Source organism: Roseovarius pelagicus (assembly GCF_025639885.1).
Taxonomy (GTDB): Bacteria; Pseudomonadota; Alphaproteobacteria; order Rhodobacterales; family Rhodobacteraceae; genus Roseovarius; species Roseovarius pelagicus.
Window position 1 is genome coordinate 2512157 of the sequence record NZ_CP106738.1, and the last position, 459267, is coordinate 2971423.

A 459267-nucleotide genomic window follows, 5' to 3' on the forward strand; every position below is an offset into this window, starting at 1 on the left:
TGAAGAACTGGCTGTTGGCGCTGTCGACACTTTTGCTGCGGGCCATGCCGACGACGCCGCGTTCAAACGGCACATCGGAAAATTCCTCCTTGAGGTCGGGCTTGTCCGAGCTGCCGCTGCCTGCACGGCGCATGTCGCCACCTTCCAGCGTGCCGTATTCGACATCGCCGGTCTGGGCCATGAAGCCGTCGATAACGCGGTGAAACACGACGCCATCATATGCGCCAGCCTCTGCCAGAGCGGCGATCTGCGCCACATGATTCGGTGCAACATCGTCCAGCAGGTCAATGGTGATCGTGCCGTTGGCCTCGCCTGCGACCTCGATCTGAAGCCCGGTGGCCAGTGCCGGGCTGGCCACGAGCAGTGCCAATGCGGTGAACGTGTTACGCATCATCGGCGGCGACCTTGACGCTGATCATGCGGTCGGGGTTGGCTGGTGGTTCGCCCTTGGTGATGGCGTCGACATGTTCCATGCCCTGAATGACGCGGCCATAGACCGTGTATTGACCGTTCAGAAAGTGGTTATCCGAGAAGTTGATGAAAAACTGGCTGTTGGCGCTGTCCGGGCTTTGGCTGCGCGCGGCGCCCAGAGTGCCACGGTCATGCGGGATCTTGCTGAATTCTGCCTTGAGGTTGGGCAAGTCGCTGCCGCCGGTGCCGGCCATGCGCGGGTTATAGTCCTTTTCCATGTTGGCATTCTGCACGTCACCTGACTGGGCCATAAAGCCGTCGATGACGCGGTGAAAGGCGACGTTGTCATAGGCGCCGGCGCGGGCCAGTTCCTTGATCCGGGCGCAATGGCCGGGGGCCACGTCGGGCAGCAGTTCAATCGCGACGGTTCCGCCGGACAGTTCCATCAGGATGGTGTTTTCGGGATCTTTGATTTCGGCCATCGGGGCCTCCTTTTGTCTGGTTTGTCCTGATACGTAGGGTCTTGGGTCCGGAATGCCAAGCGCAGAGGTTGACGGTACGGCGGGATCGGGCCATGAGAACCCGCGAGAGACAGAGCCAAGGGGTGCACGATGAGCTGGAAAACGCTGGATGACATGGACCTTGCGGGGCAGCGCGTGCTGACCCGTGTGGACATCAACGTGCCGGTCGAGAATGGCCGGGTCACCGATGCCACCCGGATCGAACGGATCGTGCCGACGATCAACGATATCCTCGCCCGCGGTGGCAAGCCGATGCTGATCGCCCATTTCGGACGCCCCAAGGGCAAGGTGGTGCTGGATATGTCGCTGCGCGTGGTTCTGGCGGCGCTCCGCGAGGCGCTGGGCCGGTCTGTGCGTCTGATCGAGACCTTGGAAGGGGCCGAAAACCTGACCGAAGAGGCGCGGGCCGCCGATGTGCTGCTGCTGGAGAATATCCGCTTTTACCCCGGTGAAGAGAAGAACGACCCCGATTTTGCCCGCCGTCTGGCGGGATTGGGCGACATTTACTGCAACGATGCGTTTTCTACCGCGCACCGGGCGCATGCCAGCACAACCGGCATTGCGCAACATTTGCCGTCCTGTGCGGGCCGCCTGATGCAGGCCGAACTGACCGCACTGGAGGCGGCGCTGGGCCGCCCGAAACGCCCGGTGGTCGCAGTGGTCGGCGGGGCCAAGGTATCGACCAAGCTGGACCTGTTGGGTAACCTTGTGGAGAAGGTCGACAATCTGGTGATCGGCGGCGGTATGGCCAACACGTTCCTTGCGGCGCAGGGGCTGTCGGTGGGCACGTCGCTGTGCGAACACGAGATGGCAGGCACCGCGCGAGAGATCATGGGCAAGGCGGCAGCGGCGGGCTGCGAGATCATCCTGCCAGCCGATATCGTGGTGGCAGGGGAATTCGCGGCGAATGCGCCGCACGAGGTTCTGGCGGTGCATTTGTGCCCTGATGATGCGATGATACTCGATGCGGGGCCGACCAGTGTGAAACGGCTGGCACGGGTGTTCGATGACGCGAAAACGCTGATCTGGAACGGGCCGCTGGGCGCGTTCGAGCTGGAGCCGTTCGATGCAGCCACCAACGCCGCCGCGCGCCACGCCGCAGAGTTGAGCAAGGCCGGGCAATTGGTATCGGTCGCGGGCGGTGGCGATACGGTGGCCGCGCTGAACAAGGCCGGCGCGGGGGATGATTTCACCTATATCTCGACCGCGGGTGGCGCTTTCCTCGAGTGGATGGAAGGCAAGGACCTGCCGGGTGTTGCGGCGCTGAAGATTACGGCCGCGTAAGGGGGGCGGATATTCCGTCAAGCCCCTTACCAGATGTGTTGATGATCGCGACCATGTCGGGCGCGATTGTCAAACGGGTGAACGTCCGCTGTGAGCCCAGAGTGACGGATGCTGCGCGTCTTATAAACGGCTGCTAAAATTGCGAGATTTCTCTTTTCGTCTGAATCTTGCGACTTCCCTCACCCAATCCATTTGATTTACGATTGATGAAATATCTATATTGGAGAAACTTGTTGAAATTTCATTTTATCGGTCTGTTTTTGTTGTTGCTGTCAACGACAAGAGCATTCGCGGACTGCCCGGCTGGCACGTGGGCCAGCAGTCTTTATCAAGGCCCTGGTGGCGGTCTGTATAAAGGACCGGGTGGCGGCATGTATGAAGGCCCAGGCGGCGGATTGTACCAAGGACCGGGCGGCGGATTGTACCAAGGACCGGGCGGCGGGATGTACGAAGGCCCAGGCGGTGGTCTTTACCAAGGCCTAGGCGGTGGTCTTTACCAAGGCCCAGGCGGCGGACTTTACCAAGGCCCAGGCGGCGGACTTTACCAAGGTCCAGGCGGCGGACTTTACGCAGGCCCCGGTGAGTTTTGCAGCAACCGACCGCCGTTGCCGGTTTTTGCGACTATTCTAGAACGCTGGGGTTATACTGAAGAGGCAGAACTGATCAGGTCATATCTTAATTGAAAAATTCGGAGAAACACATTGCATTTAGGGAGAGTAAGTATCTTTTTATGAGTGAATGCAGATAGAACAAAGCGGCCATTCAAGATACAAGCGCGAACGGCAGGTTTGTCCCACATAGTCGACATCCGGGGTGCTGAAACCGCCCCCGCAGATCTCTGTGAGGGCATCAAGCTAATCAGAACCATATTGCGTTCGGGATCTAATCTGGCCCTTCAACACATCTGGTAGGGGGCTTGATCGTCCATGCAGGGCTTTGGCGGGTGCGGCCGGCAAAGGTAAGGGATTCCGCTATTGTGCGGTGCGTAGCCGCTCGCGTAGCCTGTGGCAATCTCCCCTCGGACCAAAGGACGCCGTCATGCATGCTCTGAAATCCGCCACACTCGCTATCTGTGCCTGTCTTGCGCTGCCCGTGGGTGCGATTGCCGAAGGCGATCCAAAGCCGGGGTTTATGGACCTGATTACGCCGGACGCGATTGCAGGGTCGGTGGCCAGCGTTGCCATCTCTGCGCTGCGCACGCAGATGGAGGTCGAATACGACCATATGGAAACCGACGTGATGCGCGGCACTGTGGCGCTGTCGGGCGTGACGCTGCGCCCGCAACTGTCCTATGACCGCGCGCGCCAATGCGAGATCACGCTGGCCCGCGTCCGGTTCGATATTGGCAAGCACCGTCCGTTGTTGGCGGCATCGAACGTGTCGGCCACGGCAATAGGCGCGAAGGCCAATATCGCCTGTTTGGAGCGTGACATCGGTCTGATGCTGCGCAGTGCAGGCTATGCCGAGATCGAGGTGGATCGGTTGGTCTACGAGATGGATTATTTCCACGGCTCTGGCGAGATTCGCACCAATATTTCGGCCACGATCAATGATCTGGCGACGGTCGATGTGGCCATGTCCGGTGCGATCCTGCCCCGGCTGGATCGTTACGGCTATGCCGGTGATCCGGCAGTGCGGCTGCACCGTGCGGTTCTGGGCGTGCAGGACCATGGCGGCTGGGCGCGGCTGTCGCAGTTGATGCCCGAGAACCTGCGCCAGCCGGATATCATTCGCGGCATTGGCACCGAAGAGCTGACCAATATGCTAAGCCAGAACGGGACCCGGGCGCTGACCTCGACCGAACGGAGATTCATCGATGATCTGATGGATCACGTGGCGCGTTTCGTTCGCGAACCCGGCGAGATTACCATTGAGGCGGAATTGCCGGTGGGTGGCATTGTGATCGAGCCGGAAGTGTACCAGTCGCCTGAAGAGCTGCTTCAGGCGCTGGCACCCGATGCACGTTCTGCCCCATTGGCGCAGTCACAGTTGATCAGCTCCGATCTGTTGTCGCGCACCAATGGCGAGTTAACGCGTGCGGAGCGGCTGGAACTGGCCGGGGCGTTGCTGGAGGGGCGTGGCCTGCCCCGCGCCGAGGCACTGGTGCCGGAACTGTTGGCGCAGATGGTGGACGCGACCAGCGCCGATGGCGCACAGGCGGCGTTGCTGACGGCGCGGGCGTTGATGCCACATGATGCGCGATCCGCCTATCTGCATGCGCTGATCGCCAGCGAGGCGCGTCTGCCCGAGGCGGTGCCGCTGCTGGATGCGCTGGAGGCGCGCATGACGACGGTTGCGGTGATTGAGACGCAAAAGGCGTATCTGGATGACAGTGATGCCGTTGTTGGGATTGACGCCCTGCCTGCGGATGGCGATGTGCGCGAGGTGAGGCGCATGGCGCTGGCGCGGTTCACCGGGCTGGGCGCGGCGCGGTCGTACCGGCTGGCGTATTACTATGCGCTGATTGCCGAAGCAGCAGGCGATATTGGTGCGCGTCCTCTGCGCGAGGATATCGAGGCGCGGTTCGCCAATCGCGGCGAGGACGTCACCGAGATGTGGATGCAGACACGCGCCAAGCTACAGGAACTGGCGTTAAAGGACTGGATCGAGCTGGATCTGGCGGCGCGGTTTGGTCGGAGTGACTGAATGACGGTTATGGTGTGGTGGGTGGTGCGCGTTAGCGCCACCACAATTGCAACGCACGCCACGCTCGCCTAGAAGCGGGGCAATTCGACCCATTCATTAGCGAGCGGAGCCGCCCACATGCCAAACCAGACCCAAGCCGAGAAGATGCGCAGCGCAGGCGGATTTATTGCCGCACTCGACCAAAGCGGTGGTTCTACCCCCAAGGCACTGAAGCTCTATGGCGTGGAAGAGAGCGCGTATGGTTCGGATGCAGAGATGTACGACCTGATCCACGCCATGCGGGCGCGCATCGCACAAGCCCCTGCCTTTACCGGGGAAAAGGTGATCGGGGCGATCCTGTTCGAGATGACGATGGATCGGCAGATTGATGGCAAACCCACGTCGCAGTTCCTGTGGGAAGAGCGCGGGGTCGTGCCGTTCCTGAAGGTGGATAAGGGGCTGGAGGACGAGGCCGATGGCGTGCGTCTGATGAAGCCGATGCCCGATCTGGATGCACTGCTGACGCGCGCCAATGCAGCGGGCATTTTCGGGACCAAGATGCGGTCAGTTATTGATGCCGCATCCGCCAGTGGCATTGCTGCCAACGTGGCGCAGCAATTCGAGGTTGGTAAGCAGATATTGAGTCACGACCTGATTCCGATCATCGAGCCCGAGGTGACGATCACCATCGCGGACAAGGCCGAGGCCGAGGATATTCTGCTGGCCGAGTTGACCAAGGCACTGGATGCGCTGCCCGAGGGCACGCAGGTGATGCTGAAGCTGACGCTGCCGGAAGTGGCAAACCATTACAAATCGCTGGTCGATCATCGTGCGGTCATGCGGGTTGTCGCCCTGTCGGGTGGGTATTCGCGTGACGAGGCCAATGACCGGCTGTCGCAGAATACGGGTGTCATCGCCAGCTTTAGCCGGGCGCTGACCGAAGGGCTGTCGGCGGATCAAAGCGATGCGGAATTCAACGCGACGATTTCCGACACGATTGACAGTATTCACCGGGCGTCTGTCGCGGGCTGAGGCGCGCGCAGCACCATGCGCGCGTGGCGTGTCAGCCCATGAGCCGCGCCAGTATCGCCGTCGTGTCCACACCGGTAATGGCCCCGGCGGTGCGCCCGCGCGCGTCCAGCCGGGTCGCGGCATAGGCGTCGCTGACGGCAGGGGGCGCGTGGCGGATCAGCACTGAGGCGGTCATCAGGGTGGCCAGACTTTCGACATACCAGCGCAGATCGGCCTCGTCCGGCAGGTTCGGAAACATCTGTATGTGCATTTTTAGCGCGGCGTCGTACTGGGCGGATTGGCCGGTGGCGGTGTTTAACTCTGCGCTGAGTATGTCAGTGGCGTCCGGGACGCTGTGCAGAGTGCGCAGGATGTCGAGGCAGATCACGTTACCCGACCCCTCCCAGATCGCATTAAGCGGGGCCTCTCGATAGAGCATTGGTAGGGGGGTGTCCTCGACATAGCCCATCCCGCCCAGGCATTCCATCGCCTCGTAGACCAGCGGCGGGCATAGCTTGTTCCCGAGGTATTTGGCCAACGCCACGCCCAGCCGTGCGAACACGCGATCCGCCTCGTCGGTGCTGTCAAAGGCGCGCGCGACATGCAGGCCAAGTGCGAGAGTGCCTTCCCAATCCAGCGTCAGATCGGCCAGCACCCGGCGCATCAGCGGCTGGTCGATCAGTTGCGCGCCGAAACTGCTGCGATGGGTGGCCCAGTGATGCGCCTCGGTCAATGCCACGCGCATCAGCCCGGCCGGGGCCATTGCCGTATCAAGGCGGGTGTGATGCACCATCTCGATGATCGTGCGGATGCCAGCGCCTTCATCGCCCAGCCGGTGGGCATAGGCGTCAGCGTATTCGATCTCTGCCGATGCGTTTGAGCGATTGCCGAGCTTGTCCTTTAGCCGCTGGATGTGGACGGCGTTGCGCGCGCCCTCGAGCCAGCGGGGCACGACAAAGCAAGTCAGGCCGCCGGGCGTCTGCGCCAGCGTCAGGAACCCGTCTGACATCGGCGCCGAGCAGAACCATTTGTGCCCGCGCAGGCGGTATAGATCACCGTCGCGGACAGCCTGCGTCGTGGTCCCGCGCAGGTCAGAGCCGCCCTGCTTTTCGGTCATCGCCATGCCCATTGTCGCTGCCGCTTTGTGCCGCAGGGGCGCGGGCGCAGGGTCGTGCATCCGTGCCGTCAGTTTCGGCACCCATTCGGCAAAGAGCGCCTGTGTCGCGCGCAGGGCGGGTACGGCGGCATAGGTCATGGTCATCGGGCAGCAAACGCCCGGTTCGACCTGACTGGTCAGGTACACCATCGCGGCATGTGTGCTGTGCCCGCCTTTGGCTCCTTCCCACGGCAGGGCTGCATAACCTCCGGTCAGTCCGATCTGCATCAGGTCGTGATAGGCCGGGTGGTAGTGCACCTCGTCCAGCCGCCGACCGCCTGCATCGAACAGAACGGCCTCGGGCGGGTGATGGTTCGCGGTGCGGCCTTTGGCGCGGATCTCGGCCCGGCCCAATTTTGCGCCGTACTGCGCCAGATGCGCGGCGTCTGCGGTGTGACCGTGATCCTGCAACGCCGGATCGTCTGCCCAGAGGTCCAGATCGCCACGCAGTTCAGGCTGGTTAGTGACGGCGTGTGTATCAGTCTCTGAATGGGGTGGGGAAATCGGCATCTGTGTCGCTCCTTTGGCGGAACCATTAAGCGGATCACACGTCCTGATTGCAACGCCTGAGATGTCCGCGCGCTGGAATGCGGGAAAGTGATTCCCAAACCGGGTGGAATATGCGAATGTCACGGCATAGTGCCCGGCAGAGGCGCGGATATTGCAAGGCATCGAGGCAGACCAAAAATGACCATCCGGAAAAAGCCCGCGCTGGGCGTGCTGACCTATTTTGCTGTGGCGTTCAGCCTATGCCTCTATTTCACATTTGCCGCCGTGCAGGGCGATTTTGGTCTGTTCAGTCGCGCCGAGATTGAGGCGGAAAGCGCGGAGTTGCGCGCGCAGTTGCAGGCGATCGAGGCACAGGTGGCACGCATGGATAATCTGACGCGGCGGTTGTCGGATACCTATCTGGATCTCGATCTGCTGGATGCGCAGGCGCGCAGCGTGTTAGGCCTGCTGCGCAGCGACGAGATTGTTATCCGTTAGGGTGTCGGCGCAGATCTATGCGCGACTGGCCGCCTTGACCGTGGTTTCCCATTCGGGGTGAATCCACGGCTCGTGGTTGGATGCGGGCAACATGCCACGCCCCAGAATGTGATCACTGGCCTTTTCACCGGCCATGATGCTGGGGGCGTTGAGGTTGCCGTTGGGTATACGCGGAAAGATCGAGCTGTCGGCGACGCGCAGCCGGTCCACGCCGATTACGCGACATTCGGGATCGACCACCGCACTTGGGTCGTCCACTGCGCCGATTTTGCAGGTCCCGCAGGGGTGAAAGGCGCTTTCGGCGTGTTCGCGGATGAAGTCATCCAACGCATCGTCACTTTGGACATCCTCGCCGGGCTGGATTTCGTGGCCACGATAGGGCGCAAAGGCATCCTGCTCGAATATCTGGCGCGTGAGGCGGATGCAGTGCCGGAACTCGGTCCAGTCGTCAGGGTGAGACATGTAGTCAAAGGCAATTTTTGGCGCGTCAGTGGGATCAGCAGACCCGAGCGTGACTGCGCCGCGTGATTTGCTGCGCATTGGGCCGACATGGGCCTGATAGCCGTGCCCCTCTGCCGCTGCCTTGCCGTCGTAGCGTACCGCGATGGGCAAGAAATGGTACTGGATATCGGGGTATTTGATGCCCGGAGCCGACCGAAGGAACGCCACGCTCTCGAACTGGTTCGAGGCGCCAAGTCCGGTTTTTGTAAAGAGCCACTGCGCACCGATCATGGCCTTGGACATCAGGTTCCAGTATTTGTAGAGCGTGATCGGCTGGATGCTCTGTTGTTGGATATAGAGCTCCAGATGATCCTGAAGGTTCTGGCCGACGCCGGAACGGTCGGCGATCACGTCGATGCCATGATCAGCCAGATGCACAGCGGGGCCGATGCCGGACAGCATCAGGATCTTTGGCGAGTTAAAGGCAGAGGCGGCGACGATCACCTCGGCGTTGGCAAGGACGATCTCGACCTTTCCGCCGCGCTCGATCTCGACGCCAGTGGCGCGGCCCTCTTCGATGATGACGCGGCGAACGTAGCACCGCAGCATGTCGCAGTTTGGCCGCTTCAGTGCAGGATGCAGATAGGCATTGGCCGCCGACCAGCGCCGCCCCTGCCAGATGGTCTGATCGAAGGGCCCAAAGCCCTCTTGCTTTTCGCCGTTGTAATCATCGGTGGTTTCATAGCCGGCCTGCCGCCCGGCCTCGACAAAGGCGGTGACGAGGGGATTGGACAATGGGCCGCGCTGCACATGCAGCGGTCCGTCAGTGCCGCGCCATGTGGGGTCGCCGCCATGGCCGCTGTCGTGCCATGCTTCCATCCGTTTGTAGTAGGGCAGGACGTGTTTATAGCCCCAGCCGGTCGCGCCGGAGTCCTCCCAATGGTCGAAATCGCAGGCGTGACCGCGCACGTAGCACATGCCGTTTATCGACGAGGAGCCGCCGATAACCTTGCCGCGCGGGGCGGCCAGACGTCGGTTGTTCAAGTGTGGTTCTGGCTCGGTTGTGTAGCCCCAGTCATACATCGACATATTCATCGGATAGCTGAGCGCGCCGGGCATCTGGATAAACGGACCCGCATCGGTCCCGCCGTATTCCAGCACCAGAACCGAATGTTTGCCATCCTCGGACAGCCGATAGGCCATCGCCGATCCGGCGGACCCGGACCCGATAATCACGTAATCGGCTTGCATATCTTGCGACTCCCAGCGCAGTAGTTTGACATTTACTTACCTTTGGTCAGTTTTCCTGTCAAAAGGTAAATATTGTGACCCTGCGGCGCAGAGCATAAGTTACGGGCAATCAGGATCGGGACGCGGAGCGCGAAAATGGCACGGCAGAGTATTGGCGAGATCAGGCGCGCAGAACTGTCGCAAGCGGCGTTTGATGCGTTGGTCCAGTACGGGATGCGCGGCACGACATTGGAGCGGGTGGCCAAGATTGCCGGCGTGTCCAAGGGCGTGGTGCTGCATCATTTCGGTGACAAGGATGCGCTTTTTGAGGCGGTGCAGCGCAAGGCCAACACTGTGCTGCGTGAATGTGTGGTGGAGCTGTTGCATCATGCCGAAACACCGCTGGAGCGGCTATATGCGATTATTGTCGGTAATTTTGCCGAGCCGGTCTTTCAGCAGGAAATCTGTCATGCGTGGATCAGCCTGTGCTCGGATGTTCCACATCATCGTCAGAGCCAGCGCATCCAGACTGCCGTGCATGCGAGGATGCGATCGAACCTGCTGAGCGCATTGCGTCCGATGATGCCACTGGAGCGCGCGCAGCAGACGGCATTTCAGTTGCGCACTGTGATGGACGGTATCTGGTTGCGGGCCAGCTTTCAGGCGCAACCAATGCCCGGGCGGCAGGGGGTCGATCAGGTCGATTATGCGGCGCGGAACATGTTGCGCGATGTGGTGGGTGACATCGGCGAGCTGAGTGCGGCACGGCAGAAGATGGAAACACTGGCCGGAATCATGCTGAGCACGAGGGCATTTCGCGAACGCGCCATGACCGGGTGACGGCCAATACCGAATGCGACTGGCCCCGCGATAGACAGTTTTGCCCGGCGGGTGTTATAGCGGACCGCAAAGGCACAGCAGGGGCAGAATTATGGCGCGTTGGATTGTCGAGGCGATTGAAAAGATCGAGGCGGATGTGCGCCGGTCGTCGGATACCCACCTGCTGAAACTGACCTTGCCAAAGCTCAAGGGCGTCGACATCTACCTCAAGGACGAAAGCACGCATCCCACCGGAAGCCTGAAGCACAGGCTGGCGCGCTCGCTGTTCCTGTATGCGCTATGCAACGGCAAGATCACCGAAGGCACACCGGTGATCGAGGCATCCTCGGGCAGTACGGCGGTGTCAGAGGCGTATTTTGCCCAGATGCTGGGCCTGCCCTTTATCGCGGTCATGCCGCGCAAGACGGCGCAGAGCAAGATCGACAAAATCACGCTATATGGCGGTCAGTGTCATTTCGTAGAATCCGCCCCGCAGATGCATGATGCAGCGGTCAAGCTGGCGGCCGAAAAGGGCGGCTATTTCATGGATCAGTTCATGTATGCCGAGCGCGCGACTGACTGGCGGGGTAACAACAACATCGCCGAGAGCATTTTCGATCAGATGAGCATGGAGCCGCATCCGATCCCGCATACGCTGGTGATGAGTGCGGGCACGGGCGGCACGTCGGCGACGCTGGGCCGGTATCTGCGCTACCGGGGGCATGATACGCAGCTGGTGGTGGTCGATCCTGAAAACTCGGTTTTTTACGACAGCTACATGACCGGCAACGAGGTGCTGTGCGCTGATTGTTCCAGCCGGATCGAGGGGATCGGGCGACCACGGGTCGAGAAGTCATTTCAGCCCGATGTGATCGACGCGATGATGCAGGTGCCCGATGCCGCCAGTGTTGCCACGATCCTGTGGCTGGAGGCGCTGATCGGGCGCAAGGCAGGCGCATCTACCGGGACGAACCTGTGGGGCGCGCTGAAGGTGGCGCGCGGCATGATGGACCGGGGCGAGGCGGGATCAATCGTCACGTTGCTCTGCGACGGAGGAGAGCGGTATCTGGATACCTATTACGATCCTGCGTGGGTGCAGACCTGTATCGGTGATATCGCGCCTTACTCTGACGCGCTTGGTGATTGGCTCTGACCGGTGACTGCGCCGGTCAGTCGGTAGGCCGCGATCCGGTAGCAGAAGTAGAACCAGGACGCCGCGCCGACGAATTTGAATCCTTCCTCCAGAGCTTGGGATAATCCGTAGCTTATGGGCAGGATTTCCTGAACGGCGTCCACAAGTACCGACATCGCCAACATGCCGCCGGCCATCAGGAATGCGAAGGCGTCGATTTCCTTGATCTTGGTGTAATATTTGCGCAGCAGGTAGCCGACGAAAAGCGCGTATAGCGGGATCAGGATACCTTCGGTGATAAAGCGGTCGTGGATGAGGAAAAAGTCGTCCACCGCCAGAAATGCCGAGAACCAGCCGCAGAGAACCAGCAGCATCCTGTGCGGGTCGTTGTCGTTCCATGTGACGGCGGCGATGCGAAAAAAGCAGACCGTGGCCGCCGCAACCCAGAGCCATGCGCCGATGCTGGATACGAATCCGAGGAAGCTGGACTGTTTGGTGATCTGCGCGGGATCGCGGAGGGTTTCGACCAGCGTGAAGCCACCAAGCCCCATCGCGGCGAGCGATACGAGATAGAAAATTACCGCAGGGATACAGCAATAGATGGCGAACCGGCGGAAATTTTCGGCGGTAAATTCGGCCTTGAGACCGTCGAAACGAGACATGCCATATCCTTTGTAGAAACTGCCTGCACGCTGTGACTGGAAATGTAGAGCAAATCAAGCCTGCGAGTGGGGCAAAGTAAGCGTCATCACCACAGAATGTCCCGTCATGCTGCGCCGACAATCAGAAAGCCGTTATTCATGTTTCGTCGCGCATTTTTGGGCGTTCGTGCCGCTGGCGACGGATGGTGAGCAATCTAGCCCGTGGATCAGGCTAAGGGCTGACGCCGACAATGGGGCCGTCGCGACCTAGTACAAACGATTCTGGCGATCATTTTGCACGATGTCCTCGACGTCCGCGATGTTGTCGGACAGCGCACCATGCGCGCACATCATCTCTGCCAGGGTCGGAACGTCTGTGGTGTCAGGCCAGCTGTCAGATGACCAGACACCACCACGGACGAAAGCTTTTGGGCAATGGCACAGGACGCGGCTGACCTTGATCAGTAGCGCGGCTTGGGCGGGTTTGCCCGAGACCGACAGACTCTGTGCGAGATCGTCATCGCGCACGATCCGGGCCTCACCGGATATTCGCAGTGTATCGCGATGACCGGGAATGACGCAGATCAGGCCGATCTGCGGGTTTAGGATGATATTCTCGAACGTATCGACCCGATTGTTTCCCAGCCGATCCGGAAGGGCGAGCAGGGAGGGAGTCAGCACTTTGAGGAATCCCGGTGGGTCGCCTCTGGGACTGACGTCAATCTGTCCGTCAGGGCGCTGCGTCGACACGAACACGAGGGCTGTTTTGTCGATGAACCTTGCGGCAAGCGGATCAATTTCGGTCAGCACCTTATTGTTCACGAAGCGTGACGGCATCTTGTAATGGGCGCGCAGGTCGGACTGCGAGTTTATGATCTCATTGACGTGATATCCGAATACGGTCGGCATTCTGACGTCTCCTTGCGCAGTTCCGTTATTGCAGCCTATCACACTGTCGAAAAATTCGGTTGGTTTCCTCTGTCATGCAAAAATTCGATGCTGCCGCTTGGACCGCCACAAAGCCGGTGTCGGAAGGTTTAGTAGACCTAATTTGAATGCGATGGCTGGTTGCTATGTCGCTTGGCTTCGCGTTCTATACCACTCAACGCGTGAATTTTTTACGCAGATGGAGGAGCCTGACATGGGCGACCATTTACAGTAATCGCGCCGCAATTTTGTGGGGCTTGCAGACGCTCGCGCGCTGTTGTTAGCGGCGGCATGCATGACCTTTGTGATAATGTCCTGGCCTGTGACTGCCTGACCCAAGGAGACTGTTTGATGAAATTACTGAAGAGCTGTGTGAGTATTTGGTTTTTATTCGGCTCTGCTGCAGCGCAGGCGTCAGATTGGCGCATTGTCACGGTAGATGGTGCTGCGGCAGTTGGTGAAGCCAGTATCGGGTTTCGTGCGGATGGCAGCTATTCTGGAAATACCGGCTGTAACCTGTTTCAGGGACAGGCGCGGTATGAGGGCGGGCAATTGGTGATCGAGGGGCCGATGGCGCACACAAAGAAGGCCTGCGCTGATGACGCGTTGGTGGCGCAGGAGGCCGCAATTGTCGGGATGTTCGCGGGGACAATGGATATCCGTTTTGATCCGCTGTCTCATACCATGACTGTATTGCAGGATGATCGCAGTCTGGTGCTGGCGCGTCTTGATGATGAGCCGGGTTCTGAGTCCAACGCATCGGACGTTCCATCGGACCCATAGACACTGCCGGTTACTGATGCGGCCTATGTTGATGTGTTCGGGCTGGAGGGCACATTGAACGTTCGGGCAGAGCCATAGACACCGGTAAAGGCGCTGCGACCACCGACTGATCGCAGTGTTCCCGACGTTTTGGTGCGGCGATCCTAGGGGGTCGTTCTGAACGGCGAGAACTGCATTAGGCTGAGAATTTCGAACAGCATCTGCGCGCCGTTCTGGGCTGTGTTTGTCGTCGGGTCGTAGGCCGGTGCCACCTCGACCACGTCGCCGCCGACCAGATTGGCGCCCTTCATGCCCCTGATCAGTGCGAGTGCCTCTCGGGTGGTCAGGCCGCCGACCTCTGGCGTGCCAGTGCCGGGCGCAAAGGCGGGGTCAAGGCTGTCGATATCGAACGAAAAATACGTCGGCCCATCGCCAATCACCGTGCGCGCCTGACGGATAATTTCACGAATGCCGAGTTGATTGATGTCCGCCGCTTCGATCACGGTCATTCCGGACATCTCCGAAAACTCCCAGATATATTTAGCCGCGCCTCGAATTCCGATCTGGATCGTGCGCTCGGGGTCAAGCACGCCATCCAGTACGGCGTTTCGAAAGGGGCCGCCGTGATGAAATTTCTCGCCCTCGTACGAGCCGCCGGTGTCGCAATGCGCGTCGATGTGGATCATGCCGACCGGGCCGTTCGTGGCGACCGCCCTGAGAATCGGGTGGCTGATCGAATGGTCGCCACCCGCCGCCATCGGAATCACGCCCTGTGCGACAATTTCAGCCACGAACTTCTCGATATCCGCATGGCTTTGCGCCAGATCGAAGCGGCTTTGCATCGGGACATCGCCAATGTCGGCAACCGCCATTTCGTGTACGGGCGCACAGTCCAGAGCATCGTTATATGGTCCGATACGTTCAATTGCTCGCAAGGCGCGCGGCCCGAATCTGGACCCGTTGCGATTGGTCACGCCGAGGTCCATGGGCACACCGTAGAGGGCGACGTCCAGATCGGAAAAATCGTCGCCTTCGACGATCGGACGGTGGGGTGCATCCAGCAGAGTGGGCATCCCGGCATAGGGTGCGGGCCGTCGACCACCTTCGGAAAAAATCTTGTCCGCGATCCTTTGGAAATTCGGATTTTGCAGATCACCGCCGGTTGCGTCGGAAAATGTCTGCCGCAGTTCGGCAAGTTTCTTGTCTGACCAAGCCATTCTGGCACCTCGTAGATTGTTGTCGCAATGATACCGCGCCGGTCTGACTGACGCCATGGCAACCTGCGAAACCAAATCGTGTCTACGAATGAGCTGTTGGCGTCCCTAGGCAACTGGCAGATGCCGGACGTCGACCGTGTAAACTGAGGGCTGGTTTCACCTTGGTGCATCGTGCGATTTAATACGCAAACCAAGAGGTGATGGCCGCAATGAAGCGATACGCCGAAACCAGCGGCAGAAGTGTATCGGAATTGCAGAAGAAGATTGGTGGAGCCTAGGGGGATCGAACCCCTGACCTCTTGCATGCCATGCAAGCGCTCTCCCAGCTGAGCTAAGGCCCCGTTCGCCGCTAATTATGCAAGTCGCCGGGCGGGATCAAGCGAAAAATCCCGCCCTGAATTTTGCTTAGCTGTCGTCATCATCCGAGGCAACATCGGCGATCTCGTCAAGTGAGACATCATCGCTGTCGTCATCGTCTTCCAGAACGTCATCGCCGAGATCAACATCCACGTCATCGTCGTCGTCATCGTCGAGAACGACCTCGTCGACATCTGTTTCTTTCAGCTTCTTCGTTTCAGCATCTTCGGCATCCGCCTTGATCGAGCGGGACTTGCCGAGGTTCAGCTCGACAACTTCGCCAGTGTAGGGGCTGACGATCGGATCTTTGTTCAGGTCGTAAAAACGCTGACCGGTGGTCGGGCATACGCGTTTAACGCCCCATTCTTCTTTGGGCATGGGTGATCCCTCTCACATTTCAAACCTTGCGGGCAATCTGCGTCCCCTGCCATAACGGGGCAGAGGTGTCAAAGGCTTTAAGGCCCGGCACACGCGGAACGCAATCAGGAGATCATATGGGCCAGCATGTCCTTGCGGGCAACCCCCCGATCGAAGTCACGTTGCGACGGTCGGCGCGCGCACGGCGGATTTCGTTGCGCGTTTCCAGTTTGGATGGGCGCGTGACGCTGACAATGCCCCGGGGTTTGCCGGAACGCGACGGTCTGGATTTCGCCCGTTCCAAGCATGATTGGCTGGCGCGACAGCTGACGCGGCAAGTGTCGGAAGTGCCAGTCAGGATTGGCGCGGAAGTGCCGGTCAAAGGGCAGCCGATGACGCTGGTGGCGGGTACAGGGCGGCGCGTGGTGACTGATGGCGACCGTTTGCTGGTGCCGGGCAGCGCGGACAGTGCTGGGGCGCGGGTGCAGGCGTGGCTGAAGACACTGGCGCGCGAACGGCTGGTTGAGGCTTCTGACCGGTATGCAGCGGCGCTGGGCCGTCCCTATGCGCGGATCACCTTGCGCGATACGCGATCACGCTGGGGATCATGTACCGCAGATGCGGGGCTGATGTATTCATGGCGTCTGATACTCGCCCCGCCGGAGGTGCTGGATTATGTTGCGGCCCATGAGGTGGCGCATTTGCAGGAAATGAACCATTCGCCTGCGTTCTGGGCTTTGGTGGCGCAATTGCTGCCCGGTTACGATGCGCCCCGCAAATGGTTGCGGGTGAATGGCAGCAGTCTGCATCGCTATCGATTTTGAGCGTTGACCGCATGGCTTTTTGTGATCACAAACGACGCTATGCTGCTTAATCCCCGTCCTGATCCCAGCCCCGCCGCCCATGACCGCGTCTATCGCGGCCTGCGGGCACGTATCATGCATGGCGAAATCGCGCCGGGTCAGGCGCTGACGCTGCGTGGCATCGGCGGCGAATTTGACGTGTCGATGACGCCGGCACGCGAGGCGCTACGGCGGTTAGTGGCCGAGGGCGCACTGACGCTGAGCAGCTCGGGGCGGGTGTCGACCCCGGAGCTGAGCAATGACAGGATAGAAGAACTGGCGGCGTTACGGTCGCTGCTGGAAGTGGAACTGGCCAGTCGCGCATTGCCGCGTGCCCATATCGCGCTGATTGACCGGCTGACGTCGATTAACGCGCAAGTGGCCGAAGATATCGCCCGGCAGGATGCGGTGGCCTATATCCGTCGCAATCTGGAGTTTCACCGGACGCTGTATCTGCGGGCGCAGGCGCCTGCAATGCTGGCGATGGCCGAAACCGTCTGGCTGCAACTGGGGCCAACAATGCGCGCGCTGTATGGACGATTGCGGCAAAAAGAGCCGCCACATTTTCACCGGTTAATCATTGCCGCGCTAAAGGCGGGAGATGAGCCGGGATTGCGGCTGGCTGTGCGGTCGGATGTGACGCAGGGGTTGCGGATGCTGGCGGGGTGACCTTGTGTCTGTGCCGGGCTGAAGCCCGGTCTACGGGCCAGATGCAGACATCAGGCAGCGAGGCCGCTGCTGCCCATGTTCAGGAATTTTTCGCGCCGGTCCTTGATCAGCTTTTTCGGGGTCTTTCCCGACAGTTCGCTCAGCATGGCGCTGATGGCGGTGCCGACCGAGGCAATCGCTGCTTTTGGATCGCGGTGTGCGCCGCCCATCGGTTCGTCAATGATGCGGTCTGCCACGCCCAGACGGGTCAGATCCTTGGCGGTTAGACGCAGGGCCTCTGCCGCTTCGCGCATTTTCTCGGCGTCTTTCCACAGGATTGACGCGCAGCCCTCGGGCGAAATCACCGAATAAACCGAATGTTCCAGCATCGCGACGCGGTTGGCGCTGGCAAAGGCCACGGCGCCGCCCGATCCGCCCTCACCAATGATCACGCTGATCAGGGGGACGCCGATTTGCAGGCACATCTCGGTCGAGCGGGCAATCGCCTCGGACTGACCGCGCTCTTCGGCGCCTTTGCCGGGGTAGGCACCGGGGGTGTCCACGAGGGTAATGACCGGTAGGCCAAACTTGTCCGCCATTTCCATTAGGCGGATTGCCTTACGGTAGCCCTCGGGGCGGGCCATGCCGAAATTACGTTCGATGCGCGATTTGGTGTCGTTGCCCTTTTCATGGCCGATCACCATGACGGGGGTATCGTTCAGACGGGCCAGCCCGCCCATTACGGCGTGGTCATCGGCAAAGTTGCGATCACCAGCCAGCGGCGTGTACTCGGTAAAGAGGCCCTTGATGTAGTCTTTGCAATGGGGGCGCTCTGGATGGCGCGCAACCTGACATTTCCGCCAAGGGGTCAGATCCTTGTAAAGATCGCGCAGCATGACTGCGGCTTTCTTGTCTAGGGCACCGGCCTCTTCCTCGACATCGACACCTTCGCCAGCGCGGGCCATCGCGCGCAGCTCTTCTGCCTTGCCCTCGATCTCAGCGAGAGGTTTTTCGAAGTCGAGATAATTGGTCATATGCGGCTCCGCCCGTGATGTCCGGAATATATGGCTGGCATGGCCGTGAATTGCAACGCTTCAACAGTTCAATGCGGCGCGCAGGGCCAGTTCTGGCGAGGTCAGAACAGGTGCGCCGAGTCCGCCCAGCAGAGGAGCCGCTGGCAACATTGACGCCTGCGCCAGCACGATACTGCCGAGGTTTGTAATTTCGGCGGCTTCCTGTGTGATGGCCTCGGCGATACGTATGGCAAAGCCCGTACCGTTGCCTGCCTCAAAGAGTGGCCAAGCGCCCCCGATCAAGAGCGGATGCGCGCGGGCAAAGTTAGCTGATTTCGCAATCGCCGCCTCTAGCGCGGCGAGGCTGGGCGCGCGGGTGCTGGGCAGGCAATAGGCCATCAGGATCGTGCCGCCACGTTCAGCGGCGGCCTGCATCATTGGCGCGTCGATCACCATCGCGCCCGCCTTTGCCGCGGTGGGTCCGAGTGTGGTGCAGGTGCACAGAACAGATCCGGATGCTACGGATACTGCGGCTGTGATTTCCACCTCCAGCGAGGCGTCGATGCCGTTTTGAGCGCGCGCCAGCCAGTCTGGGCGGACCTTGTGGTGCAATGTCGCGTTCGGTGCGATCCGGTCGCGGAGCGTGTCGAAGGTCGCGCGGTGAATGTCGGCGGTGTGAAGCAATGTCAAAGCCATGCCGGGCCCCTCAGGCAGGCCATAGTACCGGGATCAGGGTCGCGACGAGCAGAACCGCCATCACCCAGTTAAAGATCCGCAGACGCATCGGGTTTTTCAGCAACCGGCGCAGTTGCTGGCCCATCACTGTCCAGCTTGTGGTGCTGATCAGAGAAACCAGCACATAGGTGCCCGCGACCCAGAGCACCGATGGCACATCGCGGCCCGCTGCATAGAGGGTGATCGCCGACAGCGCCATCGACCACGCCTTGGGGTTGACCCATTGAAAGGCCGCCGATTGCACAAAGGTCAGCGGGCGGCCTTCGGCGGTCGCATCCTTGGGCGGGGCGGCATTGGCGATCTTCCATGCCAGATAGAGCAGATAGGCCACCGACGCGACTTTCAGCACCGTGTAGCTGAGCGGCCATAGATCAAAGACCTGCATCACCCCCAGTCCGACCAGAAACACCATGGATGGAAACCCCATCCCGATCCCAAGCATATGCGGCACAGTGCGGCGAAAGCCAAAATTGGCCCCCGAGGCCATCAGCATCAGGTTGTTCGGCCCCGGCGTGATCACGGTGACAAAGGCAAAGGTCACGAGGGCGGTGAAAAGGTCAATTGTCATGTGTGTACAAATATTGTGAAGGAGGCGCAGTCGCGAGAAATTCGTTAGAGATTAAACTGTGACATTGCAAATTTTTCCAAGTTCGGAACCAATTGCCGGGGGCTTGTTGCGCAGCAAGTGTAAAAAAGGCCGGGACTATGGGCTATTGAAGGGAAACAAGAGCCAATCACTTTTTTTAAGAACATGCTATGATTGAATGCGTGCTGCGACCGGCAAGGAGTGCGGAGTGTTCAGTGTCCAACCGGTTACAACGTTCACAAGAAGTTTAGGGGAAGAAATGCTAAACATTAAACGACTGGCGCTCATTCTGGCGATCGCGTTTCCAGCTACACCGGTGATGGCCGAGACATATGGAGCCATCGCCTATAGTTTCAAAAACAACAAGTTTGGCAGGTCATGGGAGTATGACTCTCGCGGTAAAGCCGAGGCTGCGGCGAAGAAGTATTGCGCGGAACAGGGAGGAAAGGGGTGTGCCACGGCGGTCTGGGTCGAGGACAGTTGCGGTGCGGTGGCGCGCGCGAAAAGCACGAAGTCCATCAAGAATATGGGCGCTTCGTGGGGTTTCGGAAATGAAAACGCTGCACGTAGTCGTGCGATGACTGAATGCGCGACACGCAATCCGGGCGCTGAATGCTGGGTCGTCGCCTCGGTCTGTTCATCACAGTGAACGTCTGACAGCTCTGATGCGCTCTGTGCCGCCTGACGGTGCAGAGCATTATACATAGAACTTCCGCATGCTCGGACCGTTCGACCGCGACATCCGGACCTGCGGGAATAGCGCACCGGTTATCACTTTTCTATGGCGCGAGAGCGCGTTATCTCTGTCTGAATGGAAACAATGTCAGACATTTACGATCGCCTCGTCGCGGAGGGCAAGCTGCGCCATGATCCGGCGCAAGAGGCGATCATGCCCGAGTTTGAGCGTATTCGTGCTGCCTTGGCCGCGCCTGAAAAGAAGGGCTGGTTCAAAAAGGCAGCAGAACCGCCCAAGGGTCTATATATCTGGGGTGGGGTTGGCCGCGGCAAATCCATGCTGATGGATCTCTTTGCCGCCTCAGTAGACGTGCCCTGTCGGCGGGTGCATTTCCACGCGTTCATGCAAGAGGTACATGCGGGCATGCACGCGGCACGACAGGCGGGCCGAGAGGACGCGCTGGCCCCGGTGGCGGAAAAGATCATCGCCGACGTGCGCCTGCTGGCATTTGACGAGATGCAGATCACCGACATCACCGATGCGATGGTGGTAGGGCGGCTCTTTGAGGCGTTGTTCGCCGCGGGTGTGGTGGTGGTGTCCACCTCGAACCGGGTGCCGGATGATCTGTACAAACACGGGCTGAACCGGCAGCTATTCCTGCCCTTTATCAAACAGATCAAGGAACGAATGGTGGTACATCATCTGCAATCGCCCACCGATTACCGACAGGACCGCATCGCGGGCAGTCAGACCTACTTTGCGCCGGTGAATGCCGAGACACGCGCCGAAATCGAGGCGATCTGGCAGGATTTGACCGATGGGCAGGCAGAACCGCACACACTGATCGTGCAAAAGCGCGAGGTTGAAATACCTGCCTTTCACAACGGGGTGGCGCGGGCGTCATTCTATGATCTTTGCGGCAAATCACTGGGGCCGGCCGACTATCTGGCGCTGGCCGATGCTGCGCGGGTGCTGGTGCTGGAGAATATCCCGCAACTGAGCCGATCGAATTTCAACGAGGCCAAGCGATTCGTGACGCTGATTGATGCGCTATACGAAGCGAAGGTGCGGTTGATCTGCTCCGCCGCCGCCGCGCCAGAATACCTGTATGTCGAGGGCGAGGGGACGTTCGAGTTCGAGCGGACCGCGAGTCGGTTGCGGGAAATGCAGGCCGAGGATTGGGCCGCAGACTAGCGTACTGCGTAGGCCGGGCTTGAGCCCGGCTCCCTTACCGCCGCAACATCCCCGGCAGTCGCCCCAGATGGTCAATCACCCGCAGCCGAGTCGCGTCCGCAGGTGTATCCGTGCGTTCGTAAGTCCACGTCAGATCATGTGGGACATGCACGGCCCAACCGCCGGTTTCCAGCACAGGCATCACGTCAGAGCGCATGGAATTGCCCGCCATCAGCACAGCGTCTGATGCCACGCCATGACGGGCAAAGATGTCCTGATAGACCGCTGGTGTCTTGTCCGACACGATCTCGACTCCGTCAAAGAGATCCCCCAGCCCGGATTGGGCCAGCTTGCGCTCCTGATCCAGCAGATCGCCCTTGGTGATCAGCAGGACCCGGTGATCGGTGGCGACGTTGCGCACGACCTCTTCGGCATGGGGTAGCAGGTGGACGGGATGGCACAGCATGCTCTGCCCGGCATCTATCAGTTCCTTGATGACGCTGGCGGGAACGCGACCTGCGGTGACCTCGATCGCGGTTTCAATCATCGACAGGGTAAACCCCTTGATGCCGAACCCATATTGCCCGAGGTTTCGCATCTCAGCGCGGTGCAACCGTTCGGTCAGGTCGCTGGTGTCGGCATAGTCGGCCAGAAGGCTTGCGAATCTTTCTTCGGTCAGGCGAAAGAACTGTTCATTCTGCCATAGCGTATCATCGGCATCAAAAGCGATAATCGACAGATCTCGCCTCAATAGGTTGGCTCTGCATGGCGCTGCCCCTTTTCACCTCTGCCCAAGTGGCTATATAGACACCGCACACTGCCCCACGTCGAGAGATGATGCACATACACACGCACATATTGGCCGGCCCGGAAAACGACGATGACAGCGATGCGTCGGTCGTCGTGGCCACGCGTCCCCGGACCAAGCGGCCGCCACTATACAAGGTGCTGCTGCTGAACGACGACTATACCCCGATGGAGTTCGTCGTCGCGGTGTTGGAGCGGTTTTTCGGTATGACCCACGCGGAGGCGTTCGAGATCATGCTGACCGTCCATAAAAAGGGTGTGGCTGTTGTCGGGGTTTTCAGTCACGAGATCGCCGAGACCAAAGTGGCGCAGGTGATGGATTTCGCCCGCCAGCATCAGCATCCTCTGCAATGCACGATGGAAAAAGAGTAATTCGCGCTATGCACCCCAGATTGTCCTTGTCGCAGGAAAGCGGCCTTACCCTGTCGGATGCGGCGCGCATTGCCGTCTTTGCCCCGCGGGCGGGCATGGACCTGTCGCCGCTGGAAGCCGACCAGTGCCATGTGATTACCGGGATGCGCCCCGATTTCGAGGATTTCGAAGCGCGCGGGTTTCGCTGTGATGTGATGCCAGAGGGCCGGTATGATGCGGCGGTTGTAATGATCCCACGGGCCAAGGCCGAGGCGCGCGCCCTGATCGCGCTGGCGGCGTCGGTCACCGATGGACCAGTGGTGGTGGATGGCACCAAAACCGATGGAATCGAATCGGCGCTGAAGGACATGCGCAAGCGCGCGGCAGTTTCCGGCCCGATCAACAAGGCACATGGCAAGCTGTTCTGGTTCGACGCAAGCGTGGCGGACCTTGCCGACTGGGTACCCGCTGCGCCCGCGCCGGTTGAGGCGGGTTTCATGACCGCGCCGGGCGTGTTTTCCGCTGACGGGATTGATCCCGCGTCACGCTTTCTGGCCGAGCATCTGCCGCAGCAGATCGGTGCGCATGTGGTCGACCTAGGGGCGGGCTGGGGTTACCTGTCGTCCCGAGTGCTGGAGCGCGAAAAGATCGCACGCGTCGATCTGGTCGAGGCCAATCATGCGGCGCTGGAGTGTGCGCGGCGGAACGTGACGGATGAGCGGGCACACTTCCACTGGGCCGATGCGCTGCGTTGGCAACCGGATACGCGCCCTGATGCGGTGATCATGAATCCCCCCTTTCATATAGGACGCGACGCTGACCCGAAGCTGGGGGCCGCGTTTATCGCCGCGGCGGCCGCCATGCTAAAGCCGCAAGGGCAGCTATGGCTGGTCGCGAACAGGCATTTGCCCTACGAACGTGATCTGGTCGGTGCCTTTGCCGAATGCAGCGAGGTTGCGGGCGATACCAAGTTCAAGCTGCTGCACGCACGACGTCCCACTCGCCAGCGGCGCTGAATTGGCTTAGCGTTCTTCACGCAGAATCACGTCACGAGGACCTGCACCATGTCATTCTCTATTTCCGGTAAAACTGCGATCGTCACGGGCGGTGCCAACGGTATCGGCCTCGCCATCGGGCGCCATTTTGCCGACAAGGGTGCGAATGTCATGTTCGCCGACATGGATGAAGAGCGGCTAGCGGCCGAGTTCGGAGAGGTCGGAGATGGCGATTCGATGCGATATTTCGCCGGTGATCTGCGCGAGAAGCTGACCTTGGCGAATCTGTTGTCGGCCACGCTGGACGCCTTTGACAGTGTTGATATCCTGATCAATGCATCGCGACAGCTGGTTATTTCGGACCCGCTGAACCCTGATGACGACGGTGTGGAAGAATCGCTCGCCCAGAACCTGATGACGGCTTTGCGGCTAAGCCAGTTGGTGGCGAAACGCATGATCAAACAATCCAAGGATCAAGAGGACGGCCCGGCGGGATCAATCGTGAACCTGTCATCAATTGCGGCGCGGCGCACGCACCCTGATCTGCTGGCCTATTCGATTTCGACAGCGGCTCTGGATCAGCTGACGCGATCCATGGCGGTTACGCTGGCACCGCATCGTATCCGGGTGAACGCGCTGGCATTCGGATCGGTGATGAGCGCGTCCCTGAAAGAGGCGTTGAAGGACAATGGCGACTATCGCGCGGATATCGAGGCACATACGCCATTGGGGCGCGTGGCGTCGCCGTGGGAGTTGTCCGAGGCGGCGCAATATCTGGCCAGCGACAGCGCGGCCTTTATGACCGGGCAGATCCTGACAGTGGATGGTGGGCGCTCGTTGCTTGATCCGGTGGCGGCACCCGCACATTAGGGTTGCTCATTCGCCCGGAAGGGCATCATTGGATTGAGTGGACAAGGGGGCATCGTGGATTTTACCGCAGAAAAACAGCGCGCCAGCGGCTGGTTCCGGCAGTTGCGAAACGAAATAGTAAGTGCATTCGAGGCGCTGGAGGACAGCCACGCCTCTGGACCACTGACAAATGCGCCTGTGGGTCGTTTCGAAGTGACAGAGACGCGCCGCGCATCAGATGACGGTAGCGATGCGGGTGGCGGCCTGATGAGCGTGATGCGCGGCGGGCGCGTCTTTGAAAAGGTCGGCGTCAACGTGTCAGAGGTTTATGGCCAGTTGGGCGAGGCCGCGCAGCGATCAATGGCGGCACGTGGGGTGCCGGGTATGGCGGATGATCCCAGCTTCTGGGCGAGCGGTATCAGTCTGGTGGCACATATGCAGAACCCGCATTGCCCGGCGGTCCATATGAACACCCGCATGTTTTGGACCCCGCACGCGTGGTGGTTCGGCGGCGGGTCCGATCTGAACCCGTGCATCGAATATGACGCGGACACGGCGCATTTCCACCATACGCAACAGGCGCATCTGGACCCGCATGGGGTGGATATCTATCCCGCGCTAAAGGCGTGGGCGGATGAGTATTTCTATATCCCGCACCGCAAACGCGCGCGCGGTGTTGGCGGTATTTTCATGGATGATCGCAACAGTGGTGACTGGCAGGCAGATTTCGCCCTGACACAGGATATCGGACGCGCATTCCTGCCGGCCTTTGTGCCGCTGATTGAAAAGCGGCGCGTGCAGGACTGGAGCGACGCGGACAAGGACGCGCAACTGGTGCATCGCGGGCTCTATGCAGAATACAATCTGGTTTATGATCGTGGCACCAAATTCGGACTGGCAACGGGGCATGATGCCAACGCTGTGCTGATGTCCCTGCCGCCGATGGCCAAGTGGGTGTGATTGTCTAATCCCGCATTTGCAGATCGACCCAAACCATGCGGTGGCGGCTGGCTGTTGCTGCGGCGGTGCCCTCTGGCGTGTCCTCGGCTGGCCAATAGATGCCGGATGCCGCGATCTGCCAGTCACGAGAGGGTAAGATATAGCTGACCCGCAAATGGCCGGGTTCGGGGCCGGGCCATGCGACGGTATCAAGTCGCGGATCGGTCTGGTGGCCGGGTATATCGGGTGCGGGACCGGCGCGCACCGGGCGCGGATCGATCAGGCGCGGGTCATCCAGAAGGTCGCGAATGCCCGCCTTGCGCCCTTCACCGTCCAGCGGATCCTGATTGGTCACACCTGCCAGCACGTAGCGCCGCGCGGGTGCAGGCCCGAATGCCCCGTCGAGGTAGAGCTGCCAGAACCGCAGCTGATCGCGGTTGCGTAGACCATTGCGATCCTCCGGGCCGTCAAAGACGGGCGCGCTGGCGTGGAAGGTCAACAGATGCAGTCTGCCGCGCGGGTGGCGAACCGGCACCACCCATTGCGCTACGGATGCCAGCCGCAATGCTGCCTGCACCTGAGCGGATGGAAAAGGCTGGCTGTTTTTCCGGGGCAGCGTGGCGCCGGGCAGATCACGCCAGAGCAACGTACTGAAATCTTGCGCAGCTTCGGCGTCCAGCGCAAATCGGGACAGGATCGCCATACCTCCCTCGCCTGCGAATCGGCCAAAGCCTTGGGCATCCTCCGGTTCGGCCAGGCGGCCATCGCCATCCTGATCATGGCCGGTTTGCCAGCCGGTATTGGGTCGCCGTGCGAACACATAAGGATAGTCCTGTCCGGCTTTGGATATCTGCTGTCGCAACGCATCCAGTGCGCGCAGTTCCAGATCGTAATCCACCCCCTGAAGCAGTAGAATATCCGGCGCGACGGCGGTCACCACCTGTATCAACGCGGCCACCTGTGGGTCTCGTCCCTGTTCGATATCGCGCAGCAGCAGGCCGGGACCATCGCGCGTCAGTTCAGCGTTGAGCGTGGCAATGCGCAGGGTTTCTGCCTGTGCCCATGGGATGCAGAGCAGTCCGGTAAGAAGTGCTGCAATCAGACGGGTTGCAGACCGTCCTTTGCATCGGCTTCGGCGCGGGCGTAGGCGCGGCGGCGTTTGGCGGTGATCAGCTCGGCGATGCGATTGGTCGCGATGCCACGCATGATCATACTGGCGGGAACAAAGGACCATGCACATGTCATCCAGATCAGGCTTTGCGGTCCAAGCAAGTCGAAATGATTGAACAGCCTCGACATCACCAGAACCGCCGCTGGCAGCAAGAATGGCAGCAGAAAGCCTAATGAAATGTTAATGGCGGCGTCCCGGTTGAGGCGCTCGACCACGTCGCCACCGCCGGTCGGATCAAAGAGGGGCAGGTTCAGCCAGACATTGAACGCCTGACGACGCACGGGCCAGCCCCAGAGGCGCACCAGACCAACAAAGGCGAGTACCATTGTGATAGACAGCGCATAGCTGAGCCCGGCATAGATGCGTAGCAGGTCGATCGTCTGCACATCCGAATTGCTGGGCAACAACACCAGCAACAGGCGGATGGGAGAATAGGGAAAATCCAGCGCATGACCGATGCTGCGGCCGATCCCTGTTAGCAGAATGGTCCAACTGCCCGGGTCAGACATGCCGCGCGCAATCAGGGACATGATCAGAACCGTCAGCGCGATAAAGCCGAATTTCAACCGATTGTAAGGGGGAGCAAACCGGAAACCGACGATGCTTGGGCATTGGCCGTGATATTCGATAAAGACCAGAGCACCGGCCAAGAGGGCCAGAATGACCACGGTCTGTGCCGTGTCCGATGCAACCGATGGCAATACCAATGAAGGTATCATCAACAATATCGTCACCAGAAACGCACGCAAAACGGCGCTAGTAAGCTGTGTAATCACTGCTCGATCCCTTCAACTTGGCCAGTCACGATACGATGCCGCAACTTTGTCCCAACTTGATCCCGCTCATTTTGGCGGTATGCCTCATTTATGTCTTATTCTTGCCGTGTTTCCGGCACCGTCTCAAGAATTTGCTGGGCTTACCCGAGGTCAATTGCGATTTTGGTCGCGAAACTGGTGCGCGATTGCATCAATCACTGATTGTTCGGGAGGTATAAAAAGACACAAACACAAGATGTTGGTGTAATCTGTTAATGCGTCACAATAGGGTATTTTCCTGCCCAGCGAGTGCCAGACAGGAAAAAGAGCATGTTCAGACCCAGGGACGCATGGTCCCGGCGGTGGCCTCAAAACTGTCGATGGCAGCGCTTTTTTCCATCGTCAGGCCGATGTCGTCCAAGCCTTCAAGCAGGCAGTGTTTCTTGAACGGATCAACTTCGAACGCGATTACATCCCCATCAGATGTTGTCACGGTTTGCGCCTCCAGATCGACCTCGATCCGCGCGTTCGAGCCTTTCTGGGCCTCGGTCATCAGGATGTCGACCTGTTCCTGTGGCAGAGCGATCGGCAGGATACCGTTCTTGAAACAGTTGTTGTGAAAGATATCCGCAAAGCTGGGCGCGATGACGCAGCGAATGCCGAAATCCTTGATCGCCCAGGGCGCATGTTCACGCGACGAACCGCAGCCGAAATTATCGCCTGCCACCAGAATTTCGGCGTCACGATAGGCCGGTTGGTTCAGTACGAAATCGGGGATTTCCTGACCGTCATCGTCATAGCGCATCTCGTCAAAGAGATTCACGCCCAGCCCTGACCGTTTGATCGTTTTCAGGAACTGCTTGGGGATGATCATGTCGGTATCGACGTTGATCAGCGGCATCGGTGCGGCGACGCCGCTGAGTTTTTCGAACTTGTCCATTACATCATCTCCCGAACATCGGTGAGTTTTCCGGTCACGGCTGCCGCTGCTGCCATTGCGGGTGACATCAGGTGGGTGCGTCCGCCGCGCCCCTGACGGCCCTCGAAGTTACGGTTCGAGGTGGCGGCACAGCGTTCGCCGGGCGACAGCTGATCCGGGTTCATCGCGAGACACATCGAACAACCGGCAAGCCGCCATTCAAATCCGGCCTCAATAAAGATATCTGCCAGTCCTTCTTCTTCTGCTTGTGCGCGCACAAGGCCCGAGCCGGGCACGATCATGGCGCGCAGTCCTTCCTTGATCTTCTTGCCTTTCAGGATGGCGGCAGCGGCGCGCAGATCCTCGATCCGGCCATTGGTGCACGAACCGATAAAGACAGTGTCGATCTCGACCTCGTTCAGCGGAGTGCCGGGCGTCAGGCCCATGTAGTCGAGGCTGCGTTGCGCCGCGCCAACCTTGCCACCTGTGAAATCAGACGCTGCGGGAACAGAGGCCGTGATCGGCAGAACGTCCTCTGGCGAGGTACCCCATGTCACGACCGGCGCGATGTCTTCGCCGCGGATTGTGATCACCTTGTCCCAATGGGCGTCATCGTCAGAATAGAGTGTTTTCCACCATGTCAGCGCCGCCTCCCATGCCGCGCCCTTGGGGGCGTGCGGGCGGCCCATGCAGTACTCAAACGTCTTTTCATCCGGCGCGATCAGGCCCGCGCGTGCGCCGCCCTCAATCGCCATGTTGCAGACGGTCATGCGGCCTTCCATGCTGAGATCGCGGATCGCCTCGCCACAGTATTCGATCACGTAACCGGTGCCACCGGCAGTTCCGGTCTTGCCGATCACGCTCAGGGTGATGTCCTTGGCGGTCACACCGGGGCTGAGCTTGCCGGTGATTTCGACTTTCATGTTCTTGGATTTTTGCTGAATCAGCGTCTGGGTCGCCAGCACATGTTCGACCTCGGAAGTGCCGATGCCGTGCGCCAGCGCGCCGAATGCGCCATGTGTCGCGGTGTGACTGTCGCCGCAAACGACGGTCATGCCGGGCAGGGTCCAGCCCTGTTCTGGTCCGACGATATGCACAATACCCTGCCGCACGTCGCTGACGGGGTAGTAGTGGATGCCGAAGTCGCGGGCGTTCTTGTCCAATGCCTCGACCTGAACGCGGCTGTCCTCGGTCATGGTGGCGGCGTTGGCGCGGTCCAATGTGGTGGGCACGTTGTGGTCCGGCACGGCGATCGTCTTGTCCGGCGCGCGCACGGTGCGGCCGGTCATGCGCAGCCCCTCAAAGGCTTGCGGGCTGGTCACTTCGTGGACCAGATGCCGGTCGATATAGAGCAGGCAGGTGCCGTCGTCGGCTTCGTGTACCAGATGGGCATCCCAGATTTTATCATAGAGCGTCTTGGGGGACATGGGTCCTCTCCCGTATGTTTTCAGATGGAATTCAGGCGTGGTGACATGGGACTGCGCGCCTCATAGGCGTGCGAGTATGCTCAACGTTGCGCCAAAAAACCGCCAAGGCAGGCGCGCGCGGTCGTCCATGTCTATAATGCGTGTCATACAGGGTCAGATATAGACCTTGTCTGAGTCTCGCAAGAGGCCAGACATACCGTAGAAATCGCAGATGACGCCCGCAGCGCGGCGTGATAGGTCAGCCCCATGAGCCAGATGCCCACACGTGACGACATCCTGCAGTGGATCTCGGACAACCCGACCCTCACCTCGAAACGCGATATTGCCAAGGCCTTTGGAATCAAAGGTGCGGCGCGGATCGACCTGAAACGCCTGCTGAAAGAACTGGAAGCCGAAGGGCATCTGGAAAAGCGCAAGAAGACGTATCGCGATCCTGATCGCCTGCCGCCTGTCAGCGTGCTGCAAGTGGCGGAACCGACGCCGGATGGCGATCTGTTGGCGCGTCCGCTGGAATGGCAGGGCAGCGGTGTCGAGCCGGTTGTCCTGTTGGTCCCACGCGCCAGTGATCCGGCGATGGCCCCCGGCGACCGTATTCTGGCCCGTCTGCAAGAGGTGTCTGGCGAGGCGCATCATTACGAGGCGCGGTTGATTCGACGGATCGGGACCAACCCACGCAAGGTGCTGGGCGTGTTTCGCAAAGGCAGCGAAGGTGGGCGTATCCTGCCCATCGACAAGGGCGACGGCAAGGAATGGCTGGTGCCAGAGGGGGCCACGGGCGGGGCCAAGGACGGCGAACTGGTGGAGGCCGAGCAATCAGGCCCCAAGGATCGCATGGGCCTGCCGCGTGCACGTATTCTGGCGCGGTTGGGCGATCCTAGCGCGCCGCGTGCCGTATCGCTGATCGCGATTCACCAGCACGGCATACCGGATGATTTTCCTGATGCGGTGATTGCAGAGGCAGACGCCCAGAAGCCTGCGGGCCTGAAGGGGCGCACCGATTTGCGGGACATGCCGCTGATCACCATTGACCCATGGGATGCGCGCGACCACGATGATGCGTGTTACGCCCATGCCGATGATGACCCGAAAAACGAGGGCGGCCATGTTATCTGGGTCGCCATCGCGGATGTTGCGCATTATGTGACACCCGGTTCGGCGCTGGATGGCGAGGCGCGCAAGCGCGGCAACTCCAGCTATTTTCCGGATCGCGTGGTGCCGATGCTGCCGGATCGGCTGTCGGGTGATCTGTGTTCGCTGCACGAGGGTGTGCCGCGCGCCTGCATAGCGGTGCGCATGGTGGTGAACGCACAGGGCGAGAAGATCGGGCAGAAATTCGTGCGTGGTCTCATGCGCTCTGCCGCATCGCTGAATTACCAAGAGGTGCAGGCCGCGATGGACGGCGCGCCGAATGACAAATGCGGTCCGTTGATGGATGACGTGATCGCGCCGCTTTATGCTGCCTATGATGCGCTGAAAACGGCGCGCAAGAACCGGCAGCCGCTGGATCTGGACCTGCCGGAACGCAAGGTTGAGCTGAGCGAGGAAGGCGAGGTGCTGAGCGTGAATTTCAGCGATCGGCTGGATGCGCACAAACTGATCGAAGAATTCATGGTGCTGGCCAATGTCGCCGCTGCCGAAGTGTTGGCGGCCAAGAAGTCACCATTGCTGTACCGTGTTCACGAAGAACCGCCAGAAGAAAAACTGGATACACTGCGCGAAGTGGCCGAGGCGGCGGGGCTGACGCTGGCCAAGGGACAGGTGCTGAAAACGCACCACATCAATCATCTGCTGCGCGGTGCGGCGGGCACCGACCATGCAGAGCAGATCAACATGAGCACCCTGCGCGCCATGACGCAGGCCTATTATGCGCCCAGTAACTTTGGGCATTTCGGACTGGCGCTAAAAGCTTATGCGCATTTCACGTCGCCGATCCGGCGTTATGCGGACCTGATCGTGCATCGCGCGCTGATTACGGCGCATGGCTGGGGTGATGACGGGCTGACGCCGGGCGATGAGGATCGGCTGGAGGCGACGGCGCAGCATATCTCCGAGACTGAACGGCGCAGTATGATGGCTGAACGCGACACCAATGATCGCTATCTGGCGGCGTTCCTGAGTGAGCGGGTTGGCGAGGAGTTCAGCGGACGCATCAGCGGCGTGGCAAAGTTCGGCGTCTTTGTCCGGCTGGATGAAACCGGCGCGGACGGATTGATCCCGATCCGCAATCTGGGGCGCGAGTATTTCCACTTTGACAAAGAATCCAGCACGCTGATGGGGTCTGACACTGGCCGGGTGATCGGGTTGGGTCAACGGGTGACGGTCAAGCTGGCGGAGGCCGCGCCGGTGACGGGTGGTATCGCGCTCGACCTTATTACGATCGAGGGCAAGGCGGCCACGCGTGGGCCGTCGGGCGGGCGTGGCAAACCGCCCAAGCGCAAGCTGGGCGCAGCCAAACGCAAGGCGGCGAAGGTGAAGAAGAAAGTGAAGCGTACCCGGCGATAATGCCGGGTGCGGCGCTCAGGCCGGGCCGGTGATCATGTTCACATGGCCCATCTTGCGACCCGGTTTGACCTCTGCCTTGCCATAGAGATGCAGCGCGGCGGTGCCGTCTTTGGCCAGATCCGGCACGCGGGCCATGTCGTCGCCAATCAGGTTCTCCATCACCACATTTGCATACCGGGTGCCACCGCCCAGCGGCCAGCCAGCGACGGCGCGGATGTGTTGCTCGAACTGGTCGACGGTACATCCGTTTTGGGTCCAGTGACCTGAATTATGCACGCGTGGGGCAATCTCGTTCACCACGAGGCCATCGCCGGTCACGAACAGCTCCACCCCCATCACGCCGACATAGTCCAGCTTGTTCAGGATTTGCGCGGCCAGCAGGACCGCATCAGTGCGCTGCGACGCGTTCAGGCGGGCAGGGATGGTGGTGGTGCGCAGGATGCCTCCTTCGTGGACGTTTTCGCCGGGGTCATAGCAGGCCACATCACCGCCAAGCCCGCGCGCGGCGATCACTGATACTTCATAGTCAAAATCAACGAAGCCTTCGTAGAGTGATGGTGCGCCGTTCATCGCGGCCAATGCCGCCTCGGCCTCGTTCGGGTCGGTGATCCGTGCCTGCCCTTTGCCGTCATAACCAAACCGGCGTGTTTTCAGGATTGCCGGCAGGCCGATTTCGGACATGGCCTGCGTCACGTCTACGCCATCATCCACGGCCGCAAATGGCGCGGTTTTCAGGCCCAGATCGTTCAGGAATGCCTTTTCCACCAGCCGGTCCTGACTGACGCGCAGCGCCTTGCGGTTGGGTCGGACGGGGTTGAGTGTCTCTAGAACGTCGAGTGCCGAGGTCGGGATGTTTTCGAACTCAAAGGTGATGACATCGACGGCGGCTGCAAATGTGCGCAATGCGCCTTCGTCCTCGTATCCGGCCTGAATATGGGTGTCTGCAACATGGCTGGCGGGGCAGTCTGCGCCAGGCTCGAAAATGCAGGTTTTGAACCCCAGTCGCGCTGCCGCAACGCTGAGCATGCGACCCAATTGACCGCCACCCAGAATACCGATGGTCGCGCCCTGTTTCAGTGCTTCAGTCATCGCGTGGCTCCTGCGGGATCGAGGCCGAGAGCGCGGCACGCCACGCATCCAGCCGTTCCGCCAATCCGGGGTCGCCATTGGCAAGGATCGCGGCGGCCATCAGGCCGGCATTGGCAGCCCCCGCCGCGCCGATGGCCATTGTGGCGACGGGATAGCCGCGTGGCATCTGGACGATTGAATAGAGGCTGTCGACACCCGACAGCGCCTTGGTCTGAACCGGGACGCCGATGACCGGCACGCGGGTCTTGGACGCCATCATTCCGGGCAAATGCGCGGCACCACCCGCCCCGGCGATGATCGCTTTCAGTCCGCGACCGGCGGCCTTGGTTCCATAGTCCCACAGGCGGTCTGGTGTACGGTGGGCCGACACGATGCGTGTTTCATAGGCAATACCCAGAGTGTCGAGGATATCGGCGGCCTCTTTCATCGTGGGCCAATCCGATTGGCTGCCCATGATGATCCCTACTGTCACGTCCGGCATACTGCCCCCTCAATGTTAGAGCGCGCACTATACCCAGACGCGACGCCTAGGCAATGATGTCCGGTGTCAGACGGTCCTCAATATAGGCGATACGGTCCTTGAGACGCAATTTTTGTTGCTTGAGCCGCTTGATCGTCAGGGGGTCGCGCGCACCGCGCTCTTCCAGAGCCTGTATCGCTACGTCCAGATCACGGTGTTGGCGGCGGAATTCTATCAATTCGACGTGCAGAACGTCGTCCGATTTCATCGAAAGTTCGCCAAAGGCGTTCATAGGCCTGATTCCCCCACCCATACGTGCCGGAACACGATAGGCTGAGTTGCACGTTTCGCAAAGCCCTTGCAGGGGTGGGTACGAGTGCCCATATTCGATGACAAGCAGCAGTCGCCAAAATGGGGCTGCCGTGCATATGGACCAGTCGCTTAGCTTCAAGGACGCGTCGATGACAAAACTGACTTTGGGGGCCCACCCCTATATGCTGGGATTTGAACAGCTGGAGCGGTTGCTGGAACGCAGCGCCAAATCCGGTAACGAAGGTTACCCACCGTTCAATATCGAGCAGACCAGCGACACCTCCTATCGCATTACTCTGGCTGTGGCCGGGTTCGCCGAGAATGACATGTCGGTAACGGTCGAGGATCGGCAACTGGTCATTCGTGGTCGTCAGAATGACGACATGAGCGAGCGGGTTTTCCTGCATCGTGGCATTGCCGGGCGCCAGTTTCAGCGATCTTTTGTACTGGCCGATGGGGTCGAAGTGGGTGCTGCAATCATGGAAAACGGATTGCTGCATATCGACCTGACGCGGGCCACGCCCGAGACCGTGGTTCAGACGATCAAGATCAACAAGACACGCGCCTGAGGAGAGTAAAGTTATGGATACGAAGTATGATTTTGGCGCAGGCGAGCGGAACCGCATCGCCTATGTGCGGTCGGTCGATGTGGCTGATCTGCCCGAAGAGGTGCAGGCACAGGTGCAGGGGCTGGAGACGCTCTATGCAGTGCATAGTGCCGAGGGCGAGCGTCTGGCGCTGGTCCGTGATCGCAAGCTGGCCTTTGTGCTGGCGCGGCAGAACGATCTGACGCCGGTAACTGTACACTGAACGCACTGCTTGCGCGCACGGTGGGGTAGGCCGGGCATTTGCCCGGCATCCCCGTCCGTCCAAGCGCCATTGCGCCGCAGCGCCACAGCGCCTATCACGCGGCACTGGATGGAGAACCCCGAGTGCTGCAAGCTTCCCCCAAAATCGCCATTCTGCCCAGCAATATGAAGCTGGGCCCGCGGCCCGGTATGATACCGCTTGAGCAGCTGATCTGGCCGTTGGGGGTACCCGCAGACATTTCGGGTCACTGCCTGCGTGATCTTGATCCCGATGATCACCTGATTGTTTTCCCCCGAACGACGCTGCATTTTCGTCCCTTCTGGGGGATCCGTGCGCATATCTCGATCATGGTGATGGAGCCGCCCGCGATCCACGGCCATCACCTGCAAAAGTTGCGATGGAGCCACCGGCGATTTTACCGTGTTTTGACCTGCAACGAGACGTTGTTGGCAGCCATCCCCAATGGAATTTTCTTTGCCCACGGCAGCACATGGGTACCGGAGTGGCGCGATCTGGACGTGACCAAGACGCGGATGACGTCACTGATTGCTTCGGCGAAACGATCGCAGGAAGGGCATCAGCTACGTCATAGCGTCGCTGCGTGGGCGAATGCCAAAGGGTTGGACGTGGATACGATGGGGGGCGGATACATCCCCTTTGGTGCCAAGGCCGAAGGGCTGGCCCCGTACCGCTATTCCATCGTGATCGAGAACGTGCGCGAACCGAACTACTTTACTGAAAAGCTACTGGATGCGGTGCTGTGCGAAACTGTGCCGATATACTGGGGCTGTCCCAATATTGCTGATTTCATCGACACGAGCGGCATGATCCTGTGCCAGTGCGAAGCGGATATTCACCGCGCGGTTCAGGATGTATCCGAGGCACAGTATGAAACGCTGCGCCCTGCGCTGATCAGAGCGCAGGGGCAAGCGGATGGATGGGGTGATTACATGGGACGCGCGGCGCAGGCGGTATTGAACAGCGCGTGAGGCGGTGCAGTGGCCGGATTACGCATCCGGCCGGCAACTGTTGGTCCGGAACTAGAACGGGATCAGGAAATCGAGCGAATACAGCATCTGATCGATCTTGATCGGCCCGTTGTCAAAGTATAGCCACGAAATGCCGGGTCCACCCTGTATCAACCCAAAGTCGAACATGAACCGTGTCCCGACGTCAAAGAAGGCGCCGTCTGCCCTGCGGTAGAAATTGAAGTTGGGCACATCGACCTTGGCCTGACCGTAACCGGCGTTGGCGAACAGCATCCAGCCGAATCCGTTAAAGCCGAGGCTGCTGGCGGCAGAGGACGACAGAGCCGAAGATTGCCCGATGGGGTCGCCGAGGACCAGAACGTTCAGGCCGCCATAGACACCGTGCAGTTTTGTACGGGCGCCTCTTCCGGTCGGGGAGAACCCTCCGCCGGTTGGCACCAGATAGTTGACCTTGTTCTGCTGGGCCATGATGCCGAGCACGAAATAGGGTGTCAGCCCCCCAAAGAAACTGGACGAAGCGGCGGCCTGTGCCGCAGCGATTTCCCAGCCAAATTCGAGACGCCCGCCAGAGAATTGATTATAGTGCAGGATACCTTCTGGAGTGCCGCCGCTGCCCAGAACGTCCCAGCCGCTGTCGCCCGAAGGAAAGGTCAAGCCCAGCAACATCCAACTGGGTCCGCGCACAAATGAGGAAACCCCCGAGGATTGCGTGCTGAAACTAAGTGGTTCGGCTGGTGTGATCGCGGCGGAATTTGGTTTTGCCTGCGTGTCGGCCATGGCGAATGATGCCATCATCGCAGTACCAGCGAGCGCATTGATCAGCGTCTTTTTCAAGCTGGGCATATGTCCCTCCAATTTTGCAGTCATTGCGCCCATACCGTTGCGCTAAAATTCACCCACCCGTAATTCTGACAACATGCGCCATCTATGTCTTGAGACATAGTTCGCGAGAACAAGAGCTACTCCATACGGTGCCGTTTGCGCAAGAAATCGCTTCTTACTATGCAGTGAGAAGTTACTTCCGTTACGGAATCGACACTTATCGGCAGCCAAAAAGCGAAGATGTGCGGGGAAATATTACAAAATGAGACTTATGGTATCATTTACGCAATATGCGTGAGGTCTGAAGGTTCGCTGCCCGAATCAGCGGCCAAGTGCAGCCTTAGTGAAAGCCTCTCAGGGCCTCGGAATTGATAATAAGTGTGTTGAGCGGCGATACGGTCAGCTCTTTGGTTGCCTTCCCGGATAGCTCCGGGGGGGCTGCGCGCAGTGTCTTCAGGCATGTCAGCAGGGCATCCAGACCGCTGCGGTCCAGTTCCGGTGCAGTGGCTGCGCCGGGGCTGGGGGCATTGCCATGCGCGCCGAGAATACGGGTCGTGTCCCGAATGGTGTCGCGCAGGGTTCGCGCCGTTTCGGCGTAGTCGGTGAGCCGTGCGCCGGGCACCTGTGCATAGAGCGGACCATGATAGAGGAAATCCGCCGCAAAGAGCAGATCCGCCTCAGGCCACCAGAGTGATACACTGTCAGGCGAATGGCCGGGTGTGTGCAGCAGGGTAAGTGCAGTATCGCCCAACTGAATCGTGCTGCCAATTGGCAACCAGCCAGCAACTGCAAAGCTGGGCGGCACGCGGTCCTCGCTCTTGCCAAGAAACAGGGTCTCGGTCGGGGTCATGATCCCATCTGTGGCGCAGTCCCGCAGGATGGGCAGATCGGGCAGCACGACGGTGTCAAAGGCCAGAACGTTGCCCAGATGATCGTAGTGCATGTGCGATGGAATCACGGTCAAAGGCAGATCGGTGAGGCCTGCAACGATGGGCGCGATTTCGCCATAGTAAGAGCCGGTATCAAACAGCAGGGCGCGTTCGCCGCCGCAGATCAGGTAGCTCCAGTTTTGCTGGTGGTAATGCGGCTCGCCAATGGCATGCACACCGGACGCGACCTGTTGGACCGTATACCAATCGTTGGGTGACATCGACAGTTCCTCCACCATTTTGGGCGGTTCAGTTACTCGCCTGCTGGTACCTCGGCACCATATCCCAGTGGCGCGCTGACTTCATCGCGTGGTGCATCATCCTGTTCGGCCAGCCAACGTTCGGCTTCGAGGGCGGCCATGCAGCCCATCCCGGCAGAGGTTACCGCCTGACGATATTTCCAGTCGGTCAGATCACCGGCCGCGAAAATCCCCGGAATCGAGGTTTCGGTGCTGTCAGGATTGGTTACGACGTAGCCGCCCATATGTGTGTCCAGCACGTCCTTGACTAGTTCGTTGGCGGGGGCGTGACCGATGGCGATAAAGACACCCTTGCACGGGATTTCTGTGATCTCGCCTGTTTCTACGTGTTTCACGCGGACACCCTCGACGCCCAGCGGGTTTTCTGTGCCAACGACTTCCTCCAGTTGATGGAACCAGAGCGGCTCGATCTTGGGATTCTTCATCAGCCGGTCCTGCAAGATCATCTCGGCGCGCAATTCATCACGGCGGTGGATCAGCGTGACCTTGGAGGCGAAGTTGGTCAAGAATAATGCCTCTTCGACCGCAGTGTTGCCGCCGCCGACAACGACGATTTCCTGGCCGCGATAGAAAAATCCGTCGCAAGTGGCGCAGGCGCTGACGCCGAAGCCCTTGAACTTCTCTTCGCTGGGCAGACCCAGCCATTTGGCGCGTGCACCTGTGGCAAGGATGATTGCATCGGCTTCGTAGACCGTACCGCTGTCGGATTGGCAGACGAAGGGGCGTGCATCGAAATCAATGCTGCTGATGATATCGCCGATGATCTCACAGCCCATGGCTTTGGCGTGGGCCTCCATGCGCACCATCAGGTCGGGGCCTTGTACCTCGGTGTCACCCGGCCAGTTTTCAACTTCGGTGGTGGTGGTTAACTGGCCGCCGGGTTCGATCCCCTGAACGAGGATCGGATTCAGCATCGCACGGCTGGCATAAACACCCGCCGTGTAGCCCGCCGGGCCGGAGCCGATGATCAGAACTTTGGTCTTGCGGGTATCGGCCATTGGGCGTGCCTCTCGATCAGTCGTTGTGTGAGCGTATTGGCCTGATATAGACGCGCGTGCGCCGGGGTGAAACCCCTGCAATGCGGTCCTGTGTGTGCGTCATGCAGCGGAAGGTTGCGAAACGATGTTGCGCGGGCGCGAAACATTGTTGCGCGGCCCCTGACCCTGATGTAAGAAACGGCAATAGCGTAAACGCGAATTTCTAAAAATAGGTGCGACATGGCGACAACCCGGCTTGACCCGATCGACCGCAAAATTCTGGCCGAATTGCAGGCCGATGGCCGGATGACGAATGTGGAACTGGCCCGCCGTGTCGGCATCTCGGCGCCGCCATGCCTGCGGCGTGTGCGGACGCTGGAGGAAAGCGGATATATTCGTGGCTATCATGCCGAAGTGGATGCGCGCGAACTGGGGTTTGAAGTGCAGGTGTTTGCCTCCGTCGGGTTGCAGAGCCAAGCCGAAGCGGACCTAAGCGCGTTTGAGGCGCGCTGCCGGTCGTGGCCGCTGGTGCGCGAGTGTCACATGCTGAATGGCGAAGTGGATTTCATCCTCAAATGCGTGGCGCCGGACCTAAGCAGCTTTCAACGGTTCCTGACCGAAGAACTGACTGCTGCCGAAAACGTGGCCAGCGTCAAAACTTCGCTGGTTATTCGCGGTGCCAAGGATGAGCCGGGGGTGCCGTTCGATGTGCTGGAGGAACGGCTGACCAAAGAGGCTTGACTACAGGGCCTCAGGCGTCCGGCTCAGGCGACATTTAGTCCGTTTTGTGATCGCAGCGGCGCGCGCGGATGGGCAAGGCTGCCGAAATCCACGGGCTTACGGATATGCGGGAAAAGCCCGATAAACTGCGCCAGATCATCATATGTCATTGACTGGTCAAAGCCGGGTCCGGGGTGGAACGTCTCGACCGAGAGTCCGGCGGCAGTAATCGTCGCGTGACGCGGGAGCAGCAGATGGTACATCTGAACTGCGCTGGGCGGGCGCAATTCGATAACCTGCATACCATCCAGCATGTCACGCACGGGGCGCAGGCTCTGATCCCGCCGGCCGGGGGTGCGTTGTAGAATGCGTGCGCCGGGTCCGGTCATAAGATCGGTCATCGGACGCGCCATCCCTAACGCTTCGGCCATGATCCGGAACAGGCGCGGACCGGACTCACCGAAGGCACACGCGTCAGGGCGCAACGTCATCGCACCGACCCACAAGAGCGGCGATGGGCCACGTTCGTTGGTTATCAGCTTCATTCCGGGGCTGAGGTCCTCGACCGCAACAGGGCCTTGGGTGGTTGCGATCAGGGTCCCGCGTGCAAAGGCGGAAAACGCATCAAGGAAGGGTGCGGTCGCCGGGGCACGATGTCGCGCGGACCCGATTTGACCGTCGCCGCACAGGTACTGCACGTCATATCCGATCATTGGCTGCGCACGCTCAGCACGCATCCCGCGCAGGGAGGTATATTCTTCGGCGAAGCCTGCTTCGGCTCGCATGGCGCTGACCAGATTCAGCGCAGAGGGGGTGTAGACCATGTTGTGTTACCCTTTTGAGGTTGTCACAACCGCGTCGGCCCCCACCGACAACGACAGATGGACAAGTGTCGCCTGCATGTCATTGCAGACAAAATAGGTGTTAATCGCGCGGATCGTCAATTAATTGCCAACATTGCTTGCATGAATGGGGTCAATCCTGTGTTCGTTGCAATCATTGTTGCTGCTTCGTGGACGGGATTGCCACATTGCGATTCGCGGGCGTTCCTGCCGGGGCGTGCCAGCAAACGCGGGATAGGAAAGTGAGGCCGCCCAAAACAAGGGGCGACCCCACATGAAGTTCAACCCGATGCACTCGTAAAAAACTCTTTTTTGACATTGCGACACTCAGGCCCTGCGCAGTTGATTGGGCGCGTCATCGCACATGCGGATCGCAACATTCTGGCGGTTCCCGCGGCGGAACGGCATCTGGGGCAATTCTGTCCGGCTGGTGGCGAGAACGGATTTCATCCAGCGTTTTTGTTTCATCTTCATCTGCCTTGTCTCCTCAAGATTGCCCGCCGTGCAGGTCTGCTGTTTGTCTGAGGATCAATATGACAAGGCTTTGAGGCCAAGGTTTGGCGGTTCGTCTTTATTTCGAAAAGCGATCCAAATTTTTCGCCCTTATCATCTGATAAAAATGTAAGGCGTTGAAATGTATCAATTATAATCCATAGATTGACGCGGTATCTGAGTCACGTAATGCACGTATGAGGTGAATTGGGGCAAATGCGGGATGGTATCGCCGCTGTTTTGCCTAAATCGGACATTTTTTGACATAGCGCCGATCCCGCGCGGCGCCCAAACACCCATGCGGATCAACGCGGCGTCGGAAACGGAAGCCGCAATCAGAGCCTGATTGCAGCAATCAGACGCCCGTAATCGACCTCGCCCAGATGTGTTGCGCGGCGGAAGGAATAGAACCGCTCGGAATCGCCATAGGTACAATGGCGCGTCCATTCCGCATGGCCGACGCCTGCGGTACGCAACCGATGCAGGCCGAACCCTGTGAGGTCGAAATGCATCCGGTCGCCTGATCCGCCAGCAAAGAAACGGGAATAGTCCGTGTCCTCAGCCAGAAAGGTATCCAGAAACTCGGGGCCTACCTCGTAGGCGGCTTGACTGATTGCGGGGCCGATAACGGCAGACACGTTGCCGCGATCTGCGCCAAGACCTTCCATTGCATCAAGCGTCGCCTCCAGCACACCGTCCAGCGCGCCACGCCATCCTGCATGCGCCGCACCGATGACGCCGGCAGTCGGGTCGGCAAACAGGACCGGTTGGCAATCCGCAGTCAGAATACCAAGCGCCACTCCCGGTGTGCGCGTGGCCATTGCGTCGGCACGGGGGCGTTCGGTGAGCGGTCCGTCGACGATGGCCACGCTCGCAGAGTGAACCTGATGCACAGTGAGAAGGTGATCGTCGGGTACTTCCATCGCAGCGGCGACGCGGGCCCGGTTGATGGAAACGATTTCGGACTGGTCAGAAGATCCAATACCGCAGTTCAGCCCGCGAAAGATGCCTGATGACGCGCCACCCTTGCGGGTGAAGAAGCCGTGGCGCAGCGGTGTCAGGCTATCGGCGGTCAAAATCTCCAGTGTCATTGTGTGCATCCGGGTGGAGGGGTGGCATCTTTGGGATAAAGGGCCATCACCTTAAAGAGCGTCCCCATTTCCTCTGGGTGGGTCAAGCGCCTATGTGCGGCGATATGGGCCTCCAGCGCCGCACCGCGCATGCCGTTGGCCAACGTCTGTGCGCGCGGTGTGATCCCGAGTCGTTCCAGAAACACACCTTGCGGGATGAGGCGGCTATGCGCCGCAGGGGCGGCTGATTGTGCCAGCGCCTCGAAATCCACATGTGCGGTCAGATCGGCATTGCCCGGTGCTGCCAGCGGATCAGTCGGGGCATGGCCGCTGAGTGCCTGAAAGGTATCGCCGAGCGTGTGCCAATCGCCATAATCCACGATCAGCGCTGCGCCGCCATGGGTCGCGATGCGGTGGCCGATCTGATTGGCAATGCTTGTGCCAAGTGGGCAAAGCTCGACAATATCGCCATCATTGGTGTCTGCCAGTCGATGTTCCAGCGCAGGCACAGGCAGGCACGCGCCCAGCCCGAAAGTGAGCGTGCCGTTCTGCTGGCCGACACAGCATTCGCGCCATCCTGACCCGTCTCGCTGCATTTGCCGGATTGGGAGGGCATCGAAAAACTCGTTCGCGACCAAAAATATCGGCAGATCGGGTACATCCTCCAGCCGATCGTGCCAGTCCACGGATGTGCCTTGCAGGGTTTCGTGCTGAACGGCGCGCAGGGTCGGGGATGCCTCGACCAGATGCACCTGTGCCGCGGCCGTAAACCCTGGCACTTTTGCCGCAGCGCGCAACATGTCGGCCATCAATGTTCCGCGCCCCGGTCCCAGCTCTGTCAGGGCAAATGCAGATGGCGCGCCCTGATCCAGCCATGTCTGGGCGATCGACAGACCAAGCAATTCACCGAACATCTGGCTGATTTCAGGTGCGGTGATGAAATCGCCCGCGGCCCCCAGCGGGTCGCGCGTGGCGTAATACCCGTGATCGGGGTGCATCAGGCAGGTTTGCATGTAGTCTGCCAGTGGTATCGGTCCGGTCTCGGCTATCTGTGCGATCAGGTGCCGGTAGAGCGGTGTCATGGGGCGGCGCTCTTGTTTCGTCGCGCCAGTACGATCAGGCCCGCGCCCACGATGACCATCGGCAGCGACAAGAGTTGCCCCATGCTGAGGCCTGCGCCGCCGATCTGTAGAACATAACCCATCGGGTTATCTGCGCTGATGAATTGTGCATCTGCCTGACGCGCAAATTCGACAATGAAACGGCCCAATCCGTAGCCGATAAAGAAAACGCCCGCCACTACCCCCGGCGTTTTCAGCGCGCCGCGACGGTAGACGAGCCACAGCAGGATCACGCCCAGCAGCAGCCCTTCCAGAAGGGCCTCGTAGAGTTGCGAGGGATGGCGCGCGCAGAGTGTCAGGACGTCGGCGCAGTTCTGTGCTGCCGCGCCGGGAAATGCCACGCCCCATGGCAGGTCGGTCGGCCGCCCCCAAAGCTCTGCGTTGACGAAATTCGCGAGCCTGCCAAGGAATATGCCGATAGGGGCAACCATGCACATCACATCTGCGATGGACAATGGGCGGATACCGTGCCGGGCGGCAAAGAGGAAATTGACCGCAACAACACCCAGAAGCCCGCCGTGGAAGGACATGCCGCCCTGCCAGACCATTAGGATTTCGGCCGGATTCTGAAGGTAATAGAGCGGTTGGTAAAACAGGACGAACCCGATCCGCCCCCCCAGTATGACGCCGAGTATGACCCAGAACAGCAGATCATCGACCTGCTTCTCATCAAGCGCGGGGGTATCGTCCGGCCACAGATGTGCGCGCCGCGTGGTGTCCACAATGATACGCCAGCCAGCGACCAGCCCGGTGATGTAGGCCAGCGCGTACCAACGCAGCGCGAATTCCATCCCAAAGACAGAAATAGAGAAGATCTCGGGAGAGAGATCGGGGAAGGGGATCATAGCCAGCATTTCGCCCCGTCTTGCCCATTCTGTGCGGGTGAAGTCAACCTTGTGGCGCGCGGCTCTGCGCCCCATATAGGGGACAGACGCAAAGCCGGAGAAAAACACGATGCAGACCCGCAACAAAGTGCTCGATGATATTTCGCAACTGATGACCAACGCAATGGGCGTGGCGCAGGGTGCCAAGCAAGAGGCCGAAACCGCGATGTCCTCGGTGGTGGATCGCTGGCTGGCTGATCGCGATTTCGTCACCCGCGAAGAGTTCGACGCGGTGCGTGCTATGGCGCAGAAAGCCCGTGAGGAGAACGAAGTGCTTAAGGCGCGGCTGGATGCGCTGGAAGGCAAGACGACCCCGTAACTGTGTTCTGAACGGTCTGATCCGTTCGAGCCGCGTTGGGGGGACCCGCGTGGATGATCTGCTAAAATCTTCCGTAAGTTTGATTTGACTTGTTCCTTGCCTGCTCGCAGGCTTGGAAAAACGCGGCGCAATTTCAGTAATTTACACCTTATGCGCGGGCGTTTTTGTTCGTGATCTTGTCAAGGTTGTAACATGATCGGAAAAACATGGCATTGGTGCGGCGCAGACGGGCAACCTGCCCAGGCGGACCGGTCTCGTGCCGGATGATCTGGAGACAGAGTTGCGCAAGGTCAAGAGTGCCTTGGCCAAGGCCCGCGCGTTAAGGACGATCATCAAGGAAGCCCCTGAACAACTGCGCCGAGACGCAGCTATCATTACCTACACCCGGATCATCGACGATCTGATCCAGCGCTTGCATAGGCTCGATGAAGCGGGGGTTTTCGACCGGATGCTTGCCCAAGCAATACTGGACGACCTGAGCGCCTGAACGTGTGCTGCATATTGATGGCTTTGATCATGCGTCCACAACTTATTGCGGTTATCCACAACAAATTGCTTTACAGGATGAATCGGGTGCCTCACCATATCTGGTAAGGGCGTGGGGAATAGCCCCCGCCCATAGAGCAGGCACCTAGCGGTTGAGGCGCAATCCACCCCGACCGCAAAGCAAAAAACCAACGAGGTGGCACCGTGGCATTGTCCGAGCAGTACCTACAGGAAGACCTTCATCCCATCGATATCGTCGAACATCTGGCAGAGCACAACGAATGGGACTTTGACCGGATCGGAGACGATCAGATCGCCATGGCTGTTGAAGGCCAGTGGCGGACCTATTCGATCACGCTGGCGTGGTCGGCCTATGATGAGACGCTGCGCCTGATCTGCACCTTTGAGATGGAGCCGCCGGAGGACAAGCTGCCCGGCCTTTATCACATGCTCAATGAGGTGAATGATCAGTGTTGGGCTGGGGCGTTTACATATTGGCTGGAGCAAAAGCTGATGGTGTATCGCTACGGATTGGTGATGGCGGGCGGACAAGAGGCAAGCCCGGAACAGATCGATACGCTGATCACCGCCGCCGTGATGAGTGCCGAGCGGTATTATCCGGCCTTTCAGCTGGTTGTCTGGGGGGATCGCAATCCGCGCGACGCCATGCAGGTGGCAATTGCCAAGACATACGGGCGCGCCTGAGCGACCGGAAGCGTGACCGGAATGAGTGCCTGCGGCACTCTGTAAGCCATGATTGAGGGGAAGCCCCCCGAGATGGTGTTCGCCAGTAAATGCGTGATGCGCTGTGTGGTTCGTGCGAAACTTTGCCGTCTGGGCGATCTAACGTTGCCCAGCGGAATCGCGCGGCGTAACACTGGCAAGGAACAGACACGCATTACGAGAGGCGCGGAATGGACATGAATTTTGTGGCCGAAAAGGGTCTTGTGCTGCTGGGTTGTGGCAAGATGGGATCGGCGATGTTGCAGGGCTGGTTGTCTGATGGGCTGCCACCGGCATCGGTCTGGGTGATTGATCCGCATCCTTCGGACTGGTTGCGCGGCACCGGGGTACAGATCAACGCGGATTTGCCGACGGCACCGGGGATCGTTCTCATTGCGGTCAAGCCACAGATGATGGGGGATGCGCTGCCCGCCATAGCGGCGATGGGCGGGGGCGACACGCTTTTTGTCTCTGTGGCGGCTGGGACGCCGATTGCGGCGTTCGAGGCGGCGTTTGGGGCTGACAGCCCGATCATCCGTGCCATGCCGAATACACCCGCCGCCGTGGGCCGTGGCATCACAGCGATTGTCGGAAACGCGAATGCGGGCGCCGGACAGATGGATCTGGCAGAGGCGCTGCTGCGTGCCGTCGGGCAGGTGGTGCGGCTGGAAAATGAGGATCAGATGGATGCGGTGACGGGCGTTTCGGGCTCTGGCCCGGCTTATGTGTTTCACATGATCGAATGTCTGGCGCGAGCTGGCGAGGCGCAGGGATTGCCCGCCGCAATGGCGATGCAGTTGGCGCAGGCGACAGTGGCGGGGGCGGGTGCGCTGGCCGAGGCGGCGGATGAGACACCTGCACAGTTGCGCGTCAACGTGACCAGCCCGAACGGCACGACGCAGGCCGGGCTCGAGGTACTGATGGACGCGCAGAGTGGCCTGCCGCCGTTGATGGAAAAAACTGTTGCTGCTGCGGCAGACCGGTCGCGGGAGTTGCGCAATGACGGATGAGATTTCTTTTGATGACTTCCTCAAGGTCGACATTCGCGTGGGCCGGGTAACACGCGCCGAGCCGTTTCCCGAAGCGCGCAAACCGGCGATCAAGATGTGGATCGACTTTGGCGGCGACATCGGCGAGCGCAAGACATCCGCACAGGTCACCGCGCATTACACGCCCGAAAGCCTGTTGGGTCGTCAGGTGATGGGGGTGGTCAATTTCCCGCCACGCCAGATCGGGCCATTCATGTCCGAAGTACTGGTGCTGGGCCTGCCTGACGCGGATGGCGAGATCGTCCTGCTGCGTCCGGATCAGGACGTGCCGGATGGAGGGCGCATGCATTGAGCCGGATATTTTTTACACGCCCCTTGCCTGCGCCCGTGATCGCGGCCGCGGAAGCGTCGTTTGACGTCGAAGTGCGGCAAAGCACGCTGCCGATGAAACCGGCTGAAATGCGCGCGGCACTTGCGCTCTATGACGGGGTGCTGCCAACCTTGGGTGATCGGTTCGATGCGGGGATATTCGAGGAGGGCGGCCATCGCTGCAAGTTGCTGGCCAATTTTGGTGTGGGCTACAACCATATCGACGTGGACGCGGCGCGCGCCTGCGGCATCACCGTGACCAACACGCCGGGTGCCGTGACGGATGCCACGGCCGATATTGCGCTGACCCTGATGTTGATGAGTGCGCGGCGCGCTGGCGAGGGCGAGCGGATGGTGCGTGCGGGCAAGTGGGATGGCTGGCATCCAACGCAGATGCTGGGCCTGCACATGAGCGGCAAAACAGTCGGGATCATTGGCATGGGGCGGATCGGTCAGGCGATTGCGCGGCGCTGTCATTTTGGTTTTGGCATGGGTGTTATCTATGTAAACAGGTCGGAAAAGACGCTGGATTTTGACGCGCGCCGAATGGACGACATGAAGGCGCTGGCCAAGGCTGCCGATTTCGTTGTGGCCGCTGTTCCGGGGGGCGCGGACACCCATCATCTGATCGGCACAGAAGTCTTTCGCGCGATGCGCAAACATGCCTATTTCATCAACATCTCGCGCGGGGATGTGGTAAAGGAAAGTGCGCTGATCTCGGCCTTGGGCAAGGGACGTATCGCGGGGGCGGGGCTGGATGTTTACGAGCATGAGCCGCGTGTGCCGGATGCCCTGCTGTCGCATGAAAATGTGGTTCTGCTGCCGCATCTGGGTACCAATGCGCTGGAAGTGCGAGAGGCGATGGGCATGATGGCGGTCGACAATCTGCGGGCATTCTTTGACGGAGATACACCTCCTAACGCTGTGAATTGAATCGCGCCGTTAGGTCATTACGATTTCGCAATTCAGATTTCGTATAAATCGCTCTATGATCCGTGCAGACGCATTTCGGAGCATTGTTTATGAAATCCCCCGCAATCACCGGCACCGGTGTTTTTACGCCCAAAGAAACGATCACCAATGACGAGTTGGTTGTCGCGTTCAACGCCTATGCCGATTCCTACAATGCAGAGAATGCGCAGGCGATTGCGGCGGGTGATCTGGCGGCGAAAGATCATTCAAGTTCTGAGTTCATCGTCGGCGCATCCGGGATCGAACAACGGTATGTGATGGACAAGAGCGGCGTGCTTGATCCTGCGGTCATGCACCCGCATTTGCGTGCGCGCAGCGATGATGAGCCGTCGATCATGGCCGAAATGGCGCTGAGCGCTTGCCGCGATGCGCTGGCACAGGCAGGCCGCACGGCGGACGAGGTCGATCTGGTTATTTGCGCGGCCTCCAACCACGAGCGGCCGTATCCGGCGATCGCCGTCGAGATTCAGCAGCTTCTGGGCGCGGGGGGGTTTGCTTTTGACATGAACGTTGCCTGCTCGTCTGCCACCTTTGGGATGCAGGCGGCGGCTGACATGATCCGGGCTGGGTCAGTTCGTTGTGCGCTGGTGGTGAATCCCGAGATTTGCTCAGGTCATCTGGAATGGCGTGACCGGGATTGCCATTTTATCTTTGGTGACGTGTGCACCGCCGCAGTGCTGGAACCGGAAGATGCAGCAAAGGGTGCGCATTTTCGCATTCGCAGCACGCGATGTGCCACGCAGTTTTCCAACAATATCCGCAACAATAACGGCTTTCTGCGCCGTACCCGTGAACAGATGCAGGACCGGCGCGACATGCTGTTCATGCAGGAGGGGCGCAAAGTCTTCAAAGAAGTGCTGCCGCTGGTCTCACAGCATATCCTGTCGCATCTTGAGGATGAAGGGATCGAGGCGGACATGCTCAAGCGGCTTTGGCTGCATCAGGCGAACAAGTCGATGAATGATTTCATCGGCCGCAAGGTGCTGGGCCGGGTGCCAAAGCCAGATGAACAACCCAACATCCTGCAAGACTATGCGAACACCTCATCCGCCGGGTCGATCATTGCGTTTTCCAAGTATTCCGACGATCTGGCGCCGGGTGATCTGGGGCTGATCTGTTCGTTTGGTGCGGGTTATTCGGTCGGCTCGGTTGTCGTCGAACGGGTGAGTTGAGCCGATTTTCTTACGCTGCGGCCATCGCCGCGCGCCAATGGCGACGGCATAGACTGACATAGGTCTCATTTCCTCCGATCTGCACCTGCGCGCCGTCGGTCACGACATTCCCATTTGCGTCCTGCCTGATCACCATTGTCGCCTTCTTGCCGCAATGGCAGATGGTGCGCACCTCGCGCATCTCGTCAGCGAGGGCCAGTAGCGCGGCCGAGCCGGGAAAGAGTGCGCCCTGAAAATCCACGCGCAGGCCGTAACACATGACCGGCACGCCGAGATCATCGACAACGCGTGCCAGTTGCCATACCTGTTCCGCGCTAAGAAATTGTGCCTCATCGACGAAAATGCAGGCGACTGGATCAGCATCCATGGTGCGCTTCAGCTTGGTAAAGAGATCCTCTTTGGGTGCGAAGGTTTCGGCTGGCTGACCAATGCCGATCCGTGAGGCAATCTGTCCTGAGCCCGCGCGCCCGTCGGCCAGCGCGGTCATCAGGCAGGTTTTCATACCGCGTTCTTGATAGTTGTACGCCGCTTGCAGCAGCAACGTCGATTTACCGGCGTTCATCGTGGAGTAATGAAAATAGAGCTTGGCCATTGATCCGGTTTTGCAGATGCATCGCGGTATTTCAATCATGTGTGTGACTTTTGGGCGGGGCGCGTACGCTGGCGGCACGCCGCCAGATGGATGCGACACGGGGCGGGACAAGCCTCGGGGGGGACGCGCCCCGCCTGAACGCACGACGCTGGTGGGCAGTCGGGTTCAAGTCATTCCCTGATTTCAAGGAATGATTTAGAAATGACATGCGTGCGAGAATTGTTTAATGGGAAAAGACTTTGAGGGTTCCCCGAGCTGAGGGACTTTGGATACTTGGGGGTCATTTGAATGGCGGCGATGGGCAGTTACCTGAAAAAACATACCGAGGCGCTGGTGAAGGATGTGGGGATTGAGCCCGCGTGCCAGTTGACTGGGAAATCCAAGGCAACGCTGGGCCGCTATTATTCTGACCACGCCGAGCATGCGGACCGTTTCATGCCAGTTGATGCGGTTGCCGCGCTGGAAGAGGCGGCATCCTACCCGCATGTCACCGCTGCGTTGGCAGAGTTGAAGGGTATCAGCCTCAGCTTTGATGAAAATCGCCGCAATACCAAGGAAAAAGGCGGTGTGAACAGTGATGTGATCGCGCTTAGCCAGCGGTTCGCGATGCTGATGGGGGAATACCAGCAGTCGATTCAGGACGGCGTGATTACCGTGAACGAGGCCAAGCGCCTGTTGCGTGAAACCACGCAGCTGCAAAAGGTTCTGATCGACATGAAACTGCACCTAGAAGAAGAAACGGGTGACCTGTCCTCTTAGGCGGCGGGACTTGCGGCTTCCGGCCTCAGGTCGGGTGGCTATACTTCCTGAGGGCCGTGGGCGAGCGCCCATAGCGCGCCTTCATTGCACGCCCCATTGCGGCGGGCGATTCGTATCCGCAACGAACGGCAATCTCGGCAATGCCCAGATGCGTTCCATCCAGCAGCTTGCGCGCCTCTGACAATCTGAGGTGACGATAGACGGTACCCGGTGGGGCGCCTAATGCACGGCGAAATCGCCGATCAAGCGTCCGGGGCTGGCAGGTCAGGTGCCGGGCCAGTTGTGTCAGGCCCAACGGTCGTTCCACATGGTCGCGCATCAGCCCGACGGCGCGGCGTACGAGGGTGTCACCGCCGGGCATATCGCGTGGGACGGTTCGTTCATTGCCATGCATGAACTGGTCCTCGACATCCAGACGAGTGGCCATGCCGGCATGTTGCGAAATCAGATCAAGTGTCAGGTCGAGCGCCGACATTGCCCCGGCGCAGGTGATTACCGGTCCGTCACGCACGGCGCGTGTGCGTTCCACCTCGACCTCTAGAAACCGCTCTGCGAAGGCGTCCAGCATGTCCCAGTGAAGCGTGGCATGGCGGCCGTCCAGCAACCCGGCCGACGCCATCAGCCATGGCCCGGCATCAAGACCTACGATGGTGCCCGCCTGCTGCGCAGCCCGGCGCAGTGCCCGCCGGGTGGGGGCGGTGTCGTGACTGTCATGGCCATAGCTGGCGTGGACAAAGAGATAGTCACACCGTTCCAGATCGCCGAGCGCACCGTGCGGCAATACCTGAATTCCGCTCGATGATTGGGCCGCTGCCCCTGTCAGTGTGAGAATACGCCATTCGAAAAATTGCCCGCGTGCCACGGCGTTGGCCGCGCGCAGCGGTTCCAGACAGTTACTGAGGCAGAGGTTGGAAAACTGATCAAAAATCAGGAAGCCGATGGTAATCGGAGCATCCAGTGCTTTTGTCCATTTCTGCATCATAATTGCCCATTACGGCATATTCAGTGCCCCGTCCAGCGCGCTAGCCTGAGGGCCAGCAACAGCCGGAGGAATACCCGATGCCCCTGACCATGAACCGTGAGGTTTTCATCACCTGTGCCGTTACCGGATCCGGGGGGACGCAGGATCGCAGCCCGCATGTGCCGCGCAGTCCGCAACAGATCGCCGACAGCGCGATTGCTGCGGCCAAGGCGGGGGCGGCAGTGGTGCATTGCCATGTGCGCGATCCAGAAACCGGCGCGCCGAGCCGCGACATCGGGATGTTTCGCGAAGTGACCGACCTCATTCGGGCATCTGATACCGACGTCGTGCTGAACCTGACCGCAGGAATGGGTGGCGACATGATCTTTGGCGATCCGGAAAACCCGCTACCTCTGAACGCGGCAGGCACGGACATGGCCGGTGCGACCGAACGCGTGGCGCATGTGGCTGAATGCCTGCCAGAGATCTGCACGCTGGATTGCGGCACGATGAACTTTGCCGAGGCCGATTACGTGATGACCAACACACCCGGCATGCTGACCGCAATGGGTCGGATGATGACCGAACTGGGCGTGAAACCCGAGATCGAGGCGTTTGATACCGGCCATCTGTGGTACGCCAAGCAACTGGTCGCGGATGGCGTGCTGGCACCCGACGTGCTGGTGCAGCTGTGTATGGGGGTGCCGTGGGGCGCGCCGAATGATCTGAACACTTTCATGGCGATGGTGAACAACGTGCCGGACAGTTGGAACTGGTCCGCGTTCAGCCTTGGCCGCGATCAGATGGCCTATGTGGCCGCCTCGGTCCTGGCGGGTGGCAACGTCCGCGTGGGGCTGGAGGACAACCTGATGCTCGACAAGGGTGTGCTGGCCGAGAACTATCAGCTGGTCGAACGCGCCGTCGAGATTATCGAGCGTATGGGCGCGCGGGTAATCGGCCCGGAAGAGGTGCGTTCGAGACTGAACCTGACCAAACGGATGCCACGAGCATGATTGCGCGCGCGACAATTTGCATAGCGTTTTTGCTGCCGGGTAGCGCGTTGGCTGCGCCGTGGGAGGGCGATTGGGTGGTCGATCCGGCACTGTGCGCGTCACCAGCGGACGACCATCGTCGGATTCGCCTGACGAGTACCCGCAAGGGAAGGCCAACTGACGAAAGCGTTTGTGACATAATCGAGACCGAAGATGTTGGCCTGAACGTGACCCGGCTAAAGCTGGATTGCGAGTCACATGGTGACAGCTACGAGGACAATCTTTTTCTGATGCTGGATCAGGATCATCTCTGGATCTGGTACGCCGCAGGCGAGTGGAAACGCGCAAGTATGGGCGAATATTATCGGTGCCCGGAATGACCAGCCGCGTGGTGATAACCGCAGGTGCGTCAGGTATCGGTCTTGGCCTTGCCCGACGTTTTGCGGCGCAGGGCGACCGTGTGGCGATCTGTGACTCAGACGCGGCGGCTGTGGCCGACATGGCCAAAGCGCTGCCGGATGTTATCGCCGAAGTGGCCGATGTTACCGACGAGACGCAAATGACCGCGTTTCTGGGCCGGATCGAGGCTGTCTGGGGCGGTGTCGATGTGGTTTGCGCAAATGCTGGCACCGGCGGGCCTGCGGGCCGGATTGAGGATCTGGACTATGCCGCATGGCAGGCCTGCATCGGGGTCAATCTGCACGGCGCGTTCCTGACCTGTCGCTGGGCCGCGCGGCTGATGCGTGCGCAGGGTGCGGGGTCGATCATCATCACGTCCTCCACTGCGGGCCTGTTTGGTTATCCGCTGCGGTCGCCCTATGCGTCGGCCAAATGGGCGCTGAATGGCCTGACCAAAACGCTCGCGTCGGAACTGGGCCCGGCGGGCGTACGGGTCAATGCGATCTGTCCCGGTGCAGTCGAGGGCGACAGGATGGACCGCGTGGTGGCGATGGAAGCGGCGGCAGGCGGGCGCAGCGAAGATACCGTGCGCGCCAGTTATGTCACTGGCGTCTCAATGCGCACATGGGTCAATGTCGATGACCTGGCCGATATGGCCTTGTTTCTCGCTTCGCCGGCAGCAAGCAAAGTGTCGGGGCAGATCATTGCCGTGGACGGGCACACCGATGCGCTGGTAACGTCATGACCCGGCACGCGTTATTCGGCATTGGTAGCAATTGTTCGACGCACTGCGCACATCCGCAAATGCCACGCGTGGATCGGTCAGTAGCTGTCGGGCATACTCTGCGATCCGACCTGTCGCAACAATCTGGCCGGTGCCGTAGAGGATGCGCTCATCCGCCGTGTAGCCGCGTACCATGTACTGCGCGGATCGCAGGATGGGCGGGACGGCATCCGATGGCGCAGCTGCAGCGCAATCCTCTGCGCACAGGAATATTGGACCCGTTTCGGTATAGGGGTTCACCCCCTCGAATGGGCGCCAAGCGAGGATCAGGTAATCCTCTCCTTCTGGTGTTTCGCGCAGACAATGACGACAGGGATAGGCGCTGCCCTGCGCCGTATGCACCTCAGGCGGCAGGCCGTAAGCATCGCACCCTTGGGTTTTGGCGTCATGCACCTGATCGCTGGGCAATCCGTGAAATTCAATCCGCATTTCGGTTCTCCCTTTTGGAAACGAAACTGCCAATCTGCCTCGTCGGGGGCGACCCGAAACATGCGCAATGGGGAACGACATGACCAACACAGCATCCATCATCGGCGGCGGCGTCATCGGCGGCGGCTGGGCCGCACGGTTCGCACTTAACGGGTGGAACGTTCGTATTTTCGACCCGGACCCGGAAGCTGAACGCAAGATCGGGGCCGTGATGGACAATGCCCGCCGCGCGCTGCCGATGCTGGTCGATGTTGCGATGCCAGCCGAGGGCACCGTGACGTTTTGTGAAACGTTGGAGGCCGCCGCAGAAGGGGCCGCACTGATCGTCGAGGCCGTGCCAGAGCGCACCGAGATCAAGCACAAGGTCTATGCACAGATCGAGGCAGTCAATACCGAGGGGATCATCGCATCGTCCACCTCGGGCATCATGCCGACCGAGCTGCAGTCACAGATGGTCCACCCCGCTCGTTTGATCGTGGCGCATCCGTTCAACCCCGTTTACCTCTTGCCGCTGGTCGAACTGGTCGCCGGTGCGCAGACCGACGCGACGATGATTGAACGGGCCAAAGAGATCTATGCAGGCATCGGTATGTACCCACTGCATTGCCGGGTCGAGATCGAGGGCTTTCTCAGCGACCGCCTGCAAGAGGCGCTGTGGCGGGAGGCGCTGTGGCTGTTGCATGACGACGTGGCCACGGCAGAAGAGATCGACGCGGCCATCGCCTATGGCCCCGGTCTGCGCTGGGCGCAGATGGGGACGATGCAGACTTTTCATCTGGCCGGAGGTGAGGGCGGCATGCGTTCCATGCTAGCGATGTTTGGCCCGTGTCTGAAATGGCCGTGGACCAAGCTGATGGATGTGCCCGACCTGACGGATGACTTCGTGAACAAGGTTGGCGATCAGTGCGACAGGCAGGCCAGAGATTTGGTGCCGCGTGATCTGGAGCGGATCCGCGATAACAATCTCATCGGTATTATCCGATCGCTCAAGCAGGGCGAATGGGGGGCGGGCGCTGTTGCGCGCGCGCACGAGCGTCAGCTGCGTCCTGAACCGGTAGCGGCTGCACCAATGATCACCCAGAGCCGAGTTGTGCCCGTGGATTGGACCGATATGAACGGGCATATGAATGAGGGCCGATATGGTCAGATATTCTCGGACGCGGCGGAAACGATCATGGCAGCGGTCGGCGCAGATGATGACTATGTCGCGTCGGGGTTGAGCTACTTCACCGTGGAGACGACGATAAAATACCTGAAGGAAACACACGCCGGAGAGCGCGTACAGGTCCGCACGATCGTCACCGAGGGCGTGCGCAAGAAACTGCGCTGCCTGCACGAAATGGTGCGTGCCAGCGATGGCGAAGTATTGGCGACATGCGACCAGTTTATGCTGCATGTCAGCCTCGAGACCCGCCGCACCTGTGAACCGGGGCCAGAGGTGGCCGCACGCGTCGCCGCCCTTGCCGCAGCACATGAAGGATTGAGCCAATGAACTTTGGGTTGACGGAAGAGCAAGAAATGATCGTCTCGACGGTCCGCAGCTTTGTCGAGAACGAGATTTATCCTCACGAGGCAGACGTCGAGCGCACAGGCGAAGTACCCGCGGACGTGGCCGAGCGGATCAAGCAAAAGACGATTGAACTGGGTTTCTACGCCTGCAACTTTCCCGAGGAAGTGGGTGGCGCTGGTCTTAGCCACCTTGAGTTTGCACTGGTCGAGCGCGAACTGGGACGTGGGTCGATGGCGCTTAACCATTTCTTTGGCCGTCCGCAAAACATTCTGATGGCTTGCGAGGGTGAGCAACGCGAACGCTATCTGCTGCCCGCCGTGCGGGGCGAGCGGATGGATGCGTTGGCGATGACCGAACCGGGGGCGGGATCGGACGTGCGCGGCATGAAGTGCTCCGCCCGGCGCGATGGCGGGGACTGGGTGCTAAACGGGACCAAACATTTTATCTCGGGCGCAGATCACGCCGATTTCATCATCGTCTTTGTTGCCACCGGCGAAGATGACACACCAAAGGGCCCGAAAAAGCGGATCACAACGTTTCTCGTGGATCGTGGCACGCCGGGATTCACCATCCGTGACGGGTACAAATCGGTCAGCCACCGTGGGTACAAGAACATGGTGCTGGAATTTGATGATTGCCGTCTGCCCGATGCTCAGGTGCTGGGCGAGGTCGATGGCGGGTTCGCAGTGATGAACGAATGGCTCTACGCCACGCGGATCACCGTTGCCACCATGTCGGTAGGTCGGGCGCGCCGCTGCTTTGACATGGGGCTGGCCTATGCGGCGGAACGTCAGCAATTCGGTCAGGCCATTGGCAAGTTTCAGGGCGTTGGATTTCAACTGGCGGATATGATCACAGAGATCGACGCCGCAGATTTCCTCACTCTTGCGTCGGCATGGAGGCTGGATCAGGGCTTGCCAGCCAACCGAGAAATAGCGAGTGCAAAACTCTACGCCACCGAAATGCTGGCACGGGTCACCGATGCGACACTCCAGATCTATGGTGGGATGGGCCTGATGGATGATTTTCCCATCGAACGGTTCTGGCGCGACGCAAGGGTGGAACGCATCTGGGACGGTACCTCCGAGATTCAGCGCCATATTATCAGCCGCGAAATGCTGCGTCCGTTGGGCGCGTGACCGATATGACGGGCTTAAGAGTCTTCTTGCCTTCGGCGAGGATATTTGACGCAAGAAGAAAAGGGGGAGGCACCATGGCATCCCCCTCGCGAAGAGATCGTAACTCTTCTCCTTGCACGGTCATCGGCGTCCCCGCCTGTACCGTCCCTCCACTCTCGGCAAAGAAGGTTAAGAAACCGCGTCTTCTTCTTGCTCCAAGTATCCTCGCCGAAGGCATGAAAACTCTTTTGGTGGATGTGCCAGTATGACGCGTGACCTTGCCCGTCTGATCCGACCGAAATCCATCGCAGTTGTCGGGGGCGGTGTTTGGTGTGCGTCGGTGATTGAGCAATGCCAACGCATGGGGTTTGATGGCCCGGTTTGGCCGGTACATCCGATGCGCGCAGAAGTGGGCGGTGTAACGGCTTTTGCATCTCTGACTGATTTGCCTGGTGCGCCGGATGCCACGTTTATCGGGGTGAACCGGACCGCGACCATTGACGTGGTGCGCGCGCTCAGTGCGATGGGGGCGGGCGGGGCTGTGTGCTTTGCCAGTGGTTTTCGCGAAGCGCAGGCCGAGACCGGTGATGGCACCGCGTTGCAGGATCAGTTGTTAGATGCAGCAGGTGCGATGCCGATCATCGGGCCGAACTGTTACGGTTTTATCAATTATCTTGACGGTGCGCTTCTGTGGCCGGATCAGCATGGCGGCGGGCGTGTGGATCGCGGTGTTGCGTTGATTACCCAGAGTTCGAATATCGCGATCAATCTTAGCATGCAGAGACGTGGCTTGCCGGTGGCGTATCTGGCAACGGCAGGCAATCAGGCGCAGATCGGGCTGGCCGATCTGGGGCAGGCGTTGCTGGACGACCCGCGCGTGACGGCGCTGGGACTGCACATTGAGGGAATCGGCGATCTGCGCGCGTTCGAGGCTTTGGCGGTCAAGGCCCGCGCCTTGGGAAAGCCCATTGTCGCGCTAAAGGCCGGCAAATCAGAGCAGGCGCGCGCCGCCACGGTGTCGCATACGGCGTCACTGGCGGGCAGCGATACGGGGGCTGTTGCGCTGTTGCGGCGATTGGGGATCGCGCAGGTTCAGAGCCTGCCGGTTCTGCTTGAAACGCTGAAGCTGATGCATTTTGCTGGTCCATCAGCCTCGAACCGCATGATCTCTATCTCTTGTTCCGGGGGGAGGCGAGCCTTGTTGCCGATGCTGCCGTCGGTCGGAATGTCTGCTTTCCGCCGCTGAATGACCAGCAGCGCACTGGATTGCGCGCGGCACTGGGGCCGATGGTGGCGTTGGCGAACCCGCTGGATTACCACACGTTCATCTGGAACGATGCGCCGGCTATGGCGCAAACGTTTACTGCCGCGCTGCAGGGGGATCTGGCGCTGGGATGTCTTGTTGTCGATTATCCGCGTACAGATCGGTGCAGCGATGCCAGTTGGGCCTGTACGATTGCCGCTGGTAAGGCCGCGCATGAAGCGACAGGCGTACCGTTGGCCATTGTTGCCAGTCTGCCTGAGAATATGCCTGAGGCGAAGGCGGCAGAGATCGCGGCGGCGGGCCTCATTCCGATGGCGGGGATTGATGAGATGCTATGCGCTTTCGAGGCAGCGCATGTCGCAGCTGGTGTGATGGCTGATCCCGTACCGTTGTTGCATCCGGGTCGCATCGGCGACACGCGCGTTCTTACCGAGGCCGAGAGTAAGGCGGCGTTGGCGGCGCATGGGCTGCGGGTGCCGCGCAATGTACGGGCGGATGGCAAGATAGAACTGAGCCGCGCTGTACGCGAGATCGGTCTGCCGATGGTCCTGAAGGGTGAAGGCATCGCGCACAAGACCGAAGCGGGCGCGGTGGCGATCGGATTGCAGACCAAGGCAGAAGTGATCGAGGCGGCTGTCAGGATGAAGGCGTCGTCCTATCTGGTCGAGGAAATGATTGATGGTGGCGTGGCCGAGTTGTTGGTCGGGGTGGTGCGCGATCCGGCGCACGGCTATGTTTTGACCATGGCGGCCGGCGGTATTCTGACCGAGATTTTGCGCGATTCGGCTTCGCTACTGGTTCCAGCCACCGAGGCAGAGATCGGCGCGGCACTGGATGGGCTACGTATCGCGCCTCTGCTGCGGGGGTATCGCGGTAAACCGGCTGCGGATCGTGACGCGATCATTGCGGCGATTATGGCGGTACAAAACTATACGCTGGCAAATGGCGGTGCGTTGGAAGAGGTCGAGGTCAATCCGCTGATCTGCACACCTCATGGTGCGGTGGCGGCGGATGCGCTCATCAGGACAGGAGAGATAACATGACGGACAACAGCAAAGGACCGGTCAGGACCGAGCGGCGCGGGCATGTGCTGGAGGTGACGCTGGACCGGCCCAAGGCCAACGCGATTGATCTGGCCACCAGCCGGATCATGGGGGAAGTGTTCCGCGATTTTCGTGACGATGACGATCTGCGCGTAGCGATCATCACTGGCGCGGGGGATAAATTCTTTTGCCCCGGATGGGATCTAAAGGCGGCGGCAGATGGTGATGCGGTAGATGGTGATTACGGTGTTGGTGGCTTTGGTGGTATTCAGGAGCTGCGCGATCTGAACAAGCCGATCATTGCTGCCGTGAACGGTATCTGCTGTGGTGGCGGGCTGGAATTGGCGCTGGGCGCGGATATTATCCTTGCGGCCGAGCATGCGCAGTTCGCATTGCCCGAGATCCGGTCTGGTACGGTGGCGGATGCGGCGAGTGTGAAGCTGCCCAAGCGTATCCCCTATCATATCGCGATGGAGATGCTGCTGACCGGTCGCTGGATCGATGCGACGGAGGCGGCGCGCTGGGGGATGATCAACCAGATACATGCCGCGGACAAGCTGATGGAAGAGGTCCGCGCGCTGGCCGATCATCTGGCCAGTGGTCCTCCGCTGGTTTATGCCGCGATCAAGGAAGTTGTGCGAGATGCCGAGGGGCGCGATTTTCAGAGTGCGATGAACAAGATTGCCCGGCGGCAGTATCCCACGGTTGACGTGCTTTATTCGTCAGAGGATCAGATGGAAGGTGCCAAGGCGTTCGCGGAAAAGCGTGATCCGGTCTGGAAAGGGCGCTGAGGCAGAGTAGATCAGCGCGCTAGAATTGGCGCGGTGATACTGCAATTGCGAAGCGAGCGCTTGCAATGTCGTTACTGGGCGTCCATATGCGCCCTGCAAACGTTTTTCTTTTTCGACCAACTGTCTCCCTAATACGGCGTTCAGTCTTTCGATCCAGACCGACTACGCCACGTTGCCGCACAATGCGGGCAGCACCAATCAGGAGACTACGGATATGGCCACTGGCACCGTAAAATGGTTCAACACGACTAAAGGTTTTGGTTTCATCGCACCCGATGGCGGCAGCAAGGACGTTTTCGTTCACATCAGCGCCGTTGAGCGCGCTGGTCTGACCTCTCTGGCAGATGATCAGAAAGTCACGTTCGACATCGAATCCGGCCGCGACGGCCGCGAGAGCGCCGCGAACCTTCAGCTCGCATAAGCTCTGACAACAGGCGGGCGGCTTCGGGATTTCCCGTTGCCGCCCGTTTTGCGTTCTGCGGTAGTGAGATAAGACCCAAGTCGTACGGATTCTCTTGGCTCGCTTTACACGCAGTCCAAAATAGTCGTTTGGCAATCTCGGCTGGTTCGTTATCGTGTGCTCCATGAAAAAAGAACGTCCAATGGGAGTAGACGCATGAAACACTATCTAAAATATGGCGCCGTTGCCGCGATCAGCCTGGCTTTTGCCGGTGAAGCGATGGCGACGGAATGGAATGTCTCGGTCTGGGGCAAGCGCCGCGCGTTCACCGAACATGTCGAAAAGCTGGCCGAGCTGGTGTCGGAAAAGACAAACGGCGAGTTCACGCTGAACATCAGCTACGGCGGCCTGAGCAAGAACAAGGAAAACCTTGATGGCATTTCCATCGGTGCGTTCGAGATGGCCCAGTTCTGTGCCGGCTATCACCGTGACAAGAACCCGACCATTACCGTGCTGGAACTGCCTTTCCTAGGCGTCGAGACGCTGGAGCAGGAGCGCGAATTGTCGATGGCGCTCTATGCGCAGGACGCGGTCAAGGAAGATTTGGCGCGTTGGAACGCGACACTGTTGATGCCATCGCCGATGCCGCAATACAATCTGGTCGGTTTGGGTGACGCTCCCGCTGCACTGAAGGATTTCGAGGGTCTGAGCGTGCGCGCCACCGGCGGGATCGGCAAGGCAATGGAAGCCGTCGGCGCAGTGCCAACATCCATGTCGGCAACCGAAGTGCGTCAGGCGATGGACAGTGGCGTGGTCAAGGCTGTGGCCTTTGCCCCTCATGCTCACATGGCGTTCGGCACCATTGAGAATGGCAAGTGGTGGACGACCAACCTGAACCCCGGCACAGTCAACTGCCCGGTCGTGGCCAATACCGATGCCCTGAATGATCTGAGCGACGCCAACCGCGAGGCGCTGTTGGGGTCGATTGACGAGGCGCTGGATCATTACGTTGACAACTATACCAACAATACCATGGCCAAATGGGGTCCGGCGCTGGATGAGCGCGGGATCGAGCGGGTCAGTTTCTCTGCCGAGGGTCTGGCGGCGTTCAAAGAGCGGGTTGCCGGCCCTGCGGCGACCAGTTGGATCGAGGATATGAATGCCCGCGGTCTGCCTGCGCAAGAGCTATATGATTTTGCCACCAGCAAACTGGAAGAGTTGAAGGGAATGTGAACCGGTCGGCCCCGGGGCTTTTCCCGGGGCCTTCTGTCTCCGCGTGCGGTCCCCGATCAGGCCCGGACGACCGGAGGCAACCTCAACGATAAAAATAAAAAATCAGGGGGGACACGATATGGCAGGAGCAGCTTCTGTTCTGTCCGACGACAGCACAATCAGCCGGATTGATCGGCGGCTCTACAAGGTGGAGCGAGTGCTGGCATTGGTGAGTGGTCTGGCGGTGTTTTCGCTGATGATCCTCGCGGTGGTTTCCGTCAGCGGGCGAAACTTTTTCAATAACCCACTGCCCGGCTATGTGGACTGGATCGAGCAGGCAATGCCGCTGATCGCCTTTATGGGCGTTTCCTATGCACAGCGCGATGGTGGGCATATCCGCATGGATATCGTCGTCGGCGCGCTTAAGGGGCGATTCCTCTGGGCGGCCGAGTTTCTGACCACATTCGCGATCCTGATCCTGATGATCCTGATGGTCTGGGGCAGTTGGGCGCATTTCTCTCGTAGTTTCGATTTCGGCTCACCGCTGTGGAGTCGTGATAGCTCGATGGATATAGCGTTGCCGCTATGGCCGGCGAAACTGCTGGCACCTGTGGCGTTCGGCGTGCTGTGCCTGCGATTATCGCTTCAGGTTTGGGGATATGCCCGCGCTTTTGTCCAAGGTGCCGAGACACCCGTGGCCGTGCCGCTGGTGATGGATGCGGCGACGCAGGCGCTGATGGAAGCCGAGCATGTCTCGGGCCGAGACGAGTAGGGGCAGGGCGATGGAACCGATTGATATTGGACTGGCCGTCACCGGCGTGATGCTGGTTTTTGTGGTCCTTGGCATGCGGGTGGCCTTTGCCGCCGCATTGGCCGGGATGGTGGGGCTGATTTGGATTTTCTGGTCCAAGAAAGGCTATGACCCCGATGATTTCATGTGGGCGCTGACTGTGGCGGTGAAAACCGCCGGTCAGGTGCCGCATTCCAAGGTGTCCAGTCAGGCGCTGAGCCTGATCCCGACATTCATCCTGATCGGCTATCTGGCCTACTATGCCGGGTTGACCAAAGCCCTGTTCGAGGCGGCGAAACGCTGGATTGCGTGGGTGCCCGGTGGGTTGGCCGTATCGACGGTATTCGCAACAGCGGGGTTCGCGGCGGTCAGTGGCGCATCGGTGGCCACGGCGGCGGTCTTTGCCCGGATTGCGATCCCCGAAATGTTGAAAATCGGCTATGATAAACGCTTTGCTGCGGGCGTGGTCGCAGCGGGCGGCACGCTTGCGTCACTGATCCCGCCGTCTGCCATTCTGGTAATCTACGCGATCATCGTGGAACAGGACGTGGGCAAGCTGCTGTTGGCCGGGTTTATTCCGGGTGTCTTTTCCGCGTTGGTCTATGCTGTGTTGATTATCGGCATGGCGCTGACGATCAAGGGGTTCGGGCCGCCGGTTAGTGGATTCACATGGCGTCAGCGGTTTGCGTCATTGCCGCCTGCCTTGCCGATTGTACTGGTGGTCGTGACCATCATCTTTTTCGTCTACAACCCGTTCGGCGGTGACGCTTGGGGCACGCCTACCGAGGGTGGGGCCATCGGGGCCTTCGTTGTATTCCTGATGGCGCTCTGGCGTGGCATGCGCTGGGCCGAGCTGAAAGACGCATTGCTGGAAACGGCGAAGCTGAGCGTGATGATCTTTACCATCATCTGGGGTGTGCTGGTCTATGTGCGGTTCCTTGGGTTTGCCGACCTGCCCGGCGCGTTTTCGGATTGGATCACATCGCTGACCATGTCGCCGATGCTGATCCTGATCTGCATCCTACTGGCCTATGCCGTGCTGGGTATGTTTATGGATGCCATCGGGATGTTGTTGCTGACGTTGCCGGTGGTCTATCCAGCAGTCATGGCGCTGAACGGTGGCGAATTTGTCAGTGCCGCTGACAGCGCATTCGGCATGTCGGGGCCAATGTGTGCGATCTGGTTCGGGATACTGGTGGTGAAGATGGCTGAATTTTGCCTGATAACACCCCCGATCGGTCTGAACTGTTTTGTCGTGGCGGGTGTCCGGCCGGATCTGAGCGTGCAGGACGTATTCAAGGGCGTGACACCGTTCTTTATCGCGGACGGGATCACCATCGCGCTTTTGGTCAGCTTTCCGATGATCGTGCTCTGGCTGCCGGGACAGGTGTGACAAAACTAGAGACTTTGTAGCCAACAGGTTTCAGGTCACGGTCCCGCGCTGATCCTCGCGCCCCATCGACACCAGATGGGGCCCGGTCTCCTGCCACGTCTGGAAATCCACTTTGTTCGCCATCCCACGCCAATTTGCGGCGATCAGCGATTGCGCCACAGCGCCGCCCAACGTTGTGCCGGGGCCCGCGATGATGAACAGATCAGGTGCGAACTCGCGCCCAGCCACCGCGATGGCCCGTGCGAAATCATAAGGTTCTGTCACCTGATGGCCCAGCGTGTACGCCCGCAACGCGGCAACATCGCAGGCCTCCGGCCACCAGATCGCGCCGCGCCCGTCGATCAACGGTGTGGCATGGGGTTGAAACAGATCTTGGCCAAGTGCCGCGCGCCCGGCAGCTGCTATGGGTTCTTGCAGGTCTGTGTGAAACGCCGCGTGCCCCGGCAGGCGCAAAGGAAAGCGGTCTTGTAAGGTTGGAACCGCACGTTCAAACGCTTCTAGCCCGTCCTTATCCCCCGCCAGTACCAACATCCCGCCAAGGTCGATAGACAGCCGTAGAATGGCACCTTCCTTTGCGTCGATCTCCTGCACCAATTCGAGCAGAGTGGCGCGACGCGCGGGATCAGGCCCCCAGTTGTCGTCCGTGCAGGGATAGATCAACTGCCCGCCGATCATCGCATCGTGCATCAGTCGGCCCATCGTGCCCGCTACGCGCAGGCCATTCTCAAGGCTGAGCGCGCCACCAGCCGCCAGCGCGGTGTACCAGCCCATCGAGTTTCCGGTGATCGCGACGACCTCGATATCATCTGCCAGAGCCCGCGCATCCAGCGCGGAACACGCATAAATCAAGGGCGCCGCAATGTCGCCGCGCAGGTGTTTTTTCGGCTCGAACCGATCGGCACTGTCGAGCGCCGTCAGGGTTTCCTGTCCCTCGGCCTTGCGCCTCGCATCAAGCGTTGCCAGCGCATCGGCACGCGCGCCGTGGTGGCGCGCCAGATAGCCTAACTCTGCCTTGTTATAGGTGCCCCTGCCGGGGCAGATCAGGACCGCGCGGCGCGTCATTCCCATGTCTCCAGCAATGCTTTGGCCGCGTTCACGATTCCGTCTGCAGAGGGCATCGTTGCGGCATAGGCGGGGCCAGTGGCGATAAAGCTGTCCTCGGCGGTCAGTCGTGCAACGGGCTGTACCGTTTTTTCGGTAAAGAGCGCCATCAGACCTTCGGCCTGCCCGCCCGTGCGACGGCATTCATCGACGATCAGCACGGCGTCGCAATCTTTGGTTGCCTCCAGCAGAGCGGCCTCGGGTACAGGGGCGATCCAGCGCATGTCGATCACCCGCGCGTTTATGCCGTCCGCAGCCAGCCGTGCCTGCGCTTGCCGTGACAGGTAATGCCCGTTGCCATAACTGACGATAGCCAGATTGGTGCCATCGCCATGGGTGCCAACCGTATCCAGCGTGATCACGCGGTCCGGCGCGGGGTAGGTATCCATCCATGCGCCGTCACCGGACTCATGCAGGTCGCGCATCGGATAGAGGGCGATGGGTTCGACGAACACCACCACCCGTTGTTCCTCGCGCGCCAGCCGCACGCATTCGCGCAGCATACAGGCCGCATCCGCGCCCGAGGACGGGCAAGCGATGATCAGGCCGGGAATATCGCGCAGAACTGCCAGTGAGTTGTCATTGTGGAAATGCCCGCCAAAGCCCTTTTGATAGCCCAGTCCGGCAATCCGCAGCACCATTGGATTGGTGAACTGGCCCTGACTGAAGAAGGGCAAGGTCGCGGCCTCGCCGCGCAGCTGGTCCTCGGCATTGTGCAGATACGCGAGGAACTGGATTTCGGGCATGGGAATGAACCCGTTATGAGCGAGGCCAATGGCGAGGCCCAGAATGCTTTGTTCATCCAGCAGCGTATCGATCACACGGTCGGTGCCGAATCTTTGATGCAACGCCCGCGTGACCCCATAGACGCCACCCTTGCGCCCCACGTCCTCTCCCATCACGACGATTTCGGAATGTTCCAGCATCAGGTCGGTGAGCGCCCAGTTTATCAGGCGGCTCATGGGCTGGGGTTGATCCATTTGTTTCAGGTCGCTGCCAAAGGCGGCGGCGCGGGCCTCGTCAGACGGCCCGTTGGTCAGAGCGCAGGACCGTTTGGGCGGGATGATGCTGGCCATGACATCGGATGCAGTTTGTAGTCGGGGCCGTTGCACGGCCTCGTCCGCGACCCGCGTGACTCGCGCCAGCGTTTCCTCGTAGATCGCCAGTGCATCCCTGCGGCTTAACGCACCGGCACTGTCCAGCAGGCGCACCGAATGCAGCAGTGGATCGTTGGCCTCTTCGGCCTCGACCAAGGATTTCGGCAGATATGTGGTAGGCAGGTCGGCGCCTGCGTGACCGTACAGGCGCACCATTGTCAGATGCAGAAACGCGGGTTTCCGATGGCGGCGAACATAGGCAGCAGCCTCGGCCGCGGCGCGTGCCGTATCGTAGAGATCCAGACCATCGGCATGGAAGTAGCGAATGCCGGGGCGGTGGCCCATGGTTGCGGCAATCCAGCCCTTTGGTGTCTGGGTCGAAATGCCGATGCCGTTATCCTCGCATACCAGCAACAGCGGCAAGGGCACTGACTGGATGCTCGCCCAGCCTGCCGCGTTGATCGCACCCTGCGCGGTCGAATGGTTGGCGGAGGCGTCGCCAAAACTGGCCATCGCGATGCCATCACGCGGCAGTTGCCGATGTTCAGGCGGATGCCGACGCGCCAGCCCAATGCCGTAGGCTGCCCCCATCGCCTTGGGCAGGTGGCTGGCGATGGTCGAGGTTTGTGGCGGGATCATCAGCGCCTTGGACCCCAGCACCTTGTGGCGTCCGCCGGAAATTGGATCTTCGGAGGAGCAGGCAAAGCTTAGCAGCATGTCCCAGGTGATGGCCTGTCCGGGTACCTGCCCGGCGCGCGCGATCTGAAACGCGGCGTCACGGTAATGCAGAAACGCGATATCATCCGGACGCAGGGCGTGGGCGACAGCCGCCATGCCCTCGTGGCCTGATGATCCGATGGTGTAGAACCCTTGCCCGGCCTTTTGCATTGCTCGACTGGTCCGGTCGAGTGCGCGGCTGAGGCATTGCGCGCGAAAGAGCGTGATTGCCTCCTGCTTGGTGAGAGCTTCTGTGGGCGGCGCGCCTATCGGCAAATCCCCCTGTTGGCAGAGCCTCAGGAAATTTTCGTGTACGATTTCGGCGCGATCCATTGGGGGCCTCATGCTGTCATGCGGCCTTGGGGCGCGCGTAATCCTGCGTACATTAGGCGATTGGGATGTGACCGCAAGCCTGTCCACGCCCCTTGTCTCGCCCAACTGCCCGGGTGTAAGAAGCCGCGTCCCGCAACACCAGACCGCGAGAGGAGCGCCGCCTGATGACCCCGCCTCTTCTGGAGATGCTGGATGTAGATTTGGCCGTCGATGGTCGGCGATTGCTGGATGGGATCAATCTGACAGCCCACGAACGGCGGATTGGTATCGTCGGGCGCAACGGGTCGGGCAAGACGACGTTATCGCGGGTCATGGCGGGGCTAGTGAAACCTGACAGTGGTCGCGTGCGCGTCGGTGGTGTGAACGTCGGCGATGATCGTAAGGCGGCGATCCGGCAGGTCGGTATCCTCTTTCAGAACCCTGATCACCAGATCATCTTTCCAACCGTCGAAGAAGAGATTGCCTTTGGCCTCGGCCAGTTGGGTCACGACAAGCAGGCCGTCGCCGAAGGGACCAGCGCCATGCTGGCCCGATTTGATAAATCGCACTGGGCCAAGGCTGCGGTGCACACGCTGTCACAGGGTCAAAAGCAGCTGGTCTGCCTGATGGCGGTGTTGGCGATGGCCCCAAGGGTGATCATTCTGGACGAACCTCTGTCGGGGCTCGATATTCCGACGCGGATGCAGCTGACAAGGTATCTGGACGGGATCGAGGCCACCTTGGTGCATGTCAGCCACGACCCGGCGGCATTAGCGGGTTTTGAGCGGGTGATCTGGTTGTCCGACGGACGCATTGCACAGGATGGGCCTGCGGACGACGTGCTGCCCGCTTTTACCACCAAAATGACCGAGCTGGGAGGAGCTGATGATATCTCTGACATCGCCGGTTGAGACCCGTGCGCATGGTTGGCCCGCCGGTGCAAAGCTGGCTGCCCTTTGTGCCGCGACAATGGTGTTGTTTGCCGCCGATGGATTGGTGTTCCACATCGCAGCTTGTGCCACGGTGCTGGCACTCTATGCAGCGCCGGGCGCGGTGTTCCTGCGCGCGGGTCTGCGCCGGTTGCGCGTCCTCTGGCCCTTTTTGGTGATCATCGCCTTGTGGCATCTGATCACGCAGTCGCCGGTTCAGGGTGCGGTGATCGCGCTGCGCCTGCTGACGGCGGTGGGGTTGGCCAATCTGGTGACCATGACCACGCGGTTGAGCGATATGATTGCTGTTGTCCGCTGGTTGGCGACACCGTTGCGGCGTCTTGGTCTGAATACCGCTGCGCTGGAGATAAGCATCGCGCTGGTGATCCGCTTTACCCCCGCGCTGGCGGCGAAGGGCGCGCAACTGGCGCAATCGTGGCGTGCGCGATCACAGCGGCGGCTGGGATGGCGGATAATCCTGCCCTTTGCCTTATTGGCTATTGACGACGCCGATCATGTGGCCGAAGCCCTAAGGGCGCGCGGTGGAGTCTGACCGCACATCACAACAAAGGACATGCCATGGAACGCAACATTGCCCTTATCGCCCTTTTCGCGGCTCTCATTGCAGCACTTGGGCTGATCCCAAAGGTCACGTTGGGGTTCGGCGTGCCAATCACGGCGCAGAGTCTGGGTGTGATGTTGTGTGGCACAGTATTGGGCGCACGCAGGGGCGCACTGGCGGTGCTGCTTTTCTTGCTGCTGGTGGCGATGGGTCTGCCGCTTCTGGCGGGCGGGCGCGGTGGATTGGGTGTCTTTGCCTCGCCGACGATGGGTTTTCTCGTGGGCTTTCCGATTGCAGCGTTCGTGACTGGTTTGATTACAGAGCGCTGGCGCAATGCACCTCTGACTCTGGTGGCCGGGATCGCATCCGCATTGGGTGGGATCGTGGTACTTTATGCGTTCGGGACGGCGGGTCTGGCGCTGATGCTGGAAAAATCTCTGCCCGAGGCAGCGATGCTGGTCGCGGCGTTCATTCCGGGTGATATCCTGAAAGCGGCGATCGCGGGTATGCTAACATCTGCGCTGGCGCGCGCGCGGCCTGCTGCGGTGTTGTCGCGCAGCTAGCCCCCCAAAACCAGAGCCGTGCCGAGGCCACCGGCCGCTGCGATTGCGGCCAGCCCGGAGCCGCCTGATCGTTGCAGCTCGTGAAACAGGCGCACGGCGTTGATCGCGCCGGACGCGCCGATGGGGTGCCCGCGCGACAAGGCCCCGCCGCCAAGGTTAGTGCGCGCGGAGTTTAGCCCCACCTCCTCGATGCAGGCCATTGCCTGCACCGCGTAGGCCTCCATCATCTCGATCACCTTCAGATCGCCCGGTTTGATGCCGGCGGTGGTCAGGCTGGCACGAATTGCGGCGATCGGGGCGATGCCCGGCTGTGCCGGATCCGCACCCAGTGTGGCACCAGCGGAAATCCGTGCCTTTGGCCCGGTGAACCGTGCCGCGAACTTGTCCGAGACAACAACGCAGATCGCGGCAGCATCGGCGGCCACGGCGGCATTCGCAGCGGTGATACTGCCGGCGATCGGCGTCGCGCGGGCACAAGTCTTCTGGCTCAGTCGGCGCGTGAATGGGTCCGTCACAATACCTGCAATCGGAGTGATTTCACCGACCATCCGCGACTGTGCTGTGAGCGCGCTGGCATGGCTCTGGATGGCAAAGGCATCCTGTGCCTCGCGGCTGATGCTGCGGCTCCGGGCCAGCGCATTTGCGGCCTCTGCCATATTGGGATCTTGCGCCGGTGTCGGGGCGAAAGGCGGCTGATCATACGGTTCGGGTGTGCGATTGTCGGCAAAGGTGCGCAGCCGCAAGGGACGTCGCGAATAACTCTCGACCCCGCCTGCAAGTATGACGTCGGCATGCCCGGCGCGGATGAGCGTGTCGGCCAGCAAGATCGCATCAAGACCACCTACGCATTGCCTGTCGATCGTCAGGCCCGCAACATGCTGTGGCAGATTGGCGGCCAGCGCGATCAAACGCGCCGGATTACCACCGGCGCCGAGCGCGTTGGCAAGGACCAGTTCGTCGACTTGTACGGGGTCGAGACAGGCATCGGCCAGTGCGCCATGGATCACGGGGACCGCGAGATCGTGCAGGTCCAGCGCCGCAAAGGCACCACCCCGCGGGATCACGGCACTGCGTCGCGCGGCAATGATCCAAGTGTGCGTCATGCAAGCGAGTCCAGCCATGCGGCGAGGCGGGCGAGATCGGGTTTACCCGCTGCGCGCAAGGGAAGTTCTGGCAGGAAATGGAACGCACGCGGCGCGATTAGGGGGCCAAATGCAATACGACAGTCACGGTCCAACCTGTCGGCCAGTGTGGGGTTCGGCGCGCTGGCGATCACCGCCTCCAGAACCTGCCCGCGCGCGGCGTCGTCACGCGGCAGCACACAGGCCATTGCCACATCTGGATCGGTTAACAGCCGCGCTTCAACAGTCTCGGGATGAACGCTTTGTTCAGCGATGCGAACCATGCGATCGCGGCGGCCTGTCAGGAACAGATAGCCATCCTTGTCCAGCCATCCCATCTCGCCCACCGTCAGAAACGCGCCGTCACGCCGGGTCTCGACGCTGTGACCGCTGGCATAGTGGCTGAAGAGATAGGGGCTGGATACCCAGACCTCTCCGCCATTGCGAATCTCGATCCGGGCGGTCCCATAGGCGCGCCCGACAGAACCGGGTGGGGTGTGCGCGTCAGAGAGGCTCACGAAACTGGTCTCGGAAGCGCCGTAAAATACCGTGATTTCTGCGCTCGGGCAGAGGATATGAACCTTGTTGCGCGCTTCCGCTCCTAACTGGCCCCCGCCGCAAAGGACATGCCGCACTGCGGGCAGCGTCGCCTGCACCGTGGTCAAAAGTGATAGTTGCGTCGGCGTCGCGTACAACACGGAGACGTTATGCCGGGACAGTTCGGCGATTTGCGCGCGTGGCCGCAGCCCCACCAGCATATGGATATCCGCCCCCATGTGCGCGGCCTCGATTGCGGCATAAAGAGCGAGCGAATGGCCCAGACCACCAAAGCACCCGACGGCTGTGCCGGGTCCGATACCAAAGTGATGTGCGTTTTGAATGAAGCTGCTGATCCACGAACTATGGTTGCGTTCGATCAGTTTTGGTGTCCCGGTGGTGCCGCCGGTCTGGCATTGAAGGATACCGGGGGGCAGCATCGGGCCAAGCCCTTCTTGTGCGACCGCAAAACCCTTGCCGCTCTGCATGGCGATGCGCAACTGGCCCAATGCACTATCAGATGATGCCAATTCCCCGCGTTCATACCCCCGCGTGGCCGGATGCCAGAGAAACTGGGTCGGTGCGATTGCAGGGGCCGGAATTTCGGTGGGGGCCAAGGCCACGGGTGTCTCCTGCGCTGCATTGTCTGGTCTGGCAGATTACTGCTCAATGTGCTGAGAATAAAGCCAACAGTTACGCAGGTCGGGGGACATTCCATCGGATATCGGAAATACCCGCCAGCCGTGCAAAGCGGATCAGCTCGGCGTCGAGCCGATCCAGTCGGCTGAGGGGCCATTTGATGCGGTTCTCGGACCAGAACCCGGTGACGTGCATCCAGTCTGCTGCGCGATCGGCCTTTAGTTCGATCCGACCGACAAAACGATCCCCTTCGAGCAGCGGGTAGACGTAGTACCCCCAACGCCGTTTGGCCTGCGGTACAAACATCTCGTTAACGTATTCAAAACCGAACAGCCGGTTCAGCCTGACCCGGTCGCGGATGGCGGGATCGAACGGGTTGAGGATACGTAATCGCGCCGTAGGACTGGGCAGTGCCTCCAGTCGTGCCTCAATGTCAGGCGGGGCGTAGCAGGTTGTCCATTTGCGGTCCGCACCTTCCACCTCGATGGGCACCAGATCACGACGGGTCATCCAACCGCGCGCCTCGCTCGCGTCCATCGCGCCCCAGAATCGCTGTACCTCGCCACAACTGGCGATGCTGAGACGATCAAGCGCGCCATCACACAGTGCGTCGATCTGGTCGCGGTCGGATGGACCTTCGCGCAGATGCGCGGGGAACACCCGTTCGCCCAGATTATAAAATTTTACAAAATTCTTGCGGTAGCAGGTCGCCAGCTCACCTGCGTACCACATTTGATCAAGCGCCTTTTTATGTGGCGGGCGCGCCCACATCTCGCGGTTGGCAGCGCGTGTGTCGAACGCGTGTGTTGATAAGGCGCCCTCGGCCTCGATCCGGGCGCGGATCTGGGCGATCTGATCGCGCGCGAGGCCGGATTGATACCAGTCATGCGCTGCCACCTTTGCACCCAGACGCCGGAACTGGCGCTGCCAGATTGGCAACGTCTCCATCGGGATAAGTGACGCGTCATGGGTGAAGTGTTCGAACAGCAATCGGTCACGACCCAGCAGCGGCCATAGCATACGCTCGCGATAATTCTGGTTGCGGGTCCACAGGATGTGATGATGGGCGCGGGTTACGTTACGGATGGTGTCAATCTGCACGAACCCGAGATGCCGGATCATACCCATGACATCCACTTTTCCCGTCGGTGTCCCGGATAGCCCGTTGGTCCAGAGCCAGAGGTGACGTGCCTGCCGGTTTGGTATTCTGAGGGCGGTCATGGGTTATCCTGTGCCGAAGAAGCAGACTGTTTGCGACAAACGGCCAGTGGATGCAACGGGGCAGACAAACTCAGGGCATGCTGAGCAGGACGAGCGCGTCATGCTGATCACGACCTTTCATGTTCATCACCGTGTCGATGAACAGACGCCCGGCTGTACAGGCGCTGCGGTTATCCGCTTGGTCGAGCCGGGCAAAGGTTCGGATCATGCTGGTCTCGTTCTTGGCCCCGGCCAGCCGCGCAAGTAGCGCGTCAAAAATCTTGGCTTCGATCTGTTCCATGCGGGCGGCCGGCATCGTCACCGGCGGACGCGTCGCGCCAAACCGGGCTGCGTCCAGTTGAATGCGGTAGTACTGTTTCAGCGCAGGAGTGTTGAGGCGGGCCGCCGCCCGTGCGGTCGCGTCAGACAGCCGTGCAGGCGACAGACGTTCCTTGACTGCCAAACCACAATCGCGGGTTGGCATGGCGTTCAGCACGGTCTGTTCTACCAAATAGTAGTAGCGCAAATCGCGCATGGGCAGATGTCCCACGCCGCGGTCGATTACCCCCCAGAGCGAGCCTTGTGCCCCCGCCTGACCGGGCAGCGTGCCGTCTGCACTGAAGGCCAGAACCTGATCTGCAATGTAGCCAGCCACATCAGGGTCTGTCATGATCCGCCGCATCTGGGTGGTCGCCAATGCCAGATTAGGCCCTTTGAAGCCTAACCGAACCAGATCGTCCTGCACGGTTTCTTCAGTGAAAATACGCCCAAGAAGACGCACGATGTCAGCCTTGCTGACCTGCGCACGCGGCGGGTCCTCTGCTGACACTGGTTGCGTCAGCAACAGGCAGATCGTCAGCAGACAGCCAAGAAAACGCATGTCGGTAGTTTCCTGCAATGGGCGAATGGATGGATACATCAGACCTGCTTTGCCGGGTAAAGACAAGGCACCGGCAGGCGGGCAGCGTGAACATGCCGGGGTTGTGATTAGACACGATAGAACGCTCCAAACGAACTCAGGTGTGGAAATTCCCGGCATTTCTTGCTACGCAACGCCGCAACGCAGCGAAACCGGAGCAAGCTGATGAGCGCCACCGCCCGCAAGACCGCCCCCATGCCGACCGATATCCTCGCGGCCAAAGGCGGCACGCCTCTGGTCAGCCTGACGGCCTACACAACGCCCATGGCGCGAATGATGGACGACCATTGTGATTTCGTGCTGGTCGGTGACAGCGTGGGGATGGTGCTGCATGGCCTTCCTTCGACCCTTGGTGTGACGATGGAGATGATGATTCTGCACGCCAAGGCTGTTGCGCGCGGATTGCAAAAGGCAATGATGGTCGTCGACATGCCGTTTGGCAGCTATGAGGAAAACCCGGCACAGGCGTTTCGCAATGCCGCCCGTCTGATGGCCGAAACAGGTGCCGCGGCTGTTAAGCTGGAGGGGGGCGTGCATATGGCTGACACGATCGCCTTTTTGGTGGCGCGTGGCGTGCCGGTCATGGCGCATATCGGCCTGACCCCGCAATCCATCAACACGTTGGGTGGGTACAAAGTGCAGGGCCGTGCAGATCAAGCCGCGGCTTTGCTGTCGGATGCGCGGGCCGTGGCGGATGCCGGGGCATTCTCGGTCGTGCTGGAGAAGGTGCCCGCCAGCCTTGCTGATCGAATTACGGCTGAGGTCGCGATACCAACCATCGGCATCGGTGCATCGGCGGGGTGTGATGGCCAGATTCTGGTGGTGGATGACATGCTGGGCCTCTTTACCGCGTTCAAGCCCAAATTTGTCAAACGCTATGCGACACTGGGCGAGCAAGGCGAGGCAGCCATCGCCGCCTATGCCGATGAAGTGCGCAAGCGTAGCTTCCCAAGTGAAGAGCATGTATTTGCCGATACGGTGCCCTCCAAGAGGTCCAAGACGTGACCGCGCCAATCGTGCGCAGCCTGTCAGAGCTGCGCGGGATGACCCAGCAATGGATCCGCGCAGGCGAGCGGATCGGCGTCGTACCCACGATGGGGGCGCTGCATGACGGGCATCTGTCGCTGGTGGCAGCGGCGGAAAAGGTCTGCGCCCGTGTCATCGTGACGATTTTCGTCAATCCAAAGCAGTTCAATAATCCGGAAGATCTGGCCAACTACCCGCGTACTGAGAACGAGGATGCACGCAAGCTGGCGCGTTTTGCCGTCGATGCGATCTATGTACCGGACGGGGATCAGATGTATCCCGATGGCTTTGCCACCACGGTGTCTGTCTCTGGCCTGACGGACGTGATGGACGGGGTACATCGCCCCGGTCATTTTGAGGGCGTCGCGACCGTGGTTGCCAAACTGTTTGCCCAGAGCTCTGCCAGCGATGCGTTTTTTGGCGAGAAGGATTTCCAGCAGCTTCAGGTGGTGCGGCGGATGGCGCGCGATCTGGATATTCCGATTACGGTGCATGGCTGTCCGACGATCCGCGAAATTGACGGTCTGGCCATGTCGTCGCGCAATCTGCTTTTGTCGGACCGGGCGCGGGTGAGAGCGCCGATCCTGTTTGAAGAGATGGAAAAGATTGCAGAAGGGGTGGCCGCTGGTGGCGACTTTTCCACACTCTATGCGGATGCGGTGAAACGACTGGAGGCCGCGGATTTCACCAAGGTGGATTACCTCGAAATGCGTGCTGCGGATGATTTGGCGTTGCTGGACGCGCCGATGCGCCCGGCGCGCCTGTTTGCGGCGGCGTGGCTGGCCGGAGTGCGATTGATCGACAACATCGCCATAGGGGAATGACAGGGATTTTGTTTTTGTATTAATACTTCCCCCGCTGGCGGCCTGAGCCAAGGGCGGACGCCTTCGGCGAGCGTATTGGTCCAACGTTGAAGGTCAGGGTTCCGCGCGCAACAACAGTTCTGCCAGGCTCAATGCCATGACTTGTGCGCTTTGCATCATATCGTCGATCCCTACGTATTCATCCGGTTTATGCGCAAGGTCGAGAATACCCGGCCCGTAAGCGATACAGTTTTTCAACCGCCCGATGCGGTCGATATGTTTCTGGTCATAGGTGCCGGGACTGACCACGTAATCGGGCGCATGGCCGAGTGTTGCCTCAATCGCGCGGGCCACGGTGGTGACGATGGGGGCATCGCGCTCGGTCATGCTGGGCAGGACGCGGTGCAGTTCGCGCAGGTCGTAGTCGAAATTCTCGCGCGCATCACCGACGCGTTTCAGGACGGCGCGAAATTCTGCCTCGACGTCGTCTATGTCCTCTTCGATCAGAAAACGCCGATCAATCACCATGCGGCAGCGGTCAGGAACGCATGGGCTTGGCAAACCGGTATAGGCTGCGTCCTGTTCCGGCTCGCCGCCATGGATCGAATTTATGTTGAGCGTGGATTGACGTGCGCCATCGGGGACGACGGGCATATCGGTGCGCCGCGCGGCCAAGGCCGGGAACAGCCTGTGCTCCATCTCGGCCACCACTGCGCCCATGTGACGTACTGCACAATCGCCGAGAAAGGGCATGGAGCCGTGCGCAATCTCGCCCTTGGTTTCCAGTTCGGCCCACCACACACCGCGATGGCCCAGACATATCCGATCCTTGTTCAGCGGTTCGGGGATGATGACGTGCTGCACGCGGGCTGGGTCGAAATAGCCGCGCTCTGCCAAGTAGGCGACGCCACCAAAGCCCCCCGATTCCTCGTCTGCGGTGCCGCTGATCTCGATCGCGCCGGCATAATCCGGACAAGTTTCGATGAAAGCCTCGGCAGCGATGATAGATGCGGCCAGCCCGCCCTTCATGTCGCAAGCGCCGCGCCCGTAAATCTTGCCATCCTTGACCTCTCCGCCGAAAGGATCGGTGGTCCAGCCGTGGCCAATCTCGACCACGTCGATATGGCTGTTGAAATGCACGCAATCGCCGGGGCGGGTGCCTTCGCGTCGCGCGACGATGTTCCAGCGTGGATATTGGTCGCTGTCGCCGGGTGCGCCTATTGCGCGGATCAGTTCCGTCTCGAATCCCGCATGCAGCAGGCGGCGGTCCAGATATTCGCAAATCTGACGGTAATCCGCGCCCGGCGGATTTAGCGTGGGGATGCGGATCAGGTCCTGCGTCAGCGCGATCAGGTCGTTACGTCGTGCCGAAATGGCTGCTATTAGCTGGTCCTGAGCGATCATTCTGCACCCCTTTGGATCGATTATGGGGTGCGGGGGCAGAGCGGGCAAGGCCGGAAGCCTGCGGTCACACATTGGTGCGACCGCAGGCGTTGATACGTTAACCGACGTTGAACTGTAGCGGTTTGATCTGCTGGAACAGGCCGGTATCACGCAGCTTGGAAGTCAGCTCTTGTGGTACAGGCGCATCGACATAGAGCAACGCAATCGCCTCTCCGCCCGGTTCGGTGCGGCCCAGCGTAAAGTTGGCGATGTTCACGCCGCTGCCTGCCATGGTCTGCCCCAGCGCGCCGATGATGCCGGGCTCGTCGCGGTTGGTGGTATACAGCATATGTTCGCCGATTTCCGCATCGATATTGATGCCCTTGATCTGAATGAAGCGCGGCTTGCCATCCGAGAACACCGTGCCGCCGATGGACCGTTCGCGCTGATCTGTCACCACGGTCAGCTTGACGTAACCCTCGAATACGCCCGATTTATCCTGCTTGGTCGTGCTGATCTGGACGCCGCGTTCCTTGGCGATTACAGGCGCGCTGACAAGATTCACCTCGGGGTTTGCGGATTTCAGGATACCTGCCACGGCGGCGCAGGTCAGCGCGGGCAGATTCATTTCGGACACCACGCCGTCATAGAGGATGTTGATCGCCTTGATCGGCTCATCGGTCATCTGGCCGATGAACGCACCGAGGTGGTCGGCCAGCTTGATCCACGGGCCCATCACCTTGGCCTCTTCGGCGGTCACGGACGGCATGTTGAGCGCGTTGGTCACCGCACCGGTCAGCAGGTAGTCCGACATCTGTTCGGCCACTTGCAATGCGACGTTTTCCTGCGCCTCGGATGTGGCGGCACCTAGATGCGGTGTGCAGACGACGTTCGGAAGACCGAACAACGGGTTGCTGGTCGCGGGCTCCTCGGCAAAGACGTCAAAGGCGGCCCCGGCGACATGGCCCGATTTCAGCAATTCCGCCAATGCGGTCTCGTCCACTAGGCCGCCGCGGGCGCAGTTGATGACTCGCACGCCCTTCTTGGTCTTGGCGAGGTTTTCGGCACTCAGAATATTGCGTGTCTGGTCAGTCAGCGGCACGTGCAGCGTGATGAAATCCGCGCGTGTCAGCAGCGCTTCCAGCTCGACCTTTTCCACGCCCATCTTGTCGGCTTTGGCTTGGCTCAGGAAGGGGTCGTAGGCGACCACTTTCATCTTGAGACCGCGTGCGCGGTCGCAGACGATGCCGCCGATATTGCCCGCTCCGATGACGCCCAGTGTCTTGTTGGTCAGCTCGACGCCCATGAATTTGGACTTTTCCCATTTTCCAGCATGGGTTGATGCGCTGGCCTCGGGGATCTGACGCGCAACGGCGAACATCATGGCGATGGCGTGCTCGGCGGTGGTGATCATGTTGCCAAAGGGCGTATTCATCACGATCACACCCTTTTTCGAGGCGGCGATTTTGTCAATGTTATCAGTGCCGATCCCTGCGCGAGCGATAACTTTGAGGTTGTCTGCAGCAGCGAGGATTTTCTCGGTCACCTTGGTGGCGGACCGGATGGCGAGGCCGTCATACTGGCCGATCACTTCTGCCAGTTTGTCCTTATCCTTGCCTAGGTCGGGCTGGAAATCCACGTCGATGCCGCGGTCGCGGAAAATCTGCACGGCGGTTTCGGAGAGCTTGTCGGAGACGAGTACTTTGGGTGCCATTTTGGGCTCCAATTCTGATGTCGGTATTACGTCGGTATTTGATCGGTATCGCGTCGGTGCGTGGCGTGCCGGGCTGAAGCCCGGGCTACCAGCCGCCCTAGGCCGAGCGTTAGCCCGGCACGTCTGCGATTTCGGATTGGTATGCCCAGTCGATCCACGGCATCAGCGCCGCCAGATCGGAGGTCTCCACCGTGCCGCCACACCAGATGCGCAGGCCCGCAGGGGCATCGCGATAGGCACCGATATCGAGCGCAACACCTTCAGCTTCCAACCGTTTGGCAATCGCCTTGGCGAAGCTGGCGCCATCGGTGATGCGCGGGTTGGTGAACCTGACACAGACAGACGTGTTCGATCGTGTGGCCGGATCATCGGCGAGGTTGCCGATCCAGTCGCGGGCATCACAGAAATCATGGATCACCTGCGCGTTGGCATCGGCGCGGGCGATCAGGCCCGACAGCCCACCGACCGAGCGCGCCCAGTCGAGCGCCAGCAGATAATCCTCGACCGCCAGCATCGACGGGGTGTTGATGGTCGCACCCTCAAAGATTCCCTCGATCAGTTTGCCGCCTTTGGTCAGGCGGAAAATCTTGGGCAGGGGCCATGCGGGTGTGTAGCTCTCCAGCCGTTCAACGGCGCGGGGGCTGAGAACGATCATGCCGTGCGCGGCTTCGCCACCCAGCACCTTTTGCCAGCTGAAGGTGGTTACATCCAGCTTGTCCCACGGCAATTCCTGCGCGAAGGCGGCTGATGTGGCATCGCAGATGGTCAGCCCGTCGCGGTCTGCCTTGATCCAATCGCCATTTGGGACGCGGACGCCCGATGTGGTCCCGTTCCATGTAAAGACGACGTCATTATCCGTATCGACCGTGGTCAGGTCGACAATCTGGCCGTAGTCAGCGGTTTTGATCTCGGCGTCGAGTTTCAGCTGTTTCACGACATCTGTGACCCAGCCCGCGCCAAAGCTCTCCCAAGCCAGCATTTCAACCTTGCGTGCGCCGAGCAGGTTCCACAGCGCCATTTCGACCGCGCCCGTGTCCGAGGCGGGCACGATCCCGATGCGGTAGTCGGCGGGGATGCCCAGCACCTCGCGGGTGCCCTCGATGGCGGCTTTCAGCCGCGCTTTGCCAACTGCGGCGCGGTGGCTGCGGCCCAGCGGGGCATCGGCCAGCTTGGCGACATCGAATGTGGGGGGTTTGGCACAGGGGCCAGAGGAGAAACGCGGGTTCGCCGGAGTGACGACAGGTTTAATGACCGGCCGCGTGCCGGGGTCTTGTATAGCCATTGATGCTATCCTTCCAGATAAGCGCCCTTCGTTGGGGAAGGGTGTCCCACTTGCCGGGATACGGTCTGGTCTGGTCTTTCGCAAGCGCAGAAATGACGCTATAGCGCCGCTTGAGAAGATAAATGCGACCTCAACGACTACGATCGGAAACTCTTGCCATGCTTATCGCCACCCTGATCGCGCCGCCGGGTGCGCTTGACCCGGCTCTGGTTGAAAACCTGCGTAACGCGTGGGGTGGGGGCGACGTGCAATGGCTGAACCCGGATGAAGCGGCAGAGTTTGCGCTGGCAGAGATGCCGGGGAATCGCTGGGATGTCTGGGACGATTTGCAGAAACTGCGCGTCGATCTGGTGGTGCAGCCTGCGCAGGGCCGACGTAAATCCATGCTGCTGGCCGATATGGACAGCACGATGATCGAGCAAGAGTGCATTGACGAGTTGGCCGACGAGGCCGGTGTCGGAGAGCGCGTCAAGGAGATCACCGCGCGGGCGATGAATGGCGAGATTGATTTCGAAGGTGCGTTGATCGAACGTGTCGGCCTGTTGCGCGACCTGCCGGAGCAGATCATCGCAAAGGTTTTGGCGGAGCGGATTACGTTCATGCCGGGGGGCAAAACGCTGGTTGCGACGATGCGGGCGCAGGGTGGTCATGCCGCGCTGGTGTCGGGTGGGTTCACCGCCTTTACCGCGCTTGTCGCGGATGCGCTGGCATTTGATGAGCATCGCGCCAACGGGTTGTTGATCGAAAAAGGGGTTCTGACGGGTGACGTGGCGCGGCCTATTCTGGGGCGACAGGCCAAGATCGAGGCGCTGGAGGAAATCACCGCGCGGCTGGGTCTGACGGCGGCGGATGTGATCGCCGTGGGGGATGGTGCCAATGATCTGGGGATGCTGGGCCGGGCGGGCACGGGTGTCGCGCTGCATGCCAAACCGAGCGTCGCCGCCGAATGTGATGTGCGGATCAATCATGGCGATCTGACTGCATTGCTCTATTTGCAGGGATATGCGCGGACAGAGTTCGCGGCGGGTTAACTATGTGCCGCTGTTGGGCGAGTAGATTAACGCCCGCATCCAGTGGTGGATATGTTAAGTATTGAGCATGGTCGATCTTGCTCAGGTCTATGCTGATTTGTCCGGTGCGACCTGCCCGGTGTGGTCGAGGTCATGGCCCGGCAGGCCGATGGTACGGCCGGAGCGATGTCGGACCGTTCAAGACCCTTCGCAACCCCGAAAAGAAAAGGACCCTGATCATGCCCAATTACCTGTTTATCTATCACGGCGGCGGCAAGCCGGAAACCGAGGAAGAAGGCAATGCCATGATGGCCCAATGGATGGCCTGGTTCGGTGATATGGGGGCGGCTGTGGTTGAAAGTGGTGCGCCTGTGGGCCTGTCCAAGACCGTCAGCGCCAGTGGTGTGGCGGATGATGGCGGTGCCAATCCGACCTCGGGCTATAGCGTGGTCAATGCTGCTGATATCGACGCGGCGTGCGCGATGGCCAAAGGGTGCCCGATGGTCGGCGACGGGTCGGGCAGCGTCGAAGTGGCCGAGATCATAGAAATGTAGCGGTGGCCCCGCGCGGTTGCGGGGCCGACTGCTGTGGTGTGGTTGTGGCTAGGCTGCCAGTGCCGCGCGGGTGTGCCCGATCATCTGTGCGGCGTGGGCGGCCTCTCGTCCTTTTTCCACGAAATGCGCGGCAAAGATGGCGTCGTGATGCGGCCCCTCTTGGTATTGGTGCGGAGTCAGGGATACCGACAGCACCGGAATGCCACTGTCGAGGCCTGCGCGCATCAGGCCATCAACCACGGCCTGCGCGACAAATTCGTGCCGATAGATACCGCCATCGACGACGAACGCGGCGCAGACCACCGCGCCATAGCGGCCCGTCATCGCCAGATCGCGCGCCAGTAGCGGCATCTCGAACGCGCCGGGCACGTCGTAGACGTCGATCTGATCTGGCGGGATAATTTCGGAAAATCCGTCCAGCGCGCGGGTCACGATCTTGGTGTGCCAGTTCGCTTTGACAAAGGCGTATCGGGTGTGTGTCATCTTGGGCTCCTTTCGCATATCGACACGTTCACCGCAGGCGAAGGACGACAGGCGTGGCGGTGCACGCGCACCGCTGGAACCTGACGTTCTCTCTCATCCGGACTATGACCGTCGGCTCTGGAATCACACCAGATCTGCTGACACCTCGGCATAGGCCGAAGCCGCTCGCGGGCTTGAGGCATATCTGGCCCCTTACCGCCGGTGGGGAGTTTCACCCCGCCCTGAGAACAGGCGGAACATTGGCGCGGTTTTTCGTGCGCGGCAAGAGCGAAAATTGCCCTGCGATGGCGGCACCCTGCGCAGTGCTATAAAAACGTCGCCGACGGTCGGATGACGCCAGTCACGGTTCCGCGTGCGTTGGATATCGGCGTGTTCATGTATTTCTGTGCTGTCGGATGATCTGCGTCCAGTACCCCCAAACGTACCAGCAACGCGGCAATCGCGCATTGAGACCCGCGCGTGGTACCGTCCGCAATCTTCAGCGCGATGCCAAGCCCGCGCTGCGGAAGGATCGCGATGTAGAACGCTTCGGCACCGGTTTTTAGGGCGACCGGTTCCTTGCAGGCGCGCATCAGTTCGGTGCAGGCGCGGCCTTCGCCTGCGACCAGTTCGGGGTGGCGCACCATCGCCTGCCACAGTTGAACGGCGGCGGTCTGACGGGCATCCGCGCCGTCACGGGCATTGGCAAAGAACGCCATCGCGCGGGCCATGCCGTGCAAGGTGGTGATGTGGTTGGGGGCAGAACAGCCGTCGATGCCGTAGCCGGGGCTGGTGATACCTGTGACCTCTTCATAGGCGGCGAGGCAGGCGCGCTGCACGGGGTGGTCGATGTCGATGTATTCGGGCCCCGCGCCGAGATGCTTGGTCAATGTCAGAAACCCCGCATGTTTCCCAGAACAGTTGTTGTGCATCTGGCAGGGCGTCGTGCCCGCGCAGAGCATCGCGTCATGGGTTTGCGGATCATAGGGCAGATGCCCGCCGCATCGCAGGTCGTCATCGCCAAGGCCGAGATCCGTTAGCCACCGATTAACGCGGTCGGTATGAATGGCCGCGCCGCTATGCGAGGCACAAGCCAGCGCCAGATGCTCGGCGCCGAGGCGATATGCTGCCGCAGCGCCGCTCTCGATAAGGGGCAATGCTTGCAACATCTTGCACGAACTGCGCGGTAGAACCTGTGCATCGGGATCCCCCCAAGCCTGTACGATCTCACCTCCGGGGCCGCAGATGACCGCCTGCCCGAAGTGGATGCTTTCGGCCAAAGCACCGCGCCAAATTTCTACCATCGGAATCGGTTGCGACATTTTTTCCTTCCCGGCGGGGCGTATGTGCGACTTTCCGCCAATTCATTCTTTCGTTTCTGGTCTGTTTCGCGCTATTGTTGCAATGTCGAGAAGAATAGACCGGTGCCAGTAAAAACCCGTATCAACCGGGACGCAACCGGTCCGAATTGAGGCTTAAGGACAGCTTGGAGGCTGGACATATGGTATCACTTTCTACGCGCGGTGTGCTTGCGTTGGGATTTTCCGTTATTGCGGGTAGCGCCTTGGCGCAGGACGAAAGCAGCAATCAGGTTGCTGCAAACACGGCATGGAGCGTATTTGTCGATGCGGACCCCAAGGAATGCTGGGCCGTTTCCGCACCGACCGAGACGGTCAACACACGCGGCGGACGCGTGGTCGCAGTGCGTCGCGGCGAAATCCTGTTTATGACGTTCTTCCGTCCCGCAGCGGGTGTGGCGGGGCAGGTGGCCTTTACCGGCGGCTATCCGTTTGCGCCGGGATCGACCGTCGACGTCAGCATCAGCGGTGACGAATTCGAGCTCTTTACCGAAGGTGAATGGGCGTGGCCTGCCAGCGCGGAAGACGATGCCAAGATCATCGCGGCGATGAAGCGCGGTGCGGATGCATCCCTGACAGCGCGTTCGTCGCGCGGAACGCAGACCAAAGACACGTTTTCGCTACTGGGCTACACGGCGGCGATGGAAGAGGCGCAAAAACGCTGCAAATAATCCCGGTGACGGATATTTGTACGCTTCAGGCCCGGACAGATGTTCCGGGCCTTTGCATGTTCAGCGGTCGATCTGTGGTGGGATCAGGACAAAATTGCCGAAATGGGTTTTTTGCAGGAATTCTTTTTGTGCAGTTGCGATCTCTGACAGTGGCAGGATTTTCGCAACCAGCGGGCGGATTTCGCCAGCCTCGATGTATGATACCAGATTGGGAAAGACAGCCTCATCCCATGCGGTGCTACCGAATAGCGTGATATCCTTGAGATACATGTCGCGCATATCCAGTTCGACGATGGGTCCGGCAATGGCACCCGACGACGCATAGCGCCCGCCGCGCCGGAGCAGTTTGAGCATTTGCGCAAACCCCGGCCCGGCGACATTGTCGATCACGACGTCGGCAGCATTTTCCCCAAGGGTATGAACGGGGTCATTCCCGCGCTCGATTACAGCGTTCGCACCCAAGGCCCGGACCTGATCCACCTTGGATGCGCCGACGATTGCAGTGACATGTGCACCTCGGCGTTTGGCAAGCTGTAGTGCGGCGGACCCGACGCCGCCCGACGCGCCGGTAATCAGGACGCGGTCATGCGCGGTGACGCCTGTCCGTTCCATCATCGTCTCAGCGGTGCCATAGGCGCAGGGGATCGTGGCCAGTTCTGCGTCGGACCAGTCGCAGTCAACTGCGAACACCTCTTGTGCCGGGACTTTGACATATTGGGCAAACGCCCCGTCAAAATCAGAGGCCATCCAGACGCATTCCATACTGTCGAACCCGTTCGGGCGCATGCAGGCCCGCACGATGACCCGTTGACCGATCAGGCCCGCGTCGGTGTCTGTCCCGACCGCCGCGACCCTGCCGCAGCAATCCGTCCCCTGAATGAGCGGGAAAGGTGTCGCAGCGTTCCAGCCGCCATCGGATTTCTGCTCTGCCTTGGTTTCCTGACTGTCTGCCGTGGTGTCTGTTCCGCCGGTGACGGTGGCAGAGTACCAGCCTAGACGGGTGTTGATCTCGGTGTTGTTCACCCCCGCCGCCAGCACCCGGATCAAGACCTCGCCCGGTTCGGGCGCTGGGATCGGCACTTGTCGTGGTTCCAGTTTGTCGTAACCGCCGTTTCCGGTCGTCACGATGGCGAACATGGTTTGGCTGGGCGGTTGGGTGTCTGGCATAATCGGCGCGTGCCCCTTTGGCTTTGCTCTGCGAATCCTATATGGAGACCATCTGTTGTAAAAGGCCCGACCCGATGACCGACAAAGCCCCGATCACTCAGGATGTTATGACCATCCCCCGCAAGCTGCCTGAAGGTGACAAGATCAACCTTGTCGGCCTGACGCGCGACGCGTTGCGCGAGACGCTGATTGCGCATGGCACGCCCGAGAAGCAGGCCAAGATGCGTGCCGGGCAGATCTGGCAATGGATCTATCAATGGGGTGTGCGTGATTTTGCCGTGATGACCAATCTGGCCAAGGCGTATCGCGCTGAACTGGAAGAGCATTTTGTCGTGGCTGTGCCCGAGGTGGTCAGCAAGCAGGTCAGCGCGGACGGCACGCGCAAATATCTGGTGCGGATCGCGGGCGGGCACGAGGTCGAGGTGGTTTATATCCCCGAGGCGGATCGCGGCACGCTGTGTATTTCTAGCCAAGTGGGTTGCACCCTGACCTGTTCGTTCTGCCATACCGGGACGCAGAAACTGGTGCGCAACCTGACGGCAGGCGAGGTTGTCGGGCAGATCATGGTCGCGCGCGATGATCTGAATGAGTGGCCGGTGCCGGGCGCACCCAAGGATGAAACTCGACTGCTAAGCAACATCGTGCTGATGGGCATGGGTGAGCCGCTGTATAATTTCGAGAACGTGCGTGATGCGATGAAGATCGCGATGGACCCCGAGGGTATCCAGCTAAGCCGCCGCCGGATCACACTCAGCACCTCTGGCGTGGTGCCGGAAATCCATCGCACCGCCGCCGAGATCGGCTGTATGCTGGCGGTCAGCTTTCACGCGACGACGGACGACGTGCGCGATACGTTGGTGCCGATCAACAAGAAATGGAACATCGAGGCATTGCTGGATGCGTTGCGCCAGTACCCCAAAGTCAGCAATTCCGAGCGGATCACATTCGAGTATGTCATGCTGGATGGCGTGAACGACAGCGATGAGGATGCACGCCGTCTGGTTAAGCTGATCGAGGGTATTCCGGCCAAGATCAACCTGATCCCGTTCAACGAATGGCCCGGTGCCCCCTATAAGCGCAGTTCGGGCAACCGCATTCATGCCTTTGCCGACATCATCTATAAGGCCGGATATGCCAGCCCGATCCGCACGCCGCGCGGTGAGGATATCATGGCCGCCTGCGGTCAGCTGAAGTCGGCTACGGAACGCGCGCGTAAATCGCGGCGCGCGATCGAGGCTGACGCCGGCCTGTAGAGGTCGGGCGCTATGCCCCGCCGGACATTGCCAATCTCTTGGGGGCGTAGCCGCGCTGAAATCACCCGAAAAGGGCTAAGATTTCACCGCAGTCCCGCCACTATTGCGTGCGAGCGTTGTTCAAACCCGAAATTAACAATTGGGTTTGTAAGATTTCCGCAAAGGAGAGTTCGAGCATGGTTTATGTCCACAGTGATCCCACCGTCCAGGCCGGCGTTCTGGATTTCGTGCTGCGTGAACGGCGTCGCGCGGCCAACCTTCTGGATTGGCAGAATGCGTTGAAAAATCACGGCTACGCAGTGCAGCACACCGACAAGGGGGACTATGTGACCACCCTTCCGCATGGTGTCGAGATCTGCCGCCTACCGGATGGCGCGGCGATCTGATCCGCCAGCGACACCATAAATGATGAGGTGTATCGCGCGTAATAGCTGGCGCGGTACGATATGCAAAACATGCACCCTGCCGCACCAGCGGCGGGGTGCATTGGTCTGAGCCTTACGTCAGGCCGCGCCCAGATGCCGCCGACCTGTATGCCGGACTCGATTGTTCGCGGGGGCGTGCGATAGCGGCAGGCTGCTTTGAAACGCCCCCCCCTGACAGTGACGATTGATGTGCGATAGCGGGCTGGGCGTGACCCATTGATGGCCTGTCGGGTCGTTGCGGTTTTGTGAACAATGGGGCGGTGAATCCGAGAATGACCTCTAGTTCGCCACATTTCATCACGATTGTTGCCATGAGGCGGGATTATCCAATTCAAAGGACAAGATTGTAACAAGGTATGAAACGATGAATATTTCGACACAAAATGACAGCAACGCGGTTATGGAACTGGTGATGCGCGAGCGCCGCATGGCGGTATCGGATCGTGAATGGCAGCACCGTCTGCGCGGTTATGGTTATGCGATCCGTGACACGGATGAAGGCCGCATTCTGACGTCGCTGACCCGTGGTGCGAGCATTTGCAACCTGCCGAGCCATCTGGCCGCCTGATCGCAATCCGGTGACAGGGCGCGAAAAAAACGTCTTTTCCCGTCACGTTGCCAGAATTGCCAGCCGTCTCGTGCGGTCAGCAGTCGGGATGCCATGCGTCGATGATGGCGACGGCTTCTTGTGCTGTTTCGACGAACTGGAACAGTTCGAGATCCTCGGGTGAGATTGTACCGGCATCTGCCAGTGCTTCCCAGTTGATGATGGAACGCCAGAACTCCTCGCCAAAGAGCAGGAAGGGCACCCGGTTCATCCGATCGGTCTGAATCAGCGTCAGCGCCTCAAAGGTTTCGTCCAGAGTGCCGAACCCGCCGGGAAAGACGCAAATCGCCCGCGCCCGCATGAGAAAGTGCATCTTGCGGATCGCAAAATAGTGAAAGTTGAAGCAAAGCCCCGGCGTGACATATTCATTCGGGGCCTGTTCGTGGGGCAACACGATATTCAGGCCGATGGACGCGCCGCCCGCGTCATCCGCGCCACGATTGCCTGCCTCCATGACACCCGGCCCGCCGCCCGTGGCCACGACGAATTCACGCCCGTAAGAGGCCAGTGATTTCTCGGTCATCAATCGGGCGAATTCGCGCGCCTCATCATAGTATTTTGACAGGTCGGCCAGCGTCTTGGTACGTGCGTCGTCCTTCTTGGCAGGTTCGGGAATGCGTGCGCCACCGAAAAGGACGATGGTGCTGTTGATGCCGCGCTCGTTCAGGATCATTTCCGGTTTGAGCAGCTCTAATTGCAGGCGGACCGGGCGCAGTTCTTCGCGAAGCATGAAATCGGTGTCGTTGAAGGCCAGCTTGTACGCAGGCGCGCGGGTTTGCGGCGTATCGGGCACCTGTTCTGCGGTGCTGCGATCCGAATGGGCATCGCGAAACTGGCTCTGACGGTCGTCTTTCATGGGGTACTTGATCCTTGACTGGCATCTGTGATCTTGAGCGTAGAGCGGAACGCATCCCTTGACCAGCAGGAGCATCACATGGACTGGACCGACGAGATCAGCGCAGCGACCGCGCGTATTGCGGGCCATGTGCGGCGCACCCCGGTGGCGGATGTCGTGCTGGACGGACAGAGCGTGGCGCTGAAGCTGGAGCAAATGCAGCATACCGGTAGTTTTAAGGCGCGCGGGGCCTTCAACACGTTGCTGTCAGGGCCGGTGCCTGCGGCGGGTCTGGTGGCTGCGTCGGGGGGGAATCACGGCGCGGCGGTGGCCTATGCAGCGCGACGACTGGGCCATAAGGCGAGGATATATGTACCTGAAATGGCAGGCGCGGCCAAGATCACGCTGATCGAGCAACTGGGGGGCGATCTGGTGGTGGTGCCGGGTGCCTATGCCAACGCGCTGGAGGCGGCACAGACCTATGAGGCCGAAACCGGCGCTGCGCAGATCCATGCCTATGATGCGCCAATGACCGTGGCCGGGCAGGGCACCTGCATGGCCGAGTGGGAGGCGCAGGGCTTGGAGGCTGACACCGTGCTGATCGCGGTGGGTGGCGGCGGATTGATAGGCGGTGCGCTGGCGTGGCTGAGCGGACGGCGCAAGGTGGTCGGGGTAGAGCCGGAAACCTCCTGCGCGCTGCATGCGGCGCTGGCGGCGGGGCAGCCGGTGGATGTGGAGGTCTCAGGCGTTGCCGCCAACGCGCTGGGCGCGCGCCGGATCGGTGAGATATGCTTTGGACTGGCGGATGGCATCGCCTGCAGTTACGGTGCCGGATGCGGCGATCACGGCGGCGCAGCGGCTGCTGTGGCGCGAAATGCGGCAGCTGGTAGAGCCTGCCGGTGCGACCGCGTTGGCCGCGCTGATGTCCGGTGCCTATGTGCCGGAACCGGGCGAGCGGGTGGCGGTGCTGATCTGTGGCGGCAATGTCGCCCCTGATCCGCTGGCGTAGGGAATGCAGCCGCGTGGTGGAAAGGTATTTGGGGAAAGATGAAAGGCTGCGGGCTGTTGTGTGGTCAATTGCTTCGTACAGGTGCCCGGATATGTCGCAATGAGTGGATGACCTACGCTGTGCTATTCGCTATGGATGCGCGGAAACATCTTGATCGGAGCCTGCCCCAATGTCCAATGCCCAGTTAGAAATCGCCATCGACGCCGCCTGGGAGGCGCGCGACCAGATCACGCCCGCAACCGGTGGTGAAACCCGCGAGGCCATCGAGGCAACGCTGGCGGCACTCGATTCAGGAAAGCTGCGTGTGGCGGAGCCGCGCGAAGATGGCCAGTGGCATGTGAACCAATGGGCCAAGAAGGCCGTGCTGTTGGGGTTCCGTCTGAAAGACATGGAAGCGCAGCCGGGCGGCCCGCAGGGCGGCGGCTGGTGGGACAAGGTCGACAGCAAGTTCAAGGGCTGGGGCGAGGCGGAGTGGACCGGCGCGGGTTTCCGCGCGGTGCCAAGCTGTGTGGTGCGTAAATCGGCCTATATCGCGCCGGGTGTGGTGCTGATGCCGTCGTTTGTGAATCTTGGTGCCTATGTGGACGAGGGCACGATGGTCGACACATGGGCGACCGTGGGGAGCTGTGCGCAGATCGGTAAGAACGTTCATCTGTCGGGGGGTGTCGGAATCGGCGGTGTGTTGGAGCCGATGCAGGCCGGGCCGACGATCATCGAGGACAATTGCTTTATCGGGGCGCGCTCTGAGGTTGTCGAAGGTTGTATTGTACGCGAGGGCAGCGTGTTGGGTATGGGGGTCTTTATTGGCCAGTCGACCAAGATCGTGGATCGTGAAACCGGTGAAGTCATGTATGGCGAAGTGCCATCTGGGTCAGTCGTCGTGGCGGGGTCCATGCCGACGAAGAACAACATCAACCTTTATTGCGCTGTGATCGTAAAGCGGGTGGATGAGCGGACCCGGTCCAAGACATCCATCAACGAGTTGCTGCGTGCCTGAAGAGAAAAAGCCGAAGAAGCCGAGCCGCCAGCAGGTTTATACCCTGCTGGTGGAGATCGGGCGTAAAAAAGGCGATGGTCTGCCGGATAAGGCGACCGGCGCGGCGCTGGTCATTTACGCCAGTGGTGTGGATGAGGCTGAAGCCGTGCGTGAAACGGTGGCGATCCTGAAGCAGGCGGATACGGCGCCGCTGGATGTCAGCGGTTATGGAAGTCTGGCAGAGCGCGAAGAGGAAGGTCACGACATTTCGGATGAGGAACGCGCGCTGATGGGGCGCGCGCTGGACGAGAATTCGGTGATCGTGGCGCAGATGACGCCGTTTTTCGACGAAGCATAGGGCGGCGGGGTTTAGGCCGCGCGGTGTTTGGCCAGTGTGACGGCCTCGAACGGGCGCAGAACCGGCCAGATCGGGCTGGCATGTTCGGGCAGGCGGTGGCGCGGAGCGGCGTGCAGGATGCTCTGACCAAGGGCCTCTGGGTTGCGTCGCAAGCGGCCGATATAAAGGCTTTCTACCGGGCACCCACCGGCCAGAACGGCCGCGTGTTCGGGCAGCAGGATATGATGATAGGTCACCAGATCAGGGCCATCGGCGTAAAAGGCTGACGCGCCGTTGACCAAGTGTCGCGCGGGGACCAGCACGGCCTCTGTGCCGAACATGTAATCTACCTCGCTGCCACCGATCACCAGACGTTGATGCGGGGCCAGCAAGATATCATGCGCCAGCCCGAAGAAGGGGGCACGCAGACGGACGGGGCGCAGGCTACCACGGGCGGGCACAGTCTGGGACACGGTTTGCAAGACGGGCACGATGTCACCGGTGCTGGTCAACACTGTATCGCCGCGCCGAAGCCGCGCCGCAGGGATCGGACCACGCGGTGTTGCGATCGGTACATTTGCGGTCAAGCCCGGCATCGGTCCGATGGGTTCGACCTGATCCGAGACTGCCAGAAAATTTACATCGGCGTCCATTTCGCGCCGGGCGGGATAGCGTGTGATCATTTGCAGATCTTCCAGCGGCATGGGATGCGGCGGCGGCAGATTGCGGCTGCGGATACGACCGGCGGCCAGATGTTCCAGCGTCAGTCGTCCCCAGCGACGCGGGGCATCCCAGCTATAACTGACGCGCACCTGTTCGCTGCGCCCATCCAGATCGTGAGTAAGCGCGGCGTGACAGGTTTCGCCACCCATCGTCTCGACCAGAACGATCCCGCCGCTGGGCATGACCTGAAGCGACAGACCACCAGCCCAAGGTTGCGAGCGGTCAAAGCGCAGCAGGGTTTGCGGACGCCCCTCGGGCGAGAGGTGGGTTTCGACCAGCAACGTCCCACGTGGCACAATGGCGTCTGGCGGATGGTGCGCACCAATACCATCGTTCATCGGCATGGCCAGTCCGGCGTGGTTAAACCGGCCGTGCTGATGATCTGAAATGCCGATCCAACCCAAAGTCAAGCCGCCCGCATATGGCCGCCAAGGAGCAGGTGCGCCTCGTACCGTTTTAGCGTTCGCCGCGCCGCCGGGCTGTATCCGATGCCGGTTTCACGATCGATCTCGGGGAAGATTGTGCAGATCTCATCGACAATCTCGGCTTCAAAGCTGTTGGCGGTCTGGGGACCGGGCAAGAAGCTTTCGGTCTCCAATCCTTCGGAAAACACCACCTGATGGCGATCAAAGAGGATGTGCACGTAATCCACCAAACCGCCTTCTATCTGCCGAACGGAATGGTCATTGACCAGATCGCGGGCGGCCACCAGCACCTCGGTATCGCCAAAGAGCAGCTCGGCCAGTGCGTCACGGATCAACACCCGGTGCAGTGGTGACAAGAAGAGATCTCCGTGATTTCCAAAGGTGCCCGCAGCGATGAAGATCGGGGCGAAATTGCCCTTTGCCTCGACGCGGCGTTCGCCGATCCAGCGCAGGGGTTGGGCACCCTCGTCGCGAGTCATGACCAGATCGCCGGGTGCCAGCGTTTCCACGGCAACCGGGCCGTCGGGTGTCTCGATCATTGTGCCGGCGACAAAGCAGGGCACCGAATCCACCAGAACGAACCCGGTGTCGCTGATTCCGGTATCTGACAGGACGGTATAGGTATAGTTGAACTGTTCAGTATTGCCGTCACCATTCATGGTGAGCGTGCCGTCGGGGTTCAGCTTGACTGACTGGCCGGTATTGAGGAACACCGTGTCGCCCGGTGTTACCTGTTGGCCGTTGATATGGGTGATGGTCAGGCTACCGCCCGACGGCACGGTGTCATTGTCTAATACGTCGACGGTGCGCGATCCATCCGGGTCCAGCCGATAACTGTCATCATTGGCGACCACGCTGCCTTGGATGCTGCCACCGGCAATCAGCAGGGTCGAATCGTAATTGCTGTCGCTGACATCGGCGATACCGATGCGGATCGAATTGACGACGCCATCATTGACCGGGATCGTCATCGTCAGGTTCACGGTGAACCCGTCCATCTCTGTGTTGTATTGATCACCGGTGTTGTCGATGAAGAGGTTCTGGTTCGCACCGGCGTTCAGGTTGTTGGGATCGATATCGCCATCGCCCACGCCTAGCTGAATCTGGGTGCCATTGATCCAGACGCCGACGAAATCCTGAAAAGAGCCAACGGCATATTCAGGATATTCCTCTGAGGCAAAGACAAACTGCATCGTCAGCACATCGCCATCAGGGATGAAATCGACGTCTATATAGGATGCATCATAAGTATTGGTGCCGGCCGCAGCGTTGAACTGAGCGTTGTTGTTCTCGCCGCTGGAACTGCTGGTGGTGGAGGAGCTTTCGTTCGACTGCCATCTGTTGTTATTGGTGAAATAGCGTAAATCGCCGGTCGAGAACATTACGCCAGTGTCGCCGGGTGTTACGGCGTCCGAGATTGAATCGCCATCGGAATAGATGCCAGAGCTGTCGCGGTCGCCGGTATAAGACGCGCTGACGATGGTGACATCGCTGCCAAACATCTCTTGTGCCATTTCATCCGCGCTGGCGCGTCTGTCGATCGGTAGTTCTCTGCCTGCAACCATGTCCTGCCCCAGCCCAATTGCCGGAGACAACGCAAACACGCAGTCGGGCGGGTATGTCCCGCCTCGCCGTCATCGATCGCTGATGCGATCTGCTCGATCTGGGGCCTGTTGCGGCCCCTCTGCTGTTGCCCTGCCTCGGGTCACTTTATTATTGAGATTGTTTGTATCAAGGTTTTTGCGTTCTGTTAAGACATATCCATGCGTCGGTTTCGCTATGCGGCAGGTTTGCCCCGGTTGGAAAATCGCGGTACCCGTGTTCCACGCTGAATTACCCGTGAGAGATCTGATGCAAAACACCCCCACCGATCCCGTCGAGTTGACTGCCGCACTGGTGCGCTGTCCGTCTGTCACCCCCGCAGAGGGGGGGGCACTGGTGCTGCTGCAAGGTCTGCTGGAGGGGGCAGGGTTCACCTGTACGCGTGTGGACCGGGCCGGGGTGCCAAACCTCTATGCTCGTTGGGGCGACAAGGGTGCCGCGCGCAGTTTCGGGTTCAACGGACACACGGATGTGGTGCCGTTGGGCGATGAAGCCGCGTGGAGTGTGCCGCCTTTTGGTGCCGAAATCAGGGACGGTTATCTGTGGGGGCGTGGTGCGACGGATATGAAATCCGGGGTGGCGGCCTTTGCCGCGGCAGCGATTGATTTTGTGCGCGAAACGCCACCTGATGGGGCTGTTATTCTGGCAATCACGGGTGACGAAGAAGGGGATGCCGTGGATGGAACCACGGCGCTGCTGGACTGGATGGATGGTGCGGGCGAGGCGATGTCGGTCTGTCTGGTCGGAGAGCCGACCTGCCCGGACACCATGGGTGAGATGATCAAGATCGGGCGGCGCGGCTCGTTGAATGCATGGATCACGATCACCGGCGAGCAGGGGCATTCAGCCTATCTGCACCGTGCCCGGAACCCAATACCTGTGATGGCGCGGCTGGTCGACCGATTGTCGTCGCATGTGCTGGATGAGGGCACCGCGCATTTCGACCCGTCCACATTGGCCGTGGTGACGATCGACACCGGCAATCTGGCGACCAACGTGATCCCGGCCAGCTGCCGCGCCACGCTGAATATCCGTTACAACGACGCCCATAGTGGTGCATCTCTGACGGCATGGCTGCAATCAGAGATAGATGCGGTCTGTGCTGAATTTGGTGTGAGCGGCGCGATGGAGGTGAAAAACTCTGGCGAAAGTTTCGTGACCCCACCCGGCGCATTTTCCGATCTGGTCGTCGCGGCGGTCGAGGCGGAAACCGGGCATCGCCCGGTTCTGTCCACCTCGGGTGGCACGTCTGATGCGCGGTTCGTCAAGGATCATTGCCCGGTTGTCGAATGCGGTCTGGTGGGACTGACGATGCATCAGGTGGACGAGCGGGTGAATGTGGAGCAGATTGGCCAGCTCAAGGCGATCTATGGGCGTATTCTGCGCGATTACTTTGGCTAGGGTTGGCGCGCCGAGCCGTCAGCGCCTCGTTGTCATGCTGAAAGAGCCGCGTCCCGGTCGGGTGAAAACCCGGCTGGGGAGTGACATCGGCATGGTGCCCGCTGCGTGGTGGTTCCGGCATCAGACGGCGCGGTTGTTGCGGCGCATCGAGGATCCGCGCTGGGATTTGATCCTAGCGGTGTCGCCGGATCATATAGGACTGAACAGCCGTGTCTGGCCTGCGCATTTGCCGCGTATCCCGCAGGGGGGCGGATCGCTGGGCGACCGGATGGCGCGGATCATGCGGCGGATGCCGCCCGGCCCTGTCTGTATCATCGGTGGGGATATTCCGGGTGTGACGCGGGCTCATATCGCGCGGGCATTTGGTGCGTTGGGCGATCATGGGGCGGTTTTTGGTCCCGCACCTGACGGGGGCTATTGGCTGACCGGTCTGAAACGCACCGCGGCCGTCCCTGTCAGTCTTTACCAAGGTGTGCGCTGGTCCAGCGCGCATGCCCTGCGCGACAGTATCGCCACGCTGCCCGGTGTGCGGGTTGCGCTGACTGACACGTTACGGGACGTTGATACGGCCGCCGATCTGGAGATACGGGCGCACTAGACGCCCGTACCCGAGTTAGTTGGTTATGATCTCCGGCCCCATCATCATGTTGGGCAAGAAGGTCGATATCCACGGGATATAGGTGATCATGATCAGGAACACGAAGAGCACCATCAGGAACGGTAGTGCCGCCTTGACCACATCCATCATCGGCATGCCCGCGACACCAGAGGTGACGAAGAGGTTGAGCCCCACGGGTGGCGTGATCATTCCGATTTCCATGTTCACGACCATGATGATGCCCAGATGGATCGGGTCGATCCCCAACTCGATGGCGATGGGGAACACCAGTGGGGCGACGATCACCAACAGGCCGGATGGTTCCATGAACTGACCGCCGACGAGCAGAATCAGGTTAACCACGATCAGGAACATCACCGGGCCAAAGCCGGCGTCCAGCATCGAATTGGCCACCATCTGTGGAATCTGTTCCTCGGTCAGGACATGTTTGAGGATCAGCGCGTTGGCGATCACGAACATCAGTGTGACTGTCAGCTTACCCGCCTCGAACAGTGTCTGGCGCGTGTCGCGATGAAAGAACGCGGTGATCACGGCCTGCGGAGCCTGCAGGATACTCTTGCGGGGTTGTCCGCCCCTTGCGGCCAGCGGCCCCATATCGCGGTAGATGAAACATGCCACGAAGAAGGCGTAGACCGATGCAACGGCTGCCGCCTCGGTGGGCGTGAAGAATGCGCCGGTGACGCCGGGGATGCCATAGATACCGACCATGATGATCACGATCAGCAGCAGACCCCAAGCGGCATCGCGGAACGAGGCGCCGATTTCGCCCCAGCCCTGCCATTGACCTGCAGGCATGTCCTTGATCCGGGCCATGACGTAGATCGCGATCATCAGCATGATCCCGGCCATCAGCCCCGGCAGGACACCAGCCAGGAACATCCGGCCAACGGACACCTCGACCGCCGCCGCATAAACCACCATCACGATGGAGGGCGGGATCAGGATGCCCAGCGTGCCCGCGTTACAGATGACACCGGCGGCGAATTCCTTGGAATAGCCTGCCTGTTTCATTGCGGCGATCACGATAGATCCGATGGCGACCACGGTGGCGGGTGACGATCCCGAAAGAGCGGCGAACATCATGCAGGCGAAAACGCCCGAAATGGCGAGGCCGCCGCGCAAATGTCCGACGCAGGCGATGGAAAAGCGGATGATCCGCTGCGCCACGCCGCCGGTGGACATAAAGCTGCTGGCGAGGATGAAGAACGGAATGGCGAGCAGGGTGAAATGGCCCTCGAATGCCTGAAACAGTGTCTGTGCCACAGATGCCAGCGTCGTGTCCGAGAACCACAGCAGAAAGAGGACGGAAGACATGCCGAGCGAGACCGCAATCGGTACACCGATCAGCATCAGGCCGATGACCATCACAAAGAGTAGAAGAACGGTCATTGGGCTATCTCCCCGCGTTGTTCTTTGACTTCGCGGATTTCATCCTCGACCTCGTGGCTGGCCACAAGCCTGTCAATCTTGCCCGTCCAGAGCCGCACTGCGACCTGACAGAACCGAAAGAGCAACAAGGCCATTGAGAGTGGCAGCACCAGATAGGGGATCATGCGGGGCATCTTGTTATACGCCTCGCCTTCGTTGAACGCGTCCTCCATCCAGCGCAGGATGCCGGGAAGGGGCACGTCGTTCACTTCGTACCAACCTTTGGCCAGATACTTGTCCTCGAACCCCAGCGGGAACCAGCGACCGTCAGTGGCGGGCAGGTTGGCAAAATTGGCCCAATAATCCCAAGCGCCCTTGAACAGCAAGAACGAGAACGCGATGCAGACTGCGACCGAGATCAGGCCCAGCAGGCGGCGCGTGGGTGGTGACACCATGTTGATCACCACGTCAACGCCCAGATGCGCGCCTTTCTTGACGGCATAAGATGCGCCCAACAGGACCAGCCAGCCAAACAGAAAAACGGTCAGTTCCAGCCCCCATAGAATGCTGGAGTTCAAACCCTTGCGCGCCACGACATTGGCAAATGTCAGTAGTGTCATCGCACCCAGCAAAAGCGCGATCAGGTTTTCTTCGATTTTGTCAGTAAAATTTTGCCCCGGTTTCGGATGCATCTTGTCCCCTCCCCAATGCGCCCCCGAGAGGGCAGTGGGGCCCGGCGATGTCGCCGGGCCCCTGAGTGTCACGCCTTACATGCCGGCGTTGATTTCCTGCGCCGCGTCGATGTTGTCCTGACCGACGTCTTCGGCGAACTGCTCCCAGACGGGTTTCATCGTGTCGACCCATTTCTGACGCTGCTCGGCATCCAACTCGCGCACGGTGCCGCCTGCGTCGATGACCGACTGACGAGCGGCTTGGTTCACCGAATAGGATTCGGCGTTACGCGTTTGGGTCACTTCGCTGAGGATGGTCAGGAACTGGTCGCGGGTGTCCGCATCCAGACTGTCCAGCCATTCGACGGACGTCACAACCATGTAGTCGATGACGCCGTGGTTGGTTTCGGTGATGCCGTCCTGCACTTCGAAGAACTTCTTGCCGTAGATGTTCGACCAAGTGTTTTCCTGACCGTCGACAACGCCCTGTTGCAGTGCGCCATAAACCTCGGCAAAGGCCATTTTCTGTGGAATGCCGCCGATGGCTTCCATCTGGGCAACCAGCACGTCAGAGCTTTGGACACGGAAGCGCAGGCCGTTGGCGTCGCTCGGCTCGATCAGCGGCTTGTTCGCCGACATCTGTTTCATGCCGTTGTGCCAGAAGGCCAAGCCCTGAAGGCCGCGGCGCTGCATGGCGTTCTTCATGCTCTGACCTGCGTCGGAAGCTTGGAACGCGTCGACCGCGTCGATGTTCTTGAACATGAAAGGCAGATCGAAGAGGCGGTATTGCTTGGTGAAGGCCTCGAATTTCGACAACGAAGGCGCGGCCAGTTGCACGTCGCCTTGCAGCAGTGCCTCCAGCACCTTGTTGTCGTCATAGAGTGTCGAGTTCGGGAACACTTCCATACAGGCCTTGCCGTTCATCTCGTCATTGACGCGCTGCTCCAGCAGCGAGGCGGCGATGCCTTTGGGGTGTTTGTCGGTGTTGGTTACGTGGCTGAATTTGATGACAACCTCGCCATCGTCGCAGGCCGCTGATGCGGTTCCCGCGGTTGCGCCAAGTGCCAGTGCGGCCGCGGCAACTGCTGATACAAATCTCATAGTGGTTCCTCCCATAGTGAGTGCAGCAAAATGTCGTGGGGACGTCCCATTAACGTCCTCGCAGCGTAACAGACACCGAGGGCCGGATTCTCGCAAGCAAAAGCTGTGGATGCGTGAACGGAGTAATAATACCTGTTTTTTCAGTCTGTTGCGGGCTGGTTTGGGCGAGGGGGATGCCGCCGCGTCAACGGGTGAGCGAGAATCCACACGGGGTAATCCTTTGCCTGTGCGGATTCTCGCACAGTCTTAGCGAAAGCGGTCCGCCTTGATGCCGTGGCGCGCCAGTTTATCGTAAAAAGTCTTGCGCGGAAGCTTGAGCGCGCGGGCCGCCTCGGTTGCGTTGCCCTGATGACGTTCCAGTGCCGCGCCGAGCAGCGAGCGTTCGACCGCTGCCATTTGTTCGGTCAGCCCCATTTCTTCGGCGGTTTCACTGCCGCCTAGTCCCAGCGCATAGCGCATTGCCGCGCTCATCAGTGCGCGGGCGTTACCGGGCCAGTCCTGCGCCATCAGACGGCTGATAACCTCGGGGGTGACGTCTGGTTCGCGAAGGTTGGCCTGTTCGCAGGCGACTGACAGGTAATGACGGAACAGGATCGGGATGTCCTCGGGGCGTTCACGCAGTGCAGGGATGCGTACATGCATCACGCTGAGACGATAGTAGAGGTCAGGATTGAACCGTCCGTCATGCGCCTCGGCATTCAGATCGCGGTAGCTGCCTGCGATCACGCGCAGGCTGGGCGCGCTTTCCAATGTGTTAAGCAGGGCAAACTGGGTTTCGGCGGATAATGCTGCGACCTCGTCAATGAAAAGCGTGCCACCCGCAGTCTGTGATGCGGCAGAATGCAGGGCCTCGGGGTTCAGCGCGGCCGCGGCGCGTTTTTCGAATGGTCGGGTGGATCCGGCAGACAGCAGATGGATCACCTCGGCCACCTTGGCATTGCCCGCACCGGGCGGGCCGGTTACCAGCGCCTCGGTACTTGCGCGGGCCACGGCGCGGACCTGCGCGCGCAAATCCTCGGCCAGTTTGGAGCGACCGATCAGCATACGCGAGGCTGCATCGCCAGTCTCGAGCGCGGTTTTCAACGCCCGGTTTTCCAGCACCATTGCACGAGTGCGCTGGGCTTTTTCCACCACAGCGATCAGATCCTGCGGGCTGCATGGTTTTTCGAGAAAGCTGAAAGCGCCCGCCGACATGCCGCGCACGGCCATCGGTATATCGCCTTCGCCGGTCAGCAGGATCACCGGCAGGTCAGGATCGGTCGACTGGGCGTATTCCAACAAGGCAAAGCCGTCCTTGCCGGGCATTCGGATGTCGCTGACCACGACGCCGGCAAAGCCGGGTTTAATGTGGTCCTTGGCCTCGATATAGCTGCCGGCCAGTTGCACCTGCATATCGGCCAGCGTCAGGGTCTGGCCCAAAGCCTCGCGCACGGCGATATCGTCATCCACCACCAGAACCGGCATTCTCATGCGGCTACCTCTGCGCACGATGTGGCCAGCCGCACGGTAAAGATCGCACCGCCCTGTGGATGATTTCGCCCATGTATCGCGCCTCCAAAGCTTTGCACCAGCCCGTAGGAGATCGACAGGCCCAGCCCCATGCCCTCTTCTGAGGCACCGACCTGTTTGGTGGTGTAGAAGGGGTCAAAAATCTTGCCCGCGTCAACCAACCCCGGTCCGGTGTCGCGCACTGTGACCTCGACATGATCCATGCCGGGCGTCACGTTGATCTCTAACCGCTTGGGAGTGCGGTCAACCATTGCATCCAGTGCATTGGTCACAAGGTTCAGCAACACCTGTTGCAGACGCACCTCGCCGCCTTGGACCGGTGGCACACCCGGCTGCGGGCTCCAGTCTACGGTCACGCCCTCTGTGCGCAGGCGGCTGTCAGTCATTTCCAGTACCGACGACACCACGGATACGATGTCCACGTCAGTCATCGGCTCGTTTTCCTGTCGGGCAAAGGCGCGCAGGTTCTTGATGATCCGCGCCATGCGGCGGGATAGGTCCGCGATGCGGTCCAGATTGGCGCGGGCCTCGACCGTGCGCCCCTTGTCGAGAAACAGTGCGGCATTTTCGGAAAACGACCTGATCGCCATCAGTGGCTGGTTCAACTCGTGGCTGATCCCGGCGGACATCTGGCCCAGTGCGCTCAGTTTGCCCGCCTGTACCAGATCGGCCTGCGCACGGCGCAGGGCATGTTCGGCTTCCTTGCGTTCGGTCACTTCGTGGCGCAGGGCGGTGTTGGCGGCGGCCAGTGCAGCCGTGCGGCGCGCGACCCGTTGCTCTAGCCCGGCATTGGCCAAGGCCAGCGTGCGGCGGCGTTCCAGTACAAGGAACAGAACTGCACCAAATGCCAGACAGAGGGCCGCGACAACGGCGGCCTGCAATCCGGCGATGCGCTCTGCCGGGGCGGTGCTGATCAATGCCCGTCCGGTCAGCCCGATAACCGGCAATGGTTGTTCGCGGTAAACGGCGCGGCGCGGCACATAGGGGCCTGCGGCGTTCGTCCAGATCTCGATCCCTCCGATCTGTTGGGTTGTCGTCGGCGCAAAGTCTGCCGGAGCGCCGGTACCAAAGTTGCGAAACAGAAGTTCTGACCGATTGGTGACGAAAACCTGATCATGCTTGTCGGTAAAGAACACGACCTGCGGTGCGCCGCGCCAATCGCTCTCCTCTACCGCCTCCATGTCGACGCGCACGGCAATCGCGCCTTGGGGGTATGTGCCCGAAAACACCGGAGCCATGAAGGTGAACGTGCGCGTTGCCCCGTCGGTGGCGCGACCATGATCCAGCCCGAGCGCGCCGGTCATGGCGCGGGCAAAGGCGGGTTTGTCCCCGGAATGCGCCATTGGCGGGCCATCACTGGATGTCGCGGTGACCTGACCGTTGGCGGCGAAAAAGGCGACCTCGAACGCGCCGCTTTGGTCGGCCACGTCGAGAAAGAGGGCCTCGATCCCGCTGGCGTCACCTGATTGCGCCAGCCGAACCACATCCGGGTGATCGGCCAGTCGCACCGCGATCAGCCGATAACGCGCCAATTGCCCTACGAGCCGGTCGGCAGCTAGACGCAGGTCGGCCGCGCCGCGGTCGGCAACCTGCACAAGGCTGGTGCGATATCCCAGCCACCACGCGCCGCCAGACAGCAACGCGGTGATGCCCAGAAAAATCAGTATCGCCAGTGGCCTGCGCATCTGTGTCCTCTCCCCGGCTATACCTTAGAAAGTTGGGGGGAAGAAAACAAATGGCACGGACCGGGAACTACCTGCCTTGGCCGATATGTGTGATCTGCTGGCAAAGCTGCGCGGCAGCGGACAGGCTGCGCGCCGTGGTGCGGGCCATATCGGGCAAGATCATCCATTCCAGCGCCCATGCCGCACCAGAGCGTTCGTGTTCATGGACCAAAGCGTGATGCATTCCGGCGACCTGCGTCGCGTTATAGCGCGCAAGGGTGACGAGAAGTTCGGCCAGAATCGGATTTTGCTTGTGCGGCATGGCAGAGGATCCGCCGCCACCTGAGAGCGCGATTTCGTCGATGCCCTGTGTCGCCATCAGGCTGATATCCTGCCCCATTTTGCCCAATGTGCCGGTAATCAGGGATAGCAGATTTGCGTATTCCACGATCCCGTCGCGCATCGCGTGCCATGCCTTGCCCGGATTGGTCAGACCAAGTCGCGCGGCCATGTCGGCGGCCATTGCGTCAGCGTTCGGCGTGAGGGCGGCGCGGTCACCCACCGCACCGCCCAGTTGCAGACACTCGACGCGCGGGCGCAATTGATCCAGCCGCGTATGGTGCAGGTCCAGCGGTTGCGCCCATGTGCTCAGACGATCCGCCACAGTGATCGGCAACGCGGCCTGCATCCGGGTGCGACCCATGATCTGGTTATCGCCAAATCGCTGAGACAGGTCTGCCAGTGCTCCTGACAGTTGGTTTAGCCGCTCGGATAGTATGGGGTTAAATTCTCGTATCGACAGGGCCAGCGCGGTGTCCATCACATCCTGCGACGTGGAGCCGGTATGCACCGCCTTGGCGTTCTCGCCCGCTGCCTGCCGCAGTTGCGCCACGAGGGCCGGAACAGGCAGGCCATCGCGCGCGGTGCCGTGATGCAGATCGGTCATATCGGTGTCGAACTGTTCAATCATCGAGGCGGTTGTCTGGGCGACACCAGAAGAGATCGTTCCGACGGCCCCCAAAGCGCGGGTGAATGCGGCCTCGAACATCAGCATATGCGACAACTGGCGTTCGGGGGCCCAGATCGCTGCGGCCTCGGCATCGTCAAACAGGCCGCCCAGCCACGGGTGATTGAAAACGCCGCTCATGCCGGGTGTGCTGCGACCTGCCGCAATCCCAGAATGTCCCGCGCCTGTTGCCATGTGGCGACGGGGCGTTCGTATTTGTCGCACCGATCGCCCGCCCGCTGCACGAGGGCCACATTCGCGGGGGCAAGCCGCACGTTGTCTTCCAGCCCCGCGCCGGAACGCAGGCCGGTGGACATTTGCACGATCATGCCGGGGCAATGTGCCTCAATCCCCGCCTTCAGCCGGGCGCAGCGTTCCGGATCAGACGTGGGTTTGCCATCCGCATCGCGGACATGGCAATGGGCGATGGACGCCCCAGCCTCGAACGCCTCTTGGGTACTTTCTATCTGTTCGGCGATGGTGATCGGCACTGCCGGGTTGCTGGCCTTGGCCACGACCGACCCGGTGATTGCAACGCAGATGATACATGGGTTTGGCATGGGGGAGGTCCTCAGATGTCGAAAAATACGGTTTCGTCCTCACCTTGCAGGCAGATGTCGAAGTGATAGCTGTCGCCATCCGCCCGCGCGATCAATGTCTGTCGGCGATGGGTCTGCTCGATCAGGTTCAGGACCGGGTCCGCCGCGTTGGCGGTCTCTTGATCGGCAAAATACATCCGTGTGTTCAGCCCGGTGTTGATGCCGCGCGCCACCAGCCACAGGTTCAGGTGCGGGGCCATCATCCGACCGTTGCGGCCCATGACCTGTCCCGGTTTCACGGTTTTGATCGTAAACATGCCGCTGTCAAAATCGGGAATCACCCGTCCCCAACCGCGAAACCCGTCCGCAACGGTGCCTTGTCCGGGGTAGATGCCATCGGCATCGGCCTGCCAGACTTCGATCAGCACGTCCGTGACGGGTGCGCCGGTGCCATCGGTCACGGTGCCGGTCACGGTGATGCGGGTGCCCGGTGCGTTCGGGCCTGCGATGTCGCGACCCAACTCGGTGCGGTAGATGTCAAAGCCCGCATCGCCGGGGGCCAACCCGATATGGACGAATGGCCCGGCGGTCTGTGACGCGGATTCCTTGAGATAGCTCAGCGATTGCACCATGATCAGTTCCCCTCGGGGCGGGTTTCGAAATACGTGGACCGGTGTCCGCGCAGAACGATGTCGAATTTATACGCAATACTGTCGAGCGGAATCGTCGCATTCAAGTCCAGCGCCGCGACCAGCTGATCAATCGCGCGCTGGTCGGGGATGGTTCGCACGATCGGGCATTGGGCAATCAGCGGATCGCCTTCGAAATACATCTGCGTGATCAGGCGCTGGGCAAAGGCGGTGCCAAAGACCGAGATATGGATATGCGCTGGCCGCCAGTTATTGACCCAGTTGCGCCACGGGTAGGCGCCCGGTTTGACCGTGCGAAAGGTGTAATAGCCGTTCTCATTGGTCAGGGTCCGCCCGCAGCCGCCAAAATTAGGGTCGATGGCGGCGAGGTACATGTCTTTCTTGTGCCGATACCGCCCACCTGCATTGGCCTGCCATATCTCGACCAGCGTATTGGGAACCGGGCGCGCGTTTTCGTCCAGAATGCGGCCATGCACGATGATCCGCTCACCAATAGGATCGCCGGATTTTGCGTAGTTGCGCAGCAGGTCGTTGTCGATTTCATCAATGTCACCATGCCCAAAGGTGGGGCCAGTCAGCTCGCTCGCCGTGCTTTCCAACGACAAAAGTGCAAGGCGTGGGGCGCGTGCCACGCTGGTTTTGTAATCCGGGGCCAGTGCGGGAGGATGCCATTCGCGGTCGCGCTGATACAGATCTTTGGTTGTCATGTCTGCTCCTCCTCCATTTCCGCGTAGGTCTGCTTGGCCAGCTTGATTGCGTGGTTGGCTGCGGGCACGCCTGCGTAGATCGCAACGTGCTGGAACACTTCGATCACGTCCTGTTTACTGGCGCCGGTATTGGCGGTGGCACGGATGTGCATCGGAATTTCTGCAAAATTGCCGGTTGCGGCCAGCAGGGCGAGCGTCAGCATTGAGCGTTCGCGCCATGATATGGCGTCTGACGCCCAGACCGTGCCCCACGCGCCTTCGGTGATGAGGGACTGAAACGCGGTGTCAAACTCGGTTTTATCCGCTTCAGCGCGATCCACATGGGCATCGCCCAATACGGCGCGGCGCACGGACATGCCGGTGTCGAATGTGTCGGTCATGATCTAGATCCCCCTTGATCCCCCTTGATCCCCCTTGGACCACATCAGACGTTGCCGCGTCAGATTGCAACCCGGAGAAACCCGGTGCAATCGTTGCGCGGTACCCTGTGTCGTTACCCTGTCGCAGGCCGATTTCATAGAACATGCCGCCAGCATACCCGAACCCGGGTGTGATGTGGCGTCCTGCAATGGTGTCCAGCAACAGCCACCAAGCGCCCATATTCAGTCGATCGGTTGCTCGGTATTCGTGTCGTATGGAAAAGTGGTGAGCCCGTCCGGGTTCGAACCGGAGACCTACTGATTAAAAGCGGCCAAAAATGGATTTCGCCAGTTTTCGCCGCGCTGCGCTAAACTATCATAAATAACTGATAAAGAATGTTTATTCTTGACGTCACCTGCGCTCAAGTCGCATCAACTAACCCACGAAACGCTGCACAAGTCTTCCGATAGGCTTCCGGATTTGGTGGGAAACGATGGTGAAACTGACGGCGCGACACGTTGAGAATGTAGCACCTGAACGCAAGGAACGCATCCTTTGGGATGATGATCTGAGCGGTTTTGGCCTGCGCAGTTATCCGAGCGGTCGTAAGGTTTATATTGTCCAGTACAAGCTACACGGGCGCACCCGGCGCAAGACGTTGGGAAAGCATGGTGTCGTGACAGCAGATGAGGCCCGCAGAGGGGCCAAGCTGGTGCAAGCCGACGTCGCACGTGGCGCGGACCCGTCAGCAGAGCGCAAAGCCCGTCTGCGCAGTCCCACAATCAAGGCGTTGGGGGAACGGTTCCTGAAAGAACACGTTGCGCTGCATTGCAAGCCAACGACCCTATACGACTACCGCAACCTCTTGCGAGGCGTGGTGAACCCTGTTTTGGGTGGCATCAAGGTCTCCGAAATTACCTTTGCCGACATACAAACCTTTCACCTCAAACGGCGCGACACGCCCTATCAGGCCAATCGTGGCGTCATGGTTCTGTCCAAAATGCTTAACCTCGCAGAGGATTGGGGATTGCGTGCGATGAACACCAACCCGACCCGCAGGCTCAAACGCTATCCTGAAGTTGAGAAGAAACGTTATCTGGACGATAGCGAACAAGAGCGGTTGGGTAGCGTTTTGGCCAATATGTTGGCGAGCGGCGAAATCACCCGCTACGTCTTTGCAGCGTTCTATCTGTTATTGTTGACGGGTTGCAGGCTTGGAGAAATCCAGAAACTGAAATGGGATTACGTTACACGTACCCATCTTGAGCTGCCAGACAGCAAGACGGGACGCAGGCGCATTCCACTTCCGCGGGAGGGGCGTGCCCTAATCGACACGTTAGAGCGCCGTGAGGGCAATCCTTACGTTATATTGGGCGGTCATGGGACGGGCCATTACAACGACCTGCAAAAGCCGTGGCGCAAGATCAGGGCACGTGCTGGTTTAGAGGACGTTCGCCTGCACGACCTACGGCACACCTACGCATCAGTCGCGGTTATGAACGGGATTGACCCGTTCACGCTGAAAGAAATCCTTGGCCACAAGAACCTGTCTACAACGTTGCGGTATGTGCATTTGTCAGATGATGCAGTGCAAAAGGCGGCGGGCCAGATCGCTAACCGGCTTGCGGCGACCTTGGGAAGTGTGGCGTAACTCTTCTAACCAACGCTATTGTTCTCCATACAACTTATACGACAAAAGAAATCGTGGTTCGGAAAATCACTGCATTGGGCATGTAGAGGGAAGATGGTGGTAAACAATGATCGTTATAAGTTTGACTGTATCGACCGTAGTGAGGTGAGTGCCCGCCTTTCGGGCGAAGTTGTTTCCAAACTGCATGATCGCTTTTCATTTTCGACTGATTTAGGTGATTTCAGAGAGCGCCTTGTGCATATACTATCTCGGTTCGAGCGACGGCGATCCATTGCGCACCAACCACTCAAGAAAGTGCGACGAAAACTGTTTATGAATGTTGAGAAAGCAACGTCGCAACTGCTCGAAACTCCTGAAGACTTAAGTGCATACTTACTTGAAAATCTTGTTTATCAAATGAAGTATGATGCTCTTGACGATTGGCTTAAATCCACGAGTTCCATATTCGATACGGACCCTCCGCCCAGCCCGACCCTTGACGAAACAGAACGATTTTTGAAATTGTTACATCGGGCCAGCAAGCAAATGTTGGTTGATTTGGATTTCAAACCAGAAAGCAATCCAGAAGAAGAGGTGGAGACCAACCAAGCTTACTCTAGAGCGCCGCTCGACGATCTTATCACTGACGTTCAAGGAACTTTGCAGCACCACAATTCAGGTAAGAATAGTGCAACTTGTTACTACAATGCGATTAAAGGCGAATATTGTGGCGCGCTCTATGAATTTACAAAACTACTCTTGGATTCCTATGCCCCCGACAGCTACTTTAGTAACGCTGCACTGGGGAAGCGCATCACGCGCGTTTTGAAAAAGGACACATGAGCTTGAGCTTATTCTCAGCTGTCCTTTGATTACGGATCCATTACGCTGCAGTTTCCTTAGACAACAACTAAGGAGACCTTTGATGCATTCCCCGACAACAATACCTGCCCAAAATGATCAACTCATTGACGAGCGCGAAGCGGCGTCGATCCTTTGTTACTCGGTGCGCGCGCTACAGAATTGGCGGCACCGTGGCGGCGGGCCAGACTTTGTAAAAGTCTCGTCCCGGTCGATCCGCTATCGCCGCGCCGATCTGGAAAAATGGATCGCGAGCCGCACGGTTTCCAATACCACGCAACATATCTGACATTCAGTTTTGCCTTTGGCGGGTTGGTAGCGCGCTAAAGGATTTTGGGGCCGGATGGCTTTCAAACAGGGCGCGCGTTCAAACGGCAGCGTGCGCCCTTTCTTTGTCTACCGCTCACCCGACATGAAAGGAAATTCATATGACGAAAGCACCCAGCCACAAGGTCAGGCTTGGCCTGATAACGGCAACAATCTGGGACAATAGCGGCTTCTACAGCGTTGATCTTTCGCGGTCTTACAAGGACAGCAGCGGCGATTGGCAGAACTCGACCAGCTTCACCCACAACGATCTCTTGAACGTCGCCAAATGTGCCGAGCGCGCGGAAATCTGGATTGCGAGGCAAGCCAATGCAAACAAGTAACTCAGGATCACCCCAAGCCATACGGCCCCAAAACCAAAGCTACCCCGCCGGAGGCACCAACGAGATCAAGCCAAAACAAAAGACCCGCAACGGTAGCAGGCAGACTGGGGTGATTGAAGCACCCCAGTCTGGAAATACCGATCCGCATGGCATGACGGTTTTGCATCGTGGCTTTGACACGCTGGCGCTCGCAGTCAGGGCCAACATTTCAGCCGAGTTGTTTGAATATCTGCAAGCTGAGAAAGATCGCGCCGACGAGGAACGCCGCGAGGTGCTGATTGACTACAACGGCGTCAAACTCCACCTCAAAGCCTATGGCGGGCACGGCTACCACTTTATAGCCAGTGGCGGACCGGACGGTGCGACGTGGTTTTTCAAGAAACCCAACGCCAAGGATGATTGGGGTATCCGCCTGTCGTTTGGCTCATCCTTCATGGCTCTCAACGGTTTGGGACGCGCCAAGACACATGTCGAGGATACCTTGCAGCGGCTAGGCGTTCGCTTTGGCCCCGATGACGTCAGTATATCGCGCGCGGATTTCTGCGTTGATATTCACGCGCCGGGCTTTGTGCTGAACCCGGAACAGTTTGTCATGCATAGCGCGGCAGATCGGCGGGATCATCTGGTGGAAACTGAAAAATCCGTTAACGGAAAATCAGGCCGGGTCACATCGGTTACAATAGGAGGCAGCCGTAACCGGCAGGTCATTGCCTATGACAAACGGGCCGAGGTGATCGCCCATTCCAAAACCTATTGGTGGGATATCTGGAACCATACGTTACGCAACATGGACGCAGGTCAGCCCCGTAACGTTACCTTACATAGGGCCGATACCCCGCCCGCGTCGCTATCACCTGATCCCGCGCACGCCGATGCCAACCGGGTCTGGCGGGTAGAGTTTCGGGCGGGCAAGGATTTGCTCAAAGACACATGGGGCATCCGCACATGGCAGCAGTTCTTTGATCGCTTCGGTGATCTTTGCCGCCAATCGGGCGAGGTGGTCCGTTATACTCAACCTGATCCGGCTGACAGCAACCGCGCCCGCTGGCCTAATCATCCGCTCTGGGAAATCGTCTGCGCGGAAATGAACGATGATCTGGTGGAAATGCGCAGCGGGGCCGATCCCCACCCGATGAAAGAGGTCCACCGCGAAGAACATATCAGCCTGATCTTTCGCAATGTGCTCGGGTGTAGCATCACATTGGCGGCGCTGCATGGTCGACAGCAGGACGAGCTGCCCGGCATGTTCACCGATCTTGCCGCTCAGATGCAGGCCAGGGTTAAGGCCGATCCGGGCAAAACAGCAAAGCAGCTGCACGCGGCAAAGGAACGCTATGTGTTCATCCAAAAAATGGACGGTGCATCCCGTAACGTTACGTAGGGATCATCCGGCACCGGCAATTCCTATACGTTACGTAACGTAGGGAGCGGCCCGCCCCTCGTGAGTCCCTTACGTTAGCTAACGTAGGGGGCTTTCGCGTGTCGGGTCAGCGGGTGGCGCGGTATACGCCTGCGTCTGTTTTGGTCGCCAACCCTAGCGCGGTGAGGCTTTCTAACAGGGGCAGGACCGACGCGGCGCGACCGCGCTTGAACGTGCGGGCCAGCTGGTCTGGGTTCGCCGCCCCCATATCGGCCAGCGCGTCGCGGACGGCGGCGACCTGTTCGGGCGGGGATTTGGGCCATGCGGGTTTTGCCGCCTTGTCGATGATGCCGACCTCCATTTCGCCCTGCTGGCGGATATCGGCGGATTTGCCGTCGGGGTTCTGGTAGTCGGGGCGCAGCCAGCGGATATGGCCGCGCGCCTCTTCCATCGCCCGCTCGTGGTTCAGCGCGACGAGGCGGTGCAGGATGTCGTCGTCCGACAGGTCGGCGGGCCAGCCATATGCATCGGCGACGGCGGCGTCGATCCGGTCATGGATATCGGCGAGCAGGCCGATCAGGCCGTCATCATAGATCTGTTTATCCTTGCCCTCGATCACGTCCCCCGCGCGGCGTTTTTCCAGCACGTTATACATCTGCGTCAGGGTCAGCTTGGGATGGGCGCGTTGCCGCTCCTTGCGATGGGCATCGAGTTCCTCTCCCAAGGCCCGCAGGGTTTCGGTCTGCGCCGGTGTGGGATCGGGGAAGGGGAATTTGTTAAAACAATCCGTATGGTTATAAGTCGGATCGTTACCAGCTCCCAACATTCCACCTGCCGCCAGTGCCCATTGCAGATGAAAGCGAGAACTAAGCATTGCTTGATAATCTGCTTGCTCAATGCAGATCACTACAATTTTGCTTTCGGCGATCGTATCAGCGGGAAGTTTTGAAAACAAACGGTGTTTAGCCGTTCGAGTTGTTCCAATAACACTGCTTATCCCTGCAGAGGCATTTCGAAGCTCTTCGTGCGTTCTCCCATACCACCACCAGTGTTCTTTTCTCCAAGGCTCACGGTTCTGGTCCCGCTCCGGTTTAACGGTATCCGCGACATGCTGAAGAATTTCTGGGTGCTTTCTGCGAGCCTCTTGTTCGCACAGGGGATAAAGGTCAATTGCAAAATAGCCACGGCTAGACTGTGCTAAATCACGCCCATTTAGGTATGGCCTAATTACCTCTCGGTTCACATGGTGCCTTTTTGAGATAAGATTCTCTGCCTCTTCAGGCGTGAGTATGAAGCCTGCACCGTGAAGCTTCATGCCCATAAACGCTAAGGCCTTGTTCGCCTTCAACGCCTTGGCCCCCGCAACGTCCGCGCCGATCCGCAGGTTGCCGAAGATTCTGCCCTGCACCTCGTCAAAGCGCACGACGCGGCCTTCGTCCTCCGTCTCTCCCTTGCGTTCCTCCGCGATGGTCAGCAGCCGGCCCTCGGCGCGTCCGGCCCGCCCGACGGTCATGGCGATGCGCACCGCCGCGCCCATGCTGGCATCGACCCACGGGTGATCGGGGATCGCATAGATCAGCGAAAGCGGCTTTTTCGGGTCGCTCAAATGCGGCTCCAGCACTTTGCGATTGAATGTCTGGCGCAGCGAATTGGTGGTGATGAACCCGAAACGGCGTGCGCCCTTGCCCGTCTTGGGGTTCCACGCACGCGCGGCCAGCGCCGCCTTTTCCCACCAGAACATGACGAAATCGGCGGATTTGGGCATCTTGGGATATGCCTTCCACAGCGCCTCGGCATAGCCGTCGCCAAGCGCGTCACGCATCCGGCTGGCGCCGATGAACGGCGGGTTGCCGACGATAAATTCGGCCTCTGGCCATTTGGCGGCGCGGGGTTTGTCATAGTCCATGACCTGCACCCGCGCGGTGTCGTCCGGCACCTCTTCGCCCGTTACGGGATGCGGTTTGGTGGTGATCCCGTCCCAGCGCGTCACCGTCAAGCCATCCATCATGCGCGGCGTCGTTTCGCCGTGGTCCAGCACTGCATCGCGGTTTTCGATATTGTGGAAATCGCGCAGGACAGGTTCGGCAGGTGCGGCCTTGCCATAGGTGCGGAAATGCCATTGCAGATAGCCGATCCACAGCACCAGTTCCGCCACCCTAGCGGCCCACGGGTTCAGCTCGATCCCCAGAAACTGGTGCGGGTCCACGGTAAAGCTGGCCAGCCCAAGGGCGGTCTGTTCCTCGCCCAGCTCTTCCAGCAGGTTGGTGACTTCGCCCTCCAGCCGCTTCATCAGTTCCAGCGCGACATAGAGGAAATTGCCCGACCCGCACGCCGGGTCCAGCACGCGGGTTTCGCACAATGTCCGGTGAAAGGCATGCACCACTGCCAGCGCGCTTTTACGGTCGCCAGTTTCCATATGGGTCATCGCGGCGGTTTGCACGTTTTCCCAGTCATGGCGCAGCGGTTCGATCACCGTCGGCATCACCAGCCGTTCGACATAGGCGCGCGGGGTATAATGCGCGCCCAGTTTGTGCCGTTGGCGTTTGTCCAGGGCGCGTTCCAGCAAGGTGCCGAAAATCGCAGGCTCGACGGTTTTCCAGTCCTTGTTCGCGGCACCGATCAGAAACGCGATTTGTGCGGTGTCCAGAGGTAGCGCGGCAGCATCCGAGAACAGCCCGCCATTGAATTTCAGCACCTTGGATTTGAGGATGGGGGAGAAGCCGCCGGTGTTCATTGTCTGCCAGAGGGATTCCAGCGCGGCGGCGGCATTGTCGGTATCGCGAGACATTTCCCGCAGCAGGTCGGTGAAACTGTCGCGCGGGATCAGGTCCACGTCCTCGGCGAACATCGAAAACAGGCAGCGCATGAGGAAGGCGGCAACCTTGTCTGGTTCATGGCCTTGTTGCTCGAACGACCGGCCCAACTGTGCCAGTTGGTGCGCAATCTCGCGTGTGACCTTGGCGCTTTGCTTGGACGCGTCCAGCGATAGCGGATCATTCCATATAGCGCGGAACAGCTCCTGCACCTCGGGCTTTTCCAGATCTTCAAGGAAGATGCGAAAGCTATTGCCATCGGGGTATTGGGTGTAACCGTGCCCCTGCCCGGAGAAGTCTGCGTAAATCTCGAACACATAGCCCACGTCACACACGATGATAAACGGCGGCCAACCGTCCTCACGGGCGATCCCACGGGCGTAATTGTCGGCCTGACCGCGCGCCTTGACCATGGATTTGTCCCATGTGCGCGACCCACGCACCCCATGCCCGACCCGTTTGACTTTTGGCACATCGGGCAGAGCCAGTTGGTTGTCGTCTGTCACCTTGGCTTGTGACCCTTGTTTGGTTTCAAGGATGAATGCACCACGCCGGTAGAAATCGATGAATTTCTTGGTGGTCTCGCCAATGTTCGCAGATGCAACAGGCCGCTCAAGTCGGTAGTGGTCATTCGTTCCGGTGTCTGTCGCAGGCAGCGGCTTTTCCAGCCCCAGAACCTCGGTCAGTTCCGTCAGGAAAAGCGCATAGTTGGCACGCTCGCTTCCGCCGGATGTAGACCATCGTTCAATAAATTCTGAAATCGTCTGCATTCGTCGCGCCCATTGCTTGAAACTGACGATGCACAAGGGCGCAAACCAGCGCAATACGAATCTGTTGCAGGAACGATACCAGCCAAAATGCCCAAAAATCGGCTTCCGATAAGCTTCCGGATTTTTCCGAGTAAATTTCGCCGCAGCGCAGAATCGCGTAACGCTTTGAAATTATTGCATAAGTGGTGAGCCCGTCCGGGTTCGAACCGGAGACCTACTGATTAAAAGTCAGTTGCTCTACCAACTGAGCTACAGGCCCACTAGCGGCGTATCTAGAAAGTGCGCGCGGGGGGGTCAACCCCGAATCTGCCCTGTATTGCAGACCAATGCTGGATTCACGCCGGATGGGGGTTTATATGCGGCCTCGATGGACACGCACGCAGATACCAGTTGGCCCTTTATGAAGATGCATGGGCTGGGCAACGACTTTGTCGTCGTCGATGCGCGTACGCGTGCGTTTGATGTTTCGCCGGCACTGGCTGTGGCGATTGGTGATCGGCATCGCGGTATCGGGTTCGATCAACTGGCGGTGATCAGCGCGGGGGCCGGTGACGCGCATCTGACGTTTTATAACTCTGACGGCAGTACCTCTGCGGCCTGTGGCAACGCGACGCGCTGTATCGCGCGCTATCTGATGGATCAGAATGGCAAGGATGCACTGCACCTGACAACTGCGCGTGGTGATTTGTATGCTCGCGACGCAGGGGATGGGCTGACATCCGTGAACATGGGCGCACCGCAACTGAACTGGCGCGATATTCCGCTGTCCGAGGAGATGGACACGCTGGAGTTGCCCATTGAGGGGGCGCCGGTCGCGACGGGTATGGGCAATCCGCATTGCACATTTTTCGTCGAGGATGCCGAAGCTGTGTCATTGCAAGAGTTCGGCGGACGTTATGAGCATCATCCGCTTTTCCCCGAGCGCACCAATGTGCAGGTCGCATCGCTGATCGGGACTGATCATTTGCGTATGCGCGTGTGGGAACGTGGCGTCGGCGTCACACTGGCATCGGGGTCGTCGTCCTGTGCGGTGGCTGTTGCGGCGGCACGACGCGGTCTGACCGGCCGCGCGGTGCAGAATCGATCTGGATGGTGGCACGCTGATGGTGGATTGGCGCGACGACGGTGTGTGGATGACGGGCCCGACGATGCATGTCGCCGACGGAGTGCTGACGGCAGCATTTATCGAGGCCGCGCGATGAGTGTACCTGTCTTTTCCAACCACGGATGTCGCCTGAACGCCTATGAAACTGAGGCGATGAAGGAACTGGCGGCCACTGCGGGGCTGTCGGGGGCCGTGGTGGTCAACACCTGCGCTGTCACCTCCGAGGCCGTGCGCAAGGCGCGCAAAGATATTCGTCGCCTGCGCCGCGAGAACCCGGATGCAAAGCTGATTGTGACCGGCTGCGCCGCACAGACAGAGCCACAGACCTTTGCCGACATGCCCGAGGTCGACGCAGTGATCGGCAACACCGAAAAAATGCAGCCCTCAACATGGGCGGGGTTGGCGGGTGATTTCGGAACCGAACCGGTGCAGGTCGATGACATCATGTCGGTGACCGAAACGGCGGGGCATCTGATCGATGGATTCGGCACGCGGTCCCGTGCCTATGTGCAGGTTCAGAATGGTTGCGATCATCGCTGTACGTTCTGCATCATTCCCTATGGGCGGGGCAATTCGCGCTCTGTGCCTGCGGGCGTTGTGGTGGATCAGATCAAGCGGCTGGTCGATGCGGGCTATAACGAGGTGGTGCTGACTGGCGTCGACTTGACAAGCTGGGGAGCGGATCTGCCTGGTGCGCCGCGGCTGGGGGATCTGGTGATGCGCATTCTGCGGTTGGTGCCCGATCTGCCACGTCTGCGGATCAGTTCGATCGATTCGATCGAGGTGGATGAAAACCTGATGCAGGCGATCGCGACCGAGCCACGCCTGATGCCGCATCTGCATCTGAGCCTGCAACACGGCGATGACCTGATTCTGAAGCGGATGAAGCGGCGGCATTTGCGCGATGACGCCATCCGTTTTGCGACCGAGGCGCGTGAATTGCGCCCGGACATGACATTCGGTGCTGATATCATTGCCGGGTTCCCAACCGAGACAGAGGCGCATTTTGAGAATTCCCTGCGGTTGGTCGAGGAATGTGATCTGACATGGCTGCACGTTTTTCCCTATTCGCCACGTCCGGGCACGCCTGCTGCACGTATGCCGCAGGTAGATGGGCCTGCGATCAAGGACCGCGCGGCGCGGTTGCGCGCAGCAGGGGCTGTGCAGGTGGCGCGACATCTGAATGGGCAGGTGGGTCGCGTGCATCGCGTCCTGATGGAGAGCCCGCATATGGGTCGCACAGAGCAGTTTACCGAGGTGCATTTTGATGTTGCCCAGCCCGAGGGTCACATCGTGCCTGCCCACATCGCATCCACCAGCGACACCCAATTGATTGCCGCCTGATGCATCCCAATCCCGTCTATCGTACTGAGACCGAAGAACAGAATCTGGACTTCGCCCGCGAACAGGGTTTTGGCGTGCTGGCGGTGTGTGCAGATGGTGCACCGTTGATTAGTCATATCCCCTTTGTGCTGAACAATGCGGGGGATACGGTCGAATTTCACCTCGTTCGCTCCAATCCGATCGCGCGATTGCTGAAATCGCCCACATCGGTCCGCCTCGCGGTGCAGGGGCCGCATAGCTATATTTCCCCGGACTGGTACGGGGCCGATGATCAGGTGCCGACATGGAACTATGTCGCGGTGCATCTAACCGGCGTGGCTGAGTCGAGTCCCCAATCCGGTTTGCGTGACCTGCTGGACAGGCAATCGGCCATGTTTGAGCAACGCCTGCTGCCCAAGACCCCTTGGGAAGCGGCAAAGATGACGCCCGATGTGCTAGAGCGGATGATGCGCCAGATCGTGCCGTGCCGGATGGTTGTCGAGGATGTGCAGGGCACATGGAAGCTGAACCAGAACAAACCTGATGAGGTGCGACTGCGTGCGGCAGATCATGTGGACGGATACGGGATGGGTGCGGAAACCCGTCTCTTGGCGGCGTTGATGCGTGGGGCAGGGGGCAAGTAGCGTTCTGGTGCTGTCCGCGATGCATCGCCTGCCGGGCATAGACAGCCCCGATTGGGCGTCCTACGGTCGGCGCGAACACCTAGTCAAGGAACGCCCCAGATGAAGCTGTTATCCGCTATTCCGTCGCCTTATGGCCGCAAGGTTAAGGTTCTGCTGCACGAGATCGGTGAAACCGACAAGATCGAGGTGGTGCTGGTTTCCACGACGCCGGTCACCACCGATCCGTCGGTTGCCGCGGCAAATCCGCTGGGCAAGATTCCGGCGCTCATTCGTGACGATGGTCCGGCGCTGTATGATAGTCGGGTGATCTGTCGCTATCTTGACGCGCAGGCGGGGGCGGGCATGTATCCCGAGGCGCGGCTGTGGGATGTGCTGACGCTGGAGGCGACTGCAGACGGGATCGTCGACGCTGCGATTTCGATGGTCTACGAGCTACGCATTCGGCCTGAAGAGAAGCAGTTCGATGGCTGGCTGGATAGCCAATGGGCCAAGGCGAGTCGCGCGCTTGATGCGCTGGAGGCACGTTGGATGAGCCATCTGTCCGGGCCTGTAGACATGGGCCAGATCAGTACCGCTTGTGCGCTGGGCTATCTCGATTTCCGGCATGGCACGCGCGACTGGCGCAATTCGCGCCCGCAGCTTGCCGCGTGGTACGCTGAGTTTTCCGAGCGCGAGAGCATGAAGGCCACCGCGCCCGAGTGACGGCGCAGAAAATTCGACGAAATTTCTAGAATCATTTCCCTCGGTGAAGAAAATGATTGGTCGGGGTTGGCTCAGAAGCTGTAGCTGACCCCGAAATTCACCGCGTGCGTGAACAGATCGGTCCGCAGTTTCGTCGGCGTTTGGCCGGGGACGGCGGGATCGGGGTCCACGGTGATGTCGTTGTCGGACCATGTGACCTGATATTCGCCGAACAGAGCCCAGCGATCATTGATAGAATATTTCATCCCGGCGATTCCGCGCGCGGCGATGCCCGTTGCCTCGTAATCGAAGGTGCGCCCGGTCGAACCGATGACCTGAATATCCACATGCGGGATGGCCATGCCGAGGCCAGCACCGACATAGGGCGTGAATTTTGATCCGCCAAATGCATCCGGCCACCGCTTTAGCACGTTTGCAGTAATGATATTGTGCCCGTCCGACAGTTCAAACCGGCTGGTGCCGATCGCGGCCATATCGGCATTGCTGGCATAGGCCTTGGTATGGGTGCCTTCGATCCCGAATCCGAGGTTGTTTGCGGTCCACCACGTTGCCCGCGCACCGTAATAATAAGGGTTTTCCAGCGGGTTGCCTTTCCAGCTGAACTTGCGATTCACTGCGGTGCCGTTGGGCAGTGCGCCGGAAACGGTGCTGTCATCGACGCTTTGCACGCCCAGATACAGGCTTAGCTCAATCTCGGCAGCGGCGGGGCTGGCGAGCAAGAGAATCGCGGCTAGGGCGGTTTTGGCGGTATTCAGCATTACGGGACACTTTCGCTTTGCGGTTACTCGATTTTATCCTGCTTACACCCCTATGCGGGTTGTCTCAAGCGCGACAGAAGCGCGCGTGGTCTCAAATCAAAGTGATTGCAGACTGGACGCCCTTCGCTGTGCCCGCTAAAGATCGCTTTGGAAAGGTTGCGGGCATCCGTGGCCCGTAACCCTATGGGGCGTTAGCCCGCCGCAACCAATGGAGAATACCTCGTGTCCCACGCAGATGATCACGCAGGCACCCGCAGAGATTTCCTCTACTATGCCACTGCCGGTGCTGGTGCCGTCGCAACCGGTGCCGCCGTTTGGCCGCTGGTCAACCAGATGAACCCTTCGGCCGATGTTCAGGCTCTTAGTTCGATCCGGGTGCCGGTCGATAGTGTCGAGCCGGGCACACAGATCACGGTCAAGTGGCTGGGCAAGCCGGTCTTTATCCGTCGCCGTACCACGCCCGAGATTGAAGCCGCCGAACAAGTCGACGTTTCCAGCCTGCCTGACCCGTTGGCGCGTAACGCCAATATCGAGGACGGCGCGCCGGGTACCGATGATAACCGCATCCTGACCCCGCCCGAAGGCAGTGATTCTGCGCATGGCGAATGGCTGGTGATGATGGGCGTATGTACGCACCTTGGCTGTGTGCCGTTGGGTGACGGTGCCGGCGATTTTGGCGGTTGGTTCTGCCCATGCCACGGTTCGCACTACGACACAGCCGGTCGGATCCGCAAAGGACCCGCACCTGAAAACCTGCCGGTTCCCCCGGCTGAATTCGTCGACGCATCGACGATCAAACTGGGATAAGGACACGCGCAATGGCTGGAATTCCACACGATCACTACGAGCCCAAGACTGGCGGCGAAAAATGGCTGCATAGCCGTCTGCCGATTGTCGGGCTGCTATATGACACGATCATGATCCCCACCCCCAAGAACCTGAACTGGATGTGGATCTGGGGCATTATCCTGACGTTCTGTCTGGTGTTGCAGATCGTTACCGGCATCATCCTGGCGATGCATTACACGCCGCATGTCGATTTTGCCTTTGCATCGGTCGAACACATCATGCGCAACGTGAATGGCGGGCACTTTATCCGCTATTTGCACATGAACGGCGCATCGCTGTTCTTTGTTGCGGTCTACCTGCACATCTTCCGCGGTCTCTATTACGGGTCGTACAAGGCCCCGCGCGAGATCACATGGATCATCGGGATGCTGATCTATCTCGCCATGATGGGCACTGCGTTTATGGGCTATGTTCTGCCCTGGGGGCAGATGTCGTTCTGGGGGGCTACGGTCATCACCGGTCTGTTCGGCGCGATCCCCTTTGTGGGCGAGATCAATCCAAACATGGCTGTTGGGCGGACCGGCGGTGGACAATGCCACGCTGAACCGTTTCTTTAGCCTGCACTACCTGCTGCCCTTCGTGATCGCAGCCCTCGTGGCCGTGCATATCTGGGCGTTCCACAGCACCGGCAACAACAACCCGACCGGCGTCGAAGTGCGCCGCGCATCGAAAGCCGAAGCGCAAAAGGACACGGTTCCGTTCTGGCCCTACTTCGTGATCAAGGACTTGTTCGCACTGGCGGTTATCCTTGCGGTTTTCTTTGCCATCGTCGGGTTCATGCCGAACTATCTCGGTCACCCCGATAACTATATCGAGGCGAACCCGCTATCGACGCCTGCACATATCGTGCCTGAATGGTACTTCTTGCCCTTCTACGCAATTCTGCGCGCCTTTACGTCGGATGTATGGGTGGTGATGTTTGCCAGCTGGATCACCGGCGGCATCGTCGACGCCAAATTCTTTGGCGTGCTGGCGATGTTCGGTGCGATCGCGATCATGGCGCTGGCACCGTGGCTGGATACGTCATCGGTGCGGTCTGGTCGCTATCGGCCGATGTTCAAATGGTGGTTTGCGCTGCTTGCGCTCGATTTCATCGTTCTGATGTGGGCGGGTGCGATGCCGGCAGAACCGCCGTTCTCGACCATCTCGCTGATCGCTTCGGCCTACTGGTTTGCGTATTTCCTCGTTATCCTGCCGCTATTGGGTGTGATCGAGAAACCGTTGCCACAGCCCGAGACCATCGAAGACGATTTCAAGGCGCATTACGGCAAAGCCGAAACGCCGGCCGAATAAGAGAGGACAGGAAAATGTTTAAGAAGATTGGCATTGCCGCCGTTGCGGCCCTGACCCTCTCGGCTGGTGGTGCATTCGCCGCTGGCGGCGGGGGTCATGTCGAAGATGTGGATTTCTCGTTCGAGGGTCCGTTCGGCAAGTTTGACCAGAACCAGCTGCAACGCGGCCTCAAGGTCTACACCATGGTCTGCGCATCCTGCCACGGGCTGCAATACGTTCCGATCCGCACGCTCGCGGATGAGGGCGGGCCGCACCTGCCGGCGGATCAGGTCCGTGCCTATGCGGAGCAGTTCGAGGTGTTCGACAAGGAACTCGATGATTTCCGCCCCGCGAAGCCGGTTGACCATTTCCCCGGTTCGGCGCTGGACACGGCACCCGACCTGTCGCTGATGGCGAAGAAGCGCGCTGGGTTCCACGGGCCTTTGGGCTCTGGCTTTAATCAGCTGGTCAAAGGCATGGGCGGGCCAGAGTACATCGTAACTTTGCTGACGGGCTATCACGAAGCTCCTGAATGTGCGCCCGAGGATTTCCCCGGCTCGTACAACGTGGCTTTTGCTGCAGGTGGTTACCCCGACTCGTGCAAGAACGAAGACGGTTCGCACATGGTACCGGGCAGCTGGATTGCAATGGCCCAGCCACTTTATGGTGAGGACGTGGACTTTGATGATGGCCACGACAACAGCCTGCACCACACAGCAGAGGATGTTGCGGCGTTCCTGATGTGGACCGCTGAGCCCAAGCTGATGGCGCGCAAGAATGCCGGCCTGACCGGTGTGATCTTTCTCACGCTGTTGTCGGTTCTGCTCTATCTCACGAACAAGCGGATCTGGGCCCCGATCAAGGGCAAGAACAAGAAAACCAGCTGATCCAAACTAGATATGATGCTGTTGAAACCCCGTTCGCAACGCGAGCGGGGTTTTTTCGTATCCGCCGCGCAGGCGGGGGCCGAAAACTGCGGGGTCCACCCGCACAGAATTTTGGCCAGCAGATGCTATCAAGCTTTGGCGCGCCGCGATGAACGACCGCCGACGAAGGTCCGATCATGGGGAGCGTTCGCGGCCTAGGGGCGGCGCAGCGTGTCGCCATAGCTGATGGTCGGCTCCAGTGCGATGCGGACCGGTGACGGGTCCGCGTCGTCCGCGACCCGTGCCGATATGATCTCGGCTGCGCGGCGGCCAATTTCGTTCCGGCAGGCGTCCATCGTTGCCAACTGGCGCGGCAATCCTTTGAGCAGGTTCAGCCCGTTGAAACCAGCCAATCCCATCTGACCGGGAATATCCACGCCCTGTTCATGCAGCCAAAGCAGGCCGCCCGCGCCTATCATATCGTTAGAATAATAGAGAAAATCCAGTTCCGGGTCGCGCTTGAGAATGTCTTGGGTCATCTCGCGCCCTTTTATCAGGGCAGAGCCGCCTTCGTAGAATTCCTGATCCGCGATCTCGACGCCGGCCTTGGCCAGTGCCTCGGTAAAGCCTTCGAAGCGTTTGCGGGCCCGGTGATCGCGCGGCATCTTGGTGCCCAGAAATCCGATCCGCTGATAGCCGGAGCGTAGAATTTCGCGCGCCATCTGTTCGCCTGCGCGACGGTGCGATATGCCAACGACCGAATCCACGGGTGTGCCATCCACATCCATGATCTCGACCACCGGGATCCCGCTGGCCTTGAGCATCGCGCGCGATGCTTCGGAATGTTCCAGTCCGGCAATGATCACGCCGGAGGGCCGCCAAGAGAGCATCTCGTAGAGGACTTTTTCCTCTTTTTCGCGGGAATACCCGGTCACGCCGACAACCGGTTGCAGTCCTGTGTCGTCCAGCGCGTCGCTGATGCCAGTCATGACCTCGGGAAAGACCAGATTCGACAGGGATGGGATGATCACGGCAACCAGATTAACCCGGCTGGACGCCAGTGCCCCGGCGATCTTGTTGGGCACGTAACCCAGTTCCTTGGCGCTGGCGAGTACACGTGCGCGGGTAGCGTCCGACACATCGCCGCGATTGCGCAGAACGCGACTGACGGTCATTTCGGACACACCGGATGCTTCGGACACATCGCGCAGGGTCAGCGGGCGGTTGTCTTGATTGCTCACGAGTGTTTGTCCCTTGCATACCTTGTAGAAACGTTAGCGCGAACACCGCGTAGTGATCAAGCGTCGTGCACGTACTATACATAGGTGACATCCACGTTTTGGCGCGCTAAGCAAGCTCAACGTGGCCCCGTGGCTCAACTGGATAGAGCAGCCCCCTCCTAAGGGGCAGGTTGCAGGTTCGAATCCTGCCGGGGTCACCACTACATATGGCTAAATAGCTGATATATAGTAAATATTTGAAATTTACTTTCTATCATCCCCCCCAATTATCCCCCCTATTTGTGTGTATGCGTCCGGTAGTCTTCGGACTGTTGCTTTTTTCCTGAAGCGTCCGCACACAAATTCGACCGCCGGGCCAATCCCACCTAACCAATCACGACGGTCGAGGCTTAATCGGACAGAGGATACCCCCACCCCCTGGCCCACCCCGGCGACATACTCCATTCTTTCTATCAGACCCCTCGCGAAAAATTCTGCAGTTAGATTCGCACGAAATATCTCTAAGCTCGACAAGGCAAAAATTGTTCTATGAAGTGGGCTAACTTTTCCATTTGGATGGCAGGCAATTACCTGAAGGTCGGTTGAGCGTAACGTGCCAACATTTTCTGATGCTGCGAAACTCTCGGCATTTTGATGAGCATTTCAACAGTTCGGGCGGTGAGCGGACCTTCGCTGCAGGCGCGAACCCGAGCCCGGTCAGGGCGGACGCTGCGCCAGGCCCGGAGGTCGTCTATGGGCCGAGAGCGACGCCGCGCGGGGGGGGCGGACCAGGCGCTTGGCCCTGCGGCGCAGCGAAGGTCGGGAACGAGCCCTATTTGGCAATTTTTTGTGACGCACCGAAAGTCAGCTTCTGGGCGAACGAACCGGAAAATGACATAGATCGACAAAGGTCTGCCGATCCGCATGTTAAGGGCTTGCAAACCTAAACCACCTTAAGGGCATCGGTGGTCTCAGAAATGAAGCCAGAGTCATCAACGTTGTATTTTCGACGTTAAGAGACTATGTGAAAGATACGAAAGTTGCGGCTCACTGCGGCATAGGCGCATCAGCCTGCCAGAGCGAACCACAACCCTCCATCATGAAAATTCAGCTGTCACGTCCTGTAGCAGGGCTCTGATGTTTGGGAAGGTTGCCGATGTCATCGCGCATGACCACGTCGTGTTTGACATTTCTTCATCCGTTTGTGGTCGCAGGATACACCGACGAACTGTCCGCGGGCGACTGCTGAGGGTTGGCAGACGATAACGTCATGCTCAGCCACTGCTTTGCGGCATATCGACCGACAGCGACGTTTCTAATGATGAATTGGCCCGCTGGAAGTCAGAGCTACGCGCAGTGGACCACCGAGACCTAGAGTTGGCATCGGCGCAAGATCAGGCCAGCGCAACTACAAACGTAGTCAAAAATAGTGCGGCGGCGCTTTCTCCGTCAGAGGATTGAAAATGACATTTCCCGAATGGACAAAACCCGGTGTTTACGGTGCCTTAGTTGGCGCAGTAGCTGTCTCAATCCTTGGCTTTACATGGGGCGGCTGGACGACTGCAGGTAGTGCGGAGGAAATGGCTGATAGCTTTGCCGCAGAGCAAGTCACCTTGGCCATGGTGCCCGTATGTCTCGGCCTTTCAGAAGCGGATGCGGAGCGCGTAGAAATACTGGCAACGCTTCGAGAAGCTTCCGGCTTTCAGCAGCGCAATGCCATGATGGAAACTGGCTGGGCCACGTTGCCGGGCACAGATGCCCCGAGCCGGGACCTGGCAGACGCATGTCTTGCGGAGCTCGCCTTAGGTGGATCGTAAATCACAACTCACGAAGCATCGCGATCCACATGCTATCGCTGCCTTTGCCCCTGCGCAAACACCAACAGTCATGGCCCTATTTATCGGTTCGATTTTGGCGGTCATGCTTTTTGTACCCCCTGCATTTGGACAAACCGCCAGTCAGCCAATGCCTGAGAACGCCAGTGCCAAAAGTTATGGTGATGGATGGGAATGTAACATTGGATTCCGGTTGAACGAAGATGCCTGCGTCGCCGTTGTTGTGCCGCAAAACGCATACGACACGAACTGGTCCTATGGGTCCGGCTGGGAATGTCTGCATGGGTTTCGCAGAACCGATGAAGCTGCATGTGTTGAAGTGGAGGTGCCTGAGGGTGGGTTCTTGGCCCCCTCAGGCGAACGGTGGCGGTGTTTGCGCGGCTACATTAAGGTCGATGACACCTGTCAGGAGATCGTGCTGCCAGCAAATGCGTATCTGGCAGATGCCTCATATGGCTCCATGTGGACGTGCGAACGCGGGTTTAAAGCAACTGACGACCAGTGTACTGCCATCGCGGTTCCGGCCAACGCCTATCTGAATGGATCAGGATACGGTCATCCCTGGACATGTGAGCGTGGCTTCTTTGAACAGGCTGGTCTGTGCGCAGCCGTCGCGATCCCCGCAAATGCATTTTTCGACGACGCAATCTACGGCACAGGGTGGAAGTGCGAACGTGGATACGAAGCTTCAGGCGAGACATGCGAATTCATAAACGTTCCCGAAAATGCGCATCTGGACAGGTCGGGCAACCGCTGGGAATGCAACAAAAATTTCCAGAAATCGAAGGGGCTGTGCGTCCTTAACAACTAGGCGTGAGCCACGGCACCATCCCCATTCAAAATACGCATGTGAGGGCAATTCCGCCCTCCGTGCCAACCTATAAAAGAGAGCGATAATGGAAACCAAATCTGAAACTGTCGATACCATTCGCCGCCCTGTCAGGGGATCCCAAGCGCCTCCAATGAAACAGATCAAACCTGCAGGCTTGACGTCAGGCAGGCAGATCGCGTCCTCACCGACGGCGGTCGTCTATTGCGAAGGGAACTTCGCGCAAATCGATGGCAAGTCGGCAAATGGTCTTGTGCGCCATTCTCAAGCGTATCGCATCCTTTCCGTCATCGACAGCACCTATAGCGGACAAGACAGCGGATCCGTCCTCGACAATACAATGAACCATATACCCATCTTTGGTGATCTGGACGCTGCGGTTGCACATCAAGCTGTCATTCCCGATACGCTGATCTATGGGATGGCCCCCTCAACAGGACGGCTTTCACCTGCGGATCGAGGCGTTGTTCTGAATGCGATCGGGCTTGGCATGAACATCGTGAGCGGGCTGCATGAGTATCTGAGCGACGACCATGAGATAGCCACCGCCGCATCCGAACGGAATGTCACGATCCGCGACATCCGCAAGCCGAAACCCAGCAAGGACATGCGCCTGTTCGATGGCAGCGTATCTGGTGTCAAAGCTCTGCGGATAGCGGTTCTTGGAACGGATTGCGCTATTGGAAAGCGGACAACGGCGACCGTTTTGGCGCGAGCCCTCAATGCGAAGGGCATCAAGACGGTCCTTGTCGGCACGGGCCAGACCGGCCTGATGCAGGGCGCGAAATACGGTATCGCAATGGATGCCGTACCGCCGCAGTTCTGCTGTGGCGAGCTCGAAGGCGCGGTAGTTGCCGCATCTGAGGCCGAACAGCCCGATGTGATCCTGATCGAAGGTCAGGGTGCCCTCAGCCACCCTGCCTTTTGCACATCGGCCTTCATTCTGCGGGGGAGCCAGCCGGATGCGGTCATCCTGCAGCACGCGCCGAAACGTGCCCATCGATGTGACTTTCCCAATATGCCGATGCCTTCTGCGGCAAGTGAGATCGCCTTGATCGAAGCCTTTGCCGATACAAAGATCATCGGTGTCACCCTCAATCACGAAGGCATGACAGAGGCCGAAATCACCGAAACCATCGCGGCCCAGTCCCACGAACTCGGGTTGCCCGTTTCCGATGCATTGGCCAGACCCGTTGCACATCTGCTTGAGATGGTGGTCGCTGCATATCCAGGGTTGACGCAAGGGGCGCCCGTGGCCGCGATATGAGTTGCCCACGCGTCGAAGTGGACCTGGCCAAGATACGCCGCAACACGCAGACCCTTGTCAGTCGCCTGGGCCCACGCGGGATCAGCGTCACGGGCGTGACCAAGGCGGTCTGCGGACATCCTACCATTGCCAGGGCGATGCTTGAGGGTGGCGCTGTGGGGCTTGCCGATGCACGTATCACAAACGTGCAAAGGCTGCGTGCGGCAGGGCTGACAGACCCCATCACCCTGATCCGCACTCCGATGTTGAGCCAGGCCGATCACATCGTCCAGTCCTGCGAGACAAGCTATAATACCGAGATGCTGGTCATTACTGCATTGGCCGCCACCGCGATCCGCAAGGGGGCTGTCCACGGTATCGTCCTGATGGTCGAGATGGGCGATCAGCGCGACGGCATATTGCCCGAGAACCTGGCTGACATCGCGCAGCAGGTCATGCAGATGTCTGGGGTCGCGTTGAAAGGGATCAGCGCAAATTTCGCGTGCTTGAACGGGCTTGCGCCTACCGCGTTGCAAATGGACGCTTTTTGCGACCTCGCGAATGAGATTGAGGGTGTTTGCGGCCCGTTCCTCAAGATCGTGTCTGGTGGCAACTCAGCCAACTTGCCCTGGGCGCTTGGCGAACACGCGACGGGTCGCGTCAACGACCTTCGTCTGGGTGAGGCGATCCTACTGGGTGTTGAGCCAGTGTCTGGCGACCGGATCGACGGGATGTACACAGACGCCTTCACGCTTGTCGCAGAAGTCATTGAAACGGGTTCAAAACCTGCGCCTTCCGCCATCGCTCTGGTCAATCCAACTTTGGCAAGACGTCGCATCGCGCAAGCCAGTGGTGTTTCCAAGCGCTTTATCGTCGCTATGGGACATCAGGACACCGACATTCTGGGTCTTTCAATGCCTGTTGGAAGCACATTGATCGGTGCGACCAGCGATCATCTTGTCATTGGAATGCCCGGCACCCCGCCGCCGCTGGGCTCCGAGGTAAGATTCCATTTGAATTACAATGCGTTGATGCATGCCATGGCTGCACCAGACATCGAAGTGACACTGTTGGGCAATCAATCCATGCGCCCATCACGGCACACCCAAGGCGAGGTCGGCCACTTGGCGTTGGTGTGAAAGACCTCGCTTGGTCCGGCCGACCTTAAACCACAAAGGAAACTGAAAAATGACGAAACTCACAAAAAAAAATCTGTTCAAGGTGTATGACGCCAAACCAGAAACCCCGATGGATAAGACGACGCGTGTTGTCAGACAAATGGTCGACGAAGAAACAGAACAACGTGACGCCAAGAATTCCCGACTGCGCAATGCTCGCCTTGAAAGAGAAGCAAACCGGCCACCTGTACCCAAAGATTCAGCAGCGTCTAAATCGCGTCGCACGAAAGCCACTTCAACGCGGTAGTTGAACTTCGGCGGTTTTGAGTGCGCTAAGTGCTCCGCTGGAAAAAAGGCACTTCAATCCGGCTGAAATCGGCTAGGGCTGTTCCTGGAACTTCCAATTTTCTCAGCCGATCACAAGGATCCATCCATGACAGACGCAGACCGTTCCCCAGAAAAATCCACTACATCTGCCAGACTTATGTTGGAACCAACACTAAGAGCAATGGGCAGACAGGTCTGAAAATTGCCAAGCAATTTGAATGTTCCTCAGCGTCGGAAGCAAAAAGCAGAGCCGAACGAGAGGCGCTATCCGAATACTGCGCGGGTGATGACGCCTACATGGTTACTGAAGATCCAGCCAGCGGAGAAGTCGGCGACCCAAGCTTCCTTTTAAGGCTAGGCCATTTTCCGGAATTTGACGAATTCTAGAAACCCGAAAATAATCACGGACTTCCCGAAGGCCGTAATCGACGCGCTATTCCTCGATCCAAGTCCTACGCACCAAAAAAGCGGACATCTGTGCAAACGCGGCGAACTCACATTTCGTCCCGCAGAGCTGACCTCCGACTGCTACCGACACGCGCAGACGCAGCGAACGGCGGCTTTGGCTGGCCGCACTGCAGTAATCTGTACCGGGGCTGAAGGTCGGCTTCGGGCCGTGACTACTTGGTGCCCTTGTCGGGCGTCTGCCCGCCATAAGCATCCAGCACCATCGTGAAGTAGGTCGTCGTTTTGTCGGAGTGCTCGCTGAGACTAGGCCAGGCAAATGGAAAGGTTCCTTCTGTCACCGACCAGTCGATTTCCAACCAAAGCATTTTTGCAATGGCCTCGGCTGCAGGGGACTCTTTGTCTTCGGGCCAAAGGTCCATGTCCAGCGTTATCCACGCATCGCCGTCATCATCGACCTTGATGTCAGCGCTCAAAGCAGCGAGTCTTTCTCCCACGTTGCTTGCATCATCCAATAATGCTGACCGCAGCAACAACTCTGCTTTCTTTGAATCCATATTCATTGTGAGCGCCATACCCGTCCTCCAGCTTTAGATGCGAGATATGCATCGCTTCCTTCGATTAAAGGGGGGGCGTTTCAGGGTCCGTTTTGGGGGAGCTGCGCCGCAGCTATTACCAATTGAACCAACGGCAGGATTTGGCCGTTCGCACTTGGCGCAATCCTTTCATATGCAGAAAGTCAGCGACCGCTACATAGTAGCCAAGAGTTCAAAGCCGACATCAGCCCCTCTTCATCAAATGACGGGTTCTGTCGATCTAAGCTGGCTTTGCAATAGCTGATGCATATCTTAACCGTGATATCATGATACAAGGCAGAAAGCGGATTGCCCATGCTACGTCTATTCGGAGCCAAACTCTCGATTATAGGGGCGGTCATGCCGGCTAACCCAGTTGATAACTGTTGAATGATCGAAGGCCAGATTCTTAGCCTCAGTGGCAGAAGCGGCCCGTACCAGTCAACCAACGTGGCGGCGGGGGAAACCTACGCAGGAAAATCTAACGGCACTGGGTCGAGACAAGGGGCTTTCCGCCATGCGCGCAGCCCCAAGATGTCGTAGCAGGCGACGAGACGGCGCTCCCTGCTCCGCACCCGCCCTGCGCGGCGCCACACGCTGCCTGAAGCATGATGCGCGCGTTGAAGTGGCGGGCACCCGTACAACATCAAACGCTTTCTGACCGGTCAAATCGGGCAGGAGAAACCCGGAGACAATCTAGGGGTATCTGACCCAGCGTTCTGGGCAGAATTATCCCCACGCTTGCAAAGAGAGGTTATGAGCGTCCTCCCCAAGCGGGTATGGTCTAACCCGCCGCGGCTTTTTCTCGCGGCGCGGGTTTGGATGGATGTCAGGGATCGAAGCTACCCGGCGGTACGGCGTTTTGTTGAGCAGTTCACGCGCGCGTGATGATCTCTGGGTAATGGCGTGGCTAGCTTGATGCGTCACTTGATATCTTTGGCAAGATAAGCAATTGCGCGCCGCAGAGGCTCCGCTTCTGAATTGGTATTGTGCGTTTAAGATCTATCGCGGCAAAAAACCTCAGGGTCGTAAATGCGCTGTAGTCCGCTTTTGACGTTTCGATCAGGCGAGACAAGCCCACTGCTTGTCTAGTTTTTGTGTCTGCCAAGGCAAGCATCTCATCCGAGGGTAAAGCAAGAACCGAGACAAAGCCGTCCCCCGCAGTAAACATTGGACGAAAAATAACAGGATCCGCCTGAGCCGGTTCGAAAATTGGGTTTTGCCGCAAAAAGTCCGATGGCACGTTCGAAACCGATCAGTCCGCGAATGAGTGCTCGAAGTATCGTACGCTTGTGTCGATCATCGCTGGTCATCTCAAGATAAGGCAGCGCCTAATGGTGCTGCGAATTGCGTTCCATGCGCGGCAAAGCCAGCGCATCGGCAGTTGCAGGATTGGCGACACACATGCCTTCTGCGATGCCCCATTTGGACACCACCGAGACACGATAAATCAGTTTTCGGGCAATGCTGCGCGCTTGCCGGATCACCAGAAGCGGTGGCTTCTGTAAACCGCAATATGTCGACTTTTCTTCTCGTCACATGACCGGAAAGTTCAGCGCCTGTGGCACGGCGTCTCGGGGCGGTGGAGGTGATTGAAAGGGGAGGGCGATCCCGGTATTCAGGGCGTATGAGCAAAATGACCCATCACCTTGGCATGCGTTACTTTGGCTTTGCGGTGTTATGCGTCGCGCTGGCGGCCATCGGTTTTGCGCATCGGGGCACCTCAGCGCCGCGCGACCTGGGTCTGCTGGCGTATCTGTCCGCTGGTGGAACGCTTTCGGATATTTGTGGCGATGTACGGGGTGGCAAGGGCACAGCCGGACAAGCGTGCGAGGCTTGCCGTCTGACTGGTGCTGCCATTCTGCCCGAAATGGCCTCAGTGCTGAACGAAACATATCTCAGACCAACGGGTAAGCGGATCTCGGCGCAGTATGTTTATGCGCCGCATGTGGATCTCGACCTGTCACGGCTGACGCGCGCGCCGCCACGCGCCTGATTTCTTCGGCCTGCTTTTCACATTTTTTTGGCCAGTGTTATCTGGTCTTGTTTCCACGGAGTTCCCCTATGAAACGCACTACTTTCGCGATCCTTGCGGCCCTCACTTTTGTCTGCACCCCGGCCATCGCCCATGAATTCAAGGCGGGTGATCTGGTCATTGATCATCCGATGGCGTTCGAGACCACCAAAACGGCCATGTCTGGCGGTGGGTATCTGACAATTACCAATACCGGCAGTACCGCAGACCGACTGATTGCTGTGCGGGCTGATTTTCCCAAAGTTCAGTTGCACACGACAGAAGAAAAGGACGGCGTTGCCAGAATGATTCATCTTGAGGCGATCGACCTGCCTGCCGGTGAAACCGTAACGCTGGCGCCGGGGGGCATGCACGTCATGTTCATGGGCCTTGGTGGTGACCCGTTCGAGGTCGGCGAGGCGATCCCTGCGACACTTGTTTTTGAAAAGTCTGGTGAGATCGACGTCAAGTTCAACGTTGAAGAGCGCACCGGGCACAGCACAGACCATTCGACCCATGGCGCGTCTGACTGACGACAGGCGTTCTGTCTGAACTGGTTTAGATAGAGCATGACAAGCCGTCGGCCAATGGCCGGCGGTTTTTTCGTGCAGTGATTGGCAAACACATCGCGATGGCATTCTTAATCTGACTGAAATTGTCGGATTGACATATCCGATGGAATCTATCAGGTAATGGAGATCGCTCTAGCCACCCCGGTTTTATCTGGGGAAGCCCGACATTTAAAAAATGAAAGGACTTCTCCAATGCCAAAGGTGATTCAGAGATTCAATGAACCTGTCCGGTGTGCCTCTGTCATGGCTCCCGCCCGCACTGAAATTGCATCGCTGTTGCACGAGGCGAGTGTCATGGAGGGGTTTAGTCTGGAATGGGTTTTTGACCGGTTTGATGCAGTGCAGAGCAGTCAGTGATGTCGTTTCATACCCCACCCCAGAATCGCACCGCCACCGCCGCCCAGTTGCCCGCCTATGACGCTCGCGATCTGACGCAGGGCGGAGAGCAGGCCCAGATCATCCTAGGCGACCAGATATACACCCTGCGGATCACGCGGGCAGGCAAGCTGATTTTGACCAAATGACTACGGCACAGACAAAACGCGGAGGCGCGCCGGTCGGTTTGCTTGCGGAGTTGGGCGGTATCGAGGCCGCATCCGTGATTTATCTGCGGCTCTGGTGCGCCAAAGCAGATGGCAAGATTGATATTGAAAATGACTTCGTTGCCATGCTGGGCGCGGCGCAGGGCGAGCGGGCCGCAAATGCCTTTACCCAACTTTGCAGCATGTGCACTCAATACGGGCGCAGGCCGTTGGTTCGTCATGCGATGACATGCAAGTGTCTGGGTGCGGATGAGGCGTGTTTTGCCAACCTTATCGCCACGGCAGCGGACGGTGCGCATGATGACGCGGCGCTGATCGCGACGCTGATGATCCGCCCGGCAATGGCGGACAAAATGGCTGCGCTTGCTCACAATGTTGGCATCGCATTCCGACGTATGCGCTTGTGCCCTTCGGAAAAACTGACCGCACCAACGCGGCATGATCACGCAACACTTCACTAACCAGGAATTCCACATGAGACGTATGCTATCGCTGACCGCCGCACTAACATTGGGATGCGCGACCTCTGCCTTCGCCGTAGAGAGATCGGCCGTTCTGGACACCTATGCCAGCATTGCCGCTGCAAAGTACCAAGACAGCCTGACATCGGCGCAGAAGTTGCAGGATGCCGTTGAGGCGTTGATCCTTGACCCTTCTGCGGAGGCCTTGCAAGCCGCGCGAGCAGCGTGGTTCGCGGCGCGCGTTCCCTACCAGCAGACCGAAGTGTATCGCTTTGGCAATGCGATCGTTGACGATTGGGAGGGCAAGGTGAACGCTTGGCCGCTGGATGAAGGTCTGATTGACTATGTCGATTCCGGTTATGGCGGGGCCACGGACGAAAATATGCTGGCGGCGCTGAACGTGGTCGCAAACCCCAGCTTTACGTTGTCGGGGACGACTGTGGATGCCTCGGCGATCACGCCTGCATTGCTGGCAGAGACACTGCACGAGGCGGATGGTGTCGAATCGAATGTGGCGACCGGGTATCACGCCATTGAGTTTCTGCTGTGGGGTCAGGACCTGAACGGGTTCGGTGATGGTGCGGGCGCGCGCCCATGGACGGATTACGCATCGGGTGATGCCTGTACCGGGGGCAATTGTGATCGCCGTGCGGCCTATCTGAGCGCGGTCACGGAACTGCTGGTGTCTGATCTGGACTGGATGGCGGCACAATGGGCCGAGGATGGCGCGGCGCGTGTGGCCCTGACCGAAAATGAGGCGGCGGGGATCGCAACGATCCTGACGGGTATGGGATCGCTTTCGTATGGTGAGCAGGCAGGCGAGCGGATGCGCTTGGGGTTGATGTTGAACGATCCCGAGGAAGAGCATGATTGTTTCTCGGATAACACTCACAACAGCCACTACTATGACGGTCTGGGCATCCAGAATGTTTATCTGGGCGAGTATGTCCGTGCGGATGGCACACTGGTCAAGGGTGCGTCCCTGTCCGATCTGGTGGCAGAGCAAGATCCGACGCTGGACGCAGAGATGAAAGAAAAGCTGGCGGCGACGATGATGGCGCTCGGCCGGATCAAGACGGCTGCCGAGGCTGGCTTTGCCTATGACCAGATGCTGGAACGCGGCAATACCGCAGGCGAAGAACTGGTGATGGGTGGGGTGAACGGCCTGATAGATCAAACCCGCAGTATCGAACGTGTCGTGACGGTGCTGGGCCTTGATCACATTGGCTTTGAAGGCTCTGACAGTCTGGACAATCCGGGCGCGGTTTTTGAGTAGTCTGTCGCAATCCCTCTAGTATGTTATGATATAACATACTAGAGGGTGAATTTCGGACGATTAACTCAAGACAAACTTAAAATAGAAAACGGAAACCCGATGAATAAAACGATAGCAATCGCCGGGCTTGGTAGCCTTTTATTGGCCAGCGCCGGAACGGCAAATGCGCAAGATGGTCGCTTTACTTGGGAGGGCAGCATCGAATTGCAAAGTGACGTGCTGTTCGATTCCTCGAACCCGGCGAACGAACTGAACGATACCTACATGACCATCAATGGCGCGCTGAGCTATGCCATCACGTCGCGGACATCGGTGAATGCGTCCTTGGTGATTGAACCGATTATCGGGGCTGTAAAAGATCGGGTTCTGGAGGATCATGGGCTATACGCGGAAGAGCTGTATTTTGCGCATGATTTTGGCCCGGCAGAAGTGGTGCTGGGCAAGTTCAACCCCGCATTCGGCGCCGCATGGGATCTGGCGCCGGGTCTTTATGGCGCGGATTTTGCCGAGGATTATCAGCTGACAGAGCGGGTGGGTGCAGCGATCAACATCGCGCTGCCGCTCGGGGTTGGCGAGCATGTGCTGTCCTTTGCCGCGTTCAACGCGGACCGGTCAATCTTTAGCGAGTCTTTGGGCCGCAAGCGACCACAGAACAATCTGTCTGCGGGTGGCGTGTCCAACACCAGCGATCCGGAATCCTTCGCCCTTAGCCTTATGGGTGAGGTCGGTAACACTGCCTACAATATCGGCATTCAAAATCAGGCACGAGGTGTCGGTGATGTCACGGACCAAACGGGCTTTGTTGCCGGTGTCGTTTATGTATTGGGCGAAGGGTCATCGGTCCCTGTCGAGCTGCTCGGCGAGGTGGCGTATTTTGATGCGTTCGGAGGTGTCCGGGCCGATGCGACCATCGCAACCTTTGGCGCGGCTTTTGCGGTCGGCCCGGCGACGGTATCGGGTGTTTATGCGGTGCGCGACATCCAGAATGCGCCGACGGACCATCTGGCGACGCTCAGCGTCGAGGTGCCGGTTACCGATAGTCTGTCCACCACAATCGGTTATCGCTATGGCCGCGAGGCGGGGGACCGCAACCACACACTCGGCTCGGTCCTTACATACGAATTCTAAAGGTGTCACATGATCGTATGCCATTGCCAAAGCATATCTGATCGCGAAATCAACGCGGCGATCGACTGGATGAGGGCTGCTGATGCGGCAGCCCTCATTACGCCCGGCAAAGTTTATCGCGCATTGGGAAAAGCGGCGGATTGCGGCGGATGTATGCCGCTTTTTCTGGCCACCATGCGCAAAAACGCTAACCTGGAAGTCCCCATGACCCTCCGCGGCCTTCGGCGCGGACAAACACAGGAAACCCAAGCATGCAAGGCGACGCGAAAGTTATCGAATATCTGAACAGTGCACTCCGCAGTGAGCTAACCGCAGTGAGCCAGTACTGGCTGCATTTCCGCCTGCAAGAAGATTGGGGGCTGGGCCATATGGCCAAGAAATCACGCGAGGAAAGCATTGAAGAGATGCACCACGCGGACAAGCTGATCCAACGCATTCTGTTTCTGGGTGGGCACCCGAACCTGCAAAAGCTCGACTCACTGCGTATTGGTCAGACGCCCAAGGAAACGCTGGAATGTGATCTGGCCGCAGAGCATGAGGCGCGTGAGTTGTATGCAAAAGCGCGACAGCATTGCGAATCCGTCGGGGATTTTGTCAGCAAAAACCTGTTTGAAGAATTGATGACCGATGAAGAGGGGCATATCGACTTCTTGGAAACCCAGCTTGATCTGGTCGAAAAACTTGGCGAAGAAAAATATGCCCAACTCAATGCATCCAAAATGGACGAGGCAGAGTAGCCTTTTCTGTATGGCGGTCCTCTGTGGGGCCGCCGTGCACGCCGACCCGCTGGCCGAGCCGCATCTGGATATTATCCCGCGCACTGCGCAAGAGGCCGCGCGCATTGCCGATGTGACTGCGCCGGTAACAAGTTTTGATGCTGCTGCTCCGTTCGAGGAGATGTCAGCCGGGGCCGCCACAGTCCGGGCGCGCACCAATGCCGACGCGTTCTCGTTACCGTCCGGCAACATTGCGTTTGAGGACGAGCTGAAATTCAAGGTCGGCAATGGCCTGTTTCGCAAGCTCTGGGTATCGTCGCCGTCCTCCACATTGGCCTCGGACGGGTTGGGACCGCTCTATAATGCGCGTTCCTGCCAGCGTTGCCACCTGAAGGACGGGCGCGGTCATCCACCCGAAGGGCCGGAGGATAGCGCCGTGTCGATGTTCCTGAGGGTGTCTATTCCGGGCACAGAGGCGGACGCGATTGCAGGCATCGAGGATTATATCGCGACCCTGCCAGAGCCGACTTACGGATCGCAATTGCAGGATTTCAGTCTGCCCGGTCATGCCGCCGAATATCGCCTGCAAATTACCTATGAAGAGGTGACGGTGCCCCTGTCGGATGGAGAGGTCGCAACGCTGCGACAGCCGACATTTACAGCCGCTGATCTGGGCTATGGGCCGCTGCATCCTGATGCGATGCTCAGTCCGCGTGTCGCGCCGCAGATGATTGGCCTCGGGCTGTTGGAGGCCGTTCCAGCGGCGGACATTGTGGCAGGCGCTGACCCTGATGATGCGGATGGCGATGGCATTTCGGGCCGTGCGAACATTGTTTGGTCCACGGAATTCGACCAGCCGATGCTGGGCCGGTTTGGTCTGAAGGCAGGTAATCCCACGATCCGAGAGCAATCGGCCTCGGCCTTTGTCGGTGATATCGGCATTTCCAACCCGCTCTTTGCGGCGGCGTCGGGCGAGTGCACGGATTTACAGGCTGACTGTATGGCTGCACCAAACGGCGCCGATGATGATCGTGTGTACGAGATTGACGCCGAGGGGCTGGAACTGGTGACGTTTTACAGTCGCAACCTTGCTGTGCCCAAGCGGCGTGACGTGGACGATCCCGAGGTTTTGCGTGGCAAGGAAGTGTTCTACACCACCGGCTGCACCGCCTGCCACACACCCAGCTTTGTCACCCACCGTCTGCGTGACCAACCCGAGCAGAGCTTTCAACTGATCTGGCCCTATACCGATTTATTGCTGCATGACATGGGCGAGGGGTTGGCCGACCACCGACCTGAAGTGCGCGCGACCGGGTATGAATGGCGTACCCCGCCGCTGTGGGGGATTGGTCTGACGGAACAGGTCAGTGGGCATAGCTATTTTCTGCATGACGGACGTGCCCGGTCGCTGTTGGAGGCGGTTCTGTGGCATGGTGGAGAGGCTCAGGGCGCGCGCGATGCTGTTGTCGAGATGCCCGCTGCTGACCGTGCTGCCTTGATCCGATTTCTGGAGAGCCTATGAAACGTCTGCTTTTTGTCTGCCTGATGGCGTTGACGCCCGGACCATTGGCCGCACAGGCCGCCGGGGCTGTAACTGAGGATGTGGTGACCGAACATATCTTGCCGCGGTTCGATGTGCTGTCGAGTAAGGCGCAGTCATTGGCCTCTGCGGCGCAGGACAACTGCGTGGCCGGGTCGGAGTCGTTGCGCGCAGCCTATGGCGAGGCATTCGATGCCTGGATCGCTGCCAGCCATTTGCGTTTCGGTCCGACCGAAGATGCGGACCGTGGCTATGCGCTGGCGTTCTGGCCCGACAGCCGCGGGGCAACGCCCAAGACCCTGAGTGGACTAATCACCTCTGAGGATGCGGTCGCGCAAACCGAGCAAGTCTATCGAGATGTGTCTATTGCGGCACGAGGGTTTTATGCACTGGAATTTCTGCTGTTCGATCCTGCGATCAGCAGCCTTGGATCGGCGGATTACCGTTGTACTCTGACGCGCACGTTAGCTGCGGATATCGCTGCCACCGCGGACGAGATCGACAGAGAGTGGCAAACGGAACATGCGGCGAGGTTGATAACACCCTCTGCAACCGGGCCATATCGCAGCGATGACGAGGCGTTGCAGGTGATTTACAAGTCGCTGACGACGGGGCTGCAGTTTACATCGGATGCACGTCTGGGGCGTCCGTTGGGCACATTTGACCGCCCACGCCCCAAGCGCGCCGAAGTTTGGCGATCCGGACGGTCGGCGCGCCATGTGGCGCTGTCATTGGACGCCTTGCAGGATCTGGCGGTGCGGTTGGCCGGAGAGGACGCCGATCTGGCGGAACGTCTGGCAGCGGCATTCGATCATGCAAAAGAGCGGCTCGCCGGGTTGGATGATCCGATCTTTGCCGGGGTAGCCGCGCCACAAAGCCGTATTCGTATCGAGGCCGTGCAGCAAGCGGTGGATGATATTCGCGATCTGGTCGCCGCCGAACTGGGCCCCAGACTGGGCGTGTCGGCCGGGTTCAACGCGCTGGATGGGGATTGATGTGACCAGCCGACGGGGATTTCTGGCGGGGCTTCTGGCCACGGGATTGGCTCCACGCGCGACTTGGGCCGATGCTGGCGCGCCTGCGTTCCTGTCCGCGGCGGCCTTGGCGGATGGCGGCTATGCCCTGTGCGGCATCGGGCGGGCGGGTGATCAGCTGTTTCAGATACGGTTGCCCGCGCGCGGCCACGCCGCGGCGGCGCATCCCGATCGGCCCGAGGCGATCGCATTTGCTCGTCGACCCGGCACGTTTGCGGTGGTGATTGATTGCGCGACGGGGATGCCGATGGCGACGCTAAACGCACCTGCCGGGCGGCATTTCTACGGCCATGGTGTCTTTTCGCAGGATGGTCGTTGGCTCTTTACAACTGAGAATGACTATGCAGCGGGGCAGGGGCGCGTTGGTATCTGGGACGCGATGAACAGTTACGTGCGTGCAGGTGACATCGCCAGCGGCGGAATAGGCCCGCATGACATAAAACGGTTGCCCGGCACCGATATTCTGGTGGTTGCCAATGGTGGGATCGACACGCATCCCGATACGGGCCGGACACCGCTGAACATCGTAACCATGCGGCCGAACCTCAGCTATATCGAGGATGGTCAGGTGATTGAGACGGCAGAACAGCCGCAGCAATGGCACCGCAATTCCATCCGCCATCTGGCAGTATCCGCGCGCGGGCAAGTCGCGTTCGGGATGCAGTGGCAGGGCAAAGGCGAAGCGCCCCCGCTGGTCGGATTGCACGCCAGAGGAAGCACGCCGCGCATTATGACGGCCCCGGACGCGGAATGGCGGCAGATGCAGGGATATATCGGCAGCATTGCCTTTGCGCCTGACGACGGGGCGGTGATTGTCACATCGCCGCGTGGAAACATGGTGCTGGGCTTTGACGCCGATACGTTGGGCTGGGCGGCGTCTTTGCCGGTGATGGATGTTTGTGGGGCTGCACCTTCGGGCGCGGGCGTACTGGTGTCGTCGGGCACAGGCGCGCTGGCGATGGTCGTGGACGGGCGTCTGGTGCCCGTCGGGCGAATGGACCTGCGATGGGACAACCATCTGGTTGCACTCTGAAGCGGCCAGCCAGACCTGTGGTTCAAAGGCCCATCTGGCGGATGCCGTGCCACCGGGGCGCATTATCTGATTGCTGCCAAACCCCCGCCCGTTACCATAGTGGCAATAGCAGATCGACGACAGGCGGCAGCGCGAAAGGACAGCATGGCAGACACGGAACCTGTGCCGATGGCAGAAGCTGACAAACGCGCGCTGCGCGATGCATTTGGTAGCTTTGCCACCGGTGTCACCGTCCTTACCACAGTGCAGGAGGATGGAACGCCGCGCGGATTCACGGCCAATTCCTTTACGTCTGTTTCGCTCGATCCGCCGTTGCTGTTGATCTGTGTTGCCAAGACCGCGCATAGCTGCTGCACATTCTGTTCCGCGCCGTATTTTGCCGTGAACATATTGAGCGAAGATCAGCGCGACGTGTCCGGCCTCTTTGCGTCGCGCGCACCAGATAAGTTCGATCAGGTCGATTGGCATTCCGGCCCCGAAGGTGTGCCAATTCTGCCTGCGTCGCTTTGTTCCTTTGTTTGTACACATCATGCACAGATGGATGCGGGCGATCATGTGGTCGTGGTCGGGCGCGTGATCAGTTTTGAAATGCGTGGGGGTGCGCCATTGGGCTATCACCGGGGCAGCTATTTTTCGATCGGGCTGGAAGATCGGCTGGCGAATGCTGCCGCCGGGCAGGGTGGTATGCGGATCGGCGCGATCATGGAAAAGGACGGCGCGTTGTTGCTGTGCCGGCATGCTGCCGGGCATGTCAGCGTACCGGTCGCGCCGGTGGGCGCGGGCAGTCTGTCGGGACTTGTGGGGCATCTTGGTGACCTAGGGCTTTCGGCGCAGCTCGATCATCTCTATTCGGTTTACGAGGATGCGCGGCATGGCCAGCATGCCATCATCTATCACGGTACTGTTGAGGGATCGGCACCTGAGGGGATGGTATATCTACCCTTGGAGGATATTCCGCTTGATGATGTGCAAAGCGCGCCCGAGCGGTCAATGCTGGCGCGATACCGGCAAGAGTACAAGCACGGCCAGTTCGGCATCTATCAAGGCGATGCAGAACAGGGGACCGTGCATGCCGCCACGGCGGCGGGAAAAACTGCGCGATAGGTGCAGATGATTGCAGAGCAAGGGAGAGCGAGATGAAAACTGCCGTCGTCACAGGGGCCGCGCGCGGTATCGGGTTGGCCACCACACAGCAGTTTCTGGCAGATGGGTGGCGCGTGGTGATGATTGACCGCGACGAAGCGGCGCTAGCAGAGGCCGCCGCACCGCTGGAGAATGCCGAGCCAGTGCTGTGCGATATCTCTCAACCGGATCAGGTGGACCGCATGGCGGCGGACCTTATCGTTGCGGGGCACAGTATTGATGCATTGGTGAATAATGCGGGGGTGGCCGATTTTGGCCCGATCGCCGAAACCGATTTCGCTCGGTGGCGGCGCGTCATGGAGACCAATCTGGACGGGACATTCCTGATGAGCCAAGCGTTGCGGGCGCCACTGATAGCCGCCAAGGGGGCGATAGTGAACATCGCGTCGATCTCCGGCCTTCGGGCCAGTACTTTGCGCGTGGCCTATGGCACCAGCAAGGCAGCGGTGATGCACCTCACGAAGCAGCAAGCGGTAGAGTTGGGGGAATACGGTGTGCGGGCCAATTGCGTCTGTCCGGGTCCGGTGGCGACTAAGCTGGCGATGGCGGTGCATTCGCCGGAAATCATTGCCGCCTATCACGATGCGCTGCCGCTGAACCGCTATGGCAGCGAGGACGAGATTGCCTCGGTCATCTGTTTTCTATGTTCGGCCAAGGCCAGTTTCGTCACCGGTCAGATCATCGCATCTGATGGCGGATTCGAGGCGACCGGAATCGGCCTGCCGGCGCTGCGGTCGTAGGCCGGATTTAGCCCGGCACGCCACACCCATCCGGTCAGTATGAAAACTCGTCATAGATCTGACCCAGATCGCCGCCCCATTCGCCGTGGTAGCGTGCCAGAAGTTCATCCGCGGGCACTTGACCGCTGTCGAGGCTTTCGCGCAGGGCGTTGAGGAAATGCGTTTCGTCCGGAATCAGGCCGTCCGCACCGCTGCGCGCGCGCGCGATTAGCCCGGCATTGGCGATCTCGACAACTTCGCGGGCCAGATCGTGCATTTTGATCCCGTCCACTTCGGCGGCAAGCGCGTCCTCGCTGGCGGCGATGCGCAGCGCCTCGCGTTGCGGTGCGGTCCAGCCCTTTATCAGGTCGGTGGCGGCATCAAGGCTGGACTGGTCATACATGATGCCGGTCCAGAATGCGGGCAGCGCACAGAGACGTCGCCACGGGCCGCCATCGGCACCGCGCATCTCCATGAATTTCTTGATCCGCGCCTCGGGGAAGGCGGTTGTCAGATGATCGGCCCAGTCTGACAGGGTCGGCATTTCCCCCGGCAGTGCGGGCAGTTCGCCGCGCAGAAAGTCGCGAAAGGATTGCCCGAGTGCGTCGATGTATTTGCCGTCGCGGTAAACGAAATACATCGGCACATCGAGGGCGTAATCGGCATAGCGTTCAAACCCCATACCGTCCTCGAACACAAAAGGCAGCATGCCGGTGCGGTCTGCGTCCAGATCGCGCCAAACGCGGCTGCGCCACGATTTGTGCCCGTTGGGCTGGCCTTCGAAAAACGGTGAATTGGCAAACAGTGCGGTTGCCACTGGTTGCAGGGCCAGTGCGACACGGAATTTCTGAACCATGTCCGCCTCGGAGGCGAAGTCAAGGTTGACCTGCACGGTACAGGTCCGGCGCATCATGGTTCGGCCCATTGTGCCGACTTTTTGCATGTAGGCGTCCATCAGCTTGTACCGGCCTTTGGGCATCAGCGGCATGTCGTCATGGTGCCATTCTGGCGCCGCGCCCAGCCCGATAAAGCCGACGCCGACCTTGTCGGCGATGTCCTTGACGTCGCGCAGGTGTGCGTTCACCTCATCGCAGGTTTCGTGGATTGTCTCTAGCGGTGCGCCGCTCAGCTCTAGCTGGCCGCCGGGTTCAAGGCTCACATTCGCGCCGTCTTTTTCCAGCCCGATCAGGTTGCTATCCTCGGTGACCGGGGCCCAGCCGTGATGGTCGCGCAACCCTTCGAGAACCGCCAGCACGCTGCGTTCGCCCGCATAGGGGATCGGTTTGTGCGTGTCTTTGCAGTAGCCGAACTTCTCATGCTCGGTGCCGATACGCCAATCGGCCTTTGGCTTGCAGCCATCGGCAAGGTATTGGGCCAGTTGTGCGTGATCTTCGATCGGCCCGCCACCGGACTGGGGAATGGACATGGGCGAGGCCTCCGTTTTGCGTGTTCGGTCAGTCCTGAAGCGAACGCGGGGGGGTGTCAAGGCGCGAGCGTGATACGCACACGTGCGCGTGAGGGACGTGCTTCAATGCAGCAGTTGGGTTGCCGGGCGCGTATTGCGTTGCCAGATCAGCACCCGGCCAACAGCGGTCGCGCGCATCTCGTTCAGCATGCGTTCGGTTCGGATGCCGGGCAAACTGGCAAAAACATCAAAGAGACCGTCCGATCCGGCGGCATTGAGGGGGATCATCACATCGGGCTGACCCGGTTGGCTAAGCACCCAATGCGGCGGTTTGCCGGATCGGTCGATTGCCAGTGCCGTGACTTCGGATCGTGATACAACGCCGCCGGTGAGCGGACCGAAATAGGCAATTGCGCCCTCGTCGATCTGAACGACGCCCGGCCCGTCGCGGCCTGCGTGAAACCGCATGCGCTGCAATGCGGCGGCCGCGGATGCGACCCCCATCAGGACCACGGCCCCGCCGATCCAGCTGATCGGGGTTGCACTGGACAGCGCCCACCAGAGGCCCAGCAGAATGATCAACGTTGAAATGATAACCGCGCGCCAGCGGGTCAGTGCTTGTGATGCTTCGGGGCGGATAAAATTCATCGCCAATCTCCCAATGCCTGTTGCCACAGCGTCATGGCCGCCACGGCGGCGGTGTCGGCGCGCAGGATGCGTGGGCCGAGGCTGATCGCGTGGGCATGGGGCAGGGCGGAGAGGCGCGCGCGTTCGGCTTGCGAGAACCCGCCCTCGGGCCCGATCAGGATGGCCCAGTGCGCATCCGCTTTGAAATTTACCAAGAGGTCTGAGGACCGCCCGGCCAGTGCCTCGTCGCAAAAAAGGATTTTCCTATCTGTGCCCCAATCGGTCAACAGACGATCCAGTTTCTGTAGTTCTGCCACTTCGGGTACGAACGTGCCGCCGCATTGCTCGGCGGCCTCGACCGCATGGGCCTGAAGGCGGTCCTGTCGGATGCGCTCGGAATTGGTGAACTCGGTCTGCACCGGGCAGATGCGCGCCGCGCCCATCTCGGCTGCCTTTTCTACAATAAAGTCGGTGCGCGCCTTTTTGATCGGCGCAAACATCAGCCAGAGGTTAGGCGGATTTTGCTGTGGTTTGGTCTGCGTGTCGCAACGCAGGCTGCCGCCGCGCTTTCCCGCCTCGGTCACCTCTGCCTGCCATTCGCCATCACACCCGTTGAACAGCAACACTGGCGCGCCGATGTTTTGACGCATCACACCAAAGAGGTAATGCGCCTGATCGCGTTCCAGCGGAACCGATTGCCCTGCCCCCAATGGGTGCTCTACATAAAGTCTGATCTTTGCCGCAGCCATGGGGGCAACATATGACCCAACCCGACCCGATACCAGAGGGCCAGAAGCCACAAAACCAAACCAATCAGATTGCCGATGCGGTGCAAGGCAACTGGGTGGACCGGCTCGCACCCGAACGCACACGCTCCTATCTGCGGCTCAGCCGCGCTGATCGGCCGATTGGCACATGGCTATTGCTGTTGCCGTGCTGGTGGGGGCTGTTGCTGGCGATGCTGTCGGACGGGCAGGCGCGCTGGCTGGACCTGTGGGTGTTCATAGCCTGCGGTATCGGCGCGTTTGTAATGCGCGGCGCGGGTTGTACGTGGAACGATATTACAGACAGGCATATCGACGGCAGCGTGGCACGCACGGCATTGCGACCGATCCCATCGGGACAAGTCAGCGTCAAGGGCGCGTTGGTTTGGCTGGTCGCGCAGGCGTTGATCGGTTTTTGTATTTTGCTGACCTTTCCGCCGGCGGCCATCGTGCTGGGTATCGTGTCACTGTTGCCGGTTGCAGTCTATCCATTCGCCAAACGGTTCACCTGGTGGCCGCAAGTTTTTCTGGGACTGGCATTCAACTGGGGCGCGCTGCTGGCATGGACGGCACACACCGGACAGCTGCAATGGCCTGCGGTCATCCTTTACGTTGCAGGTATCTCTTGGACATTGTTCTACGACACGATCTACGCGCATCAGGACGCCGAGGATGATGCGTTGATCGGCGTGAAATCCACTGCGCGATTGTTTGGTGCGCGTTCGCCCATCTGGCTGCGGCGGTTTCTGGTGGCGAGTGTCGCGCTGATGTCGCTGGCAGTCATTCTGGCGATGCGTGGGGGTGATCCGATAGCGGTGCTGATTGCATTGCTTGGCCCTTGGGCGCTTGGCCTGCATATGCTGTGGCAACTGACGAGGTTTGCCCCGGACGACACGAACCGCTTGCTCGCGCTCTTTCGTTCGAACCGGGACGCTGGTTTGTTGCCCCTGCCGTTTTTCGCCGTCGCGCTGTTCCTGTGATTGAACTCATCGCCCGCCCCGCCTAAAGAGTTATGGTGCCATAACAAAGGCTGCCCACTGATGCGCTTGTCTTCGATCTTTGCCATTGCTGGAACATTTGTTCTGGCCGCGATCCTCGCCTGGGTCGCCGCCGGATTTTCTGTGACTGTGATCGAAGACAATTCCCGCACCGAAGTACGCCGTGCGCTGGAGCTTCAGGGTATGGAATGGGCCGAGGTGGACGCCGACGGGCTTCAGGTCTTTCTGGCTGGAACCGCTCCGACAGAGGCCACGCGGTTCGGGGCATTGTCGGTGGCGGGTGGCGTCGTGGATGCAGCGCGGGTGATCGACCAGATGCTGGTCGAGGATTCCGCCGATATAGCACCGCCCCGATTTTCTGTCGAAATCCTGCGTAATGGCAGTGGGTTATCGCTGATTGGCCTGATTCCAACCGCGACAGACCGTGATGCCCTGCTTCGCCAGATTACTGACGCGGCCAAGACCGACGACGTTGCCGACCTGCTGGAGACGGCCGATTATCCAATGCCCGAAGGGTGGGAAGCGGCGATTGATTATTCGGTGCGCGCGTTGAGCAAGCTTGACCGTGCAAAGATCTCGATTGATGCGGGGCAGGTTACGATCGAAACGATGACAGACAGCATCGAAGAGAAGCTGGAGCTGGAAACCGAGTTGAGCCGACGAATACCGGCGCGGCTGATCGTGGATGTCGAGGTGTCTGCACCGCGCCCGGTGATCACGCCATTCACCCTGAGATTTCTGATCGAAGAGGGCGTCGCCCGCTTTGATGCCTGTTCTGCCGATACCGAAGCCTCGAGTGAGGAGATCATCGGGGCTGCGACCAAGGCAGGGCTGACCGGGGAAGCGGACTGTGTGATCGGTCTGGGTGTTCCGACGCCACAATGGGGCCGCGCGGGCGCGCTGGCGATATCTGCGGTGGCGAAACTGGGCGGGGGAAGTGTCACCTTTGCGGATGCAGACATTTCCCTGATTGCGGCGCAGGGTACGCCGGAGAACACCTTTGACGATGTGGTGGGAGAGTTGGATGCCGCGCTGCCAGATGTGTTCGCGTTGCATGCCGTGTTGCCACCGCCGCCGGATGATTCCGCGCCGGTCACACCGGAATTCGTCGCCACATTGTCGCCTGAAGGTTCGGTGCAACTGCGCGGCCGGTTGGGAAGCGATCGGTTGCGTCAAACCGTCGACAGTTTTGCCAAGGCGCGTTTCACGACTGACAGCGTTTACACCAAGGCGCGTGTTGTCGAAGGGTTGCCGCCGGAATGGCCGGTACGTGTTCTGACCGGGCTGGAGGCACTGGCATATCTGTCGAACGGTGCTGTTGTCGTTGAGCCTGAAATGTTGCGTGTCGTGGGTAACACCGGACATAAGACTGCCAGCGCGCAGATTGCCGGGCTTCTGGCAGAAAAGTTGGGCGAAGCCGAGCAATTTGAAATTGATGTGACCTATCAGGAGAAGTTGGACCCTGTCGCCAGCATCCCCACACCTGAGGAATGCATTGCCCTGATTGCCGAACAGCAAGTGGGGAGGAAGCTGAATTTTGAGCCCGGCTCTTCTACCATCGATTCCAACGGGGCGGATATTGTGAACGATATTGCCGAAATTTTAGAAAATTGCGGTGAAATCCAGATCGAGATTGGTGGCTATACGGACAGTCAGGGCCGTGAGACGATGAACCAGCAACTGAGCCAAGCCCGTGCCAACGCCGTGCTTGATGCGTTGCGTGCGCGCCGGATCCTTACCAGCAGTTATTCTGCCGTCGGCCATGGTGAAGCCAATCCGATCGCTGACAATGATACCGAAGAAGGACGAGAGGCGAACCGCCGCATCGAGTTCCGTTTGATTGTGCCGGAGACGACAGAGGAAACCGAAACAGGGCTTGAAGCCCTTGAGGATGCGGGCCAAGAAGAAACAGACGCCGACGAAGACCCGGCGGATGACCCCGCCGCAGAAGAAGGCACAGCCGATGAACAGAACTGAGTTTATCTTTGCCACGGCGATCATTCTCTTCGTCGCCTTCTGTCTGGGCTGGTTCGCCAATTGGCTGGTTCATCGCTTTATCCGCGTTTCGTCCTCGGACATGGGAGAGTTGGACCGCATGGCGCAAGAGCTGCATGAAGCCGAAGAAACCCGCGATCAGGCGATCACGTATTTGCAGCAACGCGAGGCAGAGTTGACCAATCAACTGAGCCAAACCGAGGCGGAGTTGGCGGCGACAATGGAGGGGCTGCGCGAAGCCCGCCAAGAGGCCGAGCATATGCGCGCCCATCTAGAGCGTTCCGGCCACGGCTGATAACGGACGCACCATGTGCTATGATGTCTGCGGGACAGCGGCAGGAGGGCGGCATGGATTTGATTGCACTTGGGTTTTACGCAATGATCTGCGGTGTTCTGGGGTTGGCGGGGCCACGTTTGGGCGCTGCGCCGATGCGTTTGGGCATTGGTGCGGTTGTCGGGATTGCTGCTGCTGCAACGTTACCGTTTATCAAGGCCGCTATCGCCGGTTAAAGCCTTTTGCATCGAATCTGTGGGTCAGATAAAATGCGAAACGCGTCAGCCCCAGCGCACGTCCGACAGGAATATATAGCCAGCACCATAGATTGTCTTGATCAGGCGGGGGTTTTTGGGATCTTCGCGTAGCTTGGTGCGCAGTCGCGAGATACGCACATCCATCGCCCGATCAAAGCTTTCTCCTGCGGCCCCTCCGAGAGCCTCTTGCATTGCTTGACGTGAAATCAAGCGCTTGGGGCGCTCAAGGAACAACCGCAAAACTTCGCCTTCGGCATGAGAAAACGGTGTTTCCTGACCAGCTTCGTCAACCAGCACGAAACGGTCAAATGCGGCGGTCCAGCCCTGAAAAAATGCTATGTCGGCAGCGGGTACGGCAGGCGTATCCCGGCGCAGGCGGGCGCGGATGCGTGCGACCACCTCGGCAGGATCGAAGGGTTTGGTGATATAGTCGTCGGCGCCCAGTTCCAGCCCGGTCACGCGGTCCTGTACCTGCGCACGGCCTGAAATGATGATGATTGCCGCGCCCTGTTCCAGCGCCAGCCGGTGCACCAGTGTCAGCCCGTCGCGGTCCGGCAGCGACAAATCAACCAGACAGATGTCGGGCGTGGTGGTTTTTAACGCGGCCTCAAATTCTGTCGCCCGGCCAAAGGCGAGCGTGCGAAAACCGGCCTCCTCCAGCGCGTCGGCCAGCATACGTCGCACTTCGGGTTCGTCGTCGAGGATCGTAACGAGGGGCGCGCTCATTAGGTGGTCTCCGATGGGGCGGAAAGAAAGGCATATAATTCTGCTGCGGAAAAAGGTTTTCGCAAAACGGGCGCCGCAGCCACCGCGGCGGCAAAACGTGGATCCGATGGCGGTAATGACGTCATCAGAAAAGTGGGGCAAGGGGCAACGGCTGCCAGATCGACGCCGGTTTGCTCGCCTTCCAGAACGATATCCGACAGAAGGGCGGAAATCTCGGGTAGTTGCGCCAGTAGCGAACGCGCCTCGGGCACGGATGCGGCTTCGATAACGCTATGGCCTGCTTCGCGCAGCATGTCGCGCACGGTGTCGCGCAGGTCGGCGCTATCCTCGACCAGCAGGATAAGACCCTGTGTCGGGGCCTGCCCGGCGATCCGCAGCGGTAAGCGCAGCGTGACAACCCCGCCCACGTCACTATTGCCGATCGTGGCGCGTCCCCCGGCCAGTTTGGTCATGTCATAGACCATGACAAGGCCAAGCCCGGACCCTTCACCGCCCTTGGTGGTAAAGAACGGCTCGAACGCGCGAGAAAGTGCTGTCTTGCTGAACCCCGGACCAGTGTCGCTAACGGTGAAATCGATCCAGGTATCCTGTATTGCGGCAACGGTCAGCGTGATCTGACCTGTTGTGCCACAGGCATCGCGCGCGTTCAGGACCAGATTGAGCAATGAATCCTGCAACATCCCCGGGTCCAACAACACCCGGTTGGGCATGTTGCCCATGTCGATATTGAATCCCATGGCATCCGGTAGGGCAGAGCGCGCCAACGTGTCCAGTTCTGACAGGAACCCATGCAGGTTGGTCGGTGCCGGGCTGTGCTCTCGACGGCCGGTCATGTCTGCGATCCTGTTCAACAGGCTTCCGCCGCGCCGTGCCGCCGATTGTGTCGCGGAGATCAAGGTGTCTGCCGTATCAGGCAGGTCCATGCGCGCCAGTTTGGACTGCATGCCGAGAATGATCGTCAGCAGGTTCGAGAAGTCATGTGCCAACCCGCTGGTCATCTGTGCGGCGACTTCGCGGCGCCGGGTCTGTTGCAGAGCCGCACGCGTCTGCGCCTCTTCGGTGATATCCATTGACAGGATATAGACACCACCTTGTAATGTATCCGGCGTTAGGGCCGCACGGATGCGTCGTGAACTGGGTTCGTGCGTGAATTCAAACACTGATGCGGTGCCCGCAAATGCCTGATCCAGCCGGGTGCGTATCGTGGCATATGCTATTGGACCAAGCGCGTCCTCGATGCGTTCGCCAATAATCTCGGACTTGGTTCCCGGTATGATCGAGCTCAACCGTCGGTTCGAAAACGTATAGCGCCGGTCGGGTCCGACATGAGAGATGTGGGCCGGCATCATTTCAGCGGTCAGGCGTGTGCGGGCCTCGATCTGAGTGATTTGGCGCTTGGCCTCTTCCAATGCGGTCACTGTGGCCTCCAGCTGTCGGTTTGCGGCGGATAGCTCGCCGGAATATGCGCCCAGCTGATCGGATAGCTCTTCGGACCGGGTGCGCAGCAGGCTTTCTTGCTGCTTGGTGCGGGTGATGTCGGTATAAACCGTTACCCAACCTCCCTGCGGCAGCGGCGAACCCTCGACGCTGATGGTTCGATCATTGGCGCGGGTGCGCTCCATGTAATGTGGCTCGAATGCGCGGGCAATTTGCGTCCGGCTGGTAACGAACTGCTCCAGATCGCCGACATTACCGTAATCACCGCGCTGGGCCAGATAGCGGATCGTATCGGCAAAGCTTGCACCGGGTGTGACCAACGCATCGGGGAGGTCGAACATTTCTTGAAAGCGGCGGTTGCAAACTGCAAGATTCAAGTCGCTGTCATAAATTGTCAGCGCCTGCTGGATCAGATTCAGGCCCGCCATCGTCATTTCGGTGGTCTGTTGACTGATCATTGTGCGTGTCTCACTGCCCAGTCCAGCGCGTCCTCCAGACGATCGTCGCCCCAGAACAACTCATCTCCGACCAAAAAACTGGGCGCGCCAAAGAGGCCGCGCCGGGTGGCTTCGTCTGTCGTCTGGCGCAGGGCCAGCTTGTTTGTGTCGCTCTGTGCCGCCTCAATGACGCCATCGGGCAGACCGACTGCGTCTGCACAGGCCGCAACCACGGAGGGGTCTGATATATTCAATCCCTTGGAGAATTGCGCGCGATAGATTGTCTGGCAGAAGTCGATGCCTTCGGGCCGTTCCAGTGCGATCTGTGCCACTCGAGCCGCCAAGATGCCATTTTGCGGAAACGGATCGGGTTTTTCGACTGTCAGGCCAAGACGATCTGCCCGGCGCGCCAAGTCGCGCCACATGTAGCGGCCTTTGGCGGCGTAGATGTTGAAGGGTGACGTGTCCCAGCCCTGGACTGCAAAGATGGGGCCCAGCAGGAATGGCCGCCAATGCACCTCGACGCCCGCGTTGCTGGCTGCTGCGGGCAGGCGCATTGCGCTGAGATAGGAATAGGTCGAGGCGAATTCGAACCAGAATTCCAGCTTCGGCTTGGTCATTTGAGTGACACTCATGTGGTTTCGGCTGTCTCTCAATTCCGGGCAGAGGTGTGCGGATGTCAAGCCCCGCCACGGTTGTTACAATTCGTTAGGATTGGGAAATGTTCACGAAAAAGTTGACCCTGAGAGTAATTGCATCACTCTGATGGGTAGCGAGAATCGCCCTGTTGAGGTGATCGGCCCGCAAAGACGGGCATCTGGGAGGAAGACAATTTGGCCAAGCCTATAGAGGCGACGGACGGGCATGGCTCGATTCCGGCGCTGCTTCAGCGTAATGCATCGCAGTTTGCAAATCGTTCCGCATATCGGGAAAAGGAATACGGGATCTGGCAGAGCTGGACCTGGGCCGAAACCGAGAAAGAGATCGAGGCCTTGGCACTGGGACTGATTGATCTCGGGGTGAAGGAAGGTGAATTCATCGCCGTTATCGGGCGCAATCGTCCGTATTTCTATTGGGCCATTGTCGCGGCGCAATCAGTGGGCGCGATCCCTGTTCCACTTTATCAGGACGCCGCTGCAGACGAGATGGCCTATGTTATGGACCATTGCGGGGCACGTGTGGCCATCGTCGAGGATCAGGAACAAGTCGACAAGGTGATCGAAATTCAGGGTCAGCTGACTGAATTCGAGCATATGATCTATATCGATCCGCGTGGCCTGCGCAAATACGACCATTCCAAGCTGCATCAGTATGGTCAGGTTCAGGAGAAGGGTCGCGCGACCCATGATGAAAATATCAGTGAACTACGCGCGCGGCGCGACAAGCTGAACTACGACAGCATTTGTGTGATGCTCTATACCTCGGGTACGACGGGCAAGCCCAAGGGCGTCGTGCTGAGCAACCGCAACATCATCGAGGCCTCCAAGTCATCGTCGGAGTTCGACAAGCTGCGCCGCGACGAAGAGGTTCTGGCCTATCTGCCGATGGCATGGGTGGGGGATTTTATCTTTTCCATCGGTCAGGCCTATTGGTGTGGCTTCTGCGTGAACTGCCCTGAAAGTGCAGACACGATGCAGACTGACCTGCGCGAGATCGGACCGACCTACTACTTTGCCCCACCGCGAGTGTTCGAGACACAGCTGACCAATGTGATGATCCGTATGGAGGATGCAGGGCGATTGAAGAAACGCCTGTTCGATCACTATATGGCGCATGCCCGCAAAGTGGGCGGTGATATTCTGGACGGCAAACCTGTCGGCGGAATGGATCGGCTGAAATACACGCTGGGCAATCTATTCGTCTATGGTCCACTCAAGAACACCCTCGGCCTGAGCCGGGTGCGCGTGGGCTATACGGCAGGCGAAGCGATCGGGCCCGAGATTTTCGCGTTCTATCGCTCGCTCGGAATCAACCTGAAACAGCTCTATGGCCAGACCGAAGCATCGGTGTTCATCACGTTGCAGCCCGATGGGGAAGTGCGTGACGATACCGTGGGTGTCCCGGCACCGGGGGTGGAAATCCGTATCGCCGACAATGGCGAGGTGTTCTATCGCAGCCCCGGTACGTTCGAGTATTATTACAAGAACGAGGAAAGCACGAAGAGCACCAAAGACCCCGAAGGCTGGGTCGCGACGGGCGACGCGGGTTATTTCGATGAGGAAACCGGCCAGCTACGCATCATCGACCGTGCCAAGGATGTGGGCAAGATGGCGGGGGGCGAGTTGTTTGCGCCCAAGTATGTTGAAAACAAGCTGAAATTCTTTCCCAACATTCTGGAGGCCGTGGTCTTTGGCAATGGTCGCGAGCAATGCACAGCGTTCATCAACATCGACCTGACGGCGGTGGGCAACTGGGCCGAGCGCAACAATATCGGCTATGCGTCCTATCAGGAACTGGCTGGTCACAGTCAGGTGCTCGAGACGATCCGCGAGCATGTGGAAACGGTCAATCGGTCGTTGGCAGATGACCCGATGCTGGGGGCGTGCCAGATCCACCGTTTTCTGGTGTTGCACAAGGAACTGGATGCCGATGACGGCGAGATGACCCGCACGCGCAAGGTGCGGCGCGGGGTGATTTCGGATAAGTTCAATGATCTGCTGACGGCGCTTTATGATGGGTCGGATGAGATATTTACAAAGACTGAAGTGACCTACGAGGATGGCCGCAAGGGCAGCATTTCAGCGACGCTCAAAATTGTCGATGCGGCGGTTGTGCCGGTCGAGACGCAGAAGGTTGCAGCGGAATGATGGGGCGCCGCTCAGCTACGTCGATCCCGTACCCGCCATCCCGAATTCACGCAGATATTGAAGGGTGCCACCATGCTTGACAGCGCAGAAGGCTACACCACCGAGGACGGTCGCAAGATCGGCGGTGTGGTGATGGAGATGAAGAATATTACCCTGCGTTTCGGCGGTGTTACGGCGATTCAGGATATCAGCTTTGACATTCGCGAGGGCGAAATCAGGGCGATCATCGGTCCCAATGGGGCGGGCAAATCATCCATGCTGAATGTCATCAGCGGGTTCTACAATCCGCAGGAGGGCGAGGTGTTTTACAAAGGTGCAAAACGCCCTTCGATGAAGCCCTATCAGGTCGCGCGACAAGGGATTGCGCGGACGTTTCAGAACATCGCTCTGTTCGAGGGTATGAGCGTTCTGGACAACGTGATGACCGGCCGATTGCGGCAGATGAATGCGGGGATTTTTGCGCAGGCGATCTGGAAGGGTAAGGCCGAGCGTGAAGAGGTTGAAAACCGGGAAGTTGTTGAGAAGGTTATTGATTTTCTTGAAATCCAGCATATTCGCAAGACGCCGGTGGGGCGTTTGCCTTATGGCCTGAAGAAACGGGTTGAACTGGCGCGGGCGCTGGCGGCAGAGCCGTCGATCCTGCTGCTGGACGAGCCGATGGCGGGCATGAACGTCGAGGAGAAAGAGGACATGAGCCGCTTTATTCTGGATGTGAATGACGAATTTGGCACCACGATCGCACTGATCGAGCATGACATGGGCGTGGTCATGGACCTGAGCGACCGGGTCGTGGTGATGGATTACGGTAAGAAGATCGGCGATGGCACGCCGGATGAAGTCCGCAACAATCAGGACGTGATCGATGCCTATCTGGGGGTGGCGCATGATTGATTTTCGCACATCAGTATCACGTCGGTATTACGTCGGTATCGCGTCGGCGCGTGGGCGTGCGGGCGCTCAGAACTCAGGGCGGGTAGAGCCCAATTCCGGAGGACAGCACAATGCCTGAACAACTCGTCTTTGCGATGGAGGTCTTCCTTAACGGTCTGATGGCCGGGGTTCTCTATGCGTTGGTAGCGCTGGGTTTCGTGCTGATCTACAAGGCCAGCGGCATTTTCAACTATGCCCAAGGGGTGATGGCGCTATTCGCCGCGCTGACGCTGGTGGGGATCATGGAAGGGCAGGTGCCCTTTAGCCATCTGATCAACGCGATCTTTGGCACGGAGATCCATCATTTCGGCTGGCACGTTCCTGCCTTGCTGGCGATCCTCCTGACGATGTTGGTGATGATCGGACTGGCGTGGCTGGTGAACCATTTCGTGTTCCGGCATTTGGTCAATCAGGAACCTATCATTTTGTTTATGGCCACCATCGGGCTTGCCTATTTCCTGGAAGGGGTGGGCGACATCATGTGGGGCGCGGATATCAAGAAGCTGGATGTCGGCCTGCCGCAAGGGATCAACGAGGTCATCGACGAGGTGACCTATGGCATCTTTGACTACGGGTTCTTTATCGACAATCTGGATATCGTGGCGACCGTGATTGCGGCGCTTCTGGTGGTCGCGCTGATCATCTTTGCGCAATACACCAAGCAGGGCCGTGCCATGCGCGCCGTGGCGGATGATCATCAGGCGGCGCTGAGCGTCGGCATCTCGCTGAATTACATCTGGGTCATGGTCTGGTCGCTGGCCGGGTTCGTGGCGCTGGTCGCCGGGATCGTCTGGGGCACCAAATCGGGTGTGCAATTCTCGCTGTCGCTGATCGCGCTCAAGGCACTTCCCGTCTTGATGCTGGGTGGTTTCACCTCGATCCCCGGTGCCATTGTCGGCGGGCTGATCATCGGTGTGGGTGAGAAGCTGTTTGAATTCGCCGTAGGGCCGATGATCGGCGGGGCGACTGAAAACTGGTTCGCCTATGTTCTGGCGCTGTTGTTTCTGGTGTTCCGGCCGCAGGGATTGTTCGGGGAGAAGATCATTGAGCGGGTTTAGAAACGGCGGGTGCCGGGCTGAAGCCCGGCCTACGGTGCGCAGCTATGCATAAGGTGGTAGCGATCCTTAACGTCGTGGCGTGGTCGGGGTTCTGGGCCTTTGGTTATCTGGCGTTCACGGCGAATGCAGCGAACACTGGCGAGATGGTGACGGCTGCGATCCTGGCGGCGATTGCCGGGGGCTTGGGCATGTTGGCCTATCTGTGGCTGGCATGGCATTCGGCACCGACACGCGGGCAGCGACGTGTAGCCGCACGAAGGGACATGAATGGGGAGATCACGTCTTGAGAGAGTTGATCGTTTACAGCTGTTACGTGCTGGGCGGCATCGGTTGCGTCGTGTCAGCAGCAGTTCTGTTCGACGAAAATCTGTTTTCCAGTTTAACGCTGTTCTTTGGATCAATCGGCGTGTTCGCGATTGGTTTCATCTGTGACAAGCTGGCTGGAATTGAGCAGGCATTGCAGGGTGATTTGGACACAGCGCACTCAAGAACGACCGTGCATCTTACGGGTGATAGTTACCTTGATGGCGAAAACAAGAGCTTTCCCGACAGCGTATCACAACCACGCTTCGAAAATGGAATGGCTGTTGTTGATACGCCAGATGGTCCAAAACGTTTTCCGAATATGACGGAAGCAAAGAAATTCGTTTCAGAAAGGTCCCAGTGATGTTCTATCGTGAAGCAGGCGATTTCAAGACGTCCTATGCCGAGGACAACCAGACCTTTCCGATCAAGTTCGACCGGTATCGGTATTACGTGGTGCTGCTGATCGCCTTTGCGGTCGTGCCGTTCATCATCAATGATTACTGGGTCAACGCGGTGTTTCTGCCGTTCCTGATCTATGCGATTGCGGCGATCGGCCTGAACATCCTAGTGGGCTATTGCGGGCAGGTCAGTCTGGGAACCGGCGGGTTCATGGCGGTAGGTGCCTATGCCTGTTACAAGCTGATGACGTCATTCCCCGAAGTGTCGATCCTGATCCACGTGATCATCGCAGGGGCGATTACGGCGGCGGTTGGCGTGCTCTTTGGCCTGCCAAGCCTGCGCATCAAGGGGTTCTATCTGGCGGTGGCGACGCTGGCGGCGCAGTTCTTCCTCGTCTGGCTGTTTAACCGGGTACCGTGGTTTTACAACTATTCGGCCTCTGGCCAGATCAGTGCGCCCGAGCGTACCGTGCTGGGTGTCCCCGTCACCGGGGCCGAAACAGCACCTTGGGCGGCCTATATGGTATGTCTGGTGTTCGTGGCGGTGAGCGCCATTCTGGCGCGGAACCTGACGCGTGGCATGGCCGGGCGCAAATGGATGGCGATCCGGGACATGGACATCGCTGCCGAGATCATCGGTGTGGACCCGCTAAAGGCCAAATTGAGTGCCTTTGCAGTCAGCAGTTTCTTTATCGGGATCGCGGGTGCGCTGTTCTTTTCCGTCTATCTGGGCGCTGTGGAAGTGGGCGAGGTGTTCGGGATCAACAAATCCTTCCTCGTGCTGTTCATGGTGATCATCGGCGGGCTTGGCTCGATCTTTGGGAGCTTTGCTGGTGCGGCGTTTCTGGTGTTGTTACCGGTTCTGCTGAAGAACGTGCTGGTGGGTTCGCTGGGCTGGCCCACGGATCTGGCTGCGCATCTGGAATTTATGATCGTGGGCGCGCTGATTATCGCGTTTCTGGTGGCGGAGCCACATGGGCTGGCGCAGCTGTGGCGCGTGGCCAAGGAAAAACTGAGACTTTGGCCGTTCCCACACTAGGAACGGTCAGGCGACGTGCGGTGGGGTGAAACCCTACCCTACGAAAGAAGACATCGGACATAACCAAGGGAGGATTAACCGATGAGAAAGACACTTATGACAGCCGCGCTGGGCGCGGTGATGGCCGCGGGGCCGGCGATTGCGGACCTCGTGGTGGTAGACACCAGCTATCGCACGGGTCCATATGCCGCGAACGGCATCCCGTTCTCGGATGGCTATCAGGATTATTTCACTCTGATCAACGAGCGCGACGGCGGTGTTGGCGGCGAAATGATCAAGGTCGTGGAATGCGAGACCGGCTATAACACCGAAAAGGGTGTGGAGTGCTACGAGGCGACCAAAGGCGAAGGCACGTTGGTTTATCAACCGCTCAGCACCGGCATCACCTATCAGCTGATCCCCAAAGCGACCGCTGATGGCATTTCGCTGCATACGATGGGTTACGGCCGGACATCGGCCAAGAACGGTGCCGTGTTCAAGAACGTGTTCAACTATCCCGCCAACTACTGGGACGGGGCGAGCCACGCGATCACGCATATCCTGAATGAGAACGGTGGAGACATTTCGGGCCGCAAAATTGCGCTGGTTTACCACAACTCAGCCTATGGCAAGGAGCCGATCCGGACGCTGGAAGAGCTGAGCAAGAAGCATGGTTTCGAGCTGACGCTGCTGCCGGTCGACCATCCGGGTCAAGAACAGAAATCGCAGTGGCTGCAAATCCGCCGCGAAAAGCCGGACAATGTGATCATGTGGGGCTGGGGTGTTATGAACCAGGTCGCGATTCAGGAAGCGGTGAACATTCGTTATCCGATGGATCAGTTCATCGGTATCTGGTGGTCCGGGTCCGAGAACGACGTGAAAGCGGCAGGCGACAAGGCCAATGGCTATAAGGCACTGACGTTCCACAACCTCGGTTCTGACTATCCGCTGTATGATGACATGGCGAAATATGTCGTCGACGCGGGCAAGGCAGCCGGTGCTGGCGATCAGGTGGGTAGCGTTCTCTATAACCGTGGCATGTATGCCGCCATGCTGGCGGTTGAGGCGATGCGCACCGCACAAGAACTGGCCGGTACGTCGGCGATCAATGCGGCGCAGATGCGCGACGGCATGGAAGCTCTGGAGATGACCGAAGCCAAGATGGCCGGTCTGGGTCTGCCGGGCTTTGGTCCGGAGTTCAAAGTGTCGTGCGAAAACCACGGTGGCGACGGCATGGGTGCCGTGTCGCAGTGGAATGCCGAGAAGGGCGAGTTCGAACTGATCACCGACTATTTCCAGTCCGATCAGGACGTTATCGGCGCGCTCGTGGCTGAAGATTCGGCCGCTTTTGCGACAGAGAACGGGATCGAAGCATCTTGTAACTAAACGCATTTCCCCGGCCGTGACATCTGTGGCGGCCGGGGGATTTTCGATTATTTCTGGAACGATGAAAGCAGGGGTTAACGCCAGTAGAGGCGATCCCCTTGATGGAGAGAGAGATCACATGCTGGATGCGGCCCCCACCGAGGAAAAGCTCCTTGAGGTCAACAATATCGAGGTGATCTACAATCACGTCATTCTGGTTCTCAAAGGGGTCAGTCTGAGTGTGCCGAAGGGCGGGATCACTGCGCTGCTGGGCGGTAACGGAGCGGGCAAGACGACGACGCTCAAGTCGATCTCGAACCTGCTGCGGTCCGAGCGTGGCGAAGTGACCAAGGGCAGCATTCGGTATCGCGGGGACCGGATTCAGGACCTTGCACCATCCGATCTGGTCAAGAAGGGCGTCATTCAGGTGATGGAGGGGCGGCATTGCTTTGAGCATTTGACCGTCGAGGAGAACCTGCTGACCGGAGCCTATACACGGAGTGCCAGCCGGGGCGATATCGATGCGGATCTGGATCTGGTCTATAGCTATTTTCCGCGGCTCAAGGAACGGCGGCGCAGTCAGGCGGGCTATACCTCTGGGGGCGAACAGCAGATGGTCGCGATCGGTCGTGCGTTGATGTCGCGACCCGAGACGATCCTGTTGGATGAGCCTAGCATGGGGTTGGCACCGCAATTGGTCGAAGAGATTTTCACGATTGTGAAGAACCTCAACGAGAAGGAAGGTGCGACGTTTCTTCTGGCTGAGCAAAACACCAATGTGGCGCTGCGGTTTGCCCATTACGGATACATTCTGGAATCGGGACGCGTGGTGATGGACGGTCCGGCCAAGAGCCTCCGCGAGAACCCGGACGTGAAGGAATTCTATCTGGGGATGTCGGATGAGGGCCGTAAATCATTCCGTGATGTGCGCAGTTATCGCCGCCGCAAGCGGTGGCTGAGCTGAGGCCGCTGCGGACCTGAACATGACCTTATTGCGCGCAGATATTTCCGACCGCAGCTTGGTTGATCGTGCGCAGCGCGTTTCAGGTCAATGCGGCGCGCATTTCGTCGATCAGCGCCAGCGCTTCGGCGCGGGTGTTGCGGATATTGGGGCGGAAGCCTTGGCTTTCGGCGCGCAGACGAATGTCGGCCTCGGTTTCGGATCCAGTTGCATAGCGCACCGACCCAAGCGAGGCGGCGAGGTTCAGCGACTTGCCCCGGGCGGCATAGGGGATACATGCGCCGGGCATAATCTGGCAGCCGTTCATGTCGATCAGGAAGAACCACTTGCGGCCGCTCTCTTTGATGCGCTCTTCGAGGTAGTCGTAGACATCATCGACATCGCGGCTGTGGTTGAGTGTGAAATGCGAGAAATCGACGTTCATAATCTGTCGGTCCTCGTCAAAATGCACTCGGCGGACGATGTCGGAGAGTGCGTAGGTGGGATCGTGGACCACTTTGGTTCGGCGGGTGCTGGGCAGTTCGGCAATCCGTGCAAGCGCGGCATCGCGGTCTGCAAAGAGATTGGGATCGAAGGCGTCTGTATTTGCGGCGCGGATGATCTGTCGGCGGGTATCATCAGACGCGTCATAGCGGACCGAGCCCATCGAATGCGCCAGATTCAGCGCCCGACCGCGTCGCGAGTACGGCGTCCAGGCAATAGGGTCGATACGCGTTCCGGTGAGGTTGATCAGAAAGAACCACTGCGGTTCATCGGTCGCCGCGATGCGGGCCTCAAGCCGATCGTAAAACCTGTTCACGATGGCCGAAGAGCCAAAGTGGAAGTTGGAAAAATCCACCTCCATCGTCTGGATGTCATCGTGGAAGCGGATGCGCCGGTTAAGAGTGGCGTCATCCACGTTGGAGGGTGTGCTGGTGTAGGGCATGGCATCTCCAAGTGAGGTCGATTGTATACGAATGAATACTGAAATGTGCCATACGCTGGCGCATGGATCAATTGGTCAGGCTGTCGCAGGGCGCGCAGCGCGTAAGAGGAAAGAATGATGTCGCAGTATTTTGATGATCTGGAGACGCGCACGCCCGCCGCGCGGGCCGAGGCGCTGGCGGTTGTCCTGCCGCAGCAGGTGGCACGAGCGCAGGCACTGCCCGGGTACGCGGATCGTCTGGCCGGGGTCGATGCAGCCAGCATTACCCGCATAGAGGATCTGGTGCGCCTGCCCGTGTTGCGCAAGTCCGATCTGGGACGTGCGCAGGGGAAAAATGCGCCGTTCGGCGGGCTGACAACGCGGGAACCGGGGACGTTCGCACATGTGTTTCAATCACCCGGACCGATCTATGAGCCGGGCGGTACCGATCACGATTGGTGGCGTATGGGCCGGTTTCTGGCAGCCTGCGGGATTGGCAAGGGCGATATTGTGCAGAACTGTTTTGGGTATCATCTGACCCCGGCAGGCATGATTTTCGAGAACGGAGCGCGGGCCGTTGGTGCGGCTGTTTTGCCCGCAGGGACCGGGCAGACCGAATTGCAGGTGCGCGCCGCATATGACCTTGGGGTGACGGCCTATGCCGGGACGCCGGACTATCTGAAAGTGATCTTGGATAAGGCGGACGAGATGGCGTTGCCGCTGAAAATCACACGTGCGGCGGTCGGAGGGGGGGCATTGTTTCCATCTTTGCGGCAGGAATATGCCGACCGGGGCATCGCCTGTCTGCAATGTTACGCCACCGCCGATCTGGGCAATATCGCCTATGAGAGTGCGACGATGGAGGGTCTGATTGTCGATGAAGGTGTCATCGTCGAGATCGTCACACCGGGTACGGGCGACCCTGTCGCGCCGGGTGAGGTGGGTGAAGTTGTGGTGACAACCCTGAACCCGGATTATCCGCTGATCCGCTTTGCCACTGGCGATCTGAGTGCCGTTCTAGAAGGTGTAAGTACTTGTGGTAGAACAAATATCAGGATCAGGGGATGGATGGGGCGTGCCGATCAGACCACCAAGATCAAAGGCATGTTCGTTCGGCCCGAGCAGGTCGCGGATCTGGTGTCGCGTCATAACGAGATCACCCGCGCGCGGGTCATTGCCAGCCGCGAGGGGGAAATGGACGTGATGACCGTGCAGATCGAGGCGACGGGCGGCGATGAGGCCAGTTTTGCCAGCTCTGTTGCCGCGGCACTCAAGCTGAAGGGCCGGATCGAGATTGTTTCCAAAGGCGCGCTTCCCAACGATGGAAAAGTGATAGAAGATCAACGCAGCTACGACTGAACAGTGATCTAGGAGGAGGGTGTGTGATGCAGGTCTTTGGAAAGGTCTGGGTCGCACTGGCCCTGCTACTGGCATGTTCGGGTATGGCGGCGGCGGATAATGTCGCACTGATTTACGGGGATCGCGGGCAATCATTGCTGATGCAGAACCCGCAAGAAACGCCGACCACAGCGTTTACGTCAGAGTTGGCGCGCGCTGATTTCCGCGTGATTGAGCCGCGCCGCCGCGATGCGGCCTCTATGCGCGAAGCGGCGCAGGAGGTCGAGACACTGCTTGCAACGGGCAAGGTGGATCGGCTGCTGGTGGTGGTCTATGGCCCGTTTGCCCAGAACGCGCGGGATAGCTGGGCGTTGTCGAATGATTCCATCGGCGCATCAAGCATTACGATTGGCGCAACCGGCCTGTCGGTCACGGCGCTGTCGGATATGGCGGAACGCTCGGGGCGTGGGGTTGTCATGCTGGTGCCAGGGCAGAGCACACCGAATCTGGGGTCTGGCCTGTTCCCCGGACTGGGCGAAATCACATCGGTGGGTGGTGTGACCTACATCACCGGCAACGCGCGGGCGTTAGCGCGGGTGTTGCGGGACGATTTGCTGGATGGCAGTACCAGCTTTGCCGATATTGCCGATGACGCCCCGAGCGGCGTCGAGGTGGCTGGCTTTATCTCTCCGGGGATCGGGTTCATGGGGGAAACCGAGGGCCCGGATGCGGCGCAGTTGATGCAGGCGGGATATTGGCAGGCGATCCGCGATGTGGACACAGTCGAGGCGTATCGGCTGTACCTCAGGGCGTATCCGAAGGCGGCCAACCGGTCAGTTGCCGAGGAACGGATCACGTTCCTGCAAGGCGAGCCGGAGCGGTTGGCGCGCGAAGCCGAGGATGCATTGAACCTAAGCCGGACGGCCAAGAAAGGGATTCAGCGCGATCTGAAGCTACTGGGGTTCTATGACCGCGGGATTGACGGGCAATTGGGGCGCGGTAGCCGTGCGGCGATTGCCGCGTGGCAGCGTAACAGCGGGTTCGAAGAGACCAGTTACCTGACAGGCAATCAGCTGTTTTCGTTGCGCAATCAGGCCAAGGAAAAACAAGCGGCACTGGATGCGGAGGCTGCGGAACAAAAGAAGCTGGAAGAGCGCAAGGACCGCGCCTATTGGCGGCAAACCGGCAAGGATGGCAGCGAGGCGGGGCTGCGCGCCTATCTGAAACGCTATCCGCAGGGGCTGTTTTCTGATGAGGCGCGCACCAAGCTGAGCGAGATCGAGGATGCACGCCAGAGCGAGGAAGAGCGTGCTGAGCGGCAAGCGTGGCAGGCGGCCAAGGCAGGCGATACGCCCGATCACTACCGCGCATTTCTGGCCACCTATCCCAATGGCAAGTTTGCCCGTCGCGCGCGTGCGCGCCTGAACGAATTGGAAAATGCGGAGGCGTCGCAAGGGGCCATTGCGCAGGCCGCAGCCGAAGAACGCAACGTCGCCTCGTCACGCGTGACCCGTTTGATGATCGAGCAGCGGCTGGAACAAGTGGGTGCCCAACCGGGAAGCGTCGACGGTCAGTTCGACGGCAACACGCGCAATGCGCTGCGCTGGTATCAGGACACCCGCGATCTGCCGGTCACAGGCTACGTGTCGCGGGCGACGCTGATGCGGCTCTTGGCAGGGCAATAATCGCCAGAGATCGGATATGGGCTACCGGACTTCTCAGCCGTTGGTGGCCGGTCGCCTGCTACGGAGAGAACCGGAAAAGCCCTTACAAATTGAATCGTTAACGCGCCGTTGACGCCTGCGCTGTAACACTGGCGATGGGTGAGATTAAGGTGGTGGAGATGAGTGCGCAGAGCAATGCGCGGCCCATCATCATCAAGAGAAAGAAAATCGTTCAAGGTGGCGGGCATCATGGTGGTGCCTGGAAGGTCGCGTATGCGGACTTTGTCACGGCGATGATGGCCTTTTTCCTGTTGATGTGGCTGCTGAACGCAACAACAGAAAAGCAACGCAAGGGGCTGGCGGATTATTTCAGCCCGACAATTCCGATCAGCCGTGTCTCGGGCGGGGGCGATGGCGATTTTGGCGGACAGAGTGTCTTTGCCGAGGATACGTTGCCCAAGGAGGGCACCGGCGCGTCCCAGCGAAAGCCGACAGATTCAGATCGCGCCCGCGGGGATACTGGGGTCGATCAGACGGCTGCCGAGGAAATGCAGGCGGTGAAAAAGGCCCTCGATTCCCTTCTGCGGGGCACCAACGGCGAGAGCATGGTTTCGCGCAGGCTGCAGCGGCATATCATCACCCGTGTGACGGATGAGGGTCTGGTGATCGAGCTGTTCTCGGTGCCTGATGCACCGCTTTTTGAGGCGGGTAGCGCGACACCTGCGCCAATCCTGCATGAACTGGTGGGACTGCTGGCGGAACTAGGCGGGTTGGTAACCAATGCGCTGGCCGTCGAGGGGCATATGGCGGCGCCGCCCGTTGTGCTGCGCGAAAAGCCGGTGTGGGATGTCACGACTACGCGTGCCAATGTCACGCGGCAATTGCTGGAGGCGGCGGGAATGACGCCGTTGCGCATGAAACGGGTCACCGGTCATGCGGACCGTGAACTGGCAACGCCAGAGCCGATGGCAATGCGCAACAACCGGATCGAAGTGATCTTCTTGCGATCGGATATCTGACGCGTGGGACTGCTCGCCAGCAAATAGGGCGCATTTTATCTGTTAGCGGGCTGTAAACCGATCTGCCGTATTCCTCTGGGTCAAGACCAGTCGATGCAGCAGAAAGGCGTATCCATGACAATCTCATCCTCGTTGAATGCCGGGGTGGCGGCGCTGAGCGCGAATGCCACCCGGTTGGCGGCGATTTCCGACAACATCGCGAATTCGGCCACCTACGGCTATAAACGTGTCGAGACTGATTTCCAGTCCTTGGTGATCAGTTCCGGTGGCGGCAGCTACTCCGCCGGTGGTGTTCGATCCGAAACCCAGCGACTGATCGATCAGGGGGGATCGCTGGTGACGACATCAAATGCGACCGATCTGGCAGTGCGTGGGCGCGGCATGTTGCCTGTCGCCCGGGCCGCCGAGGTCGAGGTCGGCAATGGTGACAGTCAAATGCTGCTGACGACGACCGGATCGTTTCGCACCGATTCGAATGGCATCCTGCGCACTGAATCAGGGCTGGTCCTACTGGGATGGCCTGCCAATCCGGACGGGACGGTGCCGGAGTTTCCGCGCGACACCAGCGACGGGCTGGAGCCGGTACAGATCAACGTGAACCAATTGACAGGGGAACCCACGACCGAGCTGAACCTCGGGCTGAACCTTCCCGCAACAGATACGGCAGCGACGGCTGACGGTATCCCGCAAGAACTGTCGGTGGAGTATTTCGATAATCTGGGGAAATCCGAGAACATCAAGATCGACTTTACGCCGACGATCCCCGGAACGGGCAATTCCAACGAGTGGACGATGACGCTGATGGATTCCGCGCAGGGTAATGCCGTGATTGGCGAATACACACTGAGCTTTGACGACTCGCGCGCGTCGGGTGGTACGTTGTTGAGCGTGGTCGCCGGTGCAGCCGGGGGTGCCTATGACGGAGCAAACGGCAGCGTTATCGTGAACGTTGCGGGCGGCCCGATGGAGGTGAAGATCGGCCGACTTGGGGCGTCTGACGGATTGACGCAACTCTCTGACAGCTTTGCCCCGCTGTCCATCTCAAAGGATGGATCGCCGGTGGGCAACATGACCTCGGCGGAGGTCGATGAAAACGGGTTCGTGCACGCATCTTTCGATACCGGAATCACGCGGATCATTTATCAGGTACCGCTGGTCGATCTGCCGAACCCCAATGGTATGGTTTCGCTGGATCAGCAGACCTTCCTGCCTTCGCCCGAGAGCGGATCATTCTTTCTATGGGATGCCGGTGACGGGCCGACGGGGGATGTGGTGTCCTTTGCCCGCGAGGAAAGTGCGACAGATGTGGCTGGTGAGTTGACGGATATGATCCAGACGCAACGGGCCTATTCATCCAATGCCAAGGTGATCCAGACCGTTGATGAGATGTTGCAGGAAACGACAAACATCAAACGCTAGACCGCACACGTTGGTTTGACTTCACGGGTGCAGAAGATGCACCCGCCCCCTGATCGAAAGGCCAAGAAATGAGCATATCCAGTGCCCTGAGCAATGCATTGAGCGGGCTGACCGCCAATGCGCGTGCGGTCAGTGTCGTTTCTGACAACCTCGCGAATATGCATACCGAAGGATATGGCAGGCGCGAAATCGGGCTAATGTCTAACCAGCATGGCAGCAGTGGTGGTGTGCGCGTGGTCGGAATCACCCGGCACGTTGATGCGGCTGTGCTCGGGGATCGACGCATGGCACAGAGCGAACTGGGACATGCTGAAACGCATACCGCGTTCATCGCCGGGATACAGAGCGTGATTGGCACGCCTGATCAGGTCGGGTCGTTAAGCGCGCGCATAACCGCGTTTGAAGCCAGCCTGATCACCGCCGCGTCACGCCCTGACGCGCAGGACCGATTGCAGGCCGTGTCGATGCGCGGGTTCGAGCTGGCAGCGACGTTTGCGGGGGTTTCTGATGATATTCAGGGGCGACGTCAAGCGGCAGAGGGTGCGATTGCAGTTGGTGTGGAAACCGTGAATGCCGCGCTTGAGCAGGTGCAGGATCTCAACCGCCAGATTTTATCATCGCGTATGCGGAGGGGTGATACGGCTAGCCTTGAGGACCACCGCCAGATCGTAATCGACCGGATCGCAGAGTATATCCCCGTGCGAGAAGTGCCGCGCGACAATGGTAGCATCGCGTTGATGACCCCCGGTGGTGCGACCCTACTCGACGGCTCGGTGGCGCGTCTGGGCTTTGAGCGCAGCAATGTGATCATGCCGCACATGACGCTTGAGAATGGCCTGCTGTCGGGGTTGACGCTGAACGGTGAGGTGGTCGCCGCGTCGGGTGGGCGCAGTCCGCTCAACGGTGGTCGGCTGTCGGCCTTTTTTGAGGTGCGCGATGCTTTGGCGCTGGATGCACAGACCCAGATTGATGCGCTTGCACGGGATATGATCGAGCGGTTTCAGGACTCTGGCGTGGATACAACGCTGGCTATGGGTCAGGCTGGCCTGTTTACCGACGCGGGCAATGTCTTTGCGGCACTGGATGAGGTGGGGATCGCTGCCCGGATCGAGCTGAATCCGTTGGTCGATCTCGGACAGGGCGGCGACTTGCGGCGCCTGCGCGACGGGCTTGGTGCGGCGGTTCCCGGCCCGACGGGAGAGGCCGCATTGCTGAATGCAATGGCCGAGGCGCTATCGTCCCGGCGCGCGCTTGCGTCAGGCGACCTGGGCAACGGAGCGGGCTCTGTGTCGGCACATGTCGGCAGCCTTGCATCGCGGCTGGGCCAGCAGCAGATGACGGCAGAAGGTGCCGCGAGTTTTGCCCGCGCCAGCACTGTCGAGATGCAAGAGAGGTTACTGGAGAACGGTGTGGATTCGGATGTCGAGACACAGCGCCTGCTGCTGATTGAGCAGGCCTATAGCGCCAACGCCCGCATGATCCAGACGCTCGATGAAATGATGCAAACCCTTCTGAGGATCTGACACATGACGCTAACTTCTATTGGTGATCTCGCCCAAACTTTCGTCATGCGGCGGCAGAATGCGGCGTTGAAATCACGGATGTCTCAGCTGACGCTGGAACTGGCGACCGGGCGCAGCGCCGATCTGGTACGGCATCTCGGCGGCAACATGACCTGGCTCAGCGACATAGAGCATCAAACCGTAGTGCAAGGCGGCTATCAAACCGCTGCTCGAGAGGCGGGGATCACCGCGGGTGCGATGCAATCGGCGCTGGGGCGGGTTCACGAACTGGCGCGTGATCTGGGTGCAAATGCGGTGGTCGCAGGTAGCACGGTAGGCTCCACTGCGCGCAATACAGCCGCGGTAGAGGCGCGCGGAGCATTGGAGGCGATGATTGCTGCGCTGAACATCAGTGTTGCGGGCCGCCCCGTTTTCGCCGGTACGGATCTGTCTACCCCGCCATTGCTCGCTGGAGAGGGGCTTTTGGATGCGGCTCGCAGTGCCACGGCGGGGGCTGTTACTGCCGCAGATGTAGCTTCGGCGCTGGACGTTTTCTTCGGACCGGGAGGGGGTTTTGAGACGGATGTATATCAAGGAAACACCGATGATGTCGCCGCCATCCGGCTTGGGGCGGGAGCAGCGGTGCAACTATCAATCCGGGCCGACGACGTGGCGCTGCGCAGCGTGATGAAGAACACGGTCATGACCGCGCTTGCGGATGATCCGGGACTGATGCTGGACGATGCTGCGCGTGACACACTGATAGGTTGGGGCGCAGAAGGGTTGCTGACGCAGAGTGATGCTCTGGTCGAAATTCAAGCCAATCTGGGCTTTGCCGAAAGTCGTATTGCGCAGGCTGAAAGCCGTATCTCAAGCGAGTTGAGCGCGCTGGAAATTGCGCGAAATACGCTGACCTCCGTGGACCCGTTCGACACAGCGAGCGAGTTGGAAGAAGTGCAGTTCCAGCTCGAGACGATTTACACAGTCACCGCGCGTTCTTCGCGCCTGAACCTGGCGAGTTTCCTGTCATGAATTTTCTCCGTTTCAGCCTTTTGGCCCTGCTGTTTTTGTCAACGCTTCCCGCTATGGCGAGCCAGATCCGGATCAAGGATCTGGTCGAATTCGACGGCGTGCGGGGCAATGATCTGGTTGGTTACGGGCTGGTGGTTGGGTTGAACGGTACTGGCGACGGATTACGCAATGCGCCGTTTACCGAGGAGATCATGACAAATATCCTGGAGCGGCTGGGGGTCAATGTGACCGGTGAGCAATTTCGCCCGAAAAACGTTGCAGCGGTTTTTGTCACTGGCAGCCTGCCGCCCTTTGCGCGCGCGGGGGGGCAGATCGATGTGACCGTGTCAGCAATCGGTGATGCGGGCAGTCTGTTGGGTGGCACGCTGGTCATGACGCCGATGAATGCCGCAGACGGGCAGATTTATGCCGTGGCTCAGGGTACGATCATCGCTGGCGGCGCCGTCGCAGAAGGCGATGGGGCGACTGTAATACAGGGGGTGCCGACGGCTGGCGTGATCCCGGCGGGTGCGCGGGTGGAACGGGAGATCGATTTTGAACTTGGCGGCCTGAGCAGTCTGCGGTTGGCCCTGCGTGAACCGGATTTCACCACTGCGGCGCGGATCGAGGCCGCGATCAATGCTGATCTGGGGCGCGATGTCGCTGTCATGGTGGATTCCGGAACTGTCCAGTTGGATATCGCGCGGACCCGTTTGCGCTCGCCTGCGCACGCGTTGGCACAGATTGAAAACATCCGGGTCGCGCCTGAGCGCAAAGCGCGGGTTGTCGTGGATCAGCGGTCGGGGACGATCGTAATGGGGCAGGATGTGCGCATAAGTCGGATCGCGGTCAGCCAAGGTGGATTAACACTGCGCATTCGAGAAGCACCGGTCGTGGTACAGCCCAATCCCTTTTCCCCCGGTGAGACCGTCGTGTTGCCGCGGACGGATGTGGATATAGAGGAAGAGCCGGGAGTCGGACTGGCAGAGGTGCCTCCGGGCACAACACTGTCTGAAGTGGTCGCCGGCCTGAATGCATTGGGCGTGGCACCCCGCGATATGATCGACATCCTCAAGAGCATCAAGGCAGCTGGCGCGTTGCATGCCGAGTTTGTGGTACGCTGAAGGGGCGACCCGGAACGACACGAAGGTGTGCGCGTTGCCATAGGACTATTCGATATGCGGGCCAAGAGTGTGAGGGTACAGCAAATGCCCGGTTCTTTCTCTGCCCGCCGGTTTGGCACGCATGGTTGCCGGGGGACGTGGTGGCATTATCAGACTCAGAAATATCCACGTACCAGACTGCCTGCAATCAACGCCCAGCCGTCTGCGATCACGAAGAATGCCAGCTTGAACGGGAGCGAGACGATGGCGGGTGGTACCATCATCATACCCATCGACATCAGAATCGCGGCGACGACTAAGTCTATGATCAGGAACGGCAGAAACACCAGAAATCCGATCTGGAAAGCGCGGGCAATTTCCGACAGGAGAAAACTGGGAATCAGAACCGAAAGCGGCGCATCTGGGCCCGGCGCGATCTGAACAGCATCGGGACGCAAGGCGGCTATCGCCGAAAATGTATCCGGGTCGAGCCGACCGGCCATGAAGATACGGAACGGCTGCAGTGTGCGTATGACAGCCTCTTCCATTGACAGTGTTTCGCTTAACAATGGTTCGATGCCCGCTGTCCAAGCCTGAATGAATACCGGCTCCATAACGAAATAGGTCAAAAAGAGCGCAAGGCTGACGATCAGCATGTTCGGTGGTGATTGTTGTAGCCCAATCCCCTGCCGCAGAATTGCTAACACTGTAACGATGAAGGGAAAGCAGGTGATCATGATCGCCAAACCCGGTGCAAGGCTCAATACAGTAATGAGCGCGATCAACTGCAAGGTTTGCCCCGAAAGAGATCCTCCACTGCCATCCCCAAGCGATATCGAGATGCCTTGTGCGAGAGCAGGGTCAACCGTGATGAGAACACTCAGTACGGCCCCCAGCCCGATGGCGCGCCGCTTCACAACCCGTCTCGAAGGTCTGCAACTTCGGTCAGGCGTACCGCCAGTTGGCCGGAAGAATCGCCTTCGATTTCTTCCAGTTCACCGCGGGCGATGAGACGATCACCGACATATAGTTCGACCGGATCATCCACCCGTTTATCAAGTGGAAGAACAGTGTCTTTGCCCATCTTGAGCAGATCCCCGATCAGTGGCCGGGCCTTGCCCACGGATATGGTTATCTCGATCGGCACGCTGGAAAAAGGGTGGCTGGTCTCGGGGTGCTGAGGTTGCATATCATCCATCATGCGCTCTCCTTTTGGTTATGGTCATGTGTGTCCTTGGTCGCGCATGTTTCGAAAAACCCGTCCACGGCGCTGTCGATTTCTGCCAACACGGCGGTCAGGTCGATCTGCGCTTCGCGGCTGCCAAAGGAAATATGGACCTGTCCATCCCCCAGCGTGTCTTCGCGGCGAACGATCACGGGGAAATCGAAGTGCTTTTCGATCAGCGATTCCATTACGTCGGCGTTGGAGGGGGTTGTTACGATCTGAGCCGGAACCTCGATTGCGGTCTTGGCGATATCCTGAAGCATTTCCACCACCCGCAGGCCGAGACTGGCATGAGCGAGGTGGGGCAATACCGTTTCGACCATACTGGTCAGGAGCGGCTTCAGTTCGGTCAGCAACCCGGACTGCGCCTCGCGATACGTAAATGACAGGTCGTGCATATTGGCGGCGAAATCGGCTGAAATGCGTTTGCGATCGTCTTGCTGTGCTTTGGCCGCGTCGTCCCAGCCGGCCTTGTACCCGCTTTCAAAAGACGCGAGCCGTTCATCCTCCAATGAGATGTCGCTGATAGATATCGTGGCCTCTCCGCCGGATGTGCCGAAGTCATCGAGAATATGGGCAATGGACATCAGACAGTCTCCTCTTCGCCTTCCAGCCAGTTACGAAGGATTTCGATGGTTTCCTCTTGTCGTTCGCCGATCATATTGCGCAGGCGTGAAACAGCGTCCTCACTGACGTCCATGTTGGACGAGAGTGCGCGGTTCTGCGGAGCCTGCCGCCAGTCCGAAATGACGGGCAGGCTATCTGGATCCAGATCGCTATCGTCGATCTCACCGTTTAAGGGGGTCAGCGCATCTTTGACCACCGCATCTGTTGGTGCGATCGGCGGTGCAATCGCTTGTTCCGCTTCAGCGGGCAGCGCGGTCGAGTCCGGGGCGGCCAACGAGGCTGGCCTATCGTCGTGAGCGGGGCGCGAAAGTAAAGGCCGGACCACGAAGAGACCGAGAACCATTGCGACAAAGCCCAGCACGGCAACCTGAATTATCGACATGAGATCAAGGCCAAGCGATGCCCAAAGCGACGGTTCTGCTGCTGTCCCCGCAATCGGCTGAATTTCGAACTGCATCGTCTTGATGGTGATCATGTCGCCGCGCGCCTCATCAAAACCGACGGCTGAGGCAACAAGCTCTCGCAACGCTTCAAGCTCTTCTTCGGGGCGGGGGGTGAACTCTAGCGTTCCGGCCGCATCTGGACTGCTTGTCCCGTTGACCAATACCGCTACGCTGAGCCGTTTGATTGCGCCGGGTGCTTCGGTGATCTCGCGTTCGGTCTCGCTTACCTCATAGTTGATCCGTTCGCGCGATTCGCTGGTTTGGCTCTGCGAATTGCCATCGCCTGCAGCGTCACCATCGGGCAGGTTCGACGCGACGGTAACATCGCCCCCGGCCTGATCCTGAGCCGAATCGGTGCGCTCTTCGGTGTCGGTGCTGATCGCCACACGGCTTTCGGGATCTATCACCCGCTCGCGGATCAACTGGCTGGTCTTTACGGTGTCCACGCTGACTTCGACCACCGCATTGCCGGGGCCGACACGGGCTGCCAGCAGCCGCTCGACCCGCAGACGCAAAGCATCTGCCCGGTCCTCTGAGATATTCGCCGGTGCCTCGTCAGGGGCGCCGATCATGCCACCATTACTGTCGATCACCGAGACATCCTCGGGGGTCAGGCCGGGAACTGCGGAGGCCACGAGATAGCGCAACGCCTGTGCATGCTTCGCTGGAATCTCTCCCGTGGCGGGGGTCACCATCACCGAGGCAGAGGCACGAATGTCGCGTTGAAACGGGTTGGAACCGGAACTGGCGATATGTACGCGCGCCGAGCTGATCGAAGGGCTGGAAATGATCGTGCGCGCCAATTCTCCCTCCTTGGCGCGCCAATAGGCTGCGTCGAACATCTGTGACGTGGTGCCAAAGCCGGAGAGGCTGTCGAGCAGTTCATAACCCTGACTGGAGTTGGTCGGTAGTCCTTCGCTCGCCAGCGTCATGCGTAGGGCGTCCCGGCGCGCGCCCTCGACATAAATCGCGCCGCCGCGCACCTCGAATGCCATGCCGCGTTGTTCCAGTGCGCGCACCACTTCACCCGCGGGGCCGCTTTCCAGTCCGGAATACAGCAAAGACATGTTCGGGGATGCGGCTAGGCGGGCCAGTCCAAGTATCGCGGCAAACATCGCCACACTGGCAAGGGTGATGACGATACGTTTCCGGGTGTCCAGAGTGGCCCAGAGTTGCGTGATCTGCTGCAAATTCATGCCTCCTACAGAGCCGGCGTTCTGCCGGACGGTGACGTCATGTTTCGCTGATCAGGCTTAACAATCGGTTAGTGTCTGCGGGGCTATATTGGGTCTGGTTGAAACGCAGGACAGATCATGGCCGATAAAGATCACAAAGATGACGAGACGCGTGGGAAACCCTCGAAACTGCCGCTTATTCTGGGGGTTGGCCTGGCGCTTGCCGGTGGCGGCGGCGGTTTTTTCGCTGCCAATACCGGGCTTATCCTTGCACCCGAATCGGGTGGGCACGACCTGACTGTGACGGGAACGCACGACGAGCATGCGAAGGGCCACACGCAAAAAACAATGCCCGACATCGCCTATGTTCCTGTGGATGCGCTGGTGATTTCGCTTGGTGACGGCGCGACCGGTGCGCACCTGCGGTTCCGCGCCCAACTGGAAGTGGCGAGCCAGTATCGGCAAGAGGTTGAAACTCTGATGCCGCGGGTCGTTGACGTGCTCAACAGCTACCTGCGCGCATTGGAAACCCGTGATCTGGCTGACAGTACCGCACTGGTACGGCTACGGGCGCAAATGCTGCGCAGGATCCAGATCGTGACCGGGGCAGAGCGTGTGAACGACCTGCTTATCATGGAATTCGTGCTGAACTGAGGACGTAAAATGGAAATGATTGCTGATATTCTGCTGGTTGCCGGGGCTCTGGGGGCAGGGCTGTACTGTTACATCCTAGCCCGGCGGCTAAGCCGGTTCAACGATCTGGAAAATGGCGTCGGGGGTGCGGTCGCCATCCTTTCGGCGCAGGTCGATGACCTGACAAAAACTCTGGAAGCTGCCCAAGGCACTGCTGGGGCCTCGACTGAATCACTGGAAACGCTGACTGATCGAGCCGAAGGTGTGGCCCGGCGGCTGGAACTGATGGTGGCGTCTATGCACGACCTTCCGGGTAACCAATTTCCTGCTCAGGGACACGAAATGTCAGCTGATACCGGGGCAAGTGGCGACCAAAAACGCGCAGTCGCGCCTGCGCCCGGCCCAATCTTTCGCAGACGTGAACATGCGGGGGTAGTGTGATGACGACCCCACCACAACCCCGCCGCCGACGGGGGGCAAGGGCCGGGCGCGGTGCTCTGGTGGTCATTGCCGGGCTATTGGTTGGCTCGGCGATGTTGAGGATGGGACATGACGCAGGTCAGGTTCTGGCTCGATCCGACGCATCGATTGATGTGTCGTCTCTGGATGCCGTTCAGACCGCAGCTTCAACGTGCGACGTGGCCCCGGATTTGCAGTTGATGCTGGATCGTTTCCAGACGCGTGAAGCCCATATCGAAGCACAGGAAGCAGCGATGGCAGAGCGGATGCAAGCGCTCAAGCTGGCTGACCGGGAAGTGGAGCGTAAACTGACCCGGCTGGTAGCCGCCGAAGAGGCATTGCGAACCACGATCGCACTGGCCGACAACGCCGCAGAAGGTGACATCGCGCGGCTGACCAAAGTGTACGAGAGTATGAAACCGAAGAATGCGGCAGCGCTCTTTGAAGAGATGAATGCCGAATTCGCCGCCGGTTTTCTGGGTCGAATGCGGCCCGAAGCGGCGGCAGGTATCATGGCCAACCTCACGCCCGGTTCGGCCCACCGGTTCAGCGTCGTGCTGGCGGGGAGGAATGCAGGTGTGCCGACAGAATAATCGTCCCGCAGTCAAGGAATATTAACGCCGGGCTGGCAGGCTAGCGCAAGGTACGGAAGCGGAGAACGTAATGATCGGCATCATCGGCATCGTAATCATCTTTGCGATGGTTTTTGGCGGCTATCTGGCGGCAGGCGGCAAGCTGGGCATCATTATGAAGGCGCTGCCGTTCGAGATGATGATCATTGGTGGTGCCGCCTTGGGTGCCTTCATGCTGAGCACCGATGCTGCCGGGGCAAAGCACACAGCCAAGGATATCGCCAAGGTGTTCAAGGGGCCAAAATGGAAGCAGGCGGACTATCGCGATCTGCTGTGTCTCCTGTTCGAACTTATTCGTTTGGGACGGCAGAATCCGGTGGCCGTCGAGGAGCATATCGAGGCGCCGGACGAATCCCCGATTTTTGGTCGATATCCTAAAATCCTGTCAGACAAGGAAGCTATTGCCCTGATCAGCGATACGATCCGCTCGGCTTCAATGAATTATGATGATCCGCATCAAGTCGAGGAAGTTCTGGAAAAGCGGATGGAGGCAAATCTGCATCACGCATTGCATTCCAGTCATGCATTGCAGACTGTCGCCGATGGGCTGCCCGCGCTTGGCATCGTGGCCGCCGTGCTGGGCGTGATCAAGACAATGGCATCGATCGATCAACCGCCGGAGATTCTGGGCAAGATGATCGGCGGCGCGTTGGTCGGCACATTTCTGGGCGTGTTTCTGGCATACGGACTGGTCGGCCCCTTTGCCGCCAAGCTTAAAGCGGTGGTGGAGGAAGATGCACATTTTTACCAACTAATCCGCGAAGTTCTGGTGGCCAATCTGCACAATCATGCCGCCAATATCTGCATTGAGGTTGGCCGACAGAATACGCCGTCGCATCGCAGACCCAGCTTCTCTGAGCTGGAGGAGGCACTGAAATCCGTCAAGCAGGAGGCGGCATAATGGTTCGCCTGTGGCTCGTGATCGGTTGTTCGGCAATGCTCTGGATGTTTGGCACCATCGCACCGGCGCAGACGTCGGCACCTGTTATCGTACGGTCCGGAGATCACGACGGCTTCTCACGGCTGGTGCTGGATCTGCCGCGCCGCCTGAAGTGGACGCTGCTCAGCGACGGGCAAGTTCGGGTGCTGAACCTCGCCGGGACGAACTGGACGTTTGATATCAGCAGTGTGTTCACGCGAATGCAAAATCAGAGAATAGTGGCCATTGCGAACACCGAGGGTGGCGATGGTTTGCGCATCAATCTTGGGTGTACATGTGAGGTCGAAGTATTCTGGCATGGGGCGGCCATGTTGGTCGTAGACGTTCGCGATGCGCGCCCCCGCCCGAACAACCCTGTTGTTCCGGGGGCAACAAAAGCTCCAGCTTTGTCTGAGACGCTCGGTCAGATAGCATCCACCATGGCTGCCGCGACATTGGCACCGCTATTGTCAGAGGAGGTGTTGGAAGATGAAACGTCTGAGGACGGCAAAATGTCGGAGCGCGGGGAGGAACGTGCCGAGAAAGGACCAGATTTGGGACCGGTACGATTGCAGCTGTCCCGGCATCTGGCGCGTGCCGCCTCGATGGGACTGCTGACAGCACAGGATGCACCTTGGCCAACTTCGAATGCCCTAGCCGCCTCTGCTGAGCGAGCCACCGATGCAAGCGTACCCGAAAAAGCGACTACCGACCGATCCGGCAGCGCTACACATTCACAGAGGCAGATACGTGCAGAAACGTCGATTGGCGCAGACATTTTACCATCTTTAGCTGACAATATAATAGCCGAAACTGGTACAGTCTGCCTCGCGGATACGGCGTTAGCAGTGGAGTCATGGGCGGACGGCGGTCGGTTCGCTGATCAGATCGGGCCAGCACGGGCGCGCCTGTCGGGTGAGTTTGATCGATTCGTACCGTCGGCTGGAATTGCTCTGGCACGATTGTATCTTCATTACGGTTTCGGAGCGGAAGCCGATCAAGTCCTGCGCGCGACTGGAGTGGAAGGTGAACCTGCAGAGATCGCCGCCGCGCTGGCGCGCATCATGGACGGAGAGGATGCCGAGGGATCGCGGCTTGCCGGGCAGTTGAGTTGCGATTCAACGGCTGCTTTCTGGTCCGCGCTCTCTTACTCTCGTCTTCCTGCCGGCGCGCCAACGGATGACAATGCAATTCTGCGCACGACGAACGGACTGCCACCTCATCTAAGGGAATACCTGGCCCCGCAGCTGGCGCGGAAGTTCACGGCAGCAGATCGGCCTGAAATGGCGGAACGTATTCTGCGTCTTCTTGAACGGGATGACGAAACTGCTTCGCCTGCGCATAGTCTGGCGCGCGCGGAAGTTGAGCTCTCTGCGGACCGGGTCGATGATGCTGATCATAGATTGGCGGATGTGGTCGCCGCAAACAGCCAGAGTTCGGCTGTGGCACTCTTGCGTCAGATTGATGCGCGGCTGCGGGATGGGCGAATGATACCACATGACATGGCGGATCTTGCCGGGGCTTATGCGCAGGAACAGGGCGATAACCCGGTCGGCCATGAGCTTACGCGGGCCTATATTGAAGCGAGCGCAGCAACGGGTGCGTTTCATCGCGCGTTTGCAGATATGGCTCGCCTTACCCCGACTGTTCCCGAGGATATCCGACGTCGCATGACTGATAAGGTGATGGCTTTACTCGCTGACAACGCTGATGACCTGACATTCCTGCGATACGCGATGCATGTGCGCGCGTTTAGCGTTGCTGAATTGGCAGCCAGCGCGGGGAATGCGGTCGCAGCCAGACTGATTGGGCTTGGGTTCGCGGATGTGGCGCAGGCGTATGTGGGCACAGATGTGCAGGGCGTTGATCAGCGTGACCGCCAACTCTTGCGTGCAAAGGCTGCTTTGGCATTGCGAAAACCGAGGCAAGCGCAGGTGGCGTTACTCGGGCTGATTGGAGAGGATGTGAACCGGTTGCGTGCCCGCGCCCAGAGCATGGTAGGCGCATATCGGGCGGCACATTTGCTGTATATTTCGGGTGGTGAGGACGACGCGGCGCGATTGGCGGCGATGCAGGCTGAGGATTGGGGTCAGGTGGCTGCCCTTGGGGATGAGGATGTCGCATCACTCGCCAACGTGCCAGATTCCATGCCGGATGAGGCGGGGAGTGTACTGGCCCGCAACCGCAAATTGTTGGCGGCGAGTGAAGCAGTACGCGCGTCAGTATCCGGGCTCTTGACGACACGCCCGGTCGCCCACGAGGTCGCCAACTGACAGTGGTTGGGCATGGGCATGAGGCCATGCGAAGTTACCGAATCTAAACGACTCCTCAATAGCTTGGCCGGGCAGCAACAGAATGTGCTGACCTTAGGGGAGCTGAGTGTGCAACACTTCAATCAGACCATCCGACGCGCGAATGATCCATTGACCACGGTTGGGCCGCAGGTATTGCCCGATGCCATGTCAGGCAGGACCATGGGTGCGTTGTTCAGTCGATGCGTGTTATTGATCTTATCGCTCAGCGTGCTGACGATGGTGCCGCAGACCGGCCCGACCAAGGCCAGTGCCAATCTGAAGGAAAGACCGTCTGCCGACGCGAAAATCTGTGATCATGCTGCACAACAGGCGGCGCAGACGTCCAATGTTCCACTATCGGTTTTGCGTGCCATTACCCGGACTGAGACGGGGCGCGCGCGTGGCGGCGCACTGGAGCCGTGGCCATGGACAGTGAACATGGAGGGGGCAGGCAGATGGTTCGCGACCGAGACAGAGGCACATGCCTATGTTGTGAAGCACCATAAGCGCGGTGCGCGCAGCTTTGACGTCGGGTGCTTTCAAATCAACTATAAATGGCACGGCGATCAGTTCAGTTCGATCGCGGACATGTTCGACCCGTTCCAGAATGCAGCATATGCGGCCCGCTTTCTCAGTCAGCTCTTTTCGGAAACCGGGGACTGGTCCAGCGCGGCGGGTGCCTATCATTCGCGGACGCCGAAATACGCGAGCCGCTATAGCACACGCTTTGACCGAATTCGTAAGACGGTCGAAGGCCCCATGCCTGCGCGGATAGCGGCCGTGTCGGCATCGCAGACACGGCAGAACAGTTATCCATTGTTGCAGGCGGCAGGTGCGGCGGGACGGTTCGGATCGTTGGTGCCGCTGGATCATTCGACGCGGCCTGCACTGGTCGCGCTGACGGTAGGAGGTTCCTGAAACATGAAAGGATTGCGTTTCGGGGACCTGTTCCAGCCAACTGTCCTGCTGGCGCTGGCATTGATGGCAATCATTGTGATGATGATCCTGCCGATGCCCTCCTGGGTGCTGGACGTCGGGTTGGCCGCATCCTTTGCGCTGGCAATCTTGATTTTCACCGTTACCCTCTTTGTAGAGCGCCCACTCGATTTCTCGGCCTTTCCGACGATCCTGTTGACCTCGCTTATGCTGCGGCTCTCGCTCAATATCTCTTCGACCAAGCTGATCATTGGCCAAGGTCACACTGGGACAGGCGCGGCTGGAGAGGTGATTGAAGGGTTCGCGAGTTTTGTCATGGGCGGCAGCGTCTTCTTGGGGCTCGTCGTTTTTGGCGTGCTGATGATCGTCAACTTTATGGTGATTACCAAGGGGGCGGCGCGCATGGCTGAGGTTGGCGCGCGCTTTGCCCTGGACGGGATGCCGGGCAAGCAACTTGCGATCGACAGTGACATGTCCGCCGGTGCGATCAATCACCAAGAGGCGCGTGAGCGCCGCGAACGTGAGCAACTGGAGACCACCTTCTTCGGATCACTGGATGGGGCGTCGAAATTCGTCAAGGGCGACGCGGTTGCGGGGCTTCTCATCACGCTGCTGAACCTCGTGATGGGCCTGATCATGGGTATCGTCGTCCACGACATGCCGCTGGGTGCCGCGTTTGAAACCTATGCCATACTCACAGTGGGTGATGGGCTGGTGACGCAAATCCCGGCCGTGATCATTTCGATCGCTTCGGCGTTGCTGCTGGCACGGGGCGGTGCGACAGGCGCGACGGACATCGCGCTGGCCGCGCAGTTGGGCCGTCACCCAGCGGCAATGGCAACCGTGGCTGTTTTGATGGTGCTGTTTGCACTGGTGCCGGGATTACCGTTTGTGCCGTTCATACTGGGCGGCGGTGCGTTGGGGACGTCGGCGTTGATCCTGCACCGCCGTGCCCGATTGCGGCCTGTTCCGGGCACGACACCCGAAGACGGGGATGTGGCGCCAGTCGAAAAATCGCTGGGTGATATCCTCGAGTTGGATGACATCCATGTAGAATTTGCGCCTGATCTGGTTAGTCTGGTGCTCGATCCGGGGACCGGTCTGGATGCGCGCATATCGAATATGCGCACCCATGTGGCCACGCATTATGGTGTGATCCTGCCAGAGATTCGACTGACCGATGATCCCGCACTACCTGCCGGTCGCTATGTCATACGGGTGCAAGGGGTTGAGCAGGGCTGTGCTGTTCTGCGCAGTGATCACATTCTTCTGCTTGATCCGGACAACATTGCGGGAATGCCGTCCGGCGAGATCGTGAAAGAACCGGTGTATGGCGCGCCTGCACGGTGGATTGCATCCGGCAGACAGGACGATGCCGCGCTGGCCGGGGCGACACTGGTGGCCCCGACCGAGATCCTTGCGACCCATCTGCTAGAGGTGATCCGCCGCAATCTGGGTCGTTTGTTGACGATGAAGGCCATGCGGCGTCTGCTGGACGAGATGGTGAATCTGACGAACCCCGCACGTGCCGAGGCAAATCGCAAGCTCTTGGACGAGATGATCCCCGACCGCGTACCCGCAGATTTGCTACACGCGGTATTGCGTTTGTTGTTGGCCGAGCAGGTGTCGATTCGAAACCTACCGCTGATCATCGAAGCAACTGCCGAAGCACGACAGATTCACAAGGCACCCGAGGCAATCTGCGAACACGTACGCCAACGGCTAGGTTTTCAATTGGTGGCTGGTTTGCAACGTGAAGACGGGTCTTTGCCACTGATCCAACTGGCCCCGGAATGGGAGGACACGTTTACAACCTATCAGGTTGATCAGGATCGTGGCCGACTGGATGTCGCCCTGCCACCGGAACTCTTCAACGCGCTTACGTCTGCGGTAGGAGAGGAAGTCTCACGCGTGTCAGAGCAGGGGGTGTTCCCGGCGATCGTCACCTCGACGGCGCGACGGCGGTTCCTGCGCACGGTCCTGTCGGCCAAGAGCATCAGCAATCCGGTTCTGTCATTCGAAGAAATCGGGCTTGAGGCGCGCCCGTCGCTGGTAGGAGTCGTTGCGGCATGAGCGAACTACCTGCGTTCATGGCGCTGTCGCAAGAGATTCTGTGGCTGCATGCCGTGGTCTTTTTACGGGTCGGACCGGTGATGTCGCTCTTCCCGGGGTTTGGAGAGCAATCTGTATCTGTGAGGATCAAGCTGGCACTCGCTCTGGTGTTCACGGTGATTGTCGCACCGGCGGTGGGCCCCAAGATCAACGGCGTATTCGGGAATGGTGCAGGTTTCATCTGGCTTGCCGTTTCCGAAACGGTGATCGGGTTGATCATCGGTATCGGATTGCGGCTGTTCTTGATGGCGCTTCAGACGGCGGGATCAATGGCGGCACAGGCGACCTCGCTCAGCCAAATCCTGGGTAGCGCCGGAATGGAGCCATTGCCGGCAATGGGCCATCTGCTGGTCGTGGGTGGAATGGCGCTGGCGATGATCCTTGATTTGCATGTACACGTGGCTGCGATGGTGATCGCGACCTATGGACTCTTCCCTGTGGGGGAGTTGCCAGAGGCGTCTGCATTGTCGCAATGGGGCGTGCGCCAAGTGTCGGGCGCCTTTGCGCTGGCGTTCCGCCTCGCGGCACCCTTTGTCATCGTCTCTGTGCTATACAACCTTACTTTGGGCATTATCAATCGGGCCATGCCGCAATTGATGGTGGTTTTCGTCGGTGCACCGGTAATCACCGCCGGAGGGTTGTTTCTGTTGTTCCTGCTCGCGCCAATGATGCTCGGCCTGTGGATGGCCGCACTGGAAGGCTATGTCGCGACCCCGTTCGGGGCAGGCTGATGGCTGGACCAGAAGAAGATACCGACAAATCCCACGAGCCAACACAGCACAAGCTGGACGAGGCGCGCAAGAAAGGTGAACTGGTTCGCTCCGCAGATTTCAACACTGCAGCGAGTTATATCGGTTTTCTGATCGCGGGCTTAGCGGGAGGGGTGTATTCCGTTCAGCAGATCGGAAACGTATTTCACGTCTTGTTGGAGCAACCAGATCGGCTTGCGCCGCTGATATTCGGTGGCGCTGCGACCGCGACGGTGGGCAGTTTGATGGCGGCGGTCTCATTGGGGCTTCTGGTGTGGTTTACCCTTCCGGCGGGGATCGCATTATTGTCGGTGGTTGCGCAACGCAGCATGGTCTTTGCCCCGAGCAAGCTGAAACCGAAGGCGTCGCGGCTTAACCCGGTGTCCAATGCCAAGAACAAATACGGCCCATCGGGTTTGTTTGAATTCGCCAAAAGTTTTGCCAAGCTGGTACTCTACTCTGCTCTGCTGGGTATCTACCTCAAATGGAGATTGCCTGAAATGAGTGGCACGTTGCATGCAGAGCCGCGCGGTATAGGCGCGTTGATGGCGCAAACGATCATCGAGTTCATGATGGTGGTGTGTGCGATCGCCCTGTCAATCGGTGCCGTTGATTATCTCTGGCAGCACTTTGATCACATGCGGCGCAATCGGATGTCGCATCGCGAGGTGCGCGACGAGCACAAACAAAACGAGGGCGACCCGCATATGAAGCAGGAACGTCGGGCGCGCGGCATGCAGTTTGCGGCTGAACAGATGATGGCAGATGTGCCGCAGGCAGATGTGGTTGTGGTCAATCCAACGCATTACGCCGTCGCGCTGAAATGGAGCAGGATGCCAGGGGCGGCCCCGGAATGTGTTGCCAAGGGTGTCGATCATATGGCGTTGGCGATCCGCGAGCTGGCGGTGACACATGGGGTGCCAGTGCGCCACGATCCTCCGACAGCACGCGCGCTTTATGCTACGACCGAAATCGGTCAAGAGATCGACGCGGACCAATATCGTGCGGTTGCCGCTGCGATTCGCTTTGCCGAGACGATGCGCCGACGTGCCGGAGCGCGCAAATGACGAACCAAGGGTTGTCGGATTTACAGCAGATTACGGATGCGCTGCTCGCCGCTGAGCAGGCCAAGATGCATGATATCCTGCAACGTGAGGCGCAGCTACGCCGCGCACTGGGCGATTTGGACCGGCACCGGCGGGATAATCTGGATCTGACCGCGGCCGAGTTGGCTGCGCCGCGTGCATTGGGGGCGGATATCGTCTGGCAGGGGTGGGTCGGACGGACCCGAACGCGACTTAACACAGAGCTGGCACGGGTGTTGGTCACCAAGGCAGATAAAATGGCCGCTCTGCACCGGGCCTTTGGCCGCAACGTGGCGATGGATCATCTGATCAACGACGCGCGCAGGGCAAGAGACAAGGCACAGGCGACACGAGAGGAGGCCACGCGGGCCGCTCAGATGATCATCTGTCCTGACGCGCGATATCGGTGATCAATACGCTTGTGACTTCTGCACCGACCACATGCTGAGCGACCTCAAGCAAGGACGCACGGAGGGTGTCCAATCTCTTGGCATCAGTAAATTCACCGTCGAAACCACCCATATTGGCGTGTTCGAAAAGTACCTGCAAAAACTTGTCGCGCAGCTTTGGCTCGCGCTCGTATACGGCTTCGGGCTGGTTCTTGGCCAACTCGATGCTGAGAGACATGACCACCAGCGCCTCTACCCTGTCAGGCGAGACAACGGGAATGACAAACTGGTTGTTCAACCTGACGAATGCCACGCCATCGGTGTTGGCATGATCGGTGTCGACATGGCCATCATCCGTGGGGCTTTTCTGCTCAGGGTGTTCCTCAGTGGTCATATTTTCGGTGTCATCCGTCTCGCCCGGAATCTGCGCCGGGCGCAGCGCCAAGCCCGCGCCGACGCCACCACCGATACCGATCAGCAACAAGATTATGGGAAGCAGTTTCTTCATCATCGCTACATATTCCTTTAGAATGGCAAAATGACGTCGAGAACCTGTTGACCGATCCGGGGCTGCTGTACGTCGGTGATCTGCCCGCGTCCGCCATAGGAAATCCGTGCCGAGGCGATCTTGTCATAAGTGATTTCGTTCTGGCGCGAGATGTCCTCGGGGCGGACATAGCCCGTGACCAGCAATTCGCGCATTTCGAAATTTACCCGAACTTCCTGACTGCCCTGAATCGACAGCACGCCATTGGGGAGCACTTGCATGATGGTCGCAGCGACGCGCAGGGTCAGCTCTTCGCGACGGCTGACGGAGCCATCGCCGCCGGAACGGCCGGAGGAATTGATCGAGACAGCGTCGGCCATGCTGGCACCGTCCGGTAGATCGCCGTCGATCCGCTGTGGGATACCGAACAGTTGCGGCACTCCCATGGTTTCGGATCCGCTGCGCGAGCGCGAGGTGGAATTTGATATTTCGGCCTCGTCATCAATCTCGATCACGACGGTCAGAATATCACCACGCCGGATTGCGCGACGATCGCCCAAGAGCGACTTGCGTCCTGCCGTCCACAGCGATGCCTCGTCGGCCTTTCGGTGCCGCTCGGTCGTGATAGGAAGATCGGAACCGAACATCGCCGCATGTTCAGGACTGTCTGAAACAGCAGTGAAATCAGGAGGCTTCCCGATGTGACCCGCGCGTTCGCACGCGGCAAGCAAGGCGATTATGGAAAGGCAGAATGCTGGGCGGATCATGTAAGTCATTCCTTAATGTGTGACACGCACGCGACCATCGGGCAGGACATGGCCGGAAACGGTGATGCGCGAAGCAAGGTTCATTGCGCGAATGCGCTCACCTGGGCCTGCGCGTGATAGCGAACGACCTTCGGTAGAGATGGTGACTCCGCTCTGATCGAACACCAGAATGATGATCTGGTTGCGCTCGACCACTGCGGGCGGGCCGATATCGCCGGGCCGAATAGGGCGACCGGGATAGAGAGCGACGCGTGCCTCTTGGCCAATGATGGCGCTGGCATCGCTGATGGCACCGACAATGTCGGCATCTTTTGCCACGATGTCCTGCGCAGTGATGAGCGTCTGTGCGCGGATCGTGCGGGTGGCGACAATCGTGTCGGCACATGCCGGGGATGCGTAGAGCAACCAAAGAACGAGGGGGATGCGCATTAGCGAATCTGTGTTGTCGCACCGAGCATCTGATCGGCAGCGGAAATCACCTTGGAGTTCAGCTCGTACCCGCGTTGGGCTTCGATAAGTTCTGTGACTTCGCGCACTGGATCAACAGAGCTGTCTTCCAGGTACCCTTGTCTGACTGTACCAAGCCCGTCCTGTCCGGGCGTGGTCGTGATTGGCGGGCCTGAGGCTTCGGTTTCTGTAAACAGGTTGCTACCGCGCGCTTCCAGTCCTTTGGCATTGGTGAAACCGACGAGATTGAGCTGCCCCAATTGCTGTGCCTCGGCCGTGTCCTGAAAATAGGCATAGACCTCGCCCGCGCCGTTGATTGAGATCGAGCGGGCATCCTCGGGAATTACGATCTCTGGTGCGAGGGTGAAACCATCAGAATTGACAACCACCCCCTCGGCAGATCGTTTGAACGCACCGTCACGCGTATATGCAGGCTGACCTGAGGGGAGAGTAATTTCAAAGTATCCATTGCCCTCAATCGCAAGGTCCAGATCCCCACCGGTAGCTGAAAGCGAACCCTGTTCTAGATGCACAGAAATGGCGGCGGGCCGGACGCCAAGACCCAGCTGAACACCTGTCGGGAGCACTGTGCCATCTGCGGCGTTCACAGTGCCGGGGCGCGTCATCTGCTGGTAGTGCAGATCGGCAAATTCAGCTCGACGTGTATTATAGCCGGTGGTGGACATGTTCGCGAGGTTGTTCGAGATCGTCTCGACCCGCATCTGCTGGGCGGCCATACCGGTGGCCGCGATTTTAAGGGCACGCATATCAGGCTCCTATCGTGAGGAAATAAAGGTTTGCAAGGCGGTGCGGAGGCGCTCGTTCTCGGCGTCGAGAAAGCTTTGGCCCATCTCATAGGCGCGTTGCACTTCGATCATCCGGGCGATCTGGCTGACCGGATCAACATTGGCACCCTCTAGGTACCCTTGCAGGATGCGCCCGTCAGGGGCGGGGGTTATCCCACCTTCCGATCGAAACATGACGCCATCTTCCCGAATGAGGCCATTCATATCGGTCGGCATCACCAGACCGATTTGCGTCAGAGGGGCGCCATTCGCGCTGACCGTGCCATCAGCGGCAACACTTACGTCGGTGGCGTCGGGCGGCACAAAGACCGGCGCACCGCCTGCATCAAGCACGCGATAGCCGCTGTTCGTAACCAGATCGCCCTCGGCGGACACAGCGAAACTACCCGCGCGGGTAAGACGTTCGCCCTGTGGCGTTTCGATCAGAAAGAAACCGTCGCCCTCGATCGCGAAGTCGAGTGTACCGCCGGTCTGCGTGAGCGCGCCCTGCAACATGGAAGTGTGCCGCACCTGCGCGCTCGCCATCGAAAGCGATGGGCCGCCCTGCATCCGGGTGACATGCTCCGAAAATACCAGTCCCTCCTGTCGAAATCCGGTGGTCGCGGCGTTGGCGATATTGTTCGCTACGATCTGCATCTCGTGCATCAGCCCCGATTGCCGGGTCAGCGTGGTGTAGCCAATGGTATCCATCTTACCCTCCGATGATCAGTGCGATCAGGCGATCCTGAAAGAACGATACGAGCGTCTGGGTCATGAAGCCCATCGAGACCCAGAACACCGCGACGATTGCCACCAGCTTGGGTACGAAGGTCAGGGTCATTTCCTGAATCGATGTGAGTGCCTGAAACAGACCCACGGTCAGCCCGGCCACGAGCGCGCAGGCCAAGATCGGCACCGAGACGATGACCGCGACCCATAGCGCCTGACGCATCGTGTCAAAAAATACGACTTCGTTGTGCATCGTTCAGACCGGCATACGCAGGATTTCCTGATAGGCTTCGACCACGCGATCCCGGACCGTTACGGCGGTTTCGACGGCCAGCTCGGTCTGGGCCAGTGCCTGGACCAAGGCATGTGGATCGGCCTGACCTGTCATCGCAGCCTTGGCGGTGGCTTCGGTGTCTTGCAGCGTGGTGGCAAAGTCGCGCGCGAGGTTCGCGGCCATATTGCCTGCCCCGCCGGTGCCCGGTTCGGGCGCGGTGGCGGGGCGAGACGCTGCATATTTCTGGGCGGAACTTAGGCCTTGGATATCCATTCTGGAATTCCTTTCTGGGTTGCTTAACGACGGAGTAGGTCCATCAAGCTGGAGGACATTTGCCGAGCTTGATCGAACATTTTGAGGTTCGCTTCGTAACTGCGTTGCGCCTCTCGGGCGTCGGCGATTTCGATCACCAGATTGACGTTCGATCCGTCATAGTGACCGCTTTCGTTTGCCATCGGGTGACCGGGGTCAAAAATCTGCACCAGATCACTGCGGTCGAGCCGTACCCGACCGGCCTCGACGGTGCCGGGCGTGTCGCCGGTCATCGCGGTGTCGAATGACACGGATTTGCGCCGATAGCCGGGTGTGTCGGTATTGGCGATGTTTTCGGCCACATGACGCAGGCGCTGGGTCTGGGCGCGCAGTCCGCTGGAGGAAAGCGATAGGGCATCTGAAAAGTCACTCATAATAAGTCCTTTTTTACGGAGAACTAGCGACGGCTCGCGGCAGTACGAAGTATCGACATACTGGAACGGTAGATGGCGATGGCGCGGTCATGCTGGCGTTTGACATCGACCGCGCGAAGCATTTCACGTTCAAGCGAGACCGAATTACCGTTCGGGTCGCTTTCTTGGTCAGGGACGGCGAATGATTCTGGCGCGATTTTCTGCGCCATGCCCCCGAAATGAGATGTGCGGGTGGCACGCAGCGCGAACCCAGCCGCCTCACTGCGATATGCGTCGGCAAAAGAGATGATGTCGCGGGCCGCGTAGCCGGGTGTATCAGCATTGGCCATATTGCGGGCGACCACTGCTTGTCGTGTCCCGGCATGGGTGGCCATCGCGTGGGCCATGCGGAAAATTTCCAGTTTTTCGAACATCGGGACTTCTTCCTCGATCGGTTTCAACCAAGGCTTAACCGTGATTCCTTTAGAAATTGTTTTCAAAAGATTTGCGGAGAGTTCGATGAATGACACTGGGTTGGCCTGTCTTGGGGCAGAAATATCTGATTTGCGCGCCGCGCGGATCATTGGGCGCGTGACATCGGTATCCGACGCGGTGTTGCACATTCGTGGGCTTGCTGGCGCGGCGCGGCTGGGTGATCGGCTGTGCGTAATGCGTACCGATGGTGGCGCGCTATGGGGGGAAGTGGTGCAGCTGGCGCAGGACGCTGTGACCATGTTGCCTGACGAAACACCCGCGGGAGTATCATTGGGGGATCCGGCACAGTTACACGGGGCGGCGCAGATTGCGCCGGGGGATCACTGGATAGGGCGGGTGATTGATCCGCATGGGCGCCCTCTGGATGGCCGTCCGTTGATGCGCGGTGTGGATAGCCGATCATTATACGCGGCCCCGCCCGCGCCTGCGCAACGTAATCGATTGGGCGCGCGGCTTGAGACGGGAATGGCTGCATTCAACACGCTGCTGCCGATCGTGCGGGGACAGCGGGTAGGTCTGTTTGCCGGTTCGGGTGTCGGAAAATCGCGCCTCCTGGGCCACTTGGGACAGCACATGCAGGCGGATGTGGTGGTCTTTGCGCTGATTGGCGAACGCGGGCGCGAATTGCGTGAATTCATCGAGGACGTTCTCGGACAAGAGGGGATGGCACGCTCGATCGTTGTCGCTGCCACCTCGGATCGTTCGCCGCTGGTGCGCAGGCGCTGCGCATGGACAGCGATGAGTGTTGCGGAACATTTTCGCGATCAGGGTAACGAGGTGCTGTTGTTGGCAGACTCAGTTACACGGTTTGCAGAAGCCCATCGCGAAGTCGCGACGGCTGCGGGCGAGCTGCCAAGCTTGCGCGGATTTCCTGCCACGACATCCCATACCATCATGTCGCTATGTGAACGGGCCGGACCGGGGGCCGCCGGGCAGGGGGCGATCACGGCCGTGTTTAGTGTGCTCGTCGCCGGGTCAGATATGGACGAACCGATCGCTGACATCCTGCGGGGTGTGCTGGACGGGCACGTGGTCATGGATCGCGCCATTGCCGAGCGCGGCCGATACCCGGCGATTGATCTGTTGCGGTCTGTTTCGCGTAGCCTGCCCGAGGCGGCGACAGCCGCTGAAAACGAACTGATCGCGCAAGCCCGCAATCTGCTAGGAGCCTATAACCGATCCGAGACGATGTTGCGTGCCGGGCTGTATGTCGAAGGGTCGGACCCGCATTTGGACATGGCGGTGCGTGTCTGGGCCGAATTGGATGCGTTTCTGGCAGAGCAGGAGACAGTATCATGCCAGAACAGCTTTGACCGGCTCGCCCTGATCCTGCGCCGTGCGGGCGCAAAACGCGCGCTTCCTGCGTCCAAGAAGATGGCGCACAAAACAGTGGCTAGCCCGGAGGGCAGTCAAAGAGTTTCCAGCAGAGGCGGTGAGGTCGGCCCCGGTGTGACAGCGGATCAACGCGAGCCCGGCGCTGCCGAACTGCCTGGCGTTGGTTGATGTCAGAAAACCAGACAGGCCTGATACGCCTGCGGCTAGCGGAGGTCGCACCGAGCATGCCATCGTCGGTCGCCGATGAGCGGTCGGGTGTCAGCATCGGCAGTTGATGATCATGACTGCAGCAGGGTCAGGGCGATGGAGGTTCCGCTTTGCGCGGTGAACTCAGCCACTTGATTGCGTATCAGGTAGCGTTCGATGATGTGCTTTCGGGTGTCTGCATCAGCGAGCTGATCTAATGTGTCGATGCCCAACTGACGGCTGGCACGGTCACGAAAAACCTCGACCTGCCGATCAAGGTCCATCTGACCAAACCCTTCGGGCAACCCAAGCGCACGTTCGAACACCTCTCGCAAGGGTGGATCACCCATGATGCGTAGCCACTTTGTTTTGTCGCTACCGGTTCCGGTCGCGATATCAGGCAAGCTGCGCTCTGCGGTCATGGCGAGGCGCATGCTTTGATCCTGATCGCCGACAGCAATCTCGAACTGCCGGGCGCGGAATTTTTCAGTGATCTCCCGGCCAAATCCTTCAAAGAAGGTGCGGCGCCCGCCGAGGTTACCAAAGCCGAATGCATCGGCAAACTCGCGGTATCGGCTGTCAGCGAGCCGAGTGGCCAACGCATCATCGGCCTCTGTGCCGCCTTCCAGAATTTTCCGGATGAAGAAACGGTTATCGAGATCGTCCTGTAATCCAAAAGCACCGAGAGCCACACGTAACAGGCGCCGGTCTGATACCAACTGCTCAGCCGTTTCGACATCAGAGATGGCTTGCTCGAAATAGGTTGTGTCGCGGCTGATGCGGGCGCCACTGTCAAAGGCGGCCGTTTGAGTGGCCAATGTGCGCGTCAAGAACGCCCAGCCCGCCAAACCGTCCAAAGGAACCACTGGTTGATAGCTCATTGTCGTGTCTTTCTTTGACCGCTGACGTCCCGGGGAGTCATGCCGTGTGATGTGCCAATAGGCGTTCTTCGCGGGGCAAGAGCGCGCGTAGGGATTTCAGACATTGATAGAACTGATCATTCAGCACAGCCTGCGTGGCGCTCGTCAGATGCGCGCGACTGTCAGGGTCGATCAGGATCTGGCTCAACTCTTCAATATGCCGCAAGAGTGGCAGGCGCGCCTCCTCGGGATTGGAATCCCCCGACAGAACCAGCTGCGCGGCATAGCAGACACGGCGCACTGGCGTGTTAGCGGTGCCGGGATGGATTGCATCACGCAAGCGCAGGATATTCGCGCCCGGTGTGACAATCGATAACCGCACGCGCCGGTCGCCGTTTTCCACGACTGCGCTGTTGATCAACACGCGCTCTTTCGGGCCGAGCTTCAGAACCAGCCCGCTCATGGTCTTTGGCCTTCGCCGCGCAGCCCGGCCATGATCGCGGTATTTATCTCGATCAACGGCGCTGCAGAGACCCCGTCCGACAAAACGCGGGCGCTGTGCAGATGGGTGAATTCGGCTAGATAGACAATGCGTGCCCGGATGTCGGCCGGCAAAGCGTTGCCGGTGTCTGCAACATCGCTGGCCAGAATCGTCCATAGATGGCGATTGTCATGCAGGGCGCCAGCCAGACGGCGTATATCCTTTTGTCCGGAACTCGTGCTGGATTTTAGAGCATTGGTGATCCTTGCAAAGGCTTCGTACTCGGTGCTGCGGGGGGTCTTGATCGTGCGCGCGGTTTGGCTATAGGCCTCCTGCGCTTTGCGAATTGCATTCACGGCGGGCGTCCTTCCGAAAGTTTAATGGGGCGGTAAGCAGGGTCAGGAGCGCCCCATAGGGCGCCCCTCAGGCTGGCTTAGCCTCGGAAGAGTGTCAGGATGCTCTGCGGCGCCTGATTGGCGATCGAGAGCGACTGCACCGCCAGCTGCTGCTGGACCTGCAAAGCCTGAAGTCGGGCCGATGTTTCTTCCATGTTGGCGTCCACCAACGCCCCGATGCCAGACGTCAGGGAATCGGTCAGGTTTGAGATGAAAGTGTTTTGCGTTACGATCCGGCCCTCGGCGGAGCCCAGCGCCGCCGCTGCGTCAATGGCAGTGTCAATCAGTGACTCGATTGTGCCCAACGCGGATGTCGCGCCGACACCGGTGGTCACGTTGATCCCCGTCATCGCGCCGAGGCCGCCGGACCCCGCATTGGTGAACTGGCCAGATACGAACAATGCATCAGCGCTGTTGTTGGTAATTACCAATGTGCCTGCGTTGGCGATGTTGTAATCCACCGTGACGTCCGCATCGGTGGCCTCGATCGCGGATTTGAGGCCGACAGCCACGATGTCCTCGACTGAGGTGCTTGCGATGTCTTCGGCGGTGACAGTGTAGGAGACTTCAGTATCGCCCAAACGCATCGATATCTTGTCACCGGCCGCATAGGTCGGATCGACAATCACGACCGTACCATCGTCATTGGTGCCACCTGTGGCATCCAGCGCAAAGCCGAATGAAGCGTCGTCATCCACGGCCAATCCGTCAGTGCCAGTAAATGCCGCCTTGGCGGTAAATCCGCCAGTCGCAAGATCCTGACCGTCAACAGAGATGGAGGACGCCGTGACGTTACCGTTGGAATCGCGGTCAAGAGAGGCGAGAATATCGGTCGAGGCGACATTTCCATCGACGAGATTGAGCCCGTTGAACTGTGCCGCCGCGATGACCGAGTTAATTTGCCCTTTCAGTGCGGTTACATCATCGTTGATCTTGGTGCGGTCGACATTCTCAGCCTGTGCAGCAACGATCTTTCCCTTCATCTGGGTCAGAAGATCGGTAACCGTTTCGGCGGCCTGACGCGCCACGGCGACTGAGGATTGGCCAAGCGACAGGCTGTCGGTGATTGCCTTGAATCCTTTGACATCGGATTCCATGACTTTGGAAATGGCGAAAATGGCCGAGTTATCACGTGCGCTGCCGATCTTCTTGCCGGTCGAAATCTCGTCTTGTGTTTTTGACAAGTTCATATTGACCGATTTGAGGGTTTGCAGCGCGGTCATGGCGCCGTTGTTTGTCAGAATGCTGGACATAGCATAATCCTTTGGTTTCTGGCGCTTTTGCGCCAATTACACGCTTCGCCACCGGGTGTGGGGACGACCTAACCTGTCTTTCTGACATGTGCAGCGGACGCCTGAGGCGGGCTGCGCCATCCGGTTGGGATGCCCATGCAGGATGCGTTTTCAGGTGCTAATGGAGTGCTAAAACCATCGGATCATATTGCTAGCATTTGAGACAATTCCGGTCAGGCGCGTTTTTCCACTTTATGCTCGACGTCGGCTTGCAAGATGAGCTTCCGCCCGCTTTCATCATAAGTCTCCAACGTGCGCCGGATCTTGCGAAAGGCGGCCATGCGAGTGGCCACCTTGCGAATCCCCTGCAACGCGCCGTCTAGCAATGCTTGATTGCGGGCCACCTTGCCCTGAACCGGGCGCAGGTCGTGTTGAGCATCAGGTGCGGCGATGTTTAGCGCGTCGATCAGGTGTTCCTTTTGCGCCAGCAGACCGCCAATCGCGTCCAGATCGCCGACCAGCAAGGCGCGCCTCTCTTTCTCCAGCAAGGTATCGAGACGATCAATCAGCACTTGTACGGTGTTATCTGTCATCACTCTTCTCCAGTATGGCTTGATAAAAATGTTCGGCGAGGCCAATGCCGCCGGTTTGAACCATGGCGTCCGCCAATGCCTGACGCTGAAACGATGCGAATTGCTCTTCGCCAACGCCGCCGCCAAAGCTGCTGTTCTGTGTTCCCAAACCACAGGATTTCAGCATTTCAGCCAGAAACGTCGCCTCCAGCTTCTCTGCGGCGCCGCGCGCGTTCAGTGATTTGGTCATGCGGGAGAGAGGAGGGTTCTGGGATTGAATTGGTAAAAAATCGGTCACGGGATTACCTCGAATTGATCGAACTCCGCTGTATTTGAGCGCAAATCAGTAAAGAAGCAGTAACCAGCTTTTGTCATGGTCTGGGCATCAAGGAAGAAGTCCCGGAGAAACCGATGCCCAGTCCAATGATTCTATTGAACGACATGATCGCGCGGACGATGGTCGGCAATCCGGCCAAGGTATCGGGGATGCTGCCTCAGGACGCAGCGCAGAATGATGGGCGAAGTTTTGATCGTATTTTTGCCCGAAACGTGCCGGAGCATGGCTTGGTTTTGCCCGAGCCGGAAACGGTGGAAGGGCAGAACAAGTCAGAAGGATCAACTGACACAGCTGAGGCAGATCTTCTATCGGCGGATAAACGAAACACGACTGCACCTGCGGAGGGCGGGCAAGTCGATGTTTCACCAACGGGCGCGCGTTCTCCGGTTTCGGATAGCCCTCTGATCTGGGGCGATGGGCGCCGGGCCGATGCGGGGGGGGGCGACGAGGTGAGCGGGGACACGAATGCTGTTCTTGATGCTGCTGCGATGGGGCAGTCACCGGACGAGAGATCTCTGGTCGAAGCTCAGAACGTGGCGAGTCGTCCCGCGCGTGGCGTTGAAGAACGGCTGACAGGGCGTTTGCAAGACGAGGCGGCTTACGCGCATTCCGGCGCTGGAACGACCGTCGCGCGTGCAAGTGCAACAACAGGAAGAACTGACCCCGGATCCGAGGCGGGTGAAATTGTTCAGGCAACCCCGGACCAAGTGGCGCAGGGGGGTACGGTCCTGTTGTGGACGTAACACCGCTGGAGTCAGCGTTGCCAACAACTTCGCCCGACTTCGTAGCTCTTGCCGCGGGTGCGGAAGGCAGAGATGGCATCGGCTTGCCCGTCCGAAACGGAAATACAGGCAGCGACGCATCCCAAGCCGATTCACGCGATGAAATGATCGTTTCTACGCGAATACAGAGTAAGGGGGCGGGTACGGCAATGCCCCTCGCGCCCTCCCCGCGCTACGCAACCGCCCAGGCCGACATGTTGACGTCAGAGCATCCCAATCAATTGAATACAAACGGAAACAGTCCTCGGGGGGGCGAAGGTAATCAGGCCCCATCGGGTCAAGCTCCTGCGTTGCAATCAGATGGGGCGGATGTCCTGCGACCAACAGCAGCAGGTTTTCTGACCGACGCGTCCGCATCTCGTCCGATTAACATGCAGCAAGCCGGCCCTGCTGAACCGGCGGGACGTCGCATCAGTCAACCTTCGGCGGGACAGCCCGCCGGCAGTCAGGCGATGGCAGTGCCGTTGATGACCACATCCGCAGCAGGCGACGGAGAGGGCGTTGCGGAAGATACCGAAAATTCGCTGATAACTGGCAGAACACCACGCCTATTCAACAGGATAGAGATCGCATCAGAAGGTGATGCATACATGCGCCGTGATCCCGCACTGTCGCGGTCAAGTGGTGGGGCAGTCGTGCCCGATCCGAAGCCCGGCATAGCAATGCCTACCGTATCCGGGAGTATTCGATCCGTTGCGGGCGGTACACACGCTGATGGTATCAGCAGTGTGGTGATACCGTTTGAATCGCCACCTCTGGGAATCCGAGGTGCGAGTGTCGTCTCTGGCGCAGGTCCGCGGGAAGCGGGCCATGCCCCGCAAGTTCAGGTGGATGAATTGCAGGCTGCGATGATTGAACGGGCTGCAGAAGGCGGGCTGGATAAACCCAGACAGGAAACACTCCTTCCACGCGCGACGATTCATGACGGCGCCGCATTTTTGGATCGCCGCGCCGTTGAAACAGCGCAGCCGCGTTCGGTGCCACAGGTTGCGGACACTATGGTGCCGCAGGTTACGGACACTATATCGCGCAGCAGTGCTTTTGACGTGGATGTAAAAGCAGCGGTAGACAAATCTGCTACAACCGGGGTGGATCTGGCTGCCCCCGTCGAAGTGCGCGGCCTGCGCGATTCGTCGATCGAACTACGAGCCGTCTTACCACCCGCACAGCACCGCCCGGAGACGGCACGGCAGGTCGCGGTGCAGATTGCCGATGCGGCGCATCGCAGCGGTGAGCGAGTGATTGATCTGTCATTGAACCCGGCAGAGCTGGGGCGGGTCCGCCTGTCGCTAAGTACAATGGATGGCGCATTGGCGGTTCAGGTGGTGGCCGAACGGCAGGATACACTGGACCTGATGCGCCGGCATATTGATCTGTTGGCAGAAGAATTCCGCGCGATTGGTTATAATGGTGCAGCCTTTGACTTTGCAGGTCAGCCCGGCACGCACGGCAGGCCAGATACAGCGGACGTCCACACGGACGATACGGTATCGCAGGACGGCGGAACGCGATCCGAACCAAAGGTAGCGCAGGGGGCACTGACGGTGGCCACGGACCGACTGGATATCCGTTTATGAAGCATTCCGGAGTAACGGATATCCAGCACCCAAGCGGCAAATTTCGAAAAGGATGAGATCATGCAGGTGACTTCGACACAGCCGGGCACAAGCCCGCCCCCTACCGGGGCACAACCTAACGCCGCGGCGACCAACGCGCTTAGTTCAGATTTTGAGACATTCCTGAAGATGCTGACGGTGCAGATGGAGAATCAGGACCCTCTCAATCCAGTCGATTCCGCGGACTTCGCGACACAACTCGCTGCCTTCTCCTCGGTCGAGCAGCAGGTGCGGACCAATGACCTGCTGGGAGGGCTGTCAGAGCAGATGGGGTTGATGGGCCTCGGGCAATTGCAAGGTTGGGTCGGGATGGTGGCCCGTGCGGAAATGCCGGTCGCGTTTGATGGCACCCCGGTGGAGCTGCAATATGATACCAGCACCGGCACCGATCTCGCTCAACTTGTGGTGCGGGATGCAACTGGCGGCATCGTGCAACAGAAATCCGTGTCGCCGTCAGGCGGCCCTGTGATCTGGGACGGCACTGATGAAACTGGCCAGATGTTGCCTGCTGGCACCTATCATCTGAGCGTAGATGCGTTTCAGCGAGAGGCGCATCTGGGCACCGCGCCGGTCGCGTCGCAGTCACGGGTGGTCGAGGCGCGTCTGAGCGGCGGAACCACTGTTCTGGTGATGGCAGGCGGGCAGGAAGTGCAGGCGGCTGAGGTGATCGCATTGCGGCAGCCTGACCCGAATTGAGCAGGAGGCGATAGCTCAATTACCCGCTGAAATTACGCGGTTTGTGCAGGAGGGTAGCAATCGAATGATGTTCGATCAGGCGATTGATCCGGGCAGAGTCGCGGCCCTTGTTGTTAGCGGCAGGTTTGGCCTACGAGGTTGGTATTTCGGCACTGACAGGCGTGAGGGCATGTTGCATGGCTGCAACGTTTACACGCGCGCGCAACCCATTTTGCGCTCACGTTAGAAAGTCTGGAATTAATTGTGATTTACTATCAATGGGTTGGTCGACTATCAGACGCCATCGGCAAAGTCGTGCGAAACTGAAGAAAAACCGGGAAAACTGTTTTGTTTTCGTTCCAAACGTGCGATATTCCCAGTTGAGATTTGTGGGGACACAGATTCTAAAACCGGTTTGGAGAGTATTATGAAAAAATTCGCAACTCTTGCAGCAGCAGCTGCAATCGCCGTCTCCGCTGTAGCGCCCGTTGCAGCCCAAGACGTCAACGCTGACCCATTTGTGTCGACAGCAGGCCCAGCAGTTGGCCTGACGCCGGGTCTGGTCGCAGCTGGTATCGCGATTACCATCATTGGTATCGCAGCGCTTGATTCGAGCGACGACACCTGAACGAATACACTGCGCTTCGGCGTGGTTGTTTGAGGAAAAGGCAGCCTATAGGGCTGCCTTTTTCATGTGGGGTGATCGTGGTCCGGATGGCTGAACGTCCGTCATTGGCTTGGTGCGCCAGCACAGCCTTTTTTCCCGACCCCAACGATGCCCTTTCAATTGACGTCCGGGCATGGCATAGATTCGGCATCAGAGATGGTTCCGAGAGGTGCCATGATGTTTGACATCTCAATTTGAGGAGAGATTACATGAAAAAATTCGCAACTCTTGCAGCAGCAGCTGCAATCGCCGTCTCCGCTGTAGCGCCCGTTGCAGCCCAAGACGTCAACGCTGACCCATTTGTGTCGACAGCAGGTCCAGCAGTCGGCCTGACGCCGGGTCTGGTCGCAGCTGGTATCGCGGTTACCATCATTGGTATCGCAGCGCTTGATTCGAGCGACGACACCTGAACGAATACACTACGCTCCGGCGTGGTTGATTGAGGAAAAGGCAGCCTATAGGGCTGCCTTTTTCGTTTGCGAGCAGGCTGTACGATCGAGCCTCAGAGCAGCGCGAGGCAGGCGGCAAGGACACCTGCGCCGAGAATGGCCCCGCTGACGCCGCAGACAGCCAGATCACGCCGCCGACGGCGTGGCGGCTCTGGTGTCGGGGCCGAGGCGCGAATAAGAGCGGATTCCACCAGTTGCGGCAGACGCGGGCCAAAGCGTGACAAAACCATCGCAGTGCGCCCCAGACTTTGCGCCAAGGCGCGTGGTCCAAGGCTCTGCCGAATGTAATCCTCTACTACGGGGCGGGCGACCTGCCAGATATTGATCTGCGGGTTGAGCGAGCGCGCAACACCCTCGACCACGACCATCGTGCGCTGTAGCAGGATCAGCTCGGTCCGGGTTTCCATGCCAAAGCGTTCTGTCACCTCGAATAGATAGCTGAGCAGGCTGCCCATGCTGATCTGGCTGGCGTCCATGCCAAAGATCGGCTCTCCTACCGCCCGCAACGCGCGGGCGAACTCATCGACATCGCGGTTGGCGGGCACATAGCCTGCCTCGAAATGCACCTCCGCAACGCGGCGGTAATCGCGTTTGATGAAACCATAGAGGATCTCGGCGTAGACGCGGCGGGTGTATTCGTCGATATGCCCCATGATGCCGAAATCATAAGCAATGATATTGCCATTCGGCGCGACCTTAAGGTTGCCCTGATGCATGTCAGCGTGGAAATATCCGTCGCGCAGCGCGTGACTGAGGAAGAGTTGCAGCACTCGGTCACCCAGCACTACACGGTCATGGCCGGCTGCATCAATGGCGGCATTGTCGCCCAGCGGCGCACCGTCGGCCCAGTCCATCGTCATTACCCGGCGGCTGCAATGGTCCCACTGGATGCCGGGTAACTGAAAGCCTGCGTCGCCCGTGGTGTTGGACGCAAACTCGGATGCAGAGGACGCCTCTAGCCGCAAATCGAGCTCGCCCATCACTACGCCCTCGAAATGGGCGATCACTTCGGTCGGATGCAGGCGGCGTGCGGCGGGTGACAGAAACTCGATCATGTTAGCGGCAAAGTAGAACGCGTCGATATCCACGCGAAACGCGCGTTCGATCCCCGGACGCAGCACTTTGACCGCGACTGAATCGCCGGTTTTGCGCAGCGTGGCCTTGTGCACCTGCGCAATAGAGGCAGCGGCCACTGGCGGGCTGAAGTCGTCGAACATTGCCTCTATCGGTTGGCCCAGCTCCTGCTCGATGCTGGCCTTGGCCACATCAATGTCAAACGGCGGCAGCTTGTCCTGCAACACGCGCATCTGCGTGGCCAGTTCGTCGCCCACCAGATCAGGGCGGGTTGACAGGATCTGGCCGAATTTGATGTAGGCCGGTCCCAGCGCCGTCAGCGCACGGGTGGCCGGGGGCATGTTCGGGTCGCCCTTAAGCCCGAGCCACTGAAATGGCCAGGCGAGGAATCGCAGGGTACCGCGCACCAAGGGGGGCGCATCCATCGCATCCATTATGACGCCCATGGCGCCGGTGCGTTCCAGCGTGGCGCCAGTGCGGATCAGGCGAATGATGTTGTGGGGTCCACGCATGCCTTAGATTTTCCAGCCGGAATGCAGGCAAGCGATGCCCATTGTCAGGTTGCGATACTTGGCCTGTTCGAAACCGGCCTGTTTAACCATTGCGAGAAAGGTTTCCTGATCGGGAAACTGCCGGATCGATTCGACCAGATATTGATAGCTGTCGCGATCCCCGGCGATCACGTGGCCAAGGCGTGGAATGATGTTGAAGGAATAAAGGTCATAGACCTTTTGCATCAGGTCGTTCGGTATTTGGCTGAATTCCAGCACCATCAGGCGGCCGCCGGGTTTGAGGACGCGGAACGCTTCGTTCAGGGCCTCTTGGGGGCGGGTGACGTTACGGATGCCAAAGCTGATGGTGTAGACGTCGAATGTATTGTCGGCAAACGGCAGCGCCATCGCGTCGCCCACCACCCAGTCGAGGCTGTCGACCATCTGATCGGCTTCGGCGCGTTTTCGTCCTTCGATCAGCATCGGCTCGGTCAGATCCAGCACTGTCGCGTGGCCGGAGCCCGCGCGCTTGAGAAAGCGAAAGCTGATATCGCCGGTTCCGCCCGCCACATCGAGCAGCTTTTGCCCGGCGCGCGGGGCTAGCCAATCCATCATGGCGTCCTTCCAAACGCGGTGGATGCCCATCGACATGGCATCGTTCATCACGTCGTATTTGCTGGCCACGGAGCCAAAGACGCCGCGTACGCGGCCCGCCTTTTCGTCCTCGGGGACAGTCTGAAATCCGAAATGGGTGGTTTTCTCGGTCATGGGCCTTGCCTTGCACGGGTTCAGGGCCTTGTTATAGAGCGCTCGGGCGCGGACACAATGCGGCCCTTTTGCAGATGTGGAGGCGAGCATGCCCGAATTGCCAGAGGTTGAAACCGTCCGCGCCGGGTTGGCGCCGGCAATGGAGGGCGCGGTGATCTCGCGCGCTGAGGTGAACAGACCTGATCTACGCTGGCCGTTTCCGCCTGAGATGTCCGTGCGGCTGACTGGCCAGCGAGTGTTGGGGCTGCGGCGCCGGTCCAAGTACATCCTTGCTGATCTGAGTTCGGGCGAGACGCTGCTGATCCATTTGGGGATGTCAGGCCGGATGCTGATATCGGGTGATCCGCTTGGCCAGTTCGTGCACGATCATCCTGCGCCGGAAAAGCATGATCATGTTGTTTTACACATGGAGAATGGGGCGCGGATCACGTTCAACGATCCGCGCCGATTCTGGGGCAATGGACCTCTATGATACTGCGCTGGGCGAGGCTCATGCACTGCTGGCAAAGCTGGGGCCAGAGCCGCTGGGCAACCAGTTTGACGAGAAATATCTGGTACAAGCGCTGCACGGAAAATCGACGCCGATCAAATCGGCGCTGCTGGATCAGCGAATCGTGGCAGGGCTGGGCAATATCTATGTGTGCGAGACGCTCTATCGGGCGCGGGTGTCACCACTCCGTAAGGCTGGAAATTTAAGTGCGGTGCGCGCAGCCGCGTTTGTACCGATCATACGCGATGTCTTGCGTGATGCGATTGCGGCGGGCGGTTCATCCCTGCGTGATTTCCGTCAAGCCGATGGAGAGTTGGGGTATTTCCAGCATCGCTTTGATGTATACGACCGCGAGGGACAGGCGTGCCGCAATACAGATTGCACTGGTATGATAAAACGTATCGTCCAATCCGGGCGGTCCAGCTTCTACTGTCCGAAATGCCAAAGATAGGTTGAAAGCGCGCGCCGGGGTGGTAAACCAAAGCACCTGACAGAAACAAGCGAAAGCAGATTTCATGGCCTTTGAGACGATCACCGTCGAAGTAGAAGACCACGTCGCCCTAATCACGCTGAACCGACCCGATGCCATGAATGCGCTGAATGATCAGCTGCTGGGCGAGTTGGTAACAGCATTGGAAGAGGCGCAAGGCAACGACAAGGTGCGCTGCATCGTGTTGACCGGCTCGGAAAAAGCGTTTGCCGCCGGAGCCGATATCAAGATGATGAGCGACAAGAGTTTTGTCGAAGTGTTCGCCGGGGACCTGTTTGGTCCTGAAGCCGACGCGATCATGCGGGTTCGTAAACCGATCATCGCTGCCGTCTCGGGTTATGCGCTGGGCGGCGGGTGCGAACTGGCAATGATGTGCGATTTCATCATTGCCTCTGAAAGCGCGAAGTTCGGCCAGCCAGAGATCAATCTGGGCGTGATGGCCGGGCTCGGCGGATCACAGCGGCTGACGCGTTTCATCGGCAAATCCAAATCGATGGATATGAACCTGACCGGGCGTTTCATGGATGCCGAAGAGGCAGAACGTTCCGGTCTTGTGAGTCGCGTCGTCCCGATTAAGAAACTGCGCGAAGAGGCGCTGGCGGCCGCTGGCAAGATTGCCGAGAAATCGATGGTCAGCATCATGGCGGTCAAGGAAGCGGTCAACAGGTCCTACGAAACGACATTGCGTGAGGGCTTGCTGTTCGAACGTCGTGTGTTCCATTCGCTCTTTGCCACCGAAGATCAAAAAGAAGGCATGTCCGCCTTTATGGAAAAACGCGAGGCGCAATTCCGCGACAAATAGATGGTCGGGCAAAGTTAGGCCTAGCCTGCGCCCACGCGGCGCGGGCGGGCCGATTGGACCCGGTTGCAACGATGTCAGGGGGATTGCTGCGAAATGCTTGCAATTCTGCGGGGCCGGGCGTATCTGACCGTCAATACATGCGCGCGATGCCCGCCTAGGCAAGAATCAACACCCCGAGAGGGGGGCCATTCGGGATTGTGCTGCGTAAATGAAAACACAACGACCGAACACTGAGAAAGGGTCTGATTCACATGGCCAATACACCGCAGTCCAAAAAACGCGCACGTCAGAACGAAACCCGTTTTGCGATCAACAAAGCGCGCCGCTCGCGTATCCGCACCTTCCTGCGTAAAGTCGAAGAGGCGATTGCCTCGGGTGACAAGGAAGCGGCCACTGCAGCCCTGCGCGCGGCCCAGCCCGAGCTGATGCGCGGCGTGACCAAAGGCGTTTTCCACAAGAATACAGCATCGCGCAAAGTGTCGCGGCTGTCGGCGCGAGTGAAAGCTCTCGGCTAAATAACAGCTAACATATTGATCGCAAAAGGCGTCGCATATGCGGCGCCTTTTGCACGTTTGCGGGTGCGAAAATCCGGCTAAGATTCTTTTTCAGCAAAATCAGAGTCAAGGAAGAAGATGAGTTGCAGCGGCGATGATCGAATTGCTAGTTTGACCAAGCGATTCACCTGGGGGAAGGGTTGATCCGCATCCGCTGCGCCAACATTTACGGGCGATTGGACGCGTATCTTCAGGATTTTGTCCTGACGAGATTCCTTCTGGCGTGGCATGCTATTGTCGCGGAATTGGCGGTTCGGGGATGTCCCGCCATCCGGTCTATGACGTTTAGAACTACATAGGGCTCATCTGTGGGGCCTTTCCATCGGGGTCCATGCGGCCATGATGGGTGGTATGCTGTGCCTGATTGGGTGTGGAATTGCTTCGACCGGATTGGGCACAAGCCCACCGGGTAATAAAAAATTGTTGATGCGCTGCTCGCGGAACGGGAACGAATGACACAGGATCAATGGGGACAAGTGAAGCAAGACCTTCGCAAGACGGTCGGATCGAGCAACTACACAAACTGGATCGAGCCTTTGGAATTGTCGGATGTTGCGGACGGTGTCGCAACGCTTGATGTGCCGACCAGCTTTGTTGGCAATTACGTTTCGCAGAAATTTGGCGAGCATATCCTGTTCCACCTGCGGTCAGCCGCCCCTGACGTGCGCCGTATCTCGTTCAACGTGCCTGCAAAGCGTCCCGTCGCTACGCGAGCGACATCGACGGCGGCACCCAGGGCGGATGCCGTGCGCGCCGAGCGTGACAACGTGATTGCCGCCGCGCCGCTGGAGCCAAAATTTACCTTCGACAGCTTTGTGGTCGGCAAGCCGAACGAGCTGGCCCATGCGGCGGCCAAACGTGTTGCCGAGGGCGGGCCGGTGACGTTCAATCCGCTCTTTCTTTATGGTGGAGTAGGCTTGGGCAAGACGCACCTGATGCATGCGATCGCGTGGGAGTTGCAGCAAAACCAACCCAACCTGAATGTGCTTTACCTGTCAGCAGAGCAGTTCATGTATCGGTTCGTTCAGGCGTTGCGTGACCGCAAGATGATGGATTTCAAGGAATTGTTCCGTTCGGTCGATGTTCTGATGGTTGACGATGTGCAATTCATCGCAGGCAAGGATAGCACCCAAGAAGAATTCTTTCACACGTTCAACGCGTTAGTGGACCAGAACAAGCAGATCATCATTTCGGCTGACCGTGCGCCGGGTGAGATTGAAAAACTGGAAGAGCGGATCAAATCGCGCCTGCAATGCGGTCTGGTGGTGGACCTGCACCCGACCAATTACGAACTGCGCTTGGGTATTCTGCAATCGAAAGTCGAATTCTATCGTGGTCAATATCCCGATCTGGTGATGGCCGATGGCGTTCTGGAATTTCTCGCGCACCGTATCCGCAAGAACGTGCGCGTATTGGAAGGCGCGCTGACCCGGCTCTTTGCTTTTGCGTCGCTCGTGGGTCACGAAATCACATTGGATCTGACGCAGGATTGTCTGGCAGATGTGCTGCGCGCCTCGGAACGGCAACTGACGGTCGAGGAAATCCAGCGGCAGGTATCGGATCATTACAACATCCGCCTGAGCGATCTGGTGGGCCCCAAGCGGACCCGCATCTTTGCGCGTCCGCGGCAGGTGGCAATGTACCTGTGCAAACAGATGACCAGCCGGAGCCTGCCTGACATCGGACGCCGCTTTGGCGGGCGCGACCACACCACCGTCATGCATGGTGTGCGCAAGATCGAAGAACTGCGCGCCAGTGACGCACAGATTGCAGAGGATCTGGATCTGCTTCGTCGTACCCTTGAGGCGTGAGGCGAGCAACTCTTGCGCCCTATGGGTGTGCCTAGGCGATTGGCGCGCCTGATCGGCTTGACCGGGGCGCCGATCCAGCGGAAAACTACCAGAAAAGGCTTGCACCGGTAAGGGACGTTGCTAACGTGCCCTTCCCGGCGCGGCGTCGGGTTAGGCTGAGGGTGTTTTGCAATTTTCCTGAGTAGCAGGATTGGTGCAAAACACCCTAGGCACTGAAAAGGCTTTAGGGAGCAAGGGTATGAAACTCAGCATTGAACGGGCGACCTTGCTCAAGGCCGTGAGCCAAGCACAATCGGTCGTGGAGCGGCGTAACACGATTCCGATCCTCGCCAACGTATTGATCGAGGCCGAAGGCGGATCGGTGCAGTTCCGCGCGACGGATCTGGATATCGAAGTGGTCGACAAGGCCCCCGCCCAAGTGGAGCGACCGGGAGCGACTACTGTGTCGGCGGTCATGCTGCATGAGATTGTGCGCAAGTTGCCAGATGGCGCTCTAGTCACACTGAGCGATGACGGCACTGCCGGTCGCTTGTCGGTCGAGGCGGGGCGATCAAACTTTAACCTTGCGACGCTGCCCAAGGAAGATTTCCCGGTCATGGCATCGTCCGAGTATGCCAGCAATTTCTCTGCCAAAGCGCCTGAACTACGGCGGCTGTTCGACAAATCGAAATTTGCAATTTCGACAGAAGAAACGCGGTACTACCTCAATGGCGTTTACATGCATGTCGCCGAGTCGGATGGCGGCAAGGTGCTGCGCTGTGTGGCTACAGACGGGCACCGACTGGCGCGTATCGACGCGGACCTGCCCGAAGGTGCGGCCGATATGCCCGGCGTGATTGTCCCGCGCAAGACCGTGGGCGAACTGCGCAAGCTGCTGGAAGACGACGATATGACGATCGCCGTGTCAGTGAGCGAGACAAAGGTGCGTTTTGCCACGCCTGATATCACGCTGACGTCCAAGGTGATTGACGGCACGTTCCCCGACTACACGCGTGTCATTCCGCAAGGCAACACACGCAAGATGGAAGTGGATGCGGCAGAATTCGCGCAGGCTGTGGACCGGGTTGCAACTGTCAGTTCCGAGCGCAGCCGCGCGGTCAAGCTGTCGCTGGACGAGGACCGGCTGGTTCTGTCTGTGAATGCCCCCGACAGCGGTGCCGCCGAAGAAGAACTGGCTGTGGCCTATGGTGATGAACGTCTAGAAATCGGGTTCAATGCCAAGTATCTACTGGAAATCGCCAGTCAGGTAGATCGCGAGAATGCGGTATTCCTGTTCAATTCCGCAGGCGATCCGACGTTGATGCGCGAGGGCAATGATCTGAGTGCGGTTTACGTCGTCATGCCGATGCGCGTGTGACGCCTGTCGGATTTGAGTATTTTTGGAACATTGAAAGGCCTTGAATGGCCGGTCTGTGGTTTTCCCAGCTAACGCTTTCATATTTTCGGTCGCATAAATCTGCGTGGCTGGACGTTGATGCGCGCCCGGTTGCAATTCATGGCCCGAATGGTGCGGGTAAGACCAATCTGATCGAGGCCGTTTCGCTATTTTCGCCCGGTCGCGGGCTGCGCCGGTCCTCGGCGCAGGAGATGGCGCGCAGACCCGAGGCATTGGGCTGGAAGCTGACAGGATTACTACATTCATTGCATCAGGTTCATGAGATTGAAATCTGGTCCGAGGAGGGGGGCGCGCGGCAAGTGCGCATCGATGGCAAGGCAACGGCGCAACTGGCACTGGGACGCATCGCGCGGGTGCTATGGCTGATCCCTGCCATGGACCGTCTGTGGATCGAAGGGGCTGAAGGGCGTCGGCGTTTTCTGGATCGGATGACGATGAGTTTTCTGCCCAGCCATGCCGACGCCGTGCTGGCCTATGACAAGGCGATGCGGGAACGTAATCGGCTGTTAAAGGATCAGGTGCGTGACGCACATTGGTACACCGCGCTGGAGGGGCAAATGGCCGAGCGTGGGGCCGAGATCGATGCAGGCAGACGCGCGGCGCTGGCGCAGATTCATGCGGCACAGCAGGCGGCAGAGACATCCTTTCCGGTGGCAGAGTTGGAGTTGACGGCAACTGAAGGTGAAATGCCGGAGGATGAATCTGCCTACCGCGACGCGCTGGCGGAAAGCCGGTTTCGTGATCTGGTTGCGGGCAGGACGTTGATCGGGCCACACCGTGCCGACCTATACGGGGTCTATGCGGCCAAGGGTGTGCCGGCTAGGGATTGTTCAACCGGAGAGCAGAAGGCGCTTCTCGTGTCGTTGATCCTGGCCAATGCGCGGGGGTTGATGCGTGATTTTGGTGCGCCGCCGATCCTGTTGCTGGATGAGGTTGCGGCGCATCTGGATGCGGATCGGCGTGCGGCGCTCTATGATGAAATCTGCGGTCTGGGGGCGCAGGCCTGGATGACAGGGACGGGCGCGGAACTCTTTGCTGAGTTGGGCAATCGCGCGCAGCATTTCGTTGTAACCGAAGCGCAGAATGTATCGCAGATCGATCAGCGGTGATGCACTACAAAATATAGCGTATCCGCGTGACATTGCCCCCCAGAAATCGTATAAAAACGCGAAAAGACGAGGAATTTTCGCATGGCAGAGGCAGCAGCGGCACCCGAAGAATATGGTGCCGATTCTATCAAGGTTCTCAAGGGCTTGGAGGCGGTTCGCAAACGTCCGGGCATGTATATCGGGGACACTGATGACGGCAGTGGCCTGCATCACATGGTCTATGAGGTCGTGGATAACGGCATCGACGAGGCATTGGCAGGCCATGCCGACCGCGTGACGGTCACGATCCACAAGGACAGCTCGGTTTCGGTCAGCGATAATGGCCGTGGGATCCCGGTTGATATCCATGAGGAAGAGGGTGTCTCGGCGGCTGAAGTCATTATGACGCAGCTGCATGCGGGCGGCAAATTCGACAGTAATTCGTACAAGGTGTCGGGTGGTCTGCACGGCGTTGGCGTGTCTGTGGTCAATGCGCTGAGTGACTGGCTGGAACTGCGGGTCTGGCGCAATGGCAAAGAACATGTGGCGCGATTCGAGGGTGGATTTACGACCGAGCATCTGAAGGTTGTCGGTGACGCCGACGGTCGCAAAGGCACCGAAGTGCGGTTTCTGGCCTCTACCGATACGTTTTCGAACCTCGCCTACAGTTTCGAGACCTTGGAAAAGCGGCTGCGCGAACTGGCGTTTCTGAACTCTGGCGTGCGCATCCTGCTGCGTGACGAGCGGCCCGAGGAAACGCTGGAATCCGAGTTGCACTACGAGGGTGGCGTCAAGGAATTCGTCAAATATCTGGACCGGCACAAGGCGGCGATGCTGCCTGATCCGATCTTTATCACCGGCGAAAAGGACGACATCGGTATCGAGGTCGCGATGTGGTGGAACGACAGCTATCACGAGACGGTACTGCCTTTTACCAACAACATCCCGCAGCGCGATGGCGGTACGCATATGGCTGGTTTCCGGGGCGCGCTGACGCGCACGATTAACAGCTATGCGCAGACCAGTGGTATCGCCAAGAAGGAAAAGGTCAGCTTTACCGGCGACGATGCTCGTGAAGGTCTGACCTGCGTTTTGTCGGTGAAGGTGCCTGATCCGAAATTCTCCAGCCAGACCAAGGATAAGCTGGTCAGTTCCGAAGTTCGTCCCGCCGTCGAGGGGCTGATGAACGAGAAGCTGGCCGAATGGTTCGAGGAAAATCCGAACGAGGCGCGGATTATCGTCGGCAAGATCGTCGAGGCGGCTCTGGCCCGCGAGGCGGCGCGCAAAGCGCGCGACCTCACGCGGCGCAAAAACCCAATGGATATGAATTTCCTGTCCAGCAAATTGAAGGATTGCTCGGACAAGGATCCTGCGAATACCGAGATTTTCCTTGTCGAGGGAGATAGCGCCGGTGGATCGGCCCAGACGGGACGGGATCGCAAGACGCAGGCAATTTTGCCGCTAAAAGGCAAGATCCTGAACGTCGAGCGGGCACGGTTTGACCGGATGCTGGGCAGTCAGGAAATCGGTAACATGGTGATGGCACTGGGTACCGGGATCGGTCGGGACGAATTCGACATCTCGAAATTGCGCTACCACAAGATCGTCATCATGACCGACGCAGATGTGGATGGTGCGCATATTCGGACGTTGCTGCTGACGTTCTTCTATCGCCAGATGCCCGAGTTGATCGAAGGTGGATACCTCTATATCGCGCAGCCACCGCTATACAAAGTGGCGCGTGGGCGTTCGGAGGTTTACCTTAAGGATGAAGCCGAGATGCAGGATTACCTGATCGCTCAAGGCACCGACGAGGCCATTCTGCGGTTGGGGTCAGGCGAAGAGATTACCAGCACCGATTTGGTGCGCGTGGTTGAAGAAGCGCGTCAAGCCAAGCGGATTTTGGAAACCTTTCCAACACATTACCCGCGCCATATTCTAGAGCAGGCCGTGATTGCAGAGGCTTTCCTAGAGGGGCGCGTGGATGCTGACCTGCAAGGGGTTGCCGATGCGGTGGCCGAGCGTCTGGACCTAATCGCCCATGAATACGAGCGCGGTTGGCAGGGGCGCCCGACGCAGGACAAAGGTATGCGGCTGACCCGAACCGTCCGGGGTGTCGAAGAGGCGCGTCGGCTGGATGGTCCCGTCCTGCGTTCTGGCGAAGCGCGCAGGTTGGGCCTGTTGACAGCTGAGCTGCGCGAGATTTACCGGATGCCCGCCACCTTGGTGCGCAAGGACCGCAATCAGACGATTCATGGTCCTTTGGACCTGCTGGATGCGATCCTGAAAGAGGGCGAAAAGGGATTGGCGCTGCAACGCTACAAAGGGTTGGGCGAGATGAACCCGAGCCAGCTGTGGGAAACCACACTGGACCCGGACGCACGCACCTTATTGCGGGTCGAGATCGATGATGTGGCCGAGGCCGATGACCTATTTACCAAACTGATGGGCGATGTGGTCGAGCCAAGGCGTGAATTCATTCAGCAAAATGCGCTGAATGTGGAGAATCTCGACTTCTGAATGGTCCTTGATAGGCCCCGTGTTCATCCAACCGGGGTCTGTCCATCCAGTGTGCGCAAAGTGTGGTACATTTCGGGTCTGCGATCCCGAAAGATGCCCCAGCTGCCGCGAAATTCGGCTGCGGCGTCCAGATCGACTGTTGCGGTGATCACATCTTCCACGGCTTTGGCGGTGTCGGTCAGGATTTCACCTGTGTAGCCAGCAATAAATGAGGTGCCATAATACGTGCCGGGCGTGTCCCCGACCAGTTCTTCCCCGATCCGGTTAGAGGCGACTAAGGGAACCATGTTGGCTGCGGCATGTCCCTGCATGGTCCGGCGCCAATGGCCGGAGCTGTCAAGGTCGGGACTGTTTGGTTCATTGCCGATGGCCGTAGGGTACATCAGAACTTCTGCCCCTTTCAGAGCGAGGGAACGGGCGGTTTCGGGAAACCATTGATCCCAACAGATACCACAGCCGAGGCGGCCAAATTTGGTTTGCACCACCTGAAAGCCGGTATCACCGGGCGAAAAGTAGAATTTCTCTTCGTAACCAGGCGCTTGCGGGATGTGGGTCTTGCGGTAATTGGTCAGGATTTCGCCGTTGGTATCAATTACGGCCAATGAATTGTAGCGCGCTAACCCACATTCTTCGTAGTAGGAAATTGGCAGAACGACACCCAGTTTACGAGCGATGGATTGAAAATGTGCGACGGCTTTGTTCTGCCCTAGGGGCTGCGCAAAGTCGAGGAACTCTAACGTCTGTTCGCGGCAGAAATAGGGGCGCTCAAACAGCTCCTGCAACAGGATCATCTGCGCGCCCGCCTCGGCGGCGCGGATCACGATATGCTCTGCGGTAGCGATGTTTTCATCGACATCCCAACCACAAGCCATCTGTGTGGCTGCGAGAGTTACATTGCGCATATGTTCCCACCTTTCTAGCAGAATGCCGTCATGTTGCGATGACTGGCCGGCAGTTCCTGCATGTCTGTGTTGTCTTGTGCAGGTTATGCGCAGTCAGATCGGTTTCGGAATATCCCTCAAGGGGTAGGGTAATGGGGGCGGGTTCGTCTGGTTTCGTGCGGACCTTTAGCCGTCTGAGAAACATTGAATTGACGGGCAGAAAATTCTTGCTGCTACATTGTTCATTCCGCGCTAGGCTTCTGGCATCGTGCCGCGGGCTTCAGGAGGGACAACCATGGCCAAAGATGCAACACATCCCACAGATACCCTGCGCGCACGCAAGCCGGATGGCGACAGTGTACCCCTGACCGAGTGGGGTATTGATTCTGAATACGGGGTGCTTCACGACGTGCTGCTCGGGCCGGTCGAGACGTTCGGACACATGGACAATGTCGAGTTTAGCTCAATCTATCGGGAAACAGCGGAAAAGAAACGCCCGTGGGATCATCAGTCCGCTGTGCGCCAACATCGCGAGATGTGCGATGCCTACGAAGCGGCAGGCGTTCGCATCCATACCCTGCCCGCGGACGAGCATCTGAAATATGGCGTATATGCGCGCGACAGCAGTTTTATGACCCCATGGGGGGCGGTCATCACTCAGATGGCAAACCCGCGCCGCCGGGGCGAATATGCCGCTGCACTAAGGTTCTATCTAGAGGCCGGCATCCCGATATATGACATGGTCACGGCAGGTAATTTTGAAGGCGGTGATTTTCATATCATTGAACCGGGAGCGGTTCTGATTGGCTATACCGGGAAACGCTGCGAAGAAGTTTCGGCCCGCCAGATTGGACGCTGGATGGAACTGGAAGGCTGGGAGGTGAAATACGCCTCGATCGATCCATTCTATGTACATATTGATCTGATGGTCTGCATGATCGCCGAAAAATGCGCCGCCGTCTGTGTCGAAACGACGCCAGATGACGTGCTGGATTGGCTGAAATCGCGAAAGGTCGAGATCGTGCCAGTCGGATTTAAGGATACGATGGCGTTGGGATGCAACGTGATGTCGCTGGGCAACGAACGTGTTCTGTCTCCGGCAGCTAGCAAGGATCTGAATGCGAAGCTGCGCGCCAATGGATTTACTGTCTATGACCCGGACATGTCGATGTTCAGTATGATGGGCGGGGGCATCCATTGTATGGCGCAGTCATTGCGGCGTAGTGCAGGCTAAGGTCCGATCCGGTGACGCATGCCGTGTGCGTGGTGTACGAGCTATAGTCTCGACGGAAGGCAATTACCTGTCGTTCGCGGCTAATTCTATCATATTTAGCTGGCGTGCCCTATACATCGCTAGGTGAAATAATTGACCCTTGGGCAAAAAATATTATTATAGGGAATAATTGCGCGCGAGTCATCTTGACCGCTCCTTATAGAGGGAAGCGTTGAGGGAAGGCGAATAGTGCCTCGTGCTAGAGTTGGGTCAAACGGCATTTGCGGTCTAAGGAGGACTGAGATGGGACGGGCAGACACCGTGATCAAACCTCTCGGAGGATTTGGCCTGCGCAGCGGTGATACGCCCGTGCGACGGACCTTCGAGATCTATGTCCATCGTGGCTTTTCCGAACTGGAATTTGCTGCCGTGACCAACACGCTGGCCATGGCCAACGCGGTGCTGTCCCGAGATGCATTTGACTGGCGTGTAGTGTCGGACACGCCGGGGATCGTTTCGGGCAACACGGCGATGCTGGTTCGTGCCAAACCAGCGGTGCATGATCACATGTATGCGGACATCATGGTGGTTCTGGGTGGACCCAGAGCAGCACGATCGGACTGGCCGCGACGTGCCCGCGCGATGCAACGTCTGGCAGCGCCTGTGGTTCTGCTGTCGGATGCAGCAACCGCCTTTATCCGGATGACCAAATCGCCCGCTGGCAAGGTGACGACGCATTGGCGTGATATTCCGGTACTGCACGAGGAGGGGCATCACCCCGGACTGACCGATCGGCTCTGTGAAAACAGTGACGGGATTCTGACGGCGGCGGGCACCGGTGCAACAGTGGAGTTGATCATCGGATTGATTGCGCCGTTTCTGGAGGCTGCGCAGCTCGCGGAGATCGGCAACCAGTTATTGTTGCCCACCATCCGGAAGACTGACGCAGAGCAACCGTGTGGGGCGGCAGGCAACGAGGCATTGTTTGACGAACGCATATCGGATGCAATTCGTCTGATGGAGGTCAATTTGTCAGAGCCTCTGTCGATGAGCGAAGTTACCGAGATGGTTGGAATTTCGACGCGCCATATGGAGCGCGTGTTTCGCGAGGTGTTTGATGAAACGCCCGCGCGATTTTACAAGCGTTTGCGGGTAAAACAGGCCCGCGTCATGATTGAAACGACGCTGATGCCGTTGATGGATGTCGCGCTGGCGACGGGCTTTGGCTCGCGCAGCACGATGGCCAAGGCCGTAAGCGACGAATATGGCCTGACCCCATCCAGAATGCGGACACGAAAAAAGATCGATTTGCTGAAATTCGACGCGGGCTAAAGCGCCAGATATCCGATCCCTGAAAAGGTTATGGCAACCCCGACCCATTGGGCCGTGCGCATCGGTTCTCGCAAAATGAGCCGTGCGAGAATGATCGTCGCCACGCCGAAGATGGACGCGCCGACAGCGGCGAACTCGGCTCGCTGGAGGGTGCCGCTGGCCAGAACGATACCGTGGGCCGTGGTGTCCAGTAGCGCCATCAGCACCAAGTAGGGCCATGCAGAGCGGTCAGGGCGTTTAGGGCTACGGGCCAGCATGAGCAGTGTCAGGCAAACGACTGATGCGGTCAGGCGCGAGATGAAAATCACGGGCAGCTCGTCTCCCGATGCGGTTGCCGCTTGTCCGGTGGCGAATGTCCCGGCAAATCCAACCGCTGCCAGCACCGCCCAGCCAACTGCCGAAACTCGAGAGCCATTGCCCGCCTGCTCATCCGAGAGAATGCTGACCAGAGCGACGCCGCACAGGACGACAACAACGGCGATCCATTGGTCAACAGGCACGATCTGTCCAGAGGCAGCGGCCCAACCGACAGACAGTATCGGGTATGCACCGACGATGGGCGCAACCAGCGCAACAGGGCCTATCCCGAACGCTTTGTAGAGGCCGATACAAGCACAGATGTAGATCAGGCCGCTGAGAACACTCAGGCCACCATCAATCGCATTCATCTCGTGCCAGTCGCCAAATACCAGAGCGAGCGGCAAAAGTAATAGCGTACCGGTCATCAACATGACGATAAGCAGCGGCAATACGGCGCTGCCTTGGGCGACCTGCCGCACGCAGATGTCATGGATGCCCCATGCCAGCGCGGCGCACAGGCCCAGAGACAATGCCAACATCAGCGTACCTCTGCGATGCATATCGCCATTTTATGGATCATTGGTTTTCCTGACTTACCCTGTGCGTTGGTGGATCAGACTGGAGTCCCGCGACCGGTCGGATGCTACTGCGATGGCCCGCCTCCGGTCGCGGAAAATCGCGGAGGAAACAAAAAAGAGCTTTGCAGCTCATGTCAAAGACTGCAAAGCCCAGTTGGTAGGGACGTGGTATTGATAAGGTCAGATATCCAGCGTGTGGTCTTTTTCCCACTGCGAGAAATGCGAGGTGTAGTCGTTCCATTCCTGCATCTTCATCTTGATGTAGGATTTGGAGAATTCTTCGCCCATCATCTCTTTCAGGCCCTTGTCCTTGTCATATTCGCGCAACGCGTCGAGCATGTTTAGCGGCAGCTTGGGCGCGCCGCGTACCTTGTGACCTTCGGCGTACATGTCGATGTCATGGCGTTTGCCCGGATCAGCCTTGGACCGGATACCCGACAGGCCTGCTGCAATGATGATCGCCTGCAGCAAATATGGATTGACTGCTCCATCGGGCAGGCGCAGTTCGAACCGGCCGGGGCCGGGCACGCGTACCATATGCGTCCGGTTGTTGCCGGTCCATGTCACCGTGTTTGGAGCCCATGTGGCACCGGACGTGGTACGCGGTGCATTGATCCGCTTGTAGCTGTTTACGGTGGGGTTGGTGATCGCCGCCAGCGCGCTGGCGTGTTTCATAATACCACCGAGGAAATGCTTGCCGCGCTCGGATAGGCCCAGCTCACCGGTCTGGCCTTCACCCTCGCCTGCAAAGACGTTGACTTTGGCTGCCTTGCCGGGCGCGTCCCAGACTGAGATATGCGCGTGGCAACCATTGCCTGTCAGACCCTCGACCGGCTTGGGCATGAAGGTGGCGCGGAAACCGTGCTTTTCGGCAATGGACCGGGTCATGAACTTGAAGAAGCTGTGCTTGTCCGCCGTTGAAAGAGCATCGTCGAAATCCCAGTTCATTTCCCACTGGCCGTTGGCGTCCTCGTGGTCGTTCTGGTAGGGGCCCCAGCCCAGATCGAGCATGTAATCGCTGATCTCGCGGATCACGTCGAGGCGGCGCATCATCGCCTGCTGGTCGTAGCAGGGCTTGGCCGCGGTATCAAAGGGGTCGCTGATCTGGTCGCCGTCGGGGGTCAACAGGAAAAATTCGGCTTCGATCCCGGTTTTGACATGCATGCCTTCTTCGGCCGCTTCGTCAATCAGGCGGCGCAGCACGTTGCGCGGGGCCTGAGCCACATCTGCACCCTCCATGACGCAGTTCCCAGCGACCCATGCAATTTCGGGCTTCCACGGCAGTTGAATCACCGATGATGGGTCCGGCACGGCGAGCATGTCAGGATGCGCGGGCGTCAGATCCAGCCATGTGGCGAACCCGGCAAAGCCTGCACCGTCTTCCTGCATGTCTGCAATCGCTTGCGCTGGGACCAGTTTGGCGCGTTGGGCACCAAAGAGATCGGTGAAGGAAATCATAAAGTATTTCACGCCGTTATCAGCGGCAAATTTGGCGAGATCTGTGGTCATATTGGGTCGTCCCTGTTGATCGTCTTTTGTGACTTGGGCGCAGCCTTGATGGCTGCGCCCTTGATGTAGTTCTTAAAACCCGGTGCCCGGCTTGCCGGGATACCAGTCCGTACCTGCCAATGGAATCTTGGCCATGGCAGCGGCTTCCATTGTCAGAGCGCAGAGGTCTTCCGGCTCCAGGTTGTGCAGATGGTTTTTGCCGCAGGCCCGTGCAATCGTTTGCGCCTCCAGCGTCATCACCTTGAGGTAGTTGTTCAGGTGACGTCCGCCGGCGACCGGATCGAACCGTTTCATCAGTTCAGAATCCTGCGTGGTGATACCGGCAGGGTCGCGCCCTTCGTGCCAGTCATCATATGCGCCTGCGGTGGTGCCCAGTGCGTTATACTCGGACTCCCAGCGCGGATCATTATCGCCCAGCGCGATCAGCGCGGCGGTACCGATGGCAACCGCGTCCGCGCCCATCGCCAGTGCTTTGGCGGTATCCGCTCCGCCGCGAATGCCGCCTGACACGATCAGCTGCACCTCGCGGTGAAGCCCCTGATCCTCGAGCGCGCGCACCGCTTCGCGGATACAGGCCAGAATGGGCATGCCGACATGCTCGATGAATACGTCCTGTGTGGCGGCTGTACCGCCCTGCATCCCGTCCAGTACGACCACATCCGCGCCTGCCTTAACGGCCAACGTGGTGTCATAATAGGGGCGGGTGCCCCCGACCTTGACGTAGATGGGCTTTTCCCAGTTGGTGATTTCACGCAGTTCAAGGATCTTGATTTCCAGATCGTCCGGGCCGGTCCAGTCAGGGTGACGACAGGCCGAACGCTGATCGATGCCCTTAGGCAGGTTGCGCATTTCGGCCACGCGATCACTGATCTTCTGCCCAAGCAGCATACCGCCGCCGCCGGGCTTTGCGCCCTGACCAACAACAACCTCGATGGCGTCGCAACGGCGCAGGTCATCAGGGTTCATACCATAACGCGATGGCAGGAGCTGATAGACCAGCTTGTTGGAGTGGCCGCGTTCCTCTTCGGTCATGCCGCCGTCACCAGTGGTGGTCGAGGTTCCTGCCAGTGTCGCGCCGCGTCCCAGTGCCTCTTTGGCTGGGCCCGAAAGCGCACCAAAGGACATGCCCGCGATGGTCACAGGAATGTCCAACTCGATCGGCTTCTTGGCAAAACGGGTGCCCAGAACGACCTTGGTGTCGCATTTTTCGCGGTACCCTTCCAGTGGATAGCGCGAGATCGATGCGCCCAGAAACAGCAGGTCGTCGAAATGCGGAACCTTGCGTTTGGAGCCACCGCCACGGATGTCATAGATGCCGGTCGCTGCCGCACGGCGGATTTCGGCGTTTGTCGGATTCGAGAACGTGGCCGACTGGATCGGAACGGTGCGCGGTGCGCCTTGGTGATCGTCTTTCATGTCGTCAGCCCCTCTTAGTAAGCGTTGTCAATGTTGAAGTTGTACAGCTTGCGGGCCGAGCCGTAGCGCTTGAACTCTTCCGGTTTGGCGTCGCATTCGCCGCGCTCCAGCAGATCCTTTAGGATCTCGATATGCTCGGGACGCATCTCTTTTTCGATGCAATCTGCCCCCAGAGATTTGACTGATCCGCGCACGAACAGGCGCGCCTCATACAGGCTGTCGCCCAAGGCATCGCCGGCGTCGCCACAGACGACCATGTTACCCGACTGGGCCATGAACGCGCTCATATGGCCGATGTTGCCATGCACGATGATGTCGATGCCTTTCATCGAGATGCCGCAGCGCGACGAGGCGTTGCCCTTGATCACCAATGTGCCGCCATGCGCGGTAGCACCTGCATATTGGCTGGCATCGCCTTCTATGATGACCGTACCGCTCATCATGTTTTCGGCAACGCCCGGCCCGGCTGAACCATGCACGCGCACGGTCGCCTGCTTGTTCATGCCGGCGCAGTAATAGCCGGTGGACCCCATGACGTTGACCTCAATGGGGGCGTCCAGACCGACGGCAATCGCGTGGCTGCCCTTGGCGTTCACGATTTCCCACTTGGTCTGGTTGGTTTCCTTGGATTGTGCCTGAAGTGTCGTGTTCAGGTCGCGCAATCCCTGCGCTTCTAGATCGAATGTTTGCATTACGCGGCCTTCTCTGTGGCGGTCGGAGCTGCGTTATGGCTCCAGAAATAGACGGTTGCCGGCTCGGGTTCCCAGACACGGGCCTGCTCGATGCCGGGCAGGTTGACCAGCGCGCGATATTCAGAACCAAACGCAACATATTGGTCGGTTTCGGCCATGACGGCGGGTTTGCAGGCGATTGGATCGCGCACAACACCAAATCCGTCCTTGGTGCCGACGACGAAGGTGAAGAAACCGTCGAGATCATCCAGCGAGCTTTGCAGCGCCTCGCCCAGTGTCGCGCCATTCTGCATGCGCCATGTCAGGTAGGCTGCGCCAACTTCGGTATCGTTCATTGTCTCAATATGCACGCCCTCGCGACGCAGTTTGCGGCGCAACGCGTTGTGATTGCTGAGCGAGCCATTGTGCACAAGACACTGATCTGCACCAGTGTTGAACGGGTGTGCGCCCATTGTGGTCACGGCGGATTCAGTTGCCATGCGAGTGTGACCAATCCCGTGCGTGCCGTGCATTTTACTCAGTTCAAAGCGGGCAGCGACGTCTTTGGGCAGTCCGACCTCTTTGTAGATCTCAAGCGTTTCGCCATAGCTCATCACCCGGACGTTGGGGCGAATTGTGCCCAGCGCCGCGCGCGCGGTGGTTACGCTATCGCTCGGAATATCCAGCACGGCGTGCGTATCAATGACGCGCATTGTTATAGATTTACCAATGCTTGAACCGAGCTCGGTATCCAGCTGCGCGAAATCGTCATCTGGTGTGTCCGATTGAACGGTCATTTTCACACGGCCCGGCGTCTCATCACGATAGATTGCGATGCCAGCGCTGTCGGGGCCGCGATCCGTCATGGTGATCAGCATGTCGGTAAGCATATCTCCCAGCCGAGATTCCAGGCTGGGGTCTTTGAGGAAAAGGCCAACGATGCCACACATCTGTGCGTTCCTTTCATTAAGGCGTTCTGACTGAGTCGGAGGCTAGCACCAAATTTCAAACCGTTCAACTGTTGGGAAAGTAAATTTCCTGACAGTCAATTTCCTTGCTGAATATGTGCGGCGGGCAAGCCAAGGAAGCACGGCATATGCAAAATGAAGCTTCCAGTTGGGATGTATCCCACCACCGGGTGCATTCACGCTACGTGCTTGACGGATTTCAGGCTTTTTGGGGGTAGCTGATAATCGAAAGGTAACGCGCGGGCAGCTTGATCAGCTTTTCAGGTCCGTGCGGTGCATCGGCATCGAAGAACAACGTATCGCCCGGTTCGAGCGTATGCACATCATCCCCGTGCCTGTATTCCACTTCGCCTTCCAGCATGTAAATCGTCTCGATCCCGCCATGTTGAAAGGTTGGGAACACGTCTGATTCTTCGGTAAGTGTGATCAGATAAGGCTCTACAATAACGCCAGAGGCATTGGCCCCGATGTGACCCAGTAGATTATACTGGTGATTGGCGCGCGTGCCATCGCGTTGCATTTCGACACCTTGGCCGGCCTTGGTGTGGACAGCTTCTCGGTGCTCCTCGAAGCTGCGAAAGAAACTGGTCAGCGGCACTCTGAGCGCGTTAGCCAACGTTCGCAGCGTCGTTAGCGAGGGCGATGTGTTCCCATTTTCGATTTTTGACAGCATACCGATGGACAGCCCGGTTATCTGGGCCAGATCTGCTACGGTGATTTCCTGTTTGCGACGGAACGCCCGAACTTCGCGGCCGATAGCAACTTCAAGAACCTTTTCGCGCACACCATCTGCGGTGCTGTGCGGGTCTTGGGTCAAGAATGCGGTCTTCTTGGTGTTTGTTGCATCTATGCTCATCGAGTTGGGCCTTTGTTCAGAAATTGCCCGATAGGCACGAAAAGCAGCGCGGACCAAATGTGATCAGTATAATGCGCAGCATTCCTGTAGCTATCCTAAATTTTAATATCAGTAAAGTTCATGCAGCATCATTTGAACATTAGTTGAATACGCAGAAGTAACGATTGTGGATTTGTGCCGATGGTCATTCTGCGCGGAAAAGAGACGCGTATATGAAGTACCCTTTAACCTCCCGTTAACCTCTTCTTTACGCATCATTAACTGAAATGAATGAAACTCTTCGGTGTATTCCGGGCTGAGGACTAATCTATGGGCATTTCAGAATTGCGGCAGCTGGACACGCGGTCTCTGAAATCTGCCGGGGCGCTCTGTGATCTGGGGCTGAATCTCGTGCGCGCCGGCACCATCAGCAGTTCAGATGCGGCGCTGGCGCAACTGGTTCAGAGCCATTGTGATGCGTCACTGGAAAGGGTGCTGGAAGCCGAGGGGTTGGCCGGTTCTGCTGATCTGTTGGCTGCGCAAGCACGCCGGGCGAATACCACTCTCATTGAGGGCTCAGAACTCGCTGCCAGTGCTGCCGTTCTGCCGGGTGTCGATCCGCGCCTGTTGCTGAAACATGCTGCCGTGCCGATCGCGCAGTCCGATGCAGTATCTGCTTTGGCCGTGTCCACACCAGATACATTGCGCGCGTTCGAAGGCATGTTGCCCGATAGTGTCACGCGCCTGCCGCTGGTGATCGCTCCGCGCCGCGATATTCAGGACCGGGTTGCGAACCTAAACAGAGCCGCACTGACAAAAGCCGCACAAGCGCGGGTCCCCGAGCACGAGAGTTTTCGGACATGGCGCGCCAATCCGCTGCGACGGCTGTGCGTGACGTTGGGGGCGATGACACTTTGCCTGATGCTAACCTTTTTCTTTCCGACCATTGTGTTCGCTGCGTTCGCGGGATGGGCCGCATTGACGCTGGTCGTGTCGTTCGGGTTGCGTGTCTCTGCGTTGATTGCGCGCATGGCACTGGGGCCTGTCGAAGAAGACGCTCCGACTGTATCACCGACGCAGAAACTGCCGAAAGTGTCGGTGCTGGTTCCGCTTTTTCAAGAGACCGAAATCGCTCATGCTCTGGTCACGCGGCTGACACGGCTGACCTATCCCAAATGTCTGCTCGACGTCATTCTGGTGCTGGAGGAAAACGACACGACTACGCGGCAGACCTTGGCAGAAATTGATCTGCCGCCGTGGATGCGCGCGGTCATCGTGCCAGAAGGTCAACCGCGTACAAAACCACGCGCAATGAACTATGCGTTGGATTTCTGCGAGGGTGATATCATCGGTATTTTTGATGCCGAAGATTCACCCGACCCCGATCAGATCACCCAAGTGGCCCGCCGGTTTCAGGCGGCCCCGCCAGAGGTCGTGTGTCTGCAGGGCATACTGGATTACTACAATCCCCGGCAGAACTGGTTGGCGCGCTGCTTCAGCATTGAGTACGCGGCATGGTTCCGGGTGATGCTACCCGGGCTTGCGCGGTTAGGGTTTGCGATTCCGTTGGGTGGTACGACGCTATACTTTCGCCGCCCCGCGCTGGAGGCGTTGGGCGGGTGGGACGCCCATAACGTGACCGAGGACGCCGATCTGGGTTTTCGCCTGGCGCGCCATGGTTACCGAACTGAAATCATCGGAACCGTCACCGGGGAGGAGGCCAACTGCCGAGTCTGGCCGTGGGTCAAGCAACGATCGCGCTGGTTAAAGGGGTATATGCAGACCTATCTGGTACATATGCGCAGGCCTGTGCAACTGTATCGGCAACTGGGGGCGCTAAAGTTCTGGGGTTTTCAGGCGCATTTTGTCTCGGCTTTGTCACAGTTCTTCTTGGCGCCATTCCTGTGGTCATTCTGGTTGATCCTGTTCGGGCTGTCGCACCCGCTGGACCCGTTGATTTCGCGGGATGCGCTGATCCTGCTGGGACGACTATTTCTGGCGGTTGAATTGCTAAATATCGCAATCTACCTCGTAGCAGTTTCCGGGCGCTATCACCGGCACCTCATGCTGTGGGCGCCGACCATGCATTTCTATACGCCCTTGGGCACGCTTGCCGCCTACAAGGCCCTTTATGAACTGATCTTTGCGCCGTTTTTCTGGGACAAAACGAGTCACGGTCATTCGTTGGTCGGGGCGGGTCATTCGGCAGATGTAGAAATGCGACGGTCAAATCGTGGATTTGACCTCACCGGAATCCAGTTTCAGGCGCGTCACGAACGCTTTTGAGATATGCGCTTGCAGCGCCTCTCTTGCGGCGGCTGTATCCTGAGTCTCGATCGCACGCACGATGGCATCATGTTCGGCGATTGCTGCCGAATCGCGTCCCACGGCGGCCAGCGAGGTCGTGGCCATTAGCGCCATGGACCGGTGAACCAATCCCAATTGCTGGACCAGAAAACGGTTATGCGAGGCGAGATGTATCTGTTTGTGAAAGCGTCGGTTGGCACGGGCCATCGCACCGGGATTGCCGACCAATGCGCGGTCTTGCTCGACCATGTCGCGTAATACCGCCACTTCTTCAGCGGTCGCGTGGCGCGCGGCGAGGCTGGCAGCCAATCCTTCCAACTCGGCGCGCACGACGTATAGTTCCGCCAGTTGATTGTGATCGAGTGATGATACGATCAGACTGCGCCCGTCTCGGGTCAAGAGTGACTGGGTTTCCAGACGCTGCAAAGCTTCTCGGATGGGGGTGCGTGAAACACCCAACCGTTCTGCAAGATCACTTTCAACCAGACGGTCGCCGGGTTTGTAGACGCCAAGGTCAATCGCCTCCAAGATCAGAGAATAGGCATCGGTTGGGGCAGGTTTCATCAGGCTTTTCCGGTTCCACTGAAATTTTGCAGACACTACGCGCCTGCCGCCTGCGCAATCAACCCTGCTTGCATTGTCACGAGGCGCGGACAGGGGTAAATCCACACCATGCCAAAGCAATTCTTCTCTCACGTCAGCACTTGGGTCTTTGATCTGGACAACACTCTGTACCCGCCAGAGGCACGGCTTTTCGATCAGATCGAAGTGAAGATGACCGATTTCGTGATGACCGCACTTGGCGTGGAGCGCGCCGAAGCGGATCGTCTGCGGCGGCACTACTGGCGCACCCATGGTACCACGCTTGCGGGGTTGATGCGTGAACACGGCGTCGATCCCGGCCCATATCTGACGGATGTGCACGATATCTCGATGGAACGTCTACAGCCGGATCCCCATCTGCGGGCGCAGATCGCTGCGCTGCCGGGGCGCAAAATTATCTATACAAACGGCTGTGCCCCATATGCCGAGCGCGTCATCGCCGCGCGGGGCCTCGGGGGTAGTTTCGATGCGATCTACGGCGTGGAACATGCCGGTTTCCTGCCCAAGCCGGAGCGCGCAGCATTCGAGGCGATTTTTGCCACTGATGGGATCGCCCCGGATTGCGCCGCGATGTTTGAGGATGACGTGCGCAATCTGGAAGCACCGCACCAGATGGGGCTACGGACGGTGCATGTGGGGCCGACGCCGCATCCTGCGCCACATATCCATCATCATACCGATGATCTGGCGAACTTTTTGGCGCGGTTGATCTAATCCGGGTTGCGGCAAATCGCGCAGCATTCACGTTCCACCATGTGGCTTGGGGCCGCATATTCTAGATCATACCGGCGATGTATAAACGAGGGGCATACGCCCCTCGGGGATGGTATCGGTGCAATGCGATGAGTATTGTCGCGGACTGAGTAGAGGTAAGGGATATGGCGGACGTAGATATCGTGATCTCTGGCGGTGGCGTGGCCGGGCTGACTGCGGCAGCGGTGTTTGGCACTGCGGGGTTTTCGGTGCTTTGTGTCGATCCAGCCCCGCCCGTTACCGCACGCGATGCAGACGGGGCGGATTTACGCAGCACCGCATTCTTGCAACCCGCGCGCTCTCTGCTCGAAGATGCGGGATTGTGGCCGCGCCTTGCCAGTCATGCGGCCCCACTCGAAATCATGCGTATCGTGGATGCGGGGGGCGATCTGGCCGAGCCACGGTCGGTTCGGGATTTCGAGGCGGTCGAACTGTCTGATGCGCCATTTGGCTGGAACCTGCCCAACTGGCTGCTGCGTCGAGAGATGACAGCGCATCTGGACAGTCTGCCGAATGTCGAATTCCGCCCCGGTACTGCGACGGAGGGTCTGTTGACACGCATGGCCGAGGCACGCGTGCGTCTCAGCGATGGCGGCACTGTGCGCGCGCGTTTGGTGATCGCAGCGGATGGACGCAACTCGCCCATTCGCGAGGCAGCAGGAATTTCAGCCAAGGTCACGCGATACGGGCAAAAAGCGCTCGCTTTTGCGGTCACGCACCCGATCCCGCATGGCAATGTCTCGACCGAAATCCATCGTAGCGGCGGACCGTTCACGCTGGTGCCGCTGCCGGATTACGAGGGGATGCCCTCTTCGGCGGTGGTCTGGATGGAGCATGGGCCGGAGGCGCTGCGTCTGGCAGCACTGGATGCACCCGCGTTCGAAGAGGAAATGAGCACACGCAGTTGTCATCTCTTTGGTCCGCTCACGCTGGCCTCGCGCCGGACTGTTTGGCCGATCATCAGCCAAGTTGCGGCGCAGATGTCCGCAGAACGTGTGGCACTGGTGGCCGAGGCGGCGCATGTGGTCCCGCCGATCGGCGCACAAGGCCTGAACATGAGCCTCGGTGATATGCGCGTGTTACGTGATCTGGCCGTGGCCGCGCCAGATCGGTTGGGTGACGCGGCGATGCTGGACGCTTACCACCGCAAGCGGCACGGTGAGGTACGCGCGCGCGTGGCAGGGATTGACGTGCTGAATCGCGCATCAATGGCCGGTGCGCGGCCGCTGCGCGATGCGCGGGCGATGGGACTGAACGCGATCCATGCCTTTGCGCCGGTACGCAAGACGCTGATGGGGCTGGGCTTAGGCATGCGCCGCTGACGCCCCTCTTCGGGTTCACCAACAAGGGACGTCAGAGCGGCGGATCAGAGCACTTTGTCGAGCACGGATTTGAGGCGGGCTTGGGCCGCGGGCACATCATAAAGTTTATCAAGGCCAAAGAGGCCCAGCCGGAACGTGCGAAAGCCTTCCGGCTCGTCGCATTGTAGAGGAACTCCTGCGGCGATCTGCATGCCTTCGGCGGCAAATTTCTTACCGTTCTGGATGTCGGGGTCTTCGGTATAGGTGACGACAACGCCCGGCGCGCCGAACCCGTCGGCGGCAACGGATGTCATCCCCTTATCGGCCAGCATGGCGCGCACGCCGTCGCCCAACGCCCATTGCGCCTCGCGCAATCGCTTGAACCCATATTCTTTCGTTTCCAACATCGTGTCGCGAAAAGCCCGCAGCGCATCGGTGGGCATCGTGGCATGATAGGCATGTCCGCCATTTTCATAGGCCGCCATGATCTGGTGCCATTTTTTCAGATCAATCGCGAAGCTGTTCGATGTGGTGGCCTCCATCCGTTCGACCGCGCGGGCCGAGAGCATGACCAGCCCCGCCGAGGGCGAAGCTGACCAGCCCTTTTGCGGGGCCGAGATCAGGACATCAACGCCGGTTGCCTGCATGTCGATCCACGCACAGCCCGACGCGATGCAATCCAGGACCATCAGGGCGCCGACTTCATGCGCCGCTGCAGCGAGTGCTGTCACATAATCGTCGGGCAGGATCAGACCTGCCGACGTTTCGACATGCGGGGCGAAAACCACATCGGGGCGCGCCTCGCGAATTCTGGCCGTGACCTCTTCAATCGGGGCAGGGGCGAAGGGCGCGGTTGTGCCGTTGCCGGTCTGACGCGCCATGCACACGGTTTCTTCCGACGTGAATTTGCCTGCGTCAAAAATCTGTGTCCAGCGATAGGAGAACCAGCCGTTACGCACGATCAGCGCATGGGCATCCGCACCGAATTGACGGGCGACCGCTTCCATCGCATAGCTGCCGCCACCGGGCACCAGCGCCACGGCATCAGCATTGTAGACCTCTTTCAGCATGCCAGAGATGTCACGCATGACTTGTTGAAAGCTGGCCGACATGTGGTTCAGCGAACGGTCGGTGAAAACCACCGAGTATTCCAACAGGCCATCGGGATCGACTGTATCAAGAAGGGCGGTCATGGGCATGTCTCCAATATCTGTGTTGCGTCGGTGCTAGCGCGCCCGGCGGCAATAGGCAAAGGATTCATTGTGCTGTGATAATCGGCGTCGCCTTTTGGATCAGCCAATCGGGCCGGGCCGCCGCTCTTCGCTCAGTAATACATTGGCTTCGACATCACCAACGCCGGGAAGTGCCATGATCCGTCGCCGCAGCACCCGTTCAAAATCGGCGATGTCGCGGGCGACGACGCGCAGACGATAGTCATAAAGGCCAAGGATATGTTCCACTGTCTGCACCTCGGGGATGGCCGAGACGGCGCGCTCGAAATCATCGAGGCTGACGCGTCCTTTGGTTGCCAGTTTGACGCCCAGAAAAACGGTTACGCCAAATCCCAGACGCTCGTGATCGAGTTCCAGTCGCTGCCCGGCGATCGCGCCGGATTGGCGCAACCGCTTGATTCGACGCCATGTCGCAGGCTGTGACAGACCCAGCGTCCGCCCCAATGCGCTGGCGCTTTGCGTGGCATCCTCGACCAAGGCGCGCAGGATGCGTCGATCTACCGTGTCCAATTCGATCACAGCGGCAGCACCTCGTCCGATTTTATCCGGGCCACATGCATCAACGCCTCGATATCGGCGATATGCGGCAGGGTCAGGATGTTTTGGCGGTAGATCTGTTGGTAATGGCCCATATCCCGTGCGATCACCGACAGACGAATATCGACCCGCCCTAAAAAGCTCTGCAATTCCACAACTTCCGACACATCGCGTGCTGCCGCCATGAACTCATCAAAGGCACGCGCCTGCGTCTTGTCCAGCGTGACCCGCAGAGATACCTCAACCTCGTACCCCAATGCCCGCCAATCTATCACCGCGCGGTTGCCCCGGATGATCCCTGACGCCTGCATCCGCTCAAGACGCCGCGCACAGGTTGCCGCTGTCACACCGGCGCGTTCCGCCAGTTCGGCAGGCCCAAGTGCGGGGTCGTGCTGGTAGTGCCGCAATATGCGCCGGTCCATATCGTCGAGCATGATTTACTCATTAATTGATGATTTTAGTTATAAATACTCGAAATATATGGCAAATCAAAGCGATAATGCGTCCCTTATCGCGTCGATTCGCGTAAATTACGCTTCAATCACATCCACGGAGGAACATATTATGCGCGTTTATTATGATCGCGATTGCGACATCAACCTGATCAAAGACAAGAAAGTGGCCATCCTTGGCTATGGCAGCCAAGGCCACGCTCACGCGCTGAACCTGCGCGACAGCGGTGCGAAGAACCTCGTTGTGGCGCTGCGTCCCGGTTCGCCCTCGACGGCAAAGGCCGAAGGCGAAGGCCTGAAGGTCATGGAGATCGCAGAGGCCGCAGCATGGGCAGACCTGATCATGTTCACCATGCCCGATGAATTGCAGGCCGAAACCTACAAGAAGTACGTGCATGACAACATTCGCGAAGGCGCTGCCATTGCGTTCGCTCACGGTCTGAACGTCCACTTTGGCCTGATCGAGCCCAAAGAAGGTATCGACGTCATTATGATGGCGCCCAAAGGCCCCGGTCATACGGTGCGTGGTGAATACCAGAAGGGTGGCGGCGTGCCTTGCCTCGTCGCGGTAGATCGTGACGCCTCGGGTAAGGCGCTGGAAATCGGCCTCAGCTATTGCTCGGCCATCGGTGGCGGTCGTTCGGGCATCATCGAAACCAACTTTCGCGAAGAATGCGAAACCGATCTCTTTGGCGAACAGGCCGTGCTCTGCGGTGGTCTGGTCGAATTGATCCGCATGGGGTTCGAGACACTGGTCGAGGCGGGCTATGCCCCTGAAATGGCCTATTTCGAATGCCTGCACGAAGTGAAGCTGATCGTTGACCTGATTTATGAGGGCGGCATCGCGAACATGAACTATTCGATCTCGAACACAGCCGAGTATGGTGAATACGTCAGCGGCCCGCGGGTTCTGCCCTATGAGCAGACCAAGAAAGAGATGAAAGCGATCCTGACCGACATTCAGAAAGGCAAATTCGTGCGTGATTTCATGCAGGAAAATGCCGTTGGCCAGCCGTTCTTCAAAGGCACGCGTCGTATGAATGACGAGCACCAGATCGAGGAAGTCGGCCGCAAGCTGCGCGAAATGATGCCTTGGATCAGCGCAGGCAAACTGGTGGATCAGTCCAAGAACTGAGCCACATGAAAGCGAAATGACCAAGGCCCGGTGCCCGATAGGGGGCGCCGGGCTTTGGCACTATTTGGGGTCTGTCATGTCGCAGACCAATGATGGGAGTCCTCTGATGACGCCACCACCAGCCGCCGTGATCCGGCCAATCAACTGGCTCAAGCTCGCCATTCTGGGGGTGATCTGGGGCGCATCCTTTATGTTCATCAGCGTGGCACTCACGGGGATTGGTCCGCTGCTGTTGGTTGCGACACGTATTTCACTGGGGGCGGTGTTCGTGCTTATCCTTGCCTATGCCCGTGGGGTTGGATTGCCGCGTACCAGCGGTGCAGGGGCAGGCACAATCTGGATATGTGCGGCCCTCATGGGGCTTTTTTCCAACTCGGTGCCGTTCTTCTTTCTCAGCTGGGGCCAGCAACACGTTGCGTCGGGTTTTGCGGGGGTCTGCATGGCGGTTGTGCCACTGTTCGTTCTTCCGCTTGCGCATGTCTTCGTCCCCGGAGAGCAGATGAGTCTGCGCCGCACCATTGGTTTTCTTATTGGCACAGTGGGCGTGATGGTGCTGATTGGTCCCGCCGCCTTTGCCGCGACAGGTGCGGACCTCGAGGCGCTCGCCCGGATTGCCTGTGTGGGTGCTGCAAGTTGCTATGCGATCGGAACGATCATCACCCGGCTCTGTCCGGCGGTGGACATGCTGTCGCTGTCGGCTGCAGCTCTCAGCATCGCGGCGCTGACATTCACGCCCTATGCGCTGTGGATGGAGGATATTCCGCAGGACATGCCGGGTATGACGGTGCTGGCATTGCTCTATCTCGGTATTTTTCCGACCGGCATTGCCCAGCTGTTGCTGGTACAGGTAATCCGCGACGCGGGCCCGGTTTTTATGAGCTTGGTGAACTATCAGGTGCCGGTCTGGTCGGTGGTTTTCGGGATCGTATTTCTGGGAGAGGCCCTGCCGGCTGGCCTACTTTGGGCGCTAATCCTGATCTTGTCGGGCGTGGCGCTTAGTCAGGCCGGGGCGCTGCGGCGTCTCTTCGCCGGTCGAAACGGGCGCGGCTGAGATTTTTCGTCGAGAAATCTAGCCCCCGCTGCCTGTGACCGCGCGCCACAAGGCCAAGGCGGCACGGGTCGCGTCGACGTCGTGCACTCGCAACACTTGTACGCCTTGGGCAATGCCGGCCAATGCCACGGCCACTGATCCGGGCATACGTGCGCCCGCCTCTGGTGTGCCACCGATATCGCCGATGAACCGTTTGCGCGATGCGCCCAGCAGGATCGGACAACCCAGCCCGTGAAAGAGGCTGAGATTCTGCATCAGGGTCAAGTTATGTGCCTGCGTTTTGCCAAACCCGATACCGGGATCGACGATGATCTGTGCACGCGGAATGCCAAGTGCAGTGAGCGCCGAGACACGCTCGGCCAGAAAGTCATAAACATCCAGCGCGACATGATCGTAGCGCGGGTTTTTTTGCATCGTCGCGGGATCACCCTGCGCGTGCATCACACAGACGGGCAGGCGGGATGCGACGCAAAAAGGCGCAAGCGCAGGGTCAAAACGGAATCCAGCCACGTCGTTTACCAACGTCGCCCCTGCGTCAGTTGCTGCCTGCGCAACGGCTGTCTTTCGCGTGTCGATGGAGATTGGCACATCCATCGCAGCACGCATTGCAGCGATCACCGGCGCTGTGCGGGCGATTTCCTCGGCCTCGGTCACGTCTGCTGCACCTGGGCGCGTGGACTCGCCACCAACGTCGATAATGTGCGCCCCTTCGGCAACCATTGCTCGGGCGCGATTCACTGCGTCTGCGAATGTGTTATGCGCGCCACCATCGGAGAAGCTGTCCGGCGTGACGTTCAGAATGCCCATCAACTTTGGCGTGGCAAAGTCGAGCGTTGCGATCGGCGCGCGGGGTGACGTCAGGCGCTGGCGTAGGTCATCGGGCAGTTCCGCAGCAGCGATCAGCCGCGAGGTACCGCCGCGCTGAGTTTCCTCGACGGTGTCGAACCACGTCCAGCCTCCCGCCAGCGTCAGTGCGCCTGTGGTCCGTACATGATCGGTACGCGGAATTGGCCGATAATACATATTGGTCATAGGTCAGGCTGCGCGATATCCTGCACCAATACAGGCACGGCTGTCGAGGTTTTGGGCTTTACCTCGCCGATGACCAACAGATCCGATGCATTCAGCTGCCCGGCGAACCATGCAGCCAACGCCACCGGATCATCTGGGCCGACGCCGGGGGCGTCGACGGCGTCGAGCACGATCTTTGCGGGGGCCCAAACGCTGATCTGGCCGTTCTTCATTGCCCAGTCCAGCTCGGTTTTGGTTTCTACCACCACGCAGCGATCATCACAGCCCGACAGAACCCAAGCATTCTGTTCAATGGCCAGAAGATCGACCCGGCGCTGAGTCATGCGGTGCCCGGTTTGGGGCGTGTCCAGATCTGCACACCCAACGCAAAGCACGATCGGCTCTGCCCGCTGTTCAAGTTGATCGAGCCAGCATCGCAGGTTTGATGAGGCGATGGCAGCATTAGCGAGGTAGACTACATGCGGATGCGGACGCATTCCGGCGTGCGCAGCAACGGGCTTGGTTTCGTGGTCATCGACAGAGCGCACGATCTCGACCCCCAGAGCGCCGGGCCCGCGATCCAGTTTCTCGATCCGCACAAAGGTGCGCACTGCCTGTGGTTCTTGCAGGATGCGTTCTGCAATGCGTTCTGCGAGCGTTTCCAACAGGTTCAGACGCTCATCGGCCAATTCGGTGGCGATGGCCTCGGTCACGCGATCGTAGCTCAGAATACGATCAACATCGTCATCCAGCGGGGCGGTGATGGGCCGCACTTCGACCACAACGTTAAAGCAAATGCGTTGCGTATTGCCGCGTTCAGCCTGAAACGCTCCGATCTCTACTTCGACGATATGATCACGCAGCGAAATACGGTCTAGCGGACCATCAGGTGCGGTGGCGTCTGCCCGTGCTTCAGGGTGCGCAAACGCCAGTTGAATTTCCGTGGTCATTGCTTCGCTCCGCAAATCAGGTCGGGACGCAAACGCGCGCCCGGCGCGCGCTTAGCATGCCTGATGGGGCGGTACAAACAAGCCACAAGACCGACGTGTCGGCCTTAGTTAAGCGACACGCGCTGTGGCTGGCGGTAGAAATGGTGCACGCCGATGGTCGCGGTGCGCGCGAAGACGCGTGACCAGCGTGGGCTAACGGCACGGGTATGATAGTGCGTAGCACCTTTGGTAAGCGGACGTTCGTCAGCTTTGGTCATAATTTTCGCGATCTTACCCACCCGCTCGAATGCGCGCGGTTCGGCAATGACTTCCTTGTGTCCATCGCAGGTATAGGTGAACTGGCATTGGAATTTTCGCCCGGTGCCCTGCTTGATCACGCCGCAGATCGTGTTCGGATAGTTGGGGCTATCAACGCGGTTTAAAATGACCTCGGCAACCGCGAACTGGCCTTTGACGCTCTCGCCGCGGGCCTCGAAGTATAGCGCCTCAGACAGACAACGCCATTCGGCATTGCCCTTTACAGGTTTTTGCGCGTCGATCCAGTCACGGGAATAGGCAAATTTGCCGCCCGGCGTTTTCAGATAACTGGCCAGCTTGGCCTCTGACATCGCGTTAAGCGCGCGGCGTTCTTGTCCCAGAAGCTTCTTTACCGGCGTGTCAGCAGCGGCCATGCTGACCCATGCCAGCAGAACGATTAATGCGGTCCGAAACATCATTTATCCTTGTGAGCAACGAGGGAGCAGCCCCCCAGCCTTCAGGCGATGTAGCGAATTTGGCTCAAATCGTCCAGTCTAGCGCCTTTTGTCATCGGCCTGAGCCGTGTTTCCGGGCTTTGGCGACGGATGCCTTCAACCGTTGAACCACCTCATTTGGTGGGATATTTCTGCGACGCCTACCCGATCTTGTCCCGTACTGCGAGCTGTGCGGCAGCTAGTCGCGCCACCGGAACACGGAAGGGAGAACACGATACATAGTCGAATCCCGCTGCCCGACAGAAGGCAATCGATTCGGGGTTTCCGCCGTGCTCACCGCAGATCGACAGCACCAGATCCGTGCGGGCCCCGCGCCCACGCTCGGCCCCGATTCGCAGCAGTTCGCCCACCCCATCAATGTCGAGCGAGTGGAAGGGGTCCTCGGGGTAGACCCCTTGCTGAACATATTCGGACATGAACCTGCCCGCGTCGTCGCGGCTGAGTCCGTAGGTCATTTGCGTCAGGTCGTTGGTGCCGAAGCTGAGGAATGATACCTGTGGCGCGATGTCGGCCGCGCGTAACGCGGCGCGCGGCGTTTCGACCATCACGCCGAGACGATAAGTGAAATCCTGACCGGTTTCGCTGCGAACGGCGTTGGCGATCGCGTCAATGCGCGTTTTGACCAATTCAACCTCGCGGCTGGCAGACACGAGAGGGATCATGATCTCGGGCACGATGGGGTCACCCTCGCCGCGGGCATCCAACATCGCCTCGAAAATCGCGCGCGTCTGCATGTCGTAAATCTCGGGGACGGTGATGCCCAGACGCACGCCGCGCATTCCAAGCATCGGGTTGTATTCGCTCAGCGCCTCGACCCGGCGCGTGACGACCGACAACGGTAGGTCCAGCGCCTCGGCCAGTTCCCGGTGCCCGGCCCGATCCGAGGGCAGGAATTCATGCAAGGGCGGGTCGAACAGACGAATGCAGACGGGTTGCCCCTGCATGATGCGGAATAGTTCGGCAAAGTCGGCGCGCTGCATCGGCAACAGCAGATCCAGCGCCGCGGCGCGATCGGCGCTGGAGTTGGCAAAGATCATTTCGCGCATGACCGTCATGCGTGCCTCGTCAAAGAACATATGTTCGGTCCGGCACAGGCCGATCCCCTGCGCCTTGAAATTGCGGGCGACCAACGCATCCGCAGGCGTGTCGGCGTTGGCACGTACCGCCAGATCACGCACATCGTCGGCCCAATCCATGAGTACCCGAAAGCTGTCGTCGATGCCCGCGTCCAACAGATGTGCCTTGCCGAACAGGACCTGTCCGTTCGTGCCGTCGATGGTGACGTCATCGCCTTCGCTCAGCACTCGGCCATCTGGCGCGATCAGCTTTCGCTTGCCCATCTGAAACCGCAGCTTGGACGCGCCCACGACGCAAGGCAGGCCAATGCCGCGCCCGATGACGGCCGCGTGGCTGGTCATGCCGCCACGTTCCGTCAGGACGGCAACCGCGGCGTGCATACCTCGGATATCCTCGCTGCTGGTTTCGCGCCGGACCAGCACGCACGCCTCGCCACGGGCGGCGGCGGCCTGTGCAGCCGTCGCGGTAAAGACAATATGCCCGGTGGCGGCACCGGGGCTGGCGGCGATACCGCTGGCCAACAGATCACGCGGCGCGTCGGGGTCGACCTGCCGGTGCAGCAATTCGTTCAACGCGCGCGGTTCAATCCGCATCAGCGCCTCTTCACGAGGGATAATGCCGTCCTCGGCCAACGCCACGGCGATGCTGACGGCCGCGCGGGCGTTACGGGCGACACGCACCCCGTCGAGCAGATAAAGTTTGCCATTATCAATGGTGAATTCAGCCTGCATTTCCTCGCGCAACTTGGTGCGCATCAATGCGGTGTGATCCTTGAGTTGGGCAAACGCTTCTGGTGCCAGTTCTTCCAGCGACGGCCCACGCGGGTCCCGTTCCAGATATAGCGCATCGGCCCCTGTGCTTAGCGCGTCGCGGCCCTGACTCTGGCTCAGATAGCGGCCGGTCATCTGACGCTGGCCGGTCTGACTGTTCACCAGTTGCAGCACGCCGGATCCACATTCACCTCGTCCCAACCCGATAACCATCTCCTGTACCACCAGACCCAGCCCGGCATCGGCAGGCGCGCCCTTGGCCTGACGCAGCAGACGCGCTGTCGTGCCTTCCCACGCGCGGGCCATGGACCGCAGGACCTCGGCCAATTGCACGGCGGGGTCTTGGGGGAATTGTTCTTCGGTTTCGTCCTCATAGGCCGCGAGTGCCTCTGCCAGCCCTTCCTCTGGATCGTCTGATACATCGTCGAGCGTATCGGCATCCAGTCGGGCCACGTGGATCGCGTAGGATTGCACGAAGCGCAAATATAGCTTGGCGGCGGCCTTGGCCCCGATCCGCGGGGCGAGCGCGTCGCGGGCGGCATCGGTCATGCCAATATTGAGGATTGCACGCGGCCCACCCCAATCGGGGTCTTCCGAGGAAGGGCGCACGCAGAGCAAGGCGCTGTCACCTAGCTGGCCAATCAGCGCATTCATGTCCGGCATGTTACCGGCGGCGATGCGGTGGACCGTGTCGAATGACAACGCGACGGTGCGCGGCACCGGCAGATCAAGCCGCACAAGACGTTGCAGGCATTTTGCCCGGCCGCCGTGGGTGTGGCCCGCAATTGGGGCATCTGAGGTGATCAGCGTGATATTCGAGTCTGCTTGCTGCACTGCGGCACCTTTCTGTGTCGGTGCAGCATACGGCGCGCGCGGGCTATGGCAAGGGTGCTGTGCGTGTGCCGGGGCACCGCTCGGCACTTTGCCCTCATGGCGTGTGCCGGGCTAAAGCCCGGCCTACGGTGTTACCCTTCGATGCGGGTGAGGTCTGCGGCGTCGAGGCAGGTGTTGCGGATACGGCTGAGCAGGTTCAGACGGTTGCGGCGCACAACAGAGTTGTCGGTGTTGACCTGCACGGCCTCGAAAAACGCATCAATCGGCGTGCGAAGGGTGGCCATTGCGGACATGGCTGCGGCGAAATCCTCGGATGCCAGCGCATCGGTGATGACCGGGCCTTGGGTGTCCAGCGCGGCGAACAGCGCGCGTTCCTCGTCCGTCTCGGCAAATTTGACGTCGGCCCCGTAAGAGTATTCGACGCCATCCTTTTCCTCGGCTTGGGTCAGGATGTTGTTGGCGCGTTTGAAGCCCTGCAACAGGTTTTCGCCATCGTCGGTTTTCAGGAAATTGCTGAGGGCGGTGGCGCGTTTGACCAGCAGGGCGAGGTCGTCATTGCCGGGCATGGCCACGCAGGCGTCGATCACGTCATGGCGGATGCCTTGGTCCTTCAGGTAGACTTTGAGGCGGTCGTGGAAGAAGGCAAGGAGGTCAGCAACCATGCGGTCGAAGGATGGCTGGATTTCTGACAACATCTTCAAACGCTCGGCGTCGTCAGCTTCCGAGTAACCCCATTCGGGCGCGTCAACATACAAAAACTGAAAGCTACGAACTCTTTGAAGTAAGCGATCGAACAAGTGATCTACAACATCGTCGACTCCGGCCCAATTCTCAGATTTCTTGAATTCTTCGAGCAGCTTTTCTAGCGCATCACGTACCGCATTTGGCTCCTCCGCAAACCCTAGAATCGCGGCCTGTCCCAAAAGTGACTCTGTGGCGGCGAGCGCACCTTTGTGCTCAGGACCCATACCCGTCCGATAATCATTCAAGACTTGCAAATGCGTAAAGTCTTGTGACGCAAGAACCTTTATATACGCCTGCTGCAATATCGCGGATAACTCGATCTTTCGCTCATTCTCTACCACCAACCGAATAACTCCCAACGCCGCACGCCTCAACGCAAACGGGTCCTTGCTACCAGTCGGTTTCTCATCAATCGCCCAGAACCCGGTCAGCAGGTCCAGCTTATCCGCCAGCGCCACGGCGACGGAGACCGGCGCGGTGGGCACATCATCGCTTGGCCCCAGCGGCGAGTAATGCTCCTCTGCGGCGGCGGCGACTTCGACGGGCATGCCTGCCGCCTCGGCGTAGTAGAGGCCCATAAGCCCCTGTAATTCTGGGAATTCATAGACCATTTCGGATGACAGATCGGCCTTGGCCCAGCGGGCGGCCTGTTCGGCCAGATCGGGGTCGGCCCCCACGGCGGGGGCGACCTCGCGGGCTAGTGCGGCGATACGGTTGATCCGTTCGGCCTGTGAGCCGAGTTTGTTATGGAAGGTGACGTTGCTGAGAGCATCGAGCCATTTCTGACCACCAGCCTCGGCAATGCGCAGGTCATTCTCCCAGAAGAATTTGGCATCTGCCAGACGTGCCGACAGCACCTTTTGATTGCCAGCCAAAATGGTCGCGCCGTTATCGGCGGTCTCGCGGTTGGCGACAGTGATAAACCGTTCAATGCGGTTCGTACGGGGGTTCCGTACGGAAAAGAACTTCTGGTGCTCTTTCATCGAGGTTTGCAGCACCTCGGGCGGCAGGTCTAGAAAATCTGCGCCAATCTCGCCCATCAGCACAACGGGCCATTCCACCAGTCCGGCTACCTCGGCCAGCAATCCGCGATCATCGACCACTTCCAGCCCGGCGGCAAATGCCTGATTGGTGGCGTCCTGCCATATCGCTTCGGCCCGCTCGGTGGGGTCTAGGATGACGTGATGCGCCTTCAACGCGCTTTGGTACTGGTCGAACGAGGACACTTTGATCGTGCCGGGAGCCATGAAACGATGACCTTGGGTTGTGTTGCCGGTCGGGATCCCGTCCACGTCCATCGGTACGACGGATGTCTCGCCCGCGTCGTCGGTCAGGATGCACAGGATCGAATGCAACGGACGCACCCAACGCAGGCTGCCAGCCCCCCAGCGCATGGATTTGGGCCACGGAAAGTTGCGAATGACACCTTCCAGAACTTCGGCCACGATCACCTCGGCCGGGCGACCGGGTTTGGTAATGCGCGCAAAGTATACTTGGCCCTTTTTCTCGTCCCGAACCTCTAGTGCGTCGCGGGCGACACCGGCCCCGCGCAAAAAGCCCTCGATAGCCTTGTCCGGTGCATCGGTCCGCGGGCCTTTGCGTTCTTCATGGGTGGTGGGCGACGCCGCCAGCAGGCCCTGCACGGTCAAGGTCAGACGGCGGGGCGTAGAAAACGCAGCAGCCCCCGCGTAAGTCAGCCCGGCCTCAACCAGCCCGTCCGTCACCCGTGCGCGCAGGTCGTCTGCCGCGCGTGATTGCATGCGCGCGGGAATTTCTTCGGAAAACAGTTCGATCAGCAGATCAGGCATGGCGCGTCAGGTCCGGTTGGGTAAGGGGTGTGAAGGGTGGATAGCGGCAAGGCGGGGTGGGGTCCAGTGGGCGTCAGTAGGTCGAGGCGGGCGGCGGTGGGCAGTCATCGGGTGCGCGCTGGCCATCAAACACGATTGCGCCGCAACGGTTGATCTGGTGCCAGACCCAGCCGCGCCCATCCTCGTCGATCGCCACGATCCGGTCGATGCCGTATTCGATGTTTTCGGTGCCCAGAAAGGCCAGTGCGCGGCCCTCTTCCAGTGCGGCGCCCAAGGCCTTGGCGTCAAAGCAGTCGAACCAGTTGGGCGCGACCAGAGGCTCGGCTTTGTCATATAAAACAAAGGTTTCGGTCAGCATCGGGTGGCTCATCGAGGTGGTGAAACAGGCGCGGTAACGGATCGGAGAACTGCTGGCGTCGATGGCGTGGAAGCCATCATAAAGCACGGGTTCCGGCACGCCAGTGATCAGCGAGGTGATCTGCACGTCGGTACGGCCATCCGCCGCGACCTCGTCATAAAAGGCATAGACCTGAAGGTAATACATCGCCGCCCCGGCGATGAGCGCGCAGGCGACAATGGCAGTGGCAAGGATTTTTCCCATCAGCCGGAAATCCCGATTACGGCACGTCGGTAGCGTGTCGGTATCACGTCGGTATTGCGTCGGTGCGGCGCGCTGGAGCGGTGTGGGGTCATGCCGCCCATCCACCGGCTTCGGTCAGTACGAACGCATCGGCGCATTTTTTGGCCAAAGTCCGCACGCGGCCGATATAGGCTTGGCGTTCCGTCACCGAGATCACGCCGCGCGCGTCGAGCAGGTTAAAGATATGGCTGGCCTTGATGCATTGATCATAGGCGGGCAGGGCCATGATGATGCGTCGGCCTGTTTTCGGATCCATCTCTGGCGCGTCCAGAATGCGGGCGCATTCGGCCTCGGCATCGAGGAAGTGCTGCAGCAGCATGTCGGTGTCGGCCACGTCAAAGTTCCAGCGGGCATATTGTGCCTCGGCCTCCTGAAAGACATCGCCATAGGTCAGCGGGATCGGGGCGGCGGGATCGTTGAACGGCATTTTGTTACCATCGTCAAAGCCGAGCACGTACATCGCCAGTCGTTCGAGACCATACGTCAATTCACCCGAGACAGGCGTGCAGTCGTGCCCGCCGACCTGCTGGAAGTAGGTAAACTGGCTGACTTCCATCCCATCGCACCAGACCTCCCAGCCTAGACCCCATGCGCCCAATGTCGGGCTTTCCCAGTCATCCTCGACAAAGCGGATGTCGTGCAGGTCCATATCGATCCCGATCGCCTTGAGCGAGCCGAGATAGAGTGCCTGAAGATCCGGCGGGCTGGGTTTGATGATGACCTGATACTGGTAATAATGCTGCCAGCGGTTGGGGCTGTCACCATAGCGCCCGTCGGTGGGGCGGCGGGATGGCTGAACATAAGCTGCGGCCCACGGGGTCGTGCCGAGCGAACGCAGTGTGGTGGCAGGGTGAAACGTACCGGCCCCCACTTCCATGTCGTAGGGTTGCAGGACCGCACAGCCCTGCGTGGCCCAGTAGGATTGCAGGCGCAGGATGATCTCCTGAAAGCTGCGGGGGGTGGTTCCGGTATCCGACATGACTGCCCTCGGGACTTGTCCAAAAAATAGCCGGTTCTACCTACGGTGCGGCAGAACGAGGGTCAATCGGCCCGGAACGCATATTTTAGATGCATCATTGCGCAGATTTGATAAAACTTTCTGAAATCAAACCGAAATGCGACAGGTAAGGGTAATTACATCTATGGTACGGACATTTCTGGCGGCGGTATGTGTGCTAATTCTGGCAGTTCAAACGGGGCATGCGCAGCAATCTTCCTCTGGTCAGGCAAATGTCTGGGTTCAGATCGAGGCGCAGCCCAATCTGAATGCGATCAACGAGGGGCTTCAACGCCGCGCGAGCGAGTTGCGGGACGTCAACGGGTTTTATCTGGGCTCGGGTTGGTATGGTATCGCGCTGGGGCCTTATGCGCCTGACGATGCGCAACGTATCCTGTCCACATTGCGGTCGCAGGGTCGCATCCCGCGTGACAGCTATATTGCCGATGCCGATGATTTCGAACGCCAGATCTGGCCGATTGGCGAGGATCAGTTGGCCGCAGCACAGGCGGTCGTGCCGGCCGACACTGCCGAACCAGACCCACAGGACGATGCCGCGACGACCGAGAGTGTCGCGGTCGAGCCGCTGCCAGAACCCGAAGAAGTGGACGAAACCCCGCGTGAGGCGCGCGCCGGTGAAAGCCGCCTGAACCGGGAAGAGCGGGCGGCGCTACAGGTCGCGCTGAAATGGGGTGGGCATTATGCCGGACGGATCGACGCCGCATTCGGCGGTGGCACGCGCCGGTCAATGGCCGCATGGCAGACCGAGAACGGGCATGAGCCGACCGGCGTTCTGACCACCAAGCAACGCGCGCAACTGTTGGGGCAGTATAATGCTGTTCTGGACGGGATGGGGCTGGCGATGGTCAGCGACCCGCAGATGGGGATCGAGATGATCGTGCCCACGGGTGTCGTGCAATTCACCAAATACGAGCCGCCCTTTGCCCATTTCGAGGCCACCGGCGATATCCCTGCAAGCGTTCTAATGATCAGTCAGGAGGGCAATCAGGACACGCTCTTTGGTCTGTATGACATCATGCAGACGCTGCGGATCGTCCCGCTGGACGGTCCGAGAGAGCGTGACAACAACAGTTTCACCCTTATCGGTGAAAGCGCGACGATGATCTCGCATACAGAGGCGACGCTGAAGAACGGTCAAATCAAGGGCTTTAGCCTGATCTGGCCTGCTGGGGACGAAGAGCGTCGGACGCGGATACTGGGCGAGATGCAGCAGAGCTTTGCCCGGATCGACGGGGTGTTGGACCCTGCCGAGGGATATAATGACGCGCAGAGCATTGACCTGATTTCCGGGTTGGAGATTCGTAAACCTGTCCTGTCACGGACCGGTTTTTATGTTGATACGCGCGGCACCGTGATCACCACAACCGAGGTTGTTCAGAGTTGTGGGCACATCACGATCGAGGATGAGTACGAGGCAGAGATCGCGGCGCAGAACACTGCGCTGGGCATTGTCGTGCTGCGTCCAAAGGATGCACTGGCTCCGATGAATGTCGCGAACTTTCTAGAGGTTGCGCCGCGCCTGAAATCAGACGTGGCTGTGGCTGGTTTTTCCTACGGTGGGGTGCTGGGTGCGCCGTCGCTGACCTATGGCGAGGTCGCGGAACTGCGTGGTCTGAACGGGGAAGAGGATCTGAGCCGACTGGAGTTGGCCGCGCTGGACGGTGACGCGGGCGGTCCGGTCTTTGACACTGGCGGTGCGGTGCTGGGCATGTTGCTGCCGCGCAAGAGCGGCGGGCGGCAATTGCCGGACGGTGTCAGCTTTGCCGCGGATGCCGGGGCGGTTGGTCAGGTGTTGAAAGATGCAGGCGTTCGGGTGTCCGTTACGAACGGCGCGGGTGCCATTGCGCCTGCCGAGCTGACCGACCGGGCCAATGGCATGACCGTGCTGGTCAGCTGTTGGGAATAGGGCCGGGTCCCATTGCGGGATGACCTCGGTGCCGGAACGCGCTAAGTCGGGCGGAACGCACCCGCAACCGACGGATACCTGACCATGAGCAAACCCCGGCGACCCGAACGCGCACCGCTATATACCGAGCGGGACCGTGCCAATCTGCGCTGGCTGTGGTCGCGCTATCTGCGACAAAAGCTGCCTTGGCTGTTGCTGGTGTTGCTGATGATCCTCGCGCAGGGCGTGGTTTATCAGCAGTTTCTGGCGATGACCGAGGATGGTCTGCGGGTGATTTTCGACAGTGGCACCGTGGGGGATCTGGTGCAGGTTTGCGGCGTGGTCTTCTTTCTCTTCGCGGTTCGCGGGCTGATGTCCTATCTGGTGCCGCGGGTTACGGTCTGGGTCAGCAACGACGCGATTTTCCAGATGCGACGCGATCTGATCGACCACATGATGTCGCTTGATCTGGCGTATTTCGAGCGGACAAAGTCGGGCGAGATCATACAGCGGCTGGTGACGCAGACGCAGTTGCTGGGTGTGTTCATCGGGCAGGCGGTGGCCAATGCCCTGCGCGACGCGATCACGGTGATCATCGTGTCGGGCTATCTGATCTACAAGAACCCGATCCTGTTTGGCACGGCGGTGGTGGTGCTGCCGTTCATCATCTGGGTGATGAATTTCGTCTCTGACCGGGTCAAGATCACCCAAGGACAGGCCGAGACCGAACTGGCCGACTACATGAACGGGATTGAGGAGACGGTGAACGGGATGCGCACCGTCAAGATCGCCAGTCAGGAAGATGTGGAGGCCAAACGTCTGCTGAAGGGCACCGGGCACATTCGCGACCTGATGAACCGGGTGCAGATCACGCAGGCGCTGGTGATGCCGTCGATCGACCTCAGCTCGGCCTTTGTTTATGTGCTGGTCATCGGCGGTGGCGGCTACATGGTGCTGAGCCCCGATTTCGACGTGGATGGGGCCGGGATCATCATGTTCCTGCTGGGCATGGTCATGGTGTTCGATCCGGCCCGGCTGCTGGCGCTGTTCTTTGGCGGGTTGCAGGCCAACATGGTGCTGCTGGACCGTATTCGCGGGCTGTATGACGAGGTGCCGACAATCACGGACGCCGCGGACGCGGTCGAGGAGTTTGACACGCGTGGCGATATTGCGTTCGACGATGTGACATTCGCTTACAGTGCCGATCAGCCACTGTTTGACGGGCTGAACCTGACATTCAAGGGCGGGCAAGTGTCGGCGATTGTCGGCTCTACCGGGTCGGGCAAGACGACGATTCTATCGCTGCTGTCGCGGCTTTATAATGCGCAGGGCGGGCAGATCACCATCGGCGAGCAGCCGATCGATGGGCTGCGGTTAAAGGCGCTGCGCGGGGCCTATTCAGTGGTGGCGCAGGATATCGTGATTTTCAACAACTCGATCTGGGAAAATATCCGCTACGTCAAACCCGAGGCCAGCGAAGCCGAGATCTGGCAAGCGGCCGAAAATGCTGAGATCGCCGAACTGATCCGCCGTCGGGGCGATGCCTCGGTCGGCCCCAAGGGGGCGCAGTTGTCGGGGGGGCAGAAACAGCGGATTGCGATTGCGCGGGCGTTCCTGCGCGATGCGCCGATCCTGCTGCTGGACGAGGCCACATCGGCGCTGGATCAGGCAACAGAGGAGCGGATAAAATCCGCGTTGGACCGGCTGACACGCGGCAAGACGACGATTGTCGTGGCCCACCGGCTGTCGTCCATCGCGGATGCGGACCGGATTTTCGTGCTGGAGGCAGGCAAGCTGGTAGAGAGCGGCAAGCATGCCGAATTGCTGGATGAAAACGGGCTGTATGCGCAGCTCTACAAGGCGCAAAAGCAGGGGTATGACGGGCGCTAGGTTCAACACGCACGATTCTCTGGCCGGGGCGGAACTATGCTGAGCGATCTGACGAGTGCCTATTCTGCCGGGCAGATCGCGGCGGTGTTTGCCACCTATCTTTTTGCCGGGGCGGCGAAGGGCGTGACCGGGCTTGGCTTTTCGACGATGTGCCTGCCGTTCCTCGCCGTGGCGGTCGGACTGAAGGAGGCGCTGCCGCTGGTGATCATTCCGTCGGTGGCCGCGAACATCCTTGTGATGGTGCAGGCCGGGAAATTCAGCGCGACAGTGCGGCGGTTCTGGCCGATGTTGCTGGCGACGGTGCCGGGATTGCTGATCGGGTTATGGATGCTGGCCCGTATTGATGGGCGGCTGGCCGGCGCGCTACTGGGGGTGGTTCTGGTCCTGTGGAGCCTCTTTTCCCTCGCCAAACCGGGTGTTGCGCTCGCCCCCGGCCCGGCGCGGCGTCTGGCACCGCTGAGCGGTTTTCTGACGGGGATCGTGAATGGCGTCACCGGATCGCAGGTGATACCTTCCTTGCCCTACCTGATGGCGCTCAAGCTAGACCGTGCGGTTTTCATTCAGGCGATGAACTGTTCATTTACCCTGTCCAGCATCATCATGGCCATCGGGCTGCAACGGCTGGGGATATTTACCTTTGCTGCCCTCGTTTTGTCGGTGATGGGGGTTGGTGTCGCTTTTGCGGGTGTGGCGATTGGCGGGCGTGTGCGCGACCGGCTGTCCCCCGACGCATTCCGCATCGGGGTGTTGATCATGCTGGTGGCGATGGGGATCAGCCTGACGCTGCGCGCGATCTGAATCGCACGCAGCAATAGTTTCAGACCCGACCCTTCCATGGGACCAGCCAATCCTCTGCCTTGCGCATCAGGATGTCGATGCCGTAGCCGATGATGCCGATCAGGATGATACCCATGATCACGATGTCGGTTAGCTGGAACCGCGAGGCGACCATGATCATCATGCCGGCACCCTTTTCCGCCGCGACCAGTTCGGCGGCGACCACTGTGCCCCAGCAGACGCCCATCGCGACACGTGCGCCGGTGAATATCTCTGGCAGGCTATTGGGGACGATCACGTAGCGCATCAGTTGCCATTTGCTGGCCCCCAGGGAATAGGCGGCGTGGACCTTGGAGATGGCCACACCCGATACGCCCGCGCGCGCCGAGATGGTCATAATCCACAGCGCGGCGAGGAAGAGCAGGATGATCTTGCCGCTCTCGCCGATGCCCGCCCAGATGATTACCAGCGGAATCAGGGCCAAGGGTGGCACCGGGCGCATGAATTCGACAATTGGATCGAACCAGCCGCGGAACCAGTCGCTGAGCCCCATGGCATAGCCCAGAGGGATGCCGACCAGCGCGCCCAAGGCAAAGCCCACGATCACGCGAAAGAGTGACCAGTAGAGGTGTTCCCACAAGGTAAAGTTCTGATAGCCCGTGCGCGAGATTTCCCCGATACGGGCTACCACGTCCTCTGGTGGGGGCAGCCAGATCGGCTCCATCTGCATGCCGGTGGGGGGGCGAAGTTCAGCGATCCTTTGGCCGTCATGGCAATGCGTCCGGCGTCTACGAACACCTCACCACCCGGTGCGATGGGCTTGCCATCGACCGCGACCACGTTTGCGCCGTCCTTGCGGGTGATGTCGTCATTGCGGTCAACCCGGATAAGGGTGGAGCGCCACGCACCGACGGTCACGCTGTCGTTCTTGGCAAAGCCATCGCCGGGTTCAACTTCGCGTTCGGCGACTTCTTCTCCCACTTTGAATACGCGCGCATAAACGGTGGCGTCGTCACGGCTGCCGTCGGCTGCCTCGACCGTGTAGGTGAATTCACTGTCGCCGACAAAGGGGCCGGGGGCGTGGATCGGGACCCATTTTGAGCCGGTGAACGCGCCCCAGAGCAGAAAGATTGTCACCACTGAAATCACGCTGGCCCAGCGGTCGGGACGCACGGCGCTTTCGTCCCCGAATGTCACGGTCTTGAGCGAGGTAAAGTCAGCGCGGCTTTGCATCATCGTCTTGACGACCTTGCGGACGATGAAGAAGGACAGGGCGAAAACGGCGATATAGATGATCAGGATAATCATGCGTTTGCCTCCTCGGCGCGGCCCATGATCTCTTCTTCCATATCCCAGATCATCGACAGGATTTCTTCTCTTTTCTCGTTGAATTCCGGGTGTTTTTTCACCTCTCGCAGGTCCTGACCCACGCCCATGTCGGCAAAGGGCAAGCGGTACTCCTTGTGGATGCGACCGGGGCGCGGGGCCATGACCAGCAGCCGTTCGCCCAACAGCAGCGCCTCTTCGACGGAGTGGGTGATGAGGATGATGGTCTTGCCGGTTTCTTTCCAGAGTTTCAGCACAAGCCCCTGCATTTTCTCGCGCGTCAGTGCGTCGAGCGCGCCCAAGGGTTCGTCCATCAGGATCACGTCAGGGTCGTTGGCAAGGCACCGTGCGAGCGCGACGCGCTGCTGCATGCCGCCGGAAAGTTCGTAGACTGATTTCTCCTTGAAATCGCGCAGGCCGACGATCTCTAGCAAGTGATCGACATTGGCCGCGTATTCCGCCCGGCGCATACCTTTCATGCGGGGGCCAAAGCTGACGTTGTCGCGCACGCTCATCCATTCAAAGAGCGCGCCCTGTTGGAAGACCATGCCGCGTTCGGCGTCCGGGCCCTGTACGGTTTTGCCGTTCAGCACGATCTTGCCCTCGGTCGGTGCCAGAAAACCCGCGACGATGTTCAGCAATGTGGTTTTGCCGCAGCCCGATGGCCCCAGCACGCTCATCAATTCGCCGGTTTTCAGCTCTAGCGATACGTCCTGCAAAGCCTGCACATGGCTGCCATTCGGTAGATCAAAGCGCATCGACAGGTGTTCGATGTTCAACGTGGACATGCCCCGCCCCCTTATTTTTCTTGATTCTCGTCAAGGGAAAACGGACCCGGAGCGATTGCTCCGGGCCCGAAGTCAGAAAGCCGCTGCGGTTACATGCCTGCGGCTTTGAGGGGCTCGACGTTGACCGCGTCATCATAGGTGTCCAGCGCCGCGTCGATGCTGCCTGCCTCAACGAACACGTCTGCCACGCCTTTCATGAACTCCTGCGCGCCACCACCGAGCCATTTTTCGGTAAGTTGCTCATCACGTGACGGGAATACGAATGTGTCGATGGTCGCTTTGGTGGCGTCCGGGTCCATGCCAGCGTCTTTGGCGATCACGGGCAGCATCTCGTCGGTGTGTTCGCCGCTGTTCCACATGTCGTTCGCTTTGGCCGTTACGGCGAGGAAAGTGGCCAGTTGCTCGGCATTTTCTGCCGCATAGGCCGCGGGCACCGAGGTGACGTCAAAGACCAGAATGCCCAGTTCTTCCTTTTCTGCGCCGGTCAGCAGCACATTGCCATGCTCAAGCGCGCGGCGCAGGCTACCGCCCCAGCCGCAGAACATGTCGACCGCGCCCTGTGCGAGGGCGGCGGCACCTTCGGGCGGGTTCATGTTCACGATTTCCATGCTGGCGATATCGACGCCAAAGTGGCTCATCTGTTTAAGATATCCGTAATGGGCAGCTGTTCCGAGCGGTACGGCGACTTTCTTGCCGGCGAGTTCTCCGGCGCTGTCCTTGTCAATTTCCAATGCCTCGGCCACGACGCAGTTGTCGTTCTCGGCATAGCTGACAGCTACGTCGACAATTTGCAGATCCTGACCGCTGGAGGCCGCGACGACGAAGGGCGGCACACCCTGACTGACCGAGATTTGCACGTCGCCTGAGGCCATTGCCGCCGACATTTCCGTGCCTGCACCAAATGCGCGCCAGTTGACGGTCGTGCCGAGGGCCTCGTCATACATGCCCGTGGACTTGGCGTATTGGAAAGGCATGGGCCATTCCAGAAAATAGCCCACGGTGATGTCCGCGCTGGCCGCATTTGCCCCGGACAGTACGGCGGTGGCAGCGACGGCGGACATGATTTTGGTTCTTAGTTTCATTTGAAGTAGTCTCCCGTTGGTTGGTTGCTTGGACAAGCTGTGAGGTCCCGTCTTGCGCGGTGATTCCTCACAAGAATCCGCCAGAGATTAGGTACTGGTGGTCTCTTCGGAGGCTATCCGAACGGAAAATGCGGTGCCGATCAATGATTTTATGCTGCTCGACGCTGGCCTTTTCGGAACGCCGAAAAGACATTTCTGGCAAAGTGGCGAAATATCTGAGACTTACGGTGTCATTTTTCGAACATCAAAAGCCGGGAGGCCGAATTGGCTATAATGTTGCTTTTATCTGGCCCTATCGCTTAGGCGCAGTCAGGGATGGTATAGCACTCAAACCGATGATTATTGAGACCGATGGCCCGCGCCGCATGAAGGTGTGCCGGGTCGCAATCTGATGGAGGAAAGACATGGACGGCAAATTTCTGGACAATGACATCGAAAAGGTCGTCGACGCCGACCGTGCGCATGTCTGGCACCATCTGATTCAGCACGCGCCCTGGACGGGCGACGACCCCAAGGCCGATCCTCGCATCATCGTCGAAGGCAAGGGAATGCGCGTCTGGGATCAGAAAGGCAAAGAACATCTTGATGCCGTCTCTGGTGGTGTTTGGACCGTTAACGTCGGTTATGGTCGCGAACGGATCGCCAACGCGGTGCGTGACCAACTGATCAAGCTGCCATATTTTGCCGGTTCCACCGGGTCGATCCCCGGCGCATTATTCTCGGAAAAGCTGATCTCGAAAATGCCGGGGATGAGCCGGGTTTATTATACCAACTCGGGCTCGGAGGCGAATGAGAAGGCGTTCAAGATGGTTCGCCAGATCGCGCACAAGCGGTACGGCGGCAAGAAGTACAAGATACTTTACCGTGACCGGGACTATCACGGTTCCACCCTTGCCGCGATGTCGGCGGGCGGGCAGGACGAGCGCAACGCGCAGTACGGTCCTTTTGCCCCCGGTTTCGTCCGGGTGCCGCATTGCATGGAATACCGCGCGCAATGGGACCTGAGCGGCGAAGAGTACGGCGTGGCTGCGGCCAACGCGATCGAAGAGGTCATTCTGGCAGAAGGGCCCGAGACCATCGGCGCACTGTGCCTAGAGCCGGTAACGGCGGGTGGTGGCGTGATCACCCCGCCCGAGGGCTACTGGCCGCGCGTGCAGGAAATCTGCCGCAAGTATGACATCCTGCTGCATATCGACGAAGTGGTTTGCGGTGTGGGTCGTACCGGCACGTGGTTCGGATATCAGCATTACGGAGTCGAGCCTGATTTCGTGACGATGGCCAAGGGGGTCGCGTCTGGCTATGCCGCGATTGCGTGCTGCGTGACCAACGAGCGGGTGTTCGAGATGTTCCGCGACGACAGCACTGATCCGATGAACTACTTCCGCGATATTTCCACCTTTGGCGGCTGCACGGCCGGTCCGGCAGCGGCTCTGGAAAACATGGCGATCATCGAAGAAGAGGATTTGCTGGGCAACACGATCAAGATGGGCGACTACATGCTGGACCAGTTGCACGCGCTGGCGGACAAGCATGAAGTGATCGGCAATGTGCGCGGCAAGGGTCTGTTTCTGGGGGCGGAACTGGTGACAGACCGCGCCAGCAAAGAACCGGTGGACGAGAAGATGGCAGCGGCGGTCGTAGGCGACTGTATGGCGCAAGGCGTGGTGATCGGCATGACAAACCGTTCGATCCCCGGCTTCAACAATACGCTGTGCTATTCGCCCGCGTTGATCGTTACCAAGGACGACGTTGACGAGATCATCAGCGCGACCAGCAACGCACTGACCAAAGTGTTCGGCTAACATTGACCCCTTCCACCCTATGCAAACGTGGCACGGGGTGGGAGGTCAGCAGGGCCGGTTGCAGAGATTGCAGGCGCTGAAATCAAAAAAAGCCCCGGAGGTTATCCGGGGCTTTTTCTATGCTGTGGTGTGATCAGCGGCGGATCAATACGCCGTGTTTTTCCACTTGTTCGGATCCCATTCGGCCAGAACCTTGGAATTGTCGTCGTCGTCATATTCGTGCAGCGTCCGCTCTTTCACGCCGGGAATGCGCGCGAATTGTTCTGCCAGCTTCTTTGGATACCAGCCGGGCGTGATCTTGCCCGGAAAAAGCTGTGCCATGATCTCGGATGTACTCTTGGCGCATTGTGCGGCGGGCACGGCACCGTAGTTCTGCGCCAATGCGATCGCGCGCTGGGCCATTTCGGGGCTGACGTCGAGGGTCTGGATTTTTACGTGGTATGTCTTGCGCGCGTGGTAACGGGTGTAGACGTCCGCAACGGGCGGCGTGATCCCATAGAGCACGTCGTTACGTTCGGGGATCGTTTCATGTTTGAACGATCCGGCCGGATCCCAGATCACCCGTTGGTTGCCATTGATCATCAGCGACGTGTGCGCGCCGTTTCCGGTGCGGTTGTTGATCATGGTGTAGAGTGTCAGGCGCGTCGGGCCGTCAAAGTGGTAGGCGGCTTTCGACACTTCTTCGTCGGTGGCCCAGACCCGTTCGCCAGCACAACCGCTAAGGGTGAACAAGGCGCAGAGTGCGACTATCCAGAAACGCATGAGACTCTCCTGTCAGGTCGGCGGCGTCATATCTTTGGCGCGCGAACCGCTGTCGGGGCGGATTAGCTGTTGACCAGCGCCATGAAGATCAGGGCGGCGATGGAAACCATCGCAACGCGTGCCGATGCGGTGATGAACCCCTCAAAGGTTTTTTCCTGTACGTCGATGTTCATTTCGCCGTGCTTGTGCTCTGCCATGTGATTTCGTGTCCTTTTCGTCTCGAATTCGGTTGGTGCTTAGCGGATTTGCAAGCGCCTGTCACGCCCAAAGCCGGGATCGGGCGCGGTGGTCATGCCTTGTCCAGATCGGCCGCGAGGCGAAATCCGATGCGGGTTGCTTCGGCTGCTGGCTCGGGCTTGGGCACGGCACGCAAGAGCACGCTGAGCTGGCCGACATGCTGCACAAGCTGGGTTTTGCCGCCTGCCGGATCACTGCCGTAGAAGGTCACGATGTCGGGGTCGAAATAGCCCATTCCCTCGATCCGCAGAATACCTGCGTCGCCACCGGTAAAGCCCATCGCGACCTCGTGTTCGCTATCCAGAGTCTTTTCAAAGTTCTGGATATAGAGAATCAGCCGCTCATAGGCCCATTGTGCCGGGCTTTTCTGTTCGACGGGCTTTTTGCCGAGCGTGGCGGGTGCGCCCGCTGCTGCATTGGGGGTGTCGGGATCGGTGTGTACCTCGTGGCAGCGCGGTAGGGCTGCGGCCTCTTCAACCTCTGCCGAGGTCATGATCTGATTGTCCAATGTTTACCCCTTACTTTGCCACAGCCATGCGCCGTCCGCACGGCGTGTACGGTTAATGCGCCCAGCCTGATACAGATGATTGAGATGTGCAACGGCTTCGACAAGGGCCAAGCCATAGGTACCGTGATCAATTTTGCGTTTAAAGAGCGAGGCAAAGCATTCTGCCGCAGTACGTGGCGTGGACAGGTGTGCCTCTAGTCTGGTCAGCGCGCCGTGGTGATTGTCGATCAGTTGGCGCATGCGGGTGGGAAGCCCGGTAAAGGGCAGTTTGTGGCCGCTGAGAACCAGATGGTCAGGCGTGGCGAGTGCGGCAAACCGGGCGCAGGCCTCTAGCCAGTCCGCGACCGGATCAGCGTCGGGTTCGGTCGGATAAACGCCCAGATTGGGGCTGATGGACGAAATGATCTGATCGCCTGCGATTACCAGATCGTCCTCGCGGCTCCACAGGGTCAGGTGTTCGGGGGCATGGCCGTTGCCGATATGAACATCCCAGTCACGCCCGCCGACGGTCAGCGTATCGCCTTGCTTGACCCGTGTGTAGCCAATGGGTAGCGGCACGCAGGTGTCGGCGAAATTATAGGGGCGCGCATCCTTGCGTTCGGCAAACACCGCCTCGTCCATTCCGGCGCTGCGCCAGAAGTCCAGTGCCTGCGGTGTCGGGCGTTCTTCGACATCGAGGATCAGCATGCGTGCCATCAGCCATGCCGTGCGTGTGGTGACGAGTTCCGCGCCGAAGCGCTCCATCAACCAGCCGACCATGCCAACGTGATCGGGGTGGTGATGCGTCAGGATCACGCGGCCTACCGGGCGTCCCTGCAATGGGCCTTCAAGCAGGGCCTCCCATATGCCGACAGAGCGGCGGGAGTGCATGCCGGTATCGACGATGGTCCAGCTGTCGCCGTCGTCCAGCGCGTAGATGTTGACGTGATCCAGCACCATCGGCAGTGGCAGACGCATCCACAGGATGCCGGGGGCGACCTGCACTGCCTCACCCTCTGCGGGTGGTTCGGACCACGGGTAACGCAGTCCGCCGGGTGCCGCGTCCTTCATCGGCTCAGGTCGTCAACTGTGAGCGCGTAGAGGCCCGCCGCCCCGGCGCGTGCATGGGCCAGCGCGCCGGTATATTCCGGCAACATGCGGGTGATATAGAAATGCGCCAGCTTGGCATGTGCGCCGTCGGGATCGGTCTGCGCCGCAGTCAGGTGGAAATATCCGCCCAGAACCCGTGCGAAACCACGCAGGAACGGAACGGCACCGGCAAAGCGGTCGTTCATGTCCTCCTGCGTCACCAGCCATTCGACTGTTTCGCGTAGTGCGCGCGCAGCATCCGCCACGGGGGTGGCCAGATCGGGCAGGCTGTCCTGCGCCGCGTTGGCGGCGGCGTCGATTTCGTCCAGCAGGGCAAAGGCCGCCGCGCCACCATCCATCATCTTGCGCGCGACCAGATCCATTGCCTGAATGCCGTTGGCGCCCTCGTAGATTTCGGTCACGCGGACATCGCGGGCGAACTGCGCGGCGCCGGTTTCCTCGATATAACCCATGCCGCCATGGACCTGCACACCCATGTCAGCGACCGTGCTGCCGGTCATCGTGCCGAAGGCCTTGGCGATGGGGGTCAGCAGGGCGGCGCGGGCGGCCCATTCGCTGCCCTGTTCGGCAGTCTGCATGTCGATTGCCACAGCACAGCTGAGCGCAATGGCGCGCGCGGCAAAAATGTCCGCCTTCATTGTCAGCAGCATCCGCCGCACGTCTGCGTGATCGACGATCGTGCCGGTGCCGCCCTCGATCATGCTGCGGCCCTGTTTGCGCTCCAGCGCGTAGTTCAGCGCCTGCTGATATGCGCCCTCGGCCGCGCCGATGCCCTGACCGCCGACACCGAGGCGGGCGTTGTTCATCATGGTGAACATGGCGCGCATACCGCCCTGAGGCTCGCCGACCAGCCAGCCGGTCGCGCCGTCATATTGCATCACCGCAGTCGGGCTGCCGTGCAGGCCAACCTTGTGTTCAAGTGAGACGACCTTGAGGCTGTTATGTTCGCCCAGTGTGCCGTCGGCGTTGGGGATGATCTTTGGCACCAGAAAGAGGCTGATCCCCTTGGTGCCCAGCGCACCGTCGGGCAGACGGGCCAGCACAAGGTGGCAGACGTTTTCGGTAAAATCGTTATCGCCCCAACTGATAAAAATCTTTTGCCCGGTGATGGCATAGGTTCCATCGCCGTTGTCCTCTGCCTTGGTGCGCAAGGCACCGACATCGCTGCCTGCCTGCGATTCGGTCAGGTTCATGGTGCCGGACCATTCGCCGCTGACCAGTTTGGGCAGATAAAGCGCCTTGATCTCGTCGCTGGCGTGGTGGTCCAGTGCCTCGATCTGGCCCTGAGTCATCAGCGGATTTAGCTGGAGCGACAGGCAGGCGGCGCTCATCATTTCGTTCACTGCGGTCGTCACGGTCATCGGCAGGCCCATGCCGCCATATTCGGGACTGGCGCTAATCGACACCCATCCGCCGTCGGCGATGGCCTTGTAGCCCTCGGCATATCCCGGGCTGGTGCGCACGATGCCGTTTTCCAAATGTGCCGGATGCAGGTCGCCGGGGCGCTGAAGCGGGGCAAGCACGTCCTCGCACATGCGGCCTGCTTCTGTCAGGATGGCGGCGGTCATGTCTGGCGTCGCCTCGGCAAAGCGGTCGGTTTCGGTGACCTTGGACAGGCCGACAATGTGTTCGAACAGGAACTGATAGTCGTCGACTGGGGCGCGATAGGGCATCTGGCATCTCCTTACCTGCGCGTGGCGTGCTGCTTGGCATTGACGCGTGTGCGCGATAATCACGGTTTCATATCGACTTAGCGTATCGCGCCGGGATGCACCATCAAGCAGAACGCCGCGTCACGGGTGATAAGGACGTACCGACTTGGCCGAGACCGATCTGGAAACACGCATGTTGACTGCGGATGCGGCGGGTATAGCCCAAGCCGCAGCACTGCTGGATCAGGGGGCGCTGATCGCGTTCCCGACCGAAACGGTTTACGGTCTGGGCGCGGATGCGCGGAACGGCGCGGCGGTGGCGCGGATTTTTGCGGCCAAGGATCGGCCCCAATTCAACCCGTTGATCGTGCATGTGGCGGATGCGAACGCCGCGCAGATCTATGCAGAATGGAGTGATATGGCCGACCGGCTGGCTGCCGCGTTCTGGCCCGGCCCGCTGACGCTGGTTTTGCCCTTGCGCGCAGGTAGCGGGCTAAGTCCGCTGGTCAGCGCAGGCCAGCCGAGTGTTGCGCTGCGTGCGCCCGATCATCCGGTGGGGGCCGCGCTGCTGGCGGCATTCGGCGGGCCGATTGCCGCGCCGTCGGCCAACCCATCGGGACGCATCAGCCCGACGCAGGCCGCGCATGTGCTGGCGGGACTGGACGGGCGCATCGCGGGTATCGTCGATGGCGGTGCCTGTCCGGTGGGGGTGGAATCTACGATCGTTGGTTTGGGCGATATGCCCACGTTGCTGCGCCCCGGCGGACTGCCTGCCGAAGCGGTCGAGGCGGCGCTGGGCATGCCATTGGCCGCGCCGGTATCGGGTGCGCCGTTGACCGCGCCGGGGCAACTGGCCTCGCACTATGCGCCGCGTGCGGGGGTTCGGCTGAACGCGCAACGGGCGCAGGCGGGCGAAGTGCTGGTAGGGTTCGGGCCGGATGTGGTGGGGGATACCACCCTGTCCGCGTCGGGCGATCTGACTGAAGCGGCGGCACGGCTGTTTGAGGTGCTGCATGCGTTGGACGCGAGCGGGGTGACAGGTATTGCCGTCGCGCCGATCCCGGATCACGGGCTGGGGCGTGCGATCAATGATCGCCTGCGCCGCGCGGCGGCACCACGCGGAGCGCCGTCATCCGGTCAGTAACTGCGCGGCATCTTCAACACGTGTTCGGCGAGGTAGGACAGAATCAGGTTGGTCGAAATCGGTGCAACCTGATAAAGTCGGGTTTCGCGGAATTTGCGTTCGATATCGTATTCCTCGGCGAAGCCGAAACCACCGTGGGTTTGTACGGCGGCTTCTGCGGCTTCCCAACTGGCCTCTGCTGCCAGCATCTTGGCCATGTTGGCCTCGGCACCCGGATTGTGGCCCGCCTCGTAGAGCCGCACGGCATCCTGCACCATCAACTCGGCGGCGCGCATCCGCGCGTAGGCCTGTGCGATGGGGAAGGATATTCCCTGATTCTGCCCGATCGGGCGACCGAACACCTCGCGCTCTGACGCATAGGCAGAGGATTTATCAATCAGCCATTTGGCGTCGCCGATACATTCAGACGCGATCAGGATACGCTCGGCGTTCATGCCAGACATGATATAGCCGAACCCCTTGCCCTCGGTGCCGATCAGGTTTTCTGCCGGCACTTCGACATTGTCGAAGAACACCTCGCAGGTGGCGTGGTTCATCATCGTGCGGATGGGCGAAATACGCAGGCCATTTTGCCGGGCCTCGTTCATGTCGAGGATAAAGACCGACAGGCCGTCGGTCTTCTTCTGGCACTGATCCAACGGCGTGGTGCGGGCCAGCAGGATCATCAGGTCGGAATATTCGGCACGTGAGGTCCAGATTTTCTGTCCGTTGATGATGTATCTGTCGCCATCCCGGCGGGCGGTGGTCTTGATCGCGGGGGTGTTGGTGCCGCTGCCCGGTTCGGTTACGCCAAAGGCCTGAAGTCGCAACGAGCCGTCGGCGATCCCCGGCAAATACTGCTGTTTTTGTTTGTCGTTTCCGTGTCTTAGCAGGGTGCCCATTGTGTACATCTGCGCATGACAGGCGGCGGCGTTGCAGCCCGCGCGGTGAATTTCCTCTAGGATCGCGGTCCCGGCAGACAGGGTCAGCCCGATGCCGCCGTATTCTTCGGGGATGAGCGCGCTGAGATAACCCTGTTCGGTCAGTGCGTCGACAAAATCAGACGGATAGGCGCGGGAGCGGTCTATCTCGCGCCAATATGCGCCGGGAAACCCCTCGCACAGTTTCGCGACGGCATCGCGGATGTCCTGGTGTTGTTCGATCATCGTCCACTCCGATCCAAATTTTGCGCGACCATAGCAGGTGGCCGACGGATAGAGCAGACCGCCAGAGCGATCACGGGCATAGCCGGAACTTATGGCGGGTCAGGGGCATTCTATCTAAGCGTGTGAACAAGTTTGTAACTTGCTGAATAGTCACGGAATAATTTTCTTGCAAAAAATACGGAATTTGTGAACGATTAGTTCGAGCTCAAATGCGAGCTCTCACGAATTTACCGAGCAAAATAGCTCTCAATCGCAGTTTCTACTGCGGTCGAGGGCTATTTTTTTGCGTTTTGACCAAGTGAAACAAAATTAACAGGGGGAGAAAATCAATGAAGAGAAGAGAGTTTTTAGGCCGCGCTGGTGCTGCCAGTACACTGGGGCTGGCGGGTGGTTTGTCGGCACCAGCTTTGTTGAGTGGCGTGAGCCGCGCCTATGCCGCAGGTGATGATATTCCGGTGGGATTGCTATTCTCGCTGACCGGGGCCGTGGCTGTGGTCGAACATACGCTGCACGATGCAGCCCTGATGGCGATCGAGGAGATCAACGCGGCAGGCGGTGTGCATGGCAAGCAACTGCGCCCGATCATCGAAGACCCGGCATCCGATCCCGCGACCTATGCCGACCGTGCGCGGCGTCTGATGATCCGTGATAAATGCGTCAGCGTCTTTGGCTCGTACACGTCATCCAGCCGGCAGGCGGTTCTGCCAATCGCAGAGCAGCGGAACAACCTCTATTGGTATCCAACGCTATATGAAGGGCGTGAATGCTCGCGCAACATCATGTATGGCGGCGCATTGGCCAATCAGCAGCAGGATATTCTGATCCCTTGGCTGGCGGAGAATTTCGGCTCGCGCTTCTACATGGTGGGCAATAACTACGTCTATCCGAAAGAAGAGAACAACTACTGCAAGACATTGCTGAAAGTCCTCGATGGCGAGGTGGTGCATGAGGAATATGTGCCAATGGGCCATTCCGATTTCAGCTCGGTCATCAACCGTATCCGTGCGGAAGAGCCGGATGTGATCTTCTCGACCCTCGTCGGGGACTCGGATGTTGCTTTTGCCCGTCAGTACCACGCGGCAGAGCTGGATCCGGCGAAACTGCCCGTTTGCAGCCTGACGCGCTCTGAAGTTGAAGTGAAAGCCATCGGTGGTGAGGCGGCAGCAGGCCACTTCTCATCTGCGCCTTATTTCATGGGGCACGAATCGGCTGAGAACGAGAAGTTTGTCGAGGCTTACAAAGCGCGCTTTGGCGCTGATGAGGTGACGCACTTTGTCAGCGAAGCGGCGTATTTCCAAGTGTACCAGTTCAAGGCTGCACTGGAGAAGCTTGATCCGTCCAACATCACGCCGACAGGTATCCGCGATGCCGCAGTCGGGATGACAATGATGGCCCCACAGGGCGAAATCCTGATCGATGAGAATCTGCACACGCACCTGTGGCCCAAGATCGGCCAGTGGCAGTCCGACGGGCAGGCCAAGGTTATCGTGCAGTCCGACAAACGGTTCGAGCCGAAGCCCTATGCGGCCTATCCGGGGCAGGAATGCACCGGGGCGGGTCTGGTCAAGTCCTGAGCGTTCGCGCGGGATCTCTCTGAACATTTCGAAACCAACAGTGTCCGGCTCGTACCCCGAGCCGGACCATAGGAGGAAACTGTCCGATGGACGTAGTCTTTAACCAGATCTTTGCGGGGGTGAGCTTCGCTTCGATTTTGCTGATCATCGCCCTGGGTCTGGCCATCATCTACGGCACGATGGGTGTCATCAATCTGGCGCATGGCGAGTTTGTGATGCTCGGGGCCTATGCCACATGGGCATTGCAAACCTATGCGGGGCTGGGCGTGGTGACGGCGTTACCACTGGTTTTTCTGGCTGTCGCGGCGGCGGGTTGGGTGATCGAAAAGGTGATCGTTCAGCGGCTCTATACCCGGCCATTGGATACCATTCTGGCGACATGGGGCATCGGGATCATCCTGCAACAGGCGGTGCGGCTGGGCGTCGGTGCGGAATCGCGGTTCGTGCGTGGGCCAGAGTGGCTATCGGGCAATATCGAGATCGGCAGTCTGGTAATGTCCAACTATCGATTGTTCGTGATCTTCTTTTCGCTGGTCGTGCTGGCGGGCACATGGATGCTGATGACGCGAACCGAATTCGGGATGAAGCTGCGCGCGGTCATACAGAACCGGGGCATTTCCGAATGCTACGGGATCGAGGCCAAGAAAGTCTATTCCGTCACCTTTGCCTATGGTGCGGGGTTGGCCGGGATCGCGGGCGCGCTGATTACGCCGCTCTTCAGCACGATCCCCACGATGGGCACAGGTCTGGTCGTGGATGCATTCCTGGTGGTGATTGTTGGCGGGCTGGGAAGCCTGATGGGCACCGCAGCGGCAGCATTGCTGATTGGTGAGGTGACTGCGCTGTTTTCGATCGTGATCAACGACACGCTGGGGCGGATTGCCGTTCTGGCGGGGATTATCCTGCTGATCCGATACCGGCCTCGCGGCCTATTCCCTGCTGATACACGCCGCTGAGGAGCCGGATAATGAACTCCAAACTATCATATGACATCATCGGACTCGGCCTCTTTGCTGCTGTGGTCCTGTTCGGTGTGCCCGCATTCTTTGGCTATGACGGGTATGAACTGAACACATTCGCGCGCTATCTGAGCCTAGCAATCGTGTCGATGGCCCTCGCCTTGTCATGGGGGACGGCGGGACTGCTGAACCTCGGGCAGGCGGCGACCTTTGGCATGGGATCCTACGCGATGGCCATGCACCTGAAGCTGAAGGCCAGCGGAGATAATCTGCCGGATTTCATGGGATGGAACAATGTTGACACGCTGCCGACCCTTTGGCTGCCCTTTCATTCGCTGACCTTTACCCTGCTGGCGGGTCTGTTGATCCCGGCAGCGGTGGGCGGGCTGATCGCCATATTCATGTTCCGGGCGCGCATCGCGGGTGTGTTCGTCGCGGTGATCACGCTGGCGTTCCTCGTCGCATTCCAATTGCTTGTGGTTGAGCAGCAGGGATTTACCGGCGGGCAGAACGGGCTGACCGGGCTGGCGCAGCTGACATTGTTCGGCTGGACCATCGATATCTATAGCGTGTCGTTCTACTACTTGGTCGGCATCTGCCTGATGGTGGCGCTGACATTCGGTCTGTACCTGACACACAGCAAGTTCGGGCTGATCCTGCGGGCGATCCGCGATGATGTGGAACGCACACGATACTTTGGCTACAACGTGGCCACCTACCAGACGGTAATCTTCTGCATCTCGGCGGCGCTCGCCGGGTGGGCGGGGATGCTCTATGCGCTGGTGCTGGAGTTTGCATCCCCGACCTATATGAGCGTGTCGTTCAGTCTGGCCATCGTCATCTGGTGTGCTGTCGGCGGGCGCGAATCCGTGCTGGCCGCAGCGATGGGTGCGATCCTTGTGAACCTTGCCGAAGGGCGTCTGTCGGATGTCTTTGTTGAAGGCTGGCACATGATGCTGGGGCTGATGTTCCTGCTGGTGGTGATGTTCATGCCGCGTGGCATTTACGGCGTCATCGTCGATGCGGGGCGCGCGCTGCGCCGTCGGGGTGGACCGGCGGAACCCGTCGAAGACCCTTCTTATGACAATTCCCTCAGCCGAAAGCAGGAGAGCTGATCATGGCACAGCTTCAAGTCAGAGATCTGCATGTGACATTCGGCGGCCTGCGCGCCGTGGATGGAATGGATTTCGATGTCGAACAGGGCGAAATCCTGTGCCTATTGGGGCCAAACGGGGCGGGCAAGTCGACCACGCTGGACCTGATCTGCGGCAAAACGCAGCCAACGGGTGGGTCGATCCGGTTTCAGGATACCGAGATTTCGCAAATGCTGGAATTCCGGCGCGCCCGGCTGGGCATTGGTCGCAAGTTTCAGGTGCCATCGGTCTACAAGGAACTGAGCGTCGCAGAGAACCTGTCGGTCGCACAATCCATGAAACCGGGTATCTGGCACGCCCTGACCACGCCAGCGGTTCGCCGAAGCAAAAAGATGCGCGAAATACTGGATCTGGTCGGGCTGGCAGACAAGATGTCCGAGCCTGCCGGGTATCTGTCGCACGGTGAGACCCAGTGGCTGGAGATCGCCATGCTGATCGCGCAGAACAGCCGCCTGATCCTGATGGACGAGCCGACCGCCGGGATGACGATTCAGGAAACCGACCGCACGGCCAAAATCTTTCGCTCTCTCAGCGCCAATCACACGCTGATCGTGGTCGAGCACGACATGTCCTTTGTCCGCACCGTGGCGGACCGGATCATCGTGATGGATCAGGGCGCGAAGCTGGCCGAAGGGTCGATCGAGGAAATCGAAGCGAACGAAGCGGTCAAGACCGCGTATCTGGGGCACTGAACAATGGAAAACCTGAGCGCGAACAACCTTTATTCGTTCTATGGCAAGAGCCCTGTGTTGCAGGGGGTTTCTTTTGACCTGAAACCGGGGGAATTCCTGTCGGTGCTGGGCCGCAATGGGGTGGGCAAGACGACCCTGCTGAAAAGCATCATGGGACTGACCGACAGTTGCAAAGGGGATTTGCAGTTCGGCGGTTCGGATCTGCTGAAGTGCAGCACGCCACAACGGGCATTGCAGGGCATCGGCTACATCCCGCAGGGCCGCGAGATCATTCCGCGCTTTACCGTGCGCGAAAATATCCTGATGGGCACCTTTGCGCGGGCCGACGGCAAGCGCGAAATCCCCGACTATCTGTTCGATATGTTTCCGATCTTGCGCGACTTTATTTCTCGCAAGGGCGGCGATCTGTCGGGCGGGCAACAGCAGCAACTGGCGATTGCCCGCGCGCTGGCGATGGACCCGAAAATCCTGATGCTGGACGAGCCGACCGAAGGCATCCAGCCGAACATCGTCAAGCAGATCGAGGATGCGATCATCCAGCTGAACCGCGAGCGTGGCCTCGGCATCATTCTGGTCGAACAGAATGTGCCATTCGCGCGGGCCGCCTCGGACCGGTTCCTTGTGCTCGACAAGGGGCGCGTCGTGCTGGGGGGCACCTCGGCCGAACTGACAGATGCTGTCGTAGAGGAACATCTGACGTTCTGAACCACGAAACCATTCACCAATACCAACCCCGTCAACAGGAAAGGACAGGAAATGAGACATGGAGATATTTCAAGCAGTGACGATACCGTCGGTGTTGCGGTCGTAAACTATAAAATGCCACGTCTGCACACCAAGGCAGAGGTGCTGGAAAACGCCGAGAAGATCGGCGAAATGATCATCGGTATGAAACAGGGGCTGCCGGGCATGGATCTGGTGATCTTTCCCGAATACAGCACCCAGGGCATCATGTACGATCCCGGCGAGATGATGGAGACGGCCGCCACGATCCCCGGCGACGAGACCGAGATCTTTGCCCGTGCTTGCCGCAAGGCGAACACATGGGGTGTCTTTTCGATTACCGGTGAGCGCCACGAGGAGCATCCAAAGAAGAACCCCTACAACACCCTCATCCTGATGAACAACAAGGGTGAGATCGTGCAGAAGTACCGCAAGATCCTGCCATGGTGTCCGATTGAGGGCTGGTGTCCGGGTGGTGAGACATTTGTCGCCGAAGGCCCCAAAGGCATGAAAGTCAGCCTGATCATCTGCGATGACGGCAACTATCCCGAAATCTGGCGTGATTGCGCGATGAAGGGGGCCGAACTGGTGGTGCGCTGTCAGGGCTATATGTACCCCGCCAAAGAGCAGCAGATCATCATGGCCAAGTCGATGGCGTGGGCCAATAACTGCTACGTGGCCGTTGCCAACGCGGCAGGCTTCGACGGGGTTTACAGCTACTTTGGGCACTCGTCGTTGATCGGTTTTGACGGACGGACGCTGGGCGAATGCGGCACCGAGGAGATGGGCATTCAATACGCGCAATTGTCGGTGTCGCAGATCCGCGATGCGCGGGCGAATGACCAGTCACAGAACCACCTCTTTAAGCTGCTGCACCGTGGTTACACGGGCGTGCATGCGTCTGGTGACGGCGATCTGGGTGTGCCGGACTGTCCGTTCGAGTTCTACCGCAACTGGGTGAACGACGCCGAAAAGACCCGCGAGGACGTGCAGAAGATCACGCGCTCGACGGTCGGCACGGCGCAATGCCCGGTCGGCAATCTGCCGACGGGGGCCAAAGAAAAAGAGGCAGGGTGACGAACAGGCGTCCTGTGATCGGCGCGGCGCATTTTTGTGCCGCGCCACCAAGAATGAATTTCCCGAGGATAATAAATGCCGTTTTTGACTGACCGTTTGCAAGCCACCCAGCGCGAAGAGCAGCTGAAAGGGGCGCTTGCCGATGAGAACACACGCGACATCAGCCATGCCAACGGCAACACCAAGGCGAGTTTCCTCAACTCGCGGTTTTCGTTTGACCTGAGCGTAGTCGAGAGCGAATTGCGCAGCTCGATCATCGGGCAGGACGGTGCCATTGATGAGGTACTGGAAATCCTCAAGGTGGTGCGCGCCGATATTGGTGATCCGCGCAAACCGCTGGCATCGCTGTTGTTCAGTGGCCCCACTGGTGTGGGCAAGACCGAAACCGTTCGCACTGTCGCGCGTGCCCTGTATGGCGACGCGGATGCAATGTGCCGAATCGATATGAACACGCTGGCACAAGAGCACTACGCCGCCTCCTTTACCGGTGCGCCGCCGGGCTATGTCGGTTCCAAGGAAGGGACGACAATTCTGGATCAGGAAAAGATCGAGGGCACGCGCAACCTGCCGGGAATCGTGCTGTTCGACGAATTGGAAAAGGCTAGCAACGAGGTGGTGCTGGCGCTGCTCAACGTGTTTGACAACGGGCTGCTGACGGTTGCCTCTGGCGAGCGGACTTATTCGTTCCGAAATTCGATTATCTTCATGTCGTCGAATCTGGGTGCCCGCGAACTGATGGAGCTGAATGACGGGCGTTCCGGTCTGTTGTCGCTGCTGACCGGGCAGGCCAAGGATCGGCGAACGCGGGCACAAGACATTGTTATGAAATGCCTTCTGGACCGGTTTCCACCCGAATTCGTGAACCGGATCGATCACATTGATACGTTCAATTGGCTGGGTCGGGAGACTATGCCAAACCTTGTCGATGTCGAGTTGGAGCGGCTAAACCGAAGGCTGCGCAAACATGATGTAACCATCACGATCGACGACGGTGTTCGCGAATTCCTTTCAGAAAAAGGATATGATAAGCGTTTTGGCGCGCGCGGGCTGCGGCGAGCCATGCGGCGACATCTGGAATTCCCGTTGGCGACGTTCCTGCTGGAGCCGGCCGACCATACGCGTAAGCGTGAAACCGGCGGGTACATAAAACTGGCAGGGCGCCGGGCCGGTGACGGGGTTGAATTTGAGTATGTTTGAATAAGGATGGCGTAGGTGAAAACGCAGGAGAGCTGGAAAATCGGAATTCTCTTTTCGACGTCGGGCGTGACGTCGATCATTGAGGTGTCGCAGCTCAACGGTACGCTTCTGGCGATCGACGAAATCAACGCGCGCGGCGGGGTTCGGGGGCGTCCCATCGAACCTGTCAGCTATAACCCTGGCTCTGTCGTGTCGAACTATGGCGACATGGCGGAGAAACTGATTGTTGAGGACCGGATCACGGCGCTATTCGGGTGTTACATGTCCTCGTCGCGCAAGGAGGTGTTGCCGGTGGTCGAGCGGCGCAATGCGCTGTTTTTCTATCCCACACTGTATGAGGGGTTCGAGTATTCGCCGAACGTGATCTACGGAGGGGCGACACCCAACCAGAACAGTGTTCCGTTGGCCAATCATCTGATAAACACGTATGGGAAGCGGATATTTTTTGTCGGTTCGGACTATATTTATCCGCGTGAATCAAACCGTGTGATGCGCAATGTACTGCGTCAGGGTGGCGGTGAAGTGCTGGATGAACGTTACTATGGTTTTGACGTTGATGAGGCTGGCCTTGCCGAGGTGGCGCGCGAGATCGTGGCAATGAAACCTGATGCTATTTTCTCGACCGTGGTTGGTCAGATGTGCATTGATTTCTACCGCGCCTATCATGCTGCGGGCGGGGATGGGCGGGTTTGCCCGATTGCCAGCCTGACCACCAACGAGGCCGAGATCGCGGCGATTGGTCCCGAGGCATCTGTCGGTCATATCACGGCAGCTCCTTATTTTCGCAGCATAAATTCACCTGCGAACCGCAAGTTCCTGAAAGCGTACAAGCAGAAATTCGGATCGGTCCGCGATGTTACCAGCTGCTGTGAAGCGGCCTATTGCCAGATGCACATATTTGCCAACGCCCTCGAAGAAGTGGGTGATATGGACACGGATCGGCTGCACGAGGCATTGCTTGGCGCGACGTTCGACGCACCGCAAGGACACATCAAGATCGACCCCGACAATACCCACACATACCTGCAATCGCGCATTGCCCATGTGGATGAATCCGGTGAGTTCGTCATTGAGAACAAGGTGCGCCGCGCCTTGAAGCCAGACCCGTATCTGGTCTATCCGCAAATACATGACTGGAGCTTTAGACCGCAGAAGGTGATCAAATCGACAGAATGATAGATGAGTGATTTCATCCAGAGTTTGCGGGATCTGCATACGTTGGTCGTACACCAGCGAGACCGCAGTGCTGATGACCTCTTGCAACAGATCAACCGGATTGGGTGCAACTTCGAGAACGCGTGGCCTATCCCCGACGTCCTGCAAAAGAAGTTTGATCTGGTCATTCTGGATGTCACTGATCAGAACGCCAGCCGGATCAAATCCTTCCTCAGTAGCAGCGGACATGAGCCACCCACCGTGATCGCGGTAATCGGATATGAAAACCCATCGGCGCTGGATACGATATTCGAGATCGGCGCGCATGCGGTCCTAACCAAACCGGTTCGCGCGGCGAGTGTGTTGAGCAGCATGCTGATGGGGCGGCGCTATTGGGCGGAACAGCTGCGCTTTCAAAAAGACCTGTCAAAGATGCGCGACCGGTTGGGCAATCTGCAAAAGGTCAACGACGCGAAATTCATCCTGATGCGTCATCATGGTATCGACGAACGAGAGGCCTATGCGGTCATCCGAAAACAGGCGATGGCCAAACGCACGACCACGATCGAAATCGCGCAGTCCATCATCAACGCCGACGGAATCCTGCGAAACATTGGTGATGCCTGAGCGTAGGCGTTGGAACAGGATGATGTCGGTCCGATTTTTCCAGAGGATTTCCCGCGGAGAAAGTTAATCCGGACACCAGACAGTTTTGCCTTGTATTCCCCATGTTTGCTTGGATATACCCGCCAGCGGAGACGTGGCCGAGTGGTCGAAGGCGCTCCCCTGCTAAGGGAGTAGGCCCGGAAGGGTCTCGAGGGTTCGAATCCCTTCGTCTCCGCCATACATCAGAGTAAGAAACTGATTTTATTGATTATTTCCCCACACGATTGACACCGCATGCCATACTGCATGCCATTATGAAAGTGTGGAAAACAAGCTGTGCGCTCCGGGCATTCCGCGCCCAGAAAATTGTCGAGCAATTTTCTGTCCCCATCGAACAGCTAAAAACACAGCCACTTGTCTGTGTTTTTACCCGGCAAGCCAGGCCGCTGATCAATGGTCCGCGGAACCTTCCCCTTCGCTTGACCCCGTCAATCTCGCTGGCGCTACTCGCGCCAATTCCCCGCCTCTACGCGGCTGGGAACTGGCCCGATCATCTTGCGACCTTCACGGCGTCAACACCTTCTTTTCTGCCCCCCGAGGTCAGCGACCGCAGCCGCATCACATTACGAAACATCACATCACCCCACGCACTCGATCCGCTGTACCCCGGCGAGGCTGAGCGGAGAGGTGTGCGGTCCTCATCGGACCGGACGGGCAGCGGATCGCGGCGTGCAAGATCGACCGCGGCGTAACCCTCGCGAAGCTCAACGCCCGGTTGGACGGGGCGGAGAAGGCCCGGCCAACCCGGACCCCGGTTCCGGCTAGGGCCACGGGCAAAAAGCCCGTCGCCCTGGCGAAACCTCGGACCCCGAAAAAGACGGATCAGCGCATGAAGGACGTCGCCCGCGTCGGCGCCGAGACCGCAACCCAGCTTATCGGCGTGGCCGTCAAAGCCAACGGGCCGAGCGGAAGACTGATCGGCGCAGGCCGAAAGACCAGCGGTCCCAACCTCACCCGGAAGCACCCCACCCCAAACCGAACGCTCGGACTCTGAGAAAGGAACCATCTCGTGAACGACCAAACCGACCCATTCGAGGTCGTGGCACATAGCGACCGGCCGTCGCCTGATACCCACCCCCACGTCAGCCCCCCGGCAGACGAGCAGGACAACACCCATAACCCAGAAGGCTACGCCGCACTCCGCCGAGAGGTCATGGCCGAGACGCTGGACACCGGCGGCACCGACCCAGACCGCTGGACCCGCTCCGCGCCCTGGTCCGAGCTGGACCATCTCGCACTGGTCCGTGCCGCCACCTGGGTCACACACGCGGACGGCTACGGCGTCGGCATCACGATGATGGAAGCTGACGGCCTCACCTGCCGCAACCCCGACATCATCCGGCGGACTGCCCGGCGGATCGTCCGCCGCCTCTCCGAGATCGTCGCGCCCCCTGAGGCAGACGGGCAGGCCGTCAGCGGATCGGAAGCCCTCTCCGGGATCATGCCTAAGCCGAAATGAAAACAAGAAACCCCGGACCTCGGTCCGGGGTTCTTCAGCCACCTATCCGGCGGCGAACAAAAACCCTGCCGCTGCTTGCATTCTAAGCCACCTTTATTACGGTATCGATCCAAAGAAGGGATTCAATATGAGCGATTTGGTGAGCAGATACATTCCGGCTCCCGTGCGGCGACAACTTCGACAGGAAGCGTTCTTCGGTTGCGCAAAAGTGTGGCTCTCCAATTCTGGAGTATCACCATATTGTTCAGTTCGCTGAGCAAGCACACCATCAGCCCGACCATATGATTGCGCTTTGTCCGACTTGCCATCGGAGCCTTGGCAAAATGCGTCGTGAGCGGTGCTACGCGCTGAAGGCAAATCCGAGGAACAAACTCGAAGGAAAAATTCGAGGTGAGCTTGGAACTGATGCTAAAACCACCTCATTTCTTGTCGGGTCATGCACTTACATAGACACTCCAATTATCTTCTCCTACTATGAAGCGCCGATTATTCGATATTTAATAGAAGACGGGCAGGCCTTACTTGATATTTACATACCAAAAGAGGACATGTGGCCCGATATTCTAGTTCAGCAGAACGACCTAATAGTTAATTCTGGCGACAAATGGGACATTGACTTTCGGACTAATTTTCTTCGGGTCCAGAAAACACACGGAAGCACCTATTTTCAAATCGACCTACGAAAAGAAGTGGCTGAAATTGAAGGACAGTTTTCGATAGGTGGGAAACAATTTAAGTTCAACCCCACCTCCACTAACCTCGGAGGAGCTACGATTGCGGGGGGCACATTTGTTCGCTGCGGCGGCGGCATTGCTTATGGTGACAACAAGCACAAGCTTCATTGGCCCAACTACGGAATGGCGCGCCCAGGAGCGACCTTCGTTCCAATTCAGTGAAGCTTCGCATGTTTTCGTGTTACGTTCCAATCCATGACTGCTTCGGGCTGGAACTGAAGCTATGGAGTGAAACTGGTATACCAGTTTTTTCTATCATTGCTCAGGCAGCGCCGGCTAGCTGAATTATACTTACAAGTCAGGCTGCAAGAACTCCCTCAGCGCCCGCTCTTGTGCGCGATCGAAGGCGGCCAACGTCGGTGACTTCTCTCCGCGCTGACACAGCAGCACCGCATGCTCCCAGACGATTTCCGAACGCAAGTCGTTGAGCCGCCGCTGGTCGCCGTCAGTGGCGACTGAATACGCGTCCGCCATCTTCTGGGCTGCGGCCTCCTGAGCCGCCTTCTGGCGCTTCAGGAAGGCCGCCATCCTATCGCGCAGCCACTCCGCTTTTTCGGCATCGTTGCGAATCTGTTCGAGGCCATGGGCTAGGATACGATCCTCAACCGCCCCCGTGATCGTGAGTTCGCGCATCACCAGTCGCGCCACTTCCTTGCGAACGTCGCGCGGTGCGACCTCTGCCGTCGACCACTCGCCGCCGAAATCGCGGTCCACAATCCGCTCAATGGCCGCATCAATGAATGGGCCTTTGTACTGCCCAACCTGCTCGCTCTCACCAAATATCGCGGTTGCTTGGATTAATGCGCCGATTGAAATTTACACGATGGCCTAGGGTGATCACAAAAAAGATAACTATCTCGCTACCAATCCGAAGGGAAAGGTGCCCGCCCTGAAGTTTGAGGGCGGCGACGTACTGACTGAGGTGGCGGCAATCTTGGTTTGGCCGGGCGCGAAACACGGCTCTGAAGGGTATACCCGCAATACACGCGCGGTGGCGGAAAAGGCCGGAAACTGAGGTCGCGCTGCACGGGAATGCGAGATAGGGGAACCGGGTGTTGCCCGTCGTGTCCGACGCGGTGGAATGCACCGCTTGTCAGCGCGCCATTGTCAAAGTGCGCATGTTTCTTTCACATGGGTTTCGAAGAAATCAGAGAATGCCGCCACCCGCAGCGGCAGTCGGTCATAGGGCGGATAGTAGAGCGTCAACCAGATTTCGGATACCATCCAGTCAGGCAGAATTTCAATCAACTGCCCAGATGCCAGACTATCAGACACAATGAATCTGGGCATCAGCGCGATGCCTTCGCCATTTAGCGCCAGCTTTGCCAGCAGATCGCCGTTGTTTACGCTGATGGTTCCCTCGACCTTGTGACTGCGGTGGGTCGCGCCTTTGGACAACTCCCAAAGTTCTTGCCGGGCGTCTTGCTCGTAACTAAGGCAGGCAAAACCCGCGAGATCGTCGGGGGTTTTTGGTAGTCCCTTTGCTGCAACGTAGTCAGCCGACGCCACCAGAACCCGCGGCACCTTGCAGATTTTGCGCCAGATGGTGGACTTGTCGGTGGGCGGTCCTGACACCCGGATGGCCAGATCGTAATCCTCTTCGACAATATCGACGAAACTGTCTGACAGGTTCACCGCGACATGGGTCTGAGGATGCAGCGTTGCGAATTGCGACAGAACAGTGGGGAGCACTTCTAACCCCAGCGACATGGGCGCAGAGATGCGGATGCGACCTGCAGTCATGCCCTGCGCCTCGCGCGTTTCTTCGACCGCGCGTGCCAGCCCCTGTGCAAGCGGTGCCACTCGCGCGGCATAAAGGGCCCCGGCAGAGGTCATGGATACGCGCCGGGTCGTGCGCACCAAAAGCTGCAAGCTCAGTTTGTCCTCAAGAGCTGCAATCGTGCGCGTGACTGCGGCAGGCGTCATGCCAAGCCGCCTTGCAGCCCCAGAGAAACTTTCCAGTTCGGCCACAGCGAGAAAGACGCGAATAGACTCAAGTTCACCCATTTTGCCATTATTACACTTAGCGCAATAATCAATGCAATATAATGCCTGTTCTGATAAATGATTGGGTGCCTTACGTTGATGGTCAAGCGAGATCAGAAACAAGGAACCCGTCATGCTCACCCAGATCAAAGGCCTGCACCACGTCACGTCGATGGCGTCGGATGCGCAAGAAAATAACGCTTTCTTCACAAAAGTGCTTGGGATGAGGCGGGTCAAGAAGACAGTCAACTTTGATGCGCCGGACGTCTATCATCTGTATTACGGTGATACGATCGGCACGCCGGGTTCCGTTATGACCTATTTCCCGTTCCCGAACATCGTGAAGGGTCGGCGCGGCACAGGCGAGGTGTCGGAGACGGCATTTGCGGTTCCCGAACACACGCTTGAGTACTGGCGCGATCGCCTCTCTTCCGCGGGTGTCAATGCAATTGAAAACGTAGAGCATTTTGGTGAGAAGCGCCTTCGCTTTGCAGGTCCCGATGGTGATGGCTTCGCCTTGGTCGAAGTCGCCGGTGATCCACGCGCACCATATGCAGATGGCCCGGTTCCAGCTGATAAAGGTATCCACGGCTTTCGCGGCGTAACAATGCGTCTCCGCGATGGGGCGGCCACAGCCAAGCTACTTACGTTTATGGGATATCGAGAGATCGACCGGCAAGGTCCGCTGATCCGTATGAGACTAGAGAACGGCAACGGTGCTGACATCATAGATATCGAAGTGCTGCCCGACGCCCAACAGGCCCATGAGGGCGCGGGATCGGTCCACCATGTCGCCTTTGCAGTTGAGAACCGTGAGGTGCAAGCCGAGGTGCGTAAGGCCCTACTGGCGGCGGGCGCGCATGTCACCCCTGTCATTGATCGCGACTACTTCTGGGCGATTTATTTTCGCACCCCCGGTGGTGTTCTCTTCGAGATCGCAACGAATGAGCCGGGCTTTGACCGCGACGAGGAAGCGGCGCATCTCGGCGAGGCTTTGAAATTGCCCGATCAGCACGCACACCTGCGGCCCCGTTTGGAAGAGGCACTGCCTGTGATTGCCGATTGAACCAAATACACCAGTTAATCGTTAACCACCCAACTGACAGGAGAATGAAAAATGACCGTTAAACTCGCAATCGTCTACTATTCCAGCTACGGCACGAACCATCAGATGGCGACTATCGCTGCGGATGCGGCAAAGGCCGCAGGTGCCGACGTGCGTCTTCTTAAAGCGCGTGAGACCGCTCCTGCCGAAGCGGTCAATAGTCAAGACGCGTGGAAAGCCCATGCCGAAGCGACCGCCGACATCCCAGAAGCGACCGCCGAAGACATGGAATGGGCCAATGCTTATCTCATTTCCGCGGGCACCCGTTTCGGTGTAATGGCCAGCCAGATGCGCGCCTTTATCGACACGCTCGGCGGTGTTTGGGGCAAGGGTGGGCTGGCAAACAAGCCGGTATCGGCGATGACTTCTGCCCAAAATACGCACGGCGGCCAAGAGACCACTTTGCAGTCGTTATACACCACTGTGATGCATTGGGGCGGTTTCGTCGTCGCCCCCGGTTACACCGATGAGGTCATCTTTAAGACTGGTGGCAACCCCTATGGCTACAGTCATACGCAGGGCGCGGAATTTACTGACGACGTGAAAGCGGCGATCGGCCATCAGGCACGCCGCCTTGTCGAGATTGCGGATAAGCTAAGCAGGTAAGATGCTTTACTGAGATGCGTCACAGCGGTGCGCGCAGTTACCCAAGAAAGGAGACACTGACATGAGCTATTCCCCTTGCCCCGATCCCGTTCTCGGAGACGCAGATGGCGTCAACGCCATCGAAACTTTGATCGTGCCACGCGCTGTCGATCTGGGCGAAATGGAGGTTCGCCGTGCCTTGCCCTCCACCAAGCGCCAGATGGTCGGGCCGTTCATCTTTTTCGATCAGATGGGTCCTGCAGAATTTCTGACTGATCAAGGCATCGACGTGCGCCCGCATCCCCACATCAACCTTGCTACGCTCACCTATCTTTTCGAGGGCGAGATCCTGCACCGGGACTCGCTTGGAACCGAGCAGACAATTAAGCCCGGCGCAGTCAACTGGATGCGGGCAGGCAAAGGCATTGTCCATTCCGAACGCACTTCGGAAGAAAGGAAAAAGCACGGGCAAAAGCTGTTCGGATTGCAGACTTGGATGGCCCTTCCGGAAGCTCAGGAGGAATCCGCGCCAGAGTTCATCCATTACGGATCGGACGACCTGCCGCTGTTTGACAGCGAGGGTATCAAGGCTCGTATCATCGCCGGTGAAGCGTTCGGAAAGAAATCAAACCTGAGAACAGCTTCGGAAACCCTCTACAGCGATGTCGAGCTGCAGGCTGGGCGCAGCATGCCGATCGACGCCACTTACGAGGAACGTGCACTTTATACGATCTCGGGAGAGATCGAGATCGCCGGTGACCACTTCGAAAAGGGCCAGCTTCTGGTGCTGCGTCCCGGCGATCCGATCACTGTGAGCGCCAAGTCGACAGCACGGTTCATGATCTTTGGCGGCGCGCCGATGGAGGGACCGCGCTATATCTGGTGGAACTTCGTGTCCTCGCGTCCCGAACGCATAGAGGCCGCGAAAGAAGAATGGGCCAAGGGCCGTTTTGACACGGTGCCGGGGGACGAAGCCGATTTCATTCCGCTGCCCGAAGACATCGGCAAACCGCGCCGCGCTGAGGGCGGTGTTCACTATCCATGAAAATCTCTGGACAGGAAAGGACGCGCCCATGACTCAGAACATCCCTGGCCTTCACCACGTCACTGCAATCTCTGGCCCGCCGCAGGGTAACGTCGATTTCTACGTCGGCACCTTGCTGCAGCGGCTGGTCAAACAGACGGTCAATTTCGACGATCCCGGCACCTATCACCTCTATTATGGCAACCAGCGGGCCGAGCCGGGCTCCATCCTGACGTTCTTCCCGTTCGTTGATGCCGGTCCCGGACGAGCGGGGCCGGGCATGGCCAGTGCGGTAGCTTATGCCGTGCCCAAAGACGGGTTGAATGCCTGGATGATGGCGATGGCTGGCGCGGCTGTCGATTTCGACGGCCCGTTTGAGCGGTTTGGAGAGCAGATGATCGCTCTGACGGATCCTGACGGGCTTCGGATTGAACTGATAGAAACGGATCGCGGCACCGGTGCCGTTGCCGTCACCGACGCTGCGCCGGTCGATGACGGTTTTCATTCCGTCACCCTATGGCTGGATAATCCCGACCGCACCGCCCGTCTGCTGACGGATGTGTTCGGCTACAGCAGCACGGGTGAGGCATCGGACGGCGGGGAGAAGCGGTATCGCTTTCTGGCGGAGGGGCATGGGCCCGGTTCAGTCATAGATCTGATCACATCCGATGCAGCGTCCATCGGCAGACAGGGCGCCGGTTCAATCCATCATGTCGCATTTCGTGCGGAAAATGACGATGTCCAGATGGCATGGCAGGAAACCCTGCGCAGCCAAGGATACGATGTGACACCGCAGATTGACCGGCAATATTTCAACGCGATCTATTTCCGCGAACCCGGTGGCGTGCTGTTCGAGATTGCGACCGATCCGCCCGGCTTTGCTACGGATGAGCCGATGGAAACGCTGGGGCAAGAATTGAAGTTGCCAGCGCAATACGAAAGCCAGCGCGACAGGATCGAACGCATTCTGCCATCCATCACCATCCCAAAAAGGAAAGCGATATGACCAGTGATCCACACGGCCACGGGCGTGTTGTTTCTGGTGGTCCGCCACTGTCCCGCGCACGACTGGCGATGATCATGCTGCACGGACGCGGCGGGACACCCGAAGATATTCTGGGACTTGCCCATCATCTGGGATTGCCTGATATCGCCGTGCGCGCGCCCGAGGCAGCAGGCAATTCGTGGTGGCCCGACAGTTTTCTGGCGCCCTTGGCCAACAACGAACCGGGGCTGTCTTCGGCATTGGCCGTGATCGGGAAAATCTCAGAGGAACTCGCGCAGGACGGTTTTGGTCCGGAGCGCACGGTCGTTCTGGGATTTAGCCAAGGTGCCTGTTTGGCGCTGGAATATGCCGCGCGTGCCGGAACGCCCTTTGCCTGCGTGGCTGGCCTATCAGGGGGGCTTGTCGGGACCAAGGACGGGCGTGGCGATCGACAGCAATCGCTCTACGATCAAGTGGAGAAAGAATTCAGATACGAGGGCCAAATGGATGGAACGCCCGTCCTAATGGGGTGTCACGAGCGAGATCCGCACATTCCCTTGGCCCGTGTAAAAGCATCCGAGAAAGTGTTCCGCGATCTGGGCGCAACGGTTACCACGCAAATCTATCTCGGGACGGGCCACGGTATCGTCGAAGACGAAATCAAAGCGCTGCGGAGCATCCTGAATAAATGAACAACTTCGATCAGGAAAATTCGCGGGTCCTGAGCCTAGTCCTCTGTCACGCTGACTGCGATTGTATCGACCGCCCGCAGTGACAACGCGGCGATGGTCAGGCTTGGATTCGTCGTGGCAGACGTGGGAAACGTGCCGGATCCCAACAGAAACAGGTTGCGATGATCAAAACCGCGCAGATCGGCATCCACTACTTTACCTGTGGCAGTCCCAGTGCTGCCGTCGGCGCGACCGAAATCAACCGAAGCAATTTGGCCGTCTTCGCCAAGGTTGAGCGGTGTCGCGGGGGCTGACGGCTGAAAGCGCTCGAGGCCGAGAACGCCAAGCTGAAAAAGATGCTGGCGGAACACATGCTCGACGTAACCACGCGGAAGGAAATGCTGGGAGAAAGCTTTTGAAGCTCGGTGCGAGGCGGAGAGCCGTGGACTGGGCTATGACAGAGATGAACAACAAACAGCGGCAGCCCTGTGCCCTGGCCGGGATCGATCCGCGCGTCTACAGGCGGCGACCAACCCGGTCCTCGGACACGGAGTTGCGAACAAGTCTGAAGGAGCTGTCCGGTGAATGGCGGCGGTTGAGCAGAAACGGCGGTGACTGCGTACGTCATGGTGAAAACACTGTTGGGTTAGACCTGTCAGCAAGTGCCGACAGGTCAGGTTTTTTACTTGCCCGACAGCTGTTGTAGCGCGCCGGCCCAGTCTTCTACATGCCACGTTTGGGTAATCACGCCGTCTTCGATTTCGTGGATGTCGATGGTCATAATGTCAAAGCTGCGGCCTTGGCCATCGACGCCGAAAAGCGGCCCGATCGGCGTGCCTGTGGCGCGACTGCGGACGGTGACGAAATTGCCGTCCTGATGCATCGTCTGAATGTCCCAGTCGAGATCGGGGATAAGCTGGCCGAAGCCGCCCATCTGACCAAGGAAAGCCTCGCGCGATTTGGTGGCGCCTGAATAGTCACCGACGCTGACCCAACCGTCGGATGTGGCCTCCTGAAAGGCGGCAATATGCTCTTGTGAGCCGGGGTTGCTGAGCAGGTCGTAGAAGGCCTGAACGGTGGTGGTATCGTTTGCAAATGCGCCACTGGCAAGCGAGGCGAAGGCTGCGGCTGTGGTGAGTGTCTTGAAGGTCATGGGTATCTCCGGATGTGAATGTTTTGGTTTGGTTGGCACGACCGATGGTCAGATGTTTGGCCGTCTGCGGAAACAGATAGACCAATGGATCCTTTTCGATTATCCGTTAATTGCTGGAATCATTATTCTATAAAATACAAAGATGATTGATGACTATCGCGGGCTTGCCGTGTTCGTTGCTATTGCAGATGCAGGCAGTCTGACCGCTGCAGGCAAGCGGCTGAAGCTTTCAACTTCGGTGGTCAGCCATCACCTGTCGCGATTGGAAGACAAGCTGGGTGCTACCTTGTTCTTCCGTTCGACCCGGTCGATGTCGCTAACACCAGAGGGTCATGCTGCGCTTGATCCGGCCCGTCGGATGATGGCCGCTGGCGAAGAGGCGCTGAGCCTCATCAGCGCGGGCAATGAAGAACCGGTCGGCACTTTGCACGTCACCATGCCAGCTTGGGGTGAACAACTGAGCCTGCGTCAGGCGCTTTGGGCTTTTGCCAAGGCGCACCCGTTGGTCTCGATAACGCTCCACAGCAGCGACGTGCCCGCCGACCTTGTGAAAGGCGGTTTCGACCTCGCTATCCGGTTGGGGACGCTGGCCGACAGCAGCCTGAAAAGTCGCCGTCTTGGTCACTTTGAGACCGTACTGGTGGCGGCACCTGATTATCTGGACAAGCGTCCTGCAATTCTTTCTCTACGGGACCTTGTCGCCTGCGATTTTGTGGGTGTCTCGATGCTGCCGGGAACGATGCTGCTTCAGCAAGATGGCAGGGTTATCGCCATCGAGCCCGAGCACATCCGGCTTGAGGTCGATACCATCGCGTCGGCCAGATCGGCCGTCCTCGCCGGGCTTGGCATCCGGCATCTGCCGCTGGGAGAGGTCGCAGAAGACATTGCGGAGGGGCGTCTGATCCGGATTTTGCCCGACTGGTCTATGCCCGAACTTGGTGTTTTTGCTGTCTGGCCTGATAGCGGTCCGCAAAAGGCGCTGACCCGGCGATTGATCGATTTTCTGGTAGAAGAAAAGGCCGCGCTCATGCCGTGAGCGCTGCGCCAATCGCCGGACATGACTTGAAATGCGCGGCTTCGACAGACTAGGCGAAATTCAGATCGGCCAGGTAAACCCTGTGGCCTTTTCCGATACGGTCCAAAGCCGATTCATTACCGGTTTGTCATGGGCATGGGGTTCAAGCGTGCCCGTCCCGACCGGGCCGCCCGTTTGCAGCCATCCGGTGGGGCCATGCAGCGCGCGTTGTTCGAGTCCGTTTTCGGTGGCACACATGACCTCCGGATAGGCACCTTTCTCTGCGGATTGCACGAATGGTGTCTTGGTCATCAGCCACCACGTTGCCCGCGTCATCCTACCGCCGCTGGTGCTGATCAGCGCGGTCGCCGACGCACCCGGATGGCAGACGTATACTTCGACCGACCTGCCTGCAGCCTTGATGCGGTCCTGCAGCTCATAGGCGAACATCATCTGCGCCAGTTTGGATTGGCTGTAGACCGGATTGGCGCTGTAGTTGTTGTCCCAGTTCATGTCGTCGAACTGGATGGTTTTGATCCCCATTTTATACCCGAGGCTTGCAACGACCACGATCCGGCCCTGTGATTGTTCGATCCGGTCGAACAGCATACCGCACAGCAAAAAGTGGCCATAGTGGTTGGTGCCAAGTTGGCTCTCAAAGCCGTCAACGGTCAGCTTCTGCGTCGGCACCTGCGCGATGGCGGCGTTGCAGATCAAAGCGTCGATTTGCGGCACGGTCTCTTGCACCTTCTCGGCTGCGCCGCGCACCGAGGCCAGATCGGACAGGTCCATGCGGATAAAGCTGACGTCAGCGTGCGGGCCGAGTTCCTGCTGCAGTTCCTCTACTGCGGCAGTGGATTTCTCGACGCTGCGGTTTAGCATCACGACTTTTGCGCCCTTGGATAACAAGATACGCGCGGCCTGAAATCCCGCGCCTGCGTTGGCGCCGGTGATGACGTAGGTTCTGCCTTCGAGCGCGCCGAGACGCTCAGGGGTCCAGCCCTTGGAGCTAAAGCGGGTGTCTGCCATGAGTTCAGTCCTCTTCACGGTTTCTATGCTGTATTAAGAGGGGAGATAAATCCCGTTTCTCGCCAAAAATAGGCGGGATCATCGCAAATACTTGCCCAATTGTATCAGGTCAGTTGAAAGCGACTTCTTGACTGACTTAACTAGGCAGATGAGCCAACATCACATCAGAGAGATCATCGAAACCCGCATGCCCAGTGACGGCATGATCGCCACCGGTATCAAAGGCGTCCAGATGTTTCGCGCGACTGAGGCGGTGCCTTGCGTGCCAGCGGTCTATGAGCCTTGCATTATCGCCATTGTCAGCGGCGGCAAGGAGGCGGTGCTGGATGGGCAACGATATATCTATGACAGCAGCCAATACATGTGCTGCCCGATGTCCATGCCGGTCGAGGCAGGCACGCCAGACGCGTCACCAGAAAACCCGCTGCTTGGCCTCTACATCGCACTGGACCCGCGACTGATGACCGAAATCAGCATCGAAATGGACGCAGCGGGTCATCGCATCCCATCGGCTGCCGGCAGCGCGCCGAGTATTCGCCTTGCCCAATGGGACGACAGGTTTCAGGATGCGCTGTTGCGGTTGGTGCAACTGGGCGCATCCGCGACAGATACGGCTGTTTTGGGTGACGCACGTCTGCGCGAGCTATACTACGCAATCCTTAGAGGCGCGGCAGGTCCGTTCGCCCGCCGGGCCTTTGCCCCGGGCAATGCCATTGCGCGGTCTATCGCTGATCTATCATCAAAGCTGGGCCAGCCAGTGTCGATCGACGACATGGCCTCCCGCGCCGGGATGAGCCGCGCCGTGTTCCACCGCAAATTCAAGCAGACCACGACGATGTCGCCTATCCAGTTCGTCAAATCCATGCGCCTGAACCATGCCGCGATGAAGATCGCAGGCGGCATGACCGTGTCCGAGGCGGCGCTGGATGTGGGCTATGTCAGCGCGTCCCAATTCAGCCGGGAGTTCAAACGCTTGTACGGGCAATCGCCCCGTAAATGGGGCGACGCCCAAGCCATAAATGCGGATTTGGCCTGATCGGATGGCCCGCAGGGGTCAAACTTCGACGACCACCTTGCCGACCGCTTTGCCACTTTGAAGCCGCGCATAGGCATCGCCCACTTGCGAAAGCGTGAATGCCTGTTCATCCAGCAGCGGTTTTACCTTGCCAGTATCCACGAGCTTGGCAAGATCGGCGAGGATTTGCCCATGCACCTCGCGCCGGACGTCATGCAACATTGGTAGCAGCATGAAAACAATGTGCAGCGAAAGCCCTTTGAAATGCGCCGGGGTCAGGTCAAGCTCGGACAGTGCGACGGTGGTGACGATATGCGCGTTCAATGCAGCCGCGGCAAAGGAATTGGTCAGGTTCGCCCCGCCAACCGTGTCAAAGACGGCATCAAAACCTGCTCCACCCGTATGATCCGTAATATAGTCTTCAATCTTTTCGGCCATAAAGTCGACGGCGTGCGCGCCGTAGTTTTCGATTATCGAAAGCTGGCTATCGCCAGTGCCGGTTGCGGAAACCTTTGCTCCAATATGGCGCGCCAGTTGTACAGCGATATGGCCGACGCCACCGGCACCGCCTTGCACCAATACTGTTTGGCCAGCGGCGACACCGGCCCGGTGCAGCCCTTCCCACGCAGTAATGCCGACCAAGGGCAATGCCGCCGCTTCGCGCATCGACAGCGCTTTGGGCTTGTGCGCGATAAGACGCGCATCGGCGGGAATGAATTCGGCCAGCGCACCGGGCAAATGTGCAAGGCCACCGGCGCAGCCATAAACCTCGTCGCCCTTCGCGAAACCTGTAACGCCTTCGCCAACTTCTTCGACGATCCCCGCGAAATCCATCCCAAGCACGGCGGGCAGTTCTGGCGACAGGGGCAGATCGTTGCCAATATCCTTGATCATTGTGTCGATGGTGTTGACGCTTGTCGCCTTGATGCGGACCAGCACTTGGCCGGCGGCCACCACAGGGCGTGAAATCTGGGCTTCGTCAAACGGTGCGTCATTGCCGTAGGCATTCAGGGTCATGGCTTTCATCGGTGCTCTCCAGCTGTGTTTTACGTTGTCAGAGAGATAGATGGGCGCAAGAGAAAATATAATCTGGTGAATTATTAGTTCACTATTCTGATTTTCTATATAATTTGGTTTAACCCTGAAACCCGTGTCTCACGTTGCCGCGCCCTGTCTCAAACTGTCTCATCATGAGACAGTTAAGCGTCCCGTAGTGCCGAACCGGCACGCCAGCGTTGTTTAAGCTGACATCTGGGGGAACCCTTCAAGCAGTGTTCAAGGCGGTAACCCCGTCGCACATGGGAGGAGAGATTGATGGCACCAACACAGAAAGAACAGCACTGGATGTATCGCAACATGGTCACGAGCCGGCGGTTCGAGGAAACCATTGCGAAGATCTATTTCGAGGGAAAATCACCGGCCTTTAACATGGCCAACGGTCCGATTCCGGGCGAGATGCACCTGTCCGATGGGCAGGAGCCGGTGGCGGTGGGGGTCTGTGCGCACCTGACTCCCGAGGATGTGGTCACGGCCACCCACCGCCCGCACCATCAGGCCATCGCCAAGGGCGTCGATCTCGACAAGATGGCCGCCGAGATCTTTGGCAAAACCACGGGCCTGTCGGGCGGTCGCGGCGGGCATATGCATCTCTTTGATGCGGATGTGAACTTCGCCTGTTCTGGCATTATCGCGCAGGGTATGGGGCCTGCCGTTGGGGCCGCACTCAGCCGCAAGATGCAGGGCAAACCGGGTGTGGCGGTGGCTTTCGTGGGTGAAGGCGCAGTCAATCAGGGCGGCTGGCACGAAGCAATGAATCTTGCCGCCGTGTGGAACCTGCCGTTCGTCTGCGTGATTGAGGACAACGCCTGGGGTATTTCGGTGGCCAAATCCGCCGCCACTGCCGTGCCGACCAACGACGTGCGCGCCGCCGCCTATGGAATCCCCGGCACGCGGGTCGAGGGCAATGATCCTTTCGCGATTTACGAGGCCGCGGGCAAGGCCATCGAACGCGCCCGCAACGGCGAGGGGCCGTCATTGATTGAGGTCGATACCTACCGGCTGGCCGGACACTTTATGGGCGACGCCGAGGGCTATCGGCCAGAGGGCGAGAAGGACGGGCTAAGCGCGAAGGACCCGATCCCCGCCATGCGCGCGCGTCTGCTAAAGGACGGTGCCGCAAGTGAGGAGGAGCTTGCCACGATTGAAGCCGAAGCCGAGGCCCGTGTCGAAGCGGCCATCAAATTTGCCCGCGAGAGTGCGGATCCGGCACCCGAAGACGCGCTGACTGCCGTCTTTGCAGCCTGAAGGGAGGAAGACCAATGACAAAATCTAACGAAAGAAAGCTAACCATTGCCCGTGCCATGGCCGAGGCCACTGCACAGGAAATGCGCATTGATCCGACCGTCTTTGTGATGGGCGAGGACATCGGCGCGCTGGGTGGGGTCTATGGCAACACCCGTGGCTTGCTGGATGAGTTCGGTGCCGAGCGCATCCGCGACACGCCAATTTCCGAGACCGCCTTTATCGGCGCTGCTGTTGGTGCTGCACAAGACGGTATGCGCCCGGTTGTGGAGCTGATGTTCGTCGACTTCTTTGGCGTTTGCTTTGATGCGATCTACAACCTGATGGCCAAGAACATCTACTTCTCGGGTGGCAATCTGAAAGTGCCGATGGTGTTAATGACCTCCACCGGCGGCGGCTATTCCGACGGCGGGCAGCATTCGCAGTGCCTCTATGGCACCTTCGCCCACCTGCCGGGCATGAAGGTGGTCGCGCCGTCGAACGCCTATGACGCTAAGGGGCTAATGACCGCCGCGATGCGCGACGACAGCCCCGTGGTCTACATGTATCACAAGGGGCTACAGGGCATGGGATGGCTTGGCACCGAAGCAGGGGCCACGGTGCATGTGCCGGAAGAGCCTTATACGCTGGAAATCGGCAAGGCCAAGGTGGTGCGCGAGGGCAAAGACGTGTCGATTGTCAGCGTCGGCATGGGCGTTCACAATGCGCTGAAGGCCGCGAAGGCACTCGAAGCGCAGGGTGTCAGTGCCGAGGTCGTGGACCTTGTCAGCCTTGTGCCGCTAGACCGCGAGACCATCCGCGCCAGCGTAGCCAAGACCGGGCGACTGATCGTCGTAGACGAGGATTACATGAGTTACGGGTTGTCTGGCGAGATTATCGCCAGCGTAACCGAGCATAACATATCGGTCCTGAAAGCCGCACCAAAACGCGTGGCCTTCCCCGATGTGCCGATCCCCTATGCGCGGGTGATGGAGCAGTTCTGTCTGCCCAACCCCGACAAGATCGTTGCAGCCTGGAATGACATGAAGGCGGCCTGAACAGGTCCACTTACCAGATATTCTATAACTCTGGGGGCGCGGGTTGCGCCCCCGAACAGGAAAGGACTGCCAGATGGCAACCGATATTATTATCCCCTCGGACCTTTGGGACGAAGACGAGGAATGCGTTATTACGGGCTGGCTCGTTGATGATGGCGCAAACATCGAAGGCGGGGCGCTGATCGCTGAGATCATGACTGCCAAAGTGCAATACGAGATCCATGCACCTGCCTCGGGCACACTGACAATCAAGGAAGAGGCTGATGCCGTCGTTGCCAAAGGCGCGGTGATCGGTCAGGTCGCATGAAGAGCGCGGCAAAGGTCGTGCCGCTAAAGGGCGTGCGCGGGATGATTGCGGATCGCATGGTCGAGAGCCTGCAGACGGCCGCACAACTCACTCACCACGGTAGCGCCGACGCCGCTGCCCTGCTGGCCGAGAAAGCGCGGCTTGCGGAGGCGGGCACCAAGGTCTCGGTCGAAGATTTGCTGATGCTGGCGGTGGTCAGGGCGTTGCAGAAGAACTCGGACGCCAATGGCCGGGTCGAGGGGCGCGAGGTGAAGTTGTCGGAGGCGATTGATTTGTCGGTCGCCATTGCCTTGCCGGGCAATCTACTTGTCGCCCCGGCGATCTTTGGCGCTGGTGCAATGGACGTCTCTGCCCTGCGCGCGGCGCGGCAAGACCTCGCGGCGCGGGCGAAGGCAAACAAGCTTAGCGTGACCGAGATGACCGGCGGCACGTTCACTGTGTCGAACCTCGGTCTGACACGGGTGGAGCATTTTACCCCGATCATCAACGCGCCGCAGATTTGCATCCTTGGCATCGGACGCATGACGGATCGAGCGGTGCGCGGGGACAATGGCGCGATCGAACTGCGGCCCCATGTCGGCCTGTCATTAACCTTTGATCACCGCGCGCTCGATGGCGCACCGGCGGGCGATCTGATGACGACGATCTGCAATGAGATCGAGGCGATGGGATCGTGACGGGGCCGTTGCATGTCGTGGATACCGTGGCGGAGGGTCTTGCTTTGGAAACAGACGCCTTCGCCTCGAACCACACAGAAATTCGTCTTTGGACGGCGCGGCAACGCGCATTGGTCTGCCCTGCGTCAATGCAACGCCTAACCGGTTTCGAGGGCGCAAAATCGAGAACCGCAGGGCGCGGCTGGCCACTTCACCTTCGCCCGACAGGCGGCGGGGCCGTGCCGCAGGGGGCTGGCGTACTGAACCTCGCGCTTGGATTAACCAAAGACCGATATTTTACCATTGAGGATGGGTATCGTCTCATTACACAAATCATACGCGATGCTCTGTCGTCTGACCTCATGCCCGGTGCGACACCGGACAGCTTTTGCGACGGGGCGTGGAACCTCGCCGTCTTTGGCCGCAAGGTGGTGGGGACCGCTCAACGGCTGCGTCCCGTGCGCCAAAGGCGAAAACGCATTCTGATCCATGCGCTGATCCTGACACATGGCGATATCACTCCGGGCGCAGCCGCAGTCGGCATGTTCCACCATGACCTTGGGCTGGGACCGGTGTCTGCGGTCGCCCACATCACGCTGGAATCGGCATTCCCCAAGCAATGGCGCGCTGCGGATGAACTGGCCGCCCGCCTGTATGACAAATCATTTGCCGCGCTAGAAGCCCCGTCCCCTCATATCGGGGGGATCGTGGCCTGAGATCAAACAACCCGGACCGACACCAATCCCTAACATCAAGGAGAAACACGCCATGACAGCCTATTCAATTCTCGCCGTAACACCGACGTCGGAAGGCTGGATTCCCAGCTATATCGAACCAGTGGGGAAGATTATCGCCAAACATGGCGGTAAATATCTGGTGCGCACAACCAGTCACGAACAAGTCGAAGGGGCCGACAGTCCTGCGGCTCTGCGTATCATTCTGGAATGGCCCGACAGGCAAGCCGCGCTGAACTTTGTCAACGATCCGGACTACGCCCCATATCTCAAGGCCCGTAGAGAAGGATCGGATAGCGTTCATTTCGTTGTCGAAGGAAAAGATGACCTCGCGTGAAGCTCGCGGGTTCTCTATCAACTGATGTCTTGGTCGGGATCACTGCCCAGCAGGTCACGCCGGACGCATAAACCCATAGCGCTTGATCTTACGATTGATCGTGGCGCGGCTGATGCCGAGACGGCGGGCAGCCTCGGTGACGTTCCATCCGCTGGAGGTCAGCGCGTCGCGTACCCGCGCCCCGTCGTCATAAGCCAACGCCGGAGCGAGCGTATCTGACAGGGCAGGAACGTGTTCTGCCATTCTGATCGACGTCGGGGACAGGTCCACCGGTGTGATCTGATCCCCCGCCATGGTTATCAATGCCCGCTCCAGTGCCGTCCGCAGTTCTCGCAGGTTGCCGGGGAACGTATGCGCCTTGATCAGGGTAACCGCCGCTTCGCTCAGCGTTATCCGCCGCCCGGCGATCCGGGTGGCGAGCACTTCGGCCAGAATTTCGGGCCGCTCGCGCTCTCGCAGAGGTGGCAGCGATACATGCGCACCGGCCAGCATGTAATAGAGGTCGTCACGGAAACGCCCTTGCGCGACGCGGTGCATCAGCGGGCGGCGGCTCACCGATACCAGCCTTGGAGTCTGCGCATCGCCGGATGCAGCATCGCTCTCGATTGACTCAAGTAGTCCGCGCAGCACGGATTGCGCCGCGACAGGCATCTCATGGATATTGTCGAACACCACCGTCGGTCGATCGTTGGTCGCCTCTGGCATCATGGCAAGAACGCGCGCCTGAGTCAGAACTGAGCGCAGAGCACCTGCGTCTGCCGCATCGTCGCGCAGTGTGGTGCAATCCACCCTCAATAGCGGTGCGTCGCCAGCCAGCGCGGCGATCAGGGCGGATTTGCCGGTGCTAGTTTCGCCTTCAATTACAAGAGAGGTGCCTGCCTGAAACAAGGTTCGGGCCTCCGCGCAGCGTGCCGCCATGATCTTGCACCCCGTCGCCAAATCGCGCAGCGACGGCGGCAGGCGGCGCCCCCGCCGCGCAGGCGTGCGGATGGTTGCGCCCGGATGCAGCGAGCGAGCAGTGCCCGGCATCCTCGCAGAAAAGCTAACAACCGCGCCTTCAGGCTTTGGCATCGAAAGTACACGCTCAGGCACTTTCGCCAGTGCGTCGCTCTCCATGTTGAACACGGCCTGAAACGGTTGGCCTTTCAGCGTGTTGCGCGCATCGTGCTGAAAGAGCCGGTTCACGGCGGAGGTCGCGCCGAGGATAATCCCTGACTCATCAACCGCCACTAACCCGTCCCCCGAAAGCGGTCGCCCCGGCGCAGACGAGGATACGGTCACCAGCAAGCTATCGCTAAAATGCTGTTCGAACAGGCGTCGCTGGATGCGGTCTGCGGCGGTTGCTAGATACTGTTGCGTGATTAGGTGTTCAGCAGGGGTTCCGTGGTCGTAGGTGACTAGGTTGACCGATCCCACAAGCGCACCCATCGCGTCAAAAATCGGCGTGCCGGTACAGGCAAAGGCCCGGAGCCGCTGATAGAAATGATCGGCCCCGCCAACGGTAAAGGCGCGCCCGGCGCGTAGCGCCATGGACACGCCATTGGTGCCGGCGATGCGTTCATCCCAGCACGAGCCGAGAGCGATTCCGTTCCAATCTTCGGTCTCTTGACCGCCAGCGCTTTCGAGCCGCACAAGCACCCCGTCGGCGTCCGTGACCACAAGACAGCGTTTACCGTCGCCTACGGATGATGCCAACTGGCGAAAGAAGCCCTGCCGCCCGCCTGTGCGCGCCGTGATCTGCTGCAACCGTGGTGCGATCTCCGAGCTTTGGAGGCGCATGATCGGGCGGACGGCATCGCGGGCGAGCTTGTGCTGCCGCTCGCACCGATCCCACGACGCGGCGATTTCTTCACGGATCCTGAGGGTCAGGGCGTCGGTCATGTCTCTTCCGTTGTAGATGTTAGGACGTCAGCGCGACGTCTGTAAACGCCTTGCTACTCTCGGTCTGTGGCACCGGTGAGATCTCTTATCGCCTCCATGACGGCGGCGACCTGCGTTTTATCGGAGGCCGCGGAATGCGGCTCGGCGAAGCCCCCGCTGTCGTTGTCGAAGTAGCGCCCGGTGGCCTCGGCAAACTCATCCGACAACGCCGCACGACACAGGATGTCGGCCCCGATGGAAAGGTCGTTGCCAGCGACGCCGAAGCCCTCCTTGACCATCTTCGAGGCCAGTAACGAGCCGGGATTTACCGCGATGAAGACGGGCCCATCCGGGTGCGCCCGCGCCAACGCTTGCGTCCAGATCGTGATCGCCAGCTTGCTCTGCGCATAAGCTTGCATTTGGTCGAGCGCCTGTTTGCCGCGCAATGCAGCTATGCCCACAGGAGCCTGCGCCGCCGACGACAGGTTCACCACGCGCCCGTCTGCGGGAATGATTGGCAGCAGTTTCTGCGTGAGCAGATACGGCGCGAGCGTGTTGACAACGAAGCGGGTGTCGAGCCCCTCTGGCGTATGCGTTTCAGCGACCTTGTAGACCCCTGCATTGTTGATCAACACGTCGATCCGGTCGTGGCGAGCACGGATCGCCTCGGCCAGCGCCGCAACCTCTTCCAGACGGGACAGATCGGCGAGAAAGGTCTCAGGGTCGCCACCGACCTCTTTGGCTGCGGCCTCCAGTTTTTTAGCACTGCGGCCATGCAACAATACGATGTGGCCTTCATCCGCGAGCGTCTTGGCGGTTAGCAGGCCGATGCCATCAGTCGCGCCGGTGATCAGGATCGTCTTGGTCATGGGAGTTCCTCAACTTTGAAAGTCTGGCAGGACGTCTTTGGCCAGCCGGTGCATGGTGTCTTCGATATCCGTGCCGCTAAAGCGCAGGTTCAGGGCGACGTGATTGACGCCCAGCCTGCGGATTTCCGTCAGGTAGCGCTTTAGATGGTCCGAGCCCGACCGAAAGCCCAAATGGATCGGTTGGGGCGGCGCATCTGCCTGCGCTACGAGATCGATATAGAGCGATTGCATCACCGGCTTGTCCGGCAGGCCCGCTGCGGAAATGCGCTGGCGATAGGCACCGATCACCTGACCTTGCGCTGCAGCATCGCGTGGATAGGTCATCCAGCCATCGCCGTTCTGCGCGACCCAATCGGGACTCTGTTGGCTGCCGCCGGTGATCAACAGCGGCAATCGTTCGCCCGTGGGTTTCGGCAGCATGTCGATCCCACCTGAGAGCCTTCCCTGAGCGGTCTCGCGGTGGGGGTAGTCCTCTGACATTGCGCGAATATAATCCACGCTGTCCCGGAACCTGCTGCCGCGATCCTCAAAGCCCTTGTTCAGCGCCGGGTATTCCTCGGGTCTGTCGCCGGAGGCGACCCCGAGCAACAGTCGCCCGCCCGACAGCACATCGACCGAAGCCGCCGACTTGGCCACATGCGCGGGGTGGCGCAGGGGCAAGACGATGCTCGCCACGCCAAGCGCGATATCCCGCGTCGAAGCCGCTAATACGCCGAGGTAAACGAAGGGGTCAAAGATCTGTCCGGCGTCACCGAAGGACGGCACATTAAATGGCACGTCTCGCAGCCAGAGCGCGGCAAACCCCAAGTTATCAGCCAACTTCGCGCGTTCGATATGGCGTGTCATGTCCGGCACCGCGCTCTGCGGATAAGCCTCCAATGGGGCTACGAGACCGACGCTCATCTGCCCCGGTTTAAAGGTGGCGTTATAGGCCCGGTTCATTTTCGTGAATGACTTGTGTCCTGTCTGATCCAACATCGTCAACCTCCTCACGTCGCAAATTCAAAAGCCGCCGAGCACCTGTTTGCCTATCACGCGACCGCTCTCTTGACGCGTATGTGCATGACGCAGCGCCTCTGCGGTCAGGCGCCCATCACGCTGGGTGACGGTGGATTGCAGGGTGCCTTTTTCGATCATCTCGGCCACGCGGTTCAACAGATCGCGCTGGGTGCTCATATCGTCGGTGCCGAACATCGAGCGCGTAAACATGAATTCCCAATGAATGCTCAGTGCCTTGGGCTTTGCCGCTTTGATGTCGAGGGTCTCGGGGTCGTCGATCAGGGCGATCTGGCCGCGCGGGGCGATCAGGTCGATGATCGCCGGCCAGTGTTGATCGGTTGCGGTCAGCGCGGCGACATGGCTGGGAGCAAGGCCCAGATCCGCCACTTGGGCCGCCAGATCGCCACGATGATCCACCACGTGATCGGCGCCCATCTTGCGCACCCAGTCCTGTGTTTCGGGCCGCGATGCGGTGGCGATCACAGTGAGGCCGGTCAGGGCTTTGGCCAATTGGATCAGGACTGATCCGACGCCTCCTGCACCGCCGATGACAAGCAGTGTCTGACCCTCTCCGCCACCTTCGGGCAGCCGAAAGGCGTCAAACAGCATCTCCCAAGCGGTGATTGACGTCAGCGGCATTCCAGCCGCCTGCACGAAATCAAGGCATGCCGGTTTGCACCCGACGATCCGTTCATCAACCGCGTGATACTCGGCATTGGTTCCTGCGCGGGTGACATCGCCAGCATAGAACACCTCATCGCCGACCTTGTAACACGTGACCTCATCACCGATGTCGGCGACAACTCCGGCCGCATCAAAGCCGAGTATGCGCACCGCGCCATCGGGTTCTACGGCTGCGCGCAGTTTGACGTCGACCGGGTTTACCGAGATGCCCTTAACCGCGACCAACAGATCGCGCGGCCCGATCTTGGGCTGGTCCAATTCGACCATTTCGAGCGTACCTGTCGGGCCCGCTGCGCTGTAACCGATGGCTTTCATGTGTCATGTCCTTTTAATGATGCAGCCAAGATAACTCTTGCGTAGTTATTAGAAAGCGGCCCTTTTCGGATTTGATTATTCGGATTGCGGAGATAATAGCTGTGGACACTGACAACCTGCGCCTGTTTGTGATGGCCGCCGAACGGTTGAACATCTCCGCCGCCGGACGTGACTTGGGCCTAGCACCCGCGGTTGCCAGCGCGCGCCTCGCAAAGTTGGAACACGAACTGGGCGTAGAGTTGCTGCGGCGTACCACGCGCAAGGTGTCGCTGTCGCTCGAAGGGTCTGATTTCCTGCCCTATGCGCGAGAGATTTTGGCGCAGGCGGAGGCCGCCAAAGCCATCCTTGGTGGCAGTGAAGCCGGCCCGAACGGCACGCTGCGTTTTGCCGCGCCAAGCAGTTTCGCGCAACGTCATATCATGCCGCTGTTGCCCGAGTTCCATGCGATCTATCCCGACCTGACGCTGGACCTGCGCCTGTCTGACACGCGGTTCGACGCGATCGAAGGCAGCTTTGATCTGGCGTTGCGCAGTGCGCCTTTGACTGACAGCAGCCTCAAGGGCCGAAAGCTGGCCGACGACGCGCGGGTTCTATGTGCGTCCCCCGCGTATCTTGCGGCGCACGGCATCCCGAAGACCCTAAAAGAGCTTTCTGGTCATCAGTTCATTGCCTGGCAAGACCTTGAACCACGCGATTTGCGCGGGCCAGAAGGCGAGACGGCGCGCCTTGATCCAGCTGTTATGCGCTGCCGCACCATCGTGGACGACGGCGACGCACAGCGCGAAGCGACCCTCGCCGGGGCGGGGCTCTCTATCAATTCACTTTGGAGCGTTGCGGACGAGTTTGCCTCGGGTCGCCTTGTCCGAGTGCTGCCAGAATGGAGACTGAACGACAGATCGGTTTTGTGGTTGGTCTATCCGCGCTCAAACGTGCTTACCCCCAAAACGCGCATTCTGATCGATTTTCTGATCCGCCATTTAGGAACGCATTCCGACTGGGGTGTATGATCATTCAGAATATTCGTCATATCTGCTTTAACGGCGGATCGGTCAGAGTTTTTCCACACCACTGAAAGCCTCCTATCGAAGCCGCGAAGCGGTTGAGCCATAGGCGGTGGTCACGGGGAGAGTAGCGCAACTAAATGCTGATTGTTTCTATCAGGTATTGATTTCCTAGATGAAATGTGGTGATTCCACGCTCAATCGCCCCAGCCGCGCACCTCGTGCATGCTAGGTATTTCTATCCATCAAACGCTGCGCGATGCCGATTCATGTCAAATCAGTCACCATATCCCAAGGTCTCGCGCATTTTTCTATCGTTTGCATCAGGCGGCAGCGCTGTGCCAAGCAAGGAATGATATCATGGTTGTGAAAACTATACTCAGCGTTGTTGCCATCATCAGTGCCGCGATGCATGCATCGGCGTCGGACGAAAGCATCCTCGGTGCAGCCGTCTCGCTGGAACTGAACGCGGCGAAGACGACCGATGATACCTGTACTCTGACCTTCATGGTGATCAACGGACATGCGGATCCGATCGAAAAACTCGTCTATGAGACGGTTCTCTTTGATAGTTCAGGGCAAGTGGACAGATTGGCGTTGTTTGATTTCGGCGCGCTGCCGCCTGCACGCCCCCGGGTTCGCCAGTTTTCGGTACCGGGTGTGCGCTGTGATGCACTTGGCATGGTCCTGATCAACGGGGCCAATACCTGCGAAAGTGCGACGTTGGATGCCACGGCCTGCGAGGCCGGGCTGACCGTATCTTCACGCACCGACATCGAGGTGCAGGGATGACCGTTCTTCTGGAACCCATGCGCCAGATTGCAGAGCTCGGCGGTCCCGTTGTAATGCTTTTGATTGCAGTTTCGATCGTGACGCTGGCGACGGTGATCTACAAGCTATGGCAATTTGCGGTGGCAGGCGTCGGACGCCATACCGCGCTGAAAGAGGCGGTTTCAGCATGGGACATGGGCGACGGAGCCGCAGCGAGTGCCGCGCTGTCCCGTTCCAGCAGCTATCTAGCGCCGGTCATCGAAATGGCATTTTCGGCGCAAACTCCGGATATGCCGCGCTTGGCCGCCGAGGCCGAAAGCAGGTTCGCACGCCTTGAAAGCGGGTTTCGCATGCTCGATTCCGTGGCGCAACTGGCCCCGCTTCTGGGCCTGTTCGGGACGGTTCTGGGTATGATTGAGGCATTCCAGTCAATGCAGGACGCGGGTGCTCAGGTAGATCCGTCCCTGTTGGCAGGCGGTATCTGGGTCGCACTTCTGACGACGGCGGTGGGCCTCGTGGTGGCGATGCCGACGGCGTTGATCCTCAGTTGGTTCGAGGGCCGGATGGACCGCGAGCGGGTGACGGCGGAACGTGCGTTGACGACGGTTATAGCGCCGCGCGGCTCGGCGGCGGCGCAACGCACGTCAGGCATGGCGGGCGAAGCCCCGGCGCGACGTGCTTAGGCGGCGCAAGGAGCGGCGCAAGCTGTCGATGACATCGTTAATCGACGTGATTTTTCTCTTGCTACTCTTTTTCATGCTCAGCTCGACATTCTCCAAATTCGCGGAGCTTGAACTGAGTGCCGCCAGCGGTGGTGCCGTGATCACATCGCAGACCAAGCCGCTGTTTCTGCAGCTTGGCCCGAATGCCATACGGCTGAACGGTACAGACACCGTGCTGGACCGTCTAACAGACCTGCTGCGCGACATGCCAGAATCCAACACCCCCCGGCCGTTGCTTATCGCGCTGCAGGGCGATGTGACGTCGCAGCGCCTGACCGATTTGTTAGTGGTCCTGCGCGGCGTGCCGAGGGTCGTTCCCACCGTACTGGGCAGCCAATGAGACCCGCCCGCCCACGTACCAAACGCGAGCCGACCATCGCATTGATCAACATCGTGTTTCTGATGCTTGTCTTCTTCATGGTCGCAGGTACGCTCGCGCAGCCACTCGACCCGGCGCTTGATCTGGTTCGCACCACTGATCTGGAGGGACGTGCGCCACCGGACGCGCTGGTGATTAGCGCCGATGGTGTACTCACGTATCACGGGACAGAGATCACATCGGCGGCCGCGTTCGTGCCGCGCCGCGAGGATGAGGCCGGCCCCGAAGTTCGGCTTGTCCCCGACCGTGATCTGCCAGCCCGCGATCTGATACGCATCGCACGCGAGCTGCGCGGGGCAGGAGCCGCGCGGGTCATCATCGTCACCGAACGAGGTCTGCAATGATTTCCGCATCGCGTTTCGTGAAAGTCTGTGCCCTGTCGGGCGCGATCGTGCTGCATGGCGCGCTGGGCTGGGCCCTGATGACCGGGACCGATATAGAGGTTGAGGGCAGTACAGGTGCGCAGGAGGCCCGGCTAGGCACCAGCTTTGCCGATATGGTTGCGGGCACAATTGAGGCAGATGACAGCCAAGACACGCTGACCGCAGACCCACCGGAATCCATTACAGAGGCGGAAAAGATCATTCCCGACGAAGCGACGAAGGCGGACCCGCCGAGCCTGAGTCACACACCTGTGCCCGATACCACGCCGGATGCGCCGAAAGTGGAGGTTAGACAACCAGATACGCCGGTTCAAACGCGTATGCCTGCGCCTGACGCGCTGCCAGATACGCCCGACGCCGCCTTGGCCGAGAATGTTACGCCAACTGTGCCGCTGGCCGCTGATGCAGTACCGACGATCGCTGCCCTCAGCCCGCCTCCTGAGGTGGCGAAGCCACTGAAACCAACTCCGGCACAGCCGTCCGAGATGACGCCGCCCGACCAAACAGAACCGGAATTAACCACGCCGCTTGCGCCTGATATGGCGCAGGATGTTATCAAAGCGCAGGACAATCCATCCTCTGCGGTTGCGCGATCGTTACGTCCGCAAAGACGCAGCGAGGCATTTGAAGAGAAACACAAGCAAGCACGCCCGCCAAAGTCCGCAAAGAAGCGGACAAAGAAACAACCTGCTGTGACCGCACGCGGGAATTCCAATCAGAACGCTACGGCCGGATCCGCGACCGGACAGGCCGCTGCCAAGGCAACGACATCTGGGAACGCGCAAGGGCACTCCAATGCCGCTGGCAATGCGGCGGCCAGCAATTATCCCGGTCTGGTGATGAAGAAGATTTCGCGCGTGTCGCGACCACGCGCCGCCAGCAAGGGCACCGCCGTCATCGCGTTCAGTATTGCGCCCAGCGGTGCGTTGGCCAGAGTATCGGTGGCGCGCAGTTCCGGCTCGGCGCAGCTTGATCAGGCTGCGGCGCAAATGATCCGGCGCGCGGCACCGTTTCCTGCGCCACCTGCTGGTGCGCGTCGCGATTTTTCAATCAGTATCAAGGGTCGCTGACGCTGCGGCGGGAGACAGGATCATACGGACAATCGCCAAAACCTTGGCTCCAATAATCCGACCCAGCGACACATCATCGAGGCCGCCCGCGAAGCAGCAGCCACCATCCACTGGACAGACGCGGTCGATACTGCACCGACCGGGGGGCTGCCGGGTACTTTCCATCTGATGCGTGTATTGGATCGTCGTGAGGTCTTTGTGTCTTTGCCGGTATGGAAAATCTCACGGTCAACGCGGCGGCTATCGAGGCGCAGGGTGATGACAGTATTCATCTGCGCATGATACGTACGCAGTTGCCGGATTTACCCTGCATCATCTCTGAGGTCAGGCTAGTGGGTCAGTTGTGCCATGTGCGGCAGGATGTAGGGCCATCCCGGCGGTGGCGGCGCGTTGACCCGCAGGTGACAACCATAGGCCTTTGACAGAATTTCATCGGTCAGAACTTCGCGCGGCACGCCCTCTGCCGCGATGCAGCCGTCCTGCATCAGCGCCATTCTGTCAGCATAGAGCGCCGTGAGGTTCAGGTCGTGCATGACCGTGACCACGCCACCGCCAGCATCGGCGTAGCGGCGGGCCAGTTCCATGATCACCAATTGATGTCCGATATCGAGGCTCGCAACAGGTTCGTCCAGCAACAGCCAGCTTGGCGTGCCATTCAGCACAGGCTCCCAAACCTGACACAGGACCCGCGCTAGTTGTGTACGCTGCTGCTCGCCGCCCGAAAGCTCATGATAGTACCGCGACGCGTAATCGGCGAGGCCGACGGCGGCCAACGCCTCTTCCGGGACGCTGGGACGCAGGGCATACGGACCGGCCTGAAGGCCGATGCGCAGCACCTCTATTACGGTGAACGGAAACGCCATGTTGGTCGCCTGCTGCAGCACGCCGCGGGTGCGTGCCAGATCACGGGCATTGCGCGCGATGACATTCAGCCCGTTGAGCGTGACGGTGCCACGCGCGCTTTCTTCACCCGACATGATCCGCAACAAGGTGGATTTGCCGGACCCGTTGGGACCGACAATTGCAGTCACCTGCCCGGGTCTGGCCGTGAAGTTTACGTCTCGCAGAATGGTTTTCCCGCCGATGGTAAACGTGATGTCGCGCGCGATCATCGTCATGCCATCAGGCTTCCGCGTTGGCGCAACAGGATCCACAGGAACACGGGCGCGCCGAGGATAGCGGTTATGATGCCGATGGGCAGTTCCGCTGGCGCAACGATCAATCGTGCGATCACGTCCGCCCACACCAGCAGGGCCGCACCCAACAGGGCGGAATTTATCAGCAACGGTCCATGGTCCGGTCCAGTGCTCAGACGCAGAAGGTGCGGCACGACGATCCCGATGAAGCCGATGGTGCCTGCGACCGCGACCGCACTGCCGGTCGCCGCCGCGACGCACAGGATCGCCCACCGTTTCATTTGCTGAACTGGTACGCCAAGGTGATGCGCCGCCGCCTCACCCAGCGCCAACGCATTCAGCGCGCGCCCCAACAGCACAGCCCCCCCGACGGCCAACACGATCATCGGGCCAGCGGTTGCGACCTTGACCCATGTGGCACCGCCCAACGATCCGAGGTTCCAGAACGTCAAATCACGCAGCTGCGCGTCGTCTGCAATGTAGATCAACACGCCCATACACGCCGCCGCCAACGCTGCAAGCGCGATACCACCCAAAAGCATTGTGATCACGGATGTGCGACCGCGGTGTGTCGCAACACGATAGAGGACGAAAACGCTGATCCAGCTTCCGAAGAAAGCAGCAAGCGGGATCAGCGCGTTGCCGACGATGTTTTGCACCGCGACGGGTAGCATCGCACCCAGCACAATGGCGCTGGTGGCGCCAAGTGCCGCACCGGCACTGACGCCCACGATGCCCGGATCAGCCAGCGGATTGCGAAACAGCCCCTGCAACACTGCACCTGAAATCGCCAGCGCCGCACCCACCAGTGCCCCCAGTACCATACGCGGCAGACGGATATCGCGCAGGATCACCTGATCGAGAGTGCTCAGCGGCTCACTGCGCAAAAGCTGACCAAATGCGCCCCAAAGCGACGTGCCAGCCGGGCCGATCGCAAGGCTGGCCACCATCGACGCGGCACAAACCAGCGAGAGGATTACATGCGCGCGCCGGGCTGTAGTGCGGCGGTCGCGTATATAGCCGGGTGCCGCGGCATCAATCGCCGCCATGTCAGCGCCTGCCGTAGAGTGCTGCGCTCAGGTCGGCCACGGCATCCGGTGTGCGCGGGCCGAACCCAAGCAGATAAAGCCCGTTCATCCGTACGATATGTTCGCTTGCGGCGGCCGGTGTCGGTCTGATCGCGGGCATGTTGAACAGCACGTCGTCGGCCACCGCATGATCGCCGCTCCGGTCCATCATCAGGATCACATCGGGTGCTGCGCTGGTGATCGCCTCATCGCTCAGCAGCTTGTACCCCTGCACGCCCGCAATCGCGTTCACTCCACCTGCCAGACGGATCATGGCATCAGCTTGCGTGCCGGTGCCGGAGGCCATGATGCGGCCACTTTGGGTGCTGAGGATGAACAGCACGCGTTTGGGAGCATCGGCTGCCATTTCGGTGGCTTCCATGGTCACACGGCGCATGTCTACCTCGACCTGATCTGCCAACGTCTTGGCAGCCTCTGCCACGTCGAGCGCGGCACCGATGGCGCGGATTTTGGTGCCGATGCCCGGACCGTCCATTGCGGGTTCCAGCATCTCAAACCGCACACCGGCGCTTTGCAGCACGTCGATCACTTCGGGCGGGCCCGCATCAGCCTCGCTAAGAATTAGCGTCGGGTTCAGAGACAGCACACCTTCGGCAGAGAGCGCCCGCATGTAACCGACATCAGCCAGCGTCTCGGCTTCGGGCGGGTAGGACGACGTGGTGTCGCGGGCGACCAACCGTCCCTCCTGTCCTAGCGCATAGACGATCTCGGTCACCGATCCACCGATCGAGACGACGTCACCGGACCCTGCGGCATGCAGGGGTTTCTGGAACGGAAGGAAACCGACGAACATCACCGTCGTCAGAGCGATCGTGGTGGCCGTCATCAAGGACATGCGTGATCCGCAGGATTTCGAACGCCGCCACATCACACGTTCTCCTCAACTGCGGCATCCGGCAAAGCACCGACCAGCGCGCGCCATTCGGGGCGGCTGTCGCGGCCTTCCTTACCGACGCCGAATATCTGAAAGATCAACCCGCCATCGGCATCGAACGCCTCGAGCGACATGGCCGGGCCGCGTTGCGTCGGCTTGTCGACCGCCCAAACCTCAGCCACGTGATCCAACCGCAGATGCAAGTTAAAGCGCGGGTCCATCACGTTTTGCCACGGCCCCATCGGATGAAGTTTGACCACCGGGCCAGTATGGATCTGGATGCAGCCGCGATTGCCGACAAAGATCATGACTTCCGTGCCATCCCTCGCGAGCTGCTCCAGCGCGGTGTTGACCGCTTGCGGGGCCAGCGGGCGCACAAGCGGCGCGCCAGCGATCCGGTAAGCGCCCAACCGGTTCATTTTGAGCTTGGACGTGAGGCGCATGAACTGGTGCGTGTCGGTCATCCGCATCCATTCCTTGCGCAGAATATCGACCTTACCCATGTCCGACTTTGCAGGTTCCGTCGGTTTGCGAGGTGCTGTCGCCAACGCTTGGCTCTGATCATCGACGGGCAAATCGGCTAACAACGCGTCCCACGCGCCGGGCTGCGATGTGCTCCGCAGGAAAATCTTGTGAACTGCGTCGCCTGCCGCATCGAACACCTGCAGCGACCGACGCGGGCCGTCATCGGTGGGTTTTTCCACCATAAAGGCGTGTTTCCACTGGCTGGGAAAAATGCGCAGATCAATCTCTTCGGTCAGGACCATCGCGGCGTGATTGCCCGGATGGTAGTCCTCATAGGTGCCGACCTTTTCGCTGACGCAGCTTTCGTTGCGGGTCAGGGCCATCACTTCGCCCAAGGTCATAGCGGCGCCCATTATCCGGTCGGGATGGGCATCGATTCGCGTGGCGGTGATACCACAGGAGGCGGCGACCAATTGCGCCTCGCTGATGCCCAGCTTCGTCGCCAGATCGCGGTCGCGCAGTTTGGGGTGTTCGGCCTGTGCGGCGCGGATGTCTTCGGGGCTCAGCTCTACGGGGCTCGGATTTATGGGATCAGCCAATTTCATACTCTTGCATTAGGGTCAGAGAGGGATGGCTGCGCGGCGTACATTGAAACGCTTGCGTGGCTAATCTGCGTGTCTTCGATATCACAGATTATTCTTGACTAATTTAGTATGATTCATTTATCCGGCACAAGACCCGATTTTCAGGGAAGTCAAAAATATACCGCGCCAGCCTTTGCAAGCCACGGTTTAGCCAAACCCGTTATGCAAAAGGATACCGTCATGAGACACCAAACGCGCGCGAGCCTTCGAGGCACCACTGCCCTGTGCCTGATCTTGACCACCGCCGCGCCCGCAGTCGCGCAGGATGCCATTCCGCAGGATGGCGGATTTCTGGGCACGATTCTACTGGGCGAAAGCAAACGTGAGGTGCGCACCGACACGGCCGTGCCCGTGACCGAAATCGACCAGACAGAGATCGACGACAGGCAGGCAGGCACGGTGGCAGAGTTGATCGATTCCGTACCCGGCGTGACTTTGGTCAATGGCGCGACGCCACAAGGGTCCGGCATCACGATCCGCGGCTACGGCACGACCGGATCATTCGGCACGGACCAGAAAATCCTGATCCAAGTCGATGGAGCGACACGCGGCAGTGAAGAGCTTTATCGCATTGGCAACCAGTTGTTCACCGATCCCGCGCTTTACAAGGAAGTTGAAGTGCTGCGTGGCACCATTGGGTCGTTCGAATATGGCTCCGGTGCGGTCGGCGGTGTTGTCCGGCTTGAAACCAAGGACGCCTCGGACTTCACGGGTGGCACGCCGGGTTTCGCCTACCGCCAGACGCTGGAATTTGCGTCCAACGGCAACGGTCTGACATCATCCAGTATTCTCGCATGGCAACCCACAGAAAAATTGGAGTTCCTTGCAAACTACACGCGCCGGATCACTGATCCGCAAGAGGATGGGAACGGGTCGCTGATCAATCCCGCAGGCGGGCAGACGAATGATCCATCCTGGTTGATCAAGGGCAAATACACCTTTGGCGACGGTGACAACCAGTCTCTGAGTTTCACCCATACTGAAACCGAATCGAGTCAAGATGACGTGCCATATGACAGCTTCGGTCTCGCGAACTTTGGGAACGTGGATCGTTCAGTGCGAAGTGCGACGTCGATTTTGCGCTACAACTTTAATCCCGTCGGCAACGATCTGGTGGATATGACGCTGCAATATTCCTACGCAGACGAAGAGATCAACCAGACCGCGATCATCCCCGGCAATCCGTTGCTGGACGCAGATCACCGATATGAAACGACGACCGTTACGCTAAAGAACACGTCGCTTTTCGCGACTGGCGTTATCAACCATGACCTGACGACGGGCGTTGAGTACATCAAGCGCAAGCGCAAGGACGCGAACTCGGCACCGGGCGGCGAAGACAACCGGTGGGCCATCTTCGCGATCAACGAAATGTCGTTCGGTGGCGGTTGGACCCTGACGCCTGCACTGCGCTACGAGACGTCCAAGATCAAAGGCGACACTGCGCCCAACAATGGCAGTTTTTCGCATGACGCAATGATGGGCGGCATTTCGCTGCGCTACGGCTGGGACAATGGATTTTCGGTGTTCGGCTCTGCGGCCTACACCGAAGTGATGCCGATCATCGACGATCTGGACAATGCGGCGCGCATACAGGACAGCGAAAAATCCCGCACGTTCGAGTTGGGCTTTGCCTATGAGCGCGAGGATGCCATCAGAGCAGGCGACAGCCTGTCGTTCAAGTTGAACGTCTATGACACGGAACTCTGGGACGTGACGTCCTATGTGACCAACACCGCGGTCTTTGGACCGCCCAATTTCGTCCCGTTGGACAAGGTCAACACGCAAGGTGTCGAGATCGAGGCCGCTTACGCCATGGCGTCGGGGTTCTACATGGACCTCAACGCGAATTTTGCCGATGGCAAAGAGACGACGGGTGTGGGCGTCCGGCAGGACTGGCGCAATCAGGCGGCGAACAGTCTGCGTCTGACTGTGGGGCAGAAATTTGCCAACGCCTACGATGTCAGCTGGGAAATGGTCGCGAACGACGCGGTGACAACCAACGGCGTACGATATTCCAGTTTCGTCGCACATAACCTGCGCGCGACCGTCGCGCCCGACAGTGGTGTGTGGAAAGGGACGGAAATCCGGTTCGGGATCGAGAACGTGTTCGACAAGCAATACACCCAAAACCTATCGACACGCCCGGCGGCGGGCCGGAATTTCAAGCTGACGTTCGCCAAGCAGTTCTGAGGTCGGGCCTAACCAGCGTGAGGGTTGCCGGTTGCCAGGGCTGATAGTCCGACTATGCCCACTGCTGCGAGTACGAAGGTGGAGGAAAGCACCTTCGTGCAACTGATGTTGCGGAAGGAGATATCTAGCCAGTTCTTGACGCGGATTAGGCTAATCTCCATCCACTCGCGGTACATTGGCTTTCGGGTGCTAAGTGATCGGTGCCTAGCGGTATTTGCGCGCTGGAATTCAGGGTTTGATGTCCTTGTCTTCAAAGGCTTTGCGGTACCAGAATGCGGTTTATCAACTTCGTTATGTACTTAAGCCGGAGCACCGCGATCCAGCAGAGGGCCGCGAGCTCAGCTTCAGACCCGCCGCTGCCGCGATCGGGAAACCCTGCTGAACCGTCATTCTAGCGACGGACCTCGCACACGCGAGGGCGCTTTCGTCGCCTGCTTTCGAAGGGCAATCTCAGCCGAAGGCGGTGATGCAGCCCTGAAGCGCGAACTTTAGTGGGTCAGGATCTGGCTCAGGAACTGCTGAGTGCGGTCAACACGCGGGTTGTCAAAGAAGGCGTCGGGAGTGTTCTCTTCGACAATTTCGCCCTCATCCATAAAGATCACCCTGTCGGCGACGGATCGGGCAAAGGACATTTCGTGGGTGACGCACAGCATTGTCATACCGGTGCCGGCCAATTCGATCATCACATCAAGCACCTCTTTGATCATCTCGGGATCCAGAGCCGAGGTGGGTTCGTCGAACAGCATGATCGAGGGGCTCATACAGAGCGATCTGGCGATGGCCACCCTTTGTTGTTGACCGCCCGATAACTGACCGGGGTATTTATCCTTTTGCTCGGAAATACCGACCCGATCCAGATACCGCAGGGCGATTTCCTCTGCTTCGGCGCGTGGCATGTTGCGTGCCCAGACCGGAGCAAAGCACAGATTGTCGAGAATGGTCATATGCGGAAACAGGTTGAACTGCTGAAAGACCATGCCGACCTCGCGGCGAATCTGAGTGATGTTCTTGCTACTTTCATTCAGCAAGGTGCCGTTGACGTTGATGATCCCTTCCTGATGTTGCTCCAGATGGTTGATGCAGCGGATCAGTGTCGATTTCCCCGACCCGGACGGGCCGCAGATAACAATACGCTCCCCTTTGGTGACGCTGAGGTTGATGTCCTTGAGAACATGGAAATCACCGAACCATTTATTGACACCGTTCATCTCGATGACGATTTCTTCGGATGCGATCTGGCTTTCGATTTTGACGGTCATGAACGTCTCCGCAGGTTCGGTGTTAGTGTTTTTGCCCGGCTGGGCCGCGTCGTTCCAGTTCTCGCCCGTAGAGGCTGAGGCTATAGCAAATGGACCAGTAGACGAACGCGGCAAAGACATAGGCCTCTGCCTGAAATCCCAGCCAACTGGTATCAAGTGCCGCGTTCTTGATCATGCCGAGAAAATCCAGCAGCCCGACGATGATCACCAGAGAGGTGTCCTTGAACAAGGCAATGCAGCGCCCGATCAGAGGCGGTAACACGTGCCGCAACGCTTGGGGAACGACAACAAATGCAATTGTCCGTACCCGGCTAACCCCAAGCGCCAGAGCGGCCTCGGTCTGACCTGATGGAATGGCCTGCAGGCCACCACGCACGACCTCGGCCATATAGGCGGCAGAGAACAGGATCATCGCGATCTGGATGCGCAGCAGGTTGTTGATGATCAGGTCAGGAGGCAAGAACAGCGGCATCATCACCGAGGCCATGAACAAGATCGTGATCAGGGGCACGCCGCGTAACAATTCGATGAAAGCCACACAAAGGGATTTCACCACAGGCGGCCCATAATACCGACCGAGGGCCAGAAGCACCCCCAGCGGGATCGAAACAATGACGCCAACCAATGCCAGCATGATGCTGAGCATCAATCCGCCCCAAAGGGACTGGTCCACTTCGCGCATGCCGAACGCCCCGCCGATCATAACCAAGGCAAAGACCGGCAGGATTGCCCAGGCTAGGATCAGAACAATCCCGCGCACCCGGTTTGTATATGTCAGCGCCGCAAGCACGATCAGCGCAATCGCGGTAACTCCGGGGCGCCAACCCAATTCTTGTGGGTAAACGCCGAGCATGAGCACCTTGAACTTGTCCACGATGAACGGCCAACAAGCTCCGCCAGACTGGCGGCAGGTGTCGGCGTCGCCCACAAACGTGGCCCGAATGAACAACCAGTCAATCAGTCGTGGCACGGTGGCCACCAAGATCGCCAGCAGGACCAAGGTGACAACTGTATCTTTCCAACCGCCGAACAGGTTCGAGCGCAGCCATGCGACGGGTCCAACGCGACTGGATGGGGCTGGTCGTGCGGGAGATGGTTGAAAAATGATGTTTTTGTCCTGCATCTGACTACCTCTCCACGTGCAAAACGCGGGCGTTCAGATAATTCATGCCAAGCGAAATGATTAGATTGATCGTCAGATAAACGGCCATCCACATTCCGATAATCTCGACCGCCTGACCGTTTTGCCCGATGATCGTCCCGCCGATCGAAACCATGTCGGGATAGCCGATTGCCACCGCCAAAGAACTGTTTTTAACCAGACTTGCGTAGTCATTCGTTGTGGCGGGAATGGTGACCCGCAGCGCCTGCGGCAACAGCACCTTGCGCGTGACGACCGCGTTCGAGACCCCCAAGGCATTCGCCGCTTCGATCTGGCCCGCCTGAACCGACTGGATGCCGCTGCGGACATTTTCGCCGATATAGGCGGCGGTATATAGAACCAACCCGATCAACAGCGACGCGAACTCTGGCTTCATCGCCAGACCGCCTTTGAAATTGAAGCCCGCATAGACCGGCAGTTCACTGCTGATGGGGCGCCCGGTTGCAATATAGGCGATGCCGGTCAGGGCCACGACTATTCCCAGCCCGCCCCAAAAACCCGGCATCGGTTTGCCAGTGCGCATCTTGTACGACGCAGCCCATCGCCAGAACCCGAGGCCCAGTACAAAAGCAACCAGCATGGCGGTCAGGAAAACTGGGAATCCAGCCTCGGCCAAGGGGCGAGGTAAGTAAAAACCGCGTTTGGAGAGGTAGACACCCTCCATCAATTCGATCGCTTCGCGCGGATGCGGCAGCGCGGCGAGTACGACAGAGTAGATGAAAAATAGCGTGAGAAGCAGCGGCAGATTGCGCAGCGTCTCTACATAGATCGCGGCGACCTTTGCCAAGAGCCAATTGTGAGAAACGCGGGCGATGCCGACGAACACACCCAGAATGGTCGCAAAGATCACGGCCAGAAACGAGACGAAAAGCGTATTCAGTATACCCACCAGAAAGGCGTATCCGTAGCTGCGTGTGGGACTGTAGTTGATCAGGCTGTCACCGATTGGCAGGCCTGCTTCGTGGTCCAAAAACGCAAACCCGCTTTCGATACCTCGGATCGCAAGGTTTTCCTGCGTGTTGGTGAACAGCACGTAAACGATGCCGAGGACAATGGTGAGGACAACGGCCTGAGAAAGCGCAGACCCGATGTTCTGCACCGAAAAGCCAGGTTTCGCTGTTCTTTTGGTGAAGGACATAGGCGCTTCCACTAAGACGTAATTTTGATGCGGCTGGCTGTTTCGCCAACCGCTGTTTCAGGCACTCTGCCGGGTAGGGTCAGCGGATCGGCATCGCGTATAGGATGCCGCCGTCCTTCCACTGCGCATTCAGGCCGCGCTCCAGCCCAAGGGTCGCTGTCAGATTGCGGTCATAGATTTCGCCATAGTTGCCGACCGCACTGATCGCATCGGCCATCCATGTGCTTTCCAGTCCGATGAAACCGCCGGTGTCGCCGGAGGAGCCCAGCATTCGCTGAACGCTTGGGTCACTGGAATTTGCGGCCATGTCAGCAACATTGGCTTGGGTCACGCCGAGCTCTTCTGCCGAAATGATGCCAAACACCACCCATGTGACGATGTCTTTCCATTGGTTGTCCCCATGGGCGACCAGCGGCGACAGCGGCTCTTTCGAGATCACTTCGGGAAGGATTTTATGCGCAGACGGATCGGAGAATCCGGTGCGGAAAGCTGCCAGCTGGCTCATGTCGGTGGTCAGCGCGTCACAGCGACCCGAAGCGTAGGCATCCACTGCCTCGCGCTTGCCTTCAAACACGACAGGCTCCAGCGACAGACCATTTGCGCGACCGAAATCGGCAAGGTTCAGTTCGGTTGTGGTGCCGGTTGTCACGCAAACCGTCGCGCCGTCCATTTCCTTGGCACTGCTGATCCCGGCATCGGCGCTGACCATGAAACCTTGCCCGTCATAGTAAACAACGGCGGTGAAATCGACGCCCTCTGCCGAGTCGCGCTTCATTGTCCATGTGGTCGTCCGCGATGTCATATCCACCTGACCACTGGAAACGGCGAGGACCTTTTGCTTGGATGCCAGAGGTACGTAACGGACCGCGTTTGCATCACCAAGTACCGCAGCCGCAACAGCGCGGCAGAAATCGGCGTCAAGGCCAACCCATACACCGTCGGAATTCGGGTTCGAAAACCCGGGAACACCTTCGCTGACGCCACATGCAAGTTCACCGGCTTCGCGGACCTTGTCCAGCGTACCCGCGGACACGGCACCTGCGGCGGTGATGGCGGCGGCGATTGCTCCAAATTTCATGAGTTTGTTCATATCGTTCTCCCTTTCGGTCTTTTTCAGCCAGCCGACCAAAGACACATTCCCCAGACGTATAGCATGCATGGCAATGCCCACTATTTCCGTGCGCCACCGCATTGTCAAAGAAGATACGCAGGTTACAGGCACAAAGGCATCCGCCAATTACAAGAAATCCTTAGAAAATCTTGCATGGTAGAGGTTTCCGGTCGTCTCTTGGGCTTTGAGTTTGGAAATGCACGTTGAAGATGTCCATGTGACATGCAGCTTCGGCTTTGGCGTCAGATTGTCATTATTAGCTGAAATACGGTCCGCTTGAAACGCGGGCTTTTGTGCTATTGGCAGCTTTGTTGCTTTGGACAAATTTTCGAACCAAGAGGGAACGGGAAAGACGCACGAAAATGATAGCTCATCTAGTTGTAATCGGGAATGACAGCCGGGGTGGTACCGGCAAAGCCAATTTCGTCTTGGCTCTTCGGGCGTGTCCTTTGGTGCGGGTGATGTCGCAGGACGAAATCGAAAGGGACGCCTGGAGGATCCAATGCGACGACCCGCAGAACACCCTGAACCGAAGCCTGATCCAGCAGTTGGCCAATGCTTCTGGTGTCGACGTCTATGTATCTGACGCCATGCCCGTGAGGCGAAAGCTACTGGTGGCGGATATGGAGGCGACGATTATCCTGAACGAGATGATTGACGTATTGGCAGCAGAACGGGGGATCGGTGCAGAAATAGCAGAAATCACAGCGCAAACCATGGCGGGTGAGTTGGATTTCGAGCAATCGCTTGTCGAGCGCACTAAGAGGTTTGCAGGTACCCCGGAGGGATTACTCAAAGAGCTATGTCAACAAATTCGATTTGCGCCGGGCGCACGGGCCTTGATCCAGACGATGCGGGCATCCGGCGCACTTACGGTGCTGGCTACCGGTGGCTATGATGTTTTTGCGGATGTGGTTGCCGCGCACTGCGGATTTGACAAGGTTTTCGCCAATCATCCAGTCATACACGATGGTATTATGACCGGGGAATTGCGCCGTCCGATTGGCACCGCCCATACCAAGCGCGAGATTCTGCTGAAGTGTTGTGCAGAGACGGGCATAGCGCCGAAAATGGCCTGTTGTGTCGGTGACGGTGCGAATGATCTGCTGATGTTGCAGGCCTGTGGCCTGCCCTTCAGCTATCGAGGAAAGCCCGTGGTGCGCGGTTTCGTTGATCTGGACATCAGGCACGGGGATCTGACGGCTGTGCTATATGCGCAAGGTTTCCGCGGATCAGAAATACTGGATGGATAAAATTGCAGCAGCGGTATTGCTATTTTCCTAGCGGAAAAGCTCTGCCGTCATAGACGGTCAGCCAGCCCTCGATAGTGCAGGCTTTCTACCTCCTGCGCCATATCCTCGGCAAGATCGGCAAAACCCGTGGGGGCCATCCCCTGATGCAGCGCCAGCCGCAGTGCTGCGACATTGGCCTGAAACCGGCGGGCAAGACGGTCAGGGTCGGCGTCATCTGCCAATTCACCCGCATCACGGGCGGCGGTGAAAACGGCCGCAAACTCCTTGTGCATCGCCTGCATGTATTCTTGTGAAGCGGCGGCTATGGCGGGGTCGGTCGCGCGCGTATCCACGAGCGTTTTCGTCAACATGCAGGCACGACGGGCCATGTCGTCGGGCCGCATCCGCGCGTAAGAGCGGAAATGATCGGCCAAGCCCGACAAGGGCGATTCTGCCCGCGCCATGTGGGCGCGGAACCCGGCGCGGGATTTCGCGAAATAACGCTCCAGCGCCAAAAGATAGAGGGTTTCCTTGCTGGTGAAGGCTGCATAGATGCTGCCGGGTTTCATGCCGAGCGTCGCCTCAAGGTCCTTGAGCGAGGTCGCATGAAATCCCTTGTCCCAGAAAAGCGCCATTGCCGCATCTAGGGCGGCCTCTCGGTCATAGGGCGCGGCGCGGGACATGGTCAGAGGGTTTCCTTGGTCAGCTGGTTCAGAATATTGGTGTAGCCTTCGACGCCTTGGGCACCGGTGACAAGGTGCTGGCGGTCAAAAATCATCGCAGGCACGCCCTGAATGCCCTGTTTGATCCAAAAACTCTCTACCTTTCGCACGTCGTCTGCAAAACGTTGATCTTCCAGCACGGTCAGCGCCTCGGACCGATCCAGCCCGATTTCTTTGGCAACATCGGCCAGAACGGTAACGTCTGACAGATCGCGGCCATCGGTAAAATGCGCGCTGAACAGGGCCATTTTCAGGTCATGTTTGCGCCCCTGAGCATCGGCCCAGTGCAGCAGTTGATGGGCGTTGAACGTGTTGTGCATGCGGAAATCGTCGGTCCAGCGAAAATCGAACCCTAGTTCGGTGCCAAGTGCGGTCATGCGATCGCGACTGTCTTCGGATTGCGCGCGGGTAGAGCCGTATTTTTCTGCGATATGTTCAAACCCGTTCTGCCCCTCGGGCGGCATCTGGGGGTTCAACTCGAACGGGTGCCAGTGGAGGTCGTGCGGGGTGCCTGTTGCCGCCAGCGCAATGGCCAGTTGTCGGTAGCCGATAATGCACCAAGGGCACATTACATCGGATACAATGTCGATACGAAGAGGGTCGGTCATGTGATGTGTCCTTTCATGCGCGGCGAGGGTGCGGCGGTCCGGGGTCGGCCTCCGGACCGCCGGGCGACTTAGGCTGCCTTGTCGGCTTTTTGCCACGCGAACTTCTGGAATACCTGATCTACCGGCGTCCCGGCAAAGTGGTTGGTGAAATTCGACATTACCTTTTGCGCGACGCCCAAGATTACTTCGAGGATATTACGCTCTTCAAAACCGGCATCAAGGAAGGTCTGCACCTGAGCATCCGTCAAATTGGCGCTGGTGCGGACGACTTGCAGCGTAAACGTGCGCAGGCCTTCCAGCTTGGCGGTTGGCAGCGGGGTCTCGTTGCGCAGGGCCTCGGTGATGGCGTCATCGACCTTCATCATCTTGGCGATGCCGGTATGGGCTGGCACACAATAGTGGCAGGAATTTTCAACGTTCACCGTCTGCCAGACCACAGTTTTTTCTTCGTCGGTCAGCGATGTCGCCATGAATTGCTGATGCGCGAAGCTGTAGGCGGCCAGCAGGCCGGGGGCCTCGGCCATGGTGCCGTGCAGGCCGGGGATGCGGCCGTTTGCCTTGAACGAGGCTTCGAGCGCGGGTTTGGCAGCTTCGGGGGCGGATTCGATGGTGTGGATGGGGAAGTGTGTCATGGGTCGCTCCTATTTGGGCGTGAGTGATTGAAATGCAGCGGTGCGGCGTGCCTGCTGCGGTTCGACAAGGCTTAGGTAAGGTGATTTGAGTGATTGCTCAATGATTGATTTGAGCAATCACTCAATCGTGAGCAGCGTACGATCTGCTGGGTTCTCAGTAAAGAATCCGGTCGCCATTCAGACTATGACCAATATGGCGAGGTTATGATCCTGAGGATCCGCAGGACGACCTGTCACAATCGGCCAGCACGTCCCTAGGCTGGCCGTTTCACGTTTTGATCAACGTTTTTGGTGTGGCACGGTCGAACGCATGGCGCGAGAGCCACAGAAAAAATCGATGACGCTTCGCGCATGCGGATGGAAGACTGCGGCTCAGGCCGTCGTCAAACGTTGCGTGCTACCGATATTTTTCGAGCGCACCGTCATAAACCGGGGCATGATAGGCCGGCATTTCCACCCGGCGAGGCACATATTCACCAGAGTCGGTAACCTTTCGGACATGTGCCGCGATCTCTTCCATGGGCGCGAACCAGACATCACCCGGCTCCAGCGCCTGTTTCAGAAAGTTGGCGACCACTTCCCACCGGGCCAACCTGCCGGTTGCGAATGGATGAACGACAGCCACCCAGAGCCCACCATATTTCTTGATCGTGTTGAACTCTTGAATATACGGCTCAAACCCGACGCTGGGGGGCATGATATTGCCGAAATATCCCAAGTCGTCCGACTGGACGAACTGGGGCCAGTCATCAAGTCCCCAATGGGTTGGTAACTCGACCAAGCTGCCTTTTGCGGTCTCCAGCATATAGGGCTGGTCGTCACCCATGAGGGAGGCATCATAGGAAAAGCCACGTTCGGCGATCAGATCACACGACACGTCGGACATGTTGTATAACGGCGCACGCCAACCGCGCGGTGCCTTGCCGGTTGCGCGCTTGATAATGTCTATCCCGACGTCCAGCCAATGCGCCTCTTCGGCGGGTTCCAGTTCATTCGGGTGTTCGTGAATGTAGCCGTGATGGCCGATCTCATGGCCGCCGTTCAGGATGGTCTCGATGGCACGAGGATAGCGTTCAACGCACCACGCCGGGATATAGAAGGTTTGTCTGATCCCGAGGCGGCGATAGGTTTCGACAATGCGCGGGATGGCAATTTCGGGACCGTATTGCAGCATAGATGTGGTTGCCGCCTTGCGGTGGCTTTCCTTGGGGTGGCTGATATGGATCAGACTGTCGGCATCCATGTCAAAGGTCACGCAGGCCGCGCATTTTGCGCCGTTGGGCCAAGGTACTGGATTGTCGATCATGGCATAATGCTCCCGCCGTTAACACCGATCCCCTGTCCGGTGATGTATGCTGCGTTGGGCCCGGCAAGGAACAGGGCCATCTGTGCGATTTCTTCGGGTTGCCCGAAACGGGCCAATGGTATTTCCAGCTCCTTTGCGCGCCATTCGGGGGTCATGTTTTCGGCGGCGAGCATCGCGGTATCAATCGGCCCGGGGCAGAGCGCATTCACCAGAATATTAGGTGCGAATTCCTTTGCCCAGCACCGAACCAGACCGAGAACGCCGTGTTTGGACGCCACATATGGCGCGAATTCTTCGCGTCCGTAATAGGATAGGTCCGAGGCGATCATGATCAGGCGACCCGATTTGGGGTGCATGGCACGAATGGATTCGCGTCCGATCAGGAACGAGCCGCGCAGGTTAACTGCCATCACCTGATCAAATTCGGCTGTTGTCGTGTCCAATAGGCCGCGCTCATGGATGATTCCGGCGCAGTTGACGACGGTATCAAGGGTCGTGAACCCCTCTGAGATCCGTGTGAACAAGCCCGAAACGGAGATTTCATCCGAGACATCGCAAATGGCGCTTTCGGCAGAGCCGCCTGCCGCGCGTATGGTTTCGACCGTTTCGACAGGGTCGTTCAGGTCAGCACACAGAACATGCGCACCGGCCTGTGCAAAGATCTTGGCGCAGGCCGCGCCGATGCCCCGGTTTGCCCCGGTTACCAGCACGTTCATGCCATCATATCCTTGTGTCATGCCATGACCTCGCCCCGGTCCAGATGATACGCCTGTCCGGTGATGTCGCGCGCGCCATCCGAAGCCAGATAGAGATAGACTGCTGCCATATCGTCCGGCTCCAGCAGGCCGCCCAAAACCTGCCCGCCGATGATCTCTTGCAGCAGCTCTTCTTCGGGACGCCCTGTGCTTTGCGACATTTTCGTCAGTGTCAGAAGCGCCGCCTCGGTTTTGACCCACCCCGGACAGACGGCATTGACGTTGATGCCCAATGGAGCCAATTCATGTGCCATCGAGCGCATGAAACCGATGTTGGCATGTTTTGATGCGCAATAGGCAGAGTATTCGGGAACGGCTGTGCGCCCCCAGATCGAGGACGTCAGAATGATGCGTCCGCCTTTGCCCATCTTGCGGACCGCGTAGCGGGTCATCAGAAACGTTCCCATCACGTTGATGTCGATGATCCGGCGGAAGGTTTCTTCGACGTCATCATTGTGGTCGGTAATCGGGGTCGTACGCTCTAACCCGGCGTTGTTTATCAGTATGTCGAGGCTGGGAAGCTGATCTGCCGCATGTTTGACCTCGGTCACATCGGTGATGTCGCACAGGATACCGTGGACGTTTTGCCCGGTCTCTGCGGACAGCTTCTCGGCAGCGTCAAAGACGGTTTCATCATCCGCAAGAATGTGCAGATCAGCGCCGGCGCGCGCGAATCCCTTTGCGATTCCATAGCCGATGCCACGACTCGCACCGGTCACGAGGACGGTTTTCCCCGAAAAGTCATAAGTTATCTTGCCCATGCTTTACTCTGCCTTTGAGGTGGTTGAGCCGTTGTGAGAGATCCGGCCAATCACGTTCATAAGAACCTGCGCGGCGAGAATGGCTGTGGTGCCTGTGTGATCGTAATCCGGTGCAACCTCGACCAGATCCAGACCGACAATGTTCCCGCGTTTGGTCAACCCATCCAGAAACTCGAGAATTTCATAATACAGGAACCCACCATGCGATGGCGTGCCTGTCCCCGCTGCGATCGACGGGTCAAACCCGTCAATATCAATGGTCACATAGTACCGCGCGCCCTCTGGGATACGCTCCAGAACCTGCTCGACCCCCAGTTTTCGGAACTGGCGCACCGAAAGGATATCCGACCCCATTGCGCGCGCATCGTCATAACCTTCTTTGGCGGTGGACGAGACATTGCGAATGCCTATCTGCGACAGGCCGGTAACGTAGGGTTTGTCGGCTGCGCGCCGCATCGGGTTCCCGTGGCCGAAGCGCACGCCATGCCGTTCATCGACGAAATCCAGATGGGCATCAATCTGTACGATATGTATCGGCTCTTGTCCCTCGAACGCGTTGATGCAGGGGATGTTGATTGAATGATCACCGCCCAGTGTAATTGGAATCGCGCCCGCGGCCAGAATTTTGCGAACCCCGTATTCGATGTTCGCGTGGCTGGTCATGGTGTCGGTGTGTACGATGTCCGCATCACCGATATCGACGATTTTCACCTCTCCTGCGGGCAGGTAGGTCACATCGTCCTCGTGATCGTATGCCCCTCCGTGGCCGAACGAAAACAGGGTCGAGGCTTCTCGGATCGAGCGCGGACCAAACCGCGCGCCGGGTCGCCATTGCGTCCCGAAATCATAGGGGGCACCGAGGATCGCAAAATCAGCGTCAATCGCGTCCCAATCGGAAACGTACGGGTTTTTGCCGAAAGTCGAGATCCCCACAAAAGGAAGATCAAGCCTGCCTTGTTCATACTGGTTCTTGGTCATTTCACTTCTTTCAAATTTGGTTTGAACTTGTCAGCGAAGATCACGGCAACATCCCGATGAAATTGCAGGTTGGCCTCTTCTTCGGATTGGTTTTCGTCCGAGATAAACAGGAAAAATCGGATGTTTTGCATTTGGAACAGTGTGTTGGCCAACATGTCTGCCTCAAGATTACGTGCCAGCGTGCCGCGACCCTGATAGGTTTGCACGATGCGTGCCATGAGCTCGATCAACGCCTGATCGAGGCTGCGATAGGTTGTGCCGAACTGTTTGCCACCTTCAAGGATGCTGGCGGCAAGTACCTCTCGCCACGTGCTTTTTGTCAGATAGGTCATCGCATGTTTGCGCATGATCCGACCAAACTCTGCAACAGCGCGCTGTATGTCCTCGGGTAGGTTATCTGCCAGATCTTCCAGCTGGGAAATCAGGCGCACGTCGCTTTCCTTGACCAGCGCCAACAGCAGGTTCGCTTTGGACTCGTAGTAGTTATAGACGGTCACGGCGGACACCTCGGCCTCGGCCGCGATGCTCTCAATGGTGACGCTGCCGTAACCTTCGTTCTGAAATCTCGTTCTCGCCACTTCCAGGATACGGTTTGAGCGATCTTTTTTCTGACGTGTTCGTAAGCTCACAGCCACTTCCTGTCTCCCTGCAGCATGTCGTCCTAGTGCCCGTTCCGAGGCGCGATCGTGAAAAGATCGCAAAAAAATTGTAGACACAAAGAAATTTTAGTGACTAAACTTTCGTAGTCAATAAAAATAAATCAACGCTAACAGCAAGGGGAAACAACATGATGAAAATGATGGGACCAGCATTGGCCGCAGGGGCGGCAGCGCTGTCGATTGCAACCGGCGCGGCGGCAAAGGAGCAAATCAATGTAGGGCTTTGCGTCTCTTGGCCCGGATACGCCATGCTTGAGCTTGCTCAGCAAAAGGGGTTGGCCGAAGGGTATGAAATCAACAGCGTCATTTTTGACGACCCCTTGGGGGGACAGGCTGCTTTGGCTGCGGGCCAGATCGACATTTATGAATGCACCGGGGATTATACGCCGCTGGCGATTGACCGCGGAACCGGGGTCGTGACCGTTGCCTTTGCGAACCCGTCATATGGTGTGGACCATGTTATTCTGGCCCCAGGCATGGATGCCTCGACCATGAAGGGATCGCGCATTGGCGCCCCGCAGGCCTATATCGGTCAGTTGTTGATGGGTGTCTGGATGGACAGCGAAAACATTCCGCTGGATGACGTCACTTGGGTCAACCTACTCGCGGACGAGGCGGTGGGGCCGATGCTGTCGGGTGATCTGGCCGCTGCTTATCTGTATGAGCCTTGGATCACGCGCGTGATGGAGAATCTTCCGGGGGCATCGTCGGGTGGCAACACCGGCGAAGACTGGATGCTGGAAACCGGCATTTTCACCGATGTGATCTATATGAACGGCGATTTCATCAACAACCACCGCGGTGCTGCATTGGACCTGCTGAAGGCCCGGTTCGATGCTGTTGGCTGGTGGCATGACAACACCGCTGAAGGCAATCAGCTGATGTCGGACTTCTTGCAATGGCCGGTGGCCGACATCGAATCCGTCATCGGCAGCAACGGGAAATTCCTGAAGGGCGGGATCTACATGTATGACTTTGATGAATCTGCCAGAGTTTGTGGCGCGTTGGAAGGTGATCCACCTTTCGGTCTGGAAAATGGCTCTATCACCACGGTCATCAAAACGATCAATGATTACTGGGTGCGTTTCGGCCTGATGACAGAGGTCCACGACCCCGCCGCTGGCGTCGATTGTACGCTCATGGCCGATCTGGTTGACCAAGGCTATCGTCAAGCCATCGAAGCAAACGAATAAAACAACATTCCGTTCAGGGGGCCGACAATGGTTGGCCCCCTATTTCGGGAAACCCGATGTTAGGCAGCATACATGAGCAATTTATCTAAAAGGACTGCGCGAACCCCCATCCTTCAACTGCGCAAGCCGGTGTCCTCGAAGCAATCCATCCTGTCAGCGATTTTTATCTGGGCATTATTTTTTGCTGTCTGGGAGGGAATGTCACTGGCCGGGATGGTCAATGATCTGCTGGTGCCGGCCCCGCATGTCGTCCTTACGACGTTGGTTGATATGTTCGCGAACCGTGATTTGCTGTCGGATGTTCTCATCAGTATCTGGCGGGTCGTGTTCAGCTTTGGGATCGCCTGTGCGATAGCTGTCCCGCTGGGCATAGCGATGGGATCGTTTCCGGCTGTCGAGGCTGTGTTCAATCCGTTCGTTTCCGCGTGGCGTTACCTTCCTGCGCCGTCGTTCATTCCTATTTTGCTGATGTGGTTTGGGACCGGTGAAACGCCCAAGCTGGTGCTCTTGGTCATCGGCGTGATCTTTTTCCTGATCACGATCATCATGGATCACACGCGCGAGGTGCGTGGGGAACTGATTGAGACGGGGCTGACCTTGGGTGGAAAACGCTGGACCATTGTCCGCACCATCATTTTGCCCGCTGTGCTGCCGCACGTCATGACCGCCATGCGCCAGATGCTGGCAGTGACCTGGACCTATCTGGTGATTGCTGAAATCGTCGCGTCGACCACTGGTATCGGTGCGATGATGATGCGCGCGCGACGGTTCCTGCATACCGACGAAATCATGGCTGGCATCGTTGTCATTGGTGTTCTGGGGCTGTCATTCGACATCCTGTTCCGCAAGGCACACCGCTGGTTCTTTCCCTACATTCAGGATCGGAGACACTGATTTGTCCGCAGCTCAACACATCAACACGATAGATGCGTCATCGGCAAAAATGGTCGTAGACGGTGTTTCCAAACGGTTTTCTCTGGGCAAGGGCCGCGAGATTCAGGCGATTGCCGAAGCGACCTTTACCGTCGAAGAAAATGAAATCTGCACAATTCTGGGTTCGTCCGGTTGTGGCAAGTCCACGGTTCTGCGGATGATGGCCGGACTTGAAACCCCGACCACTGGCGAATTGCGTCTGGACGGCCACGTGATTGCAGGTCCTGACCGAGAGCGCGGCATGGTGTTTCAGGCCTATACCTCGTTCGATTGGCTGACCGTCCGGGGCAATGTCGAATATGGTATGCGTATTAACGGTGTTCCGAAACAAGAACGTCGCGCGCGGACGCAGGAATTTATCAAGCTTGTGCATCTGGAGGGGTTTGAGGATGCGTACCCCTCGCAGCTATCGGGTGGCATGAAACAGCGCGTCGCGATCGCTCGCACGTTGGCGAATGATCCTGCGCTGCTCTTGATGGACGAGCCATTTGGCGCGCTGGACGCTGAAACACGTTGGCACATGCAGGAACTATTGGTCGATATTGCCGAAACGGCCAACACGACCATGGTGATGGTCACGCATGACATCGAAGAAGCGATCTATCTGGGTGATAAGATCGTATTCATGTCCAGCCATCCGGGGCGGGTTCATGAAATCATCGTACCTGAATTCAAACAGGGCAAACGTTATGTCAGCAAAGAGCAGGTTCTGGGACTGGACGGCTATGGTGATCTGGAAAAATACATCATGCGCCTGATGCAGGAACAAGGCTCCAAGGACGAACGCTGAGGCGCCGAGTGCCATATGAGAAAAGAGAAACACCATGAGCGATAGTTATTTCCACCCGGTTTCGGGCTTCGATTTGCCGCGTTTCGCCGGGGTGGCGACATTCATGCGTCTGCCGCATGTGGGTCTGGAGGACCCGCGATTGTCAGATGTGGATGTCGGCCTGATCGGTGTTCCGTGGGATAGTGGGACCACGAACCGGGCAGGGCCGCGGCATGGTCCGCGACAGCTGCGCGATATGTCGACCATGATCAGGGCGCAGAACGGTGCGACCGGCGTCCGTCCGTTCGAAATGGTGAACTGTGCAGACCTTGGCGATGTGCCCCCCAACCCGGCAGATATTCAGGAAAGCATGAAGCGGATCACGTCGTTCTACGACACAGTTCTGAAGGCCGGAATATTCCCGATGACTGCTGGGGGCGATCATTTGTCGACGCTGCCTATTCTGCGGGCTGTGGCGGCCAAATCGCCGGTGGGAATGATTCATTTCGACAGTCATACCGATCTGTTCAAGGACTACTTCAATGGTACGCAATACACCCACGGAACACCGTTCCGCAGAGCTGTGGAGGAAGGACTGCTCGATCCTCAACGGGTTTGCATGATCGGTATTCGTGGGACCACCTACGATAGCGAGGATCGTGACTTTGCCAAAAGTGTGGGAATTCGCGTCATTCCAATAGAAGAGTTCCATGCCCGAGGTGTGAGTGATGTCATGTCAGAAGCGCGCGAGATTGCCGGTTCCGGTGACACCTACATTTCCTACGATATCGACTTTATCGATCCTGCTTTTGCGCCGGGCACAGGAACGCCCGAGATCGGCGGTCCGAACAGCTATCAGGCAATAGAGGTTGTGCGCCATCTTGTGGGTGTGAAAATCATCGGTGCTGATTTGGTCGAGGTGTCGCCGCCATTTGATAGCTCCGGCGGCACAGCATATCTGGGGGCATCGCTGATTTTCGAAATGCTATGCGTGATCGCGCCGACATTGCGGCCAGATACGGCAACAGCCTGACTTTGGGTTCGGGGCTGAACGCGCAACGGCGCAGATACCCGAACCAGTCCATGTTTTGAACGAATCGCCATGCCTGATAAGCTCCTTGAGGGGGCGATGGCATGAAGAGGATTATTTCCGCGGTATTGGGCGTGTGTCTTGGCTGGGCCGGTCTGGCGATCGCAGAAGTGAAGCCGCTCGGGCAGTATATTACAACCCCACCGATCAACGGTATTCACAAGCCCGCTGACAGGTATCGTACCACGCTTGGCTACAGCATCGCGTCGGCCTTTACCTTTCAGATGGCGATCCGCGAAAGCCTGTTCGGCAACGTGGCTGCCACGCTGACTGGTACCGAGCAGTTGCAGATGATCGCGATCAAGCGGGGCCAAGCGGATTTTGCCGCGCATGAAGGGTTGGCAGGCATGGCCTATTCCGCCGCCCTCGCGCAGGATCTGTCGCAACTCTACATTCGGTCGCTGGATGACAATCGGCTTAGCCTCGCGTGGGGCACGATGCCCTATGCGATCATGTCCGATGTGGCGGCCAGCTGTCTGGTAACCAACATACCAAAGTTGATCAGTCCCAGTGCCAACCTCACCCCTCGGCCAATCAGCGAAGCGCTTGGTCAACTGGAACAAAGTTTGTTGGCCAAAGGTGAACAGAATGTAGCAAAGGAACTGGCGGCGGCCCGTCTGGTGCTGACAGCGCGCGACATGCGCTATGCGGCGATGATGAAACCCATGTTCCGTAAATCGCTGGCTCTGCAGGTGGGCCAAAACCTGACGGAAACCCAAATGACCGAGTTGCTGTCGGAGTCGGTTCTGGCCACAGTGATTGGTGACTGGGCGCAGTCTTTTGGCGCCAATACCGAATATCTGCTGGTCGGCTTTCGTGATCAGCTGATCCGGGATGTCGCGACGTATCAGTGCCCTTGCGCCATGAATCCCAAGCTGAACGGCCCACCAGTTGGCTGGATTTTCGGATCACGCGGCACCTATCTGACACGGCTGGGGTACTTGATGTCTCAGCAGCTGGCCCCGGCGTGGAACCCGGTTATCAATACTGGCATGGCGGGTGCCGTAACGGAGCTGATGGCTGATGAGCGTGCGGACATTGCGAAGAAGAAGGCGGAAAATCCCGCTGCCTACAGCACCTATATGCGGGCGTTTCTGATTGATCTGGAAACCCTTGAAAAAGAGCAGATCAAGGCGATCCAGTCTGGCGCGGCGATGAGTTTTATCGAGGGAGTCACGACCAATGTCGTCTTTGGCCTAATGAACGTGGCGATGGGGGGCGGGACGTTTGCGGCGGCGGCGACGATTATCGCAAATGCGGGTTATGGCGCTTGGGGTGCTTACGATGATTATTCGGAAGAATTGCAAATCCGCATTGCGATGTCGGCCATGCGCGAATTGGTCATGCAGGATGTCATTCGCCACGGCACCTTGTGCGGTTGTGGGGCAGGGGTGGTGCCCAAACCCGTTAAGGCCATACATGGCCAAGGGCCTTCGCAATGAGCGCGCAGATGATCCGACTATGCGCCGCGTTGCTGTTGACTGCCGTTGCGTCTCTGGCCCTAGCACAGCAAGGGACCGAGCCAGTCGCGCTGCAGCTGAAGCGTACCGATACGCCCGGCAGCACAGGCATCCAGTACCGAATTACCCTGACCAATGACGCCAGTGTGGATACGCCGGTGTTTGCGCCGGTCATCGATGCACCATCGCATTGGCTGAAAAACATCAAGATTGCGCCTCGCGAGACAACGATACCGGCAGGGCGCGCGCAGAATTTCACCGTGACCTATGATGTGGTGCCCGACGCGCCGCCGGATCAGGGCGAAACGCTGATGGTTTACTTCCCGATGGGTGATGCGCTGCCGCTGCACCAGTTGGAGATTGCCGTGGGGTTTGGCGGCACGGTGCCCGCCCTGCCGGAATTACTGGAACCCAAGATTGATATGGTTGAGTTTCGCGAAACCTTTGAGGCGGGCAGCACGGGGAACGGTATCGTTTTCTCGGTACATAATTCCACCGCCTATCCGGTCGAAGAACTGAGCCTGCGGCCACACATGCCGTCGCAGTACATGTTGCTTGATCGGATCGAGCCGCTGGGTCTGACGCTGGACCCCGGAGAAACCGCAGATATCACCGCCTATTTCTCGGTGCGAGAAGACGTGGCCGAGGATGTCGAGGATAGTGTCGAATTTCATTTTGACACCGCGGATGGCCCGGACCTGACGCTGGGCGCATATCGCCTGATTGCGCTGATCGAAGCGGCCGAAGAGGCAGAGACCGTTGCAGAGTGCAATTCTGCCGTTGAGGCGGGTGGGGATGCCGGTGGTGGCGTGACGGTGGATCTGGGTGGATTTACGGGTCGGGCGGGATTCACCTGGGAGATGTACAACGTCAAGGATCAGATGAACGTGACTGTCGGTGGCGTCAGTCAGACCACCGGCTGCGTCAGCCATTCGGGCACGATCGTTTTGGACGTCCCACCCGGTGCGGGTACTGCCAAGGTCGAAGTCGTACCCAATTGTGAGGGCACGACTGGCACACAATGGACTTTTACCTTTGAATGTCCGCTGGCCTCGGATGTGACGGCGGATGGCAGCGGCAACGCATTAGATCAGGGCGCGCAGGCGGGCGCTACTGGTGCTGCAATCGGGGCATCGCAAGGCACGCAAGCGGCGGGTCCGGGGGCGGCGACCACAGGGTTGGGTGCACCGGTGCAACCCGCGCCGCCCATGCTGCCACCGATCCAGCATAGCGGCGCAACGGTGGCGGAGAGCGATAACAACGACGACATTGCATCGGCCATGCCGATCGGGCTGGGAGATGCGGCGACGGGCGCAATCGACCCCAGACGCGATGCCGATTTCTACAGGGTGAACATCCCCAAGCAGGGTGAGTTGACCATTGCCTTTCCTCGGGTTCCCACGGGGGTCAACATCACCTTTCGGGTGCTGCGTCCGGACGGCGGGGTGATTTCTGGCTGGCATACTGCGCCAGCGGCGGGTGTCGCATTCGATCATAAGGTGGATATCTCGGCGGCAGGCACGGTAATGATCGAAGTGCGCGACGCCTATAACGACGCTGACAGTCCGACCAGCTATGTGATGCAGACCAGCTTTGTGCCGACGCAGGACCACGGTGAACCCAACGACGATCTGGCGCAGGCGACGCCATTAGCATGGAATGTCGAAACCCGCGCCAACATCCTGCCAAAAGGCGATGCGGATCACTACGTTGTCACGGCGCCACGTCAGGGCAGGATGACCGTGCTGTTCACAGAGAGTGGGCCAGAGACGGCGATGACGTTCCGTGTGCTGGAGGCCAGTGGCGCGGTTCTGCGGACTTGGCAGACGGCAGCCAGCTCTGGTGCGATACATCAGGCATGGGTCGATCTGCCCAAGCCGGGCCGCTACGTCATTGAAGTCCGCGATTCCTACAACGATGCGCGATCTGCGACGCCCTATGTGATCGTTGCCGCGTTGGATCAAACCCCTGACAATGGCGAGCCGAACGATACCATGTCCGAGGCCACGCCAATTACCATCGGGCAGGTGCTGGATGCCAGTATCCTGCCTAAGAGTGACGGCGATATGTACCAGATAGACCTGCCGCATCAGGGCGAGTTGAGCGTTGATTTGCCGCGTTCGGCCCCCGAGACGAACCTGACATTCCGCGTGCTGGATGCGGTGGGTGGTGTGGTGCGCAACTGGCAAACCGCGCCAGCAACCGGCGCGCCCTATCGCGGCTGGGCCGATATTGCCACGCCGGGCCGTTACATCATCGAAATGCGTGATGCCTATAACGACGCCGCATCACCAGTGCCCTATCGGTTTGAGACGGCATTCCGTCCCACACAGGATTGGGCCGAACCGAATGGAACGGCCTCGACCGCGACGCCGGTGCAACTGGATCAGAGCTATGCCGCGCATATCCTGCCAAAAGCGGATGGAGATATGTATCGCGTTACTGTGGATCATCCCGGCGTATTAGGGATTGACGTGACCGCCAGCGGGACAGAAACCAACATGACGGTCCGGGTCATGCGCGCCGATGAAACCGTGGTGCGCAACTGGTCGACTGCGCCGTCTACGGGAGCACCCTTTGATACGTCAGCCGACCTGCCAGCGGCAGGTGCGTATCTGGTCGAGTTCCGCGATGCCTATAATGATGCGCGTTCTGCCGACCCTTACCAGTTCGCGTTGCACCACACCGCCAGTGTGGATGTCTTGGAGCCGAATGATGTCTCTGGACAAGCTACGGCAATCGGTATTGGCCAATCGATAGTCGCGGCGATTTTCCCAAAGGGCGATCACGATCTGTATTCCGTTACAGCATCGCGCGCCGGCGATCTGGTGGTGACCCTGACTGACAGCCCTGATGCGCTGAACATGGTGGTGCAGGTCGAGCGGCCAGACGGAACCGTCGTTCAGGGGTGGCGCGGGGCGACAATCGCGGGCGATCTGTTCGAGGTTGATATTTCGATCTCTGCGCCGGGTGTTCATATCCTGCGGTTTGCCGACGCGTATTCCGACGCCCGATCGCCCGAAGGGTATGCATTCCGCGTCGGTCTGCGCTGATGAGTTGGACCGCCGGGACGTTTTCGCGATCGCGCGACTAGCGAAGGCAGGGATTTCCTTGTTAGGCTGCCGGAACGACCCACGCCCGAAGGCACCATTTTCATCGTGGTGATGAACGTCGATCTGGAGGAAATCGTTTGAACAGTAAACTGCCGCTCATTTTTGATGGGCATAACGATGTTTTGCTAAAGCTGTCATTGGCGGGCGGGAATGCTGCGATCAAGAGTTTCCTTGATGGACGGAACGGCCACATTGATCAGGCTCGCGCCCGCAAGGGGGGGTTGGTGGCGGCTTTTTCGCAATCTTTGTCCGCTCACCCTTTGATCTGGATGAAAAGATCTCTGAGATGAGCAAGCCGCAATACGATCTGCCGTTGCCGGAACCGATCCCTGCCAGTGAGGCATTGCCCACGGTGATGGAGCAGGCCGCTTTGCTGTTCCGGTTGGAGGAGGCCGGTGCGGTGCGCATCTGTCGCAGCACTGCGGATATTCGCAAATCCTTTGCCGAGGGGCGCATCGCGGCGATCATGCATATCGAGGGCGCTGAGGCGATTGATCCAGATTTTTATGCGCTGGACGTTCTTTACCGTGCGGGCTTGCGGTCGATCGGGCCAGTCTGGAGCCGCCCGACAATCTGGGGGGAGGGTGTGCCGTTCCGGTACCCTTCGACCGGGGATATCGGCGGAGGGCTGACCGAGCATGGCATAGCGCTGGTCAAGATCTGCAACGCGCGTGGAATCATGGTGGATCTCAGCCATCTCAACGAGGCCGGATTCTGGGATGTGGCCAAGCATAGTGACGCGCCATTGGTTGCAACCCATTCAAATGTGCACGCAATCAGCCCGCACGCCCGGAACCTGACCGACAAACAGCTTGCAGCCATAGCGGAAAGTGATGGTATGGTCGGATTGAATTTTGCTGCGGCCTTTCTCCGGGAGGACGGCCAGATGAAGGACGATATCCCGCTTGAAACAATGTTGCGTCATCTGGACCATCTGATGGCAAAGCTGGGAGAGGACCGGGTCGGTCTAGGGTCGGATTTCGATGGTGCAATGGTGCCAAAAGCAATCAGCGACGCAGGGGGGCTGACAAATCTGCGCGATGCAATGCGTGCGCATGGATACGGCGAAGATCTGATGGAGAAGCTGTGTCATAAGAACTGGCTGCGTGTTTTGGACAAGACCTGGGGTACAGGCGAGAAGGCATGAAAGCCCAAAGAACAACAACAGAGAGGACGATAATGATGAAACGAATTACCAATATTCTGGCCAGTGTGGTGCTGGGGCTGAGCGTCGGTGTGACCGGCCTACCTGCTGTGGCGGAAACGCCGCCGAACATGCTGGTCGTTGCCAACCGGATCGATGACATTACCACACTGGACCCTGCCGAAAGCTTTGAGTTCGCGGGTGCAGACGTCAGTCGCAACGTTTATGGCAAGCTGGTCAACTTTGACCCGATGGATCTGGCGGCGGGCTATGGTCCCGATCTGGCAGAGAGCTGGACCGTGTCCGAAGATGGCAAGACCATCACATTCACCATGCGCGAAGGCGTCAATTTTCATTCGGGCAATCCGGTGACGGCTCAGGATGCTGAATTCTCGCTGCGCCGTGCGGTGATCCTGAACAAGACTCCCAGCTTCATCCTGACGCAGTTCGGCTTTACTGCCGAAAATGTGGGCGAAACCATCGTGGCGGATGGCAACACGTTGTCGATCACGACGGACAAGCGTTATGCGACATCCTTTGTTCTGAACTGCCTGACTGCCACGATCGGCGGCATTGTCGACATGAAGACGGTCATGGCCAATGAGACCGATGGTGACATGGGCAACGCATGGCTGAAAACCAATACCGCAGGGTCCGGTGCCTACAAGGTAGACAGCTGGAAGCCCAACGAGAGCGTCACCCTGTCCGCCAATCCCGATTTCTATCTGGGGGCCCCGTCGCTGGAGCGTGTCATCGTGCGCCACGTACAGGAAAGTGCCAGCCAGCGGCTGCTGCTGGAACGCGGCGACATTGACCTGGCCCGCAACCTGAACCCGGATGACGTCAAGGGTATGGACGGCGCCGAGGGTATTGATATTCACACCGAACTGCGCGGGCGACTGATGTACATCTCGCTGAATGGCAAGCACCCGGTCCTGTCCAAGCCTGAAGTGAAGACCGCGATCAAGTACCTGATCGACTACGAAGGAATGCAGAACAGCTTCCTCGATGGTCAGTACACCATTCACCAGAACTTCCTTCCGGCCACCTATCTGGGAGCTATCGACGATGCGCCCTATGCGCTGAATGTTGAAAAGGCCAAAGAGCTGCTGGCATCCGCTGGTGTGGAAGGTCTGGAAATCACCGCCGGTGTCCGCGAAGCGCAGGAACGGGTCGAGATCGGTCAATCGCTGCAAAACACCTTTGCCCAAGCGGGGATCAAGCTGAACCTTGTGGTGGGAACCGGCAAACAAACTCTCTCCAAGTATCGTGCGCGTGAACTGGACATGTATATCGGTGCTTGGGGTCCGGACTATCCTGATCCGCACACCAATGCCGGTACGTTCGCCTATAACCCCGACAATTCGGACGAGGCGGGCGCGACTGGCCTGCTGGCATGGCGCAATGCATGGGACACTGGCGGGCTGACCGAAAAGGTCGATGCAGCCGTAGTCGAAGGGGATCGTGACAAGCGTCGCGCGATGTATGAAGAGATTCAGCGCGAGTTTCTGAAAACGGCACCTTTTGCGGTCATGTTCCAGAAAATTGAACAGAACGGCAAGAATGCAGCAGTCCAGAACCTGAACCTGGGCGGCGCAATCACAGCGATTTCTTACTGGCCTGTGACCAAATAAATGGCGCTGGTCGAATCCAGTGAAAAGGGCCGACGACGTTCGGCCCTTTTTTCCCGTTATGTGGTGCCCACTGCAAAGACTTTGATCTCGATTGCTGTGACGATGCTGGGCCTGTTGCTGGTGACCTTTGTCATTGGCCGGGTGATGCCGATCGATCCGGTTTTGTCTATTGTCGGAGAAAGCGCCACCAAGGCGACCTATGATGCCGCGCGCGAGACGATGGGGTTGGACAAACCTGTGATCGTGCAGTTTTTCTATTACCTTCGGGATGTTTTGCACGGTGATTTCGGTGTTTCCCTGCTCAATTCGCGCCCCGTTGCCGAAGATATCAAACGGGTATTTCCCGCGACGTTGGAACTGGCCACGCTTGGCACCCTCATGGGGGTGTTCCTCGGGGTGCCGCTGGGAATTTATGCTGCTGTAAAGCGTGGTACATGGATCGACCAACTGGCGCGCGTGGTGGCCCTGATTGGGTATTCGATGCCGATTTTCTGGCTGGGCCTGATGGGGCTGCTGGTCTTTTACGGCATTCTCGGCTGGGTCGGTGGGCCGGGCCGTGTCGGCATATTCTATGTTGATGTCGTGCCTTCGGTTACCGGCATGATCCTGATCGATTCCATCCTTGATGGGAACTGGACCGTGTTCAAGAATGCGTTCAGCCATATCATTCTGCCGGCGTCGTTGCTGGGCTACTATTCGTTGGCCTATGTCAGCCGCATGACCCGATCGTTCATGCTGGAGCAATTGACAGCCGAGTACATCACCACAGCGCGGGTCAAGGGGCTGCCGGAACGCACGGTGATCTGGCGTCACGCCTTTCGCAACATTCGCGTGCAATTGATCACTGTCATCGCGCTGAGCTACGCCACGTTGCTGGAGGGGTCGGTTCTGACCGAAATCATCTTTTCGTGGCCGGGAATTGGATCCTACATCACCACCGCTCTGCTCTCGGCGGATATGAACGCCGTGATGGGTGGAACCGTGGTGGTCGGGCTGGTGTTCGTGCTGCTCAACATTTTTTCTGACCTGCTCTACAAGGTCTTTGATCCGAGGGCGCGATAATGGCCGGACCGATGGCAGGGCAAAGCTGGCGCGACTGGCTGACGACCGATACGCCGACATCGCGCAATCATGCGCGCGCGGCGTCGTTTTATCATGGCTGGCTCACGTTGCGTGCCAATCATATGGCGATGATCGGCTTGGGAATTTTGGTGTTTCTCGTGCTTGTTGCGGCCTTTGCCCCGTTTCTTGCGCCGCGCGATCCGTTTGTGCAGGATTTGAGCGGGCGGTTGCGACCACCAGGCACTGACGGTCATGTGCTGGGCACGGACAGTCTGGGGCGCGATATTCTCAGCAGGTTGATCTATGGATCGCGCATCACGCTCTATATCGTTACGCTGGTCGCGTTGATCGCGCCGGTTGCCGGGCTGTTGGTTGGCACAATCGCCGGATATACAGGTGGGTGGGTAGACGCCATTTTGATGCGTATTACCGATATTTTCCTAGCGTTTCCCCGACTAGTGTTGGCACTGGCGTTTGTCGCGGCGCTGGGGGCCGGGATCGAGAACGCCGTGCTGGCGATCTCGCTGACCGCTTGGCCGCCGTATGCGCGGATCGCCCGGGCGGAAACCCTGACGATCCGAAGCTCTGATTTCATCTCGGCGATCAAGTTGCAGGGCGCAGGGCCGATCAGGATTATCACCAAGCACATCTGGCCGCTGTGTATTTCTTCACTGATCGTTCGGGTCACGCTCGATATGGCCGGAGTGATTTTGGCGGCTGCCGGGCTCGGCTTTCTGGGTCTTGGCGCGCAGCCGCCCAGCCCGGAATGGGGGGCGATGATTTCTGAGGGGCGCAAATTCATTCTGGATCATTGGTGGGTGGCCACCATGCCGGGACTGGCGATTTTCACCGTATCGCTTGCGTTCAATCTGTTAGGTGACGGGCTGCGCGATGTGTTGGACCCCAAGGAGGGTGCGGGATGAACAATCTGCTGGATATCGAGAACCTGCGCGTCACCTTTCCCACTCGTCAGGGCGAGTTCGAGGCCGTGCGCGGTGTGTCGTTCACTTTGGGTCGGGAACGGCTGGGCATCGTCGGTGAAAGCGGGTCGGGCAAGTCGATGACGGGGCGCGCGATCCTGCGCCTGATCCGACCGCCGGGCCGGATCGAGGCCGACCGGATGGAGCTGAATGGCCGCGACATGATGGGCATGAGCGAAAAGGAAATGCAACAGGTGCGGGGTCAGAAGATTTCGATGGTGATGCAGGATCCCAAGTTTTCGCTGAACCCCGTGATGCGCATTGGCGAACAGATCATCGAGATTTACCGTTTCCATACCAAGGCGCCACACAAGGCGGCGTGGAACAAGGCGATCGAGATGCTCGAAGCAGTGTCGATCCGCGACCCCGAGCGGGTGATGCGGGCCTACCCGCACGAGATGTCGGGCGGGATGGGGCAACGCATAATGATCGCTATGATGCTGGTGACGGAACCGGAGATCCTGATCGCGGACGAGCCGACATCGGCGCTGGATGTGTCCGTGCAAACCTCGGTTCTGACGATCATAGACCGGCTGGTAACGGACCGAGGCATGGGATTGATCTTCATTAGTCACGATCTGAATCTGGTTGCGTCGTTCTGCGACCGGGTGCTGATCATGTATGCCGGGCGCATCGTCGAAACCTGCGCCGCAGATCAGTTGCACGAGGCCAAACACCCCTATACGCGCGGGCTGCTGAATTCACTGCCCCGACTGGAAGCACCACAAAAGCGGCTTGAGGCATTGAACCGCGACCCGGCCTGGGCCGAGGCGCCAAGTGTGAGTGGTCGCCAATGAGCACTTTGGAATTGGACAAGCTGAACGTCTGGTTCGGCGACAGATACGACCGTGTCGATGCTGTGCGCGGGGCCACGTTTACGGTTCCTTCGGGGGCAAGTTTCGGGCTGGTCGGCGAAAGCGGGTCGGGCAAATCTACCATTCTGCGTGCTTTGGTCGGGTTGGTCCCGACTTGGTCAGGTACGATGAAGGTGGATGGTGCCCAACTGGGGAAATCGCGCCCGCGCTCTTTTTTCCGAGATGTGCAGATGGTATTTCAAGATCCTTATGCGTCGCTTCATCCACGCCATTCGGTCGATCAGGTGTTGGGCGAAACGCTGAAGCTGCATGGTTTCAAGGACATAGACAAGCGCATTCAAAAGCTTTTGGCCGATGTTGGTTTGGGCCCGAAGTTTCGCTTTCGTTATCCACATCAGTTATCAGGCGGGCAGCGTCAGCGTGTGGCGGTGGCACGCGCCCTTGCACCAGAGCCGTCGGTGTTGTTGCTGGATGAACCGACATCGGCACTGGATGTGTCGGTGCAGGCCGAGGTGCTGAACCTGCTGACCGATCTTCGCGACACGCGTGGGCTGACCTATCTGATGGTGTCGCATGATCTGTCGGTGGTCGCGCATATGTGTGAACATATTGCGGTTATGCAAAACGGCGAAATTGTTGAGCTTTTGGGTGTTGAGGCCATGCGCGCAATGGCACCAGAACATCCCTACACTCAGCATTTGCTGGATAATTCTCTGGGTTACAAGCCCACTACGGATCCGACTGAGTAAAGCAGGCTGATTTGTCCTGTCGCGTCGCAGAGGAATTTTCTAAACTGGACATTACCTAACAACTTCACAAAGATAGATATAGCGCGCGGATACAATGTCTGGCGTATGAGCGCCTGTTAAGCGCCCGGCATCTGGGCATTAACAAGCGCAAGGTTTTTATATCGGGGGAAGAAAATGAAACTTTCACGTCGTATCTTTTTGAGTGGAGTCGCTGCGGCGCCGCTGCTTCATATGGGCACTCTGCCCGGCTTTGCCGCAGACCGTGTCTTCTTTGGTATCGCCACTGGTGGCACCGGGGGAACCTATTATCCTTTGGGTGGTATGCTGGCGCAGCTGATTTCGAACACAGCCGAAATTCCCGATACCAAGCTCTCCGCGACAGCAGAGACCGGGAATGCGTCGGTTGCTAATGCCCAGCTTCTGGGACGTGGCGAGATTGAATCCGCTTTTGTCGCCGCTGATATTCTGGATGCCGCCTACAAGGGGATAAACCAGTTTGACGGGTCGGCAACCGAAAATGTCCGTGCAATCGGCGCGCTTTATCCCGAAACGGTCCAGTTGGTCGTGCGTGCTGACTCTGGCATTGAAACCTTCGAAGACCTCAAGGGCAAGACGATCTCTTCCGGTTCTCCGGGATCGGGCCAGTGGCAGCTGTTGGGCGATCTGATGGTGGCGCATGGCATGACACGCGAAGACGTCTCTGAAGATTTCTCGTCCTTCTCGCAGTCGGTCGACAAGATCAAGGATGGCAACCTAGATGCGTCTCTGATTACCGCAGGCTCGCCCACGTCGTCGGTCACGGATCTGGCCAACGGCCACGACATCCGCATCGTGCCGCTGAACGGCCCCGCGATTGCCAAGTTGCAGGAAACGCAACCGTATTACGCGAATGCGATCCTTGCAGGGGGCACCTACAAGGGGCAAGACAATGACGTTGAAACGCTCGCTGTGCGGGCGATCTGGGCGACCCATGCGGACGTGTCGGACGACATCATTTATGCTGTGACCAAGGCTCTGTACGAAAACACAGAAACGCTGGGCAACGTGCATCCGAAGGGCAAGGAAATCTCGCTCGACAAGGCACTGGAAAGCGTTTCTGTCCCGCTGCATCCGGGCGCCGAGAAATATTATACGGAAAAAGGCATCAAGTGATGTCGCAATGCGGCACCGTTGGTGTCCTTGGGGTGGCCCTATGGGCCATCCTTTCTTTGTCTGGGGTTACATATGCGGCACCGTCTTTGTGCCTGAACAGCCATCCATCAGACAAGCCATTGAATATATATCCTCTTGATACTATAGGATCCTTTTCATTGAGCTTCATTCATTCTGTCTCGCGAACACCGGTTTTGGATACCTATCAGATCGACGCGGGGCAAATCGTCCAGACCTCGGAAATCTTTCAGGCGCATGGCGCTGGGCTGCCCTCACTGGGCAATGAGATGAACGCAACGGGATGGCGACACGAGAACGGGCAATTCATCCTTGATCTCGACCGTCCCATCGGCGCCATGATCGTGCGCGTCCAGCCGGAATATAAAAATACCCTTCATATCGCAGACCAAACCATCGCGCTTGCATCTCTGGGGCATTCGGCTCTACGGATCGCGGCCTGTGACCCATCGGAGTAAACATGTCAGAGACCAAGCACACCGCCGCCCCGGATGACCGCGAACTGACCGCCGATGAAATCGAGGCGTTGGTGCGTGAATACGATTCTGAATCGAACTTTCGCGACCTCAAGGGGCTGGTTGCCCGGCTTGTCACCATCGCCTGCGTCGCCTTGTCGATCTTCCATGTTTACACTGCTGGATTTGGCCTGCTGAACGAGGTGACGCACCGCACCATTCACCTAACCTTTGTCATGGGGTTGGTGTTTTTGGTGTTCCCGCGCCGCCGTGCCAGCCCGACGCGCCGATTGTGGATCGACAGCGCGATTTTCGGCACGTTCTACCTTTATATCATCTACGATCTTGTCATGGCGCTGCCGCCTTCTGCGCTTACCTACATCTTTGCGGCTGTGATGGTGCTGCTGACGGTTCTGACCTTACCGATCAAGGGGCGGGGCGTGCCGGGCAGCAAGGTGGCGCTGCGCGACTGGGTGTTCGCCATCCTTGGTGCCGGGTTCTCGTTGTATCTGGTGCTATTCTTCCGCGACGTGTTTATCACCAACGTTGGTTCGCCTCGACCGCAGGAATACATGATGGGCCTGATCGCCATTATCATGACGCTGGAGGCGACCCGCCGTACCATGGGGCCAACCTTGGCCTTTATCGGGGTGTTCTGCGTGGCCTATGCGATGTTGGGACCCTACATGCCCGGCATCATGGGCCATCGCGGCTATAACATCCTGCGGATCATCAACCATCTCTATGTCGGGACCGAAGGGATATACGGCGTCGCTGTCGGCGTTGTGGCGACCTACGTGTTCCACTTTGTCCTGTTCGGTATTCTGGCCCAGATGAGCGGTCTGGGGCAGCTGTTCATCGACCTTGCCACCATCGTCGCGGGCCGTGCCTCGGGCGGTAGCGCCAAGGTGTCGGTCGTGTCCTCGGGCTTTTTCGGGATGATTTCCGGGTCTCCGATCGCCAACACGGTGACAACGGGCGCTTTCACCATTCCGCTGATGAAGAAATCCGGTTTCACGCCGCGCTTTGCCGGGGCTATCGAGGCATCAGCATCCTGTGGCGGGCAGGTGACGCCGCCGATCATGGGGGCGTCGGCCTTTGTGATGACCGAAATGCTGGGTGTGCCCTATAACGAGATTATCCTGATCGCGATCATCCCGGCGGCGTTTCACTATCTGGCGATCATGCTGATGGTCCATCTCGAGGCCAAGCGCCTGGGCCTGTCGGGTTTGTCCGCTGACAAGATCCCGCAATTCAAGGCAGTTCTCAGCAAATCATGGCACCTATTCGTGCCCTTGGGTGTCATGGTGGCGCTGCTGCTGATGCAATACACGCCGTTTCTGGCAGCCTTCTGGGGCATTATCCTGACAATCGTTTTTTCCTATGTGCCTCTGCTGATGCGCGGGCTGGGAAATACCTCGATGGACACGGGTACCGTGTTGACCCCGCCGCGCCTTGTGCGCGGGTTCGAGGATGGCGCAAAATTCGCACTGGCCATCGGGGCTGCCTGTGCCTGTGTGGGCTTCTTGCTGGGGATCACGACGCTGACCGGACTGGGGTTCAAATTCTCTGCTGCGGTGGTTGAACTGGCCTATGATCTGGCCGGGTTCATGACCGCAATAGATTTTACCGGTTTGCTGAACGAAAAAAGCATGGCGCTGTTCTTTGGCCTCGTGTTCGTGGCGATCGCCTGCATCATCATGGGGGCGGGTATCCCGACCACACCGACCTACATCATCCTTGCCTCTATTGCGGCACCGGCCCTGATGAAATTCGACATTCCGCTGATTGCCACCCATTTCTTTGTGTTCTATTTTGGTGTGCTGGCGGATGTAACGCCGCCTGTCGCGCTGGCGGCGTATGCTGCTGCGGGCCTTGCGCGGTCTGACCCGATGCAAACCGGCATGACGGCGTTCCGATTGTCGATGGGCAAGGCGCTGGTGCCCTTCATGTTCATCTATGCGCCCAGCCTGCTGTTTGTTGATTTCTCGATGGTTGAATTCGTCGCGGCGCTGATCAGTGGGATTGTCTGTATCGTTGCGCTATCGGCGGCATATATCGGCTATTTCAAGGCACCGCTGCATACGCTGGACAAGGTTGCCTTGACCATTGGGGGCTTGTTGCTCATCTCGACATCATGGCTGGCGATGGCAATCGGTGGCGCGCTGGTGCTGGCGATTTTCCTGCGGAATGCGCGGAGTGCAACGCCTGCGGTGAGTTGACGCCGCATTCTGAAATGGCGACCGTCAAAAAGGAACGGCTTCCGGTTCGGGCTGCGTTAGATGCATCCGGTTTCGGGGGCCGCGCATATGTCGCTTGTCATGGCAACGACGCGGCTTAAAGGGGCAGCTGGCTGTTTTACCAACGTGGGCGGTGGTGTTCAATTATGGTTAATGTCGGCCTACTACGGCCCACCATTTCGATTGACCCTGACGACACCTGACGATTTATTGACGCCCGAGAAACAAGGAAGGATATTCCATGAAGTTTAGTCATCTGACTGCTGCTGTCGCCGTCGCCCTGTTGACCGCGATGCCTGCAAGCGCCGAGACCCGCGTGACCTACAAGTCCGCCAAGTCCACGTCGTCCTATTATCAAATGGCGGTGCAGATTGCCGAAGCGATGGGCAAGGCCAGCGACGGCGAAATCAGTGTGACGATTGAAGAAAGCCAAGGCTCGGTTCAGAACGTGATGGAGGTGCGCGCACGCGGCGGCGACTATGTGTTCACCACACCGCCCGTTCTGGTCAAGCTGGCCCAAGGCGGCAAGGCGATGTTCGAAGGGAAGGGTGATCCGGCCTTTGACGACATCCGCGCCCTGTTTCCGATCCCGTCGCTGACCATGCACTTCGTGATGAGCGAGGCGAGCGGCGCGACCACATTTGACGACCTCAAAGGCAAGACGATCCTTCTCGGCAAAGGCAGCTTTGGCGCGCGTGAAGGTGAAAAATATCTGGGCCTCTTTGGGGTTCAGGATGATGTGACGATCGCCGATGTCGAGCTGTCCAATGCGGTGCCTGCCCTCAAGAACGGCCAGATCGACGGTTTTGTGACGGCAGGCAGCTGGCCCGCGCCGAATGTGGTCGAGGCTGCGGCCTCTACCGGTGTGCGGGTCGTGTCGCTGAGCGATGCGCAGATTGCCGAAACCAAGCGGACGAAACTGGTGATCCCGGCGGGGACGTATGCGGGGCAGGACGAGGATATCGTGACGACCTCGCTACCGGTTGTGGCCTTTACCACCACCAAGATGGATGATGACACCGCCTACCAATTGACCAAGACATATTGGGAACAGAAGGCCACAATGACCGCATCTGCCAAATGGTGGGGCGGTGTGGACGCCGATCTGATGGCGAACATCACGGGCAAGATTCACCCCGGTGCGCTTCGTTACTACGAGGAAGCGGGCTTTGAGATCACCGACGATCAAAAGTGAGCTTGACCAACGCTGATACGCCCGCGCCGGCAGGTCTGGCGCGGGTTTTCTGGGCCAGCTTTGCGCTGGCCTCAGTTTTGTTTCACATCGGGTTGGTGTTCTCCGGACTGGTGCCCAACCTTGTGAGCCGCCCCCTGCATCTGGTTTTTGTGCTGCCTTGGGTGCTGATCTATCAGCGCGAGGGGACGCAATGGGTCAGTGGCATGGTGCTGCTTGTCTTTGGCTGTGCCGCCGCATTGTGGGTTGCTTTCAGCCATGACGCGCTTGCCGATCAATACGGTTTCTTGGAATCTGACTTTCAGGTCGGTATCGCCGCCGTTCTGATCTGTGTGGTGTTGGAGGCTGCACGCCGGGCAATCGGCTGGCCGCTGCCGCTGGTTGCCGCGCTGGCGTTGCTTTACGGTCTGCTAGGACAACACATCCCCGGTCAGTTCGGCCATTCGGGAACGCCGATTGAAAGCTTTCTGGGAACGTTAGTCATTGCCGAAGGCGGGTTGTGGGGATCGCTGACCGCCGTATCGGTGAATGTCGTGGCGATCTTCGTAATCTTTGGCGCGGTGCTGAACGCGGGCGAGGCCGGGCAGGGATTCATGAATGTCGCGGCCGCAGCCGCCGGAAGGCTAAGGGGCGGCGCGGCCAAGGTTTCGGTCCTGTCCTCGGCGCTGTTTGGGTCGATTTCCGGGTCGGCGTCGGCAAATGTTGCCTCGACCGGGGCGATCACGCTGCCCGCGATGACCAAGCTGGGCTATCCAAAACGTATCGCTGGCGCAGTCGAGGCGGTGGCGTCTTCGGGCGGGCAGATCATGCCGCCGCTCATGGGGGCCGGGGCCTTTGTAATGGTGGAACTGACCGGCGTTCCCTACACTGGCATTATGGCCGCCGCGGCACTGCCGGCGTTGTTGTATTTCTGGGCGGTATGGATCGGAATCGACGGCTATGCGCGCCGCTATGATTTGCGTGGCCTGACGGCGGCGGATCGGCCTGCGCGGCGCGATGTTCTGGTGACTTCGGGGTTTTTCCTGATTCCCTTTTTCATCCTGCTGTGGGGCATGTTCGTGATGCAGGTAACGCCGCAATATGCGGCCTGTCTTGCGATCATGGCAGGCGCGGTGTTGTTGCTGACGGGGCGTGATCTGCGGATTGATCTGCGACGCGCGGCAGTGCGGGCCGAAAGCGCATTGATCAACGCAGGAAAACAAGTGGCGCTGATCGGGGCTATCATATTCTGCGCTTCGCTGGTGATCGGAGTGCTGGGTGTAACCGGGCTGGGGGTCAAGATTACGTCGTTGATCCTGTCGGTGTCAGGTGGTCAGCTTTGGCCATCGCTGCTGCTCACTGCGCTGGCCTGTCTGGTGCTGGGGATGGAGGTGCCCACGACAGCGGCGTATGTGATCTGTGTCTCAGTGGCCGGACCTGCACTGATTGAACTGGGGCTGGACCCATTGCAGGCGCATTTGTTCGTGTTCTGGTATGCATTGTTGTCCACCATCACGCCGCCGGTCTGTGGTGCGGTATTCATCGCAGCAGGGATGATCGGGGAAAATTGGCTACGTGTGGCGTTGACGGCAATGGCGCTGGGCGTCGGGCTCTACCTGATCCCGCTGGGTATGGTTGCTGCGCCATCGCTCATTAACCTGACCGGCGCGCCGGTGATGGCGGTGCTGGCCGCGATCAAGATCGGCGCCGGGCTGGCGCTGATCAGTTGGGCATTGGTCCGGCGCTGGCATGTCTTGCTGCGCTTGGCCGCTGCTGCTGTTGGGCTGCTGCTGGTACTGGCGCCAATCTAGGCGATGACCGCGCGTGAACTGAGAGGTGGCGCATGAATTCCAGACTGTCCCTTAGGCAATTGCGCTATTTTGCCAGCGCCGCGAAACATGGCAGTTTCAAGCGGGCAGCGGAAGTGATGAATGTGTCGGCTTCCTCGATCTCCTTGTCGGTCGGACAGTTGGAGGGCGTTATCGGGTGTCAGTTGTTTGAGCGGCGTCATGCACGCGGGTTGGTGTTGACCGATGCTGGCAAGGAAACGCTGATTGAGGCGCGCAACGTGTTAAGCGGCGTGGAAGGAATCGAACAATCTGGCGGCCGGCGCGATGGTGGGCTGGAAGGGGCGCTGGAAGTGGGCGTTTTGCGTAGCCTCGCGCCCTATGTGATCCCGGCCTTTCTAGAGGCCTTCCGGGCGCGCTATCCGGGGATTGACGTCTATATCAGCGAAGGTGTGATCAGTGATCTGCTGAGTGGTCTGGTTTCGGGGCGCAGCGATCTGGCCCTGACCTATGATACCGACTTGCCTGCTGCGATCCGCACTTGGCCGGTTCTGGACCTGCCACCGCGTATCTTGGTTGCTCAGGGGCATCCGTTGGCGGGGCTGTCACGCGCGTCATTGCGGGATTTCGAGGATTATCCCTATATTCTGGCTGACTACGCCAATACCCGCGACTACATCTTTTCGATCTTTGCAGATTGCGGACTGGGATTGCCCCGCATTGCCCAACGCGTTCAGTCGTTCGAGTTGTTGCGCAACTTGGTCGGGCGAAGTGATGCGTATGCGCTGGTCAACATGTGCCCACCCTACGGCAATGACCCGGATGCGCCTGTCCGAACTATCGAGATTTTGGAAGAGGTCCGCACGCCAGTCCTCTCGCTGGCTGGGTTGCGGCGTGTGCGTCCTAATCCGGCGCAGGAAGCGTTCATCGCGCTGGCCCAAGAGATGATCGGTTCGGAAATGCTCTTGCGTTAAAAAAACTCATGCAGTGTCGTTTTAATTGAACTTTATAGGCGCATGCTGTCTGAGTAGCGTGATGGTCTGGATTTGCAAGGTTGCACGGGGGGCACCATGACGATCAAGATTGATGGCAGAACGCTGACGATCAACGAAATTGCGCGCGTGGCGCGGGATGATGTTGCAATCGAACTTACCAAGGATGCTATCCGGCGTGTGACGGAATGCGAGGCGTTTCTGGAAACGCTTATCGACGAGGGTCGCCCGATTTATGGCGTGACCACCGGCTTTGGCGCGCTGGACGGGCGCAAGGTATCGCGTGCGGATAACCACGCCCAGCAGGTCAATCTACTAAAGAGCCATGCCGCCGCCTATGGCCCGCCAATGTCACGCGACACGGTACGCGCGATGATGGTGATCCGGGTCAACGCATTGGCGACCGGGCAAACCGGCGTACATCTGGCAACGCTAGAGGCGCTGGTTGCAATGCTGAACGCCGGGATCACACCGCATGTGCCGTTGCAGGGATCAGTCGGTGCCTGTGGTGATCTCGCACCGCTGGCACATATGACGCTGCCATTGCTGGGATTGGGGCGTGCGCGAATTGGCGGCAGCGATTGGATGGATGGCGCGGCGGTGATGCAGCAAGCGGGCATTGAGCCGCCTCATATCGCGGGACGTGACGGGATCGCATTGATCAACGGGACTGAGCAGACCAGCGGCATCGGTGCGCTGGCATTGCATGACGCATCGGCATTAATCGAATTGGCCGAAGAGGCGGCATGTCTGACGATGGAGGCCTTGGGCGCCGTGTCCGACAGCTTTGACGAGTTGACCGCCTTGGCGAAACCCCATCCGGGGCAGATCGTGACATCGGCCAACATGCGCCGTCTGACAAAGGACAGCGTTTCTGTACTGCCACCGCGGCCGACCCGGCTGCGCGACGCGCTTAGCCTGCGTTGTATTCCGCAGGTGCATGGGTCGACCCGCGATGCGATTGCCCACGCGCGCGAAGCGATGGAGATGGAGATTAACGCGGTGAATGACAACCCGATCTTTGGGGTGGCGGATAATCTGGTCACGTCGAACTCGGGTAATTTTCACGGTCAGCGCATTGGTGAAGTGTTGGACTATGCGGCCAATTCCATCACCTCGCTGGCGGTCATCAGCGAGCGGCGCTGCGCGCGTCTGGTGGATGAGAATCACAACGGCGGCTTGCCTGCCTTTCTTATTCACCCTGACGCGGCGCAGGGGCGCAACAACGGGATGATGATTGTGCAGTATACCGCTGCATCACTGGTGGCCGAGGCGCGCACACGCGCGGTGCCGGGCACCATCCAGTCGGTGCCGACCTGTGCCAATACAGAGGACCATGTACCAATGTCACCGCTGGCCGCGCGCCGGGCGGGGGATGTGGTGGACATCGCACAGACCATTGTGGCGATCGAATGCCTGTTGGCTGCGCAGGCGATGGATCTGCGCGGGATTGACCCCGCACCCCTGTTGGCTCCGGTCTATCGCACAGTGCGCGACGCGGTCCCGATGATGGTCGAAGACCGTGTTCTGGGCGATGATCTGGCGGCTGCCCGCGCGGCGGTCACAGATTATGCGCAGACCCTGCATTGAGGCAGAATATCAGATGAGATTTTCGCACCATTGCACAGTAGGGCTTAACAAGTGCCGCAGAACCCAAGATAGTCGAACCATAACAGAGGAGAACGCATCATGAAGAGAAGACATTTTCTGAAAGCATCCGCCGGGGCAGCAGCCGCTGCACCACTGGCCACACCTGCGCTGGCGCAGGACGTTCGCCAATGGAAGATGGTCACATCCTGGCCCAAGAACCTGCCTGGACCGGGTGTCGCGGCACAGATGCTGGCGGATCGGATCACGGCGCTGTCCGGTGGCCGGATCGAAGTTAAGCTCTATGCTGCTGGTGAATTGGTTCCGGGCCGGGGCGTGTTCGATGCGGTCTCGGAGGGGACAGCGGAACTCTATCACGCGGTGCCAGCCTATTGGGGCAGCAAATCCAAGGGTATCTTGCTCTTTGGGTCTCAGCCCTTTGGCTTGCGCGGCGACGAGCAATATGGCTGGATGGTGCATGGCGGCGGGCAGGATCTCTATGATGAGATGTATGGCCGCTTTAACCTGAAACCATTCCTGTGTGGCAACTCCGGCCCGCAATGGGCGGGGTGGTTCCGTGAGGAAATCAAATCAGCCGAAGACCTCAAGGGTATGCGTTTCCGGACGGCAGGTCTGGCGTCCGAAGTGGCGAGCAAGCTTGGGATGGCGGTGCAGGCGATGGGCGGTCGCGATATGTTCCAGCAGCTGCAATCGGGTGCATTGGATGCCGGTGAGTTCATCGGGCCATGGTCCGACAGCGCGCTGGGCTTCTACCAAGTGTGCAAATACTACTACTGGCCCGGCGTGAATGAGCCATCCTCGGCAGAGGAATGCGCGATCAATTCGGACGTCTATGCCGAGCTGCCCGAAGATCTGCAAATGGCTGTGCGCGTGGCGTGTTCGTCGCTCTATGGCGATGTATGGACCGAATACACCACCAACCACGCCCGCGCCCTGCCCAAGCTGGTCGAGGAGCATGGCGTGCAAGTTCGGCAATTGCCGCAGGATGTGATGGTGGCAATGGGCAATGCGGCTGGTGAAGTGATGGCCGAAATGCGCGAAGACGACGATGAACTGGTACGCCGCATCACGGAAAGCTACATGGATTACCGTAGCTCCGTTTCGGATTATATGGTCTATGCGGATAACGGGCAGATGAATGCCCGCGCGCTGGACTATAAATACTGATAGCCATTGTCAGCGCCGGTCCTGTCCGGCGCTGACCCTTGCCCGGAGCCCGCCTGAATGAGCCGCCTTGCCGACGCGCTGGACACAATCAATCGCCATGTCGGCTATACGGTGCGCTGGCTTGCGCTGTTCATGGTCATGGCGCAATTCGGCGTGGTGCTGTTGCGCTACGTTTTTGGCGTTAGCTGGGTCTGGGCTAACGAATCGGTGCTCTACATGCATGCGGCCCTGTTTATGATTGCGGCAGGGTATACGCTGCTGGTGGACGAACATGTGCGCGTCGATATCTGGTACGCCAAGGAAGGCCCGCGTGGTCAGGCGTTGACCAATCTGCTGGGACATCTGGTGTTGCTCATCCCTTCGATGACCGTTCTGTTGCTCTATTCATGGCCGACGGTGCGCAATTCGTGGAAGATCATGGAAGGTCCGATTTCGGTGGGTGGCATCCCGGCGTCTTTTTTGCTGAAATCGCTTATCCCTGTGTTCTGCGTGCTGCTGATCATACAGGCCGTTGCGAACATCCTGCGCGATCTCGCGCGCCTTGCCGGGACACGTTGATATGCCTTTGGACCTGTTGATGATCGCCGCGTTGATCGTCGGTATTCTGATCGGCTATCCTGTTTCGTTCACCATCGCGGGTGTGGCAACGCTGTTTGCCGCCTTGGGCGTGTTGACCGGGCAGTTCGATTTTTCGCTGATGGGGGCACTGGGGCAGCGGGTCTTTGGTCTGCTGACAAATCAGGTGCTGATCGCGATCCCGCTATTTGTTTTCATGGGCGTCATACTGGAGAAAAGCCAGATTGCCGAGGATTTGCTCAAGACCATGGGCCGCCTCTTTGGTCGTGTGCGGGGTGGCCTGGGTATTTCGGTGGTGCTGGTTGGCGCGCTGTTGGCGGCCTCTACCGGGATCGTCGGGGCCACGGTGATCGCGATGGGTATGATCGCGCTGCCGACGATGCTGGCCAGCCGATACGATCCGCGTCTTGCCTCCGGGCTTGTCTGTACTGCCGGTACGCTGGGGCAGATCATACCGCCATCGACGCTGCTGATTATCCTGTCGGACGTCATTTCCAACGCCTACCAGCAGGCACAGTTCGAGCAGGGAAAGTTTACCGTCGATACGATTTCTGTCGGACAGATTTTTGCCGCGGCCCTGTTTCCGGGGCTTCTGCTGGTGGCGATCTACTGCATCTACATTCTGGTGCGCGCATGGCTGCGGCCAGAGGACGCGCCTGCAATGGCGCAGTTGGACGAGCCGCCCTCGCTGGGCACAATCCTGCGCGCGATATTGCCGCCGATCCTGCTGATCCTCGCGGTGCTTGGTTCGATCCTCGGTGGCATTGCCGCCCCGAGTGAGGCGGCGTCCGTCGGGGCGATCGGTGCGCTATTGATGGCTGGCGCGCGGCTGGGTGCATCGCGACGGCTGATCATCACCGGCACGGCGGCCTTGCTGATCCTCGCCGTGGCGGCGGGTGTGGCGCCTGTCCGGCTGCAACGATCCGACACGTCGATGTTCGATTACGGGCTTGGGGTGGCTTATGCGCTGGCGGCGCTGATCGGGTTTGTCGCCATCGCCGCCTCATTGCGGCGCAGTCTGGGGGCAGGGGCGCTGCGTCCGACGCTGACATCGACGATGACAGTGACCGCAATGATTTTCGCCACGATCCTGACAGCCAGCATGTTCTCTCTGGTGTTTGTCGGCTTGGGCGGAGAAGAGCGGATCGAGGCCATCATTACCGCTATGCCGGGCGGCGCAGTTGGCGCGCTGATCTTCTCTATGCTGCTGATTTTCGTGCTCGGGTTTTTCATGGACTTTGTCGAGATCACGGTCATCGTGCTGCCGCTACTGCTGCCGATCCTGATCATCATGGGGCATGATCCGATCTGGCTAGGCGTGCTGATTGCTATCAACCTTCAGACGTCATTCCTGACCCCGCCATTCGGTTTTTCGCTGTTTTATCTCCGCGGGGCTGCGCCCAAGGAGATCACGACAGGGCAAATCTATCGCGGAGTGGTGCCGTTCATCGGACTGCAGTTTATCGCTGTCGCGCTGATCTGTTTGGTCCCGGCAATTGCGACGTGGTTGCCGGGCGTTTTGTTCTGACGTTCGGCGGGATGGTGGGGTGAAACCCCACCCTACGGGTAGAATGCATCACGCCTCTTTGAGTAAGCCTCTGGCGATCAGGTCGGCGCGTATCTCATCCGACTGGGCACCGCGCAGCGGAGGGCGCGCAACGTCGCGCCGTAGGCCGTCAAACCGGGGTGCGGCGGAGGGCTGCAATACGCCATCCGGTGCCTGCCAGATCCCGCGTGCCTGCATATGTGGGTCATGTGCCGCGCCATCCGGCGACAGCACCGGGGCGACACAGGCATCGCTGCCATCAAAGAGTGCGGCCCAGTGCGCGACCGGCTCGGCTACGAAAATCCCGGCCAACTGTGCCGTCTGACGTGGCCATTGCGCCGGATCGTGCTGATCGGCGAGTGCCGGGTTGTCCCCCAGTCCTAGCAGTTTCAGGAACGCGGCATAAAACTGTGGCTCCAGACATTGCACGCTGAGGTAACCGCCATCGGCGCAGGCATAGCAGCGTGACCAATGCGGTCCGTCCAGCAGGCTCTGGCCGCGGTCTGTGACCATCTGGCCGCTTTGCCGGATCGCCATCAAAAGCGTCATCATATGCGCCGAGCCGTCGACCATTGCTGCGTCGACCACAGCGCCCTTTGCGCCGCCCCGAACCGCCAGAAGCCCGGTCAATATGCCAGCAACCAGATATAGGGCGCCGCCCCCGATATCGCCCAGCATCGTTGGTGGCGTAAAGGGCGGCTGGCCGGGTTCGGACGCGTACCAGAGCGCGCCCGAGGTGGCGAGGTAGTTGAGGTCGTGCCCGGCGGTTTGCGCACGCGGGCCGTCCTGACCCCAGCCGGTCATCCGCCCATAGACGAGTGCAGGATTGGTGGTCTGACAGATCTCTGGGCCCAGTCCCAGCCGCTCCATCACGCCGGGGCGCAACCCCTCAATCAGCGCATCGGCTGTCTGGATCAGCGCCAACGCCACGGTGCGATCGGCGTCGGATTTAAGGTCGAGCGTGATCGATTTCTTGCCACGGTCCAGCAGGCTGACTGCGCCGGTGACATCGCTCGTGTCCGGGCGGTGGACGCAGATGACTTCGGCTCCTAGATCGGCAAGCATCATAGCGGCAAAGGGGGCAGGCCCCAGTCCCTCGAATTCAACAATCCGTATCCCTGCCAGCATGAAGCCCCCTCTGTCTCTTGCGCAGATTAGTCCGCTACCGGCCTGTCAGTAGCGACGATGTACGCGTTTGCCGCTGACCAGCCGACGGCCCTTCTGGCGTTCGCGCAGGAATACGAACAATCCCGAGCCAAGAACGAGGATGATGCCAATCATCACCATCGGCGTCGGCCATTCGCCCCAGATCATCCAGCCCCAGAAGATCGCCAGTGGCAACCCGATGTATTCGAAAGGTGCGATCGTGCCCGCATCCGCGAGCCGGTATGCCTGCGCCAGTGCATAGCCGATCACAGCCGAGTTCAGTCCGAGACCGAGCAAGAGCCAGACATCCCGTCCCTGTGGCCATTCCCACGCCCGCAAAAGGAAAATCAGGCTTTCGTTCTCGATCCCGACTGCATACCGCCCGTCACCGGCAATGGCCCAAAATATCAGGGTAACAACGATAAAGTTGACCTGAACATAGACGGTCATTGCCGACGCCTTCGACGCTACCCCCAGCTTGCGCGTCAGCAACTGGTTGATCGCATAGGTCAGCGCCGCAAGTATGGGAAGCAAATAGACATACCATGCGACCGGGCGGCTATCGCCCCCCTCCCAAGGGCGGACCATGATGACCACTCCGGCAAAGCCAACGACGACAGCGCCGATGCGCAGCGGTCCGACCTTTTCCCCCAGAAACGGGATGCTAAGCAGGGTAATGAGAAGCGGTGCGATGAAGAATATTGCGGTCGTCTCGGCCAATGGTAGAGATGCCAGTGCGGAAAAGAACGTGAGGTTTGCCACCACCAGCATCATTGCGCGCAAGAGGTGCAGTCCCGGTGTGTTGGTTTTCAGAATGCGCCAGCCGCCTTCCATCTGTACCAGCATGAGACTGAACACGATGCCGATGATCGAGCGCGTGAACACCATCTGATGCAAAGGATAGCCACCGGAAAGAACCTTGATCAGCATATCATTGATAGAGATCGCCACGATTCCAAAGAGGATAAAACCGATGCCGACAGCCGGGTTGTGAACAGCGCCTGAAGCAGAAGTAGAGGTAGTCATGGCAGGGTCCTTTCCCTGCCGGGCTATCACGATGGCTGCGGCAAGGACATGTCAGGTTGCGACATTCTTTAGGGTGAACCGATATGGAAGGTTAGCCCAGTTGTGCCGCGATACGCGCGGCTACGTCCTGTCCGCTCAGCCATGCGCCGTGGGCGGTAGCCTGCCAACGCGTGGAAAATGCCTCGCCGGCGAAGGCAACATTGCCAGTGTCCGCTGCGATCAGGTCGCGGCGCAACTGGGCATATCCCGGTCTGGCGTGAGAGTAGGATCCTTGCACCATTGGGTTCTGCGTCCAGTTCGTGACTGCGCTCGCGCGAATGGTGCGTGCGACATCGCTGCCGAACGCCGTGGTCATATGCCCAGTGGCGAAGTCGGTCATCGCTGCCGCGCCTGCAGTTGACAGTTCTCGGGCGATGTCCCCGGCGAAATGTGCGATCAAGAGCGGCTGATCATGGTCCATGACCTGAAAGCTGATCGCCGGTATGCCGTTGCCGGGATCGACGTTGATGAATACCTTATCGCGAGCCATTTCGGGCACTGTGTCCAGAGCAAAGGCCACCTTTTCATAGGCACCGCAGGGCACATGTTCGAGCTGCTGAACGAGGTCGCAGGCGGGGCCTGCGCCGAATCCGATGTTACCGGATGTCAGAACATTGGTCGAGGCAGTGACAATGGCTGCGCGCGCCTCGATGGGGCCGCCATCGGTTTCGACGCGTACGCCGTTTGCCTGCTGATCGATCCTGCTGACCCGCACGCCAGTGCGCACCGGCAGACCCGCCGCCATGCGCGTGATCAGGTCGCCATAACCGCTGAGCACCGGCCAGTTGACATCGGTATCGACATAATCAGCATAGGCAGCGGCAGAGACATCGCGCGGCACGTCGCCGGACATCAGCGCGAGGATACAATCCACCCCGCCCGTCCATTGACCCGCATCGGGCAGCACATCTGGGATTGGGACATCCAGCGCCTTGCGGCCCGCCGCTTCGATGGCCTCAAAGGCTCTTGTCACAGCGGCGTCAGCTGCCGATAGCGCATCAGAGGTGGCGAATGCCCCGCCTTGCCATACGGCAAACTGGTCGTCCCTGTTGCGCTTGTCGTAGCGTGCGCCAAATCTGTCGGCCATCGCGACCAAGGGGTTTTCGTCTGCGCAGTGCATCCAGTGGCATCCGTGATCCCAAGCGACCCCAAGCGAAGTCGTGTCCGTAAAGGCGCGCCCACCAACCCGGTCCGCGCCTTCGACGATGACAAAGGAAACGCCGCTTTTTTTCAGGGCCATTCCGGCCCCGACACCGGCGGCACCGGCCCCGATGATCACAACGTCTGGCGCGCTCATGGCTTTGCCTTTCCTGAGGGATTGGATCTTGCCTGCCAGCCTAGAGCAGCGTCGCTTCGTCGCCAAGCCACTTGCCGCTGTGCAAAATCGCACTGGCATGTCGCACTTGCGCGGGGCGTCGAATGGGCTAGGGTCCGCCGATACTCTGAAAGGCCGTTCGCATGCCCCCGATTGTCAAAGTCGATAACCTTCAAAAAACCTATGATGGTGGTTTTGTGGCGCTCAAGGGCGTCTCATTGGAGATTGAGGAGGGCGAGATCATCGCGCTGTTGGGGCCGAATGGCGCTGGCAAGACGACGCTGATTTCTGCGCTCTGCGGAATTACCGGGCCGACAGGCGGGCGGGCCGAAGTGGGTGGTCATGACATCATCACAGGCTACCGCAAGGCACGCGAGATGATCGGGTTGGTGCCGCAAGAGGTCGCACTGGAGCCGTTCGAGAAGGTAATCAACACGGTAAAATTTTCGCGCGGCCTATTCGGCAAGAAACGCGATGATGCGCTGATCGAGCGGGTGCTGCGCCAACTGAGCCTGTGGGACAAGCGAAACAGCCGCATCCGCGAGCTGTCAGGCGGTATGAAACGCCGGGTGCTGATCGCCAAGGCGCTCTGCCACGAGCCGCGTGTTCTGTTTCTGGACGAACCGACGGCAGGGGTCGATGTCGAGTTGCGCCGTGATATGTGGCAGATCGTCGACAACCTGCGCCACGACGGTGTGACGATTATCCTGACCACGCATTACATCGAAGAGGCCGAGGCCATCGCCGACCGCATCGCCGTTATTAACAAGGGCGAGATACTGCTGGTCGAGGACAAGGCAGCACTGATGACGCGTATGGGACGAAAAACACTGCGCGTTGATCTGCGCGATCCCGTGGTGGCAGTGCCAGAGGCGCTGGCCGACTACGATCTGGTCCTGTCTGAAGATGGCAGCAGCCTGAGCTATCACTATGATACCCGTGGTGAGGGGACAGGCATTACACGATTGTTGCAGGCGCTGGCCGCCGAAGGGCTGAGCCTGCGCGATATCCAGACCACGCAGAGCAGTCTGGAAGAAATTTTTGTCAGTATGATCCAGGAGGGCGCGACATGAATATCCCGGCGATCAAGGCAATATACCGGTACGAGATGGCGCGGTTTTTCCGCACGCTGATGGAAAGCCTGCTGTCGCCGGTCATCTCCACATCGCTTTATTTCGTGGTTTTCGGGGCTGCCATTGGCAGCCGCATCACAGAGGTCGAGGGCGTATCCTACGGTGCCTTTATCGTGCCCGGCCTCATCATGCTGAGCGTGATGACCCAAGCGATCAGTAACGCCAGCTTTGGTATCTATTTCCCAAAGTTCATCGACACGATTTTCGAGATATTGTCGGCACCCATCAATTTCTTTGAGATCGTCATCGGCTATGTTGGGGCTGCGGCGACCAAGGCGCTGCTGATCGGTCTGGTGATACTGGCGACGGCACAGTTTTTCGTGGATATCGAGATCCAGCATCCTGTCGCGATGGTGGCGTTCCTTGTTCTCACCTGCCTCTCTTTCAGCCTTTTCGGTTTTATCATCGGCATCTGGGCCGAGAATTTTCAACAACTACAACTGATCCCGCTACTGGTGATCACTCCGCTGGTGTTTCTGGGGGGCTCGTTCTACTCGATCACGATGCTGCCGCCGCTGTGGCAGACGATTTCTTTGTTCAACCCTATCGTTTATCTGGTCTCGGGGTTTCGGTGGTCGTTCTTTGGGCAGGCAGATGTTTCGGTCGGGTTCAGCTTGATGGCAATCACGCTGTTTACGTCGATTTGCCTTGGTGTCATCTGGTGGATTTTCAAAACCGGCTACCGGATCAAGTCGTGACTTGATCCGCAAACCTGCCTGTGACAGTCACTTTTTTACGCTAAGTGCAGGTTTGCCGCGCCCATCGCCTTGTTTGTGGGGGGCGGGCCATCTACATCGGAATCCATGACCGACTGGCCACTGATCAAACGCATCTCACCTTTTTCGAAATCCCCGCCGCGCGTAGCGTTGTTGCGCCTGTCAGGCTCTATCGGGGCTGGCGCGCGATCCGCGCTGAGCGACGAGGCGATCGGGCCCGTGATCGAAAAGGCGTTCCGCAAGGGGGAAACCGGCAGCGGTGGCGCTGCTGATCAATTCACCCGGCGGCTCGCCAGTGCAATCCTCGCTTATTGCCGCGCGCATCCGTCGACTGTCCGAGGAAAAGAACATTCCCGTGCACGCCTTTGTCGAGGATGTGGCAGCGTCGGGCGGATACTGGCTGGCCTGTGCTGCGGATGATATCTGGACCGATCCCGCGTCAATTGTTGGCTCAATCGGTGTGATTTCGGCGGGCTTCGGGCTGCCGGTATTTCTGGCACGGCAAGGGGTGGAGCGGCGGGTGTATACCTCTGGAAAATCCAAATCACAGCTCGACCCGTTCCAGCCGGAAAAGAAAGAGGATGTGGACCGGATCAAGGCGCTGTTGGAGGATATGCACACGGTCTTTATCGACTATGTGAAATCACGCCGCGGTGACAAGCTGAGCAATGATGGCGCGCTTTTTTCGGGTGAATTCTGGCTGGGCGCGCGCGCAGCGGAACTGGGCCTCGTGGACGGGCAAGCTCACGTAATGAGCAAGCTGCAAGAGCTATACGGCAAGGACGTCCGCATCACGCGCTATGGCCGCAAAAAGGGCCTCTTCTCTCGATTCGGTGCCAACATCGCTGAGGATGCGATCGGGGCTGTCGAGGACCGCGCCAGTTTTGCAAGATACGGGTTGTGAGGTGATATGATCATCAAGATCGTCACACTGTTTCTGATTGCGATGGGCGTTCTGGCCATGTTTGGACGGCTACGTTTTCCGGGCCAAAAACGTCTGGCGGCAGCCAAGTGTCCGAGTTGCGGCAAGTTTCGCATCGGCAAGGGCCCATGCAGCTGCCAAAAAGGGCTGAAGTAATATGACGGGAGCCGTTGCATCGTCATTATCGGTCTGGCTTTTTGCCGGGTTGGGGCTGGTGATCCTGCTGCTGGCGGGGGATGCGCTGGTCAAGGGCGCGGTGAACCTCAGCCTGCGAGTGGGTATTCCGGCGCTGATCGTCAGCCTGACCATCGTGGCATTCGGCACCTCCGCACCCGAGCTTCTGATCGCAATCAACGCGGTGCTGGAGAACAAGCCGGGACTGGCGCTGGGCAATGTGGTCGGATCAAATACGGCCAACATCCTGCTGGTGTTGGGATTGCCTGCAATCATGTCCCGCTTGCACACGAGCGAATGCGATACGCGCAAGACCTTTGTTTTCATGCTGGCCTCGACGGCGCTGTTCATCGGCTTGGCGTTTTTCGGGATATTTACCGCTCTCTCGGGGGCGGTGCTGCTGGCCGGGCTGGTGTTTGTGTTGGGCGATGCATTTCGTGATGCGCATCGGCATCGCCGCGCGGCCTGCGCCCCTTGTCCAAACGGGGGGCAGGAAGTCGAGGGCGCGGATCCAGACATGCCGTGGTGGCAGATCGCCGTTTTTCTGATCCTCGGTTTGGTCGGGTTGCCTCTGGGTGCTGACCTGTTGGTGGATAATGCATCTATCATCGCGGCGAACTATGGCGTGAGCGATACGGTGATCGGTCTGACGCTGGTGGCGCTGGGCACGTCGCTGCCGGAATTGGCAACCACAATGATGGCTGCATTGCGCAAGCAGGCGGATGTCGCTCTGGGCAATGTTATCGGCTCGAACATGTTCAACCTTCTGGCAATCATCGGGGTTACATCCCTGATCGGGCCTATTCCAGTCGATCCTGAATTCCTTCAGTTCGATCTGTGGGTGATGTTGGGCGCATCGCTGTTGTTGATACCCTTCGTGTTCTGGGGGCGCGACATCACCCGGCGCTGGGGCGTTGCGCTAACCGTCAGCTATCTGGGCTACATCGCGATCATTCTGGTCTGAGCGTGTCAGAAGGGGGGAACGTCGTGTCAGTTAGAGAAAGTTTTGCACCGCGCGAGGAGTTGTTAAGAAAGTGTTACAAAAACTGTAATGATTCCAGCATATTGCATCGCGCCCTAAAAAATATCGTGCAATTTCAATGCGTTGAAAAACTGCCTAAAAAATAGGCAAACCAACGAAGCCAGCCGAATAGAACGAAAATTTTCGACTGACACAAACTTACCCGCAGACTTATCCACAGAATACGTGGACAGGATTGCCCTTGTGTCGACCATCGGAAGATTGCAGCCAACGGCAAGAATCATAGTATGCTATCCATGCCTGAAGATACCCACTCCAAGCCGCCGCTTACAGGCCATGAACTGATCCAGACCTACCTGCGCACGTTGGGGGCGGGGCCGGGGGTATATCGCATGCTCGATGCACAGGCGCGCGTGTTGTATGTCGGCAAGGCACGGAACCTCAGGGCGCGTGTCAGCAGCTATGCGCGGCCGACAGGGCACACAGGCCGGATCGCACGCATGATCGAGGCAACGGCGTCGATGATGTTTCTTACGACGGCAACAGAAACCGAAGCGTTGTTGCTGGAGCAGAACCTGATCAAGCAGCTTAAGCCGAAATTCAACGTGCTGTTGCGTGACGACAAAAGCTTTCCAAATATCCTCGTGACCAAAAGTCATGATTTCCCGATGATCAAGAAGCACCGCGGTGCCAAGCGTGAGAAAGGTGCCTACTATGGGCCCTTTGCCAGCGCAGGCGCGGTCAACCGGACATTGGCGCAGTTGTTGCGAGTGTTCCAGTTGCGTAACTGTACCGATGCCGTGTTCGAGGGCCGCACGCGCCCTTGTTTGCAGTACCAGATCAAACGATGCACCGCGCCCTGTGTTGGATATATTTCCAAGCAGGACTATGCCGCCCAAGTGAAGGATGCGGAACGCTATCTGTCTGGTCGCTCGACCGAGATACAGGAAAAACTGGCCACACAGATGCAAGAAGCCTCTGCCGAGATGGAGTTCGAGCGTGCCGCCGCCTTGCGTGACCGGATCAAGGCGCTGACGCAGGTTCAGACCGCGCAGGGGATTAATCCACGCACAGTGGACGAGGCAGATGTGATCGCGCTGCATCTGGAAAACGGGCAGGCCTGCGTGCAGGTATTTTTCATACGTGCCGGTCAGAACTGGGGTAACCGCGATTTCTATCCTCGCGTCGGTGCCGATGTGGAAGAGGCGGAGGCGCTGGAGGCCTTTGTCGGGCAATTCTACGACACCAAGGAACCACCCCGGCAGCTGATTCTGTCGCATCCGATCGAAAATGCCGATCTTATGGTCGAGGCATTGTCGGGCAAGCTGGGCCGTAAGGTCGAACTGCTGGTGCCAAAGCGCGGAGAGAAGGCAGAGTTGGTGGATGGTGCGATGCGAAACGCACGCGAGAGCCTGGCCCGCAAGATGGCCGAAAGCGCGACACAGGCCAAATTGCTGAAAGGAATTGCGGATGCCTTTGCCCTAGAGGCGCCACCGCAACGGATCGAAGTCTACGACAACAGCCATATTCAGGGTGCGCATGCTGTGGGCGCGATGATAGTGGCGGGGCCCGAGGGCCTGATGAAGAACCAATATCGCAAGTTCAATATCCGTGGTGATGATCTGACGCCCGGTGACGATTTCGGCATGATGAAAGAAGTGCTGACTCGTCGATTCAAGAGGCTTCTTAAGGATGATCCGGAGCGCGACAAGGGGCTGTGGCCCGATCTACTGCTAATTGATGGCGGTGCCGGGCAGGTCAGTGCCGTGCAGCAGATCATGGATGAAATGGGCGTGAGGGATGTGCCGATGGTCGGCGTGGCCAAGGGAATAGACCGCGATCAGGGCAAAGAGGAATTCTATCGCACTGGGCAACGCGTGATGGCCCTGCAACGCAACGATCCGGTCCTCTATTTTATTCAGCGCCTCCGGGATGAGGCGCACCGCTTTGCCATCGGGACGCACAGGACGAAACGGTCCAAGGCGGTCGGGGCGACGCCGCTTGATGACGTGCCGGGCGTGGGGGCCGCGCGCAAACGCGCGCTGTTGGCGCATTTCGGGTCGGCCAAGGCTGTGAGCCGAGCCAACCTCGCCGATCTGAAGGCGGTCGATGGCGTATCGGCGGCGCTGGCGCAGCGGGTCTATGATTTCTTCCATGACAAGGGATGAATGCCGGGGGCATGTGCCGACCACACTGTTTTCAATCCGGAAAACAGCGGCGCAGCCGCGGCGTTCCGGGCTTTTATCGTCGCAACATCAAGGGTAGATAAGACAGCATGACCTGGACGATACCGAACATACTCACTTTGATCCGTTTGTTGGCGGCACCGGGTGTTGCGGTGATGTTCCTCTATTTCACCCGCCCATATGCCGACTGGTTTGCCTTGATGCTGTTCGTAAGTGCGGCAATCACCGATTGGTTCGATGGTTATCTCGCGCGTGCATGGCGGCAAGAGACAAAGCTGGGCGCGATGCTGGATCCTATCGCGGACAAGGCGATGGTCGTGATCGCGCTGATGGTCATTGTCGGTTATTCCAGCATGTCGCCCTGGCTGGTCCTGCCTGCCACTGTGATCCTCTTTCGAGAAGTGTTCGTTTCCGGCCTGCGAGAATTCCTGGGGGACACGGCGGGCACATTAAAAGTTACGAAACTGGCCAAGTGGAAGACCACGGCACAAATGATCGCCATCGCTACGCTGTTTTCGCAGGGTGTGTTCGAGCATTATTTCGGTATGTCGACCTTTGGCATGGATCAAACGATGATTTCTGAAATCCTTGAAGGACACGAAGAAGACCTGCATGGCCTTGGCTGGAAACTGAGCGGAATGATCTGGACGTGGTATGCGGGTCTGGGCCTGCTGTGGCTGGCCGCTGCCCTGACATTGATCACCGGCGCCGATTATCTGCTGAAAGCCGTGCCCTATCTAAAGGATGATCGCTGATGGACGTTCTTTATTTCGCATGGGTCCGCGAACGGATCGGTCTGCCGCGCGAAGTGATCGACACCGATGCGTCCACTGTACAGGACCTCGTTGACGAGTTGCGCCGCCGCGAAGGGCGCTATGATGTGGCGTTTTCGGACACCAGCGCGTTGCGTGTGGCGCTAGATCAGGAACTCAGCGATTTCGATGCATCGCTCAAGGGGGTGCGCGAGGTCGCGTTTTTCCCACCGATGACCGGAGGCTGAGCAGTGGACATCCGGGTGCAGGAGGCGGCATTTGACCTTGGGGCCGAGGCGAACGCATTCGCCGCACGGCAACGGGGCATGGGCGCAATTGTCACCTTTACCGGGGTTGTGCGTGATCTGGATGATGCGCCGCTACGCCATATGCAGGTCGAACATTATCCGGGGATGACCGAAAAGGCGCTGACAAAGATCGCTGCGGACGCTGCATCTCGCTGGGATCTGGGCGATATTCTGATTCTGCATCGCTATGGGCGGCTTGCCCCGGATGACCTGATCATGATGGTCGCCACGGCCTCGCGCCACCGCCGCGATGCGTTCGAGGCGGCGACGTTCCTGATGGATTTCCTCAAGTCTCGCGCTCCATTTTGGAAAAAAGAAGAAACCGAGAGTGGTTCGGATTGGGTCGCGGCCAAGCAAGATGATGAGGATGCGCTGAACGACTGGGATTAGGGCGGTGCGTTGCTGTTGGGGTCGAATGGCCGTGTCCTCGCTGTGCCGGCATCTTTGTGACGCTGGGTCATATGCGATCCGTCTTGCCGATGGCGTAAATCGCTGCAAAGTCTGCGCGTAGGCCATATTGGGGACGATCAATGAACGACATTATCTCAGAGTACGTGGCGCAGTTGATGCCCCGGGCGGCTGGCGCAATCCGGGGCACCGCCAAGCTGGTGATTACCGGCGAGGGTGCAGTGATGCTGGACGAAACCGGCGCGCGCGCCGGGGATGAAGACGCCGATGTGACCCTGAGCGCCAGCGATGCGGTCTTTCGCGCGATCCTCTCAGGCGATCAAAACCCGGTGATGGCTTTTATGTCGGGCAAGCTGAAGGTTGATGGCAACACGCAGCGCGCGCTCAAGGTGAGTGCAATCCTGACGGCCTAACGGCTTTAACTCTTTTCGCCGGAACCGTCCTTCATGGCCGACAGCATCAGCATCAGCGCATCTGATTGATTGCGGTTGACGTAGGTTCCCATCACCAGATCCAGCAAAACCTCGGGTTCGCCGCGCAGGCGCAGTACGTCTTCTGCGTTCATCCCGTAGGACAGTTTGCAGCTGACATCGGTATAGAAGCTGTCATTCAGATATTTTGCCCAGCCTGAAATGCGCGGGCTTTCAGCGTTGGTCAGCACTTCTTGCACGGCCTCGCGCAGGCTGAGGTCAATTCCGTCGCAGGGCATCGCATGGGCCATTCCGACCATCAGGAACGGGGCTGTGATGATTGCCTTGAATGCATGTTTCATGTCTGGACCTCCGGTTGGGGCGTGGTGTTATGCGGGACGTCGGCGCGGACCTGCGCCAGATATTCGGCAAAGTATTTTTCGACCGCGCCATGTGATTGCACGATCTTCGAGTAATATGGGGTTGCCACACGGGTGAGGAAACCTGCGGTTTCCATACTTTCGATGACCCGGCGGCCGGTTTCGGGCGAGAATAACATGATAGTGAGGCGCTGTATGTCTGCCTGATCCAGCCCCGGTGTCGCCGACAGCAGGTTTGCCTTGGCCTTGTGTACTTGGATCATACTGAAAACACCGCGCTTGAGGCGTGGTACTTCGAGGCCCATCAGCTTGCGTTGCTCTTCGTTCTGGATCAGCGTGGTCAGCTGTTCGTTATGGCTCAGGATGTAGGCTTCCAGCTTGGCAGGAGAGGCGATCAGATCGAACGCGCTCAGCAAAAAGAAGAATTCGCTGAGCACGAACACATTCTCGCTGCGCAGCTTTTGCAGCAGCAAAGGATCGCTATCAGAGGAGCCACGGCAAAGTTTGTTGTGGAAATCTGTCTTTGCCCGGCGCAAACTCTCAAGCGTATGTATGTCTATGTGATCCATCATCTTGTTACTCACATAAGGGGAGGTGCCACGAGTTGGAAATTCCCACTAGAAATTAGTTGGGCAACTATAAATCAGTATATCCCACCCACATTGAGTAGCAAGCGTAGATAGCCTATCTTTGGTTCAGACGACGGAATAGACTGAACCAATGTAACAAAGGGACTAAGATCATGTTCAAGACCTTTAAAATCACCGCAACCGCCGCATTGATGAGCGTTGCCAGCGTCGCTTTTGCCGATATGGGAAACCTCGACAGCTTCCGGGCGCTGAGCGCAGTGGAAGTCGCCGAAACCGAAATGGTTGCCGCAATCAAGCCCATTGCCGTGGCAGATGAGGCGAGCGCGTCCAAGGGTGTGCTGACCGCAGGTGACCGGATCGCGTTCGAGCTGAGCGGGGTGGAAGGCGCAAAAATCTACATTCTCAATATGGATAGCGCCGGGACGATTCAGATGATCTATCCCAACAAATACGTCGAAGGCGGCGAAGCTCAGACCGAAGACATGATGATGGTCCCCGCCGAAGGGGCAAGCTATGAATTCGAAGTCAGCGGCGAAGGTGGCAGCGAAGTGGTCAAGGTGATCGCGATCGACGGCGAAAGCAGCGCGTTTGACGCTTTGATCGCGTCGCTCTTTGACACCGAAAAAACATTTCCCCGCGCGATCCAGCCGGCCGAGCCAACCACAGATGCGCTGACAGCATTCTTTGAATCGTCAGATGGTGCGAAAATCCGTGAGGCGACTCTGGAATACGTAATCGCAAAGTAATCAGGCCCGCAGCAGGAAGGTATCGAGATGCGCAGCATGTTCATAAAACGATACGCCGGGCGTACGGTTCAGGCGGTTGCTCTCGCGGCTTTGATGGTCGCAGGCTATGGGGTCAAGGCAGATGAAGGGTGCGGCGATGTGCCGACCCTTCTGACCGAAACCGCAGAAAAATCGCAGATACAGTGCGCGCTGACACGGTCGCAGGCGAGTTCGACGGATCGGGCAATTTCGATCGTCGAATCCGAACCAGAGTTGGAGGCAGTCAGCTTTGCCATCAATTTTGAATTTGGCAGCTCCGAACTGACGCCTGAGTCAAAGCAGTTGCTGGCGACCGTGGCCGAGGTGATTGCCGAAGATGAGGCGCTGCGCAAGGCTGGGTATTTCATTGATGGCCACACAGATGCGGTGGGCGCAAATCAGGACAATCAAGTCTTGGGACAAGCGCGCGCAGCGGCGGCGGCGGGGCATCTCTTGGCCAGTGTCGATTTCGCGATGGCGGTTAAGGTCCGCAGTTTTGGCGAGGAAAAACTCTTGGAACCGGATGATCCGACTTCGGCCCGTAATCGCCGCGTCGAAATCACCCCAGTAGCAGCGGAGTAACAATCATGTCTGAGGTTTGTGGATATCAACGACACTTTTGGCGGACAGGCAGGCTGGCGCTGGTTTTGGGCGCGACATTTCTGGTGCAGGGATGTGCAAACGGTATGCCGCATTTCAGTGGCCCCAAGCCGAAGCCCGTCGAGCAAGTGGTCGTTCCCGAACCCGCGCCCAGCCTGACCCGAACGGCGGTCGCAACTTCTACCAGAAAGGCGCCCCCCAAAGTGAACAGAACTGCATCCGTCGTGCCCGCGCGTCAGGACCTGACGCTGAATGTCCTCTATTACGTCCGCATCATGGTGCCGGTGGGCAGTGAACTGACCGTTCGGGCCAACAGTGCGGCCGGTGGTGCGCCCTCGATCAAGACGATCAAGACGAAAGGCGGACCACCCTATGCAATGGAAATTCCTGTCAGTGCCGGTGCGGACGCCTATCCGATGACCATCGACGCGACGTTAAACTCATCTATCGGGCATGTGCTGACCGGCGCGGTTACACTGGACGGAAAGCCCACCAAGCCCGTTGAAATCGTTATGGTCCCCACATCCGAGTAAGGAAGCGTAAATTATGAAAAAACTTTTCCTCAAAACCCTATGTACGAGCGCAGTCGCACTTGCGCCGATGGCCGGTTCCGCCGCCTGTATCGACGCCTACATGACTGGGTTGAACGAATTCGAGCAGGGCCAGACCGTATCGAAACCCAGTTTTCGTGTGAATGAACTGTTGGTGTTGTGCTTTACGCCCAATCAGTCGGGATTCGTGTCGGTTTATGACGCTCCGATTGAGGGAGATTTTCAGCAACTCTACCCCAATATACTGACGCACCCGGATGGCGAAACCTACACCGAAGTTGAGGCCGGTACGCAATACTGTTTTGGCGGTCGCGACAGCTTTCCACTTTATCATCCACCCGAAGAGGGTATCGGAATTGGCAAAATCTCGATCACGTTGACCAGCCGCGAAGATTACCAGCTCGACGATGATGACTACGCGATTCCGGGGCAGAAGGTCACCAAATCCACGATGAACCTGCACCTGAGCAATCATCAGAAGTCGCAGGCAAAATGCTCTGCCCGCGATGTGACTTACCTTGATTACCGCATCACGAATTGATCGGAGAGAATTGATGAAAAAGCTGCTCAAGAGATTTGTTGCAACGGCGACGCTTAGCCTGGGGATGGCCAGTGCTGTGATCGCGCAGGCGCAAATGGAATGTGTTGATCCAAAATCTGATCAACCGACACTGCGTATTGTGAATGGTGACCGGGCCAAGGCCAGCGACTGGCCATTTATCGTCGGGCTTTACCACACGGGGGCCAAGATTCAGTATTGCGGCGGATCGCTGATCAACCAGCAATGGGTGCTGACTGCGGCGCATTGCTGGGGCGAGGGGAACGAAGACCCGTCCGCGACATTGGCCCTGCGTGCGGGTAGCGACGGCAAGCTTGACCCGAAGGGGCGCAGCATTTCCAAGCTGATCGTGCATCCGGGGTATGACCCGAACGACGCAAACGTGCATGACATCGCCCTGCTGAAGCTGAGCAGCCCGTTCGACATGCCAAACAGCCAGTTGGCAATCCTGCCGTCGAAAAAGGTCGAGGCCAAGCTGGCGCCGACACGCACATGCAGCGAGGTTGCAGGCTGGGGTGCGCTGGAGTTCGGGGCTGATGGCGGCTCGAAATACCTTATGTCGGTCGACGTGCAACAATTGCCGACAGATGTCTGCCGCGAAAGCTATGGCGGGCAGATCCGTCAGGGTGCAGGTCCGCACCTGTGCGCAGGGTACAAAGAAGGCGGCAAGGATAGCTGTCAGGGCGATAGTGGTGGGCCGCTGATCGTGCGCGACGGGCCGACGGGTTTCTTGCAGGTCGGTGTGGTCAGCTTTGGCCGTGGCTGTGCCTGGGAGGGGTTCCCAGGGGTCTATGCCCGCGTTTCGGACCACCGTGATTGGATATTCCAGACAATCGAGGCCAACTGAGAACCGGTTGGCCGACGGTCTTTGGGGTCTATGAGCGTTTTAAGTGTCTTGTGAAGTTAATGGTGAAAAGGAGGGAAAAATGAAGCGCATGATCAAGAAAATCGCCGCGCCATTCGTTTTTTGCTCGGCGTTAGCGAGTATGGTGGCCGCGCAGGGCAAGATGGAATGCATCGAGCCGGAATCCGATCGACCAGTAATGCGGATCGTGAACGGCGACCGGGCCAAGGCCTCTGACTGGCCCTTCATCGTGTCGCTGTATGAAAACGAAAAGTACGGGCACTTTTGCGGAGGATCGCTGATCAATCAGCAATGGGTATTGACTGCGGCGCATTGCTGGCCACCGAACACGAATGTGCATCCCAGCACGTTCACGATACACCGCGCTGGCAGCGATGGGCGTCAGGACAATGATATGCGCCGGATCGCCGAACTGTACCTGCATCCGGGATATGATCCGAATGACGCTGACGTGCACGATATTGCGCTGATCAAACTGGATCGCCCATTTGATATATCCAACAGTCAACTGGCATTGTTGCCGACCAAACAGATGGAAAAAAAGCTGGCTCCGACCAACACGTGTAGTGAGGTCGCAGGCTGGGGCACGTTGAGCTCGGGTGCGAAGCGCGCCTCGGAATTTCTGATGTCGGTCAACGTCCGGCAACTGACCAGCGAAGTCTGCCGAGCCAACTATAACGGAAAGATCGAAGGCGATATCAGGCCGGGGCAGGGGCCGCATCTGTGTGCGGGCTACGAGGAGGGCGGCAAGGACAGTTGTCAGGGCGACAGCGGAGGGCCGTTGATCGTGCGTGACGGGCCGACAGGGTTTCTGCAGGTCGGCGTTGTCAGCTTCGGTATTGGCTGCGCCATGGAAGGTTTCCCGGGCGTTTACACGCGTGTTTCCGATCACCGTGACTGGATCTTCCAGACGGTCGAGGCGCACTGAGTGGGCCGATGCGAAGAACACGCACATATCTTGCGGCCGGGGCGGTTGTCCTCGGGATGGGTGCCGCAACAGGCGCGGCGGCGCAGTGTGCTGGCCCATACCAGTATAATGTGGACGAGATGGAGGGGAGTGTCTTTAAACAGGTCCTGGTCACCACGCGGGATGAGATCGAGCGCTTCTTCAACTTTCGTTTTGACGCCTTCTGCATGGACGAGGAAGAGTACGGTGCCTACTATGATATTCGCAAGAATACCCTGGTGGTCGGCACGGAGTTCTTTCTCGACGTGGCGAATCCGCCGGGCAACATCAATCGGGCAATTGCCGTCATCGCCCACGAGGCGGCGCATGCATTCCAGACCAAGCATGGCCTGTTGAACATGCTGATCGAAACAAACCCGCATCGGGTCAAGTGCATAGAATTGCACGCCGATTTTCTAGCGGGTGGGTATATGGGCTGGCGCGCACGACTCTATGACATCACGCTGTCAAATATGACCGAGATGTTTTTCGATCTGGGCGACGCGCAAACAGGGAATGATGGCCATCACGGATTGGGGGCCGAGCGGTTCTTGTCCTTCCGGCAGGGATACCAAACGGTAACAGACGATGAAATTACACTTTCAAGCATGGGGATTGCATATGTTTCTCAAGCAAAATGCGACTAGAGCGGGGGCTGTTGCGGCTCTGGCAATGACATTTGGGATGATCTTTGGCGCGGGTGCCGCAGAGGCACAGCAGCTGAAAATGAATATTGGTTGCCCGACGCTGGGTAGTGCTGATATCGGGAAATACACGATTGATGAGTTGAACAAGCTTTGCCACAACAACACGGGTGCGGCCACGACAAGCTCGAGCGGTGGATCCTCCTCGCAGGTGTCGTCCGCCGAAGGCGGTGCAGCACTCAGTTGTGGCCAGCACAAGGCGTTGGCGTTCAAGGCGCGTCTGAATCCCGGTTTTGTCGAGGGGCAAACCTCGCAACAGGTGGTCGATAAGTATTGCCAGAACAAACCTGACAATGCGCTGCCCGACGAGAGCTATGCCGGCGGCGATCAGGCAACGGGTGTTTTCCGGTTCGAGCGCGGCTACCACAATTCCTACACCGGTGCCAAAGCCCGCATTTGCAAGCCGTATTATTCCGGCGATGCCCACCTGAACAACGGCCAGATCGTATTTACCTCGGGTGGTCATACATGGCGCGGTACGATCAGCCAGAACTCCTATATCTCGATCACCCGTGACGGTGTGAATCCGCGACCCAAGAACCACACCGTGATTTCCGGCCCCATGTTCAATGCCGAGCTATTCAACGGCTATTGCGGCAAGGGCTTTTTCCGCCTCTCAGCACAATAGGTTCCCATGATTAAAACAGCTATAAAGACTCTTGGCGGCGCGGTCCTGCTTGCGCTGCTGACAAATGGCGCAGCCGCACAAGACGGTGATGATGGATGCCTTGCTGCAAGTGAAATGCGTGACAAGGACGTAAAGCGCCACGCGGCAGTCCTTGGGGCGAGTAGCGGCGTTTGCCTGTCAGATCTTGATTTCGAAGAGAACGGCCTGAAATGGCAGATCACGATCATCGACAATTCAAAGCAACCGAACGGCCCGACGATCTATCTGTTGCATGACAATGAAAACGCGGCGTTCGATACCGCGCTTTATTCCGTGCTGCGGTACGGGGGGAAACTGATCGCGGTAGAAGCGGGCGACAGTCGCCAGTTTCAAGGGCAGGATCCGAATCGCAACTTCGGTATGACCAAAAAAGCGACGGCCACTTGCCGCGAAATGCGCAAACGGCCTGCGCCACTCTTTACGCAATTTCTGCTGGACCTGCGCAATCCGCGCATCAATTTCTTTCTGACCCTTCACAACAATGCCAACGGGCATTCCGGCAACGGCGGTAGCGGGGGTATCAGTGCTGCGCGCAAGAGCGCAGTGATGACGGGTATGATGACCGAAGTGGCGAAGGCCGACGAGGATGATGCGATCCTGCTGGCAGGCCGCAAACCGTTTGATCAGGAACGTCGGGCCAAAAAGGCAGCCGCCTTTTTCTTAGAGCGCGGGATCAATGTGATCTACGAACACGTGATACCCGAGCGCAACGATTGCTCGTTCTCGAATTATGTCGTGCTGAATGATCTGGGCGAGTATTTCAATATCGAGGCCGAGCACGGTCACGTTGCCCAGCAAAAGGCGATGCTGGACATGTTGATGACATTCCACCGCATCAGAGTGCGTAACAAATCGATCAAGTGAACGGAGTAACGCGGCGGTATGGCGTCGCGTTACCCGCGCATCAATACGGGTAGATCGCCGGTGAGGCCGGCGGCCTCGCGGATCATTCCACGCCGCAGTCCCGGTATCGCATTCAATGCGCCCATACCCAGATCACGCCCGAGCCGCAGCAGCGGGTTGTCACTGGAAAACAGGCGGTTGCTGATATCGGTGGCCAGCGCCAGCGATTGGGTGTCAAACCGCCGCCAACGTTGATACCGGTCCAGAACATCCTGCGCTGCAATGTCCTCACCACGCCTGCGGGCTTCGTCCAGAACTTGTGCCAGTGCGGCCACATCACGCAGCCCCGCATTGAGGCCCTGACCTGCGATTGGGTGCAATCCGTGTGCAGCGTCGCCGACCAGCGCAACACGATCAGCGACGAACTGATTGGCGAGGCTCAGGTTTAGCGGATAGCTGTAGCGCGGTCCCTTGATGCTGAGTTCGCCGAGAAAATCACCAAAGCGCGGACGTAGAACATGCAGGAAATCGACGTCATTCAGCGCCGAAAAGCTTGCAGCGGTTTCGGCGGTTTCGCTCCATACGATGGAGGATACATTGCCGGGCAGAGGCAGGATGGCCAGCGGACCGGGCGGCATAAAGAACTGATGTGCGATGCCGTGATGTGGCAATTCATGCTCGATGGCGCAGACCAATGCCGTCTGACCGTAATCCCAACCCGTGCGTTTGATCCCTGCCCGCTGCGCCGTGCCAGATGACCGCCCATCAGAGCCGACCAGCAGACGACCACGCAGTTCCTTGCCGGACGCCAATGTAACCTCGACACCGCCGGGACCCGATGATTGAGCGATGACAGCATCGCCTGAAATCTGGCGGATATTCTCCTCTTCGCGCATCGCGTCCAGAAAGGCACGGCGCAGGAAACGATCCTCGCACATATGGCCCATTGGACCTTCTTCGATCTCGGCGTGATCGAAATGCAGGAAAAAGGGCGACAGCGGTCCGGTGCCTGCCCGGCCATCGCTGACCTTGATTTCCAGCATCGGCTGCGCCTTAGTCGCGATCCGGTCCCAGATACCGACCGCGCGCAGCAGGCGGACAGATGCCAGTGCCAGCGCATAGGCGCGCCCATCAAAGGTGGCGTTTTTACGCACCGGCTGCGGCAGGGCGTCGATCACGGTCACGCCAAAGCCCGCCTGAGCGAGCGCAAGCGCCAGAGCCGGACCATTCAATCCGCCGCCGACAATCAGGATATCGCTGTCATGTGTCATGCCTTCCAATATGATGGGCGTTGCGGGATTGTCCATGCGCGACACTGTCGCTACCTTCGCCAAAATTCAGATAGTGTCAGGGGGCGGCGATGCAGGATTGGCTATGGATGAGTGCGGCAGATTTGGGTCGTGGGATTGGTGCGGGCCAGATTGATCCGATTGCGCTGACTGACACCTATCTGGATGCGATCGACAACCACGAGCACAGCGCGCGTATCTATTCGGTGGTGACTCATGACCGTGCTCGGGCCGAGGCGCGGGCCGCTTCCGAGCGCGCATCGTCCGGGCAACGCCGCGGGCCATTGGATGGCGTGCCGATCAGCTGGAAGGATCTGGTGGATAGCGCTGGTGTGGCAACCGAGGCGGGCTCGAAGCTGTTGGAGGGGCGGACCCCTGCGCGTGATGGTGCAGTCCTGCGCAATGCCACGGCTGCGGGCCTTGTCTGTCTGGGTAAAACGCATATGAGCGAATTGGCATTTTCGGGTCTTGGCCTGAACCCGATGACAGCGACGCCACCTTGTATCAATGATGCAGGCGCGGTGCCCGGTGGATCGTCCAGCGGGGCGGCGGCGAGCGTGGCCTTTGGGCTGGCGGCCTGTGGCGTCGGCAGTGATACCGGCGGATCGGTGCGCATTCCGTCTGCCTGGAATGATCTGGTCGGGCTAAAAACAACCAGCGGGCGTTTGTCGCTGGAGGGCGTTGTGCCGCTGGCTGCGAAGTTCGACACAATCGGACCTCTCTGTCGGTCAGTCGAGGATGCGGCATTGATGCTGGCCGTACTAGGGGGCGGGGCAGCACCTGATTTGCGGAGTGCGTCATTGCGAGGTATGCGGTTCGCCGCGCTGCAAACTGTGGTAATGGAAGATATGCGCGAGACGCCTTTGGCAGCCTACCACGACGCGGTGAAACGATTGCAGGATGCCGGCGCCGACGTGACACCGCTGGACGCGCCGGAAGTCGACGAGGCGATGCCGATGTCGGGTATCCTCTTTACCGCCGAGGCTTATGGGACATGGGGCCCGGTCATCGAGGCGGCACCGGACCGGATGTTCGGGCCGATACGTGACCGGTTCCGCAGCGGCGCTGACGCCCGTGCCGCTGACTATGTTGCTGCGTGGCAGCGCCTGGATCAGTTGCGCGCCGATTGGGCCGTCCGAGTTGCAGGCTATGATGCGGTAATCATGCCGACTGCGGCCAATCTGCCACCAGATGCCAAACGGCTGATGGAGGACGGATCGTATTATCTGACCGAGAACCTGCTGACGTTGCGCAACACTAGGGTAGGCAACCTGATGGGGGTGAGTTCGGTCACCCTGCCCACGGGCGTGCCGAGTTGCGGAATCATGTTCTGTGGTGCGTCCAACGGCGAAGAGCGGTTGCTTCGGGTTGCCAGAGCCGCAGAGGCGGCACTGACATAAGCCCTTGGATCTCGAGTATTTTTACAAAGAAGTAGTCGAATTTGCGAAAATACCACAAATTCCGACAGCGCGGGTGGTTTTGCTGGACCTGAAGGCAAGGTTTGGAGTAGTTTTGATCCAAACGGGGCGACAATGATCCCGAACCTTGAGGCAGTTTCAGATGTTTCCCGAGCGGTTTTCGAACCTTCCGGCCTATGCATTCCCGCGTCTGCGCGCCCTGTTGGACGTGCATGAACCGGGCGGTGATGTGCTGCATATGACGATCGGCGAGCCGAAACACGCCTTTCCTTCTTGGATCACCCAGATCATTTCGCAGAACGCAGCAGAGTTCGGTATATACCCTGCAAATGATGGCACCCCCGAGTTGCAGGCGGCAATCTGTGGCTGGCTGGCGCGACGTTATGGTGTCACGCTGGATCCCGACAATCAGGTTGTGGCGCTCAACGGAACGCGTGAAGGGCTATACAACGCAATGATGGCGCTTTGCCCCGAAACCAAGGCAGGCGCGCGGCCGGTGGTACTGGTGCCGAACCCGTTTTATCAGGTTTACATGGTGGCGGCGCTGTCGGTGGGGGCCGAGCCGGTATTCGTCCCGGCGACACGCGAAACCGGATATTTGCCGGATTTCAACACGGTGCCAGATGAGGTGATGAACCGGGTGGCGGTGGTTTATCTGTGCTCGCCGAGCAATCCGCAAGGGGCGGTGGCCACGGCGGAATATTGGCAGAATTTGCTGTCACTCGCGGAGAAACACGACTTCAAGATTTTTGCGGACGAATGCTATAGCGAGATTTACCGCGACACACCGCCGGAAGGGGCGCTGGCCGTTGCGGCGCGAACTGGTGCGGACCCCGAGCGCGTGATCGCCTTTCACAGCCTGTCCAAACGGTCAAACTTGCCGGGGTTGCGCAGTGGTTTTGTGGCGGGCGGACCTGAAAGCATCCGACGGATCAAGCAGTTACGTGCCTATACGGGTGCGCCATTGTCGGCCCCGCTACAACGGGTGTCCGAGGCGGTCTGGGCCGATGATGCGCATGTCGAAGAAAGCCGCCGACTGTATTGTGAGAAATACGCGCGCGCCGACGAGATCATGCACGGTGTTCCGGGATACCAAGGTCCGGAGGCAGGGTTCTTTCTGTGGTTGCCGGTCGAGAATGGTGAAGCGGCTGCATTGCACCTGTGGCAACAGACCGGTGTCAGGGTTTTGCCGGGCGCATATTTGAGCCAGAAAGCACCTGCGGGAAACCCAGGCAAGGGATACATCCGGGTCGCCATGGTGGCCCCAATAGACGAGATGTCGCGCGGGCTGACCCGCCTGCGCGATTGTCTCTATTCATAAAAGATACGAGGGACGAGATGGCATATCAGGCACGAGGACGCGACCCACTGCTGGACAGCAACATGGCGCAGGCGATCGAAAAACGCGGCAAGGAATTGCTGGGTCTGGGTCTACTGACGCTGGCGACCTTCGTGACGATGATGTTTGCCACTTACACCCCGGATGATCCATCGTGGCTATCGGCAGTTGATGCACCGGTACAGAATTGGCTGGGCCAGAGCGGCGCGACCATTGCGGCGACACTGTTCATGGTCGTTGGCTGGGGCGCGTGGGGCGCGTCCATCGTGTTGGCGATCTGGGGGCTGCGCTTTGTATTGCACCGGGGGCAGGAACGAGCGGTCAGCCGGTTGATTTTTGCGCCCATCTGGGTTGCGGTCCTTTCTCTTTATGCGGCTTCGCTCACGCCGGACGCAGAATGGTACGCAACACACAGCTTTGGTCTGGGCGGCATTTTCGGCGATACAGTACTGGGTGCCGTTCTGGGCGTGTTGCCGGTGGGGCCGGCGACGGGGCTCAAGCTATTGGCGTTGGTACTCGGTGCGGTGATGGTTGTGCTGGGGGCATTCGTTCTCGGGTTTGACCGTTCTGAACTGACGCGCATTTTGCGCTTCCTTCTGGTCGGGTTGATTATGAGCTATTCGATGCTGCTGAATGTGCTGGGGCGTGGTGCCGAGAGTGCGCGCAATGCAGCCCAGGCGCGGCAGGAACGCCGGGCGGGTCGCGCAGAGTCACAGCAGGCTTCTGCCGAACGAGAGGTCAGTATCGTTGCCCCGCGGATGCGCCGTGGTACTGGTGCCGTGATCGACGAGCCGGATGTGCGCGATGAGCCGCCGATAGAGAAGCCCGGTGGGCTGCTGGCGCGGATGCCGTCGCTGATGCGCAAACCCGACCCGATGCCTGAACCGGAACTGGTCGAGCCTGTGGTGCATACAGGTGAGCAGAACATGCCCGGCGAGGACCGGATCAAGGAAAAGATCGCTGACGTGATCAAGAGCCGGGTGCGCAAGAGCAACGCAGTGCATGTTGAAGCCGTAGCGCCGTTGACCAAAGGGCGCGGACGAGGACCCGAGCCATTGTTGCTGGATACCTCGCGTCGCGGCGTTGCGATACCGGCCGAGCCAGTATTGTCGGCCGGTGTTTCATTGCCACCAGAGCCGCCGTTGACGGCCTCGCGTACGGTCGCGCCATTGAATGTACCACAGATGGCCCGGACGGAAGCCTGCTTGGCAGAGGTCGAGCCGGAACTGGTGGAGGTCGACGATACGCGTGAGGCCTATCAACCCGAGGCTGCACTGCGCATCCCTGTGCCGGAGCCACGCAAAGTGGTACAACATACTGCGAGAAAGGCACCGGCACCATCGAGTCGCGCCAAGGCGGAAGCGCAGCCCAAGCTGCAATTCGAGGAGGCCGAAGCCGAGGAATTCGAATTGCCACCGCTCAGCCTGTTGTCAAATCCCGAGAACGTCCAGCGGTATCATCTCAGCGATGAGGCGCTCGAAGAAAATGCACGGATGCTGGAAACCGTTCTCGATGATTACGGCGTCAAGGGCGACATTGTCAGCGTGCGCCCCGGTCCTGTGGTGACCATGTACGAACTGGAGCCGGCGCCGGGCCTGAAAGCGAGCCGCGTGATCGGCCTGTCGGACGATATCGCGCGCTCGATGTCGGCGCTCAGCGCGCGGGTCAGCACTGTACCGGGCCGCACGGTCATCGGGATCGAGTTGCCCAATGACAATCGTGAGATGGTGGCCCTGCGCGAGATCCTGTCGTCACGCGATTTTGGCGATGGCAACCAAAAGCTTCCACTGGCGTTGGGCAAGGATATCGGCGGCGATCCGATTGTCGCGAATCTGGCCAAGATGCCGCACCTCCTGATCGCGGGGACGACTGGATCGGGCAAGTCCGTGGCGATCAACACGATGATCCTCAGCCTGCTCTACAAGCTGACGCCGGATGAATGCCGGATGATTATGATCGACCCCAAGATGCTGGAACTCAGCGTCTATGACGGTATTCCACATCTACTCAGCCCGGTTGTGACCGATCCCAAGAAGGCGGTCGTCGCCCTCAAGTGGACTGTGGCAGAGATGGAGGAACGTTACAGGAAGATGTCCAAAATGGGCGTGCGCAACATCGACGGCTACAACGGTCGCGTTGCCGATGCGCTGGGCAAAGGCGAAATGTTCAGCCGCACGGTGCAGACCGGGTTTGATGATGATACCGGCGAGCCAGTGTTCGAGACTGAGGAATTCGCGCCCGAGAAGATGCCTTATATCGTGGTGATCGTCGATGAGATGGCTGATCTGATGATGGTCGCGGGCAAGGAGATCGAGGCCTGCATTCAACGTCTGGCACAGATGGCGCGGGCCAGCGGCATTCACATTATCATGGCCACGCAGCGTCCGTCGGTTGACGTCATCACGGGCACGATCAAGGCAAACTTTCCCACGCGGATCAGTTTTCAGGTCACGTCCAAGATCGATAGCCGTACCATTCTGGGCGAGATGGGGGCCGAACAACTGCTGGGAATGGGGGATATGCTGTATATGGCTGGCGGGGCCAAGATCACCCGCTGCCACGGCCCATTCGTGAGTGACGAAGAAGTGGAGGAGGTCGTAAACAACCTTAAGGCCTACGGCCCACCCACATATCTGAGCGGCGTGGTCGAAGGACCCGATGACGACAAGGCAAGCAACATTGACGCAGTGCTGGGTCTGGGTGGCAACACGGACGGCGAGGATGCGCTTTATGATCAGGCGGTGCAGATCGCGCTGACGGATCGCAAGGTCAGCACGTCCTACATTCAGCGCAAGCTGGCGATCGGCTATAACAAGGCCGCGCGTCTGGTCGAGCAAATGGAGGATGAGGGTATCGTGAGCGCCGCAAACCATGTCGGAAAGCGCGAGATTCTGGTGCCCGAGCAATAGAATACCCTGTTTGGCGAAACTTTATCATTCCGGTCGCGTTGGGGTGACGATCCCGGCGCGACGAGGAATGAAATGAGCCAGAAAACGGCCCAGCACATGATGGAAGACATTGCCGAACTCTCGGACGAGAACGGCAAAGTTGTTTTGCGTGATCTGATCGAGGCGCTCGGTCACCGGGGCTTTGGACCGCTCTTTTTCATTGTTGCGGTGATAGAACTTACCCCAGTGGGGGGCATTCCGGGTGTGCCCACAACACTTGCTGTCATCATCAGCCTGATCGCCGTACAGATTCTTATCGGGCGCAAACATTTATGGATGCCGGATTTGATTGGCAATATCGCGCTTCCCAAACAAAAATTGGATGCTGGCGCTGACAAACTCAAGCCGATCGCCCGCAGAATTGATGCGTTGCTGGGATCGCATCTGGCATATCTGACAGGCGAAACTGGCCAGAAAGTTGGCGCAATCGCTGTCGTCCTGCTTTGCCTGCCGGTGCCCCTGTTGGAATTGGTTCCGTTTGCCACCTCTATTCCGATGGGGGCCATTGCGCTGATAGGGCTGGCGATTGCGGCAGGGGATGGCGTATTGATGCTGATCGCGCTGGTTGCCTGCATCGCGGCCTTGATAAGCGGGCTGATGCTGCTGATATAAAAACGGTTGATATCGCATATCATTGTGCCCCTGTGTGACAAGTGGGGGAATACCACGCAACAAGGACGCATTTTGATTATGAAACTGCTACCAACCCTGATGGCCGGAACTTTGGCTGGTGTGCTTAGCCTCGTGTCGGTTTTGCCAGCTGCAGCAGAAAAACTGTCTCTGGCTGAGATTTCAACCTATCTGAACTCGCTGAAGACGGCCACAGGGTCGTTTACGCAGATCAACGATGATGGGACCATCAGTACCGGACGCATTCTGATCAAACGGCCCGGCCGCGTGCGTTTTGAATACGCGCCGCCCGATCAGACGCTGGTGGTCGCCGATGGTGACACTGTCGGTATCGTTGATCCGAAATCCAATCAGGGCACACAAGCCTACCCGCTGCATCGTACGCCGCTGTCGATCATTCTGGCGCGCAATGTCGACCTCTCCCGCGCGCGGATGGTGACAGGGCATGCTAGCGACGGCAAGACCACTACAGTTCGCGCACAGGACCCGGACAACCCCGAATACGGGAACATTGAACTGGTCTTTACCGGCAGTCCGGTAGAGCTGCGTCAATGGGTGATCAATGACAGCGGTGGCAGCCGCACAACTGTTGTTCTGGGCGATCTGGTCAAGGGCGGGCGGCTGAAGGATGAAAGCTTTGTCATTCCGGGGCTTTCCACTGCAACGCAGATCGAGCGATAGGCGTTGCGGTCAATCCGGTCTTAAACAACGGCAGATATGGATGCGCACCGCCAGACTGGCGTCCCGCGGTGCTGTTATCCGGCCGACAACATTTGCCTTCAGCCTTGTCAGCGCCACCGTCGGCAACTGCGCAACTGTTGCTGGTAGGTGGCTGCGCGCGCCTCAACCGTACCGGCAACCCGCACCAGCCATGCCTTGTTGCGATAGCTGCCGCGGGCATAGCCAGAGCGGCCCTCATGGTAGGCTAGGTATTGCCGCCGTGCATCGTGCAGCGGAATGCCCAGACGGTCGCGGCTTTCGGCCATGTACCAGCCCATAAAGTCGGTCGCGTCGTTGATATTATCGCGCCGCGCTGAATGTTTGCGCTCGGCCTGAACGTATTCGTCCCATGTGCCGTCCAGCGCCTGACTGTATCCAAAGGCAGAGCTTTGTCGCCCCATGGGAATGACGCCCAGCGTGTAGCGGAACGGCGTGCGTGCGTCGCTGACGAATTTGCTCTCTTGATAGATCGTTGCCATCTGCACGTGCACTGGCACACCCCAGCGGCGTTCGGTTGCGCGGAATGCGCGGGTATAGTTTGGGCGCTCACGCAAAATTGCACAGGCGTCGTCCATCGTGTCCGGGGACGATCCATAGCTCCCACCACGACCACAGGCCGCAACGAGGAGTAACAATAGCGCTGCGCGAAGCTGTCTGCTCATCTGCCTCTCGCTCTTCTTTTTTTATGGCAGTGTAGCGGATCGGCGTGAAATGGGAAATCACGAATTTTTGGTGGCCGCCAGAGCGGGGCCGACTGCAACTGATCAGGTTACAGAAGAAAGGCGAGCAATATGGGCAAGTAAAGCACCGACATGACAGTAGAGACAACAACGAGACCCGATACGGCATCCGCATCCGCGCCATATTTTTCAGCCAGCAGATAAGAGGTGACGGCTACAGGGGTGGCCGCCTGAAGGATAAGGACTGCGAGCGCCACAGGCTCCAAGACAAAGTAGATGCCAATTATCCATGCGACACCTGCACAGACTGCCGCGCGGATCAGTGACAGCACGATTGCGCGCCCCAAACGGGCGGGGGTGAGGCGTGCGACGGCTACACCCAGCGTAATAAGCATGAGAGGAATTGCCATCTGACCAATGAGTTCCAGCGCATTGGTCAGGAATAGCGGCGTGGTCCAGCCTTGCCATAGAAAGATACCGCCGAGCAGTGTTGCCCCGACCATCGGCTCGCGTAATGCGCGCCATGGCGCGCCGCCCCCGGCCACCAGCCAGATACCGAAAGTAAATGACCAAACCGCCATGATCGCAAAGATCACTACAGCATAGCTGAGCCCCGCTTCGCCGAACGCAAAGAGCGCCAGAGGTAACCCGAGATTGCCGGTGTTGCCAAAGATGAGCGGCGCCATGTAGGTCCGAAGGTCGAGCCTGCCAAGGCGCACCAGCGCCCACATCGCCACGCTCAGCACGGAATATACGGCGACGGCAGCCAGTGAAACGGTCGTCAAAGATGCCGGATCAACCTTGGCCTGCATGAGGGCGGTGAAGATCAGGCACGGCACTGCCAGCGTCATTGACAGGCGCGTGACAAAGGCCAACCGGTATTCGTATCCCATCCAAACCCACAGATAGCCGACCCCGGCCAGCAGAAACACGGGCGCGGTAATCTCCAGCACTGTCAAGATGAGGTTCACAGACTGTTTCCCGCCGAATCGTGCATCTGGGTTGGACAAAACCCCCTTGAAACCTTTAGAGTCGCGGGTTAGGGGCTGCAATGTTATGATGAAAACACACGCGAAATACCATCTGGGCCAGATCGTGCGGCATAAGAAACACCCATTTCGAGGTGTTGTCTTTGACGTGGACCCCGAGTTTGCCAATACCGAGGAATGGTATTCGTCGATCCCCGAGGAAAGCCGTCCGGTCAAGGATCAGCCGTTTTATCATCTGCTGGCCGAAAACGATCAGAGCTACTACGTCGCGTATGTGAGCGAACAGAATCTGGTGGCGGACTATTCTGGTCAGCCGGTAGAGCATCCTGACATTCCCGATCTCTTTGGGCCGTTTGAGGATGGTCTCTATCCGCTGCATTTCCAACTGAACTGATCAGGGTAGGGTGGGTGTCTGACCCATCGCTTGTTTCAATACCCCAATGCGCAGCCATCCTTGCGCGGATCAGACCCGCCCTCTAAAACGCCATCCTCGCGGATAGAAATCGCCTGAGCACCGCCGATTGCCTCGTCGGGGATCACGACGTCATGCCCGATATCCGACAGTTCGCGCCGCACAGTGTCGGTGTAACCGCGTTCGACCCTTAGCTTGCCATCAGCAGCAAAGGCGCGGGGCGCATCGATGGCGCTCTGCGGGTCCATTCCGAAATCGTGCAGGTTCGACACGAACCGCGCATGTCCGCACGGCTGATAGCCACCGCCCATCACGCCGAATGGCATGATTACCCGCCCGTTCTGGCGTAGCATTCCGGGAATGATCGTGTGCATTGGGCGTTTTCCGCCTGCCAGTTCGTTCGGGTGCCCCTCTTGCAGGGTAAAGCCCGCACCGCGGTTCTGTAGCAGGATACCGAACTTTTCGGATGCGATACCAGAGCCGAAGCCATGGAAAATAGAGTAAATCAGCGACACCGACATCCGGTCGCGGTCCACGACAGTGATGTAGATTGTGTCACGGTGTACCTGTTCAGTCAGGGAAGCGGCCGAAGCGATCACCCGTTGCGGGTCGATCATGGCAGCTAGGTCAGCTGCCAATTCCGGGGACAGCATGCGATCCACCCGCGCTGTGTGGTCTGGGTCTGCAATGATACGGTTGCGGGCGTCATAAGCCAGCTTAGCTGCTTCGGCCTCAATGTGGGCGCGCGCGGCACCATTTGGCGCCAGACTGACAAGGTCGAAATGCTTGAGCATGTTCAGCATCAAGATCGCCGTCGCGCCCTGCCCGTTGGGGGGATGCTCGACCAGTTCGACACCGTTGTAATCGCCTGCGATGGGGCTGGTGGGCGTGCCCTGATGCGCGGCAAAGTCGCTTGTACTATGGACGCCACCCAATTCGCGCAGCGTGTTAACCATGTCTTCGGCAACTTCGCCTTCGTAAAAGGCGCGCGACCCGTTTGCCGCCAGCCGTCGTAGCACTTCAGCTTGCCCCGGGGCGCGGAACGCCGTGCCGACTCGTGGTGTGCCGCCCGGCATGTAGTGGCGTTGCGCGTGCCCTTGCAGGGTCGGACCGGACCGCGCCCAGTCGTCGATGACACGCGGCGCGATGGGAACGCCTTCTTCGGCGTAGTGGATGGACGGGGCGAGGAGCGTATCGAGGCCCAGCTTGCCATGGTCAGAGGAGAGTGTGCAGAATGCCTCGATAGCGCCGGGGATTGTGACCGAATGCGCGCCATGCGTCGGAACCTTATCCAGCCCCTGATCGCGTAGCGCAGCAGCACTTGCTGCGGCGGGGGCGCGGCCGGAGCCATTATAGGCCTGCACGTCGTTTGATCCGGGCGCATTCCACAAAACGAAGCAATCCCCGCCGATCCCTGTCATCTGCGGTTCGCAAATGCCGAGCAGGACCGCACCAGCGATTGCGGCATCCATTGCGTTTCCACCGCGATCCAGAATGTCGATAGCAACACGTGCGGCCAATGGATGGGAGGTGGCGCACATGCCATTGGTGGCCAACACAGGAGAGCGTCCGGGCAGGTGAAAGTCGCGCATTGGGGCCTCTTAGGTCTGATGTTTCATCGGACACTAGGACGCTTGGCGCGGATTGCCAATTGGAGAAACTGTACTGATATGGGGGGTAGATACCTCGACGCCGCGCACTGGGTGGGGGCTGTTAAACGCGGCGCCGAGGGAAGCCATATGCAGCTACAAGAACAGGTATGACGCTGCACTCTGTCCGCAATGCGATCAGATCTGGGCAAATCTGAGGCAATTTCACTTTTGACGAAAAATCACCGGCGCCACGCGAGGCCCAAGACATGTGACCTTTGACCGTGAAGCCAAAGGAAATGGATGCGCATGTTGCTGTGTTGTCGGCGAGAACGATCAAGTCTCATGCATCACAGGGCGTGATTGCGGAGTACTCCATGCGTCAGAAACGCTCGCCCCGAACTTTGAAGCTAAGCCGGTTTTCATTGTCCAGACGCGCATAATGTAGATCGGTTGTCAGCCTGCGGATGATGTACCAGCCAAAGCCCCCTTCGGGCAGTTCGGCGCGCGGTACGTCCACGGCGGGTGGGATGCCGGGCGGCAGCGCGTTATCGGGTAGCGGCGCACCGTTGTCATGGATTTCACATATCACCGAATCGATGCCCGGCATGATTTCTAGCCTGATGGTCCCCAACATGCCTGGGCCAAAGGCATGCTCGACGATATTGTTCAGCGCCTCGGCCAAAACGACCTCGACCGGGCCGCATAAATCATCTTCAACATCGCAGGACTCTAGATAATGGCGCACGTTCGCCAGACCTACCCGAATAGCAGAGTCGGAATTGTCCAGCGTCAGAACGAATGGGGTGTTTGCATCATTCCGGGGCACAGATGCTCCTCCGGCATTTCCATGGTGCCGGCAATTGCCGTAGATCACCCGGCGGAACGTTTCGGAATTGAATCGAGTCTGCCATGAATACTAAAGACGGTGTCCATCCGGGTCAGACGAAAAACCTTGTCCACATCTGGCGTCAATGCCGCCAGATCAAGCCTTCGATCCGGCCCGATCAACTTCATTGCTGCAACGATGGCACCGAGACCGCTTGAATCAATAAACGCAACTTGCCCCAGATCAAGAATAACGTGATTGCTCGCCTCTGCGGTGGCGCTGCGCATTGCGTCCTTGAATTGAATGGCTGATGCGGCGTCAATGCGTGACGCATTGACGGTGACGATGGTTTGATCGCCTTTATGGGTAGGAGTGAGGTTCATGGAACTCTCCGGCGCTACGTATAATTACGCGTCAGGCTAGACTGTAATCATTACTATTCGGTATGCAGGGCACAGCAAGCGGAAGGAGCTTAGACATGAAAACCGTGGTGATCGCAGGTGCAGCCCGAACGCCTATGGGCGGCTTTCAAGGAGATTTCGACGGCACATCAGCCAGCCACTTGGGAGGGGTGGCAATCCGTGCGGCGCTTGATGACGCCCGAAGCTCCTCCGTGGACGAGGTGTTGATGGGCTGCGTATTGCCTGCAGGACAGGGGCAGGCTCCGGCGCGTCAGGCTGGTTTTGCTGCTGGCCTAGGTGATGATGTGCCTGCGACGACGCTGAACAAAATGTGCGGGTCCGGCATGAAGGCGGCAATGATTGCCTTCGATCAGATCGCGCTGGGTCATGCGGACACGATGATCGCGGGCGGCATGGAGAGTATGTCGAACGCGCCCTATATGCTGCCAAAAATGCGTGGCGGTGCCCGGATTGGCCATACAGAAGTGCAGGACCATATGTTCCTTGATGGGTTGGAGGACGCCTATGACAAAGGCCGTCTGATGGGGACGTTTGCCGAAGATTGCGCCGAGGAATTTCAATTCACCCGCGAAGCACAGGATGCCTACGCAATCGGATCGCTCGAAAACGCTTTGGCGGCCCAGTCCAGCGGTGCATTTGACGGTGAAATCGCCTCAGTCACTCTGAGCACGCGCAAGGGCGATGTGACCATCGCGACCGACGAGCAACCGGCCAAGGCCCGTCCCGAGAAGATTCCGCAGTTGAAACCGGCCTTTCGCAAGGACGGAACAGTAACGGCGGCAAACGCTTCGTCCATTTCTGACGGTGCTGCGGCGCTTGTTCTTGCCTCGCAAGAAGCCGCACAGGCGCAGGCGCTGAACATTCGCGCCCGCATTCTTGGCCATGCAAGCCATGCACAGGCTCCGGGATGGTTCACGACGGCACCGGTGCCCGCTGCACAGAAACTTCTTCAGCGGTTGGGCTGGTCAGTGGATGACGTGGACCTGTGGGAAGTAAACGAAGCGTTTGCCGTGGTTCCGATGGCCTTCATGCACGAAATGGGCATTGCCCGTGACAAGATGAACGTAAATGGTGGTGCCTGCGCCTTGGGCCATCCCATTGGCGCCAGCGGCGCGCGAATCATGGTTACACTGCTGAATGCGTTGGAAAAGCGTGGCCTCAAGCGCGGGATCGCGGCGATCTGCATCGGTGGTGGAGAGGGAACCGCGATTGCAATCGAGCGTGACTAACCTCATCTTTTTGCCATAAATATCCCGGGGTCTGGGGCCGCGCCCCAGTCCGGCGCTCTAAGCAGGATACACCATGCGCATTGATTATTCCGACATTTCCAAGACGCTTGCGGCCTTGACTGCGGGCGAAACGGATGAGGTCGCGTTGATGGCTACAATGGCCTGCGAATTGCATCACGCGGATGATCGCTTTGACTGGACTGGGTTTTACCGTGTGACCGCGCCGGAAATGCTCAAGATCGGGCCATATCAGGGTGGACATGGGTGCCTGCAGATCCCGTTTTCGCGAGGAGTTTGTGGTGCGGCGGCCCGAAGCGGAGAGGTCCAGCTGGTGGCGGATGTGCATGCTGTCGCCGATCACATCGCCTGCGCCAGCACCACCCGCTCAGAGATCGTGTTGCCAGTGTGTGATGGGCAGGGACGCATGATTGGCGTGTTGGATATCGACAGTGACCAGCCTGAGGCCTTCACGCAAGAGGATGCCACAGAGCTGGCAAAGCTACTTGCTCAGGTGTTTGCTGGCGTGCGGTAATAAATTTTACCGCCCCCATGAAAAAATATTTGATTTTTTCATGGAATCGACGCACCGTGAAATTCGTGTTGAAATTTTCACGAAAGCATACCCGTGCATCAGAGTGATCCGACCAAACCGCGTACGCTGGGGGCCGATCTTCGGGCCTTGCGAAAGGCGCGCGGTGTTACGCTCAGTGATCTGGCAGAGCGGCTGGGGCGTTCTGTTGGGTGGCTCAGTCAGGTCGAGCGAGACCTGTCCGAAGCATCAGTTAACGACCTGCGCCATATAGCGGGGGCACTGGATGTGTCGGTGTCGCTGCTTTTTGGCCATACGGCGGCCCCGGCAGCTGAAGCGGGACACATAGTGCGCCGAAATGCGCGGCGACAAATCGGATCAGATGCGGCGGGATTGGTCGAAGAGTTGCTATCGCCCGATCTGACCGATGATTTCGAAGTCGTACATTCCACGTTTGCGCCACACAGTCGTCGCGGCGAGATTATCGAGCGGCCGACGCAGGAGGTCGGATATGTCGTTTCCGGACAGCTTGACCTGATCATCTCGGGGCGTCCGTTCAGCGTTGGGCTGGGTGACAGCTTTCGAATCAAGAATGAGCCGTTTGAGTGGATGAACCCTTATGATGAACCTGCGGTGGTGATCTGGGTGATCGCCCCGCCGGTGTATTGAGGCGCGCATGAGCTGGGAGGCATGGATCATGTTCGCAGTGTTCTGGGCGGTGTTTGTCACCACGCCGGGGCCGAACGCGGTCAATTGTATCACAAATGGCATGACGATCGGGTTTCGCCGATCCCTGCCCGGCGTGGCTGCTATCCTGACGCAGGCGGCGCTGTTTCTCACGCTGTCGGCATTGGGTGTCACGGCCCTGATCACGACATCGCCGATCGCCTTTCAGATTGCCAAACTGATCGGTGCGGGGTTTTTGATCTATCTGGGCATCCGCGGCTGGGTCATGGCCAAGACGCCGGCAAAGGTCACAGCGCGACCCGCCGGGTCGATCTATTGGCGGGCTTTTGCAATCGCCACAATCAACCCCAAGAGCGTCGCAGGCTATCTGGCGGCGTTCAGTCAGTTCGTGCAGCCTGATGTGCCGATCTGGGACCAGATGTGGGTTATCTTTCCAACCGCGCTCAGCCTGACGGCGCTCAGCTACCTTGGTTATACGGCGCTGGGGGCCGGGTTGGGTATGGCTGCATTGGGCGCGGTCTTTAACGTTTGGCTGCGCCGCGCGCTTGCCGGTTGTTTCATCATTTACGGCGTGCTCTTGGGCAGCACCGCCGCACCTGTCGGGAGGATCTGAGCATGACGAAGGGACAATGCTTGTGTGGGGGCGTCACGTTTGAAACGACTGCTGAGCCGAAAGGCGCCAGCGCGTGCCACTGCGGACAATGTCGACGCCAGTCGGGTCACGTGTGGGCCTCGGCCTACGTGCCAAAAGATACAATGCACATCACCGGAGATGTCACGTGGTATGCGTCGAGCGACACCGCAAAACGCGGGTTTTGTCCGACATGCGGTTCGTTCCTGTTTTGGGCCGCCGACGCAGAGAGCACCATCAGTTTCGCGCTGGGGGCGCTCGACACTCCGACGGATCTGAAAATGACGCGGCACATCTTTGTCGCGGACAAGGGCGACTACTACGACATTGCTGACGGGCTGCCGCAAGACGCGCGAAGCTGACGGACCGACACACGAGAACAACAAAGAATACGGAGACGAACCCATGGCAGATTTCCCCACAACGGCCCGCGTGGTCATCATTGGCGGCGGTGTCGTCGGCACCTCGACGCTCTATCATTTGGCCAAAGGCGGCTGGAGCGACTGCGTGCTGCTGGAGAAGAACGAACTGACCGCAGGCTCTACATGGCACGCGGCGGGCAACTGCCCGAACTTTTCGACCTCTTGGGCGGTTATGAACATGCAGCGGTACTCGTTGGATCTCTACTCGCGGCTCGAGGCCGAGGTAGAGTACCCGATGAACTATCATGTGACCGGTTCGATCCGGTTGGGCCACAGCAAGGAACGGATGCAGGAATTCGAGCGCGCGTGTTCCATGGGGCGTCATCAGGGCATCGAACTGAACATGATGAGTCTGGAGGATATCAAAAGCCGGTATCCGTTCATTGAAACGCACGATCTGGCGGGTGGTCTGTGGGATCCGGCTGACGGTGATATCGACCCTGCGCAGCTGACACAGGCACTGGCCAAGGGCGCGCGTCAGATGGGCGCACGGATCGAACGATTCTGCCCTGCAACGGGCGTCAGCCGCGATGGTGACGAGTGGATTGTGCATACCGACAAAGGCGATATCCGCTGCGAAAAAGTGGTGAACGCCGCAGGGTATTATGCGCAGCGTGTTGGCGAATGGTTCAAGCCGTTTGGCGGGCGCACCGTGCCGATGGTCACGATGAGCCACCAGTATTTTCTGACCGAAGAGATTGGTGAGCTAAAGGACTGGACAGCAGAGCAGGGCCACAAAGTGCCGCTATTGCGCGATGTCGACAGCTCGTACTATCTGCGGCAGGACAAGAACGGCCTGAACCTAGGTCCGTACGAACGCAACTGCCGCGCCCATTGGGTGACGCCCGACGATCCGATGCCCGAAGATTTCAGCTTCCAGCTTTATCCCGACGATCTGGAGCGGCTGGAATGGTATATCGAGGATGCAATGGCACGGGTGCCGATCCTTGGTAGTGCCGGGGTCGGTCGGGTGATCAATGGCCCAATTCCTTACGCTCCTGATGGGCTGCCTCTGATTGGCCCCATGCCCGGCGTGACAAACGCGTTTGAGGCTTGCGTCTTTACCTTTGGGATCACTCAAGGTGGCGGCGCGGGCAAGGTCGCAGCGGAATGGGTCATGCATGGCGAGACCGAGCATGACATGTGGGCCGTCGACCCACGCCGGTACACTGACTACACCGATCAGGATTACTGCCACGCCAAGGCGATGGAGGTTTACGGCCACGAATACGCAATGCATTTCCCGCAGCATGAATGGCCTGCTGGACGCGACAAGAAGCTGGGTCCAAACGACGCACGCATTCGCGAATTGGGGGGCGTGATGGGCGCCTATAATGGCTGGGAGCGGGCAAACTGGTTCGCAAAGCCGGGCGATGATACGTCTGAGGAGGCAACGCACACATGGGGCCGCTCTGGCCCGTGGGAGGTACGCATCCGAGAGGAATGCGAGGCCGTCCGCGACGGGTGCGGTGTCCTTGATTTGCCGGGGTTCTCGCGGTTCTGGCTAACGGGCGAAGGCGCGGATGAATGGCTGCGCGGCTTTGTGGCAGGAGCGCTGCCAAGAATCGGGCGCATGAACCTCGTCTATGTCTCGGACAGCCGGGGTCGAATCAAAACCGAGATGTCATGTGTACGCCTCGCTGAGGACAGCTTTGTGCTGATTACGGCGGCCACAGCGCAATGGCATGACGGCGACCTGATCCGACAATCGGTGCCCGAGGGCGTCGAGGTGAAGGAGACCACGACCGAGCGCAGCGCGCTGATCGTCACCGGCCCGAAATCGCGCGATCTGTTATCGCCATTGACCGATGCCGATCTGTCGCTGGCGTGGCTTAGCCACCAACATTGCACCGTTGCGGGCAAGCCTGCCTTCCTCGCGCGGGTGAGTTTCGCTGGCGAGTTGGGCTGGGAAGTTCACGCCACCAACGATGATATGCCGGGTATTTACGATGCCATCCTTGATGCGGGGGCGACGCCCTTTGGTATGTATGCGTTGAACGCTCTGCGGATCGAAAAAGGATACCGCACGTGGAAGGGCGATCTTTCGACCGATTACAGCCTTATCGAAGGGGGGCTGGAACGGTTCATCAAGTTCGACAAACCACAGGATTTTGTCGGTAAGGCGGCGTTGCTGGTGGAAAAGCAACAAGGCTCGAAGAAGCGGTTCGTGACGTTGCTCGTGGATGCAGATGAGGCCGATGCGCCTTATATGTCGACACTCTGGCACGGCAATGACGTGGTCGGAGAAACCACTAGCGGCGCCTATGGATACCGTGTGAATGCCAGCATTGCGCTGGGCATGCTGCGCGCCGATCTGGCGGAACCGGGCACTGAATTGGAAGTCGATATCTATGGTAAGCGCTGCCGCGCGGTGGTCCAGCCGGATCAGCCTCTGTGGGATCCGCAGAACGAGCGGCTTCGTGCCTGATAAATACCGGTGCCGGGCGTAGCGCCCGGTATCCCCCCTTATTCCAAAGGTTCATCCATGACACAGATAACTCTTCTCGACGGCTCGATCGGGCAGGAGGTCGTCAAGCGTTCGGGCGATCGGGCGACGGTCCTATGGTCCACCAGCGTGATGATGGAGAAACCCGGTATCGTGAGAGAGGTGCACACCGATTACTACGGCGCCGGTGCGACAGTGGCCACAACGAATACCTATGCCGTACATCGCGACCGCTTGACCAAGGTGAATCTGGAGGATCAGTTCGAGGCGCTCATCGGATGCGCACTGACCGAGGCCGAAACTGCGCGCGCGGCTGCGGGCGCAGGACGGATCGCTGCATCGCTCGGCCCGCTTGGGGCGTCCTACCGGCCTGATATATGCCCGCCGGTGGATGTGGCAGCCCCGCTATATGCCGAACTGGTGGCATTGATGCGGGCGCGTGTCGATCTCTTTATCATCGAGACGGTTGCATCACTGACCCACGCAGATGGCGCATTAACCGGATGTGCAGGATGTGAAAAACCTGTCTGGCTGGCAGTGACCGTGGATGATGACGACGGCACGGTGTTGCGGTCGGGTGAACCGCTGCGCGATCTCGCGGAGATCGTCGCGCGCCATACACCAGACGCGGTGCTGGTCAACTGCTCGCGCCCCGAAGCCGTCGAGGCGGCGTTGGACATAATCAAGGGGTTCGGTCGCCCGTTCGGGGCCTATGCCAACGGGTTCACCCGGATCAGCGATGGTTTCAAACAGGACAACCCCACCGTCGATGCGCTGGAAACACGTACCGATCTGGACCCTGCCGCCTACGCCGAGTTTTCGATGGGTTGGGTCGGGCAGGGGGCAACCATTGTTGGCGGTTGCTGCGAAGTTGGCCCGGATCACATTACCGAACTGGCCGCGCGACTGCGCGCCGCCGGCCACGAGATAGTCTGAGGCGGTCGAGCACAACCGACGCTTTTACATTCCACGAATTCAGAGACATAAAGGACGACACGAAATGACAGACCTTCCTCAAAATGCACGTGTGGTGATCATCGGTGGTGGCGTCGTCGGATGCTCGGTCGCATATCATCTGGCCAAGATGGGCTGGAAGGACGTTGTCCTGCTGGAGCGTAAGCAACTGACCTCCGGCACGACATGGCATGCTGCGGGTCTTATCGGGCAGTTGCGTGCGGGTCAGAACATGACCAAGCTCGCCAAATACTCCGCCGAGCTTTACAAAGGGTTGGAGGCCGAAACCGGCGTCGCGACCGGGTTGCGTCAGGGGGGGTCCGTCTCGGCGGCCCTGACTGCAGAGCGCCGCGAGGAACTGTTTCGTCAGGCGGCCATGGCCCGTGCCTTTGGCGTACCTGTTGAGGAACTGTCACCCGCCGAGGTCAAGGAGAAGTATGAACATCTTAACCTTGATGGCGTGACAGGGGGGGTCTGGCTGCCCACAGACGGGCAGGCTGATCCGGCCAACATTGCGTTGGCGTTGGCAAAAGGCGCACGCCAGAACGGAGCGTTGATCCGCGAACGGGTTAAGGTCACAGGCCTGAAACGGGACGGTCGCCGCGTCACTGGCGTCGATTGGGCTGCCGATGATGGCAGCGATCAAGGTCACATCACTTGTGACATGATCGTGAACTGCGCGGGCATGTGGGGGCACGAAGTGGGCCGGATGGCTGGTGTGAACGTGCCGCTGCACGCTTGCGAGCATTTCTACATCGTGACCGAGGCGATTGAAGGTCTGAAACAGATGCCGGTCCTGCGGGTGCCCGATGAATGCGCCTACTATAAAGAGGACGCCGGCAAAATTCTGCTGGGTGCATTTGAACCGCACTCGAAACCGTGGGGGATGAACGGTATTCCCGATAGTTTCGAATTCGATCAACTCCCCGAGGATTTCGACCATTTCGAACCTATTCTGGAGGCTGCCTGTAACCGGCTGCCGATGCTGGCGGAAGCGGGTATTCACACGTTCTTCAATGGCCCAGAAAGCTTTACCCCCGATGATGCCTACCACTTGGGTCTGGCACCTGAGATGGACAACGTCTGGGTTGCCTGCGGGTTCAACTCTATCGGGATTCAGTCGGCAGGCGGCGCGGGTCATGCGCTGAGCCAGTGGATGGACAGCGGTGAAAAACCGTTCGATCTGGGCGATGTGGATATCAGCCGGATGCAGCCATTTCAGGGCAACAAACATTACCTCTTTGAGCGGTCCAAGGAGACGTTGGGCCTGCTCTATGCTGACCACTTTCCCTATCTGCAAAAGCGCACCGCACGCGGTGTTCGGCGAACACCGTTCCACCATCATCTGTTGGACAACGGCGCAGTGATGGGCGAGGCCGCCGGGTGGGAGCGCGCCAACTGGTTTGCAAACGAAGGCCAGGAACGTGAATATCAATACACTTGGAAGCGGCAGAACTGGTTCGGAAATGCCGCCGCCGAACACAAGGCGGTTCGTGAGAATGTCGGCATGTACGACATGTCCTCTTTCGGTAAGCTGCGCGTTGAAGGCCCGGACGCCGAGGCGTTCCTGAACTATATTGGCGGCGGTGATTATTCGGCACCAGTGGGCAAGATCGTCTACACCCAATTCCTGAACAACCGCGGCGGGATCGAGGCAGATGTGACTGTCACCCGCCTGAGCGAGATGGTATATCTGGTGGTGACCCCGGGCGCGACCCGGCTGGCTGATCAGACGTGGATGGAGCGACACAAGGGCGATTTCAATGTGGTGATCACCGATGTGACCGCAGGTGAGGGTGTGCTGGCCGTGATGGGGCCAAACGCGCGCAAGCTGCTGCAAAAAGTATCACCTAGCGATTTTAGCAATGACGTGAATCCATTCGGCACCGCGCAAGAGATCGAGTTAGGGATGGGCCTCGCGCGTGCGCATCGTGTCACCTATGTGGGCGAACTGGGATGGGAGATTTACGTCAGTTCCGACATGGCCGGCCACGCGTTCGAGACGTTGTGGGAGGCCGGACAGGACATGGGGCTAAAGCTGTGCGGTATGCACATGATGGACAGTTGCCGTATCGAAAAGGGGTTCCGCCACTTTGGCCATGACATCACCTGCGAGGACCATGTGCTGGAGGCGGGGCTGGGCTTTGCAGTCAAAACCTCCAAGCCTGATTTCATTGGTCGAGACGCCGTTCTGCGCAAGAAAGAGGAAGGGCTGAAAACCCGCATGGTCCAGTTCCGCCTGACTGATCCAGAGCCGTTACTCTATCACAACGAACCAATCGTGCGTGATGGGCAGATCGTGAGCTATCTCAGTTCTGGCAACTACGGGCACACCTTGGGCGGTGCGATTGGCATGGGCTACGTCCCGTGTGACGGCGAGAGCCCCGATCAACTGCTGGCCTCGTCCTACGAAATTGACGTTGCCGGGATACGGGTCGAGGCAGAAGTCAGCTTGCGTCCGATGTACGATCCAAAAGGGGAACGGGCAAAAGCCTGAGCGGAAAAGGCGCGGCTCCTATCAGGGTCGCGTCGTTTCATGCGTCTGGCAATACCTTGCCGGGGTTGAGGATGCCATTGGGATCAAGTGCGGTCTTTATCGCCCGCATTGCGGCCAGAGCGCCGGGATTTTTGTGCTTTGTCATGCTGTCGCGTTTATGTGTGCCAATGCCATGTTCCGCAGAAAAACTGCCGCCCAGATCAATTGTTGCCTGTTCGACTTCGCTGTGGATGACGTCATGCACAGCGGTGTCCTCGGTCGAAGGCCAGCAAGAGAAATGCAGATTGCCATCCCCCAGATGCCCGACGGTGATATCCAGCGCGTCCGGATCATGCGCCGCGATGATTGCGGCAATCTGGTCCAGCAAGGTCTGCATCTGGTCAAGAGGAACCGCGATATCGTTGACGATGATCGGGTCATGCAGGCGGCAGACCTCGGCGGCGGCCTCGCGACGCGCCCACATCTCGGCGCGCTGCGTCTCGTTTTGCGCGACCACTGCATCAATCAATTTGCCGTCCTCAAAAAGCGCGCCCAGCGCCGCCTCGAGATGCGCGGCAATCGGGGTCTGTCCATCGTTCCCCGGCTGGGCCTCATCCGGGCGCGTGGTGGCGATTTCGAGCAGGATGTTGATCGCGTGGCTTTCGCTGAAGGGTTCGCGGGCATCCGGAAAACGCTCCAGATGCGCATCTATATAGGCGCGTGGCATGTATTCGAACGCCTGTACCGCACCTCCCGTTCTGCGCTGTAATTGGTTGAGCAAGCCCAGCGCATCATTCACATTCTCGACCGCCAGCATCGCGGTCGCATGGGCCAATGGGGCAGGGTGCAGTTTAAGAACGGCGGCAGTTATGACGCCCAGCGTCCCTTCTGCACCGATCAGTAGATGGCGTAAGTCATAGCCGGAGTTGTCCTTGTGCAGCTTGCGCATCAGGTCAACGACCTCGCCCGTGGGCAGTACCGCCTCAATTCCCAGACACAAGTCGCGGGTATTGCCGTATCGGACCACGTTCGACCCGCCAGCATTGGTAGACAGCGCACCACCAATCATAGCAGAGCCGCGCGCGCCGAAAAACAGCGGAAAGATAAGGCCGTGCTCGGCTACTGCGTCATGGATGCTACTCAGGATCGCGCCGGCCTCGACCACAGCTGTACGCGCAGAGGGATGGATGTCGCGAATGGCGTTCATGCGTGCCATCGACAGCAGGATCGCTCCTTTTGCCGCCGTTCCCCCGGCGAGACTGGTATTGCCAGATATCGGTACAACGGGCGTACGCGTTTCATTCGCCAGACGCATGATCGCCGCCACTTCGGCAGTGGTTCCGGGTCGGGCCACGGCAATCGGTTCTCCTTGGGGACGCTCCTCCCAGTCGACAGCGTAGGGTGCCGCGTCCGCCCCGGTCAGCACATGGGCGGTTCCGACGATGGATGCGAGTGCGTCGACAATTGTCTGCATGTGTCAGAATGCCTTGAACGTTAGAGTGGTTTCGGTGCGCTCGATCCCGTCGATACCCTGCAAACCATCATTGATGAACTTGCCTACATCTTCGTCCTCTGGGACATACATCTTCAGCAACAGATCAAATGGTCCGGAGGTCGAGTAAAGCTCGGAATGCATCTCTCGCAGGGCGATCTTTTCGGCGACGGTGTAGGTGGTGCCGGGGCGGCAGCGGATGTTGACGAAAGCGCAACGCATTGAGGTGTCTCCTGATCTATGTTTGGCGCATGGGTGGGCGTCGTATGAGGCGACCGGTGCGCGCCATGTGTCATCTATGCTCAGAGGGTGAGGTGCCGCGCCCGGCTGCCGCGTTCGATGGCCGCAGCGTGCAGACGGTCGATGTTCAACTCATACCGAATTTCCTCCAGCAAACGCAGCTCGGTATGCTCCAGCTTACCATCCGCCGCAGCGACATCGCAGGCCAATGCATAGGCGGTCTCAAAGAGGCGTTCGGGCAGGTTGTCGCGAACGAGACCAAAGAGAGCATCAAGCCCGTCCTCGACCGTAAAAAGATCGAATACGGTCTGTGCGGCACTGTTCATACGGTCCAGATCATAGTCGGCGAAAACCGGTAGGTTGTTCACGGCTGATTCAATCTTGACCAATTCGGCGGTGCGAATGTTTTCGTCAGAGGCTGACACTGCGACCATGACGGCCACAAGGCAATCCTGTGGGCTGAGGGGGTGCTGAATCTGCTCGGTCATGGGGGTTCCTTTGCGCGGTGCGTTGCGCCAGAGATTATTGACTGTGGTCCGCCTCGGCAATAGGTAGCAGCGGACCTGTGGCGCGCTCAAGTGCCGCGGAAAATCAGGAGTGTTCCCAATGTCCGATCTGCGCGACGCCGCGATGCAATCGAAAGCCTGGCCTTTTGAAGAAGCGCGCCGCCTGTTGAAACGGTACGAAAAGGCACCACCCGAAAAGGGATATGTGCTGTTTGAAACCGGATATGGACCCAGCGGCCTGCCGCATATCGGGACATTCGGCGAGGTCGCGCGTACGACGATGATCCGCCGTGCGTTCGAGATCATCAGCGATATCCCGACTAAGCTGATTTGTTTTTCTGACGATCTGGACGGGATGCGCAAGGTGCCGGGCAACGTGCCCAACCCCGAGGCATTGCAAGAACATCTGCAAAAGCCGCTCACGTCAGTGCCCGACCCTTTCGAGAAATTCCAAAGCTTTGGCGATCATAACAATGCCATGCTGCGGCGGTTTCTTGATACCTTTGGTTTCGAGTACGAGTTTATCTCGGCCACCGAATTCTATCGCTCGGGCCAATTCGATGCGATTCTGTTGCGCGCAGCAGAGCGATATGACGACGTGATGAAGGTGATGCTGAAAAGCTTGCGTGAAGAACGTCAGCAGACCTATTCAATCTTTCTTCCTATCCACCCGGAAACGGGACGGGTGATGTACGTCCCGATGAAGCATGTGGATGCCAAGGAAGGTACGATTACCTTTGATACGGAAGATGGCACCGAAATGACGTTGCCGGTGACTGGCGGTAACGTGAAGCTGCAATGGAAACCCGATTTCGGGGCGCGTTGGGCCGCGCTGGATGTCGATTTCGAGATGTACGGCAAGGACCACAGCACGAATACGCCGATCTATGACCGGATTTGCGAAATCCTCGGTGGCCGCAAGCCGGAACACTTCACCTATGAGTTATTCCTAGATGAGAACGGCCAGAAGATCAGCAAATCCTCAGGCAATGGTATCTCGATCGACGAATGGCTGAGCTATGCCTCGACCGAAAGTCTGTCGTACTTCATGTACCAGAAACCCAAGACGGCGAAACGGATGCATTTCGATGTAATCCCCAAGGCTGTGGATGAGTATCATCAGCAACTGCGCGCGTATGCCGGACAAGATGCGGCAGCGCGTGTGAACAACCCGGTGTTTCACATCCACGGCCATAACGTACCCGCCAGCAACATGGTGGTGCCGTTTGCGATGCTGTTGAACCTCGCCTCTGTCGCAGGGGCCGAGGAAAAAGCGCAGCTTTGGGGGTTCATCCAGCGATATGCACCCGACGCCAGTGCCGAAAGCCACCCAGATCTGGACCGGGCTGTTGGATTCGCACTGCGGTACTACAATGATTTTGTAAAGCCGCAGAAGGTGTATCGCGCACCGACGGATGCCGAACGCGAAGCGTTGGAGGCCCTGCGCGCAGATTTGGCCGGGTATGATGGCCCGGTCGAGGATGAGGCATTGCAATCAGTGGTTTACGCCGTTGGCCGCGACCGGTTCGATCCACTGCGCGATTGGTTCAAAGCACTGTATGAGGTGTTGCTGGGCGCGAGTCAGGGCCCCCGCTTTGGTGGGTTCATTGCGCTATATGGCGTGGACGAAACGATTGCGCTGATCGATGGGGCGCTGGCGGGCGAACTGGCCTGACGGCTGTCTGCTTTTACCGCACCTTTGGGGGCCGACTTCGTATGACGTTGTTGGCCCGCAAGGGAATTGCAAGGCGAAGCGTTATTTTTTGCGCCAGATCAAGGTGAACGCACTCCGATACCCGGAAAATGCGCAAAGGAGGCCCGTTATGAAATACCTGATATACTTGACAATGCTTGGTTTTTTGGCGGCTTGCGCGTCCGTGTCGATGCCAGAGCCGGACGAAGGCCGGGTGCTATATGCGCAGTACTGCAGCCAGTGCCATGGGCCCGCGGGCAAGGGAAATGGATCATGGGCCTCTGTGGTGGACCCCAAGCCGGCTGACCTGACGCAACTATCCCCGACTGGAATATTTCCCCGAGCGCGCGTTCTGTCGGTGATCGACGGTTATCATCGTGCTGGATTGCCTGACCAGCAGATGCCGGAATTCGGAGCGTTATTGCAGGGCGAGAGTGTGCCTGTAGATACCGGCGACGGGGTGATGACACCCACACCGCGCCCGCTGGCGGCACTGTTGGCATATCTGGAAAGCATTCAGGAAACCTGAGAGCTATCCAAACCTGCCGCACGCATTAATCGCCGGGTCTCTTCCTCCATAAGTCGCTCAACGCCTGCGCCTTCCACAGGTGTGCGCCCGACCTCTAGAAACAACGGCGCGGCCAGCGGGGTGACACGCGGTAGGCGCAGCAGGTCAATCCGCCCGTTGATCCGTGCGATCATTTCTTCGATGCGCCCGAAATCGACCAAGCCGCGCATTGCCTCGTTCCGGGTGATCCTCAGCAGGAGGTGATCCGGATCATATCTGGCCAATGTGTCGTAAAGGATATCGGACGAAAACGTCGCCTGTCGTCCTGATTTACGGGCTTGTGGCGTGTTGCGGTTGATCAACCCGGCGATCGTGGCCGATGCCCGAAAAGTGCGCTTCATCACTGCATTTCCCATCAGCCATACGTCCAGCCCCGCGCGAAGGTCGGCCGGATCAAACAGCGGGCCGGGATCGGTCAGCGGCTCCAGCCCCCAGATCAGCGTAGCATAGTCTGTCGATACGAACCCGAGAGGTGCTAAATCCAGTGCTTCCATTCTGTTGGTCAAGAGCAAGCCAAGCGTTTGCTGCGCATTGCGCCCGGCGAAGCCATAGATGCAGGCATATTCGCGGCCCTCATGGGGAAAGCTCTCAATTAGAAGGCTACCACGTTCTGGTAGGCGCGACACTTGTTGTTGCAGACGTAACCACTCGCGTGTGTGGTCAGGCAAGGCAGGCCAATCATCTTGTGCGAACATGTCCAATATGCGTTGGCTTAGCTGGGTTGATGTCGCGAATTTGGTCCCCGAGAATGTTGCAATCTTTGGCTTGTGGCCCTTGTCGCGGGTGACTTCGACGGTCATTTCGCGCAAACCCTCATAGCGTACCACATGTCCGCCGATCAGAAATGTATCGCCTGGGGTGAGCGTGGCGGCGAACGCTTCCTCGATTTCTCCCAGCGGTTTGCCACCTCGCGTGCGGCGTAGGCGCACTTTGAGAAGATCACTATCCTGAATCGTTCCGAGGTTCATGCGGATCAACCGGGCGCTGCGAGGATCGCGCAACTGCCACAGCCCGCAGGGACGCTGGATGAGACGCTGCCATTGGTCATAGGCGCGCAGGGCGTAGCCGCCGGTCGCACAGAAATCCAGACAGGCTTCAAAATCGGCACGGGTAAGGGCCGCATATGGGCCAGCGGTGATGACTTCGGCATAGAGTGCGTCGGCCGCGAACGAACCGGCGCAGGCCGTGATCAGTATCTGTTGACATAACACATCCAATGGACCGGCCCCGCGCGGCTCACCGTCCAGAGCGTGCTCTGTTACCGCTTGCAGTGCCGCATGACATTCTATCACTTCGAACCTGTTGGCCGGCACCAACAGGGCCTTTGATGGCGCGTTGTAACGGTGGTTGGCGCGCCCGATCCGCTGGACCAGACGCTTGACGTTTTTGGGGGCGCCAATCTGAATGACCAGATCCACGTCGCCCCAGTCAATGCCCAGATCAAGACTGCCGGTGCAAACGATTGCACGCAGTTCGCCGCGTTGCATCGCAGCCTCGACCCGTTGTCGTTGCGCGCGATCAAGGCTTCCGTGGTGGATGCCGATGGGCAGGTTCCCGTCGTTAGCAAGCCACAGGTTGCGAAAGAAAATCTCAGCCTGCGCGCGCGTGTTATGAAAGATCAGAGTCGTGTTGTGGCGTTCGATTTGATCCATGACCGCAGGAATCGCATGCGCTGCGCCGCCACCCGCCCACGGGGGTGGTGCGTCTGTCTGGAGCATCGCGATATCAGGATCGGGACCGGGGTCGGCCAGTAACACCTCGCAGGGGTCAGGGTGCCGCGCAAGCAGCCGCGCAATCGCTGGTGGGTCTTCTACCGTTGCTGATAACCCCACCCTTCGCATATCGGGGCAAAGCGTTTGCAGACGCGCCAAGGCCAGCATCAACTGATCGCCGCGCTTGCTCTCGGCCAGCGCATGTATTTCGTCCACCACCACACGTTTCAACCCTTTGAAAATGCGCGGCGCATCCTCGTAGGAGGTCAGCAGGGCCAAGCTTTCTGGCGTGGTTAGTAGTATATGCGGTGGGTCTGCGCGCTGACGGCGCTTGACGCTCTGGGATGTATCGCCAGTGCGGTCTTCGATCCGTACTGGCAGGCCCATTTCAGCAACCGGAGTTGTCAGATTGCGCCGGATGTCGGCAGCCAAGGCCTTGAGCGGCGAGATGTAAATGGTGTGCAGGCCGGTATGTGTATCACTGGCAAGATCGATCAACGTGGGCAGAAATCCTGCCAATGTCTTACCGCCGCCTGTGGGCGCGATCAATAACAGGGCAGAGGCATCCGACCGCTCCAGCATTGTCCGTTGATGCGGGTGGATGTCCCATCCGCGAGCGGAAAACCAATCGAGAAAAGCGGGAGGCAGGGCAGACATGCCCAATACCTAGCGCGCGCGCTACGATTTTTCGCGAAAAATCGTCCGGCCGGTGCAGCCAAAGCACGAAGCAAGCGAATTTTCGCAAAAAATCGGGTGCGCTTGCGCAATGGTGCTAGTTGACGATTTCCTCGTCCTTGACGAACATGTTCGCCCATGCCCGATCAATCAGGTCGGGGGTCATCTGATAGGGCATGCCCTCGAACTGGCAAATCGAAATCATCTGGTCGATCAGGAACACCGGCTGATAGTTGGCGTAGGTGTTGTCGATTGTCGGGTATTTCTTCTTGATCAGGTGGACCAGTGCTGCTTCGTCCAGTGGTAGCTGTTTCTTGCGCGCGACCATGGCAAAGATTTTCAGGTAATCTTTCTGACTCGGCCCGTCGATCTTGATCTTGTAGAAGATCCGGCGCAGCGCGGCTTGGTCAAAAATCTTGTTGGGGTGAAAGTTGGTTGAGAAAATTGCGAGCGTGTCAAACGGCACCTCGAATTTCTCGCCCGATTGCAGCGCCAGAATATCCTTGGACTCCTCCAGTGGAACGATCCATCGGTTCACGAGGTTCTGAGGCGGCTCGACCTGACGGCCAAGGTCGTCGACGATGAAAATGCCGCCCGTCGCCTTTAGCTGCAAAGGTGCCTGATACGTGCGCGCAGTGGGATTGTAGACCAGATCGAGCATATCAAGCGTCAGTTCTCCGCCGGTAATCACCGTGGGACGTTCGCAACGTACGTAGCGCGAATCAAATGTCCTGCGGCGGCGCAGGCTGTTGGGATCGTCCTCTTCGGCCTCGGCGCGTGAATGCACGATGGGGTCATATACCGTGATCACCTGACCTGCGTATTCGATGGCAAGCGGGACATAGATCTTGTCCCCCATAGCATCACGGATACCATTGGAAATGCTGGATTTACCGTTGCCCGGAGGGCCATACATCAGAATCGAGCGACCGGCACTGACAGCAGGACCGAGATGATCCAGCAGGCTGTCGGGCAGTACCAGATGGCCCATCGCCCCGGTTAGCTCTTCGCGCGTGATCTGGATATTGCGAATTGATTGGCGCCGCACCTGTTCGGCATACACACTGAGGGGCACGGGCATCGCGCCATAGTACTCAGATTGTTGCAAGGCGTCGAGAGCGCGCGCCTTGCCCATGTCAGTCAACTGGTAGCCCATTTCGCTACCCGCTGTGGCACTCATTGTGCCAGTGGCTTCTAGCAGACGTTGCTCACGGGCCATGTCGACCAGTTCCTGCGTGACGGTTCGGGGCAAGCAGACGGCTCTGGCCAGTTCGCTGACCATATCAATCGACTTGCGGAACATCGTCTTGATCAGGATGTCACGCATCATGACGACGGGCAGGCGCATATCGTCCAGCGTGGTGGGCGGCGGGGGTGGCTTCACGCCTTCGGTGATCTGCATATTCATTGTGTCTGGCCTCGTATCAGGTCGCTCGATTGCGAAACTGCCAGATAAAGGTGCAGAAAATATGGCGCGGGTCGGGCGGTATCAGGCGCCGTAAAGTGCGCCCAACACCAGATAGATAGCCAATGTGCCACCCAGGCACAGACCCATCGGGAATTTCTTGCCGCGTGACCAGCTCTCCCATTCGGGGGCCAACTGACGCAGTGACGTGTATTTGGCAATACGATGCGCGGTAAATCCGGCCAATAGGTTCGCGGCAAGTATCACGCAGAGCAGGCGCAGATCGCCCAACGCGATAAAAGGTGCAGCTGCCGCAGCGAATTTCGCATCGCCTGCGCCAATCAGGCCGGCGGCATTCATCACGATCCCCACCAGAAGCACGATAATCAGTTGAACCAGTCGCCAAATATATTGATCAAACGGAAGGGCGATCAATCCCACGATCAAAAAGATTGCGGCTAGCGCCAAGACGGCGAGGTTGGGAATCTTCATCACCCGCAGATCACTCCACGCTACCCAAAGGCAAACGGGAAGGACAAAGGGAAGGAACCACATGGCTGAGCTTGCGGTGATTTGCATCATGGGCCGGGCCCCTTTGCGGTGGCGCGAGTCAGTTGACCGCGGTGTTTTCCAAGGCACGCATCGAGCGCACAGCGGCTTCGAAATGTTGTGGGTGGGTGTCGATCGCATCGCGCAACAGGCCTTTGCCGGTCGTCACGTCGCCCTGTTTTATTGCCGCGAGGCCTAAAGTATATAGCAGTTGCGCGCGTTCGGTCTGGCTGACAGGCATGACTGGCAGCGTGTAATTGCGCTGTGCCCCGCGCGCCAATACGAGGTTGTTTTTGGCAGTGAACAGCGACTGATCCAGACGGATCGCATCGGTAAACAGCCGCTCTGCATCGGCAAAATCGCCGCGTGTCAGTTTGGAATAACCCCAGTTGTTCATCACGCCTGCGGGCCGCGTGGTCAGGCCCACGGCCGTTTCATAGAAACTGTCAGCGCGTTTCCATTCCTTGTTGCTATCGGCGATCATAGCCTCCAGCCGGTAGCGCTTGAATGTCTCATAGGTGGGCGGAACGCCATTCAGCACGGTCTCGGCCTGTTCCCATTCATTGTTCCGGATCAGAGCATCGGCCAAATCTACCTTGTCCTCGTCGTTGGCCTCTTTGTGGTCGACGACACGTTTCCATGCGGCAACTGCCTCGGTGTTGCGTTTGGCGCGCACAAGCGATTTGGCAAGGTTGCGTTGCAGATCGATCCGATCGGGTTGTTCCCCGGCGGTGCGCTGAAAATATGCAACCGCCTCGTTGGGGTCCGCCACCGTGAGCATCACATCGTTGAGATTGCTTTCATCAACGACATTCACGCCCTGAAAGGAGCGTTCCACAGTTGCATTGTCAGATTTTTCACATGCGGACAGCACTAAACTGCCCATTGCACAGAGCGTCAAAACGAGAGGGTGGCGCATTTTTGCGTCCTTTTACTGCCTTAGCCTCATCATGATATCGTGCGGATTAGGTAGTCACTGCTGCCGCGCCGTATCAATTTATAATTTTGTTCTTCCGAACCAGCATAGTAGGAATCATCGAGTTTTGCGAGTGCCAACCGAAAATTATCGCGAATTGAGTCACTTTCGCCATTATCGAGCGCATAGGCGCGGCGAAACACTTCGCTGGCTTCGGCAATTTCACCTTTTTCCATGAGAACGACGCCCAGATTGTTCCACGCTTCAGGCGATGATCCGTCTGCCTCGACGGCTTTCCGCAACAGTTCTTCAGCTTGGCCCAAACGTCCGAGACCGAGGTTCGCACTGCCAAAGCCGATGAGGATCTCCGGGGTCATCCCCTCATCCAAAGCGGCGCGTGAAAAGGCCTTGATGGCCAACTCATGCTCGCCCGCCCGGATCAGGCGGTGGCCGACGAGGGTGGCGTCGACTGCCGTCCCCGAACGCGAAACACCGGGCGCATAGGGACTGTCTGGCAGCTCAGGCTCTGCACAGCCTGCCAGCATAAAGCATCCCAAAATTACTGCGCCCGCTCGTTTCATCAGGCCTCATTTTTTTATCGTTGGATCAGTGCGAACTCATCGACGTTAGTTCCATGATACCCAGAACAGACGGTCCTACAAGGATGATCAACAGTGGTGGAACTGTAAGCATCATTGTGGCCAATGTCATCTTTGTTGGCAGCTTGTTGGCCTTTTCTTCGGCACGCATCACGCGCTTGTCGCGCATTTCGCCGGCGTAAACGCGCAAGGCGTCTGCGATGGACGTGCCGAACGTCTGTGACTGAACGAGAACGGTCACGAAGCTGGTGATGTCCTGTACACCGCAACGTTCCGACATTTCATTCAGAACAGAAGGTTTGTCGCGCCCGGCCTTGATTTGTTGACTGACGATTTCGAATTCGTCTGCGAGTGCCGGATAGGATGCGCGCATTTCCTGACTGACGCGAATGATCGACTGGTCCAGAGATTGACCCGCCTCGATACAAACCAACATCATGTCCAAGCTGTCGGGGAAACCGTCGGTGATTTCATCCTGCCGCGTTTGCTTGCGCTTGGTGATCCAATATTTCGGCAGCATGTAACCGGCGCCACCTGGACCTAGAATGTATAGCAGCATGGTTTTGGTGTCTGTTTCACCGCCCGACTTGAAAGCGACGTAGTAGAGTACGCCCAGAACCAAGAGGCCGATCCCGAGGGAGAATTGCGCAAAGTGAAAATAACGCACCGCGTCGCGGTTGCGATACCCTGCCTGAAGCAGGGTCAGGCGCATCTCGGAATATTGTTTCTCGTCTTGTGGCTCAAGAAACGTGGCATATTTGTCCAGCTTTTCATTGCGTGAGCCGGAGCGCAGTTTTTGTGTGCTGGTTTGCCCGGCGTTGCGGCTGGCCTGAGATTTTTTCAGCTTGGTCAGCGGATCGTCGCGCTGGTTCAGCATGATCGCAATCGTGATCAGGATCAGGAAAACCCCAAGCATACCAACGGCGATAATCGGGCCGAAAGGGCCCAATGCGCCGGTCAGGATTTCGTTGAGAAATGACATATCTGGCCTCTCAAACTTTGATATTCACAAGGGCGCGCATAACGATCAGGTTCAGTACCAGAAACACACCGACAACCAGACAGGCGGGGATGAAATAGGGGTGGTCCAGCACCTTGTCATAGTAATTCGGGTCGATCAGCTGAATGCCGACCATTGCCAGCAGCGGGAAACCTGACAGGAACTTGCCTGACCATTTGGCTTCGGCAGTGATCGCCTTGACGCGGCGAAACAGGCGGAATCGCGCGCGGATGACCTTGGCCAGACCGTCGAGGATCTCGGCCAGGTTACCACCCGATTGCTGCTGAATGGTCACCGCGACAGCGAGAAAGCGCAAGTCCTGCATGTCCAACCGTTCGGCCATTTCCTTGAGCGCCTCACCTACGTCACGGCCATAGGCCGCCTCATCCGCAATCATGCCGAATTCGCTGGCTAATGGATCCCCGACTTCGGTCGCGACGATCGAGATCGCTGATGAAAAGGGATGACCCACCCGCAAGGAACGCACCATGAGTTCGATCGCATCTGGCAATTGTTCTTCTAGCATCGCCATACGCTTGCCTGCTTTCATCGAAATCCAGGTAAAGACACCGCCCACACCCATGGCGACAGAGACGACTGCGCGGATTGGAACGGAGGTAGCAGTTCCGACCGACAGACCGATAAATGCGAGCGCGGCCAGACCCCCCATCAGCATGATCAATTGCTTGGGCGTGAATGCAATCGCGGCCTTTTGTGCTTTGGCCGACAGGATTGAATACAGCGGAATGCGTCGCGCCTTGAGGTGCTGCTGCATCTCCTTGCGAAGCTTTTCCATGACTTCTTCGCGATTGCCGCTCTTGTCCAGCATCTCCAGACGGCGGTTCACGCGGCTATTCAGACTGATGGATTTGCCAAAGACGGTCAGGTAGATGCCTTCGACAAGCACCAGAACGCCAACAAAGATGAGGCCGTAGATAATTGGTTCTGCGCTGATGCTCATGGGATTACTCCGGTCTCACGGGTTCATAGATGCTGGCCGGCAAATCATAGCCCCACAGACGGAACCGCTCGGAATAGTTGGAGCGTACGCCGGTCGCTGTGAAATGGCCGATGATCTTGTTCTCGGGGGTCAGGCCGACGCGCTGGAAGCGGAAGATTTCCTGCATCGAAATCACTTCACCCTCCATACCGGTGATCTCGGTGATTGAGGTCATGCGACGACTGCCATCCTGTAGACGGCTTGCCTGCACGATCAGGTTCACAGCGGATGCAATCTGTGAGCGCACAGCTTTTAACGGCATCTCAATCCCTGCCATCGCCACCATGTTTTCCAGACGGCTGACACCATCACGCGGGTTGTTGGCGTGAATCGTCGTCATAGAACCGTCGTGGCCCGTGTTCATTGCTTGCAGCATGTCGATGACTTCCTCGCCGCGCGTCTCGCCAACGATGATGCGATCGGGTCGCATCCGCAGCGCGTTCTTGAGGCAGTCGCGCGGGCTGACCTCTCCCTTGCCTTCGACGTTGGGGGGGCGGCTTTCCATTCGACCGACGTGGATCTGTTGCAGCTGAAGTTCCGCAGTATCCTCGATGGTCAGAATGCGTTCTGCATTGTCGATAAAGGAACTGAGCGCATTGAGTGTCGTTGTCTTACCCGAGCCGGTTCCGCCGGAAACGATGACGTTCAGGCGGCAGGCAACGGCGGCCTGTAGATAGGCGGCCATTTCTTCTGAGAACGCACCGAAGCTGACGAGATCATCAATTCCCAGTTTATCCTTTTTGAATTTACGGATCGAGACTAGGCTGCCATCCACGGCAACGGGCGGTACCATCGCGTTGAAACGTGAACCATCCAATAGACGCGCATCAACATAGGGATTCGATTCGTCTACCCGCCGTCCGACCGCGCTCACGATTTTGTCGATGATCCGCAGCAGGTGCTTTTCATCTTTGAACGTCACATCGCTGAGCGAAAGCTTACCGTCACGCTCGACGAAAATCTGATGCGGACCGTTGACGAGGATATCGTTAACGGTGTCGTCCTTCAAAAGCGTTTCCAGCGGACCGAGGCCGCGCACTTCATCGTACAGTTCTTGGGTAAGCGTGCTGCGCTCTTCACGATTCAGAACGATGCTGCGCTCTTCGAGCACTTCGGCGACGATCGAGCCGATTTCGGCGCGCAGGTCGGATTCTGTTGCGGTGTCCAGCGCGCTGAGGTTCAGATTATCGAGCAGGGCGCGATGCAGGTCGAGCTTGATTTCGCCTAACCGTTCCTTGCGCTTACGTTCTTTGTCCTGTGGTGCTGCCTTCGCATCTGCGGCCGGCAAGGGGCGCCGCAATGACGTAATGGCAGCCGGAGCTTCAGCCTTTGCTGATGCTGCGGCATTCGCAGGACCCGCAGCATTGGCAGCGGGCTTGCCCTTGGATAGCGCGTCCGCTTTAGCCGGAGCCGCGCTGGTTGGCTTTTTGTAACGTGAAAACATTTACTCGCCCCTATCAATAACTATGCCGCTTCGGCATCACTCTTGCCCAATTCATGCAAAGAAGAGGCCAGCTTGGCGATTTCCTTGCGCAGCGGATTCTTGGGTGCCGATGAGGCCAGCGGCAGGCCGTGGTCGGCCCCTTGGCTGACGGCCTTACCGCCGTCGGGCAACTGCAGTTCGATCCCGATTTCCAGACTTTCCGCCATCCGCTTGATCCGCGATTTACCATTCAGGTCGGTAAACTTGGGCGCGCGGTTGACGCAGAAACGCAGCCGTTCCAGTGGCAGGTCTTCTGCCTTGAGCGCGCGTTTCAGGCGCAGCGTGTTCTGCGCTGACCGCATATCCATCTCAAGCGTGACAAAGTAGATTTGCGCGGCAGTCAGGACTGTTTCAGTCCATTGCACCAGCGTGGTTGGCATGTCGACAATCACGTAATCGAAATGCTTGCGAGCCTGTTCCAGCACCCTGTTCACATCATCGGGTGAGATCAGATCGAGCGGCAGTACCTCGGGCGGCGCAGTCAAAACCCAAAGCCGATCCTCGTAGCTGACCAGAGCCTGCTTAAAGATGTCTTCGTCCATCGCTTCGGTGTCTGACCACATTTCGTAAACGGCATCGCGGCGCGGCAGATCCAGAAAGGTCGAGACCGAACCAAATTGCAGGCTCAGGTCAAGAATGCAGACGCGAGGGGCGTTTTCCTTGGCCACAGTCGCCAGTTCCCACGCGAGGTTCACTGCCAACGTCGTGGCACCGGTCCCTCCGGCGAGGCCATGTACACCCAGCATAACGCCATCTTCTGCGGTGGCTGTAGGAGCGGTCGATGCGGCCGGTGCCGGATCGGGCTTGCGCAGTCGTTCGATCGCCGCCTGCAGCTCGTTCTCGGGGAGGGGGTAGGGCACAAACTCGTCGGCACCTTCGCGCAGCAACTGGTGCAACGCCGCAGGGCTGACGTCATCGGCGATCAAGATCACCTTAATTCCGCGCATCCGCGCCAGGGTAATGATTTCGCTGATCATTGTCAGGCGTGCTTCGTCAGACTGGTCTATCGCAATTGCAACGAATTCGAGCGCCTCAGCCTCGGTTTGTTTCAGGTACGACAGCGCCTCGGGAAACCCGAGATCGCCCCAGGCTTCGCCAAGGGCGGCTTCCATATCTTCGATCAGCAGATCAAAGTTGCGCACGTCCCGGCTGATCGTACACGCGACGATCGGGCTGGCATCTGGTTGTTGTATCGCACTGCTCATTGCGTTTCGGTCCTATTTTTCCGCGTCACCTGTACCGGCGCCTCTACGATTGGTCGTTTTGGGGCGAACTGTCGGCGCGTCCCTGCTGCGCTGCGCCATGTGAATGACGCACGGCACATTTCACCCTGTCTGGAATATCGTCTGTAATGTTGGCAACAATACGGCCAAAAAACCATTTTTGTGCGAAAGATGGACGCCGCGGCTGGCGTGAGCGACAACATCGCAGGGCTGATTGCCCCCGTGGAACCTGACTGCGGGCAGTTCTTTGCGCCTACCGGGCTATACGTGTGTAGGCGTCGCAACGGGACAAGAAGAACCCGCCGACAGTGCGGCGGGCTTTAGGTGTCCCGGCAAGCCGGGCAGGGAGATAACTCTGCGTGTCTTATTCATCGGCGGTGGACGAACCACCGGCTTTGACGAGGATAAGATCAGAATCTGGTTTGGCACTGGTGACGTACTCGCGGAATACGACTTCGGCGTATTTCCCGTCCATCACGATTGGGTGGGAGCGGACAAAGCCCGAAACTTCGGTCACGGTCCGGCGGTTGCGGCGTTCACGGCCTTGGGTCACGATCAATGGCTGCGATTCGCCAAATGAGACGACGGCCTCCAATCGGGAACGATTGATGCCCTGCGAGGCCAGATATCCGACGACGGCGTTGGCGCGGGCCAAGCCCAGACGCTTATTAAAGCTGTTCGAACCGACAGCGTCGGTGTGTCCATAAACACGGAAGCGGACTTCCGGGAATTGTCGAATCCACGCAGCCTGTTCGCGGAGCGTGTCGCGCGCGCCAGCATCCAGTTGCGCTGAATTGAAGGCGAAGTTGACAGTACTGAGAACCTCGGTCGCGAAACGATTGGACAGATCATAGACGTAACTCTTCTCGCCAGACATGATCTGCGTGTTGTTCATGTTCGCATTGCCGAAGCTGCCGCCATCGACCAGAGAACCGGCCTCGTCGAAGTAGGAACGATACACCTGACCAGTGTTCTTGGAACAAGCTCCAAGAGCAATAACTGACAGAAAAATAAGTGCTTTTTTCATTGTTCTCGCACCTGCATCAATCCATTACGTAGCCATATGAGCCGCTGAAGTCCTGTTTGGCAACCTCTCCAGTCGGTCCGGTATCGGGCCCCACGTTGCGCGCAACGCGTCCGTTCAGGAATAGGTCTGCCTCGGATGGCAGGCGAACCCGGTCAGTGGGCAGCGCCAGCGCCTCTCCCTTGGTTGGGGTCACCAAGTGCGCGGTCACGATAATCACCAGCTCTGTTTGCGAGCGTTGATAATCGGCGCTACGGAAAAGAGCACCAAGGATTGGGATGTCACCAATCCAGGGTATCTGACCGTTGGTGTCCTGAAAATCATCCTGCAACAGCCCCGCGATGGCAAAGCTCTCGCCGTCGCGCATGGCGATGGTGGTCGAGGCGTCACGCCGACGGAACGCATTGATCGTAAAGCTGTTTACCCCGCCGATCGTGATCCCGTTGTTGGGGTCCAAAGCCGATACTGCGGCTGCAATTTCGAGGTTGATCACATCATCATCAAGCACACGCGGCACAAAGTTCAACTCAACACCAAAGGGTTTGTATTCGACGGTAATCGTGCTGTTGTCCTGAGCGATCGGAATCGGGTATTCGCCACCCGCAAGGAATTTTGCCTCTTGCCCCGACAGGGCCGTCAGATTTGGTTCTGCCAGAGTGCGCACAACGCCTTTGCTTTCAAGAGCTTGCATCAGGATGCCGATCTGAGCGGATCCTGCGTTAAAGCCAAAGAAAACCGCGCCATTGTTGGCCGATCCGTTCGGGCCAGTGCCTGGAACGACCCCTGCAATGTTGGCATTGGACGCGCCGGCATTGTTAGTCGAAGCACCTACGCCTAGGCCACCTGTCGACAGGCCGTCCACCGAGAGCGAAGTCGAAAGGCTCTTGGCCACGGTTCGCTGCATTTCGGCGAAACGCACTTTCAGCATGACCTGCTGTTTGCCCGATACGCTCATCAGGTTGGACACCCGTTCAGGTGCATAGCGTTCTGCCAGGTCCAGTGCGCGCTGCATGCGCGGGGTGCTGGAAACGGTGCCCGAAAGCACGATGCCATCATTGGCGGTACGCACTTCGATTCGCTCATTCGGAAGGATCTGGCGCAACCGTTCCTTGAACTCCGATACATCGGCGCTCACCCGGACTTCGACATTGGTAATAAGCCTGCCGTTTTCATCGAGCAGCGTCAGTGTCGTACGCCCCGGCGATTTGCCGAGGACATAGATGGTACGATCCGACAAGGTCGAAAAATCGGCGATAGATGGGTTCGCGATGCTCAGTTCTGCAAAGGGTACGTCGCTTTCGACAACGACAGCACGGTTCATCGCAACACTTAGATCGCGGCCCGTGCCTTTACGAACGACATGCAGGCTTTCTGCATGAACCGGCGCAGGGCCTGTGCCCGCGCAAATGGCAAACCCCAGCAGGGCTGCCGCAAAAATACTTCTACTTTTCATGTGACCTGCCTTTTCCGATCACGCCTCATTTCGGGTCTTTTTGCCCGTATTGCTTATTAGTCTGAGGCATTTTGACTTTTTTATCAAGAATCAATGCTACTTAGCCGATTTTTATCAGATTGGACGTTAAACAGTTGCATGAAAGAAACGGGGCATCGCAGAAGCGACACCCCGATTTTGCAAGTGTTTTCAGTGGGCCATGTCATCGCGCCGCCTGTATTTTTGCAGGTCCACGGGGCGTGATCACGCGAGCACAACATCAATAGTTTGGGCGTTTTCGATCACGCATGTGGTTTGAAGCGATTGCAGGATGCATCAGTTCGTGCACGGGATCGGTGTGATGATGACCTCAGAACCGCGGCGCGTCCGGATCGAGCAGACCTGCTCTTGCGGACGTTCAACAGCCACCGGTGAGCTTGCGAGCCCGAGCAATTGATGTTGGTCTATTTCAATCGCAGTAGTGATCGTGTCATCCTGGGCACCAACCAACGAAAGGCTCAGGCGTCCGGTCGACTGGGCTTGCTGCAACGCCGCGACCTGTTCGGGGCGCGCCGATACCGTAACTGTGCGTGCGATTTGCGCCTTTAGGTCGTCGCCGTTCGCACTTTGATCGATTGCGATCAGCTTGATCCCGGCCTCGATCAGTTTGGTCACGTCGCCGCTGGAATTACCTTCGGTGCGCATGGCATCGCCGCCGATGCTGCCGGTCCAATAGACATCTACCCGATCTCCGGGGCGCAGAAAGCCAGATACACCAGAGGTACGGTCCACTTCGATCGCGAATGCACGCATGCCGCGCTCCAGAGCGTTCGTGATGCCGGCATCTTCGCCGGGGCCGGTTACTTTGACTGCGAGAATCGCCTCGAATTTCTCCATCGCGCGCAAGACTGTGCGCGGCTCGTCTTCACCTTCAGGGAACAGCGCCTCTTCAGTGCCGTAGATACCCTCAGGCAGAGATGCTTTGGGAAACTTAACCAGTTGGACGTCTTTTTTCATCAGGCGCTGGCCATATTTCAATGGTTCTTTGGCGACGTAGATATCGACCGTTTCGATCACAGGTGCGCGGGATTTGCGTTCTTGGGCCAGCTGGGCCTGATAGCCTTGGATATAATTCTTGGCCATATATACGGCAAAGCCAGCAAGGCCGAGCCCCACCACAAGTACCAGTCCAAAAACAGCGCGCATGGCCTATCCTTTCGTCGTTACGTCTTTGCCGCACGCGGGCGACCGCGAGTCGGCATTATCCAATCCGGTTTGTATCCGGTAATTGTGGCAAAACCGGGTTCACCCGGTGTTTGCTTTGCGGTGGTTCGGCCTGTGTAGGGCGAGCGAAGAAGCGGTTATCTGTTAACGCCGCTGACGCTTACGCCGGAAACTTCGTTTTTGATGTCGCCAGACAGTTTTGACGATGCGCCCATCATCTCTGCTACGCCGCCGGCTGCCAGACCTACAACGGCTGCGGTCAGAACAACCCAATCGACCGTCACCGCGCCATCTTCGTCGCGTTTGAAAATTCTGAGATTTCTGATCTTCTTCATAGCAGCACCTCGATGTTGATGTGGCAGCTCATGAAAGCAACGATCAGATGACCTGAACGCAAGAAAACGGGCGTTCGAAAAAACCGATACTGCGGTGCTGCATGAGGCAGACTTGGGTGTATTAACACCAGAGAGCCGCAAATCCGTGACTTGCGGCTCTCCGTAACTTGGGTGGCGAAGCTAGAAATTAGCTGCCAACGCCTGTGACGGCAGTTGCTTCGACGCCAGTCTGAATGTCGTCTGCCAGGTTGCCAATACCGGTCGAAACAGTCGACACGCCTGCAACACCCAGGCCAACCACAGCAGCGGTCAGAACGACCCAGTCAACTGTCACGGCACCGTCTTCGTCTTTGCTGAAGTTTTTGAAAAATTTGATCATGGTTTGGTCCCTCCAAAGGATCATAAAGTTTACTCAGGTTCGTAACCGTTTTGCTTTCTGGCCGCCTCTCTCTGTTGGCCGTCTGCGCTGCGGTATGGGGAGATATAGCCAGTCAATTCGGGCAGGAATTGGGCACGATTGGTTCGATTTTGGAGCAGATTAATATTTCCGTAAGGTAACTTGTTAACATATTGTTTTATAACGATATAAAAATCTGAAAAATTTCGATTTCATGCGGGGACTGTACCGAATTGATGTCCGTTTGCGGTTGATTGACCCCAAAAACGCACCAATAGCTGGTAAAAATCGAAGACTTTTGCGATGCTCAGGTCAATAATCAACAGGCCGAGCAGTCCGCCGTGAGTAAAATTATGAAAAAATACGTATTGGCGGCGATGCTGTCAGTTCTGAGTGCAGGCGCGCTAGCGGGCGATCCCGCACCATTTCCCGAGTTTACCTTTAAGATGGGCAAACCACCCAAGGCTGGAACGGCCAAGCGTATCACGATCCAGATCGAACCGGGCGATCAGGCGACACCGTCAGCGCCGGCAAAGCCCGATGACGTCCCCGGCGCTCCGGTGCGTGCCGCGCAATACGATTGGTTTTGGGATCATATCCCTCCGGGTTACTCGGATGCGGGTGCGCTGCGGTTTGAAACGGCATTGCAGAAATTGGCGCAGCCGCCCGCAGGTGCCGCAGCCCCGCGACCGCGCTTGCAGCACATTCAGCAAATCGCGCTCAGCCAAGGCCAGAACATCCTTATGGCGACGATTGGCACCGATGTATCCCCGGCGCTCGTATTGGCAGTGATTTCGGTTGAGTCCGGCGGGCGCGACGACGCGCTCAGCGAAAAGGGCGCGCAGGGTCTGATGCAGCTGATCCCGGCCACGGCAACGCGCTTTGGCGTGGACGACAGTCTGGCGGCAGATCAGAATATCAAGGGCGGGGTGGCCTACCTTGATTGGTTGCTAAAGGAGTTCAAGGGCGATCCGATCTTGGCGCTGGCGGGGTACAACGCGGGCGAGAACGCGGTGAAAGCAAATGAGGGCGTCCCTCCATATCCAGAAACGCGCGACTATATACCAAAGGTTCTAGCCGCCTATGATGTCGCGCGCGGGCTATGCAAGACACGGCCGCAATTCATATCCGATGGCTGCGCGCTGAACCTGGCCATGAAATAGAATTGGGCGCCTCCTATATATAAGAGCCGCCCAACAAGTCCGTATTCGAGATGTCTGGGTCAGACGAGCGTGGCCTCGGTCGCGGCGCGCAACTCGTCTTCGGTCACGCCGTCCGCAGTCTCGACGATGCGCAGACCGCCCTCGACCACATCCAGCACGCCCAGATTGGTAATGATCCGGTCCACAACACCTTTGCCGGTCAGGGGCAGGGTGCAGGACTTCAGCACCTTGCTGTCGCCGTGTTTGTTGGTGTGGTCCATGACCACGACCACACGGCCAACGCCCGCGACCAGATCCATCGCGCCGCCCATGCCTTTGACCAGCTTGCCGGGGATCATCCAGTTCGCCAGATCGCCATTCTCGGCCACTTCCATCGCGCCGAGGATTGCGGCGGCGATTTTTCCACCGCGGATCATGCCAAAGCTTTGCGCGCTGTCGAAATAGGCAGTGCGGCTCAGTTCAGTGATGGTCTGCTTGCCTGCGTTGATCAGGTCCGGGTCTTCGTCACCTTCAAGCGGGAAAGGCCCCATGCCAAGCATGCCGTTCTCGGATTGCAGGGTGATGTCCTTGTCACCAACATAGTTCGCCACCAGCGTCGGGATCCCGATGCCAAGGTTCACGTACATGCCGTCTTCCAGCTCTTGTGCCGCGCGGGCGGCCATTTGATTGCGATCCCAAGGCATCATGCGTCCTCCCTTTTGCGAACGGTGCGTTGTTCAATACGCTTTTCGTGATCACCCTGAACGATCCGATGCACATAAATGCCGGGCAGGTGGATGCTGTCGGGGTCCAGTGACCCGCGCGGCACGATCTCTTCGACCTCGGCGATGCAGATCTTGCCACACATGGCTGCGGGTGGGTTAAAGTTACGGGCCGTCTTGCGGAACACGAGGTTCCCGGTGTCATCGGCCTTCCATGCCTTAACGATCGACAGATCGGCAAAGATACCGCGTTCGAGGATGTATTCCTCGGGTTGACCATCGGGGCCAGTGGGAAACTCCTTCACTTCCTTGCCTTCGGCGATAACTGTGCCCACTCCGGTTTTGGTATAAAAACCTGGAATGCCGCAGCCGCCCGCGCGCATCCGCTCGGCCAGCGTGCCTTGCGGGTTGAATTCCAGCTCCAACTCGCCGCTCAGATATTGACGCATGAATTCGGCGTTCTCGCCGACATAGGATGACAGCATCTTTTTCACCTGCCGCGTTTGCAGCAGAATACCGATACCAAAATCGTCGACGCCGGCATTGTTAGAGGCAAAGGTCAGATCCTTGGTGCCTGCCTCCTTGATCGCCTGCAACAGCAGCTCTGGAATGCCGCAGAGACCAAAGCCCCCCGACGCGATGAACATTCCATCAAACAGCACGCCGTCCAGTGCCTCTTTGGCGGATCCATAGACCTTTTTCATCAAAGCCCCCTCGTTGTGATTGGTTGGGACCGATATGGGGTGAGCCGCATGGCAGAGTCAACGCTGCCCGGCACACGGGCCGGGCAGGTAAGGGTTTATACGTATGCGGAGCAGTGCATGCCTGCTTGCCGGATCACAGCACCAGTACCTGTGTGCCGATGGGCGTGATCGCGAACAGTTCCTCAATCATCGGATTGTATAGTCCGATGCAGCCCGAAGATGAACGCCGCCCGATCTTGCGCGTGTCATGGGTGCCGTGGATCAAGTAGGCGGGCCATGTCAGATACATGGCATGAGTGCCCAGCGGATTATCTGGACCTGCGGGCATAAACGTCGGCAGGCTGGGGTCACGCTTGCGCATGTTCTGGGTGGGGGTCCATGTCGGGCCGACCTTCTTACGGACGATCTTGGTATAGCCCCGTTTGGTCAACTCGTCGGACATGGGGATCGACGTAGGAAACACGCGGTAGTCGCTACCGTCGGCGTTCCAATAGTGCAAAGCGCGGGATGTGGTGTCCGCGATAATCGCGCCTTTGCCCAACGTGTCGAAATGATCCTGCCACTTTTGAGTGACAAAACTGGAGGTGTTACGCCGAACCGGCGCCTGTTGTGCGGTGGCCAGTGCCGGGGTGACGAAACCGGTCGCTGCCGCACCCAGAATGAGCGCGCGCCGCGAAAGGGATGTATGTGCCATGTCTGCCTCTGTCATCTGCGAAAGTTTTGCGCAGACTGCACCGGACACCCGACGGGCGAAAGGTAGTGCCCGGTCACAATGGCGTTAACATCGGCGCTGCAACGTGGGTATGCAGCGCACGCATGCCACGCGTGGCTATTCTTTGGTCGCAGGTGCCTTCTTGGCTGCGGGTTTCTTCTTCGCCGTCGCTTTCTTTGCAGGTGCCTTCTTCTTGGCTGGCGCCTTGCGACCCTTGCCGGATTTCGCGGCCTTGGCGGTGATCAACTCCACGGCCATGTCCATGGTGACATCGTCCGGCTCTGTGCCTTTGGGCAGGGTGGCGTTGACTTTTTCCCACTTCACATACGGACCATAGCGCCCGTCCATTACATTGATAGGGCCGCCGTTCTCGGGGTGTTCGCCCAACTCCTTGAGCGGTTTGGCGGCCGCACGTCCCGCGCCGCGGCTGGCCAGTTTTTGTGCCAGCACCTCGACCGCGCGGTTCATGCCGATGGTAAAGACTTCATCGACCTCCTTGAGGTTCGCATAGAGTCGCCCATGTTTCACGAACGGGCCATAGCGCCCGATGCCCGCCTCGATCATTTCACCATCATCAGGGTGCGGCCCGACCTTACGCGGCAGGCTGAGCAACGTCAGCGCCTTTTCCAGATCCATATCGTCGGTCGTCCAGCCCTTGGGTAGCGAGGCGCGCGGTGGCTTCTTGATTTCTTCGGTGGCTTCGCCACGCTGGACATAGGGGCCAAAGCGGCCACTGCGCAGACTGATCTCATCGCCAGCATCTTCGCCCAGCACACGATCGCCGCCCTCTGCAGCATCACCGCCGATGGGCCGGGTATAGCGACATTCGGGATAATTGCCGCAACCGACAAAGCCGCCGGATTTGGACGTTTTCAGGTGCAACTGTCCCTTGCCGCATAGCGGGCAGGTACGAGGATCGCTGCCGTCCTCGCGGGGCGGATACAGCGTCGGCGCCAGTGCATCGTCCAGCACGTCGAGAACCTCGGTAATGCGCAACTCGGATGTTTCACCAATGGCGGCAGAGAAATCACGCCAGAACCGCCCCAGCAGTTCCTTATAGTCGGCTTCGCCCGCACTGACGTGATCCAGTTCTTCCTCAAGGTTGGCGGTAAACTCGTAACCGACATATTTGCGGAAGAAGTTGAGCAGGAATATCGTGACGATCCGTCCCTTATCTTCGGGGATCAGGCGATTGCCGTCCTTGCGGACATATTCGCGGTCCTGAATCGTGGTCACGATGCTGGCGTAGGTCGATGGACGACCAATGCCCAGCTCTTCCATTCGTTTCACCAAAGTCGCTTCGGTGTAGCGCGGCGGCGGTTGGGTGAAGGATTGCGACGCCAGCACCGCCTCGTTTTCGCTGAGAACGGCAGCGGCGTGAGCGGACATACCACCCTTTGCGGTCTCGTCTATCACGCTGTCTGATTTGTCGGCCTTGGCAAATTGCGCGCGCAATGACCCATCGGCAAAAGCGGCAGGTTCGCCCTGCGCGATTTGTGGCAGGCGACCATCCTCATCATCTGCGGGCTCGTCGCGGCCTTCCTCATAGACGCGCAAGAAGCCGTCAAACAGAACGACCTGCCCGGTGGCGCGCAAGCCGATCTGGCCATCATCGCTGCCGATCTCGACAGTGGTGCGCTCCAGTCGGGCAGCCTCCATCTGACAGGCAAGGGTGCGTTTCCAGATCAAATCATAGAGGCGAAATTGATCTTTGTCGGTGATCTTGAGCGCTGCCGCATCCTTGGTCATCTCGGTCGGGCGGATACATTCGTGGGCTTCTTGCGCGTTTTTCGCCTTGTTTTTGTACATGCGCGGGCTGCCCGGCACGTATTCCTTGCCGTACCTGTCGGTGATTGCATCGCGCACCGCATGCACCGCTTCGGGGGCCATGTCGATCCCATCGGTTCGCATATACGTGATGTAGCCTGCTTCATAGAGCCGTTGTGCAGCGCTCATCGTCTGGCGCGCGCCCATCCCGAATTTGCGGCTGGCCTCCTGTTGCAGGGTGGACGTCATAAAGGGGGCTGATGGGTTGCGACTACCCGGTTTGGCCTCGACATTCACGACCTTCAGCGCGCGGCTGGTAACCGCCTGTACTGCCAGTTCGGCTTGGGTGGCATTCTCGAGATCGAATTTTTCCAGCTTTTTTCCGGCAAGGGTGGTCAGTCGCGCCTCGTACTCTTGTCCGCGTGGTGTGCTGAGCAGGGCCTTGACCGACCAATATTCACGGGCATCGAATGCTTCGATCTCCATCTCGCGCTCGACGATCAGACGCAGGCAGACTGATTGTACACGGCCCGCCGACTTGGCGCCGGGCAGCTTGCGCCATAGTACCGGGCTGAGATTGAAACCGACAAGATAATCCAGTGCGCGGCGCGCCAGATAGGCCTCGACGAGCGGCGCGTCGACCTGACGGGGGTTTTCCATCGCTTGCGTGACGGCGGATTTTGTGATTGCGTTGAACACCACACGGCTCACCGGTGTATCTTTCTTGATCGCCTTGCGTTTACGCAGCGCCTCTTCGAGGTGCCAACTGATGGCCTCGCCTTCGCGGTCGGGGTCAGTCGCAAGGATCAGCGCGTTGTCGTCTTTCAAGGCATCGGCGATCGCTTTGACATGTTTGCGGCTGTCGTATCCGACTTCCCATTTCATGTCGAAACCGTTCTCGGTGTCGACTGAACCGTCCTTGGGCGGCAGGTCGCGGACATGCCCGTAGGACGCCAGAACGATGTAATCCTTGCCCAGATATTTGTTGATTGTCTTGGCCTTGGCCGGAGATTCGACGACAACGACGGGCATGGACTTCCTTTCGACTCGGGGACTGGCACCTCATGGCGGCGGACCATGTGGGGTGCTGGAGCGATTTGTCAATGCAGCCAATGTGCCGCACGGGGCATGTGTGGCGTGTGGGATTTTGCAATTGCGTCTCGTATCGGGCAGCAATCGCAAGCCGCCGACTGTGGCGCAGAACTTATCAAAGATCAGTCCGGGAAGCGTCTTGAGGATGCGCAGCACCGGGGGCGATAGGCATGAGCCAATACGGAAAGAGGAATTTGTCTGCGACCATTCACCGCTGCGCGATGCGGGACGGAGGTGCGTCAGAGATAACTGTTGTGTGATATTGCTTCGGAGGTTCCGGTCTGATCGGCTTGTTCAGCTTACACGTGACAGCAAGCCGCCAGGTTGTCGACAAATACGGCCTTCGATTTCGAGATCGACAAGAACGGGTGCAACACTGCGCGCGGGAGCACCGAGATCGCGGATCAGTTGATCTTCGGCCAGTGGTGACGGGCCGAGTCGGTCGAGGATCACGTCATGCAGATCTGCCGTTTCGCGCAGGCTGCGCCGGTCTGCGGGCCGTTCCCGATCGTCGGCAGCACTCGGGTTGCTTGCGGTTTCTGGTGAAACGGGCAGATCCAGTTGTATGCGTCTGGTATCCGGGTCAGCAGTTTGCGGCAGCGCCTCGATTACATCGGTCGCATTGCGAACCAGACGCGCACCATCACGGATCAGCATGTTACAGCCCGCCGTGCGTGCGTCAAAGGGATGCCCCGGCACCGCCATAACATCCCGCCCCTGATCAAGCGCATTGCGCGCCGTGATCAAAGAGCCGGATTTGGCCGCAGCCTCGATGATCACCACCGCCTGCGCTATGCCGCTGATAATGCGGTTGCGGGTTGGAAAGTGTCGGGCCTGAGGGACCGTGCCCATCGGTTGCTCTGACAGACGTATTCCGGTGCGCGCAACATCATCGGCCAAGCGTGCATTCTCTGCAGGGTATAGGATGTCGACGCCGCCTGCGAGTATCGCGACGGTCCCGGTTTTCAACGTTGCTGTATGCGCTGCGGCATCGACGCCGCGCGCCAGCCCGGACACGACGACATAGCCCTGCTGCGCCAGATCGCTGGCCAGCGCCCGTGCCATGCGTGTGCCCAATGATGAGGCATTGCGCGCGCCGACCAGAGCAACCATGGGGCGTGCGAGTATGGCGGTATCCCCAATGGCCCACAGCATTGGCGGCGCATCGGGAATGCTGCGCAACAGACTGGGATACTCGGCATCGGTGATAAATATTTGCCGCGCCCCGCTGGCATGTCCGGCGCGGCGCTCAGCATGGATCACCCCTTCGGGGCAAACACTATAATCCGTAACACCTGCCGCGCGGGCAATTTCGGGCAGCGCCTCTAGCGCGGCTTGTGCCGTGCCGTGTTCAGCAAGCAACCGATAGAAGGTTGCGATCCCGACACGCCGGGAGCGCAACAGACGGAGCCACGACACCCGATCATCTTCCGTGGTGGGTGGGAGTGGGGGGTGAGTGGAAGGATGTGTATCCTCGGTCATCGCAGCTCCGCCTGATTGCAAGAGGACATTAGGCAGCGCAGGGTTAATGGCGGGTAAACCAAAACGGGGCATTTCAGAAATGATCTCTGAAATCACCTAACGTATTGATTTACATTTCCAACATAGCAGGGGGCCTAACAGGTAATGTAGGGCTTCTATCCTGCTTCTCGCCGTAGCAGTTCCAGTCAGCACATCATTGGCCCGACGATTCGTAGCAAATGGTGTGAACGCTTCCACCTGGCCCGTAGATGCATTTGCCGGAGGTATTCACGCGCAGCGCGCTCAGGTCGCCGAACCGCCCACAGTCAGACCGCCAATCATCACGGTCGGCTGGCCGACGCCCACGGGCACCCATTGGCCTTGCTTGCCGCAATTCCCCATGCCGGGATCAAGCGCCATGTCACTGCCGAGCGCCCTGATCTGGTTGAGCGCAGTCGCGCCATCGCCGATCAGGGTGGCCCCTTTGACCGGTGCGCCAACCACGCCATTGCGAACGCGGTAGGCCTCGGTGCAGGAAAACACGAACTTGCCGTTGGTGATGTCAACCTGCCCGCCACCAAAACCGACCGCGTAAATGCCATCCTGCAAGTCGGCCACGATGTCACCCGGTGCGGTGTCGCCACCCAGCATATAGGTGTTGGTCATGCGCGGCATCGGTGCGTGTGCATAGCTTTCGCGGCGTCCGTTTCCGGTGGGGGCGACACCCATTAGACGTGCGCTCTGACGGTCCTGCATGTAACCAACCAAAATGCCGTCCTCGATCAGGACGTTGCGGCCAGACGGCGTGCCTTCGTCGTCGAAGCTGAGGCTTCCGCGCCGATCCGGTAGAGTGCCGTCGTCCAGCACGGTCACGCCGGGGGCTGCTATGCGTTGGCCCATCAGCCCGGCAAAGGCCGAACTGCCCTTGCGATTAAAGTCGCCTTCAAGCCCGTGGCCGATTGCCTCGTGGAGCAAGATGCCTGGCCAGCCGGGACCAAGCACCACATCCATAACACCAGCAGGGGCGGGGACGGCGTCCAGATTTACCAGCGCGATGCGCAATGCCTCGCGAGCCTTGGCCTGCCAGTCCTGCGGGGCGATGAGCCCATCTAGCCCGACACGGCCGCCGCCGCCTGATGTGCCGGTCTCGCGGCGTCCGTCCTGTTCGACGATGACCGAGACATTCACCCGGCAGAGCGGTCGTACGTCACGTAAATGAGTGCCTTCAGGCCGCAGGATCTCGACCTCTTGCAGCGTTGCGGTGATCACAGCCGTGACTTGTACGACACGCGGATCCAGCGCACGAGCAAAGGCGTCGATCTCGCGCAGCGTCTCAATCTTCGTGGGAAAGCTGACACCTGCTATGGGATCGGAATCAGTATACAACCGGGTATTCGTCGGCGCAGGCCCGACATCGAGCGTCCCACCCCCCGCGCCGACGGCCAGTTGCGCCGTCTCGACCGCGCGGAGTAGCGCCGCTTCGGATATGTCAGTGCTATGCGCGTACCCCGCTGCCTCGCCGCGCACGGCGCGCAGGCCGAACCCTTCGCTGGCGTCATAGCTGGCAGTGCGCACTCTGCCATCGTCGAAGATCAGCGTTTCAGAGCGGCTGCGTTCCAGAAACAGCTCACCGTCATCGGCGCCACGGGTGGCAGTGCGTAGGTGCGTCAGTGCGGTTTCGGTGTCGAGGTTGGTCTCGAACGGTCGAAAAGGGGCGTCTTGCATGTGTTTTGTCCTCGACTGTCGACGTCTTAAATTGACCTATGTCAAAAAAGCGTCTGTTTGCCGCAATCGTCATTCTTGTCTGTCGGTGCAGAATATGGTTTTAACGGGCGATGAAACAACGGGATTCCGCCAGTGCGGCGGTTACCTCCCTCAAAAACGCGATAAACGCTTCAACCGACCAAGGTGCATCATGCGATATTTTTCCAAAATGCTGGCTGCGACAGCCGCCCTGACTGCCACACCCGCATTGGCGCAGGAGAACCTCGAAATCATCGGTCGGCCGAAAGACGGCCTCATGGGCTTTCAACCCGCGGCGACTGAGCTGGCGCGCGATCTGCACTGGCTCGACAATATGGTGCTGATCGTGATCACTGCCATCAGTCTGTTTGTTGTGGCGCTGCTGGTTTACGCGATCTTGCGGTTTAACCGCCGCGCTAACCCGACGCCTGCAAAGTTCACCCACCATTCGCCGATCGAAGTCGCGTGGACGATCATCCCGATCGTGATTCTGGTCTTTATCGGCGCGTTCTCGTTGCCGGTTCTGTTCAAGCAGCAGGAAATTCCTGAAGGTGACATCAACATCAAGGTGACCGGATACCAATGGTACTGGGGCTATGAATACACCGACCATGAGTTCGGATTTGAAAGCTTCCTGATCGGTGAAGGCAAAGTGTTGAACGATGAGGTTGTGGCAGAGCTGGAAGCGGCGGGTTACAGCCGTGACGAATTCCTGCTGGCAACCGACACAGCCGTTGTTGTGCCTGTGAACAAGGTCGTCGTGATGCATCTTACCGGTGCAGATGTGATCCATAGCTGGACCATTCCCGCGTTTGGCGTAAAGCAGGACGCAGTGCCGGGTCGTCTGTCGCAGCTGTGGTTCAAGGCTGAACAGGAAGGCACCTATTTCGGCCAGTGTTCGGAGCTTTGCGGCAAGGATCACGCCTATATGCCGATCACCGTCAAGGTTGTGAGTCAGGATGTCTACGATGCGTGGCTGCAAGGTGCGATCGAAGAATACGCCGGTACACCGCAGGGTTATAATGTGGCGGCCGCCGAGTGATGAGACCAAGCCGGGCTGAAGCCCGGCTTATGGCAGTGCAGGCCGGGCTTCAGCCCGCGATAATCGTTGAAAGCATACCATGACCGACGCAAGCATTCATGCCAGCAAGACCGACACTGCCGAGGCGGGGTTCGGTGATTTCTTTGCCCTGCTGAAACCGCGGGTGATGTCGCTCGTCGTGTTCACTGCGCTGGTCGGATTGGTTGCCGCACCGGGCAGCGTGCATCCGATCATCGGATTTTCCGCGATCTTGTTTATCGCAGTCGGTGGCGGTGCTTCTGGTGCGCTGAACATGTGGTGGGACGCCGACATCGACCGAATCATGAAGCGCACCAAAGGACGGCCTATTCCGACAGGCAAGATTGCTGAGGGTGAAGCCTATGCCTTTGGCATGGCGCTGGCCGGATTCGCGGTGGTCATGCTGGGGTTAGCCACGAACTTTGTTGCGGCGGGGCTGCTTGCCTTTACAATCTTTTTCTACGTGGTCGTTTACTCGATGTGGCTCAAGCGTTTGACCCCGCAGAACATTGTGATTGGTGGCGCGGCGGGCGCATTTCCTCCGATGATCGGTTGGGCGGCGGCAACAGGCAGCGTCTCCGTAGAATCAGTGCTGATGTTCGCGCTGATCTTCATGTGGACGCCACCGCATTTCTGGGCTCTCGCCCTGTTTATGAAGTCAGATTACCACAAGGCTGATGTGCCGATGCTGACGGTCACCCACGGACGCAAGGCAACGCGGGCGCATATTCTGGTCTACACGGCATTGTTGGCGCCACTGGCGGTGGGTATCGGATTCACCTCGATTGGCGGACCGCTGTATCTGGCGGTGGCTGTGGTGCTGAATGCACTGTTCCTAAAAGGTGCATGGGATATCTGGCGGCGCGACGAGACGACGGCAGAAGCCGATAGCTACCGCACCGAGAGAAAGGTATTCCGCCTGTCGCTGATCTATCTCTTTGCTCATTTCAGCGCGATCTGGGCGCAGACCCTTCTGAACAGTTCCGGCTTCGGGGGCTGGGGATGAGTTTTCGCGAGCCGCATGAGCTGCACAAACGCCGGTTCAGCCGCAATCTGGGGCTGGGATTGGTGCTGGCGGGTTTCGTCGCTCTGGTCTTTGGTCTGACCATTGCCAAGGTAAGCCAAGAGGATTTCGCAGTTCCGACACAGGGCGAGGGAACCCACTGATGGCGCTTGATCCTAAGACACGGACCCTGACGCAACTGGTGGGCGTCGTCGTGGTGATGGGCGCGCTGGCATGGGCCTCGGTCCCATTCTACGATTGGTTTTGCCGGGTGACAGGCTTTGGCGGGATTCCCGGCGTGGCCCAATCTGGGTCCGATGAAATACTGGATCGGACGATCAAGGTGCGCTTTGACGCGAGCAAAGAACGCGGCATGCCGTGGGAATTCAAGCCGGTCGTACAAGAGATGGAGTTGCACATCGGCGAAACCGGGTTGGCCTTTTATGAGGCGTATAACCCGACTGACCGCGCCATTGCAGGCCAGGCGGCGTATAACGTGACACCATACGAAGCTGGCGGATTTTTCGACAAGATCGACTGCTTTTGCTTTACCGAGCAGGTTTTGCAACCCGGCGAACGGGTCATGATGCCGGTGACATTTCTGGTGGATCCCGCAATCGTCAGCGACAGGGACGCGAAATACACTCACACAATCACACTCTCATACACATTCTACGAGATTGACCTGCCCGAGGCGCAGGCCGCTCTTGCACCAGATAACAAAATGGGTACAAACCTGAACTGAGCCTCAAAATGCGTTTTGCAATTGATCCGGCTTGCGGATTTGATGCAAAGCGCACACGACATTGAAGGGGTGCGGGCCTTTTGCGCTTTCCCTGAGTCAGGAAATCGAAAAGGCCTTAAAGAGGGATAGACGCGATGGCACATGAAAAAAACCACGACTACCACATTCTGAACCCCTCATGGTGGCCGTTCCTCGGCGCTGTGTCAGGGTTCGTCATGCTTTACGGTGCGGTTCTGATGATCTCGCCACAAGCCGAATCAAACCAGCCATGGATGTTCCTCATCGGGCTCGTGGGCGTTCTGTACGTCATGTTTGGCTGGTGGTCCGACACCATTGCAGAGAACCAGGCGGGCGATCATACGCCGGTGGTCCGTATCGGGCTGCGCTATGGTTTCATCATGTTCATCATGTCCGAAGTCATGTTCTTTTCGGCGTGGTTCTGGAGCTTTTTCAAGCATGCCATGTATCCAATGGGCCCAATGTCACCCATCAAGGACGCTGTTTGGCCGCCTGTCGGGATCGAGACATTTGATCCGTGGCACCTGCCGCTGATCAACACGCTGATCCTGCTCTGCTCTGGCGCTGCTGCCACTTGGGCGCACCATGCGCTGGTTCATGAGAACAACCGCAGCGACATGAAATGGGGCCTGATCATCGCGATTGCTCTTGGGGCGCTGTTCACAGTGTTTCAGGCGTATGAGTATAGCCACGCTGCCTTTGGCTTCTCCGGCAACATCTACGGCGCGAACTTCTTTATGGCGACGGGCTTTCACGGGGCGCATGTTCTGATAGGAACGATCTTTCTCTTCGTATGCCTGATGCGGGTGCTGCGCGGCCACTTTACCCCTGATAACCATATCGGTTTCGAGGCGGCAGCATGGTACTGGCACTTTGTGGACGTGGTCTGGCTGTTTCTGTTCGCCGCTGTCTACATCTGGGGCGGCTGACGATTATTCGACGAGAATCGTGCGCTTTTCCATTGGATGACGATCTCTGCCTGTCACGAGCGCACGAGAGTATTTGAACAAAAAACAAGATGCGGAGGGCATGCCTTCCGCATCTTCTGTTTGAAGTGAGGGAACCGTGCAGAGGCGTATAGCAGTACCACTGGTCTTCGGGGTGATCGGGACAGCAATCCTGATAGGTCTGGGTTTGTGGCAGGTTCAGCGGCTGGATGAAAAAGAAACCGAGCTTGCCAGAATTGATGCACGGATCGCGGATGCGCCGGTCGGATTGCCGCAGTCGCCCAGTGAAACCGTGGACAAATATCGCGCGGTGAAGATGGAAGGTACGTTCCTGAGACCGGAACTGCATGTTTTGGTCGGGATCAAGGATATCGGCGCCGGGTATCGCGTGATCCAGCCTTATGAGACCGACGGGCGACGCATCTTAGTGGATCGCGGATTTATCAAGTTGGACGCCAAGGATGATGAACGCACGCCGGGTCCGGCGCAGGTCATCGGTAATCTGCACTGGCCCGACGAAGTTGACGGCTATACACCTGCCCCGGACGAGGCGCGCGCGATCTGGTTTGCACGAGATATCCCAGCGATGGCTGATGCGCTGGGAACCGAGCCGTTGCTGGTGGTCGCGCGGCAGGAAGCTTCGCCGATGGCGAGCCGCGTGAGGGCGTTGCCTGTAGATAGCGCAGGAATCCCGAATGACCACTTGCAATACGCGATTACATGGTTCTCTTTGGCGGTGATCTGGGCAGGTATGACTGGCTATTTTCTATGGCGCACAGCGGGTACGACGCGTGCTGCGAAAGGTAAGGCGACATGAGATATGTATCGACGCGGGGGCAGGCCCCGGTTCTGAGTTTTGAAGAGGCAATGCTGACGGGGCTAGCGCGTGATGGCGGGCTCTACCTGCCCGAGGCGATTCCACACATGGCACCTGCCGAGATCGCGGCGTTGGCGGGCCTCAGCTATGAGGAAGCGGCCTTTCGCGTGATGCGGCCCTATATCGGCGATGCCTTTACCGATGCGGAATTCGAAGCAATCATCGCGCGTGCCTATGCCGGATTTACCCATGCCGCGCGCGCCCCGCTGGTGCAACTGGGGCCGAACCATCATCTGCTTGAACTGTTCCATGGGCCGACACTGGCGTTCAAGGATTTCGCGATGCAGCTGATCGGGCAACTGTTCGAGGCGGCGCTGAAACGCAATGGCAAGCGAGTTTGTATTGTCGGGGCGACGAGTGGTGACACCGGTTCCGCCGCGATCGAGGCGTTTCGCGGGCTGGAAGCCGTTGATGTCTTTATTCTCTACCCGCAGGGGCGCGTCAGCGAGGTACAGCGCCGGCAGATGTCGACACCCGCCGAGGATAATGTACATGCATTGGCGGTCGAAGGGCATTTCGACGATTGTCAGGCGCGCGTCAAAGACATGTTCAACGACTTCGAGTTCCGCGATGCGGTTGGCCTTGCCGGGGTGAACAGCATCAACTGGGCGCGGGTGCTGGCGCAGGTGGTGTATTATTTCACCTCTGCCGTTAGCTTGGGCGCGCCGCACCGCGAGGTGAGTTTCACCGTACCGACTGGTAATTTTGGTGACATTTTTGCGGGCTACATCGCCAAGCGCATGGGACTGCCGATCGCGCGGCTGGTGGTGGCGACCAATCAGAATGATATTCTGCACCGCTGTCTGTCAAATGCTGAGTACAGGCCGGATGGCGTGATCCCGTCAATCAGCCCGTCGATGGATATTCAGGTTAGTTCCAACTTTGAGCGGGCGCTGTTCGAGGCTTATGGCCGGGATGGCAGTGCAGTGGCGCAATTGATGGAAGAGCTAAAGGCAGGTGGTTTCACTGTCAGCCAAGGTGCGTTGCAGACGTTGCAGGAAAACTTTGACAGCGGACGTTGTGACGAGAATCAAACCCGCGCCGCGATCCGGCGGACATGGGATACAACTGGCGAATTGCTTTGCCCGCATAGTGCCATTGGTGTGCATGTGGCCGAGGAACATATGGTGCCTGTGGTGCCGATGATCACGCTGGCGACGGCGCATCCCGCCAAGTTCCCGGCGGCAGTGGAAGAGGCCAGCGGTCAGCATCCCCCCTTGCCCTCGCATATGGCGGACCTGTATGAGCGGTCGGAACGGATAACCGAGGTGGAAAACGACCTTGGCGCCATTGAGACCCTCATCAAGGAACGGACTGCCCATTGACCGTCAACCTCACGACTCTATCCAACGGATTTCGTATCGTCACCGAGCATATGCCGAGCCTGCAATCTGCTGCTATCGGCGTCTGGGTTCTGGCCGGAGCGCGTCACGAGACACCTGAACAAAACGGCATTGCGCATTTTCTGGAACATATGGCGTTCAAGGGCACCCAGAGCCGGAGTGCCTTGCAGATTGCCGAGGCGATCGAGGATGTGGGCGGCTATATCAACGCCTATACCAGCCGTGAGGTAACGGCCTATTACGCGCGGGTGCTGAAGGATGATGTGCCGCTGGCGCTTGACGTAGTGGCCGATTTCCTGCGTAACGCCATTTTTGATCCGACAGAAATCGAGATCGAGCGCGGCGTGATCCTGTCGGAGATCGGGCAGGCGCTGGATACGCCGGATGATATCATTTTCGATTGGTTGCAGGAGAAGGCCTATCCTGACCATCCTTTGGGTCGTGCGATTCTGGGCGGAGAAGATCGGGTGCGCAGCTTTTCTCGCGATGATCTTACGCGCTTCGTTGGACAGCACTATCGCCCCGGACAGATGATTCTATCGGCGGCAGGCGCGGTTGATCACGATGCGTTGGTGCGCAGCGCCGAGGCACTCTTTGGGGATATGGCACCGGCGGATGCACCAGCAGCCCCCGTTGCGCGGTTTGCAGGAGGCGAGAGCCGGACAGTCAAGGCGCTGGAACAGGCGCATTTCGCGATGGCGTTCGAGAGCCCGGATTATGGCGATCCACGCATTCACGCGGCGCAAATTTATGCCACTGCATTGGGCGGCAGCATGTCGAGCCGCCTGTTTCAGGAAATCCGCGAAAAACGCGGGCTATGCTACACGATCTATACTCAGGCCGGTGCCTATTCGGACACGGGCATGATGACTGTTTATGCTGGCACGTCGGGCGATCAGATGGCGGACCTAGCCGAGATCACCATCGACGAGATGAAGCGCGCAGCAGATGACATGCGCGCAGATGAGGTGGAGCGTGCCCGTGCGCAGATGAAAGCGGGCCTGCTAATGGGACTGGAAAGCCCCAGCAACCGGGCCGAGCGGCTGGCGCGCATGTTGCAGATATGGGGGCGTATTCCTCCGCTGGACGAAGTGGTGTCGCGGATTGATGCGGTTTCGTTGGGGGATGTACGGACCTTAGCCGAAGAGATTGCAGCGCGGGCACCTGCCGCGATGGCGCTTTACGGTCCGGTGGAAAATGCCCCGACGCTGGAGGCATTGCAGGAAAGGCGCGCCGCGTGATGTTCCTGCCACGTCGCAAGGTCCGTATCGAGACCGAGCGACTGACGTTGCGCCCGCCCGTTCTGACGGACTATCGCGCCTGGAGCAGTTTGCGACAATCCAGCGCCGAGTTTCTGGTTCCGTGGGAACCATTGTGGTCGGACGACCATCTGGCCCGCAAAGGGTTTACCAACCGGGTCTATTGGGCGCAGCGCGCGATACGCGACGGCGCAGCGTTGCCGTTGTTCCTATACCGTCGTGAAACAGAGACACTGGTCGGTGCCATCACGGTGGACAATATCCGCCGAGGCCCAGCGCAGGCAGGAACCGTGGGCTATTGGATCGGCGAGCACCATGCACGGCAGGGGTACATGCGAGAGGCGATCGAGGCGGTGACACATTACGCGTTTGAACGACTCGACATCAGCCGTCTGGAGGCAGCTTGCCTGCCGGAAAATGCGGCCTCGCGGGGGCTGTTAGAAAAATGCGGGTTCAAATATGAGGGCGTCGCGCAGAGCTATCTTCAGATCAACGGGCGCTGGCGGACACATGTGCTCTATGCGGCGATTCGTGCGGATCGTCGTGGTCGCACAGGCGCAGGTTAAAAATCTGACAAGGGATCGATTTGCGCTATCTTAACCCTAGGTCGGGAGTGCAAAGATGGTTCGCAGTCTGCTTCTTTTCATCTGCTTATGTGCATCGGGCGCCGCCGTGGCGCAGGATCGGCGGCCCAGTCATTGCATCGCCGTCGCGGAGGCCGCACCGGGGGTGATCTATCTGCACAATGCATCGTTTCAAACCCCGGTCGCAGAACATTCAGTCCGATTGCGATACCTCGCGCACTCAGCTTTTTTGATCCAGACCAGCGAAGGGCTCTCGGCGGTAACCGATTTCACCGGGTTTGTCGGTAATGTCGATTTCACGCCCGATGTGGTGACCATGAACCATGCGCACGAGACGCATTGGACAGCTTTCCCCGACCCAGCCATCCCTCATGTCCTGCGCGGCTGGAGCGATGAACCGGGTGGGGCGGCTCATCATCTGGATCTAGGGAGCATGCTGATCCGCAATGTTCCGACGGATATTCGGAGCGCGTACCATGATGGAGTCGAACGCCACGGCAATTCGATTTTTGTTTTCGAGGTAGCGGGGCTGTGCATCGGACATCTAGGACATTTGCACCACATGCCTGATGACGCTCAATTCGCGGCGCTAGGGCGGATGGATGTGGTGATGGCGCCGGTTGATGGCGGCATGACGCTGGATCTGCCGACAATGATCGCTCTGTTGCAGCGGCTAAAGGCGAGTGTGGTGATACCGATGCACTGGTTTCATGACGGAACGCTCGGTGCATTTCTAGCGGGAATGGCAAGCGAGTTCGCTATTGAGAGCCACGGCGCGCATGATGTCACCCTATCACTGCGAACGCTACCGGAGCGGCCGACTGTTATAGTGTTGCGGCCGAAATTTTTGACCAAAAGCGAGTAGTCCGAAGGGAGAGTTCGACGATTTGTTTCGTCAGATTTGTCGCTAAAACACCGCGACCGGTGAATGGAAGGTTTTGCCCGTCGATAAGGTTTCGTATGGTCAGGCATGCAATTGAATTCAGTTGATCAGAAATGTCTTGATGCGCTTGCGGCGGCTTTGCCCGAGGCCGCGTTGCGCGACGTGGCACCGAGGTATCTGGAAGAGCCACGCGGGCGTTGGCACGGGCAAGCAGGCGTGCTGATGGCCCCGGCATCCGCCCGCGAAGTTTCGCAGGTTATTCAGATCGCCAATACGCAACGCGTGCCAGTTATTCCTTATTCCGGTGGAACTGGACTGGTCGGGGGGCAGGTCAGTCCGGCGGGGCCGCTGCCGATTTTGCTGAGCTTGGAACGGATGACGGCGGTGCGCGGACTCTACCCAGAAGAGAACGTCATGGTGGTTGAAGCCGGGGCGATCCTGTCTGATGTGCATGATGCGGCGGCGGCGGCAGAGCGGCTCTTCCCGCTAAGTATCGCGTCCAAGGGTTCTGCGCGGATTGGCGGGCTGCTGGCGACGAATGCGGGTGGGGTGAATGTGCTGCGCTATGGCAATGCGCGGGATCTTTGTCTGGGAATCGAGGCGGTTCTGCCAAATGGGGACCTCTGGAACGGGCTGAAGAGGCTGCGTAAGGACAATACCGGCTATGATCTGCGCAATCTACTGATCGGGTCCGAGGGCACATTGGGGGTGATCACCGCAGCCACACTTACGTTGGTTCCGCGCCCTGCGAGCGAAGGTACTGCATTGATGGTTGTGGACAGCCCGACGGCGGCGCTCGCTCTGCTGGCACTGGCAAAGGATCATGTAGGTGAGGGCGTGAGTGCGTTCGAGTTGATCCACGGTCAAGGATTGGCGTTTTTATCTGAGGCGCTGCCTGATCTGCGACAACCCTTTAACACGCAGCCAGAGTGGTGCGTGCTGATTGATCTGGGGATGGCACGCGGGCTGGATCCTGCGTCGGCACTGGAGCGGATATTTGAAGAGGCATCTGAGGCTGGCCTAGTTAGCGACGGTGTGATCGCACAGTCAGAAGGCCAGCGGCAAAGTTTCTGGGAGTTGCGCGAGCAAATCCCAGAGGCGAACCGGCGTATCGGGTCAATCAGCTCGCATGATATATCGGTGCCGCTTGGGATGGTGCCTGAATTCATCGAAAAAGCCGCCGGGGTGATCGGCGCTCTGGGGCATTTCCGCATCAACTGTTTCGGGCATCTGGGCGATGGCAACCTGCACTATAATATCTTTCCCAAACACGGCGAAAGCCGGGCAGATTATGCCCATCTGAGCGATGATATCAAACGCGCCGTACATGATCTGGTCCACGAAATGGGCGGGTCGGTCAGTGCGGAGCACGGTATCGGTCGGCTAAAGGTGGATGATTTGGAACGCTACGGCGATCCGACCAAGCTGGAGGCGATGCGGGCGATCAAGGCTGCACTTGATCCGGCAGGTATTATGAACCCCGGAGCAGTGCTGCGCGCCTCTGTCTGACGTAGAACCAGACAATTCGCGAATTATCGGTGTACCCCAGAGCGCGAGACGCTCCGGGGTTTGGTCTGATTTTATTGCCAGCCGACCTGATTGAAGATCGTCTGCGCCTTGGCCGCATTGGCGCTGAAGGCGGCTGTAGGTGTGGCTGTGTCGGGAATGAAGAAACCCAGACGCGCCGGGCCTGCACCAAGGCCGACACCGGGAACCGCAGGATATTCGTTGTTCTGATCCGCGAAATGCTGCTGCGCATACGCGCTGGTCAGAAACTCCAGCAGCGTTCTGGCCTGATCCGGGTTGGGTGATGAAACGGTCATTGCTGCTGCTGTCAGGTTCAGGTGCGCGCCACGGTCCGACTGGTTCGGCCAGACCCAGCCGATATTGTCGATGCCGGAGGTCAGCCCTTCTACGTCTTTGTCGAAACCACGCAGGAAATAGTAATGGTTGGCGACGGCCACATCACATTCACCGGACACGAGGCCGCGCAACTGGTCAGTGTCACCGCCTTGTGGTGCACGCGCCATATTGTCGACCATGCCGGTGGCCCATTCGCGCGCACCTTCTTCGCCGTCAGCCTCAATGATCGAAGCCAACAGTGACTGGTTGTAGATGTTGCTGGACGAGCGGATGCAAATCCGGCCCTTCCATTCGTCGTCGGTCAGGGCTTCGTAGGTCATGGGTGGGTTTTCGACCCGATCCTTGGCGTAAAAGATGATGCGCGCACGTTGGCTGACGCCGAACCACAGATCATCGGGATGGCGCAGGTGCGCAGGTACGGTGTTGGCGATGACATCAGACGCCAGCGGCTGGATCACACCGGCCTCTTCGGCGCGTCCCATACGGCCGATGTCAACGGTGATGAATACATCAGCCGGGCTGTTGTCGCCTTCGGCCTTGAGGCGCGCGATCAACTCGTCGGCTTTGCCCTCGATACGGTTGACGGTGATGCCCGTCTCATCGGTGAATTTCTCGTAGAGCGCATCATCACTGTCGTAGTGGCGCGAGGAATAGACGTTAACCTCGGCAGCCATGGCGGTGGCAGTCATCGCACTTAGCGATAGTGCGGCAATCGCGGTACGGGTGGCAAAACGGAACATCAGAAGGCCCTTCCTTATAGTCTGACGGAATTACTCGGGCATTCCTGTAATTTCCGACAAAAATAGTCAAGTCAAAATGTCGAGCGCCCAAATCCTTTACTGATGCCTCTTTGCCTTCAATGACCCTAGTAAACGCAGCGTAAAACTTGCGCATTGGCGCGCGGACACTCATTCTGCTTGAACGATGACGTCACGCGCTGGTGGAGCGGCGCGCAAATAGGGGAGGACGGGCCATGAGTTTTGCTGTGCGGCAGGATGTGCTGGATATTGAGAACGAAATTTCGTGGGAGGACCGCGAGCGGCCCAAAACACTCTATGCGATGCTACAGGAAACAGCAGTCGATTTTCCTGACCGGCCCGCGATCAGCTATCAGCTGTTTTCCGGCCCAACAGACAAGGCACAGACGCTGACATGGTCAGAGTTCCGTGATCAGACCTGCCAGGCCGCGAACCTGTTTCGCAAGCTTGGGGTTGGCGAGACGGATGTGGTGGCGCTGGTGTTGCCCAACTGTCTGGAAACGGCGACTGCGACGATTGGCGGTATGATTGCGGGGATCGTAAACCCGATCAACCCGCTGCTAGAGTCAGAGCAGATCAGTGCCATCCTGCGCGAAACGAACGCAAAGGTTGTCGTCACGCTCAAGGCCTTTCCCAAGACGGATATCGCGCAGAAAACCGCCCTTGCGGTCAAGGATGCGCCGAACGTCAAAACCGTGCTGGAGATTGACCTCAACCGTTATCTATCGCCACCGAAAAGCTGGCTGGTGCCGTTGCTGCGGCCCAAGGTGCCGACCTCCCATCATGCGGATGTAAGGGACTTCGTCAAAGAATCGGTGAAGCAACCGAAGGTTCTCAGCTTTGACGACGGGGGGCAGGACCGTGTCGGCGCCTATTTCCATACCGGCGGTACAACCGGAATGCCAAAGGTGGCACAACACCGCTATTCCGGCATGATCTATAATGGCTGGCTGGGCCATCGTCTGTTGTTCGATGAAAACGATGTGATCATGTGCCCGCTGCCGCTGTTTCACGTTTTTGCATGCCATGTGATCCTGATGGCGATGATCAAATCGGGGGCGCATGTGGTGTTCCCCACGCCTGCGGGCTATCGCGGCGACGGTGTTTTCGACAATTTCTGGAAACTGTGTGAACGCTGGAAAATCAGCTTTGTCATCACTGTGCCGACGGCTGTTTCTGCGCTGATGCAGCGTAAAGTCGACGCGGATGTTTCGACCGTCAAAAATGCGTTTTCGGGGTCCGCGCCGATGCCGCTGGAACTGTTCAACCGATTCGAGAGCGCGACTGGCATGACCGTGATCGAGGGCTATGGTCTGACAGAGGCCACCTGCCTTGTGTCGTGCAACCCGCCTGAAGGGGCCAAAAAGGTCGGATCGGTCGGTGTGCCGTTGCCTTATACCACCGTCAAAATTTTTAAGACGACCGAAAATGGCACGGTCGAGTGCGGAGCCGACGAAGTCGGCGAGATTTGCATCGACAATCCGGGCGTCTATCCGGGCCACACGTATACAGAGGCCGCCAAGAACGCTGATCTGTATCATCAGGACAAATTTCTGCGCACCGGCGATCTCGGCCGGATCGACGCGGATGGGTACTTGTGGATTACCGGACGAGCCAAGGATCTGATCATTCGGGGTGGTCACAACATCGACCCCGCCGAGATCGAAGAGGCGCTGATGGGTCACCCCGAAGTGGCGATGGCTGGGGCGATCGGTCAGCCCGATGCGCATTCAGGTGAAATGCCCTGCGCCTATGTGGAACTGGTCGATGGCGGCAACGTCACCGCCGACGCGCTGCGTGATTTTTGCAAGGAACACGTCCACGAGCGGGCGGCGCAACCCAAATACATCGAGGTTCTGGACGAACTGCCGAAAACGGCCGTGGGCAAGGTGTTCAAGCCCGATCTGCGCAAACGTGCGATCACGCGTATCTACAGTGCGGAACTGGAAAAGGCAGGAGTAGCTGCACGGGTGAGCGAAGTCGTGGATGATAAAAAACGTGGTTTGGTGGCGAAACTGGAAAAGACAGGCGCAGTAGAAGATGCCAAAGTGTCCGAAGTGCTGGGGCAGTACGTACGGCCCTGGGAATGGGCCGACTGATCCTGCAACAGGAGGACGATATGAGCGAAAGCAACTTTGGCATTGATCCGAACCCCGAAATGGGACCGTCGGATATCGCCGATGCCAGTGCCTTTACGACAGATGACCAGACTGAGCTGAATCACACCCATTTCGCCACTCATGATGAAAGCATCACGGCGGGTACGTGGGAATGCGCGCCGACACGTGAGGTGATCGAGAGCTATCCGGTGCATGAGATGATGACGGTAGTATCGGGCGCGATCACCTTGACGCATAAGGACGGGCGCAAGGAAAGCTTTGGACCGGGTGATACATTCTTTATTGCCAAGGGGCAGTATGTGGTCTGGGAGATTACTGAGCGTCTGCGCAAGATCTACATGATCGTGGTGTAACGTCGTGACAGAGAAAATTCGACGAATTTTCTGAGGTTAAGATGTTTCGCAGAAAGTCTTGGCCCGGAGCAGCCTTTGCGTTGCTCCGGGCCGATTTGGTTCAGGTCAGATCTTTGTAGCTGACTTCGGCCACGTCGCCGCTTGACTTTTCACGGCGTACGCGCAGGCGATTGAGCGCGTGGATATAGGCGAGGGCGGAGGCTACGACTGTATCTGTATCGGCAGATTGGCCAGTGGCGATCAATCCGTCTTCTTCGAGGCGAACGCTGACTGTGGCCTGTGCATCAGTGCCTTCGGTCACAGCATTCACCTGATAGAGTTGCAGCCGGGCATCGTTGGGGTAAATCGCGCGCACCGCCTTGAACGTGGCATCCACGGGGCCATCACCATGGCATGTGGCGGATTTCTCTACGCCGGCTACGTCCATTTCCAGAACAGCCTCGGCAGGTGCGGTGCCGCAGATGACCTTGAGATTGATCAACTCCAGATAATCCTCGCCTTCCCCTGTGGTGCTGACCAATGCGAGTAAATCGTCGTCAAAGACTTCTTTCTTGCGATCGGCGAGGTCCTTGAACCGCACGAAGATATCCTTGAGTTGGTTATCACCGGCCTCAATCCCCAGATCCTTGAGCTTGGCGCGCAGTGCGGCACGACCGGAATGTTTGCCCAAAGGCAGCGACGTGCCCGAGATGCCCACATCCTCGGGGCGCATGATCTCGAACGTCTCGGCGTTCTTGAGCATACCATCCTGATGGATACCGCTTTCGTGGGCAAAGGCGTTCTTGCCCACGATCGCCTTGTTGAACTGCACGGCAAAGCCGCTGACAGCCGCGACCCGGCGCGAGATGTTCATGATCTTGCGGGTGTCGATGCTGGTCGTATAGGGCATGATATCGCGGCGTACTTTCATCGCCATCACCACTTCTTCCAGCGCGGTGTTGCCGGCGCGTTCGCCCAGACCGTTGATGGTGCATTCAATCTGCCGGGCACCGCCTTCGACAGCGGCGAGCGAGTTGGCAGTCGCCATCCCGAGATCGTTGTGGCAATGCGTCGCAAAGATCACGTCCTGCGCGCCGGGCACCTCTGCGATGAGACGACGGATGAGGTCGGCGCTCTCGACCGGCGCGGTGTAACCAACGGTATCGGGGATATTGATCGTGCTGGCCCCTGCCTTGATCGCAATCTCGACCACGCGGCAGAGGTAATCCCATTCGGTGCGTGTGGCATCCATTGGTGACCATTGCACGTTATCGCACAAGTTGCGGGCATGGGTCACGGTCTGGTGGATCCGGTCGGCCATTTCATCCTGGGTGAGATTGGGAATGGCGCGGTGCAGGGGTGAGGTGCCGATAAAGGTGTGAATGCGCGGCTGGCGCGCATGTTGCACTGCCTCCCAGCAGCGATCGATATCCCTAATTTGCGCGCGCGCAAGGCCGCATATTACCGCCCGTTGCGCGGTTCTGGCGATCTCGCTGACTGCGCTAAAGTCGCCCTCGGACGCGATCGGAAATCCGGCCTCGATGATATCGACGCCCATTTCATCCAAAAGACCTGCAATTTCCAGCTTTTCGGCATGGGTCATGGTTGCACCGGGTGATTGTTCGCCGTCGCGCAACGTGGTGTCAAAGATCACAACATGATCTTTGTTTGCCTTATGTGAAACGTCCTTTGCTGCCGCAGATGGCGCGCGGTTCTTGTCTGTCGTATTCATGATGGGTCTCTTTGTTCTGAAAATCCTAAGCCTGGTGGCGCGAGCAGGCACATCCTCTGAGCGGTCGCGCCGGAGGGCACGCTCAGAGGCGGCTTAGGTCTAGCAGTCGGGCATGGGCGCAGAGTCCGCCTAAGCGGTCCGCGTTCGTGATGATATGCCCATTGGTCAACATGCCCGCACCATAGGTGGGACGAAAAAAAATGAAAAGCCCCAATTGCGCGTCAGCCCTGCGCGATCATTTCGCGGTCGGTGCAGGCATGCTCTGCACATTCCAGTTCCAGCGTCGTGTGTGAGATCGCCAGTGTTTTTGTGCATAGTTCCTTGATCCGAGCCTTGATCGCGTCCGCATCGGACCAGCGACCGACGTCGATGACGACATGAGCATCCAGTGCTGCAGTATGTTCCTGCATCTGCCACAGGTGCAGGTGATGGACATCCGCGACACCGTCAACATTGCGCAGGATCGCGGCGACGGTCACAACATCCATGTCGGGTGGACTACCCAGCATCAGGATACGAATGACACCGCCGATTTCGCGAAACGATTGCCAAAGGATATAGCCAGCGATCAGCAAGGTCACGATCGGGTCGATCAGACGCCAATCATAGAGCAGAATCGCAACGCCCGCGACGATAACTGCCACAGAGCCGAGCGCATCCGCCACGTTGTGTAGAAATGCCGCACGGATGTTCATGCTGGATTTCGACATGGTAAAGGTTAGCGCAGCAGTAACCAGGTCAACGGTCAGAGCGATGCCCGCAATGATCACGATCAGCCAGCCATCAACCGGTTGCGGATCCGCAAAGCGCATGGCCGCTTCGTAAATGAGGTAAAGCCCTATGACGATCAAAGTCGTGTAATTGATCAAGGCGGCGACAATCTCGGCCCGGCCGTAGCCGAATGTCATGGTCGCATCCGCAGGACGGCGGGCGATCTTGCGCGCGACAAAGGCAATAATAAGAGAAATCGCGTCCGAAAAATTGTGCAACGCGTCCGCGATCAAGGCCAGACTGCCCGCCATGATGCCCCCGATAATCTGCGCGACCGTCAGTCCGAGGTTGACCAGAACAGCCAAGGCCACTCGCATGTCGCCAGCTTCGGGGTTCACGTGCTGGTGTCCATGGCCCATGCCGCGTTCCTTCGATATTCGGTCAGGCCGGTCGGTGGGGCGTCACTCGGCTGGTGCGGTCTCTTCAGAGGTGGCCGCGTCGTCGTCGCCTTGGGCTGCATCTGTGCCTTCGGGCGTATCCGAGGTCTCATCGCCACTGGTGTCAACCCCGGTGATTTCGGCGGTATCGGCCTTGAGCGCGCCGTCGATCCATTCGCCGCTGGCCTGACCGCCGCCAGCATAGCGCATCGTGCCATTACCTTGGCGTTTGCCGTCCTTGAACGTGCCTTCGTAGGTGTCGCCATTGGTGTAAGTTGCAATGCCCTGACCGCTGATTTCACCCTCTACCCATTCGCCTTCGTAGGTGAATCCATCGGGCATGACGATTTTACCGGTGCCGTGACGTTGACCGTCGTCGAACGCGCCCACATAGACGGTCCCATCCGGATAGGTGGCAGTGCCTTCGCCCTGCCGCTGGCCTTCAACCCAATCCCCCTCGTAGCGGTAACCGTCAGCGTAGGTCATGATCCCGCGCCCGTGGTTGCGCGCCGATTTGAACCCACCTTCATAGACCAGACCATTGGGATAGGTGGCACGACCCTGACCATCGATCACACCATCGACCCAGTTGCCCTGATAGGTTGAACCGTCCGGATATGTGATCAGCCCCTCGCCATTGGCCAGATCGTCGCGAAACTCACCTTCGTAAACCGAACCGTCGGGATAGGTGACGCTGCCGGTGCCCGCGATCTGGCCCGCGACCCAGCTGCCTTGATAAACATAGCCGTCGGTGCCGGTAAACGTCCCCTGCCCATGCCGCTTGTCGTCCTCGAACGTGCCTTCGTAAATGTCGCCATTGGCGTAGATCACGCGACCTTCGCCCTCGCGGCGGCCACTGACCAGTGCGCCCTCATAGACGTCGCCGTTGGGTTGGGTCAGCTTGCCCTTGCCATCAATCTGGCCGTCTTTCCAAAGGCCCGCATAGATCAGCCCGTCTGGCATGGTCAGAGTGCCCTGACCGTGCCGGGCACCGCGCAGCACCTGACCCTCGTAGACAGCGCCATCCGGGTAGGTGATCGTGGCACGCCCGTCCTTGACGCCGTTCACCCAAGTGCCGTCATAGATGTAGCCACCGGGTGAGACCATTTTGCCGCGCCCGTGATGCATGGCGTTCAGAAACTCGCCCTCATAGCGCACGCCATTGGCATAAACTGCGATGCCGCGGCCCGTGATCTTGCCTGCTTTCCATGTGCCTTCGAATGTGCCGCCATCGGTAAAGACGATCTTGCCCACACCATTGGGTTTGCCTTCGGCAAATTCGCCTTCATAGATCGATCCGTTTGGAAAGCGCGCGACGCCCTGACCCTTGATCTCTCCGTCGACCCATTGGCCGGAGTATTCATATCCGTTGGGCAGGGTATAGGTGCCGGTGCCGTGTTGCAGTCCGTCCTTGAACGTGCCCTCGTAGACGCCACCATCGTCATATTGCTTGATCTGGACTTGCCCGTCCTGCGCCGCTGCCAACCCAGCCAGACATATGGCCACGCTCAGTAGAGTCCGTTTCGCCCATGTGAATGCCATGCCGTCGCCCCGATGCCCGAAGATGCCCAATGTCCCCGCATTCCCCGCGCGGGTGCAGGAAATCTAGAGGACGCGTGCCGCAGTGACAACGGCTTTTGCTCAATTCGGCTTTCCCTTGCGCACCGATCTGCTAAATCATCCCCCCATTGATCAGGAAAGGCAGCATCATGGCTGACCGGTTTCGCCTTACGCTTGCGCAACTGAACCCCACTGTGGGCGATATAAAAGGCAACGCTGCTTTGGCGCGTAACGCTTGGGCGGCCGCGCGCGAGGCAGGTGCGGACATGGTCGCGCTGCCTGAGATGTTCATCACCGGCTACAACACGCAAGATCTGGTGATGAAGCCGGTGTTCCATCAGGCCGCGATAGCTACAATTCAACAGTTGGCTGTCGATTGTGCGGACGGTCCAGCCATCGGGATCGGCGGCCCGGCCTTGCGCGGGGCCAGTCTGCACAACGCCTATTATGTCCTCAAGAAGGGTATTATAGGCGCGACGGTGCTAAAACATCATTTGCCCAATGAAACCGTGTTTGATGAGGTGCGCCTGTACGATTCAGCAGAGGTGGGCGGCCCCTACGTGGTGGACGGTGTGCGCATCGGCAGCCCGATCTGCGAGGACGCCTGGCACGAGGATGTTGCCGAAACGCTGGAAGAAACCGGCGCCGAGTTCCTGCTGGTGCCCAACGGATCGCCCTACTACCGCGAAAAAATGGGGGTGCGGCAGACGCTCATGGTGTCTCGGGTGGTCGAGACCGGTCTGCCGTTGATCTACCTCAACCTTGTCGGCGGGCAGGATGATCAGGTGTTTGACGGGGGCACATTCGTGCTGAACCCCGGCGGCGCGCTGGCGTTGCAGATGCCGGTTTTTCAGGAGGCGATTGCGCATCTTGATCTGGTGCGCGGACCCGATGGATGGCGGGCAGAGCAGGGTGATCTGGCGCATTTGCCGGACACGTATGAGCAGGATTATCACGCAATGGTTCTGAGCTTGCGGGACTATTTCCGCAAGACTGGCTTTAAGAAGGCGCTGCTGGGTCTGTCGGGGGGAATCGATTCGGCGATCGTTGCCACGATTGCCGCTGATGCGCTGGGGCCGGACAACGTGCGCTGTGTGATGTTACCCTCAGAGTACACGTCGCAGCATTCTCTGGACGATGCCAAGGCCGTCGCCGAAAATCTGGGCTGTCGTTATGATTTTGTCCCCATCCGCGACGGCCGCGCGGCGATTACCGAAACGCTGGCACCGCTCTTTGAGGGGACAGAACCGGATGTCACCGAAGAAAACATCCAGTCGCGCCTGCGCGGGCTGCTGCTGATGGCGCTGAGTAACAAGTTTGGCGAGATGCTTCTGACCACGGGCAACAAATCCGAGGTCGCGGTGGGCTACGCCACGATCTATGGCGACATGGCCGGCGGCTATAACCCGATCAAGGACATGTACAAAACCCGCGTGTTCGAGACATGCCGCTGGCGCAATGCCAACCACCGGGGCTGGATGCAGGGCCCGGAGGGAGAGGTAATCCCCGTACGTGTGATCGACAAACCACCCAGTGCCGAGTTGCGCGCGGACCAAAAAGACAGCGATTCTCTGCCCGACTATCCTGTGCTGGATGGCATACTGGAGATATTGGTCGATCAAGATGGCAGCATTGCAGATTGTATTGCCGCCGGGTACGACCGGGCAGATGCGAAAAAGGTCGAGCATTTGCTTTATATCAGTGAGTATAAACGTTTCCAATCCGCGCCGGGCACCCGGTTGAGTAAGGCGGCGTTTTGGCTGGACCGGCGTTATCCGATCGCGAACCGCTGGCGGGACAACGGCGAAGCCTAGAGATTTTTCGCGAAAACCACCGCGAGCTGTGGCTCACTCCCACCATCGGTCGATCATGGCGATGTCATCATCGGACCAGCCGAAATGATGCGCGAATTCATGCACAGTAACGTGTGCAACGAGCTCATTGAGCGTGACGTCATTCCGGTCGTCCAATTCAATCAGAATTGGCCCGGCAAAGAGCCAGACCTGATCCGGGTAGGGTGCCGGATAGGAGACGGATTTTTCCGTCATTGGGATGCCTTCGTACAGGCCTGTCAATTCTGCCGGGTTCTTTAAACACAGATCGCGCAACATCTGCGGATGAGGCCACGCCTCCACCCGCAACAACACGCTCGCGGAGGCCGCGCGAAAGGTGGTAGGCAGTTCCGCAATCGTGGCCCGGGCGATGGTCTCGATGCGATCAATATCAGCGGCAGTGGGGTCCATGCCGCTGATATGGTGCGACGGCCAGGTAAAAGGAAGACCTGACCGATATCGTTGGGGGCGATATTCAGAGCCGCAATTGATAGCTTTCCGGAATGTATCCGAATCCCTCGCCGCGGGTTTCAACAAAGCCGATGGCGGGGAAGGGCATATGATAACCGATGAACGGAATGCGGTCGGCGGCAAGCATATCCAGCAGGCTGCGGCGTGTGGCGGCTGCGGCAGATTTGTCCATGTCGAATTTGACCTCCCAATTTGGGTAGCCCAATGAGAACACGTAGTGGTTGGCAAAGTCGGCTGCCAACAGCAGGGATACCCCCTCGCTTTCAATCATGTAGGCCATATGTCCGGGCGTGTGACCGAAGGCGGCCATGGCGGTGATGCCGGGGGCGACGGTCTGACCCGGTGTGATCATCGTTGTCTGATCTGCCAGTGGGCGCATCTTGCCATTGAAAGCGTCGCTCTCCATCCCGGCCCACGCGTCGTACTCTTTTGCGCCGGTGACATAGCGTGCGTTGGGGAACGTGCTGGTGTCACCTTCGCGCAAACCGCCGATATGATCGCCGTGCATATGGGTGATTACCACCACGTCGACCTGATCCGGGGTGTACCCTGCTGCGGCCAGTGCGCTGGTGATCCCGGCCGCATTGAGACCGGTGTCGAACAACACCAGTTCGGCGCCGGTGTTGACGATGGTCGGGGTAAAGAAAAACTGCGCCTGATCAACTGGCAGCATTGCCGCCTCGGCGGCGCTTCGAAACGCTGCCTCATCGACGTTGAGGCCAAAGATGCTGTGCGGGTCGTCGCGCGTTGCGCTGGCTGCAAGCAGCGTTGTTACCTCGAAATTGCCGAGGATGAACCGGCGGTGCAGGGCGCTGGATGCGCCCAGTAACGGGGCACTCGCCTGTGCGGCGTGGGCCAATGGCAGCGCGGCTGCGGCGGACAAGAGGGTGCGGCGGGTCAGGTGGTGGGTCATGGTGTCTCTCCGTGTATGGGGCAGGGTCAAGCCTAGCGCAGAACAGTGATTGCGCCTACGCTTTCACACGAAAGTGAGATGAGACGGGGCCCCGAGCGATGAGCCAGAACAAGACGCAGCCCACCGCGCTATCGCCAGAGGATTTTCTGGATGGTGTTACACCAGAGGTGCGTCGGTCGGACGGCAAACGCTTGTTGAGTTTCTTTTCCGATGTCACTGGCTATGTTCCGCGTATGTGGGGAGAGTCGATCATCGGTTATGGTCGGTATCACTACGTCTACGACAGCGGCCGCGAGGGTGATTTTCTGGCAACCGGGTTTTCGCCGCGCAAGGCAAGCCTGTCGATCTACATTATGCCGGGATACCGTGATTACACTGATATCCTGAATCGTCTGGGCAAGCACAAGCGCGGGAAATCCTGTCTGTATGTCACTCGACTGAGCCAGATCGACCTGAATGTGCTGGCCGAATTGATCCGGGCCGGGCTACGCGATCTGGATGCTGTCTGGCCTGTGCATCCAGATTGACGAGGTTAGAAAATTCGCGAACTCTGTCGTCCTAGATTTTTCGGCGAATAGCCTGGATGTCTTGCATGAGGTGGGCGGAAACTGGACAATCGGCTGTGGCTGTGACACATCCCGCTCGACCTCAGGAGCGCCCCAATATGACCACCACCCGATTTGCCCCATCGCCCACCGGATACATCCACGTCGGCAATCTGCGCACCGCGCTGATGAACTACATGATCGCGCGCAAAGCGGGCGGCACTTTTATTCTGCGGATCGACGATACAGATCCCGAACGCAGCAAAGAGATATATGTCGACGCGCTGAAGGAAGATCTGGAGTGGTTGGGCCTGACATGGGACCGGGTTGAGCGGCAGTCGCAGAGATTGGACCGTTACGAGGTCGCTGCGGAAAAGCTGCGTGAGATGGGGCGTTTCTACGAGGCGTTCGAGACCCCGACCGAACTGGACCTGAAGCGCAAGAAGCAACTGAACATGGGTCGGCCTCCGGTTTATGATCGCGCGGCACTGGACCTGAGTGAGGCCCAGAAAGATGCGCTGCGCGCCGAGCGCGGACCGGGTGTGTGGCGGTTCAAACTGGATCAGGAGCGGATCGAATGGTCTGACGGCGTGCTGGGCGATATCAGCATTGATGCGGCCTCGGTCAGCGACCCGGTGCTGATCCGGGGCGATGGTCAGATACTTTATACGTTGGCATCGGTCGTGGATGACACCGAAATGGGCGTCAGTCACGTCGTGCGCGGGTCCGACCACGTGACCAACACTGCGACCCAAATCCAGATCATCGAGGCGCTTGGCGGCACTGTGCCATCATTTGCGCATCACTCTTTGCTGACCGGCCCGCAGGGCGAGTCGCTGTCGAAACGTCTGGGCGTGCTGAGCCTGCGTGACCTCCGGGCGCAAGGGGTGGAACCGATGGCGTTGCTTAGCCTGATGGCGCGCCTGGGGTCTGCTGATCCTGTCGAGATGCGCAATGACATGTCGGAGTTGGTCGAAGGGTTTAATATCGAACGATTTGGCTCGGCACCGACGAAGTTCGATGTGGCCGACCTATTTCCGTTAACCGCGCGGCATTTGCAATCGTTGGATTTCGCCACCGTAGCAGCAAAGATCGCAGAGATTGGCGTACCACAGGATCAGGCCGAGCAATTTTGGGCGGTAACGCGAGAGAATATCACCACGCTACATGACCTCACAGGGTGGTGGGAGATGTTCCGCGACGGCGCGGAGCCTGACATCGATGATGAAGATCGTGCATTTGTCGCCGAGGCGATGGAGCTGCTGCCCAAGGAACCGCTGGACGAAACCAGTTGGGGGACGTGGACAGCGGCGGTCAAGGAACAGACCGGGCGCAAGGGTCGCGGCCTGTTCATGCCACTGCGTAAGGCGCTGACGGGGCGGGCACATGGGCCGGACATGGCGCAGGTTCTGCCGCTCTTGCAGGTGATCCGCGCCCGCGGATGATGTGCGTCGGGTAGTGTGCATCGACGCAGGGTGACCCCTGTCGCAATCGCAGCTTGGATTGTTTGCGCACATCTGATTGTCTGAGATGTAATTCTTCGGCGGTTCACTGGAAGTGCGCGCGTGTCTGGCATCCAAGCAAAATTTCTGAGTGGAAACCTCTTTCGCCACGTCAGCGTGATGTCCTTGACCGCGTCGGTCGGACTAATGGCGATCTTCTTTGTCGATTTTGTCGACATGATCTTTATCGCCATGCTGGGCAAGTCAGAGCTGGCGGCAGCCGTCGGTTATGCCGGTGCGATTTTGTTTTTTACCACGTCATTCGGTATCGGCATGGCGATCTCGGCGGGCGCATTAGTGGCGCGCGCACTGGGCGCTGGCAATGTAGATCTGGCACGCGACCGCGCGACCAATTCCTTGATCTACGGGGTTGTTTTCGGCGCAGTCTTCACTGCCGCCGTCTGGATATGGTTGCCAAAGTTGGTGGAGCTTCTGGGAGCGCGCGGCGAAACGGCAGGGCTGGCAGTGCATTACCTTCAGATCGTCATCCCCAGCCTGCCGCTGTTGATCATCGGGATGGTCGGCGGAGCGATCCTGCGGGCGCATGGTGATGCGCGTCGGGCGATGTATGCCACGCTATATGGTGGTACGCTGAATGCGGTGCTGGACCCAATCCTGATCTTCGGCCTTGATCTGGAACTGACCGGCGCGGCGATGGCGTCAGTTGCAGCGAGGGTGGCGATCGCAGCTACGTCATTGCTGCCGATCCTGAAACATTACGGTGGATTTACCCGCCCCACGGCGCAGGGTCTTACAAGGGATTTTCCGCCGGTTCTGGCCATCGCGGGACCTGCAATCCTTACTCAGTTGGCGACACCCATCGGTCAAGCCTACGTGACACGTGCAATGGCTGAATTCGGAGAGTTGGCCGTGGCGGGCATGGCCATCGTCGGTCGGCTGACGCCGCTCAGCTTTGGCGTGATCTTTGCCATGTCGGGGGCCGTTGGGCCGATCATCGGGCAGAATTTCGGTGCAGGAAACAGCGACCGGGTGCGCGGTGGATTTTATGCCGGGCTGGCGTTCACGGCACTGGTCGTGGGCGCCGTATCTGTTGTGCTGTTCGTACTGCGTGGGCCGATTGCCGATCTTTTTAGCGCGACGGGCCTGACGCGCGATTTGGTTTACCTTTTTTGCGGGCCACTGGCGTTGTTGTTTTTCTTTAACGGAATGTTGTTCGTATCGAACGCGGCCTTCAACAATCTGGGGCGTCCATTCTATTCGACATGGGTAAACTGGGGGCGGCACACGGTGGGCACCATCCCGCTTGTGATGCTGGGGGCTGTGCTGTTTGGTGCGCCGGGCGTGCTGATCGGGCAGGCGCTGGGCGGGGTGATCTTCGGTCTGCTGGCCTTTGTGTTGGCGCGCCGAGTGATGGCGCAGCGCGTGCCGCCGAGCGGTACAGAGCCATTTCAGCGTCAAGCGCGACTGTTACAGATTTTTAATCTGCGCCGGTAGCGTTGCTAGACAGTCATCGACGAAGCTGCATTCCTCGGGTGATAAGACGCAGTGGCGCGAATAGATCGGGTTGGCGCGGTCATTCAGGATCGGCACGTCCCACCCATCGGTAGTGTCAAAGAAACGTTGCGCCCCTGCCTGTCCGTATTCCTGCAGATACCCCTGCACAACCACGTCGATATAGCTGAGCAGCACCGGGTGGGTGTCCGTTGGGCGGCCATGTTTGCCCTCAGGGATCGTGTAGAGCGCGATCTGTGGCGTGTGTGAGAGGGTATGGCAGACTTGGTGTGCCGCATGGATACGGTCATAGGCTCCTTCGCGTTCGTCCAGTGCCAGCCAGTCGTCCCCGGGCACGCCTGCAATCAACCCGTCGATCACGCTATCCGCGTCAGGCATTACGGTAAGATAGGCAATGCTGCGCAGATCGGTGTGACGCCAGACCCGTCGCCATCCTGTGAGAGTGGCAGGCTGCGGATCAGCATAACGATGCGTGGCACGGTTCACCAAGCTGCCGTAGCCAAAAAAATAGGCGTCATGCGGGGTCAATTGCGTTCTGTCCTTTTTCATCTGCTTGATCTGGGTCAATGGCGCGGCAACGTAATGCAGGCAGAATGACAAGAGTTCAAGCAGGTCGGAGCCACAGGGGAGGCCGCTGATGCGTATCACCAAACGTAGCAATATCGCCATGCGTGTACTTATGTTTTGTGCGGTGCAGCCCGAGAAGCTGGTAACCAAGGCAGAAGTGGCTGCGCGGTGTAATGCCTCTGAGAGCCATCTGGCGCAGATCATTCATCAAATGGCACAGCTAGGATATCTGGAGACCCAACGCGGGCGCAATGGGGGCGTGATGCTGGGGCGCCCCGCGCGCGAGATCATTATCGGCGACGTGTTTCGCGACATAGAAGCGGAGTTTACGGCGTCGGAGTGTTTCGCAGATGTCGATAATACCTGTCCGTTGACGTCGGCGTGCCGGTTGCGTTGGGCGATTGGCGCGGCTGCTGAAGCGTTCTTTGCCTATCTTGACACGATAACGCTGGATACGCTGGTGTGCGATAATTTCGCACTGGAGCGGATATTGCTGCCGACAGGGTGCGGTGCGGTGGCGCGAGCGGTGCCGGGCTGAACCCTCGGACCTGCCTATTGGTATCGCGGGTATCGGTTGTATCAATCCATCCAAATCCCACTTGCCCGAGGAGCGGTCGCATACTACGGTGTACGTTATCCCGACCGGGAGAATCGGCGCAGAGCCGATGCCGAAGGAGCAACCGCCCCGGAAACTCTCAGGCGACAAGGACCGGTCGAGGACTACGGAACTCTGGAGAGAATCGGCGCATTTGTGCCGGGCGCCGAAGGGATAGCGATCTCAGGCGAAAGGACAGAGGGGGCATCGCGGTGCAGCCGGGACAGGTATGCACTATTGACGATGCCGCACCCATTCGGATCATATTGGTCGTGAACGGTCGGCGCCACGAGGGAGAGGCCGAATGAGCGATCTGCGTGTGACACCGCTGAATGCATTGCACAAGGAGCTGGGTGCCAAGATGGTGCCCTTTGCCGGGTATGAGATGCCTGTGCAATATCCGCTGGGAGTGATGAAGGAACATTTGCATTGTCGGGCCGAGGCGGGCCTGTTTGACGTAAGCCATATGGGGCAGGTCATCATCCGCGCTCCAGGCGGTTATGACGCGGCAGCAACCGCGTTCGAGACGTTGGTGCCGGTCAATGCGCTGGGGTTGGGCGAGGGCCGTCAACGCTATGCGATGTTCACCAACGACAAGGGCGGGATCGAGGATGATTTGATGATCGCGAACCGGGGCGATCATATGTTCGTCGTGGTCAACGCAGCCTGCAAGGAAGCGGACATCACCCGAATGACAACGGGCCTGCCGGAATGTGAAGTGACAGAAATCACTGATCGCGCGCTGTTGGCGTTACAAGGCCCCGGAGCCGAGGCGGCGCTAGAGGCGCTGGTGCCCGGTGTGGCGTCGATGACCTTCATGGATGTGGGCGTGATGGCGTCGGACTGGGGTGAGTTGTGGATATCCCGATCCGGATATACCGGTGAGGACGGGTACGAGATTTCTGTGCCAGAAGATCAATCAGAGGCGCTGGCGCGTGCGTTGATCGCACTTGATGCGGTCGAGCCGATTGGCCTCGGTGCCCGTGACAGTCTGCGGCTGGAAGCTGGGCTGTGTCTGTACGGCCACGATATCGACAGCGGAACGACGCCCGTCGAGGCCGCTCTGACATGGGCAATCCAGAAGGTGCGGCGCAATGGTGGTGCGCGGGCCGGCGGATTTCCCGGCGCCGATACCATTCTGGCGCAATTGGATGATGGTCCGACACGTCGGCGTGTGGGACTGCGACCTGAAGGTCGTGCACCGATGCGCGAGGGCACCGAGCTATACGCCGGGGCAGAGGGCGGTGATGTGATCGGCCATGTGACATCGGGCGCGTTCGGTCCTACGCTGGGCGGCCCGATGTCGATGGGTTATGTTACCGCCGGTTTTGCCGATGATGGAACGACGATCTACGGGGATGTGCGCGGCAAAAGGTTGCCTGCCACGATCACGGCGCTGCCGTTTGTCCCGGCCAACTTTAAACGCTGATCTTAGGGAGAGTACCAACATGAAATTCACAGAAGAACACGAATGGCTGCGCGTCGAAGATGATGTCGTGGTTGTGGGCATCACCGAACATGCCGCCGAACAACTGGGCGATATCGTTTTTGTCGAGCTGCCTTCGGTCGGTACCGAAGTGGTCAAGGACGACGAGGTTGTTGTGATCGAAAGCGTCAAAGCCGCGAGCGATATTCTGGCCCCGATCGATGGTGAGATCACGGAAGTGAACGATGTGCTGACCGACGAACCGAGCAAGGTGAACGACGACGCGATGGGCGATGGCTGGATGTTCAAGATGAAGGCCAGCGACGCGACCCAGATGGATGATTACATGGACGAGGCCGCGTACAAGAAGTTCGTCGGCTAACTGCGGGGATCGAGGCTTTGACGAAAAGCCTTGGCAAAACCTGTGAAGGTTTTTGTGCGCTCCGCGCAGAGGTATTTTGAGAAAGATGAAAGAGCGGGGCGGGCCGATTGTGTCCGCGCGCCATTCTTGAGGGGAGGCCGACATGGCTTTTGAACCAATCGACTATCTGCCATATGATTTTGCCAACCGGCGTCACATCGGGCCGTCGCCCGACGAAATGGCGGCGATGCTTGAAGTGCTCGGGGTCGACAGCCTTGATACGCTGATTGATCAGACGGTACCCAAATCCATTCGTCAGGAAAAGCCGCTCGATTTCGGCAAGGCGAAGTCCGAGCGCGAATTGCTGCACCACATGCGGGTGACGGCAAGCAAGAACAAGGTGCTGACATCGCTGATCGGACAGGGCTATCACGGCACGGTGACGCCGCCTGCGATCCAGAGGAATATCTTTGAGAATCCGGCGTGGTACACCGCCTATACGCCCTATCAGCCCGAAATCAGCCAAGGTCGGCTGGAGGCGTTGCTGAACTTCCAGACGATGGTCAGCGACTTGACCGGACTGGAGATCGCCAATGCGTCGCTCTTGGATGAAAGCACGGCCTGCGCCGAAGCGATGACCATGGCGCAGCGGGTGGCTAAGTCGAAAAAGACCGCGTTCTTTGTCGACCGTGATTGTCATCCACAGAACATCGCGGTCATTCAGACCCGCGCCGCCCCGCTGGGGATCGAGGTGATTGTCGGCAACCCCGACAAGATGGACGCAAGCGCAGTCTTTGGTGCGATTTTTCAATATCCCGGCACCTACGGCCATGTGCGTGACTATACCGATCACATCGCGCGGCTGCACGAGGCCGACGCCATCGGTATCGTGAGCGCAGATCCGTTGTCGCTGACCCTGCTCAAGGAACCGGGCGCGATGAATGCGGATATCGCGGTGGGCAGCACTCAGCGTTTCGGCATTCCACTGGGCTATGGCGGCCCGCACGCGGCCTATATGGCCTGTCGTGATGCCTATAAACGTGCGATGCCGGGCCGGATCGTCGGGGTTAGCATCGACGCGCATGGCAACCGTGCCTACCGTTTGTCGCTACAAACCCGCGAACAGCACATTCGCCGCGAGAAAGCCACCAGCAACGTCTGTACTGCGCAGGCTCTGTTGGCAGTGATGGCATCAATGTATGCCGTGTTCCACGGACCCAAGGGCCTGAAGGCCATCGCGCAGCGCATCCACCGCAAGACGGTGCGTATGGCCAAGGGGCTGGAGAAGGCTGGTTTCAAAGTCGATCCGCAATCCTTTTTTGACACGATCACCGTGGATGTTGGGCCGTTGCAGGCGGCAGTGATGAAATCGGCCGTGGACGAAAAGATCAATCTGCGCAAAGTCGGCGAAACCCGCGTTGGCATCACCTTTGACGAATGCACCCGGCCCGAGAATGTCGAGGCAGTCTGGCGCGCATTTGGTATCACTGAGAAGGATGACAAGTTCGAGCCCGAATACCGGGTCCCCGAGAACATGCATCGCAAGACTGAGTACCTCACGCACCCGATCTTTCACATGAACCGGGCCGAGACCGAGATGATGCGCTATATGCGCCGCCTCGCGGATCGTGATCTGGCGCTGGATCGGGCAATGATTCCGCTGGGCAGTTGCACCATGAAGCTGAACGCCGCCGCCGAGATGATGCCGGTCAGCTGGCGGGAATTCTCGCGTCTGCATCCGTTCGTGCCCGCCGATCAGGCCGAAGGGTATGCAGAGTTGATCGCAGACCTCAGCGCCAAGCTGTGCGATATCACCGGCTATGCGGCGATATCGATGCAGCCTAACTCTGGTGCGCAGGGCGAATACGCGGGGTTGCTGACCATTGCGGCCTATCACCGCGCGCAGGATGAAGGGCATCGCAATGTCTGCCTGATTCCGGTCAGTGCGCATGGCACCAACCCCGCCAGCGCGCAGATGGTCGGCTGGAAGGTCGTCGTGGTCAAATCGGCCGAGAACGGCGATATCGACGTGGACGATTTCCGTGCCAAGGCGGAAAAACACGCCGAGAATCTGGCCGCCTGCATGATCACCTACCCCAGCACGCATGGCGTGTTCGAGGAAACAGTACGCGACGTGTGCAAAATCACCCATGAGCATGGCGGTCAGGTCTATATCGACGGGGCCAACATGAACGCGATGGTCGGCCTCAGTCGTCCCGGTGATCTGGGCGGAGATGTCAGCCACCTTAACCTGCACAAGACGTTCTGTATTCCGCATGGCGGCGGTGGTCCCGGCATGGGGCCAATCGGCGTGAAGTCGCATCTGGTCGAACACTTGCCGGGCCATCCCAGCACAGGTGGGGTGCAGGGCCCGGTCAGTGCGGCACCGTTCGGTTCGCCATCTCTGCTGCCGATCTCATGGGCGTATTGCCTGATGATGGGGGGCGAGGGTCTGACACAAGCGACCCGCGTGGCGATCCTGAATGCCAACTATATCGCCAAGCGGCTGGAGGGGGCCTATGACGTGCTCTATCGCGGCAGCGAGGGTCGGGTGGCGCATGAGTGCATCATCGATACGCGCCCCTATGCCGACAGTGCGCATGTGACGGTGGATGACATCGCCAAGCGGTTGGTCGATTGCGGGTTCCATGCCCCAACGATGAGCTGGCCGGTGTCGGGCACACTGATGATTGAGCCGACCGAGTCCGAAACCAAGGCAGAACTGGATCGGTTCTGTGATGCGATGCTGGCGATCCGCGAGGAAATTCGCGCCATCGAGGAAGGCAAGATCGACGCGGAGAATAACCCACTGAAGAATGCGCCGCACACGATGGAGGATTTGGTTACCGATTGGGACCGGCCATATAGCCGCGAACAGGGGTGTTTCCCGCCCGGTGCATTCCGCGTGGACAAATATTGGCCGCCGGTCAACCGCGTTGACAATGTCCACGGCGATCGACACCTGATCTGTACGTGTCCTCCGTTGGAGGATTATGCCGAAGCGGCCGAATAATCAGACCGGCGGCCCGGATTTTGTCCGCGGCCGCCGGTATCTATCGTCTCGGGGCGTGTTTCATCGCAAGACTGCGTATTTCGCTGCCCCTGAACAGAGCTGCGGGATGGGTTTGAAAGGCCACCCTATTCGCGCGAACGCAGAACCTGAGCCGGACGCGCGGCCAGCGGGCGCAAGGCAAACCCGAGAGCGGCCAGTAGCGTAACCCCGATACCGCCAGCGACGATGATCAGGGCAGATGGCCAGATCACGGCGAAGTCGGTTTCCATCACGTAGTAACTGACGGCCCAGCCACCGAGAATACCCGCGCCAATGGCCACGATCCCGGCTGCCGCCCCCAATAGCGCAGCGCGCAGGGCGAGGCTGAGCAGGATGCGCCCTCGCGAGGCCCCCAACACCTTGAGCACGGCAGCCTCGAAGACACGCGCGCCCTGATCGGCGGCCGCTGCGCCGATAAGCACCAGAAACCCGGTCAGCAACGTTGCCGCTGCGCCCCATGATGTGGCTGCTGCCAGCCCGGCCAGCAGCGCCGCCACCTGATCTACCGCATCGCGCACGCTGATCGCCGTCACGTTGGGATAGGTTGACGCAATGTCGCGCAGGATCGCTGTCTCTGAGGACGCATCGGCGTAAACGGTCGAGATGAAGCTGTGCGGCGCGCCTTGTAGTGCGGCGGGGTTCATCGACATGATAAATCCGATCCCGGCGGTGGAAAAATCTACTTCGCGCAGGCTGGTGATCTCTGCGGTGATGTCGCGGCCAAGGATGTTGACAGTGATGGTATCGCCGAGCGCCAGTCCCATTTCGGCCGCCTCTTCGTCGGCAAAGCTGATCTGAGGCGGGCCGCTATAATCAGATGGCCACCATTCGCCTGCGGTGAGGCGGGCACGCGGAGGCGGCGCGGCAGAATAGGTCAGACCGCGGTCGCCGCGCAGTACCCAATGATCGCCTGCGACCTCCGCTGCGGGGCGTCCGTTGATCTGGCTGATGATGCCGCGCAACATCGGTGCGCTGTCGATCCGGGTAACGCCGGGGTCACGGTTCAGACGGGCGCGGAACCCTTCCATCTGGTCCTTTTGCAGGTCGACAAAAAAGAATGAAGGTGCGCGCTCGTGCAGGTCGCCCTGAATTGCGCCGCGCAGGTTGCCGTCGATCTGGCCTACGGCGGCCAGCACTGACAGGCCCAGTCCCAACGACAGCACCACTGGCCCTGCTGTGGTACCCGGACCGCCAATGGATGCAAGCGCCCATCGGAGCGGTGGTCTGCCGCGTGCGGCGGGTCGCATTGCTTGGGCCAACACTCGTACACCTTGTGCTGACACGCTCAGCAAGAAGAGTGCGCCGATGATACCGCCTGCTGTCCACAGGGTCAGCCGCAGGTTGCCCGAAAACCAGACCGCTGCGTAGAGCAACCCGCCCAGCAGAAGGGCGGTGACCATCAGAAACGGCCATGACGGCAGGGTGCGGTGGTGTGCCTCGTCGCCACGAAAAAGGCTGGCGGCACGGATGTCCAGCACGCGCGCCAATGGCCATAGGGTAAAGAGAAGAGCAGTGAATGTGCCGTAAACTGCCGCCTCGATCATCGGGGCGGGGTAGAAGGCAAAGACCGCAGGCACCGGAAGCCTTGCATTGAGCAGGGGGGATAAAAGGACTGGCAACCCGGCGCCAAGCAGCACGCCCATCGCGATTCCCAACACTGCCAGCACGCCGATTTGCAGCAGGTAGCTGGCAAAGATCACCCCGCGTTCTGCACCCAATGTGCGCAGGGTGGCGATAACCCCGGTCTTGCGCGCGAGATACGCCCGGATAGCCGCAGAGATGCCAACACCACCGACAGCCAGCCCACTGAGACCCACCAGCACCAGAAATGCACCAAGACGCTGCACGAATTTTGCCACACCCGGTGCACCGTTACGCGCATCCCGCCAGCTTAGCCCGCTGGAGGCAAAGCTGGTTTCGGCATCGGATTGGACGGTAGCAAGATCCGTACCCGTTGGCAGAACCAACCGGTAGCGTGCGCTGAATAGCGTACCGGGTGCCAGTAGACCGGATGCCTGTAGCGCCGACGTTGCCACGATAGTACGTGGGCCGAGGCCGAAGCCCGACATTGCAGTGTCCGGTTCGTCCACCAATGCGGCCATCAGACGAAAATCCTGCGTGCCAAGTCGGAAGCTGTCACCGATGGTTAGCCCTAGCTGTGCGATGAGTGCCGGAGCCATGACGCCGCCGGGCAGGCCATCCTGCCCCCTAAGCGCATTTGAGAGCGGTATTTGCGGGTCCAGATCGACGTTGCCGATCAGGGGATAGGCGTTGTCAACGGCCTTGACCTGCGTGAGTGCGCGTGCGTCATCCGGGCCACGCGCAAGCGAGCGAAAGTCGACAATTTCCGAGATGCGATCGGCATTTCGCTCCATCCATGCCTTCTCGGCTTGCGTGGCGAAACGATAGGTCAACGCGATCTCTGCATCACCGCCCAAGAGTGCGGCACCGTCGCGGGCCAGCCCTGCAGCGATGCTCTCTCGGATCGTGCCGACGGCCGCAATGGCCGCAACGCCGAGGATGATACAGGCCAGCAGAATACGGAAACCCGCGAGGCCGCCGCGCAGCTCTCGTCGCGCCAATCGTGCGGCGAGAGCAATCCTCATGCGGCGTTTGCCGTATTGTCGATGCGCCCGTCACGCAGGCTGATCACTCGGTCGCAACGCGCCGCCAGATCGGCATCATGTGTGACCAGAACCAGCGTTGTGCCGTGCCGGTCGCGCAGATCAAAGAGCAGGTCAATGATCGTGGCACCGGTGCTGCCGTCAAGGTTGCCGGTAGGCTCATCTGCCAGCACGATATCGGGCTGGGGCGCGGCCGCGCGGGCCAAAGCGACACGTTGCTGTTCACCGCCTGACAGTTGCGAAGGATAGTGATCGGCGCGTCCGGCAAGGCCAACGGCAGCCAGTTCCGCGCGGGCGCGTTCAAAGGCATCGGCGCGCCCCGCCAGTTCTAGTGGGGTTGCGACGTTTTCCAGTGCGGTCATTGTCGGGATGAGGTGAAAAGATTGAAAGATAACTCCGAAATGGTCGCGGCGCAGTCGCGCCAGCGCATCTTCGGACATCACGGACAAATCGTGCCCCAGCGCCGTGACTGTTCCCGATGTGGCGCGTTCCAGCCCGCCCATCAGCATCAACAACGAAGATTTACCCGAGCCAGAGGGGCCGACCAGACCCAATGTCTCGCCGCTCTGGACTTCGAGAGTGATGCCGTGAAGTATCTCGACCAACCCCGCATTCGATCTAAGTGACAATGCGGCACCTGATAGAGATAGCGGAGGATGGGGCATGCGGACGCGCCTGTTTGTGAAGGTTTTTTTGACATATGGCCTCTGCGGCCTGAGGGGCAAGGCGTTGGCGGCGTTTCTTTTGCTTGCTGTCACGTTTGTTGGCCCCACTGCCCGCCCGGTCTATGCCGAAGATCCTGTAACGGTGTTGGCACTGGGTGACAGCCTGACGCAAGAGTACGGGCTGGTACAGGCGGACGGGTTTGTGCCGCAGTTGGGCCAATGGCTGACCCAACAGGGCACTGCCGCACGTTTAATCAATGGCGGGGTGTCGGGCGACACCACCCAAGGCGGCGCTGCGCGGGCGGCATGGAGCCTGACCGATGATGTCGACGCGATGATCGTGGCGCTGGGGGGCAATGACCTGCTGCGCGGAATTGATCCGACCGTGAGCCGTGCAAATCTGGAGACGATCCTGAAGGTCGCCGAGCAAAAGGGTGTCCCGGTTCTGTTAATCGGGCTACGTGCACCGCGCAATTACGGCCCAGAGTACAAGACAGCGTTCGACGCCATCTATCCGGAGTTGGCCGAAACCCACGATGCGCTCTATCTGGAAAGTTTTTTTGCCGGCATCGAAGCGCAGGGTGGCGGTGCGCAGCAGAAATATTTTCAGGCCGACGGCATCCACCCGAACAAGGCGGGCGTGGCGCTGATTGTCGAGGGGATTGGGCCGTCAGTCGTCGCTCTGATCGAACGGGCAGGGCAGAAATGACACGGTGCCAGACATGAAAAAGGGGCCCGTGGGCCCCAATCTCGACGTTTTAAAATGGCGCTTATGCCAAGGCGATATTGGTCGCCGATTCGCGGCCGTCGCGGCCTGCTTCGACGTCAAATGTCACTTTCTGGTCGTCGGCCAGACCGGTCAGACCGGCGCGTTCGACTGCAGAAATATGAACGAAAACGTCTTTGCCACCGGTTTCCGGTGCGATAAAGCCGAAGCCTTTGGTAGAGTTGAACCATTTTACGGTGCCATTAGCCATCCCGTTGGTCTCCTTCGATAAACGCTGCCCGCAGGGTGCGGCAGCCTGGCTAGTCGTGCAAGATCGAGTGACTGAGCCGTGAGGAGCAGGTGGTCGATAGTGGTAACGTCGCGACGAGAATATGCGCTGCCTTGGGCCATCGCGCAAGGGGAAAGGCATTTTTTTAGGCAAATGCCCGCCGGTTTGACGTATCAGGGGCGGCGTAGACTACGCCAGAGCGCGCCGGGCAGGCGGCGGGCCGTCAGCCGCATCAACTGCGGATATTCGACCTTGCCGGATAGCATCGACAGGTAAGCATGCTTGACTCTGGTCGAGTTGGCAAAGGCGCGTCGAAAGAATGGGCGCAGGCGGGATGCAAAGATCAGCGGGCGCAAGAAGCAAGCCAACCGAAGCGAACGCTGGATAGGCCGGACCAGACGCGCGTAATGACGCATCGCGCTGTCGGGTTGGCCGGTTCGAATCGCGTTTGCGGCGGCAATCGCGGCCATATGACCGCTTTGCAGGGCATAGGCGATGCCTTCGCCAGTGATCGGATCGACAAAGCCTGCCGCATCCCCGGCTAACAGGACTGCACCGCGTCCCGGCACGCGGCGATAGTTGCCGAAAGGCAGGAAATGCCCCTTTACCCGCGCTGGGCTGTCGTCACCCAGCCGAGTGCGATAGGTCGCAAGTCGGGCCTGAATGTCGGAGTTCTGGGACTGCAACCCGCCGATACCGATGGTGGTGCTGGCGCGTTTGGGAAACTGCCAGCCATACCCCCAACTGGCCGCGTCAAAGTCGATCCGCACCACGGCATTTTCGGCTTGCGGCGGGGCCTCCACTTCGAGCGCGAAACCGATTTTTGTCTTGTCAAAGGATTGCCCGAAGAGCGCGCGAGCAACCATGCTTTGCACCCCATCCGCGCCGATAAGCGACTGATACCAAAGCGTTGTGCCGCCATCCAGCACGACGCTACGTGCTGCAAGATCAAGCGCCGCCACGCGGTGGCCCGAGAAATCTGCCGCGCCTGCCTGCACCGCCAGATCAAACAGATGCGCATCCATATCCCACCGCATCGTCAGGTACATTGGCAGCGTGTCACTCGCGTCCCCCAGTGGCGTGCCATCCAGATAAAAGACAATCTTTTCGCGTGGCTGAAACATCTGCGGATCAAGCGGCCGCTGAAAAATGTCGCGGTAGTATCCCTCTGCGCGCCCGGTAAAAAATCCGCCGCAAAGCTTGGCGCGCGGAAACACGGCCTTGTCGATCACTGCGACGCTCAGACCAGCCTGCCGGGCCGTCACGGCGGCGGCGGAGCCGGCGGGGCCTGCACCGAGAATGATGAGGTCGAATGTGGGCATACGACTGGTCCGGAACTGAATTTTTGGCCTGTCATAAAGACTGGGTGACGTGGCGAAAAGGGGGATCGGTATCACATCGGTATCACGTCGGTATCGGGTCAGTGCGGTCACATGACTGGCGGTTAATCCTTTGGGGTGATGTTGGCGCTCTGAAAACCGGAGGGACCGATGGCCCGCATGACCAAGACTGAACGTATCGCCCGCGAGGGTCTGATGAAAAACCTGATCCAACTGATGCGCGACGACTGGATCCCGCTGCGGATTGAGACGGAGATCCCCGATGCGTGGCACACGCTGGAGGCGGATGTGGACGTGACTGAGCCAAAGGAAAAGGTGACGCTCTATCTGGATCGCTCGGTGGCGCGTTATTACCGCGCGATGGGGAAGGGGTATCAAGCGCGGATCAACCGGCTGCTGGCGACTTGGGCGCAAATGCATATCGCGCGCGAGGTGAAGCTGGAGAAGATGCTGAACGCGCGTCTGGCGCGCAACAATGAAACGGATTGTTAACCATGTCTTGGGCAGGATGGCGGGATGTCTTGCTACACTCGTCCCCGGGTCCCCGGCGCTTGCGTGTTCTTTACCGTCAATCTGGCGGTGCGGGGCAGTCGGCTGCTGGTGGATGAGATTGACCTGCTGCGCGGTGCAGTCGGGCTGACGCGCAAGACGCGACCGTTTCACGTGGACGCGTGGATGGTGTTGCCCGATCACATGCATTGCATCTGGACGCTGCCCGAGGGTGATGCGGATTATTCGACACGCTGGGGTGCGATCAAGGCACGGTTCACGCGCAGTTTGCGCGAAGACGGTTATGACGTGGGTAGGCCGGGCTTCAGCCCGGCGACCGGATTTCCGGGCGTGGCGCCGGGAAGAAATGCCAACCGTAGGCCGGGCTTCAGCCCGGCAGTCGAATTGCCCGTCGTGTCATCCGGCAGATATGCCGGGCTGAAGCCCGGCCTACGGGTGAACAAGCGCGAATGCGCAGTCTGGCAGCGGCGGTTCTGGGAGCATCATGTGCGGGATGCGGCGGAATATGACGCACTGATGCGGTACTGTCGGGAGAATCCGGTGAAGCATGGGTTTGTCGAGCGGGCGGAGGATTGGCCGTATTCGTCGGTACATGGGCGGGTGCGGAATGCGTAGGCCGGGCTTCAGCCCGGCATTTGGAGAGGACTGTTCGCAGGGTGTGCCGGGCTGAAGCCCGGCCTACAGATGAGGGGCTGTCCACCGCCTAAGGCACGCGCCATTCAATTTAAATACAAATCACATTTGTATTTTCCGGGGGCGCACGCAATTGCGTTGCAATCGCTTTCGCGCACGGGTGAGGTTTGGCTAAAAGCCAAATCTCACCTTGCAAATTTCTTGTGCTTCATCCGCGTCGGCTCCAGCGCGTCGGCACCTAGACGGCGTTTCTTGTCCTCTTCGTAATCCTCGAAGTTGCCTTCGAACCATTCCACATGCGCGTCGCCCTCAAACGCCAGCATGTGGGTGCAGATGCGGTCGAGGAAGAAACGGTCGTGAGAGATGACCACGGCGCAGCCGGCGAAATCTACCAGAGCGTCTTCCAAGGCGCGCAGGGTTTCGACGTCGAGGTCGTTGGTGGGCTCATCGAGAAGCAGGACGTTGCCGCCCGAGCGCAGCAGGCGCGCCATGTGGACGCGGTTGCGCTCGCCGCCCGACAGTAACGAGACTTTCTTCTGCTGGTCGCCGCCCTTGAAGTTAAACGCTGAGCAATAGGCGCGGGCGTTAACTTCGGCATCGCCGAGCTTGATGATGTCCTGACCATCGGCAATCGCCTCCCAGACGTTTTCATCCGCGTTGAGGTCATCGCGGGACTGATCCACGTAACTGAGGTCAACCGTGTCGCCATATTCAATCGTGCCGGCGTCGGGCTGTTCCTGCCCTGTCAGCATCTTGAACAGGGTTGATTTACCGGCGCCGTTGGGGCCGATCACGCCGACGATGCCGCCGGGGGGCAGGGAGAATGACAAATCTTCGATCAAGAGCTTGTCGCCCATCGCCTTTTTCAGGCCGGTCACCTCGATCACCTTGTCGCCAAGGCGCGGGCCGTTGGGGATGACGATCTGGGCGCGGGTCAGTTTTTCGCGTTCTGACTGACCGGCCATCTCGTTATAGGCGTTGATCCGCGCCTTGGATTTGGCCTGCCGGGCCTTTTGGCCCTGACGCATCCAGTCCAGCTCGCGCTCCAGCGTTTTCTGCTTGGATTTATCTTCGCGGGCCTCTTGGCTCAGGCGCTTAGCCTTTTGTTCAAGCCATGCGGAGTAGTTGCCCTCGTAGGGGATGCCGCGGCCGCGGTCCAGTTCGAGGATCCAGCTGGTGATGTCATCAAGGAAATAACGGTCGTGGGTGACGATCAGGATCGTGCCCTTGTAGTCGATCAGGTGTTGTTGCAGCCATGCGATGGTTTCGGCATCAAGGTGGTTGGTCGGCTCGTCCAGGAGCAGCATGTCGGGTGCTTCCAGCAGCAGTTTGCACAATGCCACGCGGCGGCGTTCCCCGCCCGAGAGCGAAGCCACGGCAGCGTCATCGGCAGGGCAGCGCAGGGCCTCCATGCTTACGTCGATCTGGGCGTCCAGATCCCACAGGTTTTCGGCGTCGATCTGATCCTGAAGTTCGGCCATCTCATCGGCGGTTTCGTCCGAGTAGTTCATCGCCAGCTCATTGAAACGGTCAAGCTTGGCCTTTTTCCCGGCAACGCCGAGCATGACGTTTTCGCGCACGGTGAGCGCCTCGTCGAGATGCGGTTCCTGCGGGAGGTAGCCGACAGTGGCACCCTCGGCGGCCCACGCCTCGCCGGTGAAATCGGTGTCAAGGCCGGTCATGATCTTCATCAAAGTGGATTTACCCGACCCGTTCACGCCAACGACGCCGATTTTCACCCCGGGCAAGAAGCTGAGATGGATGTTCTCGAAGCATTTCTTGCCGCCGGGATAGGTCTTGGAGACGCCCTGCATGTGATAGACATATTGATAGGCTGCCATGGGTGATGCTTTCTGATTGAGATCGGATGTTGGCCAGCATGTAACCGTCAGACGCGGCGATTTCAAACAGGGAGTTTGCGGCACATGGTCGAGAGAGCGCTATTGCCGGGCTTTGTGCGGTGCGGCGCTGGTCGGAACCGGGGCGTCCAGCACGAGCGGCGCGGGCAGCGGGGTGTTCGTGCGCAGCCAGTCGATCATGTCAGGCACTGGCATCGGGCGGGCAAGGCCGAAGCCCTGAATGAACGGGCATTTGGCGCGGCGCAGGATATCAAGCTGGCCTTGGGTTTCGACGCCTTCGGCGACGACGTCCATGCCCAAGAGCGCGCAGAGGCGTATGATTGAACGTGTGACGACGCGGTGGCGCGGTGCGCTCTCTAACCGGGAAATCATCGAATGGTCGAGTTTGATCGCGTCCACCTCGATCGTCGAGATGTGCGACAGGCCTGCGTAACCGGTGCCGAAATCATCCAGTGCGACGCGAACGCCGATGCGGCGCAACTGCGCTACCGCAGCCATCACGCGGGTATTGTTGACGTCCAGCAGGCTGGTTTCCAGTATTTCCACACAAATGCTGGAATGCGGCAGGTTGCGCGATTGCAGGGCCCAGTCGAGGAGGCCGGGGTAGTTCACATCAGACAGGATCGTGCTGGACACGTTCAGCGACAGTGTGAGATCGGAAAATCCCGCCTGTCGCATCTGCGTCAATGCGTCCAGCGCGTGGTTCATCGACAGGTAGTCGATATCGGGGAGCAACTGGATGGCCTCTGCCGCCGAGAGAAACGAGGCGGGTGCCAGCAATCCGCGATGCGGGTGTTTCCATCGCAATAGCGCCTCGCATCCGGTGATCCGGTTGCCTGCCAGATCCAGCATTGGTTGCAGGAAAATGGTGAATTGATCCTGCTCCACGGCCTGTTTCAGGTCGCGGTTCAGTTGTTGACGGGCGCGGTACCGTTGCCCCAGCTGATCGGTGTAATAGACAACCTGCCCACGCCCGGCGTCCTTGGCGCTATATAGTGCATGATCGGCCTGTTGTATCAGCGCCTCGCCCGAGGTGGTGCCGGAAGTGGACAGCGCGGCCCCGATGGAAATGCCGATGGTGATGGTCTGGTCCTTCCAGACAAGAGGGTGATTGATGGTACGCATAACCTGTTCGGCGCGCGCCATCAGCATGGTGCGGTTGCTGGTTTCAGCGCAGAACAGCAGAAATTCATCCCCGCCGTTGCGACAGATCAAGTCATCTGGCCGGGCATGTTGGCGCAGCCCGTCCGCCACATGACACAACACCATGTCACCAGCGGCATGGCCGAGCGTATCGTTGATTTCCTTAAATTTATCGAGGTCGAGTTGGAGCAGGCCGATCCGACCGGCAGCGATCTGGGCGGTTACCCTGTTACTGTGCATGTATTGCGACAGTCTCTTGCGGTTGGCGAGGTTGGTCAGGTCGTCATGATAGGCGGCGTGTTCCAGATCGTCCTTGACCTGATGCAGCGCGGCCTGTGTCGTGACCTGATCCGAAACGTCGCGGCACGTGACCACAACCATCTTTTGTGAATCGTCGGGGCCGAGATTGATCAATGAATGGCTTTGCTGGTTCCAGAATCGGCTGCCGTCGCGGCGCAGATGTTGTGTGATGCGGTAGCCATCAAACAACGAGGTCGAAAAATCGTAGCGAAAGTTTGCGGTTTGCTTGCGCGTTCTGCGATGTTCAGGGGGCAGGATCAGATCCTGCGGGTTTGTTCCCCTGATGTCTGACAATGCCCAGCCGAGCATCGTTTCGCAGGCGGGGTTCATCCATTTCACCCGGCCATTGATGTCCAGCAGGATGATGCCATCGCGCACATGATCCAGGATCAAGTCCGGCAAACCCGCATCCCGCCGGGCTGCCGTAGCCGTGCGGGGTGGTTTCCCGTCAGTTCGCGATTGTTTGCCCACTGCTTTACCCGGAATATGCCTTGTTGCGTTTTCGCAGCCTTGCAAGCGGGGCTTAATATTGGGTGGCTTTCCCAAGGGGTTCTGATTAAAAATCCCTAAAATTTAAGGAGCTTGCGGCGTTATGCCTGCCCTCACCTTGCCGCTGTCGTGGCCCGGCCAGACCATAGGATTGCTGGGGGGATCGTTCGATCCACCGCACGCGGGCCATGCCCATATCACTCGCGAGGCGCTGAAGCGGTTCGGGCTGGACGCGGTGTGGTGGCTGGTCAGTCCGGGCAATCCGCTAAAGGCGCACGGGCCTGCGCCGATGGCGCAGCGGATGGAGGCATCGGCGCAAGTGATGCAGCATCCACGCGTTTTCATTTCGGATGCCGAGGCGCAGATCGGATCGCGCTACACGGCGCAGACATTGCGAATATTGCGTGCCGCACGTCCCGGTGTGCGGTTCGTTTGGCTGATGGGTGCCGATAATCTGGCGCAGTTCGATCAGTGGCAAGACTGGCAAGAAATCATGGAGACCGTGCCTGTGGGCGTGCTGGCACGCCCCGACGCCCGTACGGCGGCGCGTGGGTCCAAGGCGGCGCGCATCTACGCCCCGTACCGTCTGCCGGGTCGTCAGAGCCAGCGGTTGGCACGATTGCAGGCCCCGGTGTGGTGTTTCGTCAATGTGCCGATGCTGGCGATCTCTTCGACGGCGTTACGGGCCTCGGGGGTGTGGACGGCGGCATCAGACGGCTGAAACGGACTGTTGGCCGACTTAGGATGAGGCCTGCCAGACATGAGTGTCAGTTTATGTGCAGCGACAGATACAGTAAGCGCCCCGGACAGGGTATTGTTTCAGGCGAATGATCATATGCGATCTAAACACCCAAGAACGTGACTGAAAAAGGTTAATTCGGCGTTGTCTGACGCGCGCGGCTGCGCTTTACTCTGCGGTATGATGCTGCCCTTTTCAAGACGTGCCTTTTTGACAGGATCAATCTCTGCGCTGGCCAGTGGCGCGGGGATCCGGGCGGCGTGGGCGGGTGCGCCTGCCGTGTCGTTGCGACCGCAATTGCGCCCGGACGATCTGGCCACTACTGCGCGCAAACCACGCCCCAAGGCACCTGATGCGCAGACACTGATTGATCGTGCCAAGCTGGGTGGCAAGGTGGGATATGCGGTCGTCGACGTAAAAACCGGCGCGCTGCTGGAGACACGCAATGCCGATACCGGCTTTGCTCCTGCAAGCGTGACCAAGGCGGTGACGGCACTCTACGCGCTGGACGCCCTCGGCCCCGGCTATCGGTTTCGCACGCAGTTGATTGCCACGGGACCGATCGAGAATGGTGTGATCAAGGGGGATCTGGTTCTGGCGGGGGGCGGTGATCCGACGCTGGACACCGATGCGCTGGCGGGCATGGCCGCTAACCTCAAAGGGGCGGGCATCCGGGCCGTTACCGGGGCATTTCGCGTCTTTGACGGGGCGCTGCCCTATGTGCGGGTCATCGACGAAACCCAGCCCGATCATGTGGGATACAATCCGTCGCTATCGGGGCTGAACCTGAATTTCAACCGGGTACATTTTCAATGGGCGCGGGGGGCGGACGGCTATACCGTCACGATGGATGCGCGGTCGGCCAAATACCGTCCTGCCGTGCGCGTGGCCCGGATGCGCATCGCGAACCGCGCCGCGCCGGTCTATACCTACACCGATGCTGGTGATCATGATGAATGGACCGTTGCATCGCAGGCGCTGGGCAAGGGGGGGACCCGCTGGCTGCCAGTGCGTTATCCGGCGAGTTATGCGGGCGAAGTCTTTGCCACGTTTGCACGGTCGCACGGGATCAAGCTGGACAGTGCCAAACCACAGGGCGGTGCGCCGCGTGGGACGGCACTGGTAACCCATAACAGTGTCGCGCTGAGTACGATCCTGCGCGGTATGCTGAAATATTCCAACAACCTGACGGCGGAACTGGTCGGCATGACGGCCACCGTCGCCCGCCGTGGCAAGGTCACGACGCTGGCGGCCTCGGGGCGCGAGATGTCGGCTTGGGCACGCACGGAACTGGGGATGAAGGACGCATCACTGGTGGATCACTCGGGGTTGGGGTCCGAATCGCGGCTGAGCGCCGAGAGTCTGGCGAGGGCGATGGCCAAGGTCGCGGGGCAGGGGGCACTGGCACCGCTGTTGAAGCCGTTCGTGATGCGCCACGAAAATGGTCAGATCGACAAGGGGCACCCCGTCGAAGTGCTGGCCAAGACCGGCACCCTGTACTTCGTGAGCTCGCTGTCAGGCTATGCAACCGGGCCGGGGGGGCGGCAGCTGGCCTTTGCGATCCTGACCGGGAATCAGGCAAAGCGCCGTGGATTGGCAAAATCTGCCCAAGAGCGCCCCCCCGGATCGGCCGCATGGAATGCGCGATCAAAGCGGCTGCAACAGCAATTGATTGAGCGCTGGAATGCTGTCTATGGCAGTTAACGTCTCGTATATGGCTTGCGCGGACCGCTCGCCGCTGCAATGACGCTTGCACCGACCCGGACGATCCGCTAATCCGACGCAACCACACCCGGCGGCGAGTTGGCGGAGTGGTTACGCAGCGGATTGCAAATCCGTGTACACCGGTTCGATTCCGGTACTCGCCTCCAATACTTAGCAGATTTCTGCCACACACTTTTCAGCACCCCGCCACACATTCACGTTCTGTTTTCATTCCGTTCCGGTTTCACCCGCAATGGCGGCGCAGTTCACGTCTCTAAGGTTGCCAATAATGAGCAACGCGATACCGAGATTCGGATTTCTTGACTTTGTGGCAAGTCGCAGGGCGAGCACACGCTTGTTCCCAGAGCACAGCTACAGCGCAAATGGCGGCTATGGCCGCAACTTGGGACGCTGGTGCAATGAGAGCTTTTTGCCAAAGCTGGATATCAAGCAACCGGGACTTGTTTTTCACAGTCTACGGCACAAAGTCGTTACGCGACTAGGCCAAGCCAGTGTGCCAGAACCGATCATCCGGTGCATCGTCGGACATGCCCGGTCAGGCGTGACCCAAGAAGTATACTTGCGAGAGGGCTACACAATGGACCAACTCAAAGATGCCATTGACCGCTTGTACGCTGCCCCAAGCGGCTAGGATGTGTGCTGAGCGGGGCCATCCTGCATGGCCCCCTCCATAGCATAGGCCATGCGCCCTGCTTCAAGCCGGGTCGCGTTCAGTTTCTCAGAGGACATCGCTTCTATCGTGACTTCTGCTATCCACTCTGGATCGACTTGGTTCATGCGACCAAGGTTCTTAAGTTGGCCCACAATGAATGCCGCGCCCATCGTGTGCATATCAAGGTCCGATAGCTTTAAACCGAAAGCCTGTACCGTGCCGTCAAAGGCACCCAACGCGGCGGCTGCAAACTCATTGTCGTCAACTTCCCGACCAATAGCGCGCAAGTAGCCGACATGATGAAGGCCAGCGGCAAGCCGTGCATCCTCTAAGGTGTCGGACTGGGAAACAGAGGCAGCACCTTCACCAAGTTCGTCATTGGTGTGCGCAGTTGCCGTAAGAGCGCCTCGCCTAAGTGGCACAATGAAGTTGTCTTTCGCCTTGGGGTCCATTTCGCCTGCACAAAACGAGCTGACCACAAAGGCAACGCCAAGCGGCATGACGAAAGCCAATAACAGAAACCCAACGATAAGAAATAGCCACCACTGCGCTTTGAAGAACCGCATCGTGCCCGTGGCAACCAATAGGCGCATTTGCAAGTTCCACCAATACCGTCCAACAACGGCCAAACTGGCGGATGCTGCGGAAAAGCCATCAATAGCTGCGCCATACGCAACATGGTGGTCAGGCGTCTTATCGCTCAGGCTCATTCGGAACTCCCTGATACTGCCAAGACGCAAATCGTCTTTTGAATTTTTCGGCGGGCTACAGCGCCTACCGTATCTGAATTTTAGATACCCACTTTTGAGATATAGTCAACAAGCCCACTGCAACTGCATGGGGCTTTCATGCCTAAAACTCTTGGAGATCAACGGCATGACGAGCTAATTCGCTTTCTCATTGAGAAGCGGGGCGAAGCAGGCTTGAAACAAGTGGAGCTTGCTAAGCGCATGAACGTATAACCGCTTGCAAGGTCGAGGCCATCCTTGATGCTTTCATAGGAGTTTGGCCAAAAGTTCCTTTGCTCGGAAGTCATGGCTCGGAAAGCCCAAAGGGTGAAAAGGCCTATCTCTGCCTTTCTGAACTGGTCGGGTCAATTTCCAGCGATAGCCCGGATGCCGCAATACCAGTTTTAAAACGTCTTATCTCGGACAACCGATATTCAGATATGCTTAAAGACCTAAAGAGCATACGGACTGAGCAGAATAAAAAAAGGCCCTTGCAGACTTTGCACCACCGACACCGCAAAAGATTTTGGAGATGCTAGATCGTCAAGCCAGCCGGGTACTGGTGACCATCTTACGACTGTTGGTATTCACTATCTCAGGTGGCACAAACTTGTGGATCGCCTCGTTCAGAGCTTCGCTACAGAAGTCATTCACCAGCGTTTTCGAGATGTGCCAAGAAAGGACCCTCGGCGACGAACAATCCATGATCGCCACCAAGGCCGAAATGCTATCCGTTTCAAACTGTTTTATAACGGGCAAGCGTTGTTCAAAAGCTCATACCTATTTTAACGCCAACACTAATCGCATCGTTGTTGCTGAAGCTTGCGCGGGGGGTATTCGGAGGATTGGTGACAGGGAAAGCATCACCCAACCAAGTATACTTCACCCCGCCCGCAAGACTGAGTTGATCCGTTACTTGGTATTTGCCGCCCAATGTTAGCGATTGATTTCCGAAATTCGGGGCGAGCGGCGATACGAGATTGTTACCTTCCTCATCTTCATAACTGTAGGTCACGCTCGCCGAAAACTTGTCAGAGAAACGGTATCCAACTCCGATCTCATAAGTCCAGGCATCGACCATTGAAGCTAGGTTGGGAGCAGGGCTTGGCGGGTTCAATGTGAACACGCTCCATTCAGACCAACGTATGCTGCCGAAGAGCAAGGTGTTCTGGGCAACGCCGGACTGCACCTGAAGCTTTACGGATTGCGGTAAAGTCGATTTGGTGGATCCGGTTGCTGCGGGGGCACCGCCGGGGAAGGTCTCGGTGGTCTGCATGTTCAGTTCGACTTCGGAATGATAAGTCAACGCCGCTCGAAAAGCGATTTCCGGGATTTCGTATGCGGCGCCAAGCACATAGCCAAGTCCTTGGTCGCTCGAAAATCGGGCGTTGTATCCGTTCAACCCGCCATATGCGAGGCCCGACAAGGTGATGTTCCCATCCGCTCCGACGATCCGCGGGCCGCCATAGACGGCAATGCGATCCGTGATCCCATAACGGAACAGTATCTTCAGCTCATCGGACTCGGCTTTGGCCATGGTTCCACCGAGAAGGGTGGTCGCGGGATTGCCACCATATTCCAAGTCCACTCCGTAAGGTTGGTCATAAATTATCGCGAGTGAGAAATGGTCACTTAATTGCAGCTTCAAACCGGCGCCTATCGCACTTATGTCGGCTCCTACGTTTGAAATGGCGTTACCCAGACTATCGACCCCAGTCACGCTGGGCATGGCAAAACCAAATGACAGTTCCGCATAGCTGCCCTGCTCGAAAATTATGTCGATCGGCGTTTTCGTGCGGTCAAGGTTCCCTGCGTAAGCAGGGTTAAGAGTGAGGGCCAGCGCGAAGCTAGCTGTCAGCATCGAAGATTTCATCGCGGCATTCCATTTATCGAAAGCTACGAATTCATAGTTGTATGATACCCTGTAAATTGAAATACTTTTTTGATAATCAACCTAAAGGGTATCATCATGCGTGTTAAAATAGCATCAAATACTGAGCCTGCCCGACTTTCCCGTTGGTTTCCGTGTCCCTAATCCTTGCGCAGATTGCACTGCACGGGAATTTTTGCGGAGCGCCAAGTCGGGGCGGAGCCTGCGCAGACGCAGGTCGGAGACAGAGCCTCAAGTCATATTTTGTGGAAGTGTGAACCAGAATGTGGTTACTTCTCCGTCGTCACTTTTGAAACCGATATCGCCGCCCATTTGTTCGACGATTTGCTTAGTAATGCTGAGGCCAAGACCTGTTCCACCACGCCTGCGTTTGGCCACGGGGGCCGCTTGGGTGAAGGGCAGAAACACTTTATCCTTGAACGACTCGGGAATGCCAGCGCCCTGATTGCTGACGGACACACGGATATTATGTTTCTCTGCTTCGACTAGAATGTCGATTGTGCTACCTTCATCGGCAAATTTGGCTGCGTTAGACAGAAAATTCGAGAGGACTTGCTGAAACCGCTTGGGGTCGAAAAACCCTGCCAGATTTCTTTCGCGGCAGGTGACGTTGAAATTCACGCCGAATTGTTCCGCAAACGGCAGATTGGCTAACACTGCGTCATCAATCAGGCTCGCGACTTCGTGCTGGGCTGCATTAATGCTCATTTGGCGGGCTGAGAATTTTTCAAAATCCAAGATATCGTTGATCAAAGAACTTAGACGCTTCCCGTTTTCTTCCGCGATCGACACCAGCCTTTGCGCGCCATCCGATAAGTTGGCACCTTCCATCGCTGAAAATAGGGTCAATGATCCCAGCAGCGATGTCAGGGGGGTTCGCAGTTCGTGGCTCACTGTCGCGACAAACTCACTCTTTAATTCGTTCAGCCGTCTCTGATCGGTTATGTCCACGATCTGAGACACAAAATGTTCAGGTTGACCTTCGGCATCGGTAATCATCCCGACACTTAACAGCCCCCACAGCACGGTGCCGTCCGAACGTATGTATCGCTTCTCCCTTTTATAGGATGGGATCTTGCCTCTTTTGAGAAGATCGAACTGGTTAAGATCTAGCTCCAGATCCTCAGGGTGGGTGATTGACTGGAAATCCATTTTGCACAGATCGTCTTCTGAGAAGCCCAGAAGCTCGCAAAGTGATCGGTTTACCTTCAGGAACTGGCCGTCGACGCCAACCAAAGCTTTTCCAATGGTTGCAGCTTCGAATGATGATCTGAACTGTTCGGCGATCCTGTGATAGGTGCTTTCCACGGCCTTGCGCTCGGTGATGTCCGTCGCGGCGCCGACTACACAGCTTGTCTCGCCGCTCTTATCGCGCTTGGCTATCGCCAAATCTGTTCGCATCCAGCGCCAGCTTTCTCCATCTCTTGATCGCAGGCGATACTCGGAACTGGCACGTTCATGACCTTCATCGACACAACGCCGGATGGGCTCCATCGCGATCTCGAGATCAGCCGGGTGAATTCTAGCCATCCATGCCATCCGGAGTTCTTTGGTCGGCGTCTGTTCCAGGCCCATCAATTCGCGCCAGAGATCGGAAACCAAGACTGACTGTGTTTTCACATCAAATTCGAAGACTCCGATTCTCGCTCCTTTGATCGCGCTATCCGCGCGCTTCATCTCTGCTTTTCTGATCCGATCAGCTTCCATTTCCTCTGCGATGTCGCGAAGGACAAGTGCATGCTGTATCGCTCCATTTTCGTCAGTCCATGCTGTTAAATGGATGGCGAGCAGCACCGAGGCTCCATCCTGCCGTCGCCCGATGATCCCTTTGATTATGGCGTCGAAATCACCGGGTGGGATGTAAGCGTTCAACTCTTTGACGGAATCGACGGGCAGAACATCGAAAATCATCTGCTTACTGAGGTTATCGTCGCTATAACCAAACAACTGACCCGCAGCTCTGTTGCTATGAAGAATTGTGCCGCTTGGCTCCACGATCATTAACGGCACTTGCATATGCTTAAAGGCGTGAATTATAGCAGAATCCGCCGACTTCTGCTTGTGTGTGTCTGTGACCATGGAACTATGCCGCCTCTTCAAAGTAGTAAGGCATGGTTCATTTAAATGTGCGGGGAAACTAGTCAAACCTTGCCTCATTGCTAAGCTCATTTACGCGAAAAGATAGAGCGACAGCCGCATTATTTTTGGTTTTGCAGAATATTCTATCTATCCTGTTCTGCTCGCTGGCTTGAATGCTCTAGACTGCGATCTTCCACGGCGTGTGTTCTTGGATGATGCCCTTGACCTGTTCGCCGAGCAGGAGAGGATCAAACGGTTTGCTGATAACATGCGCCGCGCCCAAGCTGAGAAGCTGATCGACATCGCTCTGTTGAGCGCGCGCTGTCATGAATACGACAGGCACATCGATCATGGCGGGGATTTTGCGAAGATGTCCTAGGGTTTCGGGACCGTTCATGCCGGGCATCATGACGTCAAGCAAGAGAACATCCGGTGTGTAACCTTGAGCTTGCCGAACCGCATCTTCGCCCGAAGGACACTGGACTACTCTAAATTCGCCAGACAACGACAACGCTATAAGGGCAATTTCCCTGATGTCGGCATCATCTTCGACGTGAAGAATTTCAATCATATCATACTCCGCTTTCAGTAAACTTCGAGTGTATCCAGCGCTCCGAATTGGTTAGTTATTTTCAATGATCATAGATACTTATCATCAATCTAACCATGCTCTGACTGCTTCTTTACTTTGGCGATCTCAGCGATCAACCGGTCAATGATTGTAACGAGGTCTCCCGTGGGAATACGGGATGCCATATCCTTTTGGTCGATGTGATCATCGACCGCAGCTGCGACTTCTCCGAGATCGGGGTAGCCCAAGGTCGCTGCCGTGCCAGCAATCTTGTGACTGATCTTTCCGATCTCAACGATGGCCTCCTGACAGGCCATATCGTTATTCATCTGTGCCCTCAGTTTTACCAACAGATCGTGTCTGTCCTGAGATTCTTCGGCAAAGCGCAACCGGATACGCGCGATGCCGCTGGATACACTATTGATCATAACGTCGCTCATCAAAAATTCCAGATTATCATGATGCAAACAAGCGTTGCAGCGGTCCAGGCAATGCTTCGCGTGTCGCAGCATGCGGATCTCTCGCTATCATCTCTGCATCCGACAGCGCCTGCACCAGAATTTTCGGGGCCTCCTGCGCCGATTTTAACTGGAAGCCCTTTGTGCCGCCGACAACGGGTAGGAGTGTCATTGGTCGACCGTCGCAATAATGTAGGTCCATTTCGCGGACAGTGTCGCATAGCTGCTTCTCAAACTCGATCGGATCGAAGGCACTTCCGTCTGTGAGTACGCAAACAAATTCACCGGCCCCCGCATGGGATGCGAAAAAGCCACGCGACTTCAGGCAATCCGAAATAGCTTCTGCAAAGTCCGTGATCGTGGCGTGATATTCGTACGCGCTACTTGCTTCATAAGCACGCGCCAATTCTGGAACGACGACGCCAAATGCGCGCATTCCAAAAAGAGATATGCGTGAAAACTGCAGCAGGTAGTTTTCGAGCGCCAGGTAATCGATGAAGCCAGTCACGTCTGATGGGGTGATGCGCGCGGCAAGTTCGGCCTGTGTGACAGTTCCAGCAGGATGTCCCGGTGTTGGGACCGGGTTACGGTCCTCCAACAGTTTGCGTTCAGCATCACGCTCACTGAACAGGCGCATACGGGCATGCACCTCTGCGATTTCAAATGGCTTGGTCACATAGTCAGTGGCACCCGCTGCGAATGCGTTATCAATATATGATCGGTCGGACATCGCTGTGATCATAAGGATCGGTGTCGAAACATACTCCGGCAATTTCCGGATCGCAGAGGTCAGCTGGATGCCGTCCATTTCCGGCATCTGGATATCGCAGAGAAAGCAATCAAAAGGCACTTCACTCTGAGTTATGGTCTCAATGGCTTCCTTAGCTGATTCACATATCGTGACGTCCGTGAAGCCAACAACCCGGAGAACTTCCGTGAGCAGTTCGAGAATTATTGGGTCGTCGTCGACAGCAAGAATTTTCATTGTTTCGTAGCCTTCTATCACTTCCCCGGTGCAACAACATCAGGGTATGCCCGCATAGCGTGTAAGTAGTTGTACAGAACAACCTGTCAAAAATAGGGCAGATGGCAAAAATTGATTAAAATTCTTCGTTTGATTGGAAGCATGGCAATTTGCTGAAAGAAAGGGATTTTCTGAGTGGATAGCAAGACTACAAGCCGTTGGCCTGATTGTGCCGCCCTATTTGCGCCCAGTTATTCGGGCTGCATTTCATGATGTTCATTGGAAAAAAGCACTCGTGCCTCTTCCGAGACGGATTCGTTGTCAGCGTCAACCAAAGGTAGATCCACGTAGAAGGTGGTTCCGACGCCCTCGTTTCGAAAGTAGTCCAGCACGCCAGAATGTGCGTTGATGATGCGTTTTGAGATGTTCATGCCAAGGCCAGTTCCGCCGACTTTTCGCCGGTCAGAGGAATCAAGTTGGCTGAATTCATCAAACACAATCTGACGGTCAGATTCGGATAAGCCTATTCCCCTGTCAATTATTGAAATTCGAACTGTGTCGCCTCTGTCTTGGCAAGTGACTGTAACAGCATCGCCGGGGTTCGAGAACTTGGCTGCATTTGACAGGATGTTGGACATCACTTGGTGCAGCCGTGCTTCGTCTACGTATATGAACAGATGTTGCGGTACATCCTCGAGAACGAAAGTTACGTTGAACTTGCTTGCGAACGGTTGGTTGGATGCAACAGCCTGAACCAAGAAATCCGCCAATCCAATAGTGCCAAACTGAAAGGACATGCGGCCGGCTTCTATTTTTTGCAGGTCCAAAAGGTCGTTGATCAGGGCGTTCAGTCGGCCGGCATTCCGCTGTGCAATCGACAGTGCTCCCTTCATCTTCTCGGGCACTTCGCCATAGGCACCGTAATCGACCAAGTCGAGCGTGCCTTTGATCGACGTCAGCGGCGTTCTCAATTCGTGACTGACTGTTGCCAGAAAATCCGATTTTGCTACGAAGGCGGATTTAGCCTTCTCGTGCTCCTGCCTGATTTCCTCCATCTGCACCAGAGTCTTGTCATACAGTCCGGTTGAGATGCGCGAACAATCAACCAGAAAGAACATGACGAATATACTCGTCAGGAACTCCGCCCACAACTCAGAGGAGAATGGTGCGCTCGTGCTGATGATGTCTGACAGCGGGATGAAGAAAAAAACCGCAAAATAGAAGCTGAGGCGGAGATGAAGGATCGGTTTCAACTGATGGTTGTTCATCGTCGCAAAGAGACCGGCTGCGAACAGGAAGAACAGTGGCATGAAGTGTGACGTTGGTCCTTGCAGGTGGGCGATAGCTGCTGTGAAGACCGCGATGTTTGCTGCGCTTACTGCCGTGGCAATCATCAGCAGTCTCATGTTCAAACGTGTGTCTGCTATGTCGCGCTTTTTCATCCGCAAAATCCTGCGGAATGTCAGCAGATCAAACAGTTCTGATAAGATTAAGAATCCGCCGCAGACTATGGCCACTAAGCTGCTGTAATAAAACCCAACTAGTGATAGCGCAGCGATGTAAATTGCCAGCCTCTGTGGCAGAAGGGCCACACCGGTTCGAGCATAATCCGTCATCTGAGCATTCAGACGAAACAGGTTTCGGTTGTTGCGAAGGCTTAGCTGATAGAATTTTTTAACTGACATTGTCCACCCTGCAGAAGCAGATATTTGCTACAAACATGAGGCTTTTTGAGGTTACGCGCGAATCCAGAAGCCACACATGTAGGGTGCCTCAGCATGTGAACGCATTTTGCCTCTTGATCATGGCAGAAATAAGGCTACTTATTGCAACCATTGGTTTATTTATAGGAGATTTTTCAACGGGGGCAGGCATGGGTGTAGCGAGATACGCACTACGAAAATATCGGGGTCGATTGGAACTTCCCAATCACGTTGCACAACCACAAGCTGTAACTCTGGTTGGTTACGACGAAGTTCCGCATGGGCAAAACCAGTTTGGACAACCAATGTCCGATCTGACTCGCGAAGTACAGGGAACAACGCTTTCGTTTGCAAACATGCATCAATACGGAACGCTTTGCGCAAACTATCTTAGGGCGCGTAGGGAAGTTTTCATTGATCACAAGGGCTGGGAGCTGCCTCAGACTGAAGGCATGGAGTTTGACCAATATGACACGCCGCAATGTCGCTGGATCGTGATCCACGAGCACGGCCGCATTCTTGCGGGAATGCGGTTACTTCCCTCAACAGCCAAATGCGGTCAATACAGCTACATGCTGCGGGATGCGCAGAGGGGATTGCTTGAGAACATCCCGCGAGACATACTATTCCTAGATGCACCGGTTCGACCCGAGATATGGGAAGCAACACGGCTATTTGTCTCGCCGACAGTTGGTTCTAAGCGGCGTCTGCTTATTCAGTCAATTCTGCTAAAGCAAATGGCTGCCGCAGCACGAGAGTTGGGGGCGAAGTCGGTCATTGGGATCGTGCCTGCTGTCTTTAGCCGCTGGATGAAGCGGATCGGGATGAGCGCCACCCCCGTAGGGGCGGCAATGAGCATCGACGGCGATAAGATCCAAGCCGCTCTGATGAATGTTGAAGAGCCGCATGAAAACAATTCGGAACGAGCGGCTATGACATATGTAGGTCAGGTTCAATCTCAAGTTAGCACATAACCACGTCCTATTCTCGGCGTGCTGTTCTGCGAAACAGGTATATTGGACCAGTACGGAACGCCGCAGTCACAAATCCTCAACTTGGGGTGCTTCCTTCTCGGCGGCTAGGGCTTTGGCAAAAATCTGATCTTCTATCATGTCTATCTCCGGGAGGGTTTCCTGAACGAATGAACTGACCATGCGGTATTCACTGCGAATCAGCGATACTATGGCGTCTCGTTGCAGAATGGTGCGCTCGGACAGAGCTTTGATTTCAAGGCTGTGGGGATCGCCATCGTCACGCCCAAGGTCCCGTATACGGTTCCCGATCGTAATCTGGTTCGAGTTTTCGAACACTCCAGATACCCTCGTTTCACGCCCCATAACACAGCAGATAAACCGGCCGCGCCCAATATAGGAGAATAGCATT

The 459267-nt window shown here is 58.9% G+C and carries 444 protein-coding genes, 5 tRNA genes, 12 pseudogenes and 2 riboswitches (2 of these 463 only partly in view); of the genes and pseudogenes, 262 read left to right on the forward strand and 199 right to left on the reverse strand.

Annotated elements, in window-relative coordinates:
- Positions 1-391, reverse strand: partial view of a peptidylprolyl isomerase gene (locus N7U68_RS13445; protein ID WP_373323008.1) — the 5' portion only. It extends 161 nt beyond the left edge of the window; the window shows 391 of its 552 coding nt (coding positions 1-391); the start codon lies at positions 389-391; its stop codon lies off the left edge, out of view.
- Positions 384-893, reverse strand: a complete 510-nt coding sequence (locus N7U68_RS13450) for a peptidylprolyl isomerase (RefSeq protein WP_165194738.1) — start codon at positions 891-893, stop codon at positions 384-386. The genes N7U68_RS13445 and N7U68_RS13450 overlap by 8 nt, the downstream gene beginning before the upstream one ends.
- Before the next feature lie 129 nt (positions 894-1022).
- On the opposite strand from N7U68_RS13450, the gene N7U68_RS13455 reads away from it, so the two are divergent.
- The 3 genes from N7U68_RS13455 to N7U68_RS13465 all read left to right on the forward strand — a co-directional run bounded on the left by N7U68_RS13455 (position 1023) and on the right by N7U68_RS13465 (position 5873).
- Positions 1023-2216 carry a phosphoglycerate kinase gene (locus tag N7U68_RS13455; protein ID WP_263047132.1) on the forward strand — a complete coding sequence of 398 codons (1194 nt, stop codon included), beginning with the start codon at positions 1023-1025 and terminating at the stop codon, positions 2214-2216.
- A 1038-nt stretch (positions 2217-3254) separates the two neighbouring features.
- Positions 3255-4862 carry a hypothetical protein gene (locus tag N7U68_RS13460; protein WP_263047133.1) on the forward strand — a complete coding sequence of 536 codons (1608 nt, stop codon included), beginning with the start codon at positions 3255-3257 and terminating at the stop codon, positions 4860-4862.
- 117 nt (positions 4863-4979) lie between these two features.
- Positions 4980-5873, forward strand: coding sequence for a fructose bisphosphate aldolase (locus N7U68_RS13465; protein ID WP_263047134.1), 894 nt, complete (start codon positions 4980-4982; stop codon positions 5871-5873).
- A gap of 31 nt (positions 5874-5904) precedes the next feature.
- Here N7U68_RS13465 and N7U68_RS13470 read toward each other — a convergent pair whose 3' ends face one another.
- Positions 5905-7518, reverse strand: a complete 1614-nt coding sequence (locus N7U68_RS13470) for an acyl-CoA dehydrogenase family protein (RefSeq protein WP_263047135.1) — start codon at positions 7516-7518, stop codon at positions 5905-5907.
- 177 nt (positions 7519-7695) lie between these two features.
- Here N7U68_RS13470 and N7U68_RS13475 point away from each other — a divergent pair, with 177 nt between their 5' ends.
- Positions 7696-7995, forward strand: a complete 300-nt coding sequence (locus N7U68_RS13475) for an FtsB family cell division protein (protein WP_165194731.1) — start codon at positions 7696-7698, stop codon at positions 7993-7995.
- Positions 7996-8010: 15 nt separating this feature from the next.
- On the opposite strand, the gene betA is transcribed toward N7U68_RS13475, so the two are convergent.
- Positions 8011-9687: a choline dehydrogenase gene (betA, locus tag N7U68_RS13480; RefSeq protein ID WP_263047136.1), complete on the reverse strand. Its 1677-nt coding sequence runs from the start codon at positions 9685-9687 to the stop codon at positions 8011-8013.
- 135 nt (positions 9688-9822) lie between these two features.
- On the opposite strand from betA, the gene betI reads away from it, so the two are divergent.
- Together betI and N7U68_RS13490 are read left to right on the forward strand one after the other, a co-directional pair.
- Positions 9823-10506, forward strand: a complete 684-nt coding sequence (gene betI, locus N7U68_RS13485; protein WP_263047137.1) for a transcriptional regulator BetI — start codon at positions 9823-9825, stop codon at positions 10504-10506.
- A 91-nt stretch (positions 10507-10597) separates the two neighbouring features.
- Complete coding sequence (locus N7U68_RS13490) at positions 10598-11638, forward strand: PLP-dependent cysteine synthase family protein (protein WP_263047138.1); 1041 nt, start codon at positions 10598-10600, stop codon at positions 11636-11638.
- Here the strand turns inward: N7U68_RS13490 and N7U68_RS13495 are convergent.
- Complete coding sequence (locus N7U68_RS13495) at positions 11608-12279, reverse strand: DUF8692 domain-containing protein (protein ID WP_165194724.1); 672 nt, start codon at positions 12277-12279, stop codon at positions 11608-11610. The two genes, N7U68_RS13490 and N7U68_RS13495, sit on opposite strands and share 31 nt — an antisense overlap.
- A gap of 246 nt (positions 12280-12525) precedes the next feature.
- Positions 12526-13167, reverse strand: coding sequence for an MSMEG_1061 family FMN-dependent PPOX-type flavoprotein (locus tag N7U68_RS13500; protein ID WP_263047139.1), 642 nt, complete (start codon positions 13165-13167; stop codon positions 12526-12528).
- Positions 13168-13536: 369 nt separating this feature from the next.
- Between N7U68_RS13500 and N7U68_RS13505 the strand changes: the two genes are divergently transcribed.
- Entirely contained in the window at positions 13537-13968 is a 432-nt protein-coding gene (locus tag N7U68_RS13505; protein WP_263047140.1) for an META domain-containing protein, read from the forward strand.
- Positions 13969-14111: 143 nt separating this feature from the next.
- Here N7U68_RS13505 and speB (N7U68_RS13510) read toward each other — a convergent pair whose 3' ends face one another.
- The 3 genes from speB (N7U68_RS13510) to N7U68_RS13520 form a co-directional block, all read right to left on the reverse strand.
- A complete protein-coding gene (gene speB, locus N7U68_RS13510) occupies positions 14112-15164 on the reverse strand; it encodes an agmatinase (RefSeq protein ID WP_263047141.1) in 1053 nt (350 codons plus the stop codon).
- A gap of 265 nt (positions 15165-15429) precedes the next feature.
- Positions 15430-15505: transfer RNA gene (locus N7U68_RS13515), tRNA-Ala, on the reverse strand.
- 64 nt (positions 15506-15569) lie between these two features.
- Complete coding sequence (locus tag N7U68_RS13520; RefSeq protein WP_165194717.1) at positions 15570-15899, reverse strand: TIGR02300 family protein; 330 nt, start codon at positions 15897-15899, stop codon at positions 15570-15572.
- 116 nt (positions 15900-16015) lie between these two features.
- Here N7U68_RS13520 and N7U68_RS13525 point away from each other — a divergent pair, with 116 nt between their 5' ends.
- Together N7U68_RS13525 and N7U68_RS13530 are read left to right on the forward strand one after the other, a co-directional pair.
- A complete protein-coding gene (locus tag N7U68_RS13525) occupies positions 16016-16702 on the forward strand; it encodes a M48 family metallopeptidase (protein WP_263047142.1) in 687 nt (228 codons plus the stop codon).
- 39 nt (positions 16703-16741) lie between these two features.
- On the forward strand, positions 16742-17389 hold the full coding sequence (locus N7U68_RS13530; protein WP_165194714.1) for a GntR family transcriptional regulator: 648 nt from the start codon (positions 16742-16744) through the stop codon (positions 17387-17389).
- A gap of 50 nt (positions 17390-17439) precedes the next feature.
- Here the strand turns inward: N7U68_RS13530 and N7U68_RS13535 are convergent, their stop codons facing one another.
- From N7U68_RS13535 to N7U68_RS13545, 3 genes are read right to left on the reverse strand one after another with little or no spacing between them, the layout of a single operon-like run.
- Positions 17440-18402: an acetyl-CoA carboxylase carboxyltransferase subunit alpha gene (locus N7U68_RS13535; RefSeq protein WP_263047143.1), complete on the reverse strand. Its 963-nt coding sequence runs from the start codon at positions 18400-18402 to the stop codon at positions 17440-17442.
- Positions 18403-18462: 60 nt separating this feature from the next.
- Positions 18463-19077 carry a hypothetical protein gene (locus N7U68_RS13540; RefSeq protein WP_263047144.1) on the reverse strand — a complete coding sequence of 205 codons (615 nt, stop codon included), beginning with the start codon at positions 19075-19077 and terminating at the stop codon, positions 18463-18465.
- Positions 19078-19087: 10 nt separating this feature from the next.
- A complete protein-coding gene (locus tag N7U68_RS13545) occupies positions 19088-19684 on the reverse strand; it encodes a LysE family translocator (RefSeq protein ID WP_165194709.1) in 597 nt (198 codons plus the stop codon).
- 277 nt (positions 19685-19961) lie between these two features.
- Between N7U68_RS13545 and N7U68_RS13550 the strand changes: the two genes are divergently transcribed.
- Positions 19962-20351, forward strand: coding sequence for a DUF4189 domain-containing protein (locus N7U68_RS13550; protein WP_263047145.1), 390 nt, complete (start codon positions 19962-19964; stop codon positions 20349-20351).
- Between the two features lie 162 nt (positions 20352-20513).
- Positions 20514-21572, forward strand: a complete 1059-nt coding sequence (zapE, locus tag N7U68_RS13555) for a cell division protein ZapE (protein ID WP_263047146.1) — start codon at positions 20514-20516, stop codon at positions 21570-21572.
- Positions 21573-21606: 34 nt separating this feature from the next.
- Here zapE and N7U68_RS13560 read toward each other — a convergent pair whose 3' ends face one another.
- Positions 21607-22302 carry an HAD family hydrolase gene (locus N7U68_RS13560; RefSeq protein WP_263047147.1) on the reverse strand — a complete coding sequence of 232 codons (696 nt, stop codon included), beginning with the start codon at positions 22300-22302 and terminating at the stop codon, positions 21607-21609.
- An 86-nt stretch (positions 22303-22388) separates the two neighbouring features.
- Here N7U68_RS13560 and clpS point away from each other — a divergent pair, with 86 nt between their 5' ends.
- From clpS to hemF, 4 genes are read left to right on the forward strand one after another with little or no spacing between them, the layout of a single operon-like run.
- Entirely contained in the window at positions 22389-22730 is a 342-nt protein-coding gene (gene clpS, locus N7U68_RS13565) for an ATP-dependent Clp protease adapter ClpS (protein ID WP_165194703.1), read from the forward strand.
- A gap of 8 nt (positions 22731-22738) precedes the next feature.
- Positions 22739-23725: a class I SAM-dependent methyltransferase gene (locus N7U68_RS13570; RefSeq protein ID WP_263047148.1), complete on the forward strand. Its 987-nt coding sequence runs from the start codon at positions 22739-22741 to the stop codon at positions 23723-23725.
- A gap of 48 nt (positions 23726-23773) precedes the next feature.
- Complete coding sequence (locus N7U68_RS13575) at positions 23774-24574, forward strand: SDR family NAD(P)-dependent oxidoreductase (protein WP_165194699.1); 801 nt, start codon at positions 23774-23776, stop codon at positions 24572-24574.
- 54 nt (positions 24575-24628) lie between these two features.
- Positions 24629-25513: an oxygen-dependent coproporphyrinogen oxidase gene (hemF, locus tag N7U68_RS13580; protein ID WP_373322923.1), complete on the forward strand. Its 885-nt coding sequence runs from the start codon at positions 24629-24631 to the stop codon at positions 25511-25513.
- A gap of 4 nt (positions 25514-25517) precedes the next feature.
- On the opposite strand, the gene N7U68_RS13585 is transcribed toward hemF, so the two are convergent.
- The 4 genes from N7U68_RS13585 to leuC form a co-directional block, all read right to left on the reverse strand.
- Positions 25518-26594 (reverse strand): endonuclease/exonuclease/phosphatase family protein, encoded by a 1077-nt coding sequence (locus tag N7U68_RS13585; RefSeq protein ID WP_263049163.1) that lies wholly within the window; start codon positions 26592-26594, stop codon positions 25518-25520.
- Entirely contained in the window at positions 26591-27382 is a 792-nt protein-coding gene (locus N7U68_RS13590) for a hypothetical protein (protein WP_241188072.1), read from the reverse strand. Before N7U68_RS13590 ends, N7U68_RS13585 begins: the two co-directional genes overlap by 4 nt.
- 370 nt (positions 27383-27752) lie before the next feature.
- Complete coding sequence (leuD, locus tag N7U68_RS13595; RefSeq protein WP_263047149.1) at positions 27753-28358, reverse strand: 3-isopropylmalate dehydratase small subunit; 606 nt, start codon at positions 28356-28358, stop codon at positions 27753-27755.
- Complete coding sequence (leuC, locus tag N7U68_RS13600) at positions 28358-29764, reverse strand: 3-isopropylmalate dehydratase large subunit (protein WP_263047150.1); 1407 nt, start codon at positions 29762-29764, stop codon at positions 28358-28360. Before leuC ends, leuD begins: the two co-directional genes overlap by 1 nt.
- A gap of 246 nt (positions 29765-30010) precedes the next feature.
- On the opposite strand from leuC, the gene rnr reads away from it, so the two are divergent.
- Positions 30011-32266 (forward strand): ribonuclease R, encoded by a 2256-nt coding sequence (gene rnr, locus N7U68_RS13605; protein ID WP_263047151.1) that lies wholly within the window; start codon positions 30011-30013, stop codon positions 32264-32266.
- A 15-nt stretch (positions 32267-32281) separates the two neighbouring features.
- On the opposite strand, the gene N7U68_RS13610 is transcribed toward rnr, so the two are convergent.
- From N7U68_RS13610 to N7U68_RS13620, 3 genes are read right to left on the reverse strand one after another with little or no spacing between them, the layout of a single operon-like run.
- Positions 32282-33355 carry a 5-(carboxyamino)imidazole ribonucleotide synthase gene (locus N7U68_RS13610; RefSeq protein WP_263047152.1) on the reverse strand — a complete coding sequence of 358 codons (1074 nt, stop codon included), beginning with the start codon at positions 33353-33355 and terminating at the stop codon, positions 32282-32284.
- Positions 33348-33836, reverse strand: coding sequence for a 5-(carboxyamino)imidazole ribonucleotide mutase (purE, locus tag N7U68_RS13615; RefSeq protein WP_165194687.1), 489 nt, complete (start codon positions 33834-33836; stop codon positions 33348-33350). The genes N7U68_RS13610 and purE overlap by 8 nt, the downstream gene beginning before the upstream one ends.
- Positions 33837-33882: 46 nt before the next feature.
- On the reverse strand, positions 33883-34107 hold the full coding sequence (locus tag N7U68_RS13620) for a YdcH family protein (protein ID WP_165194685.1): 225 nt from the start codon (positions 34105-34107) through the stop codon (positions 33883-33885).
- A gap of 169 nt (positions 34108-34276) precedes the next feature.
- On the opposite strand from N7U68_RS13620, the gene N7U68_RS13625 reads away from it, so the two are divergent.
- From N7U68_RS13625 to N7U68_RS13635, 3 genes are all read left to right on the forward strand, one after another.
- On the forward strand, positions 34277-34696 hold the full coding sequence (locus tag N7U68_RS13625; protein ID WP_165194683.1) for an Hsp20 family protein: 420 nt from the start codon (positions 34277-34279) through the stop codon (positions 34694-34696).
- A gap of 13 nt (positions 34697-34709) precedes the next feature.
- Entirely contained in the window at positions 34710-34937 is a 228-nt protein-coding gene (locus N7U68_RS13630) for a DUF1150 family protein (protein WP_165194681.1), read from the forward strand.
- Between the two features lie 122 nt (positions 34938-35059).
- Positions 35060-35926 (forward strand): glycosyltransferase family 10 fucosyltransferase, encoded by an 867-nt coding sequence (locus tag N7U68_RS13635; RefSeq protein ID WP_263047153.1) that lies wholly within the window; start codon positions 35060-35062, stop codon positions 35924-35926.
- A 51-nt stretch (positions 35927-35977) separates the two neighbouring features.
- On the opposite strand, the gene N7U68_RS13640 is transcribed toward N7U68_RS13635, so the two are convergent.
- The 3 genes from N7U68_RS13640 to trxB form a co-directional block, all read right to left on the reverse strand.
- Positions 35978-36769, reverse strand: a complete 792-nt coding sequence (locus tag N7U68_RS13640) for a hypothetical protein (RefSeq protein ID WP_263047154.1) — start codon at positions 36767-36769, stop codon at positions 35978-35980.
- 319 nt (positions 36770-37088) lie between these two features.
- Positions 37089-37898 (reverse strand): MBL fold metallo-hydrolase, encoded by an 810-nt coding sequence (locus N7U68_RS13645; RefSeq protein ID WP_263047155.1) that lies wholly within the window; start codon positions 37896-37898, stop codon positions 37089-37091.
- 32 nt (positions 37899-37930) lie between these two features.
- Positions 37931-38935 (reverse strand): thioredoxin-disulfide reductase, encoded by a 1005-nt coding sequence (gene trxB / locus N7U68_RS13650; protein ID WP_165194675.1) that lies wholly within the window; start codon positions 38933-38935, stop codon positions 37931-37933.
- 219 nt (positions 38936-39154) lie between these two features.
- On the opposite strand from trxB, the gene N7U68_RS13655 reads away from it, so the two are divergent.
- Positions 39155-39655: an Lrp/AsnC family transcriptional regulator gene (locus N7U68_RS13655; RefSeq protein WP_165194673.1), complete on the forward strand. Its 501-nt coding sequence runs from the start codon at positions 39155-39157 to the stop codon at positions 39653-39655.
- A gap of 23 nt (positions 39656-39678) precedes the next feature.
- Here N7U68_RS13655 and N7U68_RS13660 read toward each other — a convergent pair whose 3' ends face one another.
- The 5 genes from N7U68_RS13660 to lgt form a co-directional block, all read right to left on the reverse strand.
- Positions 39679-40458, reverse strand: a complete 780-nt coding sequence (locus tag N7U68_RS13660) for a Hint domain-containing protein (protein ID WP_165194671.1) — start codon at positions 40456-40458, stop codon at positions 39679-39681.
- Between the two features lie 345 nt (positions 40459-40803).
- Positions 40804-40950 carry a hypothetical protein gene (locus N7U68_RS13665; protein WP_263047156.1) on the reverse strand — a complete coding sequence of 49 codons (147 nt, stop codon included), beginning with the start codon at positions 40948-40950 and terminating at the stop codon, positions 40804-40806.
- Between the two features lie 353 nt (positions 40951-41303).
- The gene (gene pgeF / locus N7U68_RS13670; RefSeq protein WP_263047157.1) at positions 41304-42059 is read right to left on the reverse strand and encodes a peptidoglycan editing factor PgeF; all 756 of its coding nucleotides are present in this window, start codon (positions 42057-42059) and stop codon (positions 41304-41306) included.
- Positions 42056-43120, reverse strand: coding sequence for a class I SAM-dependent methyltransferase (locus tag N7U68_RS13675; protein WP_263047158.1), 1065 nt, complete (start codon positions 43118-43120; stop codon positions 42056-42058). The genes pgeF and N7U68_RS13675 overlap by 4 nt, the downstream gene beginning before the upstream one ends.
- Positions 43117-44013: a prolipoprotein diacylglyceryl transferase gene (gene lgt / locus N7U68_RS13680; protein WP_263047159.1), complete on the reverse strand. Its 897-nt coding sequence runs from the start codon at positions 44011-44013 to the stop codon at positions 43117-43119. The genes N7U68_RS13675 and lgt overlap by 4 nt, the downstream gene beginning before the upstream one ends.
- Before the next feature lie 100 nt (positions 44014-44113).
- Between lgt and N7U68_RS13685 the strand changes: the two genes are divergently transcribed.
- The 7 genes from N7U68_RS13685 to N7U68_RS13715 all read left to right on the forward strand — a co-directional run bounded on the left by N7U68_RS13685 (position 44114) and on the right by N7U68_RS13715 (position 49073).
- The gene (locus N7U68_RS13685) at positions 44114-44362 is read left to right on the forward strand and encodes an accessory factor UbiK family protein (protein ID WP_263047160.1); all 249 of its coding nucleotides are present in this window, start codon (positions 44114-44116) and stop codon (positions 44360-44362) included.
- 256 nt (positions 44363-44618) lie between these two features.
- Complete coding sequence (locus N7U68_RS13690; RefSeq protein WP_263047161.1) at positions 44619-44849, forward strand: hypothetical protein; 231 nt, start codon at positions 44619-44621, stop codon at positions 44847-44849.
- Between the two features lie 203 nt (positions 44850-45052).
- A complete protein-coding gene (locus tag N7U68_RS13695; RefSeq protein ID WP_165194658.1) occupies positions 45053-45553 on the forward strand; it encodes a type III secretion system chaperone family protein in 501 nt (166 codons plus the stop codon).
- A gap of 209 nt (positions 45554-45762) precedes the next feature.
- A complete protein-coding gene (proC, locus tag N7U68_RS13700) occupies positions 45763-46581 on the forward strand; it encodes a pyrroline-5-carboxylate reductase (RefSeq protein WP_263047162.1) in 819 nt (272 codons plus the stop codon).
- On the forward strand, positions 46571-46912 hold the full coding sequence (locus N7U68_RS13705; RefSeq protein WP_165194655.1) for a tRNA-binding protein: 342 nt from the start codon (positions 46571-46573) through the stop codon (positions 46910-46912). Before proC ends, N7U68_RS13705 begins: the two co-directional genes overlap by 11 nt.
- Complete coding sequence (locus N7U68_RS13710) at positions 46909-47862, forward strand: 2-hydroxyacid dehydrogenase (RefSeq protein WP_263047163.1); 954 nt, start codon at positions 46909-46911, stop codon at positions 47860-47862. The genes N7U68_RS13705 and N7U68_RS13710 overlap by 4 nt, the downstream gene beginning before the upstream one ends.
- Positions 47863-47951: 89 nt before the next feature.
- The gene (locus N7U68_RS13715; RefSeq protein ID WP_165194652.1) at positions 47952-49073 is read left to right on the forward strand and encodes a beta-ketoacyl-ACP synthase III; all 1122 of its coding nucleotides are present in this window, start codon (positions 47952-47954) and stop codon (positions 49071-49073) included.
- Positions 49074-49083: 10 nt separating this feature from the next.
- Here the strand turns inward: N7U68_RS13715 and N7U68_RS13720 are convergent, their stop codons facing one another.
- Positions 49084-49665 (reverse strand): thymidine kinase, encoded by a 582-nt coding sequence (locus N7U68_RS13720; protein ID WP_263047164.1) that lies wholly within the window; start codon positions 49663-49665, stop codon positions 49084-49086.
- Positions 49666-49953: 288 nt separating this feature from the next.
- Between N7U68_RS13720 and N7U68_RS13725 the strand changes: the two genes are divergently transcribed.
- Positions 49954-50424: a hypothetical protein gene (locus N7U68_RS13725; RefSeq protein ID WP_165194649.1), complete on the forward strand. Its 471-nt coding sequence runs from the start codon at positions 49954-49956 to the stop codon at positions 50422-50424.
- Positions 50425-50449: 25 nt separating this feature from the next.
- Here N7U68_RS13725 and N7U68_RS13730 read toward each other — a convergent pair whose 3' ends face one another.
- Positions 50450-51403: a GlxA family transcriptional regulator gene (locus N7U68_RS13730; protein WP_165194647.1), complete on the reverse strand. Its 954-nt coding sequence runs from the start codon at positions 51401-51403 to the stop codon at positions 50450-50452.
- Positions 51404-51483: 80 nt separating this feature from the next.
- On the opposite strand from N7U68_RS13730, the gene bcoG reads away from it, so the two are divergent.
- The 3 genes from bcoG to N7U68_RS13745 are packed head-to-tail and all read left to right on the forward strand — an operon-like array spanning position 51484 to position 53521.
- A complete protein-coding gene (gene bcoG, locus N7U68_RS13735) occupies positions 51484-52398 on the forward strand; it encodes a 3-dehydrocarnitine:acetyl-CoA trimethylamine transferase BcoG (RefSeq protein WP_263047165.1) in 915 nt (304 codons plus the stop codon).
- Positions 52395-52757: a hypothetical protein gene (locus tag N7U68_RS13740; RefSeq protein WP_263047166.1), complete on the forward strand. Its 363-nt coding sequence runs from the start codon at positions 52395-52397 to the stop codon at positions 52755-52757. The genes bcoG and N7U68_RS13740 overlap by 4 nt, the downstream gene beginning before the upstream one ends.
- Entirely contained in the window at positions 52754-53521 is a 768-nt protein-coding gene (locus N7U68_RS13745) for an SDR family oxidoreductase (protein WP_263047167.1), read from the forward strand. Before N7U68_RS13740 ends, N7U68_RS13745 begins: the two co-directional genes overlap by 4 nt.
- Here N7U68_RS13745 and N7U68_RS13750 read toward each other — a convergent pair.
- Complete coding sequence (locus tag N7U68_RS13750; protein WP_263047168.1) at positions 53516-53989, reverse strand: DUF1203 domain-containing protein; 474 nt, start codon at positions 53987-53989, stop codon at positions 53516-53518. The genes N7U68_RS13745 and N7U68_RS13750 overlap by 6 nt on opposite strands.
- Positions 53990-54068: 79 nt before the next feature.
- On the opposite strand from N7U68_RS13750, the gene N7U68_RS13755 reads away from it, so the two are divergent.
- The 8 genes and pseudogenes from N7U68_RS13755 (at position 54069) to N7U68_RS13790 (ending at position 63510) form a co-directional block, all read left to right on the forward strand.
- Complete coding sequence (locus N7U68_RS13755) at positions 54069-55481, forward strand: carnitine 3-dehydrogenase (RefSeq protein WP_263047169.1); 1413 nt, start codon at positions 54069-54071, stop codon at positions 55479-55481.
- A complete protein-coding gene (locus N7U68_RS13760; protein ID WP_263047170.1) occupies positions 55478-56638 on the forward strand; it encodes an acyl-CoA dehydrogenase family protein in 1161 nt (386 codons plus the stop codon). The genes N7U68_RS13755 and N7U68_RS13760 overlap by 4 nt, the downstream gene beginning before the upstream one ends.
- 244 nt (positions 56639-56882) lie before the next feature.
- Positions 56883-58924: pseudogene (locus N7U68_RS13765) on the forward strand (acetate--CoA ligase family protein).
- Positions 58921-59715 (forward strand): carnitinyl-CoA dehydratase, encoded by a 795-nt coding sequence (locus N7U68_RS13770; RefSeq protein ID WP_263047171.1) that lies wholly within the window; start codon positions 58921-58923, stop codon positions 59713-59715. The pseudogene N7U68_RS13765 and the gene N7U68_RS13770 overlap by 4 nt, the downstream one beginning before the upstream one ends.
- 214 nt (positions 59716-59929) lie before the next feature.
- Positions 59930-60136 (forward strand): cold-shock protein, encoded by a 207-nt coding sequence (locus N7U68_RS13775; RefSeq protein WP_165194631.1) that lies wholly within the window; start codon positions 59930-59932, stop codon positions 60134-60136.
- A 195-nt stretch (positions 60137-60331) separates the two neighbouring features.
- On the forward strand, positions 60332-61348 hold the full coding sequence (gene dctP / locus N7U68_RS13780; RefSeq protein WP_165194629.1) for a TRAP transporter substrate-binding protein DctP: 1017 nt from the start codon (positions 60332-60334) through the stop codon (positions 61346-61348).
- 118 nt (positions 61349-61466) lie between these two features.
- Positions 61467-62099, forward strand: a complete 633-nt coding sequence (locus N7U68_RS13785; RefSeq protein WP_263047172.1) for a TRAP transporter small permease subunit — start codon at positions 61467-61469, stop codon at positions 62097-62099.
- 10 nt (positions 62100-62109) lie between these two features.
- Entirely contained in the window at positions 62110-63510 is a 1401-nt protein-coding gene (locus tag N7U68_RS13790) for a TRAP transporter large permease (RefSeq protein ID WP_165194626.1), read from the forward strand.
- 30 nt (positions 63511-63540) lie between these two features.
- On the opposite strand, the gene N7U68_RS13795 is transcribed toward N7U68_RS13790, so the two are convergent.
- Both N7U68_RS13795 and N7U68_RS13800 read right to left on the reverse strand, forming a co-directional pair.
- Positions 63541-64572 (reverse strand): ACP S-malonyltransferase, encoded by a 1032-nt coding sequence (locus N7U68_RS13795; RefSeq protein WP_263047173.1) that lies wholly within the window; start codon positions 64570-64572, stop codon positions 63541-63543.
- Entirely contained in the window at positions 64569-66758 is a 2190-nt protein-coding gene (locus N7U68_RS13800) for a thiamine pyrophosphate-dependent enzyme (protein ID WP_263047174.1), read from the reverse strand. Before N7U68_RS13800 ends, N7U68_RS13795 begins: the two co-directional genes overlap by 4 nt.
- Positions 66759-66922: 164 nt before the next feature.
- Here N7U68_RS13800 and N7U68_RS13805 point away from each other — a divergent pair, with 164 nt between their 5' ends.
- Genes N7U68_RS13805 through N7U68_RS13815 form a run of 3 tightly spaced genes read left to right on the forward strand, consistent with a single transcriptional unit; the run spans position 66923 to position 68791 of the window.
- Entirely contained in the window at positions 66923-67648 is a 726-nt protein-coding gene (locus tag N7U68_RS13805) for an energy-coupling factor ABC transporter ATP-binding protein (protein WP_263047175.1), read from the forward strand.
- Positions 67623-68219 (forward strand): energy-coupling factor transporter transmembrane component T family protein, encoded by a 597-nt coding sequence (locus N7U68_RS13810; protein ID WP_165194619.1) that lies wholly within the window; start codon positions 67623-67625, stop codon positions 68217-68219. Before N7U68_RS13805 ends, N7U68_RS13810 begins: the two co-directional genes overlap by 26 nt.
- 26 nt (positions 68220-68245) lie before the next feature.
- Entirely contained in the window at positions 68246-68791 is a 546-nt protein-coding gene (locus tag N7U68_RS13815; RefSeq protein WP_263047176.1) for a biotin transporter BioY, read from the forward strand.
- Here N7U68_RS13815 and N7U68_RS13820 read toward each other — a convergent pair.
- The 4 genes from N7U68_RS13820 to N7U68_RS13835 form a co-directional block, all read right to left on the reverse strand.
- Entirely contained in the window at positions 68788-69894 is a 1107-nt protein-coding gene (locus tag N7U68_RS13820) for a thiolase family protein (protein WP_263047177.1), read from the reverse strand. The genes N7U68_RS13815 and N7U68_RS13820 overlap by 4 nt on opposite strands.
- Positions 69891-71072, reverse strand: a complete 1182-nt coding sequence (locus N7U68_RS13825) for an AMP-binding protein (RefSeq protein ID WP_263047178.1) — start codon at positions 71070-71072, stop codon at positions 69891-69893. Before N7U68_RS13825 ends, N7U68_RS13820 begins: the two co-directional genes overlap by 4 nt.
- A 70-nt stretch (positions 71073-71142) precedes the next feature.
- Positions 71143-72309: a winged helix-turn-helix domain-containing protein gene (locus N7U68_RS13830; RefSeq protein ID WP_263047179.1), complete on the reverse strand. Its 1167-nt coding sequence runs from the start codon at positions 72307-72309 to the stop codon at positions 71143-71145.
- 70 nt (positions 72310-72379) lie between these two features.
- Positions 72380-73168, reverse strand: coding sequence for a hypothetical protein (locus N7U68_RS13835; protein WP_263047180.1), 789 nt, complete (start codon positions 73166-73168; stop codon positions 72380-72382).
- Positions 73169-73372: 204 nt separating this feature from the next.
- On the opposite strand from N7U68_RS13835, the gene panB reads away from it, so the two are divergent.
- Both panB and panC read left to right on the forward strand, forming a co-directional pair.
- A complete protein-coding gene (gene panB, locus N7U68_RS13840; protein ID WP_263047181.1) occupies positions 73373-74212 on the forward strand; it encodes a 3-methyl-2-oxobutanoate hydroxymethyltransferase in 840 nt (279 codons plus the stop codon).
- Positions 74209-75057, forward strand: a complete 849-nt coding sequence (gene panC / locus N7U68_RS13845) for a pantoate--beta-alanine ligase (RefSeq protein WP_263047182.1) — start codon at positions 74209-74211, stop codon at positions 75055-75057. The genes panB and panC overlap by 4 nt, the downstream gene beginning before the upstream one ends.
- 93 nt (positions 75058-75150) lie before the next feature.
- Here panC and N7U68_RS13850 read toward each other — a convergent pair whose 3' ends face one another.
- The 3 genes from N7U68_RS13850 to N7U68_RS13860 form a co-directional block, all read right to left on the reverse strand.
- Positions 75151-76440 carry an acetylornithine deacetylase/succinyl-diaminopimelate desuccinylase family protein gene (locus tag N7U68_RS13850; RefSeq protein WP_263047183.1) on the reverse strand — a complete coding sequence of 430 codons (1290 nt, stop codon included), beginning with the start codon at positions 76438-76440 and terminating at the stop codon, positions 75151-75153.
- A 97-nt stretch (positions 76441-76537) separates the two neighbouring features.
- A complete protein-coding gene (serA, locus tag N7U68_RS13855) occupies positions 76538-78133 on the reverse strand; it encodes a phosphoglycerate dehydrogenase (protein WP_165194603.1) in 1596 nt (531 codons plus the stop codon).
- Positions 78134-78242: 109 nt separating this feature from the next.
- A complete protein-coding gene (locus tag N7U68_RS13860) occupies positions 78243-79415 on the reverse strand; it encodes a phosphoserine transaminase (RefSeq protein ID WP_263047184.1) in 1173 nt (390 codons plus the stop codon).
- 158 nt (positions 79416-79573) lie between these two features.
- Between N7U68_RS13860 and serB (N7U68_RS13865) the strand changes: the two genes are divergently transcribed.
- Both serB (N7U68_RS13865) and N7U68_RS13870 read left to right on the forward strand, forming a co-directional pair.
- Entirely contained in the window at positions 79574-80446 is an 873-nt protein-coding gene (gene serB / locus N7U68_RS13865; protein ID WP_263047185.1) for a phosphoserine phosphatase SerB, read from the forward strand.
- A gap of 218 nt (positions 80447-80664) precedes the next feature.
- A complete protein-coding gene (locus N7U68_RS13870) occupies positions 80665-80979 on the forward strand; it encodes a YciI family protein (RefSeq protein ID WP_165194597.1) in 315 nt (104 codons plus the stop codon).
- Positions 80980-81027: 48 nt separating this feature from the next.
- On the opposite strand, the gene N7U68_RS13875 is transcribed toward N7U68_RS13870, so the two are convergent.
- Positions 81028-81480: a 6,7-dimethyl-8-ribityllumazine synthase gene (locus tag N7U68_RS13875; RefSeq protein WP_263047186.1), complete on the reverse strand. Its 453-nt coding sequence runs from the start codon at positions 81478-81480 to the stop codon at positions 81028-81030.
- 63 nt (positions 81481-81543) lie between these two features.
- Positions 81544-81695, reverse strand: a riboswitch (FMN riboswitch).
- A 72-nt stretch (positions 81696-81767) separates the two neighbouring features.
- Positions 81768-82763 carry an asparaginase gene (locus tag N7U68_RS13880; protein WP_263047187.1) on the reverse strand — a complete coding sequence of 332 codons (996 nt, stop codon included), beginning with the start codon at positions 82761-82763 and terminating at the stop codon, positions 81768-81770.
- Positions 82764-82942: 179 nt separating this feature from the next.
- Between N7U68_RS13880 and N7U68_RS13885 the strand changes: the two genes are divergently transcribed.
- Positions 82943-83470: an invasion associated locus B family protein gene (locus N7U68_RS13885; RefSeq protein ID WP_165194591.1), complete on the forward strand. Its 528-nt coding sequence runs from the start codon at positions 82943-82945 to the stop codon at positions 83468-83470.
- Between the two features lie 60 nt (positions 83471-83530).
- Here N7U68_RS13885 and N7U68_RS13890 read toward each other — a convergent pair whose 3' ends face one another.
- Positions 83531-84637 (reverse strand): alcohol dehydrogenase family protein, encoded by a 1107-nt coding sequence (locus tag N7U68_RS13890; protein ID WP_263047188.1) that lies wholly within the window; start codon positions 84635-84637, stop codon positions 83531-83533.
- A gap of 74 nt (positions 84638-84711) precedes the next feature.
- Between N7U68_RS13890 and rlmN the strand changes: the two genes are divergently transcribed.
- The 3 genes from rlmN (at position 84712) to N7U68_RS13905 (ending at position 86883) form a co-directional block, all read left to right on the forward strand.
- Positions 84712-85890: a dual-specificity RNA methyltransferase RlmN gene (gene rlmN / locus N7U68_RS13895; RefSeq protein ID WP_165194589.1), complete on the forward strand. Its 1179-nt coding sequence runs from the start codon at positions 84712-84714 to the stop codon at positions 85888-85890.
- A gap of 176 nt (positions 85891-86066) precedes the next feature.
- On the forward strand, positions 86067-86276 hold the full coding sequence (locus N7U68_RS13900) for a hypothetical protein (RefSeq protein WP_165194587.1): 210 nt from the start codon (positions 86067-86069) through the stop codon (positions 86274-86276).
- Positions 86277-86679: 403 nt separating this feature from the next.
- The gene (locus N7U68_RS13905) at positions 86680-86883 is read left to right on the forward strand and encodes a hypothetical protein (protein ID WP_165194585.1); all 204 of its coding nucleotides are present in this window, start codon (positions 86680-86682) and stop codon (positions 86881-86883) included.
- Between the two features lie 76 nt (positions 86884-86959).
- Here N7U68_RS13905 and N7U68_RS13910 read toward each other — a convergent pair whose 3' ends face one another.
- Complete coding sequence (locus N7U68_RS13910) at positions 86960-87778, reverse strand: LOG family protein (protein ID WP_165194583.1); 819 nt, start codon at positions 87776-87778, stop codon at positions 86960-86962.
- Between the two features lie 78 nt (positions 87779-87856).
- Here N7U68_RS13910 and N7U68_RS13915 point away from each other — a divergent pair.
- The 3 genes and pseudogenes from N7U68_RS13915 to N7U68_RS13925 all read left to right on the forward strand — a co-directional run bounded on the left by N7U68_RS13915 (position 87857) and on the right by N7U68_RS13925 (position 90100).
- A pseudogene (locus N7U68_RS13915) lies at positions 87857-88766 on the forward strand (threonine/serine dehydratase).
- Between the two features lie 169 nt (positions 88767-88935).
- Positions 88936-89763 (forward strand): 2,3,4,5-tetrahydropyridine-2,6-dicarboxylate N-succinyltransferase, encoded by an 828-nt coding sequence (gene dapD / locus N7U68_RS13920; RefSeq protein WP_263047189.1) that lies wholly within the window; start codon positions 88936-88938, stop codon positions 89761-89763.
- Positions 89756-90100, forward strand: coding sequence for a DUF8846 family protein (locus tag N7U68_RS13925; RefSeq protein ID WP_165194577.1), 345 nt, complete (start codon positions 89756-89758; stop codon positions 90098-90100). The genes dapD and N7U68_RS13925 overlap by 8 nt, the downstream gene beginning before the upstream one ends.
- A gap of 11 nt (positions 90101-90111) precedes the next feature.
- Here N7U68_RS13925 and N7U68_RS13930 read toward each other — a convergent pair whose 3' ends face one another.
- Together N7U68_RS13930 and N7U68_RS13935 are read right to left on the reverse strand one after the other, a co-directional pair.
- Entirely contained in the window at positions 90112-91146 is a 1035-nt protein-coding gene (locus tag N7U68_RS13930; protein WP_263047190.1) for a Hint domain-containing protein, read from the reverse strand.
- Positions 91147-91208: 62 nt separating this feature from the next.
- A complete protein-coding gene (locus N7U68_RS13935; RefSeq protein WP_263047191.1) occupies positions 91209-92792 on the reverse strand; it encodes a Hint domain-containing protein in 1584 nt (527 codons plus the stop codon).
- Between the two features lie 286 nt (positions 92793-93078).
- Between N7U68_RS13935 and dapE the strand changes: the two genes are divergently transcribed.
- Together dapE and N7U68_RS13945 are read left to right on the forward strand one after the other, a co-directional pair.
- Entirely contained in the window at positions 93079-94230 is a 1152-nt protein-coding gene (dapE, locus tag N7U68_RS13940; protein ID WP_263047192.1) for a succinyl-diaminopimelate desuccinylase, read from the forward strand.
- Positions 94199-94828 carry a TIGR04282 family arsenosugar biosynthesis glycosyltransferase gene (locus tag N7U68_RS13945; RefSeq protein WP_263047193.1) on the forward strand — a complete coding sequence of 210 codons (630 nt, stop codon included), beginning with the start codon at positions 94199-94201 and terminating at the stop codon, positions 94826-94828. The genes dapE and N7U68_RS13945 overlap by 32 nt, the downstream gene beginning before the upstream one ends.
- A 15-nt stretch (positions 94829-94843) precedes the next feature.
- Here N7U68_RS13945 and N7U68_RS13950 read toward each other — a convergent pair whose 3' ends face one another.
- The 10 genes from N7U68_RS13950 to pcaC all read right to left on the reverse strand — a co-directional run bounded on the left by N7U68_RS13950 (position 94844) and on the right by pcaC (position 104444).
- Positions 94844-96238 (reverse strand): TRAP transporter large permease, encoded by a 1395-nt coding sequence (locus N7U68_RS13950; protein ID WP_165194573.1) that lies wholly within the window; start codon positions 96236-96238, stop codon positions 94844-94846.
- The gene (locus N7U68_RS13955) at positions 96235-96909 is read right to left on the reverse strand and encodes a TRAP transporter small permease (RefSeq protein ID WP_165194571.1); all 675 of its coding nucleotides are present in this window, start codon (positions 96907-96909) and stop codon (positions 96235-96237) included. The genes N7U68_RS13950 and N7U68_RS13955 overlap by 4 nt, the downstream gene beginning before the upstream one ends.
- A gap of 75 nt (positions 96910-96984) precedes the next feature.
- Positions 96985-97989 carry a DctP family TRAP transporter solute-binding subunit gene (locus tag N7U68_RS13960; protein ID WP_263047194.1) on the reverse strand — a complete coding sequence of 335 codons (1005 nt, stop codon included), beginning with the start codon at positions 97987-97989 and terminating at the stop codon, positions 96985-96987.
- Positions 97990-98235: 246 nt separating this feature from the next.
- Positions 98236-99459: a sigma-54-dependent transcriptional regulator gene (locus N7U68_RS13965; protein WP_263047195.1), complete on the reverse strand. Its 1224-nt coding sequence runs from the start codon at positions 99457-99459 to the stop codon at positions 98236-98238.
- Positions 99456-101183, reverse strand: coding sequence for an ATP-binding protein (locus N7U68_RS13970; protein ID WP_263047196.1), 1728 nt, complete (start codon positions 101181-101183; stop codon positions 99456-99458). The genes N7U68_RS13965 and N7U68_RS13970 overlap by 4 nt, the downstream gene beginning before the upstream one ends.
- A 67-nt stretch (positions 101184-101250) precedes the next feature.
- Positions 101251-102309, reverse strand: coding sequence for a 3-carboxy-cis,cis-muconate cycloisomerase (locus N7U68_RS13975; RefSeq protein WP_263047197.1), 1059 nt, complete (start codon positions 102307-102309; stop codon positions 101251-101253).
- On the reverse strand, positions 102306-102728 hold the full coding sequence (locus N7U68_RS13980) for a 3-keto-5-aminohexanoate cleavage protein (protein WP_263047198.1): 423 nt from the start codon (positions 102726-102728) through the stop codon (positions 102306-102308). Before N7U68_RS13980 ends, N7U68_RS13975 begins: the two co-directional genes overlap by 4 nt.
- A gap of 11 nt (positions 102729-102739) precedes the next feature.
- The gene (pcaG, locus tag N7U68_RS13985; protein WP_263047199.1) at positions 102740-103339 is read right to left on the reverse strand and encodes a protocatechuate 3,4-dioxygenase subunit alpha; all 600 of its coding nucleotides are present in this window, start codon (positions 103337-103339) and stop codon (positions 102740-102742) included.
- A 2-nt stretch (positions 103340-103341) separates the two neighbouring features.
- Positions 103342-104064, reverse strand: coding sequence for a protocatechuate 3,4-dioxygenase subunit beta (gene pcaH / locus N7U68_RS13990; RefSeq protein WP_263047200.1), 723 nt, complete (start codon positions 104062-104064; stop codon positions 103342-103344).
- A complete protein-coding gene (pcaC, locus tag N7U68_RS13995; RefSeq protein ID WP_263047201.1) occupies positions 104061-104444 on the reverse strand; it encodes a 4-carboxymuconolactone decarboxylase in 384 nt (127 codons plus the stop codon). Before pcaC ends, pcaH begins: the two co-directional genes overlap by 4 nt.
- Positions 104445-104917: 473 nt before the next feature.
- Here pcaC and N7U68_RS14000 point away from each other — a divergent pair, with 473 nt between their 5' ends.
- The 5 genes from N7U68_RS14000 to N7U68_RS14020 all read left to right on the forward strand — a co-directional run bounded on the left by N7U68_RS14000 (position 104918) and on the right by N7U68_RS14020 (position 108946).
- Entirely contained in the window at positions 104918-106075 is a 1158-nt protein-coding gene (locus N7U68_RS14000) for a site-specific integrase (RefSeq protein WP_263047202.1), read from the forward strand.
- A gap of 93 nt (positions 106076-106168) precedes the next feature.
- Positions 106169-106897, forward strand: a complete 729-nt coding sequence (locus tag N7U68_RS14005; protein WP_263047203.1) for a hypothetical protein — start codon at positions 106169-106171, stop codon at positions 106895-106897.
- An 82-nt stretch (positions 106898-106979) separates the two neighbouring features.
- The gene (locus N7U68_RS14010) at positions 106980-107204 is read left to right on the forward strand and encodes a helix-turn-helix transcriptional regulator (protein ID WP_263047204.1); all 225 of its coding nucleotides are present in this window, start codon (positions 106980-106982) and stop codon (positions 107202-107204) included.
- 139 nt (positions 107205-107343) lie between these two features.
- Positions 107344-107565 (forward strand): hypothetical protein, encoded by a 222-nt coding sequence (locus N7U68_RS14015; protein ID WP_263047205.1) that lies wholly within the window; start codon positions 107344-107346, stop codon positions 107563-107565.
- Positions 107566-107674: 109 nt separating this feature from the next.
- The gene (locus N7U68_RS14020) at positions 107675-108946 is read left to right on the forward strand and encodes a hypothetical protein (RefSeq protein WP_263047206.1); all 1272 of its coding nucleotides are present in this window, start codon (positions 107675-107677) and stop codon (positions 108944-108946) included.
- Between the two features lie 106 nt (positions 108947-109052).
- Here the strand turns inward: N7U68_RS14020 and N7U68_RS14025 are convergent, their stop codons facing one another.
- Both N7U68_RS14025 and N7U68_RS14030 read right to left on the reverse strand, forming a co-directional pair.
- The gene (locus N7U68_RS14025; RefSeq protein WP_263047207.1) at positions 109053-112508 is read right to left on the reverse strand and encodes a class I SAM-dependent DNA methyltransferase; all 3456 of its coding nucleotides are present in this window, start codon (positions 112506-112508) and stop codon (positions 109053-109055) included.
- Between the two features lie 183 nt (positions 112509-112691).
- A tRNA-Lys gene (locus tag N7U68_RS14030) sits at positions 112692-112767 on the reverse strand.
- 108 nt (positions 112768-112875) lie between these two features.
- Between N7U68_RS14030 and dapF the strand changes: the two are divergent.
- From dapF to N7U68_RS14050, 4 genes and pseudogenes are all read left to right on the forward strand, one after another.
- Positions 112876-113710 (forward strand): annotated as a pseudogene (dapF, locus tag N7U68_RS14035) (diaminopimelate epimerase).
- Complete coding sequence (gene mtaB, locus N7U68_RS14040) at positions 113620-114957, forward strand: tRNA (N(6)-L-threonylcarbamoyladenosine(37)-C(2))-methylthiotransferase MtaB (RefSeq protein ID WP_373322925.1); 1338 nt, start codon at positions 113620-113622, stop codon at positions 114955-114957. The pseudogene dapF and the gene mtaB overlap by 91 nt, the downstream one beginning before the upstream one ends.
- Positions 114957-115580 (forward strand): FMN-binding negative transcriptional regulator, encoded by a 624-nt coding sequence (locus N7U68_RS14045; RefSeq protein WP_263047208.1) that lies wholly within the window; start codon positions 114957-114959, stop codon positions 115578-115580. Before mtaB ends, N7U68_RS14045 begins: the two co-directional genes overlap by 1 nt.
- Before the next feature lie 99 nt (positions 115581-115679).
- On the forward strand, positions 115680-116282 hold the full coding sequence (locus tag N7U68_RS14050; RefSeq protein WP_263047209.1) for a glutathione S-transferase: 603 nt from the start codon (positions 115680-115682) through the stop codon (positions 116280-116282).
- A gap of 71 nt (positions 116283-116353) precedes the next feature.
- Here the strand turns inward: N7U68_RS14050 and N7U68_RS14055 are convergent, their stop codons facing one another.
- Complete coding sequence (locus N7U68_RS14055) at positions 116354-117040, reverse strand: outer membrane protein (RefSeq protein WP_165194548.1); 687 nt, start codon at positions 117038-117040, stop codon at positions 116354-116356.
- Between the two features lie 222 nt (positions 117041-117262).
- Here N7U68_RS14055 and petA point away from each other — a divergent pair, with 222 nt between their 5' ends.
- The 3 genes and pseudogenes from petA (at position 117263) to N7U68_RS14070 (ending at position 120048) form a co-directional block, all read left to right on the forward strand.
- Entirely contained in the window at positions 117263-117847 is a 585-nt protein-coding gene (gene petA, locus N7U68_RS14060) for a ubiquinol-cytochrome c reductase iron-sulfur subunit (protein WP_263047210.1), read from the forward strand.
- Between the two features lie 11 nt (positions 117848-117858).
- Positions 117859-119182: pseudogene (gene petB / locus N7U68_RS14065) on the forward strand (cytochrome b).
- A gap of 14 nt (positions 119183-119196) precedes the next feature.
- Complete coding sequence (locus tag N7U68_RS14070; protein WP_263047211.1) at positions 119197-120048, forward strand: cytochrome c1; 852 nt, start codon at positions 119197-119199, stop codon at positions 120046-120048.
- A gap of 194 nt (positions 120049-120242) precedes the next feature.
- On the opposite strand, the gene N7U68_RS14075 is transcribed toward N7U68_RS14070, so the two are convergent.
- Positions 120243-121268, reverse strand: a complete 1026-nt coding sequence (locus N7U68_RS14075) for a LacI family DNA-binding transcriptional regulator (protein WP_165194541.1) — start codon at positions 121266-121268, stop codon at positions 120243-120245.
- A gap of 123 nt (positions 121269-121391) precedes the next feature.
- Between N7U68_RS14075 and N7U68_RS14080 the strand changes: the two genes are divergently transcribed.
- From N7U68_RS14080 to N7U68_RS14105, 6 genes are all read left to right on the forward strand, one after another.
- A tRNA-Arg gene (locus N7U68_RS14080) sits at positions 121392-121468 on the forward strand.
- Positions 121469-122710: 1242 nt separating this feature from the next.
- On the forward strand, positions 122711-123064 hold the full coding sequence (locus tag N7U68_RS14085; RefSeq protein WP_263047212.1) for a hypothetical protein: 354 nt from the start codon (positions 122711-122713) through the stop codon (positions 123062-123064).
- Between the two features lie 211 nt (positions 123065-123275).
- On the forward strand, positions 123276-123893 hold the full coding sequence (locus N7U68_RS14090) for a hypothetical protein (protein WP_263047213.1): 618 nt from the start codon (positions 123276-123278) through the stop codon (positions 123891-123893).
- A 151-nt stretch (positions 123894-124044) separates the two neighbouring features.
- Positions 124045-125178, forward strand: a complete 1134-nt coding sequence (locus N7U68_RS14095) for an N-acetyltransferase DgcN family protein (protein ID WP_263047214.1) — start codon at positions 124045-124047, stop codon at positions 125176-125178.
- Positions 125175-126296, forward strand: a complete 1122-nt coding sequence (locus tag N7U68_RS14100) for an alanine racemase (protein WP_263047215.1) — start codon at positions 125175-125177, stop codon at positions 126294-126296. The genes N7U68_RS14095 and N7U68_RS14100 overlap by 4 nt, the downstream gene beginning before the upstream one ends.
- 49 nt (positions 126297-126345) lie before the next feature.
- Positions 126346-126582, forward strand: coding sequence for a hypothetical protein (locus N7U68_RS14105; RefSeq protein WP_263047216.1), 237 nt, complete (start codon positions 126346-126348; stop codon positions 126580-126582).
- Positions 126583-127222: 640 nt separating this feature from the next.
- Here N7U68_RS14105 and N7U68_RS14110 read toward each other — a convergent pair.
- Both N7U68_RS14110 and N7U68_RS14115 read right to left on the reverse strand, forming a co-directional pair.
- The gene (locus N7U68_RS14110) at positions 127223-127582 is read right to left on the reverse strand and encodes a hypothetical protein (protein WP_263047217.1); all 360 of its coding nucleotides are present in this window, start codon (positions 127580-127582) and stop codon (positions 127223-127225) included.
- Positions 127583-128913: 1331 nt separating this feature from the next.
- Positions 128914-129069 (reverse strand): hypothetical protein, encoded by a 156-nt coding sequence (locus N7U68_RS14115; RefSeq protein WP_263047218.1) that lies wholly within the window; start codon positions 129067-129069, stop codon positions 128914-128916.
- Between the two features lie 140 nt (positions 129070-129209).
- Here N7U68_RS14115 and N7U68_RS14120 point away from each other — a divergent pair, with 140 nt between their 5' ends.
- The 14 genes and pseudogenes from N7U68_RS14120 (at position 129210) to N7U68_RS14185 (ending at position 139781) form a co-directional block, all read left to right on the forward strand.
- Positions 129210-129578, forward strand: a complete 369-nt coding sequence (locus N7U68_RS14120; protein ID WP_263047219.1) for a hypothetical protein — start codon at positions 129210-129212, stop codon at positions 129576-129578.
- Positions 129579-129646: 68 nt separating this feature from the next.
- Positions 129647-130129 carry a copper chaperone PCu(A)C gene (locus N7U68_RS14125; protein ID WP_263047220.1) on the forward strand — a complete coding sequence of 161 codons (483 nt, stop codon included), beginning with the start codon at positions 129647-129649 and terminating at the stop codon, positions 130127-130129.
- A gap of 231 nt (positions 130130-130360) precedes the next feature.
- Positions 130361-130525, forward strand: coding sequence for a hypothetical protein (locus tag N7U68_RS14130; RefSeq protein ID WP_165194513.1), 165 nt, complete (start codon positions 130361-130363; stop codon positions 130523-130525).
- Positions 130525-130692 carry a hemin uptake protein HemP gene (hemP, locus tag N7U68_RS14135; protein ID WP_165194511.1) on the forward strand — a complete coding sequence of 56 codons (168 nt, stop codon included), beginning with the start codon at positions 130525-130527 and terminating at the stop codon, positions 130690-130692. The genes N7U68_RS14130 and hemP overlap by 1 nt, the downstream gene beginning before the upstream one ends.
- The gene (locus N7U68_RS14140; RefSeq protein WP_263047221.1) at positions 130689-131171 is read left to right on the forward strand and encodes a hypothetical protein; all 483 of its coding nucleotides are present in this window, start codon (positions 130689-130691) and stop codon (positions 131169-131171) included. Before hemP ends, N7U68_RS14140 begins: the two co-directional genes overlap by 4 nt.
- A gap of 13 nt (positions 131172-131184) precedes the next feature.
- Positions 131185-132447, forward strand: a complete 1263-nt coding sequence (locus N7U68_RS14145) for an imelysin family protein (RefSeq protein ID WP_263047222.1) — start codon at positions 131185-131187, stop codon at positions 132445-132447.
- A gap of 99 nt (positions 132448-132546) precedes the next feature.
- On the forward strand, positions 132547-133575 hold the full coding sequence (locus N7U68_RS14150; protein WP_263047223.1) for a hypothetical protein: 1029 nt from the start codon (positions 132547-132549) through the stop codon (positions 133573-133575).
- Between the two features lie 9 nt (positions 133576-133584).
- A pseudogene (locus tag N7U68_RS14155) lies at positions 133585-133879 on the forward strand ((2Fe-2S)-binding protein).
- On the forward strand, positions 133827-134312 hold the full coding sequence (gene bfr / locus N7U68_RS14160; protein ID WP_165194502.1) for a bacterioferritin: 486 nt from the start codon (positions 133827-133829) through the stop codon (positions 134310-134312). The pseudogene N7U68_RS14155 and the gene bfr overlap by 53 nt, the downstream one beginning before the upstream one ends.
- A gap of 10 nt (positions 134313-134322) precedes the next feature.
- Positions 134323-135813, forward strand: a complete 1491-nt coding sequence (locus N7U68_RS14165; protein WP_165194500.1) for a di-heme oxidoreductase family protein — start codon at positions 134323-134325, stop codon at positions 135811-135813.
- On the forward strand, positions 135810-136826 hold the full coding sequence (locus tag N7U68_RS14170; protein WP_263047224.1) for an imelysin family protein: 1017 nt from the start codon (positions 135810-135812) through the stop codon (positions 136824-136826). Before N7U68_RS14165 ends, N7U68_RS14170 begins: the two co-directional genes overlap by 4 nt.
- 1 nt (position 136827) lies before the next feature.
- Positions 136828-137898, forward strand: coding sequence for a DUF1513 domain-containing protein (locus N7U68_RS14175; RefSeq protein ID WP_263047225.1), 1071 nt, complete (start codon positions 136828-136830; stop codon positions 137896-137898).
- A 144-nt stretch (positions 137899-138042) separates the two neighbouring features.
- The gene (locus N7U68_RS14180; protein WP_263047226.1) at positions 138043-139002 is read left to right on the forward strand and encodes a flavin reductase family protein; all 960 of its coding nucleotides are present in this window, start codon (positions 138043-138045) and stop codon (positions 139000-139002) included.
- 32 nt (positions 139003-139034) lie between these two features.
- Positions 139035-139781, forward strand: coding sequence for an SDR family NAD(P)-dependent oxidoreductase (locus N7U68_RS14185; RefSeq protein ID WP_263047227.1), 747 nt, complete (start codon positions 139035-139037; stop codon positions 139779-139781).
- A 34-nt stretch (positions 139782-139815) separates the two neighbouring features.
- Here N7U68_RS14185 and N7U68_RS14190 read toward each other — a convergent pair whose 3' ends face one another.
- From N7U68_RS14190 to N7U68_RS14200, 3 genes are all read right to left on the reverse strand, one after another.
- On the reverse strand, positions 139816-141186 hold the full coding sequence (locus N7U68_RS14190) for a glutamate--cysteine ligase (protein WP_263047228.1): 1371 nt from the start codon (positions 141184-141186) through the stop codon (positions 139816-139818).
- Positions 141187-141288: 102 nt separating this feature from the next.
- On the reverse strand, positions 141289-141813 hold the full coding sequence (locus N7U68_RS14195; protein ID WP_263047229.1) for a hypothetical protein: 525 nt from the start codon (positions 141811-141813) through the stop codon (positions 141289-141291).
- Positions 141810-142541, reverse strand: a complete 732-nt coding sequence (locus N7U68_RS14200) for a 16S rRNA (uracil(1498)-N(3))-methyltransferase (RefSeq protein WP_263047230.1) — start codon at positions 142539-142541, stop codon at positions 141810-141812. Before N7U68_RS14200 ends, N7U68_RS14195 begins: the two co-directional genes overlap by 4 nt.
- Before the next feature lie 11 nt (positions 142542-142552).
- Here N7U68_RS14200 and ubiA point away from each other — a divergent pair, with 11 nt between their 5' ends.
- The 4 genes from ubiA to N7U68_RS14220 are packed head-to-tail and all read left to right on the forward strand — an operon-like array spanning position 142553 to position 146059.
- Positions 142553-143536, forward strand: coding sequence for a 4-hydroxybenzoate octaprenyltransferase (gene ubiA / locus N7U68_RS14205; protein ID WP_263047231.1), 984 nt, complete (start codon positions 142553-142555; stop codon positions 143534-143536).
- Positions 143537-143596: 60 nt separating this feature from the next.
- Entirely contained in the window at positions 143597-145531 is a 1935-nt protein-coding gene (locus tag N7U68_RS14210; protein WP_263047232.1) for an OmpA family protein, read from the forward strand.
- Positions 145518-145844, forward strand: coding sequence for a hypothetical protein (locus N7U68_RS14215; protein ID WP_165194480.1), 327 nt, complete (start codon positions 145518-145520; stop codon positions 145842-145844). Before N7U68_RS14210 ends, N7U68_RS14215 begins: the two co-directional genes overlap by 14 nt.
- 53 nt (positions 145845-145897) lie before the next feature.
- Positions 145898-146059: a hypothetical protein gene (locus N7U68_RS14220; protein ID WP_263047233.1), complete on the forward strand. Its 162-nt coding sequence runs from the start codon at positions 145898-145900 to the stop codon at positions 146057-146059.
- A gap of 45 nt (positions 146060-146104) precedes the next feature.
- On the opposite strand, the gene N7U68_RS14225 is transcribed toward N7U68_RS14220, so the two are convergent.
- The 3 genes from N7U68_RS14225 to N7U68_RS14235 are packed head-to-tail and all read right to left on the reverse strand — an operon-like array spanning position 146105 to position 149300.
- A complete protein-coding gene (locus tag N7U68_RS14225; RefSeq protein WP_263047234.1) occupies positions 146105-146806 on the reverse strand; it encodes a response regulator transcription factor in 702 nt (233 codons plus the stop codon).
- Positions 146806-148701 carry a hybrid sensor histidine kinase/response regulator gene (locus tag N7U68_RS14230; RefSeq protein WP_165194474.1) on the reverse strand — a complete coding sequence of 632 codons (1896 nt, stop codon included), beginning with the start codon at positions 148699-148701 and terminating at the stop codon, positions 146806-146808. Before N7U68_RS14230 ends, N7U68_RS14225 begins: the two co-directional genes overlap by 1 nt.
- On the reverse strand, positions 148698-149300 hold the full coding sequence (locus N7U68_RS14235; RefSeq protein WP_263047235.1) for a 2-hydroxychromene-2-carboxylate isomerase: 603 nt from the start codon (positions 149298-149300) through the stop codon (positions 148698-148700). Before N7U68_RS14235 ends, N7U68_RS14230 begins: the two co-directional genes overlap by 4 nt.
- Before the next feature lie 213 nt (positions 149301-149513).
- On the opposite strand from N7U68_RS14235, the gene N7U68_RS14240 reads away from it, so the two are divergent.
- The 8 genes from N7U68_RS14240 (at position 149514) to N7U68_RS14275 (ending at position 157526) form a co-directional block, all read left to right on the forward strand.
- Positions 149514-151487 (forward strand): AMP-binding protein, encoded by a 1974-nt coding sequence (locus N7U68_RS14240; protein ID WP_263047236.1) that lies wholly within the window; start codon positions 149514-149516, stop codon positions 151485-151487.
- 72 nt (positions 151488-151559) lie between these two features.
- Positions 151560-152378, forward strand: coding sequence for an ABC transporter ATP-binding protein (locus N7U68_RS14245; protein WP_165194471.1), 819 nt, complete (start codon positions 151560-151562; stop codon positions 152376-152378).
- 110 nt (positions 152379-152488) lie between these two features.
- A complete protein-coding gene (locus N7U68_RS14250; RefSeq protein WP_165194470.1) occupies positions 152489-153475 on the forward strand; it encodes a branched-chain amino acid ABC transporter permease in 987 nt (328 codons plus the stop codon).
- A 44-nt stretch (positions 153476-153519) separates the two neighbouring features.
- Positions 153520-153762 (forward strand): hypothetical protein, encoded by a 243-nt coding sequence (locus N7U68_RS14255; protein ID WP_165194468.1) that lies wholly within the window; start codon positions 153520-153522, stop codon positions 153760-153762.
- Positions 153759-154142: a hypothetical protein gene (locus tag N7U68_RS14260; protein ID WP_165194467.1), complete on the forward strand. Its 384-nt coding sequence runs from the start codon at positions 153759-153761 to the stop codon at positions 154140-154142. Before N7U68_RS14255 ends, N7U68_RS14260 begins: the two co-directional genes overlap by 4 nt.
- Entirely contained in the window at positions 154142-155218 is a 1077-nt protein-coding gene (locus N7U68_RS14265) for a branched-chain amino acid ABC transporter permease (protein WP_165194465.1), read from the forward strand. The genes N7U68_RS14260 and N7U68_RS14265 overlap by 1 nt, the downstream gene beginning before the upstream one ends.
- A gap of 81 nt (positions 155219-155299) precedes the next feature.
- Positions 155300-156583 carry an ABC transporter substrate-binding protein gene (locus tag N7U68_RS14270; RefSeq protein ID WP_165194464.1) on the forward strand — a complete coding sequence of 428 codons (1284 nt, stop codon included), beginning with the start codon at positions 155300-155302 and terminating at the stop codon, positions 156581-156583.
- 118 nt (positions 156584-156701) lie between these two features.
- Positions 156702-157526 carry an ABC transporter ATP-binding protein gene (locus N7U68_RS14275; protein ID WP_165197802.1) on the forward strand — a complete coding sequence of 275 codons (825 nt, stop codon included), beginning with the start codon at positions 156702-156704 and terminating at the stop codon, positions 157524-157526.
- A gap of 79 nt (positions 157527-157605) precedes the next feature.
- Here N7U68_RS14275 and N7U68_RS14280 read toward each other — a convergent pair whose 3' ends face one another.
- Positions 157606-158448 (reverse strand): hypothetical protein, encoded by an 843-nt coding sequence (locus N7U68_RS14280; protein WP_263047237.1) that lies wholly within the window; start codon positions 158446-158448, stop codon positions 157606-157608.
- A 117-nt stretch (positions 158449-158565) separates the two neighbouring features.
- Between N7U68_RS14280 and N7U68_RS14285 the strand changes: the two genes are divergently transcribed.
- From N7U68_RS14285 to N7U68_RS14315, 7 genes are all read left to right on the forward strand, one after another.
- Positions 158566-159786: a phenylacetate--CoA ligase family protein gene (locus N7U68_RS14285; RefSeq protein WP_263047238.1), complete on the forward strand. Its 1221-nt coding sequence runs from the start codon at positions 158566-158568 to the stop codon at positions 159784-159786.
- Positions 159787-159812: 26 nt separating this feature from the next.
- A complete protein-coding gene (locus N7U68_RS14290; RefSeq protein WP_263047239.1) occupies positions 159813-161450 on the forward strand; it encodes a peptidoglycan-binding protein in 1638 nt (545 codons plus the stop codon).
- Between the two features lie 158 nt (positions 161451-161608).
- Positions 161609-162448 carry a flagellar motor protein MotB gene (locus tag N7U68_RS14295; RefSeq protein WP_263047240.1) on the forward strand — a complete coding sequence of 280 codons (840 nt, stop codon included), beginning with the start codon at positions 161609-161611 and terminating at the stop codon, positions 162446-162448.
- Positions 162449-162562: 114 nt separating this feature from the next.
- Positions 162563-163867 (forward strand): flagellar hook protein FlgE, encoded by a 1305-nt coding sequence (locus N7U68_RS14300; RefSeq protein WP_263047241.1) that lies wholly within the window; start codon positions 162563-162565, stop codon positions 163865-163867.
- A 68-nt stretch (positions 163868-163935) separates the two neighbouring features.
- Entirely contained in the window at positions 163936-165390 is a 1455-nt protein-coding gene (flgK, locus tag N7U68_RS14305) for a flagellar hook-associated protein FlgK (RefSeq protein WP_263047242.1), read from the forward strand.
- 3 nt (positions 165391-165393) lie between these two features.
- Positions 165394-166401: a flagellin gene (locus N7U68_RS14310; protein WP_263047243.1), complete on the forward strand. Its 1008-nt coding sequence runs from the start codon at positions 165394-165396 to the stop codon at positions 166399-166401.
- Positions 166398-167504, forward strand: a complete 1107-nt coding sequence (locus tag N7U68_RS14315) for a flagellar basal body P-ring protein FlgI (protein ID WP_373322927.1) — start codon at positions 166398-166400, stop codon at positions 167502-167504. The genes N7U68_RS14310 and N7U68_RS14315 overlap by 4 nt, the downstream gene beginning before the upstream one ends.
- A gap of 155 nt (positions 167505-167659) precedes the next feature.
- On the opposite strand, the gene fliP is transcribed toward N7U68_RS14315, so the two are convergent.
- From fliP to fliF, 4 genes are read right to left on the reverse strand one after another with little or no spacing between them, the layout of a single operon-like run.
- Positions 167660-168400: a flagellar type III secretion system pore protein FliP gene (fliP, locus tag N7U68_RS14320; RefSeq protein WP_263047244.1), complete on the reverse strand. Its 741-nt coding sequence runs from the start codon at positions 168398-168400 to the stop codon at positions 167660-167662.
- Entirely contained in the window at positions 168397-168681 is a 285-nt protein-coding gene (locus N7U68_RS14325; protein ID WP_263049165.1) for a FliM/FliN family flagellar motor switch protein, read from the reverse strand. The genes fliP and N7U68_RS14325 overlap by 4 nt, the downstream gene beginning before the upstream one ends.
- On the reverse strand, positions 168681-169295 hold the full coding sequence (locus N7U68_RS14330) for a hypothetical protein (protein ID WP_263047245.1): 615 nt from the start codon (positions 169293-169295) through the stop codon (positions 168681-168683). The genes N7U68_RS14325 and N7U68_RS14330 overlap by 1 nt, the downstream gene beginning before the upstream one ends.
- Positions 169295-170974 (reverse strand): flagellar basal-body MS-ring/collar protein FliF, encoded by a 1680-nt coding sequence (gene fliF, locus N7U68_RS14335; RefSeq protein ID WP_263047246.1) that lies wholly within the window; start codon positions 170972-170974, stop codon positions 169295-169297. The genes N7U68_RS14330 and fliF overlap by 1 nt, the downstream gene beginning before the upstream one ends.
- Positions 170975-171091: 117 nt before the next feature.
- On the opposite strand from fliF, the gene N7U68_RS14340 reads away from it, so the two are divergent.
- From N7U68_RS14340 to N7U68_RS14385, 10 genes are all read left to right on the forward strand, one after another.
- On the forward strand, positions 171092-171607 hold the full coding sequence (locus N7U68_RS14340) for a flagellar basal body-associated FliL family protein (RefSeq protein WP_263047247.1): 516 nt from the start codon (positions 171092-171094) through the stop codon (positions 171605-171607).
- Positions 171608-171616: 9 nt separating this feature from the next.
- The gene (locus N7U68_RS14345) at positions 171617-172027 is read left to right on the forward strand and encodes a hypothetical protein (protein ID WP_263047248.1); all 411 of its coding nucleotides are present in this window, start codon (positions 171617-171619) and stop codon (positions 172025-172027) included.
- On the forward strand, positions 172027-172638 hold the full coding sequence (locus tag N7U68_RS14350) for a MotE family protein (protein WP_263047249.1): 612 nt from the start codon (positions 172027-172029) through the stop codon (positions 172636-172638). Before N7U68_RS14345 ends, N7U68_RS14350 begins: the two co-directional genes overlap by 1 nt.
- Positions 172639-172708: 70 nt before the next feature.
- Entirely contained in the window at positions 172709-173578 is an 870-nt protein-coding gene (gene motA, locus N7U68_RS14355) for a flagellar motor stator protein MotA (RefSeq protein ID WP_263047250.1), read from the forward strand.
- Positions 173578-175869, forward strand: coding sequence for an amino acid adenylation domain-containing protein (locus N7U68_RS14360; protein WP_263047251.1), 2292 nt, complete (start codon positions 173578-173580; stop codon positions 175867-175869). The genes motA and N7U68_RS14360 overlap by 1 nt, the downstream gene beginning before the upstream one ends.
- A gap of 108 nt (positions 175870-175977) precedes the next feature.
- The gene (locus N7U68_RS14365; protein ID WP_308446142.1) at positions 175978-176808 is read left to right on the forward strand and encodes a transglycosylase SLT domain-containing protein; all 831 of its coding nucleotides are present in this window, start codon (positions 175978-175980) and stop codon (positions 176806-176808) included.
- Positions 176809-176811: 3 nt separating this feature from the next.
- Positions 176812-178899 carry a flagellar biosynthesis protein FlhA gene (gene flhA, locus N7U68_RS14370; RefSeq protein WP_263047252.1) on the forward strand — a complete coding sequence of 696 codons (2088 nt, stop codon included), beginning with the start codon at positions 176812-176814 and terminating at the stop codon, positions 178897-178899.
- Positions 178896-179669, forward strand: a complete 774-nt coding sequence (locus N7U68_RS14375) for a flagellar biosynthetic protein FliR (RefSeq protein ID WP_263047253.1) — start codon at positions 178896-178898, stop codon at positions 179667-179669. Before flhA ends, N7U68_RS14375 begins: the two co-directional genes overlap by 4 nt.
- Entirely contained in the window at positions 179669-180754 is a 1086-nt protein-coding gene (locus N7U68_RS14380; RefSeq protein ID WP_263047254.1) for an EscU/YscU/HrcU family type III secretion system export apparatus switch protein, read from the forward strand. The genes N7U68_RS14375 and N7U68_RS14380 overlap by 1 nt, the downstream gene beginning before the upstream one ends.
- Positions 180751-181182 (forward strand): hypothetical protein, encoded by a 432-nt coding sequence (locus tag N7U68_RS14385; RefSeq protein ID WP_263047255.1) that lies wholly within the window; start codon positions 180751-180753, stop codon positions 181180-181182. The genes N7U68_RS14380 and N7U68_RS14385 overlap by 4 nt, the downstream gene beginning before the upstream one ends.
- Here N7U68_RS14385 and N7U68_RS14390 read toward each other — a convergent pair.
- From N7U68_RS14390 to N7U68_RS14430, 9 genes are read right to left on the reverse strand one after another with little or no spacing between them, the layout of a single operon-like run.
- Positions 181154-181672 (reverse strand): flagellar basal body-associated FliL family protein, encoded by a 519-nt coding sequence (locus N7U68_RS14390; protein ID WP_263047256.1) that lies wholly within the window; start codon positions 181670-181672, stop codon positions 181154-181156. The two genes, N7U68_RS14385 and N7U68_RS14390, sit on opposite strands and share 29 nt — an antisense overlap.
- Positions 181673-181686: 14 nt before the next feature.
- Positions 181687-182424: a flagellar basal body L-ring protein FlgH gene (gene flgH, locus N7U68_RS14395; protein ID WP_373322928.1), complete on the reverse strand. Its 738-nt coding sequence runs from the start codon at positions 182422-182424 to the stop codon at positions 181687-181689.
- 3 nt (positions 182425-182427) lie between these two features.
- Complete coding sequence (flgA, locus tag N7U68_RS14400) at positions 182428-182844, reverse strand: flagellar basal body P-ring formation chaperone FlgA (protein ID WP_263047258.1); 417 nt, start codon at positions 182842-182844, stop codon at positions 182428-182430.
- Positions 182844-183629, reverse strand: a complete 786-nt coding sequence (flgG, locus tag N7U68_RS14405) for a flagellar basal-body rod protein FlgG (RefSeq protein WP_263047259.1) — start codon at positions 183627-183629, stop codon at positions 182844-182846. Before flgG ends, flgA begins: the two co-directional genes overlap by 1 nt.
- 9 nt (positions 183630-183638) lie before the next feature.
- Entirely contained in the window at positions 183639-184358 is a 720-nt protein-coding gene (locus N7U68_RS14410) for a flagellar hook-basal body complex protein (protein WP_263047260.1), read from the reverse strand.
- A 1-nt stretch (position 184359) separates the two neighbouring features.
- Complete coding sequence (locus tag N7U68_RS14415) at positions 184360-184629, reverse strand: flagellar biosynthetic protein FliQ (protein WP_263047261.1); 270 nt, start codon at positions 184627-184629, stop codon at positions 184360-184362.
- Positions 184630-184632: 3 nt separating this feature from the next.
- Entirely contained in the window at positions 184633-184923 is a 291-nt protein-coding gene (fliE, locus tag N7U68_RS14420; protein ID WP_263047262.1) for a flagellar hook-basal body complex protein FliE, read from the reverse strand.
- A gap of 23 nt (positions 184924-184946) precedes the next feature.
- A complete protein-coding gene (flgC, locus tag N7U68_RS14425) occupies positions 184947-185336 on the reverse strand; it encodes a flagellar basal body rod protein FlgC (RefSeq protein WP_263047263.1) in 390 nt (129 codons plus the stop codon).
- Between the two features lie 23 nt (positions 185337-185359).
- Positions 185360-185845: a FlgB family protein gene (locus N7U68_RS14430; RefSeq protein WP_308446143.1), complete on the reverse strand. Its 486-nt coding sequence runs from the start codon at positions 185843-185845 to the stop codon at positions 185360-185362.
- Between N7U68_RS14430 and N7U68_RS14435 the strand changes: the two genes are divergently transcribed.
- Positions 185835-187313, forward strand: coding sequence for a FliI/YscN family ATPase (locus N7U68_RS14435; protein ID WP_263047264.1), 1479 nt, complete (start codon positions 185835-185837; stop codon positions 187311-187313). The genes N7U68_RS14430 and N7U68_RS14435 overlap by 11 nt on opposite strands.
- A 110-nt stretch (positions 187314-187423) precedes the next feature.
- Here N7U68_RS14435 and N7U68_RS14440 read toward each other — a convergent pair whose 3' ends face one another.
- The 6 genes from N7U68_RS14440 to N7U68_RS14465 form a co-directional block, all read right to left on the reverse strand.
- Entirely contained in the window at positions 187424-188212 is a 789-nt protein-coding gene (locus N7U68_RS14440; protein WP_263047265.1) for a DUF1217 domain-containing protein, read from the reverse strand.
- 37 nt (positions 188213-188249) lie between these two features.
- Positions 188250-188654, reverse strand: a complete 405-nt coding sequence (gene flbT / locus N7U68_RS14445) for a flagellar biosynthesis repressor FlbT (RefSeq protein WP_263047266.1) — start codon at positions 188652-188654, stop codon at positions 188250-188252.
- Positions 188651-189028, reverse strand: a complete 378-nt coding sequence (gene flaF, locus N7U68_RS14450; RefSeq protein ID WP_263047267.1) for a flagellar biosynthesis regulator FlaF — start codon at positions 189026-189028, stop codon at positions 188651-188653. Before flaF ends, flbT begins: the two co-directional genes overlap by 4 nt.
- 77 nt (positions 189029-189105) lie before the next feature.
- Complete coding sequence (locus tag N7U68_RS14455) at positions 189106-190320, reverse strand: flagellin N-terminal helical domain-containing protein (protein WP_263047268.1); 1215 nt, start codon at positions 190318-190320, stop codon at positions 189106-189108.
- 212 nt (positions 190321-190532) lie between these two features.
- Positions 190533-190892, reverse strand: a complete 360-nt coding sequence (locus tag N7U68_RS14460) for a flagellar export chaperone FlgN (protein ID WP_165194458.1) — start codon at positions 190890-190892, stop codon at positions 190533-190535.
- Complete coding sequence (locus N7U68_RS14465) at positions 190882-191121, reverse strand: rod-binding protein (RefSeq protein ID WP_263047269.1); 240 nt, start codon at positions 191119-191121, stop codon at positions 190882-190884. The genes N7U68_RS14460 and N7U68_RS14465 overlap by 11 nt, the downstream gene beginning before the upstream one ends.
- A 161-nt stretch (positions 191122-191282) precedes the next feature.
- Here N7U68_RS14465 and N7U68_RS14470 point away from each other — a divergent pair, with 161 nt between their 5' ends.
- The 5 genes from N7U68_RS14470 (at position 191283) to N7U68_RS14490 (ending at position 195358) form a co-directional block, all read left to right on the forward strand.
- Positions 191283-191951 (forward strand): hypothetical protein, encoded by a 669-nt coding sequence (locus N7U68_RS14470; protein WP_263047270.1) that lies wholly within the window; start codon positions 191283-191285, stop codon positions 191949-191951.
- A 506-nt stretch (positions 191952-192457) separates the two neighbouring features.
- The gene (locus N7U68_RS14475; protein ID WP_263047271.1) at positions 192458-193567 is read left to right on the forward strand and encodes a flagellar hook-length control protein FliK; all 1110 of its coding nucleotides are present in this window, start codon (positions 192458-192460) and stop codon (positions 193565-193567) included.
- Positions 193568-193627: 60 nt separating this feature from the next.
- On the forward strand, positions 193628-194302 hold the full coding sequence (locus tag N7U68_RS14480; RefSeq protein ID WP_263047272.1) for a flagellar hook capping FlgD N-terminal domain-containing protein: 675 nt from the start codon (positions 193628-193630) through the stop codon (positions 194300-194302).
- A 406-nt stretch (positions 194303-194708) separates the two neighbouring features.
- A complete protein-coding gene (locus N7U68_RS14485; RefSeq protein ID WP_263047273.1) occupies positions 194709-194909 on the forward strand; it encodes a hypothetical protein in 201 nt (66 codons plus the stop codon).
- A 248-nt stretch (positions 194910-195157) separates the two neighbouring features.
- Complete coding sequence (locus tag N7U68_RS14490) at positions 195158-195358, forward strand: hypothetical protein (protein WP_165194450.1); 201 nt, start codon at positions 195158-195160, stop codon at positions 195356-195358.
- Between the two features lie 92 nt (positions 195359-195450).
- Here N7U68_RS14490 and ubiB read toward each other — a convergent pair whose 3' ends face one another.
- Both ubiB and ubiE read right to left on the reverse strand, forming a co-directional pair.
- Positions 195451-196983 carry a 2-polyprenylphenol 6-hydroxylase gene (gene ubiB, locus N7U68_RS14495; RefSeq protein WP_263047274.1) on the reverse strand — a complete coding sequence of 511 codons (1533 nt, stop codon included), beginning with the start codon at positions 196981-196983 and terminating at the stop codon, positions 195451-195453.
- A 3-nt stretch (positions 196984-196986) separates the two neighbouring features.
- A complete protein-coding gene (gene ubiE, locus N7U68_RS14500) occupies positions 196987-197730 on the reverse strand; it encodes a bifunctional demethylmenaquinone methyltransferase/2-methoxy-6-polyprenyl-1,4-benzoquinol methylase UbiE (protein ID WP_263047275.1) in 744 nt (247 codons plus the stop codon).
- Positions 197731-197818: 88 nt separating this feature from the next.
- Between ubiE and mutM the strand changes: the two are divergent.
- From mutM to rpsT, 3 genes and pseudogenes are all read left to right on the forward strand, one after another.
- Positions 197819-198671: pseudogene (gene mutM, locus N7U68_RS14505) on the forward strand (bifunctional DNA-formamidopyrimidine glycosylase/DNA-(apurinic or apyrimidinic site) lyase).
- A gap of 64 nt (positions 198672-198735) precedes the next feature.
- Complete coding sequence (gene acuK / locus N7U68_RS14510; protein WP_165194443.1) at positions 198736-199512, forward strand: acryloyl-CoA hydratase; 777 nt, start codon at positions 198736-198738, stop codon at positions 199510-199512.
- Between the two features lie 251 nt (positions 199513-199763).
- Entirely contained in the window at positions 199764-200027 is a 264-nt protein-coding gene (gene rpsT / locus N7U68_RS14515) for a 30S ribosomal protein S20 (protein WP_165194441.1), read from the forward strand.
- A 77-nt stretch (positions 200028-200104) separates the two neighbouring features.
- On the opposite strand, the gene N7U68_RS14520 is transcribed toward rpsT, so the two are convergent.
- A complete protein-coding gene (locus tag N7U68_RS14520; RefSeq protein WP_165194440.1) occupies positions 200105-200296 on the reverse strand; it encodes a hypothetical protein in 192 nt (63 codons plus the stop codon).
- A gap of 222 nt (positions 200297-200518) precedes the next feature.
- Here N7U68_RS14520 and dnaA point away from each other — a divergent pair, with 222 nt between their 5' ends.
- From dnaA to gyrB, 4 genes are all read left to right on the forward strand, one after another.
- Entirely contained in the window at positions 200519-201877 is a 1359-nt protein-coding gene (dnaA, locus tag N7U68_RS14525; protein WP_165194438.1) for a chromosomal replication initiator protein DnaA, read from the forward strand.
- A 238-nt stretch (positions 201878-202115) separates the two neighbouring features.
- Complete coding sequence (dnaN, locus tag N7U68_RS14530) at positions 202116-203234, forward strand: DNA polymerase III subunit beta (RefSeq protein ID WP_165194437.1); 1119 nt, start codon at positions 202116-202118, stop codon at positions 203232-203234.
- Between the two features lie 44 nt (positions 203235-203278).
- The gene (gene recF, locus N7U68_RS14535; protein WP_263047276.1) at positions 203279-204382 is read left to right on the forward strand and encodes a DNA replication/repair protein RecF; all 1104 of its coding nucleotides are present in this window, start codon (positions 203279-203281) and stop codon (positions 204380-204382) included.
- 81 nt (positions 204383-204463) lie between these two features.
- Positions 204464-206881: a DNA topoisomerase (ATP-hydrolyzing) subunit B gene (gene gyrB / locus N7U68_RS14540; protein ID WP_263047277.1), complete on the forward strand. Its 2418-nt coding sequence runs from the start codon at positions 204464-204466 to the stop codon at positions 206879-206881.
- A gap of 23 nt (positions 206882-206904) precedes the next feature.
- Here gyrB and aguB read toward each other — a convergent pair whose 3' ends face one another.
- Positions 206905-207783 (reverse strand): N-carbamoylputrescine amidase, encoded by an 879-nt coding sequence (aguB, locus tag N7U68_RS14545; RefSeq protein WP_263047278.1) that lies wholly within the window; start codon positions 207781-207783, stop codon positions 206905-206907.
- Positions 207784-208057: 274 nt separating this feature from the next.
- Here aguB and N7U68_RS14550 point away from each other — a divergent pair, with 274 nt between their 5' ends.
- The gene (locus N7U68_RS14550) at positions 208058-208996 is read left to right on the forward strand and encodes a dimethylarginine dimethylaminohydrolase family protein (RefSeq protein ID WP_263047279.1); all 939 of its coding nucleotides are present in this window, start codon (positions 208058-208060) and stop codon (positions 208994-208996) included.
- A gap of 282 nt (positions 208997-209278) precedes the next feature.
- On the forward strand, positions 209279-210307 hold the full coding sequence (locus N7U68_RS14555; protein ID WP_263047280.1) for a GlxA family transcriptional regulator: 1029 nt from the start codon (positions 209279-209281) through the stop codon (positions 210305-210307).
- Here N7U68_RS14555 and N7U68_RS14560 read toward each other — a convergent pair.
- From N7U68_RS14560 to N7U68_RS14585, 6 genes are all read right to left on the reverse strand, one after another.
- Positions 210304-211146: an EamA family transporter gene (locus N7U68_RS14560; protein ID WP_263047281.1), complete on the reverse strand. Its 843-nt coding sequence runs from the start codon at positions 211144-211146 to the stop codon at positions 210304-210306. The genes N7U68_RS14555 and N7U68_RS14560 overlap by 4 nt on opposite strands.
- 219 nt (positions 211147-211365) lie before the next feature.
- Positions 211366-212694 carry a type III glutamate--ammonia ligase gene (gene glnT, locus N7U68_RS14565; protein WP_165194424.1) on the reverse strand — a complete coding sequence of 443 codons (1329 nt, stop codon included), beginning with the start codon at positions 212692-212694 and terminating at the stop codon, positions 211366-211368.
- A gap of 72 nt (positions 212695-212766) precedes the next feature.
- The gene (locus N7U68_RS14570) at positions 212767-214110 is read right to left on the reverse strand and encodes an FMN-binding glutamate synthase family protein (protein WP_263047282.1); all 1344 of its coding nucleotides are present in this window, start codon (positions 214108-214110) and stop codon (positions 212767-212769) included.
- 14 nt (positions 214111-214124) lie between these two features.
- Positions 214125-214802, reverse strand: a complete 678-nt coding sequence (locus tag N7U68_RS14575) for a GltB/FmdC/FwdC-like GXGXG domain-containing protein (RefSeq protein ID WP_165194420.1) — start codon at positions 214800-214802, stop codon at positions 214125-214127.
- The gene (locus N7U68_RS14580) at positions 214802-215731 is read right to left on the reverse strand and encodes a class II glutamine amidotransferase (protein ID WP_263047283.1); all 930 of its coding nucleotides are present in this window, start codon (positions 215729-215731) and stop codon (positions 214802-214804) included. Before N7U68_RS14580 ends, N7U68_RS14575 begins: the two co-directional genes overlap by 1 nt.
- Before the next feature lie 217 nt (positions 215732-215948).
- On the reverse strand, positions 215949-216605 hold the full coding sequence (locus N7U68_RS14585) for a helix-turn-helix domain-containing protein (RefSeq protein WP_165194416.1): 657 nt from the start codon (positions 216603-216605) through the stop codon (positions 215949-215951).
- A gap of 309 nt (positions 216606-216914) precedes the next feature.
- Here N7U68_RS14585 and N7U68_RS14590 point away from each other — a divergent pair, with 309 nt between their 5' ends.
- Positions 216915-218870 (forward strand): glycosyltransferase, encoded by a 1956-nt coding sequence (locus N7U68_RS14590; RefSeq protein ID WP_263047284.1) that lies wholly within the window; start codon positions 216915-216917, stop codon positions 218868-218870.
- Here N7U68_RS14590 and N7U68_RS14595 read toward each other — a convergent pair.
- Entirely contained in the window at positions 218811-219455 is a 645-nt protein-coding gene (locus N7U68_RS14595) for a GntR family transcriptional regulator (RefSeq protein ID WP_165194412.1), read from the reverse strand. The genes N7U68_RS14590 and N7U68_RS14595 overlap by 60 nt on opposite strands.
- 108 nt (positions 219456-219563) lie before the next feature.
- Between N7U68_RS14595 and N7U68_RS14600 the strand changes: the two genes are divergently transcribed.
- Together N7U68_RS14600 and N7U68_RS14605 are read left to right on the forward strand one after the other, a co-directional pair.
- On the forward strand, positions 219564-220208 hold the full coding sequence (locus tag N7U68_RS14600) for a pyrimidine 5'-nucleotidase (RefSeq protein WP_263047285.1): 645 nt from the start codon (positions 219564-219566) through the stop codon (positions 220206-220208).
- Between the two features lie 164 nt (positions 220209-220372).
- A complete protein-coding gene (locus N7U68_RS14605) occupies positions 220373-221569 on the forward strand; it encodes a UbiH/UbiF family hydroxylase (protein WP_263047286.1) in 1197 nt (398 codons plus the stop codon).
- A 44-nt stretch (positions 221570-221613) separates the two neighbouring features.
- Here N7U68_RS14605 and N7U68_RS14610 read toward each other — a convergent pair whose 3' ends face one another.
- The 3 genes from N7U68_RS14610 to N7U68_RS14620 form a co-directional block, all read right to left on the reverse strand.
- Positions 221614-222741 carry an aminotransferase class V-fold PLP-dependent enzyme gene (locus tag N7U68_RS14610; RefSeq protein ID WP_263047287.1) on the reverse strand — a complete coding sequence of 376 codons (1128 nt, stop codon included), beginning with the start codon at positions 222739-222741 and terminating at the stop codon, positions 221614-221616.
- A 99-nt stretch (positions 222742-222840) separates the two neighbouring features.
- Positions 222841-223299, reverse strand: coding sequence for an Lrp/AsnC family transcriptional regulator (locus N7U68_RS14615; RefSeq protein ID WP_165194406.1), 459 nt, complete (start codon positions 223297-223299; stop codon positions 222841-222843).
- Entirely contained in the window at positions 223296-223751 is a 456-nt protein-coding gene (locus N7U68_RS14620) for an Lrp/AsnC family transcriptional regulator (RefSeq protein WP_263047288.1), read from the reverse strand. Before N7U68_RS14620 ends, N7U68_RS14615 begins: the two co-directional genes overlap by 4 nt.
- 130 nt (positions 223752-223881) lie before the next feature.
- Here N7U68_RS14620 and ilvC point away from each other — a divergent pair, with 130 nt between their 5' ends.
- Positions 223882-224904 carry a ketol-acid reductoisomerase gene (gene ilvC, locus N7U68_RS14625; RefSeq protein ID WP_165194402.1) on the forward strand — a complete coding sequence of 341 codons (1023 nt, stop codon included), beginning with the start codon at positions 223882-223884 and terminating at the stop codon, positions 224902-224904.
- 106 nt (positions 224905-225010) lie between these two features.
- Complete coding sequence (locus N7U68_RS14630) at positions 225011-225955, forward strand: DMT family transporter (protein WP_263047289.1); 945 nt, start codon at positions 225011-225013, stop codon at positions 225953-225955.
- Between the two features lie 18 nt (positions 225956-225973).
- Here N7U68_RS14630 and folP read toward each other — a convergent pair whose 3' ends face one another.
- The 7 genes from folP to N7U68_RS14665 form a co-directional block, all read right to left on the reverse strand.
- On the reverse strand, positions 225974-226978 hold the full coding sequence (gene folP / locus N7U68_RS14635; RefSeq protein WP_373323009.1) for a dihydropteroate synthase: 1005 nt from the start codon (positions 226976-226978) through the stop codon (positions 225974-225976).
- Positions 226979-226983: 5 nt separating this feature from the next.
- The gene (locus tag N7U68_RS14640; protein WP_263047291.1) at positions 226984-227916 is read right to left on the reverse strand and encodes a dihydroneopterin aldolase; all 933 of its coding nucleotides are present in this window, start codon (positions 227914-227916) and stop codon (positions 226984-226986) included.
- A gap of 104 nt (positions 227917-228020) precedes the next feature.
- The gene (locus N7U68_RS14645; RefSeq protein WP_263047292.1) at positions 228021-228629 is read right to left on the reverse strand and encodes a cell wall hydrolase; all 609 of its coding nucleotides are present in this window, start codon (positions 228627-228629) and stop codon (positions 228021-228023) included.
- Positions 228630-228808: 179 nt separating this feature from the next.
- Positions 228809-231349 (reverse strand): putative PEP-binding protein, encoded by a 2541-nt coding sequence (locus tag N7U68_RS14650; RefSeq protein WP_165194396.1) that lies wholly within the window; start codon positions 231347-231349, stop codon positions 228809-228811.
- Between the two features lie 131 nt (positions 231350-231480).
- Positions 231481-233901, reverse strand: coding sequence for a glycine--tRNA ligase subunit beta (glyS, locus tag N7U68_RS14655; RefSeq protein ID WP_263047293.1), 2421 nt, complete (start codon positions 233899-233901; stop codon positions 231481-231483).
- A 73-nt stretch (positions 233902-233974) separates the two neighbouring features.
- The gene (locus N7U68_RS14660) at positions 233975-234502 is read right to left on the reverse strand and encodes a DUF6446 family protein (protein ID WP_263047294.1); all 528 of its coding nucleotides are present in this window, start codon (positions 234500-234502) and stop codon (positions 233975-233977) included.
- 88 nt (positions 234503-234590) lie between these two features.
- Positions 234591-235520: a glycine--tRNA ligase subunit alpha gene (locus N7U68_RS14665; protein WP_263047295.1), complete on the reverse strand. Its 930-nt coding sequence runs from the start codon at positions 235518-235520 to the stop codon at positions 234591-234593.
- A gap of 163 nt (positions 235521-235683) precedes the next feature.
- On the opposite strand from N7U68_RS14665, the gene N7U68_RS14670 reads away from it, so the two are divergent.
- The 3 genes from N7U68_RS14670 (at position 235684) to N7U68_RS14680 (ending at position 240132) form a co-directional block, all read left to right on the forward strand.
- Positions 235684-237465, forward strand: a complete 1782-nt coding sequence (locus tag N7U68_RS14670) for a serine protease (RefSeq protein ID WP_165194388.1) — start codon at positions 235684-235686, stop codon at positions 237463-237465.
- Positions 237466-237549: 84 nt separating this feature from the next.
- On the forward strand, positions 237550-239334 hold the full coding sequence (locus N7U68_RS14675) for an ABC transporter ATP-binding protein (RefSeq protein ID WP_165194386.1): 1785 nt from the start codon (positions 237550-237552) through the stop codon (positions 239332-239334).
- Between the two features lie 36 nt (positions 239335-239370).
- Positions 239371-240132: a sulfite exporter TauE/SafE family protein gene (locus N7U68_RS14680; RefSeq protein WP_263047296.1), complete on the forward strand. Its 762-nt coding sequence runs from the start codon at positions 239371-239373 to the stop codon at positions 240130-240132.
- 19 nt (positions 240133-240151) lie between these two features.
- Here N7U68_RS14680 and N7U68_RS14685 read toward each other — a convergent pair.
- From N7U68_RS14685 to N7U68_RS14695, 3 genes and pseudogenes are all read right to left on the reverse strand, one after another.
- Positions 240152-241419, reverse strand: a pseudogene (locus N7U68_RS14685) (ABC transporter permease).
- Positions 241416-242225, reverse strand: a complete 810-nt coding sequence (locus N7U68_RS14690; protein WP_165194380.1) for a taurine ABC transporter ATP-binding protein — start codon at positions 242223-242225, stop codon at positions 241416-241418. The pseudogene N7U68_RS14685 and the gene N7U68_RS14690 overlap by 4 nt, the downstream one beginning before the upstream one ends.
- Positions 242226-242314: 89 nt before the next feature.
- Positions 242315-243307 (reverse strand): taurine ABC transporter substrate-binding protein, encoded by a 993-nt coding sequence (locus tag N7U68_RS14695; RefSeq protein ID WP_165194378.1) that lies wholly within the window; start codon positions 243305-243307, stop codon positions 242315-242317.
- 404 nt (positions 243308-243711) lie between these two features.
- Here N7U68_RS14695 and N7U68_RS14700 point away from each other — a divergent pair, with 404 nt between their 5' ends.
- Entirely contained in the window at positions 243712-245109 is a 1398-nt protein-coding gene (locus tag N7U68_RS14700; RefSeq protein WP_165194376.1) for an aminotransferase family protein, read from the forward strand.
- A 144-nt stretch (positions 245110-245253) separates the two neighbouring features.
- Here N7U68_RS14700 and N7U68_RS14705 read toward each other — a convergent pair whose 3' ends face one another.
- The 5 genes from N7U68_RS14705 to N7U68_RS14725 form a co-directional block, all read right to left on the reverse strand.
- Positions 245254-245871: a hypothetical protein gene (locus N7U68_RS14705; RefSeq protein ID WP_165194374.1), complete on the reverse strand. Its 618-nt coding sequence runs from the start codon at positions 245869-245871 to the stop codon at positions 245254-245256.
- Between the two features lie 62 nt (positions 245872-245933).
- Entirely contained in the window at positions 245934-246068 is a 135-nt protein-coding gene (locus N7U68_RS14710) for an aa3-type cytochrome c oxidase subunit IV (protein ID WP_165194372.1), read from the reverse strand.
- A gap of 92 nt (positions 246069-246160) precedes the next feature.
- Complete coding sequence (locus tag N7U68_RS14715) at positions 246161-246616, reverse strand: DUF6173 family protein (protein ID WP_165194370.1); 456 nt, start codon at positions 246614-246616, stop codon at positions 246161-246163.
- Between the two features lie 3 nt (positions 246617-246619).
- Positions 246620-247666 (reverse strand): MBL fold metallo-hydrolase, encoded by a 1047-nt coding sequence (locus N7U68_RS14720; RefSeq protein ID WP_263047297.1) that lies wholly within the window; start codon positions 247664-247666, stop codon positions 246620-246622.
- Positions 247663-249378, reverse strand: a complete 1716-nt coding sequence (locus N7U68_RS14725) for an acyl-CoA dehydrogenase (protein ID WP_263047298.1) — start codon at positions 249376-249378, stop codon at positions 247663-247665. Before N7U68_RS14725 ends, N7U68_RS14720 begins: the two co-directional genes overlap by 4 nt.
- A gap of 172 nt (positions 249379-249550) precedes the next feature.
- On the opposite strand from N7U68_RS14725, the gene N7U68_RS14730 reads away from it, so the two are divergent.
- A complete protein-coding gene (locus N7U68_RS14730; protein WP_165197796.1) occupies positions 249551-250501 on the forward strand; it encodes an L-threonylcarbamoyladenylate synthase in 951 nt (316 codons plus the stop codon).
- On the opposite strand, the gene N7U68_RS14735 is transcribed toward N7U68_RS14730, so the two are convergent.
- The gene (locus tag N7U68_RS14735) at positions 250495-251646 is read right to left on the reverse strand and encodes an acyl-CoA dehydrogenase family protein (RefSeq protein WP_165194366.1); all 1152 of its coding nucleotides are present in this window, start codon (positions 251644-251646) and stop codon (positions 250495-250497) included. The genes N7U68_RS14730 and N7U68_RS14735 overlap by 7 nt on opposite strands.
- A gap of 329 nt (positions 251647-251975) precedes the next feature.
- Here N7U68_RS14735 and N7U68_RS14740 point away from each other — a divergent pair, with 329 nt between their 5' ends.
- The 13 genes and pseudogenes from N7U68_RS14740 to N7U68_RS14795 all read left to right on the forward strand — a co-directional run bounded on the left by N7U68_RS14740 (position 251976) and on the right by N7U68_RS14795 (position 263198).
- Positions 251976-253220, forward strand: coding sequence for a transporter substrate-binding domain-containing protein (locus N7U68_RS14740; protein WP_263047299.1), 1245 nt, complete (start codon positions 251976-251978; stop codon positions 253218-253220).
- 86 nt (positions 253221-253306) lie between these two features.
- Positions 253307-254176, forward strand: a complete 870-nt coding sequence (urtB, locus tag N7U68_RS14745) for an urea ABC transporter permease subunit UrtB (protein ID WP_263047300.1) — start codon at positions 253307-253309, stop codon at positions 254174-254176.
- Between the two features lie 11 nt (positions 254177-254187).
- Positions 254188-255294, forward strand: a complete 1107-nt coding sequence (gene urtC, locus N7U68_RS14750) for an urea ABC transporter permease subunit UrtC (RefSeq protein WP_165194361.1) — start codon at positions 254188-254190, stop codon at positions 255292-255294.
- A gap of 2 nt (positions 255295-255296) precedes the next feature.
- A complete protein-coding gene (gene urtD / locus N7U68_RS14755; protein ID WP_165194359.1) occupies positions 255297-256025 on the forward strand; it encodes an urea ABC transporter ATP-binding protein UrtD in 729 nt (242 codons plus the stop codon).
- A 3-nt stretch (positions 256026-256028) separates the two neighbouring features.
- The gene (urtE, locus tag N7U68_RS14760) at positions 256029-256730 is read left to right on the forward strand and encodes an urea ABC transporter ATP-binding subunit UrtE (RefSeq protein ID WP_165194358.1); all 702 of its coding nucleotides are present in this window, start codon (positions 256029-256031) and stop codon (positions 256728-256730) included.
- Positions 256731-256781: 51 nt separating this feature from the next.
- The gene (locus N7U68_RS14765) at positions 256782-257825 is read left to right on the forward strand and encodes an aliphatic amidase (RefSeq protein WP_165194356.1); all 1044 of its coding nucleotides are present in this window, start codon (positions 256782-256784) and stop codon (positions 257823-257825) included.
- A gap of 75 nt (positions 257826-257900) precedes the next feature.
- Positions 257901-259022 (forward strand): AAA family ATPase, encoded by a 1122-nt coding sequence (locus tag N7U68_RS14770; protein WP_263047301.1) that lies wholly within the window; start codon positions 257901-257903, stop codon positions 259020-259022.
- A gap of 15 nt (positions 259023-259037) precedes the next feature.
- A complete protein-coding gene (locus N7U68_RS14775) occupies positions 259038-260198 on the forward strand; it encodes a transporter substrate-binding domain-containing protein (RefSeq protein WP_165194353.1) in 1161 nt (386 codons plus the stop codon).
- Between the two features lie 3 nt (positions 260199-260201).
- Complete coding sequence (locus N7U68_RS14780; protein ID WP_165194351.1) at positions 260202-260804, forward strand: ANTAR domain-containing response regulator; 603 nt, start codon at positions 260202-260204, stop codon at positions 260802-260804.
- Positions 260805-260931: 127 nt separating this feature from the next.
- Positions 260932-261021 (forward strand) — tRNA-Ser (locus N7U68_RS14785).
- 831 nt (positions 261022-261852) lie between these two features.
- The gene (locus N7U68_RS14790; protein ID WP_263047302.1) at positions 261853-262302 is read left to right on the forward strand and encodes a hypothetical protein; all 450 of its coding nucleotides are present in this window, start codon (positions 261853-261855) and stop codon (positions 262300-262302) included.
- Between the two features lie 215 nt (positions 262303-262517).
- Positions 262518-262610, forward strand: a pseudogene (locus N7U68_RS21075) (HNH endonuclease); the annotation flags it as partial.
- Between the two features lie 15 nt (positions 262611-262625).
- The gene (locus tag N7U68_RS14795) at positions 262626-263198 is read left to right on the forward strand and encodes a hypothetical protein (RefSeq protein ID WP_263047303.1); all 573 of its coding nucleotides are present in this window, start codon (positions 262626-262628) and stop codon (positions 263196-263198) included.
- 129 nt (positions 263199-263327) lie between these two features.
- On the opposite strand, the gene N7U68_RS14800 is transcribed toward N7U68_RS14795, so the two are convergent.
- Entirely contained in the window at positions 263328-263750 is a 423-nt protein-coding gene (locus tag N7U68_RS14800; RefSeq protein ID WP_263047304.1) for a hypothetical protein, read from the reverse strand.
- 133 nt (positions 263751-263883) lie between these two features.
- Here N7U68_RS14800 and N7U68_RS14805 point away from each other — a divergent pair.
- Positions 263884-264051: pseudogene (locus N7U68_RS14805) on the forward strand (glutathione S-transferase N-terminal domain-containing protein); the annotation flags it as partial.
- Between the two features lie 92 nt (positions 264052-264143).
- On the opposite strand, the gene N7U68_RS14810 reads toward N7U68_RS14805, so the two are convergent.
- On the reverse strand, positions 264144-265043 hold the full coding sequence (locus tag N7U68_RS14810; RefSeq protein WP_263047305.1) for a LysR family transcriptional regulator: 900 nt from the start codon (positions 265041-265043) through the stop codon (positions 264144-264146).
- Between the two features lie 112 nt (positions 265044-265155).
- Here N7U68_RS14810 and N7U68_RS14815 point away from each other — a divergent pair, with 112 nt between their 5' ends.
- From N7U68_RS14815 to N7U68_RS14835, 5 genes are all read left to right on the forward strand, one after another.
- Positions 265156-266088, forward strand: a complete 933-nt coding sequence (locus N7U68_RS14815; RefSeq protein ID WP_263047306.1) for a VOC family protein — start codon at positions 265156-265158, stop codon at positions 266086-266088.
- A gap of 51 nt (positions 266089-266139) precedes the next feature.
- Complete coding sequence (locus N7U68_RS14820) at positions 266140-266733, forward strand: NAD(P)H-dependent oxidoreductase (RefSeq protein WP_263047307.1); 594 nt, start codon at positions 266140-266142, stop codon at positions 266731-266733.
- A 61-nt stretch (positions 266734-266794) separates the two neighbouring features.
- A complete protein-coding gene (locus N7U68_RS14825; protein WP_263047308.1) occupies positions 266795-267757 on the forward strand; it encodes a pirin family protein in 963 nt (320 codons plus the stop codon).
- A 28-nt stretch (positions 267758-267785) separates the two neighbouring features.
- A complete protein-coding gene (locus N7U68_RS14830; RefSeq protein WP_263047309.1) occupies positions 267786-268742 on the forward strand; it encodes a ring-cleaving dioxygenase in 957 nt (318 codons plus the stop codon).
- Positions 268739-269413 carry an alpha/beta hydrolase gene (locus tag N7U68_RS14835; protein ID WP_263047310.1) on the forward strand — a complete coding sequence of 225 codons (675 nt, stop codon included), beginning with the start codon at positions 268739-268741 and terminating at the stop codon, positions 269411-269413. Before N7U68_RS14830 ends, N7U68_RS14835 begins: the two co-directional genes overlap by 4 nt.
- Positions 269414-269448: 35 nt before the next feature.
- Here N7U68_RS14835 and N7U68_RS14840 read toward each other — a convergent pair whose 3' ends face one another.
- On the reverse strand, positions 269449-269763 hold the full coding sequence (locus tag N7U68_RS14840) for a GMC oxidoreductase (protein ID WP_263047311.1): 315 nt from the start codon (positions 269761-269763) through the stop codon (positions 269449-269451).
- On the opposite strand from N7U68_RS14840, the pseudogene N7U68_RS14845 reads away from it, so the two are divergent.
- Positions 269707-269987, forward strand: a pseudogene (locus tag N7U68_RS14845) (IS3 family transposase); the annotation flags it as partial. The gene N7U68_RS14840 and the pseudogene N7U68_RS14845 sit on opposite strands and share 57 nt — an antisense overlap.
- Positions 269988-270074: 87 nt before the next feature.
- On the opposite strand, the gene N7U68_RS14850 reads toward N7U68_RS14845, so the two are convergent.
- Entirely contained in the window at positions 270075-270545 is a 471-nt protein-coding gene (locus N7U68_RS14850; RefSeq protein WP_263047312.1) for an ester cyclase, read from the reverse strand.
- A gap of 142 nt (positions 270546-270687) precedes the next feature.
- Here N7U68_RS14850 and N7U68_RS14855 point away from each other — a divergent pair, with 142 nt between their 5' ends.
- The gene (locus N7U68_RS14855; protein WP_263047313.1) at positions 270688-271581 is read left to right on the forward strand and encodes a LysR family transcriptional regulator; all 894 of its coding nucleotides are present in this window, start codon (positions 270688-270690) and stop codon (positions 271579-271581) included.
- Positions 271582-271641: 60 nt separating this feature from the next.
- Here N7U68_RS14855 and N7U68_RS14860 read toward each other — a convergent pair whose 3' ends face one another.
- Complete coding sequence (locus N7U68_RS14860) at positions 271642-272589, reverse strand: SDR family oxidoreductase (protein ID WP_263047314.1); 948 nt, start codon at positions 272587-272589, stop codon at positions 271642-271644.
- Between the two features lie 148 nt (positions 272590-272737).
- Between N7U68_RS14860 and N7U68_RS14865 the strand changes: the two genes are divergently transcribed.
- Entirely contained in the window at positions 272738-273625 is an 888-nt protein-coding gene (locus tag N7U68_RS14865) for an AraC family transcriptional regulator (protein WP_263047315.1), read from the forward strand.
- An 18-nt stretch (positions 273626-273643) separates the two neighbouring features.
- Here N7U68_RS14865 and N7U68_RS14870 read toward each other — a convergent pair whose 3' ends face one another.
- Positions 273644-274630 carry a zinc-dependent alcohol dehydrogenase family protein gene (locus tag N7U68_RS14870; protein ID WP_263047316.1) on the reverse strand — a complete coding sequence of 329 codons (987 nt, stop codon included), beginning with the start codon at positions 274628-274630 and terminating at the stop codon, positions 273644-273646.
- Positions 274631-274918: 288 nt separating this feature from the next.
- Between N7U68_RS14870 and N7U68_RS14875 the strand changes: the two genes are divergently transcribed.
- From N7U68_RS14875 to N7U68_RS14900, 6 genes are all read left to right on the forward strand, one after another.
- Positions 274919-275908, forward strand: coding sequence for a thiamine pyrophosphate-dependent dehydrogenase E1 component subunit alpha (locus N7U68_RS14875; protein ID WP_263047317.1), 990 nt, complete (start codon positions 274919-274921; stop codon positions 275906-275908).
- A gap of 14 nt (positions 275909-275922) precedes the next feature.
- Positions 275923-276942, forward strand: coding sequence for an alpha-ketoacid dehydrogenase subunit beta (locus N7U68_RS14880; protein ID WP_165194334.1), 1020 nt, complete (start codon positions 275923-275925; stop codon positions 276940-276942).
- Between the two features lie 73 nt (positions 276943-277015).
- Complete coding sequence (locus tag N7U68_RS14885) at positions 277016-277249, forward strand: biotin/lipoyl-containing protein (protein WP_263047318.1); 234 nt, start codon at positions 277016-277018, stop codon at positions 277247-277249.
- Complete coding sequence (locus N7U68_RS14890; RefSeq protein ID WP_263047319.1) at positions 277246-277926, forward strand: 2-oxo acid dehydrogenase subunit E2; 681 nt, start codon at positions 277246-277248, stop codon at positions 277924-277926. The genes N7U68_RS14885 and N7U68_RS14890 overlap by 4 nt, the downstream gene beginning before the upstream one ends.
- Positions 277923-278621, forward strand: coding sequence for a lipoyl protein ligase domain-containing protein (locus N7U68_RS14895; protein ID WP_263047320.1), 699 nt, complete (start codon positions 277923-277925; stop codon positions 278619-278621). The genes N7U68_RS14890 and N7U68_RS14895 overlap by 4 nt, the downstream gene beginning before the upstream one ends.
- Positions 278622-278673: 52 nt before the next feature.
- Positions 278674-278976, forward strand: coding sequence for a DUF1330 domain-containing protein (locus N7U68_RS14900; RefSeq protein WP_263047321.1), 303 nt, complete (start codon positions 278674-278676; stop codon positions 278974-278976).
- Between the two features lie 54 nt (positions 278977-279030).
- Here the strand turns inward: N7U68_RS14900 and N7U68_RS14905 are convergent, their stop codons facing one another.
- The 4 genes from N7U68_RS14905 to N7U68_RS14920 are packed head-to-tail and all read right to left on the reverse strand — an operon-like array spanning position 279031 to position 283703.
- Entirely contained in the window at positions 279031-280857 is a 1827-nt protein-coding gene (locus N7U68_RS14905; protein WP_263047322.1) for a sigma-54-dependent Fis family transcriptional regulator, read from the reverse strand.
- A 53-nt stretch (positions 280858-280910) separates the two neighbouring features.
- Positions 280911-281705, reverse strand: coding sequence for an SDR family NAD(P)-dependent oxidoreductase (locus N7U68_RS14910; protein WP_263047323.1), 795 nt, complete (start codon positions 281703-281705; stop codon positions 280911-280913).
- 9 nt (positions 281706-281714) lie between these two features.
- Positions 281715-282683, reverse strand: coding sequence for an LLM class oxidoreductase (locus N7U68_RS14915; RefSeq protein ID WP_263047324.1), 969 nt, complete (start codon positions 282681-282683; stop codon positions 281715-281717).
- Positions 282684-282707: 24 nt separating this feature from the next.
- On the reverse strand, positions 282708-283703 hold the full coding sequence (locus N7U68_RS14920) for a zinc-binding alcohol dehydrogenase family protein (protein ID WP_263047325.1): 996 nt from the start codon (positions 283701-283703) through the stop codon (positions 282708-282710).
- A 101-nt stretch (positions 283704-283804) separates the two neighbouring features.
- Here N7U68_RS14920 and N7U68_RS14925 point away from each other — a divergent pair, with 101 nt between their 5' ends.
- The 6 genes from N7U68_RS14925 (at position 283805) to N7U68_RS14950 (ending at position 288029) form a co-directional block, all read left to right on the forward strand.
- On the forward strand, positions 283805-284710 hold the full coding sequence (locus tag N7U68_RS14925; protein WP_263047326.1) for a LysR family transcriptional regulator: 906 nt from the start codon (positions 283805-283807) through the stop codon (positions 284708-284710).
- Between the two features lie 354 nt (positions 284711-285064).
- Positions 285065-285496 (forward strand): hypothetical protein, encoded by a 432-nt coding sequence (locus N7U68_RS14930; protein ID WP_263047327.1) that lies wholly within the window; start codon positions 285065-285067, stop codon positions 285494-285496.
- Entirely contained in the window at positions 285493-286158 is a 666-nt protein-coding gene (locus N7U68_RS14935) for a MotA/TolQ/ExbB proton channel family protein (RefSeq protein ID WP_263047328.1), read from the forward strand. The genes N7U68_RS14930 and N7U68_RS14935 overlap by 4 nt, the downstream gene beginning before the upstream one ends.
- Complete coding sequence (locus tag N7U68_RS14940) at positions 286151-286537, forward strand: biopolymer transporter ExbD (RefSeq protein ID WP_263047329.1); 387 nt, start codon at positions 286151-286153, stop codon at positions 286535-286537. The genes N7U68_RS14935 and N7U68_RS14940 overlap by 8 nt, the downstream gene beginning before the upstream one ends.
- Positions 286534-286920, forward strand: a complete 387-nt coding sequence (locus tag N7U68_RS14945; protein WP_263047330.1) for an ExbD/TolR family protein — start codon at positions 286534-286536, stop codon at positions 286918-286920. The genes N7U68_RS14940 and N7U68_RS14945 overlap by 4 nt, the downstream gene beginning before the upstream one ends.
- A complete protein-coding gene (locus N7U68_RS14950) occupies positions 286917-288029 on the forward strand; it encodes an energy transducer TonB (protein WP_263047331.1) in 1113 nt (370 codons plus the stop codon). The genes N7U68_RS14945 and N7U68_RS14950 overlap by 4 nt, the downstream gene beginning before the upstream one ends.
- A 329-nt stretch (positions 288030-288358) precedes the next feature.
- On the opposite strand, the gene N7U68_RS14955 is transcribed toward N7U68_RS14950, so the two are convergent.
- The 4 genes from N7U68_RS14955 to N7U68_RS14970 are packed head-to-tail and all read right to left on the reverse strand — an operon-like array spanning position 288359 to position 292191.
- Entirely contained in the window at positions 288359-289147 is a 789-nt protein-coding gene (locus N7U68_RS14955) for a heme ABC transporter ATP-binding protein (RefSeq protein WP_165194308.1), read from the reverse strand.
- Positions 289144-290214 (reverse strand): FecCD family ABC transporter permease, encoded by a 1071-nt coding sequence (locus N7U68_RS14960; RefSeq protein WP_165194306.1) that lies wholly within the window; start codon positions 290212-290214, stop codon positions 289144-289146. The genes N7U68_RS14955 and N7U68_RS14960 overlap by 4 nt, the downstream gene beginning before the upstream one ends.
- A gap of 1 nt (position 290215) precedes the next feature.
- The gene (locus N7U68_RS14965; RefSeq protein ID WP_241188063.1) at positions 290216-291121 is read right to left on the reverse strand and encodes a heme/hemin ABC transporter substrate-binding protein; all 906 of its coding nucleotides are present in this window, start codon (positions 291119-291121) and stop codon (positions 290216-290218) included.
- Entirely contained in the window at positions 291121-292191 is a 1071-nt protein-coding gene (locus N7U68_RS14970; RefSeq protein ID WP_263047332.1) for a hemin-degrading factor, read from the reverse strand. Before N7U68_RS14970 ends, N7U68_RS14965 begins: the two co-directional genes overlap by 1 nt.
- 225 nt (positions 292192-292416) lie before the next feature.
- Here N7U68_RS14970 and N7U68_RS14975 point away from each other — a divergent pair, with 225 nt between their 5' ends.
- A complete protein-coding gene (locus N7U68_RS14975; protein WP_165194302.1) occupies positions 292417-294429 on the forward strand; it encodes a TonB-dependent receptor domain-containing protein in 2013 nt (670 codons plus the stop codon).
- A gap of 488 nt (positions 294430-294917) precedes the next feature.
- On the opposite strand, the gene N7U68_RS14980 is transcribed toward N7U68_RS14975, so the two are convergent.
- The 4 genes from N7U68_RS14980 to N7U68_RS14995 form a co-directional block, all read right to left on the reverse strand.
- Positions 294918-295688 (reverse strand): amino acid ABC transporter ATP-binding protein, encoded by a 771-nt coding sequence (locus N7U68_RS14980; protein WP_263047333.1) that lies wholly within the window; start codon positions 295686-295688, stop codon positions 294918-294920.
- A gap of 22 nt (positions 295689-295710) precedes the next feature.
- Positions 295711-296811, reverse strand: coding sequence for an amino acid ABC transporter permease (locus tag N7U68_RS14985; RefSeq protein ID WP_165194298.1), 1101 nt, complete (start codon positions 296809-296811; stop codon positions 295711-295713).
- 4 nt (positions 296812-296815) lie between these two features.
- Positions 296816-297988 (reverse strand): amino acid ABC transporter permease, encoded by a 1173-nt coding sequence (locus N7U68_RS14990; RefSeq protein WP_263047334.1) that lies wholly within the window; start codon positions 297986-297988, stop codon positions 296816-296818.
- Between the two features lie 79 nt (positions 297989-298067).
- Positions 298068-299078: an amino acid ABC transporter substrate-binding protein gene (locus tag N7U68_RS14995; RefSeq protein WP_263047335.1), complete on the reverse strand. Its 1011-nt coding sequence runs from the start codon at positions 299076-299078 to the stop codon at positions 298068-298070.
- Between the two features lie 383 nt (positions 299079-299461).
- Here N7U68_RS14995 and serB (N7U68_RS15000) point away from each other — a divergent pair, with 383 nt between their 5' ends.
- A complete protein-coding gene (gene serB, locus N7U68_RS15000; RefSeq protein ID WP_263047336.1) occupies positions 299462-300352 on the forward strand; it encodes a phosphoserine phosphatase SerB in 891 nt (296 codons plus the stop codon).
- A gap of 47 nt (positions 300353-300399) precedes the next feature.
- Here the strand turns inward: serB (N7U68_RS15000) and N7U68_RS15005 are convergent, their stop codons facing one another.
- From N7U68_RS15005 to N7U68_RS15040, 8 genes are all read right to left on the reverse strand, one after another.
- On the reverse strand, positions 300400-301014 hold the full coding sequence (locus N7U68_RS15005; protein ID WP_263047337.1) for a TetR/AcrR family transcriptional regulator: 615 nt from the start codon (positions 301012-301014) through the stop codon (positions 300400-300402).
- Between the two features lie 2 nt (positions 301015-301016).
- Complete coding sequence (locus tag N7U68_RS15010) at positions 301017-301661, reverse strand: DsbA family oxidoreductase (protein ID WP_263047338.1); 645 nt, start codon at positions 301659-301661, stop codon at positions 301017-301019.
- 68 nt (positions 301662-301729) lie between these two features.
- A complete protein-coding gene (locus tag N7U68_RS15015) occupies positions 301730-302293 on the reverse strand; it encodes a carboxymuconolactone decarboxylase family protein (protein WP_263047339.1) in 564 nt (187 codons plus the stop codon).
- Between the two features lie 397 nt (positions 302294-302690).
- Positions 302691-303599: a polysaccharide deacetylase family protein gene (locus N7U68_RS15020; RefSeq protein WP_165194286.1), complete on the reverse strand. Its 909-nt coding sequence runs from the start codon at positions 303597-303599 to the stop codon at positions 302691-302693.
- Positions 303596-304336, reverse strand: a complete 741-nt coding sequence (locus tag N7U68_RS15025; RefSeq protein WP_263047340.1) for an SDR family NAD(P)-dependent oxidoreductase — start codon at positions 304334-304336, stop codon at positions 303596-303598. The genes N7U68_RS15020 and N7U68_RS15025 overlap by 4 nt, the downstream gene beginning before the upstream one ends.
- Positions 304333-305115: an SDR family NAD(P)-dependent oxidoreductase gene (locus N7U68_RS15030; RefSeq protein WP_263047341.1), complete on the reverse strand. Its 783-nt coding sequence runs from the start codon at positions 305113-305115 to the stop codon at positions 304333-304335. The genes N7U68_RS15025 and N7U68_RS15030 overlap by 4 nt, the downstream gene beginning before the upstream one ends.
- 3 nt (positions 305116-305118) lie before the next feature.
- Positions 305119-306093 carry an agmatinase gene (gene speB, locus N7U68_RS15035; protein ID WP_263047342.1) on the reverse strand — a complete coding sequence of 325 codons (975 nt, stop codon included), beginning with the start codon at positions 306091-306093 and terminating at the stop codon, positions 305119-305121.
- A complete protein-coding gene (locus N7U68_RS15040; protein WP_263047343.1) occupies positions 306090-306722 on the reverse strand; it encodes a TetR/AcrR family transcriptional regulator in 633 nt (210 codons plus the stop codon). The genes speB (N7U68_RS15035) and N7U68_RS15040 overlap by 4 nt, the downstream gene beginning before the upstream one ends.
- 158 nt (positions 306723-306880) lie before the next feature.
- Between N7U68_RS15040 and N7U68_RS15045 the strand changes: the two genes are divergently transcribed.
- The 22 genes and pseudogenes from N7U68_RS15045 to N7U68_RS15150 all read left to right on the forward strand — a co-directional run bounded on the left by N7U68_RS15045 (position 306881) and on the right by N7U68_RS15150 (position 334388).
- Entirely contained in the window at positions 306881-307945 is a 1065-nt protein-coding gene (locus N7U68_RS15045) for an ABC transporter substrate-binding protein (RefSeq protein ID WP_263047344.1), read from the forward strand.
- 72 nt (positions 307946-308017) lie between these two features.
- Positions 308018-308839 carry an ABC transporter permease gene (locus tag N7U68_RS15050; protein WP_263047345.1) on the forward strand — a complete coding sequence of 274 codons (822 nt, stop codon included), beginning with the start codon at positions 308018-308020 and terminating at the stop codon, positions 308837-308839.
- A 1-nt stretch (position 308840) separates the two neighbouring features.
- On the forward strand, positions 308841-309668 hold the full coding sequence (locus tag N7U68_RS15055; protein ID WP_263047346.1) for an ABC transporter ATP-binding protein: 828 nt from the start codon (positions 308841-308843) through the stop codon (positions 309666-309668).
- 34 nt (positions 309669-309702) lie between these two features.
- The gene (gene speB / locus N7U68_RS15060) at positions 309703-310680 is read left to right on the forward strand and encodes an agmatinase (protein WP_263047347.1); all 978 of its coding nucleotides are present in this window, start codon (positions 309703-309705) and stop codon (positions 310678-310680) included.
- Between the two features lie 101 nt (positions 310681-310781).
- A complete protein-coding gene (locus tag N7U68_RS15065) occupies positions 310782-312179 on the forward strand; it encodes a hypothetical protein (RefSeq protein WP_263047348.1) in 1398 nt (465 codons plus the stop codon).
- Positions 312176-315250: a hypothetical protein gene (locus N7U68_RS15070; RefSeq protein WP_263047349.1), complete on the forward strand. Its 3075-nt coding sequence runs from the start codon at positions 312176-312178 to the stop codon at positions 315248-315250. The genes N7U68_RS15065 and N7U68_RS15070 overlap by 4 nt, the downstream gene beginning before the upstream one ends.
- A 137-nt stretch (positions 315251-315387) precedes the next feature.
- A pseudogene (locus N7U68_RS15075) lies at positions 315388-316457 on the forward strand (dipeptidase).
- Positions 316458-316492: 35 nt separating this feature from the next.
- A complete protein-coding gene (locus N7U68_RS15080; protein WP_263047350.1) occupies positions 316493-318088 on the forward strand; it encodes an ABC transporter substrate-binding protein in 1596 nt (531 codons plus the stop codon).
- The gene (locus N7U68_RS15085) at positions 318089-319150 is read left to right on the forward strand and encodes an ABC transporter permease (protein ID WP_263047351.1); all 1062 of its coding nucleotides are present in this window, start codon (positions 318089-318091) and stop codon (positions 319148-319150) included.
- Positions 319150-320073, forward strand: coding sequence for an ABC transporter permease (locus N7U68_RS15090; protein WP_373322930.1), 924 nt, complete (start codon positions 319150-319152; stop codon positions 320071-320073). The genes N7U68_RS15085 and N7U68_RS15090 overlap by 1 nt, the downstream gene beginning before the upstream one ends.
- Entirely contained in the window at positions 320070-320927 is an 858-nt protein-coding gene (locus N7U68_RS15095; RefSeq protein ID WP_263047352.1) for an ABC transporter ATP-binding protein, read from the forward strand. The genes N7U68_RS15090 and N7U68_RS15095 overlap by 4 nt, the downstream gene beginning before the upstream one ends.
- Positions 320924-321694, forward strand: coding sequence for an ABC transporter ATP-binding protein (locus N7U68_RS15100; protein WP_263047353.1), 771 nt, complete (start codon positions 320924-320926; stop codon positions 321692-321694). Before N7U68_RS15095 ends, N7U68_RS15100 begins: the two co-directional genes overlap by 4 nt.
- Positions 321695-321868: 174 nt before the next feature.
- Entirely contained in the window at positions 321869-322846 is a 978-nt protein-coding gene (locus N7U68_RS15105) for a TAXI family TRAP transporter solute-binding subunit (RefSeq protein ID WP_165194264.1), read from the forward strand.
- Positions 322847-323004: 158 nt separating this feature from the next.
- The gene (locus N7U68_RS15110; protein WP_165194262.1) at positions 323005-323322 is read left to right on the forward strand and encodes a DUF1850 domain-containing protein; all 318 of its coding nucleotides are present in this window, start codon (positions 323005-323007) and stop codon (positions 323320-323322) included.
- A 2-nt stretch (positions 323323-323324) separates the two neighbouring features.
- Positions 323325-325541: a TRAP transporter permease gene (locus N7U68_RS15115; RefSeq protein WP_165194261.1), complete on the forward strand. Its 2217-nt coding sequence runs from the start codon at positions 323325-323327 to the stop codon at positions 325539-325541.
- Between the two features lie 259 nt (positions 325542-325800).
- Positions 325801-326754, forward strand: coding sequence for a TAXI family TRAP transporter solute-binding subunit (locus N7U68_RS15120; RefSeq protein ID WP_263047354.1), 954 nt, complete (start codon positions 325801-325803; stop codon positions 326752-326754).
- Between the two features lie 2 nt (positions 326755-326756).
- Complete coding sequence (locus N7U68_RS15125) at positions 326757-328541, forward strand: TRAP transporter permease (protein ID WP_373322931.1); 1785 nt, start codon at positions 326757-326759, stop codon at positions 328539-328541.
- Positions 328542-328573: 32 nt separating this feature from the next.
- Complete coding sequence (locus N7U68_RS15130) at positions 328574-329491, forward strand: LysR family transcriptional regulator (protein ID WP_165194256.1); 918 nt, start codon at positions 328574-328576, stop codon at positions 329489-329491.
- A 96-nt stretch (positions 329492-329587) separates the two neighbouring features.
- Complete coding sequence (locus N7U68_RS15135; protein WP_263047356.1) at positions 329588-331099, forward strand: HAL/PAL/TAL family ammonia-lyase; 1512 nt, start codon at positions 329588-329590, stop codon at positions 331097-331099.
- 99 nt (positions 331100-331198) lie between these two features.
- On the forward strand, positions 331199-332284 hold the full coding sequence (locus tag N7U68_RS15140; protein ID WP_165194253.1) for a TRAP transporter substrate-binding protein: 1086 nt from the start codon (positions 331199-331201) through the stop codon (positions 332282-332284).
- Between the two features lie 57 nt (positions 332285-332341).
- A complete protein-coding gene (locus N7U68_RS15145; RefSeq protein WP_165194251.1) occupies positions 332342-332842 on the forward strand; it encodes a TRAP transporter small permease subunit in 501 nt (166 codons plus the stop codon).
- A 1-nt stretch (position 332843) separates the two neighbouring features.
- On the forward strand, positions 332844-334388 hold the full coding sequence (locus tag N7U68_RS15150) for a TRAP transporter large permease (protein ID WP_165194250.1): 1545 nt from the start codon (positions 332844-332846) through the stop codon (positions 334386-334388).
- Positions 334389-334436: 48 nt separating this feature from the next.
- Here the strand turns inward: N7U68_RS15150 and N7U68_RS15155 are convergent, their stop codons facing one another.
- From N7U68_RS15155 to N7U68_RS15165, 3 genes are all read right to left on the reverse strand, one after another.
- Positions 334437-335534: a CaiB/BaiF CoA transferase family protein gene (locus tag N7U68_RS15155; RefSeq protein WP_165194249.1), complete on the reverse strand. Its 1098-nt coding sequence runs from the start codon at positions 335532-335534 to the stop codon at positions 334437-334439.
- A 45-nt stretch (positions 335535-335579) separates the two neighbouring features.
- Positions 335580-336578: a DMT family transporter gene (locus tag N7U68_RS15160; protein ID WP_263047357.1), complete on the reverse strand. Its 999-nt coding sequence runs from the start codon at positions 336576-336578 to the stop codon at positions 335580-335582.
- A 91-nt stretch (positions 336579-336669) separates the two neighbouring features.
- Positions 336670-337914, reverse strand: coding sequence for a flavin monoamine oxidase family protein (locus tag N7U68_RS15165; RefSeq protein WP_263047358.1), 1245 nt, complete (start codon positions 337912-337914; stop codon positions 336670-336672).
- A 161-nt stretch (positions 337915-338075) separates the two neighbouring features.
- Here N7U68_RS15165 and N7U68_RS15170 point away from each other — a divergent pair, with 161 nt between their 5' ends.
- The 9 genes and pseudogenes from N7U68_RS15170 (at position 338076) to N7U68_RS15210 (ending at position 345926) form a co-directional block, all read left to right on the forward strand.
- Positions 338076-339005 (forward strand): ABC transporter ATP-binding protein, encoded by a 930-nt coding sequence (locus tag N7U68_RS15170; RefSeq protein WP_263047359.1) that lies wholly within the window; start codon positions 338076-338078, stop codon positions 339003-339005.
- A complete protein-coding gene (locus N7U68_RS15175) occupies positions 339002-339763 on the forward strand; it encodes an ABC transporter permease (protein WP_165194242.1) in 762 nt (253 codons plus the stop codon). Before N7U68_RS15170 ends, N7U68_RS15175 begins: the two co-directional genes overlap by 4 nt.
- Before the next feature lie 105 nt (positions 339764-339868).
- Positions 339869-340685, forward strand: a pseudogene (locus tag N7U68_RS15180) (S49 family peptidase).
- Positions 340686-340860: 175 nt separating this feature from the next.
- Positions 340861-341841: a calcium/sodium antiporter gene (locus N7U68_RS15185; RefSeq protein WP_263047360.1), complete on the forward strand. Its 981-nt coding sequence runs from the start codon at positions 340861-340863 to the stop codon at positions 341839-341841.
- Between the two features lie 314 nt (positions 341842-342155).
- Positions 342156-344027, forward strand: coding sequence for an excinuclease ABC subunit UvrC (uvrC, locus tag N7U68_RS15190; RefSeq protein ID WP_263047361.1), 1872 nt, complete (start codon positions 342156-342158; stop codon positions 344025-344027).
- A gap of 107 nt (positions 344028-344134) precedes the next feature.
- A complete protein-coding gene (pgsA, locus tag N7U68_RS15195; RefSeq protein WP_165194233.1) occupies positions 344135-344800 on the forward strand; it encodes a CDP-diacylglycerol--glycerol-3-phosphate 3-phosphatidyltransferase in 666 nt (221 codons plus the stop codon).
- The gene (gene moaD / locus N7U68_RS15200) at positions 344797-345045 is read left to right on the forward strand and encodes a molybdopterin converting factor subunit 1 (RefSeq protein ID WP_263049168.1); all 249 of its coding nucleotides are present in this window, start codon (positions 344797-344799) and stop codon (positions 345043-345045) included. The genes pgsA and moaD overlap by 4 nt, the downstream gene beginning before the upstream one ends.
- A 3-nt stretch (positions 345046-345048) precedes the next feature.
- The gene (locus N7U68_RS15205) at positions 345049-345495 is read left to right on the forward strand and encodes a molybdenum cofactor biosynthesis protein MoaE (protein WP_263047362.1); all 447 of its coding nucleotides are present in this window, start codon (positions 345049-345051) and stop codon (positions 345493-345495) included.
- A gap of 140 nt (positions 345496-345635) precedes the next feature.
- A complete protein-coding gene (locus tag N7U68_RS15210) occupies positions 345636-345926 on the forward strand; it encodes an SCP2 sterol-binding domain-containing protein (RefSeq protein ID WP_263047363.1) in 291 nt (96 codons plus the stop codon).
- Positions 345927-345931: 5 nt separating this feature from the next.
- On the opposite strand, the gene N7U68_RS15215 is transcribed toward N7U68_RS15210, so the two are convergent.
- The gene (locus N7U68_RS15215) at positions 345932-346285 is read right to left on the reverse strand and encodes a hypothetical protein (protein WP_165194225.1); all 354 of its coding nucleotides are present in this window, start codon (positions 346283-346285) and stop codon (positions 345932-345934) included.
- Positions 346282-346875 carry a hypothetical protein gene (locus tag N7U68_RS15220; RefSeq protein WP_165194223.1) on the reverse strand — a complete coding sequence of 198 codons (594 nt, stop codon included), beginning with the start codon at positions 346873-346875 and terminating at the stop codon, positions 346282-346284. Before N7U68_RS15220 ends, N7U68_RS15215 begins: the two co-directional genes overlap by 4 nt.
- 170 nt (positions 346876-347045) lie before the next feature.
- Here N7U68_RS15220 and N7U68_RS15225 point away from each other — a divergent pair, with 170 nt between their 5' ends.
- The 9 genes from N7U68_RS15225 to N7U68_RS15265 all read left to right on the forward strand — a co-directional run bounded on the left by N7U68_RS15225 (position 347046) and on the right by N7U68_RS15265 (position 353413).
- A complete protein-coding gene (locus tag N7U68_RS15225) occupies positions 347046-347639 on the forward strand; it encodes a DUF4384 domain-containing protein (RefSeq protein ID WP_165194221.1) in 594 nt (197 codons plus the stop codon).
- A 36-nt stretch (positions 347640-347675) separates the two neighbouring features.
- Positions 347676-348239 (forward strand): OmpA family protein, encoded by a 564-nt coding sequence (locus tag N7U68_RS15230; RefSeq protein ID WP_263047364.1) that lies wholly within the window; start codon positions 347676-347678, stop codon positions 348237-348239.
- A 5-nt stretch (positions 348240-348244) separates the two neighbouring features.
- Entirely contained in the window at positions 348245-348790 is a 546-nt protein-coding gene (locus tag N7U68_RS15235) for a hypothetical protein (RefSeq protein WP_165194217.1), read from the forward strand.
- Between the two features lie 13 nt (positions 348791-348803).
- Positions 348804-349349, forward strand: coding sequence for a DUF4384 domain-containing protein (locus N7U68_RS15240; protein ID WP_165194215.1), 546 nt, complete (start codon positions 348804-348806; stop codon positions 349347-349349).
- A gap of 13 nt (positions 349350-349362) precedes the next feature.
- Positions 349363-350214 carry a S1 family serine peptidase gene (locus N7U68_RS15245; RefSeq protein ID WP_165194213.1) on the forward strand — a complete coding sequence of 284 codons (852 nt, stop codon included), beginning with the start codon at positions 349363-349365 and terminating at the stop codon, positions 350212-350214.
- A 79-nt stretch (positions 350215-350293) separates the two neighbouring features.
- Positions 350294-351160, forward strand: a complete 867-nt coding sequence (locus N7U68_RS15250; RefSeq protein ID WP_263047365.1) for a S1 family serine peptidase — start codon at positions 350294-350296, stop codon at positions 351158-351160.
- 56 nt (positions 351161-351216) lie between these two features.
- Positions 351217-351825, forward strand: coding sequence for a hypothetical protein (locus N7U68_RS15255; RefSeq protein WP_263047366.1), 609 nt, complete (start codon positions 351217-351219; stop codon positions 351823-351825).
- Positions 351800-352510 carry a hypothetical protein gene (locus N7U68_RS15260; RefSeq protein ID WP_263047367.1) on the forward strand — a complete coding sequence of 237 codons (711 nt, stop codon included), beginning with the start codon at positions 351800-351802 and terminating at the stop codon, positions 352508-352510. Before N7U68_RS15255 ends, N7U68_RS15260 begins: the two co-directional genes overlap by 26 nt.
- A 6-nt stretch (positions 352511-352516) precedes the next feature.
- The gene (locus N7U68_RS15265) at positions 352517-353413 is read left to right on the forward strand and encodes a hypothetical protein (RefSeq protein WP_263047368.1); all 897 of its coding nucleotides are present in this window, start codon (positions 352517-352519) and stop codon (positions 353411-353413) included.
- A 29-nt stretch (positions 353414-353442) separates the two neighbouring features.
- Here the strand turns inward: N7U68_RS15265 and N7U68_RS15270 are convergent, their stop codons facing one another.
- Positions 353443-354699: an FAD-dependent monooxygenase gene (locus N7U68_RS15270; protein ID WP_263047369.1), complete on the reverse strand. Its 1257-nt coding sequence runs from the start codon at positions 354697-354699 to the stop codon at positions 353443-353445.
- 53 nt (positions 354700-354752) lie between these two features.
- Here N7U68_RS15270 and N7U68_RS15275 point away from each other — a divergent pair, with 53 nt between their 5' ends.
- From N7U68_RS15275 to N7U68_RS15295, 5 genes are all read left to right on the forward strand, one after another.
- On the forward strand, positions 354753-356081 hold the full coding sequence (locus N7U68_RS15275) for an amidase (protein ID WP_263047370.1): 1329 nt from the start codon (positions 354753-354755) through the stop codon (positions 356079-356081).
- 160 nt (positions 356082-356241) lie between these two features.
- The gene (locus N7U68_RS15280) at positions 356242-357420 is read left to right on the forward strand and encodes an aminotransferase class I/II-fold pyridoxal phosphate-dependent enzyme (RefSeq protein WP_263049169.1); all 1179 of its coding nucleotides are present in this window, start codon (positions 356242-356244) and stop codon (positions 357418-357420) included.
- A gap of 17 nt (positions 357421-357437) precedes the next feature.
- A complete protein-coding gene (locus N7U68_RS15285) occupies positions 357438-360347 on the forward strand; it encodes a DNA translocase FtsK (RefSeq protein ID WP_263047371.1) in 2910 nt (969 codons plus the stop codon).
- Positions 360348-360419: 72 nt separating this feature from the next.
- Complete coding sequence (locus N7U68_RS15290) at positions 360420-360998, forward strand: exopolysaccharide biosynthesis protein (protein ID WP_263047372.1); 579 nt, start codon at positions 360420-360422, stop codon at positions 360996-360998.
- 78 nt (positions 360999-361076) lie between these two features.
- Positions 361077-361697: a LolA family protein gene (locus N7U68_RS15295; protein WP_165194195.1), complete on the forward strand. Its 621-nt coding sequence runs from the start codon at positions 361077-361079 to the stop codon at positions 361695-361697.
- A gap of 107 nt (positions 361698-361804) precedes the next feature.
- Here N7U68_RS15295 and N7U68_RS15300 read toward each other — a convergent pair whose 3' ends face one another.
- Both N7U68_RS15300 and N7U68_RS15305 read right to left on the reverse strand, forming a co-directional pair.
- Positions 361805-362398 (reverse strand): transglycosylase SLT domain-containing protein, encoded by a 594-nt coding sequence (locus tag N7U68_RS15300; RefSeq protein ID WP_165194193.1) that lies wholly within the window; start codon positions 362396-362398, stop codon positions 361805-361807.
- A 107-nt stretch (positions 362399-362505) separates the two neighbouring features.
- Complete coding sequence (locus tag N7U68_RS15305) at positions 362506-363387, reverse strand: AEC family transporter (RefSeq protein WP_263047373.1); 882 nt, start codon at positions 363385-363387, stop codon at positions 362506-362508.
- Positions 363388-363472: 85 nt separating this feature from the next.
- Between N7U68_RS15305 and hspQ the strand changes: the two genes are divergently transcribed.
- Complete coding sequence (hspQ, locus tag N7U68_RS15310; RefSeq protein ID WP_165194189.1) at positions 363473-363799, forward strand: heat shock protein HspQ; 327 nt, start codon at positions 363473-363475, stop codon at positions 363797-363799.
- Positions 363800-363834: 35 nt separating this feature from the next.
- On the opposite strand, the gene N7U68_RS15315 is transcribed toward hspQ, so the two are convergent.
- From N7U68_RS15315 to N7U68_RS15325, 3 genes are all read right to left on the reverse strand, one after another.
- Positions 363835-365409 (reverse strand): gamma-glutamyltransferase family protein, encoded by a 1575-nt coding sequence (locus N7U68_RS15315; RefSeq protein WP_263047374.1) that lies wholly within the window; start codon positions 365407-365409, stop codon positions 363835-363837.
- A 379-nt stretch (positions 365410-365788) separates the two neighbouring features.
- Complete coding sequence (locus tag N7U68_RS15320) at positions 365789-366235, reverse strand: ATP-binding protein (protein ID WP_263047375.1); 447 nt, start codon at positions 366233-366235, stop codon at positions 365789-365791.
- Positions 366236-366279: 44 nt separating this feature from the next.
- Positions 366280-366618, reverse strand: coding sequence for an STAS domain-containing protein (locus N7U68_RS15325; protein ID WP_263047376.1), 339 nt, complete (start codon positions 366616-366618; stop codon positions 366280-366282).
- A 95-nt stretch (positions 366619-366713) separates the two neighbouring features.
- Between N7U68_RS15325 and N7U68_RS15330 the strand changes: the two genes are divergently transcribed.
- The 8 genes from N7U68_RS15330 (at position 366714) to N7U68_RS15365 (ending at position 376052) form a co-directional block, all read left to right on the forward strand.
- Positions 366714-367886 carry an acetyl-CoA C-acyltransferase gene (locus N7U68_RS15330; protein ID WP_263047377.1) on the forward strand — a complete coding sequence of 391 codons (1173 nt, stop codon included), beginning with the start codon at positions 366714-366716 and terminating at the stop codon, positions 367884-367886.
- Positions 367887-367959: 73 nt separating this feature from the next.
- The gene (gene msrC / locus N7U68_RS15335; RefSeq protein WP_263047378.1) at positions 367960-368418 is read left to right on the forward strand and encodes a free L-methionine (R)-S-oxide reductase MsrC; all 459 of its coding nucleotides are present in this window, start codon (positions 367960-367962) and stop codon (positions 368416-368418) included.
- A 93-nt stretch (positions 368419-368511) separates the two neighbouring features.
- Entirely contained in the window at positions 368512-369084 is a 573-nt protein-coding gene (locus N7U68_RS15340) for a helix-turn-helix domain-containing protein (RefSeq protein WP_165194178.1), read from the forward strand.
- Positions 369085-369091: 7 nt separating this feature from the next.
- Positions 369092-369715, forward strand: a complete 624-nt coding sequence (locus tag N7U68_RS15345) for a LysE family translocator (protein WP_263047379.1) — start codon at positions 369092-369094, stop codon at positions 369713-369715.
- 2 nt (positions 369716-369717) lie between these two features.
- Positions 369718-370095: a GFA family protein gene (locus N7U68_RS15350; protein WP_263047380.1), complete on the forward strand. Its 378-nt coding sequence runs from the start codon at positions 369718-369720 to the stop codon at positions 370093-370095.
- 43 nt (positions 370096-370138) lie between these two features.
- On the forward strand, positions 370139-372583 hold the full coding sequence (locus N7U68_RS15355) for a GcvT family protein (RefSeq protein WP_263047381.1): 2445 nt from the start codon (positions 370139-370141) through the stop codon (positions 372581-372583).
- A gap of 57 nt (positions 372584-372640) precedes the next feature.
- A complete protein-coding gene (locus tag N7U68_RS15360) occupies positions 372641-373537 on the forward strand; it encodes a homocysteine S-methyltransferase family protein (protein WP_263047382.1) in 897 nt (298 codons plus the stop codon).
- A 64-nt stretch (positions 373538-373601) separates the two neighbouring features.
- The gene (locus N7U68_RS15365) at positions 373602-376052 is read left to right on the forward strand and encodes a GcvT family protein (protein ID WP_263047383.1); all 2451 of its coding nucleotides are present in this window, start codon (positions 373602-373604) and stop codon (positions 376050-376052) included.
- Positions 376053-376089: 37 nt separating this feature from the next.
- On the opposite strand, the gene N7U68_RS15370 is transcribed toward N7U68_RS15365, so the two are convergent.
- The 3 genes from N7U68_RS15370 to N7U68_RS15380 form a co-directional block, all read right to left on the reverse strand.
- Positions 376090-377505 carry an FAD-binding oxidoreductase gene (locus N7U68_RS15370; protein WP_263047384.1) on the reverse strand — a complete coding sequence of 472 codons (1416 nt, stop codon included), beginning with the start codon at positions 377503-377505 and terminating at the stop codon, positions 376090-376092.
- Between the two features lie 3 nt (positions 377506-377508).
- A complete protein-coding gene (locus tag N7U68_RS15375; RefSeq protein ID WP_263047385.1) occupies positions 377509-377745 on the reverse strand; it encodes an Lrp/AsnC ligand binding domain-containing protein in 237 nt (78 codons plus the stop codon).
- 80 nt (positions 377746-377825) lie between these two features.
- Positions 377826-378251, reverse strand: a complete 426-nt coding sequence (locus N7U68_RS15380) for a tellurite resistance TerB family protein (protein WP_165194165.1) — start codon at positions 378249-378251, stop codon at positions 377826-377828.
- Positions 378252-378369: 118 nt separating this feature from the next.
- Between N7U68_RS15380 and N7U68_RS15385 the strand changes: the two genes are divergently transcribed.
- Together N7U68_RS15385 and N7U68_RS15390 are read left to right on the forward strand one after the other, a co-directional pair.
- The gene (locus tag N7U68_RS15385; RefSeq protein ID WP_263047386.1) at positions 378370-379944 is read left to right on the forward strand and encodes a lysine--tRNA ligase; all 1575 of its coding nucleotides are present in this window, start codon (positions 378370-378372) and stop codon (positions 379942-379944) included.
- A 148-nt stretch (positions 379945-380092) separates the two neighbouring features.
- A complete protein-coding gene (locus N7U68_RS15390; RefSeq protein ID WP_165194162.1) occupies positions 380093-380491 on the forward strand; it encodes a c-type cytochrome in 399 nt (132 codons plus the stop codon).
- On the opposite strand, the gene N7U68_RS15395 is transcribed toward N7U68_RS15390, so the two are convergent.
- The 14 genes from N7U68_RS15395 to N7U68_RS15460 all read right to left on the reverse strand — a co-directional run bounded on the left by N7U68_RS15395 (position 380479) and on the right by N7U68_RS15460 (position 395486).
- A complete protein-coding gene (locus tag N7U68_RS15395; protein WP_263047387.1) occupies positions 380479-382899 on the reverse strand; it encodes a ligase-associated DNA damage response DEXH box helicase in 2421 nt (806 codons plus the stop codon). The two genes, N7U68_RS15390 and N7U68_RS15395, sit on opposite strands and share 13 nt — an antisense overlap.
- Before the next feature lie 115 nt (positions 382900-383014).
- Positions 383015-384325 carry a DUF8689 domain-containing protein gene (locus N7U68_RS15400; protein ID WP_165194159.1) on the reverse strand — a complete coding sequence of 437 codons (1311 nt, stop codon included), beginning with the start codon at positions 384323-384325 and terminating at the stop codon, positions 383015-383017.
- Positions 384326-384406: 81 nt separating this feature from the next.
- Positions 384407-384901, reverse strand: coding sequence for a prepilin peptidase (locus N7U68_RS15405; RefSeq protein WP_263049170.1), 495 nt, complete (start codon positions 384899-384901; stop codon positions 384407-384409).
- Positions 384902-384932: 31 nt separating this feature from the next.
- On the reverse strand, positions 384933-385790 hold the full coding sequence (locus N7U68_RS15410) for a tetratricopeptide repeat protein (protein ID WP_263047388.1): 858 nt from the start codon (positions 385788-385790) through the stop codon (positions 384933-384935).
- A gap of 29 nt (positions 385791-385819) precedes the next feature.
- The gene (locus N7U68_RS15415; protein WP_263049171.1) at positions 385820-386332 is read right to left on the reverse strand and encodes a tetratricopeptide repeat protein; all 513 of its coding nucleotides are present in this window, start codon (positions 386330-386332) and stop codon (positions 385820-385822) included.
- Between the two features lie 61 nt (positions 386333-386393).
- Positions 386394-387368: a type II secretion system F family protein gene (locus tag N7U68_RS15420; protein WP_165194154.1), complete on the reverse strand. Its 975-nt coding sequence runs from the start codon at positions 387366-387368 to the stop codon at positions 386394-386396.
- 10 nt (positions 387369-387378) lie between these two features.
- On the reverse strand, positions 387379-388347 hold the full coding sequence (locus tag N7U68_RS15425; protein WP_165194153.1) for a type II secretion system F family protein: 969 nt from the start codon (positions 388345-388347) through the stop codon (positions 387379-387381).
- Between the two features lie 4 nt (positions 388348-388351).
- Positions 388352-389830: a TadA family conjugal transfer-associated ATPase gene (locus tag N7U68_RS15430; protein WP_263047389.1), complete on the reverse strand. Its 1479-nt coding sequence runs from the start codon at positions 389828-389830 to the stop codon at positions 388352-388354.
- A gap of 20 nt (positions 389831-389850) precedes the next feature.
- Positions 389851-391074, reverse strand: coding sequence for a CpaE/TadZ family protein (locus tag N7U68_RS15435; RefSeq protein ID WP_165194150.1), 1224 nt, complete (start codon positions 391072-391074; stop codon positions 389851-389853).
- Positions 391075-391456: 382 nt separating this feature from the next.
- On the reverse strand, positions 391457-392119 hold the full coding sequence (locus tag N7U68_RS15440; RefSeq protein ID WP_165194148.1) for an OmpA family protein: 663 nt from the start codon (positions 392117-392119) through the stop codon (positions 391457-391459).
- A gap of 16 nt (positions 392120-392135) precedes the next feature.
- Positions 392136-393569 carry a type II and III secretion system protein family protein gene (locus N7U68_RS15445; protein WP_165194146.1) on the reverse strand — a complete coding sequence of 478 codons (1434 nt, stop codon included), beginning with the start codon at positions 393567-393569 and terminating at the stop codon, positions 392136-392138.
- A 315-nt stretch (positions 393570-393884) separates the two neighbouring features.
- On the reverse strand, positions 393885-394754 hold the full coding sequence (gene cpaB, locus N7U68_RS15450) for a Flp pilus assembly protein CpaB (RefSeq protein ID WP_165194144.1): 870 nt from the start codon (positions 394752-394754) through the stop codon (positions 393885-393887).
- Between the two features lie 155 nt (positions 394755-394909).
- Complete coding sequence (locus tag N7U68_RS15455) at positions 394910-395107, reverse strand: DUF1345 domain-containing protein (RefSeq protein WP_165194142.1); 198 nt, start codon at positions 395105-395107, stop codon at positions 394910-394912.
- A gap of 187 nt (positions 395108-395294) precedes the next feature.
- Complete coding sequence (locus N7U68_RS15460) at positions 395295-395486, reverse strand: Flp family type IVb pilin (RefSeq protein WP_165194140.1); 192 nt, start codon at positions 395484-395486, stop codon at positions 395295-395297.
- 371 nt (positions 395487-395857) lie between these two features.
- On the opposite strand from N7U68_RS15460, the gene N7U68_RS15465 reads away from it, so the two are divergent.
- Entirely contained in the window at positions 395858-396667 is an 810-nt protein-coding gene (locus N7U68_RS15465) for a lytic transglycosylase domain-containing protein (protein WP_165194138.1), read from the forward strand.
- A 59-nt stretch (positions 396668-396726) separates the two neighbouring features.
- Here the strand turns inward: N7U68_RS15465 and N7U68_RS15470 are convergent, their stop codons facing one another.
- The 6 genes from N7U68_RS15470 to tldD all read right to left on the reverse strand — a co-directional run bounded on the left by N7U68_RS15470 (position 396727) and on the right by tldD (position 404829).
- Complete coding sequence (locus tag N7U68_RS15470; RefSeq protein WP_263049172.1) at positions 396727-397350, reverse strand: 3-oxoacid CoA-transferase subunit B; 624 nt, start codon at positions 397348-397350, stop codon at positions 396727-396729.
- Positions 397350-398072, reverse strand: coding sequence for a CoA transferase subunit A (locus N7U68_RS15475; protein WP_263047390.1), 723 nt, complete (start codon positions 398070-398072; stop codon positions 397350-397352). The genes N7U68_RS15470 and N7U68_RS15475 overlap by 1 nt, the downstream gene beginning before the upstream one ends.
- A 133-nt stretch (positions 398073-398205) precedes the next feature.
- On the reverse strand, positions 398206-398766 hold the full coding sequence (locus N7U68_RS15480) for a L,D-transpeptidase (protein ID WP_263047391.1): 561 nt from the start codon (positions 398764-398766) through the stop codon (positions 398206-398208).
- A 135-nt stretch (positions 398767-398901) separates the two neighbouring features.
- A complete protein-coding gene (gene topA, locus N7U68_RS15485; RefSeq protein WP_263047392.1) occupies positions 398902-401583 on the reverse strand; it encodes a type I DNA topoisomerase in 2682 nt (893 codons plus the stop codon).
- A gap of 354 nt (positions 401584-401937) precedes the next feature.
- Positions 401938-403125 (reverse strand): DNA-processing protein DprA, encoded by a 1188-nt coding sequence (gene dprA, locus N7U68_RS15490; RefSeq protein WP_263047393.1) that lies wholly within the window; start codon positions 403123-403125, stop codon positions 401938-401940.
- A 282-nt stretch (positions 403126-403407) separates the two neighbouring features.
- The gene (gene tldD, locus N7U68_RS15495) at positions 403408-404829 is read right to left on the reverse strand and encodes a metalloprotease TldD (protein WP_263047394.1); all 1422 of its coding nucleotides are present in this window, start codon (positions 404827-404829) and stop codon (positions 403408-403410) included.
- A gap of 190 nt (positions 404830-405019) precedes the next feature.
- Here tldD and coxB point away from each other — a divergent pair, with 190 nt between their 5' ends.
- The 11 genes from coxB to N7U68_RS15550 all read left to right on the forward strand — a co-directional run bounded on the left by coxB (position 405020) and on the right by N7U68_RS15550 (position 415075).
- Complete coding sequence (gene coxB, locus N7U68_RS15500; protein ID WP_165194126.1) at positions 405020-405889, forward strand: cytochrome c oxidase subunit II; 870 nt, start codon at positions 405020-405022, stop codon at positions 405887-405889.
- Positions 405890-405968: 79 nt separating this feature from the next.
- Positions 405969-406913, forward strand: coding sequence for a heme o synthase (gene cyoE / locus N7U68_RS15505; protein ID WP_263047395.1), 945 nt, complete (start codon positions 405969-405971; stop codon positions 406911-406913).
- On the forward strand, positions 406910-407074 hold the full coding sequence (locus N7U68_RS15510; RefSeq protein WP_165194122.1) for a cytochrome c oxidase system small membrane protein: 165 nt from the start codon (positions 406910-406912) through the stop codon (positions 407072-407074). The genes cyoE and N7U68_RS15510 overlap by 4 nt, the downstream gene beginning before the upstream one ends.
- Positions 407074-407655, forward strand: a complete 582-nt coding sequence (locus tag N7U68_RS15515) for a cytochrome c oxidase assembly protein (RefSeq protein WP_263047396.1) — start codon at positions 407074-407076, stop codon at positions 407653-407655. The genes N7U68_RS15510 and N7U68_RS15515 overlap by 1 nt, the downstream gene beginning before the upstream one ends.
- Before the next feature lie 134 nt (positions 407656-407789).
- On the forward strand, positions 407790-408602 hold the full coding sequence (locus N7U68_RS15520) for a cytochrome c oxidase subunit 3 (RefSeq protein WP_165194118.1): 813 nt from the start codon (positions 407790-407792) through the stop codon (positions 408600-408602).
- Between the two features lie 136 nt (positions 408603-408738).
- A complete protein-coding gene (locus N7U68_RS15525) occupies positions 408739-409437 on the forward strand; it encodes an SURF1 family protein (protein WP_263047397.1) in 699 nt (232 codons plus the stop codon).
- Positions 409434-410822, forward strand: a complete 1389-nt coding sequence (thrC, locus tag N7U68_RS15530) for a threonine synthase (protein ID WP_263047398.1) — start codon at positions 409434-409436, stop codon at positions 410820-410822. Before N7U68_RS15525 ends, thrC begins: the two co-directional genes overlap by 4 nt.
- On the forward strand, positions 410819-412081 hold the full coding sequence (locus N7U68_RS15535; protein WP_165194113.1) for a M16 family metallopeptidase: 1263 nt from the start codon (positions 410819-410821) through the stop codon (positions 412079-412081). Before thrC ends, N7U68_RS15535 begins: the two co-directional genes overlap by 4 nt.
- Positions 412081-412665: a GNAT family N-acetyltransferase gene (locus N7U68_RS15540; protein ID WP_165194111.1), complete on the forward strand. Its 585-nt coding sequence runs from the start codon at positions 412081-412083 to the stop codon at positions 412663-412665. The genes N7U68_RS15535 and N7U68_RS15540 overlap by 1 nt, the downstream gene beginning before the upstream one ends.
- 55 nt (positions 412666-412720) lie before the next feature.
- Positions 412721-413548: an MBL fold metallo-hydrolase gene (locus tag N7U68_RS15545; protein ID WP_263047399.1), complete on the forward strand. Its 828-nt coding sequence runs from the start codon at positions 412721-412723 to the stop codon at positions 413546-413548.
- 105 nt (positions 413549-413653) lie between these two features.
- A complete protein-coding gene (locus N7U68_RS15550) occupies positions 413654-415075 on the forward strand; it encodes an FAD-binding oxidoreductase (protein ID WP_263047400.1) in 1422 nt (473 codons plus the stop codon).
- A 71-nt stretch (positions 415076-415146) separates the two neighbouring features.
- Here the strand turns inward: N7U68_RS15550 and N7U68_RS15555 are convergent, their stop codons facing one another.
- A complete protein-coding gene (locus N7U68_RS15555; RefSeq protein ID WP_263047401.1) occupies positions 415147-416169 on the reverse strand; it encodes an extracellular solute-binding protein in 1023 nt (340 codons plus the stop codon).
- 233 nt (positions 416170-416402) lie between these two features.
- Between N7U68_RS15555 and N7U68_RS15560 the strand changes: the two genes are divergently transcribed.
- A complete protein-coding gene (locus N7U68_RS15560) occupies positions 416403-418286 on the forward strand; it encodes an acyl-CoA synthetase (RefSeq protein WP_263047402.1) in 1884 nt (627 codons plus the stop codon).
- Positions 418287-418306: 20 nt separating this feature from the next.
- Positions 418307-418660 carry a cupin domain-containing protein gene (locus N7U68_RS15565; protein ID WP_263047403.1) on the forward strand — a complete coding sequence of 118 codons (354 nt, stop codon included), beginning with the start codon at positions 418307-418309 and terminating at the stop codon, positions 418658-418660.
- A 100-nt stretch (positions 418661-418760) separates the two neighbouring features.
- Here the strand turns inward: N7U68_RS15565 and N7U68_RS15570 are convergent, their stop codons facing one another.
- From N7U68_RS15570 to N7U68_RS15580, 3 genes are all read right to left on the reverse strand, one after another.
- Positions 418761-420371, reverse strand: coding sequence for a 2-isopropylmalate synthase (locus N7U68_RS15570; protein WP_165194099.1), 1611 nt, complete (start codon positions 420369-420371; stop codon positions 418761-418763).
- Positions 420372-420592: 221 nt separating this feature from the next.
- Complete coding sequence (locus N7U68_RS15575; protein WP_165194097.1) at positions 420593-421501, reverse strand: cation diffusion facilitator family transporter; 909 nt, start codon at positions 421499-421501, stop codon at positions 420593-420595.
- A 42-nt stretch (positions 421502-421543) separates the two neighbouring features.
- Positions 421544-423061 carry an MORN repeat-containing protein gene (locus N7U68_RS15580; RefSeq protein ID WP_263047404.1) on the reverse strand — a complete coding sequence of 506 codons (1518 nt, stop codon included), beginning with the start codon at positions 423059-423061 and terminating at the stop codon, positions 421544-421546.
- Positions 423062-423228: 167 nt separating this feature from the next.
- Between N7U68_RS15580 and N7U68_RS15585 the strand changes: the two genes are divergently transcribed.
- Positions 423229-424893: an NAD+ synthase gene (locus tag N7U68_RS15585; protein WP_263047405.1), complete on the forward strand. Its 1665-nt coding sequence runs from the start codon at positions 423229-423231 to the stop codon at positions 424891-424893.
- A 33-nt stretch (positions 424894-424926) separates the two neighbouring features.
- On the opposite strand, the gene N7U68_RS15590 is transcribed toward N7U68_RS15585, so the two are convergent.
- Positions 424927-425322, reverse strand: a complete 396-nt coding sequence (locus N7U68_RS15590; RefSeq protein WP_263047406.1) for a metallopeptidase family protein — start codon at positions 425320-425322, stop codon at positions 424927-424929.
- A 64-nt stretch (positions 425323-425386) separates the two neighbouring features.
- On the reverse strand, positions 425387-426295 hold the full coding sequence (locus N7U68_RS15595) for an MBL fold metallo-hydrolase (protein WP_263047407.1): 909 nt from the start codon (positions 426293-426295) through the stop codon (positions 425387-425389).
- A gap of 98 nt (positions 426296-426393) precedes the next feature.
- Here N7U68_RS15595 and N7U68_RS15600 point away from each other — a divergent pair, with 98 nt between their 5' ends.
- From N7U68_RS15600 to N7U68_RS15610, 3 genes are all read left to right on the forward strand, one after another.
- Positions 426394-426822, forward strand: coding sequence for a DUF1801 domain-containing protein (locus tag N7U68_RS15600; protein WP_263047408.1), 429 nt, complete (start codon positions 426394-426396; stop codon positions 426820-426822).
- A gap of 137 nt (positions 426823-426959) precedes the next feature.
- On the forward strand, positions 426960-428285 hold the full coding sequence (gene gltX / locus N7U68_RS15605) for a glutamate--tRNA ligase (RefSeq protein WP_263047409.1): 1326 nt from the start codon (positions 426960-426962) through the stop codon (positions 428283-428285).
- 120 nt (positions 428286-428405) lie between these two features.
- A complete protein-coding gene (locus tag N7U68_RS15610) occupies positions 428406-429797 on the forward strand; it encodes an MATE family efflux transporter (RefSeq protein WP_263047410.1) in 1392 nt (463 codons plus the stop codon).
- Here the strand turns inward: N7U68_RS15610 and N7U68_RS15615 are convergent.
- Positions 429771-430364 carry a gamma-glutamylcyclotransferase family protein gene (locus N7U68_RS15615; protein WP_263047411.1) on the reverse strand — a complete coding sequence of 198 codons (594 nt, stop codon included), beginning with the start codon at positions 430362-430364 and terminating at the stop codon, positions 429771-429773. The genes N7U68_RS15610 and N7U68_RS15615 overlap by 27 nt on opposite strands.
- Positions 430365-430452: 88 nt before the next feature.
- Between N7U68_RS15615 and N7U68_RS15620 the strand changes: the two genes are divergently transcribed.
- The 4 genes from N7U68_RS15620 (at position 430453) to gcvP (ending at position 435777) form a co-directional block, all read left to right on the forward strand.
- Positions 430453-430920, forward strand: a complete 468-nt coding sequence (locus N7U68_RS15620; RefSeq protein WP_165194082.1) for an RrF2 family transcriptional regulator — start codon at positions 430453-430455, stop codon at positions 430918-430920.
- Positions 430921-431015: 95 nt separating this feature from the next.
- Positions 431016-431104: riboswitch (glycine riboswitch) on the forward strand.
- A gap of 177 nt (positions 431105-431281) precedes the next feature.
- A complete protein-coding gene (gene gcvT, locus N7U68_RS15625; protein ID WP_165194080.1) occupies positions 431282-432406 on the forward strand; it encodes a glycine cleavage system aminomethyltransferase GcvT in 1125 nt (374 codons plus the stop codon).
- Between the two features lie 19 nt (positions 432407-432425).
- Positions 432426-432785 (forward strand): glycine cleavage system protein GcvH, encoded by a 360-nt coding sequence (gene gcvH / locus N7U68_RS15630; RefSeq protein WP_165194079.1) that lies wholly within the window; start codon positions 432426-432428, stop codon positions 432783-432785.
- Between the two features lie 142 nt (positions 432786-432927).
- Positions 432928-435777: an aminomethyl-transferring glycine dehydrogenase gene (gene gcvP / locus N7U68_RS15635; protein WP_165194077.1), complete on the forward strand. Its 2850-nt coding sequence runs from the start codon at positions 432928-432930 to the stop codon at positions 435775-435777.
- Between the two features lie 125 nt (positions 435778-435902).
- Here the strand turns inward: gcvP and N7U68_RS15640 are convergent, their stop codons facing one another.
- A complete protein-coding gene (locus N7U68_RS15640; RefSeq protein WP_263047412.1) occupies positions 435903-438422 on the reverse strand; it encodes an ABC transporter permease in 2520 nt (839 codons plus the stop codon).
- Positions 438419-439105: an ABC transporter ATP-binding protein gene (locus tag N7U68_RS15645; RefSeq protein WP_165194074.1), complete on the reverse strand. Its 687-nt coding sequence runs from the start codon at positions 439103-439105 to the stop codon at positions 438419-438421. Before N7U68_RS15645 ends, N7U68_RS15640 begins: the two co-directional genes overlap by 4 nt.
- Here N7U68_RS15645 and N7U68_RS15650 point away from each other — a divergent pair.
- Entirely contained in the window at positions 439104-439814 is a 711-nt protein-coding gene (locus tag N7U68_RS15650; protein ID WP_263047413.1) for an arylesterase, read from the forward strand. The two genes, N7U68_RS15645 and N7U68_RS15650, sit on opposite strands and share 2 nt — an antisense overlap.
- 61 nt (positions 439815-439875) lie before the next feature.
- Here the strand turns inward: N7U68_RS15650 and N7U68_RS15655 are convergent, their stop codons facing one another.
- Positions 439876-440082, reverse strand: coding sequence for a cold-shock protein (locus N7U68_RS15655; RefSeq protein WP_165194070.1), 207 nt, complete (start codon positions 440080-440082; stop codon positions 439876-439878).
- Positions 440083-440273: 191 nt separating this feature from the next.
- A complete protein-coding gene (locus N7U68_RS15660; RefSeq protein WP_263047414.1) occupies positions 440274-441422 on the reverse strand; it encodes an NAD(P)/FAD-dependent oxidoreductase in 1149 nt (382 codons plus the stop codon).
- A 168-nt stretch (positions 441423-441590) separates the two neighbouring features.
- On the opposite strand from N7U68_RS15660, the gene N7U68_RS15665 reads away from it, so the two are divergent.
- A complete protein-coding gene (locus tag N7U68_RS15665) occupies positions 441591-441932 on the forward strand; it encodes a BrnA antitoxin family protein (protein WP_263047415.1) in 342 nt (113 codons plus the stop codon).
- 24 nt (positions 441933-441956) lie between these two features.
- A complete protein-coding gene (locus N7U68_RS15670; protein WP_263047416.1) occupies positions 441957-442565 on the forward strand; it encodes an REP-associated tyrosine transposase in 609 nt (202 codons plus the stop codon).
- Between the two features lie 203 nt (positions 442566-442768).
- Here N7U68_RS15670 and ettA read toward each other — a convergent pair whose 3' ends face one another.
- Both ettA and N7U68_RS15680 read right to left on the reverse strand, forming a co-directional pair.
- Positions 442769-444424 carry an energy-dependent translational throttle protein EttA gene (gene ettA, locus N7U68_RS15675; RefSeq protein WP_165194063.1) on the reverse strand — a complete coding sequence of 552 codons (1656 nt, stop codon included), beginning with the start codon at positions 444422-444424 and terminating at the stop codon, positions 442769-442771.
- Positions 444425-444523: 99 nt separating this feature from the next.
- A complete protein-coding gene (locus N7U68_RS15680; protein WP_263047417.1) occupies positions 444524-446287 on the reverse strand; it encodes a putative bifunctional diguanylate cyclase/phosphodiesterase in 1764 nt (587 codons plus the stop codon).
- Between the two features lie 190 nt (positions 446288-446477).
- On the opposite strand from N7U68_RS15680, the gene N7U68_RS15685 reads away from it, so the two are divergent.
- The 3 genes from N7U68_RS15685 to N7U68_RS15695 all read left to right on the forward strand — a co-directional run bounded on the left by N7U68_RS15685 (position 446478) and on the right by N7U68_RS15695 (position 448984).
- On the forward strand, positions 446478-447095 hold the full coding sequence (locus tag N7U68_RS15685) for a nicotinate-nucleotide adenylyltransferase (protein WP_263047418.1): 618 nt from the start codon (positions 446478-446480) through the stop codon (positions 447093-447095).
- A gap of 228 nt (positions 447096-447323) precedes the next feature.
- Positions 447324-448817 (forward strand): D-alanyl-D-alanine carboxypeptidase/D-alanyl-D-alanine endopeptidase, encoded by a 1494-nt coding sequence (gene dacB / locus N7U68_RS15690; RefSeq protein ID WP_308446144.1) that lies wholly within the window; start codon positions 447324-447326, stop codon positions 448815-448817.
- Between the two features lie 93 nt (positions 448818-448910).
- Positions 448911-448984: transfer RNA gene (locus N7U68_RS15695), tRNA-Cys, on the forward strand.
- Positions 448985-449465: 481 nt separating this feature from the next.
- Here N7U68_RS15695 and N7U68_RS15700 read toward each other — a convergent pair.
- From N7U68_RS15700 to N7U68_RS15730, 7 genes are all read right to left on the reverse strand, one after another.
- On the reverse strand, positions 449466-450200 hold the full coding sequence (locus N7U68_RS15700; protein ID WP_165194058.1) for a hypothetical protein: 735 nt from the start codon (positions 450198-450200) through the stop codon (positions 449466-449468).
- Positions 450201-450984: 784 nt separating this feature from the next.
- Complete coding sequence (locus tag N7U68_RS15705; RefSeq protein WP_263047419.1) at positions 450985-452091, reverse strand: OmpP1/FadL family transporter; 1107 nt, start codon at positions 452089-452091, stop codon at positions 450985-450987.
- A 249-nt stretch (positions 452092-452340) separates the two neighbouring features.
- Positions 452341-454188 carry a PAS domain S-box protein gene (locus N7U68_RS15710; protein WP_263047420.1) on the reverse strand — a complete coding sequence of 616 codons (1848 nt, stop codon included), beginning with the start codon at positions 454186-454188 and terminating at the stop codon, positions 452341-452343.
- Between the two features lie 178 nt (positions 454189-454366).
- Complete coding sequence (locus tag N7U68_RS15715) at positions 454367-454759, reverse strand: response regulator (RefSeq protein ID WP_165194048.1); 393 nt, start codon at positions 454757-454759, stop codon at positions 454367-454369.
- Between the two features lie 89 nt (positions 454760-454848).
- The gene (locus N7U68_RS15720) at positions 454849-455199 is read right to left on the reverse strand and encodes an Hpt domain-containing protein (protein WP_165194046.1); all 351 of its coding nucleotides are present in this window, start codon (positions 455197-455199) and stop codon (positions 454849-454851) included.
- Positions 455200-455215: 16 nt separating this feature from the next.
- Complete coding sequence (locus tag N7U68_RS15725; RefSeq protein WP_165194044.1) at positions 455216-456202, reverse strand: response regulator; 987 nt, start codon at positions 456200-456202, stop codon at positions 455216-455218.
- Positions 456203-456432: 230 nt separating this feature from the next.
- Complete coding sequence (locus N7U68_RS15730; protein ID WP_165194042.1) at positions 456433-457866, reverse strand: sensor histidine kinase; 1434 nt, start codon at positions 457864-457866, stop codon at positions 456433-456435.
- A gap of 95 nt (positions 457867-457961) precedes the next feature.
- Here N7U68_RS15730 and N7U68_RS15735 point away from each other — a divergent pair, with 95 nt between their 5' ends.
- Positions 457962-458858 carry an acyl-homoserine-lactone synthase gene (locus N7U68_RS15735; protein WP_241188240.1) on the forward strand — a complete coding sequence of 299 codons (897 nt, stop codon included), beginning with the start codon at positions 457962-457964 and terminating at the stop codon, positions 458856-458858.
- 66 nt (positions 458859-458924) lie between these two features.
- On the opposite strand, the gene N7U68_RS15740 is transcribed toward N7U68_RS15735, so the two are convergent.
- Positions 458925-459267, reverse strand: the 3' portion of a protein-coding gene (locus N7U68_RS15740; RefSeq protein WP_263047421.1) for a response regulator. It continues 674 nt past the right edge of the window; only the last 343 of its 1017 coding nucleotides appear in the window; its start codon lies beyond the right edge, outside the window; it ends in the stop codon at positions 458925-458927.

Bases quoted from the DNA above. Each gene is read 5' to 3' on its own strand.
- N7U68_RS14225 (WP_263047234.1), bottom strand. From the start codon at position 146,806: ATGAGCGCGCCCCTCGTTACGATCCTCGACGACGAACCCGAAGTGCGA.
- N7U68_RS15005 (WP_263047337.1), bottom strand. From the start codon at position 301,014: ATGTCCCGCGCCGCGCCCTATGACCGAGAGGCCGCCCTAGATGCGGCA.
- N7U68_RS15290 (WP_263047372.1), top strand. From the start codon at position 360,420: ATGAGCCAGAAAACGGCCCAGCACATGATGGAAGACATTGCCGAACTC.
- N7U68_RS14695 (WP_165194378.1), bottom strand. From the start codon at position 243,307: ATGAAACTAAGAACCAAAATCATGTCCGCCGTCGCTGCCACCGCCGTA.
- N7U68_RS14865 (WP_263047315.1), top strand. From the start codon at position 272,738: ATGAGCCAACATCACATCAGAGAGATCATCGAAACCCGCATGCCCAGT.
- N7U68_RS13900 (WP_165194587.1), top strand. From the start codon at position 86,067: ATGGTTTATGTCCACAGTGATCCCACCGTCCAGGCCGGCGTTCTGGAT.
- leuD (WP_263047149.1), bottom strand. From the start codon at position 28,358: ATGGACAAGTTCGAAAAACTCAGCGGCGTCGCCGCACCGATGCCGCTG.
- N7U68_RS14610 (WP_263047287.1), bottom strand. From the start codon at position 222,741: ATGACCGCCCTTCTTGATACAGTCGATCCCGATGGCCTGTTGGAATAC.
- N7U68_RS14005 (WP_263047203.1), top strand. From the start codon at position 106,169: ATGGTGGTAAACAATGATCGTTATAAGTTTGACTGTATCGACCGTAGT.
- fliE (WP_263047262.1), bottom strand. From the start codon at position 184,923: ATGGATATCCAAGGCCTAAGTTCCGCCCAGAAATATGCAGCGTCTCGC.
- gcvP (WP_165194077.1), top strand. From the start codon at position 432,928: ATGGCTTTTGAACCAATCGACTATCTGCCATATGATTTTGCCAACCGG.
- msrC (WP_263047378.1), top strand. From the start codon at position 367,960: ATGCGCATTGATTATTCCGACATTTCCAAGACGCTTGCGGCCTTGACT.
- N7U68_RS14735 (WP_165194366.1), bottom strand. From the start codon at position 251,646: ATGATCGAACAACACCAGGACATCCGCGATGCCGTCGCGAAACTGTGC.
- N7U68_RS14455 (WP_263047268.1), bottom strand. From the start codon at position 190,320: ATGTCCAGCATTCTGACAAACAACGGCGCCATGACCGCGCTGCAAACC.
- N7U68_RS15260 (WP_263047367.1), top strand. From the start codon at position 351,800: ATGTTTCTCAAGCAAAATGCGACTAGAGCGGGGGCTGTTGCGGCTCTG.
- N7U68_RS15140 (WP_165194253.1), top strand. From the start codon at position 331,199: ATGAAGAGAAGACATTTTCTGAAAGCATCCGCCGGGGCAGCAGCCGCT.
- N7U68_RS15410 (WP_263047388.1), bottom strand. From the start codon at position 385,790: ATGCGCCACCCTCTCGTTTTGACGCTCTGTGCAATGGGCAGTTTAGTG.
- N7U68_RS13960 (WP_263047194.1), bottom strand. From the start codon at position 97,989: ATGAGATTTGTATCAGCAGTTGCCGCGGCCGCACTGGCACTTGGCGCA.
- N7U68_RS14985 (WP_165194298.1), bottom strand. From the start codon at position 296,811: ATGCAGGACAAAAACATCATTTTTCAACCATCTCCCGCACGACCAGCC.
- hspQ (WP_165194189.1), top strand. From the start codon at position 363,473: ATGATGAAAACACACGCGAAATACCATCTGGGCCAGATCGTGCGGCAT.
- N7U68_RS14620 (WP_263047288.1), bottom strand. From the start codon at position 223,751: ATGCTCGACGATATGGACCGGCGCATATTGCGGCACTACCAGCACGAC.
- N7U68_RS14885 (WP_263047318.1), top strand. From the start codon at position 277,016: ATGGCAACCGATATTATTATCCCCTCGGACCTTTGGGACGAAGACGAG.
- N7U68_RS14570 (WP_263047282.1), bottom strand. From the start codon at position 214,110: ATGAAAGACGATCACCAAGGCGCACCGCGCACCGTTCCGATCCAGTCG.
- N7U68_RS14780 (WP_165194351.1), top strand. From the start codon at position 260,202: ATGAGTGATTTCATCCAGAGTTTGCGGGATCTGCATACGTTGGTCGTA.
- N7U68_RS15100 (WP_263047353.1), top strand. From the start codon at position 320,924: ATGAGCACTTTGGAATTGGACAAGCTGAACGTCTGGTTCGGCGACAGA.
- N7U68_RS14950 (WP_263047331.1), top strand. From the start codon at position 286,917: ATGATTTCCGCATCGCGTTTCGTGAAAGTCTGTGCCCTGTCGGGCGCG.
- tldD (WP_263047394.1), bottom strand. From the start codon at position 404,829: ATGCAAGACGCCCCTTTTCGACCGTTCGAGACCAACCTCGACACCGAA.
- N7U68_RS14730 (WP_165197796.1), top strand. From the start codon at position 249,551: ATGTTGACTGCGGATGCGGCGGGTATAGCCCAAGCCGCAGCACTGCTG.
- N7U68_RS15545 (WP_263047399.1), top strand. From the start codon at position 412,721: ATGGTTCGCAGTCTGCTTCTTTTCATCTGCTTATGTGCATCGGGCGCC.
- N7U68_RS14055 (WP_165194548.1), bottom strand. From the start codon at position 117,040: ATGCTGAATACCGCCAAAACCGCCCTAGCCGCGATTCTCTTGCTCGCC.
- N7U68_RS14120 (WP_263047219.1), top strand. From the start codon at position 129,210: ATGAGCAAAATGACCCATCACCTTGGCATGCGTTACTTTGGCTTTGCG.
- N7U68_RS13875 (WP_263047186.1), bottom strand. From the start codon at position 81,480: ATGCGAAAGGAGCCCAAGATGACACACACCCGATACGCCTTTGTCAAA.
- N7U68_RS14890 (WP_263047319.1), top strand. From the start codon at position 277,246: ATGAAGAGCGCGGCAAAGGTCGTGCCGCTAAAGGGCGTGCGCGGGATG.
- glyS (WP_263047293.1), bottom strand. From the start codon at position 233,901: ATGCCTGATCTGCTGATCGAACTGTTTTCCGAAGAAATTCCCGCGCGC.
- trxB (WP_165194675.1), bottom strand. From the start codon at position 38,935: ATGGCCGATACCCGCAAGACCAAAGTTCTGATCATCGGCTCCGGCCCG.
- folP (WP_373323009.1), bottom strand. From the start codon at position 226,978: ATGTATTATCGGCCAATTCCGCGTACCGATCATGTACGGACCACAGGC.
- N7U68_RS14410 (WP_263047260.1), bottom strand. From the start codon at position 184,358: ATGGATACCATTGGCTACACCACGCTGACCCGGCAATCGGGGCTGATG.
- N7U68_RS13880 (WP_263047187.1), bottom strand. From the start codon at position 82,763: ATGTCGCAACCGATTCCGATGGTAGAAATTTGGCGCGGTGCTTTGGCC.
- N7U68_RS15650 (WP_263047413.1), top strand. From the start codon at position 439,104: ATGCGGACGCGCCTGTTTGTGAAGGTTTTTTTGACATATGGCCTCTGC.
- N7U68_RS15370 (WP_263047384.1), bottom strand. From the start codon at position 377,505: ATGCAGACAATTGTCGACGCACTCGCATCCATCGTCGGAACCGCCCAT.
- N7U68_RS15280 (WP_263049169.1), top strand. From the start codon at position 356,242: ATGTTTCCCGAGCGGTTTTCGAACCTTCCGGCCTATGCATTCCCGCGT.
- N7U68_RS14180 (WP_263047226.1), top strand. From the start codon at position 138,043: ATGGCAGACACGGAACCTGTGCCGATGGCAGAAGCTGACAAACGCGCG.
- N7U68_RS14595 (WP_165194412.1), bottom strand. From the start codon at position 219,455: ATGAAACCTGCCCCAACCGATGCCTATTCTCTGATCTTGGAGGCGATT.
- gltX (WP_263047409.1), top strand. From the start codon at position 426,960: ATGACCACCACCCGATTTGCCCCATCGCCCACCGGATACATCCACGTC.
- flbT (WP_263047266.1), bottom strand. From the start codon at position 188,654: ATGAGCGGGCTGGTTCTGAAGCTCGGCCCGAAAGAGCGCGTGTTGATC.
- N7U68_RS15350 (WP_263047380.1), top strand. From the start codon at position 369,718: ATGACGAAGGGACAATGCTTGTGTGGGGGCGTCACGTTTGAAACGACT.
- N7U68_RS13505 (WP_263047140.1), top strand. From the start codon at position 13,537: ATGAAATTACTGAAGAGCTGTGTGAGTATTTGGTTTTTATTCGGCTCT.
- lgt (WP_263047159.1), bottom strand. From the start codon at position 44,013: ATGCTGGCTATGATCCCCTTCCCCGATCTCTCTCCCGAGATCTTCTCT.
- N7U68_RS13980 (WP_263047198.1), bottom strand. From the start codon at position 102,728: ATGCCAAACCCATGTATCATCTGCGTTGCAATCACCGGGTCGGTCGTG.
- N7U68_RS13675 (WP_263047158.1), bottom strand. From the start codon at position 43,120: ATGACACCGCTCTACCGGCACCTGATCGCACAGATAGCCGAGACCGGA.
- purE (WP_165194687.1), bottom strand. From the start codon at position 33,836: ATGCCGGACGTGACAGTAGGGATCATCATGGGCAGCCAATCGGATTGG.
- N7U68_RS15115 (WP_165194261.1), top strand. From the start codon at position 323,325: ATGTCAGAGACCAAGCACACCGCCGCCCCGGATGACCGCGAACTGACC.
- N7U68_RS13975 (WP_263047197.1), bottom strand. From the start codon at position 102,309: ATGAGCGGCGTTTTCAATCACCCGTGGCTGGGCGGCCTGTTTGACGAT.
- N7U68_RS15070 (WP_263047349.1), top strand. From the start codon at position 312,176: ATGAGCGCGCAGATGATCCGACTATGCGCCGCGTTGCTGTTGACTGCC.
- N7U68_RS13715 (WP_165194652.1), top strand. From the start codon at position 47,952: ATGAAATCCCCCGCAATCACCGGCACCGGTGTTTTTACGCCCAAAGAA.
- N7U68_RS15510 (WP_165194122.1), top strand. From the start codon at position 406,910: ATGAGTTTTCGCGAGCCGCATGAGCTGCACAAACGCCGGTTCAGCCGC.
- N7U68_RS14560 (WP_263047281.1), bottom strand. From the start codon at position 211,146: ATGTTGGCATTGTCTCTGGGCCTGTGCGCCGCGCTGGCATGGGGCATC.
- N7U68_RS14900 (WP_263047321.1), top strand. From the start codon at position 278,674: ATGACAGCCTATTCAATTCTCGCCGTAACACCGACGTCGGAAGGCTGG.
- urtE (WP_165194358.1), top strand. From the start codon at position 256,029: ATGGAAAACCTGAGCGCGAACAACCTTTATTCGTTCTATGGCAAGAGC.
- N7U68_RS14140 (WP_263047221.1), top strand. From the start codon at position 130,689: ATGACTACGGCACAGACAAAACGCGGAGGCGCGCCGGTCGGTTTGCTT.
- N7U68_RS15580 (WP_263047404.1), bottom strand. From the start codon at position 423,061: ATGGCATTCACATGGGCGAAACGGACTCTACTGAGCGTGGCCATATGT.
- N7U68_RS13550 (WP_263047145.1), top strand. From the start codon at position 19,962: ATGCTAAACATTAAACGACTGGCGCTCATTCTGGCGATCGCGTTTCCA.
- N7U68_RS13835 (WP_263047180.1), bottom strand. From the start codon at position 73,168: ATGCGTTTTCTTGGCTGTCTGCTGACGATCTGCCTGTTGCTGACGCAA.
- N7U68_RS15170 (WP_263047359.1), top strand. From the start codon at position 338,076: ATGCCCCCGATTGTCAAAGTCGATAACCTTCAAAAAACCTATGATGGT.
- dnaN (WP_165194437.1), top strand. From the start codon at position 202,116: ATGAAACTCAGCATTGAACGGGCGACCTTGCTCAAGGCCGTGAGCCAA.
- gyrB (WP_263047277.1), top strand. From the start codon at position 204,464: ATGGCAGAGGCAGCAGCGGCACCCGAAGAATATGGTGCCGATTCTATC.
- pcaH (WP_263047200.1), bottom strand. From the start codon at position 104,064: ATGACAACCAAAGATCTGTATCAGCGCGACCGCGAATGGCATCCTCCC.
- N7U68_RS15085 (WP_263047351.1), top strand. From the start codon at position 318,089: ATGGCGCTGGTCGAATCCAGTGAAAAGGGCCGACGACGTTCGGCCCTT.
- pcaG (WP_263047199.1), bottom strand. From the start codon at position 103,339: ATGGTGCAATCGCTGAGCTATCTCAAGGAATCCGCGTCACAGACCGCC.
- N7U68_RS13665 (WP_263047156.1), bottom strand. From the start codon at position 40,950: ATGAAGATGAAACAAAAACGCTGGATGAAATCCGTTCTCGCCACCAGC.
- N7U68_RS14340 (WP_263047247.1), top strand. From the start codon at position 171,092: ATGGCCGATAAAGATCACAAAGATGACGAGACGCGTGGGAAACCCTCG.
- N7U68_RS13775 (WP_165194631.1), top strand. From the start codon at position 59,930: ATGGCCACTGGCACCGTAAAATGGTTCAACACGACTAAAGGTTTTGGT.
- N7U68_RS15455 (WP_165194142.1), bottom strand. From the start codon at position 395,107: ATGAAGAAGATCAGAAATCTCAGAATTTTCAAACGCGACGAAGATGGC.
- urtC (WP_165194361.1), top strand. From the start codon at position 254,188: ATGAACTCCAAACTATCATATGACATCATCGGACTCGGCCTCTTTGCT.
- N7U68_RS14210 (WP_263047232.1), top strand. From the start codon at position 143,597: ATGCGCTTGTCTTCGATCTTTGCCATTGCTGGAACATTTGTTCTGGCC.
- N7U68_RS13795 (WP_263047173.1), bottom strand. From the start codon at position 64,572: ATGACGCGCCGCGCGGTCCTGATCTGCCCCGGCAGGGGCACCTATAAC.
- N7U68_RS15025 (WP_263047340.1), bottom strand. From the start codon at position 304,336: ATGACACAAGGATATGATGGCATGAACGTGCTGGTAACCGGGGCAAAC.
- N7U68_RS15470 (WP_263049172.1), bottom strand. From the start codon at position 397,350: ATGCCTTGGGATCGCAATCAAATGGCCGCCCGCGCGGCACAAGAGCTG.
- speB (WP_263047141.1), bottom strand. From the start codon at position 15,164: ATGGCTTGGTCAGACAAGAAACTTGCCGAACTGCGGCAGACATTTTCC.
- N7U68_RS13720 (WP_263047164.1), bottom strand. From the start codon at position 49,665: ATGGCCAAGCTCTATTTTCATTACTCCACGATGAACGCCGGTAAATCG.
- N7U68_RS14310 (WP_263047243.1), top strand. From the start codon at position 165,394: ATGACGCTAACTTCTATTGGTGATCTCGCCCAAACTTTCGTCATGCGG.
- N7U68_RS14230 (WP_165194474.1), bottom strand. From the start codon at position 148,701: ATGATCAGTCAACAGACCACCGAAATGACGATGGCGGGCCTGAATCTG.
- N7U68_RS15615 (WP_263047411.1), bottom strand. From the start codon at position 430,364: ATGAAAAAGGACAGAACGCAATTGACCCCGCATGACGCCTATTTTTTT.
- N7U68_RS14280 (WP_263047237.1), bottom strand. From the start codon at position 158,448: ATGCCCTACACCAGCACACCCTCCAACGTGGATGACGCCACTCTTAAC.
- N7U68_RS14720 (WP_263047297.1), bottom strand. From the start codon at position 247,666: ATGAAGGACGCGGCACCCGGCGGACTGCGTTACCCGTGGTCCGAACCA.
- recF (WP_263047276.1), top strand. From the start codon at position 203,279: ATGGCCGGTCTGTGGTTTTCCCAGCTAACGCTTTCATATTTTCGGTCG.
- N7U68_RS13785 (WP_263047172.1), top strand. From the start codon at position 61,467: ATGGCAGGAGCAGCTTCTGTTCTGTCCGACGACAGCACAATCAGCCGG.
- N7U68_RS14700 (WP_165194376.1), top strand. From the start codon at position 243,712: ATGGACGGCAAATTTCTGGACAATGACATCGAAAAGGTCGTCGACGCC.
- N7U68_RS15355 (WP_263047381.1), top strand. From the start codon at position 370,139: ATGGCAGATTTCCCCACAACGGCCCGCGTGGTCATCATTGGCGGCGGT.
- N7U68_RS14930 (WP_263047327.1), top strand. From the start codon at position 285,065: ATGGTTGTGAAAACTATACTCAGCGTTGTTGCCATCATCAGTGCCGCG.
- N7U68_RS14275 (WP_165197802.1), top strand. From the start codon at position 156,702: ATGCTGGATGCGGCCCCCACCGAGGAAAAGCTCCTTGAGGTCAACAAT.
- N7U68_RS14245 (WP_165194471.1), top strand. From the start codon at position 151,560: ATGCTTGACAGCGCAGAAGGCTACACCACCGAGGACGGTCGCAAGATC.
- N7U68_RS14070 (WP_263047211.1), top strand. From the start codon at position 119,197: ATGTTTAAGAAGATTGGCATTGCCGCCGTTGCGGCCCTGACCCTCTCG.
- dctP (WP_165194629.1), top strand. From the start codon at position 60,332: ATGAAACACTATCTAAAATATGGCGCCGTTGCCGCGATCAGCCTGGCT.
- N7U68_RS13450 (WP_165194738.1), bottom strand. From the start codon at position 893: ATGGCCGAAATCAAAGATCCCGAAAACACCATCCTGATGGAACTGTCC.
- pgeF (WP_263047157.1), bottom strand. From the start codon at position 42,059: ATGACACTGGAGATTTTGACCGCCGATAGCCTGACACCGCTGCGCCAC.
- N7U68_RS15390 (WP_165194162.1), top strand. From the start codon at position 380,093: ATGAAATACCTGATATACTTGACAATGCTTGGTTTTTTGGCGGCTTGC.
- flgA (WP_263047258.1), bottom strand. From the start codon at position 182,844: ATGCGCATCCCCCTCGTTCTTTGGTTGCTCTACGCATCCCCGGCATGT.
- N7U68_RS14520 (WP_165194440.1), bottom strand. From the start codon at position 200,296: ATGCCACGCCAGAAGGAATCTCGTCAGGACAAAATCCTGAAGATACGC.
- N7U68_RS13955 (WP_165194571.1), bottom strand. From the start codon at position 96,909: ATGCATCCGAAACCGGGGCAAAATTTTACTGACAAAATCGAAGAAAAC.
- N7U68_RS15245 (WP_165194213.1), top strand. From the start codon at position 349,363: ATGAAAAAGCTGCTCAAGAGATTTGTTGCAACGGCGACGCTTAGCCTG.
- N7U68_RS13740 (WP_263047166.1), top strand. From the start codon at position 52,395: ATGATTGCGCGCGCGACAATTTGCATAGCGTTTTTGCTGCCGGGTAGC.
- N7U68_RS15220 (WP_165194223.1), bottom strand. From the start codon at position 346,875: ATGATGGATCACATAGACATACATACGCTTGAGAGTTTGCGCCGGGCA.
- N7U68_RS14765 (WP_165194356.1), top strand. From the start codon at position 256,782: ATGAGACATGGAGATATTTCAAGCAGTGACGATACCGTCGGTGTTGCG.
- N7U68_RS15715 (WP_165194048.1), bottom strand. From the start codon at position 454,759: ATGATTGAAATTCTTCACGTCGAAGATGATGCCGACATCAGGGAAATT.
- N7U68_RS15575 (WP_165194097.1), bottom strand. From the start codon at position 421,501: ATGGGCCATGGACACCAGCACGTGAACCCCGAAGCTGGCGACATGCGA.
- N7U68_RS13645 (WP_263047155.1), bottom strand. From the start codon at position 37,898: ATGTCACCCAACGATTGGTATACGGTCCAACAGGTCGCGTCCGGTGTG.
- N7U68_RS14010 (WP_263047204.1), top strand. From the start codon at position 106,980: ATGCATTCCCCGACAACAATACCTGCCCAAAATGATCAACTCATTGAC.
- N7U68_RS15270 (WP_263047369.1), bottom strand. From the start codon at position 354,699: ATGGACAATCCCGCAACGCCCATCATATTGGAAGGCATGACACATGAC.
- N7U68_RS15685 (WP_263047418.1), top strand. From the start codon at position 446,478: ATGCCTGCCCTCACCTTGCCGCTGTCGTGGCCCGGCCAGACCATAGGA.
- N7U68_RS14770 (WP_263047301.1), top strand. From the start codon at position 257,901: ATGCCGTTTTTGACTGACCGTTTGCAAGCCACCCAGCGCGAAGAGCAG.
- N7U68_RS13820 (WP_263047177.1), bottom strand. From the start codon at position 69,894: ATGACGCACACTTGGATCATTGCCGCGCGACGCAGTGCCGTGATCCCG.
- N7U68_RS14585 (WP_165194416.1), bottom strand. From the start codon at position 216,605: ATGAGCATAGATGCAACAAACACCAAGAAGACCGCATTCTTGACCCAA.
- flgK (WP_263047242.1), top strand. From the start codon at position 163,936: ATGAGCATATCCAGTGCCCTGAGCAATGCATTGAGCGGGCTGACCGCC.
- N7U68_RS14250 (WP_165194470.1), top strand. From the start codon at position 152,489: ATGCCTGAACAACTCGTCTTTGCGATGGAGGTCTTCCTTAACGGTCTG.
- N7U68_RS15145 (WP_165194251.1), top strand. From the start codon at position 332,342: ATGAGCCGCCTTGCCGACGCGCTGGACACAATCAATCGCCATGTCGGC.
- N7U68_RS15435 (WP_165194150.1), bottom strand. From the start codon at position 391,074: ATGAGCAGTGCGATACAACAACCAGATGCCAGCCCGATCGTCGCGTGT.
- N7U68_RS14345 (WP_263047248.1), top strand. From the start codon at position 171,617: ATGGAAATGATTGCTGATATTCTGCTGGTTGCCGGGGCTCTGGGGGCA.
- N7U68_RS15065 (WP_263047348.1), top strand. From the start codon at position 310,782: ATGAAGAGGATTATTTCCGCGGTATTGGGCGTGTGTCTTGGCTGGGCC.
- N7U68_RS15165 (WP_263047358.1), bottom strand. From the start codon at position 337,914: ATGAGCGCGCCAGACGTTGTGATCATCGGGGCCGGTGCCGCCGGTGTC.
- N7U68_RS15255 (WP_263047366.1), top strand. From the start codon at position 351,217: ATGGGTGCCGCAACAGGCGCGGCGGCGCAGTGTGCTGGCCCATACCAG.
- N7U68_RS15445 (WP_165194146.1), bottom strand. From the start codon at position 393,569: ATGAAAAGTAGAAGTATTTTTGCGGCAGCCCTGCTGGGGTTTGCCATT.
- N7U68_RS13750 (WP_263047168.1), bottom strand. From the start codon at position 53,989: ATGCGGATTGAATTTCACGGATTGCCCAGCGATCAGGTGCATGACGCC.
- N7U68_RS13945 (WP_263047193.1), top strand. From the start codon at position 94,199: ATGGGCGTATTCTGCGCGATTACTTTGGCTAGGGTTGGCGCGCCGAGC.
- N7U68_RS13905 (WP_165194585.1), top strand. From the start codon at position 86,680: ATGAATATTTCGACACAAAATGACAGCAACGCGGTTATGGAACTGGTG.
- N7U68_RS14095 (WP_263047214.1), top strand. From the start codon at position 124,045: ATGAAACAGATCAAACCTGCAGGCTTGACGTCAGGCAGGCAGATCGCG.
- N7U68_RS14875 (WP_263047317.1), top strand. From the start codon at position 274,919: ATGGCACCAACACAGAAAGAACAGCACTGGATGTATCGCAACATGGTC.
- N7U68_RS15150 (WP_165194250.1), top strand. From the start codon at position 332,844: ATGCCTTTGGACCTGTTGATGATCGCCGCGTTGATCGTCGGTATTCTG.
- zapE (WP_263047146.1), top strand. From the start codon at position 20,514: ATGGAAACAATGTCAGACATTTACGATCGCCTCGTCGCGGAGGGCAAG.
- N7U68_RS14680 (WP_263047296.1), top strand. From the start codon at position 239,371: ATGCTGAGCGATCTGACGAGTGCCTATTCTGCCGGGCAGATCGCGGCG.
- N7U68_RS14130 (WP_165194513.1), top strand. From the start codon at position 130,361: ATGCCAAAGGTGATTCAGAGATTCAATGAACCTGTCCGGTGTGCCTCT.
- N7U68_RS14640 (WP_263047291.1), bottom strand. From the start codon at position 227,916: ATGACCACGGAAATTCAACTGGCGTTTGCGCACCCTGAAGCACGGGCA.
- N7U68_RS15590 (WP_263047406.1), bottom strand. From the start codon at position 425,322: ATGGACCCCACTGCCGCTGATATTGATCGCATCGAGACCATCGCCCGG.
- N7U68_RS14215 (WP_165194480.1), top strand. From the start codon at position 145,518: ATGAACAGAACTGAGTTTATCTTTGCCACGGCGATCATTCTCTTCGTC.
- N7U68_RS15020 (WP_165194286.1), bottom strand. From the start codon at position 303,599: ATGATCGACAATCCAGTACCTTGGCCCAACGGCGCAAAATGCGCGGCC.
- N7U68_RS15330 (WP_263047377.1), top strand. From the start codon at position 366,714: ATGAAAACCGTGGTGATCGCAGGTGCAGCCCGAACGCCTATGGGCGGC.
- flgH (WP_373322928.1), bottom strand. From the start codon at position 182,424: ATGACTTACATGATCCGCCCAGCATTCTGCCTTTCCATAATCGCCTTG.
- N7U68_RS13805 (WP_263047175.1), top strand. From the start codon at position 66,923: ATGACCCCGCCTCTTCTGGAGATGCTGGATGTAGATTTGGCCGTCGAT.
- N7U68_RS14220 (WP_263047233.1), top strand. From the start codon at position 145,898: ATGGATTTGATTGCACTTGGGTTTTACGCAATGATCTGCGGTGTTCTG.
- N7U68_RS15475 (WP_263047390.1), bottom strand. From the start codon at position 398,072: ATGAAAAAGGTCTATGGATCCGCCAAAGAGGCACTGGACGGCGTGCTG.
- N7U68_RS15235 (WP_165194217.1), top strand. From the start codon at position 348,245: ATGTCTGAGGTTTGTGGATATCAACGACACTTTTGGCGGACAGGCAGG.
- N7U68_RS15480 (WP_263047391.1), bottom strand. From the start codon at position 398,766: ATGGCACATACATCCCTTTCGCGGCGCGCGCTCATTCTGGGTGCGGCA.
- N7U68_RS13660 (WP_165194671.1), bottom strand. From the start codon at position 40,458: ATGGTCTACACCCCCTCTGCGCTGAATCTGGTCAGCGCCATGCGAGCC.
- N7U68_RS15620 (WP_165194082.1), top strand. From the start codon at position 430,453: ATGCGTATCACCAAACGTAGCAATATCGCCATGCGTGTACTTATGTTT.
- N7U68_RS13850 (WP_263047183.1), bottom strand. From the start codon at position 76,440: ATGATCGCTCAGGACCAGCTAATAGCAGCCATTTCGGCACGACGTAAC.
- N7U68_RS14915 (WP_263047324.1), bottom strand. From the start codon at position 282,683: ATGTTGGATCAGACAGGACACAAGTCATTCACGAAAATGAACCGGGCC.
- N7U68_RS13935 (WP_263047191.1), bottom strand. From the start codon at position 92,792: ATGGTTGCAGGCAGAGAACTACCGATCGACAGACGCGCCAGCGCGGAT.
- N7U68_RS15730 (WP_165194042.1), bottom strand. From the start codon at position 457,866: ATGTCAGTTAAAAAATTCTATCAGCTAAGCCTTCGCAACAACCGAAAC.
- dapD (WP_263047189.1), top strand. From the start codon at position 88,936: ATGTCCAATGCCCAGTTAGAAATCGCCATCGACGCCGCCTGGGAGGCG.
- N7U68_RS14100 (WP_263047215.1), top strand. From the start codon at position 125,175: ATGAGTTGCCCACGCGTCGAAGTGGACCTGGCCAAGATACGCCGCAAC.
- N7U68_RS15705 (WP_263047419.1), bottom strand. From the start codon at position 452,091: ATGAAATCTTCGATGCTGACAGCTAGCTTCGCGCTGGCCCTCACTCTT.
- N7U68_RS14015 (WP_263047205.1), top strand. From the start codon at position 107,344: ATGACGAAAGCACCCAGCCACAAGGTCAGGCTTGGCCTGATAACGGCA.
- N7U68_RS14330 (WP_263047245.1), bottom strand. From the start codon at position 169,295: ATGTCCATTGCCCATATTCTCGATGACTTCGGCACATCCGGCGGAGAG.
- N7U68_RS15395 (WP_263047387.1), bottom strand. From the start codon at position 382,899: ATGTCTGCCCTGCCTCCCGCTTTTCTCGATTGGTTTTCCGCTCGCGGA.
- N7U68_RS13570 (WP_263047148.1), top strand. From the start codon at position 22,739: ATGCACCCCAGATTGTCCTTGTCGCAGGAAAGCGGCCTTACCCTGTCG.
- N7U68_RS13470 (WP_263047135.1), bottom strand. From the start codon at position 7,518: ATGCCGATTTCCCCACCCCATTCAGAGACTGATACACACGCCGTCACT.
- N7U68_RS15380 (WP_165194165.1), bottom strand. From the start codon at position 378,251: ATGACCGAGCAGATTCAGCACCCCCTCAGCCCACAGGATTGCCTTGTG.
- N7U68_RS14385 (WP_263047255.1), top strand. From the start codon at position 180,751: ATGACGAACCAAGGGTTGTCGGATTTACAGCAGATTACGGATGCGCTG.
- N7U68_RS14575 (WP_165194420.1), bottom strand. From the start codon at position 214,802: ATGCAAACATTCGATCTAGAAGCGCAGGGATTGCGCGACCTGAACACG.
- N7U68_RS13530 (WP_165194714.1), top strand. From the start codon at position 16,742: ATGCTGCTTAATCCCCGTCCTGATCCCAGCCCCGCCGCCCATGACCGC.
- urtD (WP_165194359.1), top strand. From the start codon at position 255,297: ATGGCACAGCTTCAAGTCAGAGATCTGCATGTGACATTCGGCGGCCTG.
- N7U68_RS14380 (WP_263047254.1), top strand. From the start codon at position 179,669: ATGGCTGGACCAGAAGAAGATACCGACAAATCCCACGAGCCAACACAG.
- pgsA (WP_165194233.1), top strand. From the start codon at position 344,135: ATGACCTGGACGATACCGAACATACTCACTTTGATCCGTTTGTTGGCG.
- N7U68_RS15600 (WP_263047408.1), top strand. From the start codon at position 426,394: ATGAGCCAGAACAAGACGCAGCCCACCGCGCTATCGCCAGAGGATTTT.
- N7U68_RS15700 (WP_165194058.1), bottom strand. From the start codon at position 450,200: ATGAGCCTGAGCGATAAGACGCCTGACCACCATGTTGCGTATGGCGCA.
- N7U68_RS13965 (WP_263047195.1), bottom strand. From the start codon at position 99,459: ATGAGAATGCCGGTTCTGGTGGTGGATGACGATATCGCCGTGCGCGAG.
- N7U68_RS13460 (WP_263047133.1), top strand. From the start codon at position 3,255: ATGCATGCTCTGAAATCCGCCACACTCGCTATCTGTGCCTGTCTTGCG.
- N7U68_RS13685 (WP_263047160.1), top strand. From the start codon at position 44,114: ATGCAGACCCGCAACAAAGTGCTCGATGATATTTCGCAACTGATGACC.
- fliF (WP_263047246.1), bottom strand. From the start codon at position 170,974: ATGAATTTGCAGCAGATCACGCAACTCTGGGCCACTCTGGACACCCGG.
- N7U68_RS13500 (WP_263047139.1), bottom strand. From the start codon at position 13,167: ATGCCGACCGTATTCGGATATCACGTCAATGAGATCATAAACTCGCAG.
- N7U68_RS15400 (WP_165194159.1), bottom strand. From the start codon at position 384,325: ATGAATATGCAGATCACCGAAGGCGTGAAGCCACCCCCGCCGCCCACC.
- N7U68_RS14050 (WP_263047209.1), top strand. From the start codon at position 115,680: ATGAAGCTGTTATCCGCTATTCCGTCGCCTTATGGCCGCAAGGTTAAG.
- N7U68_RS13625 (WP_165194683.1), top strand. From the start codon at position 34,277: ATGACAAAACTGACTTTGGGGGCCCACCCCTATATGCTGGGATTTGAA.
- N7U68_RS15365 (WP_263047383.1), top strand. From the start codon at position 373,602: ATGACAGACCTTCCTCAAAATGCACGTGTGGTGATCATCGGTGGTGGC.
- N7U68_RS15215 (WP_165194225.1), bottom strand. From the start codon at position 346,285: ATGAAACATGCATTCAAGGCAATCATCACAGCCCCGTTCCTGATGGTC.
- urtB (WP_263047300.1), top strand. From the start codon at position 253,307: ATGGACGTAGTCTTTAACCAGATCTTTGCGGGGGTGAGCTTCGCTTCG.
- N7U68_RS15585 (WP_263047405.1), top strand. From the start codon at position 423,229: ATGGCTGACCGGTTTCGCCTTACGCTTGCGCAACTGAACCCCACTGTG.
- N7U68_RS15130 (WP_165194256.1), top strand. From the start codon at position 328,574: ATGAATTCCAGACTGTCCCTTAGGCAATTGCGCTATTTTGCCAGCGCC.
- N7U68_RS14705 (WP_165194374.1), bottom strand. From the start codon at position 245,871: ATGCGTTTCTGGATAGTCGCACTCTGCGCCTTGTTCACCCTTAGCGGT.
- N7U68_RS15120 (WP_263047354.1), top strand. From the start codon at position 325,801: ATGAAGTTTAGTCATCTGACTGCTGCTGTCGCCGTCGCCCTGTTGACC.
- N7U68_RS15550 (WP_263047400.1), top strand. From the start codon at position 413,654: ATGCAATTGAATTCAGTTGATCAGAAATGTCTTGATGCGCTTGCGGCG.
- N7U68_RS13630 (WP_165194681.1), top strand. From the start codon at position 34,710: ATGGATACGAAGTATGATTTTGGCGCAGGCGAGCGGAACCGCATCGCC.
- acuK (WP_165194443.1), top strand. From the start codon at position 198,736: ATGGCCTTTGAGACGATCACCGTCGAAGTAGAAGACCACGTCGCCCTA.
- N7U68_RS15175 (WP_165194242.1), top strand. From the start codon at position 339,002: ATGAATATCCCGGCGATCAAGGCAATATACCGGTACGAGATGGCGCGG.
- N7U68_RS14025 (WP_263047207.1), bottom strand. From the start codon at position 112,508: ATGCAGACGATTTCAGAATTTATTGAACGATGGTCTACATCCGGCGGA.
- serB (WP_263047336.1), top strand. From the start codon at position 299,462: ATGATAGCTCATCTAGTTGTAATCGGGAATGACAGCCGGGGTGGTACC.
- N7U68_RS15300 (WP_165194193.1), bottom strand. From the start codon at position 362,398: ATGAGCAGACAGCTTCGCGCAGCGCTATTGTTACTCCTCGTTGCGGCC.
- N7U68_RS13525 (WP_263047142.1), top strand. From the start codon at position 16,016: ATGGGCCAGCATGTCCTTGCGGGCAACCCCCCGATCGAAGTCACGTTG.
- N7U68_RS13495 (WP_165194724.1), bottom strand. From the start codon at position 12,279: ATGTCTCGTTTCGACGGTCTCAAGGCCGAATTTACCGCCGAAAATTTC.
- N7U68_RS15360 (WP_263047382.1), top strand. From the start codon at position 372,641: ATGACACAGATAACTCTTCTCGACGGCTCGATCGGGCAGGAGGTCGTC.
- N7U68_RS14870 (WP_263047316.1), bottom strand. From the start codon at position 274,630: ATGAAAGCCATGACCCTGAATGCCTACGGCAATGACGCACCGTTTGAC.
- N7U68_RS13910 (WP_165194583.1), bottom strand. From the start codon at position 87,778: ATGAAAGACGACCGTCAGAGCCAGTTTCGCGATGCCCATTCGGATCGC.
- speB (WP_263047342.1), bottom strand. From the start codon at position 306,093: ATGACCAAGAACCAGTATGAACAAGGCAGGCTTGATCTTCCTTTTGTG.
- N7U68_RS14195 (WP_263047229.1), bottom strand. From the start codon at position 141,813: ATGAATTTTATCCGCCCCGAAGCATCACAAGCACTGACCCGCTGGCGC.
- N7U68_RS15160 (WP_263047357.1), bottom strand. From the start codon at position 336,578: ATGACTACCTCTACTTCTGCTTCAGGCGCTGTTCACAACCCGGCTGTC.
- N7U68_RS14920 (WP_263047325.1), bottom strand. From the start codon at position 283,703: ATGAAAGCCATCGGTTACAGCGCAGCGGGCCCGACAGGTACGCTCGAA.
- dapE (WP_263047192.1), top strand. From the start codon at position 93,079: ATGCAAAACACCCCCACCGATCCCGTCGAGTTGACTGCCGCACTGGTG.
- N7U68_RS14605 (WP_263047286.1), top strand. From the start codon at position 220,373: ATGGCGGACGTAGATATCGTGATCTCTGGCGGTGGCGTGGCCGGGCTG.
- N7U68_RS13800 (WP_263047174.1), bottom strand. From the start codon at position 66,758: ATGGATCGCGCCGAAATCGTACACGAAAATTTCCTGAGGCTCTGCCAA.
- hemP (WP_165194511.1), top strand. From the start codon at position 130,525: ATGTCGTTTCATACCCCACCCCAGAATCGCACCGCCACCGCCGCCCAG.
- N7U68_RS13950 (WP_165194573.1), bottom strand. From the start codon at position 96,238: ATGACCGTTCTTCTACTCTTTGTGATGGTCATCGGCCTGATGCTGATC.
- N7U68_RS15725 (WP_165194044.1), bottom strand. From the start codon at position 456,202: ATGAAAATTCTTGCTGTCGACGACGACCCAATAATTCTCGAACTGCTC.
- motA (WP_263047250.1), top strand. From the start codon at position 172,709: ATGATCGGCATCATCGGCATCGTAATCATCTTTGCGATGGTTTTTGGC.
- N7U68_RS14630 (WP_263047289.1), top strand. From the start codon at position 225,011: ATGACGCCACCACCAGCCGCCGTGATCCGGCCAATCAACTGGCTCAAG.
- N7U68_RS15265 (WP_263047368.1), top strand. From the start codon at position 352,517: ATGATTAAAACAGCTATAAAGACTCTTGGCGGCGCGGTCCTGCTTGCG.
- N7U68_RS14045 (WP_263047208.1), top strand. From the start codon at position 114,957: ATGCATCCCAATCCCGTCTATCGTACTGAGACCGAAGAACAGAATCTG.
- N7U68_RS15315 (WP_263047374.1), bottom strand. From the start codon at position 365,409: ATGCGCGACTTTCACCTGCCCGGACGCTCTCCTGTGTTGGCCACCAAT.
- N7U68_RS14850 (WP_263047312.1), bottom strand. From the start codon at position 270,545: ATGACCTTCAAGACACTCACCACAGCCGCAGCCTTCGCCTCGCTTGCC.
- N7U68_RS14270 (WP_165194464.1), top strand. From the start codon at position 155,300: ATGAGAAAGACACTTATGACAGCCGCGCTGGGCGCGGTGATGGCCGCG.
- N7U68_RS13930 (WP_263047190.1), bottom strand. From the start codon at position 91,146: ATGCCGATGAACGATGGTATTGGTGCGCACCATCCGCCAGACGCCATT.
- ubiE (WP_263047275.1), bottom strand. From the start codon at position 197,730: ATGACCGAGAAAACCACCCATTTCGGATTTCAGACTGTCCCCGAGGAC.
- aguB (WP_263047278.1), bottom strand. From the start codon at position 207,783: ATGCGCAATGTAACTCTCGCAGCCACACAGATGGCTTGTGGTTGGGAT.
- N7U68_RS15570 (WP_165194099.1), bottom strand. From the start codon at position 420,371: ATGAATACGACAGACAAGAACCGCGCGCCATCTGCGGCAGCAAAGGAC.
- speB (WP_263047347.1), top strand. From the start codon at position 309,703: ATGAGCGATAGTTATTTCCACCCGGTTTCGGGCTTCGATTTGCCGCGT.
- N7U68_RS15045 (WP_263047344.1), top strand. From the start codon at position 306,881: ATGATGAAAATGATGGGACCAGCATTGGCCGCAGGGGCGGCAGCGCTG.
- thrC (WP_263047398.1), top strand. From the start codon at position 409,434: ATGAGATATGTATCGACGCGGGGGCAGGCCCCGGTTCTGAGTTTTGAA.
- ettA (WP_165194063.1), bottom strand. From the start codon at position 444,424: ATGGCAGCCTATCAATATGTCTATCACATGCAGGGCGTCTCCAAGACC.
- serB (WP_263047185.1), top strand. From the start codon at position 79,574: ATGCTTATCGCCACCCTGATCGCGCCGCCGGGTGCGCTTGACCCGGCT.
- N7U68_RS14460 (WP_165194458.1), bottom strand. From the start codon at position 190,892: ATGACAGATAACACCGTACAAGTGCTGATTGATCGTCTCGATACCTTG.
- coxB (WP_165194126.1), top strand. From the start codon at position 405,020: ATGCGATATTTTTCCAAAATGCTGGCTGCGACAGCCGCCCTGACTGCC.
- N7U68_RS13890 (WP_263047188.1), bottom strand. From the start codon at position 84,637: ATGCCAGACACCCAACCGCCCAGCCAAACCATGTTCGCCATCGTGACG.
- N7U68_RS14105 (WP_263047216.1), top strand. From the start codon at position 126,346: ATGACGAAACTCACAAAAAAAAATCTGTTCAAGGTGTATGACGCCAAA.
- N7U68_RS14170 (WP_263047224.1), top strand. From the start codon at position 135,810: ATGAAACGTCTGCTTTTTGTCTGCCTGATGGCGTTGACGCCCGGACCA.
- N7U68_RS14110 (WP_263047217.1), bottom strand. From the start codon at position 127,582: ATGGCGCTCACAATGAATATGGATTCAAAGAAAGCAGAGTTGTTGCTG.
- N7U68_RS14710 (WP_165194372.1), bottom strand. From the start codon at position 246,068: ATGGCAGAGCACAAGCACGGCGAAATGAACATCGACGTACAGGAAAAA.
- N7U68_RS13620 (WP_165194685.1), bottom strand. From the start codon at position 34,107: ATGAACGCCTTTGGCGAACTTTCGATGAAATCGGACGACGTTCTGCAC.
- bfr (WP_165194502.1), top strand. From the start codon at position 133,827: ATGCAAGGCGACGCGAAAGTTATCGAATATCTGAACAGTGCACTCCGC.
- N7U68_RS13455 (WP_263047132.1), top strand. From the start codon at position 1,023: ATGAGCTGGAAAACGCTGGATGACATGGACCTTGCGGGGCAGCGCGTG.
- N7U68_RS15345 (WP_263047379.1), top strand. From the start codon at position 369,092: ATGAGCTGGGAGGCATGGATCATGTTCGCAGTGTTCTGGGCGGTGTTT.
- N7U68_RS13545 (WP_165194709.1), bottom strand. From the start codon at position 19,684: ATGACAATTGACCTTTTCACCGCCCTCGTGACCTTTGCCTTTGTCACC.
- gcvH (WP_165194079.1), top strand. From the start codon at position 432,426: ATGAAATTCACAGAAGAACACGAATGGCTGCGCGTCGAAGATGATGTC.
- N7U68_RS15010 (WP_263047338.1), bottom strand. From the start codon at position 301,661: ATGACCGACCCTCTTCGTATCGACATTGTATCCGATGTAATGTGCCCT.
- N7U68_RS13755 (WP_263047169.1), top strand. From the start codon at position 54,069: ATGACCAACACAGCATCCATCATCGGCGGCGGCGTCATCGGCGGCGGC.
- N7U68_RS14835 (WP_263047310.1), top strand. From the start codon at position 268,739: ATGACCAGTGATCCACACGGCCACGGGCGTGTTGTTTCTGGTGGTCCG.
- N7U68_RS15155 (WP_165194249.1), bottom strand. From the start codon at position 335,534: ATGCTGGCAGGGATACGGATTGTTGAATTCGAGGGACTGGGGCCTGCC.
- N7U68_RS14255 (WP_165194468.1), top strand. From the start codon at position 153,520: ATGCATAAGGTGGTAGCGATCCTTAACGTCGTGGCGTGGTCGGGGTTC.
- N7U68_RS14435 (WP_263047264.1), top strand. From the start codon at position 185,835: ATGAATGACACTGGGTTGGCCTGTCTTGGGGCAGAAATATCTGATTTG.
- N7U68_RS14415 (WP_263047261.1), bottom strand. From the start codon at position 184,629: ATGCACAACGAAGTCGTATTTTTTGACACGATGCGTCAGGCGCTATGG.
- ubiB (WP_263047274.1), bottom strand. From the start codon at position 196,983: ATGCGTGGACCCCACAACATCATTCGCCTGATCCGCACTGGCGCCACG.
- N7U68_RS13610 (WP_263047152.1), bottom strand. From the start codon at position 33,355: ATGACTGAAGCACTGAAACAGGGCGCGACCATCGGTATTCTGGGTGGC.
- N7U68_RS13885 (WP_165194591.1), top strand. From the start codon at position 82,943: ATGGTATCACTTTCTACGCGCGGTGTGCTTGCGTTGGGATTTTCCGTT.
- ilvC (WP_165194402.1), top strand. From the start codon at position 223,882: ATGCGCGTTTATTATGATCGCGATTGCGACATCAACCTGATCAAAGAC.
- N7U68_RS15440 (WP_165194148.1), bottom strand. From the start codon at position 392,119: ATGAAAAAAGCACTTATTTTTCTGTCAGTTATTGCTCTTGGAGCTTGT.
- N7U68_RS13730 (WP_165194647.1), bottom strand. From the start codon at position 51,403: ATGCAGAAATGGACAAAAGCACTGGATGCTCCGATTACCATCGGCTTC.
- N7U68_RS13590 (WP_241188072.1), bottom strand. From the start codon at position 27,382: ATGATACCTTCATTGGTATTGCCATCGGTTGCATCGGACACGGCACAG.
- N7U68_RS14475 (WP_263047271.1), top strand. From the start codon at position 192,458: ATGACCACATCCGCAGCAGGCGACGGAGAGGGCGTTGCGGAAGATACC.
- uvrC (WP_263047361.1), top strand. From the start codon at position 342,156: ATGCCTGAAGATACCCACTCCAAGCCGCCGCTTACAGGCCATGAACTG.
- leuC (WP_263047150.1), bottom strand. From the start codon at position 29,764: ATGTCCCCCAAGACGCTCTATGATAAAATCTGGGATGCCCATCTGGTA.
- N7U68_RS14860 (WP_263047314.1), bottom strand. From the start codon at position 272,589: ATGGCAGACACCCGCTTTAGCTCCAAGGGCTGGACCCCTGAGCGTCTC.
- N7U68_RS14490 (WP_165194450.1), top strand. From the start codon at position 195,158: ATGAAAAAATTCGCAACTCTTGCAGCAGCAGCTGCAATCGCCGTCTCC.
- N7U68_RS14350 (WP_263047249.1), top strand. From the start codon at position 172,027: ATGACGACCCCACCACAACCCCGCCGCCGACGGGGGGCAAGGGCCGGG.
- N7U68_RS14465 (WP_263047269.1), bottom strand. From the start codon at position 191,121: ATGACCAAATCACTGAACGCGCGCGGCGCCGCAGAGAAGCTGGAGGCG.
- N7U68_RS14670 (WP_165194388.1), top strand. From the start codon at position 235,684: ATGGTACGGACATTTCTGGCGGCGGTATGTGTGCTAATTCTGGCAGTT.
- cyoE (WP_263047395.1), top strand. From the start codon at position 405,969: ATGACCGACGCAAGCATTCATGCCAGCAAGACCGACACTGCCGAGGCG.
- glnT (WP_165194424.1), bottom strand. From the start codon at position 212,694: ATGACCACAGATCTCGCCAAATTTGCCGCTGATAACGGCGTGAAATAC.
- betI (WP_263047137.1), top strand. From the start codon at position 9,823: ATGGCACGGCAGAGTATTGGCGAGATCAGGCGCGCAGAACTGTCGCAA.
- N7U68_RS15275 (WP_263047370.1), top strand. From the start codon at position 354,753: ATGCAGGATTGGCTATGGATGAGTGCGGCAGATTTGGGTCGTGGGATT.
- N7U68_RS15595 (WP_263047407.1), bottom strand. From the start codon at position 426,295: ATGACCCACCACCTGACCCGCCGCACCCTCTTGTCCGCCGCAGCCGCG.
- N7U68_RS14880 (WP_165194334.1), top strand. From the start codon at position 275,923: ATGACAAAATCTAACGAAAGAAAGCTAACCATTGCCCGTGCCATGGCC.
- N7U68_RS15540 (WP_165194111.1), top strand. From the start codon at position 412,081: ATGTTCCTGCCACGTCGCAAGGTCCGTATCGAGACCGAGCGACTGACG.
- N7U68_RS15185 (WP_263047360.1), top strand. From the start codon at position 340,861: ATGACGGGAGCCGTTGCATCGTCATTATCGGTCTGGCTTTTTGCCGGG.
- N7U68_RS14980 (WP_263047333.1), bottom strand. From the start codon at position 295,688: ATGACCGTCAAAATCGAAAGCCAGATCGCATCCGAAGAAATCGTCATC.
- N7U68_RS15230 (WP_263047364.1), top strand. From the start codon at position 347,676: ATGTTCATAAAACGATACGCCGGGCGTACGGTTCAGGCGGTTGCTCTC.
- N7U68_RS14815 (WP_263047306.1), top strand. From the start codon at position 265,156: ATGCTCACCCAGATCAAAGGCCTGCACCACGTCACGTCGATGGCGTCG.
- rpsT (WP_165194441.1), top strand. From the start codon at position 199,764: ATGGCCAATACACCGCAGTCCAAAAAACGCGCACGTCAGAACGAAACC.
- N7U68_RS13745 (WP_263047167.1), top strand. From the start codon at position 52,754: ATGACCAGCCGCGTGGTGATAACCGCAGGTGCGTCAGGTATCGGTCTT.
- N7U68_RS13830 (WP_263047179.1), bottom strand. From the start codon at position 72,309: ATGACCGCCCTCAGAATACCAAACCGGCAGGCACGTCACCTCTGGCTC.
- N7U68_RS14480 (WP_263047272.1), top strand. From the start codon at position 193,628: ATGCAGGTGACTTCGACACAGCCGGGCACAAGCCCGCCCCCTACCGGG.
- N7U68_RS15465 (WP_165194138.1), top strand. From the start codon at position 395,858: ATGAAAAAATACGTATTGGCGGCGATGCTGTCAGTTCTGAGTGCAGGC.
- N7U68_RS13520 (WP_165194717.1), bottom strand. From the start codon at position 15,899: ATGCCCAAAGAAGAATGGGGCGTTAAACGCGTATGCCCGACCACCGGT.
- serA (WP_165194603.1), bottom strand. From the start codon at position 78,133: ATGGCACCCAAAGTACTCGTCTCCGACAAGCTCTCCGAAACCGCCGTG.
- N7U68_RS14675 (WP_165194386.1), top strand. From the start codon at position 237,550: ATGAGCAAACCCCGGCGACCCGAACGCGCACCGCTATATACCGAGCGG.
- N7U68_RS13575 (WP_165194699.1), top strand. From the start codon at position 23,774: ATGTCATTCTCTATTTCCGGTAAAACTGCGATCGTCACGGGCGGTGCC.
- dprA (WP_263047393.1), bottom strand. From the start codon at position 403,125: ATGACCGAGGATACACATCCTTCCACTCACCCCCCACTCCCACCCACC.
- N7U68_RS14990 (WP_263047334.1), bottom strand. From the start codon at position 297,988: ATGTCCTTCACCAAAAGAACAGCGAAACCTGGCTTTTCGGTGCAGAAC.
- N7U68_RS15430 (WP_263047389.1), bottom strand. From the start codon at position 389,830: ATGTTTTCACGTTACAAAAAGCCAACCAGCGCGGCTCCGGCTAAAGCG.
- N7U68_RS14830 (WP_263047309.1), top strand. From the start codon at position 267,786: ATGACTCAGAACATCCCTGGCCTTCACCACGTCACTGCAATCTCTGGC.
- N7U68_RS15210 (WP_263047363.1), top strand. From the start codon at position 345,636: ATGAACGACATTATCTCAGAGTACGTGGCGCAGTTGATGCCCCGGGCG.
- N7U68_RS13465 (WP_263047134.1), top strand. From the start codon at position 4,980: ATGCCAAACCAGACCCAAGCCGAGAAGATGCGCAGCGCAGGCGGATTT.
- N7U68_RS14960 (WP_165194306.1), bottom strand. From the start codon at position 290,214: ATGGCGGCGATTGATGCCGCGGCACCCGGCTATATACGCGACCGCCGC.
- N7U68_RS14390 (WP_263047256.1), bottom strand. From the start codon at position 181,672: ATGATGAAGAAACTGCTTCCCATAATCTTGTTGCTGATCGGTATCGGT.
- N7U68_RS13640 (WP_263047154.1), bottom strand. From the start codon at position 36,769: ATGCCCAGCTTGAAAAAGACGCTGATCAATGCGCTCGCTGGTACTGCG.
- N7U68_RS15645 (WP_165194074.1), bottom strand. From the start codon at position 439,105: ATGCCCCATCCTCCGCTATCTCTATCAGGTGCCGCATTGTCACTTAGA.
- betA (WP_263047136.1), bottom strand. From the start codon at position 9,687: ATGCAAGCCGATTACGTGATTATCGGGTCCGGGTCCGCCGGATCGGCG.
- N7U68_RS13475 (WP_165194731.1), top strand. From the start codon at position 7,696: ATGACCATCCGGAAAAAGCCCGCGCTGGGCGTGCTGACCTATTTTGCT.
- N7U68_RS14725 (WP_263047298.1), bottom strand. From the start codon at position 249,378: ATGCCCTATCGCGCCCCAGTCGACGACTATCAGTTCCTGTTCGAACAC.
- N7U68_RS14125 (WP_263047220.1), top strand. From the start codon at position 129,647: ATGAAACGCACTACTTTCGCGATCCTTGCGGCCCTCACTTTTGTCTGC.
- N7U68_RS14810 (WP_263047305.1), bottom strand. From the start codon at position 265,043: ATGGGTGAACTTGAGTCTATTCGCGTCTTTCTCGCTGTGGCCGAACTG.
- pcaC (WP_263047201.1), bottom strand. From the start codon at position 104,444: ATGACCGACACATTCGACACCGGCATGTCCGTGCGCCGCGCCGTATTG.
- N7U68_RS14165 (WP_165194500.1), top strand. From the start codon at position 134,323: ATGGCGGTCCTCTGTGGGGCCGCCGTGCACGCCGACCCGCTGGCCGAG.
- N7U68_RS14295 (WP_263047240.1), top strand. From the start codon at position 161,609: ATGAGTGCGCAGAGCAATGCGCGGCCCATCATCATCAAGAGAAAGAAA.
- N7U68_RS15095 (WP_263047352.1), top strand. From the start codon at position 320,070: ATGAACAATCTGCTGGATATCGAGAACCTGCGCGTCACCTTTCCCACT.
- N7U68_RS15050 (WP_263047345.1), top strand. From the start codon at position 308,018: ATGAGCAATTTATCTAAAAGGACTGCGCGAACCCCCATCCTTCAACTG.
- N7U68_RS14440 (WP_263047265.1), bottom strand. From the start codon at position 188,212: ATGAGCTATCAACCAGTGGTTCCTTTGGACGGTTTGGCGGGCTGGGCG.
- N7U68_RS13490 (WP_263047138.1), top strand. From the start codon at position 10,598: ATGGCGCGTTGGATTGTCGAGGCGATTGAAAAGATCGAGGCGGATGTG.
- ubiA (WP_263047231.1), top strand. From the start codon at position 142,553: ATGACCCAACCCGACCCGATACCAGAGGGCCAGAAGCCACAAAACCAA.
- N7U68_RS13705 (WP_165194655.1), top strand. From the start codon at position 46,571: ATGACGGATGAGATTTCTTTTGATGACTTCCTCAAGGTCGACATTCGC.
- N7U68_RS14235 (WP_263047235.1), bottom strand. From the start codon at position 149,300: ATGACCAAGCCGAAGCTGGAATTCTGGTTCGAATTCGCCTCGACCTAT.
- N7U68_RS14550 (WP_263047279.1), top strand. From the start codon at position 208,058: ATGGCCAAAGATGCAACACATCCCACAGATACCCTGCGCGCACGCAAG.
- N7U68_RS14825 (WP_263047308.1), top strand. From the start codon at position 266,795: ATGAGCTATTCCCCTTGCCCCGATCCCGTTCTCGGAGACGCAGATGGC.
- N7U68_RS15515 (WP_263047396.1), top strand. From the start codon at position 407,074: ATGGCGCTTGATCCTAAGACACGGACCCTGACGCAACTGGTGGGCGTC.
- N7U68_RS13815 (WP_263047176.1), top strand. From the start codon at position 68,246: ATGGAACGCAACATTGCCCTTATCGCCCTTTTCGCGGCTCTCATTGCA.
- bcoG (WP_263047165.1), top strand. From the start codon at position 51,484: ATGCCCCTGACCATGAACCGTGAGGTTTTCATCACCTGTGCCGTTACC.
- N7U68_RS15225 (WP_165194221.1), top strand. From the start codon at position 347,046: ATGTTCAAGACCTTTAAAATCACCGCAACCGCCGCATTGATGAGCGTT.
- clpS (WP_165194703.1), top strand. From the start codon at position 22,389: ATGCACATACACACGCACATATTGGCCGGCCCGGAAAACGACGATGAC.
- N7U68_RS15080 (WP_263047350.1), top strand. From the start codon at position 316,493: ATGAAACGAATTACCAATATTCTGGCCAGTGTGGTGCTGGGGCTGAGC.
- gcvT (WP_165194080.1), top strand. From the start codon at position 431,282: ATGAGCGATCTGCGTGTGACACCGCTGAATGCATTGCACAAGGAGCTG.
- N7U68_RS14085 (WP_263047212.1), top strand. From the start codon at position 122,711: ATGACATTTCCCGAATGGACAAAACCCGGTGTTTACGGTGCCTTAGTT.
- N7U68_RS15710 (WP_263047420.1), bottom strand. From the start codon at position 454,188: ATGGTCACAGACACACACAAGCAGAAGTCGGCGGATTCTGCTATAATT.
- N7U68_RS14150 (WP_263047223.1), top strand. From the start codon at position 132,547: ATGAATAAAACGATAGCAATCGCCGGGCTTGGTAGCCTTTTATTGGCC.
- N7U68_RS15720 (WP_165194046.1), bottom strand. From the start codon at position 455,199: ATGAGCGACGTTATGATCAATAGTGTATCCAGCGGCATCGCGCGTATC.
- cpaB (WP_165194144.1), bottom strand. From the start codon at position 394,754: ATGCGCGCTGTTTTTGGACTGGTACTTGTGGTGGGGCTCGGCCTTGCT.
- N7U68_RS15135 (WP_263047356.1), top strand. From the start codon at position 329,588: ATGACGATCAAGATTGATGGCAGAACGCTGACGATCAACGAAATTGCG.
- N7U68_RS14935 (WP_263047328.1), top strand. From the start codon at position 285,493: ATGACCGTTCTTCTGGAACCCATGCGCCAGATTGCAGAGCTCGGCGGT.
- N7U68_RS13970 (WP_263047196.1), bottom strand. From the start codon at position 101,183: ATGCGCAGGCCACTGGCGATACTGATTTTTCTGGGCATCACCGCGTTG.
- N7U68_RS15425 (WP_165194153.1), bottom strand. From the start codon at position 388,347: ATGAGCATCAGCGCAGAACCAATTATCTACGGCCTCATCTTTGTTGGC.
- N7U68_RS14965 (WP_241188063.1), bottom strand. From the start codon at position 291,121: ATGTGGCGGCGTTCGAAATCCTGCGGATCACGCATGTCCTTGATGACG.
- N7U68_RS15090 (WP_373322930.1), top strand. From the start codon at position 319,150: ATGGCCGGACCGATGGCAGGGCAAAGCTGGCGCGACTGGCTGACGACC.
- N7U68_RS15295 (WP_165194195.1), top strand. From the start codon at position 361,077: ATGAAACTGCTACCAACCCTGATGGCCGGAACTTTGGCTGGTGTGCTT.
- N7U68_RS15420 (WP_165194154.1), bottom strand. From the start codon at position 387,368: ATGTCATTTCTCAACGAAATCCTGACCGGCGCATTGGGCCCTTTCGGC.
- flgG (WP_263047259.1), bottom strand. From the start codon at position 183,629: ATGCGTGCCCTTAAAATCGCGGCCACCGGTATGGCCGCCCAGCAGATG.
- N7U68_RS13540 (WP_263047144.1), bottom strand. From the start codon at position 19,077: ATGGCTTTGACATTGCTTCACACCGCCGACATTCACCGCGCGACCTTC.
- N7U68_RS13870 (WP_165194597.1), top strand. From the start codon at position 80,665: ATGCCCAATTACCTGTTTATCTATCACGGCGGCGGCAAGCCGGAAACC.
- N7U68_RS13535 (WP_263047143.1), bottom strand. From the start codon at position 18,402: ATGACCAATTATCTCGACTTCGAAAAACCTCTCGCTGAGATCGAGGGC.
- panB (WP_263047181.1), top strand. From the start codon at position 73,373: ATGAGCGCCACCGCCCGCAAGACCGCCCCCATGCCGACCGATATCCTC.
- N7U68_RS15670 (WP_263047416.1), top strand. From the start codon at position 441,957: ATGTCTTGCTACACTCGTCCCCGGGTCCCCGGCGCTTGCGTGTTCTTT.
- N7U68_RS15325 (WP_263047376.1), bottom strand. From the start codon at position 366,618: ATGAACCTCACTCCTACCCATAAAGGCGATCAAACCATCGTCACCGTC.
- N7U68_RS14855 (WP_263047313.1), top strand. From the start codon at position 270,688: ATGATTGATGACTATCGCGGGCTTGCCGTGTTCGTTGCTATTGCAGAT.
- N7U68_RS15105 (WP_165194264.1), top strand. From the start codon at position 321,869: ATGAAACTTTCACGTCGTATCTTTTTGAGTGGAGTCGCTGCGGCGCCG.
- N7U68_RS14200 (WP_263047230.1), bottom strand. From the start codon at position 142,541: ATGGCTGCGGCAAAGATCAGACTTTATGTAGAGCACCCATTGGGGGCA.
- N7U68_RS15560 (WP_263047402.1), top strand. From the start codon at position 416,403: ATGAGTTTTGCTGTGCGGCAGGATGTGCTGGATATTGAGAACGAAATT.
- N7U68_RS15385 (WP_263047386.1), top strand. From the start codon at position 378,370: ATGTCCGATCTGCGCGACGCCGCGATGCAATCGAAAGCCTGGCCTTTT.
- N7U68_RS14600 (WP_263047285.1), top strand. From the start codon at position 219,564: ATGCCAAAGCAATTCTTCTCTCACGTCAGCACTTGGGTCTTTGATCTG.
- N7U68_RS14315 (WP_373322927.1), top strand. From the start codon at position 166,398: ATGAATTTTCTCCGTTTCAGCCTTTTGGCCCTGCTGTTTTTGTCAACG.
- N7U68_RS14645 (WP_263047292.1), bottom strand. From the start codon at position 228,629: ATGTTTCGGACCGCATTAATCGTTCTGCTGGCATGGGTCAGCATGGCC.
- N7U68_RS14905 (WP_263047322.1), bottom strand. From the start codon at position 280,857: ATGACCGACGCCCTGACCCTCAGGATCCGTGAAGAAATCGCCGCGTCG.
- N7U68_RS13810 (WP_165194619.1), top strand. From the start codon at position 67,623: ATGATATCTCTGACATCGCCGGTTGAGACCCGTGCGCATGGTTGGCCC.
- topA (WP_263047392.1), bottom strand. From the start codon at position 401,583: ATGCCCGTCGTTGTCGTCGAATCTCCGGCCAAGGCCAAGACAATCAAC.
- N7U68_RS14265 (WP_165194465.1), top strand. From the start codon at position 154,142: ATGTTCTATCGTGAAGCAGGCGATTTCAAGACGTCCTATGCCGAGGAC.
- N7U68_RS14555 (WP_263047280.1), top strand. From the start codon at position 209,279: ATGGGACGGGCAGACACCGTGATCAAACCTCTCGGAGGATTTGGCCTG.
- N7U68_RS15555 (WP_263047401.1), bottom strand. From the start codon at position 416,169: ATGTTCCGTTTTGCCACCCGTACCGCGATTGCCGCACTATCGCTAAGT.
- rnr (WP_263047151.1), top strand. From the start codon at position 30,011: ATGAGCCAGATGCCCACACGTGACGACATCCTGCAGTGGATCTCGGAC.
- N7U68_RS15240 (WP_165194215.1), top strand. From the start codon at position 348,804: ATGAAAAAACTTTTCCTCAAAACCCTATGTACGAGCGCAGTCGCACTT.
- N7U68_RS13770 (WP_263047171.1), top strand. From the start codon at position 58,921: ATGACGGACAACAGCAAAGGACCGGTCAGGACCGAGCGGCGCGGGCAT.
- N7U68_RS14910 (WP_263047323.1), bottom strand. From the start codon at position 281,705: ATGACCAAGACGATCCTGATCACCGGCGCGACTGATGGCATCGGCCTG.
- N7U68_RS15015 (WP_263047339.1), bottom strand. From the start codon at position 302,293: ATGACACACTTCCCCATCCACACCATCGAATCCGCCCCCGAAGCTGCC.
- N7U68_RS13860 (WP_263047184.1), bottom strand. From the start codon at position 79,415: ATGGCTATACAAGACCCCGGCACGCGGCCGGTCATTAAACCTGTCGTC.
- N7U68_RS14485 (WP_263047273.1), top strand. From the start codon at position 194,709: ATGAAAAAATTCGCAACTCTTGCAGCAGCAGCTGCAATCGCCGTCTCC.
- N7U68_RS14360 (WP_263047251.1), top strand. From the start codon at position 173,578: ATGGTTCGCCTGTGGCTCGTGATCGGTTGTTCGGCAATGCTCTGGATG.
- N7U68_RS14995 (WP_263047335.1), bottom strand. From the start codon at position 299,078: ATGAACAAACTCATGAAATTTGGAGCAATCGCCGCCGCCATCACCGCC.
- flgC (WP_263047263.1), bottom strand. From the start codon at position 185,336: ATGAGTGACTTTTCAGATGCCCTATCGCTTTCCTCCAGCGGACTGCGC.
- N7U68_RS14285 (WP_263047238.1), top strand. From the start codon at position 158,566: ATGTCGCAGTATTTTGATGATCTGGAGACGCGCACGCCCGCCGCGCGG.
- N7U68_RS15030 (WP_263047341.1), bottom strand. From the start codon at position 305,115: ATGGGCAAGATAACTTATGACTTTTCGGGGAAAACCGTCCTCGTGACC.
- N7U68_RS14820 (WP_263047307.1), top strand. From the start codon at position 266,140: ATGACCGTTAAACTCGCAATCGTCTACTATTCCAGCTACGGCACGAAC.
- N7U68_RS14945 (WP_263047330.1), top strand. From the start codon at position 286,534: ATGAGACCCGCCCGCCCACGTACCAAACGCGAGCCGACCATCGCATTG.
- N7U68_RS14290 (WP_263047239.1), top strand. From the start codon at position 159,813: ATGCAGGTCTTTGGAAAGGTCTGGGTCGCACTGGCCCTGCTACTGGCA.
- N7U68_RS14145 (WP_263047222.1), top strand. From the start codon at position 131,185: ATGAGACGTATGCTATCGCTGACCGCCGCACTAACATTGGGATGCGCG.
- N7U68_RS15655 (WP_165194070.1), bottom strand. From the start codon at position 440,082: ATGGCTAATGGCACCGTAAAATGGTTCAACTCTACCAAAGGCTTCGGC.
- N7U68_RS14795 (WP_263047303.1), top strand. From the start codon at position 262,626: ATGCGTCGTGAGCGGTGCTACGCGCTGAAGGCAAATCCGAGGAACAAA.
- N7U68_RS15565 (WP_263047403.1), top strand. From the start codon at position 418,307: ATGAGCGAAAGCAACTTTGGCATTGATCCGAACCCCGAAATGGGACCG.
- N7U68_RS15660 (WP_263047414.1), bottom strand. From the start codon at position 441,422: ATGCCCACATTCGACCTCATCATTCTCGGTGCAGGCCCCGCCGGCTCC.
- N7U68_RS14470 (WP_263047270.1), top strand. From the start codon at position 191,283: ATGCCCAGTCCAATGATTCTATTGAACGACATGATCGCGCGGACGATG.
- N7U68_RS15250 (WP_263047365.1), top strand. From the start codon at position 350,294: ATGAAGCGCATGATCAAGAAAATCGCCGCGCCATTCGTTTTTTGCTCG.
- N7U68_RS15460 (WP_165194140.1), bottom strand. From the start codon at position 395,486: ATGATCAAATTTTTCAAAAACTTCAGCAAAGACGAAGACGGTGCCGTG.
- N7U68_RS13760 (WP_263047170.1), top strand. From the start codon at position 55,478: ATGAACTTTGGGTTGACGGAAGAGCAAGAAATGATCGTCTCGACGGTC.
- N7U68_RS14660 (WP_263047294.1), bottom strand. From the start codon at position 234,502: ATGGGAAAAATCCTTGCCACTGCCATTGTCGCCTGCGCGCTCATCGCC.
- N7U68_RS15405 (WP_263049170.1), bottom strand. From the start codon at position 384,901: ATGCAAATCACCGCAAGCTCAGCCATGTGGTTCCTTCCCTTTGTCCTT.
- N7U68_RS14375 (WP_263047253.1), top strand. From the start codon at position 178,896: ATGAGCGAACTACCTGCGTTCATGGCGCTGTCGCAAGAGATTCTGTGG.
- N7U68_RS14185 (WP_263047227.1), top strand. From the start codon at position 139,035: ATGAAAACTGCCGTCGTCACAGGGGCCGCGCGCGGTATCGGGTTGGCC.
- N7U68_RS14590 (WP_263047284.1), top strand. From the start codon at position 216,915: ATGGGCATTTCAGAATTGCGGCAGCTGGACACGCGGTCTCTGAAATCT.
- N7U68_RS13725 (WP_165194649.1), top strand. From the start codon at position 49,954: ATGGCGGCGATGGGCAGTTACCTGAAAAAACATACCGAGGCGCTGGTG.
- N7U68_RS15375 (WP_263047385.1), bottom strand. From the start codon at position 377,745: ATGCGTTGCGCTTTCGTCAACATCCGCTGCCGCCCCGGCACCACCTAC.
- N7U68_RS14190 (WP_263047228.1), bottom strand. From the start codon at position 141,186: ATGTCCATTCCCCAGTCCGGTGGCGGGCCGATCGAAGATCACGCACAA.
- N7U68_RS14325 (WP_263049165.1), bottom strand. From the start codon at position 168,681: ATGGATGATATGCAACCTCAGCACCCCGAGACCAGCCACCCTTTTTCC.
- N7U68_RS15665 (WP_263047415.1), top strand. From the start codon at position 441,591: ATGGCCCGCATGACCAAGACTGAACGTATCGCCCGCGAGGGTCTGATG.
- N7U68_RS14955 (WP_165194308.1), bottom strand. From the start codon at position 289,147: ATGACGATGATCGCGCGCGACATCACGTTTACCATCGGCGGGAAAACC.
- N7U68_RS14975 (WP_165194302.1), top strand. From the start codon at position 292,417: ATGAGACACCAAACGCGCGCGAGCCTTCGAGGCACCACTGCCCTGTGC.
- rlmN (WP_165194589.1), top strand. From the start codon at position 84,712: ATGACCGACAAAGCCCCGATCACTCAGGATGTTATGACCATCCCCCGC.
- proC (WP_263047162.1), top strand. From the start codon at position 45,763: ATGGACATGAATTTTGTGGCCGAAAAGGGTCTTGTGCTGCTGGGTTGT.
- N7U68_RS13790 (WP_165194626.1), top strand. From the start codon at position 62,110: ATGGAACCGATTGATATTGGACTGGCCGTCACCGGCGTGATGCTGGTT.
- N7U68_RS14740 (WP_263047299.1), top strand. From the start codon at position 251,976: ATGAAGAGAAGAGAGTTTTTAGGCCGCGCTGGTGCTGCCAGTACACTG.
- N7U68_RS14580 (WP_263047283.1), bottom strand. From the start codon at position 215,731: ATGTGTGGCATCGTTGGCCTTTTCCTCAAAGACCCCAGCCTGGAATCT.
- N7U68_RS14000 (WP_263047202.1), top strand. From the start codon at position 104,918: ATGGTGAAACTGACGGCGCGACACGTTGAGAATGTAGCACCTGAACGC.
- N7U68_RS15640 (WP_263047412.1), bottom strand. From the start codon at position 438,422: ATGAGGATTGCTCTCGCCGCACGATTGGCGCGACGAGAGCTGCGCGGC.
- N7U68_RS14690 (WP_165194380.1), bottom strand. From the start codon at position 242,225: ATGTCCACGTTGAACATCGAACACCTGTCGATGCGCTTTGATCTACCG.
- N7U68_RS15415 (WP_263049171.1), bottom strand. From the start codon at position 386,332: ATGCTGGCAGGCTGTGCAGAGCCTGAGCTGCCAGACAGTCCCTATGCG.
- N7U68_RS14665 (WP_263047295.1), bottom strand. From the start codon at position 235,520: ATGTCGGATACCGGAACCACCCCCCGCAGCTTTCAGGAGATCATCCTG.
- N7U68_RS15285 (WP_263047371.1), top strand. From the start codon at position 357,438: ATGGCATATCAGGCACGAGGACGCGACCCACTGCTGGACAGCAACATG.
- N7U68_RS15520 (WP_165194118.1), top strand. From the start codon at position 407,790: ATGGCACATGAAAAAAACCACGACTACCACATTCTGAACCCCTCATGG.
- N7U68_RS13655 (WP_165194673.1), top strand. From the start codon at position 39,155: ATGGCGACAACCCGGCTTGACCCGATCGACCGCAAAATTCTGGCCGAA.
- flhA (WP_263047252.1), top strand. From the start codon at position 176,812: ATGAAAGGATTGCGTTTCGGGGACCTGTTCCAGCCAACTGTCCTGCTG.
- dnaA (WP_165194438.1), top strand. From the start codon at position 200,519: ATGACACAGGATCAATGGGGACAAGTGAAGCAAGACCTTCGCAAGACG.
- N7U68_RS14300 (WP_263047241.1), top strand. From the start codon at position 162,563: ATGACAATCTCATCCTCGTTGAATGCCGGGGTGGCGGCGCTGAGCGCG.